Source organism: Saccharospirillum sp. ABV4_185, assembly GCF_056159245.1.
Map to the genome: position 1 here is coordinate 1,487,955 of NZ_JBSWUW010000001.1, position 458,670 is coordinate 1,946,624.

General features: G+C 55.9%; 419 protein-coding genes, 10 tRNA genes, 6 rRNA genes and 3 pseudogenes (2 of these 438 running past the window's edge). 240 read left to right on the plus strand and 198 right to left on the minus strand.

What is annotated here, in order from left to right; all coding sequences use genetic code 11:
* The 18 genes from ACXAE6_RS06925 to ACXAE6_RS07010 all read left to right on the plus strand — a co-directional run.
* A protein-coding gene (locus ACXAE6_RS06925) for an AraC family transcriptional regulator (protein ID WP_475146110.1) crosses the window boundary here: on the plus strand, nt 1–348 show its end. Its footprint begins 402 nt before the window's first position; only the last 348 of its 750 coding nucleotides appear in the window; the start codon falls outside the window, past its left edge; the stop codon is at nt 346–348.
* An 88-nt stretch (nt 349–436) separates the two neighbouring features.
* Nucleotides 437–1,507 carry a DUF418 domain-containing protein gene (locus ACXAE6_RS06930; protein ID WP_475146114.1) on the plus strand — a complete coding sequence of 357 codons (1,071 nt, stop codon included), beginning with the start codon at nt 437–439 and terminating at the stop codon, nt 1,505–1,507.
* A 237-nt stretch (nt 1,508–1,744) separates the two neighbouring features.
* Nucleotides 1,745–3,331 (plus strand): peptide chain release factor 3, encoded by a 1,587-nt coding sequence (gene prfC / locus ACXAE6_RS06935; protein ID WP_475146116.1) that lies wholly within the window; start codon nt 1,745–1,747, stop codon nt 3,329–3,331.
* Between the two features lie 36 nt (nt 3,332–3,367).
* Nucleotides 3,368–3,688, plus strand: a complete 321-nt coding sequence (locus ACXAE6_RS06940; RefSeq protein ID WP_392797162.1) for a hypothetical protein — start codon at nt 3,368–3,370, stop codon at nt 3,686–3,688.
* Nucleotides 3,689–3,812: 124 nt separating this feature from the next.
* Nucleotides 3,813–4,241, plus strand: a complete 429-nt coding sequence (gene rplM / locus ACXAE6_RS06945; protein ID WP_108163417.1) for a 50S ribosomal protein L13 — start codon at nt 3,813–3,815, stop codon at nt 4,239–4,241.
* An 11-nt stretch (nt 4,242–4,252) separates the two neighbouring features.
* Nucleotides 4,253–4,648, plus strand: a complete 396-nt coding sequence (gene rpsI / locus ACXAE6_RS06950; RefSeq protein ID WP_108163416.1) for a 30S ribosomal protein S9 — start codon at nt 4,253–4,255, stop codon at nt 4,646–4,648.
* 213 nt (nt 4,649–4,861) lie between these two features.
* Nucleotides 4,862–5,455 (plus strand): ubiquinol-cytochrome c reductase iron-sulfur subunit, encoded by a 594-nt coding sequence (gene petA, locus ACXAE6_RS06955; protein ID WP_475146122.1) that lies wholly within the window; start codon nt 4,862–4,864, stop codon nt 5,453–5,455.
* Nucleotides 5,455–6,678: a cytochrome b gene (locus ACXAE6_RS06960; protein WP_392797157.1), complete on the plus strand. Its 1,224-nt coding sequence runs from the start codon at nt 5,455–5,457 to the stop codon at nt 6,676–6,678. Before petA ends, ACXAE6_RS06960 begins: the two co-directional genes overlap by 1 nt.
* Nucleotides 6,675–7,433: a cytochrome c1 gene (locus ACXAE6_RS06965; protein ID WP_475146126.1), complete on the plus strand. Its 759-nt coding sequence runs from the start codon at nt 6,675–6,677 to the stop codon at nt 7,431–7,433. Before ACXAE6_RS06960 ends, ACXAE6_RS06965 begins: the two co-directional genes overlap by 4 nt.
* A 97-nt stretch (nt 7,434–7,530) precedes the next feature.
* Nucleotides 7,531–8,160, plus strand: coding sequence for a glutathione S-transferase N-terminal domain-containing protein (locus ACXAE6_RS06970; RefSeq protein WP_475146128.1), 630 nt, complete (start codon nt 7,531–7,533; stop codon nt 8,158–8,160).
* Between the two features lie 2 nt (nt 8,161–8,162).
* The gene (locus ACXAE6_RS06975) at nt 8,163–8,570 is read left to right on the plus strand and encodes a ClpXP protease specificity-enhancing factor (protein WP_392797154.1); all 408 of its coding nucleotides are present in this window, start codon (nt 8,163–8,165) and stop codon (nt 8,568–8,570) included.
* 406 nt (nt 8,571–8,976) lie between these two features.
* A 16S ribosomal RNA gene (locus tag ACXAE6_RS06980) occupies nt 8,977–10,505 on the plus strand.
* 183 nt (nt 10,506–10,688) lie between these two features.
* Nucleotides 10,689–10,765 (plus strand) — tRNA-Ile (locus tag ACXAE6_RS06985).
* 228 nt (nt 10,766–10,993) lie between these two features.
* Nucleotides 10,994–11,069: transfer RNA gene (locus tag ACXAE6_RS06990), tRNA-Ala, on the plus strand.
* Between the two features lie 37 nt (nt 11,070–11,106).
* Nucleotides 11,107–11,319 (plus strand): hypothetical protein, encoded by a 213-nt coding sequence (locus ACXAE6_RS06995; protein ID WP_475146130.1) that lies wholly within the window; start codon nt 11,107–11,109, stop codon nt 11,317–11,319.
* A 97-nt stretch (nt 11,320–11,416) separates the two neighbouring features.
* Nucleotides 11,417–14,304 (plus strand): 23S ribosomal RNA (locus ACXAE6_RS07000).
* A 231-nt stretch (nt 14,305–14,535) separates the two neighbouring features.
* Nucleotides 14,536–14,651 (plus strand): 5S ribosomal RNA (gene rrf / locus ACXAE6_RS07005).
* The 16S, 23S and 5S rRNA genes sit together here with 2 tRNA genes alongside, the layout of an rRNA operon.
* Before the next feature lie 216 nt (nt 14,652–14,867).
* Nucleotides 14,868–15,281, plus strand: a complete 414-nt coding sequence (locus ACXAE6_RS07010; protein WP_475146132.1) for a c-type cytochrome — start codon at nt 14,868–14,870, stop codon at nt 15,279–15,281.
* Nucleotides 15,282–15,326: 45 nt separating this feature from the next.
* On the opposite strand, the gene ACXAE6_RS07015 is transcribed toward ACXAE6_RS07010, so the two are convergent.
* Nucleotides 15,327–16,253, minus strand: coding sequence for a GGDEF domain-containing protein (locus ACXAE6_RS07015; protein ID WP_475146134.1), 927 nt, complete (start codon nt 16,251–16,253; stop codon nt 15,327–15,329).
* Nucleotides 16,254–16,453: 200 nt separating this feature from the next.
* Between ACXAE6_RS07015 and ACXAE6_RS07020 the strand changes: the two genes are divergently transcribed.
* From ACXAE6_RS07020 to ACXAE6_RS07045, 6 genes are all read left to right on the plus strand, one after another.
* Nucleotides 16,454–17,449, plus strand: a complete 996-nt coding sequence (locus ACXAE6_RS07020; protein ID WP_475146136.1) for a glutathione S-transferase family protein — start codon at nt 16,454–16,456, stop codon at nt 17,447–17,449.
* Nucleotides 17,450–17,534: 85 nt separating this feature from the next.
* Nucleotides 17,535–18,359: a prolipoprotein diacylglyceryl transferase gene (gene lgt, locus ACXAE6_RS07025; RefSeq protein ID WP_475146138.1), complete on the plus strand. Its 825-nt coding sequence runs from the start codon at nt 17,535–17,537 to the stop codon at nt 18,357–18,359.
* A complete protein-coding gene (thyA, locus tag ACXAE6_RS07030) occupies nt 18,356–19,150 on the plus strand; it encodes a thymidylate synthase (protein WP_475146140.1) in 795 nt (264 codons plus the stop codon). The genes lgt and thyA overlap by 4 nt, the downstream gene beginning before the upstream one ends.
* A gap of 29 nt (nt 19,151–19,179) precedes the next feature.
* A complete protein-coding gene (locus ACXAE6_RS07035; protein ID WP_475146142.1) occupies nt 19,180–21,585 on the plus strand; it encodes a Lon protease family protein in 2,406 nt (801 codons plus the stop codon).
* A gap of 164 nt (nt 21,586–21,749) precedes the next feature.
* A complete protein-coding gene (gene acs, locus ACXAE6_RS07040; protein WP_475146144.1) occupies nt 21,750–23,696 on the plus strand; it encodes an acetate--CoA ligase in 1,947 nt (648 codons plus the stop codon).
* 173 nt (nt 23,697–23,869) lie between these two features.
* Entirely contained in the window at nt 23,870–24,526 is a 657-nt protein-coding gene (locus ACXAE6_RS07045) for a response regulator (protein WP_475146146.1), read from the plus strand.
* An 11-nt stretch (nt 24,527–24,537) separates the two neighbouring features.
* Here ACXAE6_RS07045 and ACXAE6_RS07050 read toward each other — a convergent pair whose 3' ends face one another.
* A complete protein-coding gene (locus ACXAE6_RS07050) occupies nt 24,538–28,005 on the minus strand; it encodes a PAS domain-containing hybrid sensor histidine kinase/response regulator (RefSeq protein WP_475151723.1) in 3,468 nt (1,155 codons plus the stop codon).
* 277 nt (nt 28,006–28,282) lie between these two features.
* Here ACXAE6_RS07050 and hemH point away from each other — a divergent pair, with 277 nt between their 5' ends.
* Both hemH and ACXAE6_RS07060 read left to right on the plus strand, forming a co-directional pair.
* On the plus strand, nt 28,283–29,293 hold the full coding sequence (gene hemH, locus ACXAE6_RS07055) for a ferrochelatase (protein WP_475146148.1): 1,011 nt from the start codon (nt 28,283–28,285) through the stop codon (nt 29,291–29,293).
* A 466-nt stretch (nt 29,294–29,759) separates the two neighbouring features.
* Nucleotides 29,760–30,047 carry an HlyU family transcriptional regulator gene (locus tag ACXAE6_RS07060; protein ID WP_475146150.1) on the plus strand — a complete coding sequence of 96 codons (288 nt, stop codon included), beginning with the start codon at nt 29,760–29,762 and terminating at the stop codon, nt 30,045–30,047.
* Between the two features lie 17 nt (nt 30,048–30,064).
* Here the strand turns inward: ACXAE6_RS07060 and ACXAE6_RS07065 are convergent, their stop codons facing one another.
* Nucleotides 30,065–30,679: a TetR/AcrR family transcriptional regulator gene (locus ACXAE6_RS07065; RefSeq protein ID WP_475146152.1), complete on the minus strand. Its 615-nt coding sequence runs from the start codon at nt 30,677–30,679 to the stop codon at nt 30,065–30,067.
* Between the two features lie 146 nt (nt 30,680–30,825).
* Between ACXAE6_RS07065 and ACXAE6_RS07070 the strand changes: the two genes are divergently transcribed.
* A complete protein-coding gene (locus ACXAE6_RS07070) occupies nt 30,826–31,908 on the plus strand; it encodes an MBL fold metallo-hydrolase (protein ID WP_475146154.1) in 1,083 nt (360 codons plus the stop codon).
* Between the two features lie 41 nt (nt 31,909–31,949).
* Here ACXAE6_RS07070 and hslO read toward each other — a convergent pair whose 3' ends face one another.
* Nucleotides 31,950–32,825 (minus strand): Hsp33 family molecular chaperone HslO, encoded by an 876-nt coding sequence (gene hslO, locus ACXAE6_RS07075; RefSeq protein ID WP_475146156.1) that lies wholly within the window; start codon nt 32,823–32,825, stop codon nt 31,950–31,952.
* A gap of 20 nt (nt 32,826–32,845) precedes the next feature.
* Nucleotides 32,846–33,241, minus strand: a complete 396-nt coding sequence (gene hslR / locus ACXAE6_RS07080; protein WP_475146158.1) for a ribosome-associated heat shock protein Hsp15 — start codon at nt 33,239–33,241, stop codon at nt 32,846–32,848.
* Nucleotides 33,242–33,351: 110 nt separating this feature from the next.
* Here hslR and ACXAE6_RS07085 point away from each other — a divergent pair, with 110 nt between their 5' ends.
* Complete coding sequence (locus ACXAE6_RS07085) at nt 33,352–34,158, plus strand: 3'(2'),5'-bisphosphate nucleotidase CysQ family protein (protein WP_475146159.1); 807 nt, start codon at nt 33,352–33,354, stop codon at nt 34,156–34,158.
* 8 nt (nt 34,159–34,166) lie between these two features.
* Here ACXAE6_RS07085 and ACXAE6_RS07090 read toward each other — a convergent pair whose 3' ends face one another.
* On the minus strand, nt 34,167–35,339 hold the full coding sequence (locus tag ACXAE6_RS07090) for an imelysin family protein (RefSeq protein WP_475146161.1): 1,173 nt from the start codon (nt 35,337–35,339) through the stop codon (nt 34,167–34,169).
* Nucleotides 35,326–35,997, minus strand: coding sequence for a histidinol-phosphatase (locus ACXAE6_RS07095; RefSeq protein WP_475146163.1), 672 nt, complete (start codon nt 35,995–35,997; stop codon nt 35,326–35,328). Before ACXAE6_RS07095 ends, ACXAE6_RS07090 begins: the two co-directional genes overlap by 14 nt.
* A gap of 288 nt (nt 35,998–36,285) precedes the next feature.
* Between ACXAE6_RS07095 and ACXAE6_RS07100 the strand changes: the two genes are divergently transcribed.
* From ACXAE6_RS07100 to ACXAE6_RS07110, 3 genes are all read left to right on the plus strand, one after another.
* Nucleotides 36,286–36,777 carry an RNA pyrophosphohydrolase gene (locus tag ACXAE6_RS07100; protein ID WP_475146166.1) on the plus strand — a complete coding sequence of 164 codons (492 nt, stop codon included), beginning with the start codon at nt 36,286–36,288 and terminating at the stop codon, nt 36,775–36,777.
* Nucleotide 36,778: 1 nt separating this feature from the next.
* On the plus strand, nt 36,779–39,052 hold the full coding sequence (gene ptsP, locus ACXAE6_RS07105; RefSeq protein ID WP_475151726.1) for a phosphoenolpyruvate--protein phosphotransferase: 2,274 nt from the start codon (nt 36,779–36,781) through the stop codon (nt 39,050–39,052).
* A gap of 90 nt (nt 39,053–39,142) precedes the next feature.
* Nucleotides 39,143–40,696 (plus strand): CHASE domain-containing protein, encoded by a 1,554-nt coding sequence (locus ACXAE6_RS07110; RefSeq protein ID WP_475146168.1) that lies wholly within the window; start codon nt 39,143–39,145, stop codon nt 40,694–40,696.
* Here ACXAE6_RS07110 and ACXAE6_RS07115 read toward each other — a convergent pair.
* Nucleotides 40,693–41,139, minus strand: coding sequence for a chemotaxis protein CheW (locus ACXAE6_RS07115; RefSeq protein WP_475146170.1), 447 nt, complete (start codon nt 41,137–41,139; stop codon nt 40,693–40,695). The two genes, ACXAE6_RS07110 and ACXAE6_RS07115, sit on opposite strands and share 4 nt — an antisense overlap.
* 186 nt (nt 41,140–41,325) lie before the next feature.
* Here ACXAE6_RS07115 and ACXAE6_RS07120 point away from each other — a divergent pair, with 186 nt between their 5' ends.
* The 7 genes from ACXAE6_RS07120 to ACXAE6_RS07150 all read left to right on the plus strand — a co-directional run bounded on the left by ACXAE6_RS07120 (nt 41,326) and on the right by ACXAE6_RS07150 (nt 50,615).
* On the plus strand, nt 41,326–43,542 hold the full coding sequence (locus ACXAE6_RS07120) for an ATP-dependent helicase (RefSeq protein WP_475146172.1): 2,217 nt from the start codon (nt 41,326–41,328) through the stop codon (nt 43,540–43,542).
* Nucleotides 43,543–43,613: 71 nt separating this feature from the next.
* On the plus strand, nt 43,614–44,141 hold the full coding sequence (locus ACXAE6_RS07125) for a DUF3833 domain-containing protein (RefSeq protein WP_475146174.1): 528 nt from the start codon (nt 43,614–43,616) through the stop codon (nt 44,139–44,141).
* Nucleotides 44,142–44,371: 230 nt separating this feature from the next.
* A complete protein-coding gene (locus ACXAE6_RS07130; protein WP_475146176.1) occupies nt 44,372–45,313 on the plus strand; it encodes an ABC transporter ATP-binding protein in 942 nt (313 codons plus the stop codon).
* On the plus strand, nt 45,303–48,164 hold the full coding sequence (locus tag ACXAE6_RS07135) for a Gldg family protein (RefSeq protein WP_475146179.1): 2,862 nt from the start codon (nt 45,303–45,305) through the stop codon (nt 48,162–48,164). The genes ACXAE6_RS07130 and ACXAE6_RS07135 overlap by 11 nt, the downstream gene beginning before the upstream one ends.
* A 10-nt stretch (nt 48,165–48,174) precedes the next feature.
* Complete coding sequence (locus ACXAE6_RS07140) at nt 48,175–49,098, plus strand: DUF4340 domain-containing protein (RefSeq protein WP_475146182.1); 924 nt, start codon at nt 48,175–48,177, stop codon at nt 49,096–49,098.
* Nucleotides 49,099–49,197: 99 nt separating this feature from the next.
* The gene (locus ACXAE6_RS07145) at nt 49,198–50,187 is read left to right on the plus strand and encodes a calcium/sodium antiporter (protein WP_475146184.1); all 990 of its coding nucleotides are present in this window, start codon (nt 49,198–49,200) and stop codon (nt 50,185–50,187) included.
* An 11-nt stretch (nt 50,188–50,198) separates the two neighbouring features.
* Nucleotides 50,199–50,615, plus strand: coding sequence for a VOC family protein (locus tag ACXAE6_RS07150; protein ID WP_475146187.1), 417 nt, complete (start codon nt 50,199–50,201; stop codon nt 50,613–50,615).
* A gap of 7 nt (nt 50,616–50,622) precedes the next feature.
* Here ACXAE6_RS07150 and ACXAE6_RS07155 read toward each other — a convergent pair whose 3' ends face one another.
* On the minus strand, nt 50,623–51,312 hold the full coding sequence (locus ACXAE6_RS07155) for an ArsR/SmtB family transcription factor (RefSeq protein ID WP_475146191.1): 690 nt from the start codon (nt 51,310–51,312) through the stop codon (nt 50,623–50,625).
* Between the two features lie 129 nt (nt 51,313–51,441).
* Between ACXAE6_RS07155 and ACXAE6_RS07160 the strand changes: the two genes are divergently transcribed.
* Both ACXAE6_RS07160 and ACXAE6_RS07165 read left to right on the plus strand, forming a co-directional pair.
* Nucleotides 51,442–51,780 (plus strand): NIPSNAP family protein, encoded by a 339-nt coding sequence (locus ACXAE6_RS07160; protein ID WP_475146195.1) that lies wholly within the window; start codon nt 51,442–51,444, stop codon nt 51,778–51,780.
* Nucleotides 51,777–52,103: an antibiotic biosynthesis monooxygenase family protein gene (locus tag ACXAE6_RS07165; RefSeq protein WP_475146197.1), complete on the plus strand. Its 327-nt coding sequence runs from the start codon at nt 51,777–51,779 to the stop codon at nt 52,101–52,103. Before ACXAE6_RS07160 ends, ACXAE6_RS07165 begins: the two co-directional genes overlap by 4 nt.
* A gap of 18 nt (nt 52,104–52,121) precedes the next feature.
* Here the strand turns inward: ACXAE6_RS07165 and ACXAE6_RS07170 are convergent, their stop codons facing one another.
* Nucleotides 52,122–53,264, minus strand: a complete 1,143-nt coding sequence (locus ACXAE6_RS07170) for a cobalamin-independent methionine synthase II family protein (protein ID WP_475146199.1) — start codon at nt 53,262–53,264, stop codon at nt 52,122–52,124.
* Nucleotides 53,265–53,351: 87 nt separating this feature from the next.
* On the minus strand, nt 53,352–54,671 hold the full coding sequence (locus tag ACXAE6_RS07175) for a hypothetical protein (RefSeq protein ID WP_475146202.1): 1,320 nt from the start codon (nt 54,669–54,671) through the stop codon (nt 53,352–53,354).
* A 157-nt stretch (nt 54,672–54,828) separates the two neighbouring features.
* Between ACXAE6_RS07175 and ACXAE6_RS07180 the strand changes: the two genes are divergently transcribed.
* The 7 genes from ACXAE6_RS07180 to ACXAE6_RS07210 all read left to right on the plus strand — a co-directional run bounded on the left by ACXAE6_RS07180 (nt 54,829) and on the right by ACXAE6_RS07210 (nt 61,840).
* Nucleotides 54,829–55,392: a peroxiredoxin family protein gene (locus ACXAE6_RS07180; protein ID WP_475146205.1), complete on the plus strand. Its 564-nt coding sequence runs from the start codon at nt 54,829–54,831 to the stop codon at nt 55,390–55,392.
* A gap of 63 nt (nt 55,393–55,455) precedes the next feature.
* Complete coding sequence (locus ACXAE6_RS07185; protein ID WP_475146207.1) at nt 55,456–56,415, plus strand: AAA family ATPase; 960 nt, start codon at nt 55,456–55,458, stop codon at nt 56,413–56,415.
* The gene (locus ACXAE6_RS07190) at nt 56,415–57,329 is read left to right on the plus strand and encodes a DUF58 domain-containing protein (RefSeq protein ID WP_475146209.1); all 915 of its coding nucleotides are present in this window, start codon (nt 56,415–56,417) and stop codon (nt 57,327–57,329) included. Before ACXAE6_RS07185 ends, ACXAE6_RS07190 begins: the two co-directional genes overlap by 1 nt.
* Nucleotides 57,311–57,730: a DUF4381 family protein gene (locus ACXAE6_RS07195; RefSeq protein WP_475146210.1), complete on the plus strand. Its 420-nt coding sequence runs from the start codon at nt 57,311–57,313 to the stop codon at nt 57,728–57,730. The genes ACXAE6_RS07190 and ACXAE6_RS07195 overlap by 19 nt, the downstream gene beginning before the upstream one ends.
* Complete coding sequence (locus tag ACXAE6_RS07200) at nt 57,727–58,686, plus strand: vWA domain-containing protein (protein ID WP_475146212.1); 960 nt, start codon at nt 57,727–57,729, stop codon at nt 58,684–58,686. Before ACXAE6_RS07195 ends, ACXAE6_RS07200 begins: the two co-directional genes overlap by 4 nt.
* The gene (locus ACXAE6_RS07205; RefSeq protein WP_475146214.1) at nt 58,683–60,257 is read left to right on the plus strand and encodes a VWA domain-containing protein; all 1,575 of its coding nucleotides are present in this window, start codon (nt 58,683–58,685) and stop codon (nt 60,255–60,257) included. Before ACXAE6_RS07200 ends, ACXAE6_RS07205 begins: the two co-directional genes overlap by 4 nt.
* Nucleotides 60,251–61,840: a BatD family protein gene (locus ACXAE6_RS07210; protein WP_475146216.1), complete on the plus strand. Its 1,590-nt coding sequence runs from the start codon at nt 60,251–60,253 to the stop codon at nt 61,838–61,840. The genes ACXAE6_RS07205 and ACXAE6_RS07210 overlap by 7 nt, the downstream gene beginning before the upstream one ends.
* On the opposite strand, the gene ACXAE6_RS07215 is transcribed toward ACXAE6_RS07210, so the two are convergent.
* From ACXAE6_RS07215 to ilvA, 4 genes are all read right to left on the minus strand, one after another.
* Nucleotides 61,828–63,819: a hybrid sensor histidine kinase/response regulator gene (locus ACXAE6_RS07215; protein ID WP_475146217.1), complete on the minus strand. Its 1,992-nt coding sequence runs from the start codon at nt 63,817–63,819 to the stop codon at nt 61,828–61,830. The genes ACXAE6_RS07210 and ACXAE6_RS07215 overlap by 13 nt on opposite strands.
* Nucleotides 63,820–63,936: 117 nt before the next feature.
* On the minus strand, nt 63,937–65,754 hold the full coding sequence (gene typA / locus ACXAE6_RS07220) for a translational GTPase TypA (protein ID WP_475146220.1): 1,818 nt from the start codon (nt 65,752–65,754) through the stop codon (nt 63,937–63,939).
* 179 nt (nt 65,755–65,933) lie between these two features.
* Nucleotides 65,934–66,437, minus strand: coding sequence for a hypothetical protein (locus tag ACXAE6_RS07225; protein ID WP_475146222.1), 504 nt, complete (start codon nt 66,435–66,437; stop codon nt 65,934–65,936).
* A 145-nt stretch (nt 66,438–66,582) separates the two neighbouring features.
* On the minus strand, nt 66,583–68,097 hold the full coding sequence (ilvA, locus tag ACXAE6_RS07230) for a threonine ammonia-lyase, biosynthetic (RefSeq protein ID WP_475146225.1): 1,515 nt from the start codon (nt 68,095–68,097) through the stop codon (nt 66,583–66,585).
* 166 nt (nt 68,098–68,263) lie between these two features.
* Between ilvA and rpiA the strand changes: the two genes are divergently transcribed.
* Nucleotides 68,264–68,968 carry a ribose-5-phosphate isomerase RpiA gene (rpiA, locus tag ACXAE6_RS07235; protein ID WP_475146227.1) on the plus strand — a complete coding sequence of 235 codons (705 nt, stop codon included), beginning with the start codon at nt 68,264–68,266 and terminating at the stop codon, nt 68,966–68,968.
* A 7-nt stretch (nt 68,969–68,975) separates the two neighbouring features.
* Here rpiA and ACXAE6_RS07240 read toward each other — a convergent pair whose 3' ends face one another.
* The 11 genes from ACXAE6_RS07240 to ACXAE6_RS07290 form a co-directional block, all read right to left on the minus strand.
* Nucleotides 68,976–69,572, minus strand: coding sequence for a hypothetical protein (locus ACXAE6_RS07240; RefSeq protein ID WP_475146230.1), 597 nt, complete (start codon nt 69,570–69,572; stop codon nt 68,976–68,978).
* A gap of 133 nt (nt 69,573–69,705) precedes the next feature.
* Nucleotides 69,706–70,146 (minus strand): DUF2147 domain-containing protein, encoded by a 441-nt coding sequence (locus ACXAE6_RS07245; RefSeq protein ID WP_475146232.1) that lies wholly within the window; start codon nt 70,144–70,146, stop codon nt 69,706–69,708.
* A gap of 143 nt (nt 70,147–70,289) precedes the next feature.
* Nucleotides 70,290–71,294 carry a Rieske 2Fe-2S domain-containing protein gene (locus ACXAE6_RS07250; RefSeq protein WP_475146235.1) on the minus strand — a complete coding sequence of 335 codons (1,005 nt, stop codon included), beginning with the start codon at nt 71,292–71,294 and terminating at the stop codon, nt 70,290–70,292.
* A complete protein-coding gene (locus ACXAE6_RS07255) occupies nt 71,291–72,370 on the minus strand; it encodes a GNAT family N-acetyltransferase (protein ID WP_475146237.1) in 1,080 nt (359 codons plus the stop codon). Before ACXAE6_RS07255 ends, ACXAE6_RS07250 begins: the two co-directional genes overlap by 4 nt.
* Complete coding sequence (locus ACXAE6_RS07260) at nt 72,364–73,506, minus strand: ATP-grasp domain-containing protein (protein ID WP_475146239.1); 1,143 nt, start codon at nt 73,504–73,506, stop codon at nt 72,364–72,366. Before ACXAE6_RS07260 ends, ACXAE6_RS07255 begins: the two co-directional genes overlap by 7 nt.
* Nucleotides 73,494–74,744 (minus strand): F390 synthetase-related protein, encoded by a 1,251-nt coding sequence (locus ACXAE6_RS07265; RefSeq protein ID WP_475146241.1) that lies wholly within the window; start codon nt 74,742–74,744, stop codon nt 73,494–73,496. Before ACXAE6_RS07265 ends, ACXAE6_RS07260 begins: the two co-directional genes overlap by 13 nt.
* 34 nt (nt 74,745–74,778) lie before the next feature.
* Nucleotides 74,779–75,645, minus strand: coding sequence for an MBL fold metallo-hydrolase (locus ACXAE6_RS07270; RefSeq protein ID WP_475146243.1), 867 nt, complete (start codon nt 75,643–75,645; stop codon nt 74,779–74,781).
* Complete coding sequence (locus tag ACXAE6_RS07275) at nt 75,614–76,594, minus strand: NAD-dependent epimerase/dehydratase family protein (RefSeq protein WP_475146246.1); 981 nt, start codon at nt 76,592–76,594, stop codon at nt 75,614–75,616. The genes ACXAE6_RS07270 and ACXAE6_RS07275 overlap by 32 nt, the downstream gene beginning before the upstream one ends.
* Entirely contained in the window at nt 76,591–77,577 is a 987-nt protein-coding gene (locus ACXAE6_RS07280) for a 3-oxoacyl-[acyl-carrier-protein] synthase III C-terminal domain-containing protein (protein ID WP_475146249.1), read from the minus strand. The genes ACXAE6_RS07275 and ACXAE6_RS07280 overlap by 4 nt, the downstream gene beginning before the upstream one ends.
* A 36-nt stretch (nt 77,578–77,613) precedes the next feature.
* Entirely contained in the window at nt 77,614–78,090 is a 477-nt protein-coding gene (gene ybaK / locus ACXAE6_RS07285) for a Cys-tRNA(Pro) deacylase (protein WP_475146251.1), read from the minus strand.
* Nucleotides 78,087–78,602, minus strand: a complete 516-nt coding sequence (locus ACXAE6_RS07290) for an N-acetyltransferase family protein (RefSeq protein ID WP_475146253.1) — start codon at nt 78,600–78,602, stop codon at nt 78,087–78,089. The genes ybaK and ACXAE6_RS07290 overlap by 4 nt, the downstream gene beginning before the upstream one ends.
* Nucleotides 78,603–78,741: 139 nt before the next feature.
* On the opposite strand from ACXAE6_RS07290, the gene ACXAE6_RS07295 reads away from it, so the two are divergent.
* From ACXAE6_RS07295 to ACXAE6_RS07310, 4 genes are read left to right on the plus strand one after another with little or no spacing between them, the layout of a single operon-like run.
* Nucleotides 78,742–80,067, plus strand: a complete 1,326-nt coding sequence (locus ACXAE6_RS07295; protein WP_475146256.1) for a TolC family protein — start codon at nt 78,742–78,744, stop codon at nt 80,065–80,067.
* A 42-nt stretch (nt 80,068–80,109) separates the two neighbouring features.
* Nucleotides 80,110–81,096, plus strand: coding sequence for an HlyD family secretion protein (locus ACXAE6_RS07300; protein ID WP_475146258.1), 987 nt, complete (start codon nt 80,110–80,112; stop codon nt 81,094–81,096).
* On the plus strand, nt 81,089–82,264 hold the full coding sequence (locus tag ACXAE6_RS07305; RefSeq protein WP_475146260.1) for an ABC transporter permease: 1,176 nt from the start codon (nt 81,089–81,091) through the stop codon (nt 82,262–82,264). The genes ACXAE6_RS07300 and ACXAE6_RS07305 overlap by 8 nt, the downstream gene beginning before the upstream one ends.
* A 14-nt stretch (nt 82,265–82,278) precedes the next feature.
* Nucleotides 82,279–83,421 (plus strand): ABC transporter permease, encoded by a 1,143-nt coding sequence (locus tag ACXAE6_RS07310; protein ID WP_475146262.1) that lies wholly within the window; start codon nt 82,279–82,281, stop codon nt 83,419–83,421.
* Here the strand turns inward: ACXAE6_RS07310 and ACXAE6_RS07315 are convergent.
* From ACXAE6_RS07315 to ACXAE6_RS07330, 4 genes are all read right to left on the minus strand, one after another.
* On the minus strand, nt 83,345–84,418 hold the full coding sequence (locus ACXAE6_RS07315) for an AraC family transcriptional regulator (RefSeq protein ID WP_475146264.1): 1,074 nt from the start codon (nt 84,416–84,418) through the stop codon (nt 83,345–83,347). The two genes, ACXAE6_RS07310 and ACXAE6_RS07315, sit on opposite strands and share 77 nt — an antisense overlap.
* Nucleotides 84,415–84,837: a GNAT family acetyltransferase gene (locus ACXAE6_RS07320; protein WP_475146266.1), complete on the minus strand. Its 423-nt coding sequence runs from the start codon at nt 84,835–84,837 to the stop codon at nt 84,415–84,417. The genes ACXAE6_RS07315 and ACXAE6_RS07320 overlap by 4 nt, the downstream gene beginning before the upstream one ends.
* Before the next feature lie 62 nt (nt 84,838–84,899).
* Nucleotides 84,900–86,282, minus strand: a complete 1,383-nt coding sequence (locus ACXAE6_RS07325) for an ATP-binding protein (RefSeq protein ID WP_475146268.1) — start codon at nt 86,280–86,282, stop codon at nt 84,900–84,902.
* 24 nt (nt 86,283–86,306) lie between these two features.
* Nucleotides 86,307–87,011 (minus strand): response regulator, encoded by a 705-nt coding sequence (locus tag ACXAE6_RS07330; protein ID WP_475146269.1) that lies wholly within the window; start codon nt 87,009–87,011, stop codon nt 86,307–86,309.
* A gap of 120 nt (nt 87,012–87,131) precedes the next feature.
* Here ACXAE6_RS07330 and smrA point away from each other — a divergent pair, with 120 nt between their 5' ends.
* Nucleotides 87,132–87,719 carry a DNA endonuclease SmrA gene (gene smrA, locus ACXAE6_RS07335; protein ID WP_475146272.1) on the plus strand — a complete coding sequence of 196 codons (588 nt, stop codon included), beginning with the start codon at nt 87,132–87,134 and terminating at the stop codon, nt 87,717–87,719.
* A gap of 17 nt (nt 87,720–87,736) precedes the next feature.
* Here the strand turns inward: smrA and ACXAE6_RS07340 are convergent.
* From ACXAE6_RS07340 to ACXAE6_RS07385, 10 genes are all read right to left on the minus strand, one after another.
* Nucleotides 87,737–87,823 (minus strand) — tRNA-Leu (locus tag ACXAE6_RS07340).
* A gap of 35 nt (nt 87,824–87,858) precedes the next feature.
* A tRNA-Leu gene (locus tag ACXAE6_RS07345) sits at nt 87,859–87,945 on the minus strand.
* 120 nt (nt 87,946–88,065) lie between these two features.
* A complete protein-coding gene (locus tag ACXAE6_RS07350; RefSeq protein WP_475146276.1) occupies nt 88,066–89,703 on the minus strand; it encodes an ABC transporter ATP-binding protein in 1,638 nt (545 codons plus the stop codon).
* Entirely contained in the window at nt 89,696–90,535 is an 840-nt protein-coding gene (locus tag ACXAE6_RS07355; protein WP_475146278.1) for an ABC transporter permease, read from the minus strand. The genes ACXAE6_RS07350 and ACXAE6_RS07355 overlap by 8 nt, the downstream gene beginning before the upstream one ends.
* Nucleotides 90,536–90,545: 10 nt before the next feature.
* A complete protein-coding gene (locus ACXAE6_RS07360; RefSeq protein WP_392805646.1) occupies nt 90,546–91,505 on the minus strand; it encodes an ABC transporter permease in 960 nt (319 codons plus the stop codon).
* An 11-nt stretch (nt 91,506–91,516) separates the two neighbouring features.
* Complete coding sequence (locus ACXAE6_RS07365; protein ID WP_475146282.1) at nt 91,517–93,106, minus strand: ABC transporter substrate-binding protein; 1,590 nt, start codon at nt 93,104–93,106, stop codon at nt 91,517–91,519.
* 115 nt (nt 93,107–93,221) lie between these two features.
* Nucleotides 93,222–93,806 (minus strand): GbsR/MarR family transcriptional regulator, encoded by a 585-nt coding sequence (locus ACXAE6_RS07370; RefSeq protein WP_475146284.1) that lies wholly within the window; start codon nt 93,804–93,806, stop codon nt 93,222–93,224.
* Between the two features lie 213 nt (nt 93,807–94,019).
* The gene (gene hemL, locus ACXAE6_RS07375) at nt 94,020–95,306 is read right to left on the minus strand and encodes a glutamate-1-semialdehyde 2,1-aminomutase (RefSeq protein WP_475146287.1); all 1,287 of its coding nucleotides are present in this window, start codon (nt 95,304–95,306) and stop codon (nt 94,020–94,022) included.
* Nucleotides 95,307–95,528: 222 nt separating this feature from the next.
* Complete coding sequence (gene hemJ, locus ACXAE6_RS07380; protein WP_475146290.1) at nt 95,529–95,960, minus strand: protoporphyrinogen oxidase HemJ; 432 nt, start codon at nt 95,958–95,960, stop codon at nt 95,529–95,531.
* Nucleotides 95,960–97,567, minus strand: a complete 1,608-nt coding sequence (locus tag ACXAE6_RS07385) for a chloride channel protein (RefSeq protein ID WP_475146292.1) — start codon at nt 97,565–97,567, stop codon at nt 95,960–95,962. The genes hemJ and ACXAE6_RS07385 overlap by 1 nt, the downstream gene beginning before the upstream one ends.
* 293 nt (nt 97,568–97,860) lie before the next feature.
* Here ACXAE6_RS07385 and ACXAE6_RS07390 point away from each other — a divergent pair, with 293 nt between their 5' ends.
* From ACXAE6_RS07390 to ACXAE6_RS07405, 4 genes are all read left to right on the plus strand, one after another.
* On the plus strand, nt 97,861–98,619 hold the full coding sequence (locus ACXAE6_RS07390; RefSeq protein ID WP_392805631.1) for a DUF6776 family protein: 759 nt from the start codon (nt 97,861–97,863) through the stop codon (nt 98,617–98,619).
* The gene (locus ACXAE6_RS07395) at nt 98,606–99,124 is read left to right on the plus strand and encodes a bactofilin family protein (RefSeq protein ID WP_475146296.1); all 519 of its coding nucleotides are present in this window, start codon (nt 98,606–98,608) and stop codon (nt 99,122–99,124) included. The genes ACXAE6_RS07390 and ACXAE6_RS07395 overlap by 14 nt, the downstream gene beginning before the upstream one ends.
* 107 nt (nt 99,125–99,231) lie before the next feature.
* Complete coding sequence (gene erpA / locus ACXAE6_RS07400) at nt 99,232–99,582, plus strand: iron-sulfur cluster insertion protein ErpA (protein ID WP_392805626.1); 351 nt, start codon at nt 99,232–99,234, stop codon at nt 99,580–99,582.
* The gene (locus ACXAE6_RS07405) at nt 99,554–100,039 is read left to right on the plus strand and encodes a DsrE family protein (RefSeq protein ID WP_475146299.1); all 486 of its coding nucleotides are present in this window, start codon (nt 99,554–99,556) and stop codon (nt 100,037–100,039) included. Before erpA ends, ACXAE6_RS07405 begins: the two co-directional genes overlap by 29 nt.
* A 50-nt stretch (nt 100,040–100,089) precedes the next feature.
* Here ACXAE6_RS07405 and ACXAE6_RS07410 read toward each other — a convergent pair whose 3' ends face one another.
* Nucleotides 100,090–101,379, minus strand: a complete 1,290-nt coding sequence (locus ACXAE6_RS07410; RefSeq protein ID WP_475146302.1) for a peptidoglycan DD-metalloendopeptidase family protein — start codon at nt 101,377–101,379, stop codon at nt 100,090–100,092.
* Nucleotides 101,380–101,509: 130 nt separating this feature from the next.
* On the opposite strand from ACXAE6_RS07410, the gene tyrS reads away from it, so the two are divergent.
* From tyrS to rrf (ACXAE6_RS07430), 4 genes are all read left to right on the plus strand, one after another.
* Nucleotides 101,510–102,703, plus strand: coding sequence for a tyrosine--tRNA ligase (gene tyrS, locus ACXAE6_RS07415; RefSeq protein WP_475146305.1), 1,194 nt, complete (start codon nt 101,510–101,512; stop codon nt 102,701–102,703).
* Nucleotides 102,704–103,170: 467 nt separating this feature from the next.
* A 16S ribosomal RNA gene (locus tag ACXAE6_RS07420) occupies nt 103,171–104,699 on the plus strand.
* Nucleotides 104,700–104,916: 217 nt separating this feature from the next.
* A 23S ribosomal RNA gene (locus tag ACXAE6_RS07425) occupies nt 104,917–107,804 on the plus strand.
* 231 nt (nt 107,805–108,035) lie between these two features.
* Nucleotides 108,036–108,151, plus strand: a 5S ribosomal RNA gene (gene rrf, locus ACXAE6_RS07430).
* 276 nt (nt 108,152–108,427) lie between these two features.
* Here rrf (ACXAE6_RS07430) and ACXAE6_RS07435 read toward each other — a convergent pair.
* From ACXAE6_RS07435 to ACXAE6_RS07455, 5 genes are all read right to left on the minus strand, one after another.
* Entirely contained in the window at nt 108,428–108,778 is a 351-nt protein-coding gene (locus tag ACXAE6_RS07435; RefSeq protein WP_475146308.1) for a hypothetical protein, read from the minus strand.
* Nucleotides 108,779–108,828: 50 nt separating this feature from the next.
* Nucleotides 108,829–109,311 (minus strand): DUF2306 domain-containing protein, encoded by a 483-nt coding sequence (locus tag ACXAE6_RS07440; protein WP_475146310.1) that lies wholly within the window; start codon nt 109,309–109,311, stop codon nt 108,829–108,831.
* 41 nt (nt 109,312–109,352) lie between these two features.
* Nucleotides 109,353–110,549: a pyridoxal-phosphate-dependent aminotransferase family protein gene (locus ACXAE6_RS07445; RefSeq protein WP_475146312.1), complete on the minus strand. Its 1,197-nt coding sequence runs from the start codon at nt 110,547–110,549 to the stop codon at nt 109,353–109,355.
* A 60-nt stretch (nt 110,550–110,609) separates the two neighbouring features.
* Nucleotides 110,610–111,347: a glucosaminidase domain-containing protein gene (locus ACXAE6_RS07450; RefSeq protein WP_475146314.1), complete on the minus strand. Its 738-nt coding sequence runs from the start codon at nt 111,345–111,347 to the stop codon at nt 110,610–110,612.
* A gap of 65 nt (nt 111,348–111,412) precedes the next feature.
* Complete coding sequence (locus ACXAE6_RS07455) at nt 111,413–112,681, minus strand: RsmB/NOP family class I SAM-dependent RNA methyltransferase (protein ID WP_475146317.1); 1,269 nt, start codon at nt 112,679–112,681, stop codon at nt 111,413–111,415.
* Between the two features lie 112 nt (nt 112,682–112,793).
* On the opposite strand from ACXAE6_RS07455, the gene ACXAE6_RS07460 reads away from it, so the two are divergent.
* Both ACXAE6_RS07460 and cls read left to right on the plus strand, forming a co-directional pair.
* Nucleotides 112,794–113,591, plus strand: coding sequence for an SDR family NAD(P)-dependent oxidoreductase (locus ACXAE6_RS07460; RefSeq protein ID WP_475146320.1), 798 nt, complete (start codon nt 112,794–112,796; stop codon nt 113,589–113,591).
* Between the two features lie 87 nt (nt 113,592–113,678).
* The gene (gene cls / locus ACXAE6_RS07465) at nt 113,679–115,115 is read left to right on the plus strand and encodes a cardiolipin synthase (protein WP_475146322.1); all 1,437 of its coding nucleotides are present in this window, start codon (nt 113,679–113,681) and stop codon (nt 115,113–115,115) included.
* Between the two features lie 28 nt (nt 115,116–115,143).
* Here cls and ACXAE6_RS07470 read toward each other — a convergent pair whose 3' ends face one another.
* From ACXAE6_RS07470 to ACXAE6_RS07485, 4 genes are all read right to left on the minus strand, one after another.
* Complete coding sequence (locus ACXAE6_RS07470) at nt 115,144–115,767, minus strand: hypothetical protein (RefSeq protein WP_475146324.1); 624 nt, start codon at nt 115,765–115,767, stop codon at nt 115,144–115,146.
* Nucleotides 115,764–116,873 carry a GGDEF domain-containing protein gene (locus ACXAE6_RS07475; protein ID WP_475146326.1) on the minus strand — a complete coding sequence of 370 codons (1,110 nt, stop codon included), beginning with the start codon at nt 116,871–116,873 and terminating at the stop codon, nt 115,764–115,766. The genes ACXAE6_RS07470 and ACXAE6_RS07475 overlap by 4 nt, the downstream gene beginning before the upstream one ends.
* A gap of 109 nt (nt 116,874–116,982) precedes the next feature.
* Nucleotides 116,983–117,465, minus strand: coding sequence for a peptidylprolyl isomerase (gene slyD, locus ACXAE6_RS07480; protein WP_475146328.1), 483 nt, complete (start codon nt 117,463–117,465; stop codon nt 116,983–116,985).
* A gap of 226 nt (nt 117,466–117,691) precedes the next feature.
* Nucleotides 117,692–118,303, minus strand: a complete 612-nt coding sequence (locus tag ACXAE6_RS07485; protein ID WP_475146330.1) for an alpha/beta fold hydrolase — start codon at nt 118,301–118,303, stop codon at nt 117,692–117,694.
* Nucleotides 118,304–118,412: 109 nt separating this feature from the next.
* Between ACXAE6_RS07485 and ACXAE6_RS07490 the strand changes: the two genes are divergently transcribed.
* Complete coding sequence (locus ACXAE6_RS07490) at nt 118,413–119,201, plus strand: hypothetical protein (protein WP_475146332.1); 789 nt, start codon at nt 118,413–118,415, stop codon at nt 119,199–119,201.
* Here ACXAE6_RS07490 and ACXAE6_RS07495 read toward each other — a convergent pair.
* A complete protein-coding gene (locus ACXAE6_RS07495; RefSeq protein WP_475146334.1) occupies nt 119,189–121,600 on the minus strand; it encodes an EAL domain-containing protein in 2,412 nt (803 codons plus the stop codon). The genes ACXAE6_RS07490 and ACXAE6_RS07495 overlap by 13 nt on opposite strands.
* A gap of 364 nt (nt 121,601–121,964) precedes the next feature.
* Here ACXAE6_RS07495 and ACXAE6_RS07500 point away from each other — a divergent pair, with 364 nt between their 5' ends.
* Entirely contained in the window at nt 121,965–123,611 is a 1,647-nt protein-coding gene (locus ACXAE6_RS07500; protein WP_475146336.1) for a methyl-accepting chemotaxis protein, read from the plus strand.
* 128 nt (nt 123,612–123,739) lie between these two features.
* Nucleotides 123,740–123,976, plus strand: coding sequence for a GlsB/YeaQ/YmgE family stress response membrane protein (locus tag ACXAE6_RS07505; protein ID WP_392804651.1), 237 nt, complete (start codon nt 123,740–123,742; stop codon nt 123,974–123,976).
* A 525-nt stretch (nt 123,977–124,501) separates the two neighbouring features.
* Here ACXAE6_RS07505 and ACXAE6_RS07510 read toward each other — a convergent pair.
* Nucleotides 124,502–126,178 (minus strand): bifunctional AfsR/SARP family transcriptional regulator/alpha/beta hydrolase, encoded by a 1,677-nt coding sequence (locus ACXAE6_RS07510; RefSeq protein WP_475146338.1) that lies wholly within the window; start codon nt 126,176–126,178, stop codon nt 124,502–124,504.
* Between the two features lie 482 nt (nt 126,179–126,660).
* Entirely contained in the window at nt 126,661–127,092 is a 432-nt protein-coding gene (locus ACXAE6_RS07515; protein ID WP_475146340.1) for a winged helix-turn-helix transcriptional regulator, read from the minus strand.
* Nucleotides 127,093–127,184: 92 nt separating this feature from the next.
* Here ACXAE6_RS07515 and ACXAE6_RS07520 point away from each other — a divergent pair, with 92 nt between their 5' ends.
* Nucleotides 127,185–128,042, plus strand: a complete 858-nt coding sequence (locus ACXAE6_RS07520; RefSeq protein ID WP_475146343.1) for an SDR family oxidoreductase — start codon at nt 127,185–127,187, stop codon at nt 128,040–128,042.
* Between the two features lie 144 nt (nt 128,043–128,186).
* Here ACXAE6_RS07520 and ACXAE6_RS07525 read toward each other — a convergent pair whose 3' ends face one another.
* The 3 genes from ACXAE6_RS07525 to ACXAE6_RS07535 all read right to left on the minus strand — a co-directional run bounded on the left by ACXAE6_RS07525 (nt 128,187) and on the right by ACXAE6_RS07535 (nt 130,713).
* Nucleotides 128,187–128,999: a hypothetical protein gene (locus tag ACXAE6_RS07525; RefSeq protein ID WP_475146346.1), complete on the minus strand. Its 813-nt coding sequence runs from the start codon at nt 128,997–128,999 to the stop codon at nt 128,187–128,189.
* Between the two features lie 141 nt (nt 129,000–129,140).
* Entirely contained in the window at nt 129,141–129,539 is a 399-nt protein-coding gene (locus tag ACXAE6_RS07530; protein ID WP_475146348.1) for a COG4315 family predicted lipoprotein, read from the minus strand.
* A 244-nt stretch (nt 129,540–129,783) separates the two neighbouring features.
* Entirely contained in the window at nt 129,784–130,713 is a 930-nt protein-coding gene (locus ACXAE6_RS07535; protein ID WP_475146350.1) for a glutamine synthetase, read from the minus strand.
* A gap of 332 nt (nt 130,714–131,045) precedes the next feature.
* On the opposite strand from ACXAE6_RS07535, the gene ACXAE6_RS07540 reads away from it, so the two are divergent.
* From ACXAE6_RS07540 to ACXAE6_RS07550, 3 genes are all read left to right on the plus strand, one after another.
* The gene (locus ACXAE6_RS07540) at nt 131,046–132,632 is read left to right on the plus strand and encodes a bifunctional AfsR/SARP family transcriptional regulator/alpha/beta hydrolase (RefSeq protein WP_475146352.1); all 1,587 of its coding nucleotides are present in this window, start codon (nt 131,046–131,048) and stop codon (nt 132,630–132,632) included.
* Between the two features lie 59 nt (nt 132,633–132,691).
* On the plus strand, nt 132,692–133,003 hold the full coding sequence (locus tag ACXAE6_RS07545) for an antibiotic biosynthesis monooxygenase family protein (RefSeq protein ID WP_475146355.1): 312 nt from the start codon (nt 132,692–132,694) through the stop codon (nt 133,001–133,003).
* 423 nt (nt 133,004–133,426) lie between these two features.
* Nucleotides 133,427–135,022: a bifunctional AfsR/SARP family transcriptional regulator/alpha/beta hydrolase gene (locus tag ACXAE6_RS07550; protein ID WP_475146357.1), complete on the plus strand. Its 1,596-nt coding sequence runs from the start codon at nt 133,427–133,429 to the stop codon at nt 135,020–135,022.
* Nucleotides 135,023–135,038: 16 nt separating this feature from the next.
* Here the strand turns inward: ACXAE6_RS07550 and ACXAE6_RS07555 are convergent, their stop codons facing one another.
* A complete protein-coding gene (locus tag ACXAE6_RS07555; RefSeq protein WP_475146359.1) occupies nt 135,039–136,244 on the minus strand; it encodes an SIP domain-containing protein in 1,206 nt (401 codons plus the stop codon).
* A gap of 137 nt (nt 136,245–136,381) precedes the next feature.
* Between ACXAE6_RS07555 and ACXAE6_RS07560 the strand changes: the two genes are divergently transcribed.
* From ACXAE6_RS07560 to ACXAE6_RS07585, 6 genes are all read left to right on the plus strand, one after another.
* Complete coding sequence (locus ACXAE6_RS07560; protein ID WP_475146361.1) at nt 136,382–136,849, plus strand: AAC(3)-I family aminoglycoside N-acetyltransferase; 468 nt, start codon at nt 136,382–136,384, stop codon at nt 136,847–136,849.
* 54 nt (nt 136,850–136,903) lie between these two features.
* Nucleotides 136,904–138,004, plus strand: coding sequence for a serine hydrolase domain-containing protein (locus tag ACXAE6_RS07565; RefSeq protein ID WP_475146363.1), 1,101 nt, complete (start codon nt 136,904–136,906; stop codon nt 138,002–138,004).
* A 28-nt stretch (nt 138,005–138,032) separates the two neighbouring features.
* The gene (locus ACXAE6_RS07570; protein WP_475146365.1) at nt 138,033–138,422 is read left to right on the plus strand and encodes a PH domain-containing protein; all 390 of its coding nucleotides are present in this window, start codon (nt 138,033–138,035) and stop codon (nt 138,420–138,422) included.
* Between the two features lie 80 nt (nt 138,423–138,502).
* Nucleotides 138,503–139,261 carry a substrate-binding periplasmic protein gene (locus tag ACXAE6_RS07575; RefSeq protein WP_475146367.1) on the plus strand — a complete coding sequence of 253 codons (759 nt, stop codon included), beginning with the start codon at nt 138,503–138,505 and terminating at the stop codon, nt 139,259–139,261.
* A 99-nt stretch (nt 139,262–139,360) separates the two neighbouring features.
* Nucleotides 139,361–139,897, plus strand: coding sequence for an RBBP9/YdeN family alpha/beta hydrolase (locus ACXAE6_RS07580; RefSeq protein WP_475146369.1), 537 nt, complete (start codon nt 139,361–139,363; stop codon nt 139,895–139,897).
* Between the two features lie 258 nt (nt 139,898–140,155).
* Nucleotides 140,156–141,679, plus strand: coding sequence for a hypothetical protein (locus ACXAE6_RS07585; protein WP_475146371.1), 1,524 nt, complete (start codon nt 140,156–140,158; stop codon nt 141,677–141,679).
* 12 nt (nt 141,680–141,691) lie between these two features.
* Here ACXAE6_RS07585 and ACXAE6_RS07590 read toward each other — a convergent pair whose 3' ends face one another.
* Entirely contained in the window at nt 141,692–142,312 is a 621-nt protein-coding gene (locus tag ACXAE6_RS07590; RefSeq protein WP_475146374.1) for a class I SAM-dependent methyltransferase, read from the minus strand.
* A gap of 143 nt (nt 142,313–142,455) precedes the next feature.
* On the opposite strand from ACXAE6_RS07590, the gene ACXAE6_RS07595 reads away from it, so the two are divergent.
* On the plus strand, nt 142,456–143,505 hold the full coding sequence (locus ACXAE6_RS07595) for an amidohydrolase family protein (RefSeq protein WP_475146377.1): 1,050 nt from the start codon (nt 142,456–142,458) through the stop codon (nt 143,503–143,505).
* Between the two features lie 33 nt (nt 143,506–143,538).
* Here the strand turns inward: ACXAE6_RS07595 and ACXAE6_RS07600 are convergent, their stop codons facing one another.
* Nucleotides 143,539–144,024: a YajQ family cyclic di-GMP-binding protein gene (locus tag ACXAE6_RS07600; protein WP_392804703.1), complete on the minus strand. Its 486-nt coding sequence runs from the start codon at nt 144,022–144,024 to the stop codon at nt 143,539–143,541.
* Between the two features lie 54 nt (nt 144,025–144,078).
* Complete coding sequence (locus ACXAE6_RS07605; RefSeq protein ID WP_475146380.1) at nt 144,079–144,453, minus strand: hypothetical protein; 375 nt, start codon at nt 144,451–144,453, stop codon at nt 144,079–144,081.
* 76 nt (nt 144,454–144,529) lie between these two features.
* Here ACXAE6_RS07605 and ACXAE6_RS07610 point away from each other — a divergent pair, with 76 nt between their 5' ends.
* On the plus strand, nt 144,530–144,892 hold the full coding sequence (locus ACXAE6_RS07610) for a DUF6164 family protein (protein ID WP_475146382.1): 363 nt from the start codon (nt 144,530–144,532) through the stop codon (nt 144,890–144,892).
* A 137-nt stretch (nt 144,893–145,029) separates the two neighbouring features.
* Here ACXAE6_RS07610 and ACXAE6_RS07615 read toward each other — a convergent pair whose 3' ends face one another.
* The 3 genes from ACXAE6_RS07615 to ACXAE6_RS07625 all read right to left on the minus strand — a co-directional run bounded on the left by ACXAE6_RS07615 (nt 145,030) and on the right by ACXAE6_RS07625 (nt 147,586).
* Complete coding sequence (locus ACXAE6_RS07615; RefSeq protein ID WP_475146384.1) at nt 145,030–145,200, minus strand: hypothetical protein; 171 nt, start codon at nt 145,198–145,200, stop codon at nt 145,030–145,032.
* Nucleotides 145,193–146,503: a hypothetical protein gene (locus ACXAE6_RS07620; RefSeq protein WP_475146386.1), complete on the minus strand. Its 1,311-nt coding sequence runs from the start codon at nt 146,501–146,503 to the stop codon at nt 145,193–145,195. Before ACXAE6_RS07620 ends, ACXAE6_RS07615 begins: the two co-directional genes overlap by 8 nt.
* Before the next feature lie 186 nt (nt 146,504–146,689).
* Nucleotides 146,690–147,586 (minus strand): helix-turn-helix domain-containing protein, encoded by an 897-nt coding sequence (locus ACXAE6_RS07625; protein ID WP_475146388.1) that lies wholly within the window; start codon nt 147,584–147,586, stop codon nt 146,690–146,692.
* 139 nt (nt 147,587–147,725) lie between these two features.
* Here ACXAE6_RS07625 and ACXAE6_RS07630 point away from each other — a divergent pair, with 139 nt between their 5' ends.
* A complete protein-coding gene (locus ACXAE6_RS07630) occupies nt 147,726–149,177 on the plus strand; it encodes an aldehyde dehydrogenase (RefSeq protein WP_475146390.1) in 1,452 nt (483 codons plus the stop codon).
* Between the two features lie 143 nt (nt 149,178–149,320).
* Here ACXAE6_RS07630 and ACXAE6_RS07635 read toward each other — a convergent pair whose 3' ends face one another.
* The gene (locus tag ACXAE6_RS07635; protein WP_475146392.1) at nt 149,321–150,991 is read right to left on the minus strand and encodes a methyl-accepting chemotaxis protein; all 1,671 of its coding nucleotides are present in this window, start codon (nt 150,989–150,991) and stop codon (nt 149,321–149,323) included.
* A gap of 291 nt (nt 150,992–151,282) precedes the next feature.
* On the opposite strand from ACXAE6_RS07635, the gene ACXAE6_RS07640 reads away from it, so the two are divergent.
* The 3 genes from ACXAE6_RS07640 (at nt 151,283) to ACXAE6_RS07650 (ending at nt 154,081) form a co-directional block, all read left to right on the plus strand.
* A complete protein-coding gene (locus tag ACXAE6_RS07640; protein ID WP_475146396.1) occupies nt 151,283–152,044 on the plus strand; it encodes a PHP domain-containing protein in 762 nt (253 codons plus the stop codon).
* 199 nt (nt 152,045–152,243) lie between these two features.
* Complete coding sequence (locus tag ACXAE6_RS07645; RefSeq protein WP_475146399.1) at nt 152,244–153,647, plus strand: MATE family efflux transporter; 1,404 nt, start codon at nt 152,244–152,246, stop codon at nt 153,645–153,647.
* Nucleotides 153,644–154,081 carry a glyoxalase superfamily protein gene (locus ACXAE6_RS07650; protein ID WP_475146401.1) on the plus strand — a complete coding sequence of 146 codons (438 nt, stop codon included), beginning with the start codon at nt 153,644–153,646 and terminating at the stop codon, nt 154,079–154,081. The genes ACXAE6_RS07645 and ACXAE6_RS07650 overlap by 4 nt, the downstream gene beginning before the upstream one ends.
* Nucleotides 154,082–154,087: 6 nt before the next feature.
* Here the strand turns inward: ACXAE6_RS07650 and ACXAE6_RS07655 are convergent, their stop codons facing one another.
* The 6 genes from ACXAE6_RS07655 to ACXAE6_RS07680 form a co-directional block, all read right to left on the minus strand.
* Nucleotides 154,088–155,116: a LacI family DNA-binding transcriptional regulator gene (locus tag ACXAE6_RS07655; RefSeq protein WP_475146403.1), complete on the minus strand. Its 1,029-nt coding sequence runs from the start codon at nt 155,114–155,116 to the stop codon at nt 154,088–154,090.
* Nucleotides 155,113–155,883, minus strand: a complete 771-nt coding sequence (locus ACXAE6_RS07660) for an MBL fold metallo-hydrolase (RefSeq protein ID WP_475146404.1) — start codon at nt 155,881–155,883, stop codon at nt 155,113–155,115. The genes ACXAE6_RS07655 and ACXAE6_RS07660 overlap by 4 nt, the downstream gene beginning before the upstream one ends.
* Nucleotides 155,884–156,098: 215 nt before the next feature.
* Entirely contained in the window at nt 156,099–156,911 is an 813-nt protein-coding gene (locus ACXAE6_RS07665) for a carbohydrate ABC transporter permease (RefSeq protein WP_475146405.1), read from the minus strand.
* Nucleotides 156,911–157,771, minus strand: coding sequence for a carbohydrate ABC transporter permease (locus ACXAE6_RS07670; RefSeq protein ID WP_475146406.1), 861 nt, complete (start codon nt 157,769–157,771; stop codon nt 156,911–156,913). The genes ACXAE6_RS07665 and ACXAE6_RS07670 overlap by 1 nt, the downstream gene beginning before the upstream one ends.
* 194 nt (nt 157,772–157,965) lie before the next feature.
* Complete coding sequence (locus tag ACXAE6_RS07675; RefSeq protein ID WP_475146407.1) at nt 157,966–159,174, minus strand: ABC transporter substrate-binding protein; 1,209 nt, start codon at nt 159,172–159,174, stop codon at nt 157,966–157,968.
* Between the two features lie 119 nt (nt 159,175–159,293).
* A complete protein-coding gene (locus ACXAE6_RS07680) occupies nt 159,294–160,661 on the minus strand; it encodes a Ca2+-dependent phosphoinositide-specific phospholipase C (protein WP_475146408.1) in 1,368 nt (455 codons plus the stop codon).
* A 179-nt stretch (nt 160,662–160,840) separates the two neighbouring features.
* On the opposite strand from ACXAE6_RS07680, the gene ACXAE6_RS07685 reads away from it, so the two are divergent.
* Nucleotides 160,841–161,200 (plus strand): glyoxalase superfamily protein, encoded by a 360-nt coding sequence (locus tag ACXAE6_RS07685; protein ID WP_475146409.1) that lies wholly within the window; start codon nt 160,841–160,843, stop codon nt 161,198–161,200.
* Nucleotides 161,197–161,559, plus strand: a complete 363-nt coding sequence (locus ACXAE6_RS07690; protein WP_475146410.1) for an SH3 domain-containing protein — start codon at nt 161,197–161,199, stop codon at nt 161,557–161,559. The genes ACXAE6_RS07685 and ACXAE6_RS07690 overlap by 4 nt, the downstream gene beginning before the upstream one ends.
* A gap of 44 nt (nt 161,560–161,603) precedes the next feature.
* On the opposite strand, the gene ACXAE6_RS07695 is transcribed toward ACXAE6_RS07690, so the two are convergent.
* On the minus strand, nt 161,604–162,395 hold the full coding sequence (locus ACXAE6_RS07695) for a hypothetical protein (protein ID WP_475146411.1): 792 nt from the start codon (nt 162,393–162,395) through the stop codon (nt 161,604–161,606).
* Between the two features lie 308 nt (nt 162,396–162,703).
* On the opposite strand from ACXAE6_RS07695, the gene ACXAE6_RS07700 reads away from it, so the two are divergent.
* Together ACXAE6_RS07700 and ACXAE6_RS07705 are read left to right on the plus strand one after the other, a co-directional pair.
* A complete protein-coding gene (locus tag ACXAE6_RS07700; RefSeq protein ID WP_475146412.1) occupies nt 162,704–164,290 on the plus strand; it encodes a bifunctional AfsR/SARP family transcriptional regulator/alpha/beta hydrolase in 1,587 nt (528 codons plus the stop codon).
* A gap of 78 nt (nt 164,291–164,368) precedes the next feature.
* Nucleotides 164,369–164,445: transfer RNA gene (locus ACXAE6_RS07705), tRNA-Arg, on the plus strand.
* A 232-nt stretch (nt 164,446–164,677) separates the two neighbouring features.
* Here the strand turns inward: ACXAE6_RS07705 and ACXAE6_RS07710 are convergent.
* The 4 genes from ACXAE6_RS07710 to ACXAE6_RS07725 form a co-directional block, all read right to left on the minus strand.
* Nucleotides 164,678–164,977: a GNAT family N-acetyltransferase gene (locus tag ACXAE6_RS07710; RefSeq protein ID WP_392804764.1), complete on the minus strand. Its 300-nt coding sequence runs from the start codon at nt 164,975–164,977 to the stop codon at nt 164,678–164,680.
* A 29-nt stretch (nt 164,978–165,006) separates the two neighbouring features.
* Nucleotides 165,007–165,942 (minus strand): pirin family protein, encoded by a 936-nt coding sequence (locus ACXAE6_RS07715; RefSeq protein ID WP_475146413.1) that lies wholly within the window; start codon nt 165,940–165,942, stop codon nt 165,007–165,009.
* A 147-nt stretch (nt 165,943–166,089) separates the two neighbouring features.
* Nucleotides 166,090–166,983 (minus strand): LysR family transcriptional regulator, encoded by an 894-nt coding sequence (locus ACXAE6_RS07720; RefSeq protein ID WP_475146414.1) that lies wholly within the window; start codon nt 166,981–166,983, stop codon nt 166,090–166,092.
* Between the two features lie 178 nt (nt 166,984–167,161).
* Nucleotides 167,162–168,028, minus strand: a complete 867-nt coding sequence (locus ACXAE6_RS07725) for an alpha/beta fold hydrolase (RefSeq protein ID WP_475146415.1) — start codon at nt 168,026–168,028, stop codon at nt 167,162–167,164.
* Nucleotides 168,029–168,118: 90 nt separating this feature from the next.
* On the opposite strand from ACXAE6_RS07725, the gene ACXAE6_RS07730 reads away from it, so the two are divergent.
* Nucleotides 168,119–168,694, plus strand: a complete 576-nt coding sequence (locus tag ACXAE6_RS07730) for a CGNR zinc finger domain-containing protein (RefSeq protein WP_475146416.1) — start codon at nt 168,119–168,121, stop codon at nt 168,692–168,694.
* Between the two features lie 28 nt (nt 168,695–168,722).
* Here the strand turns inward: ACXAE6_RS07730 and ACXAE6_RS07735 are convergent, their stop codons facing one another.
* Both ACXAE6_RS07735 and ACXAE6_RS07740 read right to left on the minus strand, forming a co-directional pair.
* A complete protein-coding gene (locus ACXAE6_RS07735) occupies nt 168,723–169,619 on the minus strand; it encodes a transglutaminase family protein (RefSeq protein WP_475146417.1) in 897 nt (298 codons plus the stop codon).
* A complete protein-coding gene (locus ACXAE6_RS07740; RefSeq protein WP_475146418.1) occupies nt 169,616–172,210 on the minus strand; it encodes a circularly permuted type 2 ATP-grasp protein in 2,595 nt (864 codons plus the stop codon). The genes ACXAE6_RS07735 and ACXAE6_RS07740 overlap by 4 nt, the downstream gene beginning before the upstream one ends.
* 130 nt (nt 172,211–172,340) lie before the next feature.
* Between ACXAE6_RS07740 and ACXAE6_RS07745 the strand changes: the two genes are divergently transcribed.
* The 3 genes from ACXAE6_RS07745 (at nt 172,341) to ACXAE6_RS07755 (ending at nt 175,967) form a co-directional block, all read left to right on the plus strand.
* Nucleotides 172,341–173,372: a zinc-binding metallopeptidase family protein gene (locus ACXAE6_RS07745; protein WP_392804792.1), complete on the plus strand. Its 1,032-nt coding sequence runs from the start codon at nt 172,341–172,343 to the stop codon at nt 173,370–173,372.
* Nucleotides 173,373–173,499: 127 nt separating this feature from the next.
* The gene (locus ACXAE6_RS07750; protein ID WP_475146419.1) at nt 173,500–174,951 is read left to right on the plus strand and encodes a circularly permuted type 2 ATP-grasp protein; all 1,452 of its coding nucleotides are present in this window, start codon (nt 173,500–173,502) and stop codon (nt 174,949–174,951) included.
* A 47-nt stretch (nt 174,952–174,998) separates the two neighbouring features.
* Complete coding sequence (locus ACXAE6_RS07755; RefSeq protein WP_475146420.1) at nt 174,999–175,967, plus strand: alpha-E domain-containing protein; 969 nt, start codon at nt 174,999–175,001, stop codon at nt 175,965–175,967.
* Nucleotides 175,968–176,074: 107 nt separating this feature from the next.
* Here the strand turns inward: ACXAE6_RS07755 and ACXAE6_RS07760 are convergent, their stop codons facing one another.
* Complete coding sequence (locus ACXAE6_RS07760) at nt 176,075–176,704, minus strand: TetR/AcrR family transcriptional regulator (RefSeq protein ID WP_475146421.1); 630 nt, start codon at nt 176,702–176,704, stop codon at nt 176,075–176,077.
* 73 nt (nt 176,705–176,777) lie between these two features.
* On the opposite strand from ACXAE6_RS07760, the gene ACXAE6_RS07765 reads away from it, so the two are divergent.
* Nucleotides 176,778–177,677: an SDR family NAD(P)-dependent oxidoreductase gene (locus ACXAE6_RS07765; protein WP_475146422.1), complete on the plus strand. Its 900-nt coding sequence runs from the start codon at nt 176,778–176,780 to the stop codon at nt 177,675–177,677.
* A 60-nt stretch (nt 177,678–177,737) separates the two neighbouring features.
* Here the strand turns inward: ACXAE6_RS07765 and ACXAE6_RS07770 are convergent, their stop codons facing one another.
* Together ACXAE6_RS07770 and ACXAE6_RS07775 are read right to left on the minus strand one after the other, a co-directional pair.
* Entirely contained in the window at nt 177,738–178,298 is a 561-nt protein-coding gene (locus tag ACXAE6_RS07770; protein WP_475146423.1) for a dihydrofolate reductase family protein, read from the minus strand.
* A gap of 58 nt (nt 178,299–178,356) precedes the next feature.
* Nucleotides 178,357–178,818: a VOC family protein gene (locus ACXAE6_RS07775; protein ID WP_475146424.1), complete on the minus strand. Its 462-nt coding sequence runs from the start codon at nt 178,816–178,818 to the stop codon at nt 178,357–178,359.
* 138 nt (nt 178,819–178,956) lie between these two features.
* Here ACXAE6_RS07775 and ACXAE6_RS07780 point away from each other — a divergent pair, with 138 nt between their 5' ends.
* The 3 genes from ACXAE6_RS07780 to ACXAE6_RS07790 all read left to right on the plus strand — a co-directional run bounded on the left by ACXAE6_RS07780 (nt 178,957) and on the right by ACXAE6_RS07790 (nt 181,617).
* On the plus strand, nt 178,957–179,337 hold the full coding sequence (locus ACXAE6_RS07780) for a VOC family protein (protein ID WP_475146425.1): 381 nt from the start codon (nt 178,957–178,959) through the stop codon (nt 179,335–179,337).
* A gap of 174 nt (nt 179,338–179,511) precedes the next feature.
* Nucleotides 179,512–180,831: a Na+/H+ antiporter NhaC family protein gene (locus ACXAE6_RS07785; protein ID WP_475146426.1), complete on the plus strand. Its 1,320-nt coding sequence runs from the start codon at nt 179,512–179,514 to the stop codon at nt 180,829–180,831.
* 198 nt (nt 180,832–181,029) lie between these two features.
* Nucleotides 181,030–181,617 carry a hypothetical protein gene (locus ACXAE6_RS07790; RefSeq protein ID WP_475146427.1) on the plus strand — a complete coding sequence of 196 codons (588 nt, stop codon included), beginning with the start codon at nt 181,030–181,032 and terminating at the stop codon, nt 181,615–181,617.
* Here ACXAE6_RS07790 and ACXAE6_RS07795 read toward each other — a convergent pair.
* The 4 genes from ACXAE6_RS07795 to ACXAE6_RS07810 all read right to left on the minus strand — a co-directional run bounded on the left by ACXAE6_RS07795 (nt 181,614) and on the right by ACXAE6_RS07810 (nt 183,574).
* Nucleotides 181,614–181,994: a hypothetical protein gene (locus ACXAE6_RS07795; RefSeq protein ID WP_475146428.1), complete on the minus strand. Its 381-nt coding sequence runs from the start codon at nt 181,992–181,994 to the stop codon at nt 181,614–181,616. The two genes, ACXAE6_RS07790 and ACXAE6_RS07795, sit on opposite strands and share 4 nt — an antisense overlap.
* A gap of 117 nt (nt 181,995–182,111) precedes the next feature.
* On the minus strand, nt 182,112–182,678 hold the full coding sequence (locus ACXAE6_RS07800) for a hypothetical protein (RefSeq protein WP_475146429.1): 567 nt from the start codon (nt 182,676–182,678) through the stop codon (nt 182,112–182,114).
* Between the two features lie 345 nt (nt 182,679–183,023).
* On the minus strand, nt 183,024–183,305 hold the full coding sequence (locus ACXAE6_RS07805; protein ID WP_475146430.1) for a type II toxin-antitoxin system RelE/ParE family toxin: 282 nt from the start codon (nt 183,303–183,305) through the stop codon (nt 183,024–183,026).
* Entirely contained in the window at nt 183,302–183,574 is a 273-nt protein-coding gene (locus ACXAE6_RS07810) for a CopG family ribbon-helix-helix protein (RefSeq protein ID WP_392804826.1), read from the minus strand. Before ACXAE6_RS07810 ends, ACXAE6_RS07805 begins: the two co-directional genes overlap by 4 nt.
* A gap of 283 nt (nt 183,575–183,857) precedes the next feature.
* Between ACXAE6_RS07810 and ACXAE6_RS07815 the strand changes: the two genes are divergently transcribed.
* From ACXAE6_RS07815 to ACXAE6_RS07825, 3 genes are all read left to right on the plus strand, one after another.
* Entirely contained in the window at nt 183,858–184,835 is a 978-nt protein-coding gene (locus ACXAE6_RS07815; RefSeq protein WP_475146431.1) for a DUF1852 domain-containing protein, read from the plus strand.
* Between the two features lie 26 nt (nt 184,836–184,861).
* Nucleotides 184,862–185,890, plus strand: coding sequence for a methionine synthase (locus ACXAE6_RS07820; protein ID WP_392804831.1), 1,029 nt, complete (start codon nt 184,862–184,864; stop codon nt 185,888–185,890).
* Between the two features lie 123 nt (nt 185,891–186,013).
* Nucleotides 186,014–186,508, plus strand: coding sequence for a flavin reductase family protein (locus ACXAE6_RS07825; protein ID WP_475146432.1), 495 nt, complete (start codon nt 186,014–186,016; stop codon nt 186,506–186,508).
* Between the two features lie 311 nt (nt 186,509–186,819).
* Here ACXAE6_RS07825 and ACXAE6_RS07830 read toward each other — a convergent pair whose 3' ends face one another.
* The 4 genes from ACXAE6_RS07830 to ACXAE6_RS07845 all read right to left on the minus strand — a co-directional run bounded on the left by ACXAE6_RS07830 (nt 186,820) and on the right by ACXAE6_RS07845 (nt 189,553).
* Entirely contained in the window at nt 186,820–187,557 is a 738-nt protein-coding gene (locus tag ACXAE6_RS07830) for a Tim44 domain-containing protein (RefSeq protein ID WP_475146433.1), read from the minus strand.
* 210 nt (nt 187,558–187,767) lie between these two features.
* Nucleotides 187,768–188,166, minus strand: a complete 399-nt coding sequence (locus ACXAE6_RS07835; protein ID WP_475146434.1) for a GFA family protein — start codon at nt 188,164–188,166, stop codon at nt 187,768–187,770.
* A gap of 64 nt (nt 188,167–188,230) precedes the next feature.
* Nucleotides 188,231–188,674: a DUF6196 family protein gene (locus tag ACXAE6_RS07840; protein WP_392804842.1), complete on the minus strand. Its 444-nt coding sequence runs from the start codon at nt 188,672–188,674 to the stop codon at nt 188,231–188,233.
* 315 nt (nt 188,675–188,989) lie between these two features.
* On the minus strand, nt 188,990–189,553 hold the full coding sequence (locus ACXAE6_RS07845; RefSeq protein WP_475146435.1) for a hypothetical protein: 564 nt from the start codon (nt 189,551–189,553) through the stop codon (nt 188,990–188,992).
* Nucleotides 189,554–189,838: 285 nt separating this feature from the next.
* Between ACXAE6_RS07845 and ACXAE6_RS07850 the strand changes: the two genes are divergently transcribed.
* Nucleotides 189,839–193,030 (plus strand): hypothetical protein, encoded by a 3,192-nt coding sequence (locus ACXAE6_RS07850; RefSeq protein ID WP_475146436.1) that lies wholly within the window; start codon nt 189,839–189,841, stop codon nt 193,028–193,030.
* Nucleotides 193,031–193,162: 132 nt separating this feature from the next.
* On the opposite strand, the gene ACXAE6_RS07855 is transcribed toward ACXAE6_RS07850, so the two are convergent.
* Together ACXAE6_RS07855 and ACXAE6_RS07860 are read right to left on the minus strand one after the other, a co-directional pair.
* Entirely contained in the window at nt 193,163–193,558 is a 396-nt protein-coding gene (locus ACXAE6_RS07855) for a VOC family protein (protein WP_475146437.1), read from the minus strand.
* A gap of 322 nt (nt 193,559–193,880) precedes the next feature.
* Nucleotides 193,881–194,198: pseudogene (locus ACXAE6_RS07860) on the minus strand (GNAT family N-acetyltransferase); the annotation flags it as partial.
* Between the two features lie 115 nt (nt 194,199–194,313).
* Here ACXAE6_RS07860 and ACXAE6_RS07865 point away from each other — a divergent pair.
* On the plus strand, nt 194,314–194,877 hold the full coding sequence (locus ACXAE6_RS07865; RefSeq protein ID WP_475146438.1) for an alpha/beta fold hydrolase: 564 nt from the start codon (nt 194,314–194,316) through the stop codon (nt 194,875–194,877).
* Nucleotides 194,878–195,039: 162 nt separating this feature from the next.
* Here the strand turns inward: ACXAE6_RS07865 and ACXAE6_RS07870 are convergent, their stop codons facing one another.
* The 9 genes from ACXAE6_RS07870 to ACXAE6_RS07910 all read right to left on the minus strand — a co-directional run bounded on the left by ACXAE6_RS07870 (nt 195,040) and on the right by ACXAE6_RS07910 (nt 207,450).
* Complete coding sequence (locus ACXAE6_RS07870; RefSeq protein ID WP_475146439.1) at nt 195,040–197,532, minus strand: hypothetical protein; 2,493 nt, start codon at nt 197,530–197,532, stop codon at nt 195,040–195,042.
* A gap of 652 nt (nt 197,533–198,184) precedes the next feature.
* Entirely contained in the window at nt 198,185–199,540 is a 1,356-nt protein-coding gene (hemN, locus tag ACXAE6_RS07875; RefSeq protein ID WP_475146440.1) for an oxygen-independent coproporphyrinogen III oxidase, read from the minus strand.
* A gap of 105 nt (nt 199,541–199,645) precedes the next feature.
* The gene (locus ACXAE6_RS07880; protein WP_475146441.1) at nt 199,646–201,073 is read right to left on the minus strand and encodes a mannitol dehydrogenase family protein; all 1,428 of its coding nucleotides are present in this window, start codon (nt 201,071–201,073) and stop codon (nt 199,646–199,648) included.
* 23 nt (nt 201,074–201,096) lie between these two features.
* A complete protein-coding gene (gene manD, locus ACXAE6_RS07885; RefSeq protein ID WP_475146442.1) occupies nt 201,097–202,308 on the minus strand; it encodes a D-mannonate dehydratase ManD in 1,212 nt (403 codons plus the stop codon).
* Nucleotides 202,309–202,344: 36 nt separating this feature from the next.
* Nucleotides 202,345–203,766: a glucuronate isomerase gene (uxaC, locus tag ACXAE6_RS07890; RefSeq protein WP_475146443.1), complete on the minus strand. Its 1,422-nt coding sequence runs from the start codon at nt 203,764–203,766 to the stop codon at nt 202,345–202,347.
* Nucleotides 203,767–203,785: 19 nt separating this feature from the next.
* Nucleotides 203,786–205,075: a TRAP transporter large permease gene (locus ACXAE6_RS07895; protein WP_392804872.1), complete on the minus strand. Its 1,290-nt coding sequence runs from the start codon at nt 205,073–205,075 to the stop codon at nt 203,786–203,788.
* On the minus strand, nt 205,072–205,554 hold the full coding sequence (locus tag ACXAE6_RS07900; RefSeq protein ID WP_475146444.1) for a TRAP transporter small permease: 483 nt from the start codon (nt 205,552–205,554) through the stop codon (nt 205,072–205,074). Before ACXAE6_RS07900 ends, ACXAE6_RS07895 begins: the two co-directional genes overlap by 4 nt.
* A gap of 64 nt (nt 205,555–205,618) precedes the next feature.
* Nucleotides 205,619–206,575 (minus strand): C4-dicarboxylate TRAP transporter substrate-binding protein, encoded by a 957-nt coding sequence (locus ACXAE6_RS07905; RefSeq protein ID WP_392804877.1) that lies wholly within the window; start codon nt 206,573–206,575, stop codon nt 205,619–205,621.
* A gap of 140 nt (nt 206,576–206,715) precedes the next feature.
* Nucleotides 206,716–207,450, minus strand: coding sequence for a GntR family transcriptional regulator (locus ACXAE6_RS07910; protein WP_475146445.1), 735 nt, complete (start codon nt 207,448–207,450; stop codon nt 206,716–206,718).
* An 86-nt stretch (nt 207,451–207,536) separates the two neighbouring features.
* Between ACXAE6_RS07910 and ACXAE6_RS07915 the strand changes: the two genes are divergently transcribed.
* From ACXAE6_RS07915 to ACXAE6_RS07935, 5 genes and pseudogenes are all read left to right on the plus strand, one after another.
* A complete protein-coding gene (locus ACXAE6_RS07915) occupies nt 207,537–208,523 on the plus strand; it encodes a sugar kinase (protein ID WP_475146446.1) in 987 nt (328 codons plus the stop codon).
* An 87-nt stretch (nt 208,524–208,610) separates the two neighbouring features.
* Nucleotides 208,611–210,845 carry a methyl-accepting chemotaxis protein gene (locus ACXAE6_RS07920; RefSeq protein ID WP_475146447.1) on the plus strand — a complete coding sequence of 745 codons (2,235 nt, stop codon included), beginning with the start codon at nt 208,611–208,613 and terminating at the stop codon, nt 210,843–210,845.
* A gap of 462 nt (nt 210,846–211,307) precedes the next feature.
* Nucleotides 211,308–212,999 (plus strand): methyl-accepting chemotaxis protein, encoded by a 1,692-nt coding sequence (locus ACXAE6_RS07925; protein ID WP_475146448.1) that lies wholly within the window; start codon nt 211,308–211,310, stop codon nt 212,997–212,999.
* Nucleotides 213,000–213,143: 144 nt separating this feature from the next.
* Nucleotides 213,144–214,241: pseudogene (locus tag ACXAE6_RS07930) on the plus strand (PAS domain-containing protein); the annotation flags it as partial.
* A 351-nt stretch (nt 214,242–214,592) separates the two neighbouring features.
* A pseudogene (locus ACXAE6_RS07935) lies at nt 214,593–214,794 on the plus strand (methyl-accepting chemotaxis protein); the annotation flags it as partial.
* Between the two features lie 112 nt (nt 214,795–214,906).
* Here the strand turns inward: ACXAE6_RS07935 and ACXAE6_RS07940 are convergent.
* The 9 genes from ACXAE6_RS07940 to ACXAE6_RS07980 all read right to left on the minus strand — a co-directional run bounded on the left by ACXAE6_RS07940 (nt 214,907) and on the right by ACXAE6_RS07980 (nt 224,218).
* A complete protein-coding gene (locus ACXAE6_RS07940) occupies nt 214,907–215,650 on the minus strand; it encodes a substrate-binding periplasmic protein (protein ID WP_475146449.1) in 744 nt (247 codons plus the stop codon).
* Nucleotides 215,651–215,747: 97 nt separating this feature from the next.
* Nucleotides 215,748–217,256, minus strand: coding sequence for an amidohydrolase family protein (locus ACXAE6_RS07945; RefSeq protein WP_475146450.1), 1,509 nt, complete (start codon nt 217,254–217,256; stop codon nt 215,748–215,750).
* A 226-nt stretch (nt 217,257–217,482) separates the two neighbouring features.
* Nucleotides 217,483–218,094: a malonic semialdehyde reductase gene (locus tag ACXAE6_RS07950; protein WP_475146451.1), complete on the minus strand. Its 612-nt coding sequence runs from the start codon at nt 218,092–218,094 to the stop codon at nt 217,483–217,485.
* Nucleotides 218,095–218,103: 9 nt separating this feature from the next.
* Entirely contained in the window at nt 218,104–219,426 is a 1,323-nt protein-coding gene (locus ACXAE6_RS07955) for a TRAP transporter large permease (protein WP_475146452.1), read from the minus strand.
* Entirely contained in the window at nt 219,423–219,983 is a 561-nt protein-coding gene (locus ACXAE6_RS07960) for a TRAP transporter small permease subunit (RefSeq protein ID WP_475146453.1), read from the minus strand. The genes ACXAE6_RS07955 and ACXAE6_RS07960 overlap by 4 nt, the downstream gene beginning before the upstream one ends.
* Before the next feature lie 72 nt (nt 219,984–220,055).
* Nucleotides 220,056–221,168, minus strand: coding sequence for a C4-dicarboxylate TRAP transporter substrate-binding protein (locus tag ACXAE6_RS07965; RefSeq protein WP_392804903.1), 1,113 nt, complete (start codon nt 221,166–221,168; stop codon nt 220,056–220,058).
* A 55-nt stretch (nt 221,169–221,223) separates the two neighbouring features.
* Nucleotides 221,224–222,162 (minus strand): dioxygenase family protein, encoded by a 939-nt coding sequence (locus tag ACXAE6_RS07970; protein ID WP_475146454.1) that lies wholly within the window; start codon nt 222,160–222,162, stop codon nt 221,224–221,226.
* A 97-nt stretch (nt 222,163–222,259) separates the two neighbouring features.
* Nucleotides 222,260–223,399, minus strand: coding sequence for a CaiB/BaiF CoA transferase family protein (locus ACXAE6_RS07975; protein ID WP_475146455.1), 1,140 nt, complete (start codon nt 223,397–223,399; stop codon nt 222,260–222,262).
* A gap of 18 nt (nt 223,400–223,417) precedes the next feature.
* Nucleotides 223,418–224,218, minus strand: a complete 801-nt coding sequence (locus ACXAE6_RS07980) for a citryl-CoA lyase (protein WP_475146456.1) — start codon at nt 224,216–224,218, stop codon at nt 223,418–223,420.
* Between the two features lie 136 nt (nt 224,219–224,354).
* On the opposite strand from ACXAE6_RS07980, the gene ACXAE6_RS07985 reads away from it, so the two are divergent.
* Nucleotides 224,355–225,242 (plus strand): LysR substrate-binding domain-containing protein, encoded by an 888-nt coding sequence (locus ACXAE6_RS07985; RefSeq protein ID WP_475146457.1) that lies wholly within the window; start codon nt 224,355–224,357, stop codon nt 225,240–225,242.
* Here the strand turns inward: ACXAE6_RS07985 and ACXAE6_RS07990 are convergent, their stop codons facing one another.
* From ACXAE6_RS07990 to ACXAE6_RS08000, 3 genes are read right to left on the minus strand one after another with little or no spacing between them, the layout of a single operon-like run.
* Nucleotides 225,243–227,420, minus strand: coding sequence for a GGDEF/EAL domain-containing response regulator (locus ACXAE6_RS07990; protein WP_475146458.1), 2,178 nt, complete (start codon nt 227,418–227,420; stop codon nt 225,243–225,245).
* Nucleotides 227,417–228,331 (minus strand): GGDEF domain-containing protein, encoded by a 915-nt coding sequence (locus ACXAE6_RS07995; RefSeq protein WP_475146459.1) that lies wholly within the window; start codon nt 228,329–228,331, stop codon nt 227,417–227,419. Before ACXAE6_RS07995 ends, ACXAE6_RS07990 begins: the two co-directional genes overlap by 4 nt.
* Nucleotides 228,324–232,031: a hybrid sensor histidine kinase/response regulator gene (locus ACXAE6_RS08000; RefSeq protein WP_475146460.1), complete on the minus strand. Its 3,708-nt coding sequence runs from the start codon at nt 232,029–232,031 to the stop codon at nt 228,324–228,326. The genes ACXAE6_RS07995 and ACXAE6_RS08000 overlap by 8 nt, the downstream gene beginning before the upstream one ends.
* 244 nt (nt 232,032–232,275) lie before the next feature.
* Between ACXAE6_RS08000 and ACXAE6_RS08005 the strand changes: the two genes are divergently transcribed.
* Entirely contained in the window at nt 232,276–232,647 is a 372-nt protein-coding gene (locus ACXAE6_RS08005) for a protocatechuate 4,5-dioxygenase subunit alpha (protein WP_475146461.1), read from the plus strand.
* Nucleotides 232,640–233,479 (plus strand): class III extradiol dioxygenase family protein, encoded by an 840-nt coding sequence (locus ACXAE6_RS08010; RefSeq protein WP_475146462.1) that lies wholly within the window; start codon nt 232,640–232,642, stop codon nt 233,477–233,479. The genes ACXAE6_RS08005 and ACXAE6_RS08010 overlap by 8 nt, the downstream gene beginning before the upstream one ends.
* A 96-nt stretch (nt 233,480–233,575) precedes the next feature.
* Here ACXAE6_RS08010 and wrbA read toward each other — a convergent pair whose 3' ends face one another.
* From wrbA to ACXAE6_RS08030, 4 genes are all read right to left on the minus strand, one after another.
* Nucleotides 233,576–234,178 carry an NAD(P)H:quinone oxidoreductase gene (gene wrbA / locus ACXAE6_RS08015; RefSeq protein WP_475146463.1) on the minus strand — a complete coding sequence of 201 codons (603 nt, stop codon included), beginning with the start codon at nt 234,176–234,178 and terminating at the stop codon, nt 233,576–233,578.
* Between the two features lie 165 nt (nt 234,179–234,343).
* Complete coding sequence (locus ACXAE6_RS08020) at nt 234,344–234,595, minus strand: GNAT family N-acetyltransferase (protein WP_475146464.1); 252 nt, start codon at nt 234,593–234,595, stop codon at nt 234,344–234,346.
* Between the two features lie 58 nt (nt 234,596–234,653).
* On the minus strand, nt 234,654–235,205 hold the full coding sequence (locus tag ACXAE6_RS08025; protein ID WP_475146465.1) for a tetratricopeptide repeat protein: 552 nt from the start codon (nt 235,203–235,205) through the stop codon (nt 234,654–234,656).
* 75 nt (nt 235,206–235,280) lie between these two features.
* Complete coding sequence (locus tag ACXAE6_RS08030; RefSeq protein WP_475146466.1) at nt 235,281–235,829, minus strand: cupin domain-containing protein; 549 nt, start codon at nt 235,827–235,829, stop codon at nt 235,281–235,283.
* 171 nt (nt 235,830–236,000) lie between these two features.
* On the opposite strand from ACXAE6_RS08030, the gene ACXAE6_RS08035 reads away from it, so the two are divergent.
* Nucleotides 236,001–237,296, plus strand: coding sequence for an NAD(P)/FAD-dependent oxidoreductase (locus tag ACXAE6_RS08035; protein ID WP_475146467.1), 1,296 nt, complete (start codon nt 236,001–236,003; stop codon nt 237,294–237,296).
* Between the two features lie 84 nt (nt 237,297–237,380).
* On the opposite strand, the gene ACXAE6_RS08040 is transcribed toward ACXAE6_RS08035, so the two are convergent.
* Complete coding sequence (locus ACXAE6_RS08040; RefSeq protein ID WP_475146468.1) at nt 237,381–238,874, minus strand: aldehyde dehydrogenase; 1,494 nt, start codon at nt 238,872–238,874, stop codon at nt 237,381–237,383.
* Nucleotides 238,875–239,131: 257 nt separating this feature from the next.
* Between ACXAE6_RS08040 and aptA the strand changes: the two genes are divergently transcribed.
* Both aptA and ACXAE6_RS08050 read left to right on the plus strand, forming a co-directional pair.
* Nucleotides 239,132–240,439, plus strand: coding sequence for an omega-aminotransferase AptA (gene aptA, locus ACXAE6_RS08045; RefSeq protein WP_475146469.1), 1,308 nt, complete (start codon nt 239,132–239,134; stop codon nt 240,437–240,439).
* 21 nt (nt 240,440–240,460) lie between these two features.
* Complete coding sequence (locus ACXAE6_RS08050; RefSeq protein WP_475146470.1) at nt 240,461–241,948, plus strand: CoA-acylating methylmalonate-semialdehyde dehydrogenase; 1,488 nt, start codon at nt 240,461–240,463, stop codon at nt 241,946–241,948.
* 6 nt (nt 241,949–241,954) lie between these two features.
* On the opposite strand, the gene ACXAE6_RS08055 is transcribed toward ACXAE6_RS08050, so the two are convergent.
* Nucleotides 241,955–242,230: a YrhK family protein gene (locus ACXAE6_RS08055; RefSeq protein ID WP_475146471.1), complete on the minus strand. Its 276-nt coding sequence runs from the start codon at nt 242,228–242,230 to the stop codon at nt 241,955–241,957.
* Between the two features lie 86 nt (nt 242,231–242,316).
* Between ACXAE6_RS08055 and ACXAE6_RS08060 the strand changes: the two genes are divergently transcribed.
* Entirely contained in the window at nt 242,317–243,603 is a 1,287-nt protein-coding gene (locus tag ACXAE6_RS08060) for an NAD(P)/FAD-dependent oxidoreductase (RefSeq protein ID WP_475146472.1), read from the plus strand.
* Here ACXAE6_RS08060 and gloA read toward each other — a convergent pair.
* Nucleotides 243,600–244,142, minus strand: coding sequence for a lactoylglutathione lyase (gloA, locus tag ACXAE6_RS08065; RefSeq protein WP_475146473.1), 543 nt, complete (start codon nt 244,140–244,142; stop codon nt 243,600–243,602). The genes ACXAE6_RS08060 and gloA overlap by 4 nt on opposite strands.
* A gap of 115 nt (nt 244,143–244,257) precedes the next feature.
* Between gloA and ACXAE6_RS08070 the strand changes: the two genes are divergently transcribed.
* Entirely contained in the window at nt 244,258–244,704 is a 447-nt protein-coding gene (locus ACXAE6_RS08070; RefSeq protein WP_475146474.1) for a YaiI/YqxD family protein, read from the plus strand.
* A 28-nt stretch (nt 244,705–244,732) separates the two neighbouring features.
* Nucleotides 244,733–245,161, plus strand: coding sequence for a CBS domain-containing protein (locus ACXAE6_RS08075; protein WP_475146475.1), 429 nt, complete (start codon nt 244,733–244,735; stop codon nt 245,159–245,161).
* A 7-nt stretch (nt 245,162–245,168) separates the two neighbouring features.
* Here the strand turns inward: ACXAE6_RS08075 and ACXAE6_RS08080 are convergent, their stop codons facing one another.
* From ACXAE6_RS08080 to ACXAE6_RS08115, 8 genes are all read right to left on the minus strand, one after another.
* Nucleotides 245,169–246,485, minus strand: a complete 1,317-nt coding sequence (locus ACXAE6_RS08080) for an MFS transporter (protein ID WP_475146476.1) — start codon at nt 246,483–246,485, stop codon at nt 245,169–245,171.
* A gap of 113 nt (nt 246,486–246,598) precedes the next feature.
* Nucleotides 246,599–247,261, minus strand: a complete 663-nt coding sequence (locus tag ACXAE6_RS08085) for a YciC family protein (RefSeq protein ID WP_475146477.1) — start codon at nt 247,259–247,261, stop codon at nt 246,599–246,601.
* A gap of 89 nt (nt 247,262–247,350) precedes the next feature.
* The gene (locus ACXAE6_RS08090) at nt 247,351–247,641 is read right to left on the minus strand and encodes an addiction module antidote protein (RefSeq protein WP_475146478.1); all 291 of its coding nucleotides are present in this window, start codon (nt 247,639–247,641) and stop codon (nt 247,351–247,353) included.
* A gap of 25 nt (nt 247,642–247,666) precedes the next feature.
* Nucleotides 247,667–248,398 (minus strand): hypothetical protein, encoded by a 732-nt coding sequence (locus ACXAE6_RS08095; RefSeq protein ID WP_475146479.1) that lies wholly within the window; start codon nt 248,396–248,398, stop codon nt 247,667–247,669.
* 114 nt (nt 248,399–248,512) lie between these two features.
* Nucleotides 248,513–249,610 carry an agmatine deiminase gene (aguA, locus tag ACXAE6_RS08100; protein WP_475146480.1) on the minus strand — a complete coding sequence of 366 codons (1,098 nt, stop codon included), beginning with the start codon at nt 249,608–249,610 and terminating at the stop codon, nt 248,513–248,515.
* A 1-nt stretch (nt 249,611) separates the two neighbouring features.
* A complete protein-coding gene (gene aguB, locus ACXAE6_RS08105) occupies nt 249,612–250,481 on the minus strand; it encodes an N-carbamoylputrescine amidase (protein ID WP_475146481.1) in 870 nt (289 codons plus the stop codon).
* Nucleotides 250,482–250,607: 126 nt separating this feature from the next.
* Nucleotides 250,608–251,969 (minus strand): glutamine synthetase family protein, encoded by a 1,362-nt coding sequence (locus ACXAE6_RS08110; RefSeq protein ID WP_475146482.1) that lies wholly within the window; start codon nt 251,967–251,969, stop codon nt 250,608–250,610.
* A 26-nt stretch (nt 251,970–251,995) separates the two neighbouring features.
* Nucleotides 251,996–253,465 (minus strand): NAD-dependent succinate-semialdehyde dehydrogenase, encoded by a 1,470-nt coding sequence (locus ACXAE6_RS08115; RefSeq protein ID WP_475146483.1) that lies wholly within the window; start codon nt 253,463–253,465, stop codon nt 251,996–251,998.
* Between the two features lie 348 nt (nt 253,466–253,813).
* Between ACXAE6_RS08115 and ACXAE6_RS08120 the strand changes: the two genes are divergently transcribed.
* The 6 genes from ACXAE6_RS08120 to ACXAE6_RS08145 all read left to right on the plus strand — a co-directional run bounded on the left by ACXAE6_RS08120 (nt 253,814) and on the right by ACXAE6_RS08145 (nt 260,752).
* On the plus strand, nt 253,814–255,166 hold the full coding sequence (locus ACXAE6_RS08120; protein ID WP_475146484.1) for a glutamine synthetase family protein: 1,353 nt from the start codon (nt 253,814–253,816) through the stop codon (nt 255,164–255,166).
* A 13-nt stretch (nt 255,167–255,179) separates the two neighbouring features.
* Nucleotides 255,180–256,532, plus strand: a complete 1,353-nt coding sequence (locus ACXAE6_RS08125; RefSeq protein WP_475146485.1) for an aspartate aminotransferase family protein — start codon at nt 255,180–255,182, stop codon at nt 256,530–256,532.
* Nucleotides 256,533–256,620: 88 nt separating this feature from the next.
* Nucleotides 256,621–257,712, plus strand: a complete 1,092-nt coding sequence (locus tag ACXAE6_RS08130; protein WP_475146486.1) for a polyamine ABC transporter substrate-binding protein — start codon at nt 256,621–256,623, stop codon at nt 257,710–257,712.
* 186 nt (nt 257,713–257,898) lie between these two features.
* A complete protein-coding gene (locus ACXAE6_RS08135; RefSeq protein WP_475151728.1) occupies nt 257,899–259,008 on the plus strand; it encodes an ABC transporter ATP-binding protein in 1,110 nt (369 codons plus the stop codon).
* Nucleotides 259,005–259,919, plus strand: coding sequence for an ABC transporter permease subunit (locus tag ACXAE6_RS08140; RefSeq protein ID WP_475146487.1), 915 nt, complete (start codon nt 259,005–259,007; stop codon nt 259,917–259,919). Before ACXAE6_RS08135 ends, ACXAE6_RS08140 begins: the two co-directional genes overlap by 4 nt.
* On the plus strand, nt 259,916–260,752 hold the full coding sequence (locus ACXAE6_RS08145; RefSeq protein WP_475146488.1) for an ABC transporter permease subunit: 837 nt from the start codon (nt 259,916–259,918) through the stop codon (nt 260,750–260,752). Before ACXAE6_RS08140 ends, ACXAE6_RS08145 begins: the two co-directional genes overlap by 4 nt.
* 62 nt (nt 260,753–260,814) lie before the next feature.
* Here the strand turns inward: ACXAE6_RS08145 and ACXAE6_RS08150 are convergent, their stop codons facing one another.
* Nucleotides 260,815–262,449: a methyl-accepting chemotaxis protein gene (locus tag ACXAE6_RS08150; RefSeq protein WP_475146489.1), complete on the minus strand. Its 1,635-nt coding sequence runs from the start codon at nt 262,447–262,449 to the stop codon at nt 260,815–260,817.
* A 211-nt stretch (nt 262,450–262,660) separates the two neighbouring features.
* Between ACXAE6_RS08150 and ACXAE6_RS08155 the strand changes: the two genes are divergently transcribed.
* From ACXAE6_RS08155 to rplQ, 48 genes are all read left to right on the plus strand, one after another.
* Nucleotides 262,661–263,626, plus strand: coding sequence for a biotin--[acetyl-CoA-carboxylase] ligase (locus tag ACXAE6_RS08155; RefSeq protein ID WP_475146490.1), 966 nt, complete (start codon nt 262,661–262,663; stop codon nt 263,624–263,626).
* Nucleotides 263,620–264,333, plus strand: a complete 714-nt coding sequence (locus ACXAE6_RS08160; protein WP_475146491.1) for a type III pantothenate kinase — start codon at nt 263,620–263,622, stop codon at nt 264,331–264,333. Before ACXAE6_RS08155 ends, ACXAE6_RS08160 begins: the two co-directional genes overlap by 7 nt.
* The gene (locus ACXAE6_RS08165; protein ID WP_475146492.1) at nt 264,333–264,983 is read left to right on the plus strand and encodes an SPOR domain-containing protein; all 651 of its coding nucleotides are present in this window, start codon (nt 264,333–264,335) and stop codon (nt 264,981–264,983) included. Before ACXAE6_RS08160 ends, ACXAE6_RS08165 begins: the two co-directional genes overlap by 1 nt.
* A 172-nt stretch (nt 264,984–265,155) precedes the next feature.
* Nucleotides 265,156–265,240 (plus strand) — tRNA-Tyr (locus tag ACXAE6_RS08170).
* Nucleotides 265,241–265,262: 22 nt separating this feature from the next.
* Nucleotides 265,263–265,336, plus strand: a tRNA-Gly gene (locus ACXAE6_RS08175).
* Between the two features lie 32 nt (nt 265,337–265,368).
* Nucleotides 265,369–265,443 (plus strand) — tRNA-Thr (locus tag ACXAE6_RS08180).
* Between the two features lie 72 nt (nt 265,444–265,515).
* Nucleotides 265,516–266,712: an elongation factor Tu gene (gene tuf / locus ACXAE6_RS08185; RefSeq protein WP_475146493.1), complete on the plus strand. Its 1,197-nt coding sequence runs from the start codon at nt 265,516–265,518 to the stop codon at nt 266,710–266,712.
* A gap of 157 nt (nt 266,713–266,869) precedes the next feature.
* Nucleotides 266,870–266,945, plus strand: a tRNA-Trp gene (locus ACXAE6_RS08190).
* 56 nt (nt 266,946–267,001) lie between these two features.
* Nucleotides 267,002–267,370, plus strand: coding sequence for a preprotein translocase subunit SecE (gene secE / locus ACXAE6_RS08195; RefSeq protein ID WP_108163407.1), 369 nt, complete (start codon nt 267,002–267,004; stop codon nt 267,368–267,370).
* 10 nt (nt 267,371–267,380) lie between these two features.
* A complete protein-coding gene (gene nusG, locus ACXAE6_RS08200) occupies nt 267,381–267,914 on the plus strand; it encodes a transcription termination/antitermination protein NusG (protein ID WP_108163406.1) in 534 nt (177 codons plus the stop codon).
* Between the two features lie 105 nt (nt 267,915–268,019).
* On the plus strand, nt 268,020–268,454 hold the full coding sequence (rplK, locus tag ACXAE6_RS08205; RefSeq protein WP_108163405.1) for a 50S ribosomal protein L11: 435 nt from the start codon (nt 268,020–268,022) through the stop codon (nt 268,452–268,454).
* On the plus strand, nt 268,454–269,149 hold the full coding sequence (rplA, locus tag ACXAE6_RS08210; protein WP_475146494.1) for a 50S ribosomal protein L1: 696 nt from the start codon (nt 268,454–268,456) through the stop codon (nt 269,147–269,149). Before rplK ends, rplA begins: the two co-directional genes overlap by 1 nt.
* 281 nt (nt 269,150–269,430) lie before the next feature.
* A complete protein-coding gene (gene rplJ, locus ACXAE6_RS08215) occupies nt 269,431–269,958 on the plus strand; it encodes a 50S ribosomal protein L10 (RefSeq protein ID WP_475146495.1) in 528 nt (175 codons plus the stop codon).
* Between the two features lie 53 nt (nt 269,959–270,011).
* Entirely contained in the window at nt 270,012–270,389 is a 378-nt protein-coding gene (rplL, locus tag ACXAE6_RS08220) for a 50S ribosomal protein L7/L12 (RefSeq protein ID WP_475146496.1), read from the plus strand.
* Between the two features lie 294 nt (nt 270,390–270,683).
* Nucleotides 270,684–274,766 carry a DNA-directed RNA polymerase subunit beta gene (gene rpoB, locus ACXAE6_RS08225; protein ID WP_475146497.1) on the plus strand — a complete coding sequence of 1,361 codons (4,083 nt, stop codon included), beginning with the start codon at nt 270,684–270,686 and terminating at the stop codon, nt 274,764–274,766.
* A gap of 86 nt (nt 274,767–274,852) precedes the next feature.
* Nucleotides 274,853–279,049, plus strand: coding sequence for a DNA-directed RNA polymerase subunit beta' (rpoC, locus tag ACXAE6_RS08230; RefSeq protein WP_475151731.1), 4,197 nt, complete (start codon nt 274,853–274,855; stop codon nt 279,047–279,049).
* Nucleotides 279,050–279,233: 184 nt separating this feature from the next.
* Nucleotides 279,234–279,608, plus strand: coding sequence for a 30S ribosomal protein S12 (rpsL, locus tag ACXAE6_RS08235; RefSeq protein WP_108127762.1), 375 nt, complete (start codon nt 279,234–279,236; stop codon nt 279,606–279,608).
* Between the two features lie 114 nt (nt 279,609–279,722).
* A complete protein-coding gene (gene rpsG, locus ACXAE6_RS08240; protein ID WP_108127764.1) occupies nt 279,723–280,196 on the plus strand; it encodes a 30S ribosomal protein S7 in 474 nt (157 codons plus the stop codon).
* Nucleotides 280,197–280,234: 38 nt separating this feature from the next.
* The gene (fusA, locus tag ACXAE6_RS08245) at nt 280,235–282,334 is read left to right on the plus strand and encodes an elongation factor G (RefSeq protein WP_475146498.1); all 2,100 of its coding nucleotides are present in this window, start codon (nt 280,235–280,237) and stop codon (nt 282,332–282,334) included.
* A 32-nt stretch (nt 282,335–282,366) separates the two neighbouring features.
* On the plus strand, nt 282,367–283,563 hold the full coding sequence (gene tuf, locus ACXAE6_RS08250) for an elongation factor Tu (protein ID WP_475146493.1): 1,197 nt from the start codon (nt 282,367–282,369) through the stop codon (nt 283,561–283,563).
* Between the two features lie 251 nt (nt 283,564–283,814).
* Nucleotides 283,815–284,126 carry a 30S ribosomal protein S10 gene (gene rpsJ / locus ACXAE6_RS08255; protein WP_108126639.1) on the plus strand — a complete coding sequence of 104 codons (312 nt, stop codon included), beginning with the start codon at nt 283,815–283,817 and terminating at the stop codon, nt 284,124–284,126.
* A gap of 97 nt (nt 284,127–284,223) precedes the next feature.
* On the plus strand, nt 284,224–284,856 hold the full coding sequence (gene rplC, locus ACXAE6_RS08260) for a 50S ribosomal protein L3 (protein WP_475146499.1): 633 nt from the start codon (nt 284,224–284,226) through the stop codon (nt 284,854–284,856).
* 10 nt (nt 284,857–284,866) lie between these two features.
* Nucleotides 284,867–285,475, plus strand: a complete 609-nt coding sequence (rplD, locus tag ACXAE6_RS08265) for a 50S ribosomal protein L4 (protein WP_392801404.1) — start codon at nt 284,867–284,869, stop codon at nt 285,473–285,475.
* Entirely contained in the window at nt 285,472–285,768 is a 297-nt protein-coding gene (gene rplW / locus ACXAE6_RS08270; RefSeq protein WP_475146500.1) for a 50S ribosomal protein L23, read from the plus strand. The genes rplD and rplW overlap by 4 nt, the downstream gene beginning before the upstream one ends.
* A gap of 17 nt (nt 285,769–285,785) precedes the next feature.
* The gene (gene rplB / locus ACXAE6_RS08275) at nt 285,786–286,613 is read left to right on the plus strand and encodes a 50S ribosomal protein L2 (RefSeq protein WP_108166135.1); all 828 of its coding nucleotides are present in this window, start codon (nt 285,786–285,788) and stop codon (nt 286,611–286,613) included.
* Between the two features lie 22 nt (nt 286,614–286,635).
* Nucleotides 286,636–286,911 carry a 30S ribosomal protein S19 gene (gene rpsS / locus ACXAE6_RS08280; protein WP_108126644.1) on the plus strand — a complete coding sequence of 92 codons (276 nt, stop codon included), beginning with the start codon at nt 286,636–286,638 and terminating at the stop codon, nt 286,909–286,911.
* Between the two features lie 15 nt (nt 286,912–286,926).
* On the plus strand, nt 286,927–287,259 hold the full coding sequence (gene rplV, locus ACXAE6_RS08285; RefSeq protein WP_108166134.1) for a 50S ribosomal protein L22: 333 nt from the start codon (nt 286,927–286,929) through the stop codon (nt 287,257–287,259).
* A gap of 14 nt (nt 287,260–287,273) precedes the next feature.
* Nucleotides 287,274–287,957: a 30S ribosomal protein S3 gene (gene rpsC, locus ACXAE6_RS08290; protein WP_108166133.1), complete on the plus strand. Its 684-nt coding sequence runs from the start codon at nt 287,274–287,276 to the stop codon at nt 287,955–287,957.
* An 11-nt stretch (nt 287,958–287,968) separates the two neighbouring features.
* On the plus strand, nt 287,969–288,382 hold the full coding sequence (rplP, locus tag ACXAE6_RS08295; protein ID WP_108166132.1) for a 50S ribosomal protein L16: 414 nt from the start codon (nt 287,969–287,971) through the stop codon (nt 288,380–288,382).
* Nucleotides 288,382–288,573 (plus strand): 50S ribosomal protein L29, encoded by a 192-nt coding sequence (gene rpmC, locus ACXAE6_RS08300; RefSeq protein ID WP_108166131.1) that lies wholly within the window; start codon nt 288,382–288,384, stop codon nt 288,571–288,573. Before rplP ends, rpmC begins: the two co-directional genes overlap by 1 nt.
* A gap of 1 nt (nt 288,574) precedes the next feature.
* Nucleotides 288,575–288,835 (plus strand): 30S ribosomal protein S17, encoded by a 261-nt coding sequence (gene rpsQ / locus ACXAE6_RS08305; protein WP_392801417.1) that lies wholly within the window; start codon nt 288,575–288,577, stop codon nt 288,833–288,835.
* A 31-nt stretch (nt 288,836–288,866) separates the two neighbouring features.
* A complete protein-coding gene (gene rplN / locus ACXAE6_RS08310; RefSeq protein ID WP_108166129.1) occupies nt 288,867–289,235 on the plus strand; it encodes a 50S ribosomal protein L14 in 369 nt (122 codons plus the stop codon).
* A gap of 32 nt (nt 289,236–289,267) precedes the next feature.
* Nucleotides 289,268–289,597, plus strand: coding sequence for a 50S ribosomal protein L24 (gene rplX, locus ACXAE6_RS08315; RefSeq protein ID WP_392801422.1), 330 nt, complete (start codon nt 289,268–289,270; stop codon nt 289,595–289,597).
* Between the two features lie 14 nt (nt 289,598–289,611).
* Nucleotides 289,612–290,151, plus strand: coding sequence for a 50S ribosomal protein L5 (rplE, locus tag ACXAE6_RS08320; RefSeq protein ID WP_108166127.1), 540 nt, complete (start codon nt 289,612–289,614; stop codon nt 290,149–290,151).
* 11 nt (nt 290,152–290,162) lie between these two features.
* On the plus strand, nt 290,163–290,468 hold the full coding sequence (rpsN, locus tag ACXAE6_RS08325) for a 30S ribosomal protein S14 (protein WP_392801426.1): 306 nt from the start codon (nt 290,163–290,165) through the stop codon (nt 290,466–290,468).
* A gap of 75 nt (nt 290,469–290,543) precedes the next feature.
* The gene (gene rpsH / locus ACXAE6_RS08330) at nt 290,544–290,936 is read left to right on the plus strand and encodes a 30S ribosomal protein S8 (RefSeq protein ID WP_392801429.1); all 393 of its coding nucleotides are present in this window, start codon (nt 290,544–290,546) and stop codon (nt 290,934–290,936) included.
* A gap of 15 nt (nt 290,937–290,951) precedes the next feature.
* The gene (rplF, locus tag ACXAE6_RS08335; protein WP_475146501.1) at nt 290,952–291,485 is read left to right on the plus strand and encodes a 50S ribosomal protein L6; all 534 of its coding nucleotides are present in this window, start codon (nt 290,952–290,954) and stop codon (nt 291,483–291,485) included.
* Nucleotides 291,486–291,496: 11 nt separating this feature from the next.
* On the plus strand, nt 291,497–291,847 hold the full coding sequence (gene rplR / locus ACXAE6_RS08340; protein ID WP_108166123.1) for a 50S ribosomal protein L18: 351 nt from the start codon (nt 291,497–291,499) through the stop codon (nt 291,845–291,847).
* Nucleotides 291,848–291,857: 10 nt separating this feature from the next.
* Nucleotides 291,858–292,364 carry a 30S ribosomal protein S5 gene (gene rpsE, locus ACXAE6_RS08345; RefSeq protein ID WP_392801437.1) on the plus strand — a complete coding sequence of 169 codons (507 nt, stop codon included), beginning with the start codon at nt 291,858–291,860 and terminating at the stop codon, nt 292,362–292,364.
* Between the two features lie 6 nt (nt 292,365–292,370).
* Complete coding sequence (rpmD, locus tag ACXAE6_RS08350; RefSeq protein WP_392801439.1) at nt 292,371–292,559, plus strand: 50S ribosomal protein L30; 189 nt, start codon at nt 292,371–292,373, stop codon at nt 292,557–292,559.
* 2 nt (nt 292,560–292,561) lie between these two features.
* Entirely contained in the window at nt 292,562–292,996 is a 435-nt protein-coding gene (rplO, locus tag ACXAE6_RS08355) for a 50S ribosomal protein L15 (protein ID WP_475146502.1), read from the plus strand.
* A gap of 6 nt (nt 292,997–293,002) precedes the next feature.
* Complete coding sequence (gene secY / locus ACXAE6_RS08360; protein ID WP_392801446.1) at nt 293,003–294,316, plus strand: preprotein translocase subunit SecY; 1,314 nt, start codon at nt 293,003–293,005, stop codon at nt 294,314–294,316.
* Between the two features lie 39 nt (nt 294,317–294,355).
* Complete coding sequence (gene rpmJ, locus ACXAE6_RS08365; RefSeq protein WP_108126660.1) at nt 294,356–294,469, plus strand: 50S ribosomal protein L36; 114 nt, start codon at nt 294,356–294,358, stop codon at nt 294,467–294,469.
* 147 nt (nt 294,470–294,616) lie between these two features.
* Nucleotides 294,617–294,973, plus strand: coding sequence for a 30S ribosomal protein S13 (gene rpsM / locus ACXAE6_RS08370; protein ID WP_108166118.1), 357 nt, complete (start codon nt 294,617–294,619; stop codon nt 294,971–294,973).
* Nucleotides 294,974–295,018: 45 nt separating this feature from the next.
* The gene (rpsK, locus tag ACXAE6_RS08375) at nt 295,019–295,411 is read left to right on the plus strand and encodes a 30S ribosomal protein S11 (protein ID WP_108126662.1); all 393 of its coding nucleotides are present in this window, start codon (nt 295,019–295,021) and stop codon (nt 295,409–295,411) included.
* Nucleotides 295,412–295,429: 18 nt separating this feature from the next.
* Nucleotides 295,430–296,050, plus strand: a complete 621-nt coding sequence (rpsD, locus tag ACXAE6_RS08380; protein WP_475146503.1) for a 30S ribosomal protein S4 — start codon at nt 295,430–295,432, stop codon at nt 296,048–296,050.
* Between the two features lie 24 nt (nt 296,051–296,074).
* Nucleotides 296,075–297,076: a DNA-directed RNA polymerase subunit alpha gene (locus ACXAE6_RS08385; RefSeq protein ID WP_108166116.1), complete on the plus strand. Its 1,002-nt coding sequence runs from the start codon at nt 296,075–296,077 to the stop codon at nt 297,074–297,076.
* A 30-nt stretch (nt 297,077–297,106) separates the two neighbouring features.
* Nucleotides 297,107–297,505 carry a 50S ribosomal protein L17 gene (gene rplQ / locus ACXAE6_RS08390; protein WP_475146504.1) on the plus strand — a complete coding sequence of 133 codons (399 nt, stop codon included), beginning with the start codon at nt 297,107–297,109 and terminating at the stop codon, nt 297,503–297,505.
* Between the two features lie 60 nt (nt 297,506–297,565).
* Here rplQ and glgX read toward each other — a convergent pair whose 3' ends face one another.
* The 11 genes from glgX to ACXAE6_RS08445 form a co-directional block, all read right to left on the minus strand.
* Nucleotides 297,566–299,533, minus strand: a complete 1,968-nt coding sequence (gene glgX / locus ACXAE6_RS08395) for a glycogen debranching protein GlgX (protein ID WP_475146505.1) — start codon at nt 299,531–299,533, stop codon at nt 297,566–297,568.
* A complete protein-coding gene (gene glgB / locus ACXAE6_RS08400) occupies nt 299,523–301,709 on the minus strand; it encodes a 1,4-alpha-glucan branching protein GlgB (RefSeq protein ID WP_475146506.1) in 2,187 nt (728 codons plus the stop codon). Before glgB ends, glgX begins: the two co-directional genes overlap by 11 nt.
* Nucleotides 301,710–301,803: 94 nt before the next feature.
* A complete protein-coding gene (htpX, locus tag ACXAE6_RS08405; RefSeq protein WP_475146507.1) occupies nt 301,804–302,649 on the minus strand; it encodes a protease HtpX in 846 nt (281 codons plus the stop codon).
* 105 nt (nt 302,650–302,754) lie between these two features.
* On the minus strand, nt 302,755–304,137 hold the full coding sequence (locus ACXAE6_RS08410; RefSeq protein WP_475146508.1) for a sigma 54-interacting transcriptional regulator: 1,383 nt from the start codon (nt 304,135–304,137) through the stop codon (nt 302,755–302,757).
* The gene (locus ACXAE6_RS08415) at nt 304,127–304,714 is read right to left on the minus strand and encodes a hypothetical protein (RefSeq protein WP_475146509.1); all 588 of its coding nucleotides are present in this window, start codon (nt 304,712–304,714) and stop codon (nt 304,127–304,129) included. The genes ACXAE6_RS08410 and ACXAE6_RS08415 overlap by 11 nt, the downstream gene beginning before the upstream one ends.
* The gene (locus ACXAE6_RS08420) at nt 304,711–306,168 is read right to left on the minus strand and encodes a sensor histidine kinase (protein ID WP_475146510.1); all 1,458 of its coding nucleotides are present in this window, start codon (nt 306,166–306,168) and stop codon (nt 304,711–304,713) included. Before ACXAE6_RS08420 ends, ACXAE6_RS08415 begins: the two co-directional genes overlap by 4 nt.
* A gap of 123 nt (nt 306,169–306,291) precedes the next feature.
* Nucleotides 306,292–306,594, minus strand: a complete 303-nt coding sequence (locus ACXAE6_RS08425; RefSeq protein ID WP_475146511.1) for an EF-hand domain-containing protein — start codon at nt 306,592–306,594, stop codon at nt 306,292–306,294.
* A gap of 261 nt (nt 306,595–306,855) precedes the next feature.
* Nucleotides 306,856–308,718, minus strand: a complete 1,863-nt coding sequence (locus ACXAE6_RS08430; RefSeq protein WP_475146512.1) for a methyl-accepting chemotaxis protein — start codon at nt 308,716–308,718, stop codon at nt 306,856–306,858.
* A gap of 159 nt (nt 308,719–308,877) precedes the next feature.
* On the minus strand, nt 308,878–310,248 hold the full coding sequence (gene gnd, locus ACXAE6_RS08435) for a decarboxylating NADP(+)-dependent phosphogluconate dehydrogenase (protein ID WP_475146513.1): 1,371 nt from the start codon (nt 310,246–310,248) through the stop codon (nt 308,878–308,880).
* Nucleotides 310,249–310,406: 158 nt separating this feature from the next.
* Nucleotides 310,407–311,006: a hypothetical protein gene (locus ACXAE6_RS08440; protein ID WP_475146514.1), complete on the minus strand. Its 600-nt coding sequence runs from the start codon at nt 311,004–311,006 to the stop codon at nt 310,407–310,409.
* Nucleotides 311,007–311,341: 335 nt separating this feature from the next.
* Complete coding sequence (locus tag ACXAE6_RS08445; RefSeq protein ID WP_475146515.1) at nt 311,342–312,268, minus strand: AEC family transporter; 927 nt, start codon at nt 312,266–312,268, stop codon at nt 311,342–311,344.
* A gap of 119 nt (nt 312,269–312,387) precedes the next feature.
* Here ACXAE6_RS08445 and ACXAE6_RS08450 point away from each other — a divergent pair, with 119 nt between their 5' ends.
* The 7 genes from ACXAE6_RS08450 to ACXAE6_RS08480 all read left to right on the plus strand — a co-directional run bounded on the left by ACXAE6_RS08450 (nt 312,388) and on the right by ACXAE6_RS08480 (nt 319,726).
* On the plus strand, nt 312,388–312,981 hold the full coding sequence (locus tag ACXAE6_RS08450; protein ID WP_475146516.1) for a DUF2239 family protein: 594 nt from the start codon (nt 312,388–312,390) through the stop codon (nt 312,979–312,981).
* A gap of 119 nt (nt 312,982–313,100) precedes the next feature.
* Complete coding sequence (locus tag ACXAE6_RS08455; RefSeq protein ID WP_475146517.1) at nt 313,101–313,859, plus strand: DODA-type extradiol aromatic ring-opening family dioxygenase; 759 nt, start codon at nt 313,101–313,103, stop codon at nt 313,857–313,859.
* A 145-nt stretch (nt 313,860–314,004) separates the two neighbouring features.
* On the plus strand, nt 314,005–314,904 hold the full coding sequence (locus ACXAE6_RS08460) for a helix-turn-helix domain-containing protein (RefSeq protein WP_475146518.1): 900 nt from the start codon (nt 314,005–314,007) through the stop codon (nt 314,902–314,904).
* A 115-nt stretch (nt 314,905–315,019) separates the two neighbouring features.
* Nucleotides 315,020–316,342, plus strand: coding sequence for an ABC transporter substrate-binding protein (locus tag ACXAE6_RS08465; RefSeq protein WP_475146519.1), 1,323 nt, complete (start codon nt 315,020–315,022; stop codon nt 316,340–316,342).
* Between the two features lie 80 nt (nt 316,343–316,422).
* Nucleotides 316,423–317,301: a carbohydrate ABC transporter permease gene (locus ACXAE6_RS08470; protein ID WP_475146520.1), complete on the plus strand. Its 879-nt coding sequence runs from the start codon at nt 316,423–316,425 to the stop codon at nt 317,299–317,301.
* A 10-nt stretch (nt 317,302–317,311) separates the two neighbouring features.
* Nucleotides 317,312–318,142, plus strand: a complete 831-nt coding sequence (locus ACXAE6_RS08475; protein ID WP_475146521.1) for a carbohydrate ABC transporter permease — start codon at nt 317,312–317,314, stop codon at nt 318,140–318,142.
* 99 nt (nt 318,143–318,241) lie between these two features.
* A complete protein-coding gene (locus ACXAE6_RS08480) occupies nt 318,242–319,726 on the plus strand; it encodes a mannitol dehydrogenase family protein (protein ID WP_475146522.1) in 1,485 nt (494 codons plus the stop codon).
* A gap of 85 nt (nt 319,727–319,811) precedes the next feature.
* Here ACXAE6_RS08480 and ACXAE6_RS08485 read toward each other — a convergent pair whose 3' ends face one another.
* Complete coding sequence (locus ACXAE6_RS08485; protein WP_475146523.1) at nt 319,812–321,863, minus strand: methyl-accepting chemotaxis protein; 2,052 nt, start codon at nt 321,861–321,863, stop codon at nt 319,812–319,814.
* 208 nt (nt 321,864–322,071) lie between these two features.
* Between ACXAE6_RS08485 and ACXAE6_RS08490 the strand changes: the two genes are divergently transcribed.
* From ACXAE6_RS08490 to ACXAE6_RS08500, 3 genes are all read left to right on the plus strand, one after another.
* The gene (locus ACXAE6_RS08490; protein WP_392801514.1) at nt 322,072–322,965 is read left to right on the plus strand and encodes a helix-turn-helix domain-containing protein; all 894 of its coding nucleotides are present in this window, start codon (nt 322,072–322,074) and stop codon (nt 322,963–322,965) included.
* Between the two features lie 126 nt (nt 322,966–323,091).
* The gene (locus tag ACXAE6_RS08495; protein ID WP_475146524.1) at nt 323,092–323,778 is read left to right on the plus strand and encodes a methylamine utilization protein; all 687 of its coding nucleotides are present in this window, start codon (nt 323,092–323,094) and stop codon (nt 323,776–323,778) included.
* The gene (locus tag ACXAE6_RS08500) at nt 323,768–326,107 is read left to right on the plus strand and encodes a putative bifunctional diguanylate cyclase/phosphodiesterase (RefSeq protein WP_475146525.1); all 2,340 of its coding nucleotides are present in this window, start codon (nt 323,768–323,770) and stop codon (nt 326,105–326,107) included. Before ACXAE6_RS08495 ends, ACXAE6_RS08500 begins: the two co-directional genes overlap by 11 nt.
* Before the next feature lie 60 nt (nt 326,108–326,167).
* Here ACXAE6_RS08500 and ACXAE6_RS08505 read toward each other — a convergent pair whose 3' ends face one another.
* Complete coding sequence (locus ACXAE6_RS08505) at nt 326,168–326,893, minus strand: hypothetical protein (RefSeq protein WP_475146526.1); 726 nt, start codon at nt 326,891–326,893, stop codon at nt 326,168–326,170.
* Nucleotides 326,894–327,071: 178 nt separating this feature from the next.
* Here ACXAE6_RS08505 and ACXAE6_RS08510 point away from each other — a divergent pair, with 178 nt between their 5' ends.
* The 4 genes from ACXAE6_RS08510 (at nt 327,072) to ACXAE6_RS08525 (ending at nt 330,859) form a co-directional block, all read left to right on the plus strand.
* Nucleotides 327,072–327,515: a hypothetical protein gene (locus ACXAE6_RS08510; RefSeq protein WP_392801525.1), complete on the plus strand. Its 444-nt coding sequence runs from the start codon at nt 327,072–327,074 to the stop codon at nt 327,513–327,515.
* A gap of 88 nt (nt 327,516–327,603) precedes the next feature.
* Nucleotides 327,604–327,954, plus strand: a complete 351-nt coding sequence (locus ACXAE6_RS08515) for a DMT family protein (protein ID WP_475146527.1) — start codon at nt 327,604–327,606, stop codon at nt 327,952–327,954.
* Nucleotides 327,955–328,096: 142 nt separating this feature from the next.
* Nucleotides 328,097–329,725 (plus strand): methyl-accepting chemotaxis protein, encoded by a 1,629-nt coding sequence (locus ACXAE6_RS08520; protein WP_475146528.1) that lies wholly within the window; start codon nt 328,097–328,099, stop codon nt 329,723–329,725.
* Between the two features lie 75 nt (nt 329,726–329,800).
* On the plus strand, nt 329,801–330,859 hold the full coding sequence (locus ACXAE6_RS08525) for an AI-2E family transporter (protein ID WP_475146529.1): 1,059 nt from the start codon (nt 329,801–329,803) through the stop codon (nt 330,857–330,859).
* Between the two features lie 8 nt (nt 330,860–330,867).
* On the opposite strand, the gene ACXAE6_RS08530 is transcribed toward ACXAE6_RS08525, so the two are convergent.
* Entirely contained in the window at nt 330,868–331,734 is an 867-nt protein-coding gene (locus ACXAE6_RS08530) for a DMT family transporter (protein WP_475146530.1), read from the minus strand.
* 126 nt (nt 331,735–331,860) lie between these two features.
* Here ACXAE6_RS08530 and ACXAE6_RS08535 point away from each other — a divergent pair, with 126 nt between their 5' ends.
* A complete protein-coding gene (locus ACXAE6_RS08535) occupies nt 331,861–332,790 on the plus strand; it encodes a cation diffusion facilitator family transporter (protein ID WP_475146531.1) in 930 nt (309 codons plus the stop codon).
* Nucleotides 332,791–332,794: 4 nt separating this feature from the next.
* On the opposite strand, the gene mtgA is transcribed toward ACXAE6_RS08535, so the two are convergent.
* The 4 genes from mtgA to ACXAE6_RS08555 form a co-directional block, all read right to left on the minus strand.
* Nucleotides 332,795–333,481, minus strand: a complete 687-nt coding sequence (mtgA, locus tag ACXAE6_RS08540; protein ID WP_475146532.1) for a monofunctional biosynthetic peptidoglycan transglycosylase — start codon at nt 333,479–333,481, stop codon at nt 332,795–332,797.
* Nucleotides 333,482–333,587: 106 nt separating this feature from the next.
* Nucleotides 333,588–334,853, minus strand: a complete 1,266-nt coding sequence (locus tag ACXAE6_RS08545; RefSeq protein ID WP_475146533.1) for an inorganic phosphate transporter — start codon at nt 334,851–334,853, stop codon at nt 333,588–333,590.
* A 46-nt stretch (nt 334,854–334,899) separates the two neighbouring features.
* Entirely contained in the window at nt 334,900–335,580 is a 681-nt protein-coding gene (locus tag ACXAE6_RS08550; protein ID WP_392801552.1) for a TIGR00153 family protein, read from the minus strand.
* Nucleotides 335,581–335,696: 116 nt separating this feature from the next.
* Nucleotides 335,697–336,122, minus strand: coding sequence for an acyl-CoA thioesterase (locus tag ACXAE6_RS08555; RefSeq protein ID WP_475146534.1), 426 nt, complete (start codon nt 336,120–336,122; stop codon nt 335,697–335,699).
* Nucleotides 336,123–336,414: 292 nt separating this feature from the next.
* Between ACXAE6_RS08555 and ACXAE6_RS08560 the strand changes: the two genes are divergently transcribed.
* From ACXAE6_RS08560 to ACXAE6_RS08605, 10 genes are all read left to right on the plus strand, one after another.
* Complete coding sequence (locus ACXAE6_RS08560) at nt 336,415–337,461, plus strand: substrate-binding domain-containing protein (protein ID WP_475146535.1); 1,047 nt, start codon at nt 336,415–336,417, stop codon at nt 337,459–337,461.
* Between the two features lie 182 nt (nt 337,462–337,643).
* The gene (gene pstC / locus ACXAE6_RS08565; protein ID WP_475146536.1) at nt 337,644–339,032 is read left to right on the plus strand and encodes a phosphate ABC transporter permease subunit PstC; all 1,389 of its coding nucleotides are present in this window, start codon (nt 337,644–337,646) and stop codon (nt 339,030–339,032) included.
* Nucleotides 339,025–340,338, plus strand: a complete 1,314-nt coding sequence (gene pstA, locus ACXAE6_RS08570) for a phosphate ABC transporter permease PstA (protein ID WP_475146537.1) — start codon at nt 339,025–339,027, stop codon at nt 340,336–340,338. The genes pstC and pstA overlap by 8 nt, the downstream gene beginning before the upstream one ends.
* A 32-nt stretch (nt 340,339–340,370) precedes the next feature.
* A complete protein-coding gene (gene pstB / locus ACXAE6_RS08575; protein WP_475146538.1) occupies nt 340,371–341,246 on the plus strand; it encodes a phosphate ABC transporter ATP-binding protein PstB in 876 nt (291 codons plus the stop codon).
* A 17-nt stretch (nt 341,247–341,263) separates the two neighbouring features.
* Entirely contained in the window at nt 341,264–341,980 is a 717-nt protein-coding gene (gene phoU, locus ACXAE6_RS08580) for a phosphate signaling complex protein PhoU (protein WP_475146539.1), read from the plus strand.
* A gap of 115 nt (nt 341,981–342,095) precedes the next feature.
* Nucleotides 342,096–342,171, plus strand: a tRNA-Thr gene (locus ACXAE6_RS08585).
* Nucleotides 342,172–342,344: 173 nt separating this feature from the next.
* A complete protein-coding gene (locus ACXAE6_RS08590; RefSeq protein WP_475146540.1) occupies nt 342,345–342,680 on the plus strand; it encodes a DUF3392 domain-containing protein in 336 nt (111 codons plus the stop codon).
* Entirely contained in the window at nt 342,647–343,447 is an 801-nt protein-coding gene (locus ACXAE6_RS08595) for a S1/P1 nuclease (protein ID WP_475146541.1), read from the plus strand. Before ACXAE6_RS08590 ends, ACXAE6_RS08595 begins: the two co-directional genes overlap by 34 nt.
* A gap of 529 nt (nt 343,448–343,976) precedes the next feature.
* Nucleotides 343,977–344,711, plus strand: a complete 735-nt coding sequence (locus ACXAE6_RS08600; RefSeq protein WP_475146542.1) for a hypothetical protein — start codon at nt 343,977–343,979, stop codon at nt 344,709–344,711.
* Between the two features lie 87 nt (nt 344,712–344,798).
* The gene (locus ACXAE6_RS08605) at nt 344,799–345,719 is read left to right on the plus strand and encodes a response regulator (protein WP_475146543.1); all 921 of its coding nucleotides are present in this window, start codon (nt 344,799–344,801) and stop codon (nt 345,717–345,719) included.
* Here the strand turns inward: ACXAE6_RS08605 and phoR are convergent.
* From phoR to ubiA, 3 genes are all read right to left on the minus strand, one after another.
* Nucleotides 345,684–347,003, minus strand: a complete 1,320-nt coding sequence (phoR, locus tag ACXAE6_RS08610) for a phosphate regulon sensor histidine kinase PhoR (RefSeq protein WP_392801582.1) — start codon at nt 347,001–347,003, stop codon at nt 345,684–345,686. The genes ACXAE6_RS08605 and phoR overlap by 36 nt on opposite strands.
* Nucleotides 347,000–347,707 (minus strand): phosphate regulon transcriptional regulator PhoB, encoded by a 708-nt coding sequence (phoB, locus tag ACXAE6_RS08615; protein WP_392801585.1) that lies wholly within the window; start codon nt 347,705–347,707, stop codon nt 347,000–347,002. Before phoB ends, phoR begins: the two co-directional genes overlap by 4 nt.
* A gap of 109 nt (nt 347,708–347,816) precedes the next feature.
* A complete protein-coding gene (gene ubiA, locus ACXAE6_RS08620; RefSeq protein WP_475146544.1) occupies nt 347,817–348,680 on the minus strand; it encodes a 4-hydroxybenzoate octaprenyltransferase in 864 nt (287 codons plus the stop codon).
* 192 nt (nt 348,681–348,872) lie between these two features.
* Between ubiA and ACXAE6_RS08625 the strand changes: the two genes are divergently transcribed.
* From ACXAE6_RS08625 to ACXAE6_RS08635, 3 genes are all read left to right on the plus strand, one after another.
* Complete coding sequence (locus ACXAE6_RS08625; protein WP_392801591.1) at nt 348,873–349,040, plus strand: rubredoxin; 168 nt, start codon at nt 348,873–348,875, stop codon at nt 349,038–349,040.
* Nucleotides 349,037–350,200, plus strand: coding sequence for an FAD-dependent oxidoreductase (locus tag ACXAE6_RS08630; protein ID WP_475146545.1), 1,164 nt, complete (start codon nt 349,037–349,039; stop codon nt 350,198–350,200). The genes ACXAE6_RS08625 and ACXAE6_RS08630 overlap by 4 nt, the downstream gene beginning before the upstream one ends.
* Nucleotides 350,201–350,261: 61 nt before the next feature.
* Nucleotides 350,262–350,534 (plus strand): HU family DNA-binding protein, encoded by a 273-nt coding sequence (locus tag ACXAE6_RS08635; RefSeq protein WP_108126709.1) that lies wholly within the window; start codon nt 350,262–350,264, stop codon nt 350,532–350,534.
* Between the two features lie 118 nt (nt 350,535–350,652).
* Here the strand turns inward: ACXAE6_RS08635 and ACXAE6_RS08640 are convergent, their stop codons facing one another.
* Nucleotides 350,653–351,156: an Lrp/AsnC family transcriptional regulator gene (locus ACXAE6_RS08640; protein ID WP_475146546.1), complete on the minus strand. Its 504-nt coding sequence runs from the start codon at nt 351,154–351,156 to the stop codon at nt 350,653–350,655.
* Between the two features lie 317 nt (nt 351,157–351,473).
* Between ACXAE6_RS08640 and leuA the strand changes: the two genes are divergently transcribed.
* Both leuA and ACXAE6_RS08650 read left to right on the plus strand, forming a co-directional pair.
* Nucleotides 351,474–353,171, plus strand: coding sequence for a 2-isopropylmalate synthase (leuA, locus tag ACXAE6_RS08645; RefSeq protein ID WP_475146547.1), 1,698 nt, complete (start codon nt 351,474–351,476; stop codon nt 353,169–353,171).
* 54 nt (nt 353,172–353,225) lie between these two features.
* Entirely contained in the window at nt 353,226–353,843 is a 618-nt protein-coding gene (locus ACXAE6_RS08650) for a YqiA/YcfP family alpha/beta fold hydrolase (RefSeq protein ID WP_475146548.1), read from the plus strand.
* Nucleotides 353,844–354,007: 164 nt separating this feature from the next.
* Here the strand turns inward: ACXAE6_RS08650 and speA are convergent, their stop codons facing one another.
* Entirely contained in the window at nt 354,008–355,924 is a 1,917-nt protein-coding gene (speA, locus tag ACXAE6_RS08655) for a biosynthetic arginine decarboxylase (protein ID WP_475146549.1), read from the minus strand.
* A 177-nt stretch (nt 355,925–356,101) separates the two neighbouring features.
* Between speA and ACXAE6_RS08660 the strand changes: the two genes are divergently transcribed.
* Nucleotides 356,102–356,485, plus strand: a complete 384-nt coding sequence (locus ACXAE6_RS08660; protein WP_392801611.1) for a RidA family protein — start codon at nt 356,102–356,104, stop codon at nt 356,483–356,485.
* 26 nt (nt 356,486–356,511) lie between these two features.
* Here the strand turns inward: ACXAE6_RS08660 and ACXAE6_RS08665 are convergent, their stop codons facing one another.
* Nucleotides 356,512–356,658, minus strand: a complete 147-nt coding sequence (locus ACXAE6_RS08665; protein ID WP_392801614.1) for a hypothetical protein — start codon at nt 356,656–356,658, stop codon at nt 356,512–356,514.
* A gap of 81 nt (nt 356,659–356,739) precedes the next feature.
* Between ACXAE6_RS08665 and ACXAE6_RS08670 the strand changes: the two genes are divergently transcribed.
* Nucleotides 356,740–357,705, plus strand: coding sequence for an LpxL/LpxP family acyltransferase (locus tag ACXAE6_RS08670; protein ID WP_475146550.1), 966 nt, complete (start codon nt 356,740–356,742; stop codon nt 357,703–357,705).
* Between the two features lie 65 nt (nt 357,706–357,770).
* A complete protein-coding gene (gene folE, locus ACXAE6_RS08675; RefSeq protein WP_475146551.1) occupies nt 357,771–358,415 on the plus strand; it encodes a GTP cyclohydrolase I FolE in 645 nt (214 codons plus the stop codon).
* A 97-nt stretch (nt 358,416–358,512) separates the two neighbouring features.
* Here folE and ACXAE6_RS08680 read toward each other — a convergent pair whose 3' ends face one another.
* The 5 genes from ACXAE6_RS08680 to cobU are packed head-to-tail and all read right to left on the minus strand — an operon-like array spanning nt 358,513 to nt 362,755.
* Nucleotides 358,513–359,823, minus strand: coding sequence for an NAD(P)/FAD-dependent oxidoreductase (locus ACXAE6_RS08680; protein WP_475146552.1), 1,311 nt, complete (start codon nt 359,821–359,823; stop codon nt 358,513–358,515).
* 51 nt (nt 359,824–359,874) lie between these two features.
* Nucleotides 359,875–360,423, minus strand: coding sequence for a histidine phosphatase family protein (locus ACXAE6_RS08685; protein WP_475146553.1), 549 nt, complete (start codon nt 360,421–360,423; stop codon nt 359,875–359,877).
* Entirely contained in the window at nt 360,416–361,189 is a 774-nt protein-coding gene (locus ACXAE6_RS08690) for an adenosylcobinamide-GDP ribazoletransferase (RefSeq protein WP_475146554.1), read from the minus strand. The genes ACXAE6_RS08685 and ACXAE6_RS08690 overlap by 8 nt, the downstream gene beginning before the upstream one ends.
* The gene (cobT, locus tag ACXAE6_RS08695) at nt 361,186–362,238 is read right to left on the minus strand and encodes a nicotinate-nucleotide--dimethylbenzimidazole phosphoribosyltransferase (RefSeq protein WP_475146555.1); all 1,053 of its coding nucleotides are present in this window, start codon (nt 362,236–362,238) and stop codon (nt 361,186–361,188) included. Before cobT ends, ACXAE6_RS08690 begins: the two co-directional genes overlap by 4 nt.
* Before the next feature lies 1 nt (nt 362,239).
* Nucleotides 362,240–362,755, minus strand: coding sequence for a bifunctional adenosylcobinamide kinase/adenosylcobinamide-phosphate guanylyltransferase (gene cobU / locus ACXAE6_RS08700; protein ID WP_475146556.1), 516 nt, complete (start codon nt 362,753–362,755; stop codon nt 362,240–362,242).
* Between the two features lie 767 nt (nt 362,756–363,522).
* Here cobU and ACXAE6_RS08705 point away from each other — a divergent pair.
* Together ACXAE6_RS08705 and ACXAE6_RS08710 are read left to right on the plus strand one after the other, a co-directional pair.
* Nucleotides 363,523–364,044, plus strand: a complete 522-nt coding sequence (locus tag ACXAE6_RS08705; RefSeq protein ID WP_475146557.1) for a hypothetical protein — start codon at nt 363,523–363,525, stop codon at nt 364,042–364,044.
* Nucleotides 364,045–364,256: 212 nt separating this feature from the next.
* On the plus strand, nt 364,257–364,538 hold the full coding sequence (locus ACXAE6_RS08710; protein WP_475146558.1) for a hypothetical protein: 282 nt from the start codon (nt 364,257–364,259) through the stop codon (nt 364,536–364,538).
* Nucleotides 364,539–364,706: 168 nt separating this feature from the next.
* Here the strand turns inward: ACXAE6_RS08710 and avs3b are convergent, their stop codons facing one another.
* The 3 genes from avs3b to ACXAE6_RS08725 form a co-directional block, all read right to left on the minus strand.
* The gene (gene avs3b / locus ACXAE6_RS08715) at nt 364,707–365,456 is read right to left on the minus strand and encodes an AVAST type 3 anti-phage proein Avs3b (RefSeq protein ID WP_475146559.1); all 750 of its coding nucleotides are present in this window, start codon (nt 365,454–365,456) and stop codon (nt 364,707–364,709) included.
* Nucleotides 365,380–371,655, minus strand: a complete 6,276-nt coding sequence (avs3a, locus tag ACXAE6_RS08720) for an AVAST type 3 anti-phage nuclease/ATPase Avs3a (protein WP_475146560.1) — start codon at nt 371,653–371,655, stop codon at nt 365,380–365,382. Before avs3a ends, avs3b begins: the two co-directional genes overlap by 77 nt.
* 1,035 nt (nt 371,656–372,690) lie before the next feature.
* Nucleotides 372,691–372,921, minus strand: coding sequence for a tyrosine-type recombinase/integrase (locus ACXAE6_RS08725; RefSeq protein WP_475146561.1), 231 nt, complete (start codon nt 372,919–372,921; stop codon nt 372,691–372,693).
* Nucleotides 372,922–373,141: 220 nt separating this feature from the next.
* Between ACXAE6_RS08725 and ACXAE6_RS08730 the strand changes: the two genes are divergently transcribed.
* The 3 genes from ACXAE6_RS08730 to ACXAE6_RS08740 all read left to right on the plus strand — a co-directional run bounded on the left by ACXAE6_RS08730 (nt 373,142) and on the right by ACXAE6_RS08740 (nt 375,671).
* Complete coding sequence (locus ACXAE6_RS08730; RefSeq protein ID WP_475146562.1) at nt 373,142–373,402, plus strand: Imm32 family immunity protein; 261 nt, start codon at nt 373,142–373,144, stop codon at nt 373,400–373,402.
* A gap of 107 nt (nt 373,403–373,509) precedes the next feature.
* On the plus strand, nt 373,510–374,610 hold the full coding sequence (locus ACXAE6_RS08735; protein WP_475146563.1) for a hypothetical protein: 1,101 nt from the start codon (nt 373,510–373,512) through the stop codon (nt 374,608–374,610).
* Nucleotides 374,611–374,705: 95 nt separating this feature from the next.
* Nucleotides 374,706–375,671, plus strand: a complete 966-nt coding sequence (locus tag ACXAE6_RS08740; RefSeq protein WP_475146564.1) for a DUF4917 family protein — start codon at nt 374,706–374,708, stop codon at nt 375,669–375,671.
* A gap of 1,121 nt (nt 375,672–376,792) precedes the next feature.
* Here the strand turns inward: ACXAE6_RS08740 and parE are convergent.
* The 4 genes from parE to ACXAE6_RS08760 all read right to left on the minus strand — a co-directional run bounded on the left by parE (nt 376,793) and on the right by ACXAE6_RS08760 (nt 380,850).
* Nucleotides 376,793–378,694 carry a DNA topoisomerase IV subunit B gene (gene parE / locus ACXAE6_RS08745; RefSeq protein WP_475146565.1) on the minus strand — a complete coding sequence of 634 codons (1,902 nt, stop codon included), beginning with the start codon at nt 378,692–378,694 and terminating at the stop codon, nt 376,793–376,795.
* A gap of 176 nt (nt 378,695–378,870) precedes the next feature.
* Nucleotides 378,871–379,668 carry a 3',5'-cyclic-AMP phosphodiesterase gene (gene cpdA / locus ACXAE6_RS08750; protein ID WP_475146566.1) on the minus strand — a complete coding sequence of 266 codons (798 nt, stop codon included), beginning with the start codon at nt 379,666–379,668 and terminating at the stop codon, nt 378,871–378,873.
* Between the two features lie 122 nt (nt 379,669–379,790).
* Nucleotides 379,791–380,234 (minus strand): DUF1249 domain-containing protein, encoded by a 444-nt coding sequence (locus tag ACXAE6_RS08755; RefSeq protein ID WP_475146567.1) that lies wholly within the window; start codon nt 380,232–380,234, stop codon nt 379,791–379,793.
* A 7-nt stretch (nt 380,235–380,241) separates the two neighbouring features.
* Nucleotides 380,242–380,850 carry an NUDIX domain-containing protein gene (locus ACXAE6_RS08760; protein ID WP_475146568.1) on the minus strand — a complete coding sequence of 203 codons (609 nt, stop codon included), beginning with the start codon at nt 380,848–380,850 and terminating at the stop codon, nt 380,242–380,244.
* A 272-nt stretch (nt 380,851–381,122) separates the two neighbouring features.
* Between ACXAE6_RS08760 and ACXAE6_RS08765 the strand changes: the two genes are divergently transcribed.
* Both ACXAE6_RS08765 and ACXAE6_RS08770 read left to right on the plus strand, forming a co-directional pair.
* Nucleotides 381,123–382,454, plus strand: coding sequence for a TolC family outer membrane protein (locus ACXAE6_RS08765; protein WP_475146569.1), 1,332 nt, complete (start codon nt 381,123–381,125; stop codon nt 382,452–382,454).
* Nucleotides 382,441–383,118, plus strand: a complete 678-nt coding sequence (locus ACXAE6_RS08770) for a glutathione S-transferase family protein (RefSeq protein WP_475146570.1) — start codon at nt 382,441–382,443, stop codon at nt 383,116–383,118. Before ACXAE6_RS08765 ends, ACXAE6_RS08770 begins: the two co-directional genes overlap by 14 nt.
* Nucleotides 383,119–383,179: 61 nt before the next feature.
* Here ACXAE6_RS08770 and amt read toward each other — a convergent pair whose 3' ends face one another.
* Nucleotides 383,180–385,459 carry an ammonium transporter gene (amt, locus tag ACXAE6_RS08775; protein WP_475146571.1) on the minus strand — a complete coding sequence of 760 codons (2,280 nt, stop codon included), beginning with the start codon at nt 385,457–385,459 and terminating at the stop codon, nt 383,180–383,182.
* 221 nt (nt 385,460–385,680) lie between these two features.
* Here amt and ACXAE6_RS08780 point away from each other — a divergent pair, with 221 nt between their 5' ends.
* The 4 genes from ACXAE6_RS08780 (at nt 385,681) to ACXAE6_RS08795 (ending at nt 389,086) form a co-directional block, all read left to right on the plus strand.
* Entirely contained in the window at nt 385,681–386,283 is a 603-nt protein-coding gene (locus ACXAE6_RS08780; protein ID WP_475146572.1) for an RNA polymerase sigma factor, read from the plus strand.
* 29 nt (nt 386,284–386,312) lie between these two features.
* The gene (locus tag ACXAE6_RS08785) at nt 386,313–386,699 is read left to right on the plus strand and encodes a VOC family protein (protein ID WP_475146573.1); all 387 of its coding nucleotides are present in this window, start codon (nt 386,313–386,315) and stop codon (nt 386,697–386,699) included.
* 157 nt (nt 386,700–386,856) lie between these two features.
* Nucleotides 386,857–388,176 carry a xylose isomerase gene (xylA, locus tag ACXAE6_RS08790; RefSeq protein ID WP_475146574.1) on the plus strand — a complete coding sequence of 440 codons (1,320 nt, stop codon included), beginning with the start codon at nt 386,857–386,859 and terminating at the stop codon, nt 388,174–388,176.
* Nucleotides 388,177–388,252: 76 nt separating this feature from the next.
* Nucleotides 388,253–389,086 (plus strand): pyridoxamine 5'-phosphate oxidase family protein, encoded by an 834-nt coding sequence (locus tag ACXAE6_RS08795; RefSeq protein ID WP_475146575.1) that lies wholly within the window; start codon nt 388,253–388,255, stop codon nt 389,084–389,086.
* 17 nt (nt 389,087–389,103) lie between these two features.
* On the opposite strand, the gene ACXAE6_RS08800 is transcribed toward ACXAE6_RS08795, so the two are convergent.
* Complete coding sequence (locus ACXAE6_RS08800; protein WP_475146576.1) at nt 389,104–390,288, minus strand: ROK family protein; 1,185 nt, start codon at nt 390,286–390,288, stop codon at nt 389,104–389,106.
* A gap of 244 nt (nt 390,289–390,532) precedes the next feature.
* On the opposite strand from ACXAE6_RS08800, the gene ACXAE6_RS08805 reads away from it, so the two are divergent.
* From ACXAE6_RS08805 to ACXAE6_RS08835, 7 genes are all read left to right on the plus strand, one after another.
* Complete coding sequence (locus ACXAE6_RS08805; protein ID WP_475146577.1) at nt 390,533–391,798, plus strand: extracellular solute-binding protein; 1,266 nt, start codon at nt 390,533–390,535, stop codon at nt 391,796–391,798.
* Between the two features lie 91 nt (nt 391,799–391,889).
* A complete protein-coding gene (locus ACXAE6_RS08810; protein WP_475146578.1) occupies nt 391,890–392,840 on the plus strand; it encodes a carbohydrate ABC transporter permease in 951 nt (316 codons plus the stop codon).
* Nucleotides 392,841–392,849: 9 nt separating this feature from the next.
* Complete coding sequence (locus ACXAE6_RS08815) at nt 392,850–393,695, plus strand: carbohydrate ABC transporter permease (protein ID WP_475146579.1); 846 nt, start codon at nt 392,850–392,852, stop codon at nt 393,693–393,695.
* Nucleotides 393,696–393,705: 10 nt separating this feature from the next.
* Nucleotides 393,706–395,316 (plus strand): glycoside hydrolase family 43 protein, encoded by a 1,611-nt coding sequence (locus ACXAE6_RS08820; protein ID WP_475146580.1) that lies wholly within the window; start codon nt 393,706–393,708, stop codon nt 395,314–395,316.
* A 270-nt stretch (nt 395,317–395,586) separates the two neighbouring features.
* Entirely contained in the window at nt 395,587–396,615 is a 1,029-nt protein-coding gene (gene xylF / locus ACXAE6_RS08825; protein ID WP_475146581.1) for a D-xylose ABC transporter substrate-binding protein, read from the plus strand.
* 78 nt (nt 396,616–396,693) lie between these two features.
* Nucleotides 396,694–397,974: a sugar ABC transporter permease gene (locus tag ACXAE6_RS08830; RefSeq protein ID WP_392801676.1), complete on the plus strand. Its 1,281-nt coding sequence runs from the start codon at nt 396,694–396,696 to the stop codon at nt 397,972–397,974.
* Nucleotides 397,971–398,765 carry an ATP-binding cassette domain-containing protein gene (locus tag ACXAE6_RS08835; protein WP_475146582.1) on the plus strand — a complete coding sequence of 265 codons (795 nt, stop codon included), beginning with the start codon at nt 397,971–397,973 and terminating at the stop codon, nt 398,763–398,765. The genes ACXAE6_RS08830 and ACXAE6_RS08835 overlap by 4 nt, the downstream gene beginning before the upstream one ends.
* Before the next feature lie 4 nt (nt 398,766–398,769).
* Here the strand turns inward: ACXAE6_RS08835 and ACXAE6_RS08840 are convergent, their stop codons facing one another.
* On the minus strand, nt 398,770–399,705 hold the full coding sequence (locus ACXAE6_RS08840; protein ID WP_475146583.1) for a Ppx/GppA phosphatase family protein: 936 nt from the start codon (nt 399,703–399,705) through the stop codon (nt 398,770–398,772).
* Between the two features lie 182 nt (nt 399,706–399,887).
* On the opposite strand from ACXAE6_RS08840, the gene ACXAE6_RS08845 reads away from it, so the two are divergent.
* Both ACXAE6_RS08845 and araD1 read left to right on the plus strand, forming a co-directional pair.
* Nucleotides 399,888–400,613 carry a FadR/GntR family transcriptional regulator gene (locus ACXAE6_RS08845; RefSeq protein WP_475146584.1) on the plus strand — a complete coding sequence of 242 codons (726 nt, stop codon included), beginning with the start codon at nt 399,888–399,890 and terminating at the stop codon, nt 400,611–400,613.
* 182 nt (nt 400,614–400,795) lie between these two features.
* Nucleotides 400,796–401,794 (plus strand): AraD1 family protein, encoded by a 999-nt coding sequence (gene araD1 / locus ACXAE6_RS08850; protein ID WP_475146585.1) that lies wholly within the window; start codon nt 400,796–400,798, stop codon nt 401,792–401,794.
* A gap of 179 nt (nt 401,795–401,973) precedes the next feature.
* Here araD1 and ACXAE6_RS08855 read toward each other — a convergent pair whose 3' ends face one another.
* The 10 genes from ACXAE6_RS08855 to modA form a co-directional block, all read right to left on the minus strand.
* Nucleotides 401,974–402,894, minus strand: a complete 921-nt coding sequence (locus tag ACXAE6_RS08855) for an SMP-30/gluconolactonase/LRE family protein (protein WP_475146586.1) — start codon at nt 402,892–402,894, stop codon at nt 401,974–401,976.
* Nucleotides 402,895–402,914: 20 nt separating this feature from the next.
* Nucleotides 402,915–404,501 (minus strand): aldehyde dehydrogenase (NADP(+)), encoded by a 1,587-nt coding sequence (locus tag ACXAE6_RS08860; protein ID WP_475146587.1) that lies wholly within the window; start codon nt 404,499–404,501, stop codon nt 402,915–402,917.
* 209 nt (nt 404,502–404,710) lie between these two features.
* Nucleotides 404,711–405,481 carry an SDR family NAD(P)-dependent oxidoreductase gene (locus tag ACXAE6_RS08865; RefSeq protein ID WP_475146588.1) on the minus strand — a complete coding sequence of 257 codons (771 nt, stop codon included), beginning with the start codon at nt 405,479–405,481 and terminating at the stop codon, nt 404,711–404,713.
* Nucleotides 405,482–405,492: 11 nt separating this feature from the next.
* Entirely contained in the window at nt 405,493–407,253 is a 1,761-nt protein-coding gene (locus ACXAE6_RS08870) for an IlvD/Edd family dehydratase (protein ID WP_475146589.1), read from the minus strand.
* Nucleotides 407,254–407,355: 102 nt separating this feature from the next.
* The gene (gene mmsB, locus ACXAE6_RS08875; RefSeq protein WP_475146590.1) at nt 407,356–408,558 is read right to left on the minus strand and encodes a multiple monosaccharide ABC transporter permease; all 1,203 of its coding nucleotides are present in this window, start codon (nt 408,556–408,558) and stop codon (nt 407,356–407,358) included.
* A 1-nt stretch (nt 408,559) separates the two neighbouring features.
* Nucleotides 408,560–410,089, minus strand: a complete 1,530-nt coding sequence (gene mmsA / locus ACXAE6_RS08880; protein ID WP_475146591.1) for a multiple monosaccharide ABC transporter ATP-binding protein — start codon at nt 410,087–410,089, stop codon at nt 408,560–408,562.
* A 57-nt stretch (nt 410,090–410,146) separates the two neighbouring features.
* Nucleotides 410,147–411,217: a multiple monosaccharide ABC transporter substrate-binding protein gene (chvE, locus tag ACXAE6_RS08885; protein WP_392801705.1), complete on the minus strand. Its 1,071-nt coding sequence runs from the start codon at nt 411,215–411,217 to the stop codon at nt 410,147–410,149.
* 281 nt (nt 411,218–411,498) lie between these two features.
* Nucleotides 411,499–412,572 carry a molybdenum ABC transporter ATP-binding protein gene (gene modC, locus ACXAE6_RS08890; protein ID WP_475146592.1) on the minus strand — a complete coding sequence of 358 codons (1,074 nt, stop codon included), beginning with the start codon at nt 412,570–412,572 and terminating at the stop codon, nt 411,499–411,501.
* Nucleotides 412,569–413,261 (minus strand): molybdate ABC transporter permease subunit, encoded by a 693-nt coding sequence (gene modB / locus ACXAE6_RS08895; RefSeq protein ID WP_475146593.1) that lies wholly within the window; start codon nt 413,259–413,261, stop codon nt 412,569–412,571. Before modB ends, modC begins: the two co-directional genes overlap by 4 nt.
* Nucleotides 413,258–413,950, minus strand: a complete 693-nt coding sequence (gene modA / locus ACXAE6_RS08900; RefSeq protein ID WP_475146594.1) for a molybdate ABC transporter substrate-binding protein — start codon at nt 413,948–413,950, stop codon at nt 413,258–413,260. Before modA ends, modB begins: the two co-directional genes overlap by 4 nt.
* Before the next feature lie 218 nt (nt 413,951–414,168).
* On the opposite strand from modA, the gene ACXAE6_RS08905 reads away from it, so the two are divergent.
* The 3 genes from ACXAE6_RS08905 (at nt 414,169) to ACXAE6_RS08915 (ending at nt 416,453) form a co-directional block, all read left to right on the plus strand.
* Entirely contained in the window at nt 414,169–415,326 is a 1,158-nt protein-coding gene (locus ACXAE6_RS08905) for an alpha-hydroxy acid oxidase (protein ID WP_475146595.1), read from the plus strand.
* A 152-nt stretch (nt 415,327–415,478) separates the two neighbouring features.
* The gene (locus ACXAE6_RS08910) at nt 415,479–415,826 is read left to right on the plus strand and encodes a hypothetical protein (RefSeq protein ID WP_475146596.1); all 348 of its coding nucleotides are present in this window, start codon (nt 415,479–415,481) and stop codon (nt 415,824–415,826) included.
* Between the two features lie 24 nt (nt 415,827–415,850).
* Nucleotides 415,851–416,453, plus strand: a complete 603-nt coding sequence (locus ACXAE6_RS08915; RefSeq protein ID WP_475146597.1) for a hypothetical protein — start codon at nt 415,851–415,853, stop codon at nt 416,451–416,453.
* Nucleotides 416,454–416,561: 108 nt separating this feature from the next.
* Here ACXAE6_RS08915 and ACXAE6_RS08920 read toward each other — a convergent pair whose 3' ends face one another.
* On the minus strand, nt 416,562–417,326 hold the full coding sequence (locus tag ACXAE6_RS08920; protein ID WP_392801723.1) for a dienelactone hydrolase family protein: 765 nt from the start codon (nt 417,324–417,326) through the stop codon (nt 416,562–416,564).
* Nucleotides 417,327–417,449: 123 nt separating this feature from the next.
* On the opposite strand from ACXAE6_RS08920, the gene ACXAE6_RS08925 reads away from it, so the two are divergent.
* Nucleotides 417,450–418,118 carry an alpha/beta hydrolase gene (locus ACXAE6_RS08925; protein WP_475146598.1) on the plus strand — a complete coding sequence of 223 codons (669 nt, stop codon included), beginning with the start codon at nt 417,450–417,452 and terminating at the stop codon, nt 418,116–418,118.
* A gap of 6 nt (nt 418,119–418,124) precedes the next feature.
* Here ACXAE6_RS08925 and ACXAE6_RS08930 read toward each other — a convergent pair whose 3' ends face one another.
* A complete protein-coding gene (locus tag ACXAE6_RS08930) occupies nt 418,125–418,976 on the minus strand; it encodes an ABC transporter permease (protein WP_475146599.1) in 852 nt (283 codons plus the stop codon).
* On the minus strand, nt 418,973–419,941 hold the full coding sequence (locus ACXAE6_RS08935; protein WP_475146600.1) for an ATP-binding cassette domain-containing protein: 969 nt from the start codon (nt 419,939–419,941) through the stop codon (nt 418,973–418,975). Before ACXAE6_RS08935 ends, ACXAE6_RS08930 begins: the two co-directional genes overlap by 4 nt.
* Before the next feature lie 149 nt (nt 419,942–420,090).
* Here ACXAE6_RS08935 and ACXAE6_RS08940 point away from each other — a divergent pair, with 149 nt between their 5' ends.
* Nucleotides 420,091–421,215, plus strand: a complete 1,125-nt coding sequence (locus ACXAE6_RS08940) for a GGDEF domain-containing protein (protein ID WP_475146601.1) — start codon at nt 420,091–420,093, stop codon at nt 421,213–421,215.
* 27 nt (nt 421,216–421,242) lie between these two features.
* On the opposite strand, the gene ACXAE6_RS08945 is transcribed toward ACXAE6_RS08940, so the two are convergent.
* Complete coding sequence (locus tag ACXAE6_RS08945; protein ID WP_475146602.1) at nt 421,243–422,913, minus strand: methyl-accepting chemotaxis protein; 1,671 nt, start codon at nt 422,911–422,913, stop codon at nt 421,243–421,245.
* A 374-nt stretch (nt 422,914–423,287) separates the two neighbouring features.
* Between ACXAE6_RS08945 and ACXAE6_RS08950 the strand changes: the two genes are divergently transcribed.
* From ACXAE6_RS08950 to ACXAE6_RS08965, 4 genes are all read left to right on the plus strand, one after another.
* A complete protein-coding gene (locus ACXAE6_RS08950) occupies nt 423,288–424,298 on the plus strand; it encodes an ABC transporter substrate-binding protein (protein ID WP_475146603.1) in 1,011 nt (336 codons plus the stop codon).
* A 67-nt stretch (nt 424,299–424,365) separates the two neighbouring features.
* Entirely contained in the window at nt 424,366–425,193 is an 828-nt protein-coding gene (locus tag ACXAE6_RS08955; protein WP_475146604.1) for an ABC transporter ATP-binding protein, read from the plus strand.
* Complete coding sequence (locus tag ACXAE6_RS08960; protein WP_475146605.1) at nt 425,190–425,993, plus strand: ABC transporter permease; 804 nt, start codon at nt 425,190–425,192, stop codon at nt 425,991–425,993. Before ACXAE6_RS08955 ends, ACXAE6_RS08960 begins: the two co-directional genes overlap by 4 nt.
* 75 nt (nt 425,994–426,068) lie before the next feature.
* Nucleotides 426,069–426,836 (plus strand): EAL domain-containing protein, encoded by a 768-nt coding sequence (locus ACXAE6_RS08965; RefSeq protein ID WP_475146606.1) that lies wholly within the window; start codon nt 426,069–426,071, stop codon nt 426,834–426,836.
* A gap of 76 nt (nt 426,837–426,912) precedes the next feature.
* Here ACXAE6_RS08965 and ACXAE6_RS08970 read toward each other — a convergent pair whose 3' ends face one another.
* Nucleotides 426,913–428,784 carry a PhoX family protein gene (locus ACXAE6_RS08970; protein WP_475146607.1) on the minus strand — a complete coding sequence of 624 codons (1,872 nt, stop codon included), beginning with the start codon at nt 428,782–428,784 and terminating at the stop codon, nt 426,913–426,915.
* A gap of 151 nt (nt 428,785–428,935) precedes the next feature.
* On the opposite strand from ACXAE6_RS08970, the gene ACXAE6_RS08975 reads away from it, so the two are divergent.
* Complete coding sequence (locus tag ACXAE6_RS08975) at nt 428,936–430,852, plus strand: metallophosphoesterase family protein (protein WP_475146608.1); 1,917 nt, start codon at nt 428,936–428,938, stop codon at nt 430,850–430,852.
* Between the two features lie 314 nt (nt 430,853–431,166).
* On the opposite strand, the gene ACXAE6_RS08980 is transcribed toward ACXAE6_RS08975, so the two are convergent.
* The gene (locus tag ACXAE6_RS08980; RefSeq protein ID WP_475146609.1) at nt 431,167–433,767 is read right to left on the minus strand and encodes a Kelch repeat-containing protein; all 2,601 of its coding nucleotides are present in this window, start codon (nt 433,765–433,767) and stop codon (nt 431,167–431,169) included.
* Between the two features lie 237 nt (nt 433,768–434,004).
* Complete coding sequence (locus tag ACXAE6_RS08985; RefSeq protein ID WP_475146610.1) at nt 434,005–436,101, minus strand: hypothetical protein; 2,097 nt, start codon at nt 436,099–436,101, stop codon at nt 434,005–434,007.
* Nucleotides 436,102–436,311: 210 nt separating this feature from the next.
* On the opposite strand from ACXAE6_RS08985, the gene ACXAE6_RS08990 reads away from it, so the two are divergent.
* The 6 genes from ACXAE6_RS08990 to ACXAE6_RS09015 all read left to right on the plus strand — a co-directional run bounded on the left by ACXAE6_RS08990 (nt 436,312) and on the right by ACXAE6_RS09015 (nt 442,662).
* Complete coding sequence (locus ACXAE6_RS08990) at nt 436,312–437,763, plus strand: TrkH family potassium uptake protein (RefSeq protein ID WP_475146611.1); 1,452 nt, start codon at nt 436,312–436,314, stop codon at nt 437,761–437,763.
* An 11-nt stretch (nt 437,764–437,774) separates the two neighbouring features.
* Nucleotides 437,775–439,133 (plus strand): sensor histidine kinase, encoded by a 1,359-nt coding sequence (locus ACXAE6_RS08995; RefSeq protein WP_475146612.1) that lies wholly within the window; start codon nt 437,775–437,777, stop codon nt 439,131–439,133.
* Nucleotides 439,134–439,832 carry a response regulator gene (locus ACXAE6_RS09000; RefSeq protein WP_475146613.1) on the plus strand — a complete coding sequence of 233 codons (699 nt, stop codon included), beginning with the start codon at nt 439,134–439,136 and terminating at the stop codon, nt 439,830–439,832. It abuts the gene before it with no gap.
* 301 nt (nt 439,833–440,133) lie between these two features.
* Complete coding sequence (gene rsgA, locus ACXAE6_RS09005; RefSeq protein ID WP_475146614.1) at nt 440,134–441,198, plus strand: ribosome small subunit-dependent GTPase A; 1,065 nt, start codon at nt 440,134–440,136, stop codon at nt 441,196–441,198.
* A 402-nt stretch (nt 441,199–441,600) separates the two neighbouring features.
* A complete protein-coding gene (locus ACXAE6_RS09010) occupies nt 441,601–441,807 on the plus strand; it encodes a cold-shock protein (RefSeq protein ID WP_108126131.1) in 207 nt (68 codons plus the stop codon).
* 189 nt (nt 441,808–441,996) lie between these two features.
* The gene (locus ACXAE6_RS09015) at nt 441,997–442,662 is read left to right on the plus strand and encodes an MliC family protein (RefSeq protein ID WP_475146615.1); all 666 of its coding nucleotides are present in this window, start codon (nt 441,997–441,999) and stop codon (nt 442,660–442,662) included.
* A gap of 7 nt (nt 442,663–442,669) precedes the next feature.
* On the opposite strand, the gene waaA is transcribed toward ACXAE6_RS09015, so the two are convergent.
* From waaA to ACXAE6_RS09060, 9 genes are all read right to left on the minus strand, one after another.
* On the minus strand, nt 442,670–444,001 hold the full coding sequence (waaA, locus tag ACXAE6_RS09020) for a lipid IV(A) 3-deoxy-D-manno-octulosonic acid transferase (RefSeq protein WP_475146616.1): 1,332 nt from the start codon (nt 443,999–444,001) through the stop codon (nt 442,670–442,672).
* On the minus strand, nt 443,998–445,149 hold the full coding sequence (gene hemW, locus ACXAE6_RS09025) for a radical SAM family heme chaperone HemW (protein WP_475146617.1): 1,152 nt from the start codon (nt 445,147–445,149) through the stop codon (nt 443,998–444,000). The genes waaA and hemW overlap by 4 nt, the downstream gene beginning before the upstream one ends.
* Nucleotides 445,146–445,757, minus strand: a complete 612-nt coding sequence (rdgB, locus tag ACXAE6_RS09030) for an RdgB/HAM1 family non-canonical purine NTP pyrophosphatase (RefSeq protein WP_475146618.1) — start codon at nt 445,755–445,757, stop codon at nt 445,146–445,148. The genes hemW and rdgB overlap by 4 nt, the downstream gene beginning before the upstream one ends.
* On the minus strand, nt 445,754–446,197 hold the full coding sequence (locus ACXAE6_RS09035) for a DUF4426 domain-containing protein (protein ID WP_475146619.1): 444 nt from the start codon (nt 446,195–446,197) through the stop codon (nt 445,754–445,756). The genes rdgB and ACXAE6_RS09035 overlap by 4 nt, the downstream gene beginning before the upstream one ends.
* A gap of 5 nt (nt 446,198–446,202) precedes the next feature.
* Complete coding sequence (gene metW, locus ACXAE6_RS09040; protein WP_475146620.1) at nt 446,203–446,805, minus strand: methionine biosynthesis protein MetW; 603 nt, start codon at nt 446,803–446,805, stop codon at nt 446,203–446,205.
* Nucleotides 446,802–447,953: a homoserine O-succinyltransferase MetX gene (metX, locus tag ACXAE6_RS09045; protein ID WP_475146621.1), complete on the minus strand. Its 1,152-nt coding sequence runs from the start codon at nt 447,951–447,953 to the stop codon at nt 446,802–446,804. Before metX ends, metW begins: the two co-directional genes overlap by 4 nt.
* 61 nt (nt 447,954–448,014) lie before the next feature.
* Nucleotides 448,015–448,641: a YggT family protein gene (locus tag ACXAE6_RS09050; RefSeq protein WP_392801800.1), complete on the minus strand. Its 627-nt coding sequence runs from the start codon at nt 448,639–448,641 to the stop codon at nt 448,015–448,017.
* 40 nt (nt 448,642–448,681) lie between these two features.
* Nucleotides 448,682–449,503, minus strand: a complete 822-nt coding sequence (gene proC, locus ACXAE6_RS09055; RefSeq protein ID WP_475146622.1) for a pyrroline-5-carboxylate reductase — start codon at nt 449,501–449,503, stop codon at nt 448,682–448,684.
* 52 nt (nt 449,504–449,555) lie between these two features.
* The gene (locus ACXAE6_RS09060; protein WP_475146623.1) at nt 449,556–450,272 is read right to left on the minus strand and encodes a YggS family pyridoxal phosphate-dependent enzyme; all 717 of its coding nucleotides are present in this window, start codon (nt 450,270–450,272) and stop codon (nt 449,556–449,558) included.
* A 176-nt stretch (nt 450,273–450,448) separates the two neighbouring features.
* Here ACXAE6_RS09060 and ACXAE6_RS09065 point away from each other — a divergent pair, with 176 nt between their 5' ends.
* Nucleotides 450,449–451,483, plus strand: a complete 1,035-nt coding sequence (locus ACXAE6_RS09065) for a type IV pilus twitching motility protein PilT (RefSeq protein WP_475146624.1) — start codon at nt 450,449–450,451, stop codon at nt 451,481–451,483.
* Nucleotides 451,484–451,502: 19 nt separating this feature from the next.
* Here the strand turns inward: ACXAE6_RS09065 and ACXAE6_RS09070 are convergent, their stop codons facing one another.
* The 3 genes from ACXAE6_RS09070 to ACXAE6_RS09080 form a co-directional block, all read right to left on the minus strand.
* Complete coding sequence (locus tag ACXAE6_RS09070; protein ID WP_392801812.1) at nt 451,503–452,000, minus strand: response regulator; 498 nt, start codon at nt 451,998–452,000, stop codon at nt 451,503–451,505.
* 163 nt (nt 452,001–452,163) lie between these two features.
* Complete coding sequence (locus ACXAE6_RS09075) at nt 452,164–452,640, minus strand: Fur family transcriptional regulator (protein ID WP_475146625.1); 477 nt, start codon at nt 452,638–452,640, stop codon at nt 452,164–452,166.
* A gap of 64 nt (nt 452,641–452,704) precedes the next feature.
* Nucleotides 452,705–454,249 carry a glycerol-3-phosphate dehydrogenase/oxidase gene (locus ACXAE6_RS09080; RefSeq protein WP_475146626.1) on the minus strand — a complete coding sequence of 515 codons (1,545 nt, stop codon included), beginning with the start codon at nt 454,247–454,249 and terminating at the stop codon, nt 452,705–452,707.
* A 224-nt stretch (nt 454,250–454,473) separates the two neighbouring features.
* Here ACXAE6_RS09080 and ACXAE6_RS09085 point away from each other — a divergent pair, with 224 nt between their 5' ends.
* The 3 genes from ACXAE6_RS09085 (at nt 454,474) to ACXAE6_RS09095 (ending at nt 456,347) form a co-directional block, all read left to right on the plus strand.
* Complete coding sequence (locus tag ACXAE6_RS09085) at nt 454,474–454,875, plus strand: COG4315 family predicted lipoprotein (protein WP_475146627.1); 402 nt, start codon at nt 454,474–454,476, stop codon at nt 454,873–454,875.
* A gap of 165 nt (nt 454,876–455,040) precedes the next feature.
* Nucleotides 455,041–455,607 (plus strand): RNA polymerase sigma factor, encoded by a 567-nt coding sequence (locus ACXAE6_RS09090; protein ID WP_392801821.1) that lies wholly within the window; start codon nt 455,041–455,043, stop codon nt 455,605–455,607.
* Nucleotides 455,592–456,347 carry a hypothetical protein gene (locus ACXAE6_RS09095; protein ID WP_475146628.1) on the plus strand — a complete coding sequence of 252 codons (756 nt, stop codon included), beginning with the start codon at nt 455,592–455,594 and terminating at the stop codon, nt 456,345–456,347. Before ACXAE6_RS09090 ends, ACXAE6_RS09095 begins: the two co-directional genes overlap by 16 nt.
* A gap of 65 nt (nt 456,348–456,412) precedes the next feature.
* Here ACXAE6_RS09095 and ACXAE6_RS09100 read toward each other — a convergent pair whose 3' ends face one another.
* The 3 genes from ACXAE6_RS09100 to ACXAE6_RS09110 form a co-directional block, all read right to left on the minus strand.
* A complete protein-coding gene (locus ACXAE6_RS09100; protein WP_475146629.1) occupies nt 456,413–456,904 on the minus strand; it encodes an Hsp20 family protein in 492 nt (163 codons plus the stop codon).
* Between the two features lie 145 nt (nt 456,905–457,049).
* Nucleotides 457,050–457,703: an SAM-dependent methyltransferase gene (locus tag ACXAE6_RS09105; RefSeq protein WP_475146630.1), complete on the minus strand. Its 654-nt coding sequence runs from the start codon at nt 457,701–457,703 to the stop codon at nt 457,050–457,052.
* On the minus strand, nt 457,700–458,670 hold the 3' portion of the coding sequence (locus ACXAE6_RS09110) for an MDR family MFS transporter (protein ID WP_475146631.1). It continues 280 nt past the right edge of the window; the window shows 971 of its 1,251 coding nt (coding positions 281–1,251); the start codon falls outside the window, past its right edge; it ends in the stop codon at nt 457,700–457,702. The genes ACXAE6_RS09105 and ACXAE6_RS09110 overlap by 4 nt, the downstream gene beginning before the upstream one ends.

A 458,670-nucleotide genomic window follows, 5' to 3' on the forward strand; every position in this document is an offset into this window, starting at 1 on the left:
CAGTCGATGCCTTTTTCGCTGCCGTTGCCGGCCCACCCTGCGCTGCACGCACTTTGCGTGGCCTACGCGCAGCGGCCACAGGCCGGGGTTCGGTTAAACCACTGGTGTGATCAGGCGCGGTTGAGTCGGCGGTCACTGACCCGCTTGTTCCGGCAGCAAACCGGCCTCAGTCTGATTGAGTGGTGTAACCGAGCCCTGGTGTTGGCGGCGATGGAGCGATTGATGTCGGGTGCCAGGGTCAGCGTCGTGGCCTACGAGCTGGGTTATGACAGCCCTGCTGCGTTCTCGAGTGCCTTCCGCAAACAACTCAAGCGACCGCCCAGCCATTATTTACGAGCGCAGCCTTAAGGGTTTCGCGCAGCGATCTACCTAAAGGTACCGGTCGGTGGTTTTGTTGGCCTGAATAACCCAATAGATGGAACAGGAGTAATCGACAGTGACGCAACGCATTGACGGGTTAGATGTCGCCCGCGCCCTGGCGCTGTTTGGCATGGTGGTGGTTAATTTCCGATTGGTTACCGGCGCCGATCATGGACTTGAATGGTTACTGAGTCTGGCATCCATGTTTGAAGGCCGGGCCTCGGCGCTGTTTGTGGTGCTGGCGGGGGTTGGTCTCAGCTTGATGACTGCCCGTGAGCACGCGCAGGTCGATGTTGTTCGCCAGCAGCGGCGCGCTGTTGTGCGTCGGGGGTTGCTGCTCTTTGTGGTTGGCTCGGCCTACACCGCTATCTGGCCGGCCGATATTCTGCATTATTACGGCCTGTATTTTATCTTCGCTGCCCTGGTTCTTCTATGGTCCGATCGCGCGCTGCTGTGGCTGGCTGCAGCGGTCATACTGGCGTTTCCGCTGTTGCTGCTGGTGTTCGATTATGAGGCCGGTTGGGACTGGTCGTCGTTGACCTATCACGATAGTTGGCTGCCACTGGGGATGATTCGTCGGTTGTTCTTTAATGGCTTTCATCCCGTTCTGCCCTGGCTGGCTTTTTTATTATGGGGCATGTGGCTGGGGCGCCGTGACCTGACCGATGCGCGCATCCGGCGTCGTTTACTGATGGGCGCATTGATCGTTTGGGCGCTGGTTGAAGGCGGTTTCTGGGGGCTCGGTGTTTGGGTGCGCGAGCAATTCGCGGCCACACCGGGCAGTGATCTGGCGGTGCTGACCTCGACCGCCATGATGCCACCTTTGCCGCAGTACGTTCTGGCTGCGGCGGCTTCGGCCACAGCGGTGTTGTTGTTATGTACAGCGGCGGCATTGCAACAGCCTAAGGCATTATGGGTACAGGCGTTATCCGCCACCGGCCGGCTGTCTCTCACGCTCTATGTGGCTCACGTCCTGGTCGGAATGGGGACCTTGGAAGTGCTTGGGCGTTTGGGCGGGCAAAGTATCGAGTTTTCCTGGCTGGCAGCGCTGGTGTTTTGCACTGCGGCTGTCGTTGTCAGTCTGTTCTGGTTGCGCTGGTTTCGTACCGGGCCTCTGGAGTGGTGTTTTCGGAAGATCGCCGGTTAGATGCGCAGGTGGTCGAATATTGGCCGCTGATCATTATAATGCCGGCTGCATTAACATACGATTCCCGGTTCCTGTTTCAACGCAGGGACAACCGTTCCGTAACGACCAATAGGTGAGTCATGTAGCCCGACTGTCGCAAGTTAAACGAGTATCCGATTTCTGGCTGAGTTCTCTCGCCGGAATTCTGGTTGGGCAAAATGAACGGCTCGGGTCGTTACGGCATTACAGGTTTATTTCATGACAGACACACAAATTGCCAGCGAAGTGGGCAAACGCCACACCTTCGCCATTATCTCGCACCCCGATGCGGGTAAAACCACCATCACCGAAAAGGTGCTGTTGTTCGGACAGGCCTTGCAGACTGCGGGCACCGTTAAGGGCAAAAAATCCGGTCAGCATGCCAAATCCGACTGGATGGAAATGGAGAAAGACCGGGGTATTTCCATTACCACCTCGGTGATGCAGTTCCCCTATCACGACAAGCTGGTCAATTTGCTCGACACCCCCGGGCACGAAGACTTCTCCGAAGATACCTACCGCACCTTAACGGCGGTCGACTCCTGTTTGATGGTGATCGACGCCGCCAAGGGTGTGGAAGACCGCACCATTAAATTGATGGATGTGGCGCGTATGCGCGAGACGCCGGTGCTGACTTTTATGAACAAACTCGACCGCGATATTCGTGATCCGATCGAGTTGATGGATGAAGTCGAGAACATTCTCAAAATCAGCTGCGCCCCCATCACCTGGCCGATTGGCCAGGGTAAGCAGTTTAAGGGTGTGTATCACCTGCTTAACGACGAGGTCATTCTCTATCAGAGTGGTTTTGGTCATACCATCACTGAGCGTCGGGTGATCAAAGGCTTGGATCATCCGGATCTGGATGCCGCCCTCGATGGTTATGCCGATGAACTACGCGATGAAATTGAACTGCTCAAAGCGGCTGCCAATCCCTTCGATCTGGAAGAGTTTCTGGCCGGTCAGTTAACGCCGGTGTTTTTCGGTACGGCGCTGGGCAATTTTGGCGTGGATCATATGCTCGACGGCTTGATTCAGTGGGCGCCGACGCCTCAGCCGCGAGCCACCGATGAACGTGAAGTGTCCGCCGAGGAAGAGGCATTTTCCGGATTTGTATTCAAGATTCAGGCAAATATGGACCCGAACCATCGCGACCGTGTTGCCTTTTTACGCATCGTTTCCGGCAAGTACGAAAAAGGCATGAAGATGCGTCAGGTGCGTCTGGGGCGGGATGTGCGCGTCTCTGATGCGTTGACGTTTCTGGCCGGTGACCGCTCTGCGGTCGAAGAGGCCTGGGCCGGTGACATCATTGGCCTGCACAACCACGGCACCATTCAGATCGGCGATACCTTCACCCAGGGTGAAGATATCAAATTTACCGGTATCCCCAACTTTGCACCGGAGCTGTTCCGTCGCATTCGACTAAAAGATCCGCTCAAGGCCAAACAGTTGCAGAAGGGTTTGCTACAGTTATCGGAAGAAGGCGCGGTGCAGGTATTCCGCCCTTTGAAGAACAATGATTTGATCGTTGGCGCCGTAGGTCTGCTACAGTTTGATGTCGTGGCACAGCGTTTGAAAAGCGAATATAAAGTTGAAGCCGTCTACGAACCCATCAGCGTCGCCACAGCGCGCTGGGTGGAAGCACCGGATGAGCGTCAGTTAGCGCAGTTCCGCGACAAAGCCTATGACAACCTGGCGCTGGATGGTGGCGATAATCTGACTTATATCGCGCCGACCATGGTGAATTTGCAGATGGCGCAGGAGCGACACCCGGATATCGGCTTCCGCAAAACGCGAGAGCACTGAGTGTTCGCTTGAAACAGTGACTTTGGAGGAAGGTTCATGATCGTCTATTTGCTGGGCTTGTTGCTGATAAACGCAGGCGGTGGCAGTGCTGCGGTCCTGGGTTTGCAGTCCCTGGTGAGTGATGAACGGGTGTCGGCATATGACGCCAAAGGCTACTTGGTAGTGGTCATGCTGATCCTGACCTTCCTGTTCTCAAGTCTGGCCTATTTCTGGGGTGTCAGCCGTTTTGGTGTGCCGGATGTCGCCGCTGCGGGTATCAACGGTGCGACCGTTGGTCTGTTGTTTACCGCTTGTTGTTGCATGGGCACTTTGGGGTACGGTTTGTCTCAGTTGCAGGCACCTGAGCGCTATCGTTGAGAAATGCGGCTTTTGGCCGTCAAAAAGGCTTGCTCCACCCCGTCATCTTATATATGATCCGCGCCCTCATTCTGGATTAACTTCCCCTGAGCCCCCACTTACATGGCGGAGTTAAGAGACTAAAATGAAAACATTTGTAGCAAAACCGGCAGAAGTGAAGCGCGACTGGTACGTTGTCGACGCCGACGGTCTGACCTTGGGCCGTCTGGCCACAGAAATTGCTCGTCGTCTGCGCGGTAAGCACAAAGCCGAGTTCACGCCGAACGTCGACACTGGCGATTACATCGTCGTGGTCAACGCTGAGAAAGTGGCTGTGACTGGTCGTAAAGCGAGCCAGAAGATGTATTACCGTCACACTGGTTATCCGGGTGGCCTGAAGTCCATGAGCTTCAACAAGATGGTTGATCACAAGCCTGAGCAAATCATCGAGTTGGCCGTTAAAGGCATGATCCCGCGCACACCGCTGGGTCGGACCATGCTGAAGAAGCTGAAGGTGTATGCCGGTACTGAACATCCGCATACTGCTCAGCAGCCGAAAGAACTGAAGATTTAACGGGGAGCATCATGACAGCCATTCAGCAAAACTACGGTACCGGTCGCCGCAAAACCTCTGCCGCGCGCGTATACCTGCGCCCCGGCAACGGTGACATTCGCATCAACAAGCGTTCGCTGGAAGAATACTTCGGCCGCGAAACCTCACGCATGATCGTGCGTCAGCCGCTGGAACTGGTCGAAATGACCGACAAGTTCGACGTTGTTATCAGCGTCTCCGGTGGCGGTGCCAACGGTCAGGCCGGTGCGATCCGTCACGGCATCACTCGTGCGTTGATCGCTTATGACGAAAATCTGCGCAAGCCGCTGCGTGCTGCGGGTTATGTAACCCGTGATGCTCGTATGGTTGAGCGTAAGAAAATCGGTCTGCACAAAGCGCGTAAGCGTCCTCAGTACTCCAAGCGTTAATCGCTTCGAAGGACTGTACAAGCGCCCGGCTCACGCCGGGCGTTTTTGTTTGCAGCACGCGTCTGGTGGGCGCTGCAGCGATATCGATACGGCTTTTGTATACCCCTGTTTGGCGAAGGGTTTTCTTGTCACAGAAGGCGTAATTCTTTAGTATTCCCTCCATTTTGTGGCATCTGCCCAGTACTACACTACCTTCAGACAGAGGACCTAATAATGACGCAAGACGGCGTAAATCAGGGTCGGCGCCGCTTTCTCTACATTGCCGCGGGAGCTATGGGTGCCGCGGGTGCAGTGGGAGTCGCAACCCCTTTCGTCAAATCCTGGTATCCCAGTGAGAAAGCCAAAGCCGTTGGCGCGCCTGTCAGCGTTGATATTGGCAAGCTGGAAGCGGGGGAAATGCGTATTGTCGAGTGGCGTGGTAAGCCCATCTTCGTCGTGCGTCGTACTTCGGTCATGATTGAGAACCTGAAGCAGGACTCTTTGACGAGCCGCCTGGCCGACCCCGAATCTCAGGTCGCTTCTCAGCAGCCGGAATACGCTCAGAATCCGTTACGTTCTCGCTCTGAAGATCTGCTTGTTCTGGAAGGTGTCTGTACTCATCTGGGTTGTTCGCCGCAGTTCCGTCCGGAAGTCGAACCACAGCCGTTCGACGAAAACTGGATGGGCGGCTTTTTCTGCCCTTGTCATGGCTCGCGCTTTGACTTGGCCGGTCGCGTCTTCCGTGGCGTACCAGCACCGAGCAACCTGGTGGTGCCACCTTACTACGTGGAAGGCACCATTCTGACCGTGGGTGAGGAGTCAGCCTGATGAGTACAAATAAGCCTGCCATCATGCAGTGGATTGACCAGCGACTGCCGGTCACCAGTGCTTATGAAAAGCACATGTCCAAATACTATGCCCCCAAGAACTTTAACTGGTGGTATGTATTTGGTTTGCTGGCGATGATCGTTTTCGTCAACCAGATCCTCACCGGTATTTGGTTGACCATGTCGTTCGTACCGAGTGCTGAATCCGCCTTTGGTTCTGTTGAATACATCATGCGCGATGTGCACTTTGGATGGCTCATCCGTTATATGCACTCAACCGGCGCGTCCTTCTTTTTTATCGTCGTTTACCTGCATATGTTCCGCGGCATCATGTACGGCTCCTATCAGAAGCCACGTGAGCTGATCTGGGTATTCGGCATGTTCATCTACCTGGCAATGATGGCCGAAGGCTTCATGGGTTACGTATTGCCCTGGGGTCAGATGTCCTACTGGGGCGCTCAGGTGATCATCTCTCTGTTCGGTGCTATTCCGGTGATCGGTGATGGCCTGACTGAATGGATTCGTGGTGACTTCCTGATCTCTGGTATCACCCTGAACCGTTTCTTTGCCTTGCACGTTATCGCCATTCCGCTGGTGTTGGCATTGTTGGTTGTATTGCACGTTCTGGCATTGCACGAAGTGGGTTCCAACAACCCCGATGGCATCGACATCAAGAAGCATATGGATGAATACGGTCGCCCACTGGATGGCGTTCCGTTCCACCCTTACTTCACGGTCGGTAAGTTGCCGATGATCGTGCTGTTCCTATTCGTTTTCTGTGGCGTTATTTTCTTCTTCCCGGAAGGCGGCGGTTATTTCCTGGAACACGCCAACTTCGAAGCAGCTAACCCGCTGAAGACACCGGAACATATTGCCCCGACCTGGTACTACGGTGCCTTCTACTCCATCTTGCGGGCTGTGCCTGACAAGTTGATGGGTGTGATCACCATGGGCGCGGCTATCGCTATCCTGTTTGTGCTGCCTTGGCTTGATCGCAGCCCGGTTCGTTCCTGGCGCTACAAAGGTTGGTACAGCAAAATTGCGCTGATTCTGTTTGCCCTCGCCTTCATGATGCTGACCTGGTTGGGTGGTGAAGCGGTTAGCCCGAGAAACACCTGGCTGGCTCGTATTGGCGCGATCATCTATTTCGCCTACTTCATCCTGATGCCGTTCTATACGCGTTGGGAGACGACCAAGCCTGTACCGGAGAGGGTGCCAGAATGATGAAGAAACTTTTCCTGTCCCTCGTTGTTGCTCTGGCTCCGTTGGCTGCCTGGTCAGCCGGCGGTGAAGCTGAGCTGGACCATGTCAGCACGGACATCTCCAACAAGGCGTCATTGCAGCGTGGTTCGCAGTTGTTTATGAACTACTGCATGGGCTGTCACTCGCTCGAGCATGCTCGCTACAACCGTATTGCTGCCGACCTGGATATTCCTGAAGACATCCTGATGGAAAATCTGGTGTTCACCAATGCCAGTTTTGGTTCGCTGATGGAAAATGCCATGAGTGAAGAAGATGGCAAAAGCTGGTTCGGTGCGGCGCCGCCGGATTTAACGCTGGTCGCTCGTGTTCGTGGCCCGGATTGGCTTTACACCTATCTGCGCGGTTTCTACAAAGACGACAGTCGCCCAATGGGCGTGAATAACGTTGCCTTCAACAACGTCGGTATGCCGCACGTTTTGATGGAGCTGCAGGGCTTGTGTGCCGAAGCGCCGCATCCGGTCAGCGACAAACGCTTTGATCCGTTGACTGGCCAGACCATTACCGAAGGCGGTTGTGAACACTACGAAGTTGAAGGGTCCATGTCGCAGTCCGAATACGACGACGCCATCTACGATCTGGTTAACTTCCTGGAATATATGGGTGAGCCGTTCAAGCAAGATCGTGAACGCATTGGCTGGATGGTTTTCGCCTTCCTGGCTGTCTTCCTGGTTATTGCTCAATTGCTGTATCGCGAGCTCTGGAAAGACCTCCATTAATTCCGATCGTCGGTAAAAAACTATTATTGCAAAGCGCGGCTTGTCCGCGCTTGTTTTGTCTTCACTAGGGTGTTTTTAGCATCGAGGAGAGTACCTGATGGGCGTTGTTGCCAAGCGTTCTTCCATGACCTTTTATTCTGATCCGGCCAGCCAGTACAGCCATCGCGTGCGCATTGTATTGGCTGAGAAGGGCGTGTCGGTTGATATCAAAGATGTCGACCCGGAAGACATCCCCGAGGAAGTGTTGGATATCAACCCCTACAATACCCTGCCCGTTTTGCACGATCGTGACCTGGTGCTGTATGAGCACTATGTGATGATGGAATATCTGGATGAGCGATTTCCGCATCCACCCCTGTTACCGGTTTATCCGGTTGCTCGTGCCAGCAGTCGTCAGTACATCGCGCAAATTCAGCGCGAATGGTGTGAAAAAGTGGACGCCATTGTTGCCGCCAAGAGCAAAGACAGTGTCACCAAAGCGCGCAAAGAACTGCGTGAAAACCTGATTGCCATGGAGCCTGTCTTCCAGCAATACGATTACTTCATGAGTGAGGAATTCACGCTGGTGGACTGCTGTGTTGGTCCTATTTTGTGGCGCTTGCCGGCTCTGGGTATCGAGTTGCCGGAGAAACAGTGCAAGAGCATGCTGCAATACATGGACCGCCTTTTTGCACGTGAATCGTTCCAGGTGAGCTTGTCTGAAATTGAGCAGGAAATGCGGGACTGATCATGGCTGAGATGACTTCGAACAAGCCCTATATGGTTCGAGCCATCCATCAATGGGTGCTGGATAACGACTGCACCCCTTATCTGGTTGTCGCTGCCGACTACCCGGGCGTCGAAGTTCCGGTGCAATTTGTCCGCGATGGCCAGATAACGCTCAATGTATCGCCCACGGCGGTGCGTGAGTTGGCCTTCGATAATCGATGGATTGAATTCAGTGCCCGCTTCGGCGGCGTCCCGACCTTAATCCGGGTTCCAATGGGCGCAGTGATGGCCATCTTTGCGAAAGAAAATGGCCAGGGTATGGGCTTTGATATTGAAGAGCCAACCGACCCGCCGCCGTCTGCTCCAGAGGGGCCGAAAGGTCAAAAGGAAAGCGCTGCCAAAAAGCCATCCTTGAAGGTGGTTAAATAACCTCAGCCGCTTCCTTGACAGCACTCAGCCCATCTCTATAATGCGCCTCCGCTGTCACCGACAGCCATCCTGAAGCGCTGTTCGAGTCGATGAAGAGCGCGACGCTAACAAGCTGATTCCTAAACGAATTTTGCAAATTAGAGTTGACAGGATGCGGCGCAGGCGTAGAATACGCGCCTCGCTTAAACGAGCGCCAACAGCGCGGCTCGTCGATCTTTAACAGTGTTGGAATCAAGTAATTCGTGTGGGCGCTTGTGGGTCGACCAATATGTCCTTAGGGACAAAACTCGATCGACAAGTGACCTGTCAGAAAATTCTGAGAGGCGTTGGAATTCTTTAGGGGATTCCAGCTTGCGAACGAGTCATGAGTAAAGGCGAAGTGTCTTTGGATGCTTTGCCAGACTTTAAACTGAAGAGTTTGATCATGGCTCAGATTGAACGCTGGCGGCAGGCCTAACACATGCAAGTCGAGCGGTAACAGGACTAGCTTGCTAGTTGCTGACGAGCGGCGGACGGGTGAGTAACGCGTAGGAATCTGCCCGGTAGTTGGGGATAGCCCGGAGAAATCCGGATTAATACCGAATAATCTCTACGGAGGAAAGGGGGCTTCGGCTCTCGCTACTGGATGAGCCTGCGTGAGATTAGCTAGTTGGTGGGGTAAAGGCTCACCAAGGCGACGATCTCTAGCTGGTCTGAGAGGATGATCAGCCACACTGGGACTGAGACACGGCCCAGACTCCTACGGGAGGCAGCAGTGGGGAATATTGGACAATGGGGGCAACCCTGATCCAGCCATGCCGCGTGTGTGAAGAAGGCTTTCGGGTTGTAAAGCACTTTCAGACAGGAGGAAGGGGTTTCGGTTAATACCCGAGATCATTGACGTTACTGTCAGAAGAAGCACCGGCTAACTCCGTGCCAGCAGCCGCGGTAATACGGAGGGTGCGAGCGTTAATCGGAATTACTGGGCGTAAAGCGCGCGTAGGCGGCAAGTTAAGTTGGATGTGAAAGCCCCGGGCTCAACCTGGGAATGGCATTCAAAACTGGCTCGCTTGAGTACGGCAGAGGAGTGTGGAATTTCCGGTGTAGCGGTGAAATGCGTAGAGATCGGAAGGAACACCAGTGGCGAAGGCGACACTCTGGGCTGATACTGACGCTGAGGTGCGAAAGCGTGGGGAGCAAACAGGATTAGATACCCTGGTAGTCCACGCCGTAAACGATGTCGACTAGCCGTTGGGACCTTTAAGGACTTGGTGGCGAAGTTAACGCGATAAGTCGACCGCCTGGGGAGTACGGCCGCAAGGTTAAAACTCAAATGAATTGACGGGGGCCCGCACAAGCGGTGGAGCATGTGGTTTAATTCGAAGCAACGCGAAGAACCTTACCTACTCTTGAAATCCTGCGAACTTGGTAGAGATACCTTGGTGCCTTCGGGAACGCAGTGACAGGTGCTGCATGGCTGTCGTCAGCTCGTGTTGTGAAATGTTGGGTTAAGTCCCGTAACGAGCGCAACCCTTATCCTTATTTGCCAGCGATTCGGTCGGGGACTATAAGGAGACTGCCGGTGACAAACCGGAGGAAGGCGGGGACGACGTCAAGTCATCATGGCCCTTACGAGTAGGGCTACACACGTGCTACAATGGCCGGTACAGACGGTTGCGAAGCCGCGAGGTGGAGCTAATCTGAAAAAGCCGGTCGTAGTCCGGATTGGAGTCTGCAACTCGACTCCATGAAGTCGGAATCGCTAGTAATCGTGAATCAGAATGTCACGGTGAATACGTTCCCGGGCCTTGTACACACCGCCCGTCACACCATGGGAGTTGATTGCACCAGAAGTGGGTAGCTTAACATTGGGCGCTCACCACGGTGTGGTTGATGACTGGGGTGAAGTCGTAACAAGGTAACCCTAGGGGAACCTGGGGTTGGATCACCTCCTTAAACCTAGACTCGCAAGTGTCCACAACGAATTACTTGATTCCTTGAAGATGTGAATGGATTAGCGACAGGGCTCGCTGATTTTTTGCGTGTTTGTACGTTGGAAAATCGGCCTGCAGCCACTGACGATTTTCAGGTGTGGCTTCAAGGTTGTGTCATGGCAACGGAGCTACGTCGGTGATTTTTAGGACTGTAGCTCAGTTGGTTAGAGCGCACCCCTGATAAGGGTGAGGTCGGCAGTTCAAATCTGCCCAGTCCTACCAAATTTCCGCAATCCTGCGTTGGAAGCCCGCTCACGTATTGTTAATACGCTTCGCGAACTTCCGCCTTGTCTTGCGAAAATTAAAGCGTTTTAAGCGTTGAAGTTAAACGCCGAGATTTTTTCGGCTGACGAGGCGCGCAATGAGTGAGTGAAGGAGCATGCTGAAGTATGTGACTGAACGAGCGAAGCGGCGCAACGAAGTTCAGGCGGAAAAAGATCAAGTTTAAATGGGGCTATAGCTCAGCTGGGAGAGCGCCTGCTTTGCACGCAGGAGGTCTGCGGTTCGATCCCGCATAGCTCCACCAAATCCGTCAATCCTGCGTTGAAAGGCGCGTCGCATAGATGACTATGCTTCCTTATCTTTCGCCTTGTCTTGACGAATTTGGTCATCGAGAACGTTCGGCAAATCCTGAAAAAGAAAATCCATTCATTCGTCCGCAACGCCAAGTGGTTTTGTTGTTTATCACAGCAAGAACATTTCGCCTTGCGCAGACTCGCAAGCATCTTCTGTTCTTTAACAATCTGATTGAAGTTTTCTCAAAGAAAGAAGTCTGATTAAAACCAAGCGTAGCAATATCTTTGTCGTTCAAGACGTCGCTCATAAGCTTGAAGCGTGAAGCCACTTCGGTGGGGACACTCCTTCGGGTTATATGGTCAAGCGATTAAGCGTACAGGGTGGATGCCTTGGCAACTGGAGGCGATGAAAGACGTGGTAGCCTGCGAAAAGCTTCGGGGAGGTGGCAAACGACCTGTGATCCGGAGATGTCTGAATGGGGAAACCCACCTGCTTTTAGCGGGTATCTTGTTCTGAATACATAGGAGCAAGAGGCGAACCGGGGGAACTGAAACATCTAAGTACCCCGAGGAAAAGAAATCAACCGAGATTCCCTCAGTAGCGGCGAGCGAACGGGGACCAGCCCTTAAGCACCGGGCCAGTTAGTGGAAGGTTCTGGAAAGGACCGCCATAGTGGGTGATAGCCCCGTACACGAAAGCTCAACGGTGTGAAATCGAGTAGGTCGGGACACGTGGTATCCTGACTGAAGACGGGGGGACCATCCTCCAAGGCTAAATACTCCCAGTTGACCGATAGTGAACCAGTACCGTGAGGGAAAGGCGAAAAGAACCCCGGAGAGGGGAGTGAAATAGACCCTGAAACCCTGTACGTACAAGCAGTCAGAGCCCCTTCGGGGGTGATGGCGTACCTTTTGTATAATGGGTCAGCGACTTACATTACGTGGCGAGGTTAACCGTATAGGGGAGCCGTAGCGAGAGCGAGTCTTAACTGGGCGTCCAGTCGCGTGATGTAGACCCGAAACCCGGCGATCTATCCATGGGCAGGTTGAAGGTTGAGTAACATCAACTGGAGGACCGAACCCACTAATGTTGAAAAATTAGGGGATGACCTGTGGATCGGAGTGAAAGGCTAATCAAGCCGGGAGATAGCTGGTTCTCCTCGAAAGCTATTTAGGTAGCGCCTCGGACTTATACCTACGGGGGTAGAGCACTGTTTGGGCTCGGGGGTCATCCCGACTTACCAACCCCATGCAAACTCCGAATACCGTAGAGTACTATCCGGGAGACACACGGCGGGTGCTAACGTCCGTCGTGGAAAGGGAAACAACCCAGACCGTCAGCTAAGGTCCCAAAATCCATGTTAAGTGGGAAACGATGTGGGAAGGCTTAGACAGCTAGGAGGTTGGCTTAGAAGCAGCCACCCTTTAAAGAAAGCGTAATAGCTCACTAGTCGAGTCGGCCTGCGCGGAAGATATAACGGGGCTCAAACATGGTACCGAAGCTACGGACTTGTGCTTGCACAAGTGGTAGAGGAGCGTTCTGTAAGCCGTTGAAGGTGTGTTGAGAAGCATGCTGGAGGTATCAGAAGTGCGAATGCTGACATGAGTAACGACAATGGGAGTGAAAAACTCCCACGCCGAAAGACCAAGGGTTCCTGTTCAACGTTAATCGGAGCAGGGTGAGTCGGCCCCTAAGGCGAGGCTGAAAAGCGTAGTCGATGGGAAACGGGTTAATATTCCCGTACTTGGGTGTACTGCGATGGGGGGACGGAGAAGGCTAGGTGATCCAGGCGTTGGTTGTCCTGGTTCAAGTGAGTAGGGAGTGGGATTAGGCAAATCCGGTTCCACAATCCTGAGACACGATGACGGTCGTTCTACGGAACGCGAAGTCACTGATGCCCAGCTTCCAGGAAAAGCCTCTAAGCTTCAGGTACACCGGAACCGTACCCAAAACCGACACAGGTGGTCAGGTAGAGAATACCAAGGCGCTTGAGAGAACTCGGGTGAAGGAACTAGGCAAAATGGTGCCGTAACTTCGGGAGAAGGCACGCTGGTGTTAGGTGAAGGTCTTTACGACTGGAGCTGAGGCCAGCCGAAGATACCAGGCCCCTGCGACTGTTTATTAAAAACACAGCACTGTGCAAACACGAAAGTGGACGTATACGGTGTGACGCCTGCCCGGTGCCGGAAGGTTAATTGATGGGGTTAGCTTAGGCGAAGCTCTTGATCGAAGCCCCGGTAAACGGCGGCCGTAACTATAACGGTCCTAAGGTAGCGAAATTCCTTGTCGGGTAAGTTCCGACCTGCACGAATGGCGTAACGATGGGGGCGCTGTCTCCACCCGAGACTCAGTGAAATTGAAATCGCTGTTAAGATGCAGTGTATCCGCGGCTAGACGGAAAGACCCCGTGAACCTTTACTACAGCTTCACACTGGACTTTGAACTTGTTTGTGTAGGATAGCTGGGAGGCTTAGAAGCGTGGACGCCAGTCCATGTGGAGCCGACCTTGAAATACCAGCCTGGCAAGTTTGAGGTTCTAACTCAGCCCTGTGATCCAGGGCGAGGACCGTGTGTGGTGGGTAGTTTGACTGGGGCGGTCTCCTCCCAAAGAGTAACGGAGGAGCACGAAGGTACCCTAAGCATGGTCGGAAATCATGCGGTTAGTGTAATGGCACAAGGGTGCTTGACTGCGAGACGGACAGGTCGAGCAGGTGCGAAAGCAGGTCATAGTGATCCGGTGGTTCTGTATGGAAGGGCCATCGCTCAACGGATAAAAGGTACTCCGGGGATAACAGGCTGATACCGCCCAAGAGTTCACATCGACGGCGGTGTTTGGCACCTCGATGTCGGCTCATCACATCCTGGGGCTGAAGCCGGTCCCAAGGGTATGGCTGTTCGCCATTTAAAGTGGTACGCGAGCTGGGTTTAGAACGTCGTGAGACAGTTCGGTCCCTATCTGCCGTGGACGTTGGAAAACTGAGAAGAGCTGCTCCTAGTACGAGAGGACCGGAGTGGACGAACCCCTGGTGTACGGGTTGTGATGCCAATCGCATTGCCCGGTAGCTACGTTCGGACGGGATAACCGCTGAAAGCATCTAAGCGGGAAGCCCCCTTCAAGATGAGTTTTCCCTGAGACTTCGAGTCTCCTAAAGGGCCCAGGAAGACGACCTGGTTGATAGGCTGGATGTGTAAGCGCTGTGAGGCGTTGAGCTGACCAGTACTAATGGCCCGTGCGGCTTGGCCATATAACGCCCAAGGGGTGTTGGCGGCTTGGACGCAACAAAGATAGAGCTATAGAACACTTGGACGATCGGACAGAAGACGGCTGGTGAGAAAGAAAGCTAGAAAGCTAGCTGGCTGTAAGAAAGATGAGAAAACGTGTCAATCAGAGCGAATTGGGTGCGTTGTTGACAGAAGCCAACACAGAAAAACGGCTTCGTTAAAACTGCAAAAAACAACAGCCACCAACCAGTTTGCTTGACGACCATAGAGCTGTGGAACCACCTGACTCCTTGCCGAACTCAGTCGTGAAACGCAGCCTCGCCGATGGTAGTGTGGGGCTTCCCCATGTGAGAGTAGGTCATCGTCAAGCTTTTATTGCGAACCCCAGGTCAGAGATGGCCTGGGGTTTTTTATTGCCTGGAAACCGGGGGACGACGATGTCCTACTCTAGGAGTCCCGGGATGCCGGCCAGCGGAGCGCCGCCCTACTCCCAGGGTTGTTTTAAACGGGCGTTCTGATTTTTCAATGGCCTCGTTACTGGTTATACTTGCGCCACCTTCGATTATCTAAAGATGCGGGTCCAATAATGAAAAAATTGCTAGTGCTGATGACCTTCACATTGTTGGCTGGCTTGGCCTGGGGCGAGTCTTACGAAGACCAGGTGCGGGACCGTTTAGCGCCAGCCGGTAACGTTTGTATAGAAGGACAACCCTGTGAGACGGCTAATGTAGCGGCTGCCTCATCAGCGAGCGATGAGCCGATGAGTGGCGATCAGGTTTACAGCAATGTCTGTGCTGCTTGTCACGGCAGTGGCGTTTTAAACGCGCCCCGTCTGGGTAATGCTGGTGATTGGGCGCCTCGCATCGAGAAAGGCGTTGATACGCTTTATAACCACGCCATCAACGGTTTCAACACCATGCCAGCGAAAGGTGGTAATGGCAGCTTGAGCGATGAAGAAGTGGAAGCCGCTGTTGATCATATGCTGGCCGCTGTTCAGTAATAGCCGGACCAGCAAGAATGAAAAAGGCGACCTAGGGTCGCCTTTTTAATGGTCGGAATAACCTTCCCAAACGACTCGATCACGCCCATCTGATTTAGCCTGATAAAGAGCCTTATCAGCCCTGGCTAATAGTTCATCGGGTGCAACCGCACCAGGACGACAGCTGATGCCACCAATGGATAAGGTAAGACGGAAATCCGGTTCGAAACCAGACCAGTGATGTTGACTGATCGTTTCACGAATCCGGTTTGCGATGCGTAACCCTTCCTCAGCCTGAGTGTCCGGAAGGAAGACGGCAAACTCTTCGCCACCGATACGGGCAGCTTGGTCATAAGGGCGCAGCAGTTCGGGAAGCAGGTGACTAAATTCCTTCAGTACCTGGTCGCCACTGGCATGGCCAAAGTTGTCGTTAATCGATTTAAAGAAATCCAGATCAATCATCAGCAGGCTTGAGTCACTGGCTAGCGATTCGCTCTGTGCCAGAGTGCGGTGTAATTCTTCTAAGAAAAAGCGACGATTATGCAGGCCGGTCAAGTCGTCGTGGCTCACCAATTCTTCAAGTTGGCGCTTGGTCTCGACCAGTTGCAATTCGAGCCGTTTTTGGCGGGTATTTTCGGTGGCTTGAAAGACCAGACAGCCGGACGGGTGACGATATTCGGAACACAGAAACCAGCGCCCATCGCGGGTATCCATTTCAAAGGTGCGGTAGTCGCTAAACTGACGTTTCTGTCGTGCAGATTCAAGCCAGGCTTCTATGTCATCGGTATCAATCGCCAGGGTGCCGTTTTCATAGTAGGAATGACGCATGACGTCATACCAGGAGCGGCCCAGCACGTTTTCGATCGGTAAGTTGAATAGCTGGGCACAGGCCGGATTACAGTAAATCAGGCGATCCTGCTGGTCGCAAATATTGATCCCGACCTGAGTTGCTTCCAGAGTCTCGTTCAGTATTGTCTGAACATCCATTTCCATGCAGCCGCGACATCATTAACTTTCAATCAAGCATAGATCACCTTTGGCCAGTCGTCCTTAGCTGCGCTTCAAATATTCTGAAGACCAGAGTCAGGAAGTTCTGCTGTGATTATGGCGTCACCGAACTAATATCTAAGCTAACTATCACTGGTTTAAATGTATCAATCAGCATGCATTTGGATGCTGAAGCGAGGGGTTTCATGGGTCTTTTGGTTAACGGTCAATGGCAGGACCGCTGGTATGACACCAGCAAAACAGGTGGGAAATTTCAGCGTGAAGATGCGTATTTCCGTAATTGGGTAACCGCTGATGGTGAACCGGGGCCATCCGGGCGAGGTGGCTTCAAGGCGGAGTCCGGGCGCTACCATCTGTATGTCTCCATGGCCTGTCCCTGGGCGCATCGCGCTTTGATCTTTCGCAAGCTGAAAGGGCTGGAATCGCATATTGGCTTATCGGTCGTTCACCCGGATATGCTGGAGGAAGGCTGGGTCTATGAGGGGCCTGAGCTGCCCAGTTCGACGCCGATTGGTGACGATCTTTATGGTCTGAAACGCCATTACGAACTCTATTTGCGCGCTAAAGACGATTACACCGGGCGTGTGACGGTCCCGGTGTTGTGGGATAAAGAGCAACAAACCATTGCCAGCAACGAAAGTGCGGAAATCATCCGCATGTTTAATTCCGCCTTCGATGGTATTACCGGTAATACACTGGACTACTATCCTGAACCGCTGCGCGACACCATCGATTCGGTCAACGAGCGTGTCTATCACACAGTCAACAACGGCGTTTACAAAGCCGGCTTCGCGACTACTCAGGCGGCCTATGAAGCGGCTTTTGATGAGCTGTTCGACAGCCTGGACTGGTTGGAAGAACGCTTGTCACAACAGCGCTACCTGGCGGGTGATCAGATTACCGAAGCGGATTGGCGACTGTTCACGACACTGGTTCGTTTTGATGCTGTTTACGTCGGACACTTTAAATGCAATCTGCGTCGTATTGCCGACTATCCCAATCTGCAGAATTATGTGCGCGATCTGTATCAGCAGCCCGGCATCGCCGAGACGGTGGATCTGGTGCACATCAAGCGGCATTACTACTACAGCCACGATACCATCAATCCACATCGCGTCGTTCCCAAGGGGCCGCAGTTAAGTTTTGATGCGCCTCACGACCGGGATCGCTTTAACGCCTGAATCCTGGTCCTTGCTGAAGGCGGCAGTCATAGGAGCGCCATAGCGGCTCTGGTATGATGCCGTCTTCAGTGTCGAGGACTTGCCGATGATTCACCCGCAATTTGATCCGGTTGCGCTGCACATCTGGGGCCCCATCCAGGTGCAGTGGTATGGCTTGATGTACCTGCTTGGTTTTGTGGCCGGGCTCTATTTGGGCATCTGGCGTGCCAAGCGCCAAAGTTGGCGTGGTTTTACCCCCGAACAAGTCAGTGATCTGCTGTTTTATATCGTGCTCGGCATCGTTCTTGGTGGCCGTATCGGCTATGTCCTGTTCTACCATCTTGATCTGTTTTTCCAGAACCCGCTCTACCTGATCCGCATCTGGGATGGCGGCATGAGTTTCCATGGCGGCTTTATCGGCGTCGTTGTGGCCGTTGTACTGTTCGCCAAACGTCGCCATATGGCGATCTTCACCGTAGGTGATTTCGTTGCGCCCTTAGTCCCACCTGGACTGTTCTTTGGTCGCTTGGGTAATTTCATCAATGGTGAGCTCTGGGGTCGTCCGACCGATGTTCCCTGGGGGATGGTTTTTCCCCAAGTCGATGGTCTGACGCGGCACCCGTCGCAGCTCTATCAGATGGCTGGCGAAGGTCTGTTGCTGTTTCTGGTGCTCTGGTGGTTCAGCCGTAAGCCCCGTCCGCGTATGGCGGTATCGGGCTTCTTTATGGTGGGTTACGGGGTGTTGCGCATCGCTGCTGAATTCTTCCGTGAGCCGGATGCGCATCTGGGCTTCCAGGCATTGGGCTTCGTCACCCAGGGCATGTTGTTGTCGGTTCCGATGATTCTGATAGGTGTGTTTATGTTGATTTGGGCCTATCGGCATCCACGTTATGAAACCGACACAATGGAGAAAAAAGGCAAGCGCGCATGAAGCAATACCTGGATCTTATTCGTCATATCAAGGCCCACGGCGCTACTAAAGAAGACCGCACTGGGGTCGGCACCACCAGTGTGTTCGGTTACCAGATGCGCTTCAATTTGCAGCAGGGTTTTCCGCTGGTCACGACCAAGAAATTGCACCTGCGCTCCATCATCCATGAACTGCTATGGTTTCTCAGTGGCGACACCAATATTCACTATTTAAAAGAAAACGGTGTACGAATCTGGGATGAGTGGGCTGATGAAAACGGCGATCTGGGTCCGGTATACGGTCAGCAGTGGCGCAGCTGGCGTACGCCCGATGGCGACACCATTGACCAGATCAGCCAGGTGCTGAATACCCTGAAAACCAATCCGGACAGTCGTCGTATGTTGGTCGTGGCCTATAACCCGGCCGATGTCGACCGGATGGCGTTACCGCCCTGCCACAGTCTGTTCCAGTTTTATGTCGCCGATGGCCGACTCAGTTGTCAGCTCTATCAACGTTCCTGTGATGTCTTTTTGGGGCTGCCGTTCAACATCGCCTCCTATGCTCTTTTGACTCATATGGTGGCGCAGCAGGCTGGCCTGGAAGTGGGTGATTTTGTCTGGAGTGGCGGCGATGTGCATATCTACTCCAATCATGCAGAGCAAACCGATCTGCAACTGAGCCGCGAACCCTATCCGTTGCCACGCTTGTCGATTAAGCGAAAACCGGACAGTCTGTTTGACTATCGATTCGAAGATTTCGAAATTGTCGACTATCAGGCGCACCCGCACATCAAAGGCGAGGTGGCCGTTTGACGTCGGGCACTGCCCGCTGAAGGACCTTCATGTCTCAGTACGATCCCGCTTCCTTGCGTCCGTTGGCGGCGCATCAGCTCAAAGCTCAGGTTGATCTGAGCCATCTGAATATCGAAACCACTGCAGACCTGGAGGGAAGCAGTGGTTTTCTGGGGCAACCACGCGCTAAAGAGTCCCTCGAATTCGGCATCGCCATGCGTGGCACCGGATACAATCTTTATGTGATGGGGGAGTCAGGCACCGGGCGTCAGTCGCTGGTGTCCAACTATGTCAAAGACTTGGCTGAAAGCCAGGCGGCGCCATCCGAATGGGCCTACATCAATAATTTTGAAACGCCGCGGGAACCGATGACGCTGGAGCTGCCGGCGGCCCGGGGCGAAGATCTGGCGAAGGCGATCAACAGCTTTATCGAAGATTTGATGGACACCTTTCCGGCGGCCTTTGAGAACCCGACATATCAGCGCAAACGCACGGCGCTTGATCGCGATTTCAATCAAAAATACGACGCCGCCATGGCAACGGTTGAACGCTTTGCCAATCAGCAGGATGTGGCTGTTGTTTCCGATTCAAACAGCGTGATGTTGTTGCCAGTTATCGATGGCAAAGCGCTCGATGAAACTGAATTCGCTCAATTGCCAGAAGACCTGCGTGGTGAGTTCCAAAAACGCATCAGTGAAATTGAAGAATATCTTAACGAACAACTGCTCGAACTACCGACCTGGCGGCGTAACACCTCCGAGCAATTGCGTCAGCTGAACACCGAAACGGTGCAGCAGGCGATTAAGCCTATGCTCAAAGAGTTGGAAGTTAAGTACCAAAGCCAACTCAGCGTGTTGCGTTATTTGCGGGCGATAAAAACTCATTTACCGCCTCTGATTCTGGAACTTTATGCCGATGAATTAGGCTTGGAAGCGCGCAGTGATCAGGAACGCAAACAGGCGTTGCAGGCTTACTTGAAACCGAACCTGCTGACGCAGCGTGAAATGAACGCCGGCGTGCCGGTGGTTTATGAAATGCTGCCGACCTATCAAAATCTTTTTGGCCGCATCGAATACGCCACTCAGCAGGGAATGCCAGTTACCAATTTCCAATTAATTAGGCCGGGCAGCTTGCTTAAAGCCAACGGCGGCTATTTGATTTTGGATGCTGAAAAGTTACTGATTGAACCCTTTGCCTGGGATGCATTAAAACTCGCTTTGAAAACGCGCGAGTTGAAAATGGAGTCACCCTTTATCGATGCCAGTCTGATGCACTCGGTGACGCTCAGTCCGCAAAGTATTCCGCTGAATGTGAAAATTATTTTGCTCGGTTCTCGTGATATTTATTACCAGTTGCAGGAATGGGATCCGGAGTTTAATGAATTGTTCCGAGTGCCGGTCGACTTCGATAATTTTATTCCGCGTAATCAGGAAACGGTCGACAACCTGATTCTGCGCATCAAGGCCTATGGTGAAGATAAGGGTCTGCGCCCTCTGACCCGCAGCGCTTTGGAGCGGTTGATTGAATACAGCCTGCGCGAGGCGGAGCATCAAGGTCGACTCTCTGCTCAGGTGATTAAGGTATTCAAGGTTTTTGCTGAGGCGGATTTCTTGTGTCGTCACGATGAAGCCAAGGTGATCGATTACGAACACGTTGAACGAGCGTTAACAGCAGCGGAGTATCGTAACGGCCGCATCGCCGATCAGATGCTGACCGAAATTCAGGAAGGCACGGTACTGATCGATACCACTGGCGAACGTGTCGGTTGTGTTAATGGCCTTACCGTTATGGAAATTGGTGAAAGCCGTTTTGGTTCGCCAGCACGTATCACCGCCACCGTTCATGTCGGCGCCAAAGGCGTGGTCGATATCGAGCGTGAAGTTGAACTCGGTCAGGCGATTCACTCCAAAGGTGTGATGATTCTCAGCGGCTTTTTGGGCCACGATTTCGGTCGCCGTTTTCCGTTGACCTTGTCGGCGCACATAGCCATGGAACAAAGCTATGGTCATGTCGATGGCGACAGCGCCACCGTGGCTGAATATTGTGCGCTGCTGTCGTCCATCGCTCAGGCACCGGTGCAGCAATGTCTGGCGATAACCGGCTCAATGAATCAGCTCGGTGAAGTTCAGGCCGTCGGTGGTATCAATGAAAAGATCGAAGGATTTTTCAAACTGTGCGAGCAGCGCGGTTTAACCGGCCAGGAAGGCGTTATTATTCCAGCGGACAATTTGAAGCATCTGATGTTGCGTAAAGCGGTGATCGATGCCGTTGCAGCCGGTCAATTCCGTATTCTGGCGGTGCGTCATGTGTACCAGGCGCTGGAGCTGTTAACCGGTCAGACACCGGGGCAGATGGACAGCGGTGGGCTGTTCCCGAAAGACAGCGTCAATGGCCGCGCTCAGGCGGCGCTTAAACAGCTGTTCGAGAATTATCAGGAGACCGATGAAGATGGCTGAGCGGCGCTGGCGCTAGGCAAAGCGATGATGTCGTTTTAAGCTGGATGCCTGGCTGTTTGCCGGGCATTAAATGCGAATCGACTAATGTCTCATTGTGAGTCGGCAACGCAGCACAACAATGTAGTCCCTATGACTGAACTTAGAACAAAAACAGGGGAAACAAAATGGAAAGCAAAGTCTATCCGGTGCCCAGTGCAGCCCGCGAACGGGCACTGATCAAAAGCGAAGATTACCAGCGCCTGTATCAGCAGTCGGTTGATGACAACGAAGGCTTCTGGCGTGAGCAGGGACAACGGCTGGACTGGTTCAAACCCTATACTCAGGTTAAAGATGTCAGCTTCGATAAAAGCGATCTGCACATCAAATGGTTCCACGATGGCACCTTGAACGTTGCCTATAACTGCATCGATCGCCATCTGGAAAGCCGTGGTAATCAGCCGGCCATTATTTTCGAGCCGGATGAGCCGACTGACGAAAAACAAACCATCAGTTACCGCGAATTGCACGGCCATGTATGCCGTCTTGCCAACGCACTGAAAGACCTGGGCGTCAAAAAAGGCGACCGGGTAACCATCTATATGCCGATGGTGCCCGAAGCCGCCTACGCCATGCTGGCCTGTGCGCGCATCGGCGCTATTCATTCGGTGGTCTTCGGTGGGTTCTCTCCGGACGCTCTGGCCGGTCGTATTGAAGACTGTACCTCCAATGTGGTGATTACCGCTGACGAAGGTTTGCGCGGCTCCAAAAAGGTACCGCTCAAGGTCAACGTCGATAAAGCGTTGGAACAGCCCGGTACCGACTGTGTCGACAAGGTACTGGTGGTGCGTCGTACCGGTGGCAAAGTCGATTGGAAAGAGGGTCGTGATGTCTGGTACCACGACGCCGTGGCGCAGGCCTCGGATGATTGCCCGGCCGAAGAAATGAATGCCGAAGATCCGCTGTTTATCCTCTACACCTCCGGCTCGACCGGCAAGCCTAAAGGTGTGTTGCACACCACCGGTGGTTATCTGGTCTATGCGTCCATTACTCACCAGTATGTGTTCGACTACAAAGACGGGGATGTTTACTGGTGCGCTGCTGATGTCGGCTGGGTGACCGGTCACTCTTACATTCTGTATGGACCGCTGGCCAACGGCGCCCAGACATTGATGTTCGAAGGTGTGCCGACCTATCCGTCGGTCAAGCGCATCGCCCAGGTTATTGAGAAGCATAAGGTCAACGTCCTGTACACCGCCCCGACCGCCATTCGCGCCCTGATGGCCAAGGGCGATGAGGCCTACACCGGCGTTGATTTGTCGTCATTGCGCCTGCTCGGTTCAGTCGGTGAACCAATCAACCCCGAAGCCTGGGAGTGGTATCACCAGAACTTCGGCAACGCTAAGCTGCCGATCGTCGATACCTGGTGGCAGACCGAAACCGGCGGCATTCTGATCAGCCCGCTGCCCGGCGCCACCGACCTCAAACCCGGTTCGGCGACTCGTCCGTTCTTTGGCATCAAACCGGCCTTGCTCGATAACGCCGGCCGCACGCTGGAAGGCGCTGTGCAGGGCAATCTGGTGATTACTGACTCCTGGCCCGGTCAGATGCGCAGTGTTTACGGCGACCACGAACGCTTTATCCAGACCTACTTCAGTGCCTATGAAGGCGTCTATACCACCGGTGACGGCGCGCGTCGCGATGAAGACGGTTATTACTGGATCACCGGCCGCGTCGATGACGTTCTCAACGTCTCCGGTCACCGCTTGGGCACAGCCGAGATCGAAAGCGCACTGGTCGCTCACCCGGCGGTATCGGAAGCGGCGGTGGTGGGTTATCCACACGATGTCAAAGGTCAGGGTATCTACGTTTACGTTAGTCCCATGGCTGGCATTGCGCCGACCGAGGAACTGACCAAAGAGCTGGTGCAGTGGGTGCGCAAGGAAATCGGTCCCATCGCCTCGCCAGACTTGATTCAGTGGGCCGACGGTCTGCCGAAAACACGCTCAGGTAAAATCATGCGCCGTATCTTGCGCAAGATTGCTGCCAATGAGCACGATGCGCTCGGCGATACCTCAACCTTGGCGGATCCTTCTGTGGTAGATGACCTGATTGAGCATCGCCTGAATCAGTAAACCGTGTTCTGCCGGAGTCTACTCCGGCCCATCGAAGCCCGGCCTGGCCGGGCTTTTTTTGTGCCACGGTTCACACTTGGTGAAAAAAGCGTCAAACTGCGTCCGAACGAAAACAACAATATAGAACGGTGATGGCTAAGTTTCGTGCACCGTTCTGCGCCAGGAAATCATTGATGTCTTACCAGTTACTTATTGCTGATGATCATCCGTTGTTCCGCGATGCTTTAACCATGGCGTTACAGACCGGAGAGCTGGCGGACTGCCATATCGAACTGGCTTCAACGCTTGATGAAACCCGCGAACGGCTCAGTGCCGGCGACGAATATGACCTTTTGTTGCTCGATCTGCGCATGCCCGGCAGTGAAGGGTTCTTTGGTCTGGTTCAGATTCGTAAGGAATTTCCCGAGGTGCCACTGGTGGTTATTTCTGGCAGTGATGACCCGGCAATCGTGGCTCGAACCCGCGCACTGGGTGCCTTAGGGTTTATCGCTAAATCGACCTCAACCAGCGATATTCAGGCTGCGGTAGCGCGAGTCTTGGCCGGAGATGAAGTCTGGCCGGAAGGCTTGCCGGAGCGCGAGGACGACGCTGAAATAGCCGACATCGCCCAGCGCATTCAAGACCTCACTGACCAGCAATTACGAGTCTTGCAGCAGTTGCAACGTGGCCGTCTGAATAAGCAGATCGCCTATGATCTGAGTATCTCTGAAGCCACCGTTAAAGCGCATGTGACCGCCATCTTCCGTAAGCTGGGGGTACTCAACCGCACTCAGGCAGTCATCCTGGCCAACCGGCTGGCGATGGAAGCCGACCCTTCGTTACCGGGCTAACCCCGGGCATATCAACCGACGCGGGCGCGCAGCAGTGCCCGCAGCGCCGCTGGCTTGACCGGTTTGCGCAGAAATCCCAGTCCCAAGGCTTCGGCCTGACCACGCAGTTGCTCATCCGGATGGGCGGTGATCAGGATGCCCGGAATCTTCTCGCCCCAGTGTTCGAGCAGGCGTGGATAGAGGCTCAGGCCGGTTTCAGCCTCGCCCAGATGGTAGTCGAGCAAGACCAGATCGGGCAGTTGCGATTGCAGTGCTTGCTCGGAGCGGTTGGCAAAATCGGTCTGGCAGCCCCAGCGTTCCAGCAACGTGACCAGCGCATCGACATTCTGTGGTTCGTTGTCGATGACCAGCACACGGAAACCGAAATCACCCTGTTCGCGCGCCAGGGTGGGCATGAGCGGTACTACTCGATTGAGCTGACCACGCGGCAGGCTGACCTCAAAACAAGAGCCAAAACCCGGGCGAGATCGTACCGTCACCGGGTGATTCAGCAGCTGGCTGAGCCGCGCCACCACACCCAGGCCCAGACCGACACCCTGGGCTTCCTGGCTGTGTTGATCGAGGCGGGTGAAGTCCTGAAAGATGCGTTTGAGATCCTGATCATCGATACCCAGACCGGTATCCCAGACCTGAATGATGACACTGTCGCCTCGCAAGCGAGCACCGAGCAGAACACCGCCGGAGCGAGTGTATTTAATAGCGTTGGAGACCATGTTCTGCAGTATCCGGCGCAGCGAATTGGGCACCGACAGTACCGTCAGGTTGCTCGGACGAACGCGCAGAATCAGGTTCTTCTCTTCGGCAACAGGAGTGAATTCATTGCGAATGCTTTCAAACAGGGTCGATAAACTCAGTGCTTCCGGTTGGACGGGTTCGTCGTTGCCATCCAGACGGGCAATTTCAAGCAGCGTCGACATCAACTCTTCGGTGGTGCGCAACGACTGGTCCAGTTTCAGCAAGGTGCTTTCCCCGGGCCATTGTTCGCTCAAAGAGGCGGCATAGAGCCGGGCGGCATTCAAGGGTTGCAGAATGTCGTGGCTGGCCAGCGCCAGAAAGCGCGTCTTACTGGCGTTGGCGAGTTCGGCCTCGCTCTTGGCGGCGAGCAAGGCGGTTTCGGCGCGTTCGCGCTCTTTGATTTCCTCACGCAGCGCTTCGGTACGCTCGGTGACCCGCATTTCCAGGGTGTTTTTGGCGTCTTCCAACTCGTCCTGAGCCCGGACAAATTCGGTGATGTCGTTGAAGGTGGTTACAAAGCCACCGCCAGGCAGTGGATTACCACGCATTTCGATCACCGAGCCGTCGGTGCGCACGCGAATAAAGCGGTGTGAAGAGCCTTGCTTGAGGTGGTCCAGGCGCCGGCGCACGTGTTCATCGGGCGAGCCCGGGCCGCATTCACCGCGTTCGGCGTTGTAGCGCACCAGACTGGCGACCGGCACGCCGACGCGAATCATGCCTTTGGGGTAGGAATACATTTCCAGATATTTGCGATTCCAGGCGACCAGGCACATATCGCGATCAATCACCGAGACACCGTGGTCGATGTTCTCCAGCGTCGCCGAGAGCACCTTCTGGTTGAACTGAATGGCCTGGGTGGTTTCGTCGAAGAAGGTGACCACGTCCTCGAAATTCAGATGCCGACCCGACAACGCTGAATGCATCAAGGCGCGCGCCGAACTGGCGCCAATCACCCCGGACAGGGTGCGTTCGACGTAGCGGATAAAGTCGGGCGTCGGCGGTTCCTGATCGTGCAGTTGCAGATGGTTAACACGCTCGAAGTCTTCCACCAGCTCGCGGCTGCGGCCGACCCCGGCAAAGCGTTCCAGCATCGACACCAGATCAGCAACACGGATGGTGCTCTTTTTGGGAAGCTGACCCGGCTGATGCAGATGTTCGTCCATTTTTACATAGGCGGTGGCCTGCATGCGGTCGTTCAGGCTGGGATGAGTACGCCGCGAGACCCAGACATAGAGGGTGATGTTGGCGATCAGACTGAAGAAAACGCCGTGGCTTAAGGAGTCAGAAAATTCGAAGCCGAACATGGCTTCCGGGCGCAACCAGCTCAGGCCAAACAAACCATCGCTGAGCAGGGCTTCCGGCAGCATGGTCGAACGCACCAGCGTCGGCAGCATCAGCGTCCAGGCCCACAGCAGCGTGCCGATACTCATGCCGGCGTAGGCGCCCCAGGCATTGCCCTTGGTCCAGTACAGACCGCCGAGCAGTGCCGGCATCAGTTGCACCACCAGTGAAAACGCCAGCAGGCCGATGGTCGACAGTTCATCAATGCCACCGAAGGAGTGGTGATACAACCAGGCGGCGAGAATAACGGCAACGATGGCGCCACGGCGCAGCAGAATCAGCATGGGGCCGACCTGAGCGTGGGGTTCAGCCAGGCGCCGATGCATGACCAGCGGCAGTACCACATCGTTGCTGAGCATGGTGGACAGCGTCAGCGTGGTGATGACGATCATGGCCGTCGACGCCGAGAAGCCACCGATAAACATCAGCGCCGACAGCCAGTTTTGCTGACTGGCCTGCGGAATCAGCAATACATAGGTATCGGCGTTGACGCTGCCCACCGGAAACAGCGACAAGCCAGCGGTGGTGATCGGTAAAATGACCAGGCTGATCAATACCAGATAACCGGTGAACACCCAGCGCGCGACGTTGACATGATCGCGGTCGGTGTTCTCCACCACTGTGACGTGAAACTGACGTGGCAACACCAGTACCGCGCTGGCGGCAAGAATCACCTGAGTCAGAAAATTCAGCGACATGCCGTGCCACTGAAAGGCACCCAGTTGGTGGTAAATCTGGGAAAATTCGCTCGGCCCGGTGAAGAAAACGAAAATAACAAAGGCCGCCAGACTGATCAGTGCGGCCAGTTTAACCACGGATTCAAAGGCGATGGCGAACATCATGCCGCGGTGATGTTCAGACACATTGACCTGACGCGTGCCGAACAGCGTGGCGAAACCGATCATCGCCAGGGCGACAACCAGGGCGGTGTCGGTAATGCCGCTTTGCACCATCAGGGCCGGGTCGACCAACACTTCCAGGCTGGTTGAAACCGCCTTTAACTGCAGCGCGATATAGGGCACGCCGGCCAGGGTGCAGATGCCGGTAACCAGCAGCGCAATGCCATTGCGTTTGCCATAGCGCGATGCCAGAAAGTCGGCGATGGAGGTGGTATTCTGCCGCTTGCCGATCTTCACCACCTTGTGCAGCAGCGGGCCGCCAAAGACGAACACCAGGATGGGTCCCAGGTAGATCGGCAGAAAATCCCAACCACCGCTGGCGGCGCGACCGACGCCACCGTAATAGGTCCAACTGGTGCAATAGACTGCCAGCGACAACGCATAGATGGTGGCATTCACCCAGTTCGGCCAGCGGCGTTCTTTTTGCCGATCGCCGAAGAGCGCCAAGCCGAACAGCAGCGTCACATAGGCGATGGCCAGCATAAAGATGGACCAGGGGTTCATCACGATAGCAGTCTCGTCTTTGTTATTATTGCGCCGCTCGCGCCGGCGGTGATCCTGGACGGCGGCTTGAACGAATAGTACCAGAAAGCCTCAGCAGCACCTTATGGCTTTGATAGGTCTGACAAATTTAAGATCAATGATGTTCTAGCGTATAACTATCAAAATGTTGATGCCCTGGTTTAGACATTAATTGTGCTTTAGACATGCGGTATCGGCACTGAATTCTCCGTGGTTTATCAGCAAGCGGCTGATGACCGCCTTGTTCTGGATGCAGTAAATGAAAGATGCAACGCAACACCCTGCCGTCGCCTATGGTCGTCTTGGCGTGTTATTGGTCAATCTGGGTACCCCCGAGGCGACCGACTACTGGAGCGTACGGCGTTATCTGAAGGAGTTTCTCTCCGATCGGCGAGTCATCGAACTGCATCCGCTGCTGTGGTGGCCGGTACTCAATGGTCCCATCCTCACTTTCCGGCCGCGTAAATCGGCCGAGGCTTATCGCAAAATCTGGCTGCAGGATCACAACGAATCACCGCTGCGTTATTACACCCGACGTCAGGCTGAACGCTTGCAGCAACGCTTCGATGACGTGGTGATTGACTGGGCCATGCGTTATGGCAAGCCATCCATTGCCGAACGTCTCGATGCGTTAACGGACGCCGGCTGTGACCGCATTTTGATCGTGCCGCTTTATCCGCAATATTCTGCCACCACCACCGCCTCGGTAACCGATGCCGTCTTCGCTGCGCTCAAAGCCAAGCGTTGGCAACCGACCCTGCGAGTGGCACATCCCTGGTACGATCATCCGGCCCATGTTCAGGCGCTGACTCAGCGCATCCGCAGTGAACTGGCGAAGCTCGATCAGGAACCGGATGTGCTGCTGTTTTCCTTTCATGGCTTGCCGCAGAAGTATTTCGATCTGGGCGACCCCTATTACTGTCATTGTCAGAAAACGGCGCGTCTGGTGCGTGAAGCGCTGGGCTGGCCGGAAGAGCGCGTGCGCGTCACCTTCCAAAGCCGGCTGGGGCCAACCGAATGGCTTAAGCCCTACACCGCCGAGGTGTTGCAGCAGTTGCCGGCAGAGGGCATCAAGCGCATTGCTGTGGTGATGCCGGCCTTTGTATCGGATTGCATTGAGACGCTGGAAGAAATTGGCATCGAAGGTCGCAAAACCTTTCTGGAGGCCGGTGGCGAAGCCTGCGCGGTGTTGCCCTGTCTGAATGACAGTGATGAGAGCATCGAGATGCTTGAGAAGATCGTGACGCAGGAGTTGTCTGGCTGGCGCTGAAATAACAGTGGGATAAAGCTGGAATGGGTGTAACAGAGAGGGTCTGGCAGGAAGTTAAGCTGGCCCTTTTTTTGTTTTTAGAAGGCCTTAAATAAAAACAGCGCCCTTGTTCTTGTTTTTGGATGGGCGCTTATCGTTCTTATCTCACCCCTTTGTTGTTGTTATTGAGGGGCGTCTTTATCGTTGTGTCTAGTATAGAGCAGGTGCTGTGCCAGATTTTAAAAACTCAATAAAAACAATAAGTTAAATTCAGTCGGTTAATATCTGATCAATTTCATTCTCGTTTACGGCTTCTTGACGTGTGAATCGGTAACACTTCACAGATGTCGGTAACATCTCGGCTGGGTTATGTGCATGTTTTGTAATCGATTTCAGGGCGCTTCAGGTCCTTTGGGCGTATTTTTGACACCTCAGCGCGGCAAAGGCGTTACAATCCCGGCCGGTTTACCGAACGAAGGGTTTATAGATGTTCAAACGCATTAAAGACTGGCTGGGCAGTTCCGCTTCGGCTGGTGGTAAGCAGGTTCAGGGCGAAGCCGTTGAGTACAAGGGTTATCGCATCACCCCGACGCCGCTGGTCGAAGGCGGGCAGTTCCGGGTCAGTGGCGTCATTGAGTCCTTGTCTGATGCGGAAAAACGCCACCGTTTTATCCGTTCTGATCTGGTTGCCGGCCAGGATGAAGCCTGCGATTTTACCGTCCTCAAGGCCAGGCTGATGATCGATCAGCTGGGCGATTCACTGTTTGACCGCTGAGGTCGGATGTCACGGTCTCAGTGATCGATGCCAAAGTGGTCGAGAAAAATGGCCACACTCTCGGACGCGATCTGCGCCCGTTCTGAATCCGTCGGAATGGGCGCGTGCCAGACCACCTGAGGCCAGAAGGCCTGACCTTTAATCAGGTTAAAGAAATGCGCTGTAGCCAGGTCGGCATCGGTGGTGTTTAGCCGACCGGCGGCGACGGCAGCGCCCATCCAGCGGCGTGCGCCGCTCTCTTCCTGCGTCATCCATTCCCGTGCCTGATCCGCCAGGCTGGGCGTGCGGGCAAATTCCGCCACCAGGACCGCCGTCAGTCGCAAATAGTCGGCCGATTGCAGCAGCGTCAGCTCCTGTTCGGCAAGGGTCATCAGTTGGCTGTGTATCGACTGGTCGGGATGGTAAGTGAGTTCGGTCGCGGCCTGCGCCTGACGCCAGACGTTCAGGGTGATGCTCTCAAACAGCTTTTCCTTGCTGGCGAAATGGTTGTAGACGGTGCGCTTGGATACCTCGGCCCGTTGGGCGACGCGGTCCATATTGGCGCCCTGAAAGCCAAATTCCTTAAATTCCTCGGCGGCGGCATCAAGTATTGCCTGGTGCTTGCGTGCGCTGACGCCCTTTCTCGCGGTCATGAAGTTTCAGTCTCATTGGCTGGAAGTCACAATATTACACTCGTCGGTTTACTCTTTGAATCCGAAAAGTAAACTGATGCGTATAGTTTGAGTTCGCGCCACGGGCTACGGCCTCTGCTTTCCCCCTTTTTTCAGAGGCATGTTTTATGAAACGCCGGATCTTAGTGCTGGCAGTGGCCGTCGCAGCGATCACCTTGATAGGAGGCTTTATGGCCCAGGAACTGACTTCCCCACAAACGACTGCGGCTGCTGCAAACGGTCGTTATGCCAACATCGACCCGATGCGACCCAATGCGTCGATGTGGCGCATTCTCAAACGCTATTTCTTTGAGAAAAGTGATCGCTCACAACCCGAGCCGGGGGCGATTCCGGTGGTGCCGATGAGCGCGGACGATCTGCTCGCTGGCCGTGAAGACCGGATTTATCGTCTGGGGCATTCGTCCTTGCTGCTGCGGTTGGACGGCGAGCTTTGGTTGACCGATCCGGTGTTGTCGCAACGCGCTGCTCCGGTGCAGTGGGCAGGTCCCAAGCGCTTCCACGAGTTACCGATTGATCCGCAACAACTGCCGCCGATCAGCGGTGTGCTGATTTCGCACAACCACTACGATCATCTCGATAAAACCAGCATCAAGTTACTCAAAGACAAGGTGCAGCAATTCCTGGTGCCCGAAGGTGTAGCGGCGACGCTGGTGGAATGGGGCGTGGATCCGGCGCGTATTCGTGAGCACCGCTGGTGGCAGTCAAGCCGGGTTGGCGGGCTGTCTTTCACTGCCACGCCGGCGCAGCATTTTTCCGGCCGCGGACTCTTCGACCGTGATACCACCCTGTGGATGTCGTGGGTGATAGAGACGCCGTCGCAGCGACTCTTTTTCAGCGGCGACAGCGGCTATTTCTCCGGCTTCAAAACCATTGGCGCTGCCTTTGGTGGTTTTGATCTGGCGCTGATGGAAACCGGTGCCTACGACCCGGCCTGGCCGGGCGTGCATATGACGCCAGAGGAAACGCTGCAGGCCTATCGCGATCTGGGTGCCCAGCGCCTGTTCCCGATCCACAACAGTACCTTCGATCTGGCGCTGCATGCCTGGTTCGATCCACTGGAGCGATTGGCGACGCTGGCCGAAGCTCAGGGCGAAACCCTGGTGACACCGCGCATCGGTGAAGCCATGTCGCTGGCGGAAGTGGACAGCCTCCAGACGGAGGCCTGGTGGCGGCCTTTGATGGGTCAATAACTCAACGGACAAGCGCTGAGAGCCTGAACTGAGCGCAACGCTCAGTTCAGGTTTTGGCGATAGTCAGCAAAGAGCGTGGTGATGTCGTGCTGATCAAAGCGGTATTGCTGGTGGCAGAACTGGCAATCGCTGTGCAGTACGCCTTCTTCTGCAACCACTTTCAAGGCTTCTTCCTCACCCAGCGTCAGAATGGCATTGGCGCAGCGTTCGCGGCTGCAGGTGCATTCAAAACGCAATTCATGAGCGTCAAACAGACGCAACTGCTCTTCGTGGAACAGCCGGTGCAGTAAGGTCTGATTATCGAGTTTCAGCAGTTCTTCGTCGGTCAGCGTATCGGCCAGATGCGTGACTCGATCCCAGGCGTCGGTGTCCGGGTTTTCCAGGCTGCCTTCGCTGGCTGATTCCGGCATCGCCTGAATCAGTACACCGCCGGCGCGCTGGCCATCGGCGGCCAGCCACAGTCGGGTGCGAATCTGTTCGGACTGGCGAAAATAATCTTCCACAGCGCGGCTGAGCGATTGGTCATCGTCATCGATCGGCACAATGCCCTGATAGCGCTTGCCCTGATCCGGTTCGATGGTGATGGCCATCTGACCCTGGCCCAGCAAGGGTGCCTGGGTGCTGAAATCGTCGGTGTATTGGGCGATGGCGCGCACTGCTTCGTGGTTGCGGCATTCGGCCATCAGCATGCGTACCTGACCGGCACCGCGCACCTGCAGGCTCAAGCGACCCTCGAATTTCAGCGTGTCGCTGAGCAGCGCGACCGCCGCCATAAACTCACCCAGCAGGCGTTGCACCGGTTCGGGATAATTGTGCTTGTCCAGCACGTCCAGGTAGCTCTGGCCGAGGCCGGTGATTTCGCCGCGAATCTGTGATTGGTCGAACAGAAAGCGTTGTGTTTGGTCTGGGCTGCTCATGAAACTGGGGTCATCCGCGGTCAGGTATTGAGAGTGTCTTTAAGGCGACGAATATCGCGCCGCTGTTTTTTGCTGGGTCGCTGGTCTGGTGCCAGTCGGTGTGCCTGTTCGGCTTTGCGTTGGGCGGCGCGTTGTTCGCGCTGGGTGATCGAATCGGCGGTCTCGTTGTACAGCAGGCGGGCCTCGGGCGCGCCACGACGTTTGTCGCTGACGGCTTCGATCACCACCGTCATCTCATCCCAGCCTAGACGCAAGCGTACGCTTGCGCCGGTTTCTACGGTGCGGCTGGGTTTGGCGCGGGCGCCGTTGTAGTGCACTTTGCCGCCTTCAATGGCTTCTTTGGCGAGATTGCGCGTTTTGTAAAAACGGGCGGCCCAAAGCCATTTGTCGAGCCGCACCGGCGTGCTGTCGGTCATGCCGATTCCGCTGTTGATGCATGAAGCGCCCAAGATGCGGGTCCCGGTCACCTTCTGCAAGGGGTGGCGTGTTAAACTGCCGCTTCACTCTTATCTCAAGCTGACACCCTATGTCGCTCGATCCTCAATTTGGCCCGAAACGCATCGCTTCGCTGTATCAACTGATGCAGAAAGCCGGGGATCGTATTCTTAGGGTGTACGGTGATTCCAGCCGCTGGCAGACCAACCGCAAAGCCGATGATTCTCCGGTGACTGCCGCCGATATAGCAGCCAGCGAGACGTTGGTAGCCGGCTTGCCCAAGGTGATTGATCGACCGGTGCTGTCTGAAGAAGCCGTGGTTGCCTGGGAAGAGCGGCGCCACTGGCAGCAGTATTGGCTGGTCGATCCGATGGACGGCACGCGAGAGTTCCTGCATCGCAGCGGGGAATTTGTTATCAACGTGGCCTTTATGGATGCCAACCAGCCGGTGTTTGGCATGCTCTATCAGCCGGTGACCGGCCGGGCCTGGTGGGGTGGTGTTGAAGTTACACCTCAGATGGGGTGGCCTGATCAGTCGCAGCCATTGCGCGCCGGTCGTTCTGGTGAGGTGGTTCGTGTGCTCGGCAGTCGTCGTACCGATTGGCGCGGTCAGTGGCGGCCTCGACTGGAAGCAGCGGGCTTTCAGGTGGAAACGCAATCGGTGGGATCGGCGCTGAAATTCATGCACCTGGCTGAAGGCCAGGCTGATATCTATCCGCGCCTGGGACCAACCAGTGAATGGGATACCGCCGCGCCGCAAGCCATTCTGGAGGCGGCCGGCGGCGCTTTGGTGCAGTGGGATGGCTCGGCGTTGGAGTATGGCAAAGCCGATACGCTCAACCCCGAGTTTGTTGCGGTGTCGGATCCAGACCTGTTGCAAACCGTGCTGAATCGCTGACTCCCGCTTTATTCGGTAAAGAGTTCCAGGCCCAATTGACGCGACAGCGTATTGAAGTCGACCGCCACCTGCGCCACCACCTGACGCGTACTCTGCCAGGTGTCAGGGTCAATATCGCCAAAGGTGTAGTTTTCCGGCAAGGCCGCAATAGCCGTCCGCGCCGCTGCCAGATGCTCGTTAATGATGGCGCTGGTCACATCGGTATCGGCGCGGTCGAGCCAGGAAGCCAGCGAGCCGGCGTCTTCCTCATTTTCCTGCAGCAGTGCCTGAATGCCGTCCAGACGCGCTAACAGATGGCGTCGGCCCTGGCCGGCTTCGGCGCTGAGGTGATGCCAGCTGCTTTCTTCCAGCGTACCGTCGGCAAAGCTGTAGCTGAGCAGTTCTACCTGTGCCAGACGTTGCAGGCTTTGCCAGGTTAAGCGCAGCTGGCCTTCTTCGGTGAGCACATCGAAACCGGTCTCACCCTGCCAACGGTTAGTCGCGCTCTGCAGTTGGCTCAGCAGATGATCGGTCGCCAGGCGCAAATATCGATGACGACGTTCGACCACGGCTGCGTCATTGCTGGCGACCGGTAACCAGGATTCGGTCAGAGGTTCACGCCAGAGGAAGGTCTCCACGACCGGAAAACCCAGCGACGGTGATTCCGAATCCATCATCTGGTGTTGCTCAACCAGGTTGTCCAAAGTCAGATCCAGTCCGCTTTCATGCACCAGGCCGCTGTAAGGATAATCCGGCAGTCCATCGATATAGCCGGGTTGGAAAGGCCGGATGTTGATCAGGCTTTGGGTGCGTCGGAACTGTGCCTGCTCGGTCACGGTGAAGGCGCGTTGATTGAACGGGCGGAAACGATTCCATTGCTCGTAGCAATCGTGCCAGGCAGTACGCGCCAGATCGCGGTTGGCGGTGTTAGGCTCGGCCAGAAAGTCGGTCACGCCGGCATCAAGATCGGTGCAAGCTTGCATCAAAGCGGCGCCCTGACGTTGGGCGGTTGAACGCACCAGATCGGCAGCGGCTGCAAAACGCGGCCCAGTGTCGACGGTTTCGTCTTGTGCTGCTTCTGATGGCAGCAGAGATTCCAGCTCGATCGGTTCCGGATCGGGATCCGAACAGGCGCTGAGTATCAGTCCCAGGCTGAGCAGGATGGCGCTGTGGCGGATGCCGGGACGCTTAAAATTCGGCATGTGTTTCCCTCAAACTGATGATGGACCAACCTCGTTGTTCTGCTTCGGCCTGCAAGCGATCATCCGGGTCTACTGCGACCGGATGATCGACCAGGGACAGCAGCGGCAGGTCATTGTGCGAATCGCTATAGAACCAGGCACCGTCGAGTGTTTCATCCTGCTGTTCCAGCCAGTCGTTAAGCCGTGTCACCTTACCTTCGCGGAAACTGGGAACGCCTTCCGGCCGACCGGTATAACGACCATCAATCTGCTCGGCTTCGCAGGCGATCAGATGTTCAATGCCGAGATATTGGGCGATGGGGCCGGTAACAAAACGGTTGGTGGCAGTGATGATCATCAGGGTGTGACCCAGGTCACGGTGTTTGTTGAGCAGCGCCTCGGTACCGGCCTGAATCATCGGAATGATTTTGGCGTCCATAAAACGCCGATGCAGCTCGGCCAGTTCAGCCGGGTCCTTGTCGGCGAGGAACTCCAGCACGAACAGCAGATAAGCCTGAATATCGAGTCGACCGGCTTGGTAGTCGGCAAAAAACTGGTCGTTGGCGGTTAATACCGTGTGCGCATCAACGAGACCGGACTCGACCAGAAATTCGCCCCAGGCGTGATCGGAATCGCCGCTGAGCAGGGTTTGGTCGAGGTCAAAAATGGCCAGGGTCAAGACAACTTCCTTAGACAAAAACGCGCCCGAGACAGGCGCTTGAGGGTACGGGAGCCTCTGATTAGCTCGCTTGAGGCTCCGGCTTGCAGAAGCTTCCTAAGATTACGGATTCTAACCAGACGGTACAAGCGCCTGGCGGTCGCAGACGCACCTGTTTGGTGTTTGCCAAGGCTTATGGAACAATGCCTGCATGGGGGTTTTGCTTCAGTGCTGCCCTCACAGACCCCTCAGGGGCCCGGTGAACCGGCCGGCACCCCGTGCCGGCCCTGCGATAAAGCGGCAGTGGCGATGATCGATTCCGATGGCTATCGCCCCAATGTGGGCATTATTCTGACTAACGGCCAGAACCAGGTTCTGTGGGCCCGGCGTATCGGTCAGGATGCCTGGCAATTTCCTCAGGGCGGTATTCGCGCTCAGGAAACGCCGCTTGATGCGCTCTATCGCGAACTGCGTGAAGAAGTCGGCTTGGGCGAGGACGACGTTGAAGTGCTCGCCTGTACTCGCGACTGGCTGCGTTACCGGCTGCCCAAACGCATGATTCGTTATAACGCCCTGCCTATTTGTATCGGCCAAAAACAGAAGTGGTTTTTATTGCGCATGCTGTGCGCTGATGAAGACGTTCAGCTCAATGGCAGTGACGATCCGGAATTCGACGGTTGGCAATGGGTATCCTACTGGTATCCGCTGGCCAAGGTGGTGTCGTTCAAGCGTTCGGTCTATCGCCAGGCGATGGCTGAGTTGGCGCCGCGCATCAATCGGGAGCAGCGTATTCGTGGCTGACATGTTGCACCTGCTTCGCCAGGTGGTCGAGGAAGTCAACAGCGCCCGGGATCTGCAAAGCTCCCTGCGTACCCTCGTTGGCCGCATTCGCGCTGGTATGGATGTGCAGGTGTGTTCGGTGTTTTTGTGGGATGCGCACGTTGAACGTTATGTGTTGATGGCCACCGACGGCTTGAGCGCCGACGCCATCGGCAAGCTGACGCTGACCCAGAATCAGGGCCTGATCGGCCTGGTGGGCAAGCGTGAAGAACCGATCAATCTGGGCGACGCCACCCGCCACCCCAATTACCATCTGGTACCCGGCCTGGGCGAAGAGCCTTATAAAGGCACGCTGGCGGTGCCGATCATTCACCACCGTAAACTGCTCGGTGTGCTGACCATCCAGAAAACCGAGGCCGGTCGTTTTGGTGATGAAGAAGAAGCCTTCCTGGTCACGCTGTCGGCGCAGTTAGCAGGCGTTATTGCGCATGCCGAGGCCACCGGAGCGCTGTCGGGGCTGAACCTTCTCGGTGACGAGCAAAAGGACGTGCGCTTCCAGGGCGTGCCCGGTGCTCAGGGTGTTGCCATCGGCCAGGGGCATGTTTTGCTGCCGACGGCGGACCTTAAGGCGGTGCGGTACCGGCCGGCCGAAAACATCGACACTGAAGTGGCATTGTTCCATCAGGCCCTGGGCTCTGTGCGTGCTGAGTTGCGCGCCACTCGCGATAAATTGCAGGTTGAGCTGCGTCCGGAAGAGTTAGCGCTGTTCAACGTCTATGTCGACATCCTCGATGATGCAGCGCTGGGCGAAGCGGTGATCGAACGTATCCGCCAGGGTGAATGGGCGCAGAGCGCTCTGGCCGGCGTGATGCGCGGCTATATTGACCATTTTGAAAGCATGGACGACGCCTACCTGCGCGAACGTGCCGCCGATATGCGCGATCTGGGTCGGCGAGTGCTCGCTTATCTGCAGGAATCGACACCGATACAGGCGATCCCGGAAAACGCCATTCTGATCGGCGAAGAAATTTCACCGACGGTGTTTGGCGAACTGACTGGGGCCAAGATCGCCGGCATTGTTTGTACCCGTGGTTCGGCCAACTCGCACATCGCCATTCTGTCGCGGGCGCTGGATATTCCCACCGTGATGGGTGTACAGGAGCTGCCCTGGCAGGCGCTGCAGGGCGAAGACCTGGTGATTGATGGCTATCGCGGCCACCTCTATTACCGGCTGTCGGATGAAAAACGTCAGCATTTCGAAGCGGTGTGTCGTGAAGAAGCGGCGCGTGAAGCGGGGCTGGAGTCGCTGAAGGATGAACCGGGCATGACCCGCGATGGCCTGGCCATCACCCTGCTGGTGAACACCGGTTTGCAGACCGACATCATCCGCTCGCAAGATCGAGGCGCCGACGGTGTGGGTCTGTTCCGCACCGAAATCCCTTTTATGATGCGCCAGCGGTTTCCCTCCGAAGAAGAACAGGCGGCTATTTATCGCGCTCAGTTGGAAGCCTTTGCACCGCGTCCGGTCACCATGCGCACGCTCGATGTTGGCGGCGACAAAAGCCTGACCTATTTTCCCATCGTTGAAGACAATCCCTTCCTCGGTTGGCGCGGCATTCGCGTCATGCTCGATCACCCCGAGCTGTTTATGGTTCAGGTGCGCGCCATGCTGCGTGCCAGTGAAGGCTTGAATAACCTCAAGGTAATGCTGCCCATGGTGACCAGCGTCAGTGAGGTTGAAGAGGCGCTGGCGATCATTCATCGCGCCGTAATGGAATTGAACGAAGAAGGTTTGGCGGTACGGGTGCCGGATGTCGGCGTGATGGTCGAGGTACCCTCGGCGGTGTATCTGATTGCTGAGCTGGCCAGTCAGGTCGATTTTATTTCCGTGGGTAGCAACGACCTGACCCAGTATCTGCTCGCGGTCGATCGCAACAATCCGCGCGTGGCCGCCATCTATGATGCCCTCCATCCGGCTGTGCTCAAGGCACTGAAAGTGGTGATCGACGCCGGCAACGCCGCCGGTGTACCGGTGAGCCTGTGCGGCGAATTGGCCGGCGATGCGCTGGGGGCGGTGATACTGGTTGGGCTGGGTTATCGGCAGTTGTCGATGAGCAGTTCCAACTTGCTGCGCGTTAAATCCGTCTTGCGTCAGGTCGATTCCGACTGGGCCGAACAGGTGGTGGCGGGATTGCTGCATCTGGATAACCCACGTCTGGTGCGCTCGACCCTGCAGTTGGCGTTGAAGAAGCTTGGCATCCCGCTATCGGCACTCGGTCTGGCGCCTGCTGGCTGAGTCTTTGCTGCGAAAGCTCCCATTTGTCACAACCTGGTCTAGGCTTAACAGGCAATGCAATAAACGTTTTGCCCGGGAGGCGTGGCGGTAGTGAAAGTAAGTACCAACCGGGTGGTTCTGAACCTTGCCGTTATTGGGATCGGTTGCCTGGCCGTCTTGGCGCACCGTTTATACGACAATGAAAGTGCCGCTATCCGGCAAAGCTTCGAGCTTGAGGTGGATCAGCACGCTGTGGCCTTTGAGCGCGAAGTGCTGTTGAACCTGGAAATTCTGTACGCTCTGAATCAAGCCTTGTCGACGGTCGAGACCATCGATCCGGCCTTGTTTGAACGCGTCACTGAAGGGGTGTTGCGCCGTTCTCCGGCGATACAGGCTTTTGCCTGGGCGCCCTGGGTTCATCAGCCACAGTTGCAGTCTATGCAGCAGCAAATCCGTCAGTGGATTCCCGACTTTGAAGTGTTCGAACGGGCCGGTACCGCCGCCGTCGCTGTGGCGCAACGTGACTGGTACGTGCCGGTGGTCTTCATCGAGCCGCTGGCCACCAACCAGGCAGCGGTGGGTTTCGATCTGGCCAGTGAACAGCGTCGCTTGAACGCCCTGCTCGAGGCTCGCGACAGCGCAGCCCTGGTCGCAACGGCGGGCATTCGACTGGTCCAGGAACCGGAAAACCAGCAAGGATTTTTGGTGTTTTCGGCGCTCTATGACGGTCAACCACAGCAACCACAAGAACGACGCGCTCAGTTGCGCGGTTTTTTCAATGGGGTGTTCCGGGTCGGCGCACTGTTTCAGCAATCCATCGGCGCGACTTCCCCGGGAGATCTGTGCATACGCATCATCGACCGCACCAGTGGCCAGGATGAACTGCTGTTCGAGAATATCCCGTCCGATGTTAAGGCCTGGCATATGCCTTGGCGTTACGAGTCGGACGTTTTTGATGTGGGCGGTCGACAGTGGTTGATCGAAGCCATTCCTGCCCGGAGTTTTGCCGTGGAGCAACGCAGCTATCTGCCCTGGTTGGTGTTTGGTGGCGGTCTGTTGTTTATTGTCCTGCTCAGTGGCTATGTCATCGCCACCTTAAAACGCAATACTGAACTGCAGGCCGCCCGCGACCAGTTGGAGCGTATCTCTTTAACCGACGCTCTTACTGGCCTTGCCAACCGCCGTCATTTCGATCAGCACCTGGCGCAGGAATGGGCGCGGGCGCAACGCGAAGGCACTTCGGTGGCGTTGATCATGATCGACATCGATCACTTCAAAAACTACAACGATGAATACGGTCACCCAGCCGGCGATCAGTGTCTGCGTCGCGTTGCTGCCGCGCTGCAAAGAATCGCCCAGCGACCACTCGATCTGGTGGCGCGCTATGGCGGTGAGGAATTTGCCATCATCCTGCCGCATACCGAAGCTCCGGCTCAGGTTGCTGAGCAGTGTCGTCAGATAGTGGAAGACTTGCAGTTACCGCACGCTTTCTCCGAAGCGGCAGCAGTGGTAACCATCAGCGCCGGTGTCTGTGTTGCCAAGCCAAGACAGCACGATGCACCCGAGACATTGACCGAAGGCGCCGATCACGCCCTCTATGAAGCCAAAGAAGGCGGGCGTAACCGGGTGGAGGTGTGTGACAAGTTGTTGAGGAAGACGACTTAAAAATCGCGCACCAGGGCGCCGACATCGGTGTGCTGACCAATCAGTTGCTCCAGCCCCGTTGGATTGATCAATTGATAGAGGCGGCCATCGCGCTCGGCGGTTGCGGCAATGTAGCCACCGGCCATATTGGTGTCGGCGTCCTGAGCGTTGAAATACTGCACACCTTCGACCCGCGCGACCGCCAGGCCCATGCGGGATTCGGGGAAGTCGACAATCAGCATGAATTGCGGTTCATCCAACTGACCGTGTCCGGTCATCCGTAACAGATCGATCACCGCCAGCGTTTCACCGCGTAAGCCGACCAAACCCATCACACCCAGAGCCGTACTGGGTACCGGATTGAGTGGCTGCCAAGGCACGACTTCTTTGATCAGGGTAGCCGGAAAGGCCAGGGGTTCCTGGTCGAGATACACCACGACCCACATTTCGTTCGACATCGTCATCGATCGGCTCCTTATGGTTGGTTCACACCAACCCTCCTGTTCAGCCTAGTCAGGGGTCCGCCAGGCTGCAAACCAGAACATCGGCCGGTGGGCGCCAAGCTTGAGACCAGAGCCTTGTGACTCAGTTGTGACTAAGACAGCCGCGGGCGCTTCTGGTACCTTGTGCGCCCCGCTGCGAGGACCTCCATGCACTTCACCGACGAACAGCACGCCATCATTGCGCATCCGTCTGGTCATGCTCGCATCGTCGCCGTGGCCGGTTCCGGCAAGACCTCGACGCTGACTGCCTATCTGGCGCGTCGCCTGAATGAAGGCGTCAATCCGCGCCGCCTGCTGGTGCTGATGTACAACAAGGCAGCGCAACAGGATGTATCGCGTCGTTTGGCCGCTGAACAGCCCCAGCAACGTCTGCCTGAGGTGCGCACCTTCCATTCGCTCGGCTATCGCATTCTGCAACGCCTGGTGCACGACGGTGACTTGCCGCCGGTGAATTGGGATCTGCTCAACGATGCCCAGATCGAACCGGTAGTGTGGCGCTTGTTGCGCGCTGCGGCGGTGGATGAGGAACAGGCTGAAGACATCCTCAGCCGTAAGAAAAAATGGGTCGAGCCGGCGCTGAATTATTTCGAGCTGGTGAAAAGCAGTCTGGCGAGCCCGGCGCAAGTTTTTGAGCAAAGTGGCCTGCCCAAGGTGTGTCGCATTTTTATCGAGGTTTTCGAGCAATTTGAGCAATGGCGCGCCGACCAGCGCCGGCTGACCTTCGCTGATTTACTCTACGATCCAGTGCGCTGTTTGATTGCACAACCGGAGGTTGCGCAGCGGTTTGCCGGCCATATGGAGGAAATCCTGGTCGATGAATACCAGGACATCAATCCGATCCAGCAGGCGCTGTTGGAGATACTGCATGGCGGTCGTGGCCAGGTCATGGTGGTCGGCGATCCGGACCAGACCATCTACGAATTTCGCGGTTCCGAACCGGCCTTATTGACCGAAGCGTTCCAGCAGCAGTTTACCAACCCCCGGGATTATCAACTGAGCTGGACCTTTCGTTACGGCCATCAGCTATCGCTGCTGGCCAACCACCTGATTCAGGCCGGTGCCGATCGCACCGCCGCCGATACGCTGTGTTTCTCCCACGCCAGCACGCCCAACACCCGAGTGCGCCAGCTACGCAGCGACGACAGCGCCCAGGTGGCACTGGATTGCATTCGCCATTGGCAACAAGCGCGGCCGCTGACCGACATCGCCGTGCTTAACCGACTGTGGGCCAACAGCGCCCGGTTGGAACTGAAACTGCTGGCGGCGAACCTGCCGTACCGACTGGAAAATCATCGCACTGTACTGGAACGTTTTGAGCTGGCGCCGTTCTGGGTGTTGCTCGACCTGGCCAGTGGTGAATTCAGTCGCTACAGCGATGAGCAACGTCGTCAGGCGTGGCGAACTTTATTGACTCAGCCATACCTGAAAATTCGCAAGGTGGTGGTCGATGAACTGCTCGGCCGGCTTGCCAACGTCGCGCACGATACCGCTCGTCAGCTGCGCAATGCGCTGCCCGACAATTTAGCCAGTTTTCAGGCTGACCAATTGCTGGAACGCGCCCGCTTGATTCAGCGCGCCGAAGAAGGCCGTGTTGGCGCCAGCGAACTGGTCAGCGGCTGGCTGATCGGTACCGACTATCTCAATGCCCTGCGCGACAACGCTTTCTCTGCTCAGCAGGTGGACGATCAAATCGCCACCGTGACCGCCTTTGTCGACTTTATCGCCGCCCAGCGCTGGCCGGCGGCGGAAGCCGGTGATCAATTAAGAGCCTTGCAGGAACAACGCCGCGCCACCGGTCAGCACGGCGTTATCCTGACCTCGATTCATAAAGCCAAAGGTCGTGAATGGCCGTGCGTGCTGCTTCCGGAATTGAATGCGCGGTTTTATCCGTACCACCCCGAAGGCGATCTAAGCCGACCGACCTCGGAAGACAGCGAACGACGCCTGCTTTATGTGGCACTGACCCGGGCGCGTGACGAAGCGGTGTTGCTGACACCACTCAATCGTCAGGAAACACCGGACAGTCCTTTTCTGGCGGAGATGAACTGGGATGGTTGTCGAACTTTAGCCGAGGCACTGGCGCAATCGGCAACCGAGGTCAGCCTGCCTGCTTCAATGAACCGTCAGGTGGTCGAGCGTTATCTGCACGCCCAGCAACGCCCGTTGACCATTCACTGGCAAGCCCCCGTTATCGACGATCAGGCCGCCGAACCCGGACGACGTTTGCGTCATCCGACCTTCGGCGCCGGCCGTTTGCTCGACGACGATGGCTCCCGCCTCAGTATTCGCTTTGTGCGTGATGGTCAGGTGCGGCAATTTGATCGCAGCCGGACCTGGCCCATGCTGGAATGGCTCGACGAATAACGATCCGTTAGGCATCCGTTGGGCATCGCCACGCGTATCTTATGCTCCGTTTTCCATTCAGGAGCGTCCTTGTGTTTCGATCCGTCTGTGCTGCCTTAGTGGTGTTATTGCTGACCGGCTGTGCCGGTGTTTCGGTGTCCGATTACGCCGACCGTGAACCGACTTTCGATCCTCTGGTTTTCTTTAACGGCCCGCTCGAAGCCCAGGGTGTGGTGCTCAGTCGCAGCGGCGAAGTGCGTCGGCATTTTACTGCCACCATTGACGCGAGCTGGGACGCTAATGGCGGCGTGCTGGATGAGGTTTTCCAGTGGAGCGACGGTGAACGCCAGACGCGAGTGTGGCGCTTCGAGCGCGATGGTGAACGCAGCTTTGTGGGCCGGGCGGGTGATGTAAAAGGCACCGCTGAGATGCACTACGCCGGCAACGCTGTGAACATGAATTACCGTTTGCTGGTGCCGCTGTCGAGCGGTCGCACCATTGCAGTGACCATGGATGATTGGCTCTACCAGGTCGACGACAACACCCTGATCAACGTCACCGATATGAGTAAGTTCGGCTTCGATGTCGGCCAGGTGGTACTCACCATGCGTAAGCCATAAATCGTTTTAAAAAACGTTTAAAAAGATCAAAAACGTTAGAGCTTTTTGGGTTCTATGTCAGCGCTCCGCAAAGGGATTGCTGGCGATTGGTAAGACTCCTCTCGGCCGCTTGAACTTAAGGCGGCCGCTTCTTAAAAAAGCCGCGTCTGTCGCACTTGCGTCCGCAAGTGCCAGGGGCCGCTCTGGCCCGACCGACAACCCCAACTAACTGGACTTTGAAGGAGTGTGCGATGCTCGAATGTCAGAGTGTCAGCCGCCGTTTTGGTGATGTTATGGCGGTTGATGATGTCAGTTTTCGAGTGGATAGCGGCCAGATTATCGGCTTGCTCGGCCATAACGGGGCCGGAAAAACCACCATCATGCGCTTGATAACCGGCGCATTAGAACCTTCCTCCGGCCGGATTCTCTGGGACGGCCAAGACTTACAAACCCACGCTTTGGCATTGCACCGCGCCATCGGTTACCTGCCTGAACAATTGCCGGTTTACCCGGAAATGACGTTGATTGAATACCTGGATTACTGCGCCAGTTTGCGTGGTTTAAAGGCGTTAGCCGAACGTCGCCAGGCGGTGCGTCGAGTGGTCGCCGATACCCAACTGGAACCGAAATTGTTCAGCCGTATTCAGACTTTGTCGCGCGGTTACAAGCAGCGCGTCGGTGTCGCTCAGGCGCTGCTCACTGAACCGCGTCTGGTGGTTCTGGATGAACCGACCAACGGTCTTGATCCTGAACAGACGCTGCATATGCGCGAGTTGATAAAACGCCTGGGTCAATCGGCCACGGTGATTCTCTCGACGCACATCATGCAGGAAGTTCAGGCCGTCTGTGACCGGGTGTTGATGGTGCAGCAGGGACGTCTGCAATTGGATACCACCATGGCGCAACTGAATGCCAGCCAGCGTTTGGAAATACGCTGCGCCGATAGCGAGACGGCTCGACGGCTGCTGGTCGACGTTTCGGGTATTGCATCCATCGACAGCCGCAGTGACGGCACCCTGTCTCTGGCGTTGGCTGAAGCGTCTGACCGCGATCGTCTGGCGGCAGAAGTGGGTCGCCGTTTGGTGCAGGCCGGTGTTGATCTTTATGGCCTGCGCAGTGAATCCCAGGATCTGGAACGGTTGTTCTTCGCCAGCGAAGCAACCCAGCAACAGGAGACCGCTTATGTGGCTTAAGTCGGCTTTGCAGGTTGCGCGTAAGGAACTCAGTATTCATTTTTCGTCACCTTTGGCCTATTTATTCCTGGCCGCCTTCGCGCTGGTAACCGTCTTTATCGTTTTTTGGGTCGATGCTTTTTTTGCTCGTAATATCGCCGATGTCCGGCCGCTGTTTGCCTGGATGCCGGTGATGCTGATTTTTCTGGCCGCGGCTTTGACGATGCGTTCCTGGAGTGAGGAACGCCGCAGTGGCACCTTGGAGCATGTGTTGACGCTGCCGGTGCGCAGCGCCAGTTTCGTCCTGGGTAAGTTTTTCGCGGCCTGGGCGATGCTGGCGATGGCCCTGCTGTTGACCCTGCCCATTCCGATGATGGTGGCCTGGATCGGCGAACTGGATTGGGGCCCGGTTTGGGCGGGTTATCTGGCGACGCTGTTGCTTGGTGCGCTCTATCTGTCGATCGGTCTGGCCGTCAGTGCCCGCACCGATAACGCCCTGATCAGCCTGTTGGTGACCGTCGCTGTGGCCGGCGCTTTCTGGTTGATTGGCCATCCGATGATCACTCAGCTGTTGCCGGCCGGTGCGGCCGAAACCCTATCTTTGTTCGGCAGTGGCGCGCGCTTTGAGTCGATTACCCGCGGCATTCTCGATGTGCGCGATCTGTATTACTACCTCAGCCTGACACTCGCCTTTCTTGCCTTCAATGTTTACAGCCTGGAACAGGTGCGCTGGGACAACAGCCAGCGCCGGCCCTTGCATCAGCGCTGGCGTTTGGGGGTGACGCTGGTGGTGCTTAACCTGCTGGTCGCCAATCTGTGGCTGCAACCGGTGACCGCGTTGCGCGCCGATACCACGGCCGGGCAGTTGTATTCGGTATCACCGGTGACCCGTCAGACTCTGGCGCAATTGCAGGAACCGTTGGTGCTGCATGGCTATTTCAGTGCCCGTACTCATCCTTTGCTGGCGCCCTTGATTCCGCAACTGAAAGACCTGATGCGCGAATATCAGGCGCTCGGTCATGGTCAGGTCGAGGTCGAGTTTGTCGATCCCACTGCCAACCCTGAGGTGGAGCAGACCATCAACGAACGCTACGGTATTGAAGCCACACCTTTCCGGGTTTCGGATCGTTATCAGTCGTCGGTGGTCAGCTCTTATTTTGATATTCGCGTGCAATATGGCGATGAAGAAAAGGTGCTCAGTTTCGATGACCTGATCGAAGTCCGGCCGACACTCCAGGGCGATATTGAAGTGCAACTGCGTAACCCCGAATACGATCTGACCAAGACGATCAAAGCGGTGGTGGAACAATATCGTGCCGGTGGCGATATCTATGCGCTGCTGGACCAGCCGGTCACCCTGACCGCCTATGTCTCGCCCGAGGCACAGTTGCCGGCAACGCTGGCAGAGTTCCGTCAGACGCTGGAGGATACCGCCGAGTCGATGCAGGCAGCATCCGATGGTCGCTTTGATTGGCAAATTCAGGATCCGCAAGCGGGCGATGGCAGCCTGGCGCAGCAGATTGCTCAGGACTACGGCTTGCAGCCGATGGTCGCCGGTTTGCTCGACCCCAATCCGTTCTATTTCTATTTGCGCCTGCACAGCGAAACCCAGAATGTCATCCTGCCGTTGCCTGCAGAGCTGACCGATACGGCGCTGCGCACCAGCCTGGACAGTGGCCTGAAACGCTTCGCCGCCGGACTGAACGCGACCATCGGTTTGGTGGCGCCGAGCCGGGTCGACTCGCCGATGGGACCGCAGCCAGCGGCGCGCCAGTTCAGTTCGCTGCGTCAATGGCTGGCCGACAGCTATGCGGTGCGCAATGTCGACCTCAACAGTGGCCAGGTACCGGCCAACATCGACTTGTTGTTGGTGATGGCGCCGGAAAATCTGGATGAAAACGCCGTCTTCGCGCTCGATCAATACCTGATGCGCGGTGGCCGGGTGGTGTTGACCACCGGCAGCCAGAACATCGAGCTGACCCGGCAAAGCCTGAATGCCAGTCCGATGAGTTCTGGTATCCGTGATTGGCTCGCCGATCAGGGTGTCACCCTTAGCGATGATCTGGTGATGGATCCGCAGAACGCCGCCTTCCCATTACCCGTGGTACGTCAGGCCGGCGGCTTGAGCTTCCAGGATTTCCGCATGCTGGATTACCCCTACTTCCTCGATATCCGCAGCGATGGCCTGAACAGCGAGCACCCGGTCACGGCGAGCCTGCCGCGACTGACAGTGCCTTGGGCGTCAGCGTTGAGTTATCAGCCGAGCTCGGACGACTCCTCTGTCACGGCCGCTACGCTGGCGCAGAGTTCGCCGCAAGCCTGGCTCGGTTCGCCCGATCAGGTGATGCCACGGCTCGACAGCAACGGCCAGGTGAATTACCAACCGGGCGAAGAGCGCGGAACCCAGCCGGTGGTCTTGGCGCTGAGTGGCCGCTTTGACTCGGCCTTTGCCGGGCAGCCGTCGCCGCTGTTGGATGATCCGGTTTCAGACGAAGACGCAGACAGCGAAGCTCCGGTGGTGGGTTCGGTAATCAATCGCTCGGCGGAATCGGCGCGGTTGATCGTGATCGGCTCCAACGATTTTGCCACCGACACCACCTTGCAACTGGCCAGCGCGGTCAGTGGTGCCGATGACAGCGGTCAACTGCCGTTGTTGGCCAACCTGGCGGAGTGGTCGCTGGACGACAGCGGGCTGATGAGTATCCGCTCCGGCAATCGCTTTAATCGCACCTTGCCCAGCCTTACGCCCAGCGCGCAACACTGGCTCGAGTACGGCACCTACGCCGCTGTGTTGCTGTGTTTGCTGGTGTTGATCGCCGTGCAGCGCTGGCGGCGTCGGCAACGTTTGCAGCATTTGGCGCAATGGATCTGAGGAGACGATGATGCTGAACACAATTAATCGCTGGTTATGGGTAGCGCTGGCAGCACAACTGCTGCTGATCGTCGCCTTACTGGGTGGTCGCTGGCTGGGTCACTCCGGCCCTTCGGTCGAGCCTTTGCTGTCATTGTCGTCAACTGAGGTCACTGAGTTGCAAATCGTGGATCAACGCGATGACCAACCCAGCCAACTGACGCTGACTCAGGCTGAAAGCGGTTGGCAGTTCGATCTCGACGGCCGCATCCTGCCGGCGTCACCGAGTCTGGTTGAAGGCTTGCTGACGCAGTTGAGTGATACCGAACTGAACTGGCCGGTAGCGGCCAGCGGTGGTGCCGCTGAACGCTTTGCCACCGACGCTGAGCACTTTCGCCAACAGCTAACTCTGGTCACTGCTGACGGCGAACAGCCGCTTTACTTCGGTACTGCTCCGTCCTATCAGCAACTTTATGTCCGACGTGACGGTGACGATGCGGTCTATAGCATCGATCTGGATGCCAGCAAACTCAGTACCGATGCCGAGCATTGGCTGGATAATCGCTTATTGCAGATCGATCCGCAGGCTTTGAGCCAGGCGCAGGTCGACGATATCCAGTTACTCCAGCAAGACGGCCAGTGGCAGCCACAAGGCACTCAGACCGAGTTCAATCTGAGCGCCTGGCAAGATTGGTTGCAGCGTTGGCATAGCCTGATTGTCAGCCGACTGATCGCCGCTGAGGACGCCTCGGCCTTTACCGTTGACGGACCGGAATTAACGGTCGACTTTGGCGAAGCCGGCCGCTATCAGCTGTTCCAGGATGGTGATCGTTATGCGTTGAGCAGCAGTCGATATCCGGGTCTCTTTGGGCTGTCCAATGGTACCGGCGCTGCTCTGGCAGACACCGCGCCGCTGTGGCAAAGCGAGGAGGAAGACAACGTCACCTCGCCCTAATCCGGCAGCCATACGGGGCGGTGCTCTGCCGCCCCTGTGGCTGTTCAACAGCCCTTACCTCTGGCTTAATACGGCCTCATTTTTCTGGAGCAGGGCGTTATGTTGTTAGCCTGGTTGGCGGTCTTAATCGGTCTGGTGGTGCTGGTCTGGAGTGCGGATCGCTTTGTCGATGGCGCCTCGGGAACCGCCCGTTACGCCGGTCTGTCACCGCTGTTGATCGGTATGTTGATTGTTGGTTTCGGCACTTCAGCACCGGAGCTGGTGGTGTCGGTGATCGCCGCTACCGACGGCAATCCAGGCCTGGCACTGGGTAATGCTTACGGCTCCAACATCACCAACATCGGTCTGGTGGTCGGTCTGGTGGCGGTGATTGCGCCGATTCAGGTGCAGTCCGGCATCGTGCGTCGTGAACTGCCCATCCTCTTGCTGATCACCCTCTTTGCCGGCTGGCAACTGCTTGATAACGACCTGTCCCGCCTCGATGGCTTCCTGTTGCTGCTGCTGTTCGCCGGCACCATGGGTTGGTCGGTGTTGCAGGGCCGTCAGCCGGGCGATGTGCTCGAGACCGAATACACCGACAACCTCGACAGCCACGCCATGACGCTGTGTGCTGCCTTGCTCTGGCTGGTGGTCGGTTTGGCTGGTCTGGTGCTCAGTTCGCGGGCCCTGGTCTGGGGCGCGGTGGAGATTGCCATCGACCTCGGCGTCAGCGACCTGATCGTCGGGCTGACCGTCGTCGCCATCGGTACTTCATTACCGGAACTGGCGTCCTCGCTCGCCGCGATCCGCAAAAAACAACACGACCTGGCACTGGGCAATGTGATCGGTTCGGGTCTGTTCAATACGCTGGCCGTGGTCGGTCTGGCCTCCAGCATCAGCCCGATGCAGATTGAGTCGGCGGTACTCACCCGTGATTGGGTGCTGATGACGGCGCTGACGGTTCTGTTGCTGATCATGGGCATCGGTACGCGTAAGCGTCAGGGCCGTATTAATCGTCTTGAAGGTGGTTTTTTGCTGGTGATTTACCTGGCGTACACAACCTATCTGGTTAACCTGGCGCTGAGCGGTGGCGCCCCTGTACTGGGCTGAATGGCATTGAAATGAGGCGATCTTTATTTCATCTGGCGTTTAACGTCACCGATCTGGCTGAAGCGCGTCGCTTTTACGGGGAGGTGCTCGGCTGCCGCGAAGGGCGTTCCACCGACACCTGGGTCGATTTCGAGTTTTACGGCCATCAACTGTCGTTGCATCTGGGTGACGTCTGGGCCACGCGTAATACCGGTCAGGTCGATGGCGTGGCGGTGCCGATGCCGCATTTCGGTGTGATCTTGCCGTTGGATGATTGGCAGCAACTGGCGGATCGATTGCAGCAGGCGGGAACGGATTTTGTGATTCCGCCGACGAAACGCTACGCCGGTCAGGCTGGTGAACAATACACCCTGTTCTTCTACGATCCCTTCGGCAATCCGATTGAAGTGAAAGGTTTTGCCGATTTTGCGGGCTTGTTTGAGCACTGATTCGAACTCAGGCTGACAGTGATACGGCGTCGTCGTTGATTCTATAGCGCTGACGAAAAGCGCGTTCTCCGGCTGGACTAAACCTCAGGCTGCGCGCTTGCAGATCGCGCCTGGCCCAGCCTCGGTGCAGTAAATCCTCCAGAATCCATTGCCCCAACTGACCCGCCAGATGACTGCGCCGCTCGCTCCAGTCGAGACAGGCGCGGCATAACGGCCGGCGGCTGCGTTGTGGCACAAAACCCAAGGCAGCGAAATGCGCTGAACCAAGGTCCGTCAATTGGCATTGATCGGCGTGGCTGTCGATCAGGCCTTGATGGCAGAGGGCGTCGTGCAATTGCACTCCCAGTTCGCCCGCCAGATGGTCGTAGCACAGGCGGGCATGGCGCAGCGCCAAGTCATCTGGTCCGGTCGCAATGGTCGGTGCCTGAGCCGCCGCTAAACCCATCAATTGTTCCAGTAATTCCGCCACCGGCGTACCGCTTAATTCGAAATAGCGATGCCGTCCCTGTTTGCGCAATTGAATCAGACCGCTGCGCTCCAGGCGCGCCAGATGGCTGCTCGCCGTCGATGGACTGATGTCGGCGCACAGCGCCAGTTCAGTGGCAGTCAGTGCCTGACCGCCCAACAAAGCGGTCAGCATTTGGGCGCGGCTGGGATCGCCCAGTTCGGCGGCGAGTTGAGCGATGTTCGGTTGCATGATGCGGTCTCGTTGCTGTGCAAGCGCAGCCAGTTTGGATGAAGTCGATGGTGAATACTTCGATGCTCATCGAAGCAAGGCGAGAGCGGACTTTCTACTCTGGCGGCTCCAATGACCAGGAGTCTTGCTATGACCATCAGCTGTTTTATTGAGTATCGCATCGATCCGGCCAAGCGCGAGCAGTTTGCGCAATACGCGCGTCACTGGGGCCGAATTATTCCCGCCTGTGGCGGTCAGTTACTGGGTTATTTTCTGCCGTGGGAAGGCACCAACTATCAAGCCTGGGGGCTGATCAGTTTCGCCAGCCTGGCGGACTATGAAGCCTATCGGGCGCGGTTACGAAGCGATCCCGACGGCCGCGCCAATTTTGAGTTTGCCCAGCGCGAGGGTTTTATTCTCGAAGAGCGACGGACTTTTCTGGCGCCGGTTCCAGAAAGCTGTGATTGGCTGACGGAGGCTTCGCAATGATAGCGGTGATTTTTGAAGCGATAGCGAACGAGGCGCGGCAGGACGATTATCTCGCCGCCGCTGAACAGTTACGGGCACATCTGGCCAATCAGCCAGGCTTTATTTCTATTGAACGATTTCAAAGTTTGAGCAAGCCGACCAAGTTGCTGTCGCTGTCATTTTGGCAGGACGAAACGGCGGTGCGGTTGTGGCGCGAACAGAGCGATCATCGCCGGGCTCAGCAGTTGGGGAAAACAGAAATTTTTGCGGACTATCGCTTGCGGGTAGCGCAGGTGTTGCGCGACTACGGCCGTTATGACCGGGAACAGGCGCCGACCGACTGAGTCGGCGCCATCGATCAATCAGAACAGTTTCTTGGTCGCCAAAGCCGCGCCTTCTGCCAGCGACGCCAGTTTCTTCCAAACGATTTTGGAGTCGACTTTGCCAACACCGGCGAAGGTGGCGAAACCGCAGTCGGTGCCAGCCATAACGCGTTCACGACCGACGATGTCGGCGAACTGAGTGATACGCTGGGCGATCAGTTCCGGATGCTCGACATAATTGGAAGTGGAATCGATAACGCCCGGCACCAGAATTTTGTTGTCCGGCAACTTGGTTTCTTTCCAGATTTGCCATTCGTGGGCATGGCGCGGGTTGGACGCTTCGAACAGAATCGCCGACGGCTTGGCTTTCAAGATGACGTTCATGATTTTGCGCAAGTCGATGTCGTGCGTGTGTGGGCCTTCATAGTTGCCCCAGCAGACGTGCATACGCAGTTTTTCCGCCGGAATATTCACCAGCGCTGCGTTCAAGGCTTCGACCTGCAATTCGGCCTGCGCCAGGAATTCCGCTTCGCTTAAATCCTGGAAGCCGGTGTGACGCGCCATGGCGAGATCCGGGCAATCCAGTTGCAGAATAAAGCCGGCATCAACGATGGCTTCGTATTCGGCCTGCATCGCCTTGCTGATGGCTTCCAGATATTCAGCGATGCTCGGGTAGTACTGGTTTGGCTGGAAGGCGGAGACCACACCCGGCGAAGCGGCGTTCATAAAGGCTTCGGTGACACCGGCGCCATCGACCGCGCTTTTGAAATTCTTCAGATCGAATTCCAGCGGTTCGGTGGTGGATACTTCGACCGGGCCGGTGCAGCACAGTCGCTTAAAGCTTTGCTTGCCGGCGACCAGCGCCATCTTTTCCTGATATTCCGGATAGTCGGCCAGATCCAGCGCAACCTTGCGTGCCTGGTGACCGTCAAACCCTTTCAGGCGATCTTTGATGTAGGTGGCGTAGCCGATTTTGCTCAGCTCACCATCGCTGATCACATCGATGCCGGCCTCGGCCTGCAGTTTAACGACTTCGCGTACAGCTTCGGAAACCACGGCTTCAAATTTGCTGGGATCGGTCTCCTCGCCGTGCTCGCGGGCCATCAATACATCCACCACGGCCTGGGAGCGCGGCAGACTGCCAACATGGGTGGTGAGAATGCGATCGGTGCTCTGTTTCATGGGACTTTCCTTTTTGTTGGGCAGCGGTGCGCGTCGACACCGGTTTTAATGGACGGCAGTGTACAACCTCAAGCCAGGCTCGGCATCTTAAGCGAGCCACAATTGGTAAGCGTGCAGGGCGATAAAATCGATAGCCAACAGCAACGGCGCGTACCAGCGGTTCAGGCGCAGCAGGGCACGGGCCGAGACGCCATAGCGCGATTGCAACGCCAGCTGGATGCCGGAAAAGGGCGACAGTGCCACGCCCAAAGACCAGCCCATCAGGAACACCAGGCCGAGCAGATTGGGATCGTCGATGGCCGGCATCAGTAAACTGCCGGCCAGCGCCACGGTGGTGACCGGGTGCATGCCGATCATGGCCAGGCCAATCATGATCAGCAGCACCAAGAAAGCCTGATTGGCGCCAAACTGCTCAAAACGAACCTCGACGTTGAACGACGCCAGCAGCGCCGCCACGCCAGCGGCCATGACCGCTGCGGCGAGAAACAGCGACACCTCGCCGCCCAGGCGCGACAAACCGAATTGAATATGATCGACCGTGGCGCGCACGCCGCTGCGGCCCTGGCGCAGCGTTACCCACAGCGGGGCGAATAGCACGGCAATCAGCGTCACTAAGGTCAACACCGAAATATGGGGCCACCACTGGTGCGCGACCATCACCAGCACGGCCAACAGCATGGGCAGCCAGAGTGAATCCAGATGCATCGGATAACCGAGGGTTTGATCAACCTGCGGATGGCGGCTGATCTGCCAGATGGTGATGGCCAGGGCGGTCGCGGCGGAGGGCAAACCAACAGTGACCAGCGTTGCCAGTTGCGCACCGGGTGCGCTGATCAGGGCGATACCCATGGCAGCGAAAAACGGCGACCAGAAAGCGGCGGTGCTGAAACCGCGCAGTATCACCAAGGCCTGTAATGAGCTGAGTTTTCCGGACTGGGATAAGCGGTCGCCGATGATGGCGATGGTCGACATATTGATCACCGAACCGATCAAATGGCCACCGAGCAAGGTACGAATCAGCGCCGCTTTGCCGACAGGGCGATCATCGGCGCCGTCTATCGCTGTGCTGCCGACCAGGCGCAAAAAGCTGACACCCATCAGCATGGCGATCACCGTCTGGTTGGCTTCCAGGGCTTTGCGCAAATAGAGCCAGTCGGCACCGCGCAGTAAACCCAGGCTCAGTCCAAGCACGCCACAGGCGAACATGGCGCGCACCTGCCAGCGTTGCGGGCCTTTCAGGCTGCCCAGTAACAATAGAGCGGCTAACCAGACCAGCACACCGGCGGACCAGGCAGGCCAGGGGTCATAGAGGGCGGCGCTGATGGCCACAACGATAACGCCCATCAGCGTCCAGCCGGCCAGTCGGAAACGCCAGGCATTGGCGCTGGCCGGTGAGTTTGTGGTCATGGCAGGATAGTGGACGGTTGCATCTTACAAGCATAACCGAAGCGGTGTGGCTGGCTCGACTGCCGCTGCTGAATGGACCGTTCCAGTGACGGTCGATCCAGACGACTAGTCCGTACGTATTGAGCAATTCGGGTATTCACAGTTTAACGAGGTTCGCATGCGCTTGACCGCGCCCTGCAACAGTCAGGATTTTACCGTTCAGGATGTTTACGGCCAGTCGATTCGCTTGAGCGATTATCGTGGCCGTCGCGTCATGCTGAGTTTTTTCCGCGATGCCGCCTGTCCGTTCTGCAGTTTTAGAGTGCACGAATTGACGCATCGCTACCCGGACTGGCAACAGCAGGGCCTGGAAATTCTCGCCGTCTTCAGTTGCAGCGACCAGGAAGTGCGGCGCCATGTTTCGCGTCATCCAAGGCCATTCCGATTGATCGCCGATCCCGATCTGCAGCTCTATAACGACTATGGCGTCGAGCAGTCGCTGTTGGCGTTATTCAAGGCGGTGGTGTTTAAGTTGCCGCGTATTGTGCGCAGCCTGAGGGCGGGTGGTCGTCCCGATCCGAACAATCCGCATATTCGTCTGGTTCCGGCCGACTTCCTGATCGATGAACACGGCCAGGTGGTTGATCTGTGGTATGGCCGCGATACCAGTGACCATATTCCCCTGCATCGGGTCGATGCCTTTGTGCGCGGCCAGAAGCCGGCGTCATCGAACGCTGCCTGACAAACCTTTGCAGCGCGCCGGTCAGGCCCTAGAATCAGAACAAATTTTAGCCAAAGGCGTGCCATGACCACCGATCGATCCCTGTCCAGGCTGCAGATGGCGCTGCAGACACGCATTCTGGGTCAGCCGGAGCTGATCGAGTCACTGATGTTAGCGCTGCTGGCCGACGGTCATCTGCTGGTCGAAGGCGCGCCGGGCCTGGCCAAGACCACGGCCATTAAGGCCTTGGCCGCCGCCATCGATGGCGATTTCCAGCGCATTCAGTTCACCCCCGATCTACTGCCCGCCGACGTCACCGGCTCGGACATCTACCGCGCTGAAACCCATCGCTTTGAGTTTCAGCCCGGCCCGGTGTTCGCCAATCTGGTGCTGGCGGACGAGATCAACCGGGCACCAGCCAAGGTGCAGTCGGCGCTGCTCGAAGCCATGTCGGAGCGTCAGGTGACCGTCGGAGGCACCACCTATTCGCTGCCCGATCCGTTTCTGGTGATGGCCACGCAAAACCCCATTGAACACGAAGGTACCTACGCCTTGCCGGAGGCGCAGCTGGACCGCTTTTTGATGCGCGTGCGACTGGATTACCCGGATGCCGCCACCGAACGCCGCGTGCTGGAACTGGCGCGGCGGCGTGAAGCCCAGGTGGAAGCCGAACCGGTTACCCTGGCCAGTCTGGCGGAACTCGGCGAAGCGCGACGGGCATTGAACGATGTCCACGTGGCCGAGGCGGTGAGCGACTACATCGTGCATCTGGTCGATGCCACCCGGCGTCCGGCCTATTACAGCGGCCGCCTGGCCGACGTTATCGAATTCGGTGCCTCACCGCGCGCCACTCTGGCGCTGGAGCGTTGCGCGCGCGCCCTGGCCTGGCTCGAAGGCGAAGACTTCGTCACGCCGGATCAGGTGCATCGTTTGGCGCATCGCATTCTGGAGCATCGGCTGGTGCTGTCGCTGTCCGGCCAGGCCGAAGGCTGGACGCCCAGCGCCGTGGTCGATCATCTGTTGGACAGCGTGGCGGTACCCTGATGCAGGCCGATCTGGCGCCGGCGGGCACCGAGGTCCGGCTGGCGGAATTATTGGCGTTGCGGCTGATCGCAACGGATCTGTCGCGCCTTCCCTCGCGCCCGGCGCACCATCATCTGGACGGCGAGCAACGCAGCCGCCAGCGCGGTCAGGGCCGCGAGTTCGCTGAACTGCGCGCCTACCAAAGTGGCGAAGATGTGCGCCGCATCGATTGGCGCGTCACCGCCCGGCGCAATGAACCCTATGTGCGTCTGTTCGAAGCCGAACGTCGTCAGCCGCAACTGATCTGGCTGGACCTCAGCGCCAGCCTCTATTTCGGTACTACCAAGGTATTTAAGTCGGTGCTGGCCAGTCATTGGGCGGCTTTTCTCAGTTGGCGGCTGATCAGTCTGGGTCAGCCGGTGCGTTTGCTGGTGACCGGCCCGGGCATTGAGCTGTGGCTTAATTTACGGCGCCCGGCCGACGTGGCGGCCGCCTGTCAGCGTTTGGCGCAGGCGCATGGTCAGTTGGCTCAGACCCATCTTAATGGCAGCGCAGCGCCCTCGACCGGGCGTATCCAGGCGGCGCTGGCGGGACGGCCGACACTGTGGTTGTTGTCGGATCTGAGCCATTGGACGCCGACGGCGCTGGATCTGGCGTTACCGATGCAACGGCTGAACGATTTGACCGTGTTGCAACCGGTCGATGCGGTGGAGGCCGAATTGCCGGCGGTGGGTACGCTGTCGATTCACAATGGTGCCCGTGAACAGCGTCTGTCGACCGATGCTGCCCGGGTTCGACATCGTCATCGTCAGGCTTTTGCCGAGCGTCAGGATGACTGGCGGCAGTGGTCGAAGCGGCGCCAGGCGCATTGGTTGCCGACCGCCAGCCAAGCCTTTAACTGGTCGGAGGTGCGCCAATGGCCGCTGCCGATCTGAGTCAGCTGAGCGCGCAGTTGCTGGCTAACAGCGCGCCGCCGGCGCCTTCTGCCTGGCCACCGGCCTGGCCGTTCTGGGTCTTGGCTCTGTTACTGATGGCTGCGCTGCTGGCCTTGGTGATTTATCGCCGTACCAGTGCGCGCCGGCGCTATTATCTGAAGGCGTTGCGGCAACTGAAAAAACGGCCGCCGCAAAGCCGGCTGCGTCTATTACACGCCTTGCTGCGCAACGCCGGTGGCGCCCGGGTGCGGCAACTTAATACCCAGGCGTTCGCCGATGTTGTCGCCCAGACGTTGGGGCAATCGGCGGCGCCAGCCTGGGTGAACGCTCACTATCGGCGGCGCACTGTGCGCATTAACTGGCGCGAGGCGCGGCGCCTGATTCGGCGGTGGTGCCGATGATTTTCGCCTGGCCCTGGGCGTTGCTGGCGCTGCCCGTGCCCTGGTTGCTGTGGTGGCGTCTGCCGGCGCGTGCCACCGCTGATCGCTTGCGGCATCCAGTGGTGCAAGGTTGGCTGAGCGACAGCAATGAACGCGAGCCGGCGCGTTCCGGTCGCGCCGGATTCTGGTTGTGGCTGGTCTGGGCGCTGTTAATCGTCGCGCTGGCTCGCCCACAAACCCTGGGTCCACCGCTGATACCGGCGCAACCCGGGCGTAACATGATGCTGGTGGTGGATCTGTCCTTGAGCATGGCCGAGGCCGATATGCAGTGGCAGAACCAGACCGTCAGTCGCTATCAGGCGGTACAGGCGGTGGTCGGTGACTTTGTACGCCAGCGTCGCGGCGATGCCCTGGGGCTCATTGTCTTTGGTGATTTCGCGGCCTTGCAGGCGCCGTTAACGCCGGATGTCGATGCAGTCGAAGCGGTATTGGCCACCTTGCAGCCGGGCATGGCCGGTAACAGTACCGCCATTGGTGATGCGCTGGCGCTGGCGGTGCAGCGATTGCGTCAGGCGCAGGCCGAAGAGGCCGTGATTATTCTGTTATCGGATGGTGAAAACACCGCCGGCGAGTTGCAGCCGTGGCAAGGCGCGGAGGCGGCCAAGGCCAGTGGCGTGCGCGTGCACAGCATCGGTTTTGGCGCCGATCCGCGTTTGGGCGTCTTCAGCATGACCAACAGCACCGTCGATGAGGCCACCCTGTCAGCTATTGCCGAACAAACCGGGGGGCGTTATTTCCGGGCGCGTTCGACGCAGGAACTGGCGACGGTTTATCAGCAACTCAATGCTTTAGAGCCGAGCCTGCAACGGTCGCTGAACAGTCGTCAGACCCACGACTGGTTCTGGGTGCCGGCGTTGGCGGCGTTAGGCTTGCTGACGTTGGGTCGGGTGATGAACAGCCAGAGGAACTCGGCATGATGTTGCTGCGCCCCTGGCTGTTGCTGTTGCTGCTGCCCTGGATCTTGACCTGGTGGTGGAGCCGGCATCGCCGTCGCAGTGGCAGCTGGTCGCGCTTGATTCAGCCTGAGTTACTCCGCGCGCTCAATCATCAGCCCGGTCGTGACCCGGTCGGTCATCAGTGGATGCTGGGCCTGGCCGGCGTGCTGATCATCGTCGCCCTGGCCGGGCCGGCGCGCACTCAGCCGACCACCACTGGGCTGAGTTACGGCAATCTGGTGGTGGTCCTGGATAACAGCCTGTCGATGGCCGCTGAGGACCTGACGCCCTCGCGGCTGGAGCGCGCCCGTCGCACCGTGCTCGACTGGGCCGATTCGGGTTTGTTCGAACGCACCGCCGTCATCATCTATTCCGCTTCGGCGCACTGGCTGATGCCCTTGACCGAAGACGCCCAAACCCTGGCGCTGCAACTGGAGCAACTGGATCCCTTCCAGATGCCGCGTTATGGCAATCGTCCTGATCTGGCCTTTCAACTGCTCGGTGAAAAACAGGCGCAGCTGGCGGGTCAGCCGCTGCATCGACTGTGGCTGACCGACGATCCGGGCGGTGAATTGCTCGCCGGGGTCGACAGCAGCAATCACGCCGGTGGCAGCACCTGGATCATGCCGGTCGGCACGGAACAGGGTGGGCCGATTCCGCTGCCCAATGGCGATGGCTTTGTCACCGACGGTGATCGTCTGGTGGTCGCCAGTCTGGACCGCGACGCCTTTCAACGCGCGGCCCGGCGGCTCGATGGTCAGTTACTGGCCTTGGGTTCTGAACCACCGCAGCAGTGGTTGACGGCGCGCCGCAGTGTCGGTCTGGCCGGGTCGTCGTTGCAGGATATCGGGCCCTGGTTATTGCTGCCGGCGCTCGTCTTGCTGTTGCCCTGGTACCGGCGTGGTCTGGTGTTTGCGCTGCCGTTGCTGGTGTCGCAACTGTGGCTCTGGCAGCCGAGCCCGGTTGCGGCGGAAGCGCTGTGGCAGAATTCGGAGCAGCAGGCTTTTGAAGCCTGGCGGCATGGCGAACTGGAACGCAGTCGCGACTTGACCGAACGCCCTGAACTCCAGGCTCAGTTGGCATTCGAGGCTGGCGATTACGCCACGGCCGCGCGCTATTGGGGTCAGCTCGACAGTGCAGATGCGCATTACAACAGAGGCAACGCCCTGGTGCGTCAGGGTGAGTTGGAAGCGGCGTTGGCGGCCTATGACCAGGCGCTGGCGAAGAGTGACCACCCGGCGGCCCAATACAATCGTCAGTTGGTGGCCGATTTTCTGGCGCAGAACCGGCCACCGGAAGAAGACGAAGCGCAGCAGCAGGAAGCGCAGCCGGCGGAGTCGCTCGGTCTCGATCAAAGCGAGTCGGACGCTCAGTCCGCCCGGAGTGATGCGACGGCCGATCCCATTCTCGATGCTCAACAGCGGGTGCAAAATGCGCGTCTGGAGCAGTTGCTGAATCGGGTGCCACCACCGCGTGGCAATCTGCTGGAGCGTCGGCTGCAGCAGGAATACCGCCAGGCGCCGAGTGACGATCCGGGAGCGACGCTATGGTAGCTCGCCTGCTGTTATTACTGTTAATGCTCAGCTTCGCCTTGGGGCGCGTCTGGGCGACGGTCGAAGTCGAGGTTGATCGCAGCCGGCTGTATCAGGATGAACGGCTGGAACTGACCATCCGCGCCGACCCGGACAGTGCCCGCTATCCGCTCGATCTGACGCCGTTATCGGCGCTCTTTGATATCGATCAGCAAAGCCAGGGCCAGCGTTTGCGGCGCGCCAATAATGGCACCATTCAAGCCTGGCGCGAGTGGCATCTGTGGTTGCGGCCTCGTCATATCGGCACCTTGCAGGTGCCGTCGTTTCGATTGGGCGATGAGCGCAGCGAACGCATTCTGATTGAAGTGCTCGATCCGGCCAATCGTGGCGATGCGCTGCCGGCCGATGCCGTTCGCCTGGAAGTGAATCTGGCCGAGCGCGAGCTCTACATCGGCCAGCCGACGCAACTGACCATCGATCTGTGGTATCAGGTGCGCCTGCAGGGTGAATACGCGAATTTGAGTTTTGGCGACTTTAACGTCGAACTGCTCGATGAAAACAACGTCACCGAATACCGCAATGGCCGGCAGCTGCGGCGCTATCGGTTAATCTACCGGCTGACGGCGGATCATCCCGGTCAACTGGAAATACCGCCGATTCGTTTTGTCGGCCAGTATCAGGCCGGTCCTTATGGTGAACGGCGGTCGGTTGAGCGCACGCATGCGGCGATCGGCATAGCGGTGAAACCCATTCCCGCTGAGTATCCTGACGATGCCGCCTGGCTGCCGGCCCGGCAATTAAGTCTGAGTGATAATCTGCCCGGGCAATTGCAGTTGGCGGCCCACGCCCATCAGGAGTGGACTGTCACCACCGATGTTGAAGGTCTGCCACCGACGCGCCTGCCCGACCCGCTGGCCGGCCTGGGCGGCGATGCCTGGCGTCTGTATCGCAACGCGCCGGAGTTTGATGACCACCAGCGCCGTGATTTGGCGGCCCTGGTGTTTACCGAACCCGGCCGTCAGCGCTTGCCGGCGGTGCGTTTGCCCTGGTGGGATCTGCAGCGCGATCAACTGGCCTATGCCGAGCTTCCGGCGCGTACCGTTGAGGTGACGCCGGAGGCCAGCCAGGCGCTGCAACCGACACCCTTGGCGGAGTCGGTATCGCCGGAAACGGTTTTGCCGAGCCGCCTTGTCTGGCCCTGGATCAGCCTGGCGCTGGCGCTGGGCTGGTTGTTCACTGCGTTGGTGCTGTGGTTCAGGCGTCGGCGCAAGACATTGAACGAGAGCCCGGCCAAGACTAAAGCACCGACTCCCGCCAAGGCGTTGCGCCCGGCGGATTTGCTGGCCGAGTCCGATCCACTGCGCTTTCGGCAGGCTTTGTTAGCTTGGCTGGAACAGGAAGGCATGGAACCGTATCAGGCACTGGCGCAACTGTCCGGTTCGGCTGCTGCGGTCTGGGGGCGTATAAATGCCGGCCTGTACGGCCGGCAATCGATAGCGGCACCGAGCCGCGCCGAACGCAAGGTGTTACTGGCAGCGCTGATAAAACGCCAGCGCCGGCCACAATCGACCGAGCAGGGCCCGACCCAGCTTTATCCGGACTGATCGGCCGGCAGCCAGCGTGCCAGCATGGCGGCCAGGGCCTGACGGCGCAGCGGTTTGGTCAGATAACCGTCCATACCGGCCTGCAGGGCCTCGCGCTGGTGGTCCATCATGGCGTGGGCGGAGAGCCCGATAATGGGAATCCGGCGCAGCGCTTCATCGTCCAGAGCGCGAATGCGCCGCGATGCTTCGTAGCCGTCCATGATCGGCATTTCACAATCCATCAGCACCAGATCAAAGGCTTCCGTCTGCAGTCGGGCCAGAGCTTGCGCGCCATTTTCGGCCAGCACCACCGACATGCCCAGATAGTGCAACATGCCTTCGGCAACACGCTGGTTCACCACATTGTCTTCAACCAACAGCAGATGGGCGGGACGCAGTGGCCGCTGCGGCGTTTCCTGGCGCTGCGCTGACGCCTGAACCGGTGCGCCCTGATAGTGGCTCAGTTCAATATCGAACCAGAAGGTCGAGCCCTGTCCCGGCTGACTGGTGAAACCGATGCGGCCATTCATCAGTTCAACCAAGCGCTGACAGATCGCCAGACCCAAGCCCGTGCCACCATAATGGCCCTGGCTGTGCGCCTGGAAGAAGGCATCGAAAAGCGCGCTTTGTTGATCCGGGCTGATGCCGATACCGGTGTCGCTGACCTCAAAATGCATCTGGTTGGGCTGGTCAGTACAGCGCACCCGCACTTCGATCTGTCCTTGGTCGGTAAACTTCAAGGCGTTGCCGAGCAGATTCAACAGCAACTGGCGCAAGCGATTGGGGTCGCCGTTGACGCGTCTTGGTAAGTCGGGATCGAGGGTGACGGTCAGCGCCAGACCTTTGTCTTCGGCCGGCTTGATAAACAGCGCCAGCGTTTCGTCGACCAAATCGGGCAGATCGAAATCAATGATTTCCAGTTCCAGCTTGCCGGCTTCGATTTTCGACAGATCGAGAATGTCATTGAGGATGGTGGTCAAGGCCTGGGCAGAATTGAGAATGGTGGCCAGATAATCGTGTTGGGTGGGGCTCAGTTCGCTGTCCTGCATCAGTTCGGCCATGCCGATAATGCCATTCATCGGGGTGCGAATTTCGTGGCTCATATTGGCCAGGAATTCGTTCTTGTGGGCGTTGCTGATGCGCAACTGCGTCAGCGTATCTTCCAGTTGCTGAGTGCGTTGCTGGATCTGTTGTTCCAGGTTTTGCTGATGTTGTTTGATGCGTAACGAACGGTCGGCCAGTTGCACCTGCAGGCGATTCAAGGTGACCGCCAGCAGGCCGATCTCGTCGCCTTCGCGGGCCAGCCAGTCGGGCAGTAATTGGGCGCGAAAAACATCATCTTCAGGTTCGATGGTGGCGATAACGTCCTGCATTGCCTGCAGCCGGTTTTCGACCAGACGCCGCACCGACACGGCCGTTACCAGCACCAGGATCACACACAGCAAAACCGCGCTGATGGCGGTGAAGGTGAGGTTGCGCCAGCTTTTGCCCAGGATAACGCCGACGTCAGAGTAAACCTCGGCGCGACCGACCGGGTATTCCACACCGTTGGCCGGGAAGACGATATCGAGCGTAAAACGCAGCCGCTTGTTGATCAGGTTGCCAACGCTTTCGATGTGGATGTTGGGATAGTCGTTCAGTTCGAAACGCTGGCTGGGATTGGGCCAGGTGTTGGATGGGCCGCGCCATTCGTTCAGCGCGATGTCTTCGGATTCGATAAACACCGCCGTGATCAGCGGATGTTCATAGAGCAGGTCGGCGGAGGCTTCAATCTGAACCGGATCGAAACTCCACAAAGCATTGGCTAAAACATCGCGGCTGCTGGCCAGAGTGAAGGCAATGTCGCGGGCACCGGATTCTTCTTCGAGTGAATATTCGAGGCTTAATTGAATGCTGGTGGTGAGCACCACCAGGGTAACGAACAGGCCGGCGATCCAGACCAATAATCGCCGGGACAGGGACAGTCGTTTCCGTGACGGAGCCAGGACAGGTTTGGGCACAGGCGCTCTTCCACTAAGCGAACAGACATCAAGTGGAAGAGTGTAGTTCAGCTGGCTATGGAATGCCGTGAGCGGGTTGGAAAAGCGGGCAAAACCGAGGCTTTGCCCGCTGTCTTATCAGCCTTTGCTGCGACCGGCGCGCTTGCGCTCGTTTTCGGTCAGCAGTTTCTTGCGCAGACGGATGGATTCCGGCGTTACTTCAACCAGTTCATCGTCTTCGATAAATTCCAGCGCCTGTTCCAGGGTGTGGCGAATCGGCGGGCTCAGCGTCAGCGCTTCGTCGGTACCGGCGGCACGGATGTTGGTCAGCTGCTTGGCCTTGGTCGGGTTAACCACCAGGTCGTTGTCGCGGCTGTGAATGCCGATGATCTGACCTTCGTAGATTTCTTCACCATGACCGAGCAACAGACGACCGCGATCCTGCAACTGATACAGGCTGTAAGCCAGCGTCTTGCCTTTGGCCATACTCACCAGCACGCCGTTCTGGCGACCCGCCATATCACCGCCTTTGACCGGACCGTAGTGGTCGAAGATCGAGGTCATGATGCCGGAGCCGGAGGTCAGCGTCAGGAACATGCCACGGAAACCGATCAAACCGCGTGACGGCACGATGAATTCCAGTTTGATACGGCCTTTGCCGTCGTTTTCCATGTTGGTCATCTCGGCTTTGCGCAAACCGAGTTCTTCCATGACGCCGCCCTGGTGTTGCTCTTCGATATCGATCACAACCTGCTCATACGGCTCCTGAATTTCGCCGTCGATCACTTTCTGTACCACTTCCGGACGCGATACAGCGAGTTCAAAACCTTCGCGGCGCATGTTCTCGATCAGCACCGACAGGTGCAGTTCGCCACGACCAGAGACTTTGAATTTGTCGGCGGTATCGCCCTGCTCAACACGCAGTGCGACGTTGGCAATCAGCTCCTGATCCAGGCGGTCCTTGATGTTGCGCGAGGTCACGAACTTGCCTTCCAGACCAGCGAAGGGTGAATCGTTCACCTGGAAGGTCATGCTCACCGTCGGTTCGTCAACGGTCAGCGCTGGCAGCGCTTCGGGGGTGTTCGGTTCGCAGAGGGTATCGGAGATGTTCAGGCCTTCGATGCCGGTGATGCAGACGATATCGCCGGCTTCGGCTTCGGGCACTTCAACGCGCTCCAGACCGTGGTAACCCATGACCTGCAAAATACGGCCTTTTCGCTTGCTGCCATCGCGGCCAACCACAACCACCTGATCGTTGGTTTTCAGCTTACCGCGCTTGATGCGGCCAACACCGATAACGCCGACATAAGAGTTGTAATCGAGGGCGGAAATCTGCATTTGCAGCGGGCCGTCGAGTTCAACGTTCGGCGCTTTCACCTGGCGGGTGATCATTTCGAACAGCGGCGTCATGTCTTCGGCCATGTTCTCCGGGTCGTCGCCGGCAATGCCGTTCAGCGCCGAGGTATAGATGATCGGGAAATCCAGCTGTTCATCGGTGGCGCCCAGACGGTCGAACAGATCGAACACCTGATCCATAACCCAGTCCGGACGCGCGCCCGGGCGGTCAATCTTGTTGATAACAACAATAGGATTCAGGCCTTTTTCGAACGCCTTGGAAGTCACGAAACGCGTCTGCGGCATGGGGCCGTCGACGGCGTCGACCAGCAAAAGCACCGAATCGACCATCGACAGAACCCGTTCTACTTCGCCGCCAAAGTCGGCGTGTCCGGGGGTATCGACGATGTTGATACGATAGTCCTGCCATTTAATGGCCGTGTTTTTGGCCAGAATGGTAATACCACGCTCACGCTCCTGGTCATTGGAGTCCATGATGCGTTCCGCGCCCTGGTCCTTGCGGCCGAGGGTGCCGGACTGCTGCAGCAGCTTGTCGACCAGGGTGGTTTTACCATGGTCAACGTGGGCGATGATGGCGATATTACGCAGGTTATCGATCACAACGTCAGGGTTCCGGGAAATAAGGGGCGCGCATTATAACCGCTTAGGCTGAATAAAAAAGGATCAGATTGGCGCTGCGCGCCGGAAGACGCTAAACGGGAGACGCTGGACGCTGTGTTAGCGGTCTGTGGCGTCTCAAGTCCGGGCGGCGTACCGCTCCCGTTATGCGTCAAGCGTAACTATGGATAGAGCTGCACAATGCCGCTGTCGGCCTGCATATCCGCCACCAGCCAGATCTGCTCGAAAGGATGGCCGCCAGGCACCTCGATACGATGCTGCAGCGCTTCGATCTCCGCACGCGACCAATGCGGGTTGGCGTTGCGGATGACCAGCCAGACGCGTTCGCTGTTGTAAGTCTTCTCGGCCTTGATGGCGAGGATGCGGTTCAGCGCGCGCAGCAGACGACCGTCGGTATCGCCGGCATTCAATAACGCCAGCTCGCCGAGGGTGGTGTCGCTGAGCTCGCGGCCGAGAATGGCCATGGCTTCGGCTTCACTGCCGTACAGATGAGCGATTTCCAGATCCAGCCGCTCGCCGTCGAGAAAACAGGACACGTCCGGTTTATCCGGCCGGTTGTGCCAGATATGGCGAATCGGCACGCCCTGCTCGCGCTCCCAGTGGCGCATAAACAGCCGCGCAGCTTGATGTTCGAGGGCAATTTTTTCTTGTTCCGCTGGAGTCATTTGGGGCGGGGGATTTGGGTGAGTTTGGGAGTATAGCGGGAAGTGGGAGACGCTTGGGTGCAGCGCACCCGGGAGACGGTAGACGCAAGTTACGCAAACCCAGCGTCTTCCGTCCGGGCGGCGTACCGTCTCCCGTTCTTGTCCCTCAGGACAAGAACACCCCATACACCGGATTCTCCGACTCATCCCAGTACGGATATCCCAGATCATCCAGCTTGGTGCGGAATTCTTTCAGTTCCGCTTTGGGCACCTGGATGCCGGCGAGGACACGACCATAGGCCGCGCCGTGGTTGCGGTAGTGGAACAGGGAAATGTTCCAGTTGCCGCCGAGGGTGGTGAGGAATTTACCCAGGGCGCCGGGGCGTTCCGGGAATTCGAAGCGGTACAGTCGCTCGTCGGTAATGTGCGGCGCGTGGCCGCCGACCATATGACGGATGTGCGATTTAGCCACTTCGTTGTCGGTCAAATCCAGCACCGGATGGTCAGCGTTGCGCAACGCCTGCACCAGTTCCTGGCGTTCTTCATTGCTGCTGATTCTGACGCCGACAAAAATTTTCGCCTCGTTGTCGTCAGCATAACGGTAATTGAATTCGGTCACCGCGCGCTTGCCGATGATGGAAATAAACTGCTTAAAAGCACCGGGACGTTCAGGAATGGTGACCGACAAAATCGCTTCGCGATGTTCGCCGACTTCAGCGCGCTCGGCGATATAGCGCAAGCGATCGAAATTGGTATTAGCGCCGGAGGAGATGGTTACCAGCGTCTTGCCTTCCCAACCTTCACGGGCGACGAATTTTTTCATGCCGGCGACGCTGGTGGCGCCGGCCGGTTCGGTGATTGAACGGGTGTCATCGAAGATGTCTTTGACCGCCGCGCAGATTTCATCGGACGTTACGGTGATGACTTCGTCGACATAATCTTTGCAGATTTTCCAGCTGTGTTTACCGATCTGCGCCACGGCGATGCCGTCCGCAAAGATGCCAACCTGATCGAGCGTCACCCGTTTGCCGGCTTTCATGGCCGCAGCCAGACAGGCGCTTTCTTCAAATTCGACGCCGATGACTTTGATCTGTGGCTGCAGATATTTGATGTAAGCGGCCATACCCGCCGCCAGGCCACCGCCGCCAACCGGAATAAAGACGGCGTCGATGGGCGCACCGCTGTGCTGATGCAGAATCTCGCGGGCGACGGTGCCTTGACCGGCGATGATGTCCGGATCGTCGAACGGATGAATAAAGGTCAGGCCTTTTTCCTGTTCCAGTTTTTGCGCGTGTGCCAGCGCTTCGTCGAACGAATCGCCGACCAATACGGCTTTGCCACCGCGCGCGCGGACGTTGGCGACTTTAATGTCGGGCGTGGTCTTGGGCATCACGATGGTGGCTTTGACGCCCATTAAGCGGGCGGCCTCGGCCAGGCCCTGAGCGTGGTTGCCGGCTGACGCGCAGATCACACCTTTGGCCAGTTGCTCTTCGGTCAGGGTGGTCATCTTGTTGTAGGCGCCACGCAGTTTGAACGAGAACACCGATTGCAGGTCTTCGCGTTTAATCAAAATCTGGTTATTCATCCGGCGGCTGAGAAATGCAGCGGGTTCCAAAGGCGTTTCGATGGCGGCATCGTAGACTTTGGCGTTGAGGATTTTCTTAACGGTCTGTTCGAGCATGAACGAATCCTACTGTCCGGATGAATGGGGCGCGCTGAGCGCTTTGGGATTGTACGGTTTTTGCTACAGCCCGGAAATGCACGACGGCCGCGAATTGCGGCATACTGTTTTTCAACCGAGGTCCCTTTGCGGGCTATAATGCAGCCAGAGATGACGAGAGACCGATATGGATCAGAATGAAATGAAACAAGCTGTCGCCAAGGCGGCACTGAAGTTCATCAAGCCGGACCTTAAGGCGGACGCCATTATTGGTGTCGGCACCGGCTCTACCGCCAACTGTTTTATCGATGAGCTGGCCACTGTCAAAGACGATTTCCGCGGCGCCGTCGCCAGCAGCGATGCCACCGCTGAGCGTTTGCGCGGTCACGGCATTGAGGTGTTCGAGCTGAACGAGGTCGATAAGTTAACCGTCTATGTCGACGGTGCCGACGAAGCCAACCGCAAGTTGCAGCTGATCAAAGGCGGTGGCGCGGCGCTGACGCGGGAGAAAATTGTCGCTTCGGTGGCCAAGACCTTTATCTGCATCGCCGATGAATCCAAGGCCGTGCAAAAGCTTGGTGGTTTTCCGTTGCCGGTGGAAGTGATTCCGATGGCGCGCAGCGCGGTAGCTCGCAAGCTGCAAGCTATGGGTGGTAATCCGGTGTATCGCGAAGGCGCTGTTACCGACAACGGCAATCAGATTCTCGATGTCTTTGAGCTCGATATCAAAGACGCCGTGGCACTGGAAAAAGAGATCAACAACATTCCCGGCGTGGTGACCAACGGCTTGTTTGCGCTGCGCCCGGCCGATGTTCTGTTGCTGGGTACACCCGATGGCGTCAAGCAGCTTACCGTCATCAACACCATGGCCGAAGACGGCGAATTCTACTGAGTTTGGTTTAGCCCTGGGCCAGGGCGGCCCAGATGGCCCAAAAAGCGATAATCACCAATAACAAACCCAGTCCACGTCCCCAGCGCTGCTGAGTGCTTTCCTGCACCAGCCATTCGCCGGCGCGTTCAGAACGACTCCCCCAGATCAGTACGATGGCGTCGGCCAGCGGCCAGATCAGCGCCAGCACAAATAATTGCGCTGAGGCTCCGGTCCAGGCCACCAGCAAGGTTGTGTGGGTAAAGATTGCCAGCCATAAGGTCAGCGATAACAGCGCTGACAAGACGACGGCGCCAGCATCGGTGCGGAATAAGGGATGGTCCGGATCGGCGATAAAGGTGCGGGTCCAAAAACGCATCCACAGCCACAGAGCCGTCAGTACGCCACTGAATACCGCCATGGCCGGTCCCGCTGGGTTTGACGCCGCCCAGAAATGGATCAGCCACGCCAGCAGCAGCGTCAGCGTTGTGGTGGTCAGCAGACGCCAGATAACGACCGACCACAGACGCTGTGGTTGGGCGCGCAGCGCGCGAAACAGTTCGAAGCGGAGGGCGTCAGGCGAAGCCACTAAGGCAACCGCCAGGCAGAGGGCAATCAACAGACTCACAAGCGGGTATCCAAAGGTTAGCGTTGGGCCGCATTCTAGGATGTTGGGGTGATGCAAGGCCAGTCGGCGGCAACCGCTTGGCGATTGCCGCTGTCGGTATCAGTCGACTTTATCCGTCAACTTACCCGTTTTATCAGTCAACGCGGTGCCAGGTTTGAGTGCGGCCGATCAGTGCGAAGCCGAGATAGCCACGCACTTCCAACTGGCTGCCACCTTCGGTGACTTTAAGTTGGGCGCTGTATTCCTTGCCGTTTTGCGGATCGAGAATCTTGCCGTCGACCCATTCATCGCCGTCCTGTTCCAGACCCCAGATGATGTTCAGGCCGACCAGCGGTTGGTTGCGGCGTGAGCCTTTGCACTCGCTGCAAACCGGGTTGGGTTCGCTGGGGTTCAGTAGCTCGACAATTTCACCTTTCAGTTCGCCGCCATCGTTCCAGATACGCACGATACTTTTGGCTTCACCGGTTTCATCATCGATGGTGCGCCAGTTACCTTCGGCGGACATGGATTCAGCAAAGGCGGTTAAGGGCAGCAGCAGGCCCAGAGCGATCACAGTAGAAATCAGGCTTTTCATTGTTGTTGTTCCGTTTGTGACAGTGATGCATGCAACATAGCAAATTCCGATCCCGGCTCAAGCTGGAAGCGACAGTTCGTGAGCTTTATTCAACATTAGTGCACTGGCAGTGACGATCCGGCGAGCCGTTATCGACAATGCCGTCACTGCCCGGCTTCGACGTCCAGCCTGATATCAGCACCGGCTTGGGCCGCTTGGTCATGCAGCAGCGCCCACAGCGGCCGGGCCACGATATCGGTCTCAGCAAAACGGTAGTGCTCGCCAAAGCGTTCCACTGCCTGTTGTTGCTGGTGAAGTATGGCTTTGTCCTGACGGAAGAGGGTTTCGGCAAAGGGTTTGAACAGCGCGAAACGCAGGCTGGCCGGCAGCCAGGATTTGGGTGCGTAAAGGCGCGCAAAAATTCCTGTTTCGGCCGCACTGTGCGGTACAAAAAACAGCACCACGCGTAACAGAATTTTATCTTTTTTCAGATAATCCAACTCGACCCGGCCGGGTAAATCAAAACGCCCTACATTGTGGTCAACACCCGGATCAAACAGCCGATTAATCCAGCCATTTTGTTTTTGGGTCAACTTAAACTGAGTTCGGAAACCGCCGTCGTGTACGCTTTGCGAAATGTCCATCTGCTGCGCACCGCGATTGCGCAACAAACCTTTGTGCACGTAGGGCGTATGGCAGGGGTCGAGAAAATTCTCGATACTTTGAAAAAGATTACAGGGTAAGCGACGGTAAGCACTGGCGTGAACGTAACCGGGCAAATCGGAAAAACCCAGAGGTTCACCCTGACCCTCTTGCAAGCGTGTCCACAACAAGCCATCACGTTCCATCACTGGATAAGCACTCAGCTTGGCGTGTGTGCTGCACGTCGCTGTACCCGGGGTGCGTTGTAACTGACCGTCGGCATCGAACGCCCAGCCATGATAAGGACAGACCAGTCGACCGCTTTCGATAAATCCCTGCGACAGCGGAATTAACCGATGCGGGCAGCGATCGGTAAAGAGGCGCGGCTGACCTTCCAGTCGGGCCAGCACCAGGGGCTTTCCCATCAGCGATACGGCGACTGGTTGGTCTTTTAAATCGCGGCTGGCGAGCAGCGGATGCCAACAACCCGCGACACCGGGATAGGGAAAATCGGTAAGGTCGTTCACAGTTTAAACCGCTCCAATAAGGGTCGATAAAAATGTTGGCTAAGCCAGGATAACAGCCACCAAACCGCTCGCCGATAAAGACCCAGATGGCGCACATAAACGTAGCTGTATTCGATGGCAGCTAGGCCACCGCGACGACGCTTAAAGTCGGGTGAGCCAGCGCTGAGGTTGAGCGTTAACTGACGGTCCATGGCATAGCGAATGACAAAGGCAATCAACCGTCGGTACAGCGCTAAGCCTATTGGGCGATCGGTATCGTAGCCAATCACTGGTGCTGTGACTGTTTGATCGACGCCGTATAAACCCGCAACACCAACCAGCTCGTCCTGGTAAAAAAGCCCGTACAGTTCGACTAATCCTGTGGCAGAAAAAGTGCGCAGCCAGTCGGCCGAAAATTGCACGTTATGGCGACTGTATTTATCAAGATAGAGCTGATTATAGAGTTGCTCGGCGCGCGCCATCTGAGCGCCGTTATCGGGATCCAGACATTGAAAACGCCAGCCGCTTTGCTGCAACAAACGGTCATCCATGCGCGCATTATGGCGTGCCCACCAGCGGGTTCGGTCCTGATACAAATACACCTGACGGGTGACGATGGGGCGCCACCCATCTACCTTGGCCTGATGCATAATATTGGCGTTCTGAGTTTCGTTCAGCGAACGCAACATTAACGCATGGTCGGGATATTTTTGTAGGGCTTGTTGGCGCAACTGACGAAGATTCAGACGCTGCCACTCGTCGGCATAGAGGTTGGTCGACAAACATTGGTTATTGAAAACCTGCAGCCGATCCAGTTTGGCCAGCCGTAATGGTAGTGCAAGAGTCGCAATCAATATTCGGCTCAAAGCACGTACGATAACAGAGCTTACTTTGGGCAGTTCATCCTGGGCATAGCCGATGATCTGAGTCAGGGGCGAGACTACCCAACAATTATCCGGATGCGCCTCGTTGACACTGGTGGGTACCAGCACTGAATCCTGTTGGTAGAGCACAAAGTCGGTGCGCAGATTACGAATCAAACCGGGTTGCTGCATCTGCTCAAAGAAACGACGATTCTGTTCGTTCGCCTTCAGCATGAGATCTTTGCTCCCGGTTCGGGGCCATTCCATTCAATGTCAAAGGTGCTGGCGTCGGTGAGCGGTTTGCGCCAGCGAATCATGCGATACAGCATTTCCAATAAGGCGAGCCAGGGCGCTCGATGTTTGAGCGGTATGCTCTTGTCTTTCAGTACGTCCTCGGCACGACGATAGTCGCGCAAGAGTTGGCGGAACTTACCTGCTTTAATAGCCGTTAATCCAAACATTAACGGCAACGAAATACCAACACGACAGGCAGTGGCAGTGCCCTCGGTTAACATAAAATGACCCTCTTGGGTGAACTGCAATTGATGCCGTAACAGGTGTAGCCCACTGGTTGCTCTTGGATTGCATTCAAGACAAAACAACTCGCCATGGCGGTCGATAAAATCAAAAGCCGCCTGACCATGAAATTTCGTCTTTTGACCAAACTGTTGCGCAAATTGTTGCAGCCTTGAATCCATTACCGGTTCGAAATAACTGGATGCTGCCTGGTTTAATAAGTAGCGCGGCTGATAGGCCTGGTGCGCGATCAGTTCGCCATGGCTGAACAGCGCATAGTTGCATAATGCCTGACCCTCGATGCGTTCTTGCTGCACCCAGGGAACCTCAGCATTTACTTGATCAGCACTCAGTGAGTCGCACATAACCTGTGCAATAAACTGCCGTCCAAAGCGCGAGTAAACCGGTTTAAGAATGGTGTTCGGATCGTCCAATATCTGGTCGGGATGTTGGCACAGTCGTGTCGCCGGAACCCGCACGGAGGCCAGACCATCGAGCAAGGGCAACGACTGGTATTTATGATGCAATTGAAACAATAAGTCGTTGTCGGGCATTAACCAATGGGCGGACGAATCACACCACGAACGCACCTGTGCCAGATAGAAAATCTCTTCACAGGTTGGTATCAGCAAATCGATATGTTGCCTTTGCAGAAACTGATTCAATTGCTGAGCAAAGGCATCGATTTCCAGCCGTGGCGGAGGCAACTCTAGGTAACCTTTAATGTCTTTTAGAAAGCGCCCTAACGGCCACTTCAGACTGTCCGCCAGCCACACTCGGTGACCGCCGGCCAATGCCAATCGTGCCCACTCCAAAGCGACCGGAGCACGGGCGCCGGTGATCAGGACATCCATGGATTAATCACCCGCCGTTGTTTGTTCGTAGCCGTCCAAACCGGGGCCGGTGCTTTATCGAACTGCAACGGTTCAACCACGCCCTGGCTGATAAATAAACGGCGCAATGCTCGCTCGATTTCTTGGTGTTGCTGGTCACTTTCAATGCGAACCCGCTCGGTGTCTATCTGGCTGATGCGATAGTCCAGTGGCTGATCGCTGACTAAGGCAATAGCACGATAAATCAGATCGGGCAGGACAGTAACGGTGCCTGCGATGCCCGGCAGTTTTAGCAGATCGCCGCTGCGACCGCCGATGCTGGCGATGGCGCGGAATACGCCAGGCGCATCGCCTGCTTCGATAACGTCATCAAGTTGGTAACGAATAATGGGCTGAGTACGGCGCCGGAAATCGGTAATGATGGGCGAAAAATAACGCCGCTGCTGATCGAGCCAAAGCGGTTCTATATGCACAGCGTCTTCATTCCAACGCAGCACACCATCGCTGTGAGTACAGGCCAGAAAGCCTTCGGTGCATTGGTAAATTTCGTGAATCGGACAGGCAAAACGATCGATGAGTAATTGACGGTCGGTTGGCGTTAACACTTCGGCACCGGAGATAACCAGCGATGGTTTTAGCTGCTGACTGTGACGGGCGCACCACTGCAACGCCTGGGCGCTGCCGACCAGCAACGTCGGTTTAAAAGCTTCGAGTTTTGGCAGCCACTGGTCAGCCGGTTGAGTTAAGTCGGCGTAGTGAAACTCGATGCGGCCTTTACCGACAGTTTGGTAGAGCGGGCTGTCGGCACGCAATAACAAGGCAACGCGTTGGCGCGCAAAGAGTGAGGGTAATAATTTGGCGAGAACCACGCCGGCCCACTCCAATCGCTCCTGACGCGACACCAAAAACAAACCCCGCTGGCCGGAAGTGCCGGACGATAAGCCAACGGTCACATCACCAAGGTGTGACTGACTGAAATCGCGACTTTGTTCGGCACTAAGGGCGCGTTCGAACAGGTCATCGCGCTTTAGCTTTCGAGTATTCAATTGATCGAAATTCGCCATCATGCTGGCTTTATCCATTAACGGAAAAGCATCCAGCGGTTGGCCTTGATAATCACGATAGAGTGGCGAGTGCTGACAAACCCAGTCGAGGTGTTGTCGCAGTTGCTGCTGTTGCCAGGCTTCCAGCTGCGAGCGTGATGCAAAGCGACGCAGCCGTGTCGCTAGCAGATGGCGCAGAATGGTCAGCTTTTCCATAGTGATTTTCCATAAGAACGTTGCTAAGTAACGCTCAGCTTATCCAGCCTTGTTGCAACAGTTGTTGCGACGTTTCCTGACAGTGCGACGGCACAAAACGAACACGGTCGGACGCTTGTTGATAACAGTGACGCAGTTTGTTCAGCGTATCGATATAAAGTTGGCGATCATCACAGAGAATATTGGCCAGCCAATGTTGATTGATGTTTTCGCGCAGATTGTCGATCAGCCAACAGGCGTCAGCGAGAAAGAAAATAAAACCGGATTGCAGTCGAACCAATAAACCCATTTGACCAGCGGCGTGTCCGGGCAGGTTCACCAGATACAACAGTTTGTCATCGAATAAATCGGTTGCTGCTAACCCCAGTGGGCCGCTGTCCAGTTGCAGAATATCACCCAGATCCAGATCAAACTGATCGATAAAATGCAGGCGTTTTTCGGCATCGGCAGGCAGCAGTTCACGCAGATAACCTTTGCGCAAACGTTGCAGACGACTGCGTTTGGTCAAGAACTCATAACCGCTGGGATGGCAGTGCAGTTGCGCATGATCGAAGTCGCAGATACCCGCAATATGGTCGCCATGAAAATGCGATAGCACCAGATGGTTGATATCGGCGGCGGAAATATCTAACGCCGCTAATTGCTCTTTAACACTGTCACCACCGTGCAAGGTATGAGGTGTGATCAGGGCATAAAAACGCTCCGGAAAATGACGGGTGCTCTGTGCAAACTGGGCGTGATAACCGGTGTCGAACAGCAGCTTGCCGTGACTGGGATGCTCGATCAAAGCTACGCCTGCGGGAAAGTGGCGCGGCGCTAATCCCGAACCCGGTTTGACCATAAAGCCCGGGTGTATGCAGTGGCCGGCTTCAAACCAGCGAACGCTGACGCCATTGGACATAGCGTTGAATTCCTTCATCGATAGAGATTTTGGGCTGATAACCCAGGTCGTGACGAGCGCGATCAATATTCAGTGTCTGGTGATAATGAAACAGGGCGGCGCTGTAGCGCGTTAGTGTGGGTTCGGGTTGGCCGGGCCAATGTTGGTAACACTTTTCTGCAGCATAAATCACTGGTGCTAACAGCGGATAGGGCAGAGTGCGAATGCGCGTTGGACTGCCTAACTGTTCGAACAAGAGCGACAGCGTATCGAGTAACTGAACCGGCTCAGCATTGCTGATGTTGTAGATTGAACCGGGTGCCGTTTCGCGCGTTGCTGCCAGAATGGCGGCCTCGGCGACGTTGTCGACATAGGTCAGATCGACGCGTGGATTACGTCCGGACGGCAACCATAAAGTGCCGTTGCGCACGGCGGCAATAATGCGCGGTAAAATGGCGTTGTCGTTTGGCCCAAAAATACCGCGCGGTCGCAAAATAACACTCGGTATCGGGCTGTTGATGACTGCCTGCTCGGCCGCTGCTTTGGTCGTCGTATAGTGATTGCAAAAGCGTTTTGGCAAGGGCTGAGTTTCGCGGATGTCCAGCGCGTCGCGAAACTGGAAATACAGACTGGGCGTGGAGATGTGCACAAAGCGCGACACATCTTGCCGTTCGGCAGCGGTCAATAGTGTTTGGGTGCCGTGCAGATTGGCCTGTTTGAAATCGCTCAATCGGCCCCAGGGGCTGGACAGTGCTGCGCAATGAATCACCGCATCGACCTTCTGGCAGGCCTGTTCGAGCCCTGTCCGATCGGCCAGATCAATGGCAAAAAACTGTGCGCCAGTTTCGGTTGCCAGAGCGTCACCGAGGGTACGATTGCGTCCGGTAAAACGGATGTCAAAACGGTCGTGATAAAGGCGCACCAAGGCTTGTCCGAGCATGCCGGTGCCGCCGGTGATCAGCAATTTCACAGCCGCAATACTCCCATTCCTAAAGACAAACCCGCCGCTGAGCCAAAGAGTAATACCGTCTGGTGAGCGCTCGTGGGTCGGTTGCGTAACAGGTAATCCAGGGCGATGGGAAGGGACGCAGCAATCTGGTTGCCCAGGGTGGCAAAACGATTGATCACTTTGTGGTTATCCAGTTTCAACTGACGGACCAGATTGACCAGGCCGGCGTGGCTTGCCTGATGAGGAACATAGTAGTCGATATCGGCGAGCGTTAAGCCCAGGGGCGCCAGGCCTTGTTGTATAAAGTCTGGCGCCAGTCGCGATACCAGGCGGTACAGTGGCTTGCCCTGCATCTCAAAATAGCTGCCCTGAGCGGCGGCTTCGGCGCCGTATTGGCGTGGGTGCAGTCCGCTGCCGCCGGCGCGAATCTGACACAGTTCATAGCCTTCCGGATAGGTGCGAAAGCGGCTGGTTAATAATCCACTGTCGCTGTCACTGGCGTCGAGAATAAAAGCCGCGGCGCCGTCGGCAAAGAGGGTGGCGGTTTCGATTTCGTGATCGAGTACGCCGATTTTGGCGACTTCGCTGGAAATGATCAGGATACGTCGATAACGGCCGCACGCGAGGGCCGCATCGGCCAGATCGAGCGCGGCCAGAAACGACAGACAAGTCGCATTGACGTCCATGCTGGCGATCGGAACCGGGGCCTTTAAGGTTCGCAATATTCCGGCCGCGTTATAAGGCAGGGCTTGATGGCTGGTGCCGCTGGCACAGAGCAATAAATCGATGTCGGCCAGCGACAGCTCAGCTTCATTGAGCGCTGTTTGGGCCGCCTGAGCGCCCATATAGAGCGCTGTCTCATCGACCGCAGCGTAGTGGCGTGTGTCGACGCCATAGCGCGAACGGCAACTGCCTTCCGGCAGGCTGAGACGTTGGTCCAGCTGTTCGGCGGTTATCGCCTGGCGTGGCAGGTAGCTGGCGCTGGCGCGAATGGTGAAGGACATGGCTTGGTCTCTTGTACGTTGCCGCTGAGCTGAAGCTTAGTCGTTGATCAGCAGCGCCAAGCGGGCGCCGGTCAGTTGTTGCAGTGCCTGCGTTGCCAGTTCCAGATCGAGCCCACGCTTGCCGCCACTGACAAAAATACTGGGCAGGTTTTCAGCGCTGCTGTCGAGCACCGTCGGCAGGCGCTTTTTCTGACCCAGCGGACTGATGCCACCGACCACGTAGCCGGTGGTTTTTTCAGCAATCGTCGGGTCGGCCATTTGCGCCGATTTCTGGCCATGGGCTTTGGCGGCACGCTTGAGATTGAGCGTAGACGTGACCGGTAAAATACAGACGCCGAGCGATTTGGCGTCGCCGTTAAAACTGACCAGCAATGTTTTAAAAACCCGTTCCGGTGCCACTCCTAAGGCTTTGGCCGCCGCTAGGCCATAACCTTCATCGCTGTCGGTCACTTCAAAACGGTGCAACTGATAGTCGACCTTGGCTTTGTCGAGTTGTTTAACCGCCGGTGTCACAGACAGGTCTCGAACTGAGTGGCCATCTGAGTAAGGCCGTCGCCGGTGACGCGTTTGGTGAGCCAGCCATCGAGTGCCTTGGCACCCAGGGCGCGATAAAACTGTCGTGCCGGTTCGTTCCAGTCCAGTACCTGCCACTCCAGACGACCACAGTCGCGTTCCACCGCCAACTGCGCCAGGCGGGTGATCAGGGCTTTGCCCAGACCCAGGCCACGGTGCGCTGGCTGCACATACAAATCTTCCAGATGAATGCCCGGCTGCGCCAGGAAGGTGGAATAGTTGTGGAAAAACAACGCCATACCGACGGCCTTGCCATCGACTTCGGCAAGGATGACTTCGGCGTAGTGCTGTTCGCCAAAAAGCGTGGCGTGCAGTTTTTCTTCGCTGGCGGTGACTTCGTGACGCAAATGTTCGTAGTCGGCCAATTCGCAGATAAAGCCGAGAATGGCGGATACATCGTCGGCGGTGGCCGGCCGCAGTTGGGCGCCGGAGGCCAGGGTAATAGCGGACATGAGGATCTCGATGACAACAGGAGTCGGGCGAGTATCGAAAATAACGACACCACTGACAACTGCTTGGCGGCAAATGACAGCCGCTGCGTTGCGCGTCACTCCTAAACTCGGCGCCCATTGAGCAATCGAATGAGGCGTTATGAAACAGTCTTACCTGCTGGTGATGGTCGGTGCTTTGCTGACGCCGCTGTCACAAGCATCCGAGTTGGAAACACTCTGGCATCAGGTACAAACCCAGAATCCGGGCCTGCAGGCGCAGTCGGCAGCGGTGACTGCGCGCCAGGCTGAAGCCCGCTCTGAGCGCTGGCGTTATGGCCCGACCTTGACCCTGAACAGTCGCTATACGCAATTGAATGATGACCTGTCGTTAAGCGTCGATATCAGTGCTCTGAATCCACTGGCGCCGCCAATGCGCGAAACCATTCAGCAGGATCAATACAGCACCGCCACGCTCGAAGCGACCTTGCCGGTCTATACCGGTGGGCGTCTGCAAGCGGCGGTGGCGGCGGCCGATGCGCGTATCGACGATCAGCAGGCGCAGGCTGAGCAGCAACAGCAGAGCGTTTTGCTGCAGTTGGTCGATCGCTATTACAGCCTGGTGTTGGCGAGCGAAGCCGTGGATATCCGCCAGCGCCGCCTCGATAGCCTCGATCGTCAGGTCTACAGCGCCGAGCGGCGCGAACAGGAAGGTTTGATCGCCACGGCTGATCGCCTGGCTGTTGAAGTCGAGCGCGACGAAGCGCGGCGCGAACTGTCCAACGCCCAGGCCGATTTGGAATTGGCCACCCTGGTTTATCGTCAGTTGGTCGGGACGGCTGTCCCCTTGCCGCAGCCCGGTCAACTGACGCCTTTATCAGCGAACCCCGATCTCGATAGTCTGCATCAGCTGCTGTTGACGCAATCACCGGAAATAGCCCAGTTGCAGGCGAAACAACAGTTGGCTGCTGCGGGTGCCGCCGGCAGTAATGCCAGCTGGTTACCAACGGTCGCGCTGTTCGGTCGTTATGAGTTACTGCCGGAGGGTTTGACCGCGCTCGATCCGCGTTGGGCCGCCGGTGTATCGGTGCAATGGTCGCTGCTCGACAGCGGTAATCGATGGCACCAACGTCAGGCCGCCCTGGCTCGGGTGGATCAGGTACAGCAGCAACGCACTCAGAGCGAAAGCGATCTCAGCAGTCGCTTGCAGCTGGACTACCGAGATGTGCGCCGGGCCGAAGCCAATATCGATTCACTGGCTTCGACCGAAGCCTTGGTGCAGCAGCAGGTAGAACTGACGCAGCGCGGTTACCACCAGGGTCTGAGCACCGACCTCGACCGCATTGCAGCGGAAACCGCTTTGGCGGCGGTTCGGCTGCAGCGTTTGCAGGCTGTGATCGAGCAGCATCAGGCTATGGCGCGGCTCTATATTCGCGCCGGTGACAGCGCCGCTTTCTTTGCTTTGCTGGACCGTTCAGCGGCGCTCTGAGCGCCACTTTTATGATCTTTTTGACCGCAGGAACCGATCACCATGAATAACAAAGCCATGATCCTCAGCCTGGCCTATCTGGCCGCTTTGGGTGGCATTCTCGGCTACGGCTATATGACTCAAGCGCAGGCACCGCAACCCTTATTGCAGGGTACTGTTGATGCCCAGACCATTCGCGTCAGCGGCAAGATTGCCGGCCGCGTGGCTCAGGTTGCGGTGCGTGAAGGTGACCAGGTCGCCGCCGGCGAGCTGGTGTTTGAACTGACCAGCCCGGAATTGCAGGCGCGCCTTGATCAGGCGCAGGCCGCTGTTAGCGCCAAACAGGCGATGAGTGAGCGCGCCGATCGCGGTGCGCGCGCAGAAGAACTGGCACAGGCGCGCGATCAGTGGCAGCGCGCTCAGTCTGCGGCCGACCTGGCGCAGACCACGGCCGAGCGATTGCGCAATCTGCACGCCGATGGCCTGGTGTCACAGCAGCGTTTAGACGAAGCCGAAACTCAGGCCGAATCAGCCGGTTTTGCCGCTGAGGCCGCGCATCAGCAATACCTCCAGGCGCAAAACGGCACCGATGATGAATTGCGTACCGCTGCGCGCAGCGAGGCCAATGCCGCCGAGGCACAACTGGCAGAGGTGCAGTCGATGGTCGCCGAAACGCGCATTACCGCTCCGGCGGCGGGTGAAGTCACCGAGGTGTTGATTCACAGCGGCGAAATCGCCCCGGCGGGTTTTCCGGTAGTCACTCTGACCGATTTGAGCGATGCCTGGGTGCGTTTCCACGTGCGCGAAGATCGTCTGGTTGAGTTTGCCCAGGACACCATCGTTCAGGGGTATCTGCCAGCCTTGGATCGCAGCGTTGAGTTGCGCGTGAGCTACGTCTCTCCCTTGGGTGAATACGCCACCTGGCGCGCCACCCATAGCGGTGAAGCGGATTTGCGCACCTTTGAAGTGCGCGCCCGGCCGGTCGAGCCGATCGATGACTGGCGCGCTGGTATGACGGTGATCATTGAGACGGCGGCTGAACATGGCTGAATTCGCGGTGATCAGGGTGTTGCGGCGTGAGTTGCGAATCCTGGTGCGTCAGCCGAGCTATCTGTTTTTGTTGTTTGGTGCTCCGGCATTGGCGGCGATCCTGCTCAGCGGCATCGTTTCGACGCCTGCGGTGCAATCGGTACCGTTTCAGGTGGTCGATGAAGATAACAGTCCGGCCAGTCGCGATCTGGCTTATCGCTTAAACAGCTCCCCGACGCTGGATGTCAGCCTGGTTCATGCCGGCAGTCAGGCGGCACTGGCGGAGGTTCGCGCGCAACGCAGTTTTGGTTATCTGGTGATCCCGGAAGGCTTCGCTGAACAGCTACAGATCGGTTTGCCACAGCAGATACCGGCTTATGTGAATCAGCAGAGTTACATGGTGGGCACCTTGCTCACTAATCAGCTGGTGCGCTTTGTTATTGAAAGCAGTTTGCGCGAAACCGCCAGCCAGTTTGTGGTGCACGGCCAGACCAAGACCCAGGCCAAAGCGCAGGTGGTGCCGATCAGCGGTGAGCGTTCGGTGGCCGGTAATCAGTGGCTGAATTATCAGTCCTTTTTGCGAGCTTCTTTGCACAGCCACATCTGGCATGTGCTTTTGGTGCTGAGCACGCTGTACGCCCTGGGTCGTGAATTTCGTGAGGGCACGACCGAGGATTGGTGGCAGGCGAGTGGCGCGCGTCTGGGTGTTGCCCTGGTGGGTAAGTTGCTGCCGTTAACGCTGGTCTTGCTGGGCTGGGCGGCGCTGTTTCATCTGCTGGCGTTGCACGCGCTGCAATTGCCCTGGGGCTGGCGACTGCCACGGTTGCTGCTGCTGAGCATCTGGGTGGCGGCTTTTTATATCAGTGCTGCAGTGTTGGTGATGGCGTTGCTGCACAACCTGCGCAAGGCGCTGTCGGTGGCGGCGATCTATACCCTGCCCGCTTTTGCGTTTATCGGCGTGACTTTCCCGGTGACTAATATGATCGGTGCGGCGCGGTTCTGGCAGTCGCTGTTACCGGTCGGCAGTCTGATTCGCTGGCAGGATCAGGTGCTGCACTTTGACGTCAGTTTAACCACTCTTTGGCCACAACTCTGGCCTTTGGGTCTGGTGACGTTGTTGCTCTGGCCGCCGACGCTGTTGCTGTTACGTCAGAAGGTGGTCCATCCCAAATGGACGGGGCATTACTGATGAGGTTGAATCCGATGTGGTCGAGCTTAAAAGCCGAATGGACGTTGCTGTTTCGCTATCGCGGCATCCTGTTGATTCTGATCTTCGCGCCTTTGTTTTATTCATTCTTTTATCCGCTGCCCTATCAAGCCGCTGTGGTGACTGAGGTAAGGCTCTGGATCGTCGATGCCGATCAAAGCCAGGCCAGCCGACGGTTGATTGATCATTTGGATGCGGCCCCTCAATTGCGGGTAGACCGGGTGACGGCAACCGATGTTGATCGTTCCGAAGCCTTGGTTGCCGGTGATGTTCAGGCCTATCTAAATATACCGGCGGGCATGCAGGCCGATCTGGAGCGCGGTGAAGCGGTCACTTTGGCCTATGGTGGCAGCGCCAGTAATTTCCTGGTTTACGGTACCGCAGCGCGCTCCATGGCGCAGGTGATTCGCGCTGAATCGGATCGCTGGGCGCAGCCGCATCGACTGCAAACCCTGGGCAATGCTGTTCAGGCCGAGGCTCGTGCGGAACCGTTGCAGTTGGCGCTGACGCCGCTGTTCAATTCGGATCGTTCTTATCTGCAATATCTGGTGCCGGGCGTTTATCTGTTTTTGGTGCAACAGGTGCTGATGCTGGCGGTGGGTATGCATTGGGGCGCTCAGCGTGAAGAGGGTTCCGTCGCTAAACCCATTCATGGATTTGTTACCCAAACCTTGATCTATGGTGTGCACGGTTTGGCGTTGGTGCTCTATCTGTTTCGTTGGGCGTTGCCATTGGAAGGCGTTTGGCCGGCACTGAATGGCGCTCAGCTGTTCGGTTTTGGTTTGCCGTTTGTGCTCAGTGCTATCTGGTTCGGCATGATCGTCTCGCGACCGATGCAACGACTGGAAACGCCGCTGTTGTGGTTGTTGCCCTTGTCGGTGCCACTGCTATTGCTGACTGGGATCAGCTGGCCGCACTTTGCCATGGCCGAGTGGTTGTTACCGCTCACTGACTGGTTACCGGCGACACAGGCGGCCAAGGCTATGCTGGGTACGGCCTTTATGGGCGTCGATGCCTCGGCGTGGGGCCTCTGGTTGTTGGCGTTGTTCTATGGTGGTCTGGCTATGGCGTTGCGTTGCGTGCCCGTTCGCGAAACCGCGCCGGCGCTTCCCCGGTCCACTGACGAAAGGCCCGCGTAAAGTTTGCCGGTTCGCTGAAACCCAGGCGATAACCGATCTCCAAAATGGGGATGTCGCTGTGGCGAATGTACTGTAAGGCCAGTTCCCGACGCGCCTGCTGCAGTAGTTCGCGGAAGCTGACCTGGGCATCGCTTAAACGGCGCTGCAGCGTGCGAGATGACAGGTGCAGGGCGTCGGCAACGCTCTGTTGGGAGACTTTGCCGGCGGGCATTTGCAGAATAATTTCCGAGACCACCTGACTGGGCCAGTCTTGTTGCAGCAAGCGTAGATAGCTGGCGACAACCTGTTCGTTAACGGTTGCCAGATGGGCGTTGGCTGATGGCAGCGGCCGGTCGAGCAGATCGTTATCGAACCAGATGGTGTCTTGGTTGTCGTTGTCCTGCACCGGGCAACCGAGGACGCGGGCGTAGTCGTCACGGCTGTTGCCGAGATCGCGGCGAAAGCTGACCGAATGCGGCGTAAAACGCACCCCGAAATAGTGTCGGCACAGTGACACCAGCGCCAGAGCGCCGGCTTCGCGCAGTTGTCCCAGGCTGTCGTTCAGATCGGCTTCGACAAAGTTTTCCAACAGATGATGCAACAACGGACTGGAGTGCATACGTAAGCCGCACTGGCCGGGTCGGTCAACTTTGTGCAACTGAATGGTGGTGGTTAACAGGGAGTAATAACGTTCCAGCAGGGCCAGCGCATCGCGTCCGGTTTCGCTGCTGGCCATGGCAAATCCCAACGCATGAAAGGTGCCGGCATTGACGTGTTCGGCAATGGCGATGGGCAGATTGGTATCGGTTTGAGCCAGTCCCAGGCGCCATAACTGAACCACGGCCATGGACGGAACCCGGGCATTGGCGTCAGCCAGGTGTTCCGGCAGCAGCCCCGCTTCGCGCGCCAGTTGGTCGGCGGGCAGTCCCAGCTTTTCAAAGGTCTGTAACAGCAGGCGTGGCCAACTCGCCAGGACGGTCAGGCGCAAGGGGAATTGAGTGGTGTCATTCAGCGTCATGGCTGATCGCTGATCAGTCGTTTGCCGAGACTGACCGCCGCATCGACCTGATAGCCCAGCGCTTCGTAGAACGCTAAAACGCTGGCATTGCTGCTGCGCACCTGGAGGTTAATCTTCGGGCAGCCAAGCGCGGTCAGCTTGCGTTCCAGTGTCTGCATCAGTTGTTTAGCCAGACCCTGGCGCTGGTATTGAGGGTCGACCGCCAAGTAATTCACCCAGCCGCGGTGGCCTTCATAACCGCCCATGACTGAGGCGATGAGAGTGCCGTCGCGTTCGCCGACCAGAAACAATTCCGCGCCGACCTGGCATTTGCGATCGATATCTTTGTTGGGATCATTCCAAGGCACGGTGAGGCCGCAATCCTGCCAAAGCTGGATAACGGCTGCCCGGTCGGCTTGCTGAAAGGGGCGAATCTGCACGCTACTGACTCCGCTAAAGCGCAACAGGCTAGCGATTCAGCCTGAAGGCGGCAAGTTGGGCGTTAGCGTTGGCGGGATTTGGGCAGCACGATGCGCACACAGAGTCCGCCTTCGGCTCGATTGAAGGCGCGGATTTCGCCTTTGTGCGCCTGGATGGCGTGGCGGGCAATGTTGAGACCCAGGCCAGCGCCAGGGTTGCTTTGGTCAAGCCGATAGAAGGGATCGAACAGTTGCTCCAGCTTATCGTCAGGGACGCCTGGTCCCTGGTCCGACACTTCGATGGTGGCATGATGCCGATCGCTGTGCAGTTCGATACTCAGTTCGCTGCCATCCGGTGAAAAGCGCAAAGCGTTGCGCACCACGTTATCCAGAGCGCTGTGAATCAGTTGGCCGTCGCTATAGAGGGTCGTTGGCTGGTCGATGATTTCGACGATATTGACCTCGCGTTGGCGTGATTCAAAGCGAGCGTCTTCAGCGACCTGATGCACCAGATCATCCAGCTGGATTTCGCTGGGCTCGAGCTGCTGCATATCGTTTTCGAAGCGCGATAGCTTCAGTACCTGGGCGATCAGGCTTTCCAGGCGATCGCTTTCGCGTTCAATCCGGTTAAGGGCGCTTTCCAAATCGGTCGGCGCTTTTTGTCGCACGATACCGAGGGCGACCTGCAGCCGGGTCAGTGGCGAGCGCAGTTCGTGACTGACGTTACTGAGCAGACGTTGCTGGGCGGAAACCAACTGCTGCAGGCGTTCGGCCATATCATCGAAGTCGCGCCCTAACTCGCCCAGTTCGTCAGCGCGGTGGGTGACAGAATCGCCAACCCGGGCATCCAGACTGCCACCGGCGAGTTGACGCGAAACTCGGCGCAAGCGTTCCAGCGGTCGGGTGAAAGACCAGGCCAGCAGCAGACTCATCAAGCCGGACACGACCAGACCAAAGATGATGCGCAGCCATTGGCTGTCGAGCCAGAGTGGTAAATTGGGTGGCGGCAAAGGAGGCACGCCACGAATAAACATCCGGTACACCTCGCCGCCAACCGACATGGTGATCGGCCCCATCCAGGTTTCCTGCCGCCATTGCCCGACTTTAACGCCTTCCATTTCCATCATTTCCGACAACATGACCAGAATGCGCCGAGGAGGTCTGGGTGTACCGAGCAGGTGGTAGGTGTCATCAACCAGATACCATTGATAGCTGGACTGGCTGTTGAAGCGGTCGAGCTCGTCAATGATTTCCTGGCGACTGCTGGCCAGGCGATCGATATTGGGCAGTTTGACCCTGTTAAGCAGGCGGATGTGATTGGAGTTGGGGGCGCCGATCTGATAGACCTGCGCCACCTGGTGCGAGACGAAGGCTACGGCCAGAACAATCAGTAGCAGCGTGACCCAGAAGCTGATCCAGATCTTGCCAAACACAGACCCCAGTGGATTCAGCTTGGACCAGGTCACGGATGGTACAGGCAGAGACATTGATTAGCTGGCTTCAACAAAGAGGTAGCCGATGCCTCGAATGGTTTGAATTTTGGGGTCTTCGGTGACGGTCTGAATCTTACGACGCACGTTGGAGACGTGCATATCGATAGAGCGATCGTAAGCCATGATTTCACGACCCAAAACTTCGCGATAAAGGTCTTCTTTTGGCACTGCCTTGCCCGCTCGGCTCATCAGTACGCGCAGTACTTTGAATTCGCTGGTGGTCATGGGCAGTGTCTGGCCATCGCAGTCGACTTCGTAGGTATCGAAGTTCAGCGTGACGCCATTGCATTCCAACGTGCCGGTATCGTTTTCTTTCTGGGCGCGATCCAGTTCGATCCTGCGCAGCAAAGCTTTTATGCGGGCCAGCAGTTCACGGTGGCTGTAGGGTTTGGCCAGGTAATCATCGGCGCCCAGTTCGAGGCCGAGTACCCGGTCGGTTTCCTCGCCTTTGGCGGTCAACATCAGGACCGGAACGGCGGAGGTGTTGCGAATCTGTTTGAGGGTTTCAAAGCCATCGATGCCAGGCATCATGACATCCAGCAGCACCAGGTCGTATTCGCCACGACCCAGTTCCTGGATGCCTTCTTCACCGCTGTGGGCGGCGCTTAGGCGGAAACCTTCGGCGTCGAGATACTCGCCGAGCAGTTCGGCCAGATCACGATCATCGTCAATGAGGAGGATATGCGCTTCATTCATGGCCATTAGTTTGTCCCAACCGTTAGAGGCTCGCGATTCCTTTTACCGCTCGTTTACACCGCCCCGAGCGCCTTAGGCGGCGCTTGTACTAGCTGATAGAATAGCGCCAAAAGCTTTAGGTGTGCTATGAGTGATGACGATGAACTGGACCTCTTCCGCCAAGAGATGAAGGGCGTTCAGCCGCTGAAAACCAAACCCAAGGTGGATCTGGCGAAAGGCTCGACACCTCAGCCGAGCCTGATTCATCGGCGCCAGATGGCGGTGACCACAACCGAAAAAGACAGCAATCACCTGACCGAAGAAATCATCGATCTGGTACATCCGCTTGATGTGCTGGAGTACCGCACTGATGGTGTTTCGCACGGTGTTTATCGCAAGTTAAAACGGGGTCAGTATCCGATCGACGCCCGTTTGGATCTGCATCGCAAATCCATGCAGCAGGCGCGTGCTGAGGTGTTTGGCTTTATCGAAGACTGCCTGAAATATGACGTACGTTCGGCGATGATTCTGCATGGCAAGGGCGAACGCAGTGAACCTCAGGCATTTCTAAAAAGCTGCGTGAACACCTGGTTGAAACAGATACCGGCGGTATTGGCGTTTCATTCGGCGCAGAATTTCCACGGCGGCGTTGGTGCGCTTTATGTGCTGCTGCGCAAAAGCGAACGCAAGAAAAGCGAGAACCGCGAGCGGTTTATGAAAGGTCGGATTGAGTAATAAGAGGGTCGTACAGATGGTGCCTGGGAGAGGATTTGAACCTCCACGGGGTTGCCCCCACTAGCACCTGAAGCTAGCGTGTCTACCAATTTCACCACCCAGGCAGAGCGGTCGCGGTAAGAAGGTCATCCGGGTGAAATGGTGCCTGGGAGAGGATTTGAACCTCCACGGGGTTGCCCCCACTAGCACCTGAAGCTAGCGTGTCTACCAATTTCACCACCCAGGCATTCCGGATGCACTCACCGTCGGTAAGCAGGCGCGCATCTTAGTGAGCGGCCCGGCCGCTGTCAACAGTCTTTCCCGTTTTCCACGAAAAACCACTGCCAAAACAACGGCTTGAGGCCACTTACTGGTCCTGCCCTGTCATTTTTCGGCCGGCAATGGCTTCTTCGAGCCAGCCCAGTTTCATCTGGGGTACGGAACGTAACAGCAGGTCGGTGTAATCATCGAAGGGCCCCGTCAGTACTTGTTCGTGAGTGCCGTAGCGTACGACCTCGCCTTGCAACATCACCGCTATGGAGTCTGAGATGGCGCGCACCGTGGCCAGATCGTGGGTGATGAATAAGTAGGCAACGCCGGCCGATTCCTGCAGACGCAGCAAGAGTTTCAGGATGCCGTCGGCGACCAGCGGATCAAGCGCTGAGGTCACTTCATCGCAGATGATCAGCTTGGGTTCGGCGGCTAAAGCCCGAGCGATGCAGACGCGTTGCTTCTGTCCGCCGGAGAGTTCGGCCGGGTAACGGTCGTAATATTCCGGTCCCAGTTCGATGGCGTCGAGCAGTTCCAATACACGTTGGCGGCGAGCGGCACCCTTTAAACCAAAATAGAACGTCAGAGGGCGACCAATGATGGTCGCTACAGTATGGCGTGGGTTCATCGCTACATCGGCCATCTGATAGACCATCTGCAACTGGCGCAGCGTTTCTTTATCGCGACTTTTTAATGCTTTGGGCAAAGACTGGCCAGCAAAGCGAATATCGCCGGATTCAATCGGTAGTAAGCCGGTAATGCAACGCGCCAGCGTCGATTTCCCGGAGCCTGATTCGCCTACCACGGCGAGCGTCTGGCCGGCTGAGAGTTGCACCGATACCTGCTTCAATACCGGCGGCAACTCAGCACTGTAGCGCGCACTGACCGCATCGACTTCGAGCAACGGCTGTACCTGTGGTTGACGCGCCTGGTGGTCAATGGAGCGGACCGATACCAAGGCTCGGGTGTAGTCTTCTTTAGGGCGCTCGATGATGTCGCGCGTTGGGCCGTATTCCACCGCCTCGCCGTTGCGCAGCACCAGGATGTTGTCGGCCACCTGAGCGACCACCGCCAGATCGTGCGTGATGTAGAGCGCACCAACGCCGGTATCGTGAATGGCATCTTTGATCGCCGCCAACACATCAATCTGGGTGGTGACATCCAGCGCGGTCGTCGGTTCGTCAAAAATGATCAGATCGGGTTCTGAGCACAGTGCCATGGCGGTCATGGCGCGTTGTAATTGGCCGCCGGAGACTTGGTGCGGATAACGCTGACCAAAATGCTCCGGATCGGGCAGTCCCAGCTTGGCGAACAACTCCACAGCACGCGCTTCTGCATCAGCACGGCCAAGCACGCCATGCGCCAGCGTTGCTTCGATCACCTGATCCATAAGTCGATGCGCTGGGTTAAAAGCTGCTGCTGCTGACTGAGCAACGTAGCAGACCGTTTTGCCGCGCAGGCGACGCAATCCACCTTGGCCGTTGGCCAGGATGTCTTCGCCGTTGACGCGGATTTCACCACCGGTAATGCGCACGCCGCCGCGACCATAACCAGCAGCACTCAAACCGATGGTCGATTTGCCAGCGCCGGATTCACCGATCAGTCCCAGTACTTTGCCTTTCTCCAGCGTCAGGCTGACGCCATCGACCAGAGTGACATCACGCGGTTTTTCGCCGGGTGGATAAACGGTGGCGCCGATGCGCAGATCGGTAATGTCCAGTAATTGATCAGCCACTGCGGCCTCCTTTTAGATCGGTGGTGCGACGCAACACCCAGTCGGCAACCAGATTGACGGAGATGGCCAGCAAGGCGATGGCGCCGGCAGGAATCAGTGCCGCCGGTACGCCAAAAACAATGCCCTGACGGTTTTCGCGCACCATGGAACCCCAGTCGGCTTCCGGCGGTTGCACACCCAAGCCCAGGAAGGACAGCGACGACAAGAACAGCACCGCAAAGATAAAGCGCAGACCCAGTTCAGCAACCAGAGGCGATAAGGCGTTGGGCAGAATCTCACGGAAGATGATCCAGACCCGGCCTTCACCGCGCAGCCGGGCGGCTTCGACAAAATCCTGAACGTTGATATCGACAGCGACCGCCCGGGCGATCCGGTAAACGCGGGTGGAATCGAGAATGCCCATGACCAGTACCAGAATCATGGTCGTGCTGGGCATGACTGAGAGCACCACCAAGGCGAAAATCAGCGTCGGAATGGACATCAGCAGATCGATGGTGCGTGACATCAACTGATCGGCCCAGCCGCCGAGTACCGCCGCCAGAATGCCCAGGATCGAACCGAGACCAAATGCCAGAGCGGTCGCCAGCGCAGCGATGGTCATGGTGGTGCGGGCGCCGTACAGCAATCGTGAAAACAGATCGCGACCCAGGTTATCGGTACCCAGCAGGTGAATGGCAGAACTGGATTCCCACATATCGCCGACCGATTCGGACAGGCTGTAAGGCGCGATCCAGGGCGCAAAGACGGCGGCCAGCACAAATAAAGTGGTCAATATCAGGCCGATCAGTGCGGTGATGGGGATATTGGCCAGAGGGTTATTGGGGAGTTTCATCGGCTGCGCCTCACTTCGGATGCCGCAAGCGCGGGTTGGAGAGGATGGACACCACATCGGCGATGATGTTCAGGCCGATATAAACGGTGGCGAAGATCAGTCCGCAGGCCTGAACGACGGGTACGTCGCGTTTGGCAACGTGGTCAATCAGATACTGGCCCATGCCCGGATAGACAAAGATCACTTCGATCACCACCACGCCAACGACCAGGAACGCCAGGTTGATCATAACGACGTTAATCACCGGTGCGATGGAGTTGGGAAAGGCGTGACGCCAGATGATCTTCAGCCCGCCCAGCCCTTTCAGCTCGGCCGTTTCAATGTAAGCCGATTGCATCACATTCAAGATGGCCGCGCGGGTCATGCGCATCATGTGCGCCAGAATGATCAGCGTCAGCGTAAAGGCCGGCAGTGCGATGGCGCGCATGCGTTCCACGAAAGGCATGCCGTCGTAGACGGTGGACACGCTCGGGAACCAGCCCAGTTTGACCGCAACGAAATAGATCAGCAGATAGCCAATAAAGAAGTCGGGCAATGAAATGGTGGTTAGGGTCGCCCCGGAAATGACTCTGTCCGGCCAGCGGTTCTGGTAACGCACCGCCACCAGACCCAGCAAGATAGCCAGAGGAACGGCAATCAGCGCTGTCCAGAACGCCAGAAAGAAGGTATTACCAGCCCGCCCCAGCAAAGAGTCGGCAATGGATTGACCGTTGGAAAGGGAGGTTCCCAGGTCGCCGGTCAGAATGCCGCCGAGCCAGTCGAGATAACGCATCCAGGCGGGATCGTTCAGCCCCAACTCGGCGCGTAAATTGGCAACCGCCTGATCCGTGGCGGACTGGCCCAGGATGGCCTGGGCGACGTCGCCCGGAAGCATCATGGTGCCGACAAAGATCAGAATGGAAACAGCGAACAGCAGTAAGACGCCCAGCGCGAGGCGCTGGGCGATCAGTCTTGCGACGATTAGGTTCATGGTTTGGTCGCTCAGGCACTCAACCAGCAGCGGCTCAACGCGAAGCCGGACATCATCTCGAACTGAGGATGATCGACCCAACCCTGAACCTGGTTGTTATGTGCTTCGATGTAGTCGTTGAACATCGGCAGCAGCAAGCCACCTTCGTCACGCAGAATCATCGCCATGTCGTGGTACATCTGGGCGCGCTTGGTCTGATCCAGTTCGCCGCGAGCCTGAACGGCCAACTGGTCGAACTGCTCATTGAAGAAGCGGGTGTCGTTCCAATCGGCGCCGGAAACGTAGCCGGTGGAGTACATTTGGTCCTGAGTCGGGCGGCCGCTCCAGTAAGAGGCGCAGAACGGTTCCTTGTTCCAGACATCGGACCAGTAGCCATCACCGGGTGAGCGTACCACTTCCAGGTTGATGCCGGCCTGGGCGCAGGTTTGTTGATACAGCTGAGCGGCATCGACGGCGCCCGGGAAGGCAACGTCAGAGGTGCGCAGCACAATGGGGCCGCTGTGGCCGGAGCGTTCGTACAGGAAGCGGGCCTGATCCGGATCGAATTCGCGCTGCGGAATGTCGGTTGGCGCCAGAGGGTAAGCGCTGTTGATCGGGAAGTCGTTGCCGACACTGCCGTAGCCACGCAGGATGCGCTCCACCATATCTTCGCGATTCATCGCCAGTTTCAACGCCATGCGCAGGTCTTTGTTGCTGAAGGGGGCGGTGTCGCAATGCATCGGGAAGACGTAATGGGCCGGGCCGGATACGTTGTGAACTTCAATATTGGCCAGGCGTTTCACCATATCGACAACACGTGGTTCAACGCGGTTGATCATATGTACCTGGCCGCTTTGCAGCGCGGCCATCCGTGCGGTCGGATCGTTGATAACGGTGATTTCGATTTCCGCCGCGTGGCCCCATTCATCGAGATTCCAATAATCGGCGAAGCGTTCAGCACTGTGGCGTACGCCCGGTTCAAACTCGGTAACCTTATATGGGCCGGTGCCGATGCCAGCATCCGGGGCGTCTTTGCCGCCGTTGGGCTGAATCATCAGGTGGTAATCGGAGAACAGGTACGGCAGGTCGGCGTTGGCTTCGGTGGTGGTGACCACGACTTCGTATTTGCCGTTGGCTCGAATATCAGCCAGACCACGCATAATACCCAGCGCGCCGGATTCAGAGGCTTCGTCGGAGTGACGCTCCAGAGTGGCCACGACATCGGCGGCGGTCATTTCCTGGCCATTGTGGAACAGCACACCCTGGCGCAGTTTGAAGGTCCAGGTCTTGGCGTCGGCGGATGAGCTGACTTCTTCGGCCAGACGCGGTACCAGGTCGCCATTGGGGGCGACGTTGGTCAGACACTCACCCCAGGACTTACCAAACATAAATTGCACCTGGCTGGTCCAGGAAGCCGGATCCAGGCTGTCGGTGGATGAGCCACCTTGCATACCGGCCTTCAGTAAACCGCCTTTGATAGGTGTGCCGGAAACGGCTTCGGCAAACACGCTGCTGGCGAAAGGTAAAGCCATACCCAATGCCATGGCGCGGCCGAGAAAGTCGCGGCGGGAAATGCGGCCACGACGGGCCTGTTCAGTCAAAAAATTCAGTTCGTTGGACATCGTCCGTTCTCCTCGTTGTTGTTTCCGTATCGCGCAGTTTTTTATGGGCTGGATTGGCCAGTGCGTTGCCTGGGCAAGCGCTGAACATCCAATCTTCTGTTTTGCGTAGGACGGGCTAACCGGGGGAGTCGTCGGCCAACCAGCGGAATAACTCACCGGACTCACTGCGAGCGATGAGCTTTTCCAAAAAATGATAGTAATGCTTGGATTCGTCGATCTTGGCAAGATCGCGTTCAATTTCGCGTTCGGTCTTGGCGTCCAGGTCGGGGTCGTTGAGTAATGCCTGATATTGGCGTTCCGCCGCTGCGATGGCTTTGCCGTTGATGGTGACTTCTTCTTCCCAGCGTCGACAGAAGAAGTTGATGAAGTTTTTATGAAAGTCTTCTTCGGCGCGGTAGAGGTCTTTGCGACTGCCGGGACGAAATACCCGGTGCACCATGCGGTTGTCTTGCAGCTTGCGCACGCCGGTGCTCATGCTGGCTTTGCTCATGCCCATCTTGTCGCACATCTCATCAAGCGTGATGGGATCGTTGTGGAAATACATCAGGCCATAAAGCAAAGCCGTAGAGGCATTGACGCCATAGTGATCCATCGTCTGAGCGATGGCATCCACCACCAGACCGCGAGTTGCATCAAGGCGATCTTCTAGCGACAGAGTGTCGTCTTCAGTTCTGGCTTGTGAGGGCGTCGATGGTGGCATGGTTCGGATCCAAATCCGGAAAAGTCCAGTGTTCTGAACGTTCAGTATTTTTTAAACGTTTTTTCACCTTACCAGACTGAACTCAGATGTGAACCGTTACTCAAGAATCAATTGGTGTTGAACAAGCAGGATTTGGGAGGGAATGTCTTCGAAAAGCGCTAAATTCGGAATATGGCCACCTACTGGTGGCCATCTGCATTTAACTGGCCGGTGTTAGGACAGTTGGCTGAAAGCGTTTTGAGCAGCCTGAAGGGTTCGTTCGATGTCTTCTTCGCTGTGCGACAACGACATAAAGCCAGCTTCAAAACTGGAGGGCGCCAAATAAATGCCCTGATCCAGCATGGCGTGGAAAAAGCGATTAAAGCGTTCGCTGTTGCAGGCCATCACCTGGCTGAAACGGCTCACAGTTTCTTCTTCGCTGAAGAATAAGCCGAACATGCTGCCAGCGGCATTGGTGGTAAAGGAAATGCCGGCGGCTTTGGCCAGGTCGCGCATTCCCTGAGTCAGCGCTGTGGTGCGATCGGTCAGTTGTTCATATACACCGGGTTGATCAATCTGATTCAGCACCGCAAGGCCTGCGGCCATGGCAACGGGGTTGCCAGCCAGAGTGCCAGCCTGGTAGACCGGTCCAACCGGTGACAGATGATCCATGATGTCGGCACGACCACCAAAAGCGCCAACCGGCATGCCGCCGCCGATGACTTTCCCCAGCGTGGTCAGATCGGGTTTGACGTTGAAGTATTGCTGAGCACCTCCCAATGCCACTCGAAAGCCGCTCATTACTTCGTCGAAGATCAACACAGCACCGCTGTGATCGCACTGCTCACGTAAGGTTTCCAGAAAGCCCGCCTCGGGCAATACGCAGTTCATATTGCCGGCGACGGGCTCGACGATGACCGCGGCAATGCGATCGCCCAGTTCGGCAAAACAGCTGCGAACGGCCTCGGCATTGTTGTATTCCAGCGTCAGGGTGTGCTCGGCGACGTTAGCCGGCACGCCGGGCGAAGTGGGTACGCCGGTGGTCAACATACCGGAGCCGGCTTTGACCAGCAGGCTGTCGGAATGACCATGATAGTTGCCTTCGAATTTCACCAGCAGATCGCGCCCGGTAAAACCTCGTGCCAGCCGAATAGCCGACATGGTGGCTTCGGTACCGGAGTTAACCATGCGTACCTTTTTGATGGACGGTACCAGGGCGCAGACTTTTTCCGCCATCAGCGTTTCCAGTTCACTGGGCGCACCAAAGGTCAGAGCCTGATCAACCTGATGGTGGATGGCCGCACGCACGCTTTCATCGCCATGGCCGAGAATTTGCGGTCCCCAGGAGAGGACGTAATCGATGTACGCCTTGTCGTTGGTGTCATACAGGCGGGAGCCTTCGGCGCGCTTGAAAAAGACGGGAGTGCCACCGACGCCCTTGAACGCACGCACGGGTGAATTGACGCCACCAGGGATGACTTTCTGGGCGCGTTCGAACAGCGCCGCAAAGGAATCGGTCATGGTCTGTAATGCCTATTGGTTATGCGATGCCGGCCATTGTCCTGTTTCGACTCAACTCTGGCAAACGCAGGCACTGCCCTGGCTCTGGAGTCAGTGGCGTTTAGCGTCTAGACTCGCGCTGATCGTCAGATTTTATGATCTGGGGATTGTCTAGTTGATAGGTAGTCATTGGCCAACGACCTGGCGGTCGTTGGCCTTTTTTGTATCTGCTCGACAGTGTGATTAGAAGGGTTTCAGCACCACCAACAGCACAATACCCACCAGGGCAATGACCGGCATTTCATTGAACCAGCGGAACCAGCGATGTGAATGTCGATTGGCGTCCGCTGCGAAAGTGCGTACCAGGCGGCCACAGGCGTGGTGGTAACCGATCAAAGCGAGCACCAGCGCCAGCTTGAAGTGCAACCAACCCATGCTCAGCCAGACCTGTCCGCTGGCGGTGAACAGCATGCCGATACCAAAGGCCAGCGCCAACACCATCGAGGGTGTCATGATGCCGCGATAAAGTTTGCGCTCCATGATCTTGAAGCGTTCCTTGCTGGCTTCGTCTTCGGCCATGGCGTGATAGACGAATAACCTTGGCAGATAAAAGATGCCCGCAAACCAGGTGATGACGGTCATGATGTGGAAGGCCTTAAGCCACAGATACAGCATTATTGGATGTCTCCTTCTGAGGTGAGTACCGAGACCAGTTGCGCACGGGTGACCAGTCCGGTGTTGCCATCATCCAGCGGCAGTAAGAAACCGGCGGTATCTTCCTGTTGCAGGGATTTGACGGCTTCAAGCAGGGTGATGTCTTCTGTCAGTGGGTGTAGACGGCTGTATGGCCCGATCAGTGACTGAACCGCCTCGGCGAAGGGTGGCCGTATGTCCGCTTCCAGTTGAATCCAATCCTGATGGCAGGCGGTCAGTCGCTCACGCGCCAGCAGATAGGCTTTGTTATCGAGTTGTAATACCACCCATCGATAAGGACTTTTAGCCAGAGTGGCGATGCGTTCGCGTTCGCTGGCTGGATCGCAGCTGTCAAACTGCCGGGTGCCCAGCTCCGACAGATAACGTTGCGCCAGAGCCGTGCGCACCGGGTGAGTCTGAATCGACAGTCCCTGAGCTTCAAGGATGCCGCGAAACAACGACGGCAACCGGAACCCGTGCTGGCAAACCAGGTTGGCCGACAGCACAACGATCATCGCCGGAAACATCGCCTGAGCACTGAGTGATAACTCCAATACCGCTGCCAGTGCAGCCAGTGGCGCATGCAGTACGGCGCTCATCATGCCGGCCATACCCAGCAGTGCATAGAGCGCCATATCGGAGGCAGGCAGAATGGCTGCCATTAGAGCACCACCGCAGGCGCCAATAACGAGGATGGGGCCGATGACGCCGGCAGGGATGCCCAGTCCCACTGCGCAGGCGGTGGCAATCATCTTGGCGATTAGTATTAACGCCAGAATTTGCCAGGGCTGAGGGTCGCTGAGGGTTTGGTTAACCGTATCGAAACCGGAGCCGAGAATTTCCGGAACCAGCGTCGCCAGGCTGCCCACCAGCAAACCGGCGAGCAGCAAACGGGTTGAGCGCCGCGCCGGGCCATGCCGTTGCATTAATCGAACCAGATGGTGAAACGCTACTGCCAGCAGACCGATCGCCAGGCCGGTTAGCACCAGCAATGGCCAATCAGAAATGTGCGCAGATTGCAGTTCAATGGCGATAAAGCTGGGGTGTTCGCCGATTAACCAGCGACTGGTAGCCGAAGCTGTTACGGCCGCCGCTATAATGGGCGTAAAGCCGAGCAGGCTGTACTCCATCAATACCACTTCCATGGCAAATAAAACGCCGGCTAATGGCGTATCGAACGCTGACGAAATCGCCGCCGCTGTACCACAACCGATCAGCAGGCGGAGCTGGCTTGGAACCCGATGTGTGCGTTGTCCAAGCTGATTGGCAATGCCAGCACCGATATGCACCGCTGGACCTTCTTTGCCGACCGAATGGCCACTACCCAATGCCACTATGGCGGCGGCCAATTGAAAGAAGGCGTTACCGGCGGCCAGTTTGCCGCGACCACGCTGCAGGCGATCAATCACATGAGCAATGCCCACATTGTGAACCCGGCTAGGCGTCCATCGATAAAGTGCGATCAGGACCAGACTACCTAGTAAAGGAAGCGCAAAGCGCATGGGTAGGGAGAGGGATTCAAAATCTTCCAAAGAGTCGCCGTTGAGCAGGCCGAGCAAGCTATTGAGCAACAGCAAAAAACCGGTCATAACGAGTCCGGTTGCGACTCCGGTAACCATGCCGAGTAACACCAGTACCAACAAACTTTCAGGCCTACTCAGCCAGGTACGAAACAACGTAAAGCGAGTATTTGGCATGGAGGGCGGCTTGTCACTGGCTTCGATCGGCCCTTATCATAGGGGGCTTACGCATTGATTGCCACGACCCTTGGGGTCACCGGTTACAGCCGGTCAGTGCTGTCGTGCCTTGAGTGATACGCATTGGTAATTGGTGCGCTACGCTGCAAGTTGCACTGGATGTCTTCATTGGCCTTGGAGTCCTAATGGCGAAAGAACAGCTGTCGCGCTTTGACCGGATGTCGGTCGTGCCTTATCAACCCTGGCGACGTAGGGTCGTTTCAGCGATTGGAACTGTGATTCTAGTCCTGGTGGTGTATTGCGCTTACCTGTATGGTCGCCAGGCTGGATTTGATGCTCAGGTCGATTTGGTTGCTGAACGCAATCGATTGCAAACCGCTTTACGACAATCGGTACAGCGCAGTGAAGAGTTGCGTTTGCGGGTGGCGACGCTGGAGCGGGGCTCGGATGTGGACCGTCAGGCCACCGAAGAAGTCCGCCAGGTGAATCGGGAGCTTAGTGATAGAATTGCTCGCCTTGAAGAAGAAGTGACGCTTTATCAAGGCATTATGGCGCCTTCAATGAATGCCGAAGGTCTGCGTGTACAGGAAGTCCGTTTGGAACCGACCAGTTCACCGGATCGCTATCGGTATAATCTGATGCTGACTCAGGTTGGCAATAACTCTCAGTATTTGCAGGGATTTGTTGGCGTCAACCTCGTGGGTAGCCAGAACGGTGAGCGAGTTGCGATGACGCTCGCCGATGTATCGGATGATGTGGATGAGGTAGATATCCGTTTTCGATACCGCTATTTTCAAGAAATCGCAGGTGACTTAGTGTTGCCGGAAGGGTTCATTCCCGACCAGATTCAAGTCGTGGCGCAAGCAGTGGGGAATCGCTCCGCTCGGGTAGAACGCGCTTATAGCTGGTCGGATTTGGAGAACGGAAACAATGTGGGGCAATAAGAAAACAGTGGCTAACGACGTAACTCTTATATCAGTAAAGGCCGAAATCAACGGTGACATCCGGGTTTCGGGAGGCCTCCACGTCGATGGACGTATCAAAGGCAATATCCTGGCCGATCCGGACAGTGGTGCTGCGGTGCGTATCAGCGACAAAGGCTTGGTGGAAGGTGAGATTCGTGCCCCCAACATCGTCATCAATGGCGAAGTCAAAGGCGACGTTTACTCTTCCGAACATATTGAGCTGGCTAAAAAAGCGGTGGTCACCGGTGACGTTCATTACGTCATGATGGAAATGGTCATGGGCGCTAAGGTCAACGGCAAGTTGTTGCACGTGGCGACCGATAAGAGCAAGAAGACCAAACCAGCGGCGCCCGAAAATACCGCCGACACAAGCTCCAACAGCGCCACGGGTTTGTCGTCTCCGGCAGCGAACCTTCAGTCTGGTCCTGGGGCTAGCGACAACAAGCCGAAAACGACACCGACTGACAGTTCAACACTTAAGTAAGAGCCTAGGGCCATTGAAAAACGCTTTCATGGCCCTGATCTCGTCGTTCAACAGCGGGTCTGCACTGCGCAGGCTTGTGTTGGCTGACTGATGATTGAGTAATGGTGATGACTGAAACTGCAATTCAAGATGATGCCTTGCTGGTGACTGACCAGGCTGCCATCAAAGTCCGTCAGTTGGTTGAAGAAGAAGGTAATGAGCAACTGATGCTGCGGGTCTTTGTCACCGGCGGCGGCTGCTCTGGGTTCCAATACGGATTTACCTTTGATGATGAACTGGCCGACGATGACACTGTGATCGAGCGTGAAGGTGTTCGGTTCCTGGTCGATTCATTAAGTGTGCAGTATTTGCACGGCTCAACGGTGAGCTACACCGAAGGGCTGGATGGCAGCCGCTTCACGATTGATAATCCGGCTGCGGAGACAACCTGTGGCTGCGGATCCTCGTTCTCTATCTAAATCTAACTCCAGATTCATGTTTAGGCGATTGGCTGCGCTCACACTGGTGTTGCAGTTTGGTCTGGCCGTGGCTGAGACGTCGAGTTTAAATGCAGCTGACGAGCATTGGGTCGCCTATTTGCAGGCGCATACGCCTGAAGAAGTATCCACGATTTTAGAGCGTGCTGAATCCTTGCTTGATTCAGCCGAGGGTTACCCCAGCCAAAGCCCCATCGCGTTAATCCTGCATGGAGAAGAGACGCGAGCTTTCCTCAAAGCAAACTACTCCACAAACAGAGCGCTGGTTGATCAGGCTGCTCGCCTGGATGCCTATAACGTCATTGATGTGCAGGTGTGTGAAACCTGGATGCGTGATAATGCCGTGTCGGCGGATCAGCTACCGCCTTTTGTTTCTACCGTTCCTTATGGCCCCGCTGTTGAGCAACAATTGCTCGAGCAGGGCTATGATCATTTCTGATCGATAGCCCGATAAACCAAGTTTGTGGATAGCTGAGATAGCGACTGGGATCAGTCGCTGTTGGCCTGAGCGTAGTTGCCGTTAAAGACATCTAGCTGGCCCATCATGTTGGATGCGAAGTCCTGGAATGCCGTCAGGTATTGCTCTTCCAGTGGCTGGGCAGTGGGCAGTGGCACGGTTTGTGGATTGCGGTGCACACCGTTTACCAGGAACTCGTAGTGCAGATGTGGGCCGGTAGCCAGGCCAGTGGACCCTACATAGCCAATAATCTGTCCCTGGCTGACCCGGTTGCCGACTCGGGCGTACCGGGAGAACTGGTTCATGTGGGCATAAAGAGTGCGCATGCCGCCGCCGTGTTGGACCACCACCACATTGCCATAGCTGCTACTGCGACGGGCGGAGATAACTTTGCCATCGCCCGTCACTTTGATTGGAGTGCCGGTCGGTGCAGCGTAATCGGTGCCACGATGGGCCCGAATGGTATTGAGTACGGGGTGACGCCGGTTAAGGTTGAAACCCGAAGAAATTCGGAAAACATCCATCGGAGTACGTAGGAAAGCTTTGCGAATACTGTCGCCATTGGGCGAGTAATAATCGGTACGACCGCCAGCATCGGTATAACGAATAGCGGTTACTTCACGGCCCTGGTTAATGAAGCGTGCCGCCAAGATAGGGCCATCGCTCAGCTTTTTACCGTCCAGGAAGTGCTCTTCATATATCAGTGAAAATGAATCGCCGGAGCGGATGTCCAGCACAAAATCGATGTCCCACCCGAACAGCGTCGCCAATTCCATGATCATGTTATCGCTGAGGCCGGCGTCTTTGCCTGCCAGATAGAGGGAGGTATCGATAGAGCCTTGAGTAAAGCGAGTGTGGATTTCCGGTTCGCGAACAATTTGTTCAAGTTCGAAGCTTTCATCCCCCAGCGTGATACGGTGCTGGATCATTTGTGATTCACTGAAGGTGACTTCTCTGAGTGTTTCCGTGCTGTCAAAACCGAAACTGAAGGATTGTCCTGGGTAGATGCGATCGAGCGACTGGCTGATCTCATCATCGGCCAGCATACGATACAGGACGCTGACGCCCGCGCCCGCTCGTTCGAACAGCGTCGACAAGGTATCACCAGGGCGAACCTCCGCTGCAACGCGGCTGAAGGAATCGGCTGAATCCCCAGCCGGAGGCGATGACTGCAATTGCAGTCGGGCGGGAATCTCGACAATGACGGATTCACTGGTGGCGGGCCAAAGTGTCAATAGCAGCATCAACGCAGTGAGGCTGCCAACACCAATAGCGTGCCAGCGAGGAAAGGCTTGAATGCGGTATAGGAGCGTACTGATCATCTTGAAAACAGGTAATTGGCTCGTAAAGTTAATCTAATATCTTAACAGTAGATCCGTCGAGTGCTAACTGATAGCACATACTGATATAATACGTCTTCTGTTTATATGTAAATTCTTTTGAGGGTCCTTCATGTCTCTGGAGCAGACACTGGCGGAAATTCGACGCGGAACCGAAGAGATTCTGCTGGAAGACGAGCTGGTTGAAAAGTTGAAAAGCGGTCGCCCGCTGCGCATCAAGGCGGGGTTTGATCCAACCGCACCGGATTTGCACCTGGGCCATACGGTTCTTATTAATAAGTTGCGCCAATTCCAAGAGCGCGGCCATACCATCATTTTTCTGATTGGTGACTTCACTGGCCTGATTGGTGATCCATCGGGCAAGAATGCGACCCGTCCGCCACTGACGCCCGAAGAAGTTGCGCAGAATGCGGAAACTTATAAAGAGCAGGTGTTTAAAATTCTGGACCCGGAGAAAACCGAAGTCCGGTTTAATTCAGAGTGGATGCACAAGTTGGGCGCTGCCGGCATAATAAAGCTAGCCGCCCAGCATAGTGTGGCGCGGATGCTCGAGCGGGACGACTTTAAAAAGCGCTATAAATCCAACCAGCCCATTGCTATTCACGAGTTTCTCTATCCTCTGGTTCAGGGGTACGACTCCGTTGCATTGGAAGCGGACGTTGAGTTGGGTGGAACGGACCAGCGCTTTAATTTGCTGGTGGGTCGTGAGTTACAAAAAGCCGAGGGGCAGACACCTCAGGTCGTGATGATGACCCCTTTGCTGGAAGGTTTGGACGGCGAGAAGAAAATGTCCAAGTCGCTGGGTAACTACGTAGGCATCACCGAAAGCCCAGGCTCGATGTTCCAGAAAATCGTTTCCATTCCCGATTCGTTAATGTGGCGCTGGTACGAGTTGTTGTCATTTAAAACGCTGGATGAAATCGACTTGTTGAAACAGCAGGTTGCCGACGGCGCCAATCCTCGTGACATCAAAATCGAATTGGCACGAGAACTGGTCGCTCGCTTCCATGGCGATGAAGCGGCCGCCAACGCCCATAAAGGGGCCGGTAATATTGTGCGCGAAGGCGAGGTGCCGGAAGACACGCCGGAAGTGGTTTTGGAGTTGGGTGATCAAGACGAGTTGCCAATATCCGCCATCGTGAATCAGGCCGGTCTGGCTACAAACGCGGCGCAAACGCGTGACATGTTGAAAAACGGTCGCGTCAAAGTTGACTGGCAAGTGGTCGAGGCTGGTTTGAAGTTGGGCGCTGGTGATTATTTGATTCAGGCTGGCAAGAAAAAACTGGCTCGAGTCACCTTAAAATAAGATCCATGGGCGGTCCTTTCTGTTGATTGTCATCTTTCTTTCAACTTTCCCCGTGGCGGCCGTTGACAGCGGCCGCAAAAAGACTATTATACGCCTCCCTCGCCGCTGAGCGCGGTTGGGGAGCGAAGTTTTCCAGTCTTTCTTCTCTTGGTTCGGTGCTTTCTAAGTGCCTGTTTTGAAAAGAAAAAATCTGAATCTTCGGTTGACAGTGCGGCGCCGATCGGTAGAATGCGCGCCACGCTAAAGGGTGGTCACCAACAGCTGTGACACCTTGTGATCTTTAACATCGTCAGAAGTAATTCGTGTGGGCGCTTGTGGGTCGACCTATATGTCCTTAGGGACAAAACTCGATCGACAAGTGACCTGTCAGAAATTCTGAGAGGCGTTTATTCGAACTTAGGTTCGAATGAGCTTGCGAACGAGTCATGAGTAAAGGCGGAGTGTCTTTGGATGCTTTGCCAGACTTTAAACTGAAGAGTTTGATCATGGCTCAGATTGAACGCTGGCGGCAGGCCTAACACATGCAAGTCGAGCGGTAACAGGACTAGCTTGCTAGTTGCTGACGAGCGGCGGACGGGTGAGTAACGCGTAGGAATCTGCCCGGTAGTTGGGGATAGCCCGGAGAAATCCGGATTAATACCGAATAATCTCTACGGAGGAAAGGGGGCTTCGGCTCTCGCTACTGGATGAGCCTGCGTGAGATTAGCTAGTTGGTGGGGTAAAGGCTCACCAAGGCGACGATCTCTAGCTGGTCTGAGAGGATGATCAGCCACACTGGGACTGAGACACGGCCCAGACTCCTACGGGAGGCAGCAGTGGGGAATATTGGACAATGGGGGCAACCCTGATCCAGCCATGCCGCGTGTGTGAAGAAGGCTTTCGGGTTGTAAAGCACTTTCAGACAGGAGGAAGGGGTTTCGGTTAATACCCGAGATCATTGACGTTACTGTCAGAAGAAGCACCGGCTAACTCCGTGCCAGCAGCCGCGGTAATACGGAGGGTGCGAGCGTTAATCGGAATTACTGGGCGTAAAGCGCGCGTAGGCGGCAAGTTAAGTTGGATGTGAAAGCCCCGGGCTCAACCTGGGAATGGCATTCAAAACTGGCTCGCTTGAGTACGGCAGAGGAGTGTGGAATTTCCGGTGTAGCGGTGAAATGCGTAGAGATCGGAAGGAACACCAGTGGCGAAGGCGACACTCTGGGCTGATACTGACGCTGAGGTGCGAAAGCGTGGGGAGCAAACAGGATTAGATACCCTGGTAGTCCACGCCGTAAACGATGTCGACTAGCCGTTGGGACCTTTAAGGACTTGGTGGCGAAGTTAACGCGATAAGTCGACCGCCTGGGGAGTACGGCCGCAAGGTTAAAACTCAAATGAATTGACGGGGGCCCGCACAAGCGGTGGAGCATGTGGTTTAATTCGAAGCAACGCGAAGAACCTTACCTACTCTTGAAATCCTGCGAACTTGGTAGAGATACCTTGGTGCCTTCGGGAACGCAGTGACAGGTGCTGCATGGCTGTCGTCAGCTCGTGTTGTGAAATGTTGGGTTAAGTCCCGTAACGAGCGCAACCCTTATCCTTATTTGCCAGCGATTCGGTCGGGGACTATAAGGAGACTGCCGGTGACAAACCGGAGGAAGGCGGGGACGACGTCAAGTCATCATGGCCCTTACGAGTAGGGCTACACACGTGCTACAATGGCCGGTACAGACGGTTGCGAAGCCGCGAGGTGGAGCTAATCTGAAAAAGCCGGTCGTAGTCCGGATTGGAGTCTGCAACTCGACTCCATGAAGTCGGAATCGCTAGTAATCGTGAATCAGAATGTCACGGTGAATACGTTCCCGGGCCTTGTACACACCGCCCGTCACACCATGGGAGTTGATTGCACCAGAAGTGGGTAGCTTAACATTGGGCGCTCACCACGGTGTGGTTGATGACTGGGGTGAAGTCGTAACAAGGTAACCCTAGGGGAACCTGGGGTTGGATCACCTCCTTAAACCTAGACTCGCAAGTGTCCACAACGAATTACTTCTTAGAGGCTGAATCGAGCGATCGATTTGGCCTTTAGGCGTTCTTTAACAATCTGATTGAAGTTTTCTCAAAGAAAGAAGTCTGATTAAAACCAAGCGTAGCAATATCTTTGTCGTTCAAGACGTCGCTCATAAGCTTGAAGCGTGAAGCCACTTCGGTGGGGACACTCCTTCGGGTTATATGGTCAAGCGATTAAGCGTACAGGGTGGATGCCTTGGCAACTGGAGGCGATGAAAGACGTGGTAGCCTGCGAAAAGCTTCGGGGAGGTGGCAAACGACCTGTGATCCGGAGATGTCTGAATGGGGAAACCCACCTGCTTTTAGCGGGTATCTTGTTCTGAATACATAGGAGCAAGAGGCGAACCGGGGGAACTGAAACATCTAAGTACCCCGAGGAAAAGAAATCAACCGAGATTCCCTCAGTAGCGGCGAGCGAACGGGGACCAGCCCTTAAGCACCGGGCCAGTTAGTGGAAGGTTCTGGAAAGGACCGCCATAGTGGGTGATAGCCCCGTACACGAAAGCTCAACGGTGTGAAATCGAGTAGGTCGGGACACGTGGTATCCTGACTGAAGACGGGGGGACCATCCTCCAAGGCTAAATACTCCCAGTTGACCGATAGTGAACCAGTACCGTGAGGGAAAGGCGAAAAGAACCCCGGAGAGGGGAGTGAAATAGACCCTGAAACCCTGTACGTACAAGCAGTCAGAGCCCCTTCGGGGGTGATGGCGTACCTTTTGTATAATGGGTCAGCGACTTACATTACGTGGCGAGGTTAACCGTATAGGGGAGCCGTAGCGAGAGCGAGTCTTAACTGGGCGTCCAGTCGCGTGATGTAGACCCGAAACCCGGCGATCTATCCATGGGCAGGTTGAAGGTTGAGTAACATCAACTGGAGGACCGAACCCACTAATGTTGAAAAATTAGGGGATGACCTGTGGATCGGAGTGAAAGGCTAATCAAGCCGGGAGATAGCTGGTTCTCCTCGAAAGCTATTTAGGTAGCGCCTCGGACTTATACCTACGGGGGTAGAGCACTGTTTGGGCTCGGGGGTCATCCCGACTTACCAACCCCATGCAAACTCCGAATACCGTAGAGTACTATCCGGGAGACACACGGCGGGTGCTAACGTCCGTCGTGGAAAGGGAAACAACCCAGACCGTCAGCTAAGGTCCCAAAATCCATGTTAAGTGGGAAACGATGTGGGAAGGCTTAGACAGCTAGGAGGTTGGCTTAGAAGCAGCCACCCTTTAAAGAAAGCGTAATAGCTCACTAGTCGAGTCGGCCTGCGCGGAAGATATAACGGGGCTCAAACATGGTACCGAAGCTACGGACTTGTGCTTGCACAAGTGGTAGAGGAGCGTTCTGTAAGCCGTTGAAGGTGTGTTGAGAAGCATGCTGGAGGTATCAGAAGTGCGAATGCTGACATGAGTAACGACAATGGGAGTGAAAAACTCCCACGCCGAAAGACCAAGGGTTCCTGTTCAACGTTAATCGGAGCAGGGTGAGTCGGCCCCTAAGGCGAGGCTGAAAAGCGTAGTCGATGGGAAACGGGTTAATATTCCCGTACTTGGGTGTACTGCGATGGGGGGACGGAGAAGGCTAGGTGATCCAGGCGTTGGTTGTCCTGGTTCAAGTGAGTAGGGAGTGGGATTAGGCAAATCCGGTTCCACAATCCTGAGACACGATGACGGTCGTTCTACGGAACGCGAAGTCACTGATGCCCAGCTTCCAGGAAAAGCCTCTAAGCTTCAGGTACACCGGAACCGTACCCAAAACCGACACAGGTGGTCAGGTAGAGAATACCAAGGCGCTTGAGAGAACTCGGGTGAAGGAACTAGGCAAAATGGTGCCGTAACTTCGGGAGAAGGCACGCTGGTGTTAGGTGAAGGTCTTTACGACTGGAGCTGAGGCCAGCCGAAGATACCAGGCCCCTGCGACTGTTTATTAAAAACACAGCACTGTGCAAACACGAAAGTGGACGTATACGGTGTGACGCCTGCCCGGTGCCGGAAGGTTAATTGATGGGGTTAGCTTAGGCGAAGCTCTTGATCGAAGCCCCGGTAAACGGCGGCCGTAACTATAACGGTCCTAAGGTAGCGAAATTCCTTGTCGGGTAAGTTCCGACCTGCACGAATGGCGTAACGATGGGGGCGCTGTCTCCACCCGAGACTCAGTGAAATTGAAATCGCTGTTAAGATGCAGTGTATCCGCGGCTAGACGGAAAGACCCCGTGAACCTTTACTACAGCTTCACACTGGACTTTGAACTTGTTTGTGTAGGATAGCTGGGAGGCTTAGAAGCGTGGACGCCAGTCCATGTGGAGCCGACCTTGAAATACCAGCCTGGCAAGTTTGAGGTTCTAACTCAGCCCTGTGATCCAGGGCGAGGACCGTGTGTGGTGGGTAGTTTGACTGGGGCGGTCTCCTCCCAAAGAGTAACGGAGGAGCACGAAGGTACCCTAAGCATGGTCGGAAATCATGCGGTTAGTGTAATGGCACAAGGGTGCTTGACTGCGAGACGGACAGGTCGAGCAGGTGCGAAAGCAGGTCATAGTGATCCGGTGGTTCTGTATGGAAGGGCCATCGCTCAACGGATAAAAGGTACTCCGGGGATAACAGGCTGATACCGCCCAAGAGTTCACATCGACGGCGGTGTTTGGCACCTCGATGTCGGCTCATCACATCCTGGGGCTGAAGCCGGTCCCAAGGGTATGGCTGTTCGCCATTTAAAGTGGTACGCGAGCTGGGTTTAGAACGTCGTGAGACAGTTCGGTCCCTATCTGCCGTGGACGTTGGAAAACTGAGAAGAGCTGCTCCTAGTACGAGAGGACCGGAGTGGACGAACCCCTGGTGTACGGGTTGTGATGCCAATCGCATTGCCCGGTAGCTACGTTCGGACGGGATAACCGCTGAAAGCATCTAAGCGGGAAGCCCCCTTCAAGATGAGTTTTCCCTGAGACTTCGAGTCTCCTAAAGGGCCCAGGAAGACGACCTGGTTGATAGGCTGGATGTGTAAGCGCTGTGAGGCGTTGAGCTGACCAGTACTAATGGCCCGTGCGGCTTGGCCATATAACGCCCAAGGGGTGTTGGCGGCTTGGACGCAACAAAGATAGAGCTATAGAACACTTGGACGATCGGACAGAAGACGGCTGGTGAGAAAGAAAGCTAGAAAGCTAGCTGGCTGTAAGAAAGATGAGAAAACGTGTCAATCAGAGCGAATTGGGTGCGTTGTTGACAGAAGCCAACACAGAAAAACGGCTTCGTTAAAACTGCAAAAAACAACAGCCACCAACCAGTTTGCTTGACGACCATAGAGCTGTGGAACCACCTGACTCCTTGCCGAACTCAGTCGTGAAACGCAGCCTCGCCGATGGTAGTGTGGGGCTTCCCCATGTGAGAGTAGGTCATCGTCAAGCTTTTATTGCGAACCCCAGGTCAGAGATGGCCTGGGGTTTTTTATTGCCTGGAAACCGGAGGACGACGATGTCCTACTCTACGAGTCCCGGGATGCCGGCCAGCGGAGCGCCGCCCGGATCCTAATCAAGCTTTTAATACCGCCCCGGACCAGAGATAGTTCGTCTGGCCCGACATATCGGTATCGATTTTATATTGGCCGGAAACCCGGGCAGACGATGACTCGATCAATGGTTCAGACTGACGCGTTTTCTGATCCATAAGTTTGGGGTAATGAATCAGTGATCATCTACTTTGGACTGGAATGAGACGGGCAGTCCGTTTGGACCTTCAAGAAAGTAGATCCGTTCGCCGTGAGCCTCCATGGGGCCCTGAGGGTTAAGGCCTTGTTGTTTGGCCTGTGCTGCGAATGCATCTGCGTCATCAACGACCAGTTGCAGCATGGTACCCGCCGGCATGCCCTCTCCTTCAGGCCAAACTTCGATCCAGCTGTCGCCAGCCAGAAAGACGCCACCTTGATCACTCGATGCCATTTCAGATTCAGTCGGCAGGCCAAGGGCGTGGAAGAACTGAAACAGCGCCTTTGATTCATGGCTGATGGTGCAATACCTTAAGCTGAGTACGTTCACGAGTTGCTCTCCCTACCAGTCTCTCAGTGTTACCTACCTTGTCGGCGTGATCAGCCCCAGGCAATGACGCCCATCAGGCGGTGTGGTAGTAACGTAAATATCCCCGCACCCAGTAGCCCCCAATGGGTGCACAGCATAATAGAACGATGGGTTTTGACGCGGTGCTTGCGCGCAGCGATGACACCAAACACCAGGCAGATCAGGGTGTAAACGCTGAGAATGTGGATGGGACCGAAGCCGCCAGGGAACCAAGGTAAAGTGCGTAGCCAAAAGGATGAGATTGCTACGCCGGTCAACAGTACAACCCAGCAGTAGCCGGATAGCCGGTGAAGCCAACTTCCCTTGCGGGTAGTTAATGCCAGTGAGCCTAAAATGACGGCAATCAGGGCAGCGCAGGCATGGAGTGTGGTCACTGTTGAGACTGGTTGTTGAATCACGAAAAATAACAACTCAATCAATAGCCAGCTGGCGATCGCAGTAGGTAACAGCAACCCGACGTAATGGCTCGACGCGATGCGATTTTGAGCGGTCATAGCGACTCCCTGTTGTTATATTCCCTGCGTCTTTAAACAGTCTATTCCGGCGAATGTCGTTGCAGTTGGTTTTCCAGTTCTGCCATACCCGAAGGCACATCCAGCGATTGCCCCAGGTCGTTAAAGGTAGAGCCTAAAGCATGCAGAGTTCGAAACAGGTTATGAACCCGGCATTGCTCACCCATCTGGCCGATACGAACGATGGGTGGTCCAAAAGAACCTGCGATCTCAACGCGGTAGTGTTGAGAAATATGATCACAGACCTGCTTTGCATCTAGTCCGACAGGCAACTCAATGCCAACTACCGAGTTCAGCCGTGCTGGTGGTTTAACATAGAGTTTTAATCCGAGCGCCTGGATACCGGCCTGCAATGCCCTGCTGCTCGTGGCATGGCGTTCAAAACGCCGCTCCAGTGTTTCTTCGCAGACTAAACGCATAGCCTCATGCAGTGCCAATAAGCCAGAAACTGGGGCGGTATAGTGATAGGAAGCACGATGCCAGAACTGAGTAGCCAGGGTGGCATCCAGAGTCCAGTGAGTCATAGGGACCGGGCGATCAGAAATACGTGCCCAGGCGCGCTCTGAGAAGGCCACTAAGGAAACGCCGGGGATAGAACTCAAGCCTTTCTGGCCACCGGTAATGACAGCATCGATGTTCCAGTTATCCATTTCCAGCGGCATGGTCGAGAGCGTACAAACCGCATCAACGATGATCAGACAGTCGTATTCATGAGCCAGTTGGGCGATGCGCGGCAATTCAGTATTGTGGGTGGTGTTAGAGGTTTCCCCCTGAACCAGCGTCATAATCGATGGCCGGAACCGTTCCAACACTTGGCGAATGTTTTCCGGATCGGCGCCCTGCCCATCCGCAACTTCCAGCTCTTCCACTTCACCACCGGCACGGCGGGCCATTTCTGCCAGACGGTGGCTGAAAAAACCGTTACGCACACTGAGCACTCGAGTGCCGGGCCAAACCAGATTGGCCACGGCCATTTCCATCGCAGCTGAGCCTGGTCCGGCGACACCCATCAGCCAGGGCGATTCGGTCTGGAAAATATAGCGCCCCATGCGTTTGACCTGGTCGATGATGCGCGCCATCGATTCACCCAGATGATTAATCACAATGCCGTTGGCCGCTGCAACAGGCCCAGGAATGGGAACCGGCCCGGCGCCCATCATCAGCAGAGGTTCTTCGGGCAAAATGCGACTGAGGCTATCGATCTGGGGGACATCTAACATGGTGTTTGACTCACTTTGATACCGCTGGATAACTGCCTTGATACTAGCATGACGCCAACCTTAACCGTCATAGGCGGTCAATTCATTGAAGCGAATCATGGCTTCGAGTTCATCAACATAGGCCTGACCGCGCTGGGAGTAATTGATCAAGGTTGGCGCTAATGCCAAACCGGTTATGGGCTCCCCCGCTGCCCGCAATTGAGCACGGCGTTCACGCAATTCGGCATAGGCATAGTGGGTATTTATATTATTCACGTAGCGACGAACGGATTGTCGTGCTGACGCGAAACGCGCGACTTCATGGCTGGCATCATCATCGCGCGCTTCCGGTACCAGTCCACAGCCGCGTGAATAACACCACTGGCCGAAATAATTGTTACCTTCGCGGGCGAAACGCGATGTGCCCCAGGCGCTTTCATTGGCAGCTTGAGCCAAAGCTAAAGACGGCGGAATAATGTCTACATGGGACAACAATGCCTGCCAGTGCTCAGCATTGTCTGTTTCGAAGTCTTCCAATTCATAACGATGGGCCAGGGCGCTTAACCAGAGTCGCTCAAACCAGGTTGCCCGGTTCGCTTCCACAACGGCCGATAATTTAGTTCGGCTGGAGAGAATGGCCTCGTTCTCTGTATCGATCAATTGTTCGAAATAATCGAAAAAAGCGGTCTTGCGTTCATCACCATCAGTGAATTTGCTGAAGTCCGGAGCCTGCGGTGTGGTGGGATGCGTGCTCAGCCCTGCAGCCAGTGCCAATATCAGCACCAGCAGTAAACCGAGGATAGGAAAGTGACGTGTCATATGGCTGCGTACCTGAGAATGTCAGGTCAGTATACCAAGGCTGACATTGCTCGCAGCAGACTTGCTCAGTGGCGCTGCATGACGGCAACGAAAAGCGTATCAGCGTCTTCCTGTGGTGCGCCCAGCAGTCGTTGCTCTGTCAGGGCGAAGTGCGGGTGGGCAGCTAGAAAATGAGCCACCCTGTCTTCATTTTCGGAAACCAGCCAACTGCAGGTTGCATAAACCAACCGCCTACCGGGTTTGACGGCGTTACTGGCGTGCGCGAGTAAGGCGTCCTGAGTGTCATTCAGTTCTGCCAAGCGCGCTGAGGTTAATCGCCAACGCGCATCCGGGCTGCGCCGCCAGGTACCGGCCCCGGTACAGGGTGCGTCTACCAGGACTGCATCGAATGGCGCTTGATCCGGCAAACTGGCAGTGCCATCCAAAACGGCTGTGTTTAAACCGCTCAGGCCCAGCCGGGCAGCCCGTTGCCGACATTGGTTCAATGCGCCGGGACGAATATCGGTGGCCAGCACCTCACCGTTGGGTTGTGCTGCATCAAGCAGTGCCAGCGCCTTACCACCGGCGCCTGCGCAGACATCCCAACAGCTTTCACCAGGCTGTAACGCAACGGCCGCTGCTACTGCCTGACTGGCCTTGTCCTGAATTTCGACCCAACCTGACTGCCAGCTTTGACTGCGCTCCAAACCCGGACGCGCGGTGATTGCCAAGGCCTGATCGTAACGGTTGAGACACTCGAACCCTTCTGTGCGCAAACTCGCTTCGGCTTCGTTCTCGTAACCCCGCGCCAGTCGCAGCCACAGTGGTGATCGCTGGTTTTGCATTTTCAGCCAAGCGGTTTGGTCGACATCATTCCAGTCACTGGCTCGGGCTCGTTGGACTAACCAGTGATCCCATTCAGACAGCCAGCCGTCTTGCAATCGATTTAAGATGGCGCGGTCGTCTGCACTGAATGAATCAAGCCAGGCGCGTCGCTGTGGGCCGTCGGTTATTTCTCGTGGTAGTTGATCGTCCGCACCATCGAGTAATACCAGCCAAACCCAGATATCAGCCGGCGCCATTTGTTTGAGTTCCGGCCAGAGTCGGTCAACCGCGGGTTCGCTCGTCTCGCCCTGCCAGCGACGCTGCAAATAAACAGGCACGGCGGCCTGGCGGCACAAGCGGAAAAAAGCATCGCTGTAGAAGGCTCTGTCTTTGCGCCCAAACTTTGGCTCGGAACGAAAGCGTTCTGCCAGCCAGCGATCTGTGGATGGCCAGTTGGGTTCTTTGAGCAGAGCTTCAGTCAGGCGGAACAGGTGCGACCAACGAAAGCCCGGCCAGGAATGTGCAGTCATATCAGAACCGGATTCAGGCTGGGCGGCGCAGTATAGAGCAGGCGATACCGGCTGCACAGTCAGTCAGGCTCTGGCAAGATGCCTGAGTCCTCATGTCTTGGAGCCCACGATCATGACACAGCCATTGGCACTGATTACCGGCGGTACTTCCGGTATCGGCGCGGCCTATGCCGAATTATTGGCCGAAGCGGGTTATGCGCTGATTCTGGTTGGCCGGCGCCAGCGTGAATTGACCGAAGTTTGCAGCCGCCTGACAAGCCAGTTCGGTGTCACAGCGGAGCCTGTCTTGGCCGACTTATCCGTGGCTAGCGAACGCCAGGAGCTAGCCCAGCGTATTGCAGCTTTGCCCCGTTTGGATGTGTTGATCAATAACGCCGGTTACAGCAAAGATGGCCTCTACGGCGATGTCAGTTGGCCGCAGCAGCAAGCGTTGCTGGATGTGCATGTGCAGGCGACCTGTGAACTGTCCTATGCTGCTTTGCCGTTGTTATTAGCGCAATCCGGTACGCTGATCAACGTATCTTCCGTAGCGTCCTGGTTGCCGACGCCACAGAGCGCGCTTTATGGTCCAACCAAGGCTTTTGTGCGCTCTTTTTCTGAGACACTGGCGCTGGGCTATGGTCGTCAGGGATTGAAAGTGCAGGCACTGAGCCCTGGGTTTACCGTGACCGATTTTCACGAAAAGCTGGGTATCGATCCGGATAAATTCTACCGATCAAGAGGCTTAATGCGTGCCTGGAGCGCACGCACCGTGGTGCAAAAATCCTGGCGCGACCTTCACCGTGGCCGCATCGTTAGCATTCCCGGTTGGAACTATCGCCTGATTGTTGTGCTGTTGCGTCACCTGCCCATGAGCTGGTTGCACTGGCTTATGAAACGTTCAACCGTGGCGCGTTACGGTGCCGATTAACGAAACAGCATCGATCGCACTAAGCCGCTCTTGTACTGGTGATGTTAAGGCGGCAGGCTTGGTGGTAATTCCACTTAGAAGAAAACCATGCACTGGATAATTACTCTGGGCCTGTGGCTCTATGTGGCGGCGCTTATCAGTTTGAGTCTGCGCATCCTGATGCGACGCCGGAGCGTCGGCGTCACTCTGGCCTGGTTACTGCTGATCTACGCGTTGCCCTTGCTCGGTATCAGTCTCTACGCCTTATTTGGTGAGCGTTATCTGGGTCGTTTAAGAGCCGGTCGCGCCCGTACTCAGTTCCGTTTTTATAATCAGTGGCTGGAAGATGTCAGCATCCGCCAAGATATTTCCGCACCGATTAACTCGCCGTTACGACCGGTTATGGAACTGACTCGTGGCAGTCTCGGCATCCCGGCACTGGAAGGCAATCACTGGCGAACGCTTGATACTGCCGATGCGGTTTTCGATGCTTTATTGGCGGATATTGAGCAAGCTCAGGAATGGATCTTCATGGAATTTTATATTCTGGAAGATCGTGGACGAGTGACCGAAGTTTTAAATGCGCTGGTTGCTGCTCAGTCACGAGGTGTCGGCGTATATTTACTGCTCGACAGTGTCGGATCGAATAAATTTTTATCCAGTAAAAGATGCCAATCCATCACGGCCTCTGGCATCGCAGTTCTGGATGTTCTGCACGCCAATGTGCTGCGTATGTTTATGCAACGCATGGACCTGCGTCAGCATCGCAAACTGGTCAGCATCGATAATCGCGTTGCTTACAATGGTTCTATGAATCTTGCTGATCCGCGTTGGTTCAAAAAGGATTCTGGTTTTGGTCCCTGGGTGGATTTACAGGTGCGCCTGGAAGGTCCTATCGCGGCCATCATCCAAGGCAGCATGATTTTCGATTGGGAAATGGAAACCGGGGTGCGTTTGGAACCGGCCTTAAGCTGGCCGCAGCAAACCCAGGCCGGCGGCAGTCTGATGCAGTTCCTGCCAACAGGTCCTGCCTTTGAAGAAGACATTTTGTTGCAGGTATTGGTGACGGCTATTCATAACGCCCGCCAGGAAGTCTTTATCAGCACGCCTTATTTCGTGCCGGAAGAAGCGTTGTTATTGGCGCTGAAATCGGCCGCCCGCCGTGGTTTAAAAGTCACCTTGTTGATCCCGCGTCGTATCGACAGTCGCCTGGCCCAATATGCGGGCCGGTCGTTTTTCGATGACCTGCTCCACAGTGGTGTGGAAATTCGCCGTTTTACCGGAGGCATGCTGCACACCAAAAGCGTCATTATCGATGATCACCTGGTGCTGGTCGGTTCGGTGAATCTGGATATGCGTTCGCTGTGGTTAAATTTTGAAGCGACTTTGGTGGTGGATGATCCGGATTTCTACGCTGATATGCGTCGTGTGGTTGATCGTTATCTGGCGGCCAGCCATCGCTTGGAATTAAAAGAGTGGCGGAAGCGACGCCTGTACAAAAGGGTGTTGGAAAATCTGGCGCAGTTGGCCAGCCCGTTGTTGTAGTTATCCCAGGATAACAGCGCAGCGCTGATTACAGAGGTGTGCGACTGTAGATGCCGAGCAGCATGGCGACAGAGACCACCCCAGTCGCTGGGATCAATACCAGAAAGAACCGTAACGGATGATACAGGCCAGACGCGCCTGCAAGCAGCCCAATACCGCCACCACCACCGATCATCCAGTTGCCGGGCAGGTTCACCAATATAACCAATACCCAGTAGGGATGCGCTGCCAGATAACGTTCAGCAAAACGCAACAGTCGTGAACGCAGGCTATTGTCAGTAGCGGTCTGAAATGCTTCATCCAAGCGATATTGCAGGCGCTGCAATACCGGCCAGTCACGCAGGTTGTGACCGAGCATGAAAGCAATCAGCAAGCCCAGGGGCGTCGCTGCCCAGATGGCGAGAATACCCGGCGTTCCCAGCGCAGCCATTACCATCCAACCCAGTTCAACAGCGGGCAGAAAAGGTACTGCCAGAGCCAGAGCGTAAACGGCTGCGGTCACAATAATGACCCAGCCAGGCGAGAGCCCTCGCGCTGCCAGCCAATCCATGATCAGGCCTTTGCCATCGGCAAAAAACACCAGCCACAGCATGGCTGTCAGTGCGATCAAAGCCAGTATCCGGCGTGTATAGATGATCAGGGAATCGCTCAATAAGGGGGCGCCAGTTGGACATTGGGATTAGCGGCTATTTCAGTCGCTGCCTTGGCAGGCTCAGCCAGTATCAAGTGCACCCTGGGGGTCAAAGCGCGGGCTTGTTGGAGTGCTGAAGTCAAACGTTGCAACAAACCATGTGGGGGTTCATTGGTGCTGGCCAAGGTTGCACCAACACTGACCTGCACGCGCTCGCTGTGACCGCCCAGGTCGAAAGCCAGCCGGACGGATGAGTCATGTATTTGTTGAGCCATTTCCGATACCCCTTTTGGTTGAGTGGCAACATCACTGGCAAGCATTAATTGATGCTCAGTGAACCGCCCAATAAAGAGATTGTCGGTGGTTTCGGTACGCAGACGTTGTACCAGTTTACGAATTAATTGGTCGCCAGCATCCTGCCCCAGGCGACGGCTGAGTTCGGGGTAATCTTCGATGTCTAACAGAAAGACCGAAAATGGTCGGCCTTCATTAAACCAGCCGGCCAGCTGTTGCATAAGTCCGTGGCGATTGGGTAATCCGGTCAGCGTATCGATCAGCGCTAAACGTTCCAATTGTGCCCGTTGCTGCAATAGGCGATGAATAAAGAAACGGCAGGTAATTGCCATGCACAGTAAGCAAACGACCAGGTCGAGCCATTTAAAATGGTGAATTTGCTGATCCGAAATAATAAACCAGGGGTTGGCAGGTTCTGGAAGAATAAAACACAGGCTGAGTAAGGCCAGAGTCAGCGTTAATAGACTGATCTGCCATTCGCGTTGTTGCGGTGGCAGCACCATGAAAATCAACGCCGGTATCATAATGAAATAGTATTCGGCACCTTGGCTTTCAGTAAAACCGTAAATATTGATGATGGTGATATCGAGCAATACCACCAGCGTCATCCACACCGACGCAAACAGGGTTTTGCCAAGATAGAAACCGATGATTCCGAACAGATGCAGGCCTGCGCACACCAGCGGAAAGAGTGCCGCTGTGGGGTTGGTGTCGGTCAGCCGTAACAGTATGGCGTAAAGCAGATAAATCAACAGCAGCGCCCACAACATGATGCGAGTGGCGAGCTCTTGCAGCTGCGCATCGCTGGGCACCGCCATAGGCCAGACTTTCACGCTTGAATCTCCCGCTGATGGAAGGAACGCAGATCAATCTTCAGCGGTGAGATTGACCCTAAGGTCTAAAGATTGTCAAGGCGCCTGGCGGCGCCTTGACGGGTGTCGATCAGTGATCGTGATCGTCGCCGGAATGGACGTGACCGTGTTCCAGTTCTTCCGCAGAAGCTTCGCGAACTTCTTCAACCTTGCCGGTGAAGCTCAGCGCTTTGCCGGCCAGCGGATGGTTGCCGTCAACCTGGACGGTTTCGTCGGCAACTTCAGTAACGGTGACCTGCAGCGGGCCGTTTTCTGTCTGGGCGGTGAAAACCATGCCTTCTTCGACTTTTTCCACACCCTGGAAAGCTTCTTTGGGCACGGACTGAACCAAGCCTTCCTGGTGTTCGCCATAAGCTTCTTCGGGGGCGACGGTTACGTCGAAGTCGTCGCCGACAGCCAGGCCGGCCAGGGCATTTTCCAGACCCGGAATGATGTTGCGATGGCCGTGCAGATAGACCAGCGGCTCGCGACCAGCGGAGGAATCGACGACGACGCCGTCTTCATCCTTGACTTCATAGTGGATGGAGACAACGCATTGGTCAGCAATGTTCATAGGAAACTCCTGTTGGAGGTGGCCGCGCGTTCGCGGCCCGAGAATTTATGGCCTGATAGGCCTTGTAGGCCCCGACATCGGTCCGGTTGCGGTCCGGGCCAGTGAGGACCATCTCAATATGGATGGTCAAGGAGCACAGATGCGACGGCGTCGAGACAGCTGCAAGAATACCAGTGGCGCGGCGGCCAGAAAAGAATAGAGCCCATCTGAAGCCGTTTGATCAGTGTTAAAGTGCGGAATGCTGATCGATAAAGGCTCTGGTTTGTCGGATGGCGCTGTTCAGATTATCCACCAGCGTCAGCCCACTGGCCTTGCGCGGTTTAAGACTGTGATCACCGTCAGGCAGCCAATGCAGGTCGATATTGGGTGGCAGGTTGTAGCTTTCAACCTCAGGGCGATTGCCCAGAGCATCGCGTTCACCCTGACAGATGAGTACCGGGCAACCAATGTCGGGCAGATGGTCAAGGCGTTGTTTTTCGGCTTTGCCGGGTGGATGGAAGGGATAACCATAAACACAAACACCGGCGACTTGCCGCTCAGTGGCGAGCAGGGTGGCCATACGTCCGCCCATCGATTTACCGCCGATAAAAACCGGCTCGGTACCCAGGCTGTCCAGAACCTCAGTAAAGCTGGCCAACAGCTTGGGAGCTCTATCCGGTGGCCGCTTCTTGCCCGTTTCGCGCCGCTGCGCCATATAGGGAAACTCAAACCGAAGCACTCGGATCCCCTCTTGCCCTAAACCTTCAGCCAGCAGATTCATAAAATCAGAATCCATGGCAGCGCCAGCGCCATGAGCGAGAATCAAGGTTGGTCCCTGTTCTGGTCCGTTAGTCAGCATGGTTTTTCCTTACACTTTGATGGCTGCATGCTAATGGCTGAACAGATCACTGTGTAGTGAAGTCGATTTCTTTATACTGTGGGCTGATTCATTTCTGGTTTTGTTGCACATGTTTAAACTGACGCTTTTTTCCGTTGCGATCGCTCTGCTGGCCGGTTGCAGTGCTGTCTCTATTCAGGATGTTGATCCTGACGATCTGGATATCAAAGTTGAATACCGGCATCAGCCCGGAACGGTTGAAGTCCGCACCGAGATGCGTGCCGGCATGTGGGATCGACGCGTCGAGGCTGACAGTAACCGTCTTGAAATCCTGACGGCTGGTGGTGAAGTGATAGCGCTGAAGCCAGGAAGTGAAGAGGGTGATTACGGTGCTCAGCTCGAGCCTGATTTTGGTCCTTATCAGTTGATACTTCCGGGTGTCGCGCAAATGACCTTGCCATTAACGGAAGCAGTGACGCTCAGCGGTCAGGCGCAGGTAGAAGGTCAGGTATTCGATCGCAACGACGAACTGACACTGGTTGTCGATGGTCAGACCGATAGGGTTCGTGGCTGGTCATTCACCGCCTTTTGCGGCAGCGAAAGCTGGACACTGAATTTATCCCTGGCGCAGGACGAAACTGAAATACAGCTGCCGCTGGCAACCTTGATGCGGCAGATTAATGCCAAAGCGAAGGCTGACCTTGCCGGCCAGATCCCGGTGACAGTTACGCTTTGGGAAAACTATCAGCCAACCTGGGTAGCGCCCTTTCGTCCCGGTATCGCCAGAGCCGAAGACAGTACCCACTTTACCGTCGATACGGCCAGTTTTCGGGTCAGCGGCAGCTTTAAATTGCAGTTGTCGAACAACCTTGCCGTTGGCGTCAGTAACCAGGCTTGGCCGGTGCGTTATTGCCATTGAGGCAGTTTGACGGTCGACTCTTGTTGCAGCCAATCATGCAGTTGATCCAGTGGCATGGGGCGGGCAATTAGATAGCCCTGAGCGCGATTGCAGCCCAGCTCGCGGCACAGCGCCAGGGTGTGTTCATCCTCGACCCCTTCAGCCACGATGACAGCACCCAGCGTACGGGCTAATTGCACGATCGCTGTTACGATATGCTGGTCGGTCGGTGAGTTGTTTAGCGCGCGTACAAAGGCGCGATCAATTTTTATCTCATCGGGTTTGATGCGCGACAGATAAGCCAGCGATGAATAGCCGGTGCCAAAGTCGTCAATAGACAGCAGGCACCCTAAGGCGCGCAGTCGTTCCAGGGTTTCCAGGCAGCGATCCGTCTGCTCCATGACCATGGTTTCGGTGATTTCAACTTTTAATCGACGCGGCGACAAACCGATATTATCGAGGCACGAAATCAGATCCCGGCCATCGTCTTCGGCAATTAAATCCAACACCGATAAATTGACCGACAGTGGCCAACTCGGTGACTTCGGGTCCGATTGCCAGCGATTAACCTCAGCCAATACATAACGGGTTAATCCTGAAACCCGGTTCATCTGCTCGGCCAGTGGAATAAACTCTGCCGGCGATACATCACCAAAAACCGGGCTTCTCCAGCGCAACAGAATTTCGCCACCGGTGACTTCACCGCTGTTCAAGTCGATCACCGGCTGTACATGACAGCTGAGTTCCCCAGCTTGCAACGCTTGAGGGAGCGCCTGGGCCAGACCGATTCGGCGCTGGAAAACGGTATCCTGTTCCAGACTGTACGATTGAAATGAACGCCCCTGTTGATGGCCGCTGACCAGAGCCACATTCAAGCGCCGCAGGATTTCGTCCAGCGCTTCCGGTTGCGTTCCGACATGAAAACAGGCGACCTGGCTTTCCAGTTCAAAATTCTGCCCATCAACTTCCAGCTCCAGATGACTTAACGCCGCCAGCCGGGCTCTAAGGTCCGGTTGCCGCTGTTGATCGACCAGGACCAAAAAACTGTCGTGCGCAAAAACGGCCAGCGATGCCTTAGGGTAACCGGGTAAGTGCTGGACACCGGACAATTGGCTCAGTCCTTGATTCCAATATCGCATCGCCTGCACGCTGAGCCGTTGCACCAACCCCGGGCCGAGTAACTGCAACAAGGTCCGAAAGCCATTCAATTGAACCAGCAGTACTACTGGTTCAGTGGCCTCGCTACACAACTTTTGCCAATGTTCGGCCAGCTGCTGATCGATATAGGGGCGTCCGGGCAGACCGGTGGCGGTATCAGTCAATAACACCAGTTGTTGTCGTTCTTCGAGAAAACGCAGTCGTGCGGCGACTGCAAAAGCCATCAGCAATAATTCCAAAACAGCCGATATAAAAAAAGCATTCAGGGCCAAGTCGGATACCGGCCATAGACCTGTGAATGCCAGGGTGCCAACGCTACCGCCAACGATTTGGACAAAGAGTGCCGCCATGAGCAATCGCGCCGGGCGATAGCCAGCACGTTCCTGGCGCCAGGCAAACAGAAAAATAGGTACCACAACCAACAACTGAGCCAGCAAGTACAGCGGCATGACAAAGCGGTCTTGCCAAGTAAGGGCGGCAACCACGCCAACCAGTTGAACGACCGGAATACCGTAGCGAAATCGAATGGTTTTGGGTGGTGCTGGCTCGCCCTGACTGAGAAAGGCCAAGGCAAAACGATACAGCAGCAACTGGATAATGAAATTCAGCACCAGGATATGTTGGCTGAACCAGGAAACTGTCCCAGCGGGAAGAAACTGGTAGCCAAATCCTTGCAAGGATCCAACATAAAGAATGAGCAGCGCGTGGAAACTGACTAGCCAGCCCTGAGTGGAATCGAGGCGACCAAACAACAAAACCAGATTAAAGGCCAGCAATGTCGTTAACACCGCAAACATGGACCAGTCCGTTGCAAATTGCTGGCGCTGTAATGCCGCCCAACGACTATCTGGGGTAACCCGGATGGCCAGAGCGATCGGGGTATCGGATTTTAAGCGGGCCATAAGATAGTAGTGGCCCTGTCCATCCAGTGTTATCTGGCTGTTAAATCGCTCGTCGGTTGTCAATTGAGTGAAGTCTGGCTGGTTTTGTCCCAATGACAGTTGCTTCAATACTTCGCCTTGAGTATTCAGCAGATAGAGATCCAACTCGGACAGAATGACGTTCTCGTTAGACAGGTAATAGGTTTGGTCGTCTGTCGCCTGGTTTTCGACCTCAAACAACAGCCAGATGGCTTTTCCACTCAGTCCTGGAGGTGCCAGCTTATTGCCAGCAGCTGACAGTGCGGGCCAGGCTTGGTCAGGTCCAAGACTGGGGTCGGCCATCCAGGTAGCATCGGGGTTGGTGAGCCAGCGGCTGGACATATCCTGTGACCATTGATGACTGGCGAAGACTGGACCTGACAGCATCAAGCCCAATAGCCATATCAATGCCTGTCTATGCCAAGCTGCCATCAATAATCCATGCTCCACGAGAACTCATACGCTCAAACAGCGTATTTAATATTCAGTCTAGCCCGCTTTCGTCTGGCCTGCCGCTTCGTTGCGGTGTTCTCCCTGATCACCATTCCCAAGGAACATAGCGTCCACGAGAAGGAACGCTGTTTGGCTCGATTCCTCTTGGCGTGGGCCGATTACTTCCTCAGGGTTTACAGGATAAACTGCCTATACCGCTGCTCCAGGGATCGAAGCTCGGACATACTCATTCATGTCGCAGCAGGACACTCTCATGACGTGGCTTAGAAATTTGTCGATCGCCAACAAGGTCCGCCTACCTCTGGCGCTGATCTTGTTGATGACCTTGGTCATGACGGTTGGAGGGATTCAAAGCATGCTGGCGTTAAATGCCAGTTCTGACGCTCTCATCAGTCGTTATCAGCCGGCGCAATTGTCACTGGCTGGCATAAAATCCAATCTCTATCGGGCATTGGTTGCCCAGCGTGATTACATCCAGGGGGGTAACTGGGGTACTCCTCGTGAGCAAATGGATGCTTACCGGAATCAGCAAGAAACCGGTATTGCAATGACCCGTGAAGAAATTGCTCGCTTAGCTGAATTATTGGAGTCAGAAGAAAACCAGGTATTGCTGGATAAGATTCTGACGTCTCTCGATCAATGGGAGTCGCATTCCAAGGAAATATTGGAATTAGCGACAGACGGTCTTGCTTCGGTTGCCTATCAGATCAGCATCACCGACGGCGAAGCTGCGTTCTCCGCTGCCAATACCTTGATCGATGACCTGGCGCAACAGGTTAATGCCGAGGCACAAGCCCAAGGTGATAGCGCGATCGCACAAAGTGACAGCACTATTTTTGCTTTTTTGATTCAGCTGTTGCTGGCACTCGTTGTGATTTTGGCCATCGGTATATTACTGCCGCGTTCACTATCGCGGCCGATTATCCATTTGCGCGACCGGCTCAGTGATTTGGCGTCGGGCGAAGGTGACCTGACGGCTCGTTTGAGTCTGAGTCAGCGCGATGAAGTCGGCCAATTGGCGGAGCATTTCAATCATTTGATGGAAAAACTGCACCATTCCATGGCTCGGGTGACGCGTGTTAATCGGCAGCTGTTGGACAGCGGCCAAACCATGAATTCGGCCAGTCGCAGCAATATCAATCTGGCGCAGCAGCAAGAAGAATCCATGGATCAGGTAGTCACTGCCGTCGAACAACTGCATGGTTCGGCACGTGAAATTGCCAGCAATGCCGAACGAGGTGCCGTAAGCGCCAATGAAGCCTTGGACAGTGTTCGTGATGGTACGCAACGGGCAGAACAAGCCAATCAACGTATGCAAACACTGATGCATGGGCTCAATGATGCTTCCAGTGCAACTCACAACCTGGCCGAAGAAGCAGAAAATATCGCCGGGGTTCTGGAGGTCATTAAAGGCATTGCTGAACAAACCAACCTGTTGGCATTGAACGCCGCTATCGAAGCGGCACGCGCGGGCGAACAGGGGCGCGGTTTTGCGGTGGTTGCCGATGAGGTGCGCTCATTAGCCAGTAAAACCCAGCAGTCCACAGAAGATATTCAAGAACGCATTGAACGGCTGCAAACCGGTGTTAATCAGACGGTGGAATCGATGACTCGGGGCACTGAGCTCGGCCAGGAAACCGTATCGGATGTCAGTGAAACAACTCAGGCATTCCAGAAAATTCAATCTTATATGCAAGAGATCAATGACATCAGCACGCAGATTGCCACTGCTACTGAAGAGCAGAGTCAGGTGGTATCGGGTATCAATGAAAACTTGCAATCCATCGCCGATTACTCGAAAGAAAACACTGGAAACTCTCAGCAAATAGATCGGGCTGCCGATGACCTCACCCGTCAATCGGCAGAGATTCAATCAGTATTGGATGGATTTAAACTCTAGTGCGGGGTTCTCTGAGTGGCTGAATTGTGTAGTGGGTCAAATTTTCGCCCCTTGTAATGTCGTTAAATAGAGCCACGTGTTAAAGGATGAAAGGTTCGAAACTGATATAGCACAAAGGAGAGACGACGATGCATTTGATTATTTTTCTGTTGATTGGTGCCCTGGCGGGTTGGTTGGCTGGACAAATCACTCAGGGAGCCGGGTTTGGGATTCTCGGTAATATAGTCGTTGGGGTGGTGGGCTCCTTCGTTGGCGGACTGGCGTTCAACTTATTGGGCTTTACCACCTGGAATCTGTTTGGCTCCATCGTTACCGCTACTGTTGGCGCCATCATCCTGTTGTATATTGTTAGGTTGGTCAGTTAATAACCTAAGGTCGACCATTAGATCGATATAAGCAGCCGGTGGCTGCTTTTTTTATGTGCACGATATGACAATTGATAACTATCGGTAGTGCAAAAAAAGGCCCTCCTTTCGCTACCAAGAAATGAAATAGCATTGAAAGTGTGGGCCAATCCGCCGCCCCTGGAAGGGGGCGGTATGGTTATAGGTTGAGGAACCTTTATTTATCGCTTTTTATTGGTCTTGCAGTTTTAAAAAATGGCGTCCATGCCAGGCTTCCATGCCTCATCTTCCCTAGCTGGAGGGCGTGTCCTTAACCAGCGATAAAGAGTATGACGCATGACCGTTTGACTGAGCGTGTAAAAAACCGTGGTATTTTTTAGAAATCTGCTTTTTATTGGCGGTAAAGGTTTGAAAAAACGCATTTAGTCAGTCCGCGGCGGAAAAATTGTCATTTAAGCCTCACGATTGATAGGTGCTAAGTCAGACATGGTTGGCTGTTTTCTAAGCACCTCCGGATTGCTCGAGCATGTGAACATCCATTTCCGGTCAGTCGGGGTTCCGCGCAAGAAAATCACGCACAGCCTGAAGAAAACCGGTCGAGGCTGGCTCCCTTCCCAGTAATGAATGATTATCGCTGCTGAGGCCAACAAACTCTGCGTTGGGGATTTTTGCTGCCAGGTTGAGTCCATCGTTGACGGGTACTCTTTGATCGCCCCGTGAATGTATGACCAGTGTCGGAACGGTCACCAGCGGTAGTAACTCCTGAATATTGATGTGATCGAAAATGGATAAGAACCGGGCGGCGTTTTCAGGTGATGTAGTGGCGCGCTGAAAATCATTAAACCAAGCCACTTCACTGGCGCTGGCACTGGGAATAAAGGTTGATGAAAAGATCTGCCGGTAAGCGGGATTGTCTCGTGACCAACCCATTTCGGTCAGGGTGACAACGGCCTCGCGCTCGCGCTTAAGTTCAGCGTTGGTGGTCAGTCCGCCACCGCGGGCGTAACCACCAAAGAGAATCAGGTGACTGACACGCTCCGGGTGTGCCACGGCATAAGCGATGGACAACGCAGCACCTTGAGAAATGCCTAATAATACAAATCGGTCGGCGCCACTGGCATTCACGACCGCTTCCAGGTCTTTTAGAAAAGCGTCGAACGAGAGGTCTTCTACGTTCCAGTCGGATAGCCCACAGCCGCGTTCATCATATCGAATGAAGCGATGATCTGCTGCCAGGTCTCTGAACAACGGACTCCAGATCGGAGCATCCCAGTCGTGCTCCAGGTGATTCAGCCAGTTTGCGGCCTTGACGATGGTAGGACCATTGCCGACTGAGGCGTAAGCAATACGAACGTCATCGTCAGTGGTACAGAATTGAATTTTCTGCCGTGAGTCCAAAGAGCTCTCGTCGATGCCCTCTTTGGGTTGGTCGGAGGCTATACCGATGGGGTTACCCGAACGCCTTTTGGGAGACCAGTTAATGCCGGCGGACTGGAATCGTTTGGTAAGCCGGACAGACTGACTGCTCAGTTCCTGAGTCAGCCCTATGGATTCCAGCAGTGTTATTAACCGGGTCGCCGCCGAGGGGTTATAAGGCTCCAGCTCCTCCCACAATCTGGCCCAGTACAATTGCGTTGATGGCGGCAACTCCGGGTGGCTGGACAGCCTGAACATTACTTTGGCGCGTAGCTGAGCCACGACTCGGCGCTGGGCGGTTAACCAGTGTTGGAATAAATCCTGATCAGGCAGATCCAGTCCTTCAAGAAAAACTTCCTGCAAGGTGGTTTGCATTGTTTCGAGTTCTTCAGGTGACGTAAAAGGATCATTCGTCTTCATTTCAATGTCGCGAATGTCGATGAGCATGTCGTATGTCAGCAGTGAAACGCGTTCTCTGTCGGCAACGAGTCGGTCTTTACCGCCGGCGTTGACCAGCGGTCGGATTTTGCTCAATGACCAACGCAGGGCGCTGCGCGGATCATCAGGCAGCTTCCAAAATATCTCGCAAAGACGGTCGCGGCGGTGAGGTCGTGCTGCCACGGCCAGATAGGCGATGAGTGCACGGGTTCGTTTGGATTGCGGCAGTTCCAATGGTTGGCCATCACTGGAGATTGCTAGGTCACCTAAAGTCTTAATGGATAGTGTCATTGTCCAGCTTCCTGATTCATCGATTGTAAATACACCGATCGTCCATCTGGATTTCAAACGCAGATCACGAATTACCACGATCGTTCAAACGCTCGATCAAACGGCGATGAGTTAAATTGTTTTGATCAGCAATGAAGTACGGAAAGGTGAGCTGGGAGACTCATGGGAGAGTGAAGGAGCAGACAGTCGCATGGAAGCTCAATCACAAATGGCATTCTGAACCATTCAAATTATCCAATGCAACGGGTGTGAATGAATTTTTTATGGAAAAGTGACCTGGTAAACGAAATTCGATAACTGACCTAGCTATCGATTGCTGTGGTGGGCTCTGGTTGGAGATAAGCAACGTCTACAGATCAAGATGGTTCTGTAGCTGCATCGCTTTGAGTCTCTTTTATTGATGGCGCTAATGGCAGGTTGAGGCTGCCTCTCGGTGGCGGTCGCCTCAATGACAGTTGGTCATTAGCAACCTCAATCTAGGGTGGTCATTAACGGTCTCTGCGGTATGGAATTTCTGGTCTGGAGGTGGCGCAGGTTTAACCTGGGTTGTTTGCTCAGCGTTATTTGGCGAGGTTCCAAGGTTCACCTTTGTTACTGTCATAGCATCTTTGGTTTTCAGTGACCTCTTCAATGCGATTTTCCACAAAGTCTGCGAGTTGAGTAACCAGGCAGGCACTTTCACGGCCCAGGTCGGTCAAGCTGTAATCCACATGGGGTGGCAACACAGGATGCATGGTTCTCTTAACGAATCCGTCTCGCTCCAAATTCTGCAGTGTTTGGGCGAGCATCTTTTCGCTGATACCGCCGATTATCCGACGCAGCTCGCTGAATCGATGACTGGGCCGGCCCAGCAATGCCGCTAAAACGATAACGCCCCAACGGCTGGTCAAATGCTGCAGCACCGGTCTGGATGGACACTGGGCAGCAAAGATATCGCCTCTTTCCAGCGTGTCGCTCAGACTGCGCCACGAGTAGTTGTTTTGGGTACTCATCTCTACTTACCTTTTGGTTGGTACTTACTAAAAGTTAGTTCGTAGTCTAGTCTCAGTGTCACTGGATAACCAGTCTATACGAGGAGATAAAGATGATTGCTGTAACCGGAGCCAGTGGCCAACTGGGCCGCTTAGTGCTTGATCAATTGCTGCAAGCGACCAACCCGCAAAATATCGTCGCTTTGGCTCGTAAACCGGAATCCCTGGCGACTTATGCTGACCAAGGCGTTCAGGTCCGCTATGCCGACTACGACACTCCCTCGTCATTATCGACTGCTCTGAGTGGCGTGGAGAAACTGTTGTTAATATCAGGCAGTGACGTGGGTAAGCGCGTCGTACAGCATCAGGCGGTGATTGATGCGGCGGCTCAAGCCGGCGTTGCCTTGCTGGCCTATACCAGCATTCTGCATGCTGACCGATCCAGCTTAATGCTGGCGGAGGAGCATCGAGCGACCGAAGCTGCGCTGCAGTCCAGTGGTTTGGCTTACGTGTTATTAAGAAATGGCTGGTACAGCGAAAACTACACGGGCACCGCTGTAATGACGGTAGAGCAAGGCGCACTCTATGGCTGTGCCGGAGAGGGGCGTATTTCCAGTGCACCTCGCGCTGACTTTGCTGCTGCTGCGGTTGCAGTACTGACTTCAGTCGAGTCGCCAGCGGGCAAGATTTATGAACTGGCCGGTGATGGCGCCTTTAGTCTGAGCGAGTATGCCGCAGAGTTAGGGCGACAAAGCGGTAAGGCAATTACCTATAACAATATGAGCCAGGAAGATTACCAGGCGTTGTTGATACAAGTTGGGTTACCCGAGGGGCTTGCAGTGATGTTGGCTAATTCAGAGGCAGGAGCAAGCCAAGGCGATCTTTTTGACGAATCGGGGGATTTGAGCCGTTTGATTGGACGACCAACAACCTCTATTCAGCAAAGCGTTAAGACCGCTTTATCTGCATAGCCCGTTCATTGTTTGAGTAATACTTTGGCACATGTTCCCGGTTGCGATGCTTCCTTCGCGGCCGGGAACATGCCGCTATAGCTGACACGGCTACAATCGCTCCGACTTAATGGACTGAGCATCCATAATGGATTTTTTTGCAGCTCAGCTTTGGTTGCAGAGCACCCCATCTAATTGTCGGAAAAAAATTTCCGGTGCTGCATCAGAGCGCGGTTTCTTTGTTTGCTCAACAGCGGTTTCTTTTGGACAGTTTGGTGGCCGACTATGGGTCGAGTTATCGCTGTCATCCTTATCGATCTCAGCTTTGGCCAAGGCATTAATATAGGCTGTTTGCTCCCATCGTCCGGAATCAATTCGGTTAAATACAACGGCAGATCCCATATAACTTGACGGTGTCGTTCCGTGGATTCTTGGGTAGGCAGAGCTGAAGTCATCTTCTGCTATGACAAGGGTGTTACCGCCTTTACTGAGGTGAATGGCGAAACCGAAAAATTCCGCAGCGTTGATGTCGCTGGTTTGCAAATAGCGCAGTTGCTCCTCCAGCTCAGTCGATACCGACACCACAGGAGAATCGGTGAAACCCTGCTCATTGAAAGCACGTAATTTGTATTGAGCGTTGAGGCGACTGTATAAAGGCACTGTCCAGACCAATGATTCCCGGCCGGGTAAGATATAAGACCCGGCTAAGCTGAAGTCCGCTTGATCATCTGTACGCTCTAGTAATTGATAGTGACTGGCACCATCAACATCGCGCCATTGAAAACGCAGGTTGCGAGCCGATGGAAAGCGCAGGTTAATTCTGGGCGCAGCAGGTGTTAACAAAGTAGCTGTATTAGTCTGCTGGGCGGTTTTAAGGTGATGGTGCTTTTTCCTGTTTATATGAATCAAGGTGACGATAACGATGGCGAGTAACGCTGTACCTTTCAAAAACAGGAATAATAAATCTGAATATCTCATGTTGATAATCTCAATAAAGCTTAAATACTTATGAAAAAGTCAGATGCAGGCGGTGGAGGACAATCGCAAAATCCCTGCAACTGAACCCCCACCAAAGACTTCCTTGTCGCGGGAATCCCTTCCCGGCTCTATCCCCGACTCTTACGGTTGAGCAACGAACCAGACGTTGCCGACGCCGTGACCCTTGGTATCGCCTTCTTTGCGATCACCAACCCAGGTGTACAGAGGGCGACCTTTATAGGTCCACTGTTTGCTGCCGTCGTTACGCTCAATAATGTTAAAGTCACCTTCAGCCATAGCTGCTGAACCGGCAATAAACGGAGGCCAGTTGTCAGCGCAACCGCCGTTGCAGTTGGACACTTCTGGCGCATCGTTGGTGAAGGTGTAGAGCGTCATGCCATCGCGATTGGCCAGAACAGTGCCTTCGCTGGTGCTGACTTCTTTGGCGAATTGGTGATGATCACCGTAAGCGTCGGTTGCGCAACCGGCCGCGGTGACGACGGCAAAAGTGATGACTGCTGCAAAAGTAGCGGCTTTCATTATTGCTTCCTTTTTCGTTGATTGTTGAGCGTCTTGACCGCTCTTAATAACGGAGTCCCTGGCTGCATGCCTATGATCCTCCAACTACATGAGCCACTGGTTTATGACTCTGTTTGGAGGCAGAGAATCTCTCCAGTGGTTTTAACATCCATCCAGACGACCTGACTGATTCGCCTGGATGCATGGGTTTCGATTTTCTTTAAAATTTTCCAAGAGTATTGATTAAGTACCTGGTCAGCCCCTTTCATGCAGTGCGATCAAGGTGCTCATCAACATCCTCATTGAGTACCAGGTCGAGCAGATAATTAGCCAGCTCATAAGGGTCGGCGTCAGCACAGGGACGACGGTCAACTAAATAGCCATAGCCTTGCTGTACCACTGGAGTGGGTATGCGAATGGCCGCTGTTCTTTGGGTGATACCGCAGCTGAAATGTTGATCAACGTCGAGTTGGCGGTGGTGGTTTTTAGGTTGCTTGCATCGGTTGTCACTGAGCAGGTGCGAGATCATCTGAATAGCATCCAGGCCACAACGCGGATCCCGGGTATAGCGGGTGGAGAAGCTGGTGTGCAGGTGGGTGTAGCGATGTTCAAAGTGATATTGAATGTCGAGACCTGCTTGCTCAGCCAGGCGAGCCAGCAGAAAACGCGCTATCCATAAATCGTCAGAGGCTTTCAGTGCATCGCACGCTTCGCCTTCAATTCCACGAGGGCCAATCTGAAAGCGCCAGCCGTTGTGAGCGGATTCGCAATGCATGCCATAAAATAACAAAGCGGCATCCAGGCAGGCTTGTGCATGTGCTTCAGCCAATTCAGAAGCAACAGCATCTCTTTGGCTAACGGCGCAATAGTTGGGTTTATGATTGGCCGGAACTGGATGGGCGGTTTCTTTTGGTATGAGGCGATAGGGCTGCTCGAAACCTAACCAGGGGTCCAGGTTGTTGTTGGCATCGTTTAGCAGGGACCGCAATGGTGCTCGCTTGTTCGATATATGTGTACAACCACCAGCGTCCAAGACTTCGCATAATGCTAAATAGTGCCCAGTGCCGCGCAGCGGGTTGGGATACAGGCGGACAGGCGCCAGAAGACAGTCGTGATCGTGATTATCTGCTTGCGCGGTAAGGGTGCCGTCAAAGGTCCAGCGCGGTAGATCCGTCGGCAACAGCGCATCGTTCAAAGCCACAATGCGTGTTTTGCTTCTTAAGCCAGGCGATGGTTCAAAACCATCAATCCAGATGTATTCGATGATGCTTAGCTCGCTCATTGGCGATGGTCCTGATCGTTCCGGCCAGTTGGAAAGGTTGTTTGGGCAGTCGGAAAAGTCGGGGAGCCATGGACCGCACCTGTTCTGCGAGCGGCACTATAGGGTATGACCGTTTGAAAAATCGTTTGAAAAACGAGAAAATTTGGCTCTTATCGTGTGAAAATTCGTGGTATTTATGACGAACAGTCAAAAAAACACGACTGGTTCAAATTTCCACCCCATCGCTTAGTCTTGGAAAGGACACCGTGAAACTGACCCTGAAGACCCTGGGTGAACTCAGTATCGCCTGGGATGACCAGTCGGTCGCCTTGCCATCGTCAAAACGAACCCGCGCTTTGCTTGCTTATCTTGCCTTGACGGCCAGACCGCAACGGCGTGATCGCTTGTGCGAAGTTTTCTGGAAGCTACCGGATGACCCTAGAGGTGCCTTGCGCTGGTCGCTCAGTAAAATTCGCCGTCTGGTCAACCAGCCAAAGCATGAACGCCTGGTGGCCGACCGTGAGCGGGTCACTCTGTTGACTGACGATATCGAGATAGATGTTCGTACGCTGGGGCGGCAGCTCGATGAACCAGAGCTCTCGGTCGATGCCTTGACGACCATCGATCAGCGTTTGCGAGAACCGCTGTTGAACGGGCTGGATTTATCGAATCAGGACCTGTTCCAGCAGTGGCTCTACGCTGAGCGCCAGGAAGTGGTATCACTGCGCGCTAACATCGCTGGCCGTCTGGCCAGTCATGGTGATATCGACCCGACTGGGCAGTTGGCCTGGGCCCGCGCCTGGACTCAGTTGGACCCTTATTGCACCCAGGCGGCGCATCGTTTGCTCGAGTTATTGCAGGCCTGCGGGGAAACGGATGCTTTTCGCAAGACCGCGACTCAGCTCGCGCAGCATTTTCGCAATGCCGGAATCGCCTGGTCACCCCAGCTTCCGGCGGAGCGAGAAATGGAAGGCTCAGACACTGACCGGGGCGCAACTGAACGCGAATTGCTGGCCCGGCAGAAAATTCAGTTCTGTAGCGCTGCGGACGGCGTACGTATTGCTTATGCATCGGTTGGTGAAGGCCCGCCTATCGTTAAAGCGGCGAACTGGTTGAGTCATTTGGAGCACGACTGGGATGCGCCGATCTGGAGTCCCTTGTTTCGTGACCTGGCCAAAAACCATCGCTTTATTCGCTACGACGAGCGAGGCAATGGTCTGTCGGATTGGCTGGTGGGGGAGCTGTCCTTTGATGCCTTTGTCGCCGATCTGGAAACGGTTGTCGAAGCCAGCGGTGAGGATCGTTTTGCGCTGATGGGTATATCCCAGGGTGCCGCCGTCTCTATCGCTTATGCGGTCAAGTATCCAGCAAGGGTCAGTCACCTTATTCTGTTTGGCGGTTATACCAGTGGCTGGCGCATTGGCGCAACGCCCAATGTTCAACGTGAGCGTGAAGCGGTGATTACCCTGACCGAGGCGGGTTGGGGCCAGGATAACCCGGCCTATCGGCAAATTTTCTCGTCCACCTTTATGCCCAGCGCCAGCGCCCAGGAGTTGGCTTGGTTTAATGAATTTCAGCGTTTGACAACCTCCCCGGAAAACGCGGCCCGTTTCTTGTCCGTCTTTGGTGACATTGATGTGCGCGAGCAGCTGGCTCAGGTTCAGGTACCAACCTTGGTCATTCATTCATTGGACGATCAGCGTATTCCCGTCAGTGTGGGTCGTGATATTGCCGCGGCAATTCCCGGCGCAGAGTTTGTTGGCCTGGAAAGTGATGGCCATTTATTGCTGGGGCGAGAGGCTGCTTCGCGGGCTTTTGTCGAAGCGGTACGGAGTTTTATTGCCAGCCACTAGCGACTTAGTGGCGCCGGGTTAAAATTGGTGGCATCGAATCAAAACCCGAGTTGAATATCATGTTTGCCGATACGCCCAAGCCACCTTATTACGCGGTGATATTTTCATCGCAACTGACGAATGATAATGCCGGTTATCAATCCATGGCAGAACGCATGCTGCTTCTGGCTTCGCAACAGCCTGGCTTTCTCGGCGTTGAATCCGCGCGCGATGATATGGGTATTACGGTGTCTTATTGGTCCAGCCTGGAAGCCATTCGAGACTGGAAACTGCACGCCGAGCATCGCCAGGCTCAGCAGCAGGGTCGTGATCAGTGGTACCAGGATTTTCGGGTTCGGATTGCACGGGTCGAGCGTGAATACTCGCTATAAGCCGTTTGTTTTGTCTTCTTTTATTACCTTCTAACAGTGGCGCTCGGTCGCTGTTATCATCGCCGCCTTTTATTCTGCCGGCTCCGATCTGACTTATTTTATCAACCGAAATAGTTGCGGAAACTCAGAAGGCAATTTGTTTCAACCGTCGATTTGACGTGGATTGCATATTGTTGGTGGGCATTAAATCTCAGGGAAAATGGATAGCTCGATTTATTATCGGCAATCGATGTTTATTTATTCCAATAGTGAATGAGTCACCTTTGTGCGACAAATAAAATCCACCCTATCGTTTGAATAACCGTGTGAATTGAATATTTATGGCCATTATCGTTTGAAAAACCGTGGTATTTTCTAAATGTTTGAGTATAAGTCTGGTCTAATCAGTGGTTTGAGCACTTACGGTGCACAGGAAATAACGTTGTGAAGCTATTCGTCAAAACCTTGGGTGAATTAGAGTTATCAGTCACTTGGGACGACCAAATATTAAAACTTCCCTCATCAAAACGAACACGTGCGCTGTTGGCCTATCTGGCCATGACGGGTCGGCCGCATCGTCGTGAACGCTTGTGTGAGGTGTTCTGGAATTTGCCGGATGATCCCAGAGGGGCTCTGCGCTGGTCGCTCAGTAAAATCAGGGGATTGGTTAATTACGGCGATGTGGAACGCCTGGTAGCAGATCGCGAACGCGTATCACTGCTGATGGATGATATCGAAATTGATGTTCGTTCTTTAGCGTTGCAGATCGACATGCCGAATATTTCAACAACCACGTTGAAAGAGATTAGCCTGCAATTAAAAGAGCCCTTCCTGGATGGTCTGGACCTGACTGATCAGGAACTGTATCAGCAGTGGCTCAGTAGTGAGCGCTTGGCGGTTAAGAAATTACGCATCAAGGTGTTGTCGTTACTGGCTCAACATCCCAGTCTCGATCAGGTTGAGCAACTGCATTGGGCGCGCTCCTGGGAAGCACTCGACAGCTATAACCCCCTGGCTGCCAACCGCCTGCTGGTGTCGCTGGATAACCTGGGCCTGGAACAGGAACGGCTTAACTTGAGTGAGCGTTTTGCCGAGCGCTTTATGAAAGCCGGGATTCCATGGAATGGCGCAAACGACAGCTATAGCGAGCCAGTTGCTGTCCCTTCACCAGCGCACAAACCGACACGCGATCTAAACCCCCGGCAGCGGATAAAATTCTGTACCGCAGCCGACGGCGTTCAGTTGGCGCATATGTCGGTGGGTCAGGGCACGCCGGTGGTCAAGGCCGGCAGTTGGATGAGTAGCCTGGCCAAAGACTGGGACACGCCGACCTGGAGTCCGATCTATCGGGCGCTGGAAGAACAACATCAGTTTATTCGCTACGATCAAAGAGGCTGCGGCTTATCGGATCGCCAACCGGGACAGTTCGAGTATGAGGATTGGGTAACCGATCTGGAAACCGTTGTTGATGCCAATAATCTGGATCGTTTCGCGTTATTTGGGATGTCACAAGGTGCGGCCATTGCGGTCGATTACGCGGCCCGTCATCCCGAGCGAGTCAGTCATTTGGTGCTGTTTGGTGCTTTTCCGGTGGGCTGGCGCCACGGCAAGAAAGGCGCCATCAATACCGCGCGTGAAACACGAGCCATGATTGAGATGGGCATGGTTGGCTGGGAAAAAGACGATCCGGCGATACTGCGACTGTTGTCGGTGTTGTTTATGCCCACGGCGGATGTCAGTGAGATACTCTGGTTCACCAATTATTTGCGTGAAACCACCAGTCGGGAAACCGCGCGCCGTAGCCTCTATTTGATCGGTGATGTCGATGTTACCGAGCAACTGACCAGGGTGCAGGCGCCGACGCTGGTGGCCCACTCGCTCGGCGATAAAACGATTCCCGTTAGCGCCGGCCGCGATATTGTTACCGCCGTTCCCAACGCCGAGTTTTGTGCTTTGGAAAGCCAAAACCACATTCTGTTGGGGCGCGAGCCTGCGACCCAGGATTTTATCGATATGTTTCTGGACTTTATCAACCGCTAATCGCCGCTGTCGCCAATCAGTCTGCAGCGCCTTGCTCCCATTGCTCATTATCCTGGCGTTTAACGGTTTTGTGAGCGTCTTCGTTAGCGCCCATTTTCCAGTAGCTGGAAATATAGAAATGGCTTTTGGGAATGTCGGCGGTTTCCCGGAAATGCTGGCGCAGGGCGCGCATGGAATTGAACTCGCAGGCCGTCCACACCGAGGGTGTACCGTCCAGCCAGGGCAGCTGCTTGACCGCTTCAACCAGTCGTTGTCCGCTGGGGTCGGCGTTCGCTGCAATGATCCAGTGCAGTTCCACGCCGGTTGGGTGTTGTAACGGTTGAATGTCGCTGTTATCGGCGACTTCAATCACAACGTGGCCCCGGGCGTCGTCGGGCAACTGTTCCAGATTGACGCTGATTGCCGGCATGGACGTCATATCGCCAACCAGTAAAAACCAATCTGCCTCGAAGTTGACCATTTTCTTCGGACCCGGGCCACGGATATCGATGCGCTCGCCGGGCTGTACGGTTTGTGCCCAGTGTGACGCCAGGCCGGCCGGTTCATGCAGAGCAAAGTCGACATCGATTTCGTCATCGCGTTGATGGCGGATGGTGTAGGTGCGCATCAACGGCTTGTCACTGCCTTCGCGCGGGAACAAAAACTTGAAATAGGCGCTGGCTTGGTCGGCTGGAAAGTCGGTGGCTTTTAGCCCGCCGAGGGTGACGCGTTTCATATGAGGGGTAATGTCAGTGGTGCGGATAACTTCCAGTTGGCGTTGGGCCGGGGCTGGCATGGTTGAATTCTCCTGTGCAGAACGGACCGGCGTGGCATTGGCAATCATGCGTTGCGCCAGTGACATGAAGTGACTGAGATCGTCCGGACTCAGTGTCTGAGTCAATTGGCTAACCGCCGACTCTTCGGCTTGTTGGAGACGTTCGCGCAGTGCCTTGCCGGCTTCGCTCAGTTGCAATAACTGGCTGCGACCATCCCGCGGGTTGTGCTGACTTTCGATGAGATCAGCCGCACGCAAGTCACTGAGCGCCCGGGTAATTTGTGCTTTATCAGCACGCATGGCGCAGGCGATCTCCCGAGCCGTACAGCCAGGCTGGTGAGCGATGCCCTTGACTACGCGAAGGTGGGTCACCGGCCAGCCGATGCCTGCGCCGCGAATGGAGTCGCGCAGTTGCGAACGGTAGGTGTGCATTAATTGGTGCAGGCTTTCACTGAGCCGAGTTGACATTGTTGAGAATGCTTATCAAGTCTATTTGCGGCGCATTGTGCTCGCTATAGTTGATAGTGTCAACCAGTTAGCGCTGTCTGGTCAGGGCCGATGGCATGCGCCAATATAAGGCTCCCTGACCACGCCGGATAAAGTCTGTGTCCAGACCAGAGATTGCCCAGCTCAATGCGGATGCCATGGCCGACTACCAGGCGATGCTCAGCGTTTTTGCCACCGCCTTCGATGATGCCGAGTCCTATTTGGCACAGCCGCCGGATGTCGATTATCGCCGTCGTTTGTTGAATAACCCGGGCTTTATCGCTTTGGTGGCGAAGCTGGACGATGAGGTTGTCGGTGCCCTGGCCGCTTATGAACTGGTTAAGTTCGAGCAGGCCCGCAGTGAAATTTATCTGTACGATTTGGCAGTGCTCGCTCCTTACCGCCGACGCGGCGTTGCTACAGCGTTGATCGGTCACTTGCAGAAACTGGCGGCAGAACGTGGCGCCTGGGTGATCTTTGTGCAGGCCGATACCGAAGCGGAAGACATCCCGGCGATTGCGCTGTACGAGCGGTTGGGCCAGCGCGAGTCGGTGTTGCATTTCGACATTCCACCACTTCGTGACTGATCATGTCGGCCATTACCAATAGATAGAAGGAAGACCATGCTGCCCCGGAAGCCTTTGATCGCTGCCCTCGCAATCTTGCTGCTCAGTGCCTGCGCGGCAAACTCACCGCCACCGCCGATTGCACAAGACGACCCACTGCCGACCGCCAGCCTGGCCGATGTCGGGTTATCGAACGAATACCTGCAACAGCTCGATGCCGATCTGGCCGAGGTGGAAAATCACCAACTGCACTCGATCCTTGTCGCTCGTCAGGGCCAACTGGTGTACGAGCGTTATTACAACGGCTACAGCGCCGATACCCCTCATGACTTGCGCTCGGTGACCAAGAGCATCACCGCTTTGTTGACCGGCATGGCGGTGGATGATGGCGCCATACTGAATATCGATCAGCCGATGATGCGCTACCTGGGTGAGGCCTATCCGCAGGTGGATAACAAAGGTGCCATCACTCTGCGCCATCTGCTGACCATGTCGTCCGGTCTGGACTGTGATGACCGTGATCGCCAGTCCCGAGGTCAGGAAGACCGCATCTATCGTCAGCGCGACTGGGTGGGTTACTTTCTGGCACTGGATGCCGTCGCCCCGCCGGGCCAACTCAGTGCCTACTGTACGGGCGGTGTTATCGCTCTGGGTCGGGTGATGACCGAAGCGACCGGCCAGCCGGTTGATCAATATGCCCAGCAACGCTTGTTTGCACCTTTGGGGATCCGCAACCTGCGCTGGGCGCGTTTTGATGGTGACACTCAGGTGGATACCGGTGGTCATTTGTTGCTGACACCCAGAGCGCTGATCAAGATCGGTCAGCTGATTTTGCAGCAGGGACAATGGCAGGGAGAACAGTTGCTCAGTCCGGCCTGGATCAGCGCCGCCACAACGCCACAGGTACAAGTCGATGGCACGCCATACGGCTACTTATGGTGGTTGCATGAGGTGGACTACGGGTTGCAGCCGGTACGTATCATTGCCGCACGTGGCAATGGCGGCCAGACGCTCTTTATCGCCCCTCAGTTCGGTCTGGTGGCGGTGCTCACCGCCGGTTATTACAACAACCCAGACGCCTCGGTCGTTGATCGTATTTTCTTTAACGCCATCCTGCCCTCAGTGCCTGAATTAAAAACGGCGGCGCAGCGCACGGTGCCTGAGGTGACTGAATAACCTGCGGTAACAACGAAGGAGTCGACTGATGAGTTATCGTTCGCGCATAGACATCTGGCTGGTCGCGGTCTTGGCCGGCGCTTTTATTCTCAGTCTGGTCAGCCTGGTTCCTACGCTGGGAGTAACCCTGGCGGTCTTGCTGGAACTGTTGGTGGTGATGGTGCTGGCGCTGTTACTGTGGCCCTGTGAATACCGCTTGGAGCCAGATCGCTTAAGCATCCGTTCCGGGCTGCTTAACTGGCGTCTTCGCTACGCTGACATCCTCAGCGCCGAGCCCAGTTTCGACCCCACCGCGGCGCCGGCGTTGTCGTTAAAGCGCGTAAAAATCCGCACCACAGGCCGTACCTTTTTAGTGTCACCTCAGGATCGGGAAGGCTTTATCGCTGCGCTGATGCAACGCGTCAATCAGGCGCGCTGAGCCCCGGTTTGGCCGCGCATTCGTTAAACGTGGATTGGTCTAGACTGGAACAGGGATAACCCGGATTCCAAGGAGACGGAATGAAGCGCCTTGTGATTTGGCTGACTTGGCTGTCCGTGGCAAGCAGTGGTTTTTGGGCGGCTCACAGTCAGGCGCAAACAACCTCATCGCTGACGCTGATGTCGATTGCCGGCCTGCCCAGCGCCGAGTTGGCGAATCGCATTATGTCGGCGGCTTACACCAAGCTGGGCATATCGATCTCTATTGTGCCGCAGCCGGCAAACCGGGCTTTGTCGATGGCGGTCAGCGGTGAAGCCGATGGCGACATGATGCGCATAGCGGCGCTGGATGGTCGTTACTCAAGCCTGGTGCAGGTGCCTTATCCGTTGCTGCACGGAGAGCTTCGTGCCATTACCCAGGATCCAACTATTACCCACTGGGACCTGGCGGCATTGGCCGACAAACGCATCGCCATTCGTCGCGGTGTGGTGATCGCTGAACGTGCCACCGCCGGTCTGAGGGTGACTGCTATTGCCGATTCCGCTCAGTTTATTCCCATGCTTGAGCGTAATCGGGTGGACGTTCTGGTGATATCGAACATTGCCGGTATCGATCCGCTGGAAAATGCAGACTGGTCGCAATTGGTGGTCCTCGATGAAGTGCTGGCGCACTTTACGCTGCACCACTACCTGCACCGACGGCATGCTGAGCTGGCGCAGCCCTTGGCTGATATTCTGGCGCAAATGCAGCTCAGTGGTGAAACCGACGCCATTACCAGCCAATTTCTCAAGGAGATAGGTCAGCGCGAATCCTGGCTGGAAAGCGCTGGCGTCCGCTGAGTGATTGGCTCAACTCCTCTTAACTCTGCCCAACTTCGCCTTGTATTTACGCGGCTCAAACGGACAATAACGGTCCGCTTCAGAACCGAGGTCAACGCCATGACGCCACACTGCTTGATTCTGCCCGGCTACGGCAATTCCGGTCCGCAGCACTGGCAAAGTCGATGGCAGCAGGACGCGGGCTTTGAGCGCGTCGAGCAAAGCGACTGGTTCCATGCCGAGCGTGCGGCCTGGGTGGCCGCGCTGGACGCTGCCGTGGCTCGGAATGCCAATCGACCGCTGTTGTTGGTAGCGCACAGTCTGGGCTGTCTGACCGTTGCGTTCTGGGCCGCGGAGCATCCGTTGACGGACGTCCATGGCGCGTTACTGGTTGCCCCACCTGACCCCAAGGGCGCTCACTTCCCCAGCACTATTACCGGCTTTGAGCAGCCGCCTCAGCAATGGCTGCCATTCCCAACGACGCTGGTGATGAGCACCGACGATCCTTACGCCCAGCCCGAATTTGCTCAGCAGTGCGCCCGCAGCTGGGGCAGCCATCTGGTTAGTCTGGGCGACTGTGGCCATATTAATCACGACAGCGGTCTGGGCGATTGGCCAGAAGGACGGGCTTTGTTACAGGATTTGATTGACCGTTAAGTGGTCACCTGATCATAGAAATGAGTAAATTTTGGCGTAGTGAGAAAAATCTGCTGATTTCTACAACGATTTGCTCAAATTACCACGGTTGTTAAAACGCTTAATTCAGCGCTTGCCTGAGAGCATAGGGCACTCTCAACCTGGCAAAGGATTAAGCCAATGCAATGCCCGTCTTTATTCGCAATCAGCTGTCTTCGTTATTGCTTACTGGCCGCTCTGACCAGCGCCATCTGCGGTTGCGATCAATCAGAATCGACCATGCCGACCTTACAGACCCTGTCCCCCAGCGCTGTCGAAACAGTGAAGCTGGCACAGCCCAAATCGGCTCATCTATTGACCACGGTAGGCGATGCCTTTGGCACGGCCGTAGCGATCAGTGCTGACGGTCGTACTCTGGCCATCAGTGCGCCGGGAGAAGACAGTGAGGCGCGCGGCATCAATGGTGACGAATTCAATAACAAAGCCATTAATTCCGGTGCCGTTTATGTCTATTACAACACCGGTAGCCGATGGGTTCGTCAGGCTTATCTGAAAGCCAAAGACAGCCAAATGGAAGATCGCTTCGGCAGCGCGCTCAGCCTCAGCGCCGACGGCTCTGTGCTGGCCATCGGTGCCTCGCAAACCGATAGCATGGATGAGCAACTACCCGTTGGTGCCGGGGTGAATCAGGGCGCGGTCTATCTGTTTCGACGTAAACAGCAGCACTGGTATCAGGAGGCGCAACTGGAAGCGAGCAACGCCGATAGCTTTGATGCCTTTGGCACAGTACTGACAGTCAGTGCTGATGGTCGGACGCTGGCCGTTGCCGCCTTGGGAGAAGACAGTTCCGGTGACAGCGCCAAGGGAAACGACAACCAGCGTCATAATGCCGGTGCGGTCTATTTGTTTCAGTATCAAAATGATCAATGGCAGCAAGGTGCCATATTGAAGGGTGCTCCGGCGCAGGAAATGGAAGACTTCGGGCACGCCTTAAGCCTCAGCGAACATGGCAAATTACTTGCCATTGGCGCCAATCAGCACGACGGTTTTGTCACCGAGAATGGGGTGACGAAGCGCCTGCATAACGCCGGCATGGTGTATCTGTTTGCGCAGCAGACTGACGGCTGGCAACTGCAGAGCAAGCTCAGTGCCCGCTATGCTGATGAACGCGATAACTTCGGTACCGCCGTCAGCCTGAATGCGGATGGCACTCGTCTGGCAATCAGCGCTCAGGGCGAGGCTGGTTCACCAGGTGCCGGTGGCGACGGACAGGACAACAGCGCGAGCAACGCCGGCGCCGTCTACCTCTATGAATTACGCAACGGCCAATGGCAACAACAGGCCTATTTGAAAGCGGCCAACGGCGAAAAAAATGATGGCTTCGGGACGCAATTGCAGCTCAGTGCCAACGGCAAGGTGCTGGCGGTGAGCGCCCAGTGGGAAGACAGTTCCGGCAGCGCGGACAATAACAATGCGCTGCAATCCGGAGCGGTCTATCTGTTTAATCAGCAGAAAGAAAACTGGAAGCAAACGGCTTACCTGAAAGCCGAGGCACCTGCCGCTCTGGATCAATTTGGCAGCGCCCTCAGTCTCAGCGCAGATGGCAAAACCCTGGTCATTGGTGCCGCCGCTGAAGACGCTGGCTTGCTGGAGACAGCACCGGGTTATCATCCTGGTATGGCGCTGAGTTCCGGCGCGGCCTATCTGTTTCACCAGCCGGATGAGCAATGGCAGCAAGGCGCTTATTTCAAAGCGACCATGGACAGCGACTTGGGCGACAGCGCGATGGCGGCATACCGCTGACAGCGGTGGCGATCAGTTCTTGGTCGCCACCGTAAACAGCACCATGGGCGAACTGTCGGGCACCCAATCGGATTGCAGCTTAAAACCGCTGTTGCTGATGTCCTGCCTCAGTTCGTCCATATCGAACACCTTAACGATGGGCAACAACCCCAGCTTTTGGCCGATTGGCACCAGGTAACGAAACCAGGCCATTTTTTCACCGACGCAGGCGGTGCTGCTGATAAAGCAACCGCCGGGTTTCAGAATACGATGCACTTCCACCAGGGTTTCCTGCCGGTTCGGCAGCAGATGCAGAATACTCATACCGAGCACCACATCCACGCTGCTGTCGGCCAGGTTTAAATCGAACAGCGTGCCGCAACTGAAGCTCAGGTTGTCAACGCCGGCATCGGCCGCTTGCTGACGGGCAATGGCCAGCATACGTTCGGAGATATCGACAGCACGCAGTCGTTTGACAAAGGGCGCATGAGCGACGGCCGTGGTGCCGGTACCGCAACCAAATTCCACCACCTCGCTGTGCTCAGTGAAATACTCGCGGGTTAGCTCGAGCTTGCGCTGGTAATCGGCTTCACTGGGTACCGGCTGCTTATAGTATTTGTTGGCAATGCGGTCCCAAAAACGATGTGCTTCCATATCGATCAACCTCTGGCATGAAGCTGCAGTATTGGAGAAAAAAGCGACGCTCGCCACTGGCCGATGGTCATCGTGGTAAAGGCCGCCCCTTTGGCCGTTATCTTCGCTACACTGGCCTGCGGTCAAAGCGGTTGGAGATCCCGATGATGCACAAAACGCCCTGGTTGGCGCTGAGCCTGGCGGCCTTAACGATGAGTGCTACCGCGGCTCAGTGTTTTGACCGTTCCGAACAATCGCATCGTTTTGTGGTCGACAGTCATCTGCATTTCCAGCCCTTCAGCGGCCCGTCGCTGCCCCATGAAGAATTGATCGGATATCTGGAGCGCGCCGGCATTCGCTACGCCAATGTCTACGGTATTGGTCAGACTCGCATCCAGGATTGGGGCTGTTTTCATGGCGGCCCGTGCGATTCCGATACCATCATGCCGACGATGAAAAACGACTTTATCAACGCCAAAAACATGGCCGATCATCCGTCGCGCAATGTCGGCCTGACCTTGTCGATGACCTTCCCCGACTTACAGCACCCAGAAACCATCGTCGATCGCATGGACATTCTTGACGCCGAATTTCCCGGCTTTTTCCAATGGATGGGTGAGGCGAATCTGGTTAAGCAAGCGCTCTTTGTCTGGGGGCATGAACCGGCCACCCTGGAAGACATTGACGCCTGGGCGCCCTTTATGGCCCGACTGCGCGAACGCGATATGCCACTGGCGCTGCATGCGGATTTTGGTAACGACCAGGACCCGCTGAAATATCTTTATTTAATGCAGGCCGTGTTGGAGCGCTACCCAGACAACACCATCGTCTGGATGCACCTGGGTATGTCACGCGAGCAACGCGATATGGAGCCGCGTCAGCACACGCGAATTCTCAGCGAGATGATGGATGAGTACCCGAATCTGTGGGTCGATATTTCCTGGAGCGTGCTCTACGACTACTACTTTTCTGAGCCAACACGCCGGCCGTTTTACGTTGATTTTCTCAACCAATATTCGCAACGCGTATTAACCGGAACCGACATCGTCGCCTCGGAAAATACCGGCTATTCACAATACGAGCGGGCGCTTGATGCCAACAGCTACATCAACCAGTTTCTGGATGACGACGCCTTTCGCAACATCGCGCTGGGGCAGAATTATTTTGATTTACTGGGGCTGGATGACACCGCGCCAGCCATTTGCACCGACTAAGCGAACAGCAAATGGCTGGGCAAAAGCGATGCTTTAATCGCGGAAATTATTGAACTGCAACGGCAGCTCGATGTCCGATCCTTTCAATAAAGCGATGGCTTCTTGCAGGTCGTCGCGCTTCTTACCATTGACCCGAACCTGATCGCCCTGAATTGACGCCTGAACTTTTAGTTTGTTGTCTTTAATCAGCTTAACGATCTTCTTCGCGGTCGGCTGATCAATGCCCTGTTTAAAGGTTAGCGTCAGTGAGAATGTTTTGCCCGAATGCACCGGTTCGTCATCAATATCGGCACCGGCGGCGCTGACGTTCTGCTTGGTGCAGGCTTTGCGAAACAGGTCTTCTAACTGTCGGACCTGAAAATCGGATTCGGTCTTCAGAGTCACTTCCAGACCGTTCTGTTCGATGCTGGCTTCGACACCGCGGAAGTCGAAGCGGGTAGCCAGTTCGCGGTTGGCGTTATCGACGGCGTGGCGCAGGGCGACTTCGTCGGTTTCAGATACGATGTCGAAAGACGGCATGGTGTTCTCGCTGTGATTCAGTCAGTTAAGCAGGGCGCATCATAGCATTAAAGCTTATTCAAAATTCAGTCGCGCCCGCGCATTTTGGTTGCGCAGCGCATCATCGCGGTTGGCGTAAAGCACAATGGCGGCGGGCGTGACCAGCAACGCCTGACCATCGGCCAGGCCAATATAGCCAGCGCGGTGCTCGGTGACAAAGCGTTCACCCGCCGGCGCCAACTGATGCGCTTCATCCAATTCGACCAGCGCCAGCAAGCCATTACCCAGTGGATCGTCCGGCGAGGCCGCATCCTTGTACAGTGCCAGCGCCTTCTGACTCAACACCAGCACCGGCCCACCTTTGAGGTGCACCCGCTCGGCCGGTGCGCCGTTATTCAGCGGCCGGCTTTCCAGTTCAGTGACGATGTCTGAAGTGCCATAAAACAACATAGGCTTGGGTCCTGTCGTTCGGGGCGAGTACCATAGGCCCGCCGCCGCCCACTGACAAGCCGAACACGAGAACCCCATGGCCAAGCTGATCTTCCGATTGCACAACGTTCCCGACGATGAAGCCGATGATGTGCGCCAACTGCTCGCTGACCACGGCTTCGAAACGTATGAAACCAGCGCCGGTCGCTGGCGCATCTCCATGCCCGGGATTTGGTTGATAGACGACAGCCGCAAAGCCGAAGCGCGAGCGGTGATCGAGGCCTATCAGCAAGAACGTCAAAACCGCATGCGCGGCGAATACGAAGCCGCGCAGCGCGCCGGTGAAGTGCCGACCATTCGGGCGCGGTTCCAAGCCAGTCCGTTGGCCTTTGTGGTGATCGTTATCGGTTTGGCGGTGGTCGCCCTAGTATCCACGGTACCGTTTTTTTCATTTTTGTAGCTCTGATCATATTGGAAATTAAGACAGGAAATATCAACGAGAACATTTTTCCCGTATAAGGGGGAGCCCGAAACGCCAACACAAGACTCACCAGTGCCAGGGAATTAATCGCGGTTTTGATCAAATCATTACAGCGGCTAGCTGTTTGCTACTTTTTGACCAAAATTTTCATCTGCCTTTTCTGCCAGTGTTTTCCCTAGGTTGTAATATGCGTTGCCTTTGGCGCTCTTGTTTTTTGTTGATAATCTTTTAGGTTGGTTGGTGTTTATATAGTTATAGTATTCTTTCATTGATGTAATTTTAATCATGCTGATCCCCCTCGAAGTCTAAATTATACTTTGAAAAAAATTGATGGTTCAACTCTTTATCAAAATAGTGCTTTCTTTTTATCCATACTAGACCGTCCCCTTTAGTTATTACGCAAACATCAATGGGGCCGCCAACAGTTTCCATATTTAGAGTTACTTGCTTTCTAAAAGATTCAAGGTTAACTAAAGTTTCTGCCATTGATGCCATTTCAGTGGGAGAGAAAAAAGATACCGCATTTATGACAGGGCCCGAAAAATCTTCCCTACTAATTAATTGTAGCTGCTCTATTGCTTGATCTACAATTCCTGAGCCAGATACATTTAAGGAATCCTTAACTTTTTCTTTGTTGTCTTCACTAACTAGTCCATCGTTAAATAACTGGTTGGATAATGTTTCACCAAAATCTTTGCTAAATAAGGATTTTAAATCCCTTGCGCAATAGTCTAGGAATCGTTGACTTATGCCGTTCATGAACGTGCCTACTTCATTTGTTTGAGCAAACGCTCTTACGCTAGCAGTGTTTCCTAATTCAATGTTTCTATTGAATACCTCATCAAATTCTACTTTCCCATCTAGTATTTTCGTTATTTCGTATGCTCTAGCAGCAGGAAAGTTGTCCTTGCTTCCATAGCCTGCAAGAACAAGCCCCGATTTATTAATTCCAGGGAAAAGAATGGCAAAAAGTAAGCATGTATCTATTAATTTTCTTTTTGTATTTCCACTTATTGGTCTTGAATGAATCAAGGGCTCAATAATAGACTTCACCAATGGACGGTAATTGGTGAACGTCGGTTTAATGTCATCTTTGTTTTTTGAGTTTTTCTTTATGGAGTCTAGTACATTTGAAAGAGCGTTTATTTCTGTTTGGTGGATTTTTTTTATTGCATCTTCATCAATTTCTCCATCGACTTCTAAAGCTTTTTCTACGTTCTTATCAGCACCTTTTGTTATGACTGTGAAACATTCAAATGCTCTTTGTCGAACATAACGCTCGTATGCTTCATTAGGTAAAAGTTCTTCGCAAAGGTACTTAAAAAGCTCATCTTTGTATTCTTCAAGTGTAGGGTAGCTAGCTCGCCCTAAATAAGTTCTAAATTGCTTTAAAACCACCTCCCACGGAATGCCCATTATTTCGGCGCCACCGTAAATCATTACTGCAACTGGCTCATATTTTGAAAGAGCAAATACTTTGTTTGCAGTGTTATATGTTTTTGACTCTCCAGGACCCCCAGAAATAGTGACAGCACTATCTGCGGCAAGTGCTAAGCCAATTTTGTTCATTACCAAGACTTCCGCTGTCATATATTCCTCTCTTGTTCTTATAAACTAACTCAGCCTTTAGAATGCACTCAATGCAACCAGTAGCGAAATAGCATGAGTGTATTAAAAATAATAATATGATATCTAAAAGCTACTACTCGCAAACGTAGATATACTTCATATATTTGAAGTCACTGCCCCTTAATTCAACATATTAGAGCTATAGTCTCACGGCCAGGCCGCAAAGGTCGTATCGTCATGAAACTCTTTCGCGCGCATTTCCCGCCGCCAGGCACCTGGAGCAGCGCCGATCTGGCGCTTAAAAAAGCGATTGAAATAAGCCGGATCGCGAAAGCCCAAACCATAGGCCACTTCCGCCACAGACAACGGCGAATGCGCCAGTCGCTGGCAGGCTTCGCTGAGTAGTTTGCGTTGAATCAGTGTGCTCGGTGATTGGCCGGCATCGCGTTGGGTTGCTGCTTCCAGGCGCCGTTCGGTGACACCCATACTGGCGGCGTAGTCGCGCACCTTCCAATGCTCGCGAAAGTGCAACTCCACCAATTGCAGAAAACGTTGATAGACCACAGACCGGGTTTCACCCGAGGCCGGGTGGGGCGGTCTGTCGGTATCAAGGCGATGCAGGTAGGTAAGCAGCGTCGTTAACTGGGCGGCCACCACCGAACGTGCACCAATATCACTTTGTTGAAGTTCGGCGCGAATGGTGGCGAAGCAGGGCTCAATAAGGCGCCAAAAGTCGCCATCTTCCGGTTGCGCCGCATGGACGGTATCGGCCAACACGCGGTAGGGCAAATCCGGGTCAAGCCGGCCGGTGACGGCGGGCACCAGCCAATCCTCAGAAACCGACAGCAGCATGCCACGACTACCAGCCGCAAAGCGCGCCTGCACCATCATGCCTGCGGGCAACCAGGCCAGAGCCGGTGCTTTGAGTGGCAACTTGGCGCCTTTGAACAGGGCCAGCGCCGAGCCCGATTCCAGCAGCACGCACTGGGCAAAGTGACGCCACTCCTGACGCGGTGCTGTCCAGGTCAGTTCGGAATGGGGTGAGGCTACCTCGACCACGTCCAGATGGCGCTGGATGGGCGCTGACAGTGGGTTGTTGGTCATGATTTCAGCGTCTGCCGTTTAGTAAGTGCAATTATTTGTCGTAAAAGTACCATACAAAAGCATTTTACTGCCCCGGGCTTTTATCTACCGTTAGCGCCAGAACCGACACACAACTACAACAACGGTCGAGGAGCTAGCTATGTACGAAGTCCCCCTGTGGCTGAACGGTCAGCCAAGCAATGCGCAAAACAACCAGACTTACCAAGTCAAAAACCCCATCAGTGGGGAAGTCGTCACTACTGCCGCAGCGGCGACGGTAGCCGATGCTCGTGCGGCGGCCGATGCAGCGGCCGCGGCCTTTCCGGTCTGGTCACAGAAAACCCCGGGCGAGCGACGTGCTGTCTTATTGCTGGCAGCCGACAAGCTGGCTGCCAAAGCCGAGGAAGCTGGCCAGCGCGTTATGCAGGAAATGGGCGCTACCGGCATGTGGGGTGGGTTTAACATTCACCTGGCGTCGTCGATGTTGCGTGAAGCGGCGGCCATGACCACCCAGATCGACGGCTCCATCATTCCGTCGGATGAAGCGGGCATGATGGCCATGGGTATCCGTCAACCAGTGGGCGTGGTGCTGGGGATTGCCCCCTGGAATGCGCCCATCATTCTCGGTGTGCGTTCGGTGGCCATGCCGCTGGCCTGTGGTAATTCGGTGGTGTTTAAAGCGTCGGAAATTTGCCCGGCAACCCATCAGTTGATTGCCGAAGCGCTGAGCGAAGCTGGCTTGCCCGAAGGCACCCTGAATATGATCACCAATGCGCCTGAAGACGCGCCGGAGATCGTGAAAAGCTTGATCGAACACCCGGCGGTGCGCCGCGTGAACTTCACCGGGTCGACGCGCGTGGGTCGTATCATTGCTGGTCTGTGCGCGGAAAACCTTAAGCCGGTGTTGCTTGAACTCGGTGGCAAAGCGCCGATGGTGGTGCTCGATGATGCCGACGTCGATGCCGCCGTTAACGCCGCTGCTTTCGGTGCCTATATGAACCAGGGCCAGATCTGCATGTCGACCGAACGTTTGATCGTTACGCCCGGCATCGCCGATAAACTGGTCGCCAAACTGGCCGAAAAAGCGCGCACCATTACCGCAGGCAAACCCGAAGCGGGCAATACCATCCTGGGCGCTGTGGTCAATGAGGCGGCTCTGGAACGACTCAATCGCCTGATTGACGACGCCAGCCGTAAAGGTGCTGAGGTGTTGGCCGGTGGTCGCAGCAATTCGGTGTTAATGGACGCGACCTTGATCGATAACGTCACCTCCTCGATGCAAATCTACAGCGAAGAATCCTTTGGCCCGGTGCTGTCGATCATGCGCGCCCAGGACGAAGAAGACGCCATCCGCATCGCCAACGATAGCCAGTATGGTTTGTCAGCGGCGGTATTCAGTCAGGACTTCAATAAAGCCATGGCGGTGGCGGGCCGCATCGACAGTGGCATATGCCACATCAACAGCCCCACCGTTCAGGACCAGGCGCAAATGCCTTTTGGCGGCGTTAAGGCCAGTGGTTATGGTCGCTTCGGCAGTAAGGCGGCGATCAATGAATTTACCGAGCTGCGTTGGGTGACCAACCAGTGGGGGGGGCGGCACTATCCGTTCTAATACGCCGCCAAACCAGGGCTTATTAAAACAGTAAGGCTCTTTAAAAAGTACGGCTCATTAAAAAGCCAGGCTGACCTTTATCAGCCTGGCTTTTTTGTTGGGTAACGCTTGAGTCTGTCGTCGCTGTGGGCTGTTACGATTGCTTAATCGACCTGGAATTTCCGGGCGATCTGATCGATCCGTCCTGCTACCGTTTTCAACTGACTCATTACATCCTGCACTTCGGTCGCCTTGGCTTTCACCTTCTCCGAAGCCTCAGCCACCATGGCGGTGCGCGCCGACATCTCGGTGGTCACAGACGACTGCTCGGTGGCGCTGGTGGCGATCTGGTGGTTCATTTCCACCAGGGCGTTCATCTGTGCGCTGGCGTCGTTCACCATACTTTCAATGCGTGACATCGCCGCCAGAGTTTCCTCACGTTGGGTACGCGACAACTGCATTTTCTCGACGGTTTCCTTAGCCATGCTATTGAGCCGTTCGAGAATGGTGCTGACGTCGTCGGTGCTGGTTTGAGTGCGTTGCGCCAGCTGACGAACTTCGTCGGCGACCACCGAGAAACCGCGGCCGTGTTCGCCCGCCCGAGCCGCTTCGATGGCAGCGTTCAACGCCAGCAAATTGGTTTGCTCAGAAATACCGTTGATCTCATCCAGGGTGCGCGAAATGCTCTGGATTTCCTGGTCCAGACCGTTGATGGATTCTTCGACGGACTGCGACAGCGCATCCAGTTCACCCAGGGTTGCCTGGGTGGCAACCGACTGTTCATTAATGCCCTGCATCTGTTCCTGAGCGGTTTCCGAACGACTGCGGGTTTCTTCGGAATGATTGGCAATGTCCGCAGCCGTAGCCGCCAGTTCTTCAACGGCGGTGGCGTTGGAGTAAACCGATTCGGCCTGATCGTTACTTTCGCGCGCCATGGAGGTGGCCGATTCGGTGCCCTGATCGGACACCTGACTGATGGTGGCCACATCCTGGTTTAATTGACGAATGTCATCGCGTAATTGGCCCAGGAAGGTGTTGAAATCCTGCGCCAGATCGTTGAATACATCGATGCCACTGCGCGGCAGTTCGGTGGTTAAATCGCCCTGTCCGGAAGCCAGTCGTTTGACCGAACCACCCAAGGCATTCAACGCCCGGTAGATGCCGCGCACCAGCAAGGTGATCAGCCCCAGAATCAACAAGGTGCCTGCACCCATGACGATGGCCGAGGTCGACATCATATCGCGACCTTCATCGACAATGGTGTCGCGGATAGCGCCGGTCAGGGATTCCGCCGAGTCGATATAAAACCCGGTGCCGAGCATCAGGTTCCACTGCCCCACCCAGATGGCGTAGGAATATTTAGGTTCGGCAATGTCACCGCCCGGACGTGGGAACAGGTAGGTGAAATAGCCGGTCCCTGCTTTGGCCGCGTCGATCAAGCCTTTGATCAGATAGGTGCCGTTGTCGTCCTGGAGGTTGTAGTAATTATTGCCAATGCCGCCGCCGGGGTGCAGCAGGCGGACACCTTCGCCGTCGTAGCCGAAGATATAACCATCGCCTTCATCGAAGCTGTAATTACCGAGCATTTCCATGGCGGCGTCGCGGCCACCCAAGCCAGGTTGTTCGAGGTAGGGTTGGATCAGGCCTTCAACGGAATCCATGATCGTTTTCAGCCGCTGGCTTTCAATTTCGATCACGGCCTTGTGGATGTGTTCTGCAGTGTGTTCCTGCAAGGTGCGGTTACCCAAGTACTGGGTGCCGATGCCTGCTACCGCCAAAGCGATAACCGGTAACACCGCAATACCGTACAACAAAGCTTTCAACGATAGCTTCATGCTGTGGCGCTCCATTAATTTTGTTGTTTTTAGGAGTATGGTCGAGGCGGACAGAAGTGACACCAATCGACCACTGGTAGATTTTAGAGAACACTAATTTACGAGCGTTCATTAGAATAATAGGGCCAATTCCAGCTCGATTTTGTATAAAAAACGTACAATCCCATGGCTCAATATAGTCAATAATCGGCCTCAGTGCTCTTAGCCGAAGATCGTACTCAAGTTTTTCCGACACCGACCTGTCATTGCGCTGTGGTAGGCTGGTGTTTTTGCATCGCTTCAGGAATTTCCATGCGCATTCTGACCGACACCCACGCCCACACCGTCGCTTCCGATCACGCCTACAGCACGGTGCACGATTACTTCCGCATCGCCCGCGATAAAGGCCTGCAGTTGTTCAGCATCACCGACCACGCCCCGACCATGCCGGACGGCGCGCACTATTGGCATTTCGGCAATATGAAAGTGATTCCACGGGTGGTGGAAAACGTCGCCATGCTGCGCGGCATCGAAGCTAATATTCTCGAGCCCGACGGTGGTGTCGACATTCCGGAAAAACTGCACGGGTTTCTCGATTTCGCCATCGCCAGTTTTCACGAGCCAGTGTTCTCGCCCGCCGATAAAGCCACCAATACCCGCGCCATGATCAACACCATTGCCAGTGGCCATTGCCAGATCATCGGCCACCCCGGCAACCCGAATTATCCGATCGATGTGGAAGAGGTGATTCGCGCCGCCAAAGACAACAATGTGCTGCTGGAGATCAACAATTCCTCCTTCACGCATTCGCGCCTCGGCAGCGAGCCGCATTGCCGGCATATTCTGGAAATGATCGACCGCCTCGACTGGAAAGTCTCCTTTGGCTCCGATTCACACGTCGCCTTCACCGTTGGTGAGTTCGATCAGGCCATCGCCCAGGCCGAAGCGGTGGGTTTTCCTGAGTCGCGCATCGTTACTGCCAATGCTCCGCGTTTTCTGAAGTTTCTCGGTGAGCACGGCAAAACGGTGGCCAAAGACCTGGCCGTCTGGGCGGCCCAGTTCGACCCGGATTGATGCGTATTGACAGAGCCGCGGTCGCTGCCTAAGGTAGCGCCTCGGTTGCAGACACCGGCCGCTCGCGGGCCTTAACGCTCTGGTGAAGTTCTGCCTTATCCAATGTTCTCCCCCTGCGCATTCTGTTCGCGAAGGTGGTAACGCGAGCCCCATCTCTCAGTATTGCTTATACAGAATGCCAGCGCGTGGAGTAACCGCCGTGACTGCTTCAACCTCCCGTACCGGTCCGTCTTTTCTAAAGGACGACCTGACTTCTCTTTTTGCCCGCACCGCCCTGCCAATCATCGCCATCATGCTGATGAATGGTTTGCTGACTGTGGTCGATGCCTGGTTTCTCGGTGTCTTTGTCGGCGCCAATGCGCTCGGCGCGGTCACCCTGGTGTTTCCGGCTTTTATGCTGATGGTGGCTTTGTCGAGCCTCATCTCTGCTGGCCTGTCGAGCCTGTTGGCGCGGCATCTTGGCGCCGGCCGTACCCAGCAGGCGCAGGGCGTCTTTGTTGCCGCTCAAGGTCTGGCGTTACTGACCAGTGTGTTTCTGATGCTGCTCTTTGCGCTCTGGGGCGCGGCTTTTACCGAAGCCGCCGCCGAAGGCCGGGCAGAATTGGCACAGATGGCGTTGACCTATTTGCGCATCATCGTTTTTACCTCGCCCTTGATGTTCAGTCTGGGCGTGCAAGGCGATGCGCTGCGTAACGAAGGTCGCGCAGGCTGGATGGCGCTGATGGGCCTGGTCGTCACTGTCGCCAATATGCTGTTCAACTTTGTGCTGATCGTGGTGTTTGAACTCGGTGTGGCCGGTTCGGCTTATGGCACTGCGGCAGCGCAATGTTTAGCACTGAGTCTGATTTTCGGTTTGCGCTTGAGCGGTAAGACCCGGTTGCGCTTGCAACTGCGCACCGGCTTCGCGCGAACGGGCGAATTGCTGCGCAGTTGGCGCGATATCCTCATCCTTGGCGCGCCGCCAAGCCTGGCGTTTTTTGGTATGGCGCTGATTTCGGCAGCGATCATTACCTCGCTCAATGCCTTGAATACCTCCAACTATGCGGCAACGGTGTCGGCCTACGGCATCGTCACTCGGCTGATGACGCTGTGCTTTATGCCGATGCTGGGGTTGTCGCACGCTTTGCAGACCATCTGCGGCCACAATCATGGTGCCCAGCTGTGGCAGCGCAGTGATGATGGCTTGCGACTGGGGCTGGGTGTCGCCCTTTGTTACGGCCTGGTGGTGGAATTAACGCTGGTATTTTTCGCCGAGCCAATCGGCCGCTTGTTTGTTGATGATGCGTTGGTCGTTGCTGAAGTCGGTCGCATTCTGCCGGTGATGGTGGCGCTGTATTTTCTGTCTGGTCCGATGTTGATCCTGGGCGCTTATTTTCAATCACTCGGCGATGCTGGGCGTGCAGCTCTGTTCAGCCTGACCCGCCCCTATCTGCTGACCTTGCCGCTATTGTTGCTATTGCCATTACTGCTCGGTGAGCGCGGTATCTGGTTGGCGATGCCGACCGCCGAAGGTTTGATGCTGCTGATTGCGCTGCTGGTGTTGGCGCAGACCGAACGCCGGCTTGGGCTGCGTCGTGGTCTGTTTCAGGCCAGTCGATCATGAGCGAGCCCTTACCGACGCTGGCGCAGATTAAGGCGCAGGCCAAACGTCTGCGTCAATTAATGGCCGCTGAGGGTGTGGACATTGGCCACAGCCAGGCGTTGGAATTAATCGCCAAAGATCATGGCTATCGCGATTGGAATACGCTCAGCGCCGTGCTGAAAAACACACAGCCGCCGGTCGCTGTTGGCGAGTGGGTGACCGGTCACTATCAGGGGCAGCCGTTTCGTGCCGAGGTGCGTTCGGTCGAAACAGAGCGTCTGGGTTATTGGCGGCTGCGTCTGCAATTGGAACAGCCGTTGGATGTGGTGACGTCGCCCCGATTTTCCGCTTTACGGCATCGTCTGATGGCGACCGTCGATGATCGCGGCATCACCTCGGAACGCCTGTCCAGCGGTGAACCCTTGTTGCGTTTGCAGTTGAAGGATCGTCCCTGATGAGCGTCAGCTCAGGCGCTGCACAAACTCCGGCGCCAACCGCAGCACTTCCGGTGCATCGGTGCGCTGACTGGCAATGGAGGTGATCAGATGATCCAACGCCTGGTTGACCAGTTGTTGCACCGGTTGCGCCAGCGTCGTCAATTGATAGCCCGGCCAGGCGGCTTGAGGCACATCGTCACAGCCGATCAAACTGAACTGCTGCGGGCAGGTTTTACCAGCAGCGCGTAACGCATCCATGGTGCCCAGTGCCAGCGCATCACAGGCGCAAAACAGGGCGTCGGTGTCGGGGTAATCACGCAATAATTGCTGCGCCGCGCGGTAACCGCTGGCGTAACTGTAGTCGGGGTTACTCAGGCACGGAGGTGTTGTCAGCCCTGCCTTTTTCACCCTGTCGATAAACCCCTGTTGGCGTTCTCGCGAGGCCTGGCCGTCGGCGCGACCACCAATAAAGGCGGGCGCAGTTCGGAGTTGACTGAGCAGGTAGTCGGCGGCGCGTTCGCCCACAGCCCGGTTGTCGGTAAGAATGGCTGACACCCGGCCGCGTGGATCTTCGCGACCCAATAAAACCGCCGGAGTGCCCAGCGCCAGGAACGCATTGGTCGCTTCGGGTGAGAGTGAACCGGCAGCGATGATGGCACCTTCAACCTGATAGGCGATCAGCCGTTCCAGCGCATCGTCGAGGCTGCCTTGGGCATCCGGCATCACCAGCATGGCAACCCGACCCTGAGCTTGCAGCGCCTGAGTTAACTGGCTGAAAAAGTGCGGTTGAAAAGGGTTATCGAATTCGCCCATCACCACGGCGATCAATCCTGATGACGGTCCCTGTTTCGATTTCACCAGCGAGCGCGCCAGCGCATTGGGCCGATACCCCAGCTCACGCGCCACCGTCAGTACCTGCTCGCGGGTGTCCGGGTGAATACTGGCTTCGGGTGTGAAGGCGCGCGAAACAGCCGAGCGGGACACCCCGGCGCGGCGCGCCACATCGGAGGCAGTGACACTGCGCGGTCTGGGTTTTATTGCAGAGGATTTCATGCCTGACTGTCCTGCTTTTCAATCTGCCAGCGGCCGCCTTTCAAGCGCAAACAATCGCCATCACGCGGCACAAAGATGTCGTCTATCGCGGCGGCCTCGGCGCGGATCCGTGCCTGGTGATCGGTGCCAATATGATAAGGGCACAGCAAGCTGCCGGCTTTGCGTTCCAGCTCCTGACACAGTGGCCAGTCGCCATGATGCGCCAAACGCGATAACGCCTGGCTGACTTCGCATTCTTGAAAAACGATATCGGCATTGCCGAGCAGGCTTTTATTGTGTCGGCTGGGCCGGCCATCGCCACTGTAAAACAGACTGCCCTGAGCGCCACGCAACCAGATGGAGCGATTCGGCACCGAGTGTCGGCTGGTGGCGGTTGCCATCCGCCACGGACCGAGCGCATCGAGTTCGGCGCTGTCGACCCACTGGATCGAAAAGCCCGGGTTGTCATCCGGCCAGTGGCCAAAATAACTGAGGTTTTGCAGCCGTGCCCACTGGGCGCGCTGGGCAACGATCAGCAGCGGCCGTTTGCGCTGGCAGTGCTGCCAGTGGTTGATCAGCGTCGTTAACCCCAGGCAATGGTCCGGGTGACAGTGGGTGAAATAAAGTGCTGAGATGGCTTCCGGATCGAGCTCGCGTCGCCATAACGCCGGCGGCACGGTTGGCCCGCAATCGATCAGGCATTGGTAGCCATCTTCTTCCAATAATAACGACGCATTAACGCCCTTGGATTCGTAAGCGGCGCCCACGCCGATAACGTCGATCTTCATTGATGTTCCTTGTTTGTGCCTGCGGACGTGCTTACTGACGGCTTGGCTTCCGGCAGTACGCTGCAAGTATTTCTCAATGGCTCGGCGGCCGCCCCCGATGTGTCGGACCACCCTGGCGACCGACGCCTGCTGAAAGCCAAGCCGTCAGCAATCACTCGTTTCGTGCCAATATTGTCATCCCGGCCTTGAGCCGGGATCTCGGTTTTCATGCTGTTCTATTGCGGACTCATCGCAAAACCGCGCAATAAATGCTTTTGCAGATAACCCGCCAGCATTAAAACCGGCAACGAACTGAGCGTGCCAATCGCCATTAACTGCCCCCAGAAGGTCTGGTTTTCGGTAGTGAAGGTGGCGATGTACAACGGCAAGGTGAACTGGCTCGGTGTTTGGATAAACAACAGCGCAAACAGAAATTCGTTCCACGCCAGCAGCATGGCAAAGATCAGTGTTGCCACCAGACCGGGCGCGGCCAGAGGCACGACAACGCGCAGCAAACGTTGCATTAATCCCGCGCCTTCCAGTGATGCCGCTTCTTCCAGATCAATCGGAATCTGGCGTACAAAACTGAGCAGCATCCAGATGCAAAATGGCAGGGTGTAGATCTGATAACTGAGCATTAAACCCAGATGCGAGTCGAGTAAGTTGAGGCTGTTTAAGACCCGGTATAACGGAATGGCGACGACGATGGGCGGCAGCGTTTTAATCAATAACACCAGCAACAAAAACGCATGATCGAGCTTGGCTGGAAAGCGATAACGCACCAGCGCATAAGCCGAAATAAAACCGACGCTGAGCGAGACGGCGGTGGTACCAATCGAGACCACCAGGGTATTGAATAAACGCCGCATCACACCTTCATCAAACAACTGAATAAAGTGAGAAAAGGTTGGCTGGCTGGGCCAGAAAACCAGGCTGGTGCCAATATATTCCGCGGCCGGTTTGAATGCGGTGCCGAGCATCCACAGCGTCGGCAAGGTAAAAAATAATACCGCTAAGGTAATGCCGAGTGGGCGAAGAAAACGACTCATCAATGCGGTCTCCGCATCACTTGCCAGGCATAGGCCAGGCTCAGCACCAGGGCGATGACCAGCATCACCACAGCAATCGCACTGGCGGTGCCCAGGTGGAAAAATTTAAAGCCTTGTTTGTAGGCGAGCAGCGATAAGGTTTCGGTGGAATAAGCCGGACCACCGCCGGTGAGCACGTAGTTTTTATCGAATAATTTAAAGGTGTCGATGGAACGCAGCAGCAAGGCTAAAAACAGTGGCGCACGCAATAACGGCAGTCGTACATGCCAGAACCGTTGCCAGGAACTGGCGCCTTCTAAGGTGGCGGCTTCTTCGATGTCGGGCGGTATGGCTTGCAGGCCGGCGAGCAATAACAAGAACGCCAGCGGTGTCCATTGCCAGGTGTCGACCAGCACGATAGCGGCGAGTGCGGTTTGCGGATCAGACAACCAACTGACCCGGGCAATACCGAGCAGGTCGAAGAAGTTATTCAGCCAGCCGAAGTCGTAATGCAACCAGGCTTTCCAGATTGATGAACATACCAGCGTCGATAACATCATCGGATAAATACACAGCGGTAACAGCCAGGCACGACCGCGAAACGGCTGGTGGAATAACAGCGCCAGCAGCAAGCCCAAACCTACTTGGGCGATGGAAGCGGCGAGCGTAAACACGATGGTGTTGCGCGTGGCTTGTTGGAAAAACCAGTCGCTGAATAAATCGCGGAAATTGTCGAGGCCGACGAAAGTCATCGGGCCGCCGTACTGGGTGTTGGTGAAGGCCAGCATCAGGCTGTAACCGATGGGGTAGAGCGTGAGCAAAGCCAGCAGCACCAGCGCCGGTGACAGCAACAGCAAAGGGTGCCAGTGGGATCGGAACATGGGTGGCCTGTTTTTTGGTTTTTTGGGGGTGTGAGGCGGTGCGCCGCCGGGCCTGTTGATCGCGGGTCGGCCGATGTGTCGGACCAGTGAACCCATCCCTGGGGCCTAGGCCTCGACATCCATGTCTCGGACTACCCGCGATCAACAGCCCCGACGTCGCACCTCAGGTTGTGGTGCGGTTGCGGTGAAGTTATTTACCGCGACGCTACCATCCGTTCGTGCGCCTGCTCAGCCGCTTGTTCCGCGCTCAGGCGGCCCAGCAGTGCCAGTTGCAGGTAATCACCGAGGATGGATTCCAGTTGTTGCCAGTCCTGGACGCGCGGGCGGGCAGTGCCTTGGCGCAAGGCGTCCAGCTGGTTCGGGTACCACCGGTATTTGGCGACGACGTCGTCGTTCAGATAAACGCTGGTGCGCGTCGGTGGCAGGCCCTGTTCCAGGGTCAGTTGACGCTGGAAGTCGGCGCTGGTGAAAAATGTCAGGAAGTCTTCAGCCAGATCGGCGTGTTCGGCGTGCGTAGAAACGCCCATCTGCCAAACGCCCAGCATCGGTGTCGATTCATTAACCTGGCCCGGCGGCGGCACGATGTTGACCTGACCAACCACCTGGCTCACTGCCGGGTCGTCCATCGACGGCACCCAGGACGGCCAGACTTCAATCGCCATGGCGGCTTTGCCTTGCTGGATAGCGTCGCGCACTTCGCCGGAGTTGTAGACTTCAACGCCAGTCGGGGCGACATCGCGCAGGCTGACAAAGGCTTCGATGGCCTCAACCGTGGCCGGGCTGTTCAGTGAGATGTTGCCATCTTTATCGACGATATGGCCGCCGTAAGCCCACAGCATCGGTAAAAAGCCAGTAACGATGGGGTTGCCCTGAGTGCCCCGGAAAACCACGCCAGCGCGGTCGTTGGTTTTCAGGTTCTGGGCCTGACGGAAAACGTCGTCCCAGCTTTGCGGCTGGTCCATCAAATCGGAGCGGTAGGCGAACATGGCAACGTTGCCGACGACCGGCAGCGAATACAGCGGGCCCTGGCCGACCGGGTAACGCGAGATGTCGGTCAGCGACGGAATAAAGTCCTGGCTGACGGCGTCTTCGTTCAAAGCGGCCAGCCAGTTATTGCTCATAAATTCCGGCGCCCAGGTGTCGTCGATCATCACCAGGTCGAAGCTGGAATCGCCTTCGCGCATGCCGATCACCAGCTTTTCATAGAGCGAGCCATAAGGCAGTTTCAGCAGTTCGATGTCGGTGCCCGGATGGGCGGCTTCATAGGCATCGACGCCAGCTTGCAGCGCTTCACCGTAACCGCCGTCACGGCCGGCGATGACCAGATCAGCGGCTTGAGCCACACCGGTCAGCGCCAGGGCGCTGGCCAGCAAAGTGGTAGAAAAAGCAGTAATAGGTTTCATGATGTTCTCCGTTGGGAGTCAGTCAGTTTTTAAATTGCACACGTGTGCAACGTTAAGGGCGGGCTGTGACTTTTCGGTAACAGCCCTGTGAAGCTTTGATGAATAAAGCTAAAGAGCTATCAGTACGGCAGCAGGTTGAAACGCTGGTTAGCGCCGCCGCTGCAATTGGCCAGTTCCGCCTGAGTGCCGTTTTGCTGGCTGCTGCCCGGTACTGCAGCGCAGCGATTGCCGATACCGACCAGCTCACCGCTGGTGGTCAGACGCCATTTTTCGCTGTCGCCACCGTCGCAATCCCACAGATGCAAACCTTTGCCGGCGACCGACTGACCGCCGTCGATGTCGAAGCAATATTCCTCGTTACCAACCGCGCGCAGCTGGGTTTCATCGCTGTAGCGGAACACCTGGTTAACGCCGTCGTGGCAGTTCCATTGATGGATGTCGGAGCCGTCGGCGTAGCTGGCGCCTTCCACGTCCAGACACTGACCACTGTGCTCAGCCTGCAAGCGGAAACGGTTGGGGATGGAGCGGCGTTCGCCGTTCAGTGGGATGCGGTTGCCGTAACTGTCGAGCGTTTCACGGCTGATCATCGAAGCGCCGGACGCCACGGCGATATAGGCGTTGTGGTAGGCATCGAAGTGATGGTTATTGGACGACCAGATATTGATCACCTGCCGGTTCAGCGCCGAGGCTTCGACGGTTTTCGACCAATATTTCAGGTTCTCGGTATTGCCGCAGACCACCCAGTTATTGGCCGCGTAACCGCTAAAATCCTTGGCGCTGCCGTAGGCGTCGAAGTAGATCGGATCTTCCGCCTGCGGGCAGACCAAGGCCTGCGCCTGATTACCGAACTGCTCGATATAGGCGCGTTGCGTCTGGTTTTTCTGGCTGATCGGGCCGCCAGTCAGCATCACCAGAAACTGGCCGCGCAAACTGCCGATGCTCGGCCAGCCGTTGTTCAGAACGCCCAGGCGCAAACTGTTGTTGCCGGTGAATTGGCGCAGCTCTTCCGGCGTGAAAATCCGGCTGCCTAAGGTCTGTGACAACTGACTGTTCAACTGACTGCGTGCACCACTGTCCCAACCAAACAACAGCCCGGCTTTTAAATCGATTTGCAGCGTGATCGGCAGATGGTTCGGATGGCTGTTGCTCCAACCGACCAGGTCGTTCAGGCAGTCGGCAAAGCTGCCGCCGGAACCGCCGTTGCAGTTGTTGGCGTAATCGCCATCGGTGCCGTTGTGTTTCACCACCAACTGACCACCGGATTCCCAGACATCGAGTTCCACCACTCGGTTGCCGCGATTGAGCACATCCAGCAGGTTGGCAAACTGAGCGGTTTCATAAGGGTTGTGCGGGCGCGACCAATAGGCTTGGTCATACGCCAGATTGTCGGACAGACCAGCGGCCGAGGGCACGGCCGCGCTGGCCACGGAGGCAATACAGGAAATCAAACCCAGGCCAAGCCAGGCACGGGCATTGGGGAAAGTCATGGCGTCGTCCTCTTTATGCTGTTGTTGTATTCAAAGGTTGTGCACACGTGTGCAAGGACGAGGATGTCAAAACGCCATGACCATCGACTGACGGCCTAATGAAGCTTTTTTGAACCTTAAAAGATTGGATTTGTTAATCTGCGCAACATCTTTGCGGCGATTTGGCAGGAGCCCGCCTGATGACCTTTAAAGCCATTCCCATACTGCGCATCTTCGATGTCGACAAAGCCATGGCGTTTTATCGCGACTTTTTAGGCATGAAGGTTGACTGGGAACATCGCCACGAACCCGGCCTGCCGTTGTATTGCCAGGTCTCCAAAGATGATCTGGTGCTGCACCTGAGCGAACACTCCGGCGATTGCTCGCCCGGCGCCAAAGTCTTTATCCAGACCGATCAGCTCGACGCCTTATTCAACGACATCAGCCAGCGCGATTACGCCTACAGTAAACCCGCCATTGAAACCGCGCCCTGGGGTGATCGTTGCTTCGAGGTGATCGATCCGTTCGCCAACCGCCTGCTGTTCAACCAGCCGTCATGATAGCGCCAGCCAGTCGTCGCAAGGTGCTGCGCGCGCATCGCTCCCATTACCCGAACCCCATTGGCTTTCAGACCGGGGACGATCTGCTGCTGGGTCGGCGCGATACCGAATACCCGGGCTGGGTGTGGACCACGACCGGCGATGGCAACAGCGGCTGGGCACCGCTGGTGTTGATGTCGCTCGCCGCCGATGGCCGCCACGCCAGGGCCTGCGCCGACTACAGCGCCCGCGAACTGAATACCGAAGTCGGCGAGCGGCTGAGCGTGGAACGGGAGCTGAACGACTGGAGCTGGGTGGTGCGTGAAAACGGTGACGCCGGCTGGGTGCCGACGGCGACGCTGGATGAGGTGATGTCTTAACAAAAAAGCCGGCCCGCTGATGGGGCCGGCCGGGGAGTCGTCGGCTAGGGCGAATTAAAATTCAGCCATCTCAGGTCGCGCAAGGCGTTGGGGCGATACAGCGACAACGGCGAGGTCCAACCCTTTTCGCTGACGCCAACCGAGGTCTTTATCGGTTCCGCCGGAGTGACGCTGATGTCCAGACATTCGGCTTCCAATTCGTCTTCGCTCATCGCTGCGGCGCGGTCGCCGCGCAGATAGGCCAGCTTGTTCCACTGATCGTCGCCATCGCGCAGGAACACATAGGCGGAAGCGTTGGTTGCGTCGTCTTTGGCATCGTCCTCGGCGATGATCATGGTACGGCCGCCGGCGCTCTTGTTGATGGAAAAACCGAAGTAGCCGGTCGGATCGATACCGCCGTTCAGCAGAAAGGCCAACTTGGTTTCCAGCCGCTCGCTGACGCTCAGGGCGACAGAGTCGGCCAGGCCGACATCGTTGTAGGCGCGCAGCACATATTGGCTGTTCAGCCGGCTGTGCAGCGGCGTTTTGACCATCAGCTGACCGTTACCGGCAGGCACCGGCCGGCCGACTGGCCGGTACAGTGAGTTCGGTCCCGGGCGCTCGAGCAACTGATAGTGAGTTGCGCCGCGGACTTCCTGCCATGCAAAATGCAGGCGCCGGGCGGATTTGAAGTGCAATTCCAGACTCGGCGCTGTCGGCGGTTGCAGCTCATCCGTAGCCTGTTGTTCGTCATTCCCCTCGCTGCGGTGGGTGTTGAGCAGACGGACGAAAATCGCCAGTAAGCCGAGTACAGCCAGGCTTTTAATAAAGATGTTCAGGGTGTTTGGCAAATCCATGGTGGTCTTCCTGTTTACCGGTTGGTCAACCTCAACAGTAGGTTGATCCTGGGTTGTTATTGTTGAGCCGCTGGGCTCGGTTCACGATGGAAAACAGTGTGCGTGGGTACCGTGGAATTAAGTGTTTGAAGAATCGGATCGGGCCGCCTTATATTTGTGAATTGCTTCTCAAATCCGAAATTAGCTGCCGATAAATTGACCCTTTTTGAGCGATGGGCGCCGCGAAGCCGGTGTATGGATGGCAATGGACAGGGAGTCCTGTGCCTCTGTCGTGAATCGGCCGTAAGCGGCCCCAAGGAACTGAACGCGTGAAACTATCGATACAAACGCTCACCGAGCTAATGGTATTCAAGGATGACCAACCACTGCCGTTGCCCGCGTCCAAACGGACCCGCGCCTTACTGGCCTACCTGACCCTCACAGGTCGCATGCAGCGGCGCGACCGCCTGTGCGAGCTGTTCTGGGAACAGGCCGACGATCCCAGAGGCGCGCTGCGCTGGTCGCTCAGCAAGATGCGGCCGCTGGTGAACGAAGTGGGCCATGAGCGACTCTGGGCCGACCGTGAACGGGTGCACCTGAATAACCAGGACATCGACATCGATATCCACAACCTGGCGGATAAAATCGCCGACCCGGAGATGTCGATCCAGGCATTGAAGGGCATCGACCGGGCGCTGCAAGAACCCTTGCTGGACGGCATCGACCTGCCGGATCAGCCGCTGTTTCAGCAATGGCTGACGGCCGAGCGGCAGGAGATCAATAAGTTGCGTGGCAAGCTGCTGTCCCGGCTGGCCGCTGATTCGCAACAACCGGTCATCGACCAGCTCGGCTGGGCCAACGCCTGGGAGGCGCTCGAACCGTTCAACACCGAAGCCGCCACCCGCGTGCTGACGCTGCTCGAATTTATGGGTGAAGAGCAACAACTGGCCTGGCGGTCGAACGAGCTGGCCCAGCGCTTTCGCAGGGCCGGCATCGCCTGGTCGGCAAAAGAACGCAGTCAACTGACCGACCAGTCCGAACCGCTGGCATACCGCACCCCCGAGCGTGAATTCCTGGCGCGCCAGAGCATTAAGCTGTGCACCGCCCGGGATGGCGTGCGCCTGGCCTACGCCGACATCGGCTCCGGCTATCCCATCATCAAGGCTGCCAACTGGCTGAGCCACCTGGAACACGACTGGGACGCCCCGATCTGGAGCCCGCTGTTCCGGCGCCTGGCGCTGAACCACTACTTCGTGCGCTACGACGAACGCGGTAATGGCCTGTCGGACTGGGAGGTCAATGACATCAGCTTCGAATCCTTCGTTACCGACCTGGAAACCGTGGTCGAGGCCAGCGGCGTTGACCGCTTTGCGTTGTTGGGCATTTCCCAGGGCGCAGCGGTGTCGATCGCCTATGCGGTCAAATACCCGGAGCGCGTGTCGCACCTTATCCTGTTTGGCGGCTACCCGGCCGGCTGGCGCATCGGCACCAGCGAGGAGGAAAAACGCGAGCGCGAAGCCATCATGACGCTGACCAAAACCGGCTGGGGCAAGGACAACCCGGCCTACCGTCATATTTTCTCCTCAACCTTCATGCCCAGCGCCGACGCGGCCGAACTGGCCTGGTTCAACGAATTTCAGCGCCTGACCACCTCGCCGGAGAACGCCGTCCGCTTCCTTTCCGCCTTCGGCGATATCGACGTCCGCCACCTGCTGCCTCAGGTCAAGGTGCCGACGCTGGTCATCCACTCCCTGGGCGACCAACGCATTCCCGTCAGTGTCGGCCGCGACCTCGCCGACGCCATACCGAACGCCGAATTCGTCGGCCTGGACAGTGACGGTCATCTGTTGCTGGGCCGGGAACCGTCCTCCAAAGACTTTATCGACGCCGTGCGCCACTTCATCGCCACCTACTAGTCACTGGCAAACGGGCTAAGCCCTTGATATGACGGCGAATCTGGACTTGGACCGGTGAATCTGTATACTGCGCGCCATCCGCCCGTAGCTCAGCTGGATAGAGCGCTGCCCTCCGGAGGCAGAGGTCTGAGGTTCGAATCCTCTCGGGCGGGCCAAACATTAAAAAGCCCCGCCATGTGCGGGGCTTTTTAATGTTCGCTCGTCCGAGTCGGACGAGCACCTCAGCCAGGTTCGATAAAACGCCAGAGGCGTTTTAGGCCGCCAACGGCGCCGCGAAGCGGGCGGTTCCACACCAAAGTGTGGAAACCGAGCCCATCCTCTCGGGCTCGTAACCAGCCCCGCTCCGTTTATGTCCGCCTATCCTCTAGCGCCCCTAACCAGCCTCTCTCAGTCCCCAGCCAAAACATCCTGCCATTCCCGATGCCGTCCAATCTGCGCTTTGGCAAAGGGACACAACGGAATAATCGACACGCCCTCAGCCCGAGCATCCTCAACCGCCCGTTGTACCAACCGCACGCCGACCTTTTGGCCTCTCAGTGCGTCGGGCACTTCGGTGTGATCGATGATAATCATGGTGTCGCTGACGCGGCTGTAGGTCAGTTCGGCTTCAACGCCTTCGACCACGACAAAATAGCGCCCTTTGGTTTCACCCACCTGGCGTTGAATGGGTTCATTGCCTGTAGCCATCTTCGCTCCCTCATCAGTTGTGTTGGTTGTTATTCCGGCAGTGGAATGAATTCGTCGCGATCATTGACCGGCAGATCAAAACGGCCCTGCCCCCAGTTCGCGGCTTGCCAGTCGGCCTTGGCCTGCTCGATGCGTTCTTGCGATGAGGCCACAAAATTCCACCAGATGTAGCGCGGGCCGGGCAGGGTCGCGCCGCCGAGGATCATGATGCGCGCGCCAGCCGGGCCGGCAGCAACGCTGATGGCATCGCCAGGCCGGAACACCATCATCTGGCCTGCGCTGTAGTCCTGGCCGGCCACGGAGACGGAGCCTTCAACAATATAGAGGCCGCGGTCTTCGTGGTTATCGGGCATCGGCAGGCGACTGCCGGGGGTGAGAATGGCGTCGGCGTAAAAGGTTTCCGAGAGCATTTTCGCCGGCGCTGATTCGCCATAGGCGTCGCCCAGAATCAGCCGCACTGTGACACCGCTGTCTTCAATCAAGGGCAGCAAGGCTTTGCCGTAATGCTCGAAGCTGGGTGCTGCATCTTCAAATTCTTCCGGCAGGGCCAGCCAGGTCTGAATACCGAACAGGCTGTTCGGGCCTCTGCGGGCGGCTTCGCTGGTGCGTTCGGAATGAGTGACGCCACGGCCGGCGACCATCCAGTTCAGTTCGCCCGGATGAATAATTTGATCGGCGCCAGTGCTGTCGCGATGGTGAAAATCGCCCTGGAACAGATAGGTCACCGTGCCTAATCCAATGTGCGGGTGCGGCCGCACGTCGACGCCCTGGCCGGTTAAGAACTCAGCCGGTCCGGCCTGATCGAAAAAAATAAAAGGCCCGACCATTTGTCGTTTCGGCGCGGGCAAGGCCCGCCGCACTTCGAAATCACCCAGATCCCGGGCGCGTGGAATGATCAGGGTTTCGATGGCGTCAGCGCCAACCTTGTCGGGGCAGCCAGGCGTTAAAGCAGGGTTCCAGCTCATAGCGGCATCCTTTGCGTCAGGGTGATAGCCGTGTCCATTGGCGTACGTTTGAGCGTGCGCCCGGACGCTAAGCCATCATCATGGAACCTGGCGGGTGCAGCCGCTAGTCCCGCAATGCGCTTATCGGTGTCGCTGAAACGGGAACGCTCAGAGCGTGCGTCCCCAGAGTTCCGGGTTGTTGTTGAAGTGTTCGATCAGCAGTTCGGTGAGCACCCGTACCTTGCGTGGCGAATGCTGGCCAGGCGGGCGCACCACATAGGCACCACCGGACCGCACCGAGTACTGCGTCAAAACCGGAACCAGAGCGCCCGTCGCCAGATGGTCGTGGGTCAGGCAGTCGGGCAGGCTGGCGATGCCCAGTCCAGCGGCGGCCGCAGCGGTAAGGGCGATGCCGTTGTCGGCCTTGAAACGCCCTTGCGGTTGCACCGTGATCAGCTTGTCGCCATCCAGTAAGTGCCAGCTTTCGGTGCCCTGCAACAAGGCTTGGTGCTGGGCAAGCTCGGCCAGGGTTTGGGGTACGCCGTGCGCTTCAATATAGCTGGGGCTCGCGACCAGTTTGCCGGTAATGGGCCCAATGCGCCGGGCCACCAGGTCGGAATCCGGCAAGTGACCGACGCGAATGGCGCAGTCGAAACCTTCGGCGATCAGATCCGCAAAGCGGTCGCTGTAGGAGGCCTGCACCTGAAGTTGCGGATGTTGATGTGCCAGCTCAGCCAACACCGGCGCAAAATGCGTCGGGCCGAACGATAACGGCATGGCGATTCTCAACCGGCCGCGCAGCTCACCGCTGGGCGAAAGGGTGTCTTTCGCTATTTCCAGCTCGGCACCAATGCGCGCCGCATGTTCGCGAAAGGTGACCCCGGCTTCGCTCAGGGCTGCGCCTCTAGTGGTCCGCACCAACAGCTGCACACCGAGTTCTGCCTCGAGTTTGAACAGCCGGCGACTGACGATCGACTTCGACACATCCAGCCGTCGCGCGGCCGCTGAAATACCCCCGGCGTCGGCCACTTCGACAAAGGTTTGCAGGTCTTCGATATCCAATTGAGTGTTCCCTGTTGCGGCACGCAGACAGTTAATAAGGTGCGCTATCGTAGCGGATTCCGGAACGGTGAAGTAGCCAAGGGTCAATCCGTCAACACCGCCGGGCAAAGCCCCGCAGATAGCAGGGCTTTCTTAGTGGGCGTTCCTCTGTGTTAGCAGCGCCTCGCCGCCGGCGGTCTTATTGATCCGTCTGCTTATCCAGAAACTCCCGAATCACCGGAATAATCTCATCGCCGTGGGTCTCCAGCGCAAAATGGCCGGTGTCGTAAAAACGGATGTCTGCCTGCGGAATATCACGCTTCCAGGCTTCGGCACCCGGCGGCAGGAAGAACGGATCGTGCTTGCCCCAAACGGCCAGCAGCGGTGGCTGGTAGTTACGGAAATAAGTCTGAAATTCCGGATACTTCTCTACGTTGGAGGCATAGGTGAGCAGCAGGTCGAGCTGAATGTCGGCCATACCCGGCTGCGAAATCTGCGCGCCTTCCAGAGTGTAGGCATCGGGCGATACCAGGCGGGTGTCCGGTACGCCTTCAACATACTGCCATTTGATGGATTCGGGCGTCGGAAAGTCGTTTAGGGTCGCACGATTTTCCGCGCTCGGGTCGTTCCAGTATTTCTGAATCGGCTTCCAACCATCGGATAAACCTTCTTCATAGGCATTGCCGTTCTGCGAAATGATGGCGGTGATTTTCTCCGGGTGATTCACCGCCAAACGCCAGCCCACGGGCGCACCATAGTCGTGCACGGCGATGGCGAAGCGATCGAGTTTCTTCTGCGCAATAAATTGTTCAACCGTTTTGGTGAGGTTGGCGAAGCTGTATTCGTAGTCACCACGCTTGGGTGATTTGGTAAAGCCGAAGGCGGGCAAATCCAGCGCAATCAGATGGTACTTGTCGGCCAGTGCCGCTATGACATCGCGCCACATATAAGAAGAAGCCGCAAAGCCGTGCAGCAGCAGAACGGTGGGCGCTGAGGGGTTACCGGCTTCACGATAAAACAGCTCTACCTCGCCGACGGTTTCAAACTGATAACGGACGGTGGTCATATCTGGCTCCTTGGTAACCATTAAAAATGAGTTTTGAAGGTTATCAAGGTTTGGAGTAACCTGTCAAAAGTGAAATTAAAGGTTACTTTTATGAGTACTGACACGACCCCTTATTTTATCGCCAGTAACCTGGCGCTCGACTTCATCAATACCCGCTTTGGCGTCGGCGATGAGCAGCAGGAATGCCTGATCGATGACGACAGCGTCGTCGACTGGCTGCAACAAGCCGGCGTTCTGGAAGCCGATTTTGCGCAAGCGCCTGCCCCGGGCCTGGTTCGGCTGGCCCGCGAATTGCGCGACAACCTGCGTGATCTGCTCGATGCAGCCCGCCGTGGTGAAGCGGCCGAGGCATCGGTGGTGAATCAGATATTGGAACGGGGTAATCCACTGGAGTCTCTGGTCTGGCAGGCGCAGCAAAAGGCATTCGTACGCCAGCAACATCGGCGCGATGACCAGGCCGAAAGCCTGTTAGAGCCAGTGGCGCAAGCTGCGACTCAGTTGCTGACCGACGTGGATTTGCAGTTGGTGAAAGAATGCGAAGCGCCGGATTGCGTGTTGCTGTTTCACGATCAAACCAAGTCGCATCGCCGCCGCTGGTGCAGTATGGCGACTTGCGGCAATCGGATGAAAGCGGCGATGCATCGCGCCAGAAAAAATGCGGGCTAAGCTGTTGAGTGGTGGCTTGGTCCTTGGGTCAGGTCACCGCTAGTACGTCTACCTCAACCTCCAACTGATGCGCCCCACCCCCATTCATCACACCCTTCAACGGCGTGACATCACCATAGTCCCGTCCCCAGCCCAGCGTTAAATAGCGTTCGTCGGGCAAACTGCCGTTAGTCGGGTCAATATCGAGCCAGCCCCAGCCGGGAATAAAAACACTGAGCCAGGCGTGGCTGGCGTCGGCGCCGAGCAGTTTTTGCTGGCCCGGCGGTGGCAGGGTTTCCAGGTAACCGCTGACGTAACGCGCCGGTAAGCCGATGGAGCGCAGCGCGCCGATGGCAAGGTGGGCGAAGTCCTGGCAGACGCCTTTCTTTTGCTGCAACACTTCAGCGACGGGCGTTGCCAGGGTGCTGAAGCCGGGGTCATATTGGAAGTCGTTAAAGATGCGTTCATTAAAATCGAGCACGGCGTCGAGCAACGGTCGTTGTGTAGTAAAGGATTCCAGCGCGAAGTTCTTCAGTTCCGGGCTGTGACGAACGAAAGGCGAGTCGAGCGTGTACAGTCGCGCTTCCTGGCAATCGGCGTCGCCCGCGTCGCTGGCCTGGGATTGGGGGGTTAATTGCTCGACGGCGCCTTCCCAAGGCACTTCGCAGGCGTCGCCGCCGGGCTTGGGTCGCGCTTCGGTGGTGACCAGACTGTGGGCGGTTACTTCCAGGCTGTCGTGAATATCCTGGATGGCGAAATAGGCAACGCGGTTGCCAAAAAAATCGCGCCGTTCGTGTTGGCGCAGCGGCGCTGGGCTAATGGTCAGGCGCGTCTGGGTGCAACGTTGCCAGTCGAGGTTGCGCGGCAATAAACGAGCTTCGTTATGGCTCAGGGTGACCGAGCTGCTGTAGCGATAGCGCGTGGTGTGGCGGAGTTGATATTTCACGAGGCACTTCCTTGCACGGCCACCAATTGCTTGGGTTGTTCGGCATGGCTGAAATAGCTGTTGGAAATCGCATCGGTTAACGCATAGAGCGGTGCGACCACTTCATTCAATAAATTCTCCAGCGCCCGGCGTGCTTTGGCGCTTTGTTCCAGATCGCTCAGGCTGTCTAAATCGACCAGATGCAAATGGCTGTTGGCCTGAATAATCAGCCGCGTTTCGCGCGAACGGAAGGGCGTATTTTCCGGGTGCGGCAGTTGCTCGATCTGGCGTTGCAAACGGCCCAGCATATAGCCGACGGAGCGCGGGTTGGTTTCGTCGAACAGCAGTAAATCGAGGATCGCCGTCGGGTAGAGTTGCGAACGATAACGACGCCGATAGACGGTTAAATTATCGGTTGCCGAGAGCACTCTTTCCCACAACTCGGGGCCTGGGTTTTGCGCATGAATCATCGACAGTTTCAGTAGCTCGACCGTGGCAATGCAGCGCTCGGTGATGCGCCCGATGTCCATAAAACGCCAGCCAAAATGATGCGGCATGGTTTCGTTGCACAAGCCAAACACCGCCGCCACCAGGGTGATGATTTCTTCCAGGCTGTGTTGCGCCGCACTGGCGCCTTGCAGCGTCGGCAGGTTGTGCACTTTCTGGCGCAGGGTGTTGAGGGTGCGCCAGGCATCGTCACCTAAATGATCACGTACCGCGCGGCCATTGTGCAGCAGCGAGTGAAACAGCCAGGGCAGATCGGCATCGGTTCGAGCGACATCGAGCAGCACGGTGCGCAACGCGCTGAATTGACGAATGCCGCCGGCAGGATCCTCTGCTTCCGGTTCCTGATTAGGGTTTACATCGGTTGGCAGCGGTAGTTTTAAAGCGGTGAATAAATCCGGTAGTAAGGTTTCATCAAGCTGCCACTGGCCTTGTTCGACCAGGCACACCAGACTTTCGCGTAACAACCGGGAACGGTTGTCGAGGCGTTCGCCATAGCGACCAATCCAGAATAAATTCTCAGCAACCCGGCTGGGCAAATCGGAGCCATCGCGCGTGACCAATAAACTTTTTTGAGCGCGTTGCAACAAACTGATGTGTGGCTGTACCACCGGTGACAATACCCAGACATCTTTCACCGTTCGGCTGTCCATCGGTGCGGTGCCCGGCTCGGCCACCCAGGCCAGGCCGCCGGGCATAATGCGGTGGCGTTGCGTCGAATCGGCATCGTCGCCGGGGTCGGCCAGGGCGAAGAAACGCAGACAGACGGGCTGGGGTTTAATGCTGTTGGATGCCTGGTCGTAACTGGGTGAGGTGGCCGAGATCAACGGTTGTTCGGCGACAAAAAAATGCGGCGCGTCGGTTATCGTCTGACGCAGTTGTTCACGTTCGCTGTCGTTCAAAAGATCGGGCCGGATAACAGCTTCGGCATCGCGCACATCGCGAATGCGCCAGGGCGATAAATCGCCTAGTACGGCTTCGCGCGCCTGGGCTAAACCACACCACAGCAGAGGTCGTCCGGCTAGCTTCAAGGGCTCGCCTAACAGGTGACGACACAGCGCCGGCAGGAAGGCAGCGAGCGCCGGATGTTCGAGCACACCCACACCCAAACCATTGGCGATGGCGACTTCGCCGCGTCGTGCCGCCTGCATTAAACCGGGCACACCGAGCAGCGAATCACCGCGTAATTCGAGTGGGTCACACCAGGGATCGGTGATCTGCCGGACGATGACATCGACGGTTTTTAGACCGCCCAGGGTACGCATCGCCACGCGGCCATCGCGGACCACCAAGTCGCTGCCTTCGACCAAGGAGAAATTCATATAGTTGGCGAGCCAGGCGTGTTCAAAATAACCCGGACTGCCCGGCCCTGGAGTCAGCAGCACAATGTTGGGCGCATCACGATGCGGCCGCGCCAGTTCGGCCAGACAACGATGAAAGTTTTGCAGAAAACCGGCCAGACGATGCAGCGGCGCATCGCGATACAGACGCGACAAAGCCCGCGCCAAGACCACCCGGTTTTCCAGCGCGTAACCGACGCCGGAACTGGCTTGGGTCCAGTCGCCCAGCACACGCCACTGACCGTGGTAGTCACGCATCACATCCATGCCCTGGAACAGCACATGCGGCCGGTCGGCATCGCTGCCGTTATCGGCGGCGGCGAATAACCAGCCGGGATGACTGAACACCAGCTCGGCCGGCAGAATACCATCGCGTATCACGCTGCGTTCGCCGTACAGATCGGCGACCAGTCGCTCCAGCAGACGGGCGCGTTGGCGCAGGCCGGCTTCGAGAATGTCCCAGCTTTGTGGGGTGATGACATAAGGAATGGGGTCGAGCTGCCAGGAGCGCATCTTGCGCACGTCGTCTTCATAGGCGTTAAAGGTGACGCCGTTTTCGTAGAGCAAATCCTGCGCTTCCAGCGCCATTTGCTGAAAGCCGTCCAGGCCCAGTTCGTTGAATTCCTCGATCAAGGGTTGCCAGCGTGAGCGCACCTTGCCTTCGGCGTTGACCAGATCGTCGTAGGTATCGTTGAGTTCACTGCGCTGGCGCTGGTAATTGGCGAGCAAACTTTCGGACAGGCTGAGGGTCTTGGCCGGACTGGACATGGCAGATAGGTTCCGCTGGACGATCGATCATCGGTTTGTGGATACTGGATTGGTGTTGAAAGTGCTTGTGTTTGCGCTGCCAACGTCCTCATGATAGCTGATAAACCCACGGCATCCGACTGAGTATTAGATGCGATTGTTTCACTGCGAACATTGCGATCAACGACTCTATTTCGATAACACCCGTTGCGTTCAATGTGGCACTCCTCAGGGCTTCGACCCTGAAACCCTGTCCATGCGTACCTTTTCTGCCGATACCTTACGCCCGTGCCACAATCGCGATGCCGGCGTGTGCAACTGGCTGCTGCCGGCCGACTCCCACGACATCTATTGCCTGTCTTGCCGCCTGACCATGGTCATTCCTGACCTCGGTGTCGACGGCAACGTTCAGCTTTGGGCTGATATGGAAGCGGAAAAGCGCCGCTTGATCTACAGCCTGCTGCGGCTCAATTTTCGATTGGAATCGCGTCATCAGGATCCGGTGAATGGTCTGGGTTTTCGTTTTATGGCCGATGCAGTCGACGGCGACAGCGAGCGCGTGCTCACCGGTCATCTCGATGGCGTTATCACCCTGAATATTGCCGAAGCGGATCCTGTGGTGCGTGAAACCATGCGCCGGCAGATGGCAGAGCCATATCGCACCATTTTAGGGCATTTTCGCCACGAGGCCGGTCATTACTACTGGCAGCAGTTGATCAGCAAAACGCCTTGGCTGAACGACTTTCGGCGTCGCTTTGGCGATGAACGCCAGGACTACGCCAAGGCGCTGGAGCGTCAGTACCAGCAAGGTCCCACTCCCGATTGGCAGCAGTATTACATCAGCGCCTACGCCAATTCGCACCCCTGGGAAGACTGGGCTGAAACCTGGGCGCATTACCTGCATATGGTCGACACCCTGGAAACCGCCTATGAGTTCGGCTTAACCACGGCACCACGTGTGGCGGCTTCTTACATGACGGAAGTGCAGTTGTTCACCGACCCCTACCAGAACTTCCAGTTTGAACAGCTTATCGCCCAGTGGCTGCCGCTGACGGCCGCCTTGAACAGCCTGAATCACAGCATGGGCTACGATGATGTGTACCCCTTTAATCTATCGGCAACGGTAATCGACAAGTTATCGATGGTGCATGCCGTGATTCATCAGTATCCGCCGGGAGGTTAACCGCAAGCGAACTGGCGCAGCTCTTGCTCTGCTCTTGATATGAGTGGAGAACCCATTCGGTGGTATCACCGAACTGGACACCAACGGCCGCTGGCAACAGATGGCGGTAGGGACACAGGAGAGGTCTATGAGCAAAATACAGTGGTCCGAATACGCCTGCGATGGCTTCTACGATGAACTGCTGGCCGGGCCCGGAGAACCGCATCCGGCGGCGGCGATGCTCTGTGATTATCTGGCAGAACTGGGTGGCCGGGAGCTGGCTGAATTAAAGAACGCCGCCGAAGTCGCCATTCAGGTGATGGGCATCACCTTCACCGTTTATTCCGAAGGCAGCATGATCGATCGCGCCTGGCCGTTCGATATTGTGCCGCGCATTATTCCGCTGGCCGAATGGCAGAAAACCGAAGCCGGTTTGAAGCAACGCGTCCAGGCGCTGAACTTGTTTATCGACGATCTTTACCACGACCAGCGCATCATCAAAGACAAAATTCTGCCCGCCGAAGTGCTTGAGCAATCGGTGAACTTCCGCCAGCAATGTGTGGGTATTAATCCGCCGAATAATATCTGGGCGCATATCTGCGGTTCCGACATCGTGCGCGACAAAGACGGCACCCTCTATGTGCTGGAAGACAATTTGCGCGTGCCGTCCGGCGTCTCCTACATGCTGGAAAACCGCAACGTCACCAAACGTATTCTGCCCGAGCTGTTCCAGACGGGACGCATTCAACCGGTCGACGACTACACCGGCCAGTTGTACGACATGCTGGTATCGATGTCGCCGCGCCCGGGCGACGACCCGCAAGTGGTGGTGATGACGCCGGGCATCTACAACTCGGCCTATTTCGAGCACTCTTATTTAGCGCAACAGATGGGCGTCGAACTGGTGGAAGGTTCGGACTTAGTGGTCGATGACGACGACGTGGTGCACATGCTCACTGTCGATGGATTGAAACGCGTCGATGTTATTTACCGCCGCGTCGACGACCTCTTTCTCGACCCCGAAGTCTTTAATCCTGAATCGGCCTTAGGCGTACCGGGTTTGATGCGCGCCTGGCGTGCCGGCAAGGTAGCGCTGGTGAACGCACCGGGTGCCGGCGTGGCCGACGACAAAGTGGTCTACGCCTTTGTGCCCGACATCATCCGCTATTACCTCAGCGAAGAACCGCTGCTCGCCAACGTGCCCAGCTATCTGTGTATGCGCGACGACGACCGCCAATACGTGCTCGATAACCTCGACAAACTGGTGGTGAAACCGGCCAACGAATCCGGCGGTTACGGAATGCTGGTCGGCCCGCACGCGACCAAAAAAGAACGCGCCGCCTTTGCCGAATTGATTAAAGCCAATCCACGCAACTATATGGCGCAACCGACGCTGAATTTATCGACCACCCCAACGTTGATTGAAGACCGCTTAGAGCCGCGCCACGTCGACTTACGGCCGTTTATTTTATCGGGTAAGAACAGCACAGAGGTGACCACCGGTGGCTTAACGCGCGTGGCACTGACCGAAGGCTCGCTGGTGGTCAATTCTTCGCAAGGCGGTGGCAGTAAAGACACCTGGATTGTCGATCTGAAATAACTATATCAAGCAATCGGGGCGCAAGCCCCGGCTGGAGGAGAAGGCTTATGCTGTCTCGTGTGGCTGAAAATATTTACTGGTTGGCGCGTTACCTGGAACGCGCTGAAGACACCGCCCGTTTGATTAACGTGACCAGCAATCTGCTGCTGGATTTTCCGCGCAACACCCGGCTGGATTGGGATTCACTGGTGGTGATCAGCGGCGCCGAAGAACTCTTTGATGAGCATTATGAAACCCGCAGTGCCGACAATGTACTGAACTTTTTGTGCGTCGACCAACACTACTCCGGTTCAATCATTTCCTCCCTCGACGCTGCCCGCGAAAACCTGCGTACCACCCGCGATATTCTGCCGCGGGAAATCTGGGAAGAACTGAATACGCTCTATCTCGATATGCATCGTCATGCCGAAAATGGCATCACCTCGCGCAAACGCGACACCATCATGAAACGCATTATCCGCAGTTGCCAAACCATTAACGGCGTTATCGAAGGCTCACTCAGCCACACCCAGGTACACACCTTTTTAATGCTCGGCCGCAACCTCGAACGCGGCGACATGACCACACGCATTATCGACGTCCGTTCGGCGAATTTGTTACCGCGCAACACCGATGACCTCACGCCTTTTGAAGGTCTGCAATGGATGAGTGTGCTGAAATCGCTGACCGGTTATCAGATGTATCGCCAACAAGTGCGGCTGCGTGTTAAAGGCCCCGACGTCTTACGCTTCTTGCTGCAGGATGAATATTTCCCACGCTCGGTGGCCTCCTGTTTAGGCCAGCTTTCTTTCGAACTGGAAGACCTGCCCGGCCACGATGAAGCCCAGGCCTTGGTGGATAAAACGCTGTCGCTGCTGATCAACGCCAAGCTGGTATCACTGGCCTACGAGCCCGATTTGCTGCATGACTTTGTCGATGAATTACAGATCAGTTTTAACGAACTGCACCAGGCCATTGCTGACCAGTATTTCAGTGGCGCCTATCGCGGGCAGAGTCAAAGCCAGAGCGTGGCTTAGCCTGGCTGTAAGGCTGACCTTGGGTGTGCCTGCTTACCGCAGCTAACAGCGAATTGCCAGAGTATTCATATGAGCTGCTCGCTAAGTGAGGCAAGCTGGTTGCCTACTTATCTGAGCACCGACACCTGCCGCAAATAGCCGATACCCAATTGAACCAGATGCGCAGTAAAGTCGTCCTGTCGCGCTATTGGCATGGCTCCTGTCAGCATCATCTGAACGGGCCCGACCATAGCGCCGGTGAAAATTGCGGCCGCTAAATCCGGCGCTTCGAACCGTGCATCAGAGCAGTTGCGCAGCAGGTTAGCAATGGCTTGCTTACCTCGTTCGTTTGCTCGGGTCACTATGGCATCGCTTTCTTCGTCGGAAGGCAGCATATAGAGCGCACGCGATACGTCTGGACGTTCCATCTTTACCGCGACAAAGGCCGAGGTGATACCGCACCCTATGGCTTCGAGCGGCTGACCATTCAGCTCATCGCAAACGCTTTCGATCGCCTGAATTATTTTTTCCAAATGCTGATTCAAAACGGCCAGCAGGAGAGCCTGTTTGTTGGGATAGTATTGATAGATAGACCCGACCGAGACGCCAGCGCGCTCGGCTATTCGAGCCGTGGTCAAGTACGCCGGGCCCTGAGTTACCAAAACCTGAATAGTGGCTTCAAGAATGACCTGAACGGTTGCCTGAGAACGCGCTTGAACAGGCGATTTGCGGGGCTTTTTCTCAACTGTGGTAGCCATAATAGAACGCGACTAATAAACCTGAAGGATTCGTCACATACTAGCTGTGAAAGCACTGTTTGGGAATCCAACGATGAAAAAGACTGCATTAATAACCGGCGCCACGTCCGGTTTGGGTTTGGCCTTGGTTAAGCAACTGGTCCGTAACAAAGACATCCATTTCATTCTGCCGGTGCGCGATATAAAACGAGGCCAGCAATTATTGAATTCGTTTACTGGGGAACAGCAAGAACGCATCCGTTTGTTGGCAATGGACTTATCTGATTTGGCGACTGTTCGAGCCGTTGCCGACTCATTGGACTCGCCAATCGATATCCTGATGTTTAACGCAGGCGTACAGTCCGCCGAGACAACCATCTACACCAAAGATAACCTCGAGCAAACCTTCGCAGTAAATCATTTGGCGCACTTTGTGCTGTTGCAAAAAACAGAGAATCTACTGACTGACGAGGCGATTATTGGCTGGGTGGGAAGCGGGACTCATCATCCTGAACTCGCCAAGACATTCGGTTTTACCGGCGCGCATTATCTCGATCCAGAACAGCTCGCCAAAGGGCAGTACCATAGTGAAGCCAATACCAGACAATCGAGCCGAGATGCTTATGCAACCTCTAAAGGCCTGAATATTCTTGTGGCCCGATACCTGGCTTCGCGTAACTCATCACGCACTTACTTTGCGTTTGATCCGGGTTTGATGGCGGGTACTGGTTTGGCTCGTGAAGGCAGTCTGGGTTTGAGGTTGGCCTGGAAATATGTACTGCCCCTTATCGCCCAGTTTATGAAGGGCACCAGCACACCGAAGCGGTCCGCCGCAATGCTGGCGCGAATACTGTTGAAGGACAAAAAAATCACTTCCGGCGACTATTTAGAATACACAGGTCATTTGCTCGAACCTTTTATGCCGCAGAACGAAACTGCTTATTGTCAGCGGCTCTTCGATTACAGTGATGGCTTTGTAGCGCCCAGCAATTAGTGACCTGGTTGAGACTGGCGCTGTCTTTCTGCTCGATGGTTTTTATCGAAGCATAAAGCATCACACCAGCTCCCGCCGGTAATGCACAGCAATGGCACCATTGCGCAGTGGCTTCGCCGAGATCAGCGTCAGTTTACGCGTACTGGGTAAGCCACTTTGGAACAGCGTTGGACCATGGCCGGCGATTCTGGGATGGACCAGAAAAATGTACTCGTCAATCAGGTCGAGCCGGTCCAATTCGGTGGCCAGTTGACCGCTGCCGACGAGAACGCCCGCCGGGGTTTCGTCTTTCAGCTTTTGCACGCTCGAACCCAGGTTGCCATTGATGTGGTGACTGTTGGTCCAGGGGAAATCTGAGCGCGTTTTGGACACCACATACTTTGGCTGCTGTTCCAGTTTCACCGCCCATTGGTGTATGGCTGGCGGCGCTTCAACGTCGCCACGCGCCACTGCTGGCCAATAGCCTTCCATCATCTCGTAGGTAATCCGACCCCACAGCATGGCACCGCTGTCATCCATCATCTGGGTGAAAAAAGCGTGCGTTTCGTCGTCGGCAATGCCCTCCATATGATCGACGCAGCCGTCCAGAGTGAGGTTAAGGCTGAAGGTTAAAAGTCCCATTTTAATAACTCCGTATTAGGCATTTCGGTATCAATTTTCCGGCTGCGCCTACTGGTCATTAGGCCTGATTATAGGCTTCTTCAAGCGGTGCAATTTCGAGCTTAACCATGGTCATCATGGCGTCCATAACGGCTTGGACTTTCTTGGGGTTGGTGTCGTTGATCAGTTCCATAAAACGCTTGGGCACGATCTGCCAGGTCACGCCGAAGGGGTCAGTAATCCAGCCGCACTGCAAAGTCGTGGCGCCGGCATCGAGCAGCTTGTTCCAGTACTCGTCCACCTCAGCCTGGTCTTCGCAATTCACGTACAACGAAAACCCCTGAGAGAATTGAAAATAAGGCCCGCCGTTATAGCCCATAAAGCGCTGTCCACCAACCACGAACTCGGCTGATGTGACCGGGCCATCATCGCCGGTACGCGCCATGGTGGTGACTTTGGAGTCTGGAAAGGTCGCCGTATAAAAGGCGATAGCGGCTTCGAGTTGGTTGTTGAACATCAAAAAAGGAGTGACTTTCGACATGGCGTTTAATCCTATGCTTAGGCTTCCAAGTTGGAAACGACGCAGCATAGTCGAACGCAAGGCAGGGAAATCGACATCAACGAAACCTCAGACTAATGTGTGTCTAAAGAGCGCGGCTTTGCACGCAAGGGGACAGTGATGACAAGAGTGACCGGAATTGGCGGCATATTTATCCGCGCCGAAGACCCAAAAGCCTTAGGTGATTGGTACAAAACGTACCTGGGCATCGATGTCCAAAGCTGGGGCGGCACCGCTTTTCGTTGGGTCGATGCCGAGGGCGCACCGACGGCAGGAACGACTACCTGGTCGGTCGGCGATGGCAGTTATTTCTCACCCAGCAATGCCAGCTTTATGGTGAATTATCGGGTTGCCGATCTGCATGCCTTATTAAGCCAACTGCGTGCCGAAGGCTGCCAGGTTATGGATGACACCGACGAATCTGAATTCGGTAAGTTCGGTTGGGTGATGGACCCGGAAGGTAACAAGGTAGAGTTGTGGGAGCCGCCGGAGGGACAGTAGATCAAGGTCATTGCCTTAACCGACTTATTCCCGGCAGGCACTTCAGCCGACGCTATTGTTATTGGAGCTTGAACTGCGAAGTCTTTACTATCCGCGCTTGTTTTGGCCCGGCGGAAGTCGAGCTACCTTTAATAACCATTCCAATAAGCTTCTATCACAGTGAAACCAGAAACCATGACGTTGTCTCGATCTCCGTTGGCGTTAGTGCCTTTGTTATTGTTCCTGCTGCTCTTTGTTGGCAGCGGTCTTTGGTATCAGGCGCAGGGCGTCGACATGCCGTTCTATCAAATCAGTGCACCGGTGGCGATTCTGCCTGCCATTGCTCTGGCGTTGCTGTTGGCGCACGGGCGTTTCAGCGAACGGCTCGATGCCTTTGTTGCCGGCGTGGCCGACAACACCATCATCACCATGGTGTTGATCTACCTGCTCGCCGGCGCCTTTGCCAGCGTCACAGCGGCCATTGGTGGTGTCGATGCCACCGTGAACTGGGCTTTGAGCGTGGTGCCGCCGGCGTTAATTCTGCCGGGGCTCTTTGTCGTTACCGCCTTTGTTGCCACTGCCATGGGTACCTCCATGGGCACCATTTCGGCGATAGCGCCGCTGGCGATTGGCGTGGCCGGCGCGACCGAATTGCCGCTGCTGCTGACCGTCGGCACCGTGGTCGGCGGCGCCATGTTTGGCGATAACCTGTCGATCATTTCCGACACCACCATCGCCGCGACCCGCACCCAGGGTTGCGATATGCGCGATAAATTCCGCATGAATTTTAAGATTGCCTTGCCGGCGGCCTTAGTCACCCTGGTTTGGTTATTTGCCTTAAGCAGTCGCGCTCAGTTGGGCGAATTGCCCGAAACGGATTTGATCAAAATGCTGCCCTATCTGCTGGTGTTGGGTTTGGCCGTGGTCGGCGTGAATGTTTTTCTGGTGTTGTTCAGCGGTCTGCTGGTATCGGGCGTGATTGGACTGGCGAGTGTCGAGGGATTTAGCGTCGCCACCTGGTCCGCGAAGATTTACGACGGCTACAGCGGTATGCAGGAAATTCTGATTCTATCGTTGCTGATTGGTGGCCTGGCGGCGCTGATGAAACGCGAAGGTGGTTTGGATTGGTTGATCGGTCGCATCGAATGGATCAGCCGCGCCCTGGGTGCCAAACCCGATTCACAGCGCGCCGGTGAACTGAGTATCAGCGCCTCGGTTGCGCTGACTAACCTGTGCACCGCCAACAACACTGTTGCGATTTTGATCAACGGCTCGGTCGCCAAAGAACTGGCGCAACGCTACAAGGTCGACCCACGCCGCAGCGCCAGCTTGTTGGATATCTTCTCTTGTGTGGTCCAGGGTCTGTTGCCATACGGCGCACAGATTCTGTTGGCAGCGTCGCTGGCGGGCGTCTCGCCCTTGGCGCTGGTGACCGAGGTTCGTTACAACTGGGTGTTGGCACTGGCGGCGTTGTTGTCGATTGCCTTTGCCTGGCCGAAGGCGAAAGCGAAATAGGCGTTAGAGCTAACTCATTATACAGAGTCATCCCGGCCTTTAAATTCAGTCATCCCGGTCTTGAGCCGGGATCTCTTAAAAATGGAACTCCGGCTTTTACCGTAACGGCCGCTCCAACAGGCGCAGAGCATTGAATCCAATAGCGCGATAAATATCCGCTAAACTTGCTGGCATTCTTGCAATGATCAAAGGCCGCCAATGAAACGCCTACTAACCCTTCTTGCTCTGGCAATACCAATGGTTGCGCTGGCTGATTGGCCGCTCGACGTGACGCTTGGTTTTGAATCTCATACCGGTGGTGATCGCTGGGACAGCATTGAGCGTTCAGGTGAACCGGATCGGGATATAGACCTGGGAGATGGGCTTTATTTCTATGGCGGTGCGGTTGCCTTGCTACCCGAGTTACCCATTGATGGCCGTTTGGAGCTGCGCTCGCGTTTAGGGGTAAAAACGGTGATGGGCGAAAGCGATAACGACCGTTACTCCAAACTGTCATATCCATTGGAGCTGGGCATTCGTTATACCAACGACTGTGCCTTGTTCAGCGCCTTAGGCTGTGGCTTTTATGTTGAGGCGGGCGCCGTCAAAGAGTTGTCTGCACAATACACTGTTCGTGGTGGCCAACACCGCGATGATGAGTTTGATACACCGCCGGCTTTTAGCCTTCGTTCTGGCTGGTTTATTTTTTACCTCGGTTATTGGTTTCAGACCTACGAGATCAATGGCGAAAGTCACGACGCTTCATCGCTGAATTTCGGAATCGAAGTGCCAATAACAGGTTATTAAAACGGATCTTCTTTATCGGGGAGGTCAACAATAATTTTCCGGCTGCCACAAAGCCGGCAGTGTGTCTCGATTATCAGCTTGTAGTCCACAAAGAATGTCAGCACCCGTAGAAAAATCGGTATAACGATGACAAGAGCCATAAGTCCAGTAACGAGGCCGGAGCCGCTTCGTAAAATGAAAATGCCATAAACGCGCCGGTGCTCTCCAAACTCGCCCGATAACATAGAAGACCAAAGCGCTGCGGTTAAGCCCCAGGCAATTAACAAAAGTATGGCCAGAAAAAAGCCACCAACAATAGCAATACCAAAGACGTCAGCCGGATTCGCCTTAAAGTGGATTTTCGGTCTGCTGATCTTGCCACAGCATCGATAATTCATGTTTTACCAACCAAAGGTGTTCTCGACAATTCGCCAGCGTTGATGCTGCCGCCGACATCAGTGCCACCAAACAGGGCGACCCAGAGTTGCACCGTTAACCGCTCTATTGAGTCAGGTTTACTGATCAAAACGATCGGTATCTACTGACCCATACACCTCATTGATACGTGGCTGAATGAACCAAATGCCGAGTGGTAAAATCCACAGCAGTATCAAAGTGCCGAGTTGCGACCGGAATTTTATCGGTTCGCCTTTCTCGAAAGTAACGAGGTTCTTAGCAATAAAATAAGAGCCATAGAGTATGCAGTACGAACCAAACATCTGGAGCAGGAACAATAATCGTCCGATTCCTCCCCCATTTTCATTAGTCAGAGCTAGGACCGTCAGCAACGGATAAGTGATGAAAAGAGCGGCGCTATAGATGACGCTAAACTTGAAGAATTTAACCTTGGGGCGGATCTCGGATTGAATGCGCTGGTTGATACCGACACCCAATGTCCAAATCCAGAACAGATACGCGACGCCACCGATCAGCATGGCACCTAAGAAGATAATCAAAAATAGTTTGGGGTCGCTATAGATAAGACCCAGAAAAAATTTAAACATTACCAACTGAGTAACAATGGGAATACTGACTAGAATGGAAAACACCTGCCATGCTTTTGCTTTAAGAAAAAAATCCATCATTGCTCCTTGGATCTGCACTCAGCCTGGACGCGGCTGAACAGTAAGCGACTTGTTTCAGTCATCTATTCTTGCCCATTCTTCAAAACCCCGTCTGAGTTAAAAGCAACCAGCAGGTAAAGCAAAGAATAGCTAAGGCCTGAAATAATACTGCATATTTTGCGATTGGATATGAGTAACTGTGCCAAGTATAGAATAGTAAGCTAAGCGGCAGTCCAACAAATAATTGCAGTGCCATTCAGCAATATATCCGACAAAGCCTCACGCTGGCCCGGCTGGGCTAACAGTTTTCCGATCAAGCCGTACGTCGCTCTTTCTCCTGGAGTTTTCGTGGTGGGTAAACGGCTAACGATCTCCTTCCAATTCATACCACACCCGAAGGATGATAATCGTGGTGTTATGCACTGAGTAGCGAACAATGTATTTGCCGAAAACAATGTCTCGAATTGAACCGTGAACGGGTGCCAACTCAACTGGCGTTCCTATCTCTGGAAAGTCAGGCAGTAACGTGACTTTCTCAAGCAACTCTGTAGCGATTCTTGAAGCAGCAGACGGATGATGAACGGCGATGAACTCTCTAGGTCGCTTCAGATCTGCAATGGCTACATCCGTGTAAACCAATTTCACTGATCGACCTCCGGTGCATCCTGCTCGCGGTCGCTTCCCCAACTATTCAACCAAGTATGAACCTCGCCGGCATCAACGACCTTTCCTTGGGCAGCGGATTCCATTGCTTCCAGTGTCTGTTGCCAACGCGCCTGCTCCAGTTGCTGTTTCTCGATGTACTCCGACAACGCTTGGTTTATGACCCAGCCTTTACTGCGATGCAGCTGTTTAGCGATGGTTTCCAAATGCTGTTCAATCTCAGCCTGAAGGCGAACAGTGGTGACGCTCATAAGGTACCCTCCCATTAGGTAACTACAATGTATTACATCATAGTGTGACTGGGGAGCAAAGCATAAGAGGTGGCTGGTATAGCTGCGGGAAGTGGGCCCCGCGCACCACAGAAACCACGGCCCACAACATTATGAATGAAACTAATAATAACGTGATATTTCGTCGCTTTTGTTCAAATGACTTCCCGCCTAGACTGCACAGCCTTCTTGGAGGTGGCCAGAACGGCCTTCTTGCTAAGCCGTACCTTCAGCGCTTAACAACAGAATCAGGATGAGTATTGCAATGAGCAGTGAGTTTGGGTTCACCATCAACAGCCTTCGTTTCGATGAGAACTACCAACCAGCGGACAGCACCCGCATGACCACCAATTTTGCCAACCTGGCCAGAGGCGAGCGTCGTCAGGAAAATCTGCAGAATACTCTGCGCATGATCAACAACCGCTTTAATGCGCTGGCGCACTGGGATAACCCAACCGCCGATCGCTACTCGGTCGAGCTGGACATCATTTCCATCGATATCGATGTGGAAGGCAATGGCAAAACCTTTCCCACCATGGAAGTGCTGAAAACCAATATCGTTGATCACAAAACCAACTCGCGTATTGACGGCATTGTCGGCAATAACTTCTCGTCCTACGTGCGCGACTACGATTTCAGTGTCTTGCTGCTGGAGCACAATAAAGACAGACCAAAGTTCAGCGTGCCGGAAAACTTTGGTGACCTGCACGGCAAGATGTTCCAGTCGTTCCTGAATTCCGCCGCTTATCAAGAAAACTTCAGCAAACTGCCGGTTGTTTGCCTGAGCGTTTCAACGACCAAAACCTATTTCCGGACAGATAACCACCATCCGGTACTGGGCGTTGAATATAAGCAGGACGAGTATTCGTTGACCGACGACTACTTCGGCAAAATGGGCATGAAAGTGCGCTACTTTATGCCGCCTAACAGCCAGGCACCGCTGGCCTTTTATTTCTGTGGCGATTTATTGAGTGACTATACCGATCTGGAGCTGATCAGCACCATCAGCACCATGGAATCGTTCCAGAAGATCTATCGCCCGGAAATCTACAACGCCAACTCGACAGCGGCACAGACTTATCAGCCGAGCTTAAAGTATCAGGATTACTCGCTCACACAGATTGTTTACGATCGGGAAGAGCGCAGTCAGTTGGCGGTGAAGCAGGGGAAATTCGCCGAAGAGCACTTTATTAAACCCTACCAGAACATTCTCGATCACTGGGCCGCGAATAAAGCTGCCTGATTAACTGAATAGATAAGACGACACCTATGAAACGATTACTACCAACCTCAACCGCCGGCAGTTTGCCGAAACCTTCCTGGCTGGCCGAGCCCGAAAAACTCTGGTCGCCCTGGAAGCTGGAAGGTGAAGAACTGGTCGATGGCAAACTGGACGCGTTGAAAATATCGCTGCACGAACAACAGCGCGCCGGCATCGACATCGTCAGCGATGGCGAGCAAACCCGCCAACACTTTGTAACCACCTTTATTGAACATCTCGATGGCGTCGATTTCGAAAAGCGCGAAACCGTACGAATTCGCGACCGCTACGATGCCAGCGTGCCATCGGTAGTCGGCGCGGTCAGTCGGCAAAAGCCGGTCTTTGTTGAAGACGCCAGGTTCCTGCGGAAACAGACCGACCAACCGATCAAGTGGGCACTGCCGGGCCCGATGACGATGATCGACACGCTCTACGATGGTCACTACAAAAGCCGCGAAAAACTGGCCTGGGAATTTGCCAAAATCCTCAACCAGGAAGCCAAAGAATTAGCGGCCGCCGGCGTTGATATCATTCAGTTCGACGAACCGGCGTTCAACGTCTTCTTCGACGAAGTAAATGACTGGGGTATTGCTGCGCTGGAAAAAGCCATCGAAGGGCTGGAGTGCGAGACCGGCGTTCACATCTGCTACGGTTACGGTATTAAAGCCAACACCGACTGGAAGAAAACGCTTGGCTCGGAGTGGCGCCAATACGAAGAGATTTTCCCCAAGCTGCAGGCGTCGAATATCGATATCGTTTCATTGGAATGCCAAAACTCGCGCGTTCCTATGGATTTAATTGAATTGATTCGCGGTAAGAAAGTGATGGTCGGCGCTATCGATGTGGCGACTAACACTGTCGAAACGCCAGAGGAAGTTGCCGCGACCTTAAGAAAGGCGCTGCAGTTTGTCGATGCCGAAAACCTCTACCCCTGCACCAACTGCGGCATGACGCCGCTGTCTCGCCAGGTCGCTCGCGGCAAGCTGGAAGCTTTAAGCGCTGGTGCTGCCATCGTTCGCCAAGAGCTTTCCAGCTAAGCGCGCTTGCCGCACCCTTTGGCGTTCTGCCGTTTCAACACAGGTGCAACAGACGGCCGTCGAACACCGGCGGCCGTCTCATCCCAAACTCAATCGAACGGCACCGACGATTCAGGAGTTACCATGTCCCTTCTCAGCACGGCGGTCGAGCCACTGCAGTTTCGTGAAGCGCTCGGGCACTTTGCCTCGGGCATTACCGTTATTACCTCACAGCATGAAGACGAGCCGGTCGGCTTCACTTGCCAATCTTTCTACAGCGTATCGATGGAACCGCCTTTGGTGTCATTCAGCGTCATGTCGCGTTCGCTCAGCTACCCGAAAATCCGTCGCGCCGGTCGCTTTGCCGTCAATATTCTCAGCGGTGATCAGCAAAGTATTTCCAACCAGTTTGCCCAGCGAGGCAACGACAAATGGCGCGATGTGGACTGGCAAAGGTCGCCGCTGGGTAATCCGTTGATTGCCGGCAGCCTGCATTGGCTCGATTGTGAAATTCACACCGAACACGCCGCCGGCGATCATCTGATTGTGCTGGGTGAAGTCAAGGCGCTGAATCTGAACGAGGCCGCATCCGAGCCACTGCTGTATTTTAAAGGGCAATATCGCAGTTTGGCTGGTTAGAGTGTGAGCTAAGTATTGGATAATCCGTTAGTTCTTAGCTGGCGTTATGACGGCGCAATGTAATGACCAGGCAACGCCTAATTTGCAGTCTGCGCAAAGTTGAAGTTTGCTCTTCTTTTAACAGTGCGCTGATAAAAGCCGTCTTATTATCAAAATCTGTTTTAAGTGAAGCTCAGCGTGATCAGAGCACTGTAAACTGGCAGCCGGTGACCGAGGCAAGGGTAAGGGAGCGTGTTGCAAAAAGGCTGTCTGCAGCCCGCTAAAAGGCCGGCACCAGTATCATCCAGTGCCGGCGTTGACCGCGGCTCACTTTAAACGCGCGAACCGGAAATGAGGGTGGATTGAATGTCTGGCAAGTCCTTCACGATTTTTGCGTAAGCCAGCGACATGCTGCCCGCATCGATGTTGGAAACTCGCCATTGACCATCGTTCAGCGTGAGAGACCAGATGGTGTTGACCTCTTTGTATCGCTTGCTGCCTTCAACCACTTTTCCCGTGTTTATATTCTGCAGATAGTCTTTCATCCTGGCTCGAACGGATATCACAACCATTGAATCTTCGTGTTCCTGACCACGATTGCGGTGCACAAATAGCAAAGGCTTGATATACGAGATTTTCTTCACATCGCACACATTTTTAAGGCCATCTCTTTTCCAGCGTTCAAGATGTACCAATTGTTGGTTCTGCCAGTACCAGTCCGTCATCCATTCCTTGGCGCTGGATAAATCTTCGTCGTCCCAGCCGGAGTGGATGCGGAAAAAACAGTCCTTCAACCGTTCCTGAATTTTCAGCCATTCAAAATCGGAACTGTGCATAGACATAAAGCGAAGGTCTTTTCGGGTACGTTGCTCCGCACGTTTCTCCCGCATATAGACATAAATAATGATCGGAAGAAAAATGATCGTCAGGATGAAAAGCCCAATACGGCCCCAAAACGACTCGAACGCAGCGCTGGCTATTTTCCCGCCCGGTCCGGCAAAGGCTGGTTCAGAGAGTACTAATATAGAGAGCACGACCAGAGCCACGAGGGCCAGTTTGTTTTGCTTCATGTCGGTTCCTTCTGTTTCACCGCGCATCGCCAATGGTCCAAGCCAGGCAATATAGACGATATACGCTGGCTGTGCCGTTTTGTGGTTCTGAAAGCATAGAATATTTACCGGGTCTGGCGGCATTCGTCTAGGGCTAACCAGGCTGGGTTAGAGTGGAACAAGTAAACGGCCTGTTGGCGATTTAAAACGAATGCTAAGCCGGGTGCCCGCTTAAACAACCGGAGCACCTTCCGGATATTGCGGCAAGCCATCAGAAAGAGTGACCCAGCTCTGCTTGGACGACACCCAAAAATGCATATCCGGTTTAAACAGCGACGGATCATCGAGGCTGCCCACCGTCAGGCCCATTACCCCAGCGGCCGCTCGCCGGGAGAACACGCTGGCACCACATTGTGAACAGAAGCCGCGCTCTAGGGTTTCAGATGAATGGTAGGTGCTCACAGAGCCGGTGATAGAAACGTCTTCAATACGCATCAGCACGCGAGCATTAAAGGCTGCGCCGATGGCTTTCTGGCACAGACGGCAATGACAGATTCGCTGGTTTAACGGCTCCGCCGTGGTTTCGTAGCGAATGGCGTTGCACAAACAGCCGCCGGTAAATTTGGTCATTTTTAAGCCTCCTCACTGTTGTTTGGTACTGTGATCAGTGACTTAGATTAGCTGGGTTCGGTGGTCACTGATGAGTCGCAGAGTTGATCAGCTTATGGACTTCTTCTACAGCTTGATCACCAAGTTCTAACGGGCAACCCCAATAGTCAAAAATACCGTCTCGATTGGTATTCTGGCCACAAACAACAAATAAACCCGTTCCCAATTCTCGTTTTAGATGGTTTGCCAACCAGCCTATGAAACCACTATTGTCAGAGCAGCCATCAAAATGAAAAGAGAAAATTTTAAACAGTTCTTTCGATGGCTCAGTTGTTGGGACGAGCTGACTCCAAACTTCATCGTCGCGAACCAAACATAGAGCATCCTGGTTGGCCTTATCACGAAAATCGGATAACGGAAATTCTTCGAAACTATAGGCGCCGGGATATACTTTAAAATCTGTTTCAGAAATGACGGCTCGAAGTCGCTTCTCGGTCTGTTCTGGAGTTTCTTTACTGATTTGGACCATTGTTTACCTGCTGATCGTTACTCGCTGGGTGTTTGCTGTGCCTGTTCTAACTCAGGCGCACTGGAAAAATATAAGCGGAAGGCATCCATAGCACTACCGTGGCCAAGGTGAGCATACGACGCTCGTGAGCTATAGTCATCGATAACACATAGCAAGGCCGGATTAACCAGATACCATCCGAAATTTTGGATTAAAGGCGTTTGCGCGTTTGCGTGGACATTCACCGTAAGCCTTTCTTAAAGTGGGTGCCTTGTTAACCCTCGCCTTTGTCCTCTCGGATTGCTCACCTCAATAAGCATGTTTTTAGCCTTGGCGTTATTTAAAATTTTCCCAGCCAGACCCATTCCAAAAATAGCCATCAATGCTGTTACCGTGCATTTCGTCGTACCAATTGCAGGCGACGGCGATCATGTTGGTGAGAGACTCCGGCGGCCAGTGTTCTGCTATCTTCTTCATCTCATCCAGGCATTCGCGTTTGTTGTCTGGGCTGGTATAGGCAAAGACCATCACTTTAATAGGCGCCGCCATATTCAGTACTTTTTTAAAGTCGTACAACACCATCTCTATGGTTGTATCAGGCGATAGCTGCTTGCCCCATTCGCACTCAAGAGCGAGGAGAATGCGTCCATATTCATCGTGGTAGGTATAGTCACATAAGAACTCACGCTTTGAATCGGGCTCGCCTTTCGCACCCTTGTTCCAAAACGATTTATCTGCTTCAAGAGAACTCCTTCTTTGGTTCTCGCACGCTTTGTCGGCTGCCTCGAATATTCGATGCGTATCGACTTGGTTCGGTGTTTTTCCCTGGATGACCTTCGCTTTGGAGTTGTCTAGGTGGTCTCTGAAATCGGCGTAAAAGGTGGTTTTGTTAAATGCCAAAACAGGCCTCGCTGATCGATGTGTTTGTGTGAGCTGACCGGGCAGGCGTACTAAAGTGAATCGCCCGGATGGATGGCTTAATGGGCGTTTCCAGCCAGGCAGCGAACCTTTTGTCAGATATATGCAGCACGTCACACTTTTTAACGATATTTCTAAAAAGTCAAACGGATAGTCAAACGAAAATTCAAACGGCCACCCCTTAAGCTTCGGTTCTGGAAAGAGCGAGGTAACATCCTCTGTTTCTCGCTCTGTTTATCTACTTAAAAGGAACGGCGAGGCCAACCCATGATCACTCACCCAAAACGGTCGTTTTACTACGGTCTGCTAACCCTGCTGTGTGCCGTTGTAGCGCTGGCTGGTTGCAATGAAAGCACCACACCCAAACCGACTCCAAAACCCCCGGCCGAGCTGCGCTTTTTCATTATCGGAACGGTCTCCGGTTTAGCATCAGACGACCAATTAACCGTCAAACTGAATAACGATGAAGAGCTCCCGATCACCGAAAACGGTGAATTCAAATTCAAAACCCGTTTGGAAACCGGCGACGATTACAGCGTGGAAATCGCCCAACAGCCGGCCACTCAGGAATGCAGTCTTGAGGAGGAGCATAAGCAAGGCCAGGTCGGCAATGACAACGTCACCGACATTCGCATCGAATGTGTCGATGTTCCAACTTTCACCATCAGCGGCAGCATCGATAATTTGTTGGGCACACTCGAACTGCAATTGAACGACGGTGAACCGCTGGCCATCACTCAGAATGCTGAACCCGCCGGTGAGGCCAAGTTTCATTTTTCCACCCAGCCGTTAAAACAAGGCGTGGACTATGCCGTTCGCATCGCTCGTCAGCCGGAAAGCCAAAGCTGCACCTTCATCGGTGAACACAGCGGCACCATTGAAAGTGACGACATCGACAATCTGTCCATCGCCTGCGCATTCGTAGCAACCTTTGATATCGGCGGCCAGGTGAACGGCCTGGGTGACAGCAGCAACACAGTGAGGTTGAAACTGAGCATTGCCGACGAAGGCGAGCCCAGCCAAACACACGACATTACCGGCAACAATGAAGCGTCCATCGGCTTTACGTTTGCTAACCCGATCAAACAGGGCGCTCAGTATTCGCTCAGCGTTGAGAAACAGCCGGACAACAAAATCTGCACCCCGACCCTGGCAACCAGCTCCGGCCAAATGGGCGCACAGGCCATTGATGATCTGTCGGTCGAATGCATAACCCCGCCTACCTACAACGTGGGTGGCAAGGTGTATGGGTTAGGTGGAAACAGCAACCAACTGACACTGAAACTCAGCTATGGCGATAACAAAAGCGAAACAAAAACACTCACTGGCAATGGCAATGCCCATTTCACCTTTGCGTTTAACACCAAGCTCAGAGACAAAGTTCAGTACAGCGTTAGTATTGACGGAAAACCGGAGAGTAAAGCTTGCTCCATAAAAAATAACGTAGGTGCCATCGATGGCAAAATGGTGGATGACCTGCTCATCGAATGCGCAACCACTTACAGCATCGGCGGAACGGTCCAGAACCTCCTTGGCTCGCTGATACTGCAATTAGTATCAGGCGAAAATGCCAAACCAGACACACTCTCCCTAAACACCGGTGAGACTGAATTTACCTTTTCCCGCAGACTGCACGCAGGCACCGAATATACCGTCAGCGTTGCCAAACAGCCGGATAACCAGCAGTGCATCATCGACGGTGGAAACAACGTCGTTCAAAACAGCAATCAACTGAGTATTACCAGTGTCAAAGTAACCTGCGCCGCACTTCCGGCCGCTGAATTAAAATTATACGACACGGCCACCAAAATTTTGGGATTTTCTTGGAAGCATGTTAACGGTGCCGACTATTACCGACTGGAGGAAAGCCTGGGTTCAGCAGACTTTGTACCCATAACCGACGAGGATATTCCGGCCAGCCAAGCGGACGCGAATGGTAAAATAGAAATTCGCCAACACAGCGTACCGCTGTATGCGCTGAGCAACGCTCGATACTCACTCAAAACCTGTTACCAACGGACTAACCAGAACGACGCCTGCGTCAGCCAAGTTCTGCCTTTTGACTATGCGAGTGAGAAACTCCTGATCGCTGCCATTGGCTATGTGAAGGCGAGTAATGCGGACATAGGAGACCGTTTCGGGTGGTCCGTCAGCCTGAATAAAGACGGCACGGTGATGGCGGTTGGGGCGCTGCAAGAGGCTAGCCCGTCGATAAGCCAGCCGATGCTAAATACGGTGGACCGTGCCGGTGCCGTCTATATCTATACAAAAGATTCCGCAGGTACCTGGAAATTTGCCGCTTATTTGAAAGCAAACGATGTGGCCGCTTTGGCTCAGTTTGGCAGCTCCGTCAGCCTCGATTCAAGTGGCCAGCTTTTGGCAGTGGGGGCGTGGGGCGAAAATCCTCGCGGTGGATCCGGTGCGGGCTCTGCCTATCTGTTCCGTTACGACGCCGAGAATAAATCGTGGCAGCAAATAGGACCGGCCCTTGAATCTAATCAGCCTCAAAGCGGTGGCAGGTTTGGTCGATCAGTCAGCTTGAGTGGCGATGGCACCAAGCTGGCGGTGGGCGCTTATGGACAAAACAAGGTTTATATCTATAAAAAAATTGATGAGGAAAGTTGGCAACAAACCGGCACCGAAATCTCGGTTACGGGTGCGGATCAGTTTGGTGTGAGCGTCAGTTTAAACGAGACCGGCACGGTATTGGCGGTGGGTGCGACAAGAGCAAATAACGATACAGGTGCTGTTTACTTGTTCAACGAAGCCAATGGAACCTGGTCCCAACAAGGCGCAGCGATTACCGCTCGCTTTCCGGATGCGTTTGACTGCTTTGGCGCTTCGGTTAGCTTGAATGCCAAGGGCGATAGGTTAGCCGTAGGTGCCATCTCGGAGGACGGCAATGCCACCTCGGCAAACGGACCGGAGGTTGGTAATACCAACTCCGACGATACTAGTAGTTCTGGTGCGGCCTACGTATACGACTTTAATCATGATAATCAGCAATGGGAACAACGGGCTTATATTAAGGCGAGTAATACCGGGAAACGGAATTTTTTCGGCCAAACGGTCAGCTTAAGCGATGATGGAAATCGCCTGGTGGTGGGCACCAACCATGTTGAGTTCAATATTGCCGGCCCTGCAATTTTTAGTTCGGAATCGAGCAATGCAGCCGGTCTGAATGGTAACGACCTACAGAACTTTGACCCTAGCTCGCAAGGATTCTCCTCCGGTGCAGCCTACAGCTATATTCTACGCGACGACCAATGGGAGTTCGAAAGCTACATCAAGGCATCCAATACCGGAAAGGGCCACTACTTCGGAAGCGCTGTCAATATCAGCGGCGATGGCCGTACCATAGCGGTAGGTGCGGTAATTGAGGCAGGCAGTGGTAAAGGCGTGAACCCTGCTGGAAATGATGACTTGGCACCGCTTTCGGGCGCTGTGTATCTCTACTGATTGTTACTGACAATAAAACCGGTTCTGCTGAAGGGCGGAGCCGGTTTTTTTGTTTCCGTTTGGCTGTTCCCAACTACCAGGATATATATGTCCTGTTAACTGCCATCCTATTAGCTGCCAGCAGGTTCTCGCTTACAGCGAATGGACAGCCATCCAGACATGACCGTCCAGATCCTTGAACGTGGCCGAGTATCCCCACGATTCCCTTTCCGGACCGGCGGCAATTTCCCCTCCAGCGGCTCGAACTCTACTCACGAGTGAATCCACTTCTGCCTCAGAGCTGGCGGAAAGTGACAGGATGCACTCGGAGACTTCCTTCGGCGCGACTTCGTTGCCCCCAGCGACCCAACCAAACCCATCTGTTGGGATCACCATAAGATTCACGCCCTCGTTGAGGACAAACTCAACCGGCTCAGGCATGGTTTCACCTTCGCTCGCCGCCGGTTTAAACCCAATCTTCCGGTAGAACTGGTAGGCCGACTGTAAATTGGAAGTCGGGATGCTTACGATTACAGGTAACGGTTTCATAGAGTGTCGTCTCCTTGGTTATCGCTGTTTACAAAGGTGTTTCTAGAGGGCCAGTACAGAGCATCCCCATGACGCTGCAACGAGTGGTTAGGTGAATCTGAATTTAAAATCGAGACACCCCAATTAAACCTAGACCAGGGTTATAAGCCTTAGGGTCAGGTTGTCGGAAGGGTCTCTGCAAAGACTGGTCGAACGGCATTGGGGTAGATCGACAGCTGGGTTTGGACTGAAATTAACCCGGGGACTTTTCGCAAGATCGGACAAGGCGGTAATTGGCGTTAGCTTGAGCGTTCCGATCTTCTCGGCCACTCGGATCGAGCCCTTATTGTTCGGGTCGAAGATGGCGATAAGCTTGGATTGGCCTTTGTCGTTCAAACCATAGTTGATCAGCTTTTTTGCCGATCTCGACCGCATAGCCTTGGCCTTGATGGGGTGCGTCAATGAAGTAGTTCACTTCAAGGTAAGATTCACTGTTGATCTCTTTTGGCAGCAAGCTGGCGTAACCCGCCAAGGAATTGTCTGCGTTCATCACCAATGGCCACAGGTCGTATTCTTCGGCTTCCGAATTCAAGACGATTTCCTGAAAGAAACTGCGAAGCGCCACAGGGCCGCGCGGCCCACCGGTGTATTGAGATGTTGTCGTCGGGCTAGAGGTTGATCAGGAAGTCAATATTGGTGCTATGGTGGCTATCCTCTTTGCTCTACCGTTAATTAAACCGGGCAGAACTTGGGCTATATGAAGCGAGGGCGACAACATGAAGAAGCATGTAGTGTTTATTCACGGCGCTGGTGAGGGTGCTTACGATGAGGATCGGCTGTTAGCAACGTCGCTACAAAATACCCTGGGTTCTACCTATAAGTTGCATTATCTGAAAATGCCAGAGGACGATAGCGCGACCTATGAGGACTGGACGGCTCCGATTGAACGAGAATTAGCCACCATCGACGATGAAGTAATCATGGTGGGTCATTCGGTAGGGGGCTCTGTGCTGGCCAAGTACCTTTGCGAAGAGCGGATCAATATAGCTGTCACTGCTATGTTCCTGCTCGCTGCGCCATACTGGAATGGCGAAGGCATCTGGACATGGGACGAGGCGCGCTTACCTGAAAATGCTGCGGCAAGGCTGGAGAGTATTCAACGAATCGCTTTGTACCATAGCCGGGACGATAACATCGTACCTTTTGCGCATCTTGCACTGTATGCAACGAGCATCCCACAGGCAGACATCCGAGCGGTGGATGGGCGGGGACATCAATTTGGAAACGATCTGGCGGATTTAGCAGAGGATATTAGAAGAGGAGAGCTCACAGGGCACTAGATGAACTCATAGGCTACTGCGATGGATGCCTTGTTTGCTTAGGGGGGGGGAGTTTTCACCGAACAGTTAATTAAACCGGATAGCTACTAGGGCATCCATCTAAACCATACTAATAGTGGGTGTCCAGTTAGATACTTTCATATATGTCCTATTAGTTGTAATTCACTCAGGCTTTTTTTTATCGATGAAACTTTCTACGGATAAAAAACTATTATTTTGACTACTAATTAAGGATGAAAAGTCATAGTAGTTAGCAGAGAAATTCGCAATGTGCCATTGGTCTTCCAGATATTTCCTAAAGCAGACCGTTTTTTCATGACGGGCTCGAATATTAAAAGAAGCGGAAAGATTTGAAATTTTATCCCGAGCTTCCTCATCGAATATAGGAGTGTCTATTGATACCGCATCTAAGAATGCAAAAGAACCAGACCAATATCGTATATGATATATTCCAATAGAGGTAACCCTAAAATGAAATTGCTCCGGAAATTCATGATCCGGAACCTCTATCTCACGATAATGAGCATGAGGAGTTTCAATTAGTCGTTTATGTGATAGAAGTCTAAGAGAATTACGAATCTGATCTTCGACAAAACCGTTATACGACATTTCTGTAAGGATATCTTGACCTCTGCAAAATCCGTCACTATCTGTAATTTTCGTGTTTGAACTTAGAAATGCAACTATAAGGCTTGATAAAAAATGTTCGCGGGGATCGGCCACGCTCACATCAAATATATTGCATGCTAATAATGAAGAATGTGTATTGAAATATGCATACTCACCAAGTAATGCGTGCTTTGTAAACTCATGCAATGGGATCTTGTAGTTACCGAACCTCTCTTCGAGAGAAACAATTTTTTCAGAATCAACATTCGGGCTACCAAAAAAACTCGATATAAGCTCTATTACACTACGTGTATTTCCGCCGGTTATATTACTTAGAAACTGTCTTATGTCCTCACGGTTGCGTATAGACCGCAATGTAGTTTTAAGAAATAGCACAACGTTTCCTAGGTTCAGGCGAATTCCTTCTAAGCTGGCCGGATCAACCTTTCCTTCTGCTACTCGCGTGGCAAATATAAGCCTTCTTTGCACCACCTCATCAGCAGGAGGTGGTGCCACAGTCAATACCTTATTCTGGTAAGCAGCGAGTGCGCCAGCTTCCTTTGATAAATAAAATGTACTTGGACGTAATGCTATAAATACTAGGATGTTCCGAGAGGCAGCTAACTCTTGCGCAATTAAAAAAGCCTCCTGCTGTACGCGCAAGGAACGTTGATCCGCGTTATCCATTACCAGAATAATTTGTTTGTTTTGTCCTCTGGCAATATGGCCAAGAGATGCCTGAAGGTGCCTGTCAGCGTTTTCAATTTTTTTGGATAAAAAATCAATTCGTTCACGATAATACTCGTTTTCATTGATTTGTTTTAGTTGTCCTTTGACGCCTTTGTCAAAATCACTGAGATCTCGATAATATACCGAATTGACGAAATCCGAAGAAAAGATGTCAATTTTGTAATGAGCTTTTAGGACCACTGGAATCTCAGATAAGACAAACGATTTTATGTCGTCAGAAAGATTGGCTTTTATGCCAAGATTCAAATGAATGAAAAGAGTCTTAGATTTCTCTGTCGCTTCCAAGCTTTCAAAAAGATTTTCGAAAAACGATGTTTTTCCTACCCCGACATCACCAATAACGACAATTGGCCTTGAAGTCCCCGAACCCGTCAAGGCTGGGTCATTAATTGATAGATCTCCATCTTTCTCTGTTTTTGCGACTGTTTCGAGTGCAGACGGAGCTACATTCCCGTCAACAGCGCGATTGTATCTTGATTCAATTATATTTTTACTTAGCAACAAGTTTCTATTGTTGGCTTCTATAGGTACGTAACACTCTTTATAGAATGATGATTTAATATCAGGATTATCCTCTATTTCTTCCAAAAGAAGCGAAGATAGTGATCTTAAGTTTTCTTGAAAATTAGTTCTATATCGGTATTTATTAGGCTCTGGTATAGATGTACTGGCTTTTGGTGGTATTCTAGGATTACGATGCAGTGATAACTCTCGGAATGCATAGTTCTCAGTAATTCCTTCCGGTGAAAGTAATCTCCAAAGTATCGGAAAATCATTAATATATGAATCAAATCCATTGAAAAAGTAACACTCCCCTTCTAGAGGGGATTGGCCAGGTATGATGGCTTGGAAAACAGCTAATTGAGGACCATTACAGACTATAGCAATCGATGCACCGTTAACAGCGCAATATGAAACAACTTGGCGCACTGCATCAGAGAAGTTCTTAGAGGCTTGTAACAGTGGCTGGATTTTACGCACCCGGCTTGGGTGACCGGAGGGAAGATTCTCAAACTCCTTGGCTTCTTTTTTTGCTTCTAGTACCGCTTTTGGCGGAGTTCCAAAAATATAATCTGACCTTCCCCCAAAGTCGTCATGCTCCTCAACACGAATATCTGGCTTCTCCCATCCGAGACATTCCGTCAGGAGCCTATCAATAAACTGAAATCTATTCTGCGCTTCATTCCAATACGGACTCTCTGAAGGAAACTGATTGATAATTTCTTCCAGTCGGCGCTTACCCTCAGAAAGCTCAAATAGTGCCTGCATATTTCCCCACTTAGGTATAGATTTCAAATTACTCTATGAGACTATATTTACAAAGTCCGTAAGGGTCCAATGCCGGACCTTGAGTGCCGTATAACAGCTTATTCATTGTCACTGTCACTTACGCCTCTCATTTCGGCAAAGCCTTGGTTTAACGTTACCTCGGTGTTCTGCTCCGGCCCAGTATGAGCAGTACATCCCCGTGGTCGATGGGTTATAACCGCCGAGATCCATTCCGTAGAAACCGTCTCATACGACCCTTATTTCGCATATCAGCGTCTTACAAGACTGATATCCCAGGTTATACCGAGAAGATACGTCGTACTAAGGGGTGAATGGTTCTACTGCTCTCATTCGCTGGCTGACTGTACGAAACCAACAGAACTTAATCTTTTGCAATAATCATTAGCTGGTTCCCTAGCCAGTAACTCAAACAAGCTACCGCCCAGCCAGCTACAAGGCACACCAATCCCTCAAGTTGTAACCGCATACAGCAGTCTCGACAGAATGCCCTCACTCTGTGACGGGGTTCAAGAAGGACAGGCGCGTTTGTGTCCGCTTTTGGGAATGGAATTGCTTGGAAGAGGTGACGGGAGTTATCCAGAATCAGGCATTTCCGAATAAAACTCCCACTAATACAACAACTTATAAAGCCACTTATAGATCTGGTTCAGCCCGCCCTCTAAACCGCCGCCGAATGCCGCTGCGCATTTGCTTCCAAATACCCATCAAAAGCCGCACACACTGCTCTTACCAACGGCCGCCCAGTCTCGGTCAACTGAATCCGCCAACCCTCTACTTCCACAATACCGTCACCGGTCATGGCGCGTACTCGATCTAACTCCGGTAGAAACCGATCCGGGAAGCTGTGGTGTTGGGCGCAGATGTCGTTTAGGTCTACTGATAGGTCGCACATCAGGCGGTTGATGATGTCGCGGCGCAGTCTGTCTTCAGCATCAACCGCCACGCCTTTGGCTACGGCGCTTTGGCTTTGGGCGATGGCTTTGCGCCAGTCGCCGACGCCGGTGAGGTTTTGGACGTAGCCTTGCGGTAACGATGAAATGGCTGAGGGGCCGAAGGCGATGAGGGCTTCGGCGTTGTCGGTGGTGTAGCCCTGGAAGTTGCGGTGCAGTTCGCCGTTGCGCTGGGCGATGGCGAGGCTGTCGTTTGCGTGGGCGAAGTGGTCGAGGCCGATGGCTTGGTAGCCGTGGGCGGCGAGGCGGTTTTGGATGGCTTCGTATTGCGCCCAACGTTCGTCGACGCCCGGCAGGCTGTCGGTGGCGATGACTTGCTGGTGTTTCTTCATCCAGGGGACGTGGGCGTAGCCGAATATCGACAGGCGGTCGGGCCGCAGGCCGATGGTTTGGTCGACGGTGTCGATCAGGGTTGCGACGCTCTGGTTGGGCAGGCCGTACATCAGGTCGACGTTGATGCCGTTAATACCTTTGGCGCGCAGTTGCTCGATGATGGCGGCGACTTCCTCGAGGCTTTGTTCGCGGTTGACGGCTTTTTGTACCGCTGGGTTGAAGTCCTGGATGCCGATGCTGGCGCGGTTAAAACCGTTGGCAGCCATGGCGTCGATAAAGGCCTCGGTCGAGGTGCGCGGGTCCATTTCCAGGGCGACTTCGGCGTCCGGCAAAATATCCAGTCGGCTGCGCAGCTGGTCCATGATGCGGGTTAAGTCGGCCGCGGAAAGTATGGTCGGGCTGCCGCCGCCGAAGTGCAGATGGGCGACTTTAAAGCGTTGGACTGGCGGCAACAGTGACAGGCGCTGGTCGATTTCTTCGAGCAATAAATCGACGTATTGGCCGACCGGTTGGTAGCGATGGGTGATCTGCGTATTGCAGCCGCAAAACCAGCACATTTTTTCGCAGTAGGGCACGTGCAGGTAGAGCGACAGCGGTTGTTCCGGGTCCAGTTCGCCCAGCCATTGGCTCAGCTGTTCGCCGTCGATTCCAGAGTGAAAATGCGGCGCAGTGGGGTAGCTGGTGTAGCGTGGCAGGCGCAGATCGTATTTTTCGTAGAGGGCGAGTTGCATGGCGAGCGGACCGGCTTCTGTGAGTTCAGTAATGGAATGGCGGCAGTGTGCCGCCTTCCGCTCGGTCGCGTTTTGATATGGGTCAAGGTTGGGATGGCCGCCCGGTCAGGCGGGCCAGTCTTGCTGGAAGCGCAGCGTTTGTTCCAGTGTTTTGTAGCATTCACATACTTGGCTGACAAAGCGGCTGTCTTGGGCCAGGGCGGTGGGGAAGACAGCGCTTTGTGCGAAGAAGGCTGCAACCCGCGCTGCCACCTCGCTGTGTTGCTGATGCAGTTGCGCCAGGTCGTCGGCCAGCGGGTCGCTCACCGGGTAGCTTTGGCCGGCTAAATCGACACCCCGGCAGTAGCGAATCCAGGCGGCGATGCCCAGCGCGGTGCACGGCAGGTCGGCGTCTTTCTGGCGCTGCTCTTGAGCACCGCTTAACCAACGTTGCGGCAGCTTCTGCGAGCCGTCCATAGCGATTTGATGCAGCCGGTGGTTCAGGCTGTCGTTAGCGAAACGTTGCAGCAGTTTATCGCAGTAGTCGTGCAGGTCGGTGCCTTCGGGCATGGCCAAAGTTGGCGCCGCTTCGCTCAACATATAGCGACGCAGGAAGTCGCGAATGGTGGCGTTGCCCACGGCGTCGGCGACGGTTTCGAAACCGGCCAGGCTGCCCAGGTAAGCCAGCAATGAATGGCTGCCGTTGAGCAGGCGCAGTTTCATGGTCTCGAACGGCGCCACGTCGGCGACCATTTGCACGCCGTCTTCCTGCCAGTCGGGGCGGCCGCTGGGGAAGTGATCTTCGATAACCCATTGAGTAAAGGCTTCGCTGACCACAGCGTTGTGGTCGTCGATGCCCAGGGTTTTCAGGCGCTCGAATTCGGCGTCGGTCATGGCCGGTACGATGCGGTCGACCATGCTCGATGGGAAGGCGACTTCGTCGGCAATCCATTGCGCCAAATCGGCATCGTGCAGCGCAGCCAATTGCATAACAGCGCTGCGCGTACGTGCGCCGTTGTGCGGCATGTTGTCGCAACTGAGCACGGTGAAAGGCGCGGTGTCGGCGGCGCGACGGCGGCGCAGTGCTGCCACCAGAATGCCCGGCGCGGTGCGTGGTTGTTGCGGGTTTTTAATGTCGGCGGCCAGATCGTCGGCGTCGATTAATAAACGGCCTTCGGCGGGGCTTAAAAAGTAGCCCTTTTCGGTGACCGTTAAGGTGACGATGTGCACCGACGGGTCGCTCAGTTGCTCGAGCAGTGCATCCAGGTCGCGGCCCCAGTTGCCGTCACTGTCGCGGCCGCTGAACAGGGTGCGTTGAATGCTGTCGATACTGTTGATCTGGTAATGTTCGCGGTCGGAAAACGCCACCAGATGGTAGCGATAATCGGCCGTTGCCAGGTCGTCGACCAGCGTTGCGTTGGAGCGTAAGTTAGCCGCGCAAATACCCCAGCCGGTATCGCCGGTGCGGTCGCAATAAGCCTGCACATAGGCCGCCTGATGGGCGCGATGAAAAGCGCCCAGGCCCAGATGAACGATGCCAATATCTGAAGTCATAAATCCGCACTCACCAACCGCTGTTACCAATGCCAGAGCGTGCCGTCTTCCAGTCGGTTGACCGGCAGGCTGGCGCGTTTGTAGGGGTATTGTTTGGCTTTTTCTTCGTCGATATCGACGCCGTGTCCGGGCGTTTCACCGACAATAAAGTGGCCGTCTTCAAAGCGATAATCGTGCGGGAAGACTTCGTCGGTCAGCGCTTCGTGTGCCATGTGTTCCTGAATGCCGAAGTTGGGCACCCAGGTATCGAAATGCACGGCAGCGCCGAGGCAAACCGGCGACAAGTCAGTGGCGCCATGGAAGCCGGTACGGATGTGGTACAGCGACGCCAGGTCGGCAATGCGGCGCACGTGAGTAATGCCGCCGGCGTGGCTCAGCGGCGCGCGCACGTAGTCGATCCATTGGTTAACAATGAGTTCGCGGTAATCGTGAATGGTGTTGAACACTTCACCGAGCGCCAGCGGCGTGGTGGTGTGTTCGCGAATCAGTTTGAAACCTTCGGGGTTTTCGGCGGCAACGCAGTCTTCGAGCCAGAATAATTTATAGCGTTCGACTTCTTTGCCCAGACGCGCCGCTTCGATGGGCGTGAGGCGATGGTGAACGTCGTGCAGCACATGCAGATCGTCACCGAATTTTTCCCGCACCGCAGCGAACAACTTGGGCGCGTGGTTCAGGTATTTGGAAGTGTTCCAAACGTGCTCGGCCGGCAGGTCGGCATCGGCCGGCTCGTAACGTTCGCCGGCTTTTTTGGCGACGCCGTAGGTGGTGGCAATGCCGGGTACGCCGGCCTGAACACGTACCGCCAGGTAGCCGGCATCGACTGCCTTTTGCACTTCGGCCAAGCAACCGTCGATGTCCTGGCCGGTGCAGTGGGCGTAAGTCATCACACGCTCACGGCTTTTACCGCCAAGCAATTGATACAACGGCATTTGCGCGGCCTTGGCTTTGATGTCCCACAGCGCAATATCGACCGCGGAAATGGCGGCCATGGTGACCGGACCACGACGCCAGTACGGGCCGCGATAGAGGTATTGCCAAATGTCTTCAATCTGACTGGCGTCACGACCGATCAAAGCCGGAATAACGTGCTCTTCCAGGTAGCCGACCACGGCCATTTCACGGCCGTTCAAGGTGGCGTCGCCAATTCCATAAATGCCCGACTCGGTGACGATCTTGAGCGTGACAAAATTGCGTCCCGGTGCCGAGACGATCAAATAAGCATCGCTGATTCTCATGTGCTTTCCTTTCGTTGTCCGCGTTAAAAAGAACGCTTAACGTTCGAATAAATAACGCTGGACGTTGTCGTAACAAACCGCACGTACCATTTCACCGATGCGGTCGATATCGTTGGGCAATTCGCCGTCGGTCATCAGTTGGCCGAGGCGATTGCACAGAATGCGGCGGTAATAATCGTGGCGCGAAAACGACAGCAGCGAGCGCGAATCGGTGAGCATACCGACGGCGTGGCGCAGCAACCCGAATTGCATTTGCGTCATCAGTTGGCGTTCGATGCCATCGCGTTGATCGTTGAACCACCAGGCAGCACCGAACTGCACTTTGCCGGCGATGCCGTCGCTTTGATAACTGCTCGCTAGGGCAGCCAGCATTTCGTTATCGCGCGGGTTGAGGTTGTACAAAACGGTGCGCGGCAGCTGGTTGTCGGCATCGAGCGCGTCCATAAACTGCGCCAGCGGTTCGGCGTAGGTGACGTCGCCAATGGCGTCGAAACCGCTGTTAATGCCGACGCTTTTTAGACCACGTTGGCTGAGGTTGCGTTGCGCGCCGAGGTGCAATTGCATCACCCAACCGCGTTGGGCGTATTGACGGCCGAGCCAGACCAAAACGGCGCTGGTAAAGCCGACGCTTTCATCGCTGGACAGTGGCTCGCCGCGACGGGCTTTGTCGAGAATGTGGTTCAGTTCGGTGGTTGACGGCAGCGCCATAAACACCGGTTTTTCCAGGCTGTGATCGGACAGACAGCAGCCGTGGTCGGCGAAGAAATCGAGCCGCTGATGCAGCGCTGCCGTCAGGTCATCGAAGCCTTTGATATCGATGCCGCTGGCGGCTTCGAGACGTTGCAGGTAGGCATCGAAATCCGGGTGTTCGGGCTTGTAAACGGTGTCCGGACGGAAGGTCGGCAACATGGTCGGGCCGTTACCGCTTTTGGCGTGCTGGCGGTGTTTGGCCAGGTCGTCGACCGGATCGTCAGTGGTGCACAGTTCGCGCACATTGAACTGTTTCAAAATGCCTTGCGGGCTGAGTTCCGGCTTTGCCAGCGCGGCGCGCGAGCGTTGCCACACATCGTCGGCGGTTTCTGGCGACAGCAGTACATCATCAATGCCCAGCGGAAAACGCAGCTCTAAATGCGTCCAGTGATAGAGCGGATTGCCCAGGCAGTCGGGCACGGTTTCGGCCCAGGCCTGGAAGCGTTCGCGGTCGCCGACATCGCCGGTAATGCGCTGCTCGGCAATGCCGGCGGTGCGCATGGCGCGCCACTTGTAATGGTCGCCGGCGAGCCACAGCGGCGTCAGGTTGTCGAAGGCCTTGTTGTCGGCAATTTCCACCGGGCTTAGGTGCGAGTGGTAATCGCAGATTGGCATGTGCACGGCGTGATCGTGGTACAGCCGTTTAGCTGCCGCGTTGCCGAGCAAAAAATCCGGGCCGATGAAAGGGTGTTGCGATTGTGCAGTCATGTCAGCTCCAAAATGCCGCCTAACCCATTAACCAGTTGGGTAAGAACAGCACCAGGTTGGGAACAAAAATAATGGTCAGAACAACGGCGATAACCGCCAGCGCCAGAGGCAACAATTCCCGGCTGTAATCGACAAAGGAACAACCGAGGATGCCGCAGACGGCGTACATGGAAATACCCACCGGTGGCGTCATGCCGCCGAAGGTCACCAGAATCATCATCACCAGGCCGAAGTGCACCGGATCGATGCCCGCAGCAGTGATGACCGGCACCAGAATCGGCGTCAGCAACATCACCACGACGGTGGCTTCGAGCAGCATGCCGAAGAACACCAGCAACAAGGCCAGCGTCAGCAGCAGTGCCCACTGGCTGGAGAACACGCCGACGGTCAATTCGGCGATGCTTTGCGGTACGCGTTCGAACGACACGACGTAACCGATGACGCCGGAAAACATGATAATCAGCATGATCACGCCGATGTCGCGCACACCAGCTTGCAGGGCTGCCAGCACTTGCTTAAGCGACATTTCGCGGTGAATCAGACAGCCAACAATCAACGCATAGGCGACGGCAAACGCACCGGCTTCGGACGGGGTGAACAGGCCGTAACGAATGCCGATCAACAACCACAGCGGAAACAGCAGCGCCCAGATGCTTTCGCGCAACGCGACCAGCACTTCACGGCCCGTCGGGCGGCTGTCGAGCACTGGTTTGTAGCCGCGTTTTTTGGCGACAAAGTAAGTGGTCACCATCAGCGCGACCATCAATAAAAAGCCGGGTACGACACCGGCGATAAACAATCGGCCGATGGAAACCTCACCCAGATAACCGTACAGAATCAGCCCGATGCTGGGTGGAATCGTCGCGGTAATCAGACCACCAATAGACAACACAGCGCCGGTAAAACCGGGCGCATAACCTTCACCGGTCATGCCTTTGCCGAGCACGCGCGATTGCATGGCGGCATCGGCCACGGCCGAACCAGAGACGCCGCCCATCAGCGTACTCAACACCAGACTTGCTTGTGCCAGGCCGCCGGTCATCCAGCCGGCGAGCAGCGTCGACAGCCGAATCAGTCGCGGCGTAATGCCGCTGGCGTTCATTAAATGGCCGAGCAAAATAAACAGCGGCACGGCCAGCAACGGAAAAGATTGCGTCGCCGAGACAATACGCTGGGCGCCGATGTTCACCGGCAAAAAGGTGTCCGGCAGCAGAAAATAACTGAAGCCGGCGATGCCAATGGCAAAGGCGACCGGCATACCGATGGCCATTAACAGCAGGCCGAAACACAGAAGTAGAGTGGCGGTCATGGGGTTTCCTCCGGATCGGGAGTGAATACCCGCATCAGGCCTTCGCGCCACAGACGACGCAGCAGGGAAATCATCATCAGAACGGCGCCGGCAGGTAACGCCAGAGTGACATAGCCGTAACTTAAATCAGCGACGCCGAGCGGGCGTTGCCAGTTGGAGAAGGCGAGCGGAAAGCCGTACCAGGCCAGCAGGCCGAGAAAGGCAAAGATCATTAACAGACACAGCACGATGACCGGACGCAACAACAGCGGCGGCATCATGGCGGTAAAAATATCAACGCGGACCTGAGAGCCGTGGCGCAAGGTAATGTCGGCGCCCAAAACGGTGGTCCAGATAAACAATAATTGCGACAACTCGGCACCGCCCGCAAACGGCTGACCGATGGCGCGCATGGTTGAGCTGGCAAGCATGGTGAGTGCGGTGGCGCTGAGCAGAATTACGGCCAGCCACTGCTCAATGCGGTCGTACCAGTGCCACATAGAGGTACCTCGAATGCAAATGGAAAGTGGCGCTTGCGCCTTCGTGACGCAAGCGCCGGTCGGCTTAGTTGCCGAGCAGTTGATCGCGATATTCGCTGTAACCCAGTTCGTCGTAGACGCCGCTGACGGCATCGCGGAAGACGCTGGTATCGACTTCATTAAAGGTCACGCCGGCCGCTTCCATGGTGGCGCGAACGGACGCTTGTGCATCGATGGTGGCCTGGCTGGCTTCGGCACCGGCCTGGAACAGTTCTTCATCGACGATGGTGCGCAGGTTTTCTGGTAGGCTCTGATACCAGGCTTCGGATGTTGCCAGGCCGGTCATCAGATGGATGTGCTTGGTCAGGGCGATGTTGGTAACCACTTCTTGCAGGTTCTGGCCGTTGGCGGCGGTCAACTGCGCTTCGGCGCCGTCAATCACACCCAGTTGCAGCGCCGAATAGACTTCGGTCCACGGCAGCGGAGTCGGGGTGGCGCCCATGCCGGAAATGGTTTTGATCCAAACCGGAGAGTTGATGGTGCGCACGCGCACGCCGTTCAGGTCAGCCGGAGTGTTGACCGGTTTTTTGGTCAGCATCTGACGCGAACCCTGGAACCAGTTGTAGTTCAACAGGCGCAGACCGGAGTTTTCGGCCAGCTGATCGACCCAAGACTGGTACAGATCGGACGAGGTGATCTGGTCGTAATCAGCCGGATCTTCGACCAGGTAAGGCGCGCTCAGAATACCCAGTTCCGGTTGGTATTCAGACAGACGACCGGCATCAACCAAAATGGCGAAGTTGGCACCGCTGCGGATCTGCTCCAGGACGTCTTCATCGGAACCCAACTGGCTGTTGGGGAAGATGCGCAATGTCAGTTCACCGTTGCTGCGCTCTTCAATGCGCTCTTTGGCGGCCTGCATGGATTGCACGATCGGGTCTTGCATGCTCAGAGCGGATGACAGGTTCAGTTCGTAATCGGCCAGCGCCTGGCTGCCGACCATTGCCAGCGCGATGGCGGGCAAAAGCTTGCTGATTTTCATAGGTACTCCAAATCTTGTTGTTGTGGCTGAAGCTGAAAGTAAAAAAAACCAGTGGTTGTCACCCAAGGGTTGCAACCGCTTCGTGAAGATGACCGCACAGGCGGTCGGTTACGCCGGACAACAGCAGGGCAGGTACGCCCTCAGCCGAATGCCCGTTTCCGGGTGGTGCCGGATTCGCCGGCAAACATCTGCGGAAAGCGTTCGGTCAGATCGGGCAGCGAGCGCAAAATTTCGCGCAGGTGTGCCTGCATATGGCCGCGCGTGGCTTTGACGTCGCGCGCGGCAATGCTGTCGAGAATATGGCTGTGTTGCTCGATCAATTTGGGCAGCGGTGTGGTTTCCGGCAGCGACAGATAACGCACTCTATCCAGTTGCGCTTTGACTTCCTGGGTCACGCGCCAGGCGGCATCGTGACCGGAACCGAGCGACAGCGTGCGGTGGAAGGCTTCGTCGAGCTCGAAGAAACGATCGTGATCGGCCGGTTCGATGCAACGCTTCTGACGTTCAATCAGATCGCGCAATTCATAGAGCACCTTGTCATCCAACCCTTGTTCGGCGGCCGAGCAGGCCACCGCCACTTCAACGGCTTCACGCACGAAACGCGCTTCGGTGACCGCCGTTTGTGAAATCTGTACAACATAGGTGCCGCGCTGCGGACGAATTTCCACCAGCCCGGCTTCAGATAAACGAATAAAGGCTTCACGCACCGGTTGGCGGCTGACGGAAAAGGCGTCGGCGATTTCTTTTTCCGATAACGCCTGACCCGGGGCCAAGGTCATACGGATGATCGATTGGCGCAGCACGTCGTAGATACGCTGGCGCATATTGCTTTCGGATTGGGCGTCATCCCACAGGGCGATCAAGTCGGCAGTCATATTTGTTGTTATCTTCCATTCTTGTCTAACTAGTATGGTAGTGAGACCATTCGTAGCCTGTCAAACAAAAAAAATGAGCCTGTGCTATGTCGATACCCGCTGATTCCTGCGCCCCTGAAATCCTCTGTTTTGGCGAAGCCATGGCGCTCTATGTGGCGCAAACGCCGGGCGATCTGGCCAGGGTGGAGCACTTTCAGCGCCGCCTGGCCGGTGCCGATAACAATGTCGCCATCGGTCTGTCGCGGCTGGGTTTTGCGGTGCAGTGGCTCAGCCGCGTCGGCACCGACAGCCTGGGCCGCTATGTGCGCACCAGCCTGGAAGCCGAAGGCATCGATTGCCGCTCGCTGATTGAAGATCCGCAGCACCCGACCGGACTGATGTTCAAAGAAAAGGCGCAAGACGGCCGCGACCCCAAGGTCGAGTATTTCCGCCGTGGCAGCGCCGCCAGCCATATGAGCCCGGCCGATGCGCAAGCGCTGGATTTATCCGGCCTGCGCCATCTGCATTTGACCGGCATTACCGCTGCGCTGTCGGACAGTTGTCTGGCTTTGTGTGAAGCCTTGATTGGTAAGGCGCGTGACGCCGGCGCGACGATTTCCTTCGATCCCAACCTGCGCCCGAGCCTGTGGCCGAGCGAGACAGTGATGCGTGAGACGCTCAATGCGCTGGCGCGCCAGGTCGATTGGGTGTTGCCGGGTCTGGCTGAAGGTCAGTTGTTGACCGGGAAAAGCAGCGCCGAGGAGATTGCCGATTTTTACCTCGACGGCGGCGCTAAGGCCGTAGTCATAAAACTGGGGCCGGAAGGCAGTTTTTATCGCGGCGAGCTGGATGGTAAGCGTCACAATTTGCAGGTGGGCGGTGAAGCGGTCGCCGAAGTGGTCGATACAGTCGGTGCCGGCGATGCGTTTGCGGTGGGTGTGATCAGCGCTTTGCTCGATGGCCGCCCCGTTCAGCAGGCGTTGCAACGCGGTAATCGTCTGGGCGCGCGTGCCGTTCAGGTGGTCGGTGATATGGAAAGTCTGCCCGACCGCCGAACCTTAACAACTCTGGAAGCGGACAACGGCGTTCCTTAGTGGCGCATTACTGTCCGTCTTCCAATGGCGGTTAAGCCCCGGCGGCGCTACTTTTAATGGTGATGACAATAACAAAGGGCCGCCCGTATGACGCTCAAGCGACGTCTGATAGTCACCTTGCTCGCCGTAGGGCTGCTACCGGTTTTGATACTGGCCGTACTCAGCACGCGCGATGCCCGTATGGCGTTGGAAAATCAGGCCTTTGCGCAGCTGGAATCGGTGCGGGCGATCAAAAAATCCGCCATTGAGCGCTATCTGGTTACCATCGTTGACCAGGCCTCAAGCCTGGCCCGCAGTCAGGCGGTGGTCGATGCCATGGTGGAGTTTGCGGAGGGTTATCGGCTGTACGCCCGTGAATCGGGACGCTCATTGTCATCGTTGCGCTCGCGCGTGCTGCCTTATTACGCCGAGGAATTTCAGCCGCGCCTGCTCGAAGCCCATCCGCAGGCGCAAATAGACCCCGAAGCCATGCTCGAACCGCTGAGCCTCAGCGCTTTGGCCATGCAATACGCCTACATCGCCAACAACCCCAACCCGCTCGGTGCCAAAGATGAGATGATCTCGCCCAACACCTTCTTTGGTTACGATCAGGCGCACAGTCGCTGGCATCCCTATTTCCGCGACTTTCTGCGCCGCTTCGGCTTTTACGACATCTTCCTGATCAACAACAACAGCGACGTGGTTTATTCGGTGTACAAGGAAGTCGATTTCGCCACCTCCTTGAGTGAAGGCCCTTATGCCGAATCCGGTCTGGGTGAGGCCTATCGGCGGGCGCTGGAGTTACCCGCAGAAGCAGATGCCGTGCTGGTGGATTTCAGCGTTTACCGGCCGTCCTATGATGCCCCTGCCGGCTTTATGGCGGTGCCGGTGTTCGCTAACGGTGAACGCGTCGGTGTGTTGGCGTTGCAGTTTCCCGCCGAACGACTGGGCAGCATCATGAATGAGCGCGCCGGCCTGGGCCAAACCGGAGAAACCTATCTGGTCGGCAGCGACGGGCTGATGCGTTCCGATTCGGTGATGGACCCGGAACATCACAGCGTGGAAATGTCGTTTCGTCATCCCGACACCGGTCGCGTTGATACCGCCGCCGTCCGCGCAGGTCTGGCGGGGGAAACCGGCAGCCTGATCGGTCTCGATTACAGCGGCGGTACGGTGCTGTCGACCTATGCCCCCATCACCACGGCCGGGTTGGACTGGGTGTTGGTGGCCGAACAGAACCAGGCCGAAGCCTTCGCGCCGGCCAATCAACTGCTGGTCAGTGCCGCCATCATCGTCGCCGTGCTGGTGGTGATCGTCGTCGGCATCGCGCTCTATACCGCACGCAGCATTCTCAAACCTCTGGGGCGAGAACCGGCCGATCTGCAGCGCGTGGCGGTTGCCATTGCCGATGGCGATTTGCGGCTCTACGACGCGGAAAACCAGGCGACCAGCGGCGTTTACCGGTCGATGCAGGACATGGTGAATGGCCTGCGTGCGCTGGTTCAGCACATTATCGAAGCGGCCGATCAGCAGGCGTCGTCGGCGCAGCAGTTAACGGCGATCACTGGTCATACGCTGGCAAACGTCAATCGGCAAAACGAGCAGACCGAACAGGTGGCGACCGCCATCGAGCAGATGAGCAGCGCCATCAGCGAGGTGACGCGCAACACCAACGAATCGGCGCAGGTGGCGAAAACCACGCACCAGGCGGTGAACCAGGGTGTGGATGACGTGGTGCAGATGTCTGCTGACATTAACCAGATGTCCGGCGACCTGCGCGATGCCAACGCCCGCATTCAGGCGTTGCGCGAAGAAATGAAAGGCGTCGATGCCATCCTGGAAACCATCAAGGGCGTTGCCGAACAAACCAACTTGCTGGCGTTGAATGCCGCCATCGAAGCCGCCCGCGCCGGTGAACACGGCCGCGGCTTTGCCGTGGTGGCCGATGAAGTGCGCAGCCTGGCGCAGAATACCCAGACGGCGACCGATGAAATTGCCAACACGGTCGATTCGCTGCTGGTATCGTCAAAAGACGCCGCCACACTCACCGATGCTTGCAGCGCCTCGGCGCAAGCCATTGCCGAACGTTCCACCAAGACCGCCGAACGCTTGCGCGATACGCTCAAAGAAGTACAGCAGATTGTTGACATCACCCTGCAGATCGCCAGCGCTTCGGAGCAGCAATCGACGGTCGCCTCGGAAGTCACCGCTCATGTCGCGCGCATTTCCTCCATGGCCTCGGAAACCGAAACCGCAGTGCAGGAAATTAGCGTCGCCAGTACCGGTCTGGCCAAGTTGGCGAGTGAACTGCAAAACAGCGTCACCCGTTTTCATCTGGACTGATATGACCAGGCGGCTGGAACGCAGTGTTCGGTAAAATAAGCCGTCGGTATTTTGGCGGAAAAATGATTGTTTTGAGCGATAAATCCAGCGCTTAAGTTTATTTGTGTTGCGAGATCACTCTGGCTGTCAGCGCCAACACTCTAAGTAAAACTCGCATTCTCTGTCGTTAATTTGACGCTGAAATAATCCCCGATCGACGTTCCAATTGACTCTGTTAAAGCCTGATCACGATCAAGCTTCGTTGACTTTGGCCGACATCCCTAGATGATGGCGAGCGGCTGGATTGAGTGAAAAACGACCACCGGCCGGTTCGCGCACGAGCACTAAATACAGTATCGCACTGCAAAAACAACAGGGATCACCCTGACTCCATCATGCCCGCTATAACCGATTTTCGGCGAGCCATCTCACCGAAAGGGTTGGTCGTGTCTGGTGGATATTCAATGTGTAAAGGAGTAATGGATGTCTTTGAATATTCGCGCCCGCATTCTGGTGCTGGCGATTGTGCCTTTGGTCCTGGTGGCGGCGCTGCTGACCGCCATTAACCTGCGCCAGGCGTCCATCATGGGCACGCAATCGGTGACTGCCTTTGAGCGCAGTCTGTCGGAAACCTACGAAACCCAGTTAAACAGCTATCTGTCGCTGGCACGCACCGCCATTATTGATCTCTACCAGGGCAACGTTTCCGGCAGTGAAGCGCAACGCCAGCAACGGGCGCTCGATATTATCCGCAAGCTGCGTTACGACGATTCCGGTGCGCCGGGCTATTTCTTCGTTATGGACGACAAGGTGAACATGCTGGCGCACGGCGCGAATTCAGCGCTGGATGGCCAGAACCACGCCAACCTCGAAGATGTTAATGGCGTGCGTTTTTCCAAGACGATGGTCGATAAAGCCACCTCAGGCGTCGATGAACCGACCCGCTATTGGTGGAATAACTCTGAAGGCGTGCCGGCGCCGAAAATCAGTAAGGCAATCTATCTGCGGGACTGGAACTGGGTAATTGGCACCGGCTTTTATATCGATGGTCTGGAAGCGCAATTAAACGTCGCCCGTGATGAAGTTCAGCAACACCTGACCCGCGCCACCGGTATTTCCTTAACCGCGGCAGTGTTGGCGGTGCTGGGCATTGCCGTGGTGGCTTTAGTGGTGGCACGCGGTATCAGCAACCCGTTACGCCGGGTGGTCGATGCCATGGATGATATTGCCAACGGCGATGGCGACTTGACGCAACGGCTGGACATTCACAGCCGCGATGAGATCGGCGCGTTGAGCCGCAGCTTCAACGCCTTTGCCGACCAGGTAACGGCGCTGGTGCAGCAGATCCACCGCTCTTCCGGCGACATCAACAGCTCGGTCGCCAAACTCGACGCCATCTTGAGTCAGACCGAAACCGGCGTGATCAGCCAGCAGGAAGAGAGCGACCAGGCGGCGGCGGCCATCAACGAAATGGCGGCGGCGTCTCAGGAAGTGGCGCGTTCGGCCAACGAAGCGGCCATGGCGGCCAACGATGCCGAGCAACAGACCGAAGATGCGCAGTCCAAGCTGGGTCGAGCCATAGCGGTGATCGACGGCATGGCTAATCGCGTCAGCGAAGGCGTTGCGGCGACGCAGAACCTGAGCAAAGAATCTGACGCCATCGGTGCGGTGCTGGATGTGATTCGCGATGTGGCTGAGCAAACCAACCTGCTGGCACTGAACGCGGCCATCGAGGCGGCGCGTGCCGGTGAAGCGGGCCGGGGCTTTGCCGTGGTTGCCGATGAAGTGCGCAAGCTCGCCAGTCGCAGTCAGCAATCGACCGAAGAGATTGAAGCCATTGTCACCCGCTTGCAGAACGGCTCCAGCGAAGTGGCGCGAATGATTGAGTCGATTCGTGGCAGCAGCAATGACACCGTGTCCGAAGCGCACGAAGTGGAAACAGCCTTGCAAAGTGTGCTGGCGGCGGTGAATACCATCAACGGACAGAATGCTCAGATTGCCAGCGCTGCGGAAGAACAGAACTCGGTGTCGGAAACCATCAACGAGAACATGCAGCGTATCGTGACGGTTTCCAGCGAGACGGCCAGCGGCACCAAGTCGGCGCGTGATTATAGTCGGCAGCTGTCGAAGGCTGTTCAGGATCTGGACGCCATCGTCAAAGGTTACCAAGTGTAAGCGTCGTTCAAAAAGCTCCGACCGGGGTGACTGGTACGGAGCTAGTAACTTTTCAGCACATTAAAAAAATGGCCGGTTTGGCGGTCCAATCTAAACTGCGTTGCGTATTTGGTTTATCTAATATTCAACGCAGGATTTCGTCTCATGACTTTCGGTATTACTTCTGATTCCGGTGCCGTTTTGAAGGCTATCGATAGCTCTCAGGCGGTCATTCAATTTAAGCCCGATGGCACCATCATTACGGCCAATGCACTGTTTCTCGATTTAATGGGTTATCGGCTGGATGAAGTGGCCGGCAAACATCACCGCCTGTTCGTCGAGTCCGGCATGGCTGCCAGCGCTGACTATAAAAAATTCTGGGCCGACCTGGCTGCAGGCGAGGCGAAAACCGCTACTTTTAACCGTGTTGCCAAAGACGGTAGTGAAGTCTGGATTCGCGCAACCTACACGCCGGTGGTGCGTGGCGGTAAGGTACAGCGCATCATTAAATTCGCCACCGATGTGACCGATCAGGTTGTGGTGAGTGCCGAGGCGAAATCTCAGCTGGATGCGCTCAGCCAGGTTCAGGCGATTATCGAATTCAAGCTCGATGGCACCATCGTTAGCGCCAATGAAAATTTCCTGCATCTGATGGGCTATGGCCTGCATGAAATTGAAGGCCAGCATCATCGGATTTTTGTTGATAAAGTCGAGGCGTCGAGCCGAGATTATCAGGCGTTCTGGGATGCGCTGCGTAATGGTCAGCACAAGACGGCGGAGTTTAAGCGCATCACCAAAGATGGCTCGGAAGTGTGGATTCACGCCACCTACAAACCGATTCACGATGCGCAAAACCGGGTTGTAAAAGTCATCAAGTTTGCCAGCGACATTACCGCCGAAGTGCGCAAGCGCGAGCAATTCCGCATGCTGTCACTGGTGGCTGATGAAACCGATAACGCCGTGATCATTACCGATGCCCAGCGTCGCATTCTCTATGTGAACCCGGGCTTCAGCCGGATGACCGGTTACAGCCCGCAGGAGTCACTGGATCGTAAACCCAGTGAGATTCTGGTGGGCGCTAACACCAGTGCCGCCACTCGAGAACGTATTCGCGGCGAACTGAACAGCTGTCGTCCGTTTTATGACGAAGTGGAAGTTCACCGCAGTGACGACAGCCCGATCTGGGTATCGGCGACGGTGAACCCGGTGTTCGATCCACAAACCAAAAAACATACGGGTTTTGTGGCCATTATGGCCGACATCACCGATGTCAAAATCAAAGCACTGGAATCCCAGACCCGCTTTGCGGTAATCAATGAAACCAATGTGTTGATTGAATGGTCACGCGATGGCCAGTTGCTGGCGCTGAATGATTACCTGCAGCAAAGCCGTGGTTTGAGTCGCGAGGCTTTGCAAAGATCGCTGTCGTCCTGGGAAAGCTACCTGGATGACAAGCAGCGTCATGACCTGATCGAAGGTCAGAGCGTTAAACTCGATATGTCAATTTCGGTGGGTCAACAGGAGGTTGGCATCGGCGCCACCTTTACCGCCATGCGCGACAGCCAGGGTAAAGTCACCAAGGTGATTTTGTACGGCACCGATATCAGTGAACGCATGAAAGTGGTACAGACCAGCGAAGCGGTAATGGGCCAGTTGCTGAAGTCGGGTGAAAATATTAATCGCATGGTATCGAGCATTAATGCCATTGCCGAGCAAACTAACCTTTTGGCGTTGAACGCGGCGATTGAAGCGGCACGTGCCGGTGAAGCCGGTCGCGGCTTTGCGGTGGTGGCCGATGAAGTGCGCAGCCTGGCAGCCAAGGCTGGTTCTTCAGCCAGCGAGATTGATCTGGTGGTGAGTAAAAACCAGGAATTGTTGAGCGCCCTGTCGGCAACCTTGAACGACTTGAGTAGTGAACGTACGACTGCTTAATCGCTGGCGTTGTCTGCCATGATGTCTGCATAGGTGCCGTTGGCTCGAATGGTCGCCAGACCTTCGGCCAAGGCGTCTTGCAGCCGGTCGGTGCGTGATGAATGCAAGGGCATTAACACCACGGTATTGCTCTGTTCAATGGTGTGGTCCTGTATGACCAAATCCGCTGCGGTGGGCACATCTGCTTGCAAGTCACGGATATAAGCGCGGGCGGCGACCTGATCGAAAGCGGCGACATCGAAGCGGCCATAAGCCAGCATGCGAAACAGCAATTCCTCGCTGTTGACGATCTCCAGTGACTGGCCAGTGCGTTCGATCCACTGATAAAAATCGATGCCGATTTCGTAACCGACAACGTTGCCGAATGTTAAGCCATCAAGCTCATCAAACTGCTGCCAGTCCCGTTCCTGGCCCGGTGCAAATACCAGGCTGAAGGTGTGCTCGAACACCGGCACCGACAGCGCGAATCGTTCGCCGCGATCACCTTGATCGGTCCAGGGAAAAGTGCCATCGATCTGACCTTCCTGTGCCATGCGATAGGCGCGCGGCCAGGGCACAAACAGAAAGTTGGCTTCATGCGATTGGGTGGCCAGGGCAGCGCTGATGATGCGCGGCCCCAGGCCATAACCTTTGGCATTGCGATCAACGAAGGGTGGAAAATCGTCGATGGCAAAGCTAAAGACATCGGCTTTGGCGGTCAGCGCGAGGATGATGACAAGTGATACAACCCACTGTTTCATTCACCGATCCATAGTTCATTCGAACGTTCAGTCGAGATAGCTTGACTGGCATCCTCGCTTTTTTTAAACCGAATTACTACGCCCGGTTTCACAACTTTCAGTCGCGAAACAGATCCACCTCGATGCCAGCGCTGGCAAACAGATGATCGCGACTGCTTTCCAGGCCGTGACGCAAATGCTCAATATCGACGTCCAGTAACCGACCTTGCCATTTGCGAATCTTACCGGCGACCAGGACAGTATCGACGTTGCTGCGATCCATTAATGATACCACCGCACCGGGCACGTTATTGAGTGGCGCTACGTTCATCGCCTGGGCATCGAGCAGAATAATGTCAGCCTCTTTGCCCGGCGTTAGTGAACCGGTTTTGTGGTCGAGTTTTAAACCGCGAGCGCCTTCGATGGTGGCAAAACGCAGGCAGTCACGAGCGGTTAATAAAGCCGGCAGATTGTCTTCGCCAGCCAGCGCCGCCTCGTTAATAAAGGCGCGTTGCAGCGTCAGGGTTGAGCGCATTTGGGTGAAGGGATCGGCCGTCATGGTGCATTCCACATCGGTCGATAGCGAGGGTTGCAACCCCAGGTCGAGACATTTTTGAATTGGCGGCATGCCGTGGCGCATGGTCATCTCGATCGGCACCGACAGCGATACATGGGCACCGGCTTCAGCGGCTTTTTGCCAGGCTAAATCGCTCATGCCGGTCATATGGATAAAAATGTTGTCGGCGCCGAATTCACCGGCGCTGGCAAGCTGATCGAAAGTCGGTGCCATGCCGAAGGTGCCCACCACATGTAAGGCAATGGGCAAACCCAGTTCGCGACCCACACGCCAGGCATTTTCATAGCCGGGCAGATAAATCTCGCCGCCCATGATCATGGTGGTCAATTGGTCATCGGAACTGAAATGTTCTTGGCGAATGCGGCGGGCATCTTCGGGGTAACGCGCATCCTCGCCCCAGCCTTCGAAGTAACCGAAAACGGCACGCCGACCGGTATCACGCAACGCCTGAATCACTGAATCGGAATGCTCTGGCGAATGGTGAATCTGGCTGACATCCATGACGCTGGTCACGCCGGTATCGAGTTGCGACAAACCACCAAAGAGCTCGTTGATATAGACGTCTTCGGTGCGATATTGCAACGACAGCGACTGCAGAATAGTTTCGTAATAATTGCGTTCGCTGTGCGGTTGGCCATCGTTGATCAAAATGCCGTTGACCAGAAAAGAACGCAGCGCGGTTTCGAACTGATGATGGTGCGTATCGATAAAACCAGGCATAACAATCTTACCGCTGGCATCGATCACCGCCGCATCGGGTGCGTCGATATGGGCGGCAACCTCAACGATACGGTTGCCTTCAAGCAACACATCGCCTACTGGAAAATCACCGATGTTATCGTCCATGCTTAACACCGAACCGCCACGAATCAGGGTGCGCCGCCCGGCCTCACCGACACCTTGCGGTCGTGCTTTGGGTTCTTGCTTAGAGGCAGACGTTGCACCGGGCGCGAGCAAAGGCGCATCGCCTCCGCCTGCGGCCATTTTCAGAAAATCACGCCGGCTATCGGCGGCTTGCGCTTGGTTACGATGATCACACAGACGACACATGGCAGAACCCTCTTGTTATTGTTTTTGTCGTGGTCTAAACGCGACATTCGGGCACTGTTCACTTTGCCAATAAATCCAGCGCTTTGTTGTCAAACCTTGAAATAGCCATGCTATTCCTGCGGCTTTCCGCCTCGCTCTGAACTTATTGGCGTCGCTCCTTAGTGACCGGACTTCATCTTTGGACCACTGGTGGACCTATGAATGTTTATGGTTTTGTTTATTGGCTTCACAACAACTGGCAGCACTCTTCAAACGACAAACGTGGCAGCCGCTCACGTAATTGGGTTCGATCGCCATAGCCGATATTGCATAAAAAGTTACTGCGGTAGGCGTGATGTGCGCTGTCGCTGAAAAACAGTCGGTCAACGGTATCGTTATCGAAGCCGGATAACGGGCCGCAATCGAGCCCTAATGCGCGTGCGGCCATGATGAAATAACCGCCTTGCAGACTGGCGTTGCGCATCGCGGTTTCTTCGCGCAATGGCTCGTTACCGACAAAGTCGTTACGCGCTTCGGCGTGTGGAAACAGCTTCGGTAACTGATCGTGAAAACGACGGTCGTACGCCAGAATCACGGTGATCGGAGCCGCTTCTACCTTGGCCACATTGCCAGCGGCCAGCGCTGGCAGCAGCTTTTTTTTGGCTTCAGGCGAGCGCAGAAAAACCAGTCGTAACGGGCTGCAGTTTTTACTGGTCGGGCCCAGGCAAACCAGCTGGTACAGTTCGCGCAATAATCCATCCGGCACCGCTTTATCGAGCCAGTAGGAAAAGGAGCGACCCTGATAAAACAGTTGCTCAAGACTGGTGTTGGCTAAAGCGCCCTTGTCAGTAGTGCTCATCACGAATCCTCAGTACAGATACGCTAACGTGGTCGACAGCGACGGGAAGGCCGTCAGTACTGCCAGGCCGACCAGCATGGCAAAGAAAAACGGCATCACGCCTTTGAAGATTTCCTGAATCGGGACACTGTCGTCATTGAGGCTGGCTTTGACGGTATACACCGAAATACCAAAGGGCGGCGTGACCAATCCAATCTCCACGGCAATCACGGTGATGACGCCAAACCAGATCAGATCGAGGTTAAAAAACTGGGCGATGGGCAGAACGATGGGCAAGACGATCAACATGATCGACACCGAATCGATGATGCAGCCCATCAAGATAATGACCAGTAAATACACCACCAGAAATTGATAAACACCCAACTCCAGGCTGGTCACCCACTGAGCAATATTCATCGGTAAACCGGTCAGCGCCAGCATACGGCTGTATAACGAAGCGGCCAGAATCAGGAACAGAATCGATACCGCCACATGGCCGGTTTCACTGAGCACGCCATAGAAAGAACGCCAGCTCAGTCGACGCTTGACCAGCGCCAGTATCAAAGCACCACAGGCACCGACAGCACCCGCTTCGGTGGGCGTGAAAAAGCCAGAATAAAGACCACCGAGCACCAGCAGCATCAGCAACAGAATGGGTATCAGCTTGGTCATTAACTGGCCCAAGGTCGGTTCGTCTTCTTGCAGATCAGCGCTGTTGTAGTCGGCCCGTTCCATAAAGCTTGGGCGCAACCAGGCGATCAAAACGATGGTGGCAATGAAACCGAGTGCCAGCAGAATGCCCGGCACGATGCCGGCGATAAACATCCGCCCGACTGATTGCTCGGCCAGTACGCCGTAGACAATCATCAGCAGCGAGGGCGGAATCAGCATGCCCAGAACCGAGCTGCCGGCGACCACGCCGACGGAAAATCGAGGCGTATAACCGTGGCGGCGCATTTCCGGAACCGCGACCTTGGTGAATACCGCCGCTGAGGCAATGGAGACGCCGGTGATGGACGCGAACACACCATTGGCGCCGACGGTGGCGATGCCCAGACCGCCGCGCAGTCGACGCAGAAAATGCTGAAAGACATCGAAGGTGTCACGGCCGATGCCGGAGATCACTACCAACAATCCCATCAGCACAAAGAGCGGCACCACGCCGTAGAGATAGCTGCTCAGTGAATCGTTGGCCGCCGCGCTGACCATGCGAGTTGCCAGTTCTGGTCCGCGCAAGGCGGCGATGGCAACAAAGGAAACACTCATTAAGGCGATGGCAATATGCAGGCCGATATAGATCAAGACCAGCATGGCAACAATGGCGATGGCGCCGATTTCCAGACCACTCATTCGGCGTCCTCCTCAGTGACCGCAGGCGGGTGAATGACGCAGCGGATTTCATTCAGCGCCAACAATAAATATTGCAGCACTGTGACCGCTGCGCAGATCAGCACCACCAGACGAATGGGCCAGATCGGGAAAGTAAAAACGCCTTCGACACCCATGAATAAATTTCGCTCAACCGCGTTGAGATAGACCGGCAGGGTGCCGTCGAAAACGATCGCCAGCATGATGGCGCCGGCGAGAAAAAACAGCGTCTTCAGGCCATGACCGAGACGTGGATGTTTGCGGGTGAAGCCGGCGATAAAAATATCGGCCTGCGCCATACGACCATGACGCAACGCGCTGGCCAGTTGAAAAAACACAATCATCACGATGGAGGCGGCGACCAGTTCGGCCACGCCCTTGATCGGCTGGTTAAGAACATTGCGCGACAGCACGTCGGCGCAGATCAACGCCATGATGGCGAAAATCAATACAGAGCCGATGGCGTTCAAGCCATCGGTCAGGGCGCCAAACCAGCTTTGTTGCTGGGTCGGACCCTTAAGCCAGGTCGAAAGAGTCACAGTCAGGCTCCTAGATGCGAACCCGGCGTGAGGCCGGGCTCGGTTGAAGAGTGAGTGGCAGGGACGGCGCCGTTATTCCTGATCCCAGGCACGGGCCGGCTCGAAACCGCGCTCACGCATGGCGTTCATATAGGTGCTGAGCAATTCCGCCGCGGGCAGACCGCGCGCTTCATTGCGTTCAACCCACTGATTCGCCAGATCCGGCATGCCGTCGATCCACTGCTGACGTTGGGCGTCGGACAATTCGAACACCTGCACCGGTGGGTTCTGACGGGCGCCAAGAATGAGCATTTCTTCAAGCGCATCTTCATAGCGCGCAGCGAGGTCGGTGCCGTGGGCTTTGGAATAAACCGAGCCGGCTTCCATCAAGGCATCCTGCACCACTTCCGGCAGGCTATCGAAACGGTCCTGGTTGAAACCCAGACCGCCGGAGAAGACCACGCCCATGTTCACCTTGGTGATGTAAGGCGCCACTTCGTAGACCCGCGCCGGCAGAATGCCGGTGGCCAGGCTGACCACGCCTTCAGACACGCCGGTCTGAATGTCGGTGTAGTAGCTGGCCAGAGTGCCATCGACCGGAGTGGCATCGACCGGGTTCAGCCAGACACCCAAAACGCCCGGCGCTGAAATGCGGCGACCGTTGAAATCATCGAGGCTGTCGACCGGGAAGTTGGTGTACAGATCGTAGGTATCGGACGCGGTAGCGCCGAGGAAGACCACGCCGTTGTCGGTCCATTCGCTGGCGAGCGCCGGTTCGGAACGCACCAGGTCGTTCATCACGTCGAGCATCAATACCGGATCACCGGTAGTGAACGGCGTATAGGCGCTGATCTGACTGAGCGGCATGCGCGACCCTTCCAGATAGCTGAACACCCAACCCATGTCGGCGATGCCATCGCGGACCGAGGTCAGCGTTGCATTAGCGCCATAAAGCTGGCCGGCATAGGCCTCGGTCCACTGAATTTTATAGCGACCATCGGCGGCTAGAATGCGGTTCACTTCGGGAATAAAAACGCCCGGAATCATACCGACCCAGGGAATGGTGGTCGGGTGACTGGAGCCGACCGTCAGGCGAATGGTTTCTTCGGCCTGGCTGGCCAGCGGCAGCGCCGCCAGGGCGCTGGCCGTCAAGCCGAGGGTGATGCCGGCGAGCCGGCGCTGAATGGAAATATGGTTCGGTTTCATAGCAATCTCTCTTTCGGTTTTGTTGTTGTACAGAGTGATTTGAGGCGTCCGATCCTCAGTCGATGGGCGATTGCGGCAAACGCGATTCGCCTTCCGACAAGTCGAAAATTAATTCCAGGGTGCTGTATTCACCGCTGACGTCGTCGGCTGGTGCCTGGCCGTCGTTATGAATCGGGAAGGGCACGGCGAGGTCGGCGCAGGTAACACCGAACACACAGTCGGATTCGATAAAGCGGTCATCGGCCGGGAAAATCTGCGTCACCAAGGTGCTGTGATCCGGCGCGGAAACGGTGAAGTGCAGATGCGCCGCGCGGAACGGATGACGGTTCTGGGCGGCGAGCATGTCACCGACGATGCCGTGAGTGGGAATCGGATAACTCGCCGGGCGGATGGTGCGGAAATGGAAACGGCCATCGGCGTCGGTGCGGAATTTACCGCGCAGATTCAGGTAAGGCTGATCTGGATCCTGGTTTTCGTACAGACCTTCAGGCGAGGCATGCCAGACTTCCACCAGCGCATTGGCCAGCGGCTTGCCGTTGACGCTTTGCACCTGGCCGGAGACGAACAGCGGAATATCGCTCGGCTTGGGTTCGGCGCGATTGATGTTGGTACCCAGTGGATACTCCGGATCCTTACGGCTGTAGAACGGGCCGAGCAAGGCCGGCGACATCTGTTCCGGCTGACGGTTCTGGTTGAGGATCATCACCAGGGTGGAAAAACCGAGCGCGTCGGACATCACCATGGTTTCGTTGTGGCGATCCTTGGTTAAATGACCTAAACGGGTAACGGCGTTGATCGCCATCATAAATTCTTCGTCGGAGAGTTTTACTTCGCGACCGAAGGCGTGCAGATGACGCACCAGGGCTTCAAGAATTTCACGCAGGCGCGGGTTTTCGGTGCGGCCCATGGCGCGCAAAACGATGTCGGTAATATCGTCCGGCGTGGAAGGAATGCCATGACAGAAGATGTCTTCTTTAGCGGGTAAATCGAACATAATAGGGCTCCGTTTTTTGTTGTGTTCTGGATGCCGTTGCTGCAGCGGTTGGTGCTTATTTTTTTTGAGTTCAGTTTTCTTATTCAGCTCTTTTTATTCAGCTCTTCTTATTCAGTTCCGCCAGAATTTCCTGGCGGTGTTGATCGAGCAAAGGCGGCGCGCTCATCTGCAAGGGGCGCTCGCCGTCGTAGCTGATCGGTGAGCGTACCGAGCGGAAGGTTCCACCGGCGGGATGCTCCGTCTGAATCTCCAGTTGCAGGTGTTTGGCCTGGGGGTCGTTGAGCGCTTCGTCGGCTGAGTACATGGGCGCGTGCGGCACGTCTTCGGCGAGCAGGCGCGCGCACCATTCATCGCGCGGTTGTTGCCGGAAAATACCCTGCAACACCTCGATCATCGCTTCCTGGTTGGCGATGCGACCTTCGCGACTGCTGAAGCGTTCGTCGTCGAGCAGTTCCGGGAAACCGATGGCGCGCGCCAGTCCCTGCCAGAATTTTTCCGGCGACGACATATGCAAAGCCACCCAGCGACCGTCGCTGCATTCCATCACATAGGATTGAGACACCTGTGGCCGGCTGTAGGGCCCCATGATTTCGCCTTCGGAAAAATAATGGGTGAAGGCGTCGAGGTTGAAATGGCACATGGCTTCGAGCATTGATACTTCGACCCGACGACCCACTCCTGTGCGGCTGCGTTCGAACAGCGCTCCAAGAATGCCATAGGCGGCGTAGAAACCGGACAACGAATCGGCCATGGCCGGACCCACCACACGTGGGTTTTCCGGGTTGATCAGCAGTTTTAAGAAACCGCTGGCGGCCTGGGCGACGGTGTCGTAGCTGGGTCGTTGCGCGGCAGGACCATCCTGACCAAAGCCGCTGATGGCGCAATAAATCAGCCTGGGGTTCAGCTCGCGCAGGCGCGTTTCGCCGGCACCGAGGCGGTCGGCGGCGCCGGGGCGGAAATTCTGGATATAGACATCGGCGCTGCGGATCAGGTCGTCAAAGATGGCGCGGTCGCCGTCGTCTTTGGTATCCAGCGCAATGGAGCGTTTGTTGCGGTTGTAGGTCTGGTAATGCGGACTGTACAGACCGCCTTTAAAGGCCCGAAACGGATCGCCGCTGCCGGGTCGTTCCACCTTGATAACGTTGGCACCCAGATCGGCCAGCAACATGCTGGCGGCCGGTCCGGTGATAAAGGTGCCTTGCTCGATGACGGTAATACCGTCCAGTACCTTGCTCATGGCGGCTATGCCCTCGGTTCAGCGCTGGAAATCGGCCGGCACAGTGCCGGTGTATTGGTAATGTTCGGTCGCCTGGTATGACAGCGCGAAACCGGCTGGCTGGTCGGCTTCTTCATTGAGATGCGCAATCAGGCTGGCGGTGCGCGCCAGAATCGGCACTCCGCGCAGCGCGCGAACCGGGAAGTCGACGCCCAACAGCACCGCCGGAATGGCGGCGGAGACGTTCAGTTTGAGGTCCTTACCGATGACCTCGGGAATGGCCGCTTCGACCGCCTCGGCGATGTCGATAAAGCGGGTATCGGCGCCGGCCTCGCGTGCTACCCGAAACAGGGCATCAACGCGCGGATCGCGAGCTTTGTGCTGCGGATGGCCATAACCGGGAACCGGTTGTCGCTCGGCGCGCAAAGCCTGCACTACATCCAGGGCGGCCTGGGCCAGGTCGGCACCGTCTTGCTGGCGTTGTTCGATGTCTTTAAACAGTCGGCCGGCGTTTTCTGACGCCCCCAGAATGACTGGGCCGCAACCGAGAATGCCGGCGGCAACAGCGCCTTGCAGCGCGTCCGGCGCCGCCGCAAAGGTCATACGACTGGCCTGTACCGAGGGCACCAGGCCGTGTTCGGCAATGGCGACCAGGGTCGCGTCGAGCACCGCGCGGGCGGCACTGGTCGGTTGTTTGCCGGTCAGCAGCAGATGGAAGTAGTCGGAGAAACTGGTGTGGCCGATGAGGTCGTCACAGAGGTCTTTGCCGCGTACGACAATTTGCTCGGCGTTGGAGATACAGATGGCGCTGCGCGGAACGGTTTCGCGTCCGATTTTCATGGTCCGATTCCTGAGTTGTTTTTATTTTCAACCTACCCTAAGCGCGCTTTTTGATTTATAAAAATGATAAATATCGCTAAAAACGATCGATGACATCGATAGTTGGTCATCAATAGTTGCTGGGGTTGGAATCACTATGGAATTGCGACATCTGCGTTACTGCCTGGCGTTGGCCGAGGTACAGAACTTCACCCGGGCGGCGCAGCGGGTGCACGTCACTCAGTCGACACTGTCGCATCAGATTCGGCAGCTGGAGGAAGAACTGGGCGTGCAGCTGTTTCACCGCCATGGCAAGCGCGTCACCATCACTGAATCCGGTCGTGCCTTTGTCGACCAGATCCTGCCCATCGTCGGTCAGGTCGACGGCATCGTCGCCGCGCTGAAAAACGTGCCGGATGAACTGACCGGCGAGCTGCGTATCGCCGCAACCCACAGCTTTAATGTGCAGCTGATTCCGCAATGTCTGGCGGCCTTTATGCAGCGCTTTCCGCGGGTCAAGGTGGTGGTGGAGGAACTGTCGGGTGAGTCGATCGCCGTGGGGCTGGAAAATGGCAGTCTGGATTTAGGCGTGTCGTACCGGCCGGCGGTGCCGCGTGGGCTTTGGTTTGAGCCCTTGTTCAATGAGGAATTGCGCTTAATCGTAGCGTCCGATCATGCGCTGGCAAAACGCAAAAGACTGAGGATGGTGGAACTCAATGGTCTGCCACTGGCGTTGCTGACGCCGAATTTTTCCACCCGTCAGTTGCTCGATGAGTGCTTTATGGCCGCCGGTGCCAAGCCTCAGGTGGTGGCGGAAATGAACGCCATTTCGCCGATGGTGGAGCTGGTGCGCCGTACCGGTCTGGCGAGCATCGTCTCAGCCAACGCCCTGGCGGGAGAGCCGGGCCTGGTGGCGGTCGCGCTGGAGAACCCGACGCCGGTGCGCACGCCGGGGCTGCTCTGGAACAAGGCGACGATGAACCGCCCGGCGACGCGTCAGATGGCGGCGATCATCCGTCAGCAGGCAGAGAACGATGCCAGTTAATCAGTGTTTATAGTGGGCCAGCCACTCATCGGCGGGCGTCGGCCGATTGAAATAATAACCCTGAAGATTGGCTTCCGGATAATGCGCCAGCAGGTCCAACTGGTCTTCGTTTTCCACCCCTTCGATGACAGTACGCAGGCCCAGTTTTTTGGCCAGCATATAAATCAGGTCGACGATGACGGCGCCGGCTGAACCGGGCGTAATGTCGGCACTGAAAGAGCGGTCGATTTTCAGCTCTGAAATCGGCAGGGTTTGCAGATAACTCAGACTGGAATAACCGGTGCCGAAGTCGTCGATGGACACTTCCACGCCCAGACCGTTGAGCCGCAATATTTTATTAATGACTTCGTCTTTATCCTGAATCATCACGCTTTCGGTCATCTCGATAACCAGATGCTGGCCCGGAACACCGGCTGCATCGATGGCGCTGGCAATGAACTTAACGAAATCCTCACGGGCAAAATGATCGGAGGTTACATTGACCGCCAGACGGAACGGATCGTCCGGTAACAAAGGCAGTGCTTTTAGAATCGCCAGTGCCTGTTGGATCATCCAACGGTCGATGTCAGGCATCAGCCCCAGCTGTGCGGCCAGTGGCAAAAACTGATCCGGTGGTACCAGGCCGCGCTGCGGATGTTGCCAACGCACCAGCGCCTCGGCACCGACAATCTGGCCCTGATGATCGTGCTGGGTTTGCAGATAGATGCGCAGTTCGTTGTTGTCGACCGCGGTTTTCAGTGCCTGGCCGAGCTTGAAGTTTTCCATCACCGCATCGCCCATCGGCGTTTCAAAAAACACCACCTGGGCGTGCTCCACATCCTTGGCGCGATGGTGTGCGGTTTTGGCGTTGCGCAAGGCGTCGAAAGCCGATTCTTTATCGCTGTGTGGCAACAGCGTTACGCCGATGGTGGTGCTGATATCGATGCTGTGCTCATCATTGATCCGCAGCGGCTCGCCGGTATGCCAGAGAATGTTTTCCACCAGTTGCGATACTGCCTGACTCAGGCGTTCGGGGTCGTCATCCAGGCGCGTGGCCGGTAGCAAAAAGGCGAATTCATCGCTGTCCATGCGCGCCAGAAAATCAAAATGTGAAGCCAGGTCCTGCAGTTTATTGGCGAACTGCACCAGCACTTCATCACCCACCGGTATGCCCAGTGAATCGTTGATTTGTTTGAACTGATTGATGTCGAGAAACAGGATGGCGGACATGCGATCGTTGCGTCGGCACGACTTCAAGGTGGCGTCCAGACGATCGAGAAAAAAAGCCCGGTTGGGCAGCTTGGTCAGGGGGTCGTACCAGGTCAGAAAATCGATGGTGAATTCGGTCTCCTTTACTGAGGTGATGTCGCTGAATACCGAGACATAATATTTAACCTTGTTACCCGGACCGCGAATACTGCTGATGGTGCGCAGCTCCGGATAACTGGAACCGTCTTTGCGCCGGTTCATCAACTCACCGCGCCAATGACCTTCCTGCTTTAACGATGTCCAGATGTGATGATCGAATTCCATGCGCTTAAAATGTTGGCGTAGATATTCCGGCCCTTTACGCAGCACTTCATCCTCTTTCAGACCGGTGATGCGCGTGTAGGCTGGATTGATGGCTTCGATGGTGCCGAGTGAATCGGTAATGACCACCGCTTCCATGGCCTGGGTGAACACCGATTGCAGCAACAGATCGGCGACATGAGCGTCGGGATCGGGGACCAGATTGCTGTGGCCGAGCGCGACGTTGCCGATGCGTTCTTCCAGTTGCGAAGCACGCTCCATTAAGCGGCCCATCATGCCGTGAACCGACAGATGCGAGCGGATGCGCGACAGCACGATGGAGCGATTGAAAGGTTTGTGAATGTAATCGATGGCGCCGAGTTGGAAGCCGGCTTCTTCGGAGGCGGCATCGGTTTTTGCGGTTATGAAAATCACTGGAATATCGCGCCAGTCGACGCTGTTTTTCAGTACCTGACAGAGGGCGTAACCGTCCATGCCCGGCATAACGATATCGAGCAAAATCAGGTTCGGTCGCGTTTCATTTTCCAGATAACGCAGCGCCTGGTCCGCACTGGTGACCACGGCGACGCGATAATCAAATTTCAGCGTATCGGCCAGTACCTTGAGGTTATCGGGTTCGTCATCCACTAATAAAATAAGCGGTTGCAAACTGGCGCTGATATCGGTCATGAGGCATCTCCTTGGCTGACGACTTTATCTCTGCCGGTGGCCTTGGCCTGGTACAACATTTGGTCAGCGCGTTGAATCAGGTCGTGGCTGATTTGCGACTCTTCCGGCACGGTGGTGGCCAAGCCCCAACTGGCAGTCAGGTTGATGTCGTGGTCATTAAAGCGGATCGGTTTTTGCCGCAACAGCGATTGCGCCTTGCGCGCCAGTTCTAAGGCTGAATCCTGTGGCGTATTGGGTAACAAGACGACAAATTCCTCGCCACCGTAACGACACACCAGATCGGATGGTCGCTTGGCGGTGGTGGTTAACACCCGCGACATTTCGATCAGACAGTGGTCGCCGCCCTCATGGCCGTACTGGTCGTTAATGACTTTGAAATGGTCCAGGTCGCTGTACAGCAAAGACAGCGGTGCCCTCTGGCGGTAATGCAATGACCAATAGCGTTCGTAGACCGAATCGAAGGTGCGTCGGTTGGCTAGCCCAGTCAGCGGATCAAGGCTGGCCAGGTTGATCAGCAGTTGGGTTTTCTGCTGCAGTTCCAGATGCACTTTCAATCGCGCTTCCAGTACCGGCAATGAAATCGGTTTGCGTAAAAAGTCGCTGGCGCCGGCATGCAGGCAGCGCACTTCGGTATCGGCATCCCGGGTTGCGGTTAATACCACCAGTGGGATATCGGTGGCGTGCAATTGATGTCGCAACAGACGGATCAGTTCCATGCCGTGCATATCGGGCAGATTCAGATCAAGCAGAATCAGGTTGGGTTGCTCATGCGCCAGCTGCAGTGCCTGTTCACCATTGGTGGCGATCAGGGTCTCACCGCACTCTTTAAGTGTGGGCAGGATGGTATGAATGATCAGCGGATCATCTTCAATGATCAGGATACGGGTATCCGGGCTTGAGGGGTTAAACATCGTTCCGGTCCTTGATGTAGCTAAGGGTGGTACGGGCATTGGCGTAGTCAAAGCGATCGATCTGTTCGAGCAGCTGCTGATAGTGACCGGCCAGCTTGTCGTTAGCCGCAAGGCTGCGCAATTGCATGATCAACTCCGTCGGTATTACCCGCGAACGCGACAGGATGACATCCACTTCGTTGAGCAAGGCGGGTTTGTCTTCAGGTTTGATGGCGGCCTGGGGCAGGTCGTTGAGCGTTAAGGTCTGCAACGCCGTTAACGCCTGATTCAGCGGCTGCTGAATGCTCTCCAGTGATACTGGCCATTGGGTTTTCAGGTCTTGCTCCAGAGCCTTGGCAGCGTCGCTGAGTCGGCTCAGTCCCAGGCTGCCGGCCGTGCCTTTTAAGGTATGCAGCAGACGTTTCAAGGTGGCAGCATCATCGGCCTGAACCGCCTGTTCGAGTTGCTCGCTGAAGTCGTGATAATTGCGTGCAAAGCCGATCAATAAATGTCGAACGGTGGCTTCCTGGTTCTGAAAACGGCGCATCACCTCGGTGGTACTTTCACCCATTTGCGTAAACAAGGAATCCAGCGGCACGTCGGCGGTGGTTTCGTTGCGGCTGTTGGCTGAATGATGATTGGCGGTTGTGGTGTCCAGCGGTACCGGCAGCCAGCGATAGAGGGTGTCGACCAGCTGCGCCAGATCAATGGGTTTGGCCACGTGATCGTCCATGCCAGCGCCTTTGGCCTGAGCGATGTCGTCTTCCATGACCGCCGCGCTGAGCGCGATGATTGGCAAGTTTGGTCCGAGCAGTTCACGGATGCGGCGCGTGGTTTCAAAGCCATCCATGGTCGGCATGTGCAGGTCCATCAGGATGGCGTCGTACTCATTTTCCCGCACCAGTTCCAAAGCCGCTTCGCCGCTGTCGCAGACTTCCAGTGGTATGCCCAGATTGGCCAGCAGGGTGCGCGCTATTTCCTGATTCAGGGCGTTGTCTTCGACCATTAAAATGCGCTTGCTGACCAGTTGTCTTGCCTGCTCGTGCATCCGCTTCTGTTCGTCGTCGCTGTTATTGTTTACAGCGTTGTTGTTGTCGTTGTCCAGTCGTGCCAGAACGTCATAGAGCGCCGATGAGGTGAAGGGTTTTTTCAACAGCGGCACATCGCTGATGTCGCGGGCCTTGATCTCATTGAGCAGATCGTAGGGGTCTTTATTGGTCATCAGCACGGTCATGGGGAATGGCTGGTCGTTGCTGCGCACGGCGTTGATCAGATCAAGGCCCGAGTCATCGTTCAATTGCCAGTCCACCAGGATGGCGTCGTATTGGATGTCGGGGTTGTTGATGGCTGCCAGGCCTGCTTCGAGGGAGTCGGCGGTATCGGTCGTGATAGACCAGCTGTCGAGATAGGCTTTGCTCATGTTACGCGCTGCACTGCTGCTGTCGACGATCAGAATCCGTTTCAGCCGGGGTGGGTTGGCGATATTTTCTTCGACAATTTCATGGTCCAGTTCGAAATAAAATTCACTGCCTTTGTTTTCGGTACTGTTGACGCCGATGCTGCCGTCCATCAATTGCACCAGCGTGCGGCAGATACTCAGACCCAAACCGGAGCCGCCGAATTCGCGGGTGGTGTCGTTATCGGCTTGATTGAAATAGTCAAAAATACTTTGCTGTTTGTCCGCAGGAATACCGATGCCGGTGTCTTTAACGGAATAGATCAGATGCGCACTCATCTCATTTTTGCTGGCCAGGGTGACCGACAGCACCACTTCGCCCTGGCGAGTGAATTTCAGCGCATTGCCCACCAGGTTGTTCAATACCTGATTGAGCCGGTGCGGGTCGCCTTTGAGTCGGCGCGGAATGCGTGGGTCGACCCAGACCAGCAGTTCGACGTTCTTTTTATAGAAAGCCGAATCGAACAGTTTGACGGTGCTGTTAAACAGCCGTTCGACATCGAAAGATTCCAGGTTGATGGACAGTTTTCCGGCTTCGAGTTTTGATAGGTCGAGGATGTCGTTCAATACATGCAATAAGGATTTGGCCGAGGCTCGGGCGTTATCGATGTAGTCATGTTGCTGAGCGTTCAGCTCGGTTTCACGAATGATGTCCAACAGGCCAATGATGGCGTTCATCGGGGTGCGAATTTCATGGCTCATATTGGCCAGGAAATGACTCTTGGCCGCAGCGGTGGTTTCTGCCTGGCGGGTACGTTCAGCCAACGCCTGGTTCAGTGCTTCCACGTCTTTGCGCGCCTGGATGATTTCGGTCAGATCGGTGCTGATGGAGATCACACCGCTGATCAGTGTTTGGTTCGGCGCCAGCGGATCGGGCTGCTTGTGTGGGACATAGGTGGTGTGTAGATGTTGCGTGATGTTGTTGTTTATGACACTGCGCTCAAAGGTGACTTTTTCACCGGCCAGAGCGCGCAGCAGTAGGGAATGATAGAGCTGGTGGTCCTCATTAAGCATCACTTCGCTGAAGGTTTTTCCGATCAGTTCGGAAGCGGACGTGTTAAACCAGTGCTCAAAGGTTTCGTTGACGTACTCGCATTTCTCCTCGCGATTCCAGTAGATAACCAAGGCCGGTAAGACATTGTTAAGGGTCTGCTGAAAGGTCAGGCTGGAGTTGAGTTCGTTGGTGATGTCCTGATTTTCCCGGCGCAATAAGGTGGCGCGTTTTTGCGTGCTGTAGAGCACGGTGCTGAAGATCAACAAGGCGACCAGCAAGGTGGCATAGAGCAACAACGACTGACGAATATTGCCGCTGGTCGCGTTCACCAGGGTAGCGCGCGGGATGTTGGCCAATATCCAGATATCAGTGCTGACTGCTACGGACTCGTTGCCTTGCCCGACGCGAATTTTGGTCCAACGCCAGCGACCATTGGTGGTGTTTAGGACATTGTTACTGAGGCTGTTGTTGGTCAGCGCGGTCCACAGTTCAGGGTTGGTCTGGCTGATTTGGGTATCGTTGCCAAGCAGTAAACCCCAGGCCCAGGCAGTTTGATCGTGCAGCAACCATTGGCCTCTGGCATCGGCGAGGAACAGGCGGGTGTCACCTTGCAGCCGGCGGATGGTGTCGAGCAGTTGATCCAGATCGAGGTTGAAAATCAGGTAGCCCAGGTCGACATCGTTGACCCGTGGCAGACGCAGACCATAGCGAATGGTTGGCTTCAGCGGCACTTCAACCCGGCCATCTTCAACGTTCAGGTCGGCGTCGGTAATGCCCACTTCAAAGCCCTGCAGCTGCATAATCATATCGTGATAGGGGCGGTTGGCTTTGTTCTGCAATTCCTCTTGTGAACGGTTATAAATGCCGCCGTTTTCGTGATCGACATCGATGCGCAGCGCTTCCTGACCACTGGGTAATATCCAGCGCAATTGCATATAGTCGCGATTGCGTAACGCCACTCCGCTCAGACTGGCTGCCAGGGCGCGGCTGCGATCAGTGGGGTTGTTGCTGGACATGGCTTGCAGCACGAAGGGGTTGGCGATGGTGCCGGTCAAATGCTGAATAGGCTGATTCAGGGCAGTTTTCAGTAAGGTCTGAGCTTCAGCCAGCGTCCGTATCTGATCCTGATCAAAGTCTTCCAGTTGCTGCGCCTGGCGCTGCTGCTGAAGCACGTAACCGAGGATAATAAACAGCAGGGTGACGGGCAGAAGTACCAACAGCATCAGCCGTTTTGAATCTCGATCGATTGCTGGCTGAATCGGTTTGTTCATTAACCACAACCTCCATCATTATTATCGGACGGCAAACCGCCATACCCTGTCCCGGGGTCTGTTTCAGCCTAGTCAAACATTGGCCGATTGGTATTTTTTTTGTGCGCATACCCGGCGCTATAAACAGTGTCCCGGCCGGTGAACGCCCTGTTCCCAAGAAGCCCCGCCTGAACTGATCCAGATCAGTTTTAGTCATATCGGCTGCTCTAGTCTGTGGCTCAAGCAACGATGACGGAGCTTTACCATGACCATTCCTCATTCACCGCCAGGCACCCAGATCTTTGACGGTCCTATGGCCACCCAGGGCTATGCCTTGAACAAGCTGTGTTACTCCTTTAATGAAGCGGCCGGACGCGAAGCCTTTCTGGCTGATGAAAGCGGCTATTGCGATCGCTTTGGGCTCGACGCCGAACAAAAAGCCGCCCTGCTCGGCCGTGATGTACTCAAGCTGCAGGCGCTGGGCGGATCGATTTATTACCTCGCCAAATTCGCCGGCGTACTGGGTTTGGGCGTGCAGGATGTCGGTGGTTTGCAGACCGGCATGAGCACCGATGAATTCAAGGCCATGCTGGTCGATGGTGGTAACCGCCGCTTTGGAGAATACGACTATGAGTAAGATCATCGGTGGTATTAGCACCAGCCATATTCCCGCCATTGGCGTGGCGATGGATCAGGGCCTGCAAAACGAGCCGTACTGGAAAGACTTCTTCGCCGCCTATCCGCCGGTGCGGCAGTGGTTGTATGAGCAGCAGCCAGACATTGCGATCGTGTTCTACAACGATCACGGTCTGGAGTTTTTCCTCGACCGCAAACCGACCTTTGCCATCGGCACAGCGGCCCACTATGTCAACGCCGATGAAGGCTGGGGCATCAAACCGATTCCGCCGATTACCGGTGAAACCGACTTGTCGTGGCACATCGTCAACAGCTTGATCGAAGCGGATTTCGATCCGACCGTGTGCCAGGAAATGCGCGTCGACCATGGTTTAACGGTGCCGTTGACCTTGATGTACCCGGACCGGGATTACCAGCATCTGCAGGTAATACCGGTGGCCATCAACTGCGAACGTCACCCTATGCCCAAACCGTCCCGCAGCTTTGCCTTGGGACAGGCCATTGGCCGGGCGGTGGAATCCTGGTCGGGCAACAAGAAGGTGGTGATGTTCGGAACCGGCGGGTTGTCGCATCAGCTCGATGGCGAACGGGCCGGCTACATTAACCACGAATTTGATCATTACTGCATGGATCAGTTGGTGCCAAACCCCCAGGCGCTGACGCGCTATTCCAATGGTGATCTGGTGAAAATTGCCGGCTCCCAAGGTGTGGAACTGGCCATGTGGCTAGCCATGCGCGGTGCACTCACCGGCAAGCTGACCGAACTGCATCGCTCCTACCACGCGCCGATTTCCAATACCGGTGCCGGGGTGATGTTGATTCAAAACGACTGAACGAAAAAAACCCCGCCGGAGCGGGGTTACTGCGCTGAAATCCGCCGGGTTAAAAGAGGTAAAACACACCGGCGGGTGGCGTTAAATCGAATCGGCTCAGGCCGCTTGCTTCTTGGCGATCTCAGCGACGTGCTTGCCTTGGAAACGAGCAATGTCCAGCTCGTTTTCGCTCGGCTGACGGCTGCCGTCGCCACCGGCCAGAGTGCCGGCACCGTATGGGCTACCACCGGTGATGTCGTCCATATAGGTCAGGCCAGGGCAGCTGTAAGGGACGCCGACGATGACCATGCCTTGGTGCAGCAAGGTGGTGTGGAAAGAGGTAACGGTGGTTTCGTGACCGCCGTGCTGAGTACCGGTAGAAGTGAACACAGAGCCCACTTTGCCCACCAGTTTGCCCTGTGCCCACAGACCGCCGGTCTGGTCGAGGAAGGTGCGCATCTGGCCAGTCATGTTACCGAAGCGAGTCGGGCTGCCGAAGATGATGGCGTCGTAATCGGCCAGTTCGTCAACGCTGGCAACCGGATGTTCGGAGTCGGTTTTGGCGCCGATCGCAGCCAGAGCATCAGCGCTCATGGTTTCCGGTACGCGCTTGATGGTGACTTCAACGTCGCCGGCTTCTTTAGCGCCTTCAGCAACGGCTTTGGCCATGGTTTCCAGATGGCCATACATGGAGTAGTAGAGCACCAGTACTTTAGTCATGTCAGATTCCTCAGTGGAAAATGTGAACGAAAAGTTCGAATACGGGGCGCAGTATGCGCTTTCGCTGTGCTGATCAAAGCGAAGGAAACTGAAGCCCGGGTTCAAAGATTTTCACTAAGGGAGCCCCGGGGGAATTATTCAGAGGCTCCCAAGGTCTGAGCAGGCTTAACCGCCGCGTGTGAGCACCTTCTGGACATACCAGCAACTGGCGTGGATGTTATAGCCTTCGCCGCGCGCCCAGGCTAAGCCGGCATCGACCAGCTCACGGGCCAGGCCGCGACCGCGCCAGTTATCGGGCACATAGGTGGAGGTGAAGTCGATGTCCTGGCCGTTGAGCTGGTAGCGCAGATGACCCTGACCATCGTCCAGGCTGAGGATAAACTGGTGTTCGTCGGGGCGGTGTTCGACGGCGTTCATACAGACTCCGAGTGGCAACAAGAGAGCTGCCATTCTTGCTGCTCAAGCCACCTGACGTCTAGAGCACGCGACCTTGCAGATTGGATTCGAGGCGCTCGATGCTGCGTTTGCTGCTGCTCGATTGCGGGTAAATTTCCAGCACGGCTTCGAAGGCGCGGATGGCGGCCTTGGGTTGTTCCAGTTGCGCGAAGATGGCACCGAGGCCGGACAGTGCGCCGAAGTGACGCGGTTCCAGCGCCAGTGTCTGGTCAATGTCGGCGATCGATTGCTGATAGTTGCCGAGCAGATAATGGACGGTGGCGCGTTTATTCCAGGCTTCGGCGAATTCCGGTTCGGTCTCGATCAGCTCATTGAAATTACTCAGCGCGGTTTCCAACTGGCCGGCCTGCATCGCGGCCGTGCCACGACGCATCAGCCGACCGGCCGCGTCGTTGGGTGCTTCGCTCCAGGCGCGCCAGATTTGTTGTTCGATCATGGCTGAGGTCACCGCATCGGGCGCACGCTGCAGCCGGGCGAACAGTGGATCGAGCCGGACATTGAATTGATCGGCCGCGCTGATACCGGTGAACAACACCAGCAGCAGCGACAGACTCCAGCGATGAACGGACATTGGCCTGCTCCGTTAGCGTCATCTTGGAAGACTTAGTCTAGACCATGACTGGCGGCTTCACTGCCGACGTTATGGTTAGAAGTTGGCCGGTGTGGTGGCCGAGATAATCTGGCAGGGTTCGTCGAACGGGTTGCGGAAACGGTGCGGCCGGGTGGAATCGAAGTAGTAGCTGTCGCCTTTGTGCAGCTGGTAGATGTCGTTGCCGACGGTCAGTTCAAAAGCGCCGCGCACTACCAGACCGGCTTCTTCACCGTCGTGTACGTAAAGGTCGGCGCCGGTGTCTGCGCCGGGTTCGTAGGTTTCGATCATAAAAGCCAGCGCCCGTTTGCCGAAGGCGCGTCCAACCAGCTTGAGCTGCACATCGTTGACGGACAGGTCGAGCAGATCGTCCGGCGAATAGACAACCGGCTGGGTTGACTCGTTCTCGTTTTCTTCGGCGAAGAATTCGACCAGCGACATGGGAATGCCCTGCAATACTTTTTTCAGCGAACTGACGCTGGGGCTGACGCTGTTTTTTTCGATCATGGAAATGGTGCTGTTGGTGACGCCGGCGCGTTTGGCCAGCTCCCGTTGCGACAGTCCGTGTTGTTCACGAATGGATTTGAGTCGTTCGCCTACATCCAAGAGTGCATCCCTCCAGGGGGTTTCATTATTTTTTACAGCCTATCAAACGCCACTGACCCTCACCATGCAAGCTCCATCACTACGGCCGCTGTGGCTTGCAATGCCACTGACGCTATGTCAAAAATACCAAACGATCGCCCATTATAATTAACACTGGAACTGAAGACCACGATGTTAAACCCCCGCACCCACGGCCCGGATCACCCGGCCTCTTACTACGCCGATACCGCACGCTACGACCAACGTTACCCGCAACTGACCGAGTCGATCCGCGCTGATGTCTGCGTGGTCGGCGGCGGTTTCAGTGGCGTTAATACCGCGCTGGAGCTGGCGGAACGGGGCTACAGCGTGGTGTTGCTGGAGGCGCGGCGCATTGGCTGGGGCGCGTCCGGTCGCAATGGTGGCCAGCTGGTGCGCGGCATCGGTCATGGTCTGGCGCCGTTCCGCAAGGTGCTGGGTGAGGCGGGTATGGCTGAGGTGGAAGCCATGGGCAGCGAGGCGCTTGATATCGTTGGCCAGCGTGTCGCTCAATACGGCATCGATTGTGATTTGCGCTGGGGCTATGCCGACGTCGCCAACCGACCGCGTCACTGGCGTGATCTACAAGCCGACGTTGAGGCGCTGAACAAGACACCGCTGGGCGCTCAGTTTGAACTGATTCCACCGGATCGATTGGGCGAAGTCGTCGGCTCCGAGCGCTATCTGGGCGGCCTGGTTGATCAGGGTAGCGGTCATCTGCATCCGCTGAATCTGGTGACCGGTGAAGCCAGGGCAGCAGCGAGTCTGGGTGTGCGGATTTTTGAACGCAGCGCCGTGACCGAGGTGATTGAAGGCGAACCGATGCGGATTAAAACCGAACTGGGCGAGGTGACGGCTGAACGATTGGTTTTGTGCGGCAATGCCTATGTTGCTGGTCTGAACAAAACTCTGGCCGGCAAAGTGCTGCCCGCAGGCAGCTATATGATGGCGACCGAACCCCTCGACGACGCCACCGCCAAACGCGTGCTGCCAGGCAACCACGCCGTTTGCGATATGAATGTAGCGCTCGATTATTACCGTTTGTCCGCCGACAACCGCCTGCTGTTTGGTGGTCTGTGCAACTATTCCGGGCGCGACCCGTCTTCCATCGAGGCGGTGTTAAAACCGCATCTGGACAAGGTATTTCCTTACTTAAAAGAAGTACGCATCGACTACCAATGGGGCGGCATGATCGGCATCGGCGCCAACCGTTTTCCGCAGGTTGGCCGACTGCAACCCAACATCTACTACGCCCAGGCTTATTCCGGTCATGGTGTGAATGTCACTCACCTGGCCGCGCGAGTGATCGCCGAAAGCATTCACGCCGAAAGCGGACGCTTGGATTTGCTGGAGAAGGTAAAGCACATCACCTTCCCCGGCGGGCCGAAATTCCGGTCGCCGTTGCTGGCGTTGGGGATGTTGTATTACCGGATGAAGGATTGGATTTGATTGTACGGGAGATGCTGGACGGGAGACGGGAGATGCTAACTAGGTGTAATCAGCGTCAAGCGTCTCCCGTTAAGCGTCTCCCGTTTAAATCTTTATCCAGGTCGCCTTAATCTCCGAGTACTTATCGAACGCATGCAGCGATTTATCGCGGCCGTTACCCGACTGTTTATAGCCGCCAAACGGCGCGGTCATGTCGCCAGCGTCCCACTGGTTGACCCAGATCGAACCAGCGCGCAGGCCTTTGGCAAAGCGATGGGCGCGGCTGAGGTTGGCGGTCCAGAGGGCGGCGGCCAGACCATAAACGCTGTCGTTGGCAATGCGCAGCGCTTCGGCTTCGTCTTCAAATCGAATCACCGACAGCACTGGCCCGAAGATTTCTTCCTGGGCGATGCGCATCTGGGCGGTGACGTCTTCAAACACCGTTGGTTCGACAAAGAAACCACCATCGACGGCGTTCAGGCGTTCGCCACCGGCAGTCAGGCGGGCGCCGCCTTCATGGCCGGCGGCGATGTAGCTTTGCACGCGTTGCAACTGGGCTTCATCGACAATGGCACCGACCTTGGTGGCCGGGTCGAGCGGGTTGCCGGGTTTCCAGGTGGCGATGGCGGCGCGCACCTTTTCCATAAAGTCGTCGGCGATGCTGGCTTCGACCAGCAAGCGTGAACCGGCGGTGCAGACTTCGCCCTGGTTAAAGCAGATGCCTTCGGCGGCGGCCGCAGCGGCGGCGTCCAGATCGGGTGCATCGGCGAAGACGACGTTCGGTGATTTGCCACCGGCTTCACTCCAGATGCGTTTTAAGTTGGATTCACCGGAATAAATCATCAGCTGCTTGGCGACGCCGGTGGAGCCGGTAAACACCAGCGTGTCGACGTCCATATGCAACGCCAGCGCTTTGCCGACGGTATGGCCAAAACCGGGCAGCACATTAAAGACGCCCTTGGGAATGCCGGCTTCGGTGGCAAGCGCGGCCAGTCGAATAGCGCTCAATGGCGATTTTTCCGACGGTTTCAGAATCACCGAATTACCCATCGCCAGTGCCGGACCGATCTTCCAGCTGGCCATAATCATCGGGAAATTCCACGGCACGATGGCAGCGACCACGCCAACCGGCTCACGCGTCACCAAACCGAGTTCATCGTGCGCCGTGGGCGCAATTTCGTCGTACAGCTTGTCGATGGCTTCGGCCGACCATTGAATGGAACGCACCGTGGCCGGGATATCGACGCCGGTGGAATCGCCAATCGGTTTGCCCATATCGAGGGTGTCGAGCAGCGCCAGTTCGTCGCCGTGTTCTTTGATCAGGGCGGCAAAGCGCAGCAGCACCGACTTACGCTTGGCCGGCGGCAGTTGTGACCACTCACCAGCATCGAAGGCGCGGCGCGCAGCGGCGACCGCGCGGTCGGCATCGGCGGCGTTGCAGGCAGCCACATTGGCCAGCAGGCGATTATCAATCGGGCTGCGCGATTCGAAGGTTTCACCCGAGAGCGCGTCGCTGTATTCGCCATCGATATAGGCGCGGCCTTCGGCTTTCAGGGCGGAGGCCTGTTGGGTCCAGTAATCAAAAGTTTGGGTGGTCATGGCGGCCTCGAGCGGGAAATTTTAATGCTGCCACCTTACTCCAGTGGGCGGTGAACATTCAATATATTGAACGCTTGTTGAAACCCGCTTTTGTGGCGGTTCGGGGCAGACAGAATGCAACTATCGAGGAGGTTGGCGGTGGTTGGCGACCGTGAATCTTTGACATACACTGGCGCTGCATGTTCAAAATAACAAACGTCGCGATGCCGATTTCGAGCAAGGGCGATGTTGCTACCCATTGCCATAGCGAGGCCGCCATGTCTGTTAAAACCGATGCCTTCTGGATGCCCTTCACCGCCAACCGCCAATACAAGGCCGAACCGCGCATGCTGGTCGCGGCCGAAGGCATGCACTACACCACCGAAGACGGCCGTACCCTGCTCGATGGCACCGCCGGTTTGTGGTGCGTGAACGCCGGTCACGGACGCGACGCTATCTCCAAGGCAGTGCACCAACAGATCAGCACACTCGATTACGGCCCGACCTTTCAGATGGGTCACCCGGCGCCGTTCGAGCTGGCCGAGCGTCTGGTGCAGTACACACCTGACGGCCTGAACAAGGTGTTCTTCACCAACTCCGGTTCCGAATCGGTCGATACCGCCTTGAAGATTGCGCTGGCTTATCACCGCGCCAAAGGCGATGGCCAGCGCTCGCGTTTGATTGGTCGCGAAAAGGGTTATCACGGCGTGGGCTTTGGTGGCATTTCGGTCGGTGGTCTGGTCAATAACAAGCGCGCCTTTGGTCCGGGTTTGCCGAATGTGGCGCATCTGCGTCATACCCTGTTAGCGGAAAATGCGTTCAGCCGGGGTTTGCCTGAAGCCGGTGCCGATTTGGCGGAAGACCTGCAACGTATGATCGATCTCTACGGCGCCGACACCATAGCAGCCGTTATCGTCGAACCGGTGGCCGGTTCGGCCGGTGTGGTGTTGCCGCCGGTCGGTTATTTGAAACGCTTGCGCGAGCTGACCCAACAGCACGGCATTCTGCTGATTTTCGATGAAGTCATTACCGGTTTTGGTCGAGTTGGCGAAGCCTTTGCGGCGACGCGTTTTGGCGTGACTCCGGATTTAATGACCACCGCCAAAGGCCTGACCAACGGCTCGGTGCCAATGGGCGCGGTGTTCGCCGCCGACTTTATTCACGATGCCTTTATGAACGGCCCGGATGCAACCATCGAGCTGTTCCATGGCTACACCTATTCGGGGCATCCGGTGGCGGCGGCGGCTGGTTTGGCGACGCTCGATATTTATGAAGCCGAAGGATTGTTCCAGCGCGCGCTGGAACTGGAAGTGCGCTTCCAGGATGCGTTGCACAGCCTGAATGAACTGGATGTGGTGAAGGACATTCGCAACATCGGTCTGGTCGGCGGCATTGAATTGCATCCGCGTGATGGCGCCGTCGGCGCACGTGGCTACGATGTGTTCCATCACTGTTACTGGCAGGGCAATGTGCTGACCCGCTGCACCGCCGATACGCTGGCGCTGTCGCCACCGCTGATCATCAGCGAAGACCAGATCGACCAAATCATCAGCGCCATTCGCACCGCCATCCAGAGCGTTGGCTGACACCGAATCGAGGATTTTGATATGCAGCAGATCAATCATTTTATTGGCGGCCAACATACCGGCGCCTCCGAACGCCAAGGCCCGGTATTTAATCCGGCCCTGGGTGAGCAGACGGCGCAGGTTTCGCTGGCGTCCAAAGCCGAAGTGCAGCAGGCCGTAGAGGCTGCGCGTAAGGCCTTGCCGGACTGGATGGAAACCTCGCCATTGAATCGGGCGCGTATTCTATTCCGCTTCAAAATGCTGCTCGATGAACGGCTCGATGAGCTGGCGCGGGTGATCAGCGCCGAGCACGGCAAGGTGTTTGAGGATGCACGCGGTGAAGTGATTCGTGGCATGGAAGTGGTTGAGTTTGCCTGTGGCATTCCGCATCTGTTGAAAGGCGAAATCACCGAGCAGGTCGGTCGCGGTGTCGATGCCTGGTCGGTTAATCAACCACTCGGCGTGGTTGCCGGTATTTCGCCCTTTAACTTCCCGGCCATGGTGCCGATGTGGATGTGGCCGGTGGCGATTGCCTGCGGCAATACCTTCGTCATGAAACCCTCGGAAAAAGATCCGAGTGCGGCCTTGTTGGTCGCCGACTGGCTCAAAGAAGCCGGCTTGCCCGATGGCGTGTTCAACGTGGTCAATGGCGATAAAGAAGCCGTCGATGAGCTGTTGATTAACCCGCACGTTAAGGCGGTCAGCTTTGTTGGTTCCACGCCCATTGCTGAATACATCTACCGCACCGCCAGCGAACACGGCAAACGCGTGCAGGCCTTGGGCGGCGCGAAAAACCACTTAGTGGTGATGCCCGATGCCGATCTCGATGGCGCGGTGAATGCGTTGATGGGCGCGGCTTACGGTTCGGCCGGTGAGCGTTGCATGGCGATTTCGGTTGCTGTTGCCGTGGGCGATATCGCCGACGAACTGGTGGAAAAACTGGCCGCCAAAACGCGTCAATTAAAGATCGGCAACGGCGCTGAAAAAGGCCTCGATATGGGGCCGTTGGTCAGCGCGGCGCATCTGCAGAAAGTGACCGGTTATGTCGATACCGGCGTGGCCGAAGGTGCGCAGTTGGTCGTCGATGGTCGTGGTTTAAACGTCGCCGGTTGCGAGAACGGCTACTTTATCGGTGGCTGTCTGTTCGATCAGGTTACACCGGACATGACCATCTACCGCGAAGAAATTTTTGGTCCGGTACTGTGCGTAGTGCGCGTGCCCGATTACGTCAGCGCGGTGAAACTGATTAACGCTCATGAGTTCGGTAATGGCACCTCCATCTACACTCGCAGCGGCGGTGTGGCGCGTCAGTTTGTGCGCGACATTCAGGTCGGCATGGTTGGCGTCAATGTGCCCATTCCGGTACCGATGGCCTTCCATGCGTTCGGTGGCTGGAAGCGTTCGCTGTTCGGCAGCAACCACGTTCACGGTATGGAAGGCGTGCGCTTCTACACCAAACGCAAGGCTGTTACTGCCCGCTGGCCGGAAGGCGATTTAGGCGCCGAATTTGTCATGCCGACGCTGGAGTAACTGAACTCAGTTATTCCACTGGCTGGATGGAATACGTTGCAGATGGATATGGCTGGTCAGCCGCAGGGTTGGCCGGATTAAAAACTGAAAACTGCCGATGATAAAAAACCAGACTGCCAGTGTTTCCTGGCTGGGAAACAGAAACAAAATACTGCCGACAAAAAACCAGATGGCGATAAAGAAGTCATTGATGATGCTCAGCACTTCGTAACGTCGCCGGATGATCAGTTCTTCATGACCCAGTTTCAGGGTGAGCGGATTGTCCAGGTTGGTGTCGGTCATCGTTGCCTCCGTCGCAGTTAAGGTTGGCAAGCATAGAGGCAGCGCAATTCACAACGCAAACGTGCTCTTGCAGGAGAGTTTTAAACATGGCTGAACGCACCGAACATACCGGCTCCTATTACGCCGCCACGGCCAATGCAGCGCCGCAACGACCGCCGCTGACGGAAGCTATTGAAGCCGACGTCTGTGTGATCGGCGCGGGCTTTACCGGTTTATCGACAGCGCTGCATTTAGCCGAAGCCGGCTTCAAGGTGGTGGTGCTGGAAGCAGCGCGCATTGGCTTTGGTGCCAGCGGCCGCAACGGCGGTCAGTTGGTCAACAGCTACAGCCGTGATCTGGATGTGATCGAACGTAATTACGGTCAGGACATGGCGAAGATGCTTGGCTCGATGGCGTTCGAAGGCGCCGACATTATTCGTCAGCGCATCGCTCAGTATCAGATCGATTGTGATTACAAGCCCGGTGGTTTGTTCGTTGCCTTCAACAAACGCCAGCTGCACGAACTGACCGAGCAGCAAGCACTGTGGGCGCGTTACGGCAACGATGAGATGAAACTGCTGGATCGTGATGCCTTGGGCGGCTACCTCAAATCCGATCGTTATCTCGGTGGCCTGCTCGATCAGCGCGGCGGTCATATTCATCCGCTGAACCTGGCGCTCGGTGAAGCGGCGGCGATTGAAAGTCACGGCGGACAAATATTTGAAGACTCAAAAGTGCTGCGTATCGATCGCGGTGAGAAGCCGGTAGTGCACACCGACCAGGGCCAGGTAACGGCCAACTATTTGATGGTTGCCGGCAATGCCTACCTGGGTAATCTGGTGCCGGAACTGGCGGCCAAATCGATGCCTTGCGGCACCCAGATTGTCACCACCGAAGTGCTGGGTGAGGAAAAAGCACGCGAACTGATTCCGCAATTGCAGTGCGTCGAAGACTGCAATTACAAGCTCGATTACTACCGCATTACCGGCGATTTCCGGCTGCTCTACGGCGGCGGTGTGACCTACGGCGGTGGCGACCCGCGCTCCATCGAAAACTTCCTGCGGCCGCATCTGGAAAGTACGTTCCCGCAACTCAAAGGTGTGAAATTCGACTACGCCTGGGGCGGTGATTTCCTGCTCACCATGAGTCGCCTGCCGCAGTTTGGTCGCATCGGCGACAACATTTATTACGCTCAGGGTTACAGCGGTCACGGTGTTACCACAACGCACCTGGCCGGCAAGTTAATCGCTGAAGCCTTGCGCGGCCAGGCGGAACGGTTCGATGCTTTCGCCGCGTTGAAACACTTCCCGTTTCCCGGCGGCCGGATGCTGCGCGCGCCCTACACGGCGGCGGGCGCGATCTATTATGGCTTGCGCGATAAGTTGGGGATTTAAGCCATGGCCCCGGCAATGCGCTCAGCGGCGAAAATCTCGATCCAGTAGCCGTCCGGGTCTTTGATAAAGGCCAGGTCGTTCATCTTGCCGTCTTCCGGGCGTTTGACGTATTCGACGCCCAGTTCATCAAAACGCGCACAGGCGGCGTCCAGGTCCGGTACCGCGAAACCGATATGGCCGAAGCCCTGAGGTTGGTCGTTGCCGTTGTGGTAGTGGAAGTCGGCGTCCTTTTCGGTGCCCCAGTTGTGGGTCAGTTCCAGCATCGCCGGGCGGCCGAAGGTTTGGGCGGTGCGGGTTTTGGCATCATTGGACCAGTCGCTCAGCTCTTCCGGTTTGATCGCCGCTAGAAAGTAGAGCGAGAAGTTCATCGCCTCGAAATCCAGTTTCTTTACCAGCGTCATGCCCATAACCCGGGTGTAGAAATCCAGGGTCACGGCCGGGTCTTTGATGCGCAGCATGGTCTGGTTAAAGACAAAGTTGTTAGTGGCCGGGTCGCGTTCTTCGTTCAGGCCGGGTGCGGTTTCGAAATGACGGCTCATGGTGGCTCCTTCTGTCAGCGAATTCTGTTTCGGCTAAGATGGTGTTGCAGTGCCGCTTTTAAACCGTCGCATCGGGTCATGCTAAACTGCCGCCAGTTAACCGAAGAGAACAACGATGACGATCTGGGTCGATGCCGATGCCTGTCCGGGCGTGGTCAAGGAAATTCTGTTTCGCGCTGCGGAACGTACTGCTACCGAGTTGGTGCTGGTGGCCAATCAGCCGATGCGTACGCCGCCGTCGAAGCATATTCGCAGTGTGCAGGTGGCTTCCGGCTTCGATGTGGCCGATAACGAAATTGTACAGCGGCTGCAGCCTGGAGATTTGGTGATTACCGCCGATATTCCCTTGGCGGCTGAGGTGATTGACGCTGGCGGCCTGGCGCTGAGCCCGCGTGGCGAGGCCTTCACCAAGGACAACATCAAAGGCCGGCTGAACATCCGGGATTTTCTCGATACGATGCGCTCCAGTGGTATTCAGACCGGCGGTCCGGCGGCGTTCAACCAAAGCGATCGTCAGGCCTTTGCCAATCAACTCGACCGCTGGCTGGCGCGCCAGCGTTAAGCGCACCACAGACGTTAAGGAAAAGACGATGAGTGTCAGCGATTTTATGACTCCCAACCCGGTGAAAGTGGGCACCGAACACACTCTGGCGAGCATTCGTGAGTTGTTCGAAGAACACCATTTTCACCATGTGCTGGTCACCGAACACGGCAAACTGGTGGGCATTATTTCCGACCGCGATGTGCTCAAGGCGCTGTCGCCGTTCGTCGGTAAATACGAAGAAGAACTGCGCGATACCCACACCATGATCAAGCGCGCTTATGAGTTGATGACGCGTGACCCGATCACCGTTTCACCGGAAGCGCCGATCATCGAGGCGGTGCGCCTGATGCACGACAAAGGCTTATCCTGCATTCCGGTGGTGAACAGCTCGAAACAGCCATTGGGCATTCTCACCTGGCGCGATCTGGTGCGCGCCATGCTCGAACACTCCTACCGCAAAAAATCGAAAGATTAAGCGTTGCCTAGTCGTTCGGAGTTGCGTCTTCTGGTGGTTGCGGACGCGGCCCTTGGCGACGTTCTTTCGGCGGCTCAATTTCCTCTTCCGAATCCGGGTGCAGCGGCAACACATTGGGGCCGGTGCGCACCATGGCCACAAAGTGACCTTCGTAGTCGGTCGGCTTCTCCACCACCTTCGATTGCCGTAGCTGCCAGGCCACGACAAACACCGCCAGCAGCGTGACCAGCGCAAAGAAACCCGGTAATGACTGGCCGCCGAGCCGCTGCAAACCGATGCCTGCCAACGCCGGGCCGATAAAGGAACCCAGGCCATAGAGCAGTAACAGACCGCTGGAGCCGGCCACCAGATGATCCTTATGGATATGGTCCACCAGGTGCGCCACACCGATCGGGTATACCGCCAGTGCCAGGCCGACAAAGAGCATCGCCAGGAAAACGATTAACCAGAGTTGCGATGGCAGCAGATAAGCGACGGTCACCAGCGCCAGACTGACCAGGGAGGTCGCTGCCAGGACGCCCAGAATGACCAGCCGCCGATCGATCAGATCGGACAGCCGACCGACCGGATACTGGATCGCCGCGCCCCCCAAAACCGCCAGAGAAATAAAGATCGCCACCTGGCTTTCGCTGTAACCTAGGCTGGCTGCAAACAGCGGCGACAAGCCCCAGAACGGACCCAGCGTCAGACCGGAAATCACCACAGCAGTGACCGCGACCGGTGCCGATTCAATCAGGCGCGGCAAATCCATTTTCGGCATATCGAGCGCCACGTGTGGCTGTTGCAAGCGCGTCCAGGACACCGGCATTACAGCGGCCGAAGCCAGCACAGCAGCGATGGCAAAGAGCGTAAAGGCATCGGCGCTGTCGAGATGCAGGAACTGCTGAGCAATGGCGGTGGCGATCATCTGCACCACCATGTAGAGCGAGAAAATGCGATTGCGGTATTCGTCCGGCGTCTGGCCGTTCAACCAGCTTTCGATAACAGTAAAGAGCACGAAGACGCCGAAGCCGGTGAGCAGACGAATGATCATCCAGGCAACGGGAGAGAGCAGCAGCACATAAAGCACAGTGCCGCACGACAGCAGTGATGCGCAGAAGGTGAAGCAACGGATATGACCCATCTGCCGAATCAACCGGCCGGCAAACCAGGTACCCAGCAAGGCGCCGAGGTAATAGCTTGATGACAGCAGGCCGAGAAACTGTTCAGAAAACCCTACGCTGACGCCGCGAATCACCAATAAGGTGCTGAGCAGACTGTTGCCCATCAGCAATAACGACAGACCAAAAAACAGGGCAGTAATGGACAGCAGAATGGAACGCATGAGGGTACTCAGTCCAGGATTGCAGCGAGGCTCGGCAGAGGCATAGCGGGGCCGACGTCAGGCCCCGTACTCTAGCACTCTTTGTTGGTTGCGCCAGCGCAAAAATGCAGCTTTTAACTGGACTGGCGGCTGTCCGAATAAACGCGGAAACCGAAGATAATAATGAGCGCTGTTAACGGCTTAAAGAGCACACCGATAAAGACCTCTATCGGTCCATAACCACCGGTTTCTGAGGTCAGGGTGTAGGTGATGGTTTGCATCAGCAACATAAGGACGCCATAGAACAACAGATAGCCGCCCAGCAGTGTCCAGCCATAACCATCGCTACCGTTCCAGGCCGACTTCATGGCGGTGATGATGGACTGTCGGTCGAGCACCAGATAAAAGCTGCTCAACGCCAGTTTAATGCCCAGGTAGATGCCGGGGACGACGAGAAACACAAAGCCGATGGAAATGCCGATGGCGATCAGTATCTGCAAAGCCGCCAGCGGTAACACGAAAGTCAGCGCTTTTTGCCAGGCGCTCACCGGTGCCAGATATTGCCCACCCAGGGCATGGTCAAGATAAAGAATGACCGCCGCCATGGTCCAAACCGAACCGAGCCATTGCAGCAGGTAAGCAAACCACGGAAAGCTGAGCTCGTCCGGATTGGTTTGCGGCCAGCTGAGCATGACCAACAGTTCAAACACCAGCCCCAGACTGGCGGTGATGACCGTCAGCGGAATCCAGTGATGGCCGAAGAAACGAAGGGTGTCGCGCAGGAAAGAATACAGCATGGGCATCGCTATCGGTTGAGGTGGCAAAACAGTATCACAGCCGGGCAGTAAGTGAAGTGCAGCCCGGTGCGTTTACGTCCGCGCCCGGCTCAGTGGCTGTGGGTATCGAGAGATAGGTCTGCTTGCAAAGCCTCCAGCGCCGCCAGCACCGACGCCAGCGTCGGTTCGCTTTGCTCGCTGACGGCCAGGCACAACTGAGCGCAATTGAGGTTGCTGTGTTGGGCAATGATTTCGACGCCTTTGGATTCGGCGACGATGCCAAAGGCGCGAGCAATAAAACTGACGTCCTTGGTTTGCAGCGCTTCGTTTAGGAAGGCGTAAACATCGTGCGGCGTGAGCAGATAGTCCGCCATATTAAAGGTCTGGGTATCAACAGGCATGGGAATTCTCTCGGCTATCAGTGAGTCAGGCATTGTCTGTGTCGGGTCGCTGATGAGCATAAATTTGAAAAATAAAAATATAGAACAGAATCACGATGGGCTGGATGAGTAAAACCAGCACCGACATCTGTAACAAAAGATAAGGCTCGACCAAGGGTAGGATGATGAAAACCAGGGTGATGGCGGCGAAAAAAATCAGATGTGCAATCAGCAGCGTCCAAACTTGACCTCGGCTGATACGCCAGGTCGAGAAAACGAGGGTTTTCAAGTCGGTTTGATTCACCACCAAATCAATCATTCCCAGTGCGACCAATCGTGACCCGAAATAAAACAGCACGACGAATCCCCAGAGGTTGTACGGAAACTTATCGAGGAGAGGAAAGACGCTGACGATGGGTAGCCAGGCAACCATGACGAGCAGCAATAAGACAGCCAACAGCAGCAACTGGTAACCAAACACCGGAGTAATACTATCCAGGCTTTTGCGAATGGCCGCGAATGGTGACAGCTGTTGCCCATCAGCGGCGGCATAAAGGTAATAAAGGATGGCCGTACTCATCCAAACGCCGCCAATCCAGGTCACCAAACGCGCCAAATTGACGGGATGGATCCCTCGGCTACCCATTACCACAGCGACGATTGCCCCGACCGCGACAATCAGCGTGATAGCGCTGATAAGCAAAGTGATACTGAACAAACGCAGCCAGTGTTGACCGAAAAAGCGGCCAGTATTACGCAACAAGACAATGAAATTCATGGTGGTGTGACCGCCTTGGATAGAATCCAAACACTAGCATAAGCGATTGCGCCATTGGATGGAGCAGCGATCACATTCATGGGCTAATAGAGGCGGTATGAACAGCCCCGTCTTTTAAGCCAGGGGCTGTTGCTGGGTAATGCAATGAATATTGCCGCCGCCCAATAAAATCTCCCGACTCGCCACCGGCACGATTTCCCGGTTCGGACACAGATCGCTGAGGATATTCGCCGCCCGTTCGTCCATCGCATCGCCAAAGGCGGGCAGGATTAAGCCGCCGTTGACCAGCAGGAAATTCACGTAGCTCGCCGCCATGCGTTCACCAGCGCGGCGCGGCCAGGCTTTGGCGGCCTGGTCGATGCCGTCGGCTTCATCATCGGTTTGGATCAGCGGTTGTGGCAGCGGCACTTTGCTGACTTTGAGTTTGCGGCCACGGGCATCGCTTTGGCTTTGCAGATATTCCAAAGCGGTGCGGCTGCGTTGGTATTGCGGGTCGCTCTCGTCATCGGTCCAGGCCAATACCACATGGCCTGGTTCGATAAAGCAGGCGATGTTGTCGATGTGGCCGTTGGTTTCGTCGTTGTAGATGCCTTCGGGTAACCACAGAACTTTGTCGATGCTAAGGTGGTCGCGCAGCTTTTGCTCGATCTCGCCGCGGCTTAAATGGGGATTACGGTTGGGGTTCAGCAGGCACTCTTCGGTGGTCATCAGGGTGCCTTCACCATCGACATGAATGGCGCCGCCTTCGAGTACAAAACCATCGGTGCGGTAACGTTCGATGCGTTCCATATTGCAGATTTTCTGCGCTACCTGATCGTCGCGATTCCACGGCTGATAGAGACCGCCGGTCAAGCCGCCCCAGGCATTAAATTCCCAGTCGTTGGCGCGCTGGTTGCCGTTGCCGTCGATGACAAAGGTCGGGCCGGTGTCGCGCACCCAGGCGTCGTTGCTCGACAGTTCGACAACGCGGATTTTTTCGCTCAGACGGGCGCAGGCGTTTTCGTATTGATCGGCCGAAACACCCATGGTGACTGGTTCAAAACGGGCGATGGCTTCGGCGACAGCGGTGTAGGCGCGTTGCGCCGGCTTGGCGCCGTAGCGCCAGTTGTCCGGGCGTTCGGGCCACAGCATCCAGGTCTGGCGGTGCGGATGCCATTCGGCGGGCATATAGAAACCATCGGCGCGCGGTGTTGAGGCGAGTGGAAAGGGCACCTCAGCGGCCTCCGTCCTTGGTCAGTAATGGGCTGTATAGATCAGGCCGGCGGTCGCGGAAAACACCCCAGGCGTGACGGGTGGCGGCGACTTCATCGAGATCGAAACTGTGCACCAACACACCCTCTTCTTCGCGGCCGAATTCGGCGACTTTTTCGCCCAGTTCGTTGGCGATGAAAGAGGAGCCATAGAAGGTAATCGATTGTTCACCTTCGGTTTCCACGCCGGTGCGGTTGCTGGCGATATAGGGCGTTAAGTTGGCGGCGGCGTGACCTTGCTGGGTGCGTTGCCAGTGGTCGCGGGAATCGATGCCGCTGTCTTGCGGTTCGCTGCCGATTGCGGTCGGGTAGAACAGCAGTTCGGCGCCTTGCAGTGCCATGGCGCGCGCGGTTTCCGGGAACCACTGATCCCAGCAAATGCCGACGCCGATGCGTGCATAAGCGGTGTCCCAAACTTTAAAACCGGTATCGCCCGGCGTGAAATAGAATTTTTCTGAGTAGCCGGGGCCATCGGGGATATGCGTCTTGCGGTAGATGCCTAAATTGCTGCCGTCGGCGTCGATGATGGCGACGCTATTGTAGTAGGCGTTGTTGGCGCGTTCGTAAAAGCTGATCGGCAATACCACCTTCAATTCAGCAGCGACTTTCTGGAAATGCGCGATGGCCGGATTCTCGGACATTGGGGTGGCGAAGTGCAGATAGGCTTCTTTCTGTTTCTGGCAGAAATAGCAGCGCTCGAACAACTCCTGTATCAGGATGATTTGCGCACCCTGACTCGCGGCCTGGCGTACCAGTTGGTCCGCTTTGGCAATGTTGGCGTCGACGTCCCAACCACAGCTCATCTGGGTGGCGGCTACGGTGACCTGGCGCATCTGCATCTTCTCCGGTTTTCAATGAGTGAGTGCCCAAAGGGCGGCGCATTTTAGGGCCGGTTTTTGCTATTGTCTTGTCATTTTTTTAGCGTCTTCCGTTAAGCGTTTCCCGGCCCTTCTGGCCTCTCAAACATAGGGCAATAACAACTCATATTCCAACGGCGTTACCTGATGTTCGAATAACCGCACTTCACTCCATTTGCAGATGCGGTACATGTCGATGAAGTCTTCGCCGAACCAGGTGTTAACGCGCGGGTCTCGGTCCATGGCGCGCAGTGCATCGCGCGGGTTGTCGGCGATAACCGGGTGTTCCTGATCGTAAGCATTGCCGGTGACCGGGTCGGGCGGTTCGATGCGGTTTTGCAGGCCTTCGGTAACACCGGCCAAAACCGCTGCCACCGCCAGGTAAGGATTGGCATCGGCGCCGCTGAAGCGGTGTTCAACCCGAGTGGCTTCGATGCTGCCCGAGGGAATGCGCAGCGCCAGGGTTCGGTTGTCGTAACCCCAGGTTTTGGAGGTGGGTGCGAAGGCATCGGGTGACAGCCGGCGGTAGGAGTTGATTGACGGGCACAGCAGCGCCTGGACGCCGTCGGCCATGGCAATCAGGCCGCCCATGGCCCAGCGCATATAGTCGTTCTGCTCTGGGTCTTCGGCGGCGAAGATGTTGGTGCCACTGTCATCCATCAGGCTTAAATGAATGTGCATGCCGCTGCCCGCTTCTTCGATATAGGGCTTGGCCATAAAAGTGGCTTCCATTTCCCATTTGCGGGCGACCTGAGCGATGACGCGCTTCAGCAGGACGGCGTCATCGGCTGCTTTCATCGGATCGTCGCAGTGGTGCAGGTTGACCTCGAACTGGCCCGGTGCGTATTCGGTGATGACGGTGTCCGCGGGAATGTTCTGGGCGTGGGCGGTGTCGATGACGTCGCGAATAAAGAAGTCGTATTCATCGAGGTCGTCCATCGAATAGACCTGTTTGGAACTCATGCGCCGGCCGGAGGTTGGCGACACCGGCGGTTGCAGTCCGCCATTGGCGTCGCGTTCGGTGTCGATTAAGTAGAACTCCAGTTCGACCGCGATGCCCGGGGTGTAACCCAGTTGCTGGAAGCGTTTGATGACGCTGGCCAACACCTGACGTGGGTCCATGGCGAAGGGGGTTTCAGCGTCGGTCTCAAACATGCAAAACAGCGCCTGAGCGCGGTCGTCGCCTTGCCAGGGCACCGGCGCCAGTGAGCCGGGAACAGGCAGGCAGAGGCGGTCGCGGTCACCGTCTTCGGCGCCCAGGCCGGTTTCTTCGACGGTGGTGCCGGTGGCATCCAGCGCCATGACCGAACCAGGCAGGCTGAAGCCTTCGGCGTAGACTTTTTCCAGCAGGTCGATTTCGATGCGTTTGCCGCGAATGACGCCGTTCAAATCACTGACCAGCAGCTCGACGGTGGAGACGTCGGGATACTGGTCAAGAAAGGCGGCAATTTCAGGGTGGGCCATGATGTTGTCTCAGTAAGATGTGGCGGTCAGCGATCCAGACCGCCCAGGCAGAGATACTTGATCTCCAGGTATTCGTCGAGGCCATAGTGGCTGCCTTCGCGGCCCAGACCCGATTCTTTAACGCCACCGAAGGGGGCGATCTCGGTGGAGATCAGCCCTTCATTGATGCCAACCATGCCGTATTCCAGGGCTTCGGCGACGCGCCAGATGCGTGCCAGATTGCCGCTGTAGAAATAGGACGCCAGTCCAAAGGGCGTGTCGTTGGCCATGGCGATGGCTTCGTCTTCTGTATTAAAGACGCTAATGGCCGACAGCGGGCCAAAAATTTCTTCCTGACTGATGCGCATCTCGGGCCTAATGCCGGTCAGCACCGTCGGCTCAAAGAAGTTGCCACCCAGGCTATGACGCCGGCCGCCGGTCAGCACTTTGGCGCCGTTATCGGTGGCGTCTTTAAGCAGGGTTTCGACTTTCTTCAGGCCCGCCTCGTTAATCAGCGGACCCTGTTGTACACCTTCATCCAGACCATTACCGACTTTCAGTTCCTTGGAGCGTTCGGCCAGCTTTTGGGCGAACTGGTCGTGAATGCCGGCCTGGACGATAAAGCGGTTAACGCACACGCAGGTCTGGCCTGTGTTGCGGTATTTGGAGGCGATGGCGCCATCGACGGCGGCATCAAGGTCGGCGTCATCGAAGACAATAAAGGGCGCGTTGCCACCCAGTTCCATCGACACCTTTTTAACGCTGTCGGCGGCCTGTTTGAGCAATTGCTTACCGACGGGGGTGGAGCCGGTGAAGCTGATTTTGCGCACCAAAGGGTGAGTGCTGAGCACCTCGCCCACGGCTTTGCCGTTGCTGGCGGTCACGACGTTAAAGACGCCCGCCGGCAAACCAGCTTCCTCGCCCAGTTGTGCCAGGGCCAGGGCGGTAAAAGGTGTGGCTTCGGCGGGTTTGACCACCATGGTGCAGCCGGCGGCCAAAGCCGGCCCGACCTTGCGGCCGATCATTGCCAACGGGAAATTCCACGGCGTGATGGCGGTGCAGACACCGACTGGCTGTTTGATGGCGAAGACGCGTTTGTCGCCCGCGTGAGTGGGAATGGCATCGCCGTAGGCGCGTTTGCCTTCTTCGGCAAACCACTCAATAAAGGACGCGCCATAGGCGACCTCGCCCTTGGATTCGGCCAGGGGTTTGCCGCATTCCAGCGTCATTAATTCAGCCAGGCTGTCCTGGTGTTGCATGATCAGATCGAACCAGCGACGCAGAATCTGGGCGCGCGCCTTAGCGGTCTGCTGTTTCCAGGAACCGAAGGCGGCGTGGGCCGCTTCGATGGCGGCGCTGGCGTCGTCTTGCCCGCAATCGGCGAGCTGTGCCAGAACCTTTCCTGTTGCCGGGTTGACGACATCGTATTGGCGTCCCGAAGCGGCACGGCTCCATTGACCGTTAATGTAGCTTTGAGTGTGCAGCAGAGGATGGGTCACGCTGGGTCTCCTTCGCATCCGAAGGCGCCAAAAAAGCGTCCGGATTTGTCGTGTTGGAATGGCAGCCATCAAGCTAACCCCATTTGCGCCCTGAGCTCAAGTGCGTGATTAGAATATTTGACAACACTAGGTTTTATGGGCATGAATGGGCGGGGTAAGTGTTTTAAATATTATACATGGCCGCTAAACCGAGCGTTTGAACGCGGTTTTCGACACCCATTAATTTTCGGTGCCGGAATGTCAACTCGCTCCTATAATTAAGTCGCCTGACCAACGCTATCGATGTGTTGGCGGACCATGACCCTATAACGCCTTGAGGCCGTTCGGTGACGCCCCGTTTTAGGCGCGATAACTGCACGGAAATCTATGGAAAACCTGATTAAGTGGCTGAAAGACAATCGCATCACCGAAGTGGAATGCGTCACGCCCGACCAGACCGGCATTGCCCGGGGAAAAATTCAGCCCACCAGTAAGTTCATTAATGAAGGCGGCATTCGCTTACCCGAAAGCGTTCTGCTGCAAACCGCCACCGGTGATTACCCGGACGATGATGCCTACTACAACCTGCTCGATCCGGCCGACATTGATATGTTGCTGCGGCCGGACGAGCGCGCCTGCTTTGTTGTGCCCTGGGCCGAGGAGCCGACCGCCCAGGTGATTCACGATTGCTACGATTCGATGGGCAATATGATCGGCCTGTCGCCGCGCGCGGTGTTGCGCAAAGTTCTGGCGCTTTATGAAGAACAGGGCTGGAAGCCGATCGTCGCGCCGGAAGTGGAGTTCTATCTGACCCAGCGCTGCACCGATCCGGACTTACCTCTGGAGCCCCCGATCGGTCGTTCCGGTCGTAAGGAAAGTGGCCGTCAGTCGTTTTCCATCGATGCCGCCAACGAGTTCGACCCGATCATCGACGACATCTATGACTGGTGTGAGGCGATGGAGCTGGACATCGACACCCTGATCCACGAAGAAGGCACCGCCCAGATGGAATTCAACTTCCGTCACGGCGAGGCGATGACGCTGGCCGATCAGGTCTTTGTGTTCAAGCGCACGGTGCGCGAAGCCGCACTGAAACACAAAATCGGCGCCACCTTTATGGCCAAGCCGATCACCGGTGAGCCGGGCAGTTCGATGCACATTCATCAGTCGCTGATCGACATCAAAACCGGCCAGAATCTGTTTTCCAACAAAGACGGTTCAGCCTCGCCGCGTTTTCTGAATTACATCGCCGGTCTGCAAACCTACATTCCTTTTATGATGCCGATGTTCGCGCCCAACGTGAATTCGTATCGCCGCTATCTGCCCGGCGCTGATGGCAATGCCCCGGTGAACATTGAATGGGGCGAAGAAAACCGTACCTGTGGTTTGCGTGTCCCCAATGCGCCGCCGGAAGCGCGACGCGTGGAAAACCGTTTGCCCGGTTCCGATACCAATCCGTATCTGGCGCTGGCGGCGAATCTGGCGTGCGGTTATCTGGGCATGGTTCAGGATTTGAAACCGCGCAAACCCATGGCCGGTCGCGCCGGTGCTGAAGCCGATCCGGACGTGCCTTTTAACCTCGAAGCGGCGCTCGACATGATGGCCTCCAACGACACTGTGCGCGAGATTCTCGGCGGCCAGTTTGTCGATGGTTTTATCGCCACACGCTGGGCCGAACAGGAAGGTTTTAAGCGGGTGATCAGTTCCTGGGAACGCGAGTTTTTGTTGTCAGCGGTGTGACCGGGAGGCCCAGATGACTCAGACCACGGCGCATTGGCAACAACAGGATGCCGACCACCATCTGCATCCTTTTGGTGACAGCGGCGCCATAGCCCGCGATGGTGCGCGCATCATTACCCGGGCCCAGGGCGTGACCATCTGGGACAGCACCGGCAAAGCCTATCTGGATGCCTTTGCCGGTTTGTGGTGTGTGAATCTTGGCTACGGTCGCCAGGAGTTGGTCGAGGCAGCGCGCCAGCAGATGAGCGAGCTGCCGTATTACAATCTGTTCTTCAAAACGGCGACGCCGCCGGTGGTCGAATTGGCCGCAACGCTCGCCGAGATTGCACCACCGCACATCAACCACAGCTTCTTTACCAACAGCGGCAGTGAAGCCAACGACACCGTGTTTCGCATGGTGCGCCGTTACTGGGACATCAAAGGCAAGCCGACCAAGAAAACCATCATCGGCCGTCACAATGGTTATCACGGCTCCACCGTTGCCGGCGCCAGTCTCGGTGGTATGAAACCCATGCACGCTCAGGGCGATTTGCCGATCAGCGGCGTCGCCCATATTCGTCAGCCGTACTGGTTTGGTGAAGGCGGTGATTTGAGTCCGGACGACTTTGGTTTAGTCGCCGCGCAAGCACTGGAAGAGAAAATCCTCGAACTGGGTGCTGACAATGTAGCGGCTTTTATTGCCGAACCGATTCAGGGCGCCGGTGGCATCATCATTCCGCCGGCAACCTACTGGCCGGAAATTCAACGCATTGTGCGCCAGTACAATATTCTGCTGGTGGCCGATGAAGTTATCTGCGGTTTTGGCCGCACTGGTGAATGGTTTGGCTGCGACACTTTTGATATCCAGGCGGACCTGATGCCGATCGCCAAAGGACTGTCATCGGGTTATCTGCCGATTGGCGGTGTGATGGTGTCGGACGACGTCGCTGAGGTGTTGAAAAGTGGTGGCGAATTCCATCATGGTTTTACCTATTCGGGGCATCCGGTCAGTGCGGCCGTGGCTCTGGAAAATCTGCGGATTCTGCGCACCGAGGGCATCATCGATCGGGTGAAAACGGAAACCGCTCCCTATATGCAATCACAGTTGCGGACATTGGCGGACCACCCTTTGGTGGGTGAGGTCCGCGGTGTCGGTATGTTGGGCGCTGTTGAGCTGGTGCAAGACAAGACCAGCCGACGTCGCTACGCTGACGAAGGACAAACGGGTACGCTGTGCCGGGATAAAGCCCTCGAAGAAGGGCTCATTTTGCGCGCAACCGGCGATACGATGTTGATGTCGCCACCGCTTGTCATTAATCACGCTGAAATCGACGAACTGGTCGCCAAGACCCGGCAAGCATTGGATAATACGCTCACCGCGCTCTAGTGGACCGCGTTCGTCGACTGTTGGCGTTAAGGCCGAAGGCCCGGTTTCGGGCTGGCCGCATCATGATACTGCAGGGGAGTCCCTACCAATGAAGACATTGAGCAAAACCGTCGCCCTGACCGCCCTGGCGGCATCAGTGGCCGGCGCGGCCTTGGCCGAAGATCAAGTGGTTCGTATCTATAACTGGTCCGACTACATCGCTGAAGACACGCTGGAAAATTTCACCGCCGAAACCGGTATCGACACCGTCTATGACGTTTACGACTCGAACGACATTCTGGAAGCCAAGGTGTTGTCCGGTCAGTCCGGTTACGACCTGGTGATGCCGACCACCGACTATATGGCGCGTCAAATTCAGGCCGGTGCTTATCAGAAACTGGATAAGTCGCTGATCCCGAACTGGGGCAACCTGGATATGGAACTGATGGCCACGCTGGAAACCTACGACCCAGGCAATCAATACGGTGTGCCTTGGCAGTGGGGCACCACGGGTATTGGTTATAACGTCGACAAGGTTCAGGAAATTCTGGGTGATGATGCGCCTATTGGTTCCTGGGATCTGATCTTCCAACCGGAATACGCTTCTAAGCTGGCCGAGTGCGGCATTACCATGCTGGACTCCCCGGAAGAAGTGCTGCGCGCCTATCTCAAGTACCAGGGTAAAAATCCGAACAGCAGCGATCCGGATGATTTCGCCCAGGCAGCTGAAAGTCTGCAAGCCATTCGCCCCTACGTTCAGTATTTCCACAGCTCGCGCTATGTCACTGATTTGGCCAATGGCGATGTTTGCGTCTCCATCGGTTGGTCCGGCGATGTGTTTCAAGCCATGGCCCGTGCTGAAGAAGCCGAAAACGGGGTCACTGTGGATTACTACATCCCGCGCGAAGGTTCCGCTTTGTGGGCTGACATGATGGTGATTCCAGCCGACTCGCGTAACGCCGAAGCAGCCCATGCGTTTATTAACTACATTCTGCAGCCGCAGCCGGCCGCTGATCTGACCAACTACGTCTGGTATGGCAGCCCGGTTGCAGCGGCTCGTCCGTACATTGATCCGGAAATCCTCAACAATCCTGGCATTTACCCGGAAGAAGGCACGGAACTCTATTCTTTCGAAGTGTTGTCCAACTCCGTTCAGCGCGTTATGACGCGCAGTTGGACACGTCTCAAATCAGGTAGCTGATTTTTGACCGGGCCGGGACTATCCCGGCCCTTACCCGGCGCTTGCCGCAAGGGCCTTGGTGACAGGACCTTTGCGGCAAGCCGATCGCAGATCCCAATTAAAAAACCAAAAATACCCAATTGGCCTGACCACCGAAGGGGGCAGCAGATGGCAATATCGGCGGGCGCGCGTCGCCAGCAAAACGAGATGCAACACCAGCAGCAGGGCAGTGAAACCCTGTTGCGGATCGAAGGCATCAGCAAATATTTTGACGACGCCCTGGCCGTCGACAACGTCAGTCTGGATATCCGCAAAGGCGAAATTTTTGCTTTGCTGGGCGCTTCCGGTTCCGGTAAATCCACCTTGCTGCGCATGATGGCCGGCTTCGAAATTCCTACCGAAGGTCGCATCATTCTCGATGGTGAAGATATTACCTGGCAGCCGCCTTACCAGCGTCAGATCAATATGATGTTTCAGTCCTACGCCTTGTTCCCGCATATGTCGGTGGAGCAAAACGTGGCGTTCGGTTTGAAGCAGGACAAGTTATCCAGAGACATCATCGCCGAGCGCGTGCAGCGCATGCTCAAGCTGGTGCATATGGAAAAATACGCCCGGCGCAAACCGCATCAGTTATCGGGCGGTCAGCGTCAGCGGGTGGCACTGGCGCGCAGTCTGGCCAAGCAACCCAAGCTGTTGCTGCTGGACGAACCCATGGGCGCACTGGATAAAAAACTGCGCACTGAAATGCAGTTGGAGGTGGTCGATATTCTGGAAAACGTTGGCGTGACCTGTGTGATGGTGACGCACGATCAGGAAGAAGCCATGACCATGGCCGATCGCATCGCCATTATGGATGAAGGTTATATCCAGCAAGTCGGTTCGCCGGTCGACGTTTACGAAAGCCCGGTCAATCGGATGGTGGCGGAATTTATTGGTTCGGTGAATTTGTTCGAAGGCGAAATCATTGCCGACGAAGGCGACCATATGCGCTTGTACTGTGTTGATCTGGAGCGGGAAATTTATATTGGCCACGGCGTCAGTTCGAGCGCTGAGGACCGCGCCATGTTGTACGCCCTGCGTCCGGAAAAAACCTGGCTGTCGCTGCAGCAGCCCGACGGTGAGGCCAACTGGTCGTCCGGCATCGTGCACGACATTGCCTATCTGGGCGGCCATTCGGTTTATCACGTGCGGTTACCGAGCGGCAAAATTGTGCAGTGCTTTCTCGCCAATACCGAACGTCGCGCCGAGCGACCGAGCTGGGACGATGAAGTTTATATTCATTGGGCCGACGACAGCGGTGTGGTGATTCGCCCATGAGTGACCTTAAACTGCGCAAGCTCGATCTGAGCCGACTGCCAGGGGGGCGTCGCTGGGTGATCTCGGTGCCTTATGCCTGGTTGCTGTTGTTCTTCCTGCTGCCTTTTATCATTGTCGCCAAGATTTCCTTCGCCACCTCTGAATTGGCCATTCCTCCTTACAGCGCCATGTTTGAGTGGGCCAATAATGCGCTGTCGATTCACCTTAACCTCGATTCTTATCTGTGGTTATTCAGTGACGATATTTATATCCACGCTTATTGGAATTCGATCCGTATTGCCTTCAACTCAACGTTGTTGTGTTTGCTGGTGGGCTACCCAATGGCGTACGCCATTGCCAAAGCGCCGGCACGGGTTCAGGCGACGTTATTGCTGTTGATTCTGTTGCCGTCCTGGACCTCTTTTCTGATTCGCGTGTATGCCTGGATGGGGTTGCTGAGCAACAGCGGCATTATTAATTCGTTTCTGATTTGGCTGGGTGTTATTAACGATCCGATCCAAATGTTGAACACCGATTTCGCGGTCTATGTCGGGGTGGTGTACGCCTATCTGCCGTTTATGATTTTGCCACTCTACGCCAATCTGGTGAAGCACGATCATACCCTGCTCGAAGCTGCCAACGATTTGGGCGCGCGTCAGTGGACCACCTTTTTCCGCATCACCTTGCCGCTGTCGAAAAACGGCATTATTGCCGGTTCCATGTTGGTGTTTATTCCGGTGGTCGGTGAGTACGTCATTCCCGAACTGCTCGGTGGCGCCGAGACGGTGATGATCGGCAAGGTGTTGTGGCAGGAGTTTTTCAATAACCGTGACTGGCCGGTGGCTTCGGCACTGGCGGTGTTGATGATTATGATTTTGATCGTGCCCATCGTGCTGTTTCACCGTTACCAGAACAAGGAGCTGAACTCATGAGTCGTCGCAGTTTCAGTCTCAGCAAGGTGTGTTTCTGGTTCGGTATCGTCTTTCTCTATGCGCCGATGCTGGTGTTGATTATCTATTCCTTTAACGAGTCACGGCTGGTGACGGTCTGGGCCGGTTGGTCAACCAAATGGTACGGCGAACTGTTTCGCGATGAGCAGTTGATGACTGCAGTCTGGCGTTCGTTTCAGGTGGCGTTCTATGCCGCTACCGCAGCGGTGGTGATTGGCTTGCTGGCGTCGGTGGTGATGGTGCGTTATTCGCGCTTTAAAGGCCGCACGCTGTTTTCCGGCATGATTACCGCGCCGCTGGTGATGCCCGATGTGATCATCGGTTTGTCGATGCTGCTGTTGTTTGTGGCCGCCGCTCAAACCATTGGCTGGCCGCCGCACCGTGGTTTGTTGACGGTGTGGATTGCGCACACCACCTTCTGTATTGCCTATTCGACCGTGGTGATCAGCTCGCGGCTGCGTGAGATGGATCAGAGTCTGGAAGAGGCTGCGCTGGATTTGGGCGCACCGCCGCTGACGGCTTTCTTCAAGGTGACGCTGCCGATTATCGCACCCTCGATTCTCTCAGCCTGGTTATTGTCGTTCACCCTGTCGCTGGATGATGTGGTGATCGCCAGTTTTGTGACCGGTCCGGGTGCGACCACCTTGCCGATTGAAGTGTTCAGTTCGGTGAAATTGGGTGTTACTCCCAAGGTGAATGCGCTGGCGACCATCATCATCGGTATTGTCTCGCTGGTGGCGTTGGGTTCCTGGTATGTGTCGCGTCGTGTGGATGAGCGCCATAAGGCTTCGTTACGGATGGCGGCGGGCGCCTGAATAACCGGCGCACAAAAAAGCCCGTGATGATTGCTCATCACGGGCTTTTTTAATGGTCAGCATTACAGCTTGAACTGACGCACCAGTTGGTTCAGCAATTGTGAGAGATCGTTCAATTGCCGGCTGGAGTCGGTCAGTTGGTCGGCGATTTCTGCGGTTTCTGTGGTCAGGGTGTTGATGCTTTCCACGTCGCGACTCAACTCGGCGACGACCGTCGATTGTTCTTCAGTAGCTGTCGCCACTTGCAAGGTGACCTCGCTGATGCTGCCGACAAAAGCCGTGATGCTGCCCAGCGACTGATTGGCCGCATCGGCCTGTTCACGCACCGACTGACTGTGCGATTTGCTGTCCTGCATGGCATCCACACTCTTGGCTGCCTGTTCCTGCAATTGGTCGATCATCGCCTGAATTTCGTCCGTCGAGGCGGCTGAACGATTGGCCAGATTACGCACTTCATCGGCGACCACAGCGAAGCCGCGACCCTGTTCGCCAGCACGCGCCGCTTCGATGGCGGCGTTCAAGGCCAGCAGGTTGGTTTGTTCAGAAATGCCGCGAATGGTTTCCAGGATGCCGCCGATGGATTCGGTGTGTTCAGCCAAGGAGCCGATCACATCGCTGACCTTGTCGATTTCGGTAGACAGCTGACCCACACCCTGGCGCGCCTCAGCGACAATGCGCGCGCCTTCGACCGATTGTTCATTAGCTTTCTTGGCTGAATCGGCCGCTTCCGAGGCATTCTGCGCGATGTGCTCAACGGTGGCGCCCATTTCGTTAATGGCGGTGGCCATCTGCATGGAGCGGTCGCGTTCGTTGCTGCAGTTGTCGTGCGTCAGCTGTGCTTTGGATGCGACTTCACTGGCGGTTTGTGACAGCTTGCGCGAGTTATCGGCAACCGCCTCTATGGCGCTGCGGATTTTAACGACGAACTGGTTGAAGTCGTTGGCGATGTCAGCCAGTTCGTCGCGCCCGCGCAGTTCCAGTTCGCGGCTTAGATCCAGATTGGCGGCCGATTGGCCGATATGGTTCTGCAATTGCACCACGCGTCGGCTCAGACGACGCAGCATGATGGCTGATACCACGATGGTCGCCAGCAAGGCGGACACCACCAGAGCGATCATCTCCAGTTGCACGAAGCGGAAGTTGGCTTCGCTGGTTTCATGGCGCAGCTGTGCTTGCTCAACCAGATAATCGAGTACCTGATTCACCGCAGCGCGCATTTCACCGTAAGCCGGGGCGTATTGGTTGCGGTAAATATCGTAAGCGCGATCGAGGTTGTTGCGTTCCAGCGCTACCAAAATAGGCTCAAGAACATTGCGTTTGACGTTGCTGAACTGATCGACCAGACCCTGTACCTGAGCGCGCGCTTCGGGCGTTGCCTGAGCGTTCAGTGCGGTCTGCAAGGCCTGCTCCATTTCCACAATGTCTTCATTGCGCGCTTCCTGGATGCGCGTGGTGACCCCTTTGGCATCCTGCATACCGGGTACTTCCTGTAGCAGCATCATGTCGAAGCCAACTCTCATACGCGGAATGCGCGAGTTCACTTCTGCCAGGGCGCGCAGCGGTAAACTGGTGTTCTGTGCCAGGGCTCTGGCTTGGTTCTGAATGCTGGCCATACCGTAGATACCGGCCAGGCTGACCAATATTAAGACCAGGCAGGGTAAAGCGATGGCAGCGATAAACTGCCCGCGAAGAGTCATTCGTAACATCCGGCTCTGTGCCTCCCAAGGGCGATGAAGGTGTGGGTCCGCACAGTCCATTTGTTGCGGTGGAGATTGGATTATATCGGCTCGGTGTGACGCTTTTTTAATCACAGGGCGGTTTCTTTATGAACAAAATTAAAATGCCTCTGTATTGGGCAGGCCTGTTGGGATTCAGGCAAAATAGAGGCGACTTTTTAAGGACCCGGTCATGAAATCGCTGTTTCGATTGTTGCCTCTGCTACGTCACGATCAATTTCTCTCAGGCACTGATCTGGCTAATGCTTTGGGCGTTAGTCGGCCGACCATCGCTGCCTGGGTTGCCCAGCTGGGTGAGTTGGGCGTCGACATTCATGTGGTTAAAGGTCGCGGCTATCGGCTAGCAGAGCCAATCAGTCTGCTGGATCGCGAGCGTATTTTTGCCGGCCTGGATGATGCTTTGCGCGCTGTTCTGCAGGTGCTCGATATTCAGACCGATCTGGACTCGACCAACCGTTGGGTGATGGAGCAAAAACCGGCAGCAGGGCGCTGGTCGATCTGTGCGGCGGAATATCAGTATCAGGGACGTGGTCGGCGCGGTCGTGTCTGGCGCAGCCCGCCGGCGTCGAACCTGATGGTATCGATTGCGTTGCGGGCCGATTTGCCCAGTCGGGCGCTGTATGCAGCGAGCCTGCTGGCCGGGGTGGCAACCGCCCGCGCTTTGCGGTCGCAGCTAAGGGTGCCGGTGGTGTTGAAATGGCCGAACGACCTTTATATGGCAGACGCCAAACTCGGTGGCATCCTCTGTGAACTGCAGGGTAATCCGCAGGATCAGCCGGTGTTGGCCATTGGTTTGGGTTTGAATGTGTCGCGCAAGCCGGAAGGTCTGGATCAGCCGGCGGTGGCTTTGGCGGATGTGGTGTCCGGTGAACTCGACCGCAATGCGTTGCTGATCGCCATTCTCAATCAGTTGCACCGCGTCTTTGAGCAGGTGCGTAGCGAGACCGGTCTGGATGAGTTGCTGGCTGAGTGGGCGCAGTACGATTGCATTCGTGATCGCACGGTTCGTCTGGTGCGCACCCAAGGCACTGAAACGGTGGTGGCTCGCGGCGTGGATGATGTCGGGCAGCTCGTCGTTGAGTCGTCTGACGGACAGCGATTCAGTGTTAATAGTGGTGAGGTTTCAGTGCGATGGTAAGTGCACCTTTATTACTCGATTGCGGTAACTCTTCGTGCAAGTTTCGTTTTGGCGACCAGAGCGGCCGCTTGCTGGATCAGGCCGAGGTGCTGGACTGTGTGCAGCGTTTGCAACCATCCGAGGTGGTGATTGCCAGCGTGTCACAACTGGGTTCGCAGTTGGCGCAGCATTTAACGGCTCAGGATGTGCCGGTGCTGCAGTTGTCGGTTAAAGATGGCTGGCATGGTTTGCAGCTGGCGTATGCTCATCCACAGCGTCTGGGTGTGGATCGTTGGCTGGCAATGCTGGCGGTGCTTGATCGCGGCCGGCCAGTGGTGGTGATCGATGCCGGCACGGCGCTGACCATCGATTTGATCAGCGCCGATCGACAGCATCGGGGCGGCTATATTCTGCCTGGGCTGAGTCTGATGCGTCGAGCGCTGGTTGATGATACATTCGCGCTGCCGTCGGTCAGCGCGCCGGGCAGTCTGGATGCTGGCCGCGATACCGTCGAGTGCATTGCCAATGGTTCGGTGCTGGCTTTGGTGGGTGCCGTCGATAATGCCGTTGCGCAGTTTCCGGTGGCAGCACGGGATGTGATCTGGACCGGCGGTGACGCCCCCGCATTGCGCGCCTTATCCGCTTGGCCAGGTGACCACGATCCGCAATTGATATTTGAGGGAATGATGACATTGATCGCCGATTCCGATTACCGGGCGTCGCTGTAATGAAAGCAATTATCCTGACTCTGGTGGCGCTGAATCTGGTGTTTGGTGGCTGGATTTACTGGCAGCAGCAACAGCCCGATGACAAGACTGAAGCCGTTGCGCTGGCCGAACTGAATAATCTGGGTCTGGACGATGCCACCCGGGCGCGATTAGCGCAGTCAGGTCGGCAGCGTGATAACGCCGAACAGCCAGCCCAATGCATTCTGATTCGTGGTATTGGTTCGGTCGAAGACAGTCGGGTCATTCAGGCCCGGTTGACGGCACTGGAAGTTCCCTCCGAAGAGCAAGTCCGCAGCGAAGTGACACGCACCGATCATTGGGTGGTGCTCGGCCCCTTCGATTCAACAGCACGCGCGCGTGAGCGGTTGGCGCAATTACAGGCCGATGGCGTAGAGAGTTTTCTGATCAACCAGGGGCGTCTTGAGGGAGGTATTTCCCTGGGCCTGTTTTCTTCAAGCAGCAATGCCGAAAATCGCCGCGCTGCTTTGGTTGAGGCGGGCATTGATGCGCGCATCGAAGAGTTTGAGCGTTTGCGCGAAGTGCGTGATCTGAATATCGCTGCCGATGCCGCTCGATTGTTGTCCGACAGCGCGCTGGAATCGATTCTGGATCGTTTCGAAGGTGTCGATTTTCAACGCTACGGCTGTTGATCGAAGCGCAGTGTTGCAATCGCCAAAGAGAATCAATAAGATGCGCGCTCTCTTGCAAGGCAAGAGGTTTTGCCAGGGTCGTACCGGCGTCTAAGTTCTTGTTCTGATTGAAAAAAGCTTTTCGTTCAGAGTTGACAGGTTCTGGGGCTTGGTGCAAACTCTGCGCCCGCTTGGAGGGGTTCCCGAGTGGTCAAAGGGAGCAGACTGTAAATCTGCCGCTTTATGCTTCGATGGTTCGAATCCGTCCCCCTCCACCATTTCCTCCTTCCGGAGGAAGCTGCGGGTATAGTTCAACGGTAGAACCTTAGCCTTCCAAGCTAATGATGCGGGTTCGATTCCCGCTACCCGCTCCAATCGTTATGGCTTCGGTCATAAAAGTAGTTAGGCTCGCGTAGCTCAGTGGTAGAGCACTCCATTGGTAATGGAGAGGTCATGAGTTCAAATCTCATCGTGAGCACCATTTTGGTTGCAAAAGGCAGGCGCGCTGGCGGCTGCCTTTTGTGCATGAGCATCCTGGTGAGAGGCTGACACCATGTCCAAGGCGACTTTTGAACGTAGCAAGCCCCACGTCAACGTGGGCACCATTGGTCACGTTGACCACGGTAAGACCACCCTGACAGCGGCGCTGACTCGCGTCTGCCACGACGTATGGGGAACCGGTTCAGCGATGGCGTTTGACGGCATCGATAACGCCCCGGAAGAGCGTGAGCGTGGTATCACCATTGCCACCTCTCACGTTGAGTATGACTCACCGGCTCGCCACTACGCGCACGTTGACTGCCCGGGCCACGCCGACTACGTCAAGAACATGATCACCGGTGCCGCTCAGATGGACGGCGCGATCCTGGTTTGCTCCGCTGCTGACGGCCCGATGCCGCAGACGCGTGAACACATCCTGCTGTCTCGTCAGGTTGGCGTACCTTACATCGTCGTGTTCCTGAACAAGGCCGACATGGTCGACGACGAAGAGCTGCTGGAACTGGTTGAGATGGAAGTTCGTGACCTGCTGAGCCAGTACGACTTCCCGGGTGACGACACACCGTTGATCACGGGTTCTGCGCTGATGGCGCTGGAAGGCAAAGACGACAACGAAATGGGCACCACTGCGGTTAAGAAACTGGTGGAAGCACTGGATTCTTACATCCCTGAGCCGGAGCGTGCGATCGATCAGCCGTTCCTGATGCCGATTGAAGACGTCTTCTCCATCTCTGGTCGCGGTACTGTTGTGACTGGTCGTGTTGAGCGTGGCATCGTGAAGTCTGGCGAAGAAATCGAAATCGTCGGCATCAAGGACACCACCAAGACCACCGTTACCGGTGTGGAAATGTTCCGCAAACTGCTCGACGAAGGTCGTGCGGGTGAGAACATTGGCGCCCTGCTGCGTGGTACCAAGCGTGACGAAGTGGAGCGTGGTCAGGTACTGGCGAAGCCGGGCACCATCACCCCGCACACCAAGTTCGAAGCCGAAGTCTACGTTCTGTCCAAAGATGAAGGTGGCCGTCACACGCCGTTCTTCAAAGGCTATCGTCCGCAGTTCTACTTCCGTACCACAGACGTAACCGGTGCGTGCGAACTGCCGGAAGGCGTCGAGATGGTTATGCCGGGCGACAACATCAAGATGGATGTGACTTTGATCGCTCCGATCGCCATGGACGAAGGTCTGCGCTTCGCGATCCGCGAAGGTGGCCGTACCGTTGGCGCCGGCGTTGTAGCCAAGATCATCGAGTGATGATCGCTGGAGTCACCTTCGGGTGACTCCGCTGGACGCGAAACGGGAGGCGGGAAACGCACTTAAGCGTCTTCCGTCTCCCGTTCAGCGTCTCCCTCTTATAAGTTCTTGAATCCGGACGGCGATTGACATAGAATCCGCCGCCCGGTTGATTTACAGGCCAGTAGTTCAATTGGTAGAGCACCGGTCTCCAAAACCGGGGGTTGGGGGTTCGAGTCCCTCCTGGCCTGCCATTTACTTGTTTCGGTATCCATGTTGGGTACGCCCGGATTTTAAGGTTGCTTGTCGCATGAACGCTCAAGTTGAGTCGCAGAATACAGCTCTGGATGCCATTAAGTGGGTTCTGGTTGCCGCTCTGGTTGTGGCCGTGATTGGTGGCAACTTCTATTTTGGCGATGAGTCGCTGTTATTGCGGGTGATCGGTGTGGTTGCAGGTTCGCTGGTTGCAGTCGGTATTGCTCTGACTACAGCGCGCGGTCGTCACGTCAATCGTCTGCGTAAGGAAGCCTGGACCGAAGTACGCAAGGTGGTCTGGCCAACGCGTCAGGAAACGGTGCAAACCACTCTGGTTGTAATCGGTGTGGTCCTCTTGGTAGCGCTGATCCTTTGGGGTATCGATTCCCTGCTGGGTTGGGCGGTATCTGCGGTCATCGGTTAAGGAGATCCAAGTGAGCAAGCGTTGGTACGTGGTGCACGCCTATTCCGGTTTTGAAAAGCGTGTCGCCAGCTCTCTGCAGGAACAAGTCGAATTGCATGGTATGCAGGATCGCTTTGGCGACATCCTGGTGCCGACTGAGTCTGTCGTGGAAATGCGCGATGGCAAGAAGCGCAAAAGCGAGCGCAAATTCTATCCCGGTTATGTTCTGGTCGAGATGGAAATGGACGAAGAAACCTGGCACCTGGTTAAAGAAACACCTCGGGTGATGGGTTTTATTGGCGGTACTGCTGAAAAACCAGCGCCGCTGACGCAGCGCGAAGCCGATGGCATTCTGCAGCGCGTCCAGGATGGGGTTGAAAAGCCTACTCAGAAAACCATTTACGAGCCGGGCGAAGTGGTCCGGGTCACCGACGGTCCGTTCGCCGATTTCAACGGCACTGTCGAGAAAGTGAATTACGAAAAGAATCGCTTGCAGGTGTCGGTATCGATCTTTGGTCGTGCCACGCCGGTCGAGCTGGAATTTACCCAGGTCGAAAAGAGCTGATTCATAACGGAAGGCAGATGCCTCGAGGCTATTGAAGTCTCGGGGCTTTGTCGTCTGTAACCACCGGGGAGCCTGACGGCGTTTGCACCCACAAGAGAGGTTATTATGGCCAAGAAAGTCCAAGCTTATATCAAGCTTCAAGTGAAGGCAGGTCAAGCCAACCCAAGTCCGCCGGTCGGTCCGGCTCTGGGTCAGCACGGCGTGAACATCATGGAATTCTGTAAGGCGTTTAACGCTGAAACACAGAGCATGGAGCCGGGTCTGCCGATTCCTGTGGTGATCACTGTTTACAGTGACCGCAGCTTCACCTTTATCACCAAAACCCCGCCTGCTGCCATTCTGCTGAAGAAGGCTGCTGGTATTAAGAGCGGTTCTGGTCGTCCGAATACTGAGAAAGTTGGCAAGGTCACTCGTGCTCAGCTCGAAGACATCGCCAAGGCCAAAGATCCCGATCTGACTGCGGCCGACATGGACGCTGCTGTTCGCACCATCGCTGGCAGCGCTCGTAGCATGGGTCTGAATGTTGAGGGGGTTGAGTAATGGCTAAGTTGAGCAAGCGTATCAAGCTGCAGCGTGAAAAAGTCGACGCGACTCACGCTTACAGCATTGAAGAAGCTGTCGCCCTGTTGAAAGAACTGTCTACGGTTAAGTTCTCTGAATCAGTCGATATCGCCGTCAATCTGGGTATTGATGCGCGTAAATCCGATCAGAACGTACGTGGTTCTACAGTACTGCCGAACGGCACTGGTAAAGACGTTCGTGTAGCCGTCTTCACCCAGGGTGCCAACGTTGAAGCGGCTAAAGCAGCTGGCGCTGATGCGGTTGGTATGGAAGATCTGGCTGAGCAAATCAAAGGTGGCGACCTGGATTTCGGCGTGGTTATCGCCTCTCCGGACGCTATGCGCGTTGTTGGTCAGTTGGGTCAGGTGCTGGGTCCGCGCGGCCTGATGCCTAACCCGAAAGTCGGCACTGTGACTCCGGACGTTGCGACTGCGGTCAAAAACGCCAAGTCCGGTCAGGCACGTTTCCGTACTGACAAGAACGGCATCATTCACGCGTCCATCGGCAAAGTGGCTTTCGAGCCGCAAGCCATTAAGGAAAACGCGGAAGCACTGATCGCTGATCTGAAGAAGCTGAAGCCTGCTACGGCCAAAGGCGTTTATCTGAAGAAAATCGCGCTGTCCTCGACCATGGGTCCGGGCATCGTGATCGATCAGGGCTCGTTGGCTATCTGAATAAAGGGGCTGGCCGTGAGGCTGGCTCACTGCAAGAACTTTGGGGTTCCCGCCGCACTTCGGTGAGGTGGGAATTGTCAAAGACCGTAGGTGGTTGCGGTAGTGAGGCTTTATGAGCCGTTGAAGTATCGCCGCCTTAATTTCCTACGCAGACGGTGGACCCCGATTCGGTTTTATTGGGCTGGATCCTACCACCGTTGATTCCTTTGGAATCGCAAACCAAGGCCTTAGGGCCTTCGATGGTAACGGGCTCACAAGAGCTCATATCCAGGAGAAAGAATGTGGCACTGAATCTCGCAGACAAGAAAGCCATTGTCACCGAGGTAAATGAAGTTGCCGCCAAAGCGCTGTCTCTGGTGATCGCGGATGCCCGCGGCGTCACTGTGGCAGACATGGACAACCTGCGTAAGCAGGCCCGTGAGCAGAAAATCTTCCTGCGCGTGGTCAAGAACACTCTGGCCAAACGCGCATTTGAAGGGACTGATTACGATGCGGTTCACCCCGTATTGACCGGTCCGACTCTGCTGGCCTTCTCAATGGAAGACCCGGGTGCTGCGGCTCGACTGTTCAAAGACTTCGCTAAAGAAGTCGATGCTTTCGAAGTTAAAGCGCTGTCCGTTGGTGGTGAACTGATGGGTGCGGAACAAATCGATCGTCTGGCAAAACTGCCGACGCGCGAAGAAGCGCTGGGCTTGCTGGCCAACGTCACGTTGGCACCGGTTACCAAACTGGTTCGCACGCTCAACGAAGTTCCGTCCTCTGTTACCCGTGTTATGGCGGCTGTTGCCGACAAGAAGAAAGCCGCCTAAGGCAGGCAGCTTGAACTCTTACTACTGTTTTTAGATTTTTGGAGATTAGGATCATGGCACTGTCCAATGAAGATATCTTGAATGCCATCTCAGAAATGTCTGTGATGGATGTTGTTTCTCTGGTTGAAGCAATGGAAGAGAAGTTTGGCGTTTCTGCTCAAGCTGCTGTTGCCGTTGCTGCAGGCCCGGCTGCTGGCGGTGACGCTGGCGCGGCTGAACAGACTGAATTTGACGTTATCCTGGCTTCTGCCGGTGAGAAGAAAGTAAACGTCATTAAAGTGGTTCGTGAAATCACTGGTCTGGGTCTGAAAGAAGCTAAAGGTCTGGTTGACGGCGCTCCGGCTCCGATCAAAGAAGGCGCTAGCAAAGACGAAGCGGACGACATCAAAGCCAAGCTGGAAGAAGCTGGCGCGACTGTCGAAGTCAAGTAAGCTTGACGGTCCGTATTGGCAGTTGAGACTCTCAGCTGTTCGGGCTGGCGGCCATGGGCCGCCGGCCTTTTCGCGTCTTTGGAACAAAAGTGCCTTTGACGCGACAGTTTCGTAAACGGTCTGGCGCGACCAGACCGTTAGGAAAATCGGATCTCTGTTAACCCAGAGAGCGCAGGAAGCGACGAAATTCGGGGTGACTGTTGCCGTCTGGCAGTCACCGCTGTACCGACAAGCACCCGCGTTGCGGGTGTGACCGCTCAGACCCACCGTTGGTGAACAAGCTGGGGATTGCTGATGGCATACTCTTACACCGAGAAAAAGCGCATTCGTAAGGATTTCAGTAAATTGCAGCCGGTTATGGACATTCCATACCTGCTGGCGATTCAACTGGATTCTTATCGCAACTTTCTACAAGCCGAATCTGAGGCGGGCGAGCGACAGGACACTGGCCTGCACGCAGCCTTCAAATCCGTCTTTCCAATTGTCAGTTACTCTGGCAATGCCGCTCTGGAATACGTCAGCTACAAGCTGGGCGTCCCGGTCTTTGACGTCAAGGAATGCCAACTGCGTGGTGTGACCTACGCAGCGCCGTTGCGCGTTAAGGTGCGCCTGATCATTTATGATAAGGAATCACCGAGTAAGGCCATCAAGGACATCAAGGAACAGGAAGTCTACATGGGCGAAATGCCCCTGATGACCGACAACGGTACCTTTATCATTAACGGTACCGAACGTGTTGTTGTGTCCCAGCTGCACCGTTCACCGGGTGTGTTCTTCGATCACGACAAAGGCAAAACCCATTCCTCTGGCAAGCTGCTCTACAGTGCCCGGGTGATTCCTTACCGTGGTTCCTGGCTCGACTTCGAGTTCGATCCGAAAGATCAGGTCTATGTGCGTATCGACCGTCGTCGTAAATTGCCGGCGACCATCCTGTTGCGCGCCCTGGGTTACACCAACCAGGAAATCCTCGACCGCTTCTTCGATCGTTCTGAATTCAAATTGGTTAAAGATCAGTTTGAACTGAAGATCGTGGCCGATCATCTGCGCGGCGAGACCGCTCAGTTTGAAATCAAAGACAAAGACGGCACCGTCATCCTTGAAGAAGGTCGCCGTATTACCGCACGCCATATTCGTCAGCTGGAAAAATCCGGCGTTAAGACCGTTCAGGTGCCGGACGAATACCTGCTGGGTAAGGCGTTGGCGACTGACCTGGTCGATCCGACCAGTGGCGAAATTTTTGCTGCCGGCAACGACGAAGTCACGCTGGAAATTCTGGCCAAGGTACGTGAGCTGAAGATCAAACAATTGGATCTGCTCTACACCAACGACCTGGATTGCGGTCCTTATATCTCTGACACTCTGCGTAACGACCCGACCAGCACGCCGCTGGAAGCGTTGGTTGAAATCTATCGCATGATGCGTCCGGGCGAGCCGCCGACTAAAGAGTCTGCCGAGACGTTGTTCCAGAACCTGTTCTTCTCCAGCGAGCGCTATGACTTGTCGGGCGTTGGCCGCATGAAGTTCAATCGTCGTCTGGGCATCGATGATGAAATCGGTGAAGGCACGCTGAGCAACGAAGACATCGTTTCTGTGCTTAAGACGCTGATCGACATCCGTAACGGCCAGGGCAATGTTGATGACATTGATCACCTGGGTAACCGTCGCGTGCGTTCGGTTGGTGAAATGGCTGAGAACCAGTTCCGTGTAGGTCTGGTGCGTGTTGAGCGCGCTGTGCGTGAACGTCTGTCGATGGCCGAATCTGAAGGCCTGATGCCTCAGGATCTGGTCAACGCCAAGCCGGTTGCTGCGGCGATCAAAGAGTTCTTCGGTTCCAGCCAGCTGTCTCAGTTTATGGATCAGAACAACCCGCTGTCGGGTGTTACCAACAAGCGTCGTGTTTCGGCCCTGGGCCCGGGTGGCCTGACCCGTGAACGTGCCGGCTTCGAAGTGCGCGACGTTCACCCGACGCACTACGGTCGTGTGTGCCCGATTGAGACGCCGGAAGGTCCGAACATTGGTCTGATCAACTCGCTGTCTACCTATGCCCGCACCAACAGCTACGGCTTCCTGGAAACGCCGTACCGCAAAGTTGAAGACGGCAAGGTGACTGACGAGATCGTTTATCTGTCGGCCATCGACGAAGCCAAGCACGTCATCGCCCAGGCCAACGTGCCGCTGGACGACAAAGGCAACATCGAAGGCGAATTCGTACAGGTGCGTCACCAGAATGAATTCACCATGGCGCCGCGTGCCAACGTCAACATGATGGACGTCTCACCGCGTCAGGTGGTGTCCGTGGCGGCCGCTCTGGTTCCGTTCCTGGAGCACGATGACGCCAACCGCGCCTTGATGGGTTCCAACATGCAACGCCAGGCGGTGCCGACCTTGCGTGCTGATAAACCCCTGGTCGGTACCGGCATCGAGCGCAACGTCGCGATCGACTCCGGCGTCTGTGTGGTGGCCAAGCGTGGTGGTTACGTCGAGTACGTCGATGCGTCGCGCATCGTGGTTAAGGTGAACCCGGATGAGATCGAAGCCAGCGATGCCGGCGTTGACATCTACAACCTGACCAAGTACACCCGTTCCAACCAGAACACCAGCATCAACCAGCGTTCTATCGTCCATCAGGGCGAAACCATTGCGCGCGGTGATGTGCTGGCAGACGGTCCGTCGGTCGATATGGGCGAACTGGCGTTGGGTCAGAACATGCGCATCGCCTTCATGCCCTGGAATGGTTACAACTTCGAGGACTCCATCCTGATCTCTGAAAAAGTGGTTCAGGAAGATCGGTTCACCTCGATTCATATCCAGGAGCTGACCTGTATCGCTCGTGACACCAAGCTGGGTGCTGAAGAAATCACCGCGGACATTCCGAACGTCGGTGAAGCGGCTCTGAACAAGCTTGACGAGTCCGGTATCGTTTACATCGGTGCCGAAGTTGGCCCGGGCGACATCCTGGTCGGCAAAGTCACGCCGAAGAGCGAGACTCAGCTGACGCCGGAAGAGAAACTGCTGCGCGCCATCTTTGGTGAGAAAGCGTCCGATGTGAAAGACACCTCATTGCGCGTTAAAGGCGGCACCACCGGTACCGTCATCGACGTACAGGTGTTTACCCGTGACGGCATCGAGCGTGACGAGCGTTCCAAAGAAATCGAGCGCATCGCGCTGGAAGAGTACCGCAAAGACCTGAAAGCCGAGTACCGCATCGTCGAAGACGCCATCTTCGAACGTCTGCAGGCGGCTCTGGTCGGTCAGGCAGTTGCTGGCGGCGCCGGTCTGAAGAAAGGCGATAAGCTGGCCGAGGACTTCCTCGCCGAGCTGCCGCGTGAAGACTGGTTCAAGCTGCGCATGCAGGACGAAAGTCTGGCTGACATGCTGGAGAAAGCCGAAGCTCAGCTGGCTGAGCGTAAGGCTGACCAGGAAGCGCGCTTCGAAGACAAGAAAGGCAAGCTGCAAAGCGGCGACGACCTGCAACCGGGCGTACTCAAGGTGGTCAAGTGCTACGTGGCCATCAAGCGTAAGATCCAGCCAGGTGACAAGATGGCCGGTCGTCACGGTAACAAGGGTGTGATCTCGGTGATCAAGCCGATCGAAGACATGCCTTACGACGAGAACGGTGAGCCGGTCGATATCGTGCTCAACCCGCTCGGCGTACCGTCGCGGATGAACGTTGGTCAGATTCTCGAAACCCACCTGGGTGCGGCGTCCAAAGGTCTGGGCGATCGCATCAACGAAATGATCCGTGACCAGAAAGCGGTTGCCGACGTTCGTGGTTTCCTGGATGAGATCTACAACAAGTCCGGTCGTGGTATCCGTAAGGAAACCCTGGACGACTTCAGCGATGACGAAATCATGGACCTGGCGCGCAACCTGCGCGGCGGTGTTCCCTTTGCAACGCCGGTATTCGACGGTGCCAAGGAAGAGGAAGTCAAAGAACTGCTGCGTCTGGCGGGTTACGACGACAGCGGCCAGATCCAGTTGTGGGATGGTCGTACCGGCGAAGCCTTTGAGAACAAGACCACGGTCGGCTACATGTACATGCTGAAGCTGAACCACCTGGTTGAAGACAAGATGCACGCCCGTTCCACCGGGTCGTACAGCCTGGTTACCCAGCAGCCGCTGGGTGGTAAGGCACAGTTCGGTGGTCAGCGTTTCGGGGAGATGGAAGTCTGGGCGCTGGAAGCCTATGGCGCTGCCTACACCCTGCAGGAAATGCTGACGGTTAAGTCGGACGACGTGAACGGCCGTACGAAGATGTATAAAAACATCGTCGACGGTGACCACCGTATGGAGCCCGGCATGCCGGAGTCCTTCAACGTACTGGTCAAGGAGATCCGTTCGCTGGGTATCGACATGGAACTGGAAAACGAAGAGTGATAGCCGCCCCGGCCTTTGGGCTGGGGCGACTCTTTGAAGATTGGGTGGCTGAGGTCACCTGAAGCCACTCCTTTCGGAGCTGAATGATGAAAGATTTGCTGAATCTGTTGAAATCACAGGGCCAGGCGGAAGAATTTGATTCCATCCGCATTGGCCTGGCCTCACCGGAGATGATCCGGTCCTGGTCTTTTGGCGAGGTTAAGAAGCCGGAAACCATCAACTACCGGACGTTCAAACCGGAACGTGACGGTCTGTTCTGCTCGCGCATCTTTGGTCCGATGAAGGACTACGAGTGCCTGTGCGGTAAGTACAAGCGTCTCAAGCACCGCGGTGTGATCTGTGAGAAGTGCGGCGTTGAGGTAACCCAGGCCAAGGTGCGTCGTGAGCGCATGGGCCATATCGAACTGGCGGCGCCGGTGGCGCACATCTGGTTCCTGAAATCACTGCCGTCCCGCATCGGCCTGATGCTGGATATGACGCTGCGTGATATCGAACGCATCCTCTATTACGAGAGCTTTGTGGTGATTGATCCGGGCTTGACCAGTCTGGAAAAAGGTCAGTTGCTGACCGACGAAGAATACTACGAAGCGATCGAGGAATTCGGTGACGACTTCGACGCCCGCATGGGTGCCGAAGCGGTTCAGCGTTTGCTGGGCAGTATCGATCTGGAAGCCGAAGTGAATCAGTTGCGTGAAGAGATTCCGGCGACCAACTCCGAAACCAAGATCAAGAAACTGTCCAAGCGTCTCAAGCTGCTGGAAGCCTTCCACAAGTCGGGCAACAACCCGATCTGGATGGTAATGACAGTGCTGCCAGTACTGCCGCCGGATCTGCGTCCGTTGGTACCGCTGGATGGTGGTCGTTTTGCGACGTCCGACCTGAACGATCTGTATCGTCGGGTGATCAACCGGAACAACCGTTTGAAGCGTCTGCTCGAGCTGGCTGCGCCGGACATCATCGTGCGCAACGAAAAGCGCATGCTGCAGGAGTCCGTCGATGCACTGCTCGACAACGGCCGTCGCGGTCGGGCCATTACTGGTTCCAATCGCCGTCCGCTGAAGTCGCTGGCTGACTTTATTAAAGGTAAGCAGGGTCGTTTCCGTCAGAACCTGCTCGGTAAGCGCGTCGACTACTCTGGCCGTTCGGTCATCGTGGTGGGCCCGACCTTGCGTCTGCACCAGTGCGGTCTGCCCAAGAAAATGGCGTTGGAACTGTTCAAGCCGTTTATCTTCTCCAAGCTGGAACACCGTGGCCTGGCGACCACCATCAAGGCCGCCAAGAAGATGGTTGAACGCGAAGAAGCCGTCGTTTGGGACATCCTGGACGAAGTGATTCGCGAACACCCGGTCATGCTGAACCGCGCGCCGACCTTGCACCGTCTGGGTATCCAGGCGTTCGAGCCGGTATTGATTGAAGGCAAGGCTATTCAGTTGCACCCGCTGGTGTGTGCGGCTTATAACGCCGACTTTGACGGTGACCAGATGGCGGTGCACGTACCGCTGACGCTGGAAGCTCAGCTCGAAGCCCGTGCGCTGATGATGTCGACCAACAACGTCCTGTCTCCGGCCAGCGGCGAGCCGATCATCGTACCATCTCAGGACGTGGTTCTGGGTCTGTACTACATGACGCGTGAGCGTGTCGGCGCCAAAGGCGAAGGCATGGTCCTGGCGAATATCGAAGAAGTGCATCGTGCCTACGGTGCCGGCGAAGCGGCACTGCAAGCCAAGGTTCGTGTGCGGGTGAAGGAAGTAACCTTCACCGACGATGGTGAGCGTGTTGAGCAAACCTCGTTGGTCGACACCACTGTCGGTCGTGCCATCCTGTTTGCTATCGCACCGGACGGTCTGCCGTTCGAGCTGTTTAACCAGGCGATGAAGAAGAAAGCCATCAGTGGTTTGCTGGATGCGGCCTATCGCCGTGTAGGTCTGAAAGAGACCGTGGTTTTCGCTGACCAGATCATGTACATGGGCTTTGCCTATGCGACCAAGTCGGGTTCGTCCATCGGCGTGAACGACTTCGTTATTCCGAAAGCCAAGATGGAAATCCTGGGCAAGGCTGAGGCCGACGTTCAGGAAATCGAAGAGCAGTTTGCCGCCGGTCTGGTCACCCAGGGCGAGAAATACAACAAGGTGGTGGACATCTGGTCACGTGCTAACGATCAGATTGCCCGCGCCATGATGGAAGGTATCTCCAAAGAGTTCGTTACTGATAAAGACGGTAACCAAGTCGAGCAGGATTCCTTCAACTCGGTCTTTATCATGGCCGACTCCGGTGCCCGGGGTAGCCCGGCACAGATTCGTCAGCTGGCCGGTATGCGCGGTCTGATGGCGAAGCCGGATGGCTCGATCATTGAAAACCCGATTAAGGCGAACTTCCGTGAAGGTCTGTCGGTGGGTGAGTACTTTATCTCTACCCACGGTGCCCGTAAGGGTCTGGCTGACACTGCTTTGAAAACGGCGAACTCCGGTTACCTGACGCGTCGTCTGGTTGACGTCTCTCAGGACGTGGTGATCACCGAAGAAGATTGCGGCACTGAAGATGGCCTGATCGTTGAACCGATCATCGAAGGCGGCGACGTTGTTCTGGGTCTGGGCGAGCAGGTGCTGGGTCGTACCCTGGCAACTGACGTCATCGATCCGGCGACCAAGGAAACTCTGATTCCGGCCGGCACCATGCTGGACGAAGCCTGGGTTGAGAAGTTCAACGAGTGGGGTGTTGACCAGGTTAAGATCCGTTCCGGTATCACCTGTGAAACCCGCCATGGTCTTTGTGCCCAGTGTTACGGTCGCGATCTGGCTCGTGGTCACCGCGTCAACATCGGTGAAGCGGTCGGTATTATTGCCGCTCAGTCCATCGGTGAACCCGGTACTCAGCTGACCATGCGTACCTTCCACATCGGTGGTGCGGCCTCCAGCTCAACGGCGATCGACTCGGTTCAGATCAAGCACGGTGGTTCTGTCACCCTGCACAACCTGAAGACCGTAACCCGTGAAGATGGCGATTTGATTGCCGTCAGCCGTTCCGGTGTGCTGGCCGTTTCCGACGAACATGGTCGTGAGCGCGAGCGTTACAAACTGCCTTACGGCGCCATCATCAGCGTTAAAGATGGTGCTAACGTCGAGTCTGGCCAGATTGTCGCCAAGTGGGATCCGCATACTCACCCGATCATTGCCGAATCCAACGGTAAGGTGGCGTTCATCGGTATGGATGAAGGCATTACCACTAACCGTAAGATCGACGAACTGACCGGTGTCGGTACCATCGAAGTGATTCCTCAAGGCCAGCGTAACTCGGCCGGCAAGGAAATCCGTCCGATGATCAAGCTGCTCGACAAAGACGGCAACGACATCATGATCGGCAACACCAATCAGCCGGTTCAGTACCTGCTGCCCGATGGCGCTTTCTTGAGCCTGGGTGACGGTGATGAAGTGGCGATCGGTGACGTTATCGCGCGGATTCCGCAGGAATCCTCCGGTAACCGCGACATCACCGGTGGTCTGCCGCGTGTTGCTGACCTGTTCGAAGCGCGTAAGCCGAAAGAACCTGCCATTCTGGCGGAAATCTCCGGCACCGTTGGTTTCGGTAAAGAAACCAAAGGTAAGAAACGCCTGATGATCACGCCGACCGATGGTTCCGACGGCTACGAAGAGCTGATCCCGAAATGGCGTCAGTTGAACGTCTTCGAAGGTGAGCAGGTCGAGAAGGGTGAAGTGATCTCCGACGGCCCGATGAACCCGCACGACATTCTGCGTGTGCGTGGTGTTGAGCCGCTGGCGCGTTACATCGTTAACGAAATCCAGGAGGTTTACCGTCTGCAGGGCGTAACCATCAACGACAAGCACATCGAAGTGATTGTGCGTCAGATGCTGCGCAAAGCGACGATTCTGGATAACGGTGATACCGACTTCATCAAAGGCGACCAAGTTGAGTTCAACCAGTTGTTGTCTGCCAACGAAGCGGCCGAGGCTGATGGCAAGCAGGGAGCTCGTTACGAGCGCATCCTGCTGGGTATCACCAAAGCATCGCTGGCGACGGAATCCTTTATCTCGGCGGCTTCCTTCCAGGAAACCACTCGAGTGCTGACCGAAGGTGCGGTCACTGGCAAGCGCGATTACCTGCGCGGCCTGAAGGAAAACGTGGTCGTTGGTCGACTGATCCCGGCCGGTACCGGTCTGGCATACCATGCCGATCGTAAGGCCAAGCGTCTTGAGCGTACCGGTGAGAAGCAGTCGAAGAGTGCTGAAGATATCGAAGCAGCACTGAGTCAGGCGCTTAATAAGTAACGCTTAACGCCGTACGGGAGACGGGAAACGCCAAACAGCGTTAGGCGTCTTCCGTTAAGCGTTTTGCGTCACCGGTTGACTAAGAATTGCGCGATACATAGAATTCGCGCTCCCAACAGAACCCGACTGGTCCGCCAGTCGGGTGCTGTCGTGTAATGAGAAGTGAACTTTTAGAGAGGCTTAGATGGCTACAATTAACCAGCTCGTCCGCAAGCCGCGTAAGCGGAAAGCGGTCGCCAGCGACGTTCGGGCTCTGGAAGGCTGCCCACAGCGTCGCGGTGTGTGCGCTCGCGTATACACCACCACACCGAAGAAGCCGAACTCAGCGCTGCGTAAAGTCTGTCGTGTGCGTCTGACCAACGGTTTCGAGGTGTCTTCCTACATCGGTGGTGAAGGCCACAACCTGCAGGAACACTCTGTCGTATTGATTCGCGGCGGCCGTGTTAAAGATCTGCCGGGTGTGCGTTACCACACAGTGCGCGGTTCACTCGACACCTCTGGTGTTGCCAACCGTAAGCAAGGCCGTTCCAAGTACGGCACCAAGAAGCCTAAGGGCTGAGTTGTTTAACATTATTGTCTTAAGGTAAGAGTAAGGCCGGGTGCTGCCGATCCGCGTTGTCGGAGCTGCTCATTCCGGGTTCACCTGAAGACCTCTATAGATAGGGCTTATCCAATGCCAAGAAGACGCGTCGCTGCAAAGCGCGAAGTATTGCCAGATCCGAAATTCGGAAACACCCAGCTGGCCAAGTTCATGAACCACGTCATGTACGACGGTAAAAAATCCGTCGCTGAACGCATCGTTTATGGTGCGCTGGACATCGTGAAAGAGAAAAAATCCGACCAGGACCCGATCTCATTGTTTGAGCAGGCTCTGGAGTCCATCGCGCCGATGGTAGAAGTGAAGTCCCGCCGTGTTGGTGGTGCTACCTACCAGGTCCCCGTTGAAGTCCGTCCGTCTCGTCGTGAAGCGCTGGCTATGCGCTGGTTGGTCGACGCCTCTCGCAAGCGTGGTGAAAAATCCATGCGCCAGCGACTGGCCGGCGAACTGCTCGATGCTTCCGAAGGCAAGGGCGCGGCGATCAAGAAGCGTGAAGACGTGCACCGCATGGCTGAAGCCAACCGTGCCTTCTCTCATTACCGTTTCTAAGCCTGTGCTGAAATTCTTCAATCTAAGGAGATTGAATCGTGGCTCGTAAAACGCCTTTGGCTCGCTACCGCAACATCGGTATCGTAGCCCACGTAGACGCCGGTAAAACGACGACTACAGAGCGAATCCTTTTCTACACCGGTCTGTCTCACAAGATCGGTGAAGTGCATGACGGCGCTGCCACCATGGACTGGATGGAGCAGGAGCAGGAGCGTGGTATTACCATTACCTCTGCTGCTACCACCTGTTTCTGGAGCGGCATGTCGAAGCAATTCGATGAGCACCGCGTCAACATTATCGACACCCCCGGACACGTTGACTTCACCATTGAAGTAGAACGTTCCCTGCGTGTTCTCGATGGTGCCGTCGTTGTGCTGTGTGCCTCTTCTGGTGTGCAACCGCAGACTGAAACCGTTTGGCGTCAGGCCAACCGTTATGAAGTTCCGCGCATGGTTTTCGTCAACAAGATGGACCGTGCCGGTGCTGACTTCTACCGCGTGATTGCGCAGATGAAAGAACGTCTGGGTGCTAACCCGGTTCCGATTCAGATTCCGATCGGCGCAGAAGACAACTTCACCGGTGTGGTCGACCTGATCAAGATGAAGGCCATTATCTGGAACGAAGAAGATATGGGCATGACCTTCGAGTACGGCGATATCCCGGCCGAACTCCAGGAAAAAGCCGAAGAGTATCGCGTTCAGATGGTTGAAGCGGCTGCTGAAGCCAACGATGACCTGATGGAAAAGTACATGGAATCCGAGACGTTGTCGGAAGACGACATCAAGATCGGTTTGCGTGAACGCACCATGGCCGGCGAAATCGTCCTGACTCACTGTGGTTCTGCCTTTAAGAACAAAGGTGTTCAGGCGGTTCTGGACAGCGTTATCGAATACATGCCTTCTCCGACTCAGGTACGCCGTATTGAGGGTGTGCTGGAAGACGGTGAAACCGTTGAGGCCGTTAAGGTTGACGACGACGCTCCGTTCTCGGCGCTGGCATTCAAAATTGCGACTGACCCCTTCGTCGGTACGCTGACCTTCATCCGCGTTTATGGCGGTGTGTTGAAGAGTGGCGACCAGGTGATGAACTCGGTCAAGAGCAAGCGCGAGCGTGTTGGTCGTATGGTGCAGATGCACTCCAACAGCCGTGAAGAAATCAAAGAAGTACTGGCCGGCGACATCGCTGCTCTGATCGGCATGAAGGACGTCACCACCGGTGACACTCTGTGTGATCCGAGCCACCCGATTACGCTGGAGCGCATGGACTTCCCGGATCCCGTTATTCACGTAGCGGTAGAGCCGAAGTCCAAAGCGGACCAGGAAAAGATGGGCATCGCTCTGGGTAAACTGGCCCAGGAAGATCCGTCGTTCAGCGTTCGTACCGATGAAGAAACCGGCCAGACCATCATTGGTGGTCAGGGCGAGCTGCACCTGGACATCATCGTTGACCGCATGAAGCGTGAGTTCAAGGTTGAAGCCAACGTCGGTGCACCTCAGGTGGCTTACCGTGAGCGCATCCGCAACGCCTGCGAAATCGACTCCAAGTTCGCCAAGCAGTCGGGCGGTCGTGGTCAGTACGGTCACGTTATGATCCGCTTCGAACCAGCTGAAGATGGCGACGCCGAGAAACTGGTATTCGTCAATGAAGTGGTTGGTGGTTCCGTACCGAAGGAATACATTCCTGCGGTCGAGAAAGGTATTCAGGAGCAGATGAAGAACGGTATTCTCGCCGGTTATCCGCTGCTGGGTATGAAAGCAACGCTGTACGATGGTTCCTACCATGAGGTGGACTCGAACGAGATGGCGTTTAAGGTGGCTGCTTCTATGGCGGTCAAACAGTTGAAGGACAAGGCGAATCCGGCACTGCTGGAGCCGATGATGAAAGTCGAGGTCGTGACCCCCGAAGATTATATGGGCGACGTCATGGGTGACTTGAACCGTCGCCGCGGTACCGTCAGCGGTATGGAAGACAGCCCGTCGGGCAAAGTCATCAATGCCGACGTGCCGTTGTCTGAAATGTTCGGTTACGCGACCGACCTGCGTTCCATGTCTCAGGGCCGTGCGTCCTACGTTATGGAATTCAAAGGTTATGCGGAAGCTCCGATGAACATCGTCGAAGAAATTGTTAAGAAGTCTTGATCCGTTAGGGCTAAACAAAGAGGAAAGACACCATGTCCAAGGCGACTTTTGAACGTAGCAAGCCCCACGTCAACGTGGGCACCATTGGTCACGTTGACCACGGTAAGACCACCCTGACAGCGGCGCTGACTCGCGTCTGCCACGACGTATGGGGAACCGGTTCAGCGATGGCGTTTGACGGCATCGATAACGCCCCGGAAGAGCGTGAGCGTGGTATCACTATCGCCACCTCTCACGTTGAGTATGACTCACCGGCTCGCCACTACGCGCACGTTGACTGCCCGGGCCACGCCGACTACGTGAAGAACATGATCACCGGTGCCGCTCAGATGGACGGCGCGATCCTGGTTTGCTCCGCTGCTGACGGCCCGATGCCGCAGACGCGTGAACACATCCTGCTGTCTCGTCAGGTTGGCGTACCTTACATCGTCGTGTTCCTGAACAAGGCCGACATGGTCGACGACGAAGAGCTGCTGGAACTGGTTGAGATGGAAGTTCGTGACCTGCTGAGCCAGTACGACTTCCCGGGTGACGACACACCGTTGATCACGGGTTCTGCGCTGATGGCGCTGGAAGGCAAAGACGACAACGAAATGGGCACCACTGCGGTTAAGAAACTGGTGGAAGCACTGGATTCTTACATCCCTGAGCCGGAGCGTGCGATCGATCAGCCGTTCCTGATGCCGATTGAAGACGTCTTCTCCATCTCTGGTCGCGGTACTGTTGTGACTGGTCGTGTTGAGCGTGGCATCGTGAAGTCTGGCGAAGAAATCGAAATCGTCGGCATCAAGGACACCACCAAGACCACCGTTACCGGTGTGGAAATGTTCCGCAAACTGCTCGACGAAGGTCGTGCGGGTGAGAACATTGGTGCGCTGTTGCGTGGTACCAAGCGTGACGAAGTGGAGCGTGGTCAGGTTCTGGCGAAGCCGGGCACCATCACCCCGCACACCAAGTTCGAAGCCGAAGTCTATGTTCTGTCCAAAGATGAAGGTGGCCGTCACACGCCGTTCTTCAAAGGCTACCGTCCGCAGTTCTACTTCCGTACCACAGACGTAACCGGTGCGTGCGAACTGCCGGAAGGCGTTGAGATGGTTATGCCGGGCGACAACATCAAGATGGACGTTACCTTGATTGCTCCGATCGCCATGGATGAAGGTCTGCGCTTCGCGATCCGCGAAGGTGGCCGTACCGTTGGCGCCGGCGTTGTAGCCAAGATCATCGAGTGATGATCGCTGGAGTCACCTTCGGGTGACTCCGCTGGACGCGAAGCGGGAGACGGGAAACGCACTTAAGCGTCTTCCTTCTCCCGTTAAGCGTCTCCCTCCTGCTAAATTCCTGATTTTCCAGCGTTTTCCTCCCCTAAAATTCCCTTTCAACATCGCGTTGACACCCCTGCTCGAGATACATACAATACGCCTCCCCTGATTTCCCGGGGGTAGCCGTAATTGCTGTTTAACAATCTTGGAGCTTTGGTCACATGCAGAACCAAAAGATCAGAATACGCTTGAAAGCGTTCGATCATCGCCTGATTGATGCTTCGACTCAGGAGATCGTCGATACGGCCAAGCGTACTGGCGCTCAGGTTCGCGGCCCTATTCCGCTGCCGACCCGTAAAGAGCGTTATACCGTGCTGGTCTCTCCGCACGTGAACAAGGATGCGCGTGATCAGTACGAGATTCGTACTCACAAGCGCATGCTGGACATTGTCGAGCCGACTGAAAAAACCGTTGATGCGTTGATGAAGTTGGACTTGGCAGCAGGTGTGGACGTACAGATTAGCCTTGGCTAATCCAAAGTGTCTCTAATGTAACGCCCCTGGAATCATGTATTTGAGCACTTGGGCGGCCATAGCGGGTTGAAGCCCCATACATAGAGGAAAGAAAGAAATGTCTATTGGTCTGATTGGTCGTAAGACCGGTATGACCCGCGTCTTTACCGACGCCGGCGTCTCCGTACCGGTGACCGTCATTGAAGTCGAGCCCAACCGGGTCTCGCAAGTCAAAAGCCTGGAATCCGATGGCTACGTTGCTGTCCAGCTGACCGCTGGTAAGCGCCGTGCTAATCGTGTCACCAAGGCCGAGGCTGGCCACTTCGCTAAAGCGAACGTTGAAGCGGGTACCTTTACTCGTGAGTTCACTCTGGGCGAAAGCGCTGAATACAATCTGGGTGATGAGCTGACTGTTTCTGTATTTGAAACAGGCCAGCGTGTGGATGTGACCGGAACCTCCAAGGGTAAAGGCTTCGCTGGTGCTATTAAGCGCCACAACTTCCGCACTCAAGACGCCACCCACGGCAACTCACTGTCGCACCGTGCACCGGGCTCCATCGGTCAATGCCAAACTCCAGGCCGTGTCTGGAAAGGCAAGAAGATGGCTGGCCAGATGGGCAATGTGCGCAACACAGTGCAGTCGCTGGAAATCGTTCGTGTCGACGCTGAGCGCAACTTGCTGCTCATTCGCGGTGCTGTTCCGGGTGCTACCGGTGCGCACGTTGTTGTTCAACCCGCGGTTAAAGGCTGAGAGGTAAGCAATGGATATTACAGTTGCAGGAAAAGCCAGCGCCAAGGTTGAAGTGTCTGACGCGACGTTTGGCAAAGATTACAACGAAGCCCTGGTACACCAGGTCGTCAACGCCTTTTTGGCTGGCGCCCGTCAGGGTACTCGTGCTCAAAAAAGTCGTTCTGATGTAGCTGGCGGCGGCAAGAAGCCGTGGCGCCAAAAAGGCACTGGTCGCGCCCGCGCCGGTACCATTCGTTCGCCCATCTGGGTTGGCGGTGGTAAAACCTTTGCTGCTCGTCCTCAAGACTGGTCTCAAAAGGTTAACCGCAAAATGTATCGCGGTGCCATGAAGTCCATTCTGTCTGAGCTGGTTCGTCAGGAGCGTTTGGTCGTGGTTGAGAGCCTGGCCATTGAGCAACCCAAAACCAAAGCTTTTATCGCCAAGATGAAAGAGTTGGACGTTTCCAATGCTCTGGTGGTGTCAGAAGAGGTCGATCAAAACCTCTACCTGTCCGCTCGTAACGTGCCGCATATCGAAGTATCTGATGTGACTGGCATTACTCCGGTCAATCTGGTGGCTTACGAGAAAGTCGTTATCACCGTGAGTGCCCTGAAGAAGGTTGAGGAGGTATTCGCATGAACCAGGAACGTATCTATCAGGTCGTTTTCGGTCCGCATATCTCCGAAAAAGCGACCATCGTAGCGGAAGGCACTGGTCAGTACGTTTTTCGTGTGGCCAAGGATGCAACAAAGCCGGAAATCAAGAAGGCTGTTGAACAACTGTTCGATGTCAAAGTTCAGTCTGTTCGCACTCTGATTCAGAAGGGCAAGGTTAAGCGCACCGTACGCGGCTTCGGCAAGCGTAACGATGTGAAGAAGGCCTATGTTCGTCTGGCAGACGGCCAAGAAATTGATTTCATGGCGGCAGAATAAGGTAGGGGTTGCGAACAATGGCTATCGTAAAAACCAAGCCGACGTCAGCTGGACGTCGCCACGTCACCAAGACTTACAACCCGGACCTGCACCGTGGTGCGCCACACGCGCCGCTGCTGGAAAAGCAATCCAAGTCCGGTGGTCGTAACAATATGGGCCGGATCACTACCCGTCATATCGGTGGTGGTCACAAGTCGCATTACCGTAAGGTCGACTTCAAGCGCAACAAAGATGGCATCGCTGCCAAAGTTGAGCGTCTGGAATACGATCCGAACCGGACTGCGAACATCGCTCTGGTGCTGTACGCAGATGGCGAACGCCGCTACGTATTGGCTCCGGCCGGTCTGAAATCGGGTGATGAGATCATCTCTGGTGAACACGCGCCGATCAAAGTGGGCAACACCATGCCGCTGCGTTCAATTCCGGTCGGTTCTGTGATTCACAACATTGAGCTGAAGCCTGGCAAAGGCGGCCAAATGGTCCGTTCTGCCGGTAACTCGGCTCAGCTGGTCGCGCGCGAAGGCACTTATGCCACCTTGCGTCTGCGTTCTGGCGAAATGCGCAAAGTTTTGGCTGATTGCCGCGCCACCTTGGGTGAAGTGAGCAATTCTGAGCACAGCTTGCGTCAACTGGGTAAAGCCGGTGCTTCACGCTGGCGTGGTGTTCGTCCGACGGTTCGTGGTGTTGTCATGAACCCGGTTGATCACCCGCACGGTGGTGGTGAAGGCAAGACTTCCGGTGGTCGTCACCCAGTCACTCCCTGGGGTGTTCCCACCAAGGGCTACAAGACTCGTAAGAACAAGCGCACGAACAAGTACATCGTTCGTCGTCGTTCTTCGAAGTAACTGATTTAAGAGGAAATAGGCTGTGCCACGTTCACTTAAGAAGGGTCCATTTGTAGACCTGCACTTGATGAAGAAGGTAGAGGCTGCACTGGAAGCCAGTGACAAGCGACCCATCAAAACCTGGTCGCGTCGCTCCACAATCTTCCCGGAATTCGTCGGGTTGACCTTTGCAGTCCATAATGGCCGTCAACATGTTCCTGTCTATGTCACTGAAGACATGGTCGGTCACAAGTTGGGTGAGTTCGCGCTGACTCGGACGTTCAAGGGTCATGCTGCTGACAAAAAGGCTAAGCGGTAAACGAGGGTAGACACTATGGAAACACAAGCTGTATTGCGCGGTGCGCGTTTGTCTGCCCAGAAAGCACGCCTGGTAGCAGACATGGTCCGCGGTAAGTCCGTGGCCGAAGCGCTGGACCTCCTGACATTCAGCCCCAAAAAGGGCGCTGCGATCGTCAAGAAGGTTCTGGAATCGGCAATTGCCAATGCCGAACACAACGACGGCGCAGACGTTGACGAACTGAAGGTCTCCACCATCTTTGTTGATGAAGCGATGACCATGAAGCGTATCCGTCCGCGAGCCAAAGGCCGTGCTGACCGTATCTTTAAGCGTACGAGTCATATCACGGTCAAGGTTGCCGAGAAATAAGGGGAGAATGACAGATGGGTCAGAAAGTAAATCCCACCGGGATCCGACTCGGCATCACTAAAGACCACGGCTCGGTCTGGTATGCCGATTCAAGTAGTTATGCTGACAAGTTGCTGAACGATATCCAGGTACGTAGCTACCTGGAGAAGAAGCTTGAGAAAGCTTCAGTGAGCAAGATCGTGATCGAGCGTCCTGCACAGAACGCCAAGATCACCATCCATACCGCTCGCCCGGGCATCGTCATCGGTAAGAAAGGTGAAGATGTCGAGCTGCTGCGTCAGGAAGTCTCCAAGATGATGGGCATTCCGGTGCACATTAATATTGAAGAGATCCGTAAGCCGGACCTGGATTCCAAACTGGTTGCTCAATCAGTTGCCGGTCAGCTGGAGCGTCGCGTTATGTTCCGTCGCGCTATGAAGCGCGTCATGCAAAACGCCATGCGCAACGGCGCCAAAGGTGTCCGAGTTCAGGTCAGCGGTCGTTTGGGTGGTGCAGAAATCGCGCGTACCGAATGGTACCTCGAAGGTCGTGTACCGCTGCACACCCTGCGTGCTGACATCGACTACGCCACTGCCGAAGCACACACCACTTACGGTGTTATCGGCATCAAGGTGTGGATTTTCAAAGGCGAAATCCTGGGTGGTATCGAGCAAGTTCGTGCTCAAGCCAAGGCGCCCAAGAAAAAGGCTTCACGGTAAGGAGTACGTAGATGCTGCAACCTAAACGCACAAAATTCCGCAAAGTGCAGAAGGGCCGTAACCGTGGCCTGGCACAACGCGGTAGCAAAGTAAGCTTCGGCGAATATGCGCTGAAAGCAACCGGTCGTGGTCGTATCACTGCTCGTCAAATCGAAGCAGCGCGTCGTGCCATGACTCGCCATATCAAACGTGGCGGCAAGATCTGGATCCGTGTTTTCCCGGACAAGCCCATCTCCAAGAAACCTTTGGAAGTTCGTATGGGTAAAGGTAAGGGTAACGTTGAATACTGGGTTGCCCAGATTCAGCCAGGCAAGGTCTTGTACGAAATGGAAGGCGTATCGGAAGAAATCGCGCAGGAGGCGTTCCGCCTGGCTGCCGCCAAACTTCCGGTTGCGACCGTTGTTGTTAAACGGCAGGTGATGTGATGAACGCTAAAGATCTTCGTGAAAAATCCGTAGACGAGCTGAAGACCAACCTGTTGGAGTTGCTTCGCGATCAGTTCAAATATCGCATGCAAAAGGCGACGGGTCAGCTGACTCAGACGCACCTGCTGAAGCAAGTCCGCAAGGACATCGCTCGTGTTAAAACAGTGCTGACAGAGAAAGCAGGTGCCTGATATGTCTGAGACCAATACCCGTACCGTGACTGGTCAGGTTGTCAGCAACAAGTCTGACAAGACCGTTACCGTTATGGTCGAGCGCCGGGTTCAACACCCGATTTACGGCAAGTTCGTAAAGCGTTCTACCAAGCTGCATGCGCACGATGAAAGCAATGAGTGCCAGATCGGCGACACCGTTACTATTGAAGAGTGTCGTCCGCTGTCCAAGTCCAAGACTTGGCGCCTGGTAAGCATTGATGAACGTGCAACTACCGTTTAACACCGCTTGGCGTGTAAGAGGAGTTTGACAAATGATTCAAACGCAAACCGTACTAGATGTTGCGGATAACAGCGGTGCCAAGCGCGTTCAGTGCATCAAGGTGTTGGGTGGTTCACACCGCCGTTACGCCCGCATTGGCGACCTGATCAAGATCTCCGTTAAGGAAGCAATTCCGCGCGGCAAGGTCAAAAAAGGCCAGGTCATGAACGCTGTTGTCGTACGGACCCGTAAGGGTGTGCGTCGTCCGGATGGTTCTGTTATCCGTTTCGATACTAACTCTGCGGTTCTGCTTAACGCTCAGAACGCTCCGATCGGAACCCGGATCTTTGGCCCGGTAACCCGTGAACTGCGTACTGAGAAATTTATGAAAATCATTTCCCTGGCGCCGGAAGTGCTCTAAGCACGAGACGGTAGTAGGAAGTGGAGTAAACCATGAACAAGTTTAAAACTGGCGACGACGTTGTCGTAATTGCCGGCAAAGACAAAGGCAAGCGCGGCAAGATCAATAAAGTGATCACCGACGCCAAGAAAGGCACTTTGTTTATCGTCTCTGGTGTGAACATGATTAAGAAGCACCAGAAGCCGAACCCGAACATGAACATCCCGGGCGGCATTATCGATAAAGAAGCGCCGATCGCTGCATCCAATGTTGCCATCTTCAACAGCGAAACCAACAAGGGCGACCGGGTTGGTTTTCAGGTCAAAGAAGACGGCACCAAGGTGCGTATCTTCAAGTCCACGCAGAAAGAAATTGGCGCATAAGGGGCGGAATCGACATGTCTAGACTCAAAGAGCTCTACAAAACCGACGTTGTCGCCGCACTCCAGAAAGAGTTCGGTTACAAGAACGTTATGGAAATCCCCCGCGTCACCAAGATCACTCTGAACATGGGCGTGGGCGAAGCTATCGGTGATAAGAAGCAGATCGACAACGCTGTTGCCGACCTGCAGGCCATCTCTGGTCAGAAGCCGTTGGTAACCAAGGCGCGCAAGTCCATCGCGGGTTTCAAAATTCGTGAAGACTGGCCGATCGGCGCCAAAGTGACCCTGCGCGGTGAGCGTATGTGGGAATTCATGGACCGTCTGATCGACATCGCGCTGCCGCGTGTTCGTGACTTCCGGGGTATTAACCCGAAGTCGTTTGATGGCCGTGGCAACTACAGCATGGGTGTGAAAGAGCAGATTATCTTCCCTGAAATCGAATACGATAAGGTCGATAAACTGCGCGGTCTGGACGTTACTGTCACGACCACTGCTCGCACCAATGATGAAGGTCGCGCTCTGCTGAAGGCGCTGGCCTTCCCATTCAAAGGTTAAGGGGAAAGGTCATGGCTAAAGAGAGCATGAAAGCGCGCGAAGCTAAGCGCGAAAAGACCGTTGCCAAGTTCGCTGAAAAGCGTGCGAAATTGAAAGCGGTTATCAAGGATCCAGCCAGCTCTGATGAGCAGGTTTGGGAAGCACAACAGGCTTTGCAGAAGCTGCCTCGTGACGCGAGTCCGGTGCGTCTGCAACGTCGTTGTCAAGTGACTGGTCGTCCGCATGCGGTTTACCGCAAGTTCGGTCTGTCTCGTATCAAACTGCGTGAACAAGCCATGTTGGGCAACGTTCCGGGTTTGAAGAAGTCCAGTTGGTAAGTTGGTAAGTCAAGTGGACCGGGCCGGCGCATCTGCGCCGGCTACCGCATTTGACTGCACAGTGAGGAAACTTAAATGAGCATGCAAGACACACTTGCGGATATGTTCACCCGTATCCGTAATGCCCAGCAAGCGGGCCATGCCACTGTCAGCCTGCCTTCCTCGAAGCAAAAGATCGCTGTTGCGAACGTGCTGAAGGAAGAAGGTTATGTGGATGACTACGCTGTTGAAGGCGATGTCAAAAAAGTAATGCATATCACCTTGCGTTACTTCGAAGGCAAGCCGGTGATCGAGTCCATCAAACGTATTTCCCGTCCTGGTTTGCGCCAGTATCGGGCTGCGACTGAGCTGTCCAAAGTGGCAGGCGGACTGGGTATCTCCATCGTATCCACCTCCAAAGGTGTCATGACCGACCGTGCCGCGCGTTCAGCCGGCGTTGGCGGTGAAGTCATCTGCGAAGTCTTCTAAGGGAGTGGTTTAACGATGTCTCGAATAGCGAATGCTCCTATTACAGTACCCGCAGGTGTGGACGTTAAGCTCGGCAGCGACAAAATTTCTGTTAAGGGCAAAAACGGCTCTTTGGAAACGGCGCTGCACAATACCGTTGAAGTTAAACAGGACGGCAACGTTCTGACATTTGCTGCCCGCGATGGTGGCAAATTCGCTCACTCCATGTCAGGCACCATGCGTGCGCTGGTTAATAACATGGTGGTTGGCGTTACCGATGGTTTTGAAAAGCGTCTGCAACTGAATGGTGTCGGTTACCGTGCTAAGGCAGCCGGTAAAACCGTTAATTTAACCGTTGGCTTCTCTCATCCGATCGACTACGCCCTGCCTGAGGGTGTGACGGCTGAGACTCCCAGCAATACCGAAATCGTCCTGAAGAGCGCCGATAAGCAGCGGCTCGGTCAGGTGGCGGCTGAAATCCGCGCCTTCCGTCCGCCGGAGCCGTATAAAGGTAAGGGCATTCGGTATGCCGACGAATACGTTCGTCGCAAAGAAGCCAAGAAAAAATAAGGGCATAGGTCATGAGCGAAAAGAAAGTATCCCGTTTACGCCGTGCTCGTCGCAGCCGCATCAAGATCCGCGAATTGGGCGTGCATCGTCTGTGTGTGAATCGTTCGAACCAACACATTTACGCACAGGTTATCGCACCCAATGGCAGCCAGATCGTCGTCCAGGCTTCTACTCTGGACAGCGCGCTGCGTGACGGCACAACCAGCAACATCGATGCAGCCACCAAGGTTGGTGCTCTGATTGCAGAGCGCGCCAAGGCAGCTGGCATCGAAGAGGTGGCCTTCGACCGCTCCGGTTTCCGTTATCACGGTCGAGTCAAGGCTTTGGCAGACGCTGCCCGCGAAGGTGGCCTGAAATTCTAAGGTGTGAATGATGGCGAATAACGATCAAGTTCAAGCTGGCGGCGATCTGCAGGAAAAACTGGTTCAGGTTAACCGTGTCGCCAAAGTAGTGAAGGGTGGCCGTATTTTCGGTTTCACCGCCCTGACTGTTGTCGGCGATGGCAATGGCAAGGTTGGTTTCGGCCGCGGCAAGGCACGTGAAGTGCCTGTCGCGATCCAGAAAGCGATGGACGCTGCGCGTCGTAACATGGTGCAGGTGCACCTGACCGATGGCACGTTGCAGTATCCGGTCAATGCCCGTCATGGTGCCTCTAAGGTGTACATGCAGCCGGCATCTGACGGTACTGGTGTTATCGCAGGCGGTGCCATGCGCGCCGTTCTGGAAGTCGCCGGTGTTCAGAACGTACTGGCTAAGTGCTACGGCTCGACCAACCCGGTCAACGTCGTTCGCGCGACCGTTAACGGTCTGGCCAAGATGCGTTCTCCGGACGACATTGCAGCCAAGCGCGGCAAATCCGTCGAAGACATTGTGGAGTAAGCGGCCATGGCGAATAAGACTGTAAAAGTTCAGCTGTTTCGCAGCCCCATCGGCACCCAGCCTAAGCACAAGTTGTGCGTTAAGGGTCTGGGCCTGAGCCGAGTGGGTCAGGTTCGCGAACTGGAAGATACTGCTTCCGTTCGCGGCATGATCAACAAAGTGAACTATATGGTTCGCATCGTTGAGGGTGAATAAAAATGTTTCTGAACAAACTGAGCCCCGCTGAGGGTTCCAATACCGAAGGCAAGCGTGTTGGCCGTGGTATCGGCTCTGGTCTGGGTAAGACTGGTGGTCGTGGTCACAAAGGTCAGAAATCACGCAGCGGTGGTGGTGTTAAGCCGGGTTTTGAAGGCGGCCAAATGCCATTGCAGCGTCGTCTGCCGAAATTCGGTTTTACCTCTCGTCAGGCAGCGTTCACAGCCGAAATTCGGTTGCATGAACTGGCCAAGGTCGAGGCGGGTGTTGTCGACCTGGACGCTCTGAAACAGGCCGACATTATCGGTCATCAGATCAAGCGTGCCCGTGTCATCCTGTCTGGTGAAATCAGCAAGGCGGTCACCGTCAAAGGCCTGAAAGTCACCAAGGGTGCCAAGGCAGCGATTGAAGCTGCAGGCGGCAAGGTAGAGGAATAATCCCCCATGACCAGACAAGGACAACCGACTGGATCACAAGGCGGCCTGAGCGAACTTTGGTCTCGCTTGCGTTTCGTGCTGCTGGCGATCCTGGTGTACCGAGTCGGTGCCCACATTCCGGTTCCGGGTATTAACCCGGACCAGTTGGCGGCACTGTTCGAACGTAACCGCGACACCATCCTGAGCATGTTCAACATGTTCTCCGGTGGTGCATTGGAACGCATGAGCGTCTTCGCCCTCGGCATTATGCCGTACATTTCGGCGTCGATTATCATGCAGCTCCTGACGGTCGTGAGTCCTCAACTGGAACAGCTGAAGAAAGAAGGCGAAGCGGGTCGGCGTAAGATGAGCCAATACACCCGCTTTGGCACTCTGGGTCTGGCGCTGGTGCAATCACTTGCACTGGCCGCTGGCCTGGCCAGTCAGGGCGTGGCCTTTACTACCGGCCCGTCTTTCTACTTCGTCGCCGTGGTGACTTTCACCTGCGGTACGATGTTTATGATGTGGCTGGGTGAGCAGATCACTGAGCGCGGTATCGGCAACGGCATTTCCATGCTGATTTTTGCCGGCATCGTTGCGGGTCTGCCAGGTGCCATCGGTCAGAGCTTCGAAAGTGCCCGTCAAGGCGATCTGAGCATCATTGCGCTGCTGTTGATCGGTGTTCTGGCGGCTGCGGTCGTGGCTTTTATCGTCTTTATCGAACGCGGTCAGCGTCGGATCACCATCAATTACGCCAAGCGTCAGCAAGGCCGTAAGGTGTTCCAGGCGCAGAGCAGTCATCTGCCGCTGAAGATTAATATGGCGGGTGTTATTCCGCCGATCTTCGCGTCCAGTTTGTTGCTGTTCCCGGCGTCGGTGGGCAACTGGTTTGGCAGCAGTGATGGTATGGGTTGGATGCAGGACATTGCTCTGCTGCTCAGCCCGGGCCAGCCGCTGTACATCCTGGTGTTTGCCATCGCGGTAATCTTCTTCTGCTATTTCTACACAGCAGTAACCTTCAATCCGAAGGATGTGGCTGAGAATCTGAAGCGCTCAGGTGCTTTTATCCCAGGCATTCGTCCAGGTGAGCAGACCTCTCGTTATATCGATGGTGTCTCGGCTCGTCTGACCTTCTTCGGTGCGATCTACATTACTGCGGTGTCGTTGCTGCCCCAGGCTCTGGTGATTGCCGCCGATGTGCCGTTTTACTTCGGTGGTACTTCCCTGCTGATCGTGGTGGTGGTTGTGATGGACTTTATGTCTCAGGTGCAAAGTCATCTGATGTCGCACCAGTACGCTTCGCTGATGAAGAAAGCCAATCTGAAATCGATTGGTAACTAGCGCAGCGAACGGTGTCTATACCGGTAATTGGAGTCAAGCATGAAAGTACGTGCGTCGGTCAAGAAAATCTGCCGTAACTGCAAGATCATCCGTCGTAACGGCTCTGTTCGTGTGATCTGCACAGATCCTAAGCACAAACAGCGCCAGGGTTGATCCCAGCCGGCTGATGGGCGCTTGATTTACCCATAATCAAGCGCTATCATCTCGCGCCCTCGTAATGGGGGCGTTCATTAATAGAGCCGCTGGGCTCTATTAAAGGTTCAGCCTTTTATAAGGTTAAAAATAGTTGGAGTAAGTTGAATGGCCCGTATAGCAGGCGTCAATATTCCTGACAATAAGCATGCGGTGATCTCGCTGACCTATATCTATGGTATCGGTCGCACCACTGCTTATGACATCTGTGCCGCGGTTGGGGTTGAACCCACTGCTAAGGTGAAGGATCTGTCCGATGAAAAATTGGACGAGCTCCGTACCGAAGTTGGCAAGTTCACTGTTGAAGGTGACCTGCGTCGTGAAATTCAGATGAACATCAAGCGGTTGATGGATCTGGGCTGCAACCGTGGCATCCGCCACCGCCGTAGCCTGCCTCTGCGTGGACAGCGTACTAAGACGAACGCTCGTACCCGTAAAGGCCCCCGCAAGCCAATCAGACGCTAATTCTGTCTGGTTTATTGACAACAGTTTTTGCATAGGAAATCGAAGATGGCAAAGCCAGGTCAAAACCGGTCGCGCAAAAAGGTGAAGAAGCAGGTAGCGGATGGCATCGCGCACATCCATGCCTCCTTTAACAACACCATCGTGACCATTACGGACCGCCAAGGAAACACCCTGAGTTGGGCAACTTCCGGTGGCTCCGGTTTCCGTGGATCTCGTAAGAGCACCCCCTTCGCTGCACAGATCGCCGCCGAGCGCGCCGGTACTGCAGCACAGGAGTATGGTCTGAAGAATCTGGACGTTGAGGTCAAAGGCCCCGGTCCAGGTCGCGAATCCGCGGTACGAGCATTGAACGCGTGTGGCTATCGAATCAGCAACATTACCGATGTGACGCCCATTCCTCACAACGGTTGCCGCCCGCCCAAGAAGCGCCGCGTGTAAGATAGGAGACAGAAATCAATGGCACGTTATATTGGTCCCAAGTGTAAGCTGTCTCGTCGCGAAGGCACAGATCTGCTGCTGAAGAGTGGGGTGCGTGCACTCGACTCCAAGTGCAAAGCCGAAACACCGCCTGGTGTACAGGGCGCACGTCGTGGTCGTTTGTCCGACTACGGTGTTCAGCTTCGCGAGAAACAGAAAGTGCGTCGTATCTACGGCGTGCTGGAAAAGCAATTCCGTAACTACTACACCGACGCTGCCCGCCGCAAAGGCGCTACGGGTGAAAACCTGCTGCAACTGCTGGAAGGTCGTCTGGATAACGTGGTGTATCGCATGGGTTTTGGTGCCACACGCGCCGAATCTCGTCAGTTGGTATCGCACAAGGCGGTCCAGGTTAACGGTCAGACGGTCAACATCGCGTCTTACCAGGTTAAGCCGGGTGATGTCGTCGCGATCCGTGAAAAGAGCAAGAACCAGCTGCGCATTCAAAACGCACTGGACATCGCTGCTCAGCGTGCACCCGTTGCCTGGGTTGAAGTTGATGCGAAGAAAATGGAAGGCAAATACAACTCCCGTCCGGAGCGTGCCGACCTGCCTTCCGAGATCAACGAAAACCTGATCGTGGAATTGTACTCCAAGTAATCTCACTGCAAATTAGGGGCATCTATGCAGCGTTCAGCTAACGACTTTTTGACGCCACGTCATATCGATGTGCAGGAAATCAGCGCCAACCGGGCCAAGATCACTCTCGAACCGCTCGAGCGTGGCTTCGGGCATACCCTGGGTAACGCGCTGCGTCGTATTCTGCTGTCGTCCATGCCGGGCGCCGCTATCACCGAAGTGGAAATCGACGGTGTACTGCACGAATACAGCACCATCGAGGGTGTTCAGGAGGACGTTCAAGAAATCCTGCTGAACCTCAAGGACGTTGCCGTCAAGCTGTTCGACCGTGACGAAGTGACACTGACGCTGAGCAAGAAAGGCGCCGGTACACTGACTGCGGGCGACATCCAACTGGATCATGGCGTTGAAGTGGCCAATCCAGAGCACATCGTGGCGCACCTCGGTGCCAACGCTGATGTGAGCATGACGCTGCGCGTGACCACTGGCCGTGGTTATGTCCCCGCGGAAGCCCGCAGCAGTGGGGAAGACGAGAGCAAACCCATCGGTAAACTGCAGTTGGACGCCACGTACAGCCCGGTGGTCCGTGTTGCTTACAGCGTTGAAAACGCCCGTGTTGAGCAGCGTACCGACCTGGACAAGCTGGTGATTGAGCTGGAAACGAAAGGCACTTTGGATCCGGAAGATGCGATCCGTCGTGCGGCGACTATCCTGCAACAGCAGGTAGCGGCTTTTGTTGATCTCGACCATCAGTCTGAGCGCGAGCCGGAGAAGGAAGAAGACAAGATCGATCCTATCCTGCTGCGTCCGGTCGATGACCTCGAGCTGACTGTTCGTTCGGCGAACTGTCTGAAAGCAGAAAATATCTACTACATTGGTGACCTGATTCAGCGCACCGAAGTAGAACTGCTGAAGACGCCGAACCTCGGTAAGAAGTCTTTGACTGAAATCAAAGACGTTCTGGCATCCAAGGGTCTTTCTCTGGGCATGGTCCTGGAGAACTGGCCACCTGCAAGTTTGAAGAATGACGATAAGGTTCTGTCGTAACCTTATTTCCGGCTGGTAAGGAATGTAACAATGCGTCATCGTAAAAGTGGTCGTCACTTTAACCGTACCAGTGCTCACCGCAAGGCCATGTTCCAAAACATGGCGAACTCCTTGTTCGAGCACGAAGTGATTAAAACGACCTTGCCCAAGGCGAAAGAACTGCGTCGCTACGCAGAACCCCTGATCACATTGGCTAAGGAAGATTCCGTAGCCAACCGTCGTCTGGCGTTCGACCGCACGCGTTCAAAAGAAGCTGTTGGCAAGTTGTTCGGCGAACTGGGTCCGCGTTTTCAAGAGCGCCCGGGTGGTTATCTGCGTGTCCTCAAGTGCGGCTTCCGCGCTGGTGACAACGCGCCGATGGCTATCGTTGAGCTGGTTGACCGTCCGGTCAACGCCGAGGTCGTTGAAGACGAAGCCGCTGAAGGCTAAGTTTTCACCTATTAAAAAAGCCGCCTTAGGGCGGCTTTTTTGTGTCTGATAGAAAGGCTTTTAGTCGGTTTGAATGACCGCTAAGGACCAAGGGGAGAGCGTGCACTCCTGTTGGTTGTCTCCAGTGAACGACGCACCCTCTGCATCGCTGGTTAACACCCTCTGCCAATTAGCCGCATCGAGTCGAAACGTCTGTTGTTGCTCTGCGGCATTGCACAGCAGCCAAACAGACTCGCTCAGCCTGACAGCGACCGCTTTAAACTTGATCAGGTCGGTAGCTGTATCGAGTGTCTGACCATCCGGCAAACGATAGCCTTTGACCGTCTTGGTAGCGAATAAGCCGCTTTTGCGAAGTTCAATACAGCGCTGTACAAAGCCGATCAGAGCGTCATCCCGGGCATTCCAATCCAACCAGCTCAATTCGTTATCCTGGCAGTAAGCGTTGTTGTTTCCCGCCTGACTGCGACCCAGTTCGTCGCCAGCCAATAGATGAATCGGGCCGGGTGATAGCAGCAGGCTGGCCAATAAATTGCGCTGGGTGCGGCGACGCAGCGCTGTGATCTCGACATCTGCAGTGTTGCCTTCCACGCCCCAGTTGCGGCTGAAGTTGTCACCATGACCGTCGCGATTGTCTTCGCCGTTAGCCTGGTTGTGGCGCTGTTCATAACTGACCAGATCGGCCAGCGTATAGCCGTCGTGGTAGGTGATGAGGTTGAGGCTCTGGCTGGCCCCCGCACGTGACTCACCAAAGCGCTGTGGCGAGCCCTGCAGTGCATCGATAAAGGCTGGCAACTGCTGATCATCACCGCGCCAGAATCGCCGCACGGTATCTCTATAGGCGTCGTTACATTCGATCCAGCCAGCCGGAAATTGCCCGGCCTGATAACCTTGGGGCCCTAAATCCCAGGGTTCGGCAATGAGTTTGCAGCCGGCCAGTTGCGGGTCTTGCTGCACGACTTTAAAGAAGCTTGCCTGATTGGAAAATGCCTCGGCTTCACGCCCCAGGCTGGCGGCCAGGTCAAAGCGAAAACCATCGATATGATAGTGCTGGCGCCAGTGCCGCAGGCTGTCCATGACCAGGCGCAGCGTGGCATCTTGGCCGAGATCCAGGCTGTTACCACAACCGCTATAGTCGAGATAGTTACCGCCCTGGTGCTCGGGGTGGCGATAGTAGTGGTCATTGGCGAGCGCTTTGAGATTCAGCACCGGCCCAGCCTGATTCCCTTCCGCGCTGTGGTTGTAAACCACATCGAGGATGACCTCAATGCCGGCCTGATGCAGGGCGCGCACCATGGTCTTGAATTCGGTCACGGCGTCGTCCATGGCATAGCGCGGTTCCGGCGCGAAGAAGCCAACCGGGTTGTAACCCCAGTAGTTTGTCAGGCCCAGGTCAACCAGACGTTGTTCGGTCATAAAGGCGAAGCAGGGCATCAGTTGAACGGCGGTCACACCCAGTGATGTTAAATAATCCAGACTCGCCGGATGGGCGATGCCCAGATAGCGGCCGCGCAGGGCATCTGGAATATCCGGGTGACGCTGGGTAAAGCCTTTGACGTGCAGCTCGTAGATCAGCGTTTGTGACCAGGGTGTTGGTGGGAGTTGGCTGTCTTGCCAGTCGAAGTTGTCCGGGCCTGGCGTCAATGCCTTGGGCAGAAAGGGTGCGCTGTCGGTGTTGGGGTTCGTGGCGTAGAAGCTGGGGTGTGATGTCACCGACTCCGTCAATGCCTGCGCATAAGGGTCGATCAACAGCTTAGCCGGGTTGAACCATAAACCCTGTTCCGGTTGCCACTGTCCATCTGCACGAAAGCCATAGCGCTGACCGGCCGGTAGATCGACAACGAGTCCATGCCAGATAGCACCGCTGCGTTCGCTCAGTTCCAACTGCTGTTCCGCGCCGTTTTCATCGAACAGACAAAGCCAAAGACGCGTCGCCTTGGGGCTGTAGACCGCGAAATTAGTGCCTTCCGGTTGCCGGCTTACACCCAGAGGGTAAGGTCTGCCGGCCAGACATCTAAGCTCAGATTGCATCGTTGTGTCGCTTGATAAAGAGCGCGGCTAAGGGAGGCAATGACAACAGCAGACTTTGCGACTGGTTGTCACAGGTTACTTCGTCACTGTCGAGCCAGACGCCGCTGTCGAAATCGCTGCCGCCATAGAAACGTGAGTCGGTGTTTAACAGAATGTCATAGCGTCCAGCCGCAGCGACACCCAGTCGATAATCGAGCTGAGGTTCGGTTTGGGTATTGAGCACGATCAGTATTTGTTCATCACTGTCGGGATCGCAGCGCCACAGACTGAAGACGCTCTGCTCTGCATTGTTGTTGCGCAACCAGGTAAAACCTTCGGGCCGGCTGTCGCCACGATGCAGCGCAGTTTGCTCGCTATAAAGCCGATTCAAATCGCGTATCAGCGCATGAATACCGCCGTGGTGAGGGTCTTTTAACAGCGTCCAGTCCAGCTCCTGCACTTCGCTCCATTCGCGTCGTTGCGCCAACTCGTTGCCCATAAAATTGAGTTTCTTACCCGGATGGGCGTATTGCCAGGCGAAACAGAGCCGAAGGTTGGCGCGTTGTTGCCAGTCATCGCCGGGCTGGCGCGTCAGGATAGTGCCTTTGCCGTGCACCACCTCGTCGTGGGACAGCGGCAACACAAAGTGTTCAGCAAAGGCATAGTTCAGGGTGTGGCTCAGTTGCTGGGCATGACCGGGACGTTCATTCGGGCGATGTTGGAAATAATCGAGGCTGTCGTGCATCCAGCCCAGGTTCCATTTGAAATCAAAGCCCAGCCCGCCTTGATCGACCGGGCGGGTAACACCGTCAAAACTGGTCGATTCCTCGGCAATGCAAAAGGCGCGCGGGCAGTGTTCAGCGATGGCGCGGTTCAACTGGCGTAGCACTTCAATCGCTTCGTAGTTGTGATGGCCGCCATCGACATTCGGCGTCCACTCGCCGGGGCCGCGTGAATAATCGAGATAGAGCATGGAGGCCACTGCATCAACGCGCAGCGCATCGATATGAAACACGTCCAGCCAGTACAGCGCCGAGGCAATCAGAAAGTCGCGCACTTCCGGTTTGGCAAAATCGTAGATGTAGGTTTGCCAGTCCGGATGCCAGCCGCGCTGTGGATCGGCGTCTTCATAGAGTGGGCTGCCATCGAAGTGGGCCAGACCATGTTCATCCGCCGGGAAATGCGCCGGCACCCAATCGAGGATGACACCGAGCCCGGCCTGATGGCATTGATCGACCAGGTATTTGAAATCGTCCGGAGTGCCGTAGCGGCTGGTCGGTGCAAACAACCCCAGTGGTTGATAACCCCAACTGCCGTCATAGGGGTGCTCCATCAACGGCAGGAATTCGAGATGGGTAAAACCCAGATCGAGCACGTAGGGAATGAGTTGGTCAGCCAGTTGGCGGTAATTGAGCGGCTCACCGCCAGGGCGTTTCCAGGAGCCGGCGTGAACTTCATAGATGCTCAGCGGTGCTGTAGTTGGATGAGTGAGTGAGCCTTTACACCAGTGTGAATCCTGCCATTGGTATTGGCTGTGATCGGTGACGACGGAATTGAATTGCGGGAACTGCCGGGCCTGAAAACCGACGGGGTCGGCCTTATGCGGCAGGCGTTTGCCCTGGGCGTCGCTCAGCGCGAATTTGTAGTCGTCGCCGCTGACCAGACCCGGAATAAAAAGCCGCCAGATGCCATCATCATGGCGTTGCATCGGGTGGCGGCGCTCATCCCAGTCATTAAAGTGACCGATCACACTGACGCTGCTGGCCGCCGGTGCCCAGAGCGCAAAGCGCACGCCTTCCACCGACTGTTGTCCAATTTCCGCTCGGCAACATTGCGCGCCCAGATTGCGGTCGATGCGCAGTGGATCGGCATCGAAGTCGCTCTGGCTGCGCTGGGCAAACTGGTATGGATCGAAGGCGGTCCAGCCGTGGCCATCCTGACCTTCAATCTGCAGTCGATAGGGTTGCTGCAAAGCTTCCGCTAACGGCAGTTCAAACAGTCCATCGGGATGCACTGGGGTCATCAGCCCGAGTGAGCGCTGACTGTCGAACGGCAGCACCTCGATGCGTTTTGCCTTTGGTTGATAGACGCGCAGGCAAGCACCGTCCGCAGTCTGTTGCGGACCCAGATAGGTAAAAGGATTGGCTTCGAGAGCTTGGCTGAGCCGTGTGGCCAGCGCCTGTCGATCGATGTCCATGACAAGGCCGAGATGGTTAGCAGTCAGGCTTCAGTCTAACTGCTAACGAAGGCCGGTGCGCGCTTGGTGCGCACCGGCGAGGGAGTTGCTTAGTTTAGCCGCGCAGGGCGGCGATGCGATCGTCCAGGCTGGGGTGGGAGGCAAACAGTTCGCGCGCTTTACCTTTAATACCAAAGGCAACCAGTTGGCCGTCCAGTTCTGAATCATGACTGCCTTTCAGACGTTGCAAGGCGGCAATCATTTTCGGCGCACCGACCAGTTTGGCTGAGCCGGCATCGGCGCGGAATTCGCGCTGGCGCGAGAACCACATGGCAATGATGCTGGCCAGTACACCAAAGACCATTTCCAACACCATGGTGACGCCAAAATAAGCCAGATAGCTGCCCTGATTGTTGCCGCCGCGTACCAGCAGCTGAGCAATGAGTCGGGCAAAGAAGATCACAAAGGTGTTCAACACGCCCTGCACCAACGCCATAGTGACCATGTCGCCATTGGCGATGTGGGAGATTTCGTGCGCCAACACTGCTTCGGCTTCGTCTTGACTCATCGACCGCAACAGACCCACCGAAACCGCCACCATGGAATTATCCCGATTGGCGCCGGTGGCAAAGGCATTGACGTCCGTTGACGGGAAAACCGCCACTTCCGGCATACCAATGTTCGCCTGCTTGGCCAGGCGCTCGACGGTGGTCATCAACCAGCGCTCAGCATCGTTGCTGGGACGTTCGATGACCTTGGCGCCAGTAGCGCGCTTGGCCATCCACTTGGATAACTGCAGTGAAATAAAGCTGCCGCCCATGCCGAAGACGAAGGCGATGACCAGCAGGCCGGTTGTGTTACCAGCCTGGATGCCGAGAATCGGCAGCAGGATATTCAGGAAGACACCCAGAACCAGGACGATGGCCAGGTTGGTGCCCAAAAATAACAGTGTTCGGAACATAATCGACCCTCTGTCGGTTATCGTCCGAACATTATGGGGACAGCCCGATGTCAGGCAAGTGACTCCGGTCAGACCGAGTGCCAAGGAATTGCAAAGGCCGGGGTATTAACTGGCTTTGCTGTCAGTGGCGCTGTTGACGCTACTGTTGAGGCTAAAGTCGCGTGGATCGAGGCCATGCTTTTTGAACAGCTTGTACAGATCGGTCCGGTTACGGCCGATCAAATCCGCTGCCCAGCTGACTTTGCCTTCGGTCATGCGCAGGGCACGAATCAGATACTGGCGTTCAAACTGATCGCGCGCTTCGGTCAGCGTCGGCCAATGATGACTTTGATCGGCCAGGGCCTGGTCTACCAGCGCCGGCGCAATAACCGGGCTCGGACTCAGCGCGACGCATTGCTCAATCACATTAACCAGCTGGCGCACATTGCCCGGCCATTGGGCGGTCATCAGTCGTTCCAGGGCTGCATCGGAAAAGGCGCGAACATCGGCCTGGTGGCGTTCGCTGGCCTGACGCAGCAGATGACGCGCCAGCAGCGGGATGTCTTCGGCGCGCTCGCGCAGCGTTGGCAGATGCAACTCCACCACTTTCAGCCGGTAGTACAGATCTTCGCGAAACTGACCTTCGGCCATGGCTTCGGGCAGATTGCGATGAGTGGCTGAGAGCACCCGTACATCCACTGCAATGGTCTGGCTGCTGCCGACCGGGCGAATCTGGCGTTCTTGCAGTACGCGCAACAATTTAACCTGTAACGGCAGCGGCATATCGCCGATCTCATCGAGAAACAGAGTGCCGCCGTCGGCAGCGCGAAACAGGCCGTCCTGCTCGCGCACGGCGCCGGTGAAAGCGCCCTTGGTGTGGCCAAAGAGTTCGGACTCGAGCAGATGCTCCGGTAAGGCACCACAGTTGATGGCGATAAAAGGCTGGTCAGCGCGGCGGCTGGCGCGGTGAATGGCCTGGGCCAGCACTTCCTTGCCAGTGCCGCTGGCGCCGGAGATCAGTATGCTGACATCGCTCAGTGCCACCTGGCCGGCCTGGGCCAATAAATTTTCCATGACATCGCTGCGACTGAGCAGGTCGCGACGCCAGTCGGCCTGACGTTGATCGGCGCCCTGTGCCAGCGCTTTTTCCAATAATTCGCGCAGTTCCGCGTGGTCCAGGGGTTTGGTCAGAAAACCCAGAACACCGCGCTGCGTAGCTTCGACGGCTTCGGGAATGGAGCCATGGGCGGTCATCAGAATGACCGGTAAGTCCGGGTGGCGCTGACTGATCCAGTCGAACAATTCCAGACCATCTTCGCCGGGCATGCGCAGATCGCTCAGTACCAGTTGAAAGCGTTGCTGATCGAGCGACTGGCGGGCGGCGGCGCTGCTGTCCACAGCGGTAACCGCATAGCCTTCGTTATCGAGCCGGATGGCCAGCAGTCGCAGCAGACTGTCGTCGTCATCGACCAGCAGCAGACGGGGGCGAGTTTGGGTATCAACGGTCATCGGCCTCTCCTGCATCCGGGGTTCGCGGTACGCTGAGTTCTTCTTGGCGCAGCTGTGATTCGATCGCCGTCAGGGCTTCGATCTGGCGTTCCTTCTCCGCCAGATCCGCTTCCAGTTGCAGCATCCGCCGTTCACTGGCCTGGCGTTGGCGCCGGCTGAGGTCGCGCTCCAGCAGGGCGTCGTTAAATTGCAGTGTCTGATCGAAAACCGGCTGCACTGACGCCGGCAGGTACGGCTGTTGACGTTCTAAGGTCTGCTGGCCGAGACGGCGCAGCGCTTCGGGCATATCGGCGCGGCTGGTGACCAGGGCCGCGATCAGTTCGGCGCTGGCCGGCTCGGTGACGTCATAATGCTGCAAGGCGCGCCACTGCTGCATCTGTGGTCCGCTGGCCAGCTCCAGCTGAATGTTCAGCCAGCCCTGGCGGGCGTTCTGATTGTCCTCCAACTCCGGCACCTGAGTCGGCGCAATGCATTGCTCGGTGTCACCATCGACCGATGCCGTGCTCGGGTTCAGCGCGAAGGATTGGCAGCCAGCCAGTACCACCACTAAGGGCGTACAGCGGAAAAAAAGCTTCATAAAAAGGTGTCCTTTAACGGCAATTGTACGCGCACGCAAACATCGAAATCCGGCAGGTCAACAAAGTGTGCCTGGCCACCGAGCAACCGGGCACAGTCGCTGACCACCGACAAGCCCAGGCCAGTGCCACGAAGCGCATCCAGCCGTGGCGCCTGGCCGCGCTGGAAGGGCGCAAAGAGGCTGTCGCCCTGGTCTGCCGGGATGGCCGGACCGGTGTTGGCGACGTCCAGTTGCAGGTTGTCTTGCTGTTGACTCAGGGCGATGCGCACCCGGCCATTCTGGTAACCGTAGGCCTGGGCGTTGTTGAGCAGGTTGTCGAGAATGCGTTGAAACAGACGCGGGTCGGTGTCGAGCGAGGTCATAGCACAGTCAATTTCCACGCTGAAGTTACGCTGTCGCAGTGCCAGGCCATGTTGCTGCACGGTGATGTTGATCAGATCGCTGGGGTTGATGCGTTGCGGGTCGACCTCGCTTTGTTGCAGCAGTTGGTTGTAATCCAGTAATTGGTCGGTGAGTTGCGCCAGCCGTTCGGTGCTGCGGGTGAGCAGCGTCAGTACTTCGCGCTGGCTTTGGTTGAGTGGACCAGCGATGCCATCGGCCAGTAACGCACAGCCTTCTTTCATGCTCGCCAGTGGCGTTTTCAGTTCGTGCGAGGCGTGCCGCAACAGCGCCAGGCGCAGCGACTCGAGTTGCTCCAGCCGGCCCGATAACCAGTGCAACCGCTCGCCCAGCTCGTTCAGTTCACGCGGACCATTAACCTGGGCTGGCAAGGTCTTGTTGGTTTGGTTCTGACCGATGGTGCGGATCATCCGATCCAGTCGCTGAATGGGCGTGGCAATGCGCCGGCTGGCCCAGAACACCAGCACCAGCGTCACCAGTACCAGCAGCACCGTCTGGACGCTGAGCCAGTATTGGCGCTGATTAACGTAATCCTGCTGTTGCGCCAGGCGCTGATTCAGGCGCTGCCAGACACTGTGATTTAACTGCCGCTGATGCAATCGCAGCGTGCGTAACGCCTCGTTGAGCTCAATGCCGTTTAAGCTGTCGAAATTTTCGCCCAGATCACTCAGCACCTGTTGCTGCTCGGCGCAGACCGGCGGTGGTTTCACCTGAGCGGTGCTGAAACAGAGCGTGCTTAGCGCTTGGGAATAATCCTGCAGCTGGCTGGCTGCGGTTTGGTGGGCGGCGTCGGTGCGCAGAATATCGTATTGGCGCAGGGCGCGTTCTATATCGACGACCAGACTGTCGAGGCCTTCGATCTGCCGGGCATTGCGCACCGCATCCTGAGCTTCGCGAACGGCCAGATCGTTGATGCCGTTCAAGGCGGCGTGCGCTTGCCACAGCAAGACCGCTAGCGGAATTAATGCGATAGCAAAGCTGGTCAGCACCCATTGGCGCAATGAGGCCGGGCGTAACAGCTTGTTGAGTGTTTGACGGAACCGGGTCCGCTGCACGGCCTTTCCTTTGTTGAACATGAGTCCGCTGATAACAAAAAAACCGGCGCCAGGCGCCGGTAAAGTGACCGTTAGAGGACGGTCTGTGGGTGTGGCCGACCTGCTAAAGGCCGGCCAGACGCATTAGGACGCGCCTTGGCCTTCCATGCCAGTACCGCTTTCCATGCCGCTGTTCAGTTCCAGCTCTTCAAATTCGGCCAGGGTCAGATCACCAGAACCGTCTTCGTCGAGCGTTTCGAACTCTTCGGTCAGCGTCATGCTGGCGGACGCTTCTTCCATGGAAATCACGCTGTCGCTGTTGGCATCGAACTGTTCGAACAGCGCTTCGTGATCTTGCGTTTGGCTGGTAGCCGCCAACTGGTCGGCCAGAGCACCGGTGGTAGTGAACGCTATCAGAGTAGTGGTAATTGCGATTGCAGTTTTCATGGCGTTTACTCCTGACTGTGGTTTAGATCAAAGTTTTGATATCGCCCAGGTCGCTGTCCGCCTGGGTTAATTGGACTATTTCAAGTGGCGTGCCAAGTCAGAAAAAACGTTTAAAAACAATAAGATAGGGTTTTTTAGTGGTTGAAGGGGCGATGCTTGGCAGGGGGAAAGCGTCGGCGATTGGCGACGCTATAGCAGGGGATTTTAAGAAAAGTCTTATAAATCAATAAGTTAAGGTGTCGCCAAATGGCGACACCTGCTTTAGGTCCGGAACCGCTGGGTTTGTTGATCCAGTTCTTCCAGGCGTTTTGAGACATCCTCAACCTGAGCCCGAACCCGCTTCAGCGCCTGGTTGTCGTTGCGCAGATGGCTGGCCACGCTTTCCATATCGCGGCTGATGCCCGACGCTGCCTTGTCGACTTCTTCGATGGCATGCGCCATCTGATCGGCCGCTGCGACGCCTTGCTGGGCGTCGTTCTCAATCGCCTGCATCGCCTGAACAGCGTCGGCGCTGTTTTTCTCAACCGCCTCGAGATGATGACGACCACTGTCGGTCACTTCCACCGCCTGGCGGGTAAAGCCCTGGATGTCGCTGACGATGGCGTCAATGCGCGAGGTGGCATCGACGGTTTGTTCCGCCAGTTTGCGGACTTCGTCGGCTACCACCGAAAAACCGCGACCGGCATCACCGGCGCGAGCCGATTCGATGGCGGCGTTCAAGGCCAGCAAATTGGTCTGCTCGGCCAGGCCATTGATCATTTCGACGATGTTATCGATATCGGTCGAGCGGTCATTCAACTCGTTCAGTTTGACGTCGATCTGCGCCACCATCTGGCTGGTCTCGGCCAGACTGCTAACCGCCTGATGCAGAATCTGGCTGCCGGTTTTGGCTGATTGCTGAGTCTGCCGTACCTGCTCAGACAGGGTCCGGGTGGTTTCGGCCACGTCCGACAGCGTCGCGGAAATTTCTTCGGTGCTGGCGGCGACACTTTGGCCCTGATCGTTGATCTGTTCGTTGCTGCGCTCAAGGCTGCGGGTTTCACCGATCAGCTCCTGCATCATCTGCGTTGAACTGCGGGCTGAGGTCGACACCGCCTGAACCAGCGCGCCCAGACCTTCGGTACTGGCGTTGACCTGGCCGCTGAGCTGATCGAACTCGTCGTTGCGCTTTTGATTAACGCTCAGACGCGCGCTGAGATCACCCTCTTTGACCTTGTTGAGATCGCTGATGATGCGCTTCAGTGTCTGGCTGACGTTGCGGGTGATACCGAAGACGATGGCCAGCATAAACAGGCCGATGCCCAGGCTGACCAGCGCCAGCAGCGTCCGGGCGCGGGTGGCGCTGGAGTCGGCGTAGGTCTGCGCCTGGCTGATGCGTTGATCCAGTTCGGTACGCACCTGCAACTGTTGGGCATCCATGGCATCCAGTGCCGCGCTCATCGCGGCCTGATTGTCTTCGAGCTGGCTGCTGCCCTGGCGATGTTCGCCGAGGATTTCGCGGTAGCTATTGTTCTGCTCGGTGAAGCGTTCAGCCAGGCCATAGTCGCTGAGAAAGCTGATGTAGGTTTCGAAGGTTGTCTGTAGCTGTTCGAAGCTTTGCGCCGATGGTCGGGACAGATAGATCACTTCCTGGTTGCGGATCTGCTCAATCTGCTCCTGCACGAAGGAAAGAAAGCCGACATCTTCGCTGATCTGATTACCCTTTTCGCGCACCTGGGCGTTAAAGCCGCTTTCCAGCGTCAAACCCAGCCAATGCGCCTGTTCTATGTAGGCAGCGGTGGCTTGAAGGTAATTGCGGTATTGGTTCAAAAAGCCGGGCAGACCGGTGCTGCTGCCAGCGTCGAGGTTTTCTGCATCGAGCCGCTCAAGTGCCGCCTGCAGATCTTCCTGTACCGCCGTGATGTTGTCGTCGTTGAGTCGGAAGACGCTGATTCTCAGGCGCAAGGCTTCGAGAGTGTAAGCATCCAATCGAGTCGATTGTTGATTGAGTTGCTCAAGTTGATCAGTGGAACCCTGTTGCTGATTGAGCCCTTGCAACGCCACCACATATAGAATGGCAAGCCCCAGCAATGCGCTGACAACAAGCAGCATGAGCTTCATGCGAAAACTGAGATTCTTTATCATTGTTTTATATCCGCCGTCGAACTACAGACCCGCGCATAAGACACAGCGGGTAAATCAGTTTAGCGGCGGGAGAAAGGCTTTATTGAACGTTGTTTTGGAACGCTAGGGCCCACCAGGGCAACATTGCTCAGGCTGAACAGTGTTGCCCGGTGGCTGTGATCAGCTCGGCAGGCGTTCGTATTCGTGCGCGCCGAAGAAGTTCCGTTGACCCTGGATCAGGTTGGCCGGCAGACGGGCGCTGCGTACGCCATCGAAATAGGCGAGCGCATTGGACAGTGCCGGCGTCGGCACGCCGCCTTCAATGGCGCGGGCCAGCAAGCGACGCAGCGCGCTTTCACAACCATTCAGCTCGGTACGATAGAAGTCGCTGAGCATCAGGTTGTCGAGCTTTGGCTGCTGCTCAAACACTTTCTGAATCGGATCCAGCGCCTTGGCGCGGATAATACAACCGGCCTTCCACACCTGGGCGATGTTGGCCATGTTCAGCTTCCAGTTGTATTCACGTGCTGCCTCAGACAACAGCGAGAAACCCTGAGCGTAAGCGATCAGCTTGGCGGCATAGAGCGCCGCTTCGGCGTCGTCGACCAGACCGTCATAGCCGGCCAAAGTCTGCTTGGGCTGATAGAAATCGTGCAACTGCTGGCGTTCATCCCAGCGTGAAGACAGCGCGCGGGCATACACCGCTTCGGTGGTGATCGAGCCAGGAACGCCCAGCTCCAGCGCCTGAATGGCGGTCCATTTGCCGGTGCCTTTCTGGCCGGCTTTATCCCAGATGTTATCGACCCAGTCGCTGCCGTCGTCGTCTTTGATGCGCAGCACTTCGGCGGTGATCTCCACCAGATAGGACGATAAACGGCCTTGGTTCCAGTCGTCGAATTTGCTGGCGATGGCGGCGTTGTCGAGGCCGGTGGCGCTGAGCAGGTGGTAGATTTCGGCAATCATCTGCATATCGCCGTATTCGATGCCGTTATGCACCATCTTCACAAAGTGGCCGGAGCCGCCGTCGCCCATCCATTCACAGCAGGGCTCGCCGGCGTCGGTCTTGGCGCTGATGCCTTGCAGGATCGGCTTCAGCGCCGGCCAGGCGGATTCGTCGCCACCGGGCATCATTGACGGGCCGAAACGGGCGCCGTCCTGGCCGCCGGAAATGCCACAGCCGACAAAGTGAATGCCTTTGGGCGTCAGCGCGTCGCTGCGGCGTTGGGAATCGGTAAACAGGGAGTTGCCGCCATCGATCAGGATGTCGCCGTCGTCGAGCAATGGCTGCAGTTCATCGATGACCGCGTCGACCGGGCTGCCGGCTTTGACCATCAAAATAATTTTACGGGGTTTGGCCAGCGCATCGACAAAGCCTTGCAGCGAGTCGGTGCCAACCAAATTGTCATGTGCGCTTTGTTTGACGAAATCGTCGGTGACTGAGCTCGTTCGGTTGTAGACGGCCACCTTGTTGTCATGATCCAGCAGGTTAAGAACCAGGTTTTGACCCATTACCGCCAGGCCGATCAGACCGATATTGCAGTCACCGCTCATGCGCTACTCCTCGCCAGAATTTATAGCTGTTGTCTTGGGGATCCGGTGTGCATCAATAAGGGCAAAACTGACAAATGCAATTATTGACTGTGGCCGGATATCGACGGTCAGAAAAAGGAAAACCGGCACGTCTGAAGCACGCGCCGGTCGGGCAGTCGTCAGCCGCTGCCGAGGAAGAAAATACTGAAAATACTCAACGCCAGAGAGATCAAACCAACCGACAGTTCAATCAGTGCAACCACGCTGCGGTCAGAACTGGCTGGCCGGCTGACACGCTGGGTGCGGGTGCCATCGATTTTTTTAGCGCTGTTCTTAGCCGCCGGTTTAGACGTCTTGCTGGGTTTGGACGTCGATGACCGCTTAATCCGAAACGCTGCCAGGAAGGTGGTGCGCAATGGCTGGGACGCCAAAAAGCCGATGCCGGAAACGATCAGGATATAGATCAGCATATCCAGCAATTGCGGCGGTTCGGCCCAGAAGCGGGACCCATAAAGCGGATACAGCACCGCCGCGCTGATCAAGGTACCAATCAGGGTACTGAACAGCGGATAGACAATTTTGATCAGGCGTTGAATCAGCCCCATCAAGATGGGCAGACCGATCAACACCACTGCCCAGTGAGCGTAGGAATTAAACTGGATAAAAATGAACAGGGTATCCTGCAGATAGAAAGTACCGGCACTGGTACCCAGGGCAAAAACCAGTGCACCCACCAGGACATTCAGAGTTTTGGAAAAGCGAGTGTTCTTGTAAATCATCATCCCTCCGGGGAAATCTCACCATAACTGTATTAGTCGGCAGATTGTGTGAGCGACCAATACACTTCAGCGATGAAGAGCATTCCGCGGTACATCGTGAAAGCAGGCTGGATAGTTATCCATCAAGGCTGTCTTAGCACCAGGCATCCGCACCGCACCCAATACCGATTCACAAAACTGCAACCGGGAACCGGGTTGAACAGGCTGAATACAGCCGCTGGGCGGCTATTCGAAAACTGTGGCGTAAAAAATAGCCACGGTCCCAGAGTTTATAAAGTGTGATGCAGTCGTGATCAAGTGAAAACCCATGGAATCAACAGCTTGGCAGCTTTTAATCACGGATTTCCCAGCCAGAAACTGCCGAACCAAAGCCACAGGGGTAAGGACACAAAGCCGAGCAAGGATTGCACGGTGATGATGTTGGCCATTAAACGGGTATCGCCGCCAAGCTGGCGCGCCAGAATAAAGGCCGATGACGCCGTCGGCAGCGCCGCCAGCAACAGCAAAACCTGCAGCGCCATGGTCGGCAGCGCAAACCAGTGACCAAAGCTCAGCATCAACACCGGCAGGGCGATGAACTTGAACAGGCTGGAGATGACTATTGCGCCGACATCGCCTCCGAGCGAGCGCGGCGTCAGCGCCACCCCGACCGCGAGCAGACCTAAGGGCAAGGCCGTCGCGCCGATCAACGCCAGCGTCGGGGCACTCCAGCCGGGTAAGCCAATGCCGAGGGTGTTCAGCCCCAAGCCCAGCAGACAGGCCAGAATCAGTGGATTGGTGGCTAATTGCTTCGCCACCCGGCCGGCACTGATATCGGCCTGACTGCCAGCGATGGCAAAGGCCAGAATGCACAGCACATTGATCAGCGGAATCATCACGCCCACGGCCATTGCCGCCCACACCAGGCCGGCGTCACCAAACAGAGCACTGGCCGCTGCCAGACCGATATAGGTATTGAAGCGGATGCCGCCCTGGAACACCGAGGTGACCGCTGCCCCATCTTTGGCCAGCCAGGGGCTGAGCAACCCGATCAGCACGCTCAAACTCAGCAAGCTGGCGCTGATCACCAAGGCCAGCTGGCTCAGACCGGCGGCGGAAAAATCCGCCTGCGCCAGGCGGTGTACTAATAACGCGGGGAAGGCCAGGTAATAGGTGAGCCGTTCAATGCCGGGCCAGATGTCGGCCCCGGGGAAATTCAGCCGCCCCAGCAGGGCGCCAATCAGGATCAATAAGAAAACCGGTCCGAGGGCGTCGGCGATCATGATGTCAGCTTCCGGGCACAAAGCGCATCAGTGTAGGCGGCGAGCGAAGGCCGATAAACTCTTGAATATTACCCGGATTAAATTAAAATAAATTAATTCTGGGTATAAATGAGGCGGTTATGGAACTGATCATCTTTCATGGCAATGACAAGGTGGCGTTGGGCGCGCCCGCAGACGCGCTTTCTTCAGCACGACGCTATCTCGCCGCCCAGCCCTGTGTCGGTGGCGATCTGCTGGTGCTGGAGCGGCGCAGTGCCCGCCTGGTGGAAATTGATTTCAGCCAGGACGACGGCGTCATCCTGAAAATGCTGGCGCTGCAATACGGTCTGTCCGAGCCTGGCGCCAAACGGTCGCGCGGTCGCCCCAAGCTCGGGGTGCAGTCGCGTGAGGTGTCTTTGCTGCCGCGTCACTGGCAGTGGCTGAATGCTCAGCCGGGTGGTGCCTCGGCGGCGCTGCGGCGTCTGGTCGAGGCGGCGCGGCGATCGCCGGAACTGGTGTTGGAGGAAGCGCGCCAGGCGGTTGATCGGTTGCTGCAAACGCTGGCTGGTGATCTGCCGCAATATGAGGAAGTGTTGCGGCAGTTTTATCGCCGCGAGCACCAGCGCATGTTCGAGTTGATGGCGGACTGGCCTTCAGCCATTGTCGAGCACGTCACTGAGTTGGTGGCTCAGGTACAACAGGCGGAACAGGCATTGCCGGTGGCTGCGCAATAAAGGCCACCGGTCTTGTTCCGGGTATTGTTCAGAAAGCACGAAGGTCTCGGTCAGTCTTTTCCGATTGTGGCGCCACTGGGGCAGAACTAGAGTGAGCGGCATTACAGAGGAGAGCTGTTATGTCTGCCAAAGCCCCGGTTTTCTTTTTACCCCATGGTGGTGGTCCGCTGCCGCTGATGGGTGACCCGAATCATCAGGCCATCATTGATCTGCTCAAGCAGGTGTCGACGCGCTGGGAAAAACCCAAGGCGGTGTTGGTGATCAGCGCGCATTGGGAGGCCGATCAACCGACCGTACTGGCGGACGTCGATCCGGGGCTGTATTTCGATTATTACGGCTTTCCAGCTGAGACCTACGAATATCAATATCCAGCGCAAAATCCGCTCAGTTGGCAGCAGGCCATCGCCGCTGAGTTGGATAAAGCGGGCCTCGTCTTTGGTCGTCAAACCGGTCGTGGCTATGACCATGGCGTCTTTGTACCGATGAAGCTGATTTATCCGGAGGCGGATTTTCCGGTGATGCAGGTATCGCTGGTGAAAGGGCTCGATCCGCAGGTGCATCTGCAACTGGGTGGTGCGCTGGCTTCGTTGCGTGAACAGGGCGTGTTGATCATTGGCTCCGGTTTTTCCTTCCATAATATGCGCGCCTATAACTTCCAGGGTGGCCCAGCCAGCCCGCAAAGCGAGGCCTTTCATCAGTGGCTGGTGGAGCAACTGACCGATCCGGAATTGTCGCCGCAACAACGTCAGGACGCACTGGCGGCCTGGACGGAAGCACCGCACGCCCGTTTTTGTCACCCGCGTGAAGAGCATCTGTTGCCGTTGCATGTCTGCCTGGGTGCGGCGGAAGGCGCCCCCGGCAGAAATCATTTTCGATGAAGCCATGCTGGGGCAACGCGCGATAGCGGCGTTGTGGCATTAACGCCAGCCTCTGCAGAGTGTACCTGGGGCTGACAAGAGCCTATGCTTTGGCAACGTCGGGCGAGCCTACCAACAGCACAACAAGCTCGCCGCCGGAGGTCCCATGTCCACTCAGCCCGAATTCGAACTGGTGCAGGAGCGCGAACACAGTTTGCGCTATCTGTCGCATGCCGCTGACAGCGATCTGATTCGCTGGCATTACCATAGCGAATACGAACTGCATCTGATCCGCACCACCCACGGCAAAGCCTTTATTGGTGACTACATCGGCCCATTCCGGCCACAAACCGTCTATCTGTGTGGTCCCAATCTGCCACATAACTGGATCACCACTGCCCAGTGGCAACAAGGCACACGCGACCAGGTAATCAATTTCAGCGACGAACTGATGTCGCGCTTGAGTCATCTGCTGCCGGAAATGCAGACCCTGCAACCTATGCTCGACGCCGCCCGCTATGGCCTGGAATTCGATGCCGCCGTCAGTCGTGAACTGGTGCCGGCCTTCGATCGTATTGAACGCGCCAGCGGCATGAATCGGCTGCTGGAGTTTTTTGAAGTGATGAACCGGTTGGCGCAAAGCAACTATAAAGTGCTCTCCACCCGCGCCTACGATCGCCACCCCGATCCATTGCTCGAACAGCGCATCAATACGGTGGTTAATTACATCGCCGAGCACTACACCGGCGATATCAGCCTGGATGAAGTGGCTTCACTGGTGCGCTTGTCGCCGACCTTTTTTTCGCGCTATTTCCGCCGCGCCACCGGCCACCGTTTTATCGATTTCGTCACCCGGATGCGCATCAGCAAAGCCTGCGAACGGCTGGAACTGACACCAGACCCCATCACCAATATCTGCTTTGAAGTGGGCTTCGCCAACGTCGCCAACTTCAACCGGCATTTCCTCAAGATAAAAGGCATGACACCCAGGCAATACCGGGACTCGCTCGCGTTGCGTGGCGGTGTGCACCGGTTGCCGATTTCCACTGAAGTCAAAAAAGTATAGAAACTTTTGGGTGCAGTATTGGTTGCCTGGCCAGTCCATACGTTTAATGGAGTAATCCACCGGTCACTGTCGTCCGGTTGATTCACACAAAAACAACAATGGACAGGTAATAGCGATGCAAATAACAAAAGCACCCTCAGTGCGTCTGGCCACTTTGGCCTGCGCCATATCCCTCTCTACCGCAGCCCTGGCCGAAACCGTCACCATCGGTACGGTAAACAACGGCGACATGATTCGCATGCAGGCGCTGTCTTCCGCCTTTGAAGAAGCGCATCCGGATATCGATCTGGAATGGGTAATCCTGGAAGAAAACGTACTGCGCCAGCGTCTGACCACGGACATTGCTGCCAACAGCGGCCAGTTCGACGTCATGACCATCGGTATGTACGAAACGCCGATCTGGGGCGAAAACGGTTGGCTGGAGCCGATGGACAATCTGCCCGCCAGCTATGACGTAGACGACATCTTCCCGTCCGTTCGTGGCGGTCTGTCGAACGACGGTACTCTGTACGCGCTGCCGTTCTACGCCGAAAGCTCCATGACTTACTACCGCAAAGATTTGTTCGAAGAAGCTGGCCTCGATATGCCGACCGAGCCGACCTGGGACCAGATGCGCGAATTCGCCATGGCCCTGCACGATCCGGCCAACGAACAGTACGGCATCTGCCTGCGTGGTAAAGCCGGCTGGGGCGAAAACATGGCGCTGGTCACCACCATGGTGAACGCCTTTGGCGGCAGCTGGTTCGACATGGACTGGAATGCGCAACTCGACGGCGAAGCCTGGCACGAAGCCATCAACTTCTATGTTGATATCCTGGGTAACTATGGTCCTCCGGGCGCCTCCAGCAACGGCTTCAACGAAAACCTGGCGCTGTTCAACACCGGCAAGTGCGCCATGTGGATTGACGCAACTGTCGCCGGCAGCTTCGTCACTGACGAAAGCCAGAGCCAGGTTGCTGATCAGGTTGGTTTCGCCGCAGCTCCGAAGCAGGAAACCAGCAAAGGCAGCGGTTGGCTGTGGGCCTGGGCCCTGGCTATTCCGGTCAGCTCTGACGCCAAAGACGCCGCTCAAGAGTTCGTTACCTGGGCGACTTCCAAAGAGTACTCGCAACTGGTTGCACAGGAATACGGCATCGCCGCTATCCCGCCGGGCACGCGTAACTCTACCTACGAAAACCAGGACTACCTGGACGCGGCTGAATTTGCATCCATGACGCTGTCACAAATGCAGAAAGCCGACCCGAACGACCAGACGCTGAACGACTCCCCGTACACTGGTGTTCAGTTCGTTGCCATTCCGGGCTTCAGTGGCTTCGGTACGGTTGTTGGTCAGCAGGTTTCCGGTGCTCTGTCCGGTAACGTCTCGGTTGACCAGGCGCTGCGTAACGCCAACCAAGTGGTGAATCGCGAAATGCGTCGCGCGGGCTACCAGGACTGATCCTCAGTCGTAGTTAATCGCTCGTAATCAAGCCCCGCCGGGTTATCCCGGCGGGGCCCGTTTTATCGGAAGCCAGTCTCATGTCTCAGATCAACACCAACGCTAGTATCGCCAAGATACTGGTCGCGCCATCGGTCATCCTGTTGGCGTTATGGATGATCGTGCCCCTGGCCATGACCATCTATTTCTCTACTTTGAATTTCAACCTGATGATCCCTGGCGGTCGCGATTTTATCGGGTTTGAAAACTACTACTGGTTCTTCACCGATCCCAGTTTTATTGCCGGCATTGTGAACACCCTCGTATTGGTCGGCTCCGTACTCATTATTACTGTCGGTCTGGGTACGCTGATTGCTGTATTGGTCGACAACCCCTTTCCGGGCCGTGGTGTGGTCCGTGTGTTGTTGATATCACCCTTTTTCATTATGCCCACGGTAAACGCCCTGATCTGGAAGAATCTGTTGATGCATCCGGTCAGTGGTCTCTTTGCCTGGCTGTTTCGCCAGGTCGGTCTGGAACCCATTGACTGGTTCACCGACCTGCCGATGACCTCGATTGTCATCATCGTTTCCTGGCAATGGTTACCCTTCGCTATCCTGATTTTGATGACTGCCATGCAGTCGATGGATCAGGAACAACTGGAAGCGGCGCGGATGGATGGTGCCGGTCCGATCTCAACGTTCTGGCACATCACCTTGCCGCATCTGTCGCGACCGCTGGTTGTGGTCATCATGATTGAGACCATCTTCCTGTTGTCGATCTTCGCAGAAATTTTCACCACCACCTCGGGTGGCCCGGGTACCCAGACGACCAACCTGGCGTATCTGATTTACACCCAGGCGTTGCTGCAGTTCGACGTCGGTATGGCGTCAGCCGGTGGCATTATTGCGGTCGTTCTGGCCAACATCGTGGCGGTCTTTTTGATTCGGGCTGTCGGCAAGTCGTTGGCGGAGCAATAGGAGACCGGTTATGGATATGCATCGCGCTAAAATCGTTAAAGGTATCGGCGTCACCATTGCTGCCTGGCTGGTCGCACTGCTGATTTTCTTCCCGATTTTCTGGATGGTTTTAACCAGCCTGAAAACCGAGTTGAATGCGTTTTCCACACCACCGTCGTTGTTCTTTAAACCCACGCTGGAAAACTATCTGGTGGTGTTTGAGCGCAGCGATTACCTGAAATTTTTCTGGAACTCGGTGGTGATCAGTTTTGGTTCGTCCATCCTCGGTATGTTGATTGCCGTGCCGGGCGCTTACGCCATGGCGTTCTATCCGACTGAGCGCACCAAGGGTCTGTTGCTGTGGATGTTGTCGACCAAAATGCTGCCGCCGGTGGGTGTGTTGGTGCCGATTTATCTGCTGTTCCGTGACACCAACCTGCTCGACAGCAAGATCGGTTTGATCATTATTTTCACCCTGATCAACCTGCCGATTATCGTCTGGATGGTCTACACCTACTTCCGTGAAGTACCCAACGACATTCTCGAGGCGGTCCGTATGGACGGTGCTCATGTCTGGGGTGAAATTCGCCATGTGTTGTTGCCCATCTCACTGGGTGGTTTGTCATCCACCTTCTTGCTGTCGTTGATTCTGAGTTGGAATGAAGCTTTCTGGTCACTGAACCTGACCACCTCCAGTGCTGCGCCTCTGACGGCCTTGATTGCCTCCTATTCCAGTCCGGAAGGGTTGTTCTGGGCCAAGTTGTCGGCGGCGTCCACTCTGGCGGTGGCACCGATTCTGATTTTCGGCTGGATCAGTCAGAAACAGTTGGTGCGTGGTCTGACCTTTGGTGCGGTTAAGTAGTAGAGCACCGTTTTATTGAGGGCGGTTTTGGCCGTCCTGTTGTCAACTTTGTTGTTAGAAAATCGAGCGAAGTTCGGCTTCGCTGACGGAGGTAAGTGCGTGTCTCGATCTTCTCAAGCGCTGGCGGAACTCACCGCAGCGACCTGTCCTGATGGCCTTGGCTGGCCTGCTTATGAGCGCAAGCTGACCACCGGTATTGTCCATGTTGGTGTCGGCGGTTTTCACCGCGCCCACCAGGCACGTTATCTGGACGATTACCTGGCCGCTGGCGGTGAGTCTCATTGGGGTATTTGCGGTATTGGTCTGATGCCCGGCGATGCCAAATTGTTCGAGGCGTTGCAGCAACAGCAAGGCCTCTATTGCCTGACTGAGAAAGACGATCAAGACTCCACCGACCGGGTCATCGGTTCTTTGCATCGGTTGATTTTCGCGCCGGAAAATCCGCAGCAAGCGATTGATGCACTGGCCGATCCGGAGGTGAAAATCATCAGCATGACCATCACCGAAGGCGGCTACCGTTACGACTTCGACAGAGATCGTTTCTTCAGCGAACACCCGGACATTCAGCACGACCTGGCCCACCCGCAAGCACCCAAAACACTCTTTGGTTATTTGTGGCAGGCTGCCAAGTTGCGTGCTGCTTTAGGTGATGCTGGCAAGGTCACTTTAATGTCTTGTGACAACGTGCCGCATAACGGCAATGTGTTGCGCAAAGCCATGCTCGCCTTTATCGAACTGGCCGAGCCGGCGTTGAAACCCTGGTTCGAGCAGTCGGTGTCCTATCCGAACTCCATGGTCGACCGCATTACTCCGGCACCGGAAATCGCCGATGCCGAACGTATTGCTGAACGCTATGGCGTCAACGATCCGTGTGCGCTGGGTTGTGAAAGCTTTATCCAGTGGGTCATTGAAGATAATTTTATTGCCGGTCGCCCGGCTCTGGAAAAAGTCGGCGCCGAATTTACCAACGACGTTTCGCCTTATGAAATGACCAAGCTGCGCCTGTTAAATGGCAGCCATTTGATGATGGGTTTTGTCGGTTATCTGGCTGGTTACGAACGCGTTGATCTGGCCATTAAAGACGCCGCCATTCTTAAACTGGTCCGTCAGTATATGGAGCTCGATGCCGAGCCGACCTTGGCCAAAGAAGTGATGCCATTCCGCGCCTACGAAGACACTCTGATCGAGCGCTTTGGTAACTCACAGATTGCTGATCAGCAAGTCCGTATCTGTTCGGACGGTTACGCCAAATTGAAAAACTACGTCATGCCAGTGGTGCGTGATGCTCAGCGTCATGGTTTGGCCATGCATCGTCTGGCGTTTTTGTTTGCCACCTTCCTGGCCTATCTGAACGGCCAATCCGACGACGGACAGCCGTTGCGTATTATTGAATTCAACCTCAGCGATGAACAGAACCAGGCGACGCGCGATGACCGCCTGTCGTTGCTCAAAACCGATGCGCTGTTCGGCCAGCAACCGGCCGGTCAGGACGAGGCGTTTCTGGCTTTGGTTGAGCACTGGTACCTGCGCACTGTAACTGAAGGCGGTTATAAAGCCTTGCAGGCTCTGTTAAACGAACATTGATGACGATTCATGGTGGGTGCCTTTAATAAGGCATCGGCAGCGCTTGGCGGCCCCGGGGGCCGCCTTTTTTTTGTCCGTTGATTGGCTAGCTGTCTAAACGGAAACGTTCGACTTCGGTTTCCAACTGACTGGCAGCGTCGCCCAGACGCTGACTGTCTGCGGAGGCAGAGGCGGCGTCGTCGCGGGTTTCGCGGGCGACTTCGGCGACACGCACCAGACGTTCACTCATTTCCTGGCCGGAGCTGTCCTGTTCGCTGGTGGCTTCGGCGATGCTGCGGCTGAGTTGGTCGATATGACCGATACGGCCGCGAAAGCCTTCCAGGCTCTGGCTGGAGTGGCTGGCCACCTGGTGGCATTGCTCGATGGCGTTGCGGTTGTCCTGCAGACGCTGTGCCAGTTGGCCGTAGCCGGTGGTGAGCTGTTCGATGATGGCGCGAATGCGGGTGGTAGAGTCGGCGGTGCGGCTGGCCAGCGCCCTCACTTCGTCGGCTACGACGGCAAAACCACGGCCGTTTTCGCCGGCGCGGGCGGCTTCGATGGCGGCGTTCAGGGCCAATAAGTTGGTTTGTTCGGCGATGCCTTCAATTTCTTCAGACACCGTTTCCACGGCCTGCATCTGTTGCGTCAGTTCGGTCATGGTGCGCACCGATTCTTCAAAGCCTTCGCTCAGTTGCGCCAGTGCTTGCTGGTTATTGCGCATCTCTTTCAGGGTGGCTTCGATTTCCTGATTGGCTTGCTGGCTTTCGTCCATGCCCTGGCGGGTGGTGTCGGCGACGGCCTGAATAGAGGCGCTCATCTGCGTCATCGAAGCCGACAGCGATTCGATGTCTTCGCTTTGCCGTCCAGCATTGTGACTGAGCCGTTGCGACAGCGTCTGGCTGTCGTGTGCCGAGCGTTGCATGGTCAGTGAGCGCTCACGCAGACCTTCAATAATGCTGTTGAGTGACTGGCGCACGGCTTCGACCGAGCGGCTTAGTTCACCCATTTCATCGCGGCTGTTATGACTTAAACGAACGCTGAGGTCGCCTTGCGACAAAGCGCGTAACGCGGTTTGCAGACGCCGCATTGGCGGCCGGATGGAGCGGATGATCAGCCAGACCACGACCAGGGTAACGACAATGGCGATGCCCAGTGCAGCGATGCTGGCCAGCAGACTGAGCATCAAATGGCTGGAGACGGTCTGGTTGGTGCGCTCGGAGTATTGTTGAGCGAAATCGTTCAATGCACTCAGTTGAGCGGCGGCCTGGTTCTGCAACTGCGCCAGATTTGCCAGCGTCTGGCTTTGTTGGGCTTCGACGTTGAGCAGCGTGCGGCGGTCGGCAATCAGGCCGGGCTGGTCTTCGGAGCCCTGAGTCAGTTCGGTCAGCAGCGTTGAGGTTTCCTGGGCCGAGCGCATAAAGCTCTGGGCCTCGGCAACGCGCATCGCCAGGGTGGTGAAGTTAAAGAACTGCGTCTGGTGGTTCTGGTCCCAGCTGTTGAATTGCTGTTCACGTTCGGCCAATTGCTCGACTGAATCGGCCAGGCTGATGTTTTTGATCACCATCAGACCACTGAGAAAGGAGGCATAGAATTCGTAGGCGACGGCCAGGGAGTAGTCGTCCGACAGCGAAAACAGCAGGTTCTCGAACAAGGGGCCGATATCGGCTGCCAGCTGATCGGCAGTGGCGGCGTTGGTGTCGAAACGGGCACGTACGGTGAGGCTTTGCTGGTGCTGGTTAAGAGCGGTGTCGGTCAGCGTCGACATCTGGGTGAGTAGGTCACTCAGGCTGGCCAGGCTGGCGTTGGCGGCTTCGGCGTTATCGAGACCGGCCAGTAATTGGCTGAGCTGTTCGGCCAGTTCTCGCTGTCGCGCCTGGCTGGCATCGAGTTGATTGCGCAGGGTGCTCAGGCTGGCGTCGTCGTGTTGTGCCAGCGCTTGTTGAAAGCGTTCGGCGGCGCGACTGATCGACAAATCCAGCTCATTGTTGGTGGTGACGATGGGCGTGGCATTGCCGGTCAGTTGGTTCACGCTGTGAATGGTCTGGCGGCCATAGCCGATGCCCACCGCGGTGGCGATAGCGACCACAGCAATGACCAGGGTGAAACCCAGGCCGATGCGCAGCACGATACTGGGGCGGGGCAGAGTAGGAAGCTTCATATCGGTTGCCTTGGGCGGCCAGGCAGCTACAGCCGCTATTTCTTATTGTATGGTTCAGTTAACGGCCAGCCTGCGAGTCTGACCAATAGCTTATCGTTTAATATCGATACTTTTTTGTCATTTTGCTGTCGGGCCAGAGACCATGGGTTACACTTTGGGCCGTTCACGTCGTCCTTTCTGAGTCCCAAACCGACGGGGTAACAGCCGCATGAGTGTTGTGAAGCCGAGCTATGAGGCCGTCTACGAGGCTGATCGCAGTTTCCGTTATCTGGCGCATGGCGCCGACAGCTCGCTGGTGCGCTGGCATTACCACGACGAGTACGAACTCCACCTGATTCAAAGCACCGAAGGCAATGCCTTTATCGGCGATTATGTCGGCCCGTTCAGGCCCGGCACGGTGTTTCTCTGTGGGCCTTATCTGCCGCATAACTGGGTGTCGCTGGGGCATTTCGAGAAAGGCATTCGCGATCGGGTGATCAATTTTTCCGATCAGCGCATTCAGGCGCTGGCCGAATGCCTGCCGGAAATGCGCTCGCTGCAGTCGATGCTGGCCGATTCGCGCTTTGGCATTGAGTTTTCGCCTGAGGCCAGCGCGCTGGTCATCGATGACTTTGCCGAAATTGCCGGCCTGAGAGGCATGGCGCGGGTGCTGCGTTTTCTGGAAGTTATGACCTGCCTGGCGGAGACCGGCGACTATCAGTTGCTGTCGAGCCGTTCCTACGAAAACGAATCCGATAGCCAGACCGAAGAGCGGGTGAATACTGCGGTCAGCTATATCATTGCACACTGCACCCGGGAATTGACGCTGGATGAGGTGGCCGGTCAGTTGAACCTGACGCCGTCGTTTTTCTCGCGCTGGTTCAAGAAGGCGACCGGTTATCGGTTTATCGATTTTGTCACCCGGCTGCGCATCAGCCGGGCTTGCGAGCAGTTGGAGGTCAGCAGCAAGCCGATCACCAATATCTGCTTCGAAGCCGGCTTCTCCAACGTGGCGAATTTCAATCGGCATTTCCTCAAGATCAAGGGCATGACGCCGCGTCAGTACCGCGAGTCTATCGCCATCCGCGGTAAAACGCCGATCAAGGTTTCACTGCGTCGCTGAAGGGCTTGGGCGTCGTCTTATCCCAAAGGAGCCTGGTGCGAGTTGTGCAGAGGCTCCCTCGCGCGATCACTATCATTCTCGGTTATAGTGATCTTTATCCGCAGACAATGTATTAGGGTGAAGTCGATGAACAAGGGATGGTTGACCGGTGCGGCGTTGTTGTTGGCAGCGTCGCTGGGGCCGGTCACAGTTATGGCGGCAACCTTGCCAACGTTGCATCTGACCGATCAAGGTGGTCAGGATGTCGGCGAGGCGGTTGTTGAACTCAAAGGCGCGGCGGCTGTTGAGGTGCCGCCGCTACCGGAAGAAGCCATTGTCGATCAGGTCGACATTGCTTTCGTGCCGGAAATCGCGGTGATTCGCGTCGGCACCCAGGTACGTTTCCCCAACAGCGATGAAACGCGCCACCACGTCTACTCTTTCTCTGCCGCCAAGACCTTCGAATTGCAGCTTTATAAAGGCAACGATGCGCCGCCGGTTGAGTTCGATAAAGCCGGTCTGGTCGCTTTGGGCTGCAACATCCACGATTCCATGCGCGGTTATATCTATGTCGTTGAAGGCGCTCTCTATGGTCAAACCGACGCCAGCGGCGAAGTGACTTTGCCGGCGTTCAATGCCGAGCAGTCGCCTTATCTGGTGATCTGGCATCCGGACATGGATGAGCCTTTCCAACTCGCCATTGCTGACCTCGCCGATGCTGATGCCGATCGTCTGGAAATCCAGTTACCTTTTGAACTGAGTGTTGATGATCCGTCGCAGTCGCCGTCGAGCTTGTACGACCGCCTGCAAAGGTATCAGTCCGATGGCAATTAGTTTTCGCACCCGGCTGTTACTGATCTTCCTCAGCCTGCTCGGGCTGACATTGGCCACGACGCTGTGGGCGGTATTACGCGCCACCGATGCCAATGCGCGTGCCGGTGCCAACCGCGAACTGGCGGTGGCTGAACGCGTCTTCGATACGCTGTTGGTGGATAACAGCCGTCAGTTGACTGACCGCACCACCTTGTTGGCGGAAGACTTTGGTTTCAAACAGGCCATCGCCACCAACGAAGAAGGCACCATCGTCAGCGTGCTGGCCAACCATGGGGATCGGGTTGGCGCTGATATGATCGTGCTGATGGACCCGGCCGGTGAGGTGTTGATCAGCACTCACAATATCGCTGCTGAACTGGCTGAGTTGCGTGAATCGATCAACCGCGAAGAACAAGCCTTCAGCGTGCTGACGCTGGCCGACGATGCGCCATACCAACTGGTGATGGTGCCGGTGCAGGCGCCCCAGCTGATCGCCTGGGTGGGCATGGGTTTTATCATGGATGAAGCACTGCTGGAGCGGTTCCGGGGCATTACCGGCACCAATCTAACGCTGCTGTTTCGCGGCGGCGAATCGGCGCCTGTGCGCGCCTTTACCACCCTCAATGCCAACCTGCCGCTGGATGCTCTGGACGGTGATTTCGGCGCAGTACTCAGCCAGGCGACCGATCGCTTCAGTGAAGCCGGTTGGTTGAGCCGGCAAGGCGTCTTGAAAGATCGCGATGGTCAGCAACTGGGTATGTTGTTGTCGGTGTCGCTGCAAGAAGCGCTGGCCGCTTACGACAGCCTGCGCAACCAGATGCTCGCCATCGCTGCCATTGCGTTGGCGCTGGCGGCGTTGGCCACGGCCCTGATCGCCAGTGGTATCAGCCGGCCGATCAATGCGCTGGTAGTGGCAGCGCGCCGTATTGCCCGCGGTAATTACACCCAGCCGGTGGCTTTGCAGGGCAGCGACGAATTTGCGGTGCTGGGCGATACGCTCGATAACATGCAAAGCGCCATTCAGGAACGCGAACGCCATATTCTCTATCAGGCGCAGCATGATTTGCTGACCGGTCTGCCCAATCGCGATGAATTCGGTCGGCAGTTGAGTGAGCGACTGAGCAGTCAACCCGAAGCACCCTTTGCAGTGATGTTGCTGCAACTGAGCAACTACGACGATCTAAGCGATGTCTACGGCCTGGCGGTGATGGACGCTGTGCTGCCGCAGGTGGCCAGCCGTTTGGCCGATGCCTGTCGCGAATCCGACCGCGTTGGTCGCATCGGTACCGATGAGTTTCTGCTGTTGATCGATGGTCTGACCGAAACCGGCGCCACTGCCGAAGCCGAGCGTTACCTGGCGTTGTTTGACGACGCATTCCGCCACGACAGCCTGGAAATCAAGGTGGAAGCGCGCTTGGGCATGGTGTTCTGTCCGCAGCAGGCCAGCGATTACGAAGATCTGATGCGGCGCACTCACCTGGCGATCAGCGAAGCGCGTCATTTAGGGCACAGCTTTGCCACCTATCAGGAAGGTCAGGATGAGCGTCATCTGCGGCGCATCACCGTGACCAACCGCTTGCAGCACGCCATCGCCGAAGGCGGTTTCCAGTTGATGTTCCAGCCGCAATACAGCCTGGAACATCAACGTATGCGCTCGGTGGAAGTGCTGATTCGCTGGCACGACCCGGTGCTCGGGCGGATGTTCCCGGACGAATTCATTCCCCTGGCTGAGCAATCGGGTGACATCACGCTGATTACCGACTGGGTGTTCGATGAATCCATTCGTCAGATGCGTCGCTGGCAGGCCGAGGGTTATCCGGACCTGGGTATCAGTGTGAATCTGTCGGCCAAGGACATTCTTAAAGACAGCTTTGTCGACAGTTTGTTGGCGCGCATCAAACAACACGGTTTGAAGGGCGAAGAGTTGATTCTCGAAGTCACCGAAAGCGCCATGATGGCCGATACCGAGCGGGCGCTGAAAAATCTTCAGCGGCTCTATGATGCTGGCGTCGAGCTGGCGATGGACGACTTCGGCACCGGCTTTTCATCGCTGGCTCAGCTGAAGTCGATGCCGGTGCATGAACTGAAAATCGACAAGGCGTTTATTTTGAATCTGGCCACGGATGAAGACGATCAATGCATCGTCCGTTCGACCATCGAGATGGCGCAGCAGTTGAAGCTGACGGTACTGGCCGAGGGTGTTGAAGACCCGGCTTCGGTGGCCTTACTGGAAGCCATGGGTTGTCACTGCATTCAGGGTTATTGCCTGGCCAAGGCGTTGCCTTACGATGAGTTGATGGATTGGCTGGCCACCTTCAACGAGCAGCGTGAAACCTTTTTGCGCGCTTGACTAAAAACGGGCCAGCGCTGATGTCATCAGTCGCTGGCCCGTTTTTCATGCTTCAGTGATTTAAGGTTGCAGTGCACTGAGTACGGTTTCCCGATCTTCCTCACCTAAGCCGAACAGATCGGTCGGCGTTTGTTCACGAATATCCAGTGCCAGTTGAGCGGCCGCTGAACCGGCCTCTTCACTATCGCTGAAAGCGCTGTTGCCCTCGCTCAGGGTGGCGTCCTGGTTGGTATTGAAGGTTTCACGCAACTCTTCCAAACGGCCGGTATCCAGATCGGACTGACGCTCCAGCGCACTGATGGCCTGGTCCAGCGTATCGACCGCGTCCTGACGGCTGCGCACGAAAAAGCCGTTGTCAGCCAGCGGGCCGGCGTCGGCTGAGCCGGTGCCAAAGGGATCTTCCACTGCCAGGGCGCGGATTCGCTCCAGCGCAGCAAAGGTGTCTTCGCTTACCAGGCGCTGGCTTCCCGGCTGTTCTGCCGAGTCATCGGCGTCGTTAGAACCTTGAGCCAGACGTTCGCGCTCGCCGCGCAGTTGCTCCAGCACCTCGCCTCTGTCCTGCTGCGAGACCGCCAGTTCATTGGCTTCCTGCACTTGAGAGCGGATGGCGGCACGGCGGCTGTCGATGCTGGTATCGACCTGAACGTCAGCTTGAACAGCGTTCTGGTTGGGCGATTGGGGCGCTGGTGTCGTCTGTTCAGCGGCACGTGTCTGGGGCGCGTTCAGGCTGTCCTGACGGTTCAGCGGATTGAGGTTGTTGAGACTGCCAGTCGGTTCGATGGGCATTGTTTAGCCTCCCTGGTCGAACGTGTGCTGTCTAAGATACGGTTGATTGGCTATTTTTCAACCAGCTTAGCGCCTTTACTTGGTCGGGGCTTTATTTTTACAGCAGTGGCGCCATGATGAAGCCGTTAACGTCGGGCTTTGTGCCCGATCAACCAGGGTTCGAGGCGAGGAGGCCAGGATGTCGATCTTACGCGATGAGTATGGGGCGGCACTGGCGGGCATACATGCCCACGGTCTGGAATTGATCGAACGCTATCAGGATCTGGTCGATCAGGAAGTGGTGTCCGCACCCACCGAGACGCTGTTGCGACGTGCTATAGAAGCGCGCAGCGCTATGTTGGGACGAATTGAGGCCATGGAACGTGCTCGCGGTGAGTTGCCGCAGGCTGGAAATCAGGAACGGGCCTTGCTCAAGGCCATCAGTGACTGGGTTCAGTCGCGGGTGCATTCCGAAGCGACTTTGGTGTTACGGCTGATGGAAGCTGAAGCCCAGTGGCGCAGCGAAGTCGATGAAGCGGCAGATCTTGACTGGAGCGATGATGAGCAGGATGTGCTCAGCCAGTTGGTGATTCACAGCGATCGTTTGGTGGATGAACTGCGGTTTTTGCAATCCTCTTTGTAGCGACGGGTGTCGTTTAACAGCGCATCAAGATGATTCGGGGTCAGTCCAGTATTACACTGGCTGACCCTTTTTATTGGAAGTTAACATCGTGCCGCCGCTGGTAATCACCGTCCTGTTGCTGACCTGTTCCAACGTCTTTATGACCTTTGCCTGGTACGCCCACCTTAAGGCGCTTAATCACAAACCCTGGATCATTGCGGCGCTGTTCAGCTGGGGTATCGCCTTGTTTGAATACCTGTTGCAGGTACCGGCGAATCGTATCGGTCATACGGTTTACTCGGTGGGACAGCTGAAAATATTGCAGGAGGTCATTACCCTCAGTGTGTTCGTGCCGTTCGCACTTTTTTACCTGCGTGAGCCACTCAAACTGGACTATCTCTGGGCGGGTTTGTGTTTGCTCGGTGCGGTCTTCTTTATTTTTCGTGAGCGCCTGTTTTAGGCCGGAAGTCACCTTTTTTCATTCACTCTGACTCGGATCAACTCTGAGACTTGCTTCACACCTTTTCACCCATAGATTGGAGGCGGGTTCGGTTGATAAAGCCGAGTTGTACCAACCTCCTGCTGTGGAGTGTTCCTGCCTTATGTTCAGTCGTCTGAAGATTTTTCATCGTTTGGCGCTATTGTCCGGTCTGGCCATGGTCGCTTTGATCGGTGTTGTGCTGTCATTGCTCGGTGTGGTGCGTGAGCAAATGATCGAAGATCGTGCCCAGTTGATGCAGGCACAATTGGACAGCGTTGTGACCTTGCTGGATGGTTTTCGAGAACAGGTTCGGGCCGGTGATATGAGCGAAACCGAAGCCCAGTCTGAAGTCATCAGATTGTTGAATCAGTTGCGTTATCTGCAAGACGAATACGTCTTCACGCTCGACAGCCGGTCATTGCGGGTGCTGCAGCATCCCTCGGCAGAGATCATGGGCAGCGACGGCCGGCAGATTCTCGACAGCGAAGGTACGGCGGTGATGGTGGGCATTGAGCGCGCTGTTGAGGCGGGTAATGGTCGTGGCCGTTTTAATTACCTGTGGCCCAAGGTGGGTGAAGCACAGCCGCAACCCAAGCTCAGTATTGGCGTCGCTTACCGGCCCTGGAACTGGACCCTGGTGACGGGCATGTACACCCACGATATCGACAAGCGTTACTTCCAGCTGCAACGCTGGGTATTGCTCGGCGCGGCAGGCGTACTGGTGGTGCTGGGATTGCTGTCGTGGCGCATCGGCTCGCAGATTTCCGGACCAGTGGCGCGGGTAACTCAATTTACCCTGGGTGTCTCGGATGATCTCGATCTGAAGCGGCGCCTGCCAACCCAGCCGAGTTGGGAGGTCAACCAGATCGCACAGTCGCTGCATTCACTGCTCGATTCAACCCGTTCGGTCATTCTCGATGTTCACGATCAAAGCGAAGTACTGAACGCTACCAGTGAAGAGCTCAGTCAGTCGATCAGCACCACCCGCGGTGAAATTCAGCAGCAGTTGAGCGCCATCGATTCCATTGCTGCAGCCATCGAAGAAATGACCGCTACCTTTGATGATGTGGCGCGCAACACTGAGAAAACCAGCGACCTGGCCAGCGGCGTTCGACAGAATGCCGAAAGTGGTCAGCAGACGCTGGACACCACCCGTGAAGTGACCGATCGACTGGTATCGGAAGTGGGCGAGGCCGCCGAGGTCATACGCTCGCTGGCCATCGAGATGCGCAGCATCGATGAGATCGTCGAAGTCATTACCGGCGTTGCCGACCAGACTAACTTACTGGCGCTGAATGCAGCGATCGAAGCGGCGCGTGCCGGCGAGCAGGGTCGTGGCTTTGCTGTGGTGGCGGATGAAGTGCGCACCCTGGCGTCCAAAACGCAGGAATCCACGGAGGCAATTCGCGGCAAGATTGAACACTTGCAGCAACGCGCCGAACAGGCCTATCAGGTGATGGATGACAGTCGCAGTTATGCCAGCCGCACCACCGACCAGATGGCTGAGGTCACCGAATCGTTCGGGCAAATTCGTCAGGCGCTGGACGAGCTGTCCGACCAAACCCAGCAGATTGCTGCGGCAACCACCCAGCAAAGCGCGGTGATCCAGAACATCAACAGCAACGTGGTTCAGATCAGTGAGCAGACATTGAGTACCGAAGAACAGGCCAAAGCGATCGAAATGTCGTCGCAGGAATTGGCTTCGGTGGCGAATGAATTATCGCAACGGGCGTCACGTTTCCAAGTGTAAAACGATGACGGAATGCTGTAAGAAAACCGGCTTTCGAGTAAGGTGGCAGACTGAGTATTCAGGGAACCCACTGCCATGAGGCAAACACTCGAAAACCGGTTTTTTCTGCTCTTATTACTGCTCGTCAGCCTGGCTTTTTTCTTTGTATTAGAACCTTTTTGGGGCGCCATTTTCTGGGCCGTCGCCATTACCGTTATTTTTTATCCGCTGCAGACACGATTCCTACGGCTTACTGGCAATCGCCGTAACGTGTCGGCACTGATCACTTTATTGTGTTGCGTTGTCATCGTGGTTTTGCCGGTACTGCTGATCGTTATGCAGGTGGTCAATGAAGCCGTTAACCTGTTTCAGAGTATTCAGGAGGGCGACATCTCAACAGGCGATATTCTCGATCAATTGCGTACGGCCTTCCCGATGGTTCCAGAATTGCTGAACAAAGCGGGTATTGATACCGAGAATGTCCGTCAGCGCCTGTCGGATTTCGCGGTCACCGCCAGCCAGTACCTGGCTCAGGAAACGCTGAGTATCGGTCAGAACACCATGAGCCTAGTGTTGAACCTTGGCTTGATGCTGTATCTGGCGTTTTTCCTGCTGCGCGATGGCCAAAAACTGATTGAACTCTTTATTCGTGCCTTGCCGCTTGGTGATGAACGCGAACATCGGCTGTTCGATAAATTCGCAGAAGTGACCCGTGCAACGGTCAAAGGCAACCTGGTGGTCGCCGTCGTTCAAGGCGCCCTGGGCAGTATCATTTTTGCCATTCTGGGCATACCTGCGGTGATTTTGTGGGGTGTGCTGATGGCGATTTTGTCGCTGATTCCGGCCGTTGGCGCAGCCCTGGTTTGGGCCCCGGCGGCGATCTACCTGATCGCCAGTGGTTCCTGGATTTCCGGCATCGTGCTGGTGGCTTACGGTATGGTGGTCATTGGCTTGGCTGATAATATTCTGCGCCCCATTCTGGTCGGACGAGACACCAAACTGCCTGATTACGTTGTGCTGTTTTCTACCTTGGGTGGTATCGCCTTAATGGGAATTAATGGCTTTGTGATCGGTCCCTTGATCGCCGCCTTATTCATGACCTTCTGGGACATCTTCATGCGCGATTTTAATCGCAACGATGAAGCACCTTATTGACGGCTATTTCACGCTTTGATTTGGCGTCGCCCCCACAGCACCAGGGCGATGCCGCCGAGTAACAAAATGCTGGACAGCACCAGACGTGGGTCCAGCCTTTCCCCCACCAAGAGCACGCCACCGGCGGCCGCCAATAGCGGTACCGACAACTGCAAGATACCCGCCTGAACACCACTGAGTGACGGCAGCACCGCGTACCAAAGCGCGTAGCCGCAGCCGGAAGCCAGGGTGCCGGAAAGCACCGCTAGCCAGAAACCCTGCTGACTGATTTGCACGGTTTCAATAAAAGGCACAAATAACAGCAAGACCAGCGGCGCGGTGCGCACAAAATTGCCGGCAGTATCGAGCAGCGGCTGGCTGGAGCCGCGACCGTTGAGCGTATACAAACCCCAGGCGATGCCCGCGCCCATCATTAACACCATGCCTCGCAATGATGGTGTGGTTAGATCTGGCAGAATCAGATAGACGAAACCCGCACAGGCGGCGAACACACCGGCCCATTCGATGCTGTTCAAACGATGCCCTTGCCACAGGCTGATGCCGATCAGCGTCAGTTGCACGGTGCCGAACAGGATCAGCGCGCCGGTGGCGGTATCGAGTTGGATGTAGGCAAAGGAAAAGCCCGCCGCATAGAGAAACAACCAGGCTGCGCCGGAAATAGAGCCGGCTTTGACAGCGCGATAAAGCGGCAGTTTGTGGCTACTCAATTTAACCAGCAGCAATAGTGCCAGGGCGCCGGCAACCAGCCGTACGGCAGTAAAGGAAGCGGCATCAATGGTGGCGTCACCCAAAGCCCAGCGGCACAGCACGGAGTTGGCGGCGAAGGCGACCAGGGCCAAGAGGGTGAAGCTGATCAGGCGCGGGGAGGCGGTCATGGTGGTTCGGTCCGTCGGCAAAAGCGCCACTATATACTGCCGTCTGCCCGGTCGCGAAGATGGGGCTTGAACCTACAATGACTTGAGGGTTTTTAATAAGCCTCAAGTCCTTGAGGAGATGTTTTGATGTCACATCATCACGGTTCGACCAGCGGGCATAACGCTGCGCACGGTCACGCTCATGCTCACGCTCCAGCGCAGTATAACCGGGCCTTTGCGCTGGGCGTGGCGCTGAATCTTGGCTTTGTGGTGATTGAGGCGCTGTACGGTTTCTGGGCCGGATCGCTGGCGCTGCTGGCCGATGCCGGCCATAACCTCAGCGATGTGCTCGGTCTGTTGCTGGCCTGGGGTGCCAGTGTGCTGGCCCGGCGTCATAGCAGTCGATTGCGCACTTTCGGTTTGAAGAAAACCACCATTCTGGCGGCGCTGGCCAATGCGCTGCTGTTGCTGGTGGCGGTCGGTGCCATCGCCTGGGAGGCGCTGCAGCGGTTCAGTGAGCCGGCACCGGTCGCCGGTTTGACGGTGATCAGCGTTGCCGCTATCGGCACGGTAATCAACGCCCTGACCATGCTGCTCTTTATGAAGGGCCAGCACGACCTGAACATTCGCGGCGCCTTTTTGCATATGGCGGCCGACGCGGCGGTTTCTCTGGGGGTGGTGATTGCCGGTGGTTTGATTCTGCTGACCGGTATCAGTTGGATCGACCCGCTGGTCAGTCTGGTGATTGCCGCTGTCATTCTGGTTGGCACCTGGTCGTTGCTGACCGAATCGCTGAATCTGGCGGTCGATGCGGTGCCGAAGAATATCGATCTGCGTCAGGTGGAAATGGCCCTGGAGCAACTGCCGGATGTGTTGGATGTGCATCATCTGCACGTCTGGGCGTTAAGTACCACGGAAACCGCGCTGACAGCGCATCTGGTGCGCCGGCAGGCGGCCGATGACGACGCTCTGATTCATCGCGCCAGCGAACTGTTGCAGCACGATTTCGGCATCGGTCACACCACCTTGCAACTGGAATACCAGCCACAGCATTGCCCGACGGACAACCATTGCTGAACGTTCAGAGAATGCCAGCCAGATAGCTGGGGCCACCCAGGTAGCGGATGGCGTTGCGGATATCGTAGGCGCGCTTATAGACGTAGTCGGATGGGCGCTGCGCCGATAAGCGCTTGGGGTTGGGCAATACCGCCGCCAGCAAAGACGCCTCATAGCGTGTCAGCTGACTGGGTGATTTACCGAAAAAGGTCTCGCTGGCCTGACCCACGCCATAAATACCGGGGCCGAACTCCACCACATTCAGATAAACCTCCAGAATGCGTTCCTTGGGCCAGGTCAGTTCAATCAACAGCGTAAACCAGGCTTCAATACCCTTGCGGAACAAGCTGCGGCCGGACCACAGATAGAGGTTTTTCGACAGTTGCTGGCTGAGGGTGGAGGCGCCGCGCATCGGGCCGTCTTCTTCGTGAATCGCTTCCCAGATAGAACTGAAATCGAAACCGAAATGGGTGGGGAACAGCTGATCTTCCGAGGCGACCACGGCCATTGGCATGTCAGCGTCGATCTGATCGAGCGGCGTCCAGTGCTGGCGCATCTGGCTGGCAGAAGCATCGCCGTCGAGCAGGATAAAGGCCGTGATCGGCGGATTGATCCAGCGCAGCGGCACCGTCAGCAACAGGCTGAACAACACCAGCGACAGGCAACACAGAGCCAGAATTCGCAACAGCGATGTGAACGACAGTTTCGACATGAACAGCCGGCGGTTCAAAAGGGCGCGGGATTATAATCGACCGGAGCCGCCTTGTGAGCCGATCGAGCTCACAAAACGGCGCTTTTACGTTCCGGTGACGTCCGGCTTAGCCGAACATTCCTTTAAACATAAAGAAGAAGAGGATGGCGAGCAAACCGCCGGCGGGCAGGGTGACCACCCAGGAAGCGACGATGGTGCCGATAACCCGCAGGTTCAGTGCGGAAATACCGCGCGCCAGACCGACACCGAGCACTGCGCCCACCAGAGTGTGGGTGGTCGAAATCGGCAAGCCGGTACCTGAGGCCAGCACCACGGTGGTACCGGCAGCCAGCTCAGCGGCAAAGCCACGGCTGGGCGTGAGCTCGGTAATGCGACGCCCGATGGTGCCCATCACTTTGTAACCAAAGGTCGCCAGACCAACGACAATCCCCGCACCGCCGATCAGCAATACCCAGGCCGGCATCGCCGACTGAGCGGCAATATCGCCGTGATTGGCAACAACATTGATGACCGCCGCCAGTGGTCCCACGGCATTGGCGACGTCGTTAGAGCCGTGTGCGAAGGCCATGGCACAGGCGGTGAATATCATCAACACGGCAAACACGCGTTCAACAGAGGCGTAACGGAAGGCGCGGTCGGCTTCGGGGTCAACCTGAACGCGGCGCAGCATCAGCAAACCCAGGCCAAGAATCACCAGACCCGCCAGCGCGGCCAGCGCCAGGCTGGACAGGAAGGACAGGTGCAGGCCGACGTGTTTCAGACCTTTGGTCAGCGTCACCATGGCGATGATAAAACCAGTCAGAAACATATAGACCGGTACATAGCGCTTGGCGTTGGCGAAAGGATCGTCGGTATTGAGAATCAGGCGATAAACAGAGCGGAACAGCAGGAAGGCGATGGTGCCGGAGAGCAGTGGCGATATCACCCAGCTCATGACAATGGTCGTTACCTTGCCCCATTGCACATAGTCGACGCCGATGCCGACGGCGGCAAAGCCGACGATGGCGCCGACAATGGAATGAGTGGTCGACACCGGCCAGCCCATATAAGAAGCGATTACCAACCAGATCCCGGCCGCCAGCAGTGCCGACATCATACCGTAGACTAATAATTCGGGTGAGCCTTCGAGCACCGACGCATCGACAATGCCTTTGCGGATAGTGCCGGTGACTTCACCACCTGCCAGGTAAGCCCCGGCGAACTCGAAAATCATGGCGATGACGATGGCCTGGCGCACCGTCAGGGCGCGCGAACCGACCGAGGTGCCCATGGCGTTGGCGACATCGTTGGCGCCAACACCCCAAGCCATGAAAAAACCAAAAACGCAGGCGAGCAGAACGAACCATGGGCCATATTCGGCAATGATGGTCATGCGCTGTCCTCTGTCTTAACAGTACATAAAAGAAAGGCCCGCTGAATCAGCGAGCCATGAGGATTTGCAGGCGGGCGCCTACGCGCTGAGCGACATCGGCCAGATCGCCGATCAACTCGATGACGCGGTAGAGGAACATCACCTCAATGGGCGGATGATCCAGTTCCACGGCACGCAGGGCCTTGCGGATGTTGATTTCCAATTCGTCCGTGCGGTGTTCCTGATCATCCAGAGCGTCGATCAGTTTGGACACCAGAGTGATTTCCTTGGTACCGAATCCGGTTTCGAATAATTCGTCCAGTTCGGCCAAAGCGTCGGCGGCCTTGGCACTGGTCGCGATGGCCGCTTCCAGGTATTCACGCATCAGCGGTTGCAGCGGTGCGGGAATGGCCATTTCACGACCGACCATGATGCCGGCGATGTCCTTGGCGCGGTTGGCCAGGCGGTCTTGCTGGGTCACCAGTTCGAGCAGATCCGAACGGGGCACCGGCATAAACAGGCTGTTGGGCAGGTGAACCCGAATGTCCTTTTTCAGCTTGTCGGCGTCTTTTTCCAATCCGGCAATGTCGAGGCGAACCTGTTCGGCAGCTTGGTAGTCACCGCTGAGCGCGGTGTCATAAAAGTCGAGCAGGCGTTCGGCGCAGGCGTGGGCTTTTTTGATGTGCTCTTGAATGGGCTTGACCGGAGATCGGCCAAACAGCGCCATCAATGGACTGTCGGCAGCCATGTCGCTGTCCTCTGTTATGCGAACTGGGCGCGCATTATAGAGGCCTTTTTCTGTAATAAAAATGTCATCAGCGCAGAAAATGCTGACAACAAAACATGACGGCGGGTGCGTCTACCTCAGTGATTACTCAGGCTGACTTCCAACTCCGCTTGCGGCAGCGCCCGAATGCGGCGCTGTTCGTCGATGGCGACGTAGACGAATTCAGTCTCGGTCACCTTCTGTCGTTCGGCGTCTTCGGGCATGCGGCACCAGACTTCTACGCCGATGCGAATGGAGGAGCGGCCCATGCCCAGGATATGGGTGTAGCAGCAAATCACCGAACCGACTTTGATCGGCCGGACAAAGGCCATGTCGCCGATGGCCATGGTGGTGGTCCGGCCCCGGGCGATGCGGCCGGCAGCAACGCTGGCGGCCATATCCATATGAGTGACCAGCCAACCACCGGAAATATCGCCGTTGGTGTTGGTGTCTTTGGGTTGAGCGACGACGCGTAATTGCAATTCACCGCGGGGTTCTGGATTGGTGGCGTCCAGTTTGCTCATGACTCTGGCTCGTTATTGTCGTTGTTGGGTGGATAGTAAGGTGGATAAGAGCGCCAGTATAACGGCGTCGCCGTACCTTGGATATGGTTAAAAAGTACCTCGGATATGGTCAAAAACCGGCCATGGGTGGTCACAAAAGCAACAATGACAGCTTGTCATAATACTGTCATCTTTAGTTCATACAGTTGTCATCCGACGCACCTAGCATCCCTTGCGAGCCCATGAAGCCACTGGCGTTTCCAAGGGGAAAGGTCGGGGCTTCACTCAGTGATGAACTAACTGGAGGTTACCAGTGAAGAAAACAATGATTGGCGCCACCCTGGTGGCAGCTATGGCCGCGTCTCTGTCCGGCACCGCTTTTGCCGAAGCCCGTGACCAGATCAGCATCGTCGGTTCTTCGACCGTTTATCCTTTCGCCACTGTTGTGGCCGAACGGTTCGGTCAGACCACTTCTTATGCTACCCCGACTATCGAATCAACCGGTTCTGGCGGTGGTATCCGTTTGTTTTGCCAGGGCGTGGGTGAATCTACTCCTGACATCACCAACGCTTCTCGTCGCATCAAGGCTTCCGAGCTGGAAACCTGTGCGGCGAACGGCGTAGAAGAAGTTGTTGAAGTGCTGATCGGTTATGACGGCATCGCTGTTGCTGAAAGCGTTAACGGCGAAGGCATGGACGTTTCCAAAGCTGAACTGTTCCTGGCGCTGGCCGCTACTGTGCCGAACCCGAACGGTAATGGCCTGGTAGAAAACCCGTACGAAAACTGGAGCGACATCCGCAGCGACCTGCCGAACCACGCTATTCGCGTTTTCGGTCCGCCGCCGACTTCCGGTACTCGTGACGCCTTCGTTGAACTGGTTATGGAAGAAGGCTGTGCTGAATTTGACGCCATCGCCGCTCTGGAAGACAGCGATGAAGACAAGTTCGGTGAAGTCTGCGCTACCATGCGTGAAGACGGCGCTTTCATCGAAGCCGGTGAAAACGACACCCTGATCGTTTCTCGTCTGGAAAACGACCCGACTGCCCTGGGCATCTTCGGTTTCTCATTCCTGGACCAGAACTCTGACCGCGTTAAGAGCGTTGCTGTAGAAGGCGTGCAAGCGACTTTCGAACAGATTGCCAGTGGTGAATATCCGGTTTCCCGTCCGCTGTTCTTCTATGTTAAGAAAGCGCACGTTGGCGTGATCCCAGGTGTTGAAGAATACGTTGCCGAGTTCACCAACCGTCGTGCCATCGGTTCTAACGGTTACTTGGTTGACCGTGGTCTGATCCCGCTGGACAACGCTGAATACTCGCGCATGAAAAAAGCTGTCGACAACCTGGAACCGCTGGAACTCTAAGCGCCCGGTTTGATGCAGTGATTGATCGGGAGAGCCACTGGCTCTCCCGTTGTTGTTTAACGCAGTGATTGAATGAACAGTTGTTTAACGCACTGGTCGGAAGGTGACCAACCGGTGTTTCCGGGTCAGTCAGGGCGTGCGCTGACTGACCCGGACATATCGCAAACTTTGGAGCTCTATTGATGCAAACCTCGACGCTGATGCTGGTTATGGTGGCTCTGGCGGCGATCGCTTATACCCTGGGTCGGGCGCGTTCCATCCAGCTGGTCGGCGGTACCGCCAAGATCAAATACCTGCATTCGTTGCCTAACTACTATGGTTTGATGGCGGCGGTTTGGGCAGTCCTGCCTGGCTTCCTTTTATTGGCGGTCTGGGTTGGCCTGGAAGAGCGCATCATCATCAAAGCCGTGATGGATTTCCTGCCGGAAAGCTACGGTGAGATGGGTTCGGCGCAGATGAACCTGACGCTGGCCAAAATTCAGAACATCAACTCCGGTTCGCTGTTGGCCGGTTCCGATCCGATGTTGCTCCAAGCAGCCGAACTGCTTGAGCACATGCGTGAGCGCAGTCAGTTGTTCAAAGTGGTGCTGACGCTGCTGACCATGATCGCCGGTGCTGTGGTCGGCTGGCTATTCACGCGGCCGACTTTGCGTGCCCGCCCGCAGTTTGAGTTCGTCTTGAAGAGCCTGCTGTTGCTGTGCTCGACCATCGCCATCTTTACCACCATCGGTATCATCCTGTCGGTGTTGTTCGAGAGCATCCGTTTCTTCCAGGCCATTCCGTTCTTCGACTTTATCTTTGGTACCAAATGGAGCCCGCAGATCGCCATTCGTGCCGATCAGGTCGGCTCGTCCGGTGCCTTCGGCGCCATACCGCTGTTCGTCGGTACCCTAATGATCGCGGCCATCGCCTTGTTCGTGGCGGTGCCGATCGGTTTGATGTCGGCGGTCTATCTGGCCGAATACGCCAAACCGCGCGTCCGCAACATCATCAAACCCTTGCTGGAAGTGCTGGCCGGTATTCCGACGGTGGTATACGGCTTCTTCGCGGCGCTGACCATGGGGCCGGTGGTGCGCGACATTTTTGCCGGCATCGGCTTTGATGGCGTTTCTGCCGAATCGGCGCTGGCCGCCGGTCTGGTGATGGGCATCATGATCATTCCTTTCGTTTCTTCGTTGTCCGATGACGTCATCAACGCCGTGCCCAACAGTCTGCGCGATGGTTCTTATGGCTTGGGTGCAACGCGCAGCGAAACCATCCGTCAGGTGATTTTTCCGGCGGCTTTGCCGGGCATCATGGGCGGTATTCTGCTGGCAGCGTCGCGCGCTATTGGCGAGACCATGATTGTGGTGATGGCCGCTGGTCTTGCCGCCAATCTGACCGCCAATCCGCTGGAAGCGGTGACCACCGTGACGGTGCAGATCGCCACCTTGCTGGTCGGCGACCAGGAATTCGACAGCCCGAAAACGCTGTCCGCCTTTGCGCTGGGTCTGATGCTGTTCTTTACCACCCTAATGTTGAATGTCGTCGCCATGGCGATCGTGAAGAGGTTCCGCGAGCAATATGACTGATCAAAAACTCGACGCCATCGAACGACTGGCAAGCGTCAAGCAGGAGCGGCTGCACGCCAAACTCAAGGCGCGTTATGCCCGCGAGTGGCGTTTCAAGGCCTACGGTATTGCTTCCATCGCCGCCGGTCTGGGCTTTCTGGTGATCCTGCTGTCGACCATTTTCAGCCAGGGTTTGTCGGCTTTCTGGACCACCTATGTAGAGCTGGAAGTCACCTACGATCCGCAAGTGCTGTACATCGACGACGCCACCGACCCGGATCAATTGAGCCAGGGCGATTACGGCAGCGTGGTGCGCCAGGCTTTGTTGGACCGCTTCCCGGACGTGTCCGGCCGTCAGGATACCCGCGCGCTGACCTCTCTGGTCAGTGGTTCGGCCGAATACCGACTGCGCGACCGTCTCAAGGCTCACCCCGAACTGCTGGGTCAGACCGAGCGCCTCTGGGTGCTGGCTGATGACGATCTGGATTTGCTGCGCAAAGGCATCATCGATCGCGATCTGCCGGAGTCCGAACGCCGCATCAGCAATCTGGAACTGGGTTGGATTGACAGCTGGCAAGAAGCCGGCGAATTGAAGGGCCGGTTCAATACCGTCTTTTTCACCAACGGTGATTCGCGTGACCCGGAAACCGCGGGCATCTGGGGCGCGGTGGTCGGTTCTTTCTATACGCTGGTGGTGACCTTGCTGTTGTCCTTCCCGATCGGCGTCGCAGCGGCCATCTATCTGGAAGAGTTTGCGCCCAAAAATCGCCTGACCGACATCATCGAAGTCAACATCAACAACCTGGCGGCGGTACCGTCCATCGTTTTTGGTTTGTTGGGCTTGGCGGTCTTTATCAACTTCTTCGGTCTGCCGCGCTCGGCGCCGTTGGTCGGTGGTCTGGTACTCACCTTGATGACGCTGCCGACCATTATTATCTCGGCGCGTTCTTCCATTCGTGCGGTGCCGCCGTCGATTCGCGAAGCCGCCACTGGCCTGGGCGCGTCGAAAATGCAGGTGACCATGCATCACGTTCTGCCGCTGGCCATGCCCGGCATGCTGACCGGTACCATCATCGGTATGGCGCAAGCGCTGGGTGAAACGGCACCGCTGCTGATGATCGGCATGGTTGCCTTTATCGTCGATATTCCGGGTGGTTTTACCGACCCATCCACGGTGTTGCCGGTGCAGGTTTACCTCTGGTCGGACAGCCCCGAGCGGGCCTTTATCGCCAAAACATCGGGCGCCATCATGGTGCTGCTGGGCTTCCTGGCAGCGATGAATTTGCTGGCCGTCTTTTTACGTAGAAAATTCGAGCGTCGCTGGTAAGGCCAGGCCTTGCCCGAACTGGAGATATATAGATGACAATTTCAAACCAGTACACCGATCAATCGATGGACGACAACGCCATCAGCAAGCCGGAAAGCCGCCATCCCGTTTTGGAAAACTGGGAAGGCACCGTGGGCCCGGCACTTGTTGATGATCCGCGCATGAGCGCCCGTTCGGTCGACGTTTTTTACGGCGATGCTCAGGCTATCGACAACGTCAGCCTGGACATCGGCAAGAACGAAGTGCTCGCCATGATCGGCCCGTCCGGCTGTGGTAAGTCGACCTTTTTGCGCACCATGAATCGGATGAACGATTCCATCGACATCTGCCGTGTTCAGGGCGATATCCTGCTCGACGGCGAAGACATCTATAAAAAGAATATGGATGTGGTCGCGCTGCGCGCCAAAGTCGGCATGGTGTTTCAGAAACCGAACCCGTTTCCGAAATCGATTTACGACAACGTCGCCTACGGCCCGCGCATTCATGGTTTGGTATCGCGCCGCGCCGAACTCGACGAAGTGGTGGAAACAGCCTTGCGCAAAGCCGGTTTGTGGGAAGAAATTAAAGACCGTCTGGACAAGCCGGCGACCGGTCTTTCCGGCGGTCAGCAACAACGTCTGTGCATCGCTCGCACCATCGCCATTTCGCCGGAAGTGATTTTGATGGACGAGCCGTGTTCGGCGTTGGATCCTATTGCCACAGCGCGCATCGAAGAGTTGATCGCTGAACTGTCGCAGAACTACACCATCGCCATCGTGACGCATTCCATGCAACAGGCGGCGCGGGTTTCTCAGCGCACAGCCTATTTCCACCTGGGCAAACTGATCGAGGTTGGCGAAACCGACCATATCTTCACCTCGCCCAGCCACAAACTCACCGAAGACTACATCACCGGTCGTTTCGGTTGATCCCAGAGGATAACGTCATGGACAAGATGCAATTCGATAAGCACACCTCCACTCAGTTCAACGCCGAACTGGAAGAGGCGCGCAAAAACCTGATGCAGATGGGCGGCCTGGTTGAACAGCAGGTCGAAGACGCCATCAAAGCGCTGATGGACATGGACACTGCCCTGGCGCAGCGCGTCATTGAGACCGATCAGACGGTCAACAGCATGGAAATCGACATCGACGAAGAGTGCACCCGCATTCTGGCGCGACGTCATCCGGCCGCTTCTGACCTGCGTTTCGTCATCGCTGTGACCAAGGCGGTCAACGACCTGGAACGCATCGGCGACGAAGCCTCCAAGGTCGCACGCCATACGCTGGAACTGGCCGACACCGGCTCAGGCCCACAGGGCTATGTGGAGCTGCGTCATATCGGCGAACAGGTACGCCAGATGGTGCAGCACTCGCTCGACGCCTTCGCTCGTCTGGATGCCGACAGCGCTCTGAACGTCCTGCATCAGGACAAGGCCGTCGATCTGGAATACGGCACCGCGATCCGCTCGCTGATCACCACCATGATGGAAGACCCGCGTTCCATCAGCCGCGCCCTGAACGTCATGTGGTCACTGCGCTCCATGGAACGCATCGGCGACCACGCCCGCAACGTGGCCGAATCGGTGATCTTCCTGGTGCAAGGCAAGGACGTCCGCCACAAGGCGCTGGAGCAGGTCGCTGCCCAGGTCAAGAAGGGCTGAGATCCGCAGCTGAGCCGGGCAACCGGCTCAGGCTGAAAAACCGTTGGGAATCAACTGCTTGTTGTGCAATGGATGTTGACGGCCCGACTGCAAATCACTATATTACGCAGCCGTTGCCGGCATAGCTCAGTTGGTAGAGCAACTGACTTGTAATCAGTAGGTCCCGAGTTCGACTCTTGGTGCCGGCACCACTTCTTCCCGAAACCCGCTTTGTGCGGGTTTTGTCGTTTCTGACCTTCGCTTTCCTCCCGCTCAAGTCGCGAACCCTGTCATGCCGGTGTTTTTATCCTTGTGGTAGAGTCATCGGCTGTTGTGTTGTTGGACAGTGTTGTCTGACTGAATTCCTTGGCTGATGGAGCAATTCATGTCTGTTCTGACCGACCTGCTGGCGTATCTGTCCGGCTTGATCCGCCCGCATCTGACCTTTGTCGCCGCGGCTCTGGTCGCCACCTTGCTGGTGATCTATGGTAATAACCTTAATCGCGCCGTCTGGAGCATGATACGGGGCGCGCACTTCATCATTCGGACTCTGGTGTTTGTAGCCCTATGTGCATTTGGATACGGTGCCTTGACCGTCTTTTTGATTCCCTTCGTACGTCGCATTCTGCTGTCGGCCGGGCCTTACTGGCTGGCGCCGATCGTTATCGTCACCTTCTTCCTGGTCGGTTGGCTCGCCGAGAAAAACAGTCGCCGCGGCTGATTCTGGCAGCGCTGCTGCTGTGCCTGGCCGGTTCCGCCAGCGCCTTTAATGAGCAGGGCCACCGGCTGGTGGTGCAGCTGGCTGAGTTGCGGCTGAACGAGGGCGCACGTGCCGCCCTGGAAGATTTGTATGGCGAGCACTGGCGCACCGATCTGGTCAACCTGGCCAGTTGGGCGGAAGAGCATGCGCCGGCGGAGGATTTGCGCACCGTGCTGTTCGATGCCGAGGATGAAGGCTTTGAGGCTGCCAAACACTGTCCGCGCAATCGCTGTGTGGTGGGTGCCATTTTGGAAAGCCGCTTGGTGCTGATTCGTAACAGCTATGAGAAGGCGGAAAAGCGCCGCGCGCTGCAGTATCTGATTCACTTTATGACCGACCTGCACATTCCTGTGAATGCGGGTTTGGCGCGTGACCAGGCCGGGCGGCTGATTGCGCTGAAAACCAGCGAGCTGGAGCGGGTTAACCTGAACTGGGTGTGGACCCAGTCGTTGTACCGCGAGCTGGATGCGCCGGTGTTTGCCACGGCGCAGCGTTATCAGCGGGAGATTACCGACGAAGAAGCGCAGCAGTGGCTGAGTTCGATGAGTGTGGTCGATTGGGCCTGGGAGACGCATCAGATCGCCATGGAGGTGGCTTATCCGCTGGCGGTGCGCGGCGAATACGATGCCGCCTATCGACGCGAGGCGTTGCCGGTATTAGAGGTGCAACTGAAAAAAGCAGCGGTGCGCTTGGCGGCGCTGTTGAATACGATTTATGGCGACGCTTAAGTGGGAGTTAGTTGGTAAGAGGGAGTTTGTGAAAGCCGATGAATCACGGTTGTTGCCGAGCGAGTTGCAAGGGGAGGCGAACCTCCCCTTGTCGCCGCCCAAAGGCGCCGTTCGTACCTGAACGGGTGCCATCCTGGCACAGCGGCATCCTGCCCCTTTCCTGAAATACCCATCCCGGTATCGGTCCTGGTTCCTGCATCCGTGCGCCTTCCCGTGGCTGGGCATCCTGCCGCGAGCTTCCCGGGTGTTCATCCACAACACGATGGTTATTATATGGCCTGCTTGACGGACACTGCGGTGGTACCCGGTCGCTGATCGGAGTCGATTCAGTGGTCAGGCCCGTTGCCGGGCGCTGTGTCTGGCGAACCCATGAAAGGCGCCGGTGTAATCGACCGGCTTGCGTACGCATTTTGTAGGAAAAGTCTTACATCTCATGTCGGAAAATCAGCAAGCAGACCGCCCCGGAGGGCGCTTACATGCGTTTGGCCCCAGCGCATGGCTGAGTTGGCTTAAGGCTGGCTATTTGCCGATGCAACCGGGCGCTCCGCTGGCCTATCCCTTTGCGCAGTTTGATCGTTGGTTGCAGCAGCGCCAGCAGCAGCGGCCGGTTTCAGAAGAGGCCATGGATGCGGAGTGGCAGCGTCAGTATGAAGCGTTGCCGGATGCTGTGCGTGGCCTGCTCAGCTTCGAGCATTTTCGGGCTCAGGGCGGTTCCATTGAAGCCGATATTCGCGCTGCTGCGCGCCGTCATCAGGACGGTGAGCAGCCGCATTATGACAACGGCTGGCAAGGCCAGGGTCGGTTGCTGCGGTTATTCGCATCGCCAGTGTGCTACGCCGGCTGGCGCGATCTGGCGGAGGGGTTCAGCGGTTTGGCGGTGGCGTTGAGCAGTACGCACAAGTCGCTGGCCAGCACTAAGGAGCGACCGTCGTTACTGGCGCCGGTGCGCTATGGCCAGGCGCATCGTTTCAAAGTGAGCGCAGATAATCCATTTCCGGGTTTACTTGAAGATCATGTCTCCGAGGCCGATAACCAGGAATGGCGGTTGTTGATGCCCGCCAAGACCACGCCGCAGTATCGCGACAAGCCCGCCTTGCCGATAGCCCGTGATCTGGTGCGGGCCATTTACTGGTCGGTGGCGACGCCCGAAGAGGTCGTTGAAGGCATTCGTGCACTGAAGCGCGATATGCGGTTTCGTTCGGTCGAGTTGGGTTGCATCACGCCGGATGCCCATCGCTGGCAACTGCAAATTGATCCCGACTAGTGGTAGACGCGCTGGCCTTGAACTAGCCTGAACCACTATCATCGACATTTATTGGCGGCTTGGGCCGCTCTTTCAGGAAAGGAAGGAATGCTGCAGACACTACATTTTCTGGTGGCCGATGACGCTGGCTTTATTCGGGATCTGGTGAAGCGCGCTCTGCGCAGTCAATTTACCCAGTGTCAGATCGATGAGGCCGTCAACGGCAGCAAGGCTCAGGCGCTCTTGGTCAAGAAACGCTACGATCTGGTGTTGTGTGACTGGGAAATGCCGGAGCTGTCCGGCCTGGAACTGCTGCAATGGCTGCGCGATCGCGAGCAGGTCGAAGCCGAAGATAAAACGCCCTTTATCATGGTGACCAGCCGTGGCGATAAAGACCACGTGGTGAAAGCCGTGGAAGCGGGCGTTAACGATTACATCGGCAAGCCGTTCAGTAACGAACAGCTGCTGCGCAAAATTTTCAAAGCCCTGTCGGTCAATCACCGAGACCTGATTCGCGCCATTCTCAAAGGCCGTTCGGCCATGAGTCAGACTAAATCCAGTGATGATTCAGCCAGCTTGTTGACGGGTGGCAAGCCGGCAGAGCAGGCATCGGCGGCCAGTTTGCTGACCGCCGGCTCGCCCAGCAGCAAGCTGGTAGCCTCGGCCAACAACAATAATGCACCGCCGGTTCCTCAGAACCGCAAGAAGATGAACTGGCAGGTGTCGTTGCGCTCTAATCAATCGATCTGGGCGGGCCTGTTGCGGGACATCAATCTGAACGAAGTGGCGGTGCAGATCGCCTTTGAGGACACCTACCCGCCAGTGTTGCACGAGCAGGTGGTGGTCGATATTCAGGCGCCCGAGCAAGAAGGGGTGGTGGCCCGGGTTAATGGTTTTGTCACCGGACTTGCGTTGCAGGAACCCAGCCAGGATTGCCGACGCGCTCGCGTCAGCGTCAAGTTTGTCGATGAGGACGAAGATAAGATGGCGGTGTTAAGCCGTCTTGTCGGAGCGTTCCGCAGCCGCTAACACCCGCTCGGCCGGGAAACAGCAGGTAAACACCGAGCCGCGCCCCGGCACACTGGCAATGTCCAGTCGTGCCTGGTGGTGCTGCAGGATGTGTTTGACGATGGCCAGGCCCAGACCAGTGCCGCCACGGGCGCTGGAACGGCCTGGATCGACCCGGTAGAAGCGTTCGGTCAGGCGTGGAATATGGCGTGGGTCGATGCCGATGCCCTGATCGTGAACGGCGATAAAACCACCCGCCGCCGAGGCCTTCCATTTCAGTTCGATATCGCTGCCGTCCGGGCTGTAATTGACGGCGTTATAAACCAGGTTGCTGATCGCCGAGTGCAATTCTGAGGCATCGCCTTGCAAGGCGGCGTCGCTGTCCAGCTGCACGCTGATGCGATGGCCGCGATCGTTCGACAGCTCGCGCGCATCGGCGGCAATTTTCTCCAGCAATTCACCCACATTGACGCTTTGCCGCACCGAATGCTGTACTTCGGCGTCAAGCCGCGTCAGCACCAGCAGATCGTTCACCAGATTATCCATGCGCTGAGTCTGAGCTTCCATATTGGTCAGGCCCTTGCTCAGCGCCGGTGGCAGATCGCCACCAAAGGTGAGGATGGATTCCAGATAACCTTTGAGCACCGTCAGCGGGGTTTTCAGTTCGTGGCTGGCGTTGGCAACGAAATCCTGGCGCATTTGCTCCAGTTGCTTAATGCGCGTGGTGTCGCGGATCAACAGCAGGCGTTCACCCTTGCCGTAGATGGTCATGGACACATCGATGTAGCGATCCGGAAAGGCCGGGTTTTCCAGCTGCACCGTCTCGCTCATTTCGCCCTTGTTGTAGAAGCGCACAAAGGTCGGATCGCGCAGCAGATTGGTCAGCAACTGGCCCTGATCCTGAGGCTTCAGGCTGAGCAGCGCTTCGGCCGCCGGGTTCCACCATTCCAGCGCACCCTGACGATCGAGCTGAATAACGCCATCTCGCAGCGCCTGGGTGGAGGTCTGAATGCGGCTGATGACGTTTTGCAGGTGCCGCACTTGCTGACGATGATCGCGCTGCACGCTGTAGAAGTGATCGAACACCATGCCCCAGAGGCCACCGGCGTCGGGTGGTTCAGAGCGTGCGCCATTGCGCAGCCATTGGATCAAGCGTCCTTGCTGAAACAACTGCCACAGCAGGCAGCCAAGGGACGCCACCAACAACGCCCGAAGCGGATAACCCAAAAGGAAGCCGACCGTGGCGACGGCGGCGAAGAAGAGCAGCAGATTACGGTAATAAGGCCGACGAATGTCTCGGATCATGAAGCCGATTGTGCCGAAACTTTGGTGGAGAAGCGATATCCAGTGCCGCGCACCGTCTGCACCAGCGCCTCGTGCGGCGAGCCCAGGGCTTTACGCAGGCGGCGAATATGAACGTCCACGGTGCGTTCGTCGACATAGACATTACCGCCCCAGACCTGATCGAGCAGTTGAGACCGGGTGTAGGCGCGCTCAGGGTGGCTCATAAAGAATTGCAGCAGGCGGAATTCGGTCGGGCCCATGCTCAGCTCGCCGCTGGCGTCGTAAACGCGGTGGCTGGCTGGATCGAGTGTCAGACCCTGGATTTCGATGGGTTCATCAACCCCGGCCGGCGTAGCGCGACGCAACACGGCTTTCAGACGAGCCACCAGTTCACGCGGTGAAAACGGCTTGGTGATGTAATCATCGGCGCCCGCTTCCAGACCGGTGATCTTGTGATCTTCCTCGCCTTTGGCGGTGAGCATGATGATGGGGATTTCTGCGGTCAGCGGATCACGCTTCAGACGCCGCGCCAACTCGATGCCACTGACTTGCGGCATCATCCAGTCGAGCAGGATCAGGTCTGGTTTCTGGTCGACCACCAGCGCATGGGCTTCGGTAGCATCGGCCGCTTCAAGCGTGCGGTAACCTGCCATTTCCAAAGCGGCGGCAATGACTTCACGAATGGCGGATTCGTCGTCAACAATAAGAATGCTGCGAGCGTTCATGAGTAACCCCGGCTATCACGTTCGTGACTATTAGACGCGGCTTTGATGACAGCAGTGTTACAGCTTTCATCATATTGTCAAAAATCTGCAATGCGTCGCAAGGCAGCTGTTACAGCGGCGTACCCAGATCGATCACCGCACCGACGAACAGTGCCATCCCGGCCCAGTGATTATTGAGAAAGGCGCGAAAGCTCGGGTCGCGTTCGCGATGGCGAATCAACCACTGCTGGAACACAAAACAACCGGCGGCGACGGCCAGGCCCAGGCCCCAGAACAGACCCAGATCAGCATGCAGTCCCAACAACAACCAGGCGACCCAGGTCATGATCTGCAACAGACCGACCATTAAGCGGTCGGCATCGCCGAACAGAATGGCGGTCGATTTAACGCCGATTTTCAGATCGTCATCGCGATCGACCATGGCGTAGAGGGTGTCGTAGTGCACCGTCCACAGAATATTGGCGATATAGAGCAGCCAGGTGGCGGTAGTAAAAGGCGCGTCCACGGCGGTGTAGGCCATCGGAATGGCCCAGGAAAAGGCAGCGCCCAGAAACAGTTGCGGCAGGTAGGTATGGCGCTTCATGAAAGGATAAAGCGCCGCCAGAAACAGCCCGACGAAGGACATCAGCACGGTGGTGCGGTTGGTCAGCAGCACCAGCGCAAAGGCGATCAGCGTTAATACCGCGAACAATGTTAACGCCGCGCGCTCGCTGACCAGACCCTGAGCCAGCGGCCGGGTGGCGGTGCGTTTAACGTGGCCATCGAAATGACGATCGGCGTAATCGTTGATCACACAGCCGGCGCTGCGCATGGCCACGGTACCCAGAATAAAGATCAGCACCAGATGAATGGGTGGCAAACCACCGGCAGCCAGCCAGAGGGCGGTCAGTGTTGGCCACAACAGCAGATAGATGCCGATGGGGCGATCGAGTCGGGTCAGTTTCAGGTAATGGGGCCAAGCTGAGAGGGTCATAAGGGTTCCGTTCAGACCGGTTGCTATCAGCCCGTGTCCTGCCCGGGCCAGTCGACGGCGGCCAGTGTATCCACGGGTTTGGGCATTTGCCAGTGATAACAACTGCCTTGCTTTTAGCGGCTGCTGTCAGTAGTTTCTGCGTCCAACGCACCAACCCATCCCCCGACTGCGCTCGCTGCAACAGAGGCGAAAATGAAGAAATGGCAATGTATCGTCTGCGGTTTTATCTATGATGAAGCCGAAGGCCTGCCCGATGAAGGCATTGCACCCGGAACACCCTGGGAAGAAGTTCCTGAAGATTGGTACTGCCCCGACTGTGGTGCCAGTAAGGCCGATTTCGAGATGATTGAACTGGCATGAAACCGACTTCAACGTCTGCCCCGCTGGTGGTGCTGGGCTCCGGCCTGGCGGCTTATACGCTGGTCCGGGAATGGCGCAAGCATGACAGTGACACCCCTCTGGTCATCATCACCGCCGATGATGGCGCCGGCTATTACAAGCCCAACCTTTCTAATGCACTGAGCAAACAGCAGACCGCCGATGATCTGGTGCAGATGACCGCTGAGGCCGCTGCCGAACAATTCCAGGCGCAGATTCTGACGCACACCGAAGTGACGGCTATCGATACCGTGACTCGCACGCTGCAGCTCAGTCAGGGTCAGCCGCAGACCTGGGGTCGACTGGTATTGGCCGTGGGTGCTGAACCTTTGCAACCACCGCTGGAAGGCAATGCGCTGGAGCGAATCTGCCGGGTGAATGATCGTCACGACTTCGCCGCTTTCCAGCAGGCATTGGACGGCCATTCCAAGGTCACCATTATGGGCGCTGGCTTGATTGGCTGTGAATTCGCCAACGACCTGGCCAGTGCCGGTTATCAGGTGGACGTCGCCGCCCCCAGCGAAAGCCTGCTGACCGGCCTGGTACCGCCGGAAATCGGTCGTGCTCTGCAAACCGAACTGGAACAGCTCGGTGTGCGATTCCATCTGGGACCGCTGGCCAGCCGGGTGGATAGCGCTGCAGACGGTGCGCTGAGTGTCAGCCTGACCAACGGCCAGCAGCTGCGCACCGAGGTGGTATTGTCGGCGGTGGGCCTTGCGCCCCGTATACGACTGGCGCGTGAAGCCGGCCTGGCCGTGCATAAGGGCGTGGTTGTTAACCGATTTTTACAAAGCAGTCAGGCCGATATCTACGCCTTGGGAGACTGCGCCGAAATCGATGGCCTGAACCTCATGTATATCCTGCCGTTGACCACTGCAGCGCGGGCTCTGGCCAAAACCCTGGCGGGTGAGCCGACCGCAGTGAACTGGCCAGCGATGCCCATAACGGTAAAAACTCCGGCTTGTCCTGTGATCGCCTACCCACCAAGAGGCGATGGGGCATGGCAAATCGAGGGCAGTGGCGCTAATCTAGCGGCCGTGTGTCGTCGCGGGGCTGATGTATTGGGCTTTGCCCTGTGCGGCGAACGTATCAAAGAACGTAACACCTGGTTGAACACAGTGCCGCCGCTGTTGGCAACCTAAAAACCGTAACGTATGCTGAAAGATGCATCGTGTACCACGATAAAAACAGAAGGAAATACTTATGCGTAAACCTGAACTGGCCGCTGCAATTGCAGAGAAAGCAGACATCTCTAAAGAGAAGGCCAACGATGTTTTGAATGCCATGTTGGATCAGATCACCAACACCGTTGCCAAAAAAGAATCTGTGACTCTGGTCGGTTTCGGCACTTTTGAAGCTCGTGCCCGCGCCGCTCGTACTGGTAAGAACCCTCAAACAGGTCAAACCATTCAGATCCCAGCCAGCAACACTGTTGCCTTCAAGCCGGGCAAGGCTCTGAAAGACGCTGTCAACTGAGTTTGATGGTTAGCGGTGCCGCCCAGCGGCATTGTTAGGAAACGGGGCCTGTCTGGCCCCGTTTGCGTTTCTAGCGTTTTATTTCCCGCCTAAGCATTCTCGTCTACAAACAGCCCGCCTAGACATAGCCCAGCGGCAGATCTGTCTTATCGACCACCCGACGCAGCACAAAGCTGGAATGCACACCGGTCACGCCCGGAATCCGGGTGATGCGGTTGAGCAGCAGTTCCTGAAAGGTATCCATATCCGGCACCACCGCCTTGAGCATGTAGTCGGCGTCGTGGCCGGTAATCAGATAGCATTCCTGAATTTCCGGGCAGGCTTCGATCTGGCTTTGGAACTCGGCGAAACGCTCGGGAATGTGGCGGTCCATGCTGATCAGGATGATGGCCGTCAGCGATAGTCCCAACGCCTTGCGTTCCAGCAAGGTGACTCTTTTTAAAATGATGCCCGCCTCTTCCAGTGCCCGGACCCGGCGCAAGCAAGGCGAGGGCGATAAACCGACACGCTCGGCCAGTTCCTGATTGGTGAGTCCGCCGTCGGCCTGCAGGCATTCCAGAATACGACGGTCTATCTTGTCGATCTTGACCAGCTTTTCGCTCATGATGAAATTAAATGCCATCTATTATTTGTTTTCTGATATTTTATGGCGAATAAATATGAATAAACAGCAAATTCGCAAACACCTTGCGAGAGGGTCGACCTATACTGTGTCACGTTGCTCAACCGGTCTGCCGTTTATCCACGCTGGCCGAGACCCGGTCCAGCCCACAAGGCCAGACCATGCAGTCGGACCGACCCGGACCGCTGCCGAGCTGGCCGGTTCCGACCGATCGTCGCGAGCCGGTCCATCATGTTGAGCTGCATTGACCCCTTAGCTAATCTTGCACACTGAGCCCACCGGAGATCCCGGCCGGTCAGAGATAACAGGACACCGACATGAGCTTCGACCATCGCAAGTACCGTCCCTTCGCCCCCATCCGCAAGACTGATCGCCGCTGGCCAGACCAGGTTATCGAGCAGGCGCCGCAGTGGTGTGCGGTTGATCTACGCGACGGTAACCAGGCGCTGGTTAAGCCGATGAACCTGACCCAGAAGCAGCAGCTGTTTGATCTGCTGGTCGACCTGGGCTTCAAGCAGATCGAAATCGGCTTCCCGGCCGCGAGCCAGCCGGATTTCGACTTCTGCCGCAAATTGATTGAAGAAGACCGCATTCCCGATGACGTCAACATTCAGGTGTTGACCCAGGCGCGTCCGGAGCTGATTGCGCGCACCTATGAAGCGCTCAAAGGCGCACCGCGCGCCATCGTGCACGTCTACAACTCGACCTCGACGGTGCAGCGCGAGCAAGTGTTCGAACAGGACCGTGACGGCATCAAAGCCATCGCGGTTGAAGGTGCCAAAGAAGTACAGCGCTTGGCTGCGCAATTCCCGGATACCGACTGGACCTTCCAGTATTCGCCGGAAAGCTTTACCGGCACTGAGCTGGATTACGCCGTCGAAGTGATCGACGCGGTAACCGATGTCTGGCGCCCCCAGGATGGTCAGAAGATGATCATCAACCTGCCGGCGACGGTGGAAATGGCGACGCCCAATGTGTTCGCCGACCAGATCGAATGGGTATGCGACAACATTCAACAGCGCGAACACATCATCGTCAGCCTGCACACGCACAACGACCGTGGCTGTGGTGTGGCGGCGGCCGAACTCGGTCTGATGGCCGGTGCCGATCGCATCGAGGGCACCTTGCTCGGCAATGGCGAGCGCACCGGTAATATGGATTTGGTGACCATGGCGATGAACCTCTACTCCCAGGGCATTGACCCGAAAGTGGACTTGTCGGACATGGCGCGCATTATCCGCACCGTTGAATACTGCACCGAAATCGAAACTCACCCGCGTCATCCTTACGCCGGTGAGTTGGTGTTCACCGCCTTCTCCGGCAGCCACCAGGACGCCATTCGCAAGTGTCTGAACAAGCGCAGCGAAGGCGATGTCTGGAAGGTGGCTTACTTGCCGATCGATCCGTCCGATCTGGGCCGTCGTTACGAAGAAGTGGTGCGCATTAACAGCCAGTCCGGTAAAGGCGGCGTGGCCTATGTGCTGGAACGCGACTACGGCATCTCCTTGCCGCGCTGGCTGCAGATCGATTTCGCCAAAGTCGTACAGCGCGATGCTGAAGTGACCGGCGATGAAGTCGATTCCCAGCGCGTGCACAGCCTGTTCGATTCGCAATACCTGGCCATTCCCGATGGTTGGCGTTTGCACACCTACGACCTGCATCGCACCGACGCCGGTGTTGAAGCTCAGGTCAATTTCGGCGACGCCAGCAGCCCGACCCTGTTGCAGGGTTACGGCCAGGGCGCGCTGGAAGCCTTGGCGGCGGCGTTGGAGAAACAGTTCGACTTGTCGCTGAAAGTCGACGCCTACGACGAATTTGCACTCAGCGAAGGCACCAACGCCAAAGCGTTGTGCTGCCTGAAGGTGCTGGTTAACAACACCCCGGTGACAGCTGCGGCCTTGGCGGAAGATACCTCGACCACCGCCTTGCAATCACTGCTTACCGCCGTTGGCCGCTACCAGCGTGCCAGCCAAGCCGATGTGGCCGCCGCCGGCGCGGAAGCGCCCGCCTTGTAAACGGCACCCGCTTCGACAAGGATGTCGGGCAACGCAACCGAACAGGACCGGACGGTGAGTACAACCCTCATTTATACCAACGGTTTCAATTCCGCTGTCGAAGTCGACGGCCAGATTCCCAGCGATAAAGCGCGCTATTTTCGTGACCAGGTGGTGGCTCAAGGCTGGCATTTCCAGGCGCATAACGCCTTCTACTACAGTGTTGCCGAGATGCACGATGCGCTGTCGGGTCTGGTGCAAAAACTCAATGACGCCCCGGGTCGTCCGCTGCTGATGGGCTCGTCGATGGGCGGTTTACTGGCCTTGCTGGCGCTGGCCGAAGGCGACCGCTTTGATGCCCAGGCGGTGCTGATTAACCCTTTGCTGGTGGCCAAAAGCGGTTTGCTGGAAGACAGTCTCGGTCAGCAGTTGACCAACTATGTGACCGGCAGCCGCCACTCTGTTGATCCAGCGGTTGGCCCGGAACTGAGCGTTTGGCTGGAACGCGTGCCTTCATTGTTGGCCGGTTTTGGTGATCGGCTGACGGTGTTGCTGGATCAGGGCGATGAGGTACTCGACAGCGCCGCCACCGCGGCCCTGTGCGAACCCTGGTGTGAGTTGCACCAATACGCCGGTGGTAGCCATCGCTTTGAGCATTGGCGCGAAGCCTGGGACAGTATTATCCAGCTGTAACCGCGCTCAGCGCACCCGCGTTTCGCGGCGATAGCCGAACCAGCCTTTGCGCACCCCGATCAAAAATGCCCGTCGGCAGCGCTCACATTTAACGGTGTGAGCGCCGACGCTACGCGCCGGATAATCACCCGAAAACGGCGCGCTGCAAAACGGGCAGCGCAGACTCAAGCGTCGATCGGCGCCGTCGCCTGGCGCGCTTCCAGGTAGGTAATGCGCGTAAGGCCCTGCTCGAAATCGCGCATCAGACGGCTTTGCTGCTCGCTATCGAGTGTCGACGCATCAAGCTGGCGCTGATAAGCCGAGCGCAGCAATTCCGGATTGAAATCGACCGAGCGCAATACCGCTTCAATCGAATCGCCTTTGCGCTGGTTTTCCAGGCGCACCGCATCGCCGCCATCGAGGTAAACATCGACGCTGTCGGTATCGCCAAAGAGGTTGTGCAGATCGCCGAGAATTTCCTGATAGGCGCCGACCATAAAAAAGCCCAGCCAGGGTTTTTCGTCGGCCTGCCAGGCGGGCAGCGGCAGAGTGGTTTCGATGCCTTCGCCGTCGACATAGCCATCAATGCGGCCGTCCGAATCGCAGGTGATGTCCTGAATAACACCGCGCTCGGTCGGTTCACGATCGAGGCCAGTTAATGGCAGCACCGGGAAAATCTGATCAATGCCCCAGATATCCGGCACCGACTGAAACACCGAAAAATTCACGAACAGCTTGGTGGCCAGCTTTTCGTTCAGGTCATCGAGAATAACTCGATGGCTGCTCTTGGCGGCGTTCAGTCGCGTGCGCAATTTCAGGTTTAGGCTGCGCGCCAGCTCTTCGGCCTGAGCGCGACCGGCCAGGTTCAACTGGCCGAGGTTATAGGCCTGGTGACATTCGCTGAGAAAGTAACCGGCATCGTGATACAGCTCCGGCAATGAACGTTTGCGACTGTCGAGATCCTGATGGCACGACCAGAGCTCGTGCAGCGCCGGCACCGCCTCGGCGTCCGGCGCCTGCAATTCGCTGCTTTCGGCGCGTTCTTCTTCGATCACGTCGGTGATCAGCACCGCATGGTGAGCGGTCACCGCACGGCCGGATTCGCTGAACACATCCGGATGCGGCTGATCGGCCATTTCCGCCGCCTGACGGAAGGCATAGATGACGTTGTTGGCGTATTCGGCCGTGCTGTAATTCATCGAGCAACTGGAGCGCGAGCGCGTGCCTTCGTAGTCGACGCCCAGGCCGCCACCAACATCCACCGCACTGATCGGCGCACCGAGCTCACGCAGTTCCACATAAAATCGCGCACACTCGCGCAGCCCGACCTGAATATCGCGGATGTTGGCAATCTGTGAACCGAGATGGAAATGCAGCAGTTGGAAGGCGTCGAGCAGGTCCGCAGCTTTTAAGGTTTCGACCACGTTCAACACTTCCGAGGCGGTCAAGCCGAACTTCGATTTCTCGCCACCGGTGTTCTGCCAGTTGCCTTTGCCGATCGACGACAGCCGTGCTCTTACGCCAATGCGTGGCTGCACTCCGAGCTCGCGGGCGATCTGCACAATCCAGTCGACTTCGCTGGCTTTTTCGACCACCAGATAGACCCGGTGACCGAGTTTCTCCGCCTGTAACGCCAGGCGGATAAATTCTTTGTCTTTATAGCCGTTGCACACCAAGGTGGTCTCACCTTTGTAGGCTTCGGCCATTACCGCCAAAAGTTCCGGTTTGGAGCCGGCTTCCAGGCCAATGCGGCCGCCACAGACGCGCTGTTGGCCGGCGATGATTTCTTCCACCACACGACGCTGCTGATTCACCTTAATCGGATACAGCGGTTGGTAACGCCCCTGGTATTTTTCCGACACGATGGCCTGATCGAACGCCTCAACAATACGCGCTACCCGATCGTGAAGGATGTGCGGAAAGCGCACCAGCAATGGCAATTGCAGTCCCTGACTGCGCGCCGCCTCGACGATGCGCGTCAGGCGGATGTCACCGGAATCGTGGCGCACCGTGACACGGCCATCTTCGGCTATGCCGAAATAACCTTCTGACCAGCGATCGACGTTGTAGCGTTCCAAAGCGTCATTGACGGACCAATTCATGAGCGAACGAACTCCCGCAATAAGGGAAAAAGGATGAATGTTAGCGGATTGTAGTGCTTTGTAGTTACGCCGCAATTGGCGATAATGCGTGGCTCACTTTTTCAGCGCTGTCAGTCGGCGATATGGCCGGGCTGAAGCCGACATTCATAATAAAATCGACTCAAAGAGAGCCTCACCATGAACAAGAGCGTTATCAGTACCGACCAGGCCCCGGCGGCGATTGGTCCCTATTCGCAAGCCATTAAGATGGGCGACACCGTCTATCTGTCGGGCCAGATTCCGCTGGTGCCGGAAACCATGACGCTGGTTGACGGCGACATCTCCGCTCAGGTGCATCAGGTGTTCCGTAATCTGCGCGCTGTTTGTGAAGCGGCCGGCGGCAGTTTGCAGGATATCGTCAAGCTCAATATCTACCTGACCGACCTCGGCCACTTCGCCACCGTCAACGACATCATGACCGAGTATTTCGTGCAGCCATACCCGGCGCGCGCCGCTATCGGCGTGGCCGAACTGCCCAAGGGCGCGAATGTGGAAATGGATGGAGTCTTGGGACTGGCTTAAGCCAGCCCGGCAGGGAAGCGTGACGATTAAGCGCGGCCGGCTTTTTTGCGCGCCTTCAGGGCCGCGCGCGCATCCTTGTAGCCTTGCCAATGGACTTGCAAGGCCGCCAGAGCACTGAGCAGCTTATGGGCGCCGCGGCGGCGAGTGAGAATTTTAGGCAGAGGCTTAGCCATTGTCTGAATGTCCTGATTTGCAATCGCCCGGCTGGGCCGGTTTTGATAAACTAGAGCGTCATTTAACGATCCCGGCCCAGCATGCGTCAAGCCAAAGCACCTCGTCCCCGAAAAACCCGCCAACGCGATTCACGCGTAACCGATCGCTTCCGTTATCGCGATTTCCTTGCCCCGCGTTATTGGGGACCCTGGCTGTTTATCGGTTTTATGCACTGCATTGGCCGGCTCAGCGAACGCGGCCGGGTACGAGTGGCGCGCTGGTTAACGCCGATCCTGATGGCGGCGGCGCGCAGTCGTCGCCATGTTGCCGATCGTAACCTGAAAGTGTGTTTTCCCGATTTGAGCGAGACCGAGCACCGCGAGCTGCTTAAACGCAGCTTCTTCTCCTACATTCTCGGCATGTTGGAAACCGCGCGTTCCTGGGTGAAACCCATGGAGCCGATGCGCGATAAAGTCCGCTGGGAAGGCCTCGAACATCTCGATGCCGCTCAGCAGCAGGGCAAGGGAGTGTTGTTAGTGGGTGGTCACTTCACCATCCTCGATATGGCCGGTGCTTTGTTTGGTCTGATTCGCGAATACGATCTGATCTACCGCAAGCACGACAACGAACTGCTCAACTACTTTATGACCCGGTCGCGCGAACGCTGGTGTTCACGCAGCATCGCCCGGCGCGATATGCGTGGCTTGATCCGGTCGCTGCGTGAAGGCCGCATCGTCTGGTACGCACCGGATCAGGATTACGGTCGCAAGGCCTCCACCTTCGTGCCGTTTTTCAACATTCCCACCGCCACCGTCACCATGACCACCAAGCTCGCCAAATCGAGCGGCGCGGCGGTGGTGCCGGTGTTTTTCTATCGCGATGAAGATCCGTGCCGTTATGTGGCGCGCTTTGAACCCGCCTTGCCGATTCCCAGCGACGATGAAGACGCCGACGCCCGGGTATTCAACGAATGGCTGGAAGCCAAGGTGCGCGAACAACCCGAGCAGTATTTGTGGTTGCACAAGCGCTTTAAGACCCGCCCGGAAGGCGAACCGTCGGTCTATTGATCGGCGGTCATCCGACACGCTAACGACGTCGTATTGCATAAACCTGCCCAGATCGGAAATTGCCCATGCTCAGTAACGAAGCCCTGGCCGTCCAGGAAGCCTTGATCGCCCGCGGATTGGAAACGCCCATGGTGCCCAATGATTTGAATCGCGATCAGAAAGTGGAGCGCATTGAGAGTTTAATGGCTGAAGTCGCCGGCACCTTAGGTTTAGATCTGACGGATGACAGCCTGGTGGAAACGCCATTGCGCATCGCCAAAATGTACGTCGACGAAATTTTCTCCGGCTTGGATTATCAGCACTTCCCCAAGATCACCCAGATCGATAATAAGATGAACGTCAACGAAATGGTGCGGGTGCGCGACATCGAAGTGTTGTCGACCTGCGAGCACCACTTCGTCACCATCGATGGGCTGGCGACGGTGGCCTACTTGCCGAAAGAAAAAGTCATCGGTCTGTCGAAGATCAATCGCATTGTACGCTTCTTCGCGCAACGCCCGCAGATTCAGGAACGATTGACGCAGCAGATTCTGGTGGCGTTGCAGACCTTGCTCGGCACCGAGGACGTAGCGGTACAGATTGACGCCACGCATTACTGCGTGAAGGCCCGCGGCGTTCGCGACGGCCAGTCGCGCACGGAAACGCGGGCATTGGGTGGGGTGTTTTTGCAGGACGCGGCGCGGCGGAGGGAGTTTTTGGGCGCCGTTTGAGGCCGCGCCCGGGAGACGCAGGTTTGTCGGGCGCCGGCGGCGCCCGTGCAGTAATTAGCGTCTCCCGTTAAGCATCAAGCAGGCGCCGCCAGGCGCCTCAATGCAACTTCAACCTCGGCCGAATGGCATGGTTCAGCCGGTCAATTAACGCCAGCATCAGGGTTCTCGTCACGCCGTGCAGCGCCATCTGATGTTGGCGATAGAGGCTGATATAAACCATCCGCGCCAGGCGACCTTCGATCATCATCGAACCGCGCGTCAGATTCCCCATCAGGGAACCGACAGTACTGAAACGGCTTAGGCTGATCAGTGAGCCGTGGTCTTTGTAGTGGTAATCCACTAAAGCCTTACCGGCTTTTTGGCGTTTAAGGTTTTTCAGAATGTGGCTCGCCATCTGGTGCGCAGACTGAGCGCGTGGTGGCACCCAGCTGCCATCGCTTTGTGGGCAGGCGCAGCAGTCGCCCAGCGCCCAGATGCGTTCGTCGCGCGTCGTCTGCAAGGTCTGGTTGACCATCAGTTGGTTGTTGCGCGCGCTTTCCAGCCCGGCCAGATCCTTAAGGAAATTCGGTGCGCGAACACCGGCGGCCCAGACCATAATGTCGCCGTCGATCATCTCGCCTGCGTCGGTTTCCAGCGCGCCGTCGTGACCGCGTACCACCTTGGTGTTATGACGCACCTTAACGCCCAGCTTGCCCAGCTCCTTAATCACTGAACCGGCAATGCGGTCGGGCAGTGCTGGCAGAATGCGCGGGCCGGCTTCGAGCAGACTGACCTGTAAATGTTCCGGGCCGATATGCTCCAGATCGTAGTCCTGCAACACCGTGGCGGAGTTGTACAACTCTGCCGACAGCTCAACACCGGTGGCGCCGCCGCCGACAATCACCAGCTTCAGTTGGGCATCCTGACCGGCGGCGCGTTCGCGGTCTTGACGTAAAAAGGCGTTGAGCAGATGGCGATGAAAACGTTCGGCCTGGCCGGGTGCATCGAGCATCAGGCAATGGTCGGCGATGCCGGGAATGCCGAAATCGTTGGTGACGCTGCCGAGCGCGAAGATCAGTTGATCGTAGCGCACGCGGCGTTCGTCGAGCACGGTCTGGCCTTCTTCGTCGACCAGCGGTGCCAGTATGACTTCGCGTCGGTCTCTATCCAGGCTGTAAACGCTGCCGAGGGTAAAGTGAAAACCATGGCGGCGTGCATGGCCACGGTAGTTGACCTCATCGACGCCCGCATCGAGCGAGCCGGCGGCCACTTCGTGCAGCAGCGGTTTCCACAGGTGGGTGTTGTTGCGGTCGATCAGGGTGACGCGCGCCTTGCCTTTGCGTCCCCACAGGCGCCCCAGTCGCGTGGCCAGTTCCAGCCCGCCGGCGCCACCGCCGATGATGACAATCTGTTCGATGTCGTTGCTCATGGTTAGATCCCAAAGTTTCAAAAGAAATCGGTAGCTGGCTGCTCGACCGCCTCAAGCGGTGTCGTCGGATACGAAGCCAGCGGTGTTCGGATTCAAGCGTACCGGCGTGGCGTAGGCTAACGGCCATTGCCAGCAATCATCAAAAGGACACTCTAACAAGATTGCCGCCAGGGCACGCAAACTACCAGCGTGGGCAATGATCAAATCGCCCTTATCGAGGCGGATGGTATCGGCCCAGTCGGCCACGCGCCGGTACAGATCGCGGCCGCTTTCACCACCGGGGATAACAAAATCCAGAGGTTGCTGCGCCCATCTATCGAGTCCGGCGCGATCAATAACCTCCCAGGGTTTGCCTTCCCAGTCGCCAAAATTCAGTTCCCGTAATGCGGGTATTAACTCAGCCTTTTCGTCCCAAGCCAGCGCCAGTTCCGCACAGCGTGGCGATGGGCTGGTGAACAGCCGTTGCCAGGGCGCGAGCTTTGGTTTTAACCGAGCTGCCGTTTGCGCCGGTGTTTCCAACAAGATGGGGTCGAAGTGGCCATAACAGAAGCCGGTCTCAAGCGGCGCGCCGTGACGCACGAATTGCGGGCTGTTAAACACCGCAGGCCACCCAGACCAGCAGCAACAGTAACTCCTGTAATTGCTGGGCCGCACCCAGGCAATCGCCGGTATAGCCGTCGAGGCGACGGCCGAACCAACCGATCAGAACAGCGCGCAATAACACCGCCAACAACAAAGCCCAGAGCAACGTTTGCCAAGGCAGTATCATTATCAATAGCAGTGGTAAGGCTGCGACCAGGCTGGCGCCAACACCAAAGCGCGTCGCCAGTGGTTTGCTTTTGCTAGTGGCATCGGCGCGCGCGTAGTCGAGTGTCCATAAGGTCGAAATCGCCCAGAAACGACTCCAGCCGTGTAATAAAGGCAGCAGCCAGAAAGCGCTCAGCGGCGCAGCGCTTAAAATGTAGAACAGCGCGATGCCGCGCAAGCCAAGTGTGATGACCAGCGCTGCTGCACCGTAAGTACCGAGACGGCTGTCTTTCATAATGCTCAGAGCGGCGTCTTTGCTAAAGCCGCCACCGAGGCCATCGAATACATCCGCCAAACCATCTTCGTGAAAAGCGCCGGTCAGCAGCAGGCTGGCGCCGAGCATTAAACCGACTGCCAGAGTTGTTGGTAAAACTAACTGCAGGCCATAAAAGATAAGTGCCAGCAATGCGCCGACGATTAATCCAATCCAACTGAAATAGCGACTGCCCTGGTTTAGGTAGTCGTCGTTAAACACCACCCTAGGCGGTGCTGGCAGTCGCGTGAAAAACACCCAGGCGTTAAAGAAGGCGTGATATTGGCGAGCCAGCGCAGCGATCATTCGGCGTCACTCCGGCTGACACCGGCGCTGTCGAAACTGGCCATGCCGCTGAGCATGGCGACCGCCGACTGAATCAACGGCCAGGCCAGCACCGCGCCAGTGCCTTCGCCCAAACGCAGGTCCAGTTGCAGCAGTGGTTTTGCGCCGAGCGCTTTGAGTAACTGGCGGTGACCACTTTCATCGGAGCAGTGGCTGAATAAGGCGTAATCGACAATGGCCGGCTGATCTTTCCAGACCGTCGCTAAGCTCGCCGTCGCCAAAAAGCCATCGACGATAAAGGCATGGCCGGCTTCGGCCGTGGCAGCCATCGCGCCGGCCAGCATTGCCAATTCCAGGCCGCCAAGATGCTGCATAATTGCCGCACCATCCTTTAGCTGTGAGTTGTGCAGGCGTAACGCAGCCTCGATAACGTCGGCCTTGTGTTGTTGCATCGGCTTCGAAGCTCCGGTGCCAGCGCCCACGCAATCTGCGGCATCGCGATTACAACAGGCGGCCATCAAAGCCGCTGCGGCCGTGGTATTGCCGATGCCCATTTCGCCAAAGCTGAGCACATCGGCGCCAGCTTTGAGCGACTGTCGTGCTAACTCCGCGCCGGTGCTGATCGCCTGCTCAAACTGTGCCTGTGACATAGCCGGTTGTTGAGTAAAGTCGGCACTGCCGTTGCCAAGGCGGGCCTGAATTAAATCGACATGATCGTCCAGCGGCTCGGCATTCAAACCAGCATCGACCACTTTGAGTGGCACCGAATGTTGTCGGCAAAATTGATTAATGGCCGCACCGCCAGCGAGAAAGTTCTGCACCATCTGGCGCGTTACGCTGCTTGGATAGGGGCTGACGCCCTGAGCACAAACGCCATGATCGGCGGCAAAGACCCAATGATGCAACGCGCCCAGCTGTGGCTTTGTCGTTTGTTGAATGCGGGCAATCTGTGCGGCGATGGTTTCCAACTGCCCCAGCGAACCCGGCGGTTTGGTCAGGTTATCGAGCCGTTGCTGGATGGATATATCGAGATCGGTCGGCAGGGCGTTAATGGCAAAAGAATAGGGCATATCAGGGCGCTTTTAAGGTTTGTGGCAAGCCGGCGACGACCCAGGTCACTTCATCGGCCAGTTCAGCAATGGCCTGATGCAACCAGCCGGCTTCATCGACAAAACGCCGGCTCAGTTCGCCCAGCGGTACGATGCCCTGACCGACTTCATTGCTGACCAGCAGCCAATCACCTTGGCTGTTTTGCAGCGCATCGAGAAACGCCTGGCGCTGGGCGGGCCAGTGATCGGGATTTTCCGTCAGCCAGTTACTGAGCCAAAGCGTCAGGCAATCGACCAGAATGGTGTTACTGGTGTGGTCGAATTCGGCCACGGCAGCAGCAAGATCAAGCGGGATTTCATGGCTTTGAAAGCGGGCGTCGCGCCCGGCTTGATGGTGTGCAATACGCGCCTGCATTTCGGCATCGCCGGCGCGGGCGGTGGCTAAATAATGCAAACCACCGGCGCTATGCAGCGCGCGGTTTTCAGCAAAGCGGGATTTTCCGGAGCGGGCACCACCGAGGATCAGATGTACCGCCATAGAGGATCCCGCTCCTGATCAGTTGCCGACTCAGTGTCGATTGTACCAATAAATTATAAAACCGGTGCCGAGAACACTGGCCTCTAGAGGTTTAATACCAATACTTTATAAGCACATTTGTACCATTAAATTATAAAATCTCACACTTTTGCACCACTGCCATAGTCCATGTATATGATGGGATTGATAGTAATAGCTTAGGGTGATTTTTATTGGAAAGATGTCCGGCACGTGGGGTTTCAAGTTTTCGAAAGCAACATCCTGTTACATGGCCCTGTTTGTGAAAATCGATTTATCCAAGCAATCTAATGGTAATGCTCGGGAGTTTACATGTGGCTGTAGCCACAAGTACTAGAGTTACAGGGTATATGCTTTTTTTCTAATGTTAGACTGAAATTTTTAGGAGAGACCGATGCCACTATATGAAACGAATTGTAAGCTGCCGGTTGAAGTGCAAGCGGAGGTCGACCGCAAAGCCGAAGAGCGAGTGCGCTTGATGAAGGCATATAGCAGATCCGAAGCAGGGAGACGACGCTGGGCGTTTTTGGCATCCGTTAAATCGCCAGTCAGCAGTGGTGTTTTAGCTGGTAAGTGATGGTAGTAATATTAGATGTGTGTTCGTGGCTATTAGTTAACGCTGAATTGCCGAGTTATTCATTATGATATCCTTACAGGGACATCTGCGAAACTCGGGATACGTAAAAGACGACTTTTAAGAGCCTAGAATAGTCGCTGTGATTCAATGAATCAGAGTTCCACAAACACTAATGATAATAGGTCTCGATATTAAGCCGCTGGTTGAATTAGTTCTTATAGGCGAAATTGTTACTCAAGCTAAATTTGCTGAGTTGGCAGCTTGCCAACTCGAAAGCACTACGGATCTTATAGAAACATGGTCAGCTATTCAGTCGATTTTAGTTGCTACTGCAAATGTTTCGAAGATCTTATGGCCTTCTAGTAGAGGCAGTACTCAGCGCGGAAAGCACTTGCGAAATCTTCTTGGTGTGGAAGACGATAATTTACTCTCCGAGCGGACTTTTCGAAATCACTTTGAGCACTACGATGAGCGAATAGAAGAATGGTTCAAAGAAAAAAACTCTGCTGTTTACATGGACTATAGAATCGATTCTTTTAGTCCCAATGCAGATGTGCTTCCACAGATATTCCACCGAAGTTATAACCCATCTACAAAAACGCTAACCTTTCGAGGAAATTCGATCGATCTTGAAGCGATTTTATCTGAGCTCGCAAAGGTTCGAGTGAAGTGTCTTAACTTCGACCTTCCGTAAATAATGGGTATCTGTTTTTTTTAGTGTAAAAGCGGACACGATAGCAGCTATATCAATTCATTGAACCATTGCTAAATGAGAGGATTAGAGTTTAAGGCTGCTTCAATCAACAATATAGGGGTGTTTTAATCACGTTAGATAAAGGGGGCAAAGTGAACTCAAGTACATATCTCGCTTATTGGGCCGATATAGCTGCTATTGCGGGTTTTATAGTGACACTGGCTGGTGCTGGTGTCGGCATTCACGGGTATTGTGTGTATCGATGTAGTTGGAAGAGAAAGACGGACGCACTGGTTGCTTATCTCAAAAAGAAAAAGGATGAAGCCTCTGGCGACAGGAAGGGGCAGCAGACGGCGATGCACCTGATTCGTTATGTCGGACTTACGGAAGACGAGGTCCTGAAAATCAGCTTCGAGAACGAGCATGTTGAACGTTCCGTGGGAATGGACGATCAGGGGAGGGCCGACACTCTCTACTTTGAATACAAGCGATAGGTGGGCCAGCGAGTCGTAACGGTGTTGAAACTTGTCGTAAATGCGTGGGACTGGATGAAGCTTTTTATAGAGTCTCGGGACCAACTCGAAACCAGCTTTGCGTTACTGAGTAAGTCTTCTAAGACCTTTTATCATGAATAGTGTGGAAAGCTTATCTGCATATTGTAACTACTCCGAAGTGGATTCGCTCTTGGTTTTTTCTAGTCTTTGCTCTAAATCAGAAGCTAGCGATTCAGCCATTTGAAGAAACCCTTTTAGACGATTGAGGCGGTCCTCTAATCGCTCTTGCTCTTCTGCACTTGGGTTAGGCTTGGTTTCTAGATTATGTTCATTATAAATTATACGTACAATAGAAATATCGGCGTCTTCACCCACACCCGCTTCTTCAGCTAGTGCAGCCCATTCTTGAGATTCCTCAAGGGCACTTTCGGCAGCTCTTGCTAAACAATAGCGAATAAGTAATCGTGCAGAATAATCTATCCCGTCGATAACCTTTAGCCAAGACTGTGACTCTGTGTCTTGGATGTCATCGCCAGCCTCTCTTATCCTGCTAAAGAATCTTGGTGTGTGGTTATCGGGGTCAAGCTTTTCAAGAGATCGTAGTGCTGGTTTCAGGGCTTCAAAAGGTCGGCTTCCATCTGGTAGTTCATGCCGATGCTTCCAGAGATCCAGGATAGCCTCACTACAATCACGCATTCTGGATGGTCTTTCTTCGGAGGCTGCATTCTCTGCATCATATATTAACTCTGCGATATAATGGGCCATCCAGCGTCCAAGAGTATCTACGGACTGATCGAGATCCAATTCTCGGGTAAGCTTTTTTCCCAAATCGAGCACAGATCTAGAGCGTTTTGATGCTACCGTCTTTTTTAATAAGGAAGAGTCTGGCGCTTGCTGGTATGAATCTGGTTTCGTCATCGTAATTATTTTCCCAATGAGAGGAGCGGCGACGCCGCTCGATTTCTACTTTCACAATTAAATCCATTTCTAGCCTGTGTAGGAGATTGAATACAAACTGAAGAGATGATTGTAGACGAGTCCCGCTTTCTAGGTTCGAATCGTCATCGTCTCGATCACGAAAGTTTCCCCATGTATGTGAGCACAGACTATGCGTATCTTCATTTTCAACAATCCAACGTCGATTTTCGGTATCGGATTTAAGTTTCATACACTGAATAACAAATTCTGCAGGAGCAGGTGGCGGATAACTTACGGCTCCTGCCCATGGATCAAATTCGTCTAATCTACTACTTTGAGGTTGATCTATAACCCACCCTTTAAGCTGAAAACCATTAAAATCAATTTGCGAATCGCATGCATCAGGAATTCGACAATAATGTGGATTAACTGCACTTTGTAAAGCGCGTAGCAAAGCAGTAGAACGACTAGAGGAGACAAGAGCACTGCTAATATAGATAGATTCATTTCTGCGCCCCGACACCCTATTCCAGTGCCCCCACAGATTGATATTATTGTCTTGAGGGATAAGGAGTCTATCAAAGTCACTACGTGTGAGCTGCCAGCGCCAGTCTTCAGATTCTTTCTCCTCTTTCCATGCGACTTGCTCAAGCGGATGTGGGTCTCGGCGGTCAGCAAGCCAGCCATAGTCTGAACGACTTATATCATGGCGACTGAACCATTCACAAAAATCATCCTCGCATTCGTCAATGACATTATTAACAGGATACCTGCTTAAAATTTTGCCAGCGGCAACCATCATTGCATGATAGGAAAGATAAAATCGCAACTCGTCTGCACGTGGGTATGAACCATGTGAGTGGTGAGTTTCCCGATCTTGATAGATTCGTCTCTTATGTCGCTCATCTGCATCCCAGCGGCTGCTAGTGGTTAAATTCCAGTCGTCTCTTATTACCCGCAAGACTTCCCGCTCAATCAGCGATTGAGGTTTGCCAAAGCATCTTCCAAGTGGAGCCAACCAATATGGCCCTATGTCAATGCCGAAGTAAAAATTGTCTACATCATCATCGGTCTCAGAGGTGTCATGATTTATGTAGCTACTGGATTTTGATTCTAGAGGAGGGAATGGGGAGGTGTTGATGGACATTAGCCGTGACCGAAGATTGTTCTTTGGGTCTATAAGGCTAGCGTCAAGTATTGCCAGTAATGTACGTTTTGCAAACTCTCTAATTAGAACGTGAGGTTCGCTATTGAATGCAAGTTGAGTAAGAAAATCAGTGTGATCGACAAGGATAGCGGGGTAGTCCTTTGCAGCACGCGATAATCCGATTAGTAGCCATAACCGCGCATGCATGTCGTAAAAATGCAGGTTTGCATCATGAAATGCACTGGCAGAAGCTCCACTTGCAAATGCAACTAAATGATTAACTATCTGTTGGAGGTTAAAAGTGCAAAATGCACGAACCACATGGGCGGCTTCCCAACGCAGACTTGTGCGTGGTGCTGCTAGGCATCCCCAAACATATCCAGCTAGCGAGCTTTCAATATCAAGCGGTGGTAAGAAATTATTTGACCAGGGGCCATCACCATCACTGACCTCCAACACGGGATCGAGCAAGTCCAAGCCGAATGAGAGTGCTTCCAGTGCATGTTGTTTAGTCATCATCGGTGTAAGAAGGCCTACTAACGTAAACAAACGGCTCGCGCTTGCGATGTCAGAAGCTTCACCGATAGCTGTCAACACTTCTGCCAGGATTTCTTCTTCTGAGAGGTCCGATAGCTCGCATGCTATGCGAAGAGGAAGTCTTTCATAATGGCGGTTTCTAGTGATTTCCATGCAAAATCGGCGACTGAAGAATTTTATTGTTTTTGCTAGAGCTGGCTTTAAAGAAACTCGATATTTCCAGCTCTCTGGGAGGCATTCAAGCAAGTAGCGTAGGTGATAGAGATTGAAGTCGCCGACTTCGGCAACTGCTGAAATAAACTCAGCTTCTTTGCCCGTAATGACACGACCACAAGCTTCTTCAAAAAAGTGTTCAGTGTAGTATGGGGGCTCTGAATCTCTGAAGTTTCGATAGGCACTTGCAATATCGTTTGAAGAACTGAAATCAATACCGGAAAATAACTGGTCCCAATTGCGCTCGCTTTTTCTAGATATAGTGAATTGGTCGCTGGTTATATGGTGTTTGTTTTCTGTTTTCTCTTTGAGTTCAATAAAGCTTATTCTCTCAGAAATTTCCGGAATGGCTATATTGTGGGTGTCTAGTATCGATTTAAACTTCTTCCATGTTTTAGCACTTTGTTCCTCAAGCGTCATATAGCGGTAAAGAAAATCTGACAAAACTTGCTTTTCTGTCTTAGTTATATCCGCTTCTAATGCATGCTGTAGTAATTTTGGTTTATCCCATTGAGCGCGAATGGTAGTTAATGTCAGAGCAAGTTTAGGGTTCAGATCTCCGCGTGAAACGAGGAAGTTGATTGCGATAGGCAGTACTTCCTCAGACCACCCGAAATTTCTGTCTCGCCAACGGCTTAGTATTGCAATGGATGAACTTCCGCATAGGCCTGTAATTGCCTCTACAGTGGCGGTCCAATCAAAATGCTTGTCGCGCACAACATAGGCATAGGTTAGTTCTGCGCACCGGGCCAGACGAAATGCCAAGTGCGGTTCTGGCTTCTCCTGTACGGCCGCGCGCTCAGAAAGGTTCAGAAGTGCTTCCCATCGATCCAGGTTCTCATCACCGACTTTGCTGGCTACCTCAACTGCCTGATTGAAATAGAAGGCCGCTTCCGAATGGCTTTTTGTTAATATCGCCCTTGCCAGCTTTATGAAACTGTCAGACATAGACTCAGCGTCTTCACGTTCCTCAAAGCACTGCTTGAAAGCTTGATTGGCATAGTCGAATGAGTATTTTGCGGGAGCATCTGAATGTGACAATTTTCGTGAAAGATTTGTTAGTGTTGTTGTAGGTAGCGGACGATCTAGTCTTTTTATCCACTGATCGAATGTATCGATCAACTGAAAGTCAGCCTTATCATTAGTTAATAGGATATCAAGCCAAATCTTGACAGTATCATTGCTAATGCCAGAATCTTCCCGGTAGCTTAGTTTTTTTACACTCTCAGCGGCAGATTTGGCATCATCGATTTTGCCTGGAAAGTCGGCTAGTGATATTGGATGTACTAGTGCGTCAGCCCATAGCTGTATCCAGGGTAGGAGGGCGCCGACACTCTCTTTGAATTCTCGAGCTTCCTGAGATTCGGAATACGACTTGGTTGTTTCTAACTCTTTCCGTAATTCATCGTGAGCTAGCTCAATTACGTCGAGTTTTTGGCCAGTAAGCGCGGCCTTGAGCATATAGGCGCGAAGTAAAGGAATATGAAGTCCACCATGGCGTGATGCGAGGCCACGCGGAGGTGATGCGGGCATATAGCGGCTTAATAGTGCAATCAAAACACTTCGATTGCTCACAGACAGTCTATGCGCTAATTCGACAAGTGTTGTGATCATCTCGATAGAGGAAGCACCCTCATTGTGCCAATGATCGTTGTCTTTTAGTGTGATATGTCGGCTGGTAACGAGCCGAAGGGCTTTTTCAACGATGCCCTTTGGTGGAGTTCGGTATACCTCCCTTAGTTCTTGTATAATGGCAAGCGAGAGCCAAAAATTGTTTCCTGCGGCTATCGCGAGGTCATCGAGTTCGCTGAAACGACCATGATCAATAAGTCGGATCGCTAAAATTTTGCCAATGCGGAATGAAATGCTACGAGGTCGCCATCGACGGAGATAATCAGCGCAGCTTTGTGCTCCATAGATGTTTAATTGAGCGATTGCTATTTCCAGAATATCACTATCTGTAATCTCTTCATTTTGTCGCTCTTCCTCTGGAAGTCGGCTCCAATTTTCTAACCATTCATGAGCCATTCTTAACCTGGATCCAGCATCACCTAGAAGTTCACTGCGTCCAGATAATAATCCGGCTTCGTAAGCATGGTGAGACCCTACCCATCCTGAACCAAATGTGCGCCTAGAAACGAGTTCTTGTATGCGGTCGCTGTCCAAGAATTTTGAAGCTAAGTCAGTATTTGCTTGCAGCAATCGACGCTGACGTTCATCTCCGGCACTTTCACCGCCAGCTTTCAAGGCTAATTTTGCTGCATCGGTGTAACGCTTATTACGTAGACTGGCTTTAAGCGCATAATGGAGGCGCTGTAACTCGACATCTCTTTTCTCGATGGGGTTATCAATTGGGAGACCATCAGAAGATAGTGCAAGTTCGACAAGTTCAGTGAATTGTCCTGCTTCTAGTAGAAGTTGGGGTAAACTGGATGCGACATATGCACTGTTTAAGGAGAGTGGTTTTAATCCTGATACGAAGTCTGTCAGCGCAGAGTCGGTTGGTTTGAATTTCTCTCTAAACCATGTTTCGGCTGGCTCATCGAAGAATTGAATTGTATTGCCACTGATCAGCAGGGGGCGGCCGAGGTCAAGTGCAAAACTCTTGATCGCTGCTTCACTGACTCCCGACATAGATGCCAAAACAGATATGGGGATCAGTGGGCGGAGTGCGGCAATACCTGCACAGATTTTATCTATTTGAGTTCTCTCTACAGTCCCTGCAGCGTCCTGAAGTTTTGATATGGATTTTTCTAATAAGTTGCCAATCGTATCTTCAACGGTGGTTGGATTCGGGCCTAGTGCCCGTAAAGTTTCGTTAAGGGGGTAGTTTTGAGACAGCGCGAGTGCTTGGACTCGCGGGTTATGGGAGCTTAAGCGATGAAATTCGTGGATGTCTTGTTCAGTCGCCTCAGGAAACGTTTGGGTCAAATGTGCAGTCGTTTCAGCTAAGCTAAAAGGGGATAGGTTAATCCGAAGAACATCTGTTGGCGGTGCTAAATACTCTTGACGATGAGTCCTACATAAAAAGACAAAACGTACCCCTTCCGGTACTCGTTCTCGTATTAAATCTTTGACAAATGATCGGTTTTCGCCAATTTCCTCAGCTGCCATTTGTGCGTTGTCTGCTGCATCTATAACGATGCAAAGAAGTGCATCTGGATTCTGACTTCTCAAGGAATTGATGCTTTGCCTAAGGCGGTAGATGAAAGCTTTCACATAAGCTGAAGGCTCTGCATGACGGCTTGGAATTAATGGGTGGCATAAGCCTTGAGATGCCAATTCATTCGAGATTTGTACCAAGGCATCTTTGTGCCGGTGTCTGTACCCACTGGCGCTACGATATTGCCCATCACCAAAGCAGTCATATAGTACACCCACTGATCCTGTTGGCAGACCTGACTTGATGCGTGTTGCAAGTATAGATTTTCCAACACCACCATCTGCATGAATGATAATGGGAATATTTGAATCTACTATCCTTTTATGAATTTCTGGCTCTTGCTCGCGAGGAACCATGTGAGCTGTATCTTTTATGAGACACGGAGCTGGAAATAGGTAGTCTTCGTCTGTGTTCAATACTCTCAGTACATCCATCTTGGTGATTTCAGGATTCTCTGCACTAGAGGACAGGGCCTTCTTGGTTACTAGTTCTTTGAGTAAAATAGGCGCGTCAACGTCAATATCTGGCAGGTAGTTTTTGAGATCGTGGTTTAACAAATTCCATGCGTTCCATAATCCTGAGTGACTTTCATCAAGATGGAGTAGCTTGCAGAAACTTACCAATGATGCTCCGCTAAGCCCGGTGAATTTTTCGAGCTTTGATTGATTGGTTTGATTTTGAATCTTTCTGTCGCTACCTGCTTCCCGAATGCTTTCCAAGAAAGAACTGTTAATCTGGCGGTTAGAAACAAACCAGAATTCCAACTTGTTCTCCAAGTTCTCATTGGGGTATCGCTCCTGAATAGCTTTATATCTTTCTGCAAATCGGGACAGGGTCTTTTTAAGCTCGCTGGGTGGCCAATTTTTGTCGATTCTTAGTGTCGAATGCTTGACCTGGACATATCTGATGCATGTTGCCTTTTCTAGCGTGGCACTGCCGTAATATTCTCCGACATCAATGAGTTCTTCTCCTTCTGTAACAGGTCTAGAGGTGCCTCCTTCTGAGGATGACGCACCTTCGATCGTAATGGCTTTTAAAGTTGTATTTGGAAAAAGAAGAAGAAGGCATCGGCGTGCCGCCCACAAATAGTGAAATTGATCTCCATCTCGACTTGCGCGGACTAAATCGGTGTCGGACATTATTATTGTTTAATCCCTTGGTTGGTGGAGTGAATTCTCTCCAATAGCCTGAGCGATCCACGATGGGTGGTCTAGCTCAGATGGATGTTAGTGCTTTTCACTCCTTGGGCGGCGGCGGCGTTGATGAAGAGTTTCAATGGCGTGGTTTAACTGATTCAGCAAAAGCCATGCCAAGGCTCGTATTTCTTTACCTGCGGGCCTAGTCCCAAGGCTTAGCATCAAAGGTGGTACATTTTTCATCAACACTTATACACGTCCAAGTGCTTGTTTTCGAGTTCGTCCAGAGACTAGTCAGACTGTAATCCCCCAAATTTCCAACCGCAGTTATTCGTAGAGAGTTATTCAGCCTGCAATAGTCGTGTTGTTGCGACCATAAATTGTCCATAATGCCTGGAAACGCCCTATCTAAAGCATCAATGCTCTAAACGACAGGGGGTGAAGTAAAACTGGAAAATTTTCAACTTCTCTCACTAAGCCATGTTCTCCTTTAATCGCGAGGAGGAACCCAGTCGGGAAACTCTTACTCCTGAAATACTGGGTTGCTCTGAAGCCCTTCAGCTTTCCCAAACCATCTGTAATTCATACATATCGTTGAGGCTTCTTCGATTTTCTTTCCAGGTGCGGTCTTTTGCTGACTTGAAGCCACTTTTAAAGGGTTCATTGCCAAAGTTTCAGACTATGACCTGCAGACCTGTTGTTATCGGTCAGCCTCGCTGCAATCCTGTACCCACCGACCTTTCTGGCAGCTCAGGCTGGCAAGTAGGATGGGCGCGCTAGGCTACCACCTCCTCCTGGCCGGCGAGTAAGCCGTACCCCAGAGCAGCGCGGCTTCAAACGCGCCACTTGCGAATATCAGCGGCGGTTTGGGCAGCGAACAGCTCGACATGCCGTTCTGGCCCCCAACCGCACCAATACCGGACAGAAACGCGCCCACTAACATTGACCAACTTCACAGATAGCGGTATTGCTAGGTCCATAAACCGTATCCGTGGCGTGCCCCGTAACCGGCCGGGCGGTAGCGTGCCCTAAACCGCATCAGCACTGATCAACTGGACTGCCCATGCCCCGCTCGTGCAACCCCACAACAAGAGTGTAGATCTGCGTTGTCTCGATGGAACAATGCCCCAGGAACTCCAGAATATTGCGCAGGCCTGCACCCTGGCGCAGTAGTTCTGTCGCGAAGGAATGGCGGAAGGTGTGGCACGTTACCCGTTTATTGATGCCGGCCAAGTTTCCAACAGAGGATTTCTGTGCCGCATGAATCAAAAATTGGTTGGGGCACGACGACTATTCCCGGTGATTCGTGGATAGTCGTCTAAAGTGACGATTTATCCAGGATATATAGGCTGAAGAGGCACCTATCTCGAAGCATTGATAGTTTAGGCGCATCCTGCGGTAAGCCCTCCCGGCGGGCTTTAGGAGGACCCGGGGCAGTCTAGATAGTAGGCTGGTTTCTAGATATACGTCGTAAACGACATAGAATCAGATGTTAAATGTAAAAGTAGTCATGAAGATAACTGGTTATAAAAAGGAAGATACAGAACTTGATGGTTGCATGGTCTTAAGTGATGTTGGGATTATGGCATCACCAGAAATCTTAAGAGACCTTGCCGCCTTTTTGCTATCCGCTGCCGACGAAATGGAAGGGTTAGGTGAGGATTATCGTCATCTCCATCTCATGGATGAATGGCCAAAGTGGAAAGAAGGTTATGCAGATATCCAAGTTCTTAGCGAAAAATACATTTAACAAACATAGGCAACACGCCCGCAAAAAGCGCGGGCTGGACGGCTTACACTTCGCTTTGCTTCGTTCCAGCCGCCGTTGCTATGGGCGTTAGATTATACGGTACATCTATGGAAAACATTGAGGCTCAAAAACACTTTTACAGACCAGTATGCAATGAGTCTGAAATAGATCGCATCTTTAACGTAAAAAATGCAAATGATCATCTTTTGAAGCTCAGGGCTGACACTATCGTTGATCATATGAGGCTGTATAGGGTATACCGCAATAAGGCTTTAGCAGATGAAAAAAAATGGTCGCTAGAAGGCTCATTCGATCAATCTCATTATAAAGACGTTCTTGATAGACTGGATCCAGAACACAGGGATGAGTGCAGAAAAGTAACCTATGGCGATATATTTTCTAATGACCCCAATGGGATTATCTTTAATTCAGAATACGGCGTTATAACAACCATCAGTGACTCTCTAACTTTTTTTTTAAAGTTTAGTCATCTGGCGCTCTTGGATTTCGATTCTGATGTTCCAATGGAAGTCAGATTTAATTCGCTGCGTATAGCTATACGTACCATGCTAAAAACAGAAAGCATGGACTTCCTAATGGATCCTAGAGGCATTATCCCCGCAGACGTTGCTGCTGCAATACACGCACCCATAAAACTGCAAAAGCAGTTTATAGCAGGCCATGAATTTGCTCACCATATTCTAGGTCACCTGGATAAAAGCGCCTCAATAAGCCAACCAATATTTCACGCTATAAGCCCCAATGATGATGAATATAGGCGTGAGAAGGTTTTCAATAACTCTCAAAAAAATGAGTTTGAAGCTGATGTGCAGTCTATCCTCTTGCCAAACTATTCTGATTTGGAAACTGGAGAGATTCTCCATTCAGCCTTGCTTTGGTTTGGTTGTTTAGAGCTTTATCAGGCAGCTTGTGACGTCATGTTCCCATCTAGCCCTTGGAGTTACAAAACACATCCGTCTGCCAGGGAACGATACGAAAATTTACTAACTAAGATTCCGACACCAAAATCATTTGAAATATCGAACTGGAAAAATTTTCATAATTTAATTGATAATTTTACGGCTGGATTACAAGAAGATATCTCCGTAAATTTTGAAGCCTACGAGAATTATGGTTCTGCCTATTTGGCTGCTCCAAACACTCAGTGGCGAGGAAAAGAGCTTATTGATCGTGTCGATTACTATTAATCTAACAAGTCAATCAACTACGCGCCTACGGCGCCGGACTCAGCAAAGCTGCGCCGGTTATTGATGCGTTACGTGTATAGACCAAGAATTGAGTAATGATTTTAGATTGGGAAGACATCAGAGGACACCGGTTCAAGACTCTTTTGTTAGGTAACGGGTTCAGCATTGGAATTAGTGATCTATTTAGATATGAGTCGCTCTTGGATCAAATTGATCGATATGAAATTCCAATGTACCCCCTTGCAAGGGATTTATTTAACGAATACAAAGTTAATACACATAACTTTGAGGAGGTTCTTCGGGTAATTTACCATGCCAGCCTAGTGAATTTTTATAACCAAGATGCTATTAAGCAGCTATATTCCAATGTTCAAAAGTCATTAATTGAGGCAGTTTCACAATCACATGTGATGTACTCTGACGTTCCAATTGAGCACGTTGCTAAAGAGCTAAAAAAGTATAGATCCATCTTTACAACCAATTACGATTTAATTCCCTACTGGTCATTGATGGGGGCGTTTTCGTTTCGAGGATTCTGCGATTATTTCTGGTCTAGAGGTTGTGAATTTGACCTGTCTGATACTGAAATCTGGGACAGAAAAAGACCAATTTACTATCTTCATGGTGCAGTACATTTAAAAAGTGATCCAGACGGTGTCGTATATAAAGTTACAGCGTCAGAAGACCGAACACTTTCTGACATAATTAGTTCAAAAAGTATGGGTGATACGCCGCTGTTTATATCAGAAGGAAAGTCCGATATGAAATTAAAGAGGATACGTGAAAACTATTATCTTAGTTTTTGTTACGATAATCTCCTGAACTGTGAAAATAATACGGTTGTTTATGGTCACGGCCTTGATAAGGAATACGATGAACATATTTTATCTGCCCTCAAGAAGTCTCCAGCCGAGAAGTTGGCATTTAGTGTCTACTCCGAATTGGAAGCTGCGGATAAAGAAGCTTTTGCAAGTAATATCAGAGCCTATTTTGCAAAGGTAGAAAAGGAGGTTTATTTCTTTGAGTCCGCTACACATCCACTATCAATGCAAAACACGTAACAAGCGCATGTTGTCGGACTGGTTTTCCGCTGCGCTACAAACCAGCCGCAAATGAGGGCGTTAGCTGCCCGAGTTACCCACGAACAGTAGACACTGCTAATGAACAGACGTCGTAACACACAGCAGGCACATGAGCGGGCGCAAGTCGCAGCCTTCATTGATTGGCTTAACTCTAGATATCGGGCCCGGTTTGAAGTGGTGGCTGAGCCGAATCCGCCCGAGGCAATCATCAGATCGAGACGTACTACTCGATGGGTTGAAGTGACGGATGCATTCTGGAGCGATGCCTTCGCACAGGATGAATACTCCTACGCGACTCCCGGAGAAAATCATAAGTCAATTGGCAGCGGGCCGTTTATTGGCTCAGATGCCCAATTTGCCGAACGGTTTGTTGACGTCATTCGGAAGAAACTTGAGAAGCGTTCGTACATTGCCAGTAGAGAGGCTTTCGGACCAGGCTACCTTGTCGTCCCTATCATGTATCCGCTATTCAATTCGCATTCGCTCCGTTTCATGAAGGAGGCCTGGGCGAGCACTCGTATTGAGGACCTTGGGTGTTTCCGCAGCGTCTATATGTCTGTACAAATGGGGCGAGGTCCCATCGTAAGGTGGACCGAGTATGCCCGCAGCTAACAAGCGTAAGCACTTGAGGAGTGTCATGTATAAATTCGTAGAAATTCCGCGAAATGATGTCAGCGTGGAGAAAGAGAACGCATGGTTTGACCAGTGTGTGACAAACCAGATTCCCTTTATCACGGTGAAGATACGAACCAAGTATGCAGATGTCCACTGGGACTATATTACGTACTCGAAAGAAGTTGACGAGGTTCTTGAAGGTCTCGGAACAAGGCTTCGTGATAGTGCAATAAATATCTTCAAGCAGTATGCGAATGAAAATTCTCGGTACACTGCTAGCGGACATCTTGTCTGGTTTAAAAACCTAGAAACTGAGAGTGCGCGCCTAGCCGCTTCAGAGCTATATAACCTCATAGTAGACACAGTAAACCAAAGTAATGCTTAACAAAGTGTTCCAGTACGTTCCGGGCCTGACGGCCTTCCACCGGATGCCCTTTTCGCTGCGCTACAAGGACATCACTGAACAACGGCGGTAAAATTCACATTCAGCTCACCACATCCGCCAGATTACCCTTGGATTCCAGCCAGGTTTTGCGATCGCCGGAGCGTTTTTTCGCCAGCATCATGTCCATGACTTCGCGGGTCGCTTCGCTGTCTTCGGCTTCGATGCGCAGTTGCACCAGCCGGCGGGTGTTCGGGTCCATGGTGGTTTCGCGCAGCTGGATGGGATTCATCTCACCCAAGCCTTTAAATCGGGTGACCTGCGGTTTGCCTTTTTTCTTCTCCGCCTTGATGCGATCGAGAATGCCGTCGCGTTCAGAATCGTCCAGGGCGTAGAAGGTTTCTTTGCCGACATCGACGCGGTACAGCGGCGGCATGGCAACGTGCACGTGGCCGTTATCGACCAGGGTGCGGAAGTGTTTGACGAACAGAGCGCACAGCAAGGTAGCAATATGCAAACCGTCGGAGTCGGCATCGGCGAGAATACAGACCTTGCCGTAGCGCAAACCTTCGATGTTGTCGGTGTCTGGATCAACGCCCAGAGCAACGGCGATATCGTGCACTTCCTGGCTGGCCAGCAGCTCGTTGCTGTCGACTTCCCAGGTGTTCAGAATCTTACCGCGCAGCGGCATGATCGCCTGGAAGGTTCGGTCGCGCGCCTGTTTGGCGGAGCCGCCGGCTGAGTCACCTTCCACCAGAAACAGCTCTGAGCGAGCGCTTTCGACGCCCGAGCAGTCGGCCAGTTTGCCCGGCAGTGCCGGACCCTGAGTGACTTTTTTGCGCGCTACTTTCTTGGCTTGTTTGAGGCGCGATTGGGCGTTGTTGATGGCCAGTTCAGCAATCTGATCGGCGAGATCGGTGTGCTGATTCAGCCACAGTGCGAAGGCGTCTTTTACGATGCCGGCGATAAAGGCCGAAGCCTGGCGCGACGACAGCCGCTCTTTGGTCTGGCCGGAAAACTGCGGATCGCGCAGCTTGTACGACAGCACGTAATGGCATTTGTCCCAGACGTCTTCCGGGCTCAGTTTGACGCCGCGTGGCAGTAAACCACGGTAGTCGCAGAATTCGCGCAACGCATCGAGCAGGCCCTGGCGCAAGCCATTAACGTGGGTGCCACCCAGGGCCGTAGGAATCAGGTTAACGTAACTTTCCTGTACGCCTTCGCCGCCATCGGGCAGCCATTGTACCGCCCAGTCGACCGCTTCCTCTTCGCTACTGTAACTACCGACAAAGGGTTCGGCGGGCAGCGGGTCGTAAACCGCCGTGGCTGAATGCAGGTAATCGCGCAGGCCATCTTCGTAGAACCAGTGGTCGGTTTCGTCTTTTTCTTCGTTATAGAAAGTGATGCTCAGGCCGGGGCAGAGTACCGCCTTGGCGCGCAACACATGGCGCAGCCGGCTGACCAGAAATTTGCCGCTGTCGAAATATTTGGGATCGGGCAGGAAACGCACCGTGGTACCGGTTTCGCGTTTCGGACAGGTGCCGATTTCTTCCAGGTCGGAGGCCTTTTCGCCGTCGGCAAAACCCATGCGGTAGATCTTGCCGTCGCGTTTGACGGCTACTTCCAACAGCTGCGACAAGGCGTTGACCACCGAGACCCCGACACCGTGCAAGCCGCCGGAGAACTGGTAGTTCTTGCCGGAGAATTTACCGCCGGCGTGCAGTCGGGTAAGGATCAGTTCGATGCCCGGTACGCCGTGCTCGGGGTGGATATCGACCGGCATGCCGCGGCCGTTATCGGCCACCGACAGGGAGTTGTCTTTGTAGAGCACCACCTCGATGCTGTTGGCATAGCCGCCGATGGCTTCGTCGACCGAGTTATCGATGACTTCCTGGGCCAGGTGGTTGGGGCGGCTGGTATCGGTGTACATGCCCGGGCGCTTACGCACCGGGTCGAGACCACTGAGTACCTCGATGGCATCGGCCGAATAACTGCTCTGACTCATGTTGCGGTTTGCCTCGTACAAAAACGGGTTCGGCGCTGGGCCGGGTTGAATAGGCTCAAGGATACTGCCCCGACGCCGCCGGCGTCGAGTTTCGACTGAAATTTCAGGGAGTTAGGGAGCCTCTGAATAACTCCCTCTGAGTCCTGGGGGAGTTGTTCCGAGGCTTCCAGATGTACTTAATAGCCCTGGCTGCCGAAGTCGATCTCGAAATCGACATCTTCCACGCGGGACAAGCCGGTGTCGATCTGGCCATCGGCGTGCAGCTGTAGCCAGCGGTAGCCGGGGCCGGCGGTGTCGACACCGAAATCTGCCGATTGCGGTGTGAACTGCACGCAGGTCGAGGGTGTCGACAGGTAGCGAATGTCGTCAAACACCCGGTCACTGGCCTGATGCACATGGCCCCAGAGCAGACAGCGAACGTTGTTGTGACGGCTTAATATGGCCTGCAGTGCATCCGGGTTATTGATGCCGATCTTGTCCATCCACACGCTGCCCATGGAGCAAGGATGATGATGGAAGGTGACCAGGGCGTGTTTGTTTGAGTGTTGGGTGAGCAGTTGGTCGAGCAGTGCCAGTTGGTCGTCGGCCAGGTGACCGTAGACTTTTCCGGGCACGGTGGAGTCGAGCAGGATGACCACCCAGTTGTCGAATTCGTAGCATGGCCGGCCTATGGACTCGTGGCCTTCGAGCGCGGCTTTCATGTTGTCGCGCTTATCGTGATTGCCCGCTGTCCAGCGCAGCGGTGCGTTCAGCGGTTGCATCAGTTGAATAAAGCGGCGGTAGGCTTCGACCGAACCATCCTGAGCGATGTCGCCCGTGGCCAGCAGCAGATCGATATGATTCTGTTCTGCCTGGATGCGTTCAAGGATGTGATCCAGGCTTTCTTGGGTGTTCATACCCAGCAGAGTGCCATCCTGGCTGGCGTGCAAATGGGGATCGGTGATCTGCACGATATTCAGAGTTTGGTGAGTCAAAATCAAAGCCTGAAGTCCGTTTGTAGAGCGTTATTTGTACACCAAAGTAGCGCTAAAAGCGACCTCGTGGCGGCGTTTAAACGATTATTACAACGATTATGATTTTTTTGGGCGTCGTCTTGTCACTGAGCTGTCCAGGCCGGTTCAGCAATGCCGTGGCGTAGTAAATGTGCCAGCCATTCACCCAGATACAGGTTGGCCTGCGCTTTTTCGTCAATCTGATACATCCGCTCATTGGGGTAGGGATAGACGCCTGACAATTGGCGACCATTATCCCAGCTGACCACTTCGGCCATGCGGGCATCGTGGTACATGCGGATGGTCAGTTGCATATCCTGAATCGGTGCGGGCAAGGCCGGGTTGGACTTGGTTAGAATCAGCGTGGAGGTGAATTTGAAGCGCTCAATAATGGCCACTTCCATCTGCACCGGTGCCGCGGTGCTGCCGTACCAATGAAAGCGATACTGGGGTTGATCCAGATCGCCCAGCAGTTTTTCCAGACGCAGAAAATTCGCCTCGCTGAGGGCATTCTGTTCCGGCAGGTCAGGTACGTAGCGTTTTGGCATAAGCCCCTTATTGACTCCAGTGTTGGCGCAGCCAGTCGACATTCAGCTGTAACCACTGCAAGGCAATCAGCGCAGCGGCGTTATTGATGGTGCCGTCCTGGCAGGCGGCAAAGGCTTGTGTGAAAGGCACGCGCAGCACGCGGATATCTTCACCTTCCTCGTCCAGGCCGTGCACGCCTTTGGCAGTGCTGGCATCGGCTTCGGCTATATAAAGATAGACGCTTTCGTTGCTGCCGCCGGGTGAAGGCAGATAGTGCGAAATGGGGTGCAGACGGCCGAGTTCAACACCGGCTTCTTCAATGGCTTCGCGGCGCGCCACTTCTTCGGGTGACTCATCCTTGTCGATCAAACCCGCCACCACTTCGAGCAACCAGGGGTTGGGCGTCTTGATGGCACCGACGCGGAATTGTTCGATCAACACCACCTCATCCACTGACAGATCGACCAGCAACACACAGACGGCATCCAGGCGGTCCATCATTTCGCGCGTGATGCTTTGCTCGCCGCCATTGAAACGCTGGTGGCTGATGGTCAGGCGATCCATCTGATAAAAGCCTCGATAGAGTGCTTCGCGCTGGTCGATGCGAAACTGAAAATCGTCGGTATCGCGTTTCATGCGGTCCTCAAAGGTTGCTGCAAGCGGATGTTAAATGCGCTGGTATCGTCAGGGTCGGCCAGTATGACACAGTGCCTGGTAGTGGATAAGGCGGGATATTCGGTTGCCAACAATATAAAGCAGGGCGTGACTTTTGGGGCTGTTTTGCCTTGACGGGCATCGCCACAATGTCGACCTATTGGCGTAAAGTCGGGCGCATGGGCTGCGAAATGCCAGTCGTTGTCCGCATAATGATGCCACCCCATTCATCCTAGCTTTGAAGAGACAGCGTGATGCGTTTACGAACCCTGGCTGGTGCCCTGACACTGGTCGTTACTTCTGGTGCCTGGGCTCAGGTTTCCCTGATGGATGTCTACCATCAGGCTTTGGACAAAGATCCTGAAATTGCCGTGCAGCGGCTGAATCAAGAAAACGCGGCGGTGCAGGTGCAAAGTGGTTTGAGCAGACTGTTGCCGTCGGTGAATGCTGAAGCTGGCTGGAGTGCCTCCAGTGCTTGTGAAGCCAGAGGCCAAGCTGATTATCAGTTGAACCCAGACTTTGAAAACTGCCAGGCAGCGTCTGCCAGCATCACTGTGTCGCAAAACCTCTTTGCGCTGGCGGCGGTCGATGCCTACAGCGCTTTGAAACTGAATGCGTCGCGCGTCGAAATCCAGACCGAAGCCGCCATGCAAGACTTGATGGTGCGCGTTGCCGAAGCTTACCTGAACGTTCTGCGTGCCCAGGATGCGCGCGATTCCATCGCTGCCCAGTTGGCCGCGGTTGAGCGTCAGTTCGAGCAGACCGAACAGCGTTATGAAGTCGGTCTGGTGACGGTAACCGATGTTATGGATGCCCAGGCGACACTGGATGAAACTCGTGTTGCCTTGATCCAGGCCCGCAACAGCGCCAGCACTGCGCTGCAGAATCTGTCCGTGCTGATCGGTGAAACACCGGATTCGGTGCTGACACTCGGTGATGAGTTGCCCGTTGAAATGCCTGCCGAAGGCGAATTGCAGGACTGGGTCGATTTCGCCCTGGCCAATCATCCTGATGTGCTGGCGGCCGAACAAGGCCTGGCCTCGGGTCAGAAAGAACTGCAAGCGCGCCGTAATAACCGGCTGCCCGTATTGAGTGCTAACGCTAGCATGAGATACAACGACCCACTGGCTGATGGCACTGATTTCAGCGAACGGACCACGTCAACGGTGGCGCTTTCACTTTCGATACCCATTTACACTGGCGGTGCGACCTCATCGGAAATTCTGACCACCGGTCTGAATAACAACATCGCCGAGCAAAACCTGGAATTGCTTAAGCGCAGCATCAGCGTTCAGGTCACCAACCTCTACCATCAGGTGCAAACCGACGTGCAGAATATTCAGGCGCAGGCGCAGGTTGTGGCCTCTCGCGAAAGCGCGCTGGAAGCCACTCAGGTGGGCTACGAAGTCGGCACCCGTAACATTGTTGAAGTGCTCAATGCCCAGCAGGCGTTGTTCCAGGCGCGCCAGGCTTACTCCGAAGCGCGTTACAACTATGTGTTTGACCGTCTGCAATTGAAAGAAGCTGCGGGTCAGTTGAGTGAAGCTGATCTGGCCGGCCTGGAGATGTATCTTGTCCAACCCTGAAACGCTGACCGTTCATCATCTGGAGTATTCCCGCTCGCATCGGGTGCTCTGGTTGCTCGAAGAAATGGGTCGGTCTTATGAGGTGAAGCGGTATCCTCGCAACGCCTCCTGGCTGGCGCCGAAGGAGTTGCGCGAAGTGCATCCCTTGGGCAAGTCGCCAGTGCTGACGCTGGATGATCGTACTCTGGCTGAAAGCGGTGCCATTCTGGAAAGCCTGGTTGAAGAAAACCCGGAATCCGGTCTGGGCATTGCGCCGGGTGAGCCGGGTCGCAGTGATTACCTTTACTGGCTGCATTATGCCGAAGGCTCACTGATGCCGCTGATGGTCATGACCGTGGTTTTCCGTAAAATCCCACAAGGCAAGATGCCGTTTTTTATCCGGCCCATTGCCCGCATGATCAGCCAGAAAGCCGTCGAAACCTTTCTCAAGCCTCAGGTCACCACGCACCTGAAGGTGCTCAACGATTGGCTCGATGGCCGCGACTGGCTTGCCGGCGACAAACTGACCGCCGCCGATATCCAGATGAGTTTTCCGCTGGAAGCGGCGGCCAGTCGTTTTGGCCTGGACGCCTACCCGGCACTGCAACACTATCTTGAGCGTTTGCGTGCCCGCCCGGCGTATCAGCGGGCGCTGGAAAAAGGCGGGCCGATGACGCCGGCTTGAAGCGTTGTTGTCCGCCAACATAAGAAAGCCCGCCTGAGCGGGCTTTTTTATGTCTGTGGTTTCAGTGCAGCAAGCGATATTGCGCGACTGCCTGGGCAATATCGCGACTGGCCTGTTCCAGTTGATTGCTGTCGTTGATCAGGTCGCTCATATCCCGGCCGGTTTGCTGAGCGGTATCGTGAATGCGTTCCACGCTGGCGCGAATAGTTTCGGTAGCCTGCTCCTGAATGCGGACGGTGTCAGCCACGGAATGGCTGATCTGGTTCATGCCATCGATGGCTGCGTGAATCAGCTGCAAGGCACGGCCGGTGTTGTCGATGGTTTCGGTGCTGCTGTTGGCCTGTTCAACACCGTCGCTGATGGCGGTTTTAACGCGCTCGGCGTCAGCGCGCAGTTGCTCGATCAAACCACTGATGCGCAGCGTCGATTGTTGCGTTTGTTTTGCCAGGCTGCGCACTTCACCGGCGACCACCGCAAAACCACGACCGCTGTCGCCGGCTCGGGCCGCTTCGATGGCGGCGTTGAGCGCCAGTAAATTGGTCTGTTCGGCGATGGTGTTGATCATGGTGGTGACATCACCGACATCGATAATGCGCTGATCCAGGTGGCCTAACAGTTCAGCGGCTTTGTTGATGCTTGTTTTCATGGTGGCCACCGCCGTGCCTGCGGTGGCAATGGTACCGGCCGTGCCCTGCATTTCCGAACTGGCCCGATCGGACACCTCATTGACCTCAGCGGTCTGAAGGGTGATGGCTTTTAACTGTTCGTGCAGCGCCTGGACCGATTCGCCGATCGCCTGGCTGTTGCTTTCCTGCTCGGCCAGACGAGCGCGGGTCTGCTGATTGAATTCCAGCAGGGCGCGGACGCTTTTATCGACCTCGGTCGAGGTCACTGCCATGCGTCGCATATTACCTTCGAACTGATCCATCATGGCGTTGAAACAGGCCGCCACTTCACCGGCTTCGCTGCCGATTTCCACCTCGACCCGGGTCGACAAATCCTTGCTTTCAATGACGCTCTGCATGGCGCGCAAGGTATCGAGCCAACTGTTGGACGCGCCGTGTTCGGACACATTCAAACCCTGAATTTCAAACGCCTCAGAGACGCGCAGCATCTTGGTCGCTTTCAAGGCCAGGAACAGAATAAAGCCAGTACCCAAAGACCACAGCAGCACTGCGCCAACCCCCAGTGTCTGCACGCCCAGCTGCGTCATCATGCCGTGATTGAGATTCTCCACCGGCGCCAGAAAAGCCAGTGCCAGCGTGCCCCAGGCGCCCGCAAAACCATGGACAGCAACCGCGCTGACCGGGTCGTCGAGCTTACAGATACGCAGCAGGAATTCGCTGGCGAAATGCGCGATCAAGCCACCGCTGGCGCCGATGATGACGGCCCCAGTCGGATGCAGCACGGCGCAACCGGCGGTAACGGCGACCAGGCCACCGAGCACGCCATTGAGAATCAGCTCAATGCGAATCACCGGGCTGATTAAACGACCCAGGATCAGGCAGGTGGCGCCACCAGCGGCAGCGGCCAGGGTGGTGTTAAACAGAATGCCCGGTACGGCGCTGTCGAACGCCAGCTCACTGCCGCCGTTAAAACCGAACCAGCCAAACCAAAGAATGAAGACACCGAGCGTCGTCAGTAGCAAGTCGTGTCCCATCATTGGGCTGACTTTGCCGTCGGCGGTGAAGCGCCCAAAGCGTGGCCCCAGCACGATGATGCCCGCCAGCGCCAGCCAGGCGCCGGTTGAGTGCACCACGGTGGAACCGGCGAAATCGATAAAGCCGCGTTGCGCCAGCCAGCCGTCGCCGTTCCAGATCCAGTGGCCGACCAGCGGATAAATCAAAGCGGCGATGACCACCGAAATAATCAGATAACCGCTGAAGTGCATGCGCTCGGCCACAGCACCGGAGACGATGGTGGCGGCGGTACCGGCGAACATCATCTGGAACAAAAAGAACATGATGTCGAAGGGGGCGTGGCTGTCGCTGAAAAAGAAATCGCTGGTGCCAAACCAGCCGCCGACCGAGCTGCCAAACATCAGCGCATAACCGATCATCCAGAAACCGATCACCGACAACAGCAGGTCGGACATGTTTTTGACCGCGACATTAAAGCTGTTCTTTTTGCGGATCGAACCGGTTTCCAGCAGGCAGAAACCGGCCTGCATAAAGAACACCAGAACGGCGCTGATGCCGATCCACAGCAAATCGAGCTTGGCGTCGACATCCAACTCAGGCAGATCCGCTGCCTGAACCGATGCACTGAAACCAAGGATGAATATTAAAGCGAGCAGGGAACGTCCAGGGCGGCGCATCGGGGGTGAAGGCAAAATAAACATCGCTCGTCCTCAAACAACGGGGCGGGTCTTGGTGAGTTTGAACAGCGAGAGCGTATCGTTGGAAAACCCTGTCGTTCTGGGGACAGTGGCCGAGCAAGATTACTCGACTGGTTCTTTGTTGGACAGTATTTTGGCGGCAAATGGATTAATAATTGACCAGCGTCATCTGGTCGCCGGAATATTGGCGACCAGCCGGATTCAAACTCAACCTGAGCAGCCTCATGCGACCCAGCCAATACCCTCAATTGTGCGCCCTGGCGCGCCGTCTTTTAGCCGATACCAGTGAGGTTGAAGACGTGGTGCAGGACGCCTATCTGGCGGCATTTGAAGTTGGACGGGTGGATTTTGAAGCGCAGGAAACGCGTCAATGGCTGGTGGGCACGGTGCGCAATAAAGCGCGGATGGCCGCTCGCACAAAGCGGCGTCAACAAAACCGTGAAACGCTTTGGGCGAGCGAACATCCACAGCTGGAAGCGCCGGACCCAACTGACCTGGCTGCTTGGCTTGGCCGTCTGACGCCAGCCTTGAAAGCCGTCGCGCTGCTGGCGTTGTCCGGTCACAGCCGTCGTGAAATCCAGTATTTGCTGAGGCTGAGCGATACCAGCCTGCGTCAGCGAATTGTGGTGTTGAAACGACAGGCCCGGCAGCAGCAACTGACCACTCCGGTCGATTTACCCGGTTTGCTGCCGGTGCTGGCGTACGGCCGGATTCGGCAAGCGCTGTTGTCCACGTTGTTTTATCGCGGTGGTGCTTTGGCCAGTCACGACCCGGATGGCCATCTTTTTGTCATTCGCGGCTCACAAATTTCTGCTTGGCGGCAATAAGGCCATGAACTCACCACAAGGAAACCACCATGAGCTTCAAACCCAAAAACGCCAGCATCGTCTATTACGTCAGCGATATTGTGCGCACCGAGAAGTTTTATAACGAAACCCTGGCGCTCAATTTGCAACGCATGGAAGGTGCCAAACCGTTCTGGTTGCAAGGCCAACTGAGCAATGGCCTGGATTTGATCTTCTTCGAGATGGAAGGCGAGCGCGGCACTACCCCGGCCATTGTCTTTGAGGTGGATGACGGTGGCATCGACGACATTGTCGCTGAGCTGGCGGACGCAGGGGTTACCATAGTAACGCCGGTATCCGAAGCACCGGGTGGCTGGAGTGCCGACTTTCTGGACCCGGATGGCTTTGGTCTGGGCTTGTGGCAATCCGGCGAGCTGCCGCGATCGTTGAAACCCTAAGTTCAGTTGATCAGCAGCAGCCAGTCCAGGCGGTCATTCGCTGGACTGGCTTTTTTGTTTGACTCGTTCGGCAATCTTCCTCATTATAAATTCGAGAGGTAAATTAAAAACAACAACAATGGCCCTGATCCGGGCCGTCGATACGAGAGGACCCACCATGTCGACCTATTTCAGCGAGATCGAGCCGGTTCGCTACGAAGGCCCCGACTCAGATAACCCCCTTGCCTTTCACCATTACGATGCCGAGCGAGTGGTATTGGGTAAAACCCTGGCAGAACAACTGCGCTTTGCTGTGTGCTACTGGCACAGCTTCTGTTGGGACGGTTTTGATGTGTTCGGTGAAGGCACCTTTGACCGGCCCTGGCACAAGGGCGCGGAGCCGATGGCGCTGGCGCATCAGAAAATGGATGTGGCGTTCGAATTTTTCACCAAAGTTGGCGCGCCGTTCTGGACCTTCCACGACTACGACATTGCCCCAGAAGGCGACAGCATTCGTGAAAGCCGGCGCAACTTCGATGAAATGATTGAACGCGCCGAAGCCAAGCAGGCCGAAACCGGCATGAAACTGCTTTGGGGCACGGCCAAGAATTTCGGTGCCAAGCGTTATATGGCCGGTGCGGCGACCAATCCCAATCCGGAAGTCTTCGCTTACGCGGCCTCTCAGGTACAGCATGCGATGTCTGCAACCCACCGTCTGGGTGGCGCCAACTATGTGCTCTGGGGCGGTCGTGAAGGTTACGAAACGCTGCTCAATACCGACCTCAAACGTGAGCAGGAACAGCTCGGCCGTTTTATGCAGATGGTGGTTGAGTACAAGCACAAGATCGGTTTTAACGGCACCTTGCTGATCGAGCCCAAGCCGCAGGAGCCGACCAAACATCAGTACGATTACGATTCCGCCACCGTCTTTGGGTTCCTGCAGAAATACGGTCTGGAAAAAGAGATCAAGGTGAACATCGAAGTGAACCACGCCACCCTGGCAGGTCACACCTTCGAGCATGAAATCGCCACCGCCGGATCGTTGGGCATTTTAGGTTCGGTCGATGCCAACCGCGGCGATCACCAAAATGGCTGGGATACCGATCAGTTCCCCAACTCGGTCGAGGAAATGACGCTGGCCTGCTATCACATTATTCAGGCGGGCGGTTTCACCACCGGCGGCTTTAATTTTGACACCAAGCTGCGCCGTACCTCTATCGATCCGAGCGATCTGTTCCACGCCCATGTTGGCGCTATGGATGTGCTGGCACTGGCCTTCACCAAGGCGGCAGAGTTGGTCGAGCAAAAGACACTCAGCGATTTTGTCGAGCAGCGTTATGCGGGCTGGCAAGGTGACCTGGGGCGCAACATCCTGGGTGGTAAATGGGATCTGGAAGCGGTTGCCAACTATGCCGTTGAGCAGAACCTGAAACCGGAACCGGTGTCGAGCCATCAGGAAATGCTGGAGAACCGGGTTAACCGGGTGATCTATAAGTAAGTCTGGCTGAGCCGCTGTCTGCCCAGTCGTCTGGCGTTGCCTTATACTGCGCCAGACGACTAAGCAGGGCAGATAGATGATCGAACAAAAGCTGAGTGATTTTATACCCTCTCCGGTCTTGGCGGTGGCGGCAACTTATCTGGATGCCGGACGCGAGACCGATGTCTATATCTGTGGCGCCCAATTACGTGCAGACAATGAACTGGAGTTGCGTTTTGCCCGTGGTCATCGGTTAACGCCGGGCGCGCGCGTCACCATCCATCTGGATAATCGCACCGGTGTGTCTGAATACGATGCCGATCTGCGCGTCTATCGTCTGTCGTACAAGGGGCGGGTGGTGCGTTTGGACGATAATCGCGTGCTGGTCGAGCCGATTCAGTTTCAGGTGTTTTATGGTCTCAGCGTGCTGCTCGACTACGCCCAAAGCGGCTATCAGTTCCCGGTGGATCAACGACCCGAGCGGCCGTTGCCAACCACGCCCATGACCACCTTGCCCAACATCGACGGTGGCGAGCACGACAACAAAGTTGGCGTGCTGGTGACTCATGCCGAGCAACAACCGCACACCACCGTGATGGCGTTTTTATCGACCGAAGCGGACGATATTTTCTTTATTACCTTCCCCAGTACTTTCAAATCAGCCTTGCTCAAACGCGATAACCGCTGCCTCTTTGCGATCGATAACCGCGCCACCTACGCTTTCGAGCAGGCCATTGAATGGAACTACAGCATAATCAGCGGGCACGCCTTCGATGTGCCAAAAGACACGCCGCTGTTTCGCACGGTGCAGGAAGCCTTTATCGCTAAAAACCCCTGGGAAGTTGGGTTTTTCAGCAATCCGGAAGTGGAGATGTTTCATCTGCGCGCCGAACATCTGATCTGTCCCGCACCGCATCGGCGTGGTGAATAAAACCGACGTCAGTCGGGTTAGCGGAAGTGTTTCAAAGCCAGCGCAATGATGCCTTTGCCGGTCATATCCTGTGACCAGGGGTAAGGATTGATATCGGCGCGGCCGATTAATTCCGGGACCAGTGAATCATCGATGCCTTCAACGATGCCCGCCTGCATCTGTTCAAAAGCACGCACACCCGGACCGGTCACCACGACTTTCTGCGGACTCAACAAGGCCAGGATGTTGGCAATGCCAAAGCCCAGCGCCTTGCCGGCCTGATGAAACAATCGGCTGGCCGTCGGGTCGCCTTCGATCGCCAGTTGCGTCAGTCGCGCCATCTGTTTTTCCGAGGGGTGACGGCGGTCGGTGGCCGGTAAGTCCATCACTGCGCTGGCGTCGCGATAGAGCGCATAGTCCGCCACATAGGCTTCGATGCAGCCACGTTTGCCACAGGCGCACTGCGGGCCTTCGTGACTGAATTTGGTGTGACCGAACTCAGCGGCGGCGCCAAAATGACCGCTGTAAAGTTCACCACCGACAATCAAACCACCCCCCACACCGTAGCCGATCATGATCACCGCGAAGTCGCGGCAACTGGCGTAGTCCGGCTGTTTGTGAATGGCGTAGGCGATGCAGTTGGCGTCGTTGGCTAATTCGACCGGGCAGTTGAAGGCCTCTTCGAGCGCCCGGGTCAGATTGACGTGACGCATGTTCAACGCCGGGCTCCATACCACATCGCCAGCGTGCACATCGACAAAGCCCTGAATGGCGATGCCCAGACTGACCAGGCGTTGCGCCTGCTGTGGGTAGTCCGCCATAAAGTGCTGTGCCTGGCTGACCAGCATGTCATTGAGCGAATCCTGATCGTGGGCCTGGGTTTTGGCGGTCACTACACTTTCCGCCAGGATGTTGCCTTTGAGGTCACCGAGCATCAGCCGGATCTCATTGATCGACAGCTTGATGCCCAGCACACAGGCGTGATTGGGATTCAGGTCGATCAGCACCCGGGGGCGGCCACGTCCGGTGCTCGGCGTCGGCGCCTGTACTTCCTCAATCACGCCTTCGCCGGCCAGCTCTGAGGTGATGGCGGTAACCGTTGCCGGGCTCAGTTTGGTAATGCGGCCGATATCGACGCGGGCAACCGGGCCAAAAACACGCAATGCATTGATGATATCGACGCGGTTAGCGGCGCGGATCTGTTCGGTGTCGGTCTTCTTCATGCAGCCGGCTCTAAGGTTTTTCGGACAAGTCGGCCAGTTTAGGGTTTCGATACTTTTTAGTCGACTCTCGAAAATATTTTGACATCGCAAAGGCGGTTATGGTCTATTTAGTTTGAGACTTAAATTTAGTGGCAACACCGCTAAAGTCCCGAAGCGTCGCCAGACGCTTACTTGGTAAAACAAAGACAATAAAACCAAGGGGAGCCTCGCATGCCTTGCATAGAGCTTCCCAGGAGGACCGACCATGACTCGCTTTAAGACCCTGCTGCCGGCTTCGCTGGCGGCTTTCAGCCTGGCTGCCGCAACCGTCAGTGTGCAAGCGGAAGAAGTAGTGAACGTCTTGCACAATCAGCAAGACGAAAAAATCCGCGCCGCCTGGGAAGAGATCCGTCAGGATTTCGAAGCTCAGCACCCGGACATTCAGGTCAATCTGGAATTCCAGGACGACTCGGCCATGAAGCAACGCCTGCCGACGCTGCTGCAATCGTCCGCCAAACCGCATCTTTACTGGAGCTTCGGCGGTGCCAACTATCGCACCCGTGCCACCTCTGGTCTGCTTGCCGATATCACCGACCAGGCCGATGGCCTGCGTGAGAACATCTCACCGGGAGCCTTGTCGGCCTTTGAAATCGATGGTCGCCTCTACGGCGCGCCTTACCGTCTGGCTCAGGTCGGTTTCTGGTACAACAAACGACTGTTCGAACAGGCGGGTGTGTCGGCTGACGACATCGAGACCTGGGATGACTTCCTGGAAGTGGTTCAGGACATCAAAGACGCCGGCATTACGCCGATCGCCGCTGGTGGTGGTGAGCGCTGGCCGCTGCACTTCTACTGGACTTACCTGGCCATGCGCATCGGTGGTCAGGAACTGTTCAACGACATCCTCGCCGATGAAGCCAGCTTCGAAAATCCGGCTTACATTCGCGCCGGTGAAGAACTGCAACGTCTCGCTGATCTGGACCCCTTCCAGCCTGGCTATCTGGGTGCCAAGTACAACGAAGCAGCGAACGTCTTCGGTAATCACCAGGCCGCCATCCATCTGATGGGTGAGTGGGATATCGGTGTGCAACGTTCGGAAAGTGAAAGCGGTGAAGGCGTCAGCGATGCCGACCTCGGTTACTTCAGCTTCCCGGCTGTTGAAGGCGGTGACGGCGACCCAAGCGCGACTCTGGGTGGTGTTGATGGCTGGGCCTTTACCGCAGGCAATGGCACTGATGCGGCGGTCGAATGGCTGACCTTCTTCCTGTCGCCGGAAAACCAGGCCAAATTGGCTGAGCAGGACATCATCATTCCGGTGGCCCGTGGTGCTGAAGCGTCCGTGCAGAACCCGCACATGAAGGTGATCGCTGAAAACATCGCCCGTTCTTCCTGGCACCAGGTGTTCTGGGATCAGGCACTGGGTGCCGATGTCGGCGGTGTGATCAACGACATTTCCGCCGAGCTGACCTCCGGCGACGAAGATCCGGAAGGTGCTGTTGAGCGCATCCAGGAAGCCTGGGATTTCCGTTAAGCAGTCGTTGCAATAAACAATAAAAATCACCGGCGCTGTCTGCTCGTTAAAGCGACAGGCAGCGACCGGTCGCACTACTTAGGTCACGCTAATGAGCACCCAGATTTTGCCGTCGCATTCGTCCGGCTGGCGCCAACGCCTGAACAGTTGGTTTTACCGCAATAATTCCGGTGGCCGGCTGACAACCTTGCTGCTGTTTTTGCCGCCGGCACTGACGGTATTTACGCTCTTTGTCATTCTGCCCATCAGCGAATCCGGTATTTATTCCTTCTTCCGCTGGAACGGTTTTACCGAACTGTCCGAAGGCGGTCGCTGGGTGGGGTTGCGCAATTTTGCGCAAATGCTGCAACACGATGTGTTTCATGTTGCGGTCTGGAATACGCTGAAAATCGTGCTGATTTCTCTGGCCATTCAGTTACCACTGGCGATGGCCGTGGCGCTTGCTGTGGCGTCAAAAAGTCGGGTCAACAATCTGTTCCGGCTGATCTTTTTTCTACCCTTTATTCTTGCCGACGTCGTCGCTGGTTTGATCTGGCGGTTTATTTACGACGGCGGTACCGGACTGGTTGCGGCCATCACCGGCGCCTTTAACATGGACGCCTTTTATCCGCTGGCGGATTCCGATTGGGCCTTCAATGCCATTCTGGTGGTGGTGATCTGGAAGTATTTTGGTTACCACATGATGATTTATATCGCCGGTTTGCAGGGCATTTCCGATGACATGATCGAAGCTGCCAAGCTCGATGGTGCGAGTCCCTGGAAAATCATCACTAAGGTTAAGCTGCCGTTGATCTGGCCGGCGATTCGGTTGTCGATTTTCTTCAGCGTGATTGGTGCGTTGCAGTTTTTCGAAATGGCGATGCCCCTGGTGCAATCGGGTGGTCCGGGTGGTTCGGCGCACACCATCGTCACCTATTTGTATGAGTTTGGCATCGTGCGCACGCGCGTCGGTTTTGGCAGCGCCGTTGCGGTGGTGCTGTTTTTGGCCTGCGCTGTGTTTGCTTTTAGTTATCAGCGCTTTGTTATGCGCCAGCGCGACTAGGAGATAATGATGACCGCAAACACTCAACTGGAAATCGGTTATTCGGCGCGCCTGGCTCGCTGGGGTTTGATGCTGATCACCGCTGTTTTCGTGCTGTTGCCGTTCTGGATCACAGTACTCGGTGGCTTTAAAACCCAGGGCGAGCTGCGCGCCAATCCACTCGGCTTACCTGAAGTCTGGCAGACCAGCGCCTACTGGGACATTCTGATCAGCCCCAATACCTGGCGCATGCTGGGTAACTCCGTGCTGATCACTGGCTTTACCGTGGCACTGGTATTGATACTGGCATCGATGCTGGCCTTTACTTTTTCGCACATCAAATTTGCTGGCCGTAAATACCTCTATTCCTACGTCATTCTGGGCATGATGTTTCCTGGCGCGACGGCGATTTTGCCCTTGTTTATCAAGATTCGGGACCTGGGTCTGCTCGATACCTACGCCGGTGTCATTCTGCCGCAAGTGGCATTTGGTCTGGCCATGAGCGTGCTTTTGTTCCGAACTTTTTTTGAACAATTACCCAAGGATTTATTCGAGGCTGCGCTGGTCGATGGCTGCGGTTACGGCCGCTTTTTCTGGCGCATTGTGATTCCGTTGTCACAACCGATTTTGGCCACCGTCGGCGTTTTTGTTCTGGTGCAGAGTTGGAACAATTACATCTTTCCGCTGATCATGCTGAATGATTCAGCGGTCTATCCGTGGCCGCTCGGCTTGATGGAATTTCGCGGTCAATACGGCGCTGAATGGAACCGGATTCTGGCCTATATCACCATCACCATTTTGCCGGCGGTGGTGTTCTTTTTATTCGCCCAAAAATACATCGTTGCCGGTTTAACCGGTGGCGCTGTCAAAGGTTAGTGGAGTTTCGATGAGCGCTGAGTTTCGTATTCAAAATCCAATCCTGCCGGGTTTTAATCCGGACCCGTCCATCTGCCGCGTCGGCTCGGATTATTACATCGCCACTTCCACCTTTGAGTGGTATCCGGGTGTGCAGATTCATCACTCCAAAGATCTGGTGAACTGGACTCTGGTGGCGCGGCCGCTGAACCGTCCTGACTTGCTCGATATGCGTGGCAACCCGGATTCCTGTGGTGTTTGGGCGCCCTGTTTAACCTATAGCGATGGCTTGTTTTATCTGGTCTATACCGATGTAAAACGCCACAGCGGTGACGCCAAAGACGCTCATAATTACATCACCACCTGCGACCGCATTGATGGCGATTGGAGTGCCCCGGTTTATGTGAATTCCAGCGGCTTTGATCCATCGCTGTTTCATGACGATGATGGCCGTAAATGGTTTGTGAATATGCTCTGGGATTACCGGCCGGGCAAACCCTCGTTCGGCGGCATTGTGCTGCAGGAATTAGACGCCGAAACACTCCAGCCTTTTGGCCCGGTGCGGAACATTTTTCATGGCAGCAGCTTGGGTATGGAAGAGGGGCCGCATCTGTATAAACGCGGTGGTTATTATTATTTGCTGACCGCTGAAGGTGGCACCGAATACGATCATGCCTGCACTTTGGCACGGTCGCGTAATATCGACGGTCCGTACGAACTGCATCCGCTGACGCATATCACTACGGCGCGTACTAATCCGCAAGCGCAGTTGCAGCGCGCCGGTCATGGAGACTGGGTGGAAACCGCCGAGGGTGAAACCTTTTTGGTGCATCTGTGCAGCCGGCCGCTGCGCAATCGTGGCCGCAGTCCGCTCGGTCGTGAAACCGCGATCCAGCGTCTGGAGTGGCGTGACGATGGCTGGCCCTGGCCGCTGGACGATGATCCGACACCGCGAGTGGACGTTGCGCCACCAAAAGGCGTAGAGGTTAAACAGAGTCCGCAACCGCGAGATGAAGTCAGCGATTTTTCCAGCGCTGAATTACCCTTGTCGTTCCAATGGCTGCGCACGCCTTATCCCGAACAGTTGTTTAGCCTGACTGAACGTCCGGGCTATTTGCGTCTTTATGGTCGTGAGTCTTTGGGCAGTCTGTTTCGCTCGGCCTTGGTGGCGCGCAGGCAACAGGCGCATCAATTTACTGCGATCACGACCTTGGAATTCGAGCCGGAACATTTCCAGCAGATGGCGGGCCTGGTGTGCTATTACAACTCGCGCAAATACCACTATCTGTATGTCAGTTACGATGAGCAGCTTGGCCGCTGTCTGGCGGTGATGAGTTGTCAGGGTGACAGTAACGGTCACGCGCTTTATCCGCTCGGTGAGTCGCCCATTGCCTTACCACCGGGTCCGATTCGATTGCGCGCTGAGGTCCATTTTGAGCACCTGTATTTCTCCTATGCCGTGGCCGGCGGTGATTGGCAGCGGCTGCCTTTGAAGCTCGAACATTCCTGGCTCAGCGATGAAGCGGGAACCGGCGCGGGCAATAACTTTACCGGTGCCTTTGTCGGTATGGCGGCTCAGGATCTGGCCGGTACAGCCGGCGTGGCCGATTTTGCGGATTTCCATTATCAGGAGCGTGATTAAAGGGTTGTCTTTGGCTTCGTTCGTCCTGCGGTGCCACCTGGCCCGGCTTGTCTCAGGGAAGACGGCCGGGTCTTTTTTATTCCAGAGGCGAATAAAAACATGAAGGAACTGCCTAAAAAACGAACTAATACCAAAGTTATTAGCCTTTCTATTGACTGTGATGGCCCTTTTCGAAAAGAATAAATTCGCGTAATAAAAATAATATCGAAGCTCTCCTTCGATGGCTGTAGCGCAATAACAACAACAAAGCAGACAAGCTAGGAGCAATTCATGAAACGTACGCTGATCGCACTCGGCCTGAGTGTTTGTGCCCTTCCCGTCCTTGCCCACGACATCACCATTGGCGTGTCCTGGTCCAACTTCCAGGAAGAACGCTGGAAAACCGACGAAGCCGCCATCAAAGGCGCGCTCGATCGTCTCGGTGCCGACTATATTTCTGCCGATGCACAGTCATCGGCCGCCAAGCAATTGACCGATGTAGAAAGCCTGATCGCCAACGGTGCCGATGCGCTGATCATTCTGGCGCAGGATTCCAGTGCCATCGGGCCAGCGGTTCAGGCCGCTGCCGATGAAGGTATTCCGGTGGTCGGTTACGACCGTCTGATCGAAAACCCCGATGCCTTCTATCTGACCTTCGATAACCGCGAAGTGGGTCGTTTGCAGGCGCGTGCTGTGTTTGAACAACAGCCGACCGGCAACTATGTATTTATCAAAGGCTCGCCAGCCGACCCCAATGCCGACTTCCTGCACGCGGGCCAATTGGATGTGCTGCAAGGCGCCATCGATAGCGGTGCGATTCGCAATGTCGGTGAGGCCTATACCGATGGCTGGATTCCGGCCAATGCGCAACGCAACATGGAGCAGTTCCTGACCGCCAACAACAATAATGTCGATGCTGTTGTTGCCTCTAACGATGGTACCGCCGGTGGCGTGGTATCGGCGCTGTCAGCGCAAGGTCTGGATGGCGTCGTACCGGTCTCTGGTCAGGATGGTGACCACGCGGCGCTGAACCGTATCGCGTTGGGCACTCAGACTGTTTCAGTTTGGAAAGATGCCCGTGAGCTGGGTAAAGCCGCCGCCAACATTGCCTTCCTGATGGCAAGCGGTACCCCGCTGGAAGACATTCCTGGCGCCACCACCTGGAGCGATGGTCCCAATGGCGTGACCATGAACGCCATCTTCCTGGCGCCGTTGCCTATCACCCGCAATAACCTGAACGAAGTGATCGACGCCGGCTGGGTTGATCGTGCGACTGTTTGTCAGGGCGTGCCCTCTGGTCAGGTCGCTGTCTGTAACTGAGACTAGGGTAAGCCGGACGTTCCAGTCCGGCTTGCTGTTTCCGGTTGATCTCAATCCTTGTAATTAGGAGCTCAGTCCATGGCGGCTAATATCGCCAATCCCGTTAAACGATTTTTTGCTGCGACCGAAGCCGACTTGCGTATTCTCGGTATGGTCGCCGTATTGGCGCTGATCTGGCTGGGCTTTGGTCTGGCCAGCGACGGCGCTTTTCTCAGTGCGCGTAATCTGTGGAACCTCAGTGTTCAGACCTCATCGGTCGCGGTGATGGCAACCGGCATGGTGCTGGTGATCGTCACTCGTAATATCGATCTTTCCGTCGGTTCGGTGCTCGGTGTCACCGGCATGATTATCGGCGTCACCCAGGCTGAATTGTTGCCGCCGCTCATTGGTTACGACCACCCCTTTACCTGGCTGATTGCACTGGGTGTCGGCATTGTCGTCGGCGCTTTGATCGGTGCCTTGCAGGGCTTTGTTATCGCCTATCTGGCGGTGCCGGCTTTTATTGTCACCTTAGGCGGTTTGCTGGCCTGGCGCGGCGCTGCCTGGCTGGTGACTTCGGGCCGTACTGTGGCACCGATGGACAGCCACTTTCAAATGATGGGCGGCGGACCGGAAGGCTCGGTCGGTGGGCCGGTTACCTGGCTGATTGCTCTGGTCTTTTGCGCGCTGATCATTGCCGCTGTGCTAATGGGGCGTCGTCGGCGTCGCCTGCATCATTTCCCGCTGCGTCCGATCTGGGCAGAAGTGGTCATGGCGGTGGTTTATTGCTCGGCGGTGCTGGGCGCCGCAGCGGTCGCCAATGCTTACCACTGGCCAGAGCGTGTCGCAGCTCGCTACGCTGAAGCTCAGGGCATGGTCGTTCCCGAAGGTGGGTTGATCATCTCTCATGGCTTTGCAGTGCCGGTATTGATGGCTGTGGCCGTCGGTATTGTGATGACCTTTATTGCCACCCGCACTCGTTTCGGTCGCTATGTGTTTGCCATTGGCGGCAACCCGGAAGCGGCTGAACTGGCGGGCGTGAACACCCGCTGGGTGATCATGAAAGTCTTTATTCTGATGGGCATTCTGGCGGCCATTGCTGCGGCTATTTCCACCGCCCGCTTGAATGCCGCGACCAATGCGCAGGGCACCCTGGATGAGCTCTATGTGATTGCCGCTGCGGTTATCGGTGGCACTTCGCTGGCCGGCGGTGTCGGCAAAGTCGCAGGCGCCATGCTCGGTGCCCTGGTGATGCAATCGCTGCAATCGGGCATGGTTTTGGTCGGTGTCGATACGCCGCTGCAAAACATGGTGGTCGGCCTGGTTCTGGTGCTGGCCGTCTGGGTCGATACGCTGTACCGCAAGAGGGCGACGTTATGACGGATGCACAAAAAACGCCGCTGGTGGAGATGGATAAAATTTCCATTTCCTTTGGCGGCATTAACGCTGTTGATGAAGTTTCTATCGATCTTTATCCCGGTGAGGTAGTGGGTTTGCTCGGTCATAACGGTGCCGGTAAATCGACCTTGATTAAGATTCTCTCCGGCGCCTATCAAAAACAGGGTGGTGAGATTCGCGTTGATGGCAAGCCGGTCAGTATTAATAACCCACGCGATGCCAAGGCGCTGGGCATTGAAACCATCTATCAGACGCTGGCGCTGGCTGATAACGTTGATGCGGCGGCCAATCTGTTTTTAGGGCGTGAATTACGCACCGCCTGGGGCACGCTCGATGATGCTGCGATGGAAGCAGCCTGCCGCGAAGTGATGGGTCGGTTGAACCCCAACTTCAAGCGTTTCAAGGATCCGGTACGGGCGCTTTCGGGTGGTCAACGTCAGTCGGTCGCCATTGCCCGGGCGCTGTATTTTAATGCGCGCATTCTGATCATGGATGAACCGACCGCTGCGCTGGGCCCGGAAGAAACCGCTCAGGTGTCGCAGCTGATACAGAACCTGAAAGAGCAGGGCATCGGCATCTTTTTAATCAGCCACGACATCCACGATGTGTTCGATCTGTCCGATCGCGTCAGCGTGATGAAGAACGGTCAGTTGGTCGGTACCGCGCCCGTCAATGCCGTCACCAAGGACGATGTGCTAGGCATGATTATTCTGGGCAAATGTCCGGCCGCGGCGACTGCCGGGCCTGGTGCCTTGGTGGAACAAACTGCCTAAGGCGTTAGCTGGTGGTAACGAGGGCCGGTTCGATCATCTCGTCGATCAGGCCCTCGCGAATCGCCTGATGAGAAATGCGCATCGAATCCAGATCGAAGGCATGAAAAACGCGGTGCAAAATAATGTAACCCGCCGCAAAAACGGCAATGCGCCGCGGATTTAATTCCAATAATTGCGACAGTTGCTGCTGACTTTCTGCCTGCGTCAGCACCGGGTGCAGACGATCGAGTTGACCGCGTTCTATCACCCCGTTGGAAATTAACCCCAGGTTACTCAGCGCCCAACTGACGGCTTTGATGCTGCCGGACGAGCCGATAACGTCATCCCACTGAACCCCTTTGAAGCGATCACTGATGGTCGCGATTTGGGCATCGACCTGAGCCTCACAAGCCGCCAGTTGTTGGTCAGTTAAGCGGTCTTCGCTGAGGAACTGACCGGTCAAGGTCACGCAACCCAGATCCAGACTGGCAACCACCTCGGCCTGACGACCGCGGCCGACGATCAGCTCCGTGCTGCCGCCACCTATATCGAGCACGAAACGCCGGGCGCTGTCATCGCGACTCTGAGAGACGCCGCGATAAATATAACGCGCTTCATCTTCACCGCTGAGAATTCGAATCGGTTGTCCTAACGCCGCTTCTGCCTGATGCAGAAAACGCACATCGCCCACCAGACGACGAAAGGCACTGGTGCCGACGGCGGTGATATTGGCTTTGGGAATATGCTGAAGCGCGTCGCGAAAATGATTCAGGCAGCGTAGTGCGCGATTACGCGCTTCTTTGGTGAGGCGTCCGGTGTCGTTATCGACGCCAGCGGCCAGACGCACCAGTTCGCGCTTGCATTCGACGGATTGCAAGTGAGCACCATCCGAGCGCATGACAACCAGATGGAAACTGTTGGAGCCGAGGTCTATCGCGGCGTAAAGCGAAGGTGCGTTCATGGGCCAGTGAACATTTTATTATGTCTCGGAATATAGCCGCTCTGACGAAAAAATGACACCATTTCGGTGCATAGGGCCACGGGCCTGCCCTAATGGAGCCTCATCGCTCGGCTGTGTTATTATAAGATAATTAACCCTGTCGATTTGGCAGATCGGTAATACCTTCCGGCTGAGAGAACTGAATGGCGGTACTGGAACGAAATTTGAGCTTGTCACAGCGCATGACCCAGGAGCTGGGTCGCGCCATCGTCTGTGGCGAATACAATGTTCATGAAAGCCTGCCCAGTGAAGCGGTTCTCTGCGAGGACTTTGGTGTCAGTCGCACCGCTGTTCGTGAGGCCGTTAAAATGCTCTCCGCCAAAGGCATGATTTCCAGCCGTCAACGCCAGGGCATTCGGGTATTGCCGGAAGAAGAGTGGAATATTCTCGATCCCGATCTGCTGCGCTGGTCACTGGAAAGTAATCCATCGATGCGGGTGTTGCAGGAATTTTTGCAAATGCGCATCGCCATCGAACCCGAAGCGGCCTGGTTGGCGGCGCGTCATGCGCAACCGGAACGGGTGCGCGCCATTCACGATGCCTTGGATCGGATGGAAGCGGCGCGCGGCAAAGACCCGGAAGCCTCGCTCGAAGCCGATATCGATTTCCACATCAGCATTCTCTACGCCAGCGAAAACCGTTTCTTTATTCGCATGCGCGATTTCACCCGTACCGCCTTGAACGTCAGTATTCGTCACACCAACGTACTGAAAAGTAATCCCGCTGGTGTCATTGCCGACCATGGCAAGGTGCTCGAGGCCATCGAACGCCGGCAACCCGATGAAGCGCGCGATGCCATGTACGCGCTGATTGATGAAGCCTTGCGTTTTATTGAAAGCGAACTGGAGCAGCCGGGCAAAACCGCCTGATGACCCAGGGACCTTAACGCCCAAGCTGCTGTTGATTCCCTTCTTAGAAATCCATCTTTGCTTAGTTGTTGACGGGCTCAGGCCGGGGCGCTAGGCTGCTTTTTGTTAAAAATGCTATTATAGTATAAATAAGAATCTCATCCGATATCAGCGCGATGACCAACAACAAAAAAGGAACAACGATGCGACTGATTCAGTATTTAACCGATGACAACCAACCAGCGATCGGTCGGGTTATTTCCGATACCGAAATCCAGCCGATCAGCCCGGAAAGTTCGCTTTATTACCTGGCCAAGCGCGCTATCAGTGAAGGCATAAGCCTGGAAGAAGCAGTGCAGCGTGGCGCGACTGATGAGCGTCTGGATTACCAGAAACTGATTGACGAGCAACGCCTGCTGCCGCCCTTTGCCCATCCGGATCCGGCGCATCTGTTTGTCACCGGCACCGGTTTAACGCATCTGGGCAGCGCCGATACGCGCGACAGCATGCACGCCAAAACCCAGGGCAAAAGCGACGCCGAACTGACCGACAGCATGAAGATGTTTCGTCAGGGCGTAGAAGGTGGCAAGCCCGCCATTGGAACAGTCGGTGCGCAGCCGGAATGGTTTTATAAGGGCGATGGCAGCATCGTTGCCGCGCCGGGCAAGCCGTTGCAGTCGCCGGCCTTTGCGCTCGACGGCGGTGAAGAACCGGAGATCGTTGGTTGTTATTTAATTGATGATAACGGCCAGCCATGGCGTTTGGGTTTTGCGCTGGGTAATGAGTTTTCTGATCACCAGACTGAGCGTCAGAATTATCTGTTGCTGGCGCATTCCAAGTTGCGTCCCTGTGCCGTTGGTCCGGAATTATTGGTCGGTGATTTGCCGCAGGAAATTAATGGCATGTCGCGACTGCTGCGTGGCGATAAGGTGGTTTGGGAAAAGCCGTTTGTTTCCGGTGAAGCCAATATGAGTCATAGCCTGGCGAATTTGGAACATCATCATTTTAAGTATGAATTATTCCGTCGCCCGGGCGATGCGCATCTGCATTTCTTCGGCACAGCGACGCTGAGTTTTGCTGATGGTATTGAGGCTCAAGAAGGTGATGTTTTTGAAATCGAAGCCGAGGTTTTTGGGCGGGCGTTGCGTAATCCGCTGAAGACCGTGGGTGATGAGAAGTTAGTAACCGTTAAGGGGCTTTAGTAGTAGTCGTTCGCGGCGGCCTTGGCCGAGCAGGCTGGGGCACGCTACCCCGTTCATCTATGAACACTCATAAATAGTCGTCCCTGAAGGCTCGACGATAGCCATCCCTGGCTATCGACGTCCCCATCCTGCTCGTCCAAGACCACCGCTATTCTGGGTGGTTTTTTTATAGTTGGCTGTTATTCGCTTAACGGCTGCGGCAACAAAGCCGCATCCGGCGTGCATTCCGGCAGGCCTTTATAAGGCGTGGCGTAAGCCAAGAGACTGCCGGCTTTGGGTTCGGCTTTGAGTTGTTCGTCGCTCATGGCTTCGGTGGCTGAAGTCACGAACAAGACGTTCAGATCGGGGCCGCCGAGCGCGACGCAGGTCGGTTGGGACGCCGGTAATTCATGCAGTGCTACCAACTCGCCCTCTGGATTGAATCGTGCCACGGCGCTGCCACCGAAAAGCGCGCACATCAGGTAACCCTCGGCATCAATTAAACCGCCATCGGGATAGCCGCGTGGCGCTTTGGCGAACAGGGTTTCGTTGTCGATGTCGCCACTTTTGGCATCGAAATCGTAGCGGCGAATCTGGCCTGTGGGCGTATCGGCATGAAACAGCTGGCGGCTGTCCTGTGACCAGCACAGCGTATTGGGAATGGTCAGGTCGTTAATGACCGGGGTGGCGCCGGTGGAATCGAGCCGGTAGAGCGTGCCGACCGGTTGGCGATCGCCCTTGTCGGAAGGAACGTCCTGCATGGTGCCGGCCCAGAAACGGCCCTGTCGATCGACCCGGCCGTCGTTGAAACGATTGCCCGGCAGATGCCGTTCCGGTTGCGCCAGCCATTGACAGTCGCCGCTTTCCGGTTGATAGAGCGCAAAGCCGCCAGCGAAGGCGGCGAGCAGACGGACCGGCTGGGTGTCGAGAATGCCGAAGGAGGTTATTCGATCGGGAGTGTGCCAGTCGGTCAGTTGCTGACTGGCCCAGTCGTAGCGATACAGTCGGCTTTGGTGAATATCGGTCCACCACAGCGTCTGGCTGGCGTGATGCCATTGCACGGCTTCGCCCAATTCATTGCCCAGATCCAGGCTGAACAGCAGTTCCAGTTGATCCGTCATTGATACTCCAAAAAGCCCGCTTAGAGCGGGCCGGTTTGCCATTGTCCATCCACTCGGCGGCGCAGTTGCCAGGGGTTGGTGTTTTGCAGTGCCGGTGGCAACAGACTGGCCGGGCTGTTTTGATAACAGACCGGACGCAGCCAGCGGTCGATTGCCGCAGTGCCGACCGAGGTAAAACGGGTGTCGCTCGAAGCCGGATGCGGACCACCGTGCATCATCGCTTCGCAGACTTCTACACCGGTTGGGAAGCCGTTGAACACCAGTCGACCGACGCGCTGTTCGAGCACGCGCACCAGGTCGCTGTGCTGGCCAAGCTCGGTTTCGGTGCCGTGCAGTGTACCGGTAAGCTGGCCGGAAAGCGCGTTGGCGACGTCGGTCAACTGGGCGGCGTCATCGCACACCACCACCAGTGATGTCGGCCCGAAGACTTCTTCCTGTAGCGCCGGGTTGGCGAGAAAATCCTTGGCGGCAACGCGATACAGCCGCGCCTGGCCGCAATAGCCTTGCGTGCCCGGCTCGTCACCGGCGACAACGCACTCAACACCGGCTTGCTGGCCCAGTGTGTCTGCGCCTTTTTGATAAGCCTTGGCGACGCCCTGGTTGAGCATTACACCGGCCGGTTGACCGGTTAAAGCCTCGGCGGTGGCGCTCACAAAGGCGTCCAGTTCCTGGCCGGCAATGCCCAACACCAGACCTGGATTCACACAGAACTGGCCGGTGCCGAGGGTGAGCGAACCGACAAAGCCTTGAGCGATTTCTACGGCACTTGCTTGCAAGGTTTCGGGTAAAACCACCAGCGGATTAATGGAACCCATCTCGCCGAAAAACGGAATTGGATCAGTGCGGTTGCTGGCCAGTTGATGCAGTGCCGAACCGCCACGATAGGAACCGGTAAAGCCCACTGCTTTGATGTTCGGGTCGGTCACCAGTTGGCTGCCGATGCCATTGCCGTCACCGGCGACAAAGTTGATCACCCCGGCCGGCATACCGCATTGCTCAGCTGCCTTCGCTAATGCCTGAGCGACCAATTCGCCGCTGCCGGGATGGGAGTTATGGCTTTTCACCACTACCGGGCAACCAGCGGCCAGCGCCGAAGCGGTGTCGCCACCGCCGGCGGAAAAGGCCAGTGGAAAGTTGGAGGAACCAAACACGGCGATGGGTCCCAGCGCCTGTTTAACAAAACGCAAATCCGGACGCGGCGGGGTGCGCTCCGGCAAGGCCGAGTCGATGCGCACATCGAGAAAATCGCCAGCACGGACCACGCCGGCAAACATCTTCAACTGGTTGCAGGTCCGGCCGCGTTCGTTCTCGGCACGACCACGCGGATAGCCGGTTTCCAGACTGACGCGCTCAAGCAGTTCATCGCCCAGCGCCATAATTTGTTCGGCACAAGCGTCCAGGAAAGCCGCACGTTCTTCCAGACTGGTCGCCGCAAAAGCCGGCGCTGCTTTAGCGGCTGCTGCCGTTGCTGCGCTGATCTGTTCTTCGCTGGCAAAACTCAGCTCAGGACCAAGTTGCTCACCAGTAGCCGGGTTGACGGCCTGATAACTGCCGGCTTCTCCGGCCTGCCAGTTGCCGCCGATCAGTTGCTTACCGGTAATACTCATAAGGCTGTCTCCTTGAATTTGGTTTTCTAACTTTCAATTGTCTTTTCAGCGGGCCAAAGGTGTTTTTCGGTGCCCAAGGAGCAAAGCCAAAGTGTCTGTCACAAGGCGAGGAAGCACAGGAATAGCAGCGCTATTTCAAGCTTTCTCAACGCGGTGACAGGCTCTTTGGCGAAGCGAACGGGCATCGAAAAGCGCCTTTGTCCCGCAAACTAGATCCATCCGCCGTCGACGATATAGTCTTGTGCCGTGCACATCCGGCTATCATCCGAGGCCAAAAACAACGCCATCGAACAAATGTGTTCCGGATAAAGTTCTTCCTTCAAACACTGGCTGCTGTGAATCTCTGCCTTGGTGTCTTCGTTAACCCAGTTGGCCAGTTGGCGTTCGGTCATTACCCAGCCCGGGGTCAGCGTATTCACGCGAATACGGTCCGGACCCATGTCGCGCGCCAGGCCGCGGGTCATGCCGAGTACGGCGGCTTTGGAGGTGGTGTAGCCGGTCATGTTGCCCTGACATTCGTGCCAGCTCATCGAACCAAAATTGATGATGGAACCGCCACCGGCCTGCTTCATCTGTTCGTACACCGCCTGGGCGGCGAAGAACTGTGGTCGCAGGTTGATGTTGATGCGCTCGTTCCAGTACTCGGGCGTGACGTCGCGGAAGTCGTGACGGGTGTCCTGGGCGGCGTTGTTAATCAGCGCCTTGATCGGGCCGAAGCGTTCGCCGGTGTCGCGGATAATTTGCTGTAACTGTGCCACGTTGATCAGATCGCAGTGGTGGAAATAAACCCGCTCGCTGCCGAGACGATCATTCAGCGTTTTCGCCAGGGCGATGGATTCGTCTTTTAAGATATCGACGAACACCACCGTCGAGCCCTGGTCGGCGAAGGCTTCGACCAGGCCAGCACCAATGCCGGAGCCGCCGCCGGTGATAAAGATAACGGCGCCATCCAGGCTGGGGTAACGATTACTCAGTTGCATCTTGCCTCCGATCAATGCGAGTGGGCCGGTACGGCTGCGCCACGACAGCCGACCAAAAAGTCGAAGTCGCAGCCTTCATCGGCCTGCAGCACCCGGTCGCGATAGAGTTCCAGATAGCCACCTTCACGGGCGATGATATGGTCGGCACGCAGTTCTTTAAGGCGTTGCTCCAGCTCGGCATCGCTGATGTCGAGGTTCAGCACACCGCCGTCGGCATCCAGATGGATGATGTCGCCATTACGTACAGCGGCCAGCGGACCCAATTCCATCGCCTCGGGGGCCACGTGCAGCACCACCGTGCCGAAGGCCGTGCCGCTCATGCGCGCATCGGAAATACGCACCATGTCGGTCACACCTTCTTTCAACAGTTTCGGTGGCAGGCCCATGTTGCCGACTTCGGCCATGCCCGGGTAGCCCTTGGGACCGCAGTTTTTCAGCACCATGACGCAGCTGGCGTCGATGTCCAGATCCGGGTCGTTGATGCGCGCTTTGTAGTCGTCGAAGTTTTCGAACACCACCGCACGGCCACGATGGTTCATCAATTCCGGGCTCGCGGCCGACGGTTTCAATACCGCACCGCGCGGTGCCAGATTGCCGCGCAGCACGCAGATGCCGCCATTGGCGATCAATGGATTGTCGAGGGTGCGAATAACGTCGTCGTTGTAGCAGGGCGCATCCTTGACGTTGTCGGCCAGGGTTTTGCCGTTGACGGTCAGGCAGTCGCCCTTAATCAGTTTGGCATCGTTCAAACGACGCAATACCGCTGGCAAACCGCCCGCGTAATAAAACTCTTCCATCAGATACTGGCCTGAAGGTTGGAGGTTCACCAGCGTGGGTACCTCGCGACCTTCATTCCAGTCATCCAGTTCCAGCTCGACACCGATACGACCGGCAATGGCTTTAAGGTGAATCACCGCATTGGTGGAACCACCGATGGCGGCGTTGGTGCGGATGGCGTTCAAAAAGGCATCGCGGGTCAGCACTTTGGAGAGTTTTAAGTCTTCATGCACCATTTCCACGGCGCGCATGCCGGACAGATGCGCCAGCACATAACGCCGCGAATCGACCGCCGGAATAGCCGCGTTGTGCGGCAGGCTGACACCAAGCGATTCGGCCATGCAGGCCATGGTGGAAGCGGTGCCCATGGTGTTACAGGTACCGGCCGAGCGCGACATCCCGCCTTCGGCGTCGAGGAAATCCTGCAGGCCGATCTTGCCGGCTTTGTACTCTTCGTGCAGGCGCCACACCAGGGTGCCGGAACCGACCGGCTCGCCATGGTGTTGGCCGTTCAGCATGGGTCCACCGGTGACGACAATAGCCGGAACATCACAACTGGCCGCGCCCATCAGCAAGGCGGGCGTGGTTTTATCGCAACCGGTCAGCAGCACCACGCCATCAATGGGATTGCCACGAATGGCTTCTTCAACATCCATGGACGCCAGATTGCGCGTCAGCATGGCGGTCGGCCGCAGGTTCGATTCGCCGTTAGAGAACACCGGAAATTCCACCGGCACGCCGCCGGCTTCGCGAATGCCATTCTTGACCCGTTCGGCAATCTGCCGGAAATGTGCGTTGCACGGTGTCAGTTCCGACCAGGTGTTGCAGATACCGATGATCGGCCGGCCGTCGAAATGATGATCAGGAATGCCCTGGTTCTTCATCCAGGAGCGATACATAAAGCCGTTTTTGTCGCGCGTACCGAACCACTGCTGAGAACGCAGTGGGGTACTGGAATTTGGTTTGCTGCCCTTGCCGTCGTTATTAGCCGTCATGGCGGTGCCCTATTAATAATAAAATAATACAAATGGTCCGAGTGATCGGAGCGACTGTCAAGCCGGTTGCCCGGCTTGCCTGTAATTAAAGGAAGTGGCCGCTCAGCCGCTCTTGTTCTTGTTGTAAACGTCGAAGATCACCGCTGCGAGCAGCACCAGACCCTTGATCACCTGCTGCCAGTCGATGCCGACACCGAGGATGGACATGCCGTTGTTCATCACGCCCATGATCAAGGCGCCGATCACCGCGCCGATGATTTTGCCCGAACCGCCGCGCATCGAAGCGCCGCCGATAAAGACAGCGGCGATCACATCCAGCTCGAACGCCAGGCCCGCTTTCGGCGTTGCCATGTTCAGTCGAGCGGCGAACACCATGCCGGCCAGCGCCGCCAACATGCCCATATTGGCGAAGGTCAGGAAGGTCAGGCGTTTGGTGTTGATGCCTGAGAGCATGGCGGCCTTTTCGTTGCCGCCGATGGCGTAGATGCGCCGGCCGAAGGTGGTGCGCTGAGTCACGAAGGTGTAGATCGAAATCAGCAGCGCCATCAGGATCAGCACATTGGGTGGGCCTTTGTAGGTCGACAGCAGGTAGGTGATATAGATCACCGCCGTTGCAATCAAACCATTACGCAGCCAGAAAAACTGCAATGGCTCGCGCGCCGCGCCGTACTGAGCCTGCTTGGCGCGGGCGCGGATATTGAAGTAGAGCAGCAGCGCTGCCACGGCGATGCCGAGCAGCATGGAGGTCAGGTGAAAGTCACCGCCGGGCAGCAGGTCGGGCAGAAAGCCGGTGCTCAGTTTCTGGAAGGTCTCCGGAAACGGGCCGACTGACTGACCGCCGAGCAACCACAGTGTCAGACCTTTGAACACCAGCATGCCGGCGAGCGTGACGATAAAGGCCGGAATGCGGTAGTAGGCCACCCAGTAACCCTGGGCCGCGCCGATCAGTGTGCCGACGACCAGGCAGGCAACAAAGGTAACCGGCGCCGACCATTCCCACTGCACCATCATCACCGCCGCCAGGGCGCCGATAAAACCGAGCACCGAACCAACCGACAGATCGATATGGCCGCAGACGATGACCATCAACATGCCCAGCGCCATGATGATGATGTAGGAGTTCTGCAAAAACAGATTGGTCAGGTTCAGCGGCTTAAGCAGGATGCCGTCGGTTAAAAACTGGAACAGCGCCATGATCACCACCAGGGCGATCAAAATGCCGTATTCGCGCAGATGCGACTTAAAGAAACCGCCCAGCGAACTCTGCTTGCTCTGCGGCTGGTCCACGGATGCTTGTGTCGACATGTCAGTGTCTCCCGGATTGAATGATCATCGTCATAATGGCTTCCTGCGATGCCTGCTCGCGTGGCAGTTCGCCGATCAGCTCGCCTTCGTTCATCACGTAGATGCGATCGCTGATGCCGAGCAATTCAGGCATTTCTGAAGAGATGACGATGATGGCTTTGTGCTGTGCAGCCAGTTCGTTGATCAGGCTGTAAATTTCGTACTTGGCACCGACGTCGATGCCCCGTGTCGGTTCATCCAGAATCAACACCTCAGGGTCGGTAAACAGCCATTTCGACAGCACCACTTTTTGTTGATTACCGCCGGACAGATTCACCGCTTTTTGCTGTACATGCGGCGTCTTGATATTGATTTTTTGGCGGTAACCTTCGGCGACATTGTCTTCATATTGATCGTCCATTACCGCCCCCCGGCTGACTGCGCCGAGGTTGGCCATGGAGACGTTGCGGCTGATGGTATCGTCCAATACCAAGCCATAGGTTTTGCGGTCTTCAGTGGCGTAGGCAAGGCCGGAACCGACCGCTCGCTGCACTGTGCTGACGTCCATGGGTTGGTCGTGCAGTGTCACTTCACCGCTGATTTTCTGGCCATAAGCGCGGCCAAAAATACTCATCGCGAGCTCAGTCCGACCCGAGCCCATCAAGCCGGCAATGCCGACGATTTCTCCGGCGCGCACATCCAGGCTGACGTTATGAATAATCTGCCGATCGGCCTGCTGCGGATGGAACACATTCCAGTTGCGTACTTTAAAAACGATGTCGCCGATGTTCGGTGTGCGTGGCGGAAAACGATCCGATAAGGCGCGTCCAACCATGTCGGAAACAATACGGTCTTCGCTGATTTCTTCAGTCGCACAATCGAGCCGACTGACGGTGGCGCCATCACGCAAGACGGTGACGGTGTCGGCCACCTGTTTGACTTCGTTGAGCTTGTGCGAAATCAAAATGGAGGTAATGCCCTGAGCGCGAAACTCTTTGAGCAGTTCCAATAAGGCGGCGCTTTCGGCTTCGTTCAGACTGGCGGTGGGTTCGTCGAGAATCAGCAGGCGCACGTTTTTTGATAACGCCTTGGCGATTTCAACGAGCTGCTGTTTGCCCACACCCAGTTCGCCCACCGGCGTACCCGGTGCTTCGCTGAGGCCGACTTTGGTGAGCAGCTTTTCGGTCTGGGCGTAGCTGCGTGGCCAATCGATGATGCCGTTGTGTGCCTGTTCGTTGCCCAGATAGATGTTCTCGGCAATCGACAGTAACGGCACCAAGGCCAGTTCCTGATGAATGATGATGATACCCAGGCGCTCGCTGTCGGCGATGGATTTGAACTGACGTTGTTCACCGTCGAACAGAATCTCGCCGTCGTAACTGCCGTGCGGATGCACGCCGCTGAGGACTTTCATTAAGGTTGATTTACCGGCGCCGTTCTCGCCCACCAGGGCGTGAATTTCGCCGTCGCGGATCGCCAGATTAACGTTGTTGAGCGCTTTGACGCCGGGGAACGTTTTGGTGATGCCGCGCATTTCTAAAATGGTGTTCACTGCGCACCCTCTCATACCAAAAAAAGGCCGACCGGCGGTGCCGGCCAGCCAAAGGGCTTAGCGAATGTCGTCTTCGCTGTAGTAACCGCTGTCAACCAGGACGTCTTCCCAGTTGTCTTCATCGACACTGACCGGTACCAGCAGGTAAGAAGGGATCACCTTGACGCCGTTGTCGTAGGTGGAGGTGTCGTTGATTTCCGGCTCGGTGCCACGGAACAACGCATCGACCATACCGACGGTGACACGCGCCAGTTCGCGGGTGTCTTTGAACACCGTCATGGTCTGCTCGCCGGCGAGGATGGATTTAACTGAAGGCACTTCGGCGTCCTGACCGGTGATCACTGGCATTGGCAGATTACCGCTGCCGTAACCTACGCCTTTCAGCGAAGAAATAATACCGATGGACAGGCCGTCATAGGGCGACAGCACGGCATCGACGCGGGCATCGGAATAGTAGGCTGAAAGCAGGTTGTCCATGCGCGCCTGAGCGACCGAACCGTCCCAGCGCAGTGTGGAGACGGTGTCCATGCCGGTCTGGCCGGAGCGGACCACGAGCTGGCCGTTGTCGATATAAGGTTGCAGGATCGACATGGCGCCGTTGTAGAAGAAATAGGCGTTGTTGTCGTCGGGCGACCCACCGAACAGTTCGATGTTGTAAGGGCCGTCGCCGTCTGCCAGATCCAAGGCATCGACGATGTATTGCGCTTGCAGGACACCGACCTGGAAGTTATCGAAGGTGGCGTAGTAGTCGACGTTTGCTGAGCCGCGAATCAGACGATCGTAAGCGATCACTTCGATGCCCAGATCGGCTGCCTGTTGCAGCGCTGACGACAGCGTCGTGCCATCGATGGAGGCGATGACCAGTACGTCGACGCCTTTAACGATCATGTTTTCAATCTGTGACAACTGCGTCGGAATATCGTCTTCGGCGTATTGCAGATCGGTGTCGTAACCGGCCTCTTCGAACTGGCGCACCATGCTTTCGCCGTCGGAAATCCACCGCGCCGACGACTTGGTGGGCATGGCGATGCCGACGGTTTCAGCGGCGACCTGAGTGGCCAGCGTTGCGGTAAAAGCGGTGGCGAGCGACAAAGCGCACAGCCGGGCTGCGGTCTTAAAGACAGTCATGAGTTGTTCTCCCAAGGCGTTACAGCGCTGTGAACCACTGCCGCCAGCAATATTGTTGTTGGTTGGCCCGCTCCGGTACTGAGCAAAGGCACTTTTTCGGGATTGTGTATTTTTTGCAGCGCTGTTTGATCGCTGTTGCCGATCAAACCAGGAAAAGCGCATCCCCTGCTTTGTTTATTGTCGGGACGGAGCGCTGCACCGGGCCGATAAGGTCCGATTAAAATTAAATGTATTATAATAAGATTTTATGCGCAACCGTTGTCACTCAAGCGACAGAGAGGCTAGCGCAGCAGCGCCGTCGACTTGATTTGTGCCCAAACGTGCTGGCCGGGTTGGAGCTTAAGTTGGGCGACTGAACGCCGCGTCAGGCGTGCCAGCAGCGTCTGGCTGCCAACGAGAAGTTGCACGGTAATGCTGGCGTCATCGCTGTCGGTCAGCTCAATAATGCGCGCCGGTAAGCGGTTGAGAATGCTCGAATCGCTGGCTTCGCTCAGGCTGAGGCTGACGTCGCGCGCCAGAATGCGTATCCGGATGGTGACATCCAGCGGCTTGCCGTTATCGCCCACCCACAGACTCAGCGCGCCGTTTTCCAGGCGCATCAGGCCCCAGTCGTTATCGCGTTCAGCGAGGCGGGTTTCCAGCACCACCCCGCTTTGATCGCCCAGGCGCAGTGGATCGTCGGCGCGGCTGAGCAATTCGGTCAGCGGGCCGCTGGCGGTGACGCTTCCCGCCTGCATGACCACCAGATGATCGGCCAGGCGGGCGACTTCTTCGGCGGCATGGCTGACGTACAGAATCGGGCAGGCCAGAGCGTCGTGCAGGCTTTCCAGGTAGGGCAGAATTTCAGCTCGGCGCTGGGCGTCGAGCGAGGCCAGGGGTTCATCCATCAGCAGTAGGCTGGGGTTGATCAACAGGGCGCGGGCGATGGCGACGCGCTGACGTTCGCCACCGGAGAGTTCCGCGGGTTTACGTTGTAGCAGTTTGTCCAAACCCAGTAATTCGACGATGTCGGCACGCGATAATGGCGTGTTACCGGCATCGGCGCGTTTAGCGGCGTAATCGAGATTGCCGGCGACATTCAGATGGTCGAACAGGCTCGATTCCTGAAACACATAACCGAGTGGGCGACGATGGGTGGGCAGGAATTTCTGGTCATCCTGCCAGCACTGACCGGCGACCGTTAAATGACCCCGCTGCGCTTTTTCCAGACCCGCAATGCAGCGTAACAGCGTCGTTTTACCGCAACCGGATGGACCGAACAGGGCGCTGATGCCATTGCCCGGCAGCTTCAGATCGACGTCCAGCGCGAAGCCCGGGTAGCAATGTTGAAAACGCAGTTGTAAGGCGTCACTCATGAGCGCCCCCAATTCAGTTGCGTGCTGCGCCGTTGCAGCGTGTAGAGTGCCGCCAGCGCGGCGAACGAAAACACCACCAGAACAGCGGCCAGCGCATGCGCCTGATCGTAGGCCAGCGCCTCGACATGGTCGTAGATCTGCACCGAGGCGACGCGGGTTTCATCCGGAATATTGCCGCCGATCATTAACACCACCCCGAACTCGCCAACGGTATGGGCAAAGCCGAGCACGGCAGCACTGATAAAACCCGGTTTGGCCAGCGGTACCGCTACGGTCCAGAAGCGATCCCAGGGGCCGGCGCGCAAGGTGGCGGCGGCTTCCAACGGGCGGTCGCCGATGGCCTGAAAGGCGTTTTGAATCGGCTGCACCACAAAGGGCAGGGAATAAAGCACCGAGCCGACGACGAGACCGGCAAAGGTGAAGGGCAATAAGCCGATGCCCAACGCCTGAGTCAGTTGGCCGACAGGCCCGTTTGGGCCCAGTGAAATCAGCAGATAGAAGCCCAGCACCGAGGGCGGTAATACCAACGGCAAGGCAACCAGAGCCGCGATCGGGCCTTTCAGCCAGGAGCGGGTGCGCGCCAGCCACCAGGCCAGCGGCGTACCCAGCACCAGCAGCACCAGGGTTGAGACACTGGCCAGACGCAGCGTCAGCCAGAGGGCGTTCCAGTCGGCGCTGCTCAATGTCACCCTGGCACCTCGATGTGATAACCGTAAGTTTCAATCAATGCCTGGGTGGTATCGCTGCGCAGATAATCCAGCAGCGCCCGGGCGGCGGCGTTATTTTTGGCTCGACTGAGCAAAACAGCATCCTGGCGGATGGGCTGATAATAGTTGCTGGGGATGATCCAGGTGGTGCCGGTCGGCACCTTGTGATGATCGATCAGCTGCGACAACGCCACCAAACCCAGGTCGGCATTGCCGGTGGCGATAAACTGATGCGTCTGCGCAATGTTTTGTCCCAGCACCAACTGATTGGCGAGTTGTTCGTTCACGCCCAGCCGCTCCAATACTTCCATTGCCGCTACGCCATAGGGCGCCAGTCTTGGGTTGGCGATGGCCAGTCGATTGAAGTCGCCGCTGCGCAACAGCGCTTCGCCGTTACTGAAACGGTCTGGCGTTGCCGACCATAACGCCAGCGTGCCGACGGCGTAGGTAAAGTCTGAACCCGTGAGTGCATCGCCAGCATCGATCAAGGCCTGCGGCTTGGCCTGATCGGCTGACAGAAACACATCAAAGGGCGCGCCGTTTTGAATCTGAGCAAAGAGTTGGCCGGACGAGCCGAAGGACAACCGCAGGTGATGGCCGGTGTCGGTTTCAAAGCGATCGGCCAGGGCCTGCATCGGCCGGGTGAAATTGGCGGCTACGGCGACCGTCACTGTATCGGCCCACAGCGGTTGGGCGGCTAACCCAAGTAACGGACAAAGTAACAGGATTAACAAAGGATAAAGCGGCATGAGAACTTCAAATCTGCAGTCACAAGATCGCCATCATTGACGATCATCAATAGACAGGCAAGGTAGATACAAAGGTCTATGGACAGGCCGGTAGCGTCGCTACTAGAGTGCGTCGATTGTTTTTCAGTTCGAGACTTCCGATGGCCAAGCCCTGCGATATTCACGACTACCAACAACTCGCCCGCCGCCGCGTACCGCGCATGTTCTACGACTACGCCGATTCCGGCTCCTGGACCGAATCGACCTACCGCGCCAATGAAACGGATTTCGATAAGCTGAAATTCCGCCAGCGCGTCGCCGTCGATATGACCAATCGCTCCACCGCAACCACCATGATCGGCCAAAAAGTCGCCATGCCAGTCGCGTTGGCACCGACCGGTTTAACCGGCATGCAGTGGGCTGATGGCGAAATCAAAGCCGCCAAAGCTGCGGAACAATTTGGCGTGCCTTTTACGCTGTCGACGATGAGTATTTGCTCGATTGAAGATATCGCCGCACACACTGAAAAACCTTTCTGGTTCCAGCTGTACGTAATGCGCGACCGCGACTTTATCGGTCGTTTAATCGATCGCGCCAAAGCCGCCGGTTGTTCTGCTTTGGTGATCACATTGGATTTGCAGATTCTCGGTCAGCGTCATAAAGACCTGCGCAATGGCTTGTCGGCGCCGCCGAAATTTACGCTCAATTCAATACTGCAATTAATGAGCAAACCGGCCTGGGGTTTGCGCATGTTGGGCACGCGTCGTCATGGTTTTGGCAACATCGTCGGTCACGTTTCCGGTGTGGAGGATTTGTCGTCGTTGTCGGAATGGACGGCGAAACAGTTCGACCCCAAACTGTCTTGGGATGATTTAGCCTGGATCAAAGAACGCTGGGGCGGCCCGGTAATTCTGAAAGGCATTATGGATCCGGAAGACGCCAGGTCGGCGGTGAAAACCGGCGCCGATGCGATCATCGTCTCCAACCATGGTGGCCGGCAGTTAGACGGCGCGCCATCGAGCATCGAAGCCTTACCGGCGATTCTCGATGCGGTCGGCAATGACATTGAAGTGCACTTTGACGGCGGCATTCGCAGCGGCCAGCAGATCTTAAAAGCCATCGCCCTGGGCGCACAAAGCACTTACATCGGCCGGGCGTTTTTGTACGGTCTGGGTGCAGCGGGCGAGCGCGGTGTTACCGATGTGCTGAACATTTTGCACAAGGAACTGGATATCTCGATGGCGCTCTGTGGCGAGCGGGATATTTTGAATGTCGGTAAACACAACCTGGTTAACCCGGACGTTTTTGGCAGTAATTGAGCTGAGCAAGAGCCGATCATCGCTTAATGCATCACCTTGACTGGGCATTAATTCTATAAACTAACATATAGTTTATATATGCTATTTAATAGTTAATATAAACTAAAAGATAGTCTATAGTCGTCGGTCTATGGTTTGAAAAGGCGTTGATGATGTTTGTGCTCAAAGGCGTACTAAGAGCGGAGACTCAGGAAAAAATACTGATTTATCTGCTGCTGAGAGGTGATGGCTACAGTAAGGCTATCGCTGATTTTTATGAGGTGCCCCTCACCCCGGTGCAAAAGCAACTGCTCCGGCTTGAAAGTGACGGGGTCCTGGTCAGTCAGCAGATTGGTAAGGTGCGCAACTATGAGCTTAATCCGCGCTACCCCTTTATGGAGCCGTTAAAGGCATTGCTGAAAACGGCGCTGGCGGTCTACCCGGATGAACTTATTAAAAAGCTGCTGGTACATCGAACTCGCCCCAGGGCGGCGGGGAAAGCGATACGTCCGGCACTATAAAATCTCAGCGTTGAGGCTTAGGTTATGGACGACTTCAGCACGACGACAATCACTGAACTGGCCGCTATTGTTGCTGGCCATCTGCAGCACAGGGATATCGATGTTGTGCTGGTAGGCGGTTTGGCTGTGGAGATTTACACCGCAAACCTCTACCTCACCGAGGATATTGATCTGGTCAATACCAACTATCAGTCTCCACAGCGGTTAAACAGCGCAATGGCTGAGCTGGGTTTTTTTAAGCAAGGCCGGGTGTATGTTCATCCGACTACAACGATCGTGGTCGAGTTTCCCGCAGCGCCATTGGCTGTCGGAGATGAATTTATTACCAGCGTCGCGCAAATTCAGGTGGCTGATAAAAATCTGCCCATCCTTCACGTGGCGGATGTGATTAAGGATCGGCTGTCGGCTTATCTTCATTGGCATGATCGCCAGTCGCTGATCCAGGCCATTGCCATTATGCGCAAACACCAGCAGTTGCCGGAAAATTTCCGCACTTTTCTGATTCGGGAAGAGGGCGATTCAGACTTCTTGTTGTTAAGCACTTTGTATCAAAGGGCGGACTTTGAGAACGCTAATTCCATGGAAGATCTGGAAAGGATACTGGTCGCCCTGCTGCTCTCAACCTAGTAGTTAGGACTGGCACTCAGCTAGCTTAAGGAAAGCATCCCGGCGCAGGGCCGGGATGATGTGTGCTGTCACCAGTGGTTGTCACTGCAAGACCAGTCACCGCAAGACTCAGTTTAAACGCTCTTCCAAAAACGCCGTTAACGCCTGCCAGGAAGCGCGGTCGGCATCGAGGTCGTAGTCGCCACTGCCGTAGACGGTAAAGGCATGGCGCGCGCCGCCGTGAATCTGGGCGTTGTGTTCAACACCAGCCGCTTGCAGCGCGTCGAGCAGGGCGGCGACATCGCTCATGCCGGAAACCGGGTCGGCGGAACCATGTTGAATCAGTACTGGCGCGCTAACGTCGTCGTAATCCTGGCCTTCAGGCAGGCCAAGGCCGCCATGGAAGGAGACAAAACCCTCCGTTTCGGCACCGGTACGCGCCAGTTCCAATACGCCCGCACCGCCGAAGCAGTAGCCGATGACGACGACGTTATCGGTGCCGCCGGGAATGTCATCCACTGCATCCAGAGCCGCCGTTAAACGACGCTGAAAAGCGGCGCGGTCGGCGTACATTTCACCGGTGCGCTGCTGGTTTTCCTGCATGGAGGTGGGGCGGTTGTCGCGGCCAAAAACGTCGATGGCAAAGGCGGTGTAGCCCAGGCTGGCGAGCATCTCGGCGCGGCGTTTTTCGTAATCGGTCAGACCATCCCAGTCGTGAATAATCAGCACGGTGCCCCGGCTTTCATCCAGGTTGCTGTTGTGGGCAACATAACCCTGGTAGGCGGTGCCGTTGATGGTGTAGTCGTAGTCGGTGCCGGTGATGTCGGCGCGGGCGCTGAGCACAACGGCCAGCGACAGGGTAAAGACGGCAAAGATTAACTGCAGCGGTTTCATAAACTTCTCCTCGGGGTGAAGTGGTTGAAACAGTACGTGCCATCGCGATTGCCAGATCAGACTCGGCGCGAACAGCGGCAGTCTTTATACTCTGGCACACAGTCTGAACTAAAAAGGTAGACCATGGCACTGTTACCTGCCGTCGAACTGCAAACCCGCCCCGAGCCGACCGCCACGGTCATCTGGCTGCATGGCCTGGGCGCCGATGGCCACGATTTCGAAGCCATCGTGCCCGAACTCCAACTGGACGATCTGGCGGTGCGTTTTATCTTCCCGCACGCGCCTTCTATTCCGGTGACCGTCAACGGTGGCATGCGCATGCCGGCCTGGTATGACATCACCGCCATCGACATCGACCGCACCATCGATACCGCGCAGCTGGAAGCCTCGGCCGACGCCGTCGATGCTTTTATCGCCCGTGAACGTGAACGCGGCATCGACAGCCGGCGCATCATCATCGCCGGTTTCTCTCAAGGTGGTGCCGTGGCCTATGAGGCGGCGCTGCGTCACCCCGAGCCGTTGGGCGGGCTGATGGCGCTGTCGACCTACTTTGCGACGGCTGAAACCAATCGCAGCAGCGATGCGAACAAAGGCATAGCCGTGCTTGCCTGTCACGGCATGTTCGACCCGGTGGTGCCGCAAACGCTGGGCAACAGAGCGGTGGAGACGCTCAAGTCGCGAGGTTACTCGGTGGATTACAACATCTACCCGATGGAGCACTCTGTCGATATGGCGGAGATTCGCGATATCGCCGCCTGGTTGCGCCAGCGGCTGACCGCGCCGCTGGCCTGAATCCGCTCAGCGCTGGCGCCGGTACAGCATCATGGTCAGCGGCCCGAAGATGGCCGTTAACACCGCCGGCGCCAGCAGCGACAGCGCAATGCCGGCCAGGCTTGGCTGACCGGCGAGAATATCGCGCAGCGCCGTCACCAGATGCGCGACCGGGTTCACGCCGATGGCTGCTTGCAGCCAGGCGGGCATGGTGGCTGGGTCGACAAAGATGTTGGAGGCGAAGGTCACCGGCATCAGCACCGTCCAGCTCAGCGTCATCACTGCGCCGGGCGTGCGCAGCAGCAGGCCGATGGTGGTAAACACCCAGCCAATGCCAAAGGCGAACAGATTCAACAGCACGATGGCTAACACCACCGCGAAAAAACCTCCTTCCGGGCGATAGCCCAACAGCATGCCGATAATGAAGACAATTACCGATGAGCCGGTGTAGCGAATCACATCGCCGGCCATGGCACCGACCAACGGTGAGGCGCGCCAGATCGGCATCGATTTGAAGCGGTCGTAGATGCCCTTGCTGATGTCGGTGTTCAGCGTCACGCCGGTATAGATGGTGGTGAACACCACCGTCTGCGCCAGGATGCCGGGCAGCAGAAACACCAGATATTCCTGTGGCGACCCGGCCAGAGCGCCGCCGAACAGGAAGGTGAACATCACCGTGAACATGATCGGCGTGATCAGCACATCGAAGAGCTGTTCCGGCACGTGTTTGATTTTCAGCAGGGCGCGCCAGGCGAAGGTGGCCAGGTTCGACAGCGTGCCGGGCAGCTCAGGTGCTTGTTGCTGCATCAGGGCATGCAGATCGGTTGGCGCTTTGGCGGTTTGGTTATCGAAATCGGTGCTGCGCAGTTGCTCGGTCATGCGGGCAGGTCCTCGCGGGTCTCAAGGTCCGATGGTTGGCCGGTCAGCGCCAGGAATACCTCATCCAGGCTGGGTTGACCTAAACCGAAGCTCGCCAGGGCGAAGCCGTTATCGGTCAATCCCTGCAGGGTTTTGCTGGCCAGAGCCGGGTCGGCGCAGGGCACGCTCAGCGACGCAGGTTCGGTATCGAAGCTGACGCTGGCCTGCAATTGCTGGCTGAGCCAGTCACCGGCCGCGGGTCGTTGCGAGGCATCGGCAAGGCGCAGGCGTAAAACGCCCGAACCGACCTTCTGTTTCAGCTCGCTACTGGTGCCTTCAGCGATCACCCGGCCGTGATCGATGACCGCGATGCGCTCGGCCAGTTGATCGGCTTCTTCCAGATACTGGGTGGTCAGCAAGACGGTGGTACCGGCCGCGGCCAGAGCACGCACGATGTCCCACACCTGATTGCGTGAGCGCGGGTCGAGTCCGGTAGTGGGTTCATCCAGAAACAGCAAATCCGGTGGCACGATGAGTGAGGCGGCGATATCGAGCCGGCGCCGCATGCCACCGGAATAATGTTTGACCTCTTTGTCGGCGGCCTCAAGCAGGTCGAAACTGGCCAGCAGTGTATCGCTGCGCACGCGTCCGGCCTGGCCTTTACAGCCCAGCAGGCGGGCCAGCAAACGCAGATTTTCGCGGCCGCTGAGATCTTCATCGACCGACGCGAATTGGCCGGTCAGGCTGATGCGCTGGCGGATCGCCTGAGCATCCTTTACAAGATCTAGACCGAGTACCTGGGCCTGGCCGTCGTCTGGTTGTAGCAGCGTTGCCAGCATGCGCACTGTGGTGGTCTTGCCAGCTCCGTTGGGGCCGAGCAGACCATAGACACTGCCGCGCCGCACCTTCAGGTTAAGTCCTGTTACCGCTTGGGTGGAACCGAAGTGTTTATGCAAGTTTTGCACGTCGATGGCCCAGCCTTGCATAAGGCTTCACTCCTGTGAAAAAACGGAGGCTTTACTCTAGGTGTTGACTGAAACCGTTGCCAGCATTTTTGATACCCCGACTAAGGCCCATTGCCGCCCAGTTTACAGCCGGGCGCGGCCATTGAGTCTTGCTATAATGATGCTCTTTAATGCTTGACAACCTGGACCGTCACTCACTCATGGATGCCTCTCCTTCAAACAATCGATGGCGTCGATTGTTCTCGCTGCGAAAACCAACACGGGTTGCCAAAGATCAATATCTGGAATTCCTAGCCATTCAAATCTCCAGTCTGTTTTCATTGTTGGCGCATGTTTTTTTGGTGGTGCTGTATCGCCATTACGAGGTGATGCCGATGGTGCTGTTCAGTCTCCTCAGCATGTCGCTCTGGATTCTGGCTATTGTTGCCAATCGGCGCGGTGAACATCTGCTGGCGGTGATACTGGTTTGCACCGAACTCTGTGGATACTCAATTGCAGCGGTCTATTTTTTGGGCCTGGAATTTGGTTTCCAGTTTTATCTGTGGCCGACCACCTGTCTGGCAGTCATTAATTCCCGGCTGGAGGTGCGCTGGGCGAGTCTGACCGGTCTGGCCTGCATTGGTTTGTTTCTGGTTTTAAACCTGGCGTTTCCCGGACAGCGCTACGACGGCGAACTGCTGCTCTGGGCGAAATTTCTCTACAGCACCAATGTGCTGTTAGCGGCCGCGCCGTTGATCATGTCGGTGGTTTTGGTGCGGCGTCATTTCGAACGCCAGCGTCGAGACCTGGTCGAACTGGCCACCCGCGATGAACTGACGCAACTCTACAACCGTCGTTACCTGCGTGAATTTCTGCATCCCTGGCGCGCCCAGGCACGACGCACCGGTGCCAGCAGTGTGATCGCCTTGGGCGACATCGATAACTTCAAACCGATTAACGACGAACTTGGTCATGAGGTTGGCGATGAAGTTCTGCGTGGTGTGGCGGCTTTTCTGTTGGAGCAGGTACGCGAAGAGGATCTGGTGTGTCGCTGGGGTGGCGAGGAGTTCGTTATTGTCTTTGCCAGCACCACTCTGGAGCAAGCGCAGATGATTTTACAGCGTCTGCATCAGGCCATGCCGCAGCAGCGTTTTATGGAAACCGAGCGCCAGGTCACCATCAGTTTTGGCGTCACTGATTTCAAGCCGGAAGAAGATTTAAGCGATGCCCTGGTGCGCGCCGATCAACTGCTCTATCGCGCCAAGGCGGCCGGCCGTAACCGTATTGAATTGGCGGCGGAAGGCAACGCTTCCTAAGCCAGGGTCAGGCCGGCAGCGGCGAATTTATTGCAACCGGAAGAAGGACACCGATTGCAATAAATCCTTGCTGAGCGCGTTCAGTGTTTCGGTGGAGCCGAGTGAAACGCGGGCGCGTTTGGCGTTGTCTTCACTGATGCGGTTTACATCGCTGACGGTTTCGGAAATACCACTGAGCGTCGCCGCCTGTTCTTCGGCGGCGGCGGACGTTTGCAAGGTCCAGTCTTTGATCTGATCCACGGCGCCGACGAACTGTTCGATGGTGCGACCGGCTTCACCCACGGTGTCGACGGTGGCGACCGACTTGGCGTGGCTGTCGCCGATCACCGTGACCGCTTCACGACTGCCAGACCGCAACTCTTCCAAGGTCTGCTGAATTTCTTCGGTCGATTGCTGAGTGCGATGCGCCAGCTTGCGCACTTCATCGGCGACCACCGCAAAACCGCGACCCTGTTCACCGGCACGCGCAGCCTCGATGGCCGCGTTCAGTGCCAGCAGGTTGGTCTGTTCAGCGATCGCCTGAATGGATGTGATGATGGCGGTGATGTTCTCCGCCTGGCCATCGAGCTTTTCAATCACACTGACCGATTGTTCGATCTCGGTGGCCAGTGTCTGGATTGAACTGATGGTGTCCTGCACCGTCTGGAAGCCACTGTCGGCGGCGTCCTTGGCTTGTTCGGATACCGTCATCGACTGACTGGCGGCCTCCGATACCTGACCGGAAGCGGTGTGCAGTTCGTCGATGGCAGTCGCCAGTTCGTGCATTTTCTGCTGCTGGTTTTCGGCATCGCGGAAGCGGGTTTCGGTGTCGGCCATGATGTCGTCGGCAGAGCGTTTCAGGTGCTCCGACAGTTCGATGACCGAACCGACGATGTCCGATAGCTTGGTGTTCATCTGCGCCACCGCGAGCATGACTTCATCGACCTCATCGCCGTTTTCGCGCGCTTCGATGCGTTGGCTGAGATCGCCGCTGGCCAGTCGCTGGGTCGCCTGAACAATGGACTTCAAGTCGCGCTTGATCTTGCGCAAAGTCCAGACCGCCGCCACCACGGCAACGCCGATCAACACCGCCAGCGCGGCAATCAGCACCCGTACCGTGGCCTGCTGAGAAGCGATCAGTTTGGCGGAGCGCAAATCGACCAGTTGGCTGTATTGCGTTGAAATCTGCCCGATCACGTTATCGACCGGTGCCAGCGCTTCCGTCATGGCCGCCTTGATGGCATTGCGCTCGTTCCAGGCGGCTTTGCCGAGCCAGGCTGTGGCGGCGTTGGCCGAGGCTTCTTCCAACTGGTCCAGACCGCTGTTGAATTGCTCAGCCAGCGCGCCCAGCGACTGGTCAGTCTGGCTCATCATCACCGAATCCCAACTGCGAATCAGGTCCGGACTCAATTGCCCGACCGTTTGCCGCAACTCGGTTTCGGTGGCGTCGGCGGCATCGATGGCCGCCTGCAGTTCTTCCTCGCTGATGGCGCTGGCGAAATACTGGGGTCCCAGTTCGGTAACCCTGTCGTATTGCTGATTCAGAGTCTCCCATCCCTGAGTCAGGTTTTCACTGAGTCGACGCAGCTGAGCATCCTTCTCGCTGTTGGCAATGACGGTATTGAAACTTGCGATGAAGAACACGGCGAGCACCAGCAGGGCCAGGATGAGGGCCGATACCAGCGCACTGATCTTCAACGTCAGGGAGATTTTTTTCATTCGTATGAGCTCAAGGAAATAGCGGCCGTTGCATAGAACATCGGCTTAAGCTGGGAAAAGCTTGAATGCGAAAGCCGTGCCGCTGCGAATTGTCTCTGTTATGGAAGCGATACCAGCGCGATCAGCTGCGATCTTTGCTGTATTCAAACGCTAGCGCTCCATAATGGAGCGTTGGGTGGCGCAGTATGTCAGCTTTGGTGCGCGCACGTCCGTCTGTGTTTTGTTACAGAAGGCATATTTTGGTGATCAGATGAAACAAATGTTTCTCTAAAGCGAGCATATCGATCATTTGTTCACATTGTTAACAACCTGGCCTACCCCTTGCAGTGCATCGATCGCCATAACGACAACCGATGCTAATGAGGGGATCTACCATGAATAAGCGGACTTGGCTCAGCGGCCTGGCCGGCCTGATGGCTGCAGCCGGCGCCAGCGCAACCGACATCGACTTTGCGCTCGACTGGAAATTCGAAGGCCCGGCGGCGCCTTACCTGATGGCCATGGAGCGTGGCTATTATGAAGAAGAAGGACTCAACGTCAGCATCGATTCCGGTTCCGGTTCGTTGGAAGCCATACCGCGCGTTGCCTCCGGCACTTACCAGCTGGGCTTTGCCGATGTGAATTCGCTGATCAAATTCCGCGACCAGAACAGCGCTGACGTGCCAGTCAAAGCCATCATGATGACCTATGATGCGCCGCCGTTCGCCATTGTCGCGCGGCGCAGTCTGGGTGTTGAAACACCTAAGGATCTGGAAGGCAAAACGCTGGGTGCACCGGCCACCGATGGCGCCTATGCGCAATGGCCGATCTTCGTCGAGGCCAACGGCATTGACGCCGACGCCGTCACCATCGACAACGTCGGCTTCCCGGTGCGCGAGCCGATGCTGGCCCAGGGCGATGTCGACGCCATTACCGGCTTTTCGTTCTCGTCCTACATCAATTTGAAATCCAAAGGCACACCGGAAGACGACATCGTGGTCATGCTGATGAGTGATTACGGCGTCGATCTGTACGGCAACGCCATCATCGTTAACCCGGCCTTCGCTGAAGAAAACCCCGAAGCGGTGGAAGCCTTTATTCGTGCCACCCTGCGCGGCTGGCGTGACACCATCGCCGATCCGGAAGCGGCGGTGCAGTACGTGCTGCAACACAACACCGTAGCGCGTGAAGCGGTGGAGCTGGAGCGTCTGCAAATGACCATTGCCGATAACATCCTGACCGACTATGTGCTGGAAAACGGCATGGGCGACATCGATGAAGAACGCATGGCCAACGCCATCGAACAAATCGGTCTGACTTATGAGTACAGCAACAAGCCGAGCGTCGATGACATCTTCACCGACGAATTTCTGCCCGCCATGGAAGAGCGGATGGTCGCACCCTGAGCTTGATCCAAACCCCGGCCGACGTGCCGGGGTTTTTATACCCCTTGTCCAAACACATAGGTCCAGCATGAGTTTTATCGACATTCAATCGTTGCGCCTGGGTTACGGCGGTATGGACGAAACCCAGCTGGTGCTCGACGGCATCGACCTGCAGGTCGAAGAAGGTGACTTCGCTGCCATCGTCGGCCCCAGTGGCTGCGGTAAATCGACCTTTATGAAATTGCTTTCCGGCCTGCTGATTCCGCAACAAGGCAGCGTCGTGCTCGATGGCGAACCGGTGACCGGGCCGCGCGCTCAGGTGGGCATGGCGTTCCAGAACGCCATTATGCTGCCCTGGCGCACCACCCTGGAAAATGTGCTGCTACCGCTGGAAGTGGCGCCGGCAACGAAAAAAGATTTCCGCAAACGTCGGGCGCAATATCGTCGCCGTGGCGAAGAACTCTTGGCGGCGGTCGGCCTTAAAGGCAAGGGCGATAAATACCCCTGGGAATTGTCCGGTGGTATGCGCCAGCGCGCTTCGCTGTGTCGTGCGCTGATTCATGAACCGAAACTCTTGTTGCTCGATGAACCTTTTGGCGCGCTCGATGCGTTTACGCGTGAAGAATTATGGAATGTGCTGCAGGAATTATGGCAACAACAACGCTTCACCGTGGTGCTGGTGACGCACGATCTGACCGAAGCCGTTTATCTGTCGAACACCGTCTACGTGATGAGCGCACGACCGGGCAAGATTATCGAAAAACGCGACATCGATTTTGCCCGGCCACGTACTTTGGAAAGTCGTTATCAGCCGGAATTTGTCAGTGCTGTCCATGAATTGCGCGAGCACATTCGCAGTGCGCGCGCCGAAGATGGCAGCAGTTCTATTGGGTCCTTGCAGGAGGCGTCGTCATGAGTAACGCCGCAACGAAACGATCCTGGGGTCAGCGCTTATTTGGCTGGCTGGGACGCGAAGAAGCCATGTCGTTCTGGGTAACGGTCGGCTTTTTTGTGCTTTGGGAACTGATCTGTCGGTTGAGCAATATTCCGGTTTATTTCCTGCCACCGCCGTCGGTGATTGTGCAAACCGGTATCGAATTTCAGCGCGCCCTGGTGGTTAATTCCATTCAGACCTTGTGGACCACCGCCGCTGGCTTTGGTCTGGCCGTGGTGTTTGGTTTGATTCTGGGCATTGCCATCGGTTGGTCGCGGCGTTTGTATCGCGGTTTGTATCCACTGATGGTTGGTTTTAATTCGGTGCCGAAAGTGGCGCTGGTGCCGATTCTGGTGCTCTGGTTTGGCATCGGCACTGTGCCCGCCATTCTGACCGCCTTTTTGATTTCGTTTTTCCCGATTGTGGTGAACGTGGCCACTGGCCTGGCGACCACCGAACCGGAAATGGATGATGTCTTGCGTGCGCTCGGGGCGTCGAAAATCGACCGTCTGTTAAAGGTGGGTTTGCCTGGAGCGATGCCGCACTTTTTCGGTTCATTAAAAGTCGCCATTACCCTGGCCTTTGTCGGCTCGGTGATTTCCGAAACCGTCGCCGCCAACTCCGGCCTCGGCCATATGATGTTGATGGCGCAAGCCAATTTCGAAGTGCCACTGGTGTTCGCTGGTTTGCTGGCGCTGGCCTTCGAAGGGGTGGTGATGTACGCCCTCTTCGTGTTGATCGAACAGCGCATGACTGGCTGGGCGTTCCGCTCGCAGCAGTAAAGGTCACCACGGCGGGGTGCGCCCAGCGTCCCCGCCGTCTACACTGAAAAAAAACAGTGTCCGCTTCGCTTTGCTATGAACAAACCCATCGATTTTCGTGAACTGGCCTGCAGCGAATGCCGCTCGGCTGACCTGCTCGGTTTTGATTTCTCCATGGCTTTCCAGCCCATCGTCTGCACCCGCGATAAAACCATCTTCGGTTACGAAGCGCTGGTGCGTGGTCTTAATGGCGAGCCTGCTGGCACCATCATTGAGCGGATCAGCGACGACAACCGCTATCGTTTTGATCAGGCCTGTCGGGTAAAAGCCATTACCCTGGCCGCCCAGTTGGGCCTGGATGGTATTCTCAGCATCAACTTCCTGCCCAATGCGGTGTACCGCCCGGAGCTGTGTATTCGTACCACCTTGCAGGCGGCGCGTGAAAATGACTTTCCCATCGAACGCATCCTGTTTGAAATCACCGAAGTGGAGCGGGTGGCGGACCATGATCATCTGGTCAATATTTTGCGCCACTATCAGCAGCAGGGTTTTATTACCGCGCTGGACGATTACGGCGATGGTTATGCCGGGCTGAATTTATTGGCCAAGGTGCAGCCGGATATTGTTAAGCTGGATATGGGGTTGGTGCGTGGTATTGAACTCGATCCCAAGCGCCAGATCATCGTGCGTTCCACCCACACCATGTTGCAGGAACTGGGTTGCCGCACTTTGGCTGAAGGCGTGGAAACCGAAGCTGAATTCAAGTTTCTGCGCGATCTGGGTATCGATCTGTTTCAGGGTTATTACTTCGCCCGTCCTGCCTTTGAAGCCTTGCCCGAGGTGGATTTATCTAACCTTAATTAAATCTTTTCAACATAAAAAAGCCCCCGCGAGCGGGGGCTTAAAAGGTTGGAGAGTCCGATTCTTATTGGAGATTCAATCAGGCGCCGATCACGCCGCCGTCTTCGCGGTAAACCGCAACAATGGACGAACGCGGTACGCCGTCGCGGGCGGCATTCGGCCAGGCGCTGCCCGGATGTTGAATGCCGACCAGAGCGACGCGGTGATCGTTGGCGAAGGTCAAACCGGTGATTTCACAACCTTGAGGGCCGACCATAAAGCGGCGGATATGACCGGTTACCGGGTCGCCACAGAGCATTTGGTTGTTACCCTGGCCGGCGAAGTCGCCTTCGTTGGAATAGTCGCCATCGGTTTGAATCCACAGCCGACCGAAGTCGTCGAAACGCAGACCGTCCGGGCTGTTAAACATGTTCTCTTCGGTGATGTTGTCGCTGCCGGCGTAGGCGCCGGTTTTCACCGCCGGGTTGCCGGCGATGGCGTACAGATCCCAGCCGAAATATTCGGAAGTGTGGTCACGGTTTTCCGGCATCCAGCGCACGATCTGACCGTAGTCATTTTCAGCACGCGGGTTCGGTCCGTTCAGCGGTTGGGCAGCGCTGGTGCCGCGACGGCTGTTGTTGGTCAGGGTGCAGAACACCATCGGTGCGGACGGGTGACAGGCGACCCATTCCGGGCGATCCATGGTGGTGGCGCCAACAAAGCTGGCGGCGGCACGGGCACGCACCAGAACGTCGGCCTGGTCGGCAAAACCATTGGCCTGGTTCAGGCCGTTAACGCCATGACGCAGTTCAATCCAGCGGCCGCTGCCGTCGTCGTTGAACTTGGCAACGTACAGACTGCCGTCTTCGAGCAGACGCATATTGGCGGCACGATCGTCCGGGTTGTAGGTGCCGCGTGAAACGAATTTGTAGATAAATTCACCGCGCTCGTCGTCGCCCATATAGACCACAGCGTGGCCGTCGTGGTTGATGGTCATGGCCGCGTTTTCGTGTTTGAAACGGCCCATGGCGGTGCGCTTTTTCGGCGTTGAGGTCGGGTCGGTCGGATCGATTTCGACAATCCAGCCAAAGCGGTTCGGCTCGTTCGGTTCTTGCGCCAGGTTGAAACGGCTTTCGTGTTGCCACCAGTTGTAGCCGGAGCCGTTTTCGCTCAGACCGTAACGCTTGTGAGCGTCGCTCAGGTTGGTGCCTTCGGGCGCGCCGAAATAACCGTTGAAGTTTTCTTCGCAGGTCATGTAGGTGCCCCAGGGCGTGCGACCGGCGCCGCAGTTGTTGAAGGTACCAAAGACGCGACGGCCAGAGGCATCGGCTGAGGTTTTCACGTAGGCGGTGCCGGCAACCGGGCCGGTCAGTTCAAATTCGGCGTTGCCGTGCAGGCGGCGGTTGTAGTCTGAACCTTTCTTGTATTCCCAGCGGCCATTGCGCTTGCGCTGCAATTCGACGACGGTAACACCGTGGGCGTTCAGGCCTTTTTGCACGTCTTCGGCGGTCTTGGCGGCTTCGCCATGGGTGTAGAAATATTCGTCGTTCAGGTATTCGTTGTTCACGGCCAGCACGGCGCGATCCGGGTCGATATTGCCGTTACGGTCGGTCAGGTGGAACAGTTCCATGCCGTCGGTGTTGTCACCGAACTGGCCGGCCTGGTCGGCGGCGCTGTTGTCGCGGGCAAAGTTGGGCGCGCCTTTCAACACCGGGTCACCCCAGGACATCAGCACTTCGTAGCGGTAACCCGGTGGCAATGAAATGTCGTCGGCGGTGCTGGTGGGAATGTTGTCGAAGCTCATCAGAGTCGTGGCTTCGTTGACGGCCAGGGCCAGCGGCGCAACGCCGCCCAGGAAGGCCGTGGCACCAGCAGCGCTGCCGGCTTTGATCAGGTTGCGGCGGCTGATGGCGTGGTCGATCAGACGGTCGAATTCGACCGGCTTGTTATTTTCGTCGTGTGGGATATGCATGATTGAAGGTCCTGTGTTTTTTTCAATTGGGTGGGCGAAGCGATAGCGATGTCGCAGTTTTGCGAAAGGCTGTGACAGTTGCATGACCAATAGATGACGCTTGTCTGTATGCTGTTCGAATGGATTAAATTGGGGACTGGGGAGTAGCCGTTTGACGAAGCAAATAGTCGATGACTGGCCATTGATCGTGGCCGGGCCACAGGTGCGACACCTGGATGCTCAGCAATTGGTGCTGTGGCTGGTGACCACCCAAGAGCCGTCCGGCCGCGCGCAATTGCATTGCGACGACAAGCCGGTGATGGACTTTGATCTGGCGGACTGTTGTCAGTCGTTGCGCATTGGTGAACACGCCTGGATCAATCTGATTAGTCTGAATGTCGAACAGCCATTGCCGGCCGATCAGCGTTTTGGTTACGACCTCTGGCTGCAACAGGCGGATACCGAACATAACCTCGCACAATTGGTTCCGGGGTTGTTGTACGACGGCGAAGAACGGCCCACCTTGGTACGCCGTGGCCGGCTGGATTATTTGCTGCACGGCTCCTGCCGCAAGCCGCATTTCCCATCGCAGGATGCGCTGGCGCGTGCCGATGATGTGCTGGCTGACACCTTGGAGAAACCGCAACAACGTCCAGCCTTATTGATGATGACGGGCGATCAAATCTATGCCGATGACGTTGCCGGCCCCATGCTCCATGTCATTCACCAGCTGATTGAAGCCTTGGGTTTGGCCGACGAACGCTGGCAGGGAGCGGCGCTGAACCAGAGTGCTGAACTGCACGGAAACACCGATTTTTATTATCGCCGTGCCGAGCTGTTACCGCGCGATAAAGACAACCGGAAATTACTGGAAGCGTTTTTTACCGGGGTGCGCAAACCGATTTTTACCGATGCTTCGGCGCGCAATCATCTGGTCAGTCTGGCAGAAATTCTGGCTATGTATCTGTTGGTCTGGTCACCACAACTGTGGTCGAAATTATCGCTCGATGCGCCGGATATCGACGCCAAATTTATCGACGATTATCAGCGTGAGCGTGAAGCGCTGGAGGAGTTTGTCGACAGCTTGCCCGCGGTGCAACGCGCCATGGCGCATCTGCCGACCTATATGATTTTTGACGATCACGACGTCACCGATGACTGGAACCTCACTCGCGCCTGGGAAGACGCCGCTTATGGTCATCCCTTTGCGCGACGCATTATCGGCAACGCCATCATCGGTTATCTGCTGTGTCAGGGTTGGGGTAATGCGCCGGATCGCATGGCGCCCTTGTTCGATAAGGCCGTGCCTGAGTGTTTTGCCAATGGCGTGGGCATTGAGCAACGCGACCAGGCACACAACAGCCTGATCGATCGCTTATTGCAGTGGGAGCACTGGCATTTTTGTCTCGATACCGAACCCAAGCTGGTGGTGCTCGATACGCGCACCCAGCGCTGGCCGTCGCAAAAGCGACCGAGCCGGCCATCGGGTTTGCTCGACTGGGAAGCCATGACGGAATTGCAGCAGGAACTGATTAACCATGACGCGGTGGTCATGGTGTCGGCGGCGCCGGTCTATGGCGTTAAGTTGATTGAGACGGTGCAGCGGGTGTTCACCTACTTTGGCCAGGCCTTACTGGTGGACGCGGAAAACTGGATGGCGCACCGGGGCGCGGCGAGCATCATGCTGAATATTTTCCGGCACCGTAAAACGCCCGGTCATTTCATGATTCTCAGCGGCGATGTGCATTATTCGTTTGTCTACGATGTGGTGCTGCGCCGCAGCAAGCATCAACCGGTGATCACCCAGATCACCTGCAGCGGTTTGAAAAATGAATTTCCCCAATCATTGCTGCCAGGTTTCGACCGTCTCAACCGCTGGCTCTATGGCCGCAAATCACCCTTAAACTGGCTGACCAAGCGACGCCGCATGTCGATTCGCACCCGCTTACCCGAAGGGCAAAAAGGCCGCGCTCTGGTCAATTGCTCGGCCCTGGGCCAGCTGTGGCTGGATGAACAGGGCGCTGCGCGTGAGGTGAGTTTATTGTGCGCCGACGGCAGCACCATAAAGTTTGCCCCGACCTCAGATTAACTGTTTGTTTTTTAACGATTTTTAAAAGACTGGTGTACGGCGGGGCTGAACCCACTTCTCCCGAGGTTGTACACAACCTTGTCCACGGCTTCTGTGGGTAACTGGATTGGTTGCTGTCTACCAGTGCATGACCCGTCCGAAAATAGATTGATGGTTTTAATTAAGCCAGTAGCGCCCGGCAACTGGCTTTTTTAGGTGTTCGTCCACGCACATCGGGCCCTGGCGTTCGGCTCTGTTGAAGATGCCGCATACAAAAGCAACGCCCATAAAAAAGGATGCCGAAGCATCCTTTTTGTTTCAGTTTAAAGCGGTCGTTACGGCTTTGGCCGAAACGCGTTTTTCAGCAATAACTGCCAATCTTTGCCGTCGGTGGATCGCCAGATTTGGTTGTCGGGTAAAGGTAACCCGGTGCTACGGGTATTACCTCCAATCAACATCAGTTGTGGACGAACGTCGGTGTCATCTGTTTTGGCACTGGGATATACCACCACTTGATGACCTTGGCGTCCGGAGAAGGCTGCATTGTCGGTTTCCCGCTGCCAGCTAATGCCGTTGGTAGACGACCAGACATCATTTTTTACCCCACTACCGTCTTTACCACCCATCAGCCACAGCCGCTCACCTTCGTCATCCTTTGCGTCGTAAACCACAACCTGATGTTCGCTGCGCGCTGAAAAGCAAAGGCTGTCGCCCGAGCAAGGGTCATGAAGATTCCAGTTGACGCCATCCGATGAAGACCAGACGTCATCTTGCATTCCGCCACTGTCTTCGCCGCCTATCAACCACAGCTCTTTGCCCGGCTCTTCAGTGTCGCCATCAAAGAGCACTAGTTGATGACCCGCACGGCCGCTGAAGAGTGAAGTATCTGGATCCGCAGGAGCATCGGCCTGGGTCCAGTCTGTGCCATTGGGTGAAGACCAGACATCGTTCAGGTAGTTATCCTCGCCCGCTTCGCCACCCACCAACCACAGTTGTTCACCATCGCCCGTATCGTACGCCACCACTTGATGACCGGCGCGCGGTGTGAAGCAGTTGCTGTCGCATTCACGCTGAGTCCAGGTAACGCCATCGAGCGACGACCAGACGTCATTGAGTTCGGCAGCACCAGTGCCCAGGCTCTTGCCACCGATTAACCAGAGTTTTTGCTTCTGATCATCCGGGTCTGTATACACCACCAACTGATGGCCTTCGCGGGGTGCAAACAAAGCTTCACCGGGGATGCTGTTAACGGCGGTTTGGAGCGTCCAATCGACGCCATCAATGGACGACCAGACTTCGCTTTGGCCCGCCGAGTGGCCCACCATCCACAACCGTTCACCGTCACCACCATCAAAAGCCACCGCCTGATGCCCGGCTTGCGGTGAAAAGTCGGCAAAGGGAAGTTGGCGAACCCAGTCGTTGCCGTTTTCGGTGGACCAGGTTTGATTGCCGATGCCTTCACCGCCAATCAGCCACAGTTCGTTTTGGTCATCGTGGTTGGTGTCGGCGACGAGCAGTTGGTGATAGCTGACCGGGTTAAACGGAACAGCGGGAGTCGTATGTTGGGTCCAATTGGTGCCATCAGGTGAGGACCAAACTTCATTATTCGGTGGATACTCTCCGTCTTTTATTTCACGGCCACCGACCAACCAAAGTTGTGGACCCTCACCGTCCAGAGCGTCGAAAACAGTGACCGCAGTAGCGTAGCGATTGCTAATAGGCAAATCCTCGCTGAGAGTCCAAGCGACACCATTGCCTGAAGACCAAAGTTGAACACTACCGTCGGACGTCTTAAACAGCCATATTTCCGACTTACCGTCTTGATCACTATCAAAGCCCATCACCCAGTTAGTTGTATAAACCGAAAACAGCTCTGGGCTATCCGGATCGGCATTCTTTAAACCCGTTTTTTCGGTCCAATCCACTCCGTTAGTCGATGTCCAGATGTCACCGTACGCAAAACCTGATTCGGTACTATTGTCGGAACCACCGAATAACCACAACTCCGGATTGCCATTCTGATCAGAATCAAAAACCACGATCTTATGATACTCTCGAGCGGGAAAACGCTGGTTATCCCGGATCGGATGCAAAACCCAATGAATACCGTCCATTGAGGACCAAACATCGTTATGAGTACTGCCACCGATCAACCACAACTGCTCACCCTTCTCATCCCCCGCATCGAACACCACCGCCTGATGTCCTCCGCGCCCAATAAACATCGCTGTCTCATTAACATCACCCGCATTGACCGAACGGTGAGGCACCCAAGTTCGGCCATCAGCGGAAGACCAGAGGTCATGCTCACCATCAAAACCGTAAATACCAGGGACCAGCCAGAACCGATCTCTGAAATACACCACTTGGTGACTGTTTATGCCCGGAAAACGCCGTGCATTCAGTTCGCTCACATAGTCGCGTCCGTCGGTTTGCAACAGTGCGTAGCTGGGTGCCGTTAGGCTGATATTGTCGTCGTTCTCGACGCTGAAGGGCGTGGTTTTGGGGAGCTCCAAATTAGAGCAACGCGCATTCAGGCTCTTCAGGCATTCCGGATCGCTGTAGGTATAGAGTTTGGAGTTATCACCGACGATGGAGCCGGTGAGCGTGAGTTGGTTATTGCTTTGTTGCGTGCCGTCCTCCGCCTGCTTGTCTGCCCCCACCCAGACGCTGAGTTGAAGGTCGTCGATGACCGGTGGGCCTTGATCCGGCGGCGCGCTGCTGGAACCGGAATCACAGGCGGCTAAGCCTGCCACCAGCACCACAGATGCCGACCAACGTAAAAAAAGACGAAACCGGCCGCGGCTTACCTGGCTGGCTAGCTGGCTGACTGCCAAAACGTTCATAAGACCATCCTCTGGTTTATGGATTTTAAAGGAGCGGCCGAACCGCTCTGGTGTGCGAGGATTGTCGAATGACCGTTCAGATAACGCCATTTTATTGGCGTTATATATTGTGAATTACGTCATATTTTTGACATGACGCTATCGTAATAGCGCATCCGCGAGGTTTTTTGAGATTGGGGATGAAGGCCGAGTGTTCAGTCGTGCACGGGTGATGGGGCTCGTTACCAAGGGAGGAATGTGTTTGAAGGCAGCGCCGGCTTTGGCAGGCAATAAAAAGCCCCGCATCAGCGGGGCTTTTTTTGAACAGCTTAAGGCTTCTTTAACGGCTCAACGGCGGTAGTACATCAGCATTTCGCTGTCGAGGCCGGCATCGTAGAGGCAGTAGAAGCCGTCTTCGCTCATGCCGAGAATGGTGCATTGGTAGTCTTCTGCTTCAACCGCTGCCAGTGACTGGCCGCAGCTGTCGCGGCTTTGGGCGGACTGACTGTCCTGGAACAGCTGATTGCCTTCCTGGCGCCATTGGTAGTCGAGGGTGTAGAGCTCGCATTGTTGCTGATCGTCTTTTTGCACGTAACGACCAGAGCCCTCGGCGCTAAAGGTTTCGCTGCCGTCGGGGTACCACTGGCAATCGGAACTGAGCACGGAGGTCTGGTACTGGCCCGGCTCAATCTGGTTTCCGGCGCTGTCCGGCCGGCCGATGGTGGCATTCAGCACCGCTTCCCAGCCGCGTTCGGTGTAGGTTTCGCGGTAGGTGTATTCAATCGGCAATTCGCTGAAGGTCAGCATCGACAGGTAGGTGGCTTCGCACTCACCCTGAGCAGGCAGGTTGAAGTAAGGCATGCCGTCGATCATCGCTTCGCCAAAGCGCGCCATGTTAAAGGCGCCGCCGAAGGTGCCATCGCGGTTCAGCGGTTCGCTGGCCAGATCGTCGGCAGCTTGCGCAGCGGCTTCGCCGGTGTAGGCCACCAGGTGCGAGCCTTTAATTGCCAGGTAGATGGGTTCCGGCCAGTAGGGCATGGGCAGCGCGACCGGATCTCCATTGGTGGGGATTTGCGGAATAGGATAGAAGGCGGCGGCGCTGGCACGCAGGGTGTTAGCGAGGACAGCCGGATCGTCGGCGCTGGCGCTGATCAGCGCAGAGCCACTGAGGCCGGTCGGCGATTGGGCGTTGGGTTCGAGGTTGAAGGCAGCCACACCCAGACCTTTAAAGCCCGGCAGCACGCCATTGATCATGCCGGCGAAAGACGGGTTCAGGCTGTTGCGCAAAGCGGTCTGCATTTCCACCAGTTGCGGGCAGCTGAAGCTGGCGTTGGAGAATTCCGTCCACAGTGCTGTGATTACCGGCGACAGAGCATTCAGGTCGATACCCGCGGCCAGCGCGAAAATCTTGTCGCTGGCGTCATTGCTGTAGGCCGGCAGCGAGCCGGGCAGTTTGGCCAGTTCGGTGGTGACCGCCCGGTTATTCATTTCCAGGATAAAGCGCGCGCTTTGCATGATGCTGTCGGCGCTGACGTCCAGGTCCTCAATGCCGTAGACCAGACGCGGCACACTCTGCGCCAGGCCTTGCCATTCGTCGGCGCAGTTGGCGCTGACTGAGGCGTTCAGCTCAGCCATTTCGCTGGGAATCAGCGCTTGCAGATCTTGCCCCATCAGGCTGGTGTGTGGCTGCAAGACGGCCTTGGCGATTTCGGTGATGCTGAGGTAGCCACGCATCAAGGTGTCGAAATCGTACTCATCACCCAGGGCTTTCCAGGTTTCGCTGTCGACCAGCGATTCGCTGACGGCGGCGCGGCCAAAACGCTGGGCCAGGCGATCATCGTCGTCGAATTCGTTGATGACGGTGAGGGTGGCGATGCCCTCATCCAGGCTCAATGCCAGGTTCATCTGGTTGTTATCCTGCACCGCTGTCAGTCGCCATTGCTGTACCTCCAGCCCGGCGATCTGACGAGTCTTGGCGGCTTTACCAGTCTCGGCAGCGGCGTCGTTCCAGCGCTGCATAAAGGCATCCGGGTCGCTGACTGTCATGCGCACGACTGGCATCAGACCATCGAGATAGAAGGCATAGTAGTCACCGGCTTCGATGCCGTAGTAAGCCGGCAGGTTGGTGTTGGTGCTGTCGAGCTGGGCAATAAAGTCTTCATAAATGCGCAGCAGAACGGCAAGGCCCGGGGAATTTTCGGTGAGCTCATAAAGCTCGGTCATCGGTGGCTGATTGGCGCTGTAGGGTTCGCCCTGCATAAAGCTGTAGCTGTCTATGTCGGAATGGCCGGCGGTAAACCAGGCGGTGTCTGCCGGTGCGCTGGCGAGTAAACGTTCCAGCTCGGAATCGTCGGAACCAAAGAGACCAAAGAAGTTAAATGACCAGGCCGGGGCGGCCACTAACAGGGTGCTTGCCATCAATAGACAGCGATGTATGCCTTTCATCCAAAACTCCGAAAGCGGGGGAGAATCCCCTCCTAGTGGGTGAAGACTGCCGAGTGTAGCAGGATGGTCTGCGAACGGTACTGCCAGGGCGGACAACTGTGCGCCTGTTGCTATTACGCAGAAATTACGCCGCTTCGGCTGGCCTGATAGTTCGCTTACGGCGCTCTCCATAGACTGTTCGGCATCAGGTCTCGTCTTGGGAGGCGAGTGATGTCCGAGCTGAAACCGGCGCTGCAGATTGCTTCTTTTACCTTGCTGGTCTGGGCGGGTTTTATGGTGGTGCCGATTCTCTGGGTCGATTGGCACAACGATCAACTGGTGCGACCGCTGGTGTTCAGCGCGGTGTTCTGTGTGGTGCTGGCGTTGTTGTGTTTTGTGCTCGGCCGCGGCCGTCTGCAGCGTTTGCGCCCCCGTCAGATGTTTTTGGTGACGCTGTTTAACTGGACGCTGCTGTCGGTCACCGGTGCCTTGCCGCTCTATTGGGGCTGGCCGGAATTGAGTTTTGTCGATGCGCTGTTTGAAAGTGTGTCCGGTTTGACCACCACCGGCTCGACGGTGATTGCCGGCTTGGACCGCGGGCCGCGGGCCTTGCTGGTGTGGCGCTCCATTACTCAGTGGGTCGGCGGCATCGGCATTATTCTCATGGCGGTGGCGGTGCTGCCGTTTCTTAAAGTCGGCGGTATGCGGTTGTTTCGTACCGAATCGTCTGAATGGTCCGATATTCAAAACAGTCGCATCGCCCGGGTGGCGCTGACCATTGCGCTGGCCTATGCGGTGATTTCACTGCTGGCGTTTTTAACCTACTGGCTGCTCGGCATGACCGCTTTCCAGGCCTTCAATCATGCGCTGACGTCCGTTGCCACCGGCGGTTATTCAACCTCGGATGCGTCCTTCGGTCAGTTCCAGCGACCTGCTTTATTGTGGGCGGCGAGTGCCTTTATGTTGCTCGGCGGTATGCCGTTTTTATTGTTCGTCAACTCGGTGCGTGAACGCAGTTGGCTGGTGCTGCGCGATGCGCAGGTGCAACTGCTGTTGAAGCTGGTGCTGGCAGCGACCCTGGCGGTGACCTTGGCGCGTTGGCTGGCTGGCAGTGAAGCCTCCTGGAGTGAGTTGCTGACCCACAGCCTGTTCAATCTGGTGTCGGTGATTACCACCACCGGTTACGCCAGCGATGACTATTCCCAGTGGGGTGGATTTGCTTTGCTGGTATTTGGTTTTCTGATGTTCAGCGGTGCCTGCTCCGGTTCGACGTCCGGCGGCATCAAGCTGTTTCGCTATCAGTTATTGGCGTTGATGACGCGCGAACATCTGTTCCATTCGTTGCATCCGAAAGCGCATTTTTCCCGGCAATATAATCAGCGCCGCGTCGAAGAAGGGGTGCTGGTTGCTGCGCTGGCGTATTTCTTTCTGGTGATGGTCAGCTGGCTCGGCTGCAGTCTGTTGCTGGCGATGACCGGTCTTGATGCGGTAACCGCAACCTCGGCCGCCTTGACCGCGCTGATGAACATCGGCCCGGGGCTCGGTGCTATTATCGGCCCGGCTGGCAACTTCAGTTCGCTCAATGAAGTGGCCAAGTTGTTGTTGTGTGTTGCCATGTTGCTCGGTCGCTTGGAATTTCTGGCGCTGATCGTGCCCTTTACGCCCGGCTTCTGGCGTTGGTAAGGAGAATGCTGTTGAGACTGCCCTGGCCCAATCGTAACGCCTGGTTGCTGGCGACGCTGTTGCCGGTGTTGGTCACCTTGCTGGGTTGGTTGCCCGGCGCCTGGCTGAACCAGTCGACGCATCTGCTGTTGTATTTAATGGTCGCGCTGGTGTGCGCACTCTGGACCGGTTGGGCCGGGGTGTTGATCTGTGCCTTTCTCGGTTTTGCGCTGTTTAACTTCTTTCATACCCAGCCGCGTTTCAGTTTTCAGATGCACGATGCGGGCGAACTGGCGGCGGCACTGGCCTATGTTTTCTTTGCACTGCTGGCCGGTTGGTTGGCCTATCGGTTGCGCTCGCAACTGCTGCAGTTGCAGTTTCAGGAAGGCTTTCTTAAAGCTCAACTGCGGTTAATGGCGCAGTTGCAGCGCGGCGATGATTTAACCGCGGCGCTGGCCGATTTCAGTGCCGAACGTTTTCCCGGTCAACTGCGGTTGACCCCGGCACCGGGCGAGCGCGATGTTTTAACCGGCGCCCGGGCCTTGCACGTCGAGGTGCTCAACGAACAACCTTTGCCGGCCAGTTGGCAGACGCTGGTGCGCAGTCTGGGTGAACAGGTGCAGACGGCGCTGGAACGGGATGCCGCCGCCGACGAACTGAAACGCGCCGAGCGTCAGGCCGATGAAGAACGCCTGCGTTCGGCCTTGTTGTCGTCGGTATCGCACGATCTGAAAACACCCCTGGTGACGATGATGGGCTCGGCGACTTCGCTGCGTGATTTGCACGCCGATCTGTCCGAACAGGACCGGCTGGATTTGCTCGATTCGATCATCGATGAAAGCCAGCGCCTGGAAACCTATATCCAGAATCTGCTCGATATGACGCGCCTGGGGCAGGGTGAGTTATCGCTGAACCGGCAGTGGGTGTCGGTCGAAGAACTCTATGCAGTGGTGGCACGTCGCATGACGCAAGACAGTCAGCGCCAGCGCTTGCGGCTGGATGCCGAGGTGGATTTGCCATCGCTTTGGGTGCACGCCGCTCTGGTTGAACAGGCGCTCTACAACGCTGTTGATAACGCCTTCAAAGCATCGCCGCCGGATGGACAGGTACTGATCAGGGTGCGGCGTCAGGATGACTGGATGGTGTTGGATGTGTGCGATCAGGGTAAGGGGTTGCCGGTCGATCAATGGGAGGCGGTGTTTGCCCAGTTCTATTCGTTCAGCCGTGGTGATCGCTACGAAAAAGGGTCCGGTCTGGGGTTGACCATCTGTCGCGGCATGATGCGGGTGCATGGTGGCGAGGCCTGTATCGTGCCGCCGCCGGAGGGTTTCGGCCATTGTTTACGACTGAGCTTGCCGTTGTCTCAGGCTGGCCAGTCGGGAGAAGCGTAGATGAACCGAATTCTGATCATTGATGACGAACCGCAGATCCGCAAATTTCTGCGCATCAGCCTGACCTCCCAGGGTTATGAAGTCATTGAAGCCAGTGATGGCGCGACCGGTCTGGCTCAGGCGGCGCTGGCCGAGCCGGCCTTGGTGGTGCTCGATCTGGGCTTGCCGGACTTGGATGGCAAGGAGGTGCTGCGGCGCATTTTGGCGGAACGCAGTCTGCCGGTGCTGGTGTTGTCGGTACGGTCGGATGAAGCCGAAAAAGTGCAGGCGCTGGACCTGGGGGCTCTGGATTATGTGGTGAAGCCCTTCAGCGTTAACGAATTTCTGGCCCGGGTGCGCCGCTTGCTGGCATCGCGGGCTGCAGAGCCGATGCAGCCGGAGCCGTTGTTTAACGATGCTTATTTGAGTATCGATGTGGCGCAGCGTCGGTTGTTGGTGCGTAACGACAATGTGGTGCTGACGCGTAAGGAGTGGGCGGTGTTGCGTCACCTGATGCTGGCCTCGGGTCGGTTGGTGACCCAGACGGCACTGCTGGAAACCATCTGGGGGCCGACGCATCGCGACGATACTCAGTATCTGCGTAATGTGGTTCGTCAGCTGCGTCAGAAGCTCGATGACGATGCGGCCAACCCGCGCTACATCGAAACCGAGCCGGGTGTCGGCTATCGCTTTTTGGGACAAAACCAGATCTTAGCCTGACCGGCTCTTGCCTGGCCGCTGTGGCTGCGGCAAACTGCTTGGCGTTGTCGCTGTGGTGGCAAAGTTCCAGCGCAAACGCAAACCAATAAGTCCCATCGCAAAAAGGAGGCGTTTTTCATGAACCTGAACCTTGTAGAGCTTGCCCCAGTGGCAGGTCGAGGCTGAGCGCACTCCTTCTTCCTGTGGAGCTTTCGCTCCAGTTTTACCTGCCCTGAATCGGACCGGATCGATCCAAGTTAGACGACTTGGGTCTTAGCCTGTTAACGCCAGTTTGACGCTGGCTCCGTGAAGGGAAACCCTCATGACTTCTGCATTATTAACGCTGGCCGACCTCGGCTGGCGACCGGTATTTCAACAACAACTGAGTCTCGACGAACTGTCCAATGGCCGGCCGGCCAGAGTGACGGCGGTGCATCGCGATCGTCTGGAATGGCTCGACGAAACGGGCGCGCACAGCTGGATGATCAGCGGCGCTTTTCGCCACGCCGAGGCCGGCGATCGGCCTACGCTGGGCGATTGGCTGTGGCTCGATGCTGCCAGTGGCGAACCACAACGCTTGTTGCAGCGGCAGACGCTGTTGCGCCGCACCGCCTCGGGCACCGAACCGAAGCCTCAGCTGATCGCAGCCAATCTCGATACCTTGCTGATCGTCGCCTCGTGCAATGCCGACTTTAATCTGTCGCGGTTGGAGCGCTATCTGGCCTTGGCGCTGGATGCCGGTGTCGATCCGGTCATCGTGCTGACCAAGGCCGATTTAAGCGCGGACGCTGACGCACTGCGTGATCAGGCGCAGTCGCTGCGCTCAGACTTGCCGGTGGTCTGCCTCGATGCCCGCCAGAGCTGGTCGGTTGATGCGCTGTCACCCTGGTTGATGCGTGGTCAGAGTCTGGCCTTGGTCGGGTCGTCCGGCGTTGGCAAAACCACCCTGACCAACAGCCTGATCGGTGAAGCACGCTTTGCCACTGCCGCCATCCGCGAAGACGATGCCAAAGGTCGGCACACCACCACTCAGCGACAGATGGAGCGCACACCGCTGGGCGCCTGGATCATGGATACACCGGGCATGCGTGAGCTGCGTTTGGGGGAAGCGGCCGAGGGTGTCAGCGCCCTGTTCGATGATATCGAAGCGCTGGCGCAGCAGTGTCGCTTCGGCGATTGCGCCCACCAGGGTGATGCCGGCTGTGCGATAGCGGCGGCCGTGGCGTCGGGCGAGTTGGATGCGCGGCGGCTGCGTTCTTACCAAAAACTGCAGCGCGAAACCGCCCTGGCCAGCGAAACAAACTGGCAGCAGCGGCGTCGCCACAAGGCGTTCAGCAAGATGGCCAAACGCGTGCAAAGCGATCAGCGGGCCAAGAAGACGGACTGAGCTTAAAACCGCTAGTCGCCTGTCATTAGAAATTCACGCCTGGCCAGCAAGCTGTTGTTGGGTCGGGCGTGACTCGCAATTGGTGAAAAAACGAGCAATATCAGATAGTTGTCGAACAACGCTCAGAAAGCGGGTGAGAACGGCGCTGTTAAGCGACTTTGGCGGCTTTTCGGGGCGCTAAAAAGTACTTTACATCCAATTTGGCTTCGCTAAAGTGAGCTTTGTAAAAGATTGTCGCAATACTTATAAGCAAGACCCGGTGAGACTTTGTCGTACTCTGAAGAAGTTCCCTAAGCAGGTTGCGCGTAAGTAAGACGTTATCTTTACCGGCAGCGGCTGTCTGGAATTGCTCTGGCTCGAGCGCTGTCCGAAACACATCGCATCCTCTTCCAGGAGAAAGCAATGTCTGTACAGACTGGCAAAGTAAAATGGTTTAACGAAACCAAAGGCTTCGGCTTCATTGAAGTGGAAGGCGGCAAAGACGTTTTCGTTCACTTCAGCGCCATCAAGGGTGACGGTTTCCGCACTCTGGCTGAAGGCCAAGCCGTTCAGTTCACCATCACTGAAGGTCAGAAAGGTCCTCAGGCCTCTGACGTCGAAGTTATCTAAGAGCGTTATTTAAGCCTTAATCGGTTTACCTCATTCCATAAAAGGTCGCCTCGGCGGCCTTTTTTTGTGGCTGCGGTTTTTTGTGCGCATCGGTATGACCGACGTCACCCTCTTTATAACGCGCCCTTCAATTAGCACCGGGCGACAGGCATGCTGGAACCATCCTAATCATCCTACAAGGAGAGGGTTTTGAATAAAGGCAGGGTGTTAGCTGGGTGTGTTTTGCTTGGGATCCTGGCCGGTTGTGCCAGTCGCGAGCCCGTTACCGAAACCACCGATCAAGCCAGTTTGAGTGTTTTTGAATGCGCTCAGACCAGTGTCAGTTTTTATTACCTCAGTGCCGAGGATGCCCGGCTGTATTTACCCGACGGACCGGTTGAACTGAGCCAGGCGCGCTCGGCTTCCGGAGCGCGTTTTGTCGGTGAGGATGTGGAGTTCTGGGATAGAGGCAATCACGCCTTGCTGACGTTGCCCGGCCAGGCCAAAACCGAGTGCCAGCTCAACGAAGCCCGGGCGCCACGCGATACGCTCGGGCGTTATCCGGTCAACTTTCGTGCCTTAGGCAACGAGCCGGGCTGGCTATTGGAGTTGAGCGATCGCGAGGCGCATTTGTTAACCGACTACGGCCAGGTACGAACCGTCACCCCGCTGCCTGAAGCCAAGGCCGTCGGGCCAGGCATTAGTTACGATATAAGCGGTGAGGTGACCGAATTGATCATTCATCTGGAGCCGGTGCCTTGTCAGGACAGCATGAGTGGCGAAGATTTCGATTGGACGGCAGTCGTTACCCTGGACGGCCAGACCTTTCAAGGCTGTGGTCGTGCCCTGACGAAAGCCTGGCCTCAGGCGCTTTAAGCGAGTGTCAGTGGCCGGTGCGCAGCGGACGAATGTCGCGTGAGGCGCTGCTCGGGTCACTGTCTGGATTCAAATCCAGGTGCTTTTCGATCCAGCTTTCCAGGCGTCGCAATGCCCCCTGTTGTTGCTGGAAAAAGAGGTAGGCACGCTGGCCGTAGGTGTCGCGCAAATCCTGGCTTTGCAGCAGGCCGAGCAGGCGCTGGGTCAGTTCTTTGCTGTTTTCGACCGTCACCAGACAGTGCTCTTTAAGCATCGCATCGACGATGGATTGGAAGTTGATAAAGCTCGGGCCCAGCAGAATGGGTTTGGCCAGCGCCGCTGGTTCGATGGGGTTGTGACCACCGCCTTCGTTGAAGGTGTTGCCGATCACCGAGACGTGCGCCACGCCGTAGAACAGCAGCAATTCACCCAGCGTATCGCCCAGAAAGACCGCATCATTTTTGCGCGGCTGACCCGTGCGTGAGCGGCGGCTGTAGCGCCAACGATCGCGATCGAGCAGGTCGGCCACCGCATCGAAACGATCGGGATGACGGGGCACCAGAATCAGCAGGGCGTCGGGCAGTTTGGCGCGAATATCACGATGCACCTTGAGCAGCGTTTCTTCTTCACCGGCATGGGTGCTCGCTGCCACCCAGACCGGCCGGCCAGACAGCTGCTGACGATAGGTTTCGATGCGGCTGTGCAGTTCCGGCGTCAGCGGTAAATCGAATTTGATCGAACCAGTCACTTCAATGCGGTTGCTGTCGATGCCCAGTTCAGCAAAGCGTTCGGCATCGGGTGCGTGTTGGGCTGCGACACCGTCTAGCTGGCGCATCATCGGGCCAATCAAGGCGCTCAGTCGCTGATAACCGCGCAAGGAACGCTCGGACAGTCGGCCATTGGCCAGCAGCACCGGCACTTTGGCCTGTTTGCAGGCGTGCAAGAGGTTGGGCCACAGCTCGGTCTCAATGATCACCAGCGCACGCGGTTGCAGGCGCTTGAGCAGACGCCGCTGTACGTGCGGTAAATCCCAGGGCAGATAGGCGTGGTAAACGCTGTCGCCGAATTGCGCTTTGACGGTTTCAGAGCCGGTGGGTGTCATCGTCGTGACCAAAACCGGCATACCCGGATGGCGCTCCAGCCAGCGTTCAATTAACGGCTTGGCAGCGATGGTTTCACCCACGCTGACCGAATGCACCCAGAGCGCACCGGCCGGTATTTTGGGCCAGTGACCAAAACGCTCACCCAGGCGTTTGCGATAAGCCGGCAGGGTGCGACCGCGCAGCCAGACGCGCACCAACAGCAGGGGCGTCAGCAGATAAAACAACAGCGAATAGAGGTGGCGCGCTAGAGTGCTCATGCCAGCCACTCGGCAAGAATGTCATTTAAGTATAGAAAACCTTGGGGTGTAGTACGCAAGCGTCCAGCCTCGATGGTCAGTAAATTTTGTTGCTGCAACTGGCTTAGAGTCGGTTCCAGTGTAGCGCGATCCAGGCCGGTGGCGACTTCAAAATGGTCCAGCGGCATGCCTTCGACCAGGCGCAGACTGTTGATGAAATAGTCGAATGGCCGGTCTTCAGCGCTGACCTCTTCTTCCTGACGCAGCAACAGTCGTGAGCGGTCCAGATAATCTTTCGGCAGCCGGGTTTTACGGGTGCGGCGAATAACGAACGGCTCGGTCTGGGTGATTTTACCGTGCGCGCCCGGGCCCAATCCTAAATAGTCGCCATAACCCCAGTAATTGAGATTGTGCCGGCAGCGCTTGCCATCACGGGCGTAAGCCGAGACTTCGTACTGGGCAAAACCAGCTTCTTTGAGACGTTGCTGACCAGCTTCCTGAATCGCCCAGAGCGTATCGTCCACCGGCAGCTCCGGCGGACGTCGGTAAAATTCGGTATTGGGTTCGATGGTCAGTTGGTACCAACTCAGGTGGGTCGGGTTCAATGCGATGGCGCGATCGAGGTCAGCCAGTGCATCGGCTTCGCTTTGTTCAGGCAAGCCATGCATCAAGTCGATATTAAAATTATCGAAGCCTGCTTCGCGGGCGCGTTCGATGGCGCGCACCGCCTGATCCGGATCATGGATACGGCCCAGACGTTCCAACTGATGCACCTGAAAACTCTGCACGCCGATGGATAAGCGATTAACGCCAGCCGCGCGCAAACCGCTAAAACGACTTTCATCGATGGTGCCTGGGTTGGCCTCGAGGGTGATTTCGCAATCCTCGGCCAAGCCCAAATGCTGATGCAGCGCTTCGAGAATAGCGCCGATGGTTTCAGCGCTGAGCAGGCTAGGCGTGCCGCCACCGAAGAACACCGAATGCACCAGGCGGCCTTGCGCCAGAGGTGCGTCCTGCTTCAGGTCTTCGATCAGCCGTGCCAAATAGTCGGCTTCGGGAATGGCGTGCGGATCGAGAGCATGGGAATTAAAATCGCAGTAGGGGCATTTGCGCACGCACCAGGGGACGTGCACATAGACCGACAGCGGAGGCAACACAGCGTCGGTCATAGCCCGAAGCGGTCACGCAGCAGCGGCAGCAAGGCGTCCAGTGCCTGGCCGCGATGCGATACTTTATTCTTGGTGGCCTTGTCCAGTTCGGCTGCGGTCTGGCCCAGTTCGGGTACAAAGAATACCGGATCGTAACCGAAGCCATCGCTGCCGGACGGCGTTTCCAGAATGCGACCTTCCCAGCTGCGTTGCACGATCAGAGGTGTCGGATCGGTAGCGTGACGCATCACCGCGAGCACACATTGAAAGCGAGCGGTGCGTTGCTCGGCAGGCACGCCATCAAGTTCACGTAGCAGTCGTTCGATATTGGCGGCATCGCTTTTCTCGCCGCCGGCGCGCAGTGCATAACGCGCCGAATAAATACCCGGCTCGCCGTGCAGCGCATCCACTTCCAGACCGGAATCGTCGGCCAATGCCGGTCGTCCTGTTGCTGCGGCGGCATGGCGGGCCTTGAGGATGGCATTTTCGATAAAGCTGAGGCCGGTTTCCTCGGCGTCGGTCACGCCCAGTTCGCCTTGGGGTTGAATATCGATCGACAGCGGCTCCAGCAAGTGGCGGAATTCGCGCAGTTTGCCGGCGTTACCGGAGGCCAGTACCCAGGCGCTCATGCTTCTTCCTCCCACATTTCTTTGCTGAAGCTGAACTGGTAATCGCGCTCGCCGGGAATCTCGACGTTGATGTCGAACCAGAGCATTTCACGGTCGAGCAAACGCACGATGCCGAGGTGATAGATGGCGTTCTGTTCGCGCACCACGTCCAGTTCAATAGTGCGTTGTTGGCCGAGCAAATCACGCACGCTCAGGCTGACCGTTGCGTCGACGGGCGTGGCCACGCCGTTGTTTTGTTGCTGCAAGACTGAGAGGTTAACGATGGCGCTGCGGCCGGCGCGAGGCAGGTTGTATTGACGCGCAATCTCCGGCTGCAACAGGGTCGAATTAAAGACGATGTAGTGCAGTTCGTAGTCGCCATTGAAGACGACTTTTTGTTCGGCCTGGGCGGTCAATGACAGCACACCGAACAGCGCAATAAAGAAGACAGAACGAATCATGGCGATCACCGGCTGATGTGATAGAGCGCAATTTCACCGAGCAGGTTGGGCAGCATGCGCATCTTCCAGTTGGCCTGGTGATTGCGATCCACCACCGCTCGGGTGAGAATTTTTATGCCGCGTTCGCGACACAGTACTTCGAAATCGCGAAAGGTGAAGAAGTGAATGTTGGGTGTTTCGTACCAGGCGTAGGGTAAGGATTCCGACACCGGCATACGGCCGCGAAAACCCAGATAGGCGCGCGTTGTCCAGTGACCAAAGTTGGGAAAAGTCACCACCGCCTGGCGGCCGATGCGCAGCATTTCCTCGACGATGCGATCGGGCGCTGTGGTCTGTTGCAACGACTGCGTCATGATGACGGTATCGAAACTCTGGTCGTCGAAATTATCCAGGCCGGCATCCAGATCCTGATGGATAACATCGACGCCACGCGCCACGCATTCGACGATATTATCGGTATCGATTTCCAGGCCGTAACCGCGCACGTTTTTGTTGTCGCGCAGCATGGCGAGCAAGCCGCCGTCACCACAACCGAGGTCGAGCACGCGGCTGTTGGGTTCGATCCAAGGCTCGATAAAATCGAAATCGGGGCGTTCTATTTGACTCATGCCGGCGCTCCTTGGGTGCTCAGTGAAGCCAGAAAACCGCTCAGCAATTTAACGTACTCGGGAATCGGAAACAGAAATGAATCGTGACCCTGGTCCGCCTCAATTTCCAGATAGCTGACCGGCTTTTTCGCGCGCACCAAAGCACGCACAATTTCTTCACTGCGCGCCGGCGTAAAGCGCCAATCGCTGCTGAAGGAAGTCACCAGAAAACGACACTGGCTCTGTGACAGACAACGTGCCAGATCACCGTCATGATCACCGGCCGGATCGTAATAATCGAGCGCCTTGGTCATCAGCAAATAGGTATTGGCGTCGAAATTATCGGAGAAATTTTCACCCTGATAACGCAGATAGGATTCGACTTCGAAATCGACATCGTAACTGAAATGCAGTTTGCCCTGGCGCAGTTCCCGGCCGAACTTTTCGCGCATACCGCTTTCCGACAAATAGGTGATATGACCGAGCATCCGCGCCAACATCAAGCCACGGCGTGGCGACGTATCGTGCTGATAATAATGGCCGTCATGAAAATCCGGGTCGCTGGTAATGGCCTGACGCGCCACTTCGTTAAAAGCGATATTTTGCGCCGATAATTTGGGCGCCGAGGCGATCACCGCACAGCCACGCAACCGTTCCGGGTGGTCGATAGACCAACGCATAGCCTGCATGCCGCCCAGGCTGCCTCCAATCACCGCCAGCCATTGTTCAATGCCCAAACGATCGGCCAGACGCGCTTGGCTTTTGACCCAGTCGCGTACCGCCATAATCGGGAAATCAGGGCCGTAACGACGACCGGTTTCCGGATCGACATCGGTGGGTCCGGTAGAGCCGTGACAACCGCCGAGGTTATTCAGTGACACCACAAAATAACGGTCGGTGTCGATGGCTTTGCCCGGCCCGATGCACGCATCCCACCAGCCGGGTTTACGGTCATCCATGCTGTGATAACCGGCGGCATGATGGTGACCCGAGAGGGCATGACAGATCAAAATGGCGTTGGAACGATCGGCATTGAGCGTGCCGTAGGTTTCATAAACCAGTTGATAAGACGACAGCGAACGACCGGAGCGCAGTGGCAACGGCTCATCAAAAAAAGCGGTCTGGGGTTCGACCAGGCCGACACTGTCGGCCGGTATTTCTGTGGGCATGAAGCGATGTCCTATTGAGCTCATTCCGTCGGCGCGTTGCAGGCGGGCGAATCGATAATGCTTAGAGACCGATCACCGGCATGATGCCGCCAGTGGCAAAGCCAATAAAATTATTGTCGTACAGACCGGTCATCGGAACGATGACGCCGCCAAGAATAAAATCGCGCAGAATAATCAGCACCAGAAAGGCGATGATGTAGGACAAATCCAGCATGCCGATTTGCAGGTTTAAACGCCGGAACGGACCGACAAAGGGTTCCACCAGTTCCTGCAGAAAACTGAGCATCGGGTTTTGTTGACCCATGCTGATCCAGCTGCCAATGGCGACGATGATCATGCTCCATTGCAGCACCGTCATCAGCAGGCCAGCAACCGCCAGCAGCGACAGCACCGCCATCGAACCCAGATGCGGCACAGGGTTGTTACCGTTCACCAGAATAATGGCCAGGGCCAAGACAAACTGACCGATCCAGATGCACACCAGAGCGGCAATATCGAGCCCAGCAAAGCCGGGAATAATGCGCCGCAGCGGCAGCAAAAATGGATTGGTGATTTTCAGCACGGTCTGGGCCAAAGGGTTATAGGTATTGGCGCGCGCAACCTGCGCCAGGAAGCGGGCAATCAAGGCGATCAGCACAATACTGAAGGCGGTTTTCAGAATCAGGACGGCGATACTAGCCAACACCATGTCGGGTTCCTCTTATTCGGTCGGTGGCGCTGAGTCGGGCTCAGTCTGCCAGTTCTTCGGACAATTCAATTGAGCGCACACGACAAGCTTGCATGGCTCGATCCACCATCGCATCGAGGTCGTCTGCCTCGAAACTGCGGATGGCGCGTTCGGTGGTACCGTTGGGTGAACAGACCTTGCGGCGCAGTTCGGCGGGCATTTCGCCGGTTTCCTGCACCATCTTGGCGGCACCCAGGGCGGTCTGGACGATCAGTGCGCGGGCGCTGTCGGCATCCAGACCTTGGTGTTCGGCGGCCTTTTGCATGGCTTCCATAAAGCGAAAGAAATAAGCCGGTGCGCTGCCGCTGGTGGCGGTGACAGCGTGCAATTCGTCTTCGTTGTCGACCCAGAGCGTGGCGCCGACACCATCAAAAATCTGCTGTACTGCCGTGCGTTCTTCGGCGCTGACGCGGTCATTAGCGAACAGGCCGGTGGCGCCGGTCATCACCAGCGAGGGTGTATTGGGCATGGTGCGCACGATGGCGAAATCGCCACCCAGCCAGCGGTCGATGCTTTCGGCGGTGACGCCAGCAGCAACGCTGACCACCAAGGGGCGCCGTGCCTGAAACGCCGACGCCAAGGGCTCAATCACCGACTTTAATACCTGAGGTTTGACCGCCAGCACGAGGATATCGCAAGCGGCGACCAGTTCGGCCGCATCGGCGGTGGCGACTAAACCTTTGCGCTCAAAGTCGTCACGCTTGGGCTGGTTGCGATCGCAAATCTGAATGCGTTTTGCGTCAAAGCCACTGGCGAGCATGCCATTGATAATGGCGCCTGCCATATTGCCGGCACCAAGAAAGCCGATGGTGGCTGTTTGCATTCTGGTCTCCTTCAAAGCGTTGCCGCTGTTAATGGATTGTGGCCGCTAATGATCAAAGTGATGCTTGCGAATCATAGTTGCGCTGACCAAAGAGCGCGCTGCCCACCCGGACATGAGTGGCGCCGCACTCGATGGCGGTTTCGAAATCGGCGCTCATACCCATCGACAAAACACCGGCATCCGGCTGCTGTTGAATAAGGGTATCACTGAGGCTTTTCAATTCATTGAACTGGCGGCGCAGTTCGGTGTCACGGAGATCGGCGGCGGTAATGGCCATGATGCCGCCCAGCCGCAAGCGCGGCAGCGCGCTGAGCTGGTCGGCAAAACTCAGCAGTTCAGCAGCGTCGATGCCGGCTTTGGCCGGGTCCTGGCTGATGTTGATCTGAATGCAGATGTTGAGCGCCGGCAAGTGTTCCGGGCGCTGATCAGACAGGCGTTGAGCGATCTTCAGTCGATCAACACTCTGCACCCAGTCAAAGTGCTCAGCGACCAACCGTGTCTTGTTCGACTGCAATGGGCCGATAAAATGCCAGACCGGCGCCGGCCCTTGCCATTGCTGCACCTTGTCGACCGCTTCCTGAACGTAGTTTTCACCCAGTTCGGTGACGCCGGCGGCGACGGCCGCCTGCAGATCGGCCAGCGGCCAGGTTTTGCTGACGGCCACTAAGGTGATCTCATCAGCAGACCGGCCGGCTCGCGCACAGGCGGCGTTAATGCGCTTGTTCACGCTGGCCAAACGGTCGTTCAACGGGCTTTGTTCAGGGCTCAAGCTGGCACTCCGACAAGCTGGAACGGTGCTCGCAAAACATCGTTCTTCGGTTACACTGGCGTCGTTATTCGTTAGGGCTGGCGGCGCTCGCCACCGGCCTTGCAAAGCGCAACAGCATACCGGTTTTCGACTCGCCTGAGTATCATCCGCCCATTTTTGAAGGAAGCCTTTTTCTCATGGATATGACCGAACTTCTGGCCTTCAGCGCCCAACAGAATGCGTCCGATCTGCATCTCTCTGCCGGATTGCCGCCGATGATTCGGGTCGATGGTGAGATGCGCAGGGTGAATGTGCCGGCCTTGTCGCATGCTGAGGTTCAGGCGCTGGTGCACTCCGTTATGAAAGAGCAGCAGCGCGCCGAATTCGAGCAGCGGCTGGAGACGGATTTTTCCTTTGAAGTGCCTGGCGTGGCACGTTTTCGGGTGAATGCTTTTAACCAGAACCGGGGCTGTGGCGCGGTGTTTCGCACCATTCCATCGCGGGTGCTGAGTATGGCAGAGCTGGGCCTGGGGCCGGTATTTGAGGAAATCGCCAAGGTGCCGCGAGGCCTGGTGCTGGTCACCGGACCGACCGGTTCGGGCAAATCAACAACGCTGGCGGCGCTGCTCGATTACATCAATGACAACAAGCAAGACCACATCCTGACCATCGAAGATCCCATCGAGTTTGTGCACGAGGCCAAAAAATGCCTGGTCAACCAGCGCGAAGTGCATCGCGATACGCACAGTTTTGCCGATGCTTTGCGTTCGGCGCTGCGCGAAGATCCGGACATCATTCTGGTCGGTGAACTGCGCGATCTGGAAACTATTCGGCTGGCGTTAACGGCGGCTGAAACCGGCCATCTGGTCTTCGCTACCTTGCACACCACCTCGGCGGCCAAGAGCATCGATCGGGTGGTGGATGTGTTCCCTGGCGAGGAAAAAGCCATGGTGCGCTCGATGTTGTCCGAGTCGCTGCAGGCCGTAGTCTCCCAGACTTTATTGAAGAAGGTGGGCGGTGGCCGGGTGGCAGCGCACGAAATCATGATCGGTACGCCGGCGATTCGGAACCTGATTCGTGAAGACAAGGTGGCGCAGATGTATTCGGCCATTCAGACCGGTTCGCAGCAGGGCATGCAGACGCTGGATCAGAGCCTTGCGCAATTGGTGCAAAGTGGGGTGGTTGAGCGCGATGCGGCGCGCCAGAAGGCCAAGCATCCGGAGAATTTTTAAGTTCAGCCAGAGCTGGCCATCAGTGTCGGGTGGCCGCAGCGCGCATCTGTTTGAGATCGCGATAATTACGCAGACCGCCGTACATTAAGGTCTGGAATTTTTGCGCGGTCAGTTCGGTTTTTTCTTTGTAGTCGTTGATGTCGTAGTCACGCACGACTTCGCTTTCCGGGGCGTAGCCGGGTTGGCCGGTGCGCAGCACCAGGCGGATCAGGTGGTTGCCGATCTCCTCGCGAATCGCTTTGACCAGATCCAGGCCCGCGTGTTCGGATTCCATCACCACATCAATCAACGCCATCGCCAGGTCATCACCAAGCTGACGTACGATATTGAGGGCTTCTTCTGCGCTGGCAGCGGTATGCACGATGAGCGGTTTGTCTTCGAAGCGAAAGCGTCTTAATGCCAGGCGGGTCACGGCATGAACTTCGGGTTCGTCATCGACGACCAAGACCTGCCAGCTCTCATTGGAAGCCGGGCTGTCGTCATCATTTTCTTCGGCCAGCCAATCCACGGGCGTCATCAGCGTCACTCCTGTTCGCCGCGCTGGAACGTCCAGCGATTACCGTGCCACTAAGATAGTCAAAAGCCGGTTGTTTGCAATTCTGAAACCGTTCTCAAGGGCGCATATCTGTCCGCTGTGTCGAAACAGTGGCTAAGAGGTTCGATTGGCCAGGGACGGGTGCTTAGGTGTCGGCTATTGCCGCTTGCTGAACGCAGCGGGCACAGATTCCATGCACTTCCAGCTGCTGGCTGCCCATCTGGAAGCCGGCGCGACTGGCGCTGGCTTTAAGCTCGGTCATCAAGGCGCGTTGCATGCCGACTTCTTCAACCGCCTGGCAGCGGTCGCAAATCAGGAACTGCGGCACTTCGTGATCGTGATCGCAGCTGATGTGCGAACAGGCGAGGAACTGGTTGGTGGTGGCCAGCTTATGCGCCAGGCCAGCATCAACCAGGAAATTCAGCATCCGATACACCGACATGGCCGCCGGCGCTTCACCGTAGGCGGCCTGATGATCGCTGATCAGGTCGTAGGCGGATTTGGGGCCTTCTGCGGCCAGCAGCAGGTCAAGCAAGCGTTCGCGTTTTGGCGTCAGACGTTCGCCCAGTTGTTGGCAGTGTTCGCTGGCTTTATCCAGAATGGCCTGTTTTTGATCAGTCATGGCAGTCGGTCATCAAGATGAGGGACCTATGGTAACCAGTCAGGCCAGCGAAGCGAAGCCTTGCTCAATTGGCCAGCCGCGCGGCCAATTGCTTGCCAATGGCCTCGGCCTGACGCTGGTTCAGCATGCCAATACGCAGGCGTCGGTTCAGCACATCTTCGGCGCGGCAGGCGCCTTCGTAATCCAGTGCCCAGCTGAGTTCGGCGTCAATATAGGGCGCATCGTCCAGCAGGCGCTGCGCTGAACCTTGGGCCAGCACGGCCGCGGCGCGATCACCATAGGCCTGCCAGAGATGGTCGGCGATGTCGGCCGGCAGCTCTTTCAGCGCCTGCTCGGTGGCAGCACGATCGCCGTTGGCACCGGCCAGTTGCAGCGATTGAGTGCGGCACGGGCCGGCCTTCAGTCCGCTTTCTTTAACCACCACATCCATGCAGTCTTCCGCCATACGGCGCCAGGTCGTCCATTTACCGCCGGTCAGGCTGGTCAGGCCAAGTTCAGTGACGATGACGTGATCGCGTGATAGCCCGGAAGTGCCCGCAGCGTGCGGATCGCTGACCAGAGGCCGCAAGCCGGAGAAGGTGGCGCTGATATCGGACTCGCTGATGGTTTCACTCAGCAAGCCATTAAGGTGGCGCAGTAAATAATCGATTTCTTCCTGACTGGCTTGCGGCTGATCGCTGAGCTCGGCCGGATCGTCGGTGGTGCCGACCAGCGTCTTGCCCAGCCAGGGCAGCAGGAACAACACGCGGCCATCTTCGGTTTCGGGGATCAGAATACCGCGGCCATCGGGCAGCAGTTCGCGATCGATCAGCAGGTGAATACCGCTGGACACGGTCATCATCGGCTTGGCATTGGGATTGGCCATCTGGCGCAGTTGATCGGTCCATGGGCCGGTGCAATTGACCACGGCGCGGGCGCGCAACTCGAATTCATCGCCGCTGAGCTGGTCGCGGCAGCGGGCGCCGGTGACGCGGTTGTCGTCCATGATCAGACCGTCAACGGCGCAGTAGTTCAGCGCCAAACCACCTTGCTCCAGGGCGGTACGGATCATGGCGATGCCGAAACGGGCGTCGTCAAACTGGCCATCCTGATAGCTGACACCGCCTTTGAGCGGTGTCTCGTCAATGGCCGGGCAGGCGCGTTTCAGTTCGTTTTTGCTCTCGATGCGCGAGCGACCCAGGCGTTGCGAACCGGCCAGCAGATCATAAAGACCCAGGCCGGTGCGGTAGTAGGGCAGGCCAATCCAGGATTTAACCGGGGTGATCAGCGTCAGCGGCCAAGCCAGATGCGGTGCCATGGCGAGCATGCGTTTGCGTTCGGCCAGCGCTTCGCGCACCAGCTGGTACTTGCCGATGTCGAGCGTTTTGAAAGCCTGTTCCAGATAACGCACACCACCGTGAATCAGCTTAGTAGAGCGGCTGGAGGTGCCGGCCATAAAGTCCTGGCGTTCTATCAGCGCTGCCTTCAAACCGCGACTTTGAGCGTCCAGCAACACCCCCGCGCCGCTGGCACCACCGCCGATGATCAGCACATCGAGGTCGGCTTCGGACATAGCTTGACGTTGTGCCTGGCGGTCCCAGGGTTGGTCGGCTTGGAGTGGGCGAGACATGCTGGCTCCTGTCAGATGAAGAAAGTGAAGTGATGGTAGCGCCGATGTTCGTTATTAGTAAATAAATATTCGTTATTTTTCGTTTTTCAAAGCGATGCCGGAAAATCATCGCCAGACGCCGCTTTGGTAATAGCCAATACCAAAGCTGCATCCGGAGCGTGGCGAGTTGTCGTCTAGTGCAGGGAATCAATACCAATACCAACAACTTATTAAAGGAAGAAACCATGAAAAAACTGATCACCACCACAGCGACAGCCACCTTGCTGGCACTGGCTGCCAGTGTTCTGGCCGAAAACCTGCCTGATAATGTTCCGGTGGACACCCACGACAGCAGCCAGGGCTCGGTACTGACCGACGACGACGGCATGACGCTTTATGTATTCACCCGCGATGACGCCAGCAAGTCCAACTGTTACGGCGGTTGCGCGCAAAGCTGGCCGCCGTTTGAAGCCGGTCGCCGGGCTCAGGACAGCGGACGGTTTACGGTCATCGAACGGGATGACGACAGCCGCCAGTGGGCTTATGATGATCAACCCCTGTATTACTGGGTGAACGATAAAAAGCCGGGCGACGTCACCGGACATGAGGTCGGTGGTTCCTGGTTCGTTGTCCAGATGGGCCGGTAATTAAGGAAAGTCGGGGAGTCTCTTAGCAGCCCCCAGGTTAATAGCGTGAACACTCTGGTTCGCGTTCAAGGATCAGCCCGGCCAAATTGCCGGGCTGAATTTTATCAGCCGTGGCCACCGCAAAACGTCACCAGGCGTTTGGCCAAACCAATCGGGATTGTAGTTGTGACCCAATCTTCAAGCTCAGTGCCAGATGCTTCCAAGCAGCACGATTCGGCCTGGATGATGCGCGTGATGAATCGTGTTGCTCATCAGGATTACGCTGCTTTGAAGTCACTCTACGATGCAACATCCAGTCGCCTGATGGGCGTGGCGAACCGAATTCTGAAAAACGAGCAGGAAGCGTGCGATGTGTTGCAGGACGTCTACCTGAAAATCTGGCAGCAGGCGGGCGATTACAGCGGGCGCGGTTCGGTCATGGGCTGGCTGACGGTGATGACGCGTAATGCCGCACTGGATCGCTTGAAGAGCATCAAACGCAAGCGCGAAGATTTATCCGAAGACCCCGGCGCCGATATTCTGGTCGAAATGCCAGCCTCGGAAAGCCATGATCTGGGTGTGCATCAATGCCTGGATCAACTCAATGAAAATGCCCGCGAAGCCATCGTGCTGTCGTACATCTATGGCTACAGCCATCAGGAATTGCACGAACGTTTGGCGCGGCCGCTGGGCACGGTTAAAGCCTGGATTCGGCGCGGATTGCAGGAGCTGAAAAAATGTCTGGAAGCCTGAACAGCGCCGCTCGATACGACGACCCGCAAGTGTGCGATCAACTGGCGGCGCAATACGTCGCCGGTGATATGACTCCCAGAGTGCGGCGTCGTACCGAGCAACTGATGCGACGCCATACGGCGCTGCGCACGGCGGTGGATTTTTGGTCCACTCATCTTGAACCGCTGCAGCAGCCTTACCCGGAACAGGCGGTGCCTGCCGATCTCTGGTCGCGTATCGAACGTCGCGTTAAAGCCGATATGATACAGCAGCCATCAACCGAGTCGACCTCATTCTGGTCGCGTCTCGTCACCCAATGGGATATCTGGCGCACCAGTGCCGTTGGTGGCATGGCGACGGCTTTGGCGTTGGTGGTGACTCTGACTCTGGTTCTGGGGCAGCCGACTGAATTGCGCGCTGCCGACTATATGGCACCGCTCAGTTGGCAGGGTGATGTGGCCCTGGTGGTCAGTGGCTATAAAGGTCAGGACGGCGATGCGCCCTGGATTTCCACCCAGTGGTCGGAGCGCTTGGCTGACCGGCCGGAAGGCGAGCTGTACCTATGGGCCGATGGCGGTGCCGAGCAAAGCTGGGTGTATCTGGGCAAGGTCACGCCGGAGAACCGTCGCTGGCAACTGGATTCCGCTGCCTGGCAGGCGGTAGCCAACAGCAGCAACCTGGCGGTCAGCACTTCGGCTGACAGCGTCAGTCTGGAAACGGCGGCGCTCGATGGACCCTGCATACAATTGACTAACTGGTAAGCACAAAAAAGGCCGGCGATTGCCGGCCTTTTGCGTTAACAGCGACGTTTAACCCAGTCGCGGATTCAGGCGACTTTGGCCTTTTGGTCGGCCTTCTCGTCTTTTTTGTGTTCCAGAGTGTTGGAACCGCTGTTAATGGCGATGCTCTTCGGCTTCATAGCCTCCGGCACTTCTTTGACCAGGCTGACGGTCAGCAGGCCATTGCGCAGTTCGGCACCTTTGACTTCCACATGGTCGGCCAGGTTGAACTTGCGCTCGAAGGAGCGGTAGGCGATGCCTTGATGCAGGAAACGACGCTGTTCGTTGTCCTGACTGTCGGCTTTCTTACCGCGTACGCTCAGCACGCCGTTTTCCACCTGAATATCCAGCTCGGACTCTTCGAAACCGGCCACGGCCAGAGTAATGCCGTATTGGTTTTCGCCAGTCACTTCGATGTTGTACGGCGGGTAACCGCCACCGCTGGACTGTTCGCCGCGCAGCGCGGAGTCGAGCAGAGACGCCATCCGGTCAAAGCCGATGGTGCTGCGGTACAGGGGAGTGAGATCAATCGTAGTCATGGTGTATATCCTCCATTGAGAAGCAATATAAAGTGTTGGCCCTTATGGCCGTCGCTGGCGGACTCTCATCGAGACATCCGCTGGCAAAGCACTAAATAGGGACAGCCCAACTCAGAGCAAAGGGGGGATATTTGTAAAGATTGCGTTAGCGCGATTCGAGCAATCGGGCGTAAGCAAGGGCAGCGGCGTTAGCTTGCGGATTGTGCGCCTGACGCTGCTGCTGGCGAGCGTGCTTGAGTAATTTGCTCAGGTGACGACGATGATCGGCATCCTCCGGGTTCCAAAAAGGTGCCGGATTTTCAATCGTTTTGGGCGCGCCGGAACGCACCCACAACCACTCATAAAGACGGCCGTTTTCTGCGACGACGCCTTCATCCAAGATCCCAAAAATCGGCTGTAAAAACTGCCGCACCTGAAACAGATTATTGGCCGGTGAAATCAGCCAATCGATTTGGGCGTCGGTGGTTTGAGCGTGCAGTTGTTGCACGATGCGAACGGTCACTTCATCGCCAACCCCGGCCAACACCAGCAGATGCTTGCCCGTTGTCGGCAACGCAATGTGCTCGGCCGGGCAACACTGCAACTGATAATTACGCGCGCCATATTGCGCTAAGCGCGCCGCCAGGTCGGTCATAATGCTGTCGATGCAATCGACGAAATGCACTTGTGGTGTGCGCCCGGTTTCCAGCAGCGCCATGCCGAGCCGACCGTGATCGCAACACAGATCCCAAACGCTGTCGTAGTCATCGGCAACGACGTTGAACAGCGCTGTGAGGCGTTTACCCAGTCGGGTTTTCATGCTCGCGCGACCGGTTCAACGGCGCGCACTTCGGCTTCCAATTCAGCAATCCATTGGCGGCGGGTGGGTAACAGTTTCACCGCCAGGTAGTACAAAGCCATGGCCACTAGCACCAGCGCGCCGGTCACCCACCAGGCGTTGTGGCCGAGCAATTCCAGCGTTAAACCGCCCAAGGCAGGCGCCAGCGAAAAGCCAAAACTGCTGATGGCGTTGGCACCAAAATAACTGCCGCGCAAATGCTGCGGCGCCATTACATCGATCTGAATATTCAGGGTCGGAAACAGCACCGATTCACCCACGCTCATAATCAAAGTGGCCAGAATCCAGGCGATGGCAAGCTGTTGCGGCAACCAGGCGTAAGCACTGAAACCGAGCGCGAATAACGCCAGGCTTAAATAAATGCGATTGTGCAGTTGGATATTGCGCAACAAAGCCAGCATCGGAAATTGAAAGATCAAAATAGTCGCTGCGTTGACCATCACCAGGGTCGCATACAAACCGACAGCATCGCCTGGCCGCACCAAACCCAGATACTGCACCAGGGTGGCTTCGAACTGGCCGTAGCAAGTCATGATCAGGGTATTGGCGATCACCAATAGCTGAAACGCCTTGTCTTTTTTCAGCACGATCCAGGCTTTCGCCAAGCCTGCTGCGGCTTTTTGATCGTCACTGATACTGGGCTGATGACGGCTGAAATAAGCCAATGCCAAGCCGTATATCAAATAGGTCGCCATCACCAGACTGAAGGTCGATTGTTGGGCGGTCAGGCCAAAATAAACCCCACTTAACGGCCCGGCGGCGGCACCAATGTTGAGAAAATAATAACGCAGATTAAACGCCAGACCGCGCGCTTCCGGGTCGCTGATTTCGTCGGAAATCATCGCTTTCGACGGCGGCTCCAACAGCGAGTAACCGGCACCGACCAGCAAGACGCAGACAATATAAACCACTAGCTGATCAGCCAACG

Excerpts from the sequence above, each read along its gene's own strand:
- prfC (WP_475146116.1), top strand. The coding sequence starts at position 1,745 with ATGACAGACACACAAATTGCCAGCGAAGTGGGCAAACGCCACACCTTC.
- ACXAE6_RS06940 (WP_392797162.1), top strand. The coding sequence starts at position 3,368 with ATGATCGTCTATTTGCTGGGCTTGTTGCTGATAAACGCAGGCGGTGGC.
- rplM (WP_108163417.1), top strand. The coding sequence starts at position 3,813 with ATGAAAACATTTGTAGCAAAACCGGCAGAAGTGAAGCGCGACTGGTAC.
- rpsI (WP_108163416.1), top strand. The coding sequence starts at position 4,253 with ATGACAGCCATTCAGCAAAACTACGGTACCGGTCGCCGCAAAACCTCT.
- petA (WP_475146122.1), top strand. The coding sequence starts at position 4,862 with ATGACGCAAGACGGCGTAAATCAGGGTCGGCGCCGCTTTCTCTACATT.
- ACXAE6_RS06960 (WP_392797157.1), top strand. The coding sequence starts at position 5,455 with ATGAGTACAAATAAGCCTGCCATCATGCAGTGGATTGACCAGCGACTG.
- ACXAE6_RS06965 (WP_475146126.1), top strand. The coding sequence starts at position 6,675 with ATGATGAAGAAACTTTTCCTGTCCCTCGTTGTTGCTCTGGCTCCGTTG.
- ACXAE6_RS06970 (WP_475146128.1), top strand. The coding sequence starts at position 7,531 with ATGGGCGTTGTTGCCAAGCGTTCTTCCATGACCTTTTATTCTGATCCG.
- ACXAE6_RS06975 (WP_392797154.1), top strand. The coding sequence starts at position 8,163 with ATGGCTGAGATGACTTCGAACAAGCCCTATATGGTTCGAGCCATCCAT.
- ACXAE6_RS06995 (WP_475146130.1), top strand. The coding sequence starts at position 11,107 with ATGACTATGCTTCCTTATCTTTCGCCTTGTCTTGACGAATTTGGTCAT.
- ACXAE6_RS07010 (WP_475146132.1), top strand. The coding sequence starts at position 14,868 with ATGAAAAAATTGCTAGTGCTGATGACCTTCACATTGTTGGCTGGCTTG.
- ACXAE6_RS07015 (WP_475146134.1), bottom strand. The coding sequence starts at position 16,253 with ATGGAAATGGATGTTCAGACAATACTGAACGAGACTCTGGAAGCAACT.
- ACXAE6_RS07020 (WP_475146136.1), top strand. The coding sequence starts at position 16,454 with ATGGGTCTTTTGGTTAACGGTCAATGGCAGGACCGCTGGTATGACACC.
- lgt (WP_475146138.1), top strand. The coding sequence starts at position 17,535 with ATGATTCACCCGCAATTTGATCCGGTTGCGCTGCACATCTGGGGCCCC.
- thyA (WP_475146140.1), top strand. The coding sequence starts at position 18,356 with ATGAAGCAATACCTGGATCTTATTCGTCATATCAAGGCCCACGGCGCT.
- ACXAE6_RS07035 (WP_475146142.1), top strand. The coding sequence starts at position 19,180 with ATGTCTCAGTACGATCCCGCTTCCTTGCGTCCGTTGGCGGCGCATCAG.
- acs (WP_475146144.1), top strand. The coding sequence starts at position 21,750 with ATGGAAAGCAAAGTCTATCCGGTGCCCAGTGCAGCCCGCGAACGGGCA.
- ACXAE6_RS07045 (WP_475146146.1), top strand. The coding sequence starts at position 23,870 with ATGTCTTACCAGTTACTTATTGCTGATGATCATCCGTTGTTCCGCGAT.
- ACXAE6_RS07050 (WP_475151723.1), bottom strand. The coding sequence starts at position 28,005 with ATGAACCCCTGGTCCATCTTTATGCTGGCCATCGCCTATGTGACGCTG.
- hemH (WP_475146148.1), top strand. The coding sequence starts at position 28,283 with ATGAAAGATGCAACGCAACACCCTGCCGTCGCCTATGGTCGTCTTGGC.
- ACXAE6_RS07060 (WP_475146150.1), top strand. The coding sequence starts at position 29,760 with ATGTTCAAACGCATTAAAGACTGGCTGGGCAGTTCCGCTTCGGCTGGT.
- ACXAE6_RS07065 (WP_475146152.1), bottom strand. The coding sequence starts at position 30,679 with ATGACCGCGAGAAAGGGCGTCAGCGCACGCAAGCACCAGGCAATACTT.
- ACXAE6_RS07070 (WP_475146154.1), top strand. The coding sequence starts at position 30,826 with ATGAAACGCCGGATCTTAGTGCTGGCAGTGGCCGTCGCAGCGATCACC.
- hslO (WP_475146156.1), bottom strand. The coding sequence starts at position 32,825 with ATGAGCAGCCCAGACCAAACACAACGCTTTCTGTTCGACCAATCACAG.
- hslR (WP_475146158.1), bottom strand. The coding sequence starts at position 33,241 with ATGACCGACAGCACGCCGGTGCGGCTCGACAAATGGCTTTGGGCCGCC.
- ACXAE6_RS07085 (WP_475146159.1), top strand. The coding sequence starts at position 33,352 with ATGTCGCTCGATCCTCAATTTGGCCCGAAACGCATCGCTTCGCTGTAT.
- ACXAE6_RS07090 (WP_475146161.1), bottom strand. The coding sequence starts at position 35,339 with ATGCCGAATTTTAAGCGTCCCGGCATCCGCCACAGCGCCATCCTGCTC.
- ACXAE6_RS07100 (WP_475146166.1), top strand. The coding sequence starts at position 36,286 with ATGATCGATTCCGATGGCTATCGCCCCAATGTGGGCATTATTCTGACT.
- ptsP (WP_475151726.1), top strand. The coding sequence starts at position 36,779 with ATGTTGCACCTGCTTCGCCAGGTGGTCGAGGAAGTCAACAGCGCCCGG.
- ACXAE6_RS07115 (WP_475146170.1), bottom strand. The coding sequence starts at position 41,139 with ATGACGATGTCGAACGAAATGTGGGTCGTGGTGTATCTCGACCAGGAA.
- ACXAE6_RS07120 (WP_475146172.1), top strand. The coding sequence starts at position 41,326 with ATGCACTTCACCGACGAACAGCACGCCATCATTGCGCATCCGTCTGGT.
- ACXAE6_RS07130 (WP_475146176.1), top strand. The coding sequence starts at position 44,372 with ATGCTCGAATGTCAGAGTGTCAGCCGCCGTTTTGGTGATGTTATGGCG.
- ACXAE6_RS07135 (WP_475146179.1), top strand. The coding sequence starts at position 45,303 with ATGTGGCTTAAGTCGGCTTTGCAGGTTGCGCGTAAGGAACTCAGTATT.
- ACXAE6_RS07140 (WP_475146182.1), top strand. The coding sequence starts at position 48,175 with ATGCTGAACACAATTAATCGCTGGTTATGGGTAGCGCTGGCAGCACAA.
- ACXAE6_RS07145 (WP_475146184.1), top strand. The coding sequence starts at position 49,198 with ATGTTGTTAGCCTGGTTGGCGGTCTTAATCGGTCTGGTGGTGCTGGTC.
- ACXAE6_RS07150 (WP_475146187.1), top strand. The coding sequence starts at position 50,199 with ATGAGGCGATCTTTATTTCATCTGGCGTTTAACGTCACCGATCTGGCT.
- ACXAE6_RS07155 (WP_475146191.1), bottom strand. The coding sequence starts at position 51,312 with ATGCAACCGAACATCGCTCAACTCGCCGCCGAACTGGGCGATCCCAGC.
- ACXAE6_RS07160 (WP_475146195.1), top strand. The coding sequence starts at position 51,442 with ATGACCATCAGCTGTTTTATTGAGTATCGCATCGATCCGGCCAAGCGC.
- ACXAE6_RS07165 (WP_475146197.1), top strand. The coding sequence starts at position 51,777 with ATGATAGCGGTGATTTTTGAAGCGATAGCGAACGAGGCGCGGCAGGAC.
- ACXAE6_RS07170 (WP_475146199.1), bottom strand. The coding sequence starts at position 53,264 with ATGAAACAGAGCACCGATCGCATTCTCACCACCCATGTTGGCAGTCTG.
- ACXAE6_RS07175 (WP_475146202.1), bottom strand. The coding sequence starts at position 54,671 with ATGACCACAAACTCACCGGCCAGCGCCAATGCCTGGCGTTTCCGACTG.
- ACXAE6_RS07180 (WP_475146205.1), top strand. The coding sequence starts at position 54,829 with ATGCGCTTGACCGCGCCCTGCAACAGTCAGGATTTTACCGTTCAGGAT.
- ACXAE6_RS07185 (WP_475146207.1), top strand. The coding sequence starts at position 55,456 with ATGACCACCGATCGATCCCTGTCCAGGCTGCAGATGGCGCTGCAGACA.
- ACXAE6_RS07190 (WP_475146209.1), top strand. The coding sequence starts at position 56,415 with ATGCAGGCCGATCTGGCGCCGGCGGGCACCGAGGTCCGGCTGGCGGAA.
- ACXAE6_RS07195 (WP_475146210.1), top strand. The coding sequence starts at position 57,311 with ATGGCCGCTGCCGATCTGAGTCAGCTGAGCGCGCAGTTGCTGGCTAAC.
- ACXAE6_RS07200 (WP_475146212.1), top strand. The coding sequence starts at position 57,727 with ATGATTTTCGCCTGGCCCTGGGCGTTGCTGGCGCTGCCCGTGCCCTGG.
- ACXAE6_RS07205 (WP_475146214.1), top strand. The coding sequence starts at position 58,683 with ATGATGTTGCTGCGCCCCTGGCTGTTGCTGTTGCTGCTGCCCTGGATC.
- ACXAE6_RS07210 (WP_475146216.1), top strand. The coding sequence starts at position 60,251 with ATGGTAGCTCGCCTGCTGTTATTACTGTTAATGCTCAGCTTCGCCTTG.
- ACXAE6_RS07225 (WP_475146222.1), bottom strand. The coding sequence starts at position 66,437 with ATGACTCCAGCGGAACAAGAAAAAATTGCCCTCGAACATCAAGCTGCG.
- ilvA (WP_475146225.1), bottom strand. The coding sequence starts at position 68,097 with ATGCTCGAACAGACCGTTAAGAAAATCCTCAACGCCAAAGTCTACGAT.
- rpiA (WP_475146227.1), top strand. The coding sequence starts at position 68,264 with ATGGATCAGAATGAAATGAAACAAGCTGTCGCCAAGGCGGCACTGAAG.
- ACXAE6_RS07245 (WP_475146232.1), bottom strand. The coding sequence starts at position 70,146 with ATGAAAAGCCTGATTTCTACTGTGATCGCTCTGGGCCTGCTGCTGCCC.
- ACXAE6_RS07255 (WP_475146237.1), bottom strand. The coding sequence starts at position 72,370 with ATGCTGAAGGCGAACGAACAGAATCGTCGTTTCTTTGAGCAGATGCAG.
- ACXAE6_RS07260 (WP_475146239.1), bottom strand. The coding sequence starts at position 73,506 with ATGGATGTCCTGATCACCGGCGCCCGTGCTCCGGTCGCTTTGGAGTGG.
- ACXAE6_RS07265 (WP_475146241.1), bottom strand. The coding sequence starts at position 74,744 with ATGGAAAAGCTGACCATTCTGCGCCATCTGCTAGCGACACGGCTGCGT.
- ACXAE6_RS07270 (WP_475146243.1), bottom strand. The coding sequence starts at position 75,645 with ATGTCCAATGGCGTCAGCGTTCGCTGGTTTGAAGCCGGCCACTGCATA.
- ACXAE6_RS07280 (WP_475146249.1), bottom strand. The coding sequence starts at position 77,577 with ATGTCCTTCACCATTCGCGCCAGCGCCAGCTACCTGCCACGCCAGGCG.
- ACXAE6_RS07290 (WP_475146253.1), bottom strand. The coding sequence starts at position 78,602 with ATGTCCGCTATTACCCTGGCCTCCGGCGCCCAACTGCGGCCGGCCACC.
- ACXAE6_RS07295 (WP_475146256.1), top strand. The coding sequence starts at position 78,742 with ATGAAACAGTCTTACCTGCTGGTGATGGTCGGTGCTTTGCTGACGCCG.
- ACXAE6_RS07300 (WP_475146258.1), top strand. The coding sequence starts at position 80,110 with ATGAATAACAAAGCCATGATCCTCAGCCTGGCCTATCTGGCCGCTTTG.
- ACXAE6_RS07305 (WP_475146260.1), top strand. The coding sequence starts at position 81,089 with ATGGCTGAATTCGCGGTGATCAGGGTGTTGCGGCGTGAGTTGCGAATC.
- ACXAE6_RS07310 (WP_475146262.1), top strand. The coding sequence starts at position 82,279 with ATGTGGTCGAGCTTAAAAGCCGAATGGACGTTGCTGTTTCGCTATCGC.
- ACXAE6_RS07315 (WP_475146264.1), bottom strand. The coding sequence starts at position 84,418 with ATGACGCTGAATGACACCACTCAATTCCCCTTGCGCCTGACCGTCCTG.
- ACXAE6_RS07330 (WP_475146269.1), bottom strand. The coding sequence starts at position 87,011 with ATGGCCATGAATGAAGCGCATATCCTCCTCATTGACGATGATCGTGAT.
- smrA (WP_475146272.1), top strand. The coding sequence starts at position 87,132 with ATGAGTGATGACGATGAACTGGACCTCTTCCGCCAAGAGATGAAGGGC.
- ACXAE6_RS07355 (WP_475146278.1), bottom strand. The coding sequence starts at position 90,535 with ATGAAACTCCCCAATAACCCTCTGGCCAATATCCCCATCACCGCACTG.
- ACXAE6_RS07360 (WP_392805646.1), bottom strand. The coding sequence starts at position 91,505 with ATGAACCTAATCGTCGCAAGACTGATCGCCCAGCGCCTCGCGCTGGGC.
- ACXAE6_RS07365 (WP_475146282.1), bottom strand. The coding sequence starts at position 93,106 with ATGTCCAACGAACTGAATTTTTTGACTGAACAGGCCCGTCGTGGCCGC.
- ACXAE6_RS07370 (WP_475146284.1), bottom strand. The coding sequence starts at position 93,806 with ATGCCACCATCGACGCCCTCACAAGCCAGAACTGAAGACGACACTCTG.
- hemL (WP_475146287.1), bottom strand. The coding sequence starts at position 95,306 with ATGACCGATTCCTTTGCGGCGCTGTTCGAACGCGCCCAGAAAGTCATC.
- hemJ (WP_475146290.1), bottom strand. The coding sequence starts at position 95,960 with ATGCTGTATCTGTGGCTTAAGGCCTTCCACATCATGACCGTCATCACC.
- ACXAE6_RS07385 (WP_475146292.1), bottom strand. The coding sequence starts at position 97,567 with ATGACCGGTTTTTTGCTGTTGCTCAATAGCTTGCTCGGCCTGCTCAAC.
- ACXAE6_RS07390 (WP_392805631.1), top strand. The coding sequence starts at position 97,861 with ATGGCGAAAGAACAGCTGTCGCGCTTTGACCGGATGTCGGTCGTGCCT.
- ACXAE6_RS07395 (WP_475146296.1), top strand. The coding sequence starts at position 98,606 with ATGTGGGGCAATAAGAAAACAGTGGCTAACGACGTAACTCTTATATCA.
- erpA (WP_392805626.1), top strand. The coding sequence starts at position 99,232 with ATGACTGAAACTGCAATTCAAGATGATGCCTTGCTGGTGACTGACCAG.
- ACXAE6_RS07410 (WP_475146302.1), bottom strand. The coding sequence starts at position 101,379 with ATGATCAGTACGCTCCTATACCGCATTCAAGCCTTTCCTCGCTGGCAC.
- tyrS (WP_475146305.1), top strand. The coding sequence starts at position 101,510 with ATGTCTCTGGAGCAGACACTGGCGGAAATTCGACGCGGAACCGAAGAG.
- ACXAE6_RS07440 (WP_475146310.1), bottom strand. The coding sequence starts at position 109,311 with ATGACCGCTCAAAATCGCATCGCGTCGAGCCATTACGTCGGGTTGCTG.
- ACXAE6_RS07445 (WP_475146312.1), bottom strand. The coding sequence starts at position 110,549 with ATGTTAGATGTCCCCCAGATCGATAGCCTCAGTCGCATTTTGCCCGAA.
- ACXAE6_RS07450 (WP_475146314.1), bottom strand. The coding sequence starts at position 111,347 with ATGACACGTCACTTTCCTATCCTCGGTTTACTGCTGGTGCTGATATTG.
- ACXAE6_RS07455 (WP_475146317.1), bottom strand. The coding sequence starts at position 112,681 with ATGACTGCACATTCCTGGCCGGGCTTTCGTTGGTCGCACCTGTTCCGC.
- ACXAE6_RS07460 (WP_475146320.1), top strand. The coding sequence starts at position 112,794 with ATGACACAGCCATTGGCACTGATTACCGGCGGTACTTCCGGTATCGGC.
- cls (WP_475146322.1), top strand. The coding sequence starts at position 113,679 with ATGCACTGGATAATTACTCTGGGCCTGTGGCTCTATGTGGCGGCGCTT.
- slyD (WP_475146328.1), bottom strand. The coding sequence starts at position 117,465 with ATGAACATTGCTGACCAATGCGTTGTCTCCATCCACTATGAAGTCAAG.
- ACXAE6_RS07485 (WP_475146330.1), bottom strand. The coding sequence starts at position 118,303 with ATGCTGACTAACGGACCAGAACAGGGACCAACCTTGATTCTCGCTCAT.
- ACXAE6_RS07490 (WP_475146332.1), top strand. The coding sequence starts at position 118,413 with ATGTTTAAACTGACGCTTTTTTCCGTTGCGATCGCTCTGCTGGCCGGT.
- ACXAE6_RS07495 (WP_475146334.1), bottom strand. The coding sequence starts at position 121,600 with ATGTCCAGCCGCTGGCTCACCAACCCCGATGCTACCTGGATGGCCGAC.
- ACXAE6_RS07500 (WP_475146336.1), top strand. The coding sequence starts at position 121,965 with ATGACGTGGCTTAGAAATTTGTCGATCGCCAACAAGGTCCGCCTACCT.
- ACXAE6_RS07505 (WP_392804651.1), top strand. The coding sequence starts at position 123,740 with ATGCATTTGATTATTTTTCTGTTGATTGGTGCCCTGGCGGGTTGGTTG.
- ACXAE6_RS07515 (WP_475146340.1), bottom strand. The coding sequence starts at position 127,092 with ATGAGTACCCAAAACAACTACTCGTGGCGCAGTCTGAGCGACACGCTG.
- ACXAE6_RS07520 (WP_475146343.1), top strand. The coding sequence starts at position 127,185 with ATGATTGCTGTAACCGGAGCCAGTGGCCAACTGGGCCGCTTAGTGCTT.
- ACXAE6_RS07525 (WP_475146346.1), bottom strand. The coding sequence starts at position 128,999 with ATGAGATATTCAGATTTATTATTCCTGTTTTTGAAAGGTACAGCGTTA.
- ACXAE6_RS07530 (WP_475146348.1), bottom strand. The coding sequence starts at position 129,539 with ATGAAAGCCGCTACTTTTGCAGCAGTCATCACTTTTGCCGTCGTCACC.
- ACXAE6_RS07545 (WP_475146355.1), top strand. The coding sequence starts at position 132,692 with ATGTTTGCCGATACGCCCAAGCCACCTTATTACGCGGTGATATTTTCA.
- ACXAE6_RS07555 (WP_475146359.1), bottom strand. The coding sequence starts at position 136,244 with ATGTCAACTCGGCTCAGTGAAAGCCTGCACCAATTAATGCACACCTAC.
- ACXAE6_RS07570 (WP_475146365.1), top strand. The coding sequence starts at position 138,033 with ATGAGTTATCGTTCGCGCATAGACATCTGGCTGGTCGCGGTCTTGGCC.
- ACXAE6_RS07575 (WP_475146367.1), top strand. The coding sequence starts at position 138,503 with ATGAAGCGCCTTGTGATTTGGCTGACTTGGCTGTCCGTGGCAAGCAGT.
- ACXAE6_RS07580 (WP_475146369.1), top strand. The coding sequence starts at position 139,361 with ATGACGCCACACTGCTTGATTCTGCCCGGCTACGGCAATTCCGGTCCG.
- ACXAE6_RS07585 (WP_475146371.1), top strand. The coding sequence starts at position 140,156 with ATGCCGACCTTACAGACCCTGTCCCCCAGCGCTGTCGAAACAGTGAAG.
- ACXAE6_RS07590 (WP_475146374.1), bottom strand. The coding sequence starts at position 142,312 with ATGGAAGCACATCGTTTTTGGGACCGCATTGCCAACAAATACTATAAG.
- ACXAE6_RS07595 (WP_475146377.1), top strand. The coding sequence starts at position 142,456 with ATGATGCACAAAACGCCCTGGTTGGCGCTGAGCCTGGCGGCCTTAACG.
- ACXAE6_RS07600 (WP_392804703.1), bottom strand. The coding sequence starts at position 144,024 with ATGCCGTCTTTCGACATCGTATCTGAAACCGACGAAGTCGCCCTGCGC.
- ACXAE6_RS07605 (WP_475146380.1), bottom strand. The coding sequence starts at position 144,453 with ATGTTGTTTTATGGCACTTCAGACATCGTCACTGAACTGGAAAGCCGG.
- ACXAE6_RS07610 (WP_475146382.1), top strand. The coding sequence starts at position 144,530 with ATGGCCAAGCTGATCTTCCGATTGCACAACGTTCCCGACGATGAAGCC.
- ACXAE6_RS07615 (WP_475146384.1), bottom strand. The coding sequence starts at position 145,200 with ATGATTAAAATTACATCAATGAAAGAATACTATAACTATATAAACACC.
- ACXAE6_RS07620 (WP_475146386.1), bottom strand. The coding sequence starts at position 146,503 with ATGACAGCGGAAGTCTTGGTAATGAACAAAATTGGCTTAGCACTTGCC.
- ACXAE6_RS07625 (WP_475146388.1), bottom strand. The coding sequence starts at position 147,586 with ATGACCAACAACCCACTGTCAGCGCCCATCCAGCGCCATCTGGACGTG.
- ACXAE6_RS07630 (WP_475146390.1), top strand. The coding sequence starts at position 147,726 with ATGTACGAAGTCCCCCTGTGGCTGAACGGTCAGCCAAGCAATGCGCAA.
- ACXAE6_RS07635 (WP_475146392.1), bottom strand. The coding sequence starts at position 150,991 with ATGAAGCTATCGTTGAAAGCTTTGTTGTACGGTATTGCGGTGTTACCG.
- ACXAE6_RS07640 (WP_475146396.1), top strand. The coding sequence starts at position 151,283 with ATGCGCATTCTGACCGACACCCACGCCCACACCGTCGCTTCCGATCAC.
- ACXAE6_RS07650 (WP_475146401.1), top strand. The coding sequence starts at position 153,644 with ATGAGCGAGCCCTTACCGACGCTGGCGCAGATTAAGGCGCAGGCCAAA.
- ACXAE6_RS07655 (WP_475146403.1), bottom strand. The coding sequence starts at position 155,116 with ATGAAATCCTCTGCAATAAAACCCAGACCGCGCAGTGTCACTGCCTCC.
- ACXAE6_RS07660 (WP_475146404.1), bottom strand. The coding sequence starts at position 155,883 with ATGAAGATCGACGTTATCGGCGTGGGCGCCGCTTACGAATCCAAGGGC.
- ACXAE6_RS07665 (WP_475146405.1), bottom strand. The coding sequence starts at position 156,911 with ATGAGTCGTTTTCTTCGCCCACTCGGCATTACCTTAGCGGTATTATTT.
- ACXAE6_RS07670 (WP_475146406.1), bottom strand. The coding sequence starts at position 157,771 with ATGTTCCGATCCCACTGGCACCCTTTGCTGTTGCTGTCACCGGCGCTG.
- ACXAE6_RS07675 (WP_475146407.1), bottom strand. The coding sequence starts at position 159,174 with ATGAAACCTATTACTGCTTTTTCTACCACTTTGCTGGCCAGCGCCCTG.
- ACXAE6_RS07680 (WP_475146408.1), bottom strand. The coding sequence starts at position 160,661 with ATGACTTTCCCCAATGCCCGTGCCTGGCTTGGCCTGGGTTTGATTTCC.
- ACXAE6_RS07685 (WP_475146409.1), top strand. The coding sequence starts at position 160,841 with ATGACCTTTAAAGCCATTCCCATACTGCGCATCTTCGATGTCGACAAA.
- ACXAE6_RS07690 (WP_475146410.1), top strand. The coding sequence starts at position 161,197 with ATGATAGCGCCAGCCAGTCGTCGCAAGGTGCTGCGCGCGCATCGCTCC.
- ACXAE6_RS07695 (WP_475146411.1), bottom strand. The coding sequence starts at position 162,395 with ATGGATTTGCCAAACACCCTGAACATCTTTATTAAAAGCCTGGCTGTA.
- ACXAE6_RS07710 (WP_392804764.1), bottom strand. The coding sequence starts at position 164,977 with ATGGCTACAGGCAATGAACCCATTCAACGCCAGGTGGGTGAAACCAAA.
- ACXAE6_RS07715 (WP_475146413.1), bottom strand. The coding sequence starts at position 165,942 with ATGAGCTGGAACCCTGCTTTAACGCCTGGCTGCCCCGACAAGGTTGGC.
- ACXAE6_RS07725 (WP_475146415.1), bottom strand. The coding sequence starts at position 168,028 with ATGACCACCGTCCGTTATCAGTTTGAAACCGTCGGCGAGGTAGAGCTG.
- ACXAE6_RS07730 (WP_475146416.1), top strand. The coding sequence starts at position 168,119 with ATGAGTACTGACACGACCCCTTATTTTATCGCCAGTAACCTGGCGCTC.
- ACXAE6_RS07740 (WP_475146418.1), bottom strand. The coding sequence starts at position 172,210 with ATGTCCAGTCCGGCCAAGACCCTCAGCCTGTCCGAAAGTTTGCTCGCC.
- ACXAE6_RS07745 (WP_392804792.1), top strand. The coding sequence starts at position 172,341 with ATGCGATTGTTTCACTGCGAACATTGCGATCAACGACTCTATTTCGAT.
- ACXAE6_RS07750 (WP_475146419.1), top strand. The coding sequence starts at position 173,500 with ATGAGCAAAATACAGTGGTCCGAATACGCCTGCGATGGCTTCTACGAT.
- ACXAE6_RS07755 (WP_475146420.1), top strand. The coding sequence starts at position 174,999 with ATGCTGTCTCGTGTGGCTGAAAATATTTACTGGTTGGCGCGTTACCTG.
- ACXAE6_RS07760 (WP_475146421.1), bottom strand. The coding sequence starts at position 176,704 with ATGGCTACCACAGTTGAGAAAAAGCCCCGCAAATCGCCTGTTCAAGCG.
- ACXAE6_RS07765 (WP_475146422.1), top strand. The coding sequence starts at position 176,778 with ATGAAAAAGACTGCATTAATAACCGGCGCCACGTCCGGTTTGGGTTTG.
- ACXAE6_RS07770 (WP_475146423.1), bottom strand. The coding sequence starts at position 178,298 with ATGGGACTTTTAACCTTCAGCCTTAACCTCACTCTGGACGGCTGCGTC.
- ACXAE6_RS07775 (WP_475146424.1), bottom strand. The coding sequence starts at position 178,818 with ATGTCGAAAGTCACTCCTTTTTTGATGTTCAACAACCAACTCGAAGCC.
- ACXAE6_RS07780 (WP_475146425.1), top strand. The coding sequence starts at position 178,957 with ATGACAAGAGTGACCGGAATTGGCGGCATATTTATCCGCGCCGAAGAC.
- ACXAE6_RS07785 (WP_475146426.1), top strand. The coding sequence starts at position 179,512 with ATGACGTTGTCTCGATCTCCGTTGGCGTTAGTGCCTTTGTTATTGTTC.
- ACXAE6_RS07790 (WP_475146427.1), top strand. The coding sequence starts at position 181,030 with ATGAAACGCCTACTAACCCTTCTTGCTCTGGCAATACCAATGGTTGCG.
- ACXAE6_RS07795 (WP_475146428.1), bottom strand. The coding sequence starts at position 181,994 with ATGAATTATCGATGCTGTGGCAAGATCAGCAGACCGAAAATCCACTTT.
- ACXAE6_RS07800 (WP_475146429.1), bottom strand. The coding sequence starts at position 182,678 with ATGGATTTTTTTCTTAAAGCAAAAGCATGGCAGGTGTTTTCCATTCTA.
- ACXAE6_RS07810 (WP_392804826.1), bottom strand. The coding sequence starts at position 183,574 with ATGAGCGTCACCACTGTTCGCCTTCAGGCTGAGATTGAACAGCATTTG.
- ACXAE6_RS07815 (WP_475146431.1), top strand. The coding sequence starts at position 183,858 with ATGAGCAGTGAGTTTGGGTTCACCATCAACAGCCTTCGTTTCGATGAG.
- ACXAE6_RS07820 (WP_392804831.1), top strand. The coding sequence starts at position 184,862 with ATGAAACGATTACTACCAACCTCAACCGCCGGCAGTTTGCCGAAACCT.
- ACXAE6_RS07825 (WP_475146432.1), top strand. The coding sequence starts at position 186,014 with ATGTCCCTTCTCAGCACGGCGGTCGAGCCACTGCAGTTTCGTGAAGCG.
- ACXAE6_RS07830 (WP_475146433.1), bottom strand. The coding sequence starts at position 187,557 with ATGAAGCAAAACAAACTGGCCCTCGTGGCTCTGGTCGTGCTCTCTATA.
- ACXAE6_RS07835 (WP_475146434.1), bottom strand. The coding sequence starts at position 188,166 with ATGACCAAATTTACCGGCGGCTGTTTGTGCAACGCCATTCGCTACGAA.
- ACXAE6_RS07840 (WP_392804842.1), bottom strand. The coding sequence starts at position 188,674 with ATGGTCCAAATCAGTAAAGAAACTCCAGAACAGACCGAGAAGCGACTT.
- ACXAE6_RS07850 (WP_475146436.1), top strand. The coding sequence starts at position 189,839 with ATGATCACTCACCCAAAACGGTCGTTTTACTACGGTCTGCTAACCCTG.
- ACXAE6_RS07855 (WP_475146437.1), bottom strand. The coding sequence starts at position 193,558 with ATGAAACCGTTACCTGTAATCGTAAGCATCCCGACTTCCAATTTACAG.
- ACXAE6_RS07865 (WP_475146438.1), top strand. The coding sequence starts at position 194,314 with ATGAAGAAGCATGTAGTGTTTATTCACGGCGCTGGTGAGGGTGCTTAC.
- hemN (WP_475146440.1), bottom strand. The coding sequence starts at position 199,540 with ATGCAACTCGCCCTCTACGAAAAATACGATCTGCGCCTGCCACGCTAC.
- ACXAE6_RS07880 (WP_475146441.1), bottom strand. The coding sequence starts at position 201,073 with ATGACTTCAGATATTGGCATCGTTCATCTGGGCCTGGGCGCTTTTCAT.
- manD (WP_475146442.1), bottom strand. The coding sequence starts at position 202,308 with ATGAGAATCAGCGATGCTTATTTGATCGTCTCGGCACCGGGACGCAAT.
- uxaC (WP_475146443.1), bottom strand. The coding sequence starts at position 203,766 with ATGACTGCACAATCGCAACACCCTTTCATCGGCCCGGATTTTTTGCTC.
- ACXAE6_RS07895 (WP_392804872.1), bottom strand. The coding sequence starts at position 205,075 with ATGACCGCCACTCTACTTCTGTGTTTCGGCCTGCTGTTAATGGCCATC.
- ACXAE6_RS07900 (WP_475146444.1), bottom strand. The coding sequence starts at position 205,554 with ATGTGGCACTGGTACGACCGCATTGAGCAGTGGCTGGCCGTAATTCTG.
- ACXAE6_RS07905 (WP_392804877.1), bottom strand. The coding sequence starts at position 206,575 with ATGAAAATCAGCAAGCTTTTGCCCGCCATCGCGCTGGCAATGGTCGGC.
- ACXAE6_RS07910 (WP_475146445.1), bottom strand. The coding sequence starts at position 207,450 with ATGACTGCCGACTTGATCGCCCTGTGGGATGACGCCCAATCCGAAAGC.
- ACXAE6_RS07915 (WP_475146446.1), top strand. The coding sequence starts at position 207,537 with ATGTCGATACCCGCTGATTCCTGCGCCCCTGAAATCCTCTGTTTTGGC.
- ACXAE6_RS07920 (WP_475146447.1), top strand. The coding sequence starts at position 208,611 with ATGACGCTCAAGCGACGTCTGATAGTCACCTTGCTCGCCGTAGGGCTG.
- ACXAE6_RS07925 (WP_475146448.1), top strand. The coding sequence starts at position 211,308 with ATGTCTTTGAATATTCGCGCCCGCATTCTGGTGCTGGCGATTGTGCCT.
- ACXAE6_RS07940 (WP_475146449.1), bottom strand. The coding sequence starts at position 215,650 with ATGAAACAGTGGGTTGTATCACTTGTCATCATCCTCGCGCTGACCGCC.
- ACXAE6_RS07945 (WP_475146450.1), bottom strand. The coding sequence starts at position 217,256 with ATGTGTCGTCTGTGTGATCATCGTAACCAAGCGCAAGCCGCCGATAGC.
- ACXAE6_RS07950 (WP_475146451.1), bottom strand. The coding sequence starts at position 218,094 with ATGAGCACTACTGACAAGGGCGCTTTAGCCAACACCAGTCTTGAGCAA.
- ACXAE6_RS07955 (WP_475146452.1), bottom strand. The coding sequence starts at position 219,426 with ATGAGTGGTCTGGAAATCGGCGCCATCGCCATTGTTGCCATGCTGGTC.
- ACXAE6_RS07965 (WP_392804903.1), bottom strand. The coding sequence starts at position 221,168 with ATGAAACCGAACCATATTTCCATTCAGCGCCGGCTCGCCGGCATCACC.
- ACXAE6_RS07970 (WP_475146454.1), bottom strand. The coding sequence starts at position 222,162 with ATGTTCGATTTACCCGCTAAAGAAGACATCTTCTGTCATGGCATTCCT.
- ACXAE6_RS07975 (WP_475146455.1), bottom strand. The coding sequence starts at position 223,399 with ATGAGCAAGGTACTGGACGGTATTACCGTCATCGAGCAAGGCACCTTT.
- ACXAE6_RS07980 (WP_475146456.1), bottom strand. The coding sequence starts at position 224,218 with ATGAAAATCGGACGCGAAACCGTTCCGCGCAGCGCCATCTGTATCTCC.
- ACXAE6_RS07985 (WP_475146457.1), top strand. The coding sequence starts at position 224,355 with ATGGAATTGCGACATCTGCGTTACTGCCTGGCGTTGGCCGAGGTACAG.
- ACXAE6_RS07990 (WP_475146458.1), bottom strand. The coding sequence starts at position 227,420 with ATGACCGATATCAGCGCCAGTTTGCAACCGCTTATTTTATTAGTGGAT.
- ACXAE6_RS07995 (WP_475146459.1), bottom strand. The coding sequence starts at position 228,331 with ATGTTTAACCCCTCAAGCCCGGATACCCGTATCCTGATCATTGAAGAT.
- ACXAE6_RS08000 (WP_475146460.1), bottom strand. The coding sequence starts at position 232,031 with ATGAACAAACCGATTCAGCCAGCAATCGATCGAGATTCAAAACGGCTG.
- ACXAE6_RS08005 (WP_475146461.1), top strand. The coding sequence starts at position 232,276 with ATGACCATTCCTCATTCACCGCCAGGCACCCAGATCTTTGACGGTCCT.
- ACXAE6_RS08010 (WP_475146462.1), top strand. The coding sequence starts at position 232,640 with ATGAGTAAGATCATCGGTGGTATTAGCACCAGCCATATTCCCGCCATT.
- wrbA (WP_475146463.1), bottom strand. The coding sequence starts at position 234,178 with ATGACTAAAGTACTGGTGCTCTACTACTCCATGTATGGCCATCTGGAA.
- ACXAE6_RS08020 (WP_475146464.1), bottom strand. The coding sequence starts at position 234,595 with ATGAACGCCGTCGAACACCGCCCCGACGAACACCAGTTTATCCTCAGC.
- ACXAE6_RS08025 (WP_475146465.1), bottom strand. The coding sequence starts at position 235,205 with ATGTCCGTTCATCGCTGGAGTCTGTCGCTGCTGCTGGTGTTGTTCACC.
- ACXAE6_RS08035 (WP_475146467.1), top strand. The coding sequence starts at position 236,001 with ATGTTAAACCCCCGCACCCACGGCCCGGATCACCCGGCCTCTTACTAC.
- ACXAE6_RS08040 (WP_475146468.1), bottom strand. The coding sequence starts at position 238,874 with ATGACCACCCAAACTTTTGATTACTGGACCCAACAGGCCTCCGCCCTG.
- aptA (WP_475146469.1), top strand. The coding sequence starts at position 239,132 with ATGTCTGTTAAAACCGATGCCTTCTGGATGCCCTTCACCGCCAACCGC.
- ACXAE6_RS08050 (WP_475146470.1), top strand. The coding sequence starts at position 240,461 with ATGCAGCAGATCAATCATTTTATTGGCGGCCAACATACCGGCGCCTCC.
- ACXAE6_RS08055 (WP_475146471.1), bottom strand. The coding sequence starts at position 242,230 with ATGACCGACACCAACCTGGACAATCCGCTCACCCTGAAACTGGGTCAT.
- ACXAE6_RS08060 (WP_475146472.1), top strand. The coding sequence starts at position 242,317 with ATGGCTGAACGCACCGAACATACCGGCTCCTATTACGCCGCCACGGCC.
- gloA (WP_475146473.1), bottom strand. The coding sequence starts at position 244,142 with ATGAGCCGTCATTTCGAAACCGCACCCGGCCTGAACGAAGAACGCGAC.
- ACXAE6_RS08070 (WP_475146474.1), top strand. The coding sequence starts at position 244,258 with ATGACGATCTGGGTCGATGCCGATGCCTGTCCGGGCGTGGTCAAGGAA.
- ACXAE6_RS08075 (WP_475146475.1), top strand. The coding sequence starts at position 244,733 with ATGAGTGTCAGCGATTTTATGACTCCCAACCCGGTGAAAGTGGGCACC.
- ACXAE6_RS08080 (WP_475146476.1), bottom strand. The coding sequence starts at position 246,485 with ATGCGTTCCATTCTGCTGTCCATTACTGCCCTGTTTTTTGGTCTGTCG.
- ACXAE6_RS08085 (WP_475146477.1), bottom strand. The coding sequence starts at position 247,261 with ATGCTGTATTCTTTCCTGCGCGACACCCTTCGTTTCTTCGGCCATCAC.
- ACXAE6_RS08090 (WP_475146478.1), bottom strand. The coding sequence starts at position 247,641 with ATGCCTGTTGATACCCAGACCTTTAATATGGCGGACTATCTGCTCACG.
- ACXAE6_RS08095 (WP_475146479.1), bottom strand. The coding sequence starts at position 248,398 with ATGAATTTCATTGTCTTGTTGCGTAATACTGGCCGCTTTTTCGGTCAA.
- aguB (WP_475146481.1), bottom strand. The coding sequence starts at position 250,481 with ATGCGCCAGGTCACCGTAGCCGCCACCCAGATGAGCTGTGGTTGGGAC.
- ACXAE6_RS08110 (WP_475146482.1), bottom strand. The coding sequence starts at position 251,969 with ATGGCCCACCCTGAAATTGCCGCCTTTCTTGACCAGTATCCCGACGTC.
- ACXAE6_RS08115 (WP_475146483.1), bottom strand. The coding sequence starts at position 253,465 with ATGCGAAGGAGACCCAGCGTGACCCATCCTCTGCTGCACACTCAAAGC.
- ACXAE6_RS08120 (WP_475146484.1), top strand. The coding sequence starts at position 253,814 with ATGGAAAACCTGATTAAGTGGCTGAAAGACAATCGCATCACCGAAGTG.
- ACXAE6_RS08125 (WP_475146485.1), top strand. The coding sequence starts at position 255,180 with ATGACTCAGACCACGGCGCATTGGCAACAACAGGATGCCGACCACCAT.
- ACXAE6_RS08130 (WP_475146486.1), top strand. The coding sequence starts at position 256,621 with ATGAAGACATTGAGCAAAACCGTCGCCCTGACCGCCCTGGCGGCATCA.
- ACXAE6_RS08135 (WP_475151728.1), top strand. The coding sequence starts at position 257,899 with ATGCAACACCAGCAGCAGGGCAGTGAAACCCTGTTGCGGATCGAAGGC.
- ACXAE6_RS08140 (WP_475146487.1), top strand. The coding sequence starts at position 259,005 with ATGAGTGACCTTAAACTGCGCAAGCTCGATCTGAGCCGACTGCCAGGG.
- ACXAE6_RS08145 (WP_475146488.1), top strand. The coding sequence starts at position 259,916 with ATGAGTCGTCGCAGTTTCAGTCTCAGCAAGGTGTGTTTCTGGTTCGGT.
- ACXAE6_RS08150 (WP_475146489.1), bottom strand. The coding sequence starts at position 262,449 with ATGACTCTTCGCGGGCAGTTTATCGCTGCCATCGCTTTACCCTGCCTG.
- ACXAE6_RS08155 (WP_475146490.1), top strand. The coding sequence starts at position 262,661 with ATGAAATCGCTGTTTCGATTGTTGCCTCTGCTACGTCACGATCAATTT.
- ACXAE6_RS08160 (WP_475146491.1), top strand. The coding sequence starts at position 263,620 with ATGGTAAGTGCACCTTTATTACTCGATTGCGGTAACTCTTCGTGCAAG.
- ACXAE6_RS08165 (WP_475146492.1), top strand. The coding sequence starts at position 264,333 with ATGAAAGCAATTATCCTGACTCTGGTGGCGCTGAATCTGGTGTTTGGT.
- tuf (WP_475146493.1), top strand. The coding sequence starts at position 265,516 with ATGTCCAAGGCGACTTTTGAACGTAGCAAGCCCCACGTCAACGTGGGC.
- secE (WP_108163407.1), top strand. The coding sequence starts at position 267,002 with ATGAACGCTCAAGTTGAGTCGCAGAATACAGCTCTGGATGCCATTAAG.
- rplK (WP_108163405.1), top strand. The coding sequence starts at position 268,020 with ATGGCCAAGAAAGTCCAAGCTTATATCAAGCTTCAAGTGAAGGCAGGT.
- rplA (WP_475146494.1), top strand. The coding sequence starts at position 268,454 with ATGGCTAAGTTGAGCAAGCGTATCAAGCTGCAGCGTGAAAAAGTCGAC.
- rplL (WP_475146496.1), top strand. The coding sequence starts at position 270,012 with ATGGCACTGTCCAATGAAGATATCTTGAATGCCATCTCAGAAATGTCT.
- rpoB (WP_475146497.1), top strand. The coding sequence starts at position 270,684 with ATGGCATACTCTTACACCGAGAAAAAGCGCATTCGTAAGGATTTCAGT.
- rpoC (WP_475151731.1), top strand. The coding sequence starts at position 274,853 with ATGAAAGATTTGCTGAATCTGTTGAAATCACAGGGCCAGGCGGAAGAA.
- rpsL (WP_108127762.1), top strand. The coding sequence starts at position 279,234 with ATGGCTACAATTAACCAGCTCGTCCGCAAGCCGCGTAAGCGGAAAGCG.
- rpsG (WP_108127764.1), top strand. The coding sequence starts at position 279,723 with ATGCCAAGAAGACGCGTCGCTGCAAAGCGCGAAGTATTGCCAGATCCG.
- tuf (WP_475146493.1), top strand. The coding sequence starts at position 282,367 with ATGTCCAAGGCGACTTTTGAACGTAGCAAGCCCCACGTCAACGTGGGC.
- rpsJ (WP_108126639.1), top strand. The coding sequence starts at position 283,815 with ATGCAGAACCAAAAGATCAGAATACGCTTGAAAGCGTTCGATCATCGC.
- rplC (WP_475146499.1), top strand. The coding sequence starts at position 284,224 with ATGTCTATTGGTCTGATTGGTCGTAAGACCGGTATGACCCGCGTCTTT.
- rplD (WP_392801404.1), top strand. The coding sequence starts at position 284,867 with ATGGATATTACAGTTGCAGGAAAAGCCAGCGCCAAGGTTGAAGTGTCT.
- rplW (WP_475146500.1), top strand. The coding sequence starts at position 285,472 with ATGAACCAGGAACGTATCTATCAGGTCGTTTTCGGTCCGCATATCTCC.
- rplB (WP_108166135.1), top strand. The coding sequence starts at position 285,786 with ATGGCTATCGTAAAAACCAAGCCGACGTCAGCTGGACGTCGCCACGTC.
- rplV (WP_108166134.1), top strand. The coding sequence starts at position 286,927 with ATGGAAACACAAGCTGTATTGCGCGGTGCGCGTTTGTCTGCCCAGAAA.
- rpsC (WP_108166133.1), top strand. The coding sequence starts at position 287,274 with ATGGGTCAGAAAGTAAATCCCACCGGGATCCGACTCGGCATCACTAAA.
- rplP (WP_108166132.1), top strand. The coding sequence starts at position 287,969 with ATGCTGCAACCTAAACGCACAAAATTCCGCAAAGTGCAGAAGGGCCGT.
- rpmC (WP_108166131.1), top strand. The coding sequence starts at position 288,382 with ATGAACGCTAAAGATCTTCGTGAAAAATCCGTAGACGAGCTGAAGACC.
- rpsQ (WP_392801417.1), top strand. The coding sequence starts at position 288,575 with ATGTCTGAGACCAATACCCGTACCGTGACTGGTCAGGTTGTCAGCAAC.
- rplN (WP_108166129.1), top strand. The coding sequence starts at position 288,867 with ATGATTCAAACGCAAACCGTACTAGATGTTGCGGATAACAGCGGTGCC.
- rplX (WP_392801422.1), top strand. The coding sequence starts at position 289,268 with ATGAACAAGTTTAAAACTGGCGACGACGTTGTCGTAATTGCCGGCAAA.
- rplE (WP_108166127.1), top strand. The coding sequence starts at position 289,612 with ATGTCTAGACTCAAAGAGCTCTACAAAACCGACGTTGTCGCCGCACTC.
- rpsN (WP_392801426.1), top strand. The coding sequence starts at position 290,163 with ATGGCTAAAGAGAGCATGAAAGCGCGCGAAGCTAAGCGCGAAAAGACC.
- rpsH (WP_392801429.1), top strand. The coding sequence starts at position 290,544 with ATGAGCATGCAAGACACACTTGCGGATATGTTCACCCGTATCCGTAAT.
- rplF (WP_475146501.1), top strand. The coding sequence starts at position 290,952 with ATGTCTCGAATAGCGAATGCTCCTATTACAGTACCCGCAGGTGTGGAC.
- rplR (WP_108166123.1), top strand. The coding sequence starts at position 291,497 with ATGAGCGAAAAGAAAGTATCCCGTTTACGCCGTGCTCGTCGCAGCCGC.
- rpsE (WP_392801437.1), top strand. The coding sequence starts at position 291,858 with ATGGCGAATAACGATCAAGTTCAAGCTGGCGGCGATCTGCAGGAAAAA.
- rpmD (WP_392801439.1), top strand. The coding sequence starts at position 292,371 with ATGGCGAATAAGACTGTAAAAGTTCAGCTGTTTCGCAGCCCCATCGGC.
- rplO (WP_475146502.1), top strand. The coding sequence starts at position 292,562 with ATGTTTCTGAACAAACTGAGCCCCGCTGAGGGTTCCAATACCGAAGGC.
- secY (WP_392801446.1), top strand. The coding sequence starts at position 293,003 with ATGACCAGACAAGGACAACCGACTGGATCACAAGGCGGCCTGAGCGAA.
- rpmJ (WP_108126660.1), top strand. The coding sequence starts at position 294,356 with ATGAAAGTACGTGCGTCGGTCAAGAAAATCTGCCGTAACTGCAAGATC.
- rpsM (WP_108166118.1), top strand. The coding sequence starts at position 294,617 with ATGGCCCGTATAGCAGGCGTCAATATTCCTGACAATAAGCATGCGGTG.
- rpsK (WP_108126662.1), top strand. The coding sequence starts at position 295,019 with ATGGCAAAGCCAGGTCAAAACCGGTCGCGCAAAAAGGTGAAGAAGCAG.
- rpsD (WP_475146503.1), top strand. The coding sequence starts at position 295,430 with ATGGCACGTTATATTGGTCCCAAGTGTAAGCTGTCTCGTCGCGAAGGC.
- ACXAE6_RS08385 (WP_108166116.1), top strand. The coding sequence starts at position 296,075 with ATGCAGCGTTCAGCTAACGACTTTTTGACGCCACGTCATATCGATGTG.
- rplQ (WP_475146504.1), top strand. The coding sequence starts at position 297,107 with ATGCGTCATCGTAAAAGTGGTCGTCACTTTAACCGTACCAGTGCTCAC.
- glgX (WP_475146505.1), bottom strand. The coding sequence starts at position 299,533 with ATGCAATCTGAGCTTAGATGTCTGGCCGGCAGACCTTACCCTCTGGGT.
- glgB (WP_475146506.1), bottom strand. The coding sequence starts at position 301,709 with ATGGACATCGATCGACAGGCGCTGGCCACACGGCTCAGCCAAGCTCTC.
- htpX (WP_475146507.1), bottom strand. The coding sequence starts at position 302,649 with ATGTTCCGAACACTGTTATTTTTGGGCACCAACCTGGCCATCGTCCTG.
- ACXAE6_RS08410 (WP_475146508.1), bottom strand. The coding sequence starts at position 304,137 with ATGACCGTTGATACCCAAACTCGCCCCCGTCTGCTGCTGGTCGATGAC.
- ACXAE6_RS08415 (WP_475146509.1), bottom strand. The coding sequence starts at position 304,714 with ATGAAGCTTTTTTTCCGCTGTACGCCCTTAGTGGTGGTACTGGCTGGC.
- ACXAE6_RS08425 (WP_475146511.1), bottom strand. The coding sequence starts at position 306,594 with ATGAAAACTGCAATCGCAATTACCACTACTCTGATAGCGTTCACTACC.
- ACXAE6_RS08430 (WP_475146512.1), bottom strand. The coding sequence starts at position 308,718 with ATGATAAAGAATCTCAGTTTTCGCATGAAGCTCATGCTGCTTGTTGTC.
- gnd (WP_475146513.1), bottom strand. The coding sequence starts at position 310,248 with ATGAGCGGTGACTGCAATATCGGTCTGATCGGCCTGGCGGTAATGGGT.
- ACXAE6_RS08440 (WP_475146514.1), bottom strand. The coding sequence starts at position 311,006 with ATGATTTACAAGAACACTCGCTTTTCCAAAACTCTGAATGTCCTGGTG.
- ACXAE6_RS08445 (WP_475146515.1), bottom strand. The coding sequence starts at position 312,268 with ATGATCGCCGACGCCCTCGGACCGGTTTTCTTATTGATCCTGATTGGC.
- ACXAE6_RS08450 (WP_475146516.1), top strand. The coding sequence starts at position 312,388 with ATGGAACTGATCATCTTTCATGGCAATGACAAGGTGGCGTTGGGCGCG.
- ACXAE6_RS08455 (WP_475146517.1), top strand. The coding sequence starts at position 313,101 with ATGTCTGCCAAAGCCCCGGTTTTCTTTTTACCCCATGGTGGTGGTCCG.
- ACXAE6_RS08460 (WP_475146518.1), top strand. The coding sequence starts at position 314,005 with ATGTCCACTCAGCCCGAATTCGAACTGGTGCAGGAGCGCGAACACAGT.
- ACXAE6_RS08465 (WP_475146519.1), top strand. The coding sequence starts at position 315,020 with ATGCAAATAACAAAAGCACCCTCAGTGCGTCTGGCCACTTTGGCCTGC.
- ACXAE6_RS08470 (WP_475146520.1), top strand. The coding sequence starts at position 316,423 with ATGTCTCAGATCAACACCAACGCTAGTATCGCCAAGATACTGGTCGCG.
- ACXAE6_RS08475 (WP_475146521.1), top strand. The coding sequence starts at position 317,312 with ATGGATATGCATCGCGCTAAAATCGTTAAAGGTATCGGCGTCACCATT.
- ACXAE6_RS08485 (WP_475146523.1), bottom strand. The coding sequence starts at position 321,863 with ATGAAGCTTCCTACTCTGCCCCGCCCCAGTATCGTGCTGCGCATCGGC.
- ACXAE6_RS08490 (WP_392801514.1), top strand. The coding sequence starts at position 322,072 with ATGAGTGTTGTGAAGCCGAGCTATGAGGCCGTCTACGAGGCTGATCGC.
- ACXAE6_RS08495 (WP_475146524.1), top strand. The coding sequence starts at position 323,092 with ATGAACAAGGGATGGTTGACCGGTGCGGCGTTGTTGTTGGCAGCGTCG.
- ACXAE6_RS08500 (WP_475146525.1), top strand. The coding sequence starts at position 323,768 with ATGGCAATTAGTTTTCGCACCCGGCTGTTACTGATCTTCCTCAGCCTG.
- ACXAE6_RS08505 (WP_475146526.1), bottom strand. The coding sequence starts at position 326,893 with ATGCCCATCGAACCGACTGGCAGTCTCAACAACCTCAATCCGCTGAAC.
- ACXAE6_RS08510 (WP_392801525.1), top strand. The coding sequence starts at position 327,072 with ATGTCGATCTTACGCGATGAGTATGGGGCGGCACTGGCGGGCATACAT.
- ACXAE6_RS08520 (WP_475146528.1), top strand. The coding sequence starts at position 328,097 with ATGTTCAGTCGTCTGAAGATTTTTCATCGTTTGGCGCTATTGTCCGGT.
- ACXAE6_RS08525 (WP_475146529.1), top strand. The coding sequence starts at position 329,801 with ATGAGGCAAACACTCGAAAACCGGTTTTTTCTGCTCTTATTACTGCTC.
- ACXAE6_RS08530 (WP_475146530.1), bottom strand. The coding sequence starts at position 331,734 with ATGACCGCCTCCCCGCGCCTGATCAGCTTCACCCTCTTGGCCCTGGTC.
- ACXAE6_RS08535 (WP_475146531.1), top strand. The coding sequence starts at position 331,861 with ATGTCACATCATCACGGTTCGACCAGCGGGCATAACGCTGCGCACGGT.
- mtgA (WP_475146532.1), bottom strand. The coding sequence starts at position 333,481 with ATGTCGAAACTGTCGTTCACATCGCTGTTGCGAATTCTGGCTCTGTGT.
- ACXAE6_RS08545 (WP_475146533.1), bottom strand. The coding sequence starts at position 334,853 with ATGACCATCATTGCCGAATATGGCCCATGGTTCGTTCTGCTCGCCTGC.
- ACXAE6_RS08550 (WP_392801552.1), bottom strand. The coding sequence starts at position 335,580 with ATGGCTGCCGACAGTCCATTGATGGCGCTGTTTGGCCGATCTCCGGTC.
- ACXAE6_RS08555 (WP_475146534.1), bottom strand. The coding sequence starts at position 336,122 with ATGAGCAAACTGGACGCCACCAATCCAGAACCCCGCGGTGAATTGCAA.
- pstC (WP_475146536.1), top strand. The coding sequence starts at position 337,644 with ATGCAAACCTCGACGCTGATGCTGGTTATGGTGGCTCTGGCGGCGATC.
- pstA (WP_475146537.1), top strand. The coding sequence starts at position 339,025 with ATGACTGATCAAAAACTCGACGCCATCGAACGACTGGCAAGCGTCAAG.
- pstB (WP_475146538.1), top strand. The coding sequence starts at position 340,371 with ATGACAATTTCAAACCAGTACACCGATCAATCGATGGACGACAACGCC.
- phoU (WP_475146539.1), top strand. The coding sequence starts at position 341,264 with ATGGACAAGATGCAATTCGATAAGCACACCTCCACTCAGTTCAACGCC.
- ACXAE6_RS08590 (WP_475146540.1), top strand. The coding sequence starts at position 342,345 with ATGTCTGTTCTGACCGACCTGCTGGCGTATCTGTCCGGCTTGATCCGC.
- ACXAE6_RS08600 (WP_475146542.1), top strand. The coding sequence starts at position 343,977 with ATGCAACCGGGCGCTCCGCTGGCCTATCCCTTTGCGCAGTTTGATCGT.
- ACXAE6_RS08605 (WP_475146543.1), top strand. The coding sequence starts at position 344,799 with ATGCTGCAGACACTACATTTTCTGGTGGCCGATGACGCTGGCTTTATT.
- phoR (WP_392801582.1), bottom strand. The coding sequence starts at position 347,003 with ATGATCCGAGACATTCGTCGGCCTTATTACCGTAATCTGCTGCTCTTC.
- phoB (WP_392801585.1), bottom strand. The coding sequence starts at position 347,707 with ATGAACGCTCGCAGCATTCTTATTGTTGACGACGAATCCGCCATTCGT.
- ubiA (WP_475146544.1), bottom strand. The coding sequence starts at position 348,680 with ATGACCCTCTCAGCTTGGCCCCATTACCTGAAACTGACCCGACTCGAT.
- ACXAE6_RS08625 (WP_392801591.1), top strand. The coding sequence starts at position 348,873 with ATGAAGAAATGGCAATGTATCGTCTGCGGTTTTATCTATGATGAAGCC.
- ACXAE6_RS08630 (WP_475146545.1), top strand. The coding sequence starts at position 349,037 with ATGAAACCGACTTCAACGTCTGCCCCGCTGGTGGTGCTGGGCTCCGGC.
- ACXAE6_RS08635 (WP_108126709.1), top strand. The coding sequence starts at position 350,262 with ATGCGTAAACCTGAACTGGCCGCTGCAATTGCAGAGAAAGCAGACATC.
- ACXAE6_RS08640 (WP_475146546.1), bottom strand. The coding sequence starts at position 351,156 with ATGGCATTTAATTTCATCATGAGCGAAAAGCTGGTCAAGATCGACAAG.
- leuA (WP_475146547.1), top strand. The coding sequence starts at position 351,474 with ATGAGCTTCGACCATCGCAAGTACCGTCCCTTCGCCCCCATCCGCAAG.
- speA (WP_475146549.1), bottom strand. The coding sequence starts at position 355,924 with ATGAATTGGTCCGTCAATGACGCTTTGGAACGCTACAACGTCGATCGC.
- ACXAE6_RS08660 (WP_392801611.1), top strand. The coding sequence starts at position 356,102 with ATGAACAAGAGCGTTATCAGTACCGACCAGGCCCCGGCGGCGATTGGT.
- ACXAE6_RS08665 (WP_392801614.1), bottom strand. The coding sequence starts at position 356,658 with ATGGCTAAGCCTCTGCCTAAAATTCTCACTCGCCGCCGCGGCGCCCAT.
- ACXAE6_RS08670 (WP_475146550.1), top strand. The coding sequence starts at position 356,740 with ATGCGTCAAGCCAAAGCACCTCGTCCCCGAAAAACCCGCCAACGCGAT.
- folE (WP_475146551.1), top strand. The coding sequence starts at position 357,771 with ATGCTCAGTAACGAAGCCCTGGCCGTCCAGGAAGCCTTGATCGCCCGC.
- ACXAE6_RS08680 (WP_475146552.1), bottom strand. The coding sequence starts at position 359,823 with ATGAGCAACGACATCGAACAGATTGTCATCATCGGCGGTGGCGCCGGC.
- ACXAE6_RS08690 (WP_475146554.1), bottom strand. The coding sequence starts at position 361,189 with ATGATCGCTGCGCTGGCTCGCCAATATCACGCCTTCTTTAACGCCTGG.
- cobT (WP_475146555.1), bottom strand. The coding sequence starts at position 362,238 with ATGCCCTATTCTTTTGCCATTAACGCCCTGCCGACCGATCTCGATATA.
- cobU (WP_475146556.1), bottom strand. The coding sequence starts at position 362,755 with ATGGCGGTACATCTGATCCTCGGTGGTGCCCGCTCCGGAAAATCCCGC.
- ACXAE6_RS08705 (WP_475146557.1), top strand. The coding sequence starts at position 363,523 with ATGATAATAGGTCTCGATATTAAGCCGCTGGTTGAATTAGTTCTTATA.
- avs3b (WP_475146559.1), bottom strand. The coding sequence starts at position 365,456 with ATGACGAAACCAGATTCATACCAGCAAGCGCCAGACTCTTCCTTATTA.
- avs3a (WP_475146560.1), bottom strand. The coding sequence starts at position 371,655 with ATGTCCGACACCGATTTAGTCCGCGCAAGTCGAGATGGAGATCAATTT.
- ACXAE6_RS08730 (WP_475146562.1), top strand. The coding sequence starts at position 373,142 with ATGTTAAATGTAAAAGTAGTCATGAAGATAACTGGTTATAAAAAGGAA.
- ACXAE6_RS08735 (WP_475146563.1), top strand. The coding sequence starts at position 373,510 with ATGGAAAACATTGAGGCTCAAAAACACTTTTACAGACCAGTATGCAAT.
- ACXAE6_RS08740 (WP_475146564.1), top strand. The coding sequence starts at position 374,706 with ATGATTTTAGATTGGGAAGACATCAGAGGACACCGGTTCAAGACTCTT.
- parE (WP_475146565.1), bottom strand. The coding sequence starts at position 378,694 with ATGAGTCAGAGCAGTTATTCGGCCGATGCCATCGAGGTACTCAGTGGT.
- ACXAE6_RS08755 (WP_475146567.1), bottom strand. The coding sequence starts at position 380,234 with ATGCCAAAACGCTACGTACCTGACCTGCCGGAACAGAATGCCCTCAGC.
- ACXAE6_RS08760 (WP_475146568.1), bottom strand. The coding sequence starts at position 380,850 with ATGAAACGCGATACCGACGATTTTCAGTTTCGCATCGACCAGCGCGAA.
- ACXAE6_RS08765 (WP_475146569.1), top strand. The coding sequence starts at position 381,123 with ATGCGTTTACGAACCCTGGCTGGTGCCCTGACACTGGTCGTTACTTCT.
- amt (WP_475146571.1), bottom strand. The coding sequence starts at position 385,459 with ATGTTTATTTTGCCTTCACCCCCGATGCGCCGCCCTGGACGTTCCCTG.
- ACXAE6_RS08780 (WP_475146572.1), top strand. The coding sequence starts at position 385,681 with ATGCGACCCAGCCAATACCCTCAATTGTGCGCCCTGGCGCGCCGTCTT.
- ACXAE6_RS08785 (WP_475146573.1), top strand. The coding sequence starts at position 386,313 with ATGAGCTTCAAACCCAAAAACGCCAGCATCGTCTATTACGTCAGCGAT.
- xylA (WP_475146574.1), top strand. The coding sequence starts at position 386,857 with ATGTCGACCTATTTCAGCGAGATCGAGCCGGTTCGCTACGAAGGCCCC.
- ACXAE6_RS08795 (WP_475146575.1), top strand. The coding sequence starts at position 388,253 with ATGATCGAACAAAAGCTGAGTGATTTTATACCCTCTCCGGTCTTGGCG.
- ACXAE6_RS08800 (WP_475146576.1), bottom strand. The coding sequence starts at position 390,288 with ATGAAGAAGACCGACACCGAACAGATCCGCGCCGCTAACCGCGTCGAT.
- ACXAE6_RS08805 (WP_475146577.1), top strand. The coding sequence starts at position 390,533 with ATGACTCGCTTTAAGACCCTGCTGCCGGCTTCGCTGGCGGCTTTCAGC.
- ACXAE6_RS08810 (WP_475146578.1), top strand. The coding sequence starts at position 391,890 with ATGAGCACCCAGATTTTGCCGTCGCATTCGTCCGGCTGGCGCCAACGC.
- ACXAE6_RS08815 (WP_475146579.1), top strand. The coding sequence starts at position 392,850 with ATGACCGCAAACACTCAACTGGAAATCGGTTATTCGGCGCGCCTGGCT.
- ACXAE6_RS08820 (WP_475146580.1), top strand. The coding sequence starts at position 393,706 with ATGAGCGCTGAGTTTCGTATTCAAAATCCAATCCTGCCGGGTTTTAAT.
- xylF (WP_475146581.1), top strand. The coding sequence starts at position 395,587 with ATGAAACGTACGCTGATCGCACTCGGCCTGAGTGTTTGTGCCCTTCCC.
- ACXAE6_RS08830 (WP_392801676.1), top strand. The coding sequence starts at position 396,694 with ATGGCGGCTAATATCGCCAATCCCGTTAAACGATTTTTTGCTGCGACC.
- ACXAE6_RS08835 (WP_475146582.1), top strand. The coding sequence starts at position 397,971 with ATGACGGATGCACAAAAAACGCCGCTGGTGGAGATGGATAAAATTTCC.
- ACXAE6_RS08840 (WP_475146583.1), bottom strand. The coding sequence starts at position 399,705 with ATGAACGCACCTTCGCTTTACGCCGCGATAGACCTCGGCTCCAACAGT.
- ACXAE6_RS08845 (WP_475146584.1), top strand. The coding sequence starts at position 399,888 with ATGGCGGTACTGGAACGAAATTTGAGCTTGTCACAGCGCATGACCCAG.
- araD1 (WP_475146585.1), top strand. The coding sequence starts at position 400,796 with ATGCGACTGATTCAGTATTTAACCGATGACAACCAACCAGCGATCGGT.
- ACXAE6_RS08855 (WP_475146586.1), bottom strand. The coding sequence starts at position 402,894 with ATGACGGATCAACTGGAACTGCTGTTCAGCCTGGATCTGGGCAATGAA.
- ACXAE6_RS08860 (WP_475146587.1), bottom strand. The coding sequence starts at position 404,501 with ATGAGTATTACCGGTAAGCAACTGATCGGCGGCAACTGGCAGGCCGGA.
- ACXAE6_RS08865 (WP_475146588.1), bottom strand. The coding sequence starts at position 405,481 with ATGCAACTGAGTAATCGTTACCCCAGCCTGGATGGCGCCGTTATCTTT.
- ACXAE6_RS08870 (WP_475146589.1), bottom strand. The coding sequence starts at position 407,253 with ATGACGGCTAATAACGACGGCAAGGGCAGCAAACCAAATTCCAGTACC.
- mmsB (WP_475146590.1), bottom strand. The coding sequence starts at position 408,558 with ATGTCGACACAAGCATCCGTGGACCAGCCGCAGAGCAAGCAGAGTTCG.
- chvE (WP_392801705.1), bottom strand. The coding sequence starts at position 411,217 with ATGACTGTCTTTAAGACCGCAGCCCGGCTGTGCGCTTTGTCGCTCGCC.
- modC (WP_475146592.1), bottom strand. The coding sequence starts at position 412,572 with ATGAGTGACGCCTTACAACTGCGTTTTCAACATTGCTACCCGGGCTTC.
- ACXAE6_RS08905 (WP_475146595.1), top strand. The coding sequence starts at position 414,169 with ATGGCCAAGCCCTGCGATATTCACGACTACCAACAACTCGCCCGCCGC.
- ACXAE6_RS08910 (WP_475146596.1), top strand. The coding sequence starts at position 415,479 with ATGTTTGTGCTCAAAGGCGTACTAAGAGCGGAGACTCAGGAAAAAATA.
- ACXAE6_RS08915 (WP_475146597.1), top strand. The coding sequence starts at position 415,851 with ATGGACGACTTCAGCACGACGACAATCACTGAACTGGCCGCTATTGTT.
- ACXAE6_RS08920 (WP_392801723.1), bottom strand. The coding sequence starts at position 417,326 with ATGAAACCGCTGCAGTTAATCTTTGCCGTCTTTACCCTGTCGCTGGCC.
- ACXAE6_RS08925 (WP_475146598.1), top strand. The coding sequence starts at position 417,450 with ATGGCACTGTTACCTGCCGTCGAACTGCAAACCCGCCCCGAGCCGACC.
- ACXAE6_RS08930 (WP_475146599.1), bottom strand. The coding sequence starts at position 418,976 with ATGACCGAGCAACTGCGCAGCACCGATTTCGATAACCAAACCGCCAAA.
- ACXAE6_RS08935 (WP_475146600.1), bottom strand. The coding sequence starts at position 419,941 with ATGCAAGGCTGGGCCATCGACGTGCAAAACTTGCATAAACACTTCGGT.
- ACXAE6_RS08940 (WP_475146601.1), top strand. The coding sequence starts at position 420,091 with ATGCTTGACAACCTGGACCGTCACTCACTCATGGATGCCTCTCCTTCA.
- ACXAE6_RS08945 (WP_475146602.1), bottom strand. The coding sequence starts at position 422,913 with ATGAAAAAAATCTCCCTGACGTTGAAGATCAGTGCGCTGGTATCGGCC.
- ACXAE6_RS08950 (WP_475146603.1), top strand. The coding sequence starts at position 423,288 with ATGAATAAGCGGACTTGGCTCAGCGGCCTGGCCGGCCTGATGGCTGCA.
- ACXAE6_RS08955 (WP_475146604.1), top strand. The coding sequence starts at position 424,366 with ATGAGTTTTATCGACATTCAATCGTTGCGCCTGGGTTACGGCGGTATG.
- ACXAE6_RS08960 (WP_475146605.1), top strand. The coding sequence starts at position 425,190 with ATGAGTAACGCCGCAACGAAACGATCCTGGGGTCAGCGCTTATTTGGC.
- ACXAE6_RS08965 (WP_475146606.1), top strand. The coding sequence starts at position 426,069 with ATGAACAAACCCATCGATTTTCGTGAACTGGCCTGCAGCGAATGCCGC.
- ACXAE6_RS08970 (WP_475146607.1), bottom strand. The coding sequence starts at position 428,784 with ATGCATATCCCACACGACGAAAATAACAAGCCGGTCGAATTCGACCGT.
- ACXAE6_RS08980 (WP_475146609.1), bottom strand. The coding sequence starts at position 433,767 with ATGGCGTTATCTGAACGGTCATTCGACAATCCTCGCACACCAGAGCGG.
- ACXAE6_RS08985 (WP_475146610.1), bottom strand. The coding sequence starts at position 436,101 with ATGAAAGGCATACATCGCTGTCTATTGATGGCAAGCACCCTGTTAGTG.
- ACXAE6_RS08990 (WP_475146611.1), top strand. The coding sequence starts at position 436,312 with ATGTCCGAGCTGAAACCGGCGCTGCAGATTGCTTCTTTTACCTTGCTG.
- ACXAE6_RS09000 (WP_475146613.1), top strand. The coding sequence starts at position 439,134 with ATGAACCGAATTCTGATCATTGATGACGAACCGCAGATCCGCAAATTT.
- rsgA (WP_475146614.1), top strand. The coding sequence starts at position 440,134 with ATGACTTCTGCATTATTAACGCTGGCCGACCTCGGCTGGCGACCGGTA.
- ACXAE6_RS09010 (WP_108126131.1), top strand. The coding sequence starts at position 441,601 with ATGTCTGTACAGACTGGCAAAGTAAAATGGTTTAACGAAACCAAAGGC.
- waaA (WP_475146616.1), bottom strand. The coding sequence starts at position 444,001 with ATGAGCACTCTAGCGCGCCACCTCTATTCGCTGTTGTTTTATCTGCTG.
- hemW (WP_475146617.1), bottom strand. The coding sequence starts at position 445,149 with ATGACCGACGCTGTGTTGCCTCCGCTGTCGGTCTATGTGCACGTCCCC.
- rdgB (WP_475146618.1), bottom strand. The coding sequence starts at position 445,757 with ATGAGCGCCTGGGTACTGGCCTCCGGTAACGCCGGCAAACTGCGCGAA.
- ACXAE6_RS09035 (WP_475146619.1), bottom strand. The coding sequence starts at position 446,197 with ATGATTCGTTCTGTCTTCTTTATTGCGCTGTTCGGTGTGCTGTCATTG.
- metW (WP_475146620.1), bottom strand. The coding sequence starts at position 446,805 with ATGAGTCAAATAGAACGCCCCGATTTCGATTTTATCGAGCCTTGGATC.
- metX (WP_475146621.1), bottom strand. The coding sequence starts at position 447,953 with ATGCCCACAGAAATACCGGCCGACAGTGTCGGCCTGGTCGAACCCCAG.
- ACXAE6_RS09050 (WP_392801800.1), bottom strand. The coding sequence starts at position 448,641 with ATGGTGTTGGCTAGTATCGCCGTCCTGATTCTGAAAACCGCCTTCAGT.
- proC (WP_475146622.1), bottom strand. The coding sequence starts at position 449,503 with ATGCAAACAGCCACCATCGGCTTTCTTGGTGCCGGCAATATGGCAGGC.
- ACXAE6_RS09065 (WP_475146624.1), top strand. The coding sequence starts at position 450,449 with ATGGATATGACCGAACTTCTGGCCTTCAGCGCCCAACAGAATGCGTCC.
- ACXAE6_RS09070 (WP_392801812.1), bottom strand. The coding sequence starts at position 452,000 with ATGACGCCCGTGGATTGGCTGGCCGAAGAAAATGATGACGACAGCCCG.
- ACXAE6_RS09075 (WP_475146625.1), bottom strand. The coding sequence starts at position 452,640 with ATGACTGATCAAAAACAGGCCATTCTGGATAAAGCCAGCGAACACTGC.
- ACXAE6_RS09080 (WP_475146626.1), bottom strand. The coding sequence starts at position 454,249 with ATGTCTCGCCCACTCCAAGCCGACCAACCCTGGGACCGCCAGGCACAA.
- ACXAE6_RS09085 (WP_475146627.1), top strand. The coding sequence starts at position 454,474 with ATGAAAAAACTGATCACCACCACAGCGACAGCCACCTTGCTGGCACTG.
- ACXAE6_RS09095 (WP_475146628.1), top strand. The coding sequence starts at position 455,592 with ATGTCTGGAAGCCTGAACAGCGCCGCTCGATACGACGACCCGCAAGTG.
- ACXAE6_RS09100 (WP_475146629.1), bottom strand. The coding sequence starts at position 456,904 with ATGACTACGATTGATCTCACTCCCCTGTACCGCAGCACCATCGGCTTT.
- ACXAE6_RS09105 (WP_475146630.1), bottom strand. The coding sequence starts at position 457,703 with ATGAAAACCCGACTGGGTAAACGCCTCACAGCGCTGTTCAACGTCGTT.